Raw genomic sequence first — 461,373 nt, forward strand, 5'->3', positions numbered from 1 at the left:
GAAGAGCTCCGTTCTATATAGTAGTAATTCGTTAAGGCAAAATTTTAACTCATACTTTCATATAAGGCAAATTTCAGACAAAAAGGTGTAATATTTTTTAATATGGCGTTGAGTTGTGCAGGATATAACGCTTATAATATACAAAGAATTAAGTCTATATAGAAAAGGTGTCATGAATGAGCATATTAAATGTAGAAAAATTAAGTCACGGTTTTGGTGACCGTGCTATCTTTAACGACGTTTCATTCCGCCTGTTGAAGGGCGAACATATTGGTCTGATCGGGGCCAATGGTGAAGGTAAGTCCACCTTCATGAACATTATTACAGGAAAACTTCAGCCCGATGAAGGCAAGGTGGAGTGGTCCAAACGGATGCGTGTTGGTTATCTGGACCAGCATGCTGTATTGAATAAAGGCCAATCGATCCGTGACGTACTTCGCGGCGCGTTCCAGTATTTGTTTGACATGGAACAGGAAATGAATGATATGTATGGCAAAATGGGCGATGTTACCCCGGAGGAACTTGAACAACTGCTTGAAGACGTGGGTACGATTCAGGATACGCTGACAAACCAAGATTTTTACATGATCGATGCCAAAGTGGATGAAACCGCACGTGGTCTGGGTCTGACGGATATCGGTCTGGATAAAGACGTCAATGACCTAAGTGGTGGACAGCGTACCAAAGTACTGCTTGCCAAGCTGCTGCTGGAAAAACCCGATATTTTGCTCCTGGATGAGCCTACGAACTATCTGGATGAATTGCATATCGAATGGCTGAAACGTTATTTGCAGGAATATGAGAATGCTTTTATTCTGATCTCTCACGATATTCCGTTCCTGAACAGTGTTATCAACTTGATCTATCACATGGAGAACCAGAATCTAACTCGTTATGTGGGCGATTATGATCACTTCCAGGAAGTGCATGAGATGAGAAAACAGCAGCTGGAGTCGGCTTACAAACGCCAACAACAAGAGATTGCTGACCTCAAGGATTTTGTAGCGCGGAACAAAGCAAGTGTAGCTACACGTAATATGGCGATGTCCAGACAGAAGAAACTCGACAAGATGGATGTCATCGAGATCGCCAAGGAGAAACCGAAACCACAGTTCAACTTCCGTGATGCAAGAACATCCGGCAAGCTCATTTTCGAAACCAAAGGTCTTGTAATTGGATACAACGAACCGTTGTCCAGACCACTGGATCTGCGTATGGAGCGTGGGCAGAAGATTGCCCTTGTTGGTGCGAACGGAATCGGTAAAACAACCCTGATGCGCAGTATTTTGGGTGAAATTCAAGCTCTGGAAGGAACCGTTCAACGTGGTGAACATCTGGAGATTGGTTACTTCCAGCAAGAGATGAAGGATGCCAACTACAATACGTGTATTGAAGAGATCTGGCAGGAGTTCCCTTCCTATACCCAATTCGAGGTACGTGCTGCACTTGCAAAATGTGGTTTGACTACAAAACACATTGAGAGCAAAGTAGCTGTACTAAGTGGTGGCGAGAAAGCTAAAGTGCGTCTCTGTAAGCTAATCAATAATGAAACCAACCTGCTTGTGCTTGATGAGCCGACGAACCATCTGGACGTTGATGCCAAGGAAGAGTTGAAACGTGCGCTCAAGGCTTACAAAGGCAGTATTCTTCTGATTTCCCACGAACCGGAATTCTATCGTGATGTGGTTACGGAGACGTGGAACTGTGAGTCGTGGACCACGAAAGTATTCTAAGGTAATGTAATACGTGCGAGCTTGCGAACAAGCTCGAAGCGTGAGAAAAGGCGCGAATTTTGCTTGCAAAACAGGCAGAACTCGCGCCTTTTTTGCGTGGTTTTAACGAAAAATGTTTGAGTTGAATTCACAGTTGACAGCTTGAATATGGCAATAATATAATTCAGGAAAGCGATTACATTTATATATTAAAAACCTGTTTCACTGCATAGGGGCAAAGAAAACACGATATTCCGTATGGGTATCATTGCACTTAGAAGAGAAGACGGGTCTTTTTTTGCACTCCAATGAAACCGGTTTCATTAAAATAAGGAGGTGGACAAACGCTCGTTACTGACCACTGGTTGCTGAGGATAGGCTGAACAACAACACCGCGTATTCAAGAACCATGCTTTCATCTTTCACGTCAAAGGAGAGAATGAACATTGGATAAACTCAGTATACCCATGATATTTATGTTATCTGCAACACTTGCGCTGTCTTCCGGACCATTGTTGCTGCCGAGTAAGGCGTATGCCGATCTGAGCAGTATACCCGTCACGTTGTTGCAGGACGATTTTTCGGATGGGAATTACACGGAATCACCTGCGTGGAACGTAAGTTCAGGCAACTGGGAAGTGATTGCTGACCCGACAGATGCGTCCAACTTCACGCTTTTCCAGAGCGATACCAATGAAGGCATCATCTCTACTGGAGACTCCATGTCGGACATGACCGTGTCCATGCGCTTTTACACGGGAGCCGGTCAAGGATATCCGGGAATATTGCCGCGGTTTCAGGATAAGAGCAACTATTATTATTTTCAAATGCAGGTACCTAACAACAAATTGGTCTTCAGCAAAAAGGTGAATAACGGCGATACAACGTTGAAAACGGTGGACTATGCGTTTGCCAAAGATACGTGGTACACACTCAAAATAGTGCTGTCGGGTGCCACCATTCGAGGATATATCGCCGAAAATGGCTCCGATCGGTTGGTATTTGATTTAAACGATTCTTCCATTGGGTCAGGTGTTGTTGGCATTCGAAATAAGTGGCAGTCGGTACATATGGATGACGTTATTATTGCCGAGAAGCCACCAGTGAACGATACTTTGCTCACCATTGCAGAGCAGACGGCATCTTCGGTTTCCCTACAATGGTCTGAAATCGTAGGTGCATCAGCCTATCGCCTTTACCGTTCCTCTACGCCTGAAGGAGGTTATTCTCTGGTAACCAGTACCGGAACTTTGGAACACACGGATGAAGGACTAAGTGGGGATACGGTGTATTATTACAAGCTTGCCTATGAATACGGAGGATTAACTGAATCCTTGTGGTCTGCGCCGCTGGAAGTACGAACTACAGCGACGGCCCCTCAAGCTCCGAGCGAACTGAAGGCCGAAGCACTCAACGCAACGAGCGTGAAGTTATCTTGGGCCGCCGTGGACAAGTCAACGGGTTATCGCGTGGTTCGGGCCGAAGCTGGCAGTGAGCAATATGAGCAGATCTATGAAGGGAAGGGGCTTACATTCACGGATAAGGCACTTGAGCCGGGTAAGAGCTACAGCTATCGCGTAACGGCCTTCAATGCAGCTGGGGAGTCGGCATTCTCCGTTGCAGGAGCTACTACGTACTCCATTGACTCTCCTACAGAGTTTGCTGCCACAGCTGTGACAGATACATCAATCTCTCTGGGGTGGAATGCCCTTACTGGATCTGATGTAACGTATACCGTGTCCCGTGCAACCAGTGCTACGGGTACGTATCAGCAGGTCTATAGTGGCAATGAAAGCACGTTTAACGATATTGGTCTGACGATGGGCACAGGATATTTTTACATCCTTCAGGCGACCGTGGACGGCGTAACTTCTCCAGCATCCACACCGCTGGGTGTTGCCACAGTTCGCACAAGCATTACACCAGGGCAATTGTGGCCAGATCTGGACGGCAAGCCGATTGATGCGCATGGGGCTGGCTTTTTCTATGATGAACAGACGGAGACCTATTACTGGTATGGCGAATATCATAAGGGCGGCTGGCCAGCTGTTGGTGTGCGTGTGTATTCATCGAAGGATCTGATGAACTGGACTGACGAGGGCATGGCTCTGACGACGCTTCAATCGATGGATGATTTTAACAATGACCCACTGATTTCCGAATTGTATGCAGGACGCGAAGACAAGGTGGATATCTGGGCAGATATTCGCAAAGGACGGATCATTGAACGACCAAAGGTCATATACAACGACAAAACGAAGAAATACGTGATGTGGGCCCACATGGATGGCGACAAGGACCCTTATAACGATAATGCGAACTACGGTAAGGCGAGAGCCGGTTATGCGATCAGCGACTCTCCAACAGGGCCTTTTGTGTATCAGAAGAGTTACCGGATGGACAGAGCTCCGGAAGGGGAGAAAGATTACTTTCCAAGCGATAAGGGCATGGCACGTGATATGACGTTGTTTAAGGACGATGACGGTACCGGTTATCTGATCTACTCCAGCGAAGAAAACCTGACGCTCTATATCTCCAAACTGAATGAAGACTACAGTGACGTAACAGGGTGGCATAAGGAAGGACGAACGGATGACAAAGGCAATCCGGTACGAGATTCCACCTATCAGGCAGAATACGGCGTAGATTACGTGCGTGTGTTCCCGGGAGGGCAACGTGAAGCACCGGCGATGTTCAAGTATCAGGGTAAATATTATATTTTGACTTCCGGAGCTTCCGGTTGGGCCCCTAACGAAAACAAAGTGACGGTGGCGGATAACATTTTTGGCCCGTGGTCAACGCAGACCAATCCGTTCGTGCGTACGTTGCCGAGTGATCCTGATCCAGGCAAGGCATTTGGCACACAGACCACTTCCGTCATTCCGGTCGATCCGGAAAAAGGCAAATTCATTTACGTGGGGGATACGTGGAATGGTGGCAACTTCTCGAATGATGCTGCAAAATACGTGTTCTTGCCAATTGAGTTTGGAATAGGCTCGGATATCGCGATCAAGTGGTATAACAGCTGGACACCTGATCTGCTGAATTCGATGGGCAAGGTTGATATCGCTGATCCGTTGCCAGAAGCCGTGGCGCTAGGCATAGTACCATCCTTGCCATCAACATTGAATGTGCGCGAGGGTGGAGCACTGGTATCAACGCCAGCAGTATGGACGATTGATAACCGGGCCATGACGGCAGAAGATTTTGCCAAGCCAGGACCGCTCACATTACAGGTAACCACACCGGAATATAACAACAAAAAGCAGGCAGTTCGCGTACACGTAATCCCGGAAAACACACTCTATTTCGTGAATAGCGGAGGTTACGAAACGGCTGATTATAGTCTCATGGGTGCCTATATGAAAGGAACACTTGCCAACCCGGGAACGGCGGACCAGATGTACGCTCCTGTGGAGGGTCGCAATTGGGGGTATACCAGCGCAGATGCACTGGCATCCGGTTCAAATGGCGGAGATATATTCTCGACCGTACGTTATCTGAACGGTGGCAATGTCAGCAATTCACCTAAAGGCACGGACTTAACCTATAGATTTGATGTGCCAAACGGAACATATGATGTGTACGCCGGATTCAACGATCCGTGGACCAATGCATCGCGCAGAGCAAATTTTATCATCAATGGCACCAATACCGGTGCAGTTACTTTTACACCTGCCAGTGTTAGAGCACACAAAGGCATCAGCGTGTCGGACAACAAGCTGGAACTGACTGTGCGCAATACGGCATCACAGGACCCGATGATTAGTTGGATTATGATCGTTAAACCTGACGTCGTGCCACCTGCTAATGATAGTGCTGGCCTTAATGCTGAGGCGTTAGATTCAACGAGCGCAACGCTTCACTGGGATGCTCATCTTGGTGCAGCAAGCTACAAGCTCTACCGCTCAGATCGTGAGCAAGGAGAGTATAAGGTGGTCTATAGTGGCAATGGGCGGGAGTACACGGACAGTGAACTGAACCCCGGCACGGAATATTATTACAAAGTGGAAGCTTTGGATGCCACGGGGCAATCCTTGAGAGGTGTATCTTCCGCTTATCAGGTGCATACGGCTCAGCAGAGCGCTGCTGATGTAGCCACAAGCATTACAGCGTTGGAACAGCCTTCTGCAGGTACGAAAAAACTGAAGTTCCCATCCGTGCCGCAAGGTTTCACGGTGAAGATCGCTTCCAGTTCGGTACCGTCGGTCATTCAAACTGATGGAACGATTGTCCCACCATCCAAGGAAACAACAGTAACCCTGGAGTTGGAAATTACTCGAACTTCTGACGACAGTAGAGCCCTGACTATACCGTTGACAGTGAAGGTGCCGACATCTGTTCCTTCCCCTGGAGGCACGGACCCTGGTTCGGGCGGTAGTCCAGGCGGCAATTCCGGTGGAAATCCAGGAGATGGTTCTGGTTCATCCAGCAATGGTGGACAATCAGGAAATGGTAACCCAAGTGCAGAGAATACGGTACCACAACCTAAACCGGAGAAGGACCGTTCTGTTCTGGTGTTGCAGGGACAGTCTGACCAGAAGGGTGTAGTGCAGTCCAATGTGGATGCTTCAACGATTAAAGAGGCTTTTCAAGTTGCCCCTTCAACGGATGCGGGTCAGCGCTTGGTCGAACTTCGGCTGAAGCCGGTTTCGGGAGCAACGGTATATGAAGTATCTCTGCCTGCCTCTGCGTTAATAGATCAGGGAGAGTCACATGTGTTCAACATTGTTACAGAGCTGGGAACGTTGGAGCTTCCTGCGACACTGTTAACAAAGGATATAGTTGGTGATGGGATTGCATCAATCCGATTGGTCAGAACGGAGCTGCCAAAAACAGTCGCAGATCAGCTTGGCACGCAATATGGAGTCCAGCTTGAACTTCAAATGGATGGTCAACCATGGCCATCGGAAAGCAAGTTAATACTTCGTCTGCCTTACCAATCATCACAAAATGCTCAGCAGGATCGGATTGTAGCATTTGCCATTGGCGCGAACGGTGTGGCAACCCCGTTGCCGCAAAGTTACTACGATCCCAAAAGCGGGCAGCTTGTATTTTCCGTAACATCACTCAAAGGAAATTATGCTGTTGTGCCTGTGGAGCAGACATTCACAGATCTTGCAGAAGTGCAGTGGGCCAAGAAAGCAATGGAGGCTTTGGCTGTCCGAGGTGTGATTGATGCTGAGGCAAGCGGTGATTCCACGCAGTTACATCCAAAAGAGGAGATGACCCGCGGCCAATACATGCAATGGCTGATGACTGCGCTGGGTTTGAATGCTTCTTTCGGGAATGCGTTCTCTGATGTAAACGAAAAGGCTCCGTACTACGAAGCAGTTACAGCTGCACGTTCGCTAGGTATCACCAGTGGTACCGGTGACGGGCGCTTCTTGCCAGAGTCCACGATCACTCGTCAAGAGATGATGACATTAACAGTTCGCGCACTTGCAACGGCTGGACTGGTTGACTCCGAGAAGGCTGGAACAGATAACCTTACTCGTTTCCGCGACGCTTCCGAGATTCGCTCTTATGCCCGGGATAGTGTGGCATTACTTGTGGATCTGGGCATCGCCCACGGGTACAACGGTGAGGTGAAACCACTTGCCGAAGCAACCCGAGCCGAATCGGCTACTTTGTTATATGCGATGATGAGCAAACTGGTATGGAAGAAATGATGATACACCAGAATCGTAGCGCGTGAAAAAGAAGGCTTACTTTGACCTGGAGCCCAGGTTGGAGTAAGCCTTCTTAATTATAAGCCAGCCATGGGCGAAAAGTAATTTACTCAACGAACATGTAGCTTCATGTCGTTTTACAGTTGTTATCTGTAATGTATACGAATGTTATCTGTAATTTCTGCGAATTGTTAATTGTAATGTTTGCCGATTTGGTATGCTTGCTCCAGCAAGCTTTCAATATGTTCTTTGGATTCTGAAATGGTTTCATAGAGGAATTCGACTCGTGATTCCTGCATTCTTGCATAACCCGCGATCCCGTTATTCAGATAATTGGAAATCATGTTGTAATAGTCGTATTTATGGAATGAAGCCTCTGTCCCCCCAGCTAGTGCAATCCACAGTGCCTTTTTGGAGTTTGCCTTGTTCAGCAGACCCATGTTCCATACCTTGTCCAGATAAGCTTTGAGCATGGAGGGAACGTTGTACCACCAGATCGGGAAAACAAATACAATGGCATCAGCCGCAAGCACACGATCCAGCTCTTTGCGAATCACAGGGGCATGCTGTTTATCGGGATTTTGCCAGTCTCGCTCATCTTCTACACGATATAGGGGATCGAATCCGTCATGATATAGATCGAGGATATCGATTTCATGGGAATTCTCCTGCATACCTTCTATAAAACGATTCATCACAGCAAATGTTAGGGAATCCTGTCTTGGGTGAGTAACGACCAGTTTAACTTTCATGTAGGAGTAACCATCCTTTTTTCTTTTTATTTTGGTTAAACATTCTGACCAATGTTATTATAAGTTTCATGACATCTTCTTGAGAAGTACGCACCTGAGAGTGCTGTAGATACTTTGGGGTTCTTCGGTTACTTTTAATAACGGATATACATATATGTGAATTATGGGGGAGTACAAGTGGAACAAGAAATGAAAAAATATGAGAGTGGTGTGCAGGCGATGCTGGAACTGGTCGGTGGAAAATGGAGGATTCTTATTCTGCATCAGCTGATATCAGGTAAAAAACGAACAAGCGAACTTCGCAGAGCCATTCCTGGCATTACCCAGAAGGTCTTAACCCAGCAGCTGCGTGAACTGGAAAAGAATGAAATCATCCATCGGATCATTCATCCCCAGATTCCGCCCAAGGTAGAGTATGAGATGACAGAGTACGGCTTGACACTACAGGATATCATTGACCGCATATGTCTGTGGGGAGAGAATCACTTGGACAGAGTATACGGAGATAAAAGCAGAGTGCTTGGAGATCATTTTAGTGACTATATTCCACTTTCAACTTCAACTTGAGCTGGCCGCCAAATTAAAAATAAACCAAAACCGTCCTTGATTTGAAAAGGAGGGTTTTTGTTGTTTTTTGTCCTTTATCAGCGAAACTGATAAATGCTATAAAATCATTGAAATTGACCCTCAACACCCGGTGTGTTAGGTTTTAGAGAGAAGAAATTAAATTAATGTGATGATTTTAGTCGGAATTAAAATCGAAGCAATGCGCGAGGTGGCAAACAGTGGAACTTCAAGTGACAAACAGCCCTTTTAATCAAGAACAAGTTGAATTGCTTAATCGTCTTATTCCTACATTAACCGATGGACAACGTACTTGGTTGAGCGGATATATTGCAGCAATTCAGGCAAGTGCGACAATACCAGCTCCAGCTAACCTGGTACAGGCTGCACCAACTACAGGTATTGCACCTGTCAGTGCTCCGCCAGTATCCCGTGAAGTTACCGTGCTTTTTGGTTCACAAACCGGGAATTCCAGTGGCCTATCGAAAAAGCTGGCTAAGAAACTTGAAGAGCAAGGTCTTCAGGTAACGTTGTCATCGATGGGAGATTTCAAACCGAACGGACTCAAGAAAATTGAAAATCTCCTCATCATCGTCAGTACGCATGGCGAAGGCGAACCACCAGATAATGCGATTCCGCTGCATGAATTCCTGAACAGCAAACGGGCTCCAAAGCTTGAAGGACTTCGTTACTCGGTGTTGGCTCTGGGAGATACCTCCTATGAGTTCTTTTGTCAGACAGGTAAGGACTTCGATAATCGATTGCAGGAATTGGGTGGTACAGCCCTTGTACCACGCGTGGACTGTGATGTTGATTTTGATGAAGCAGCTGCGGAGTGGATGAATGAAGTACTGGCATCCTTAAGCAGTACATCTGCTGCTGCGGGCACAGTAAACACTGAAGCTGTTACAGCTGCGGTGAGTGGCGGGGAAGCCGAATATGACCGCACGAATCCATTCAAGGCTGAAGTGCTGGAGAATCTCAATCTGAATGGCAGAGGATCGGACCGTGAAACACGCCACATTGAGTTGTCTTTGGAAGGCTCCAGCCTGGACTACGAGCCCGGTGACAGCCTTGGGGTATTCCCTGAGAATCACCCGCGCCTTGTGGAGGAATTGATTGCAGCCATGGGATGGAATGCCGATGAGCGTGTGACCGTGAATAAAAACGGCGATCAGGCATCTGTGCACGAAGCGTTGCTGCGTTATTTTGAAATTACAGCGGTGACGAAACCGGTCGTGGAGCAACTTGCGAAACTGAATCCTGGGAGTGGCCTGGCGGCATTACTCGCAGATGATTCCGAATTCCGCACGGTCATGAATAGCTGTGATCTGCTGGATCTGGTTCAGGATTATAATCTGAAAGGGATTCCTGCCGGAGAATTCGTAGCTGTTCTTCGCAAAATTCCGGCACGTCTATACTCCATAGCGAGTAGTTCGAAGTCTTTCCCGGATGAAGTTCATCTTACTGTTCGTTCGGTACGTTATGAAGCGCGTGGCAGAGAACGTTACGGCGTATGCTCGGTACATCTGGCTGAACGAATCGAAGCTGGCGACACCCTGCCTGTATATATACAGCATAACCCGAATTTCAAGCTGCCTGAGAACCCGGATACACCGATCATCATGGTTGGCCCAGGTACAGGTGTAGCGCCGTTCAGATCTTTCCTTGGTGAGCGTGAAGAAACAGGAGCAGAGGGCAAGACATGGTTGTTCTACGGAGATCAGCATTTCGCCACGGACTTCTTGTACCAGACGGAGTGGCAGCGTTGGCTCAAAGATGGTGTGCTCACTAAGATGGATGTAGCCTTCTCACGGGATACGGAACAGAAAGTGTATGTACAACATCGCATGTTGGAACACAGCAAAGAACTGTACCAGTGGCTTCAGGAAGGTGCAAGCATATATATCTGTGGTGACGAGAAAAAAATGGCACATGATGTGCATGCTGCGCTCACCACGATTCTTGAACAAGAAGGCGGTTTATCGCCTGAGCAGGCATCGGAATTTCTGACACGGTTACAGCAGGAGAAACGTTATCAGCGGGACGTCTATTAATTACCGGCCCAGCCGAATTGCACCATCCCGCAGAGACGAGAGGAGAAAGCAGCATGGTTTATAATAACTTACTTAACCCACAGCGCACGAATAGTGATGTTGAAGATATAAAGATCAAAAGTGATTACTTGCGCGGAAGTCTGACCGAAACGTTGGCTGACCGCATCACGGGTGCCATTCCAGAGGACGACAACCGTCTGATGAAACACCACGGCAGTTATATGCAGGATGATCGCGACCTGCGTAATGAGCGTCACAAATCCAAGCTGGAGCCTGCATACCAATTCATGTTGCGTGTGCGTGCTTCAGGTGGGATTGTAACCCCGGAGCAGTGGTTGATGATGGACAGAGTGGCACATAAATATGCAAATGAGACGATTCGTCTGACCACACGTCAGTCTTTCCAACTGCATGGTGTACTGAAGTGGGATCTTAAGAACACCATTCGCGAAGTGAACGATTCGTTGCTAAGCACACTGGCTGCATGTGGTGACGTAAACCGAAACGTGATGTGTAACCCGAATCCGAATCAATCTGATGTGCATGCTGAAGTGTATGAGTGGGCATGTCAGGTGAGCAATCATCTGGACCCTCGTACGCGGGCTTATCATGAGCTATGGCTGGACGGCGAAAAAGTGATTGATTCTCAGGACTCCGACGAAGAAGTTGAACCAATCTATGGCAAAGTGTATTTGCCACGGAAGTTCAAGATCGGTATTGCTGTACCGCCTTCCAATGATGTGGATGTCTATTCACAGGATCTTGGCTTTATTGCTATTGTGGAGAACGGTAAGCTGCAAGGCTTCAACGTTTCCGTTGGCGGCGGCATGGGGATGTCTCATGGTGACGCCAAAACCTATCCTCAGGTGTCCAAAGTCATTGGTTTCTGTACTCCGGAGCAAATGATTGATGTGGCAGAGAAAACAGTTATGATTCAACGTGATTATGGGGATCGTGCAGTTCGTAAACATGCTCGTTTCAAATATACGCTGGATGATCGTGGTGTGGAGTGGTTTGTCGAAGAGCTGACCACCCGTCTGGGATGGAAACTGGATGCGGCACGTCCGTATCATTTTGAGACTAACGGAGATCGATATGGTTGGGTAAAAGGTAATAATGGCAGATGGCACTACACGCTGTTCATTCAGAATGGTCGTGTAAAGGATGTTGATGGATATCCACTCATGACGGGTTTACGTGAAATTGCCAAAGTGCATACGGGTGATTTCCGTCTGACTGCCAACCAAAATCTGATCATCGGTAATATTAGCAGCCAGAAAAAGAAAAAGATTGAAGCACTGATTCAGCAATACAATCTGACCGATGGTGCACATTACTCTGCGCTGCGCAGAAGTTCGATGGCTTGTGTTGCGCTTCCTACTTGCGGTCTTGCGATGGCTGAGTCCGAACGTTACTTGCCGTCCCTGATCGACAAACTGGAGCCTGTACTGGACGAAGCCGGGCTGAGAGACGAAGAAATTGTCATTCGGATGACGGGTTGCCCGAACGGATGTGCAAGACCAATGCTGGCGGAGATTTCATTTATCGGTAAGGCACCAGGTAAATACAATATGTATCTTGGTGGCAGCTTCACCGGACATCGTCTGAATAAGCTGTACAAAGAAAACATTGGGGAAGCCGAGATTCTGGACACGTTGACTCCAATGGTGAATCAGTATGCCAAGGAGCGCAATGAAGGGGAACATTTCGGAGACTTTGTCATTCGTGCGGGCTATGTTCCTGAAGTGTTGGATGGTCGACAATTCCACGCTTAATTGACCGGGTAAGATGAACGAAGTTAGGACAGATTTAGGGACGGAAGCATTCCTTATGGGGTGCTTCTTGTTTGTTATATATGGAGTGAATAGAGGTAACGTTCGTTGCTGCTGAGAGATTTATAAGAGGATAAACTGAGGTTAATCTTCAAATGGAGATGGATAATCACCGCAGTTACTCCCATTATTTCGTGTGTATTAACTTGTTGAAGTACGCTCAACAAGATATAATGGCATAGTAGAAAGCAGATTACATGTTGAAAGTGAGCGGAAACGATATGGGTCGTAAGTGGAATAATATCAAGGAAAAGAAAGCTTCAAAAGATGCAAACACGAGCCGGGTCTACGCTAAATTCGGCGTTGAGATCTATGTAGCTGCCAAGAAGGGCGAACCGGACCCGGAAGCGAACCGTGCACTGAAAGTCGTGCTGGAACGTGCCAAAACGTATAATGTACCCAAAGCCATCATTGATCGTGCGATGGAAAAAGCTAAAGGCAGCGGGGATGAGAACTATGAAGAGTTGCGTTATGAAGGCTTCGGACCGAATGGTGCGATGGTCATCGTTGATGCACTCACCAACAATGTGAATCGTACAGCGCCGGAAGTGCGCTCTGCGTTTAACAAAAACGCTGGCAACATGGGTGTCAGTGGTTCTGTTGCTTACATGTTTGATCCAACAGCGGTTATCGGTATAGAAGGCAAAAACTCCGAGGAAGTACTGGAACTTCTGCTTGAAGCAGATGTGGATGTACGTGATATCGTGGACGAAGACGATGCTGTAATTGTATATGCAGAACCGGATCAATTCCACGCTGTACAAGAAGCATTCAAAGCTGCTGGCATTACTGAGTTCACAGTAGCCGAGCTGACGATGCTTGCGCAAAACCATATTGAACTTCCAGAGGATGCACAAGCTCAGTTCGAGAAACTGATCGATGCGCTTGAGGACCTTGAAGATGTTCAGCAGGTCTACCATAACGTAGAGTTCGTGTAAGAGAACGAGGCGATACGTGGTTTGATTGTATCATTGTAGCCTTGTCAGGGTAGGACAAATATTAAGAATTCATCATTTTTATAGCTCAGCGAGGGTATACCTGTTAGCGCTTGGTGATTTTTATGATGATATACGTTTTCCTATCTAAGATGTCTAAGGGCAGTATTAAAACTCACTTTTTGTATGGGAAAATCCATATAAGGAGTGAGTTTTTTTATGTTATTTGAAGATGTTTACAAAGAGTTTCTTTTTGATTAGGAGATCAAGGACTATAGTATCCCCACTATAAAAGGATATAGAAATAACAATAGGGTATTTCTGAATTATTTATGTAATGAATTTTCAGTTGTTGAAATAGAAGAAATCAACACCTCTCACATCAAAGCATATCTTATGAACTTGGAATTGAAAGGGCTATCTGAGACCTACATTAATGGAATACAAAAAATATCCGTTCATTTTTAAAATTCATTGTGGAAGAAGGGGATATCGCTGAAAAGAGAAATCCAGTGCTAGGTTTGAAATGGATGAGAGAACCTAAAGTTCTTATAAAAACTTTCGACGATGATGAAGTGAAACGACTAATCAATGCATTCAGATAAATGAAAATATAAACAAACAAATGAAAAAAAAGAGGATACACTGAAGAATGAATTGAATCAACAGTAAACGAACCTCACGAAATTAGTGAGGCTAAAACAAGGCGAATGGTAAAGAAGCAGCATGTTTTAACGAAGATGGAAGTTATGTTACTGTTGAGGATGAATCAGGTTTAATTATTCAAGTAAGTAACAGAAACGATCCAGATTGGGAACCGGATAGTACAATAAAAATCCTTACTCACCAAGAAAGGAAAAAAAATGAGTCTTTCAAAGAATAACATTATAGACAAAGCAACAATACGTGGTGGTCTGTATTTATATAGCTTTTCGGATGCGATTGATCTAATTACTTACTGTAAGGATAATAACTTGAGCATCTTAGGAATCGATGCTTTTATAATCTCCAAGGATAAAACACAACCAGTAAGTGAGCATAGTGTTGACTATTCTGCTTCTCAGCAAAAAGGGAATTGGGACAGGGCTATTACATTTATCCAGAGTAAATCGAGTTTGAATCATATGTATGAAGTTATTTACTCATAGGAAAGAGATACATTTATTGAAGAACGAACATACTCCGTTCTGGACTTGATGGCATATAAAGCTATGGTCCAATTCGTTACTAAATATTCAGAGAAGAATCCTTCTGCTAGTTTTGAACAGTTTTAGAGTTTGTGAAACTTTCGGATTCATGTACTCCAATTGACTCTAACTCATGGAAAGAGTGGAAGAACATTCTTGTTAGATAGTCTTATAATTTACTTTGTGCAAAAAACACTATTAGCACTGAGCTATTAGTGTTTTTTGTGTCTCATTATTTTTCTCATTGGATGAATTAAGCATTTCATACTGTTCCTGAAAGTGCTTAGTGATGGCTTCTTTTCTAATTTGATCGAATGTTTTACCCTTTGTTTGTTCTTGTATACCACCATGTATAGGTCCTAATGATCCGACCACATCCAATAGACTATTCTTCTTAGATGCATTCTTGTTTTCGGTCATTAACGATCATTCCTTTTATTCTGTTAAAACAGTACATCCTAAATGTGTTTTTTGGTGATCACTTGCCAAACTTTTAATCCTAGTGAATAAGCAATGAGAATCATAGTCTGATTCCATTGAATCTTGTATTCCTTTTTATCTATTGTAGCCTCTGTAAGTATATTCGTGATTTTATCAGCTGTTAATGGTGTATTCAATTTCTCAAATCGATTTAGGTGCATATAATGTTCTTCATTCTCTTCCCCATTGTAATCATCAATTTCAACAATACCTGTAGCTATCCCTCTTGCAATTATCCCTACACCACTACTATAGAGATAAACAATATCGTTTGCTTCGATTGTGTCGATATAATGCTTCCAAGGGCTATAGTAAGCGGCACATTTCATGTTACTAATCATGTCATTTTCAGCTTGGGGGTTGTTTGATTTATTTGTATTAATAATATACACCTTTGGCATGTTCTCATTCCTTTTCACAATAGTAACTATAATTATATACAGTTTTAACCATAAATGATACGATAGGGAAAGGATTTCATAAAAAAGTGGAGGTGTATTTAAATGGCTGGAGCACCGGAATGGACAAATTCTGAAAATTTAGCTATTTACATGTTTTTGGAGAAATATCATCACAAATCAAGCGAAGAAATAGCTGAGGAGATTTTCAATAACAGTTTACTAAAAAATCACTTCTTCATACATAGAAATAACGTGAATACAATTAGGCGGCATGTAGACTTGCTACGAAAGCCTGAGCATCAGGGTAGGCTCTTTGTACCAGATTATAAAAATCTTGAAGAAGAATAGAAGATTATCAATTTACATAAAGTTGACCAAAAATTGATGCAGTGCTAATTGTACTGTATCTTTATATTACACAAAATGATTAAATATAGTACGACAAAGAATGTTGTATAATCTCAATTTCATCTTGTGTATTTAGTATAGTGCTGCAACTGTTTATGTTGTTGTGATTTAAGGGTGAATTTTCAGGTGATTAGGAGCTAATTATTAAATGATTCCACAAAACATAGTTAAACAAAATATTTTAGATGCTATAGCTGTAATACATAAAGAGGGTGTAGCAAAAGAGAGAGAATCAACTAAATATCATTTAAGGTATAATGGTGGGCTGTATCCACCGAAATATGTAATAAGTGTTGCAAATAGGTTTGCTAATGGACATGCTTTAAGTCGTGATAGGTTTAATGGGGGAGCAGAAACTAACAACTTTCTTAAGCGATTAGGATTTGAAGTTATAGAAGAAACTTTAGCTACAAAAAATGAAATGCAAATGTCAGAAGAACAAACATTTATAGTGGGAGAGTATTATTCACGGAATGATATATATCAGAAATTAAATGTTCCAAAAGCTAAACAAAAAGGACATTGGAATACTGGATATACTCAATATGAGAAGGATTCTTTCATCTTTGCAAATGTGGGAACCGCAGGGCGAACTGGACATGACCATCCAAATCGGTTTGATGGAAATGATCTTATTTGGTATGGGAGAAATAAAAGTACATTAACACAGAGTTCTATACAATCTCTAATCAATCCAGAGAGGCGCACATATATATTCGCGAGAGAGGACAGTAATGATCCTAAATTTTTGTTTTTAGGAAATGGAAGAGCAAAAAAATATTTTGATACAAGTCCAGTTAAAATAATATGGTCTTTTGATAATGAAAGTGAAAATCATCCAGAAATTCTTGCAGAAGAAGTCAATGAACTCGAGATATATACTGAAGGTTCTGTGAAGAAAGTATCAGTAAATGTATACGAGAGAAATCCAATAGCTAGGAAGAAGTGTATAGAACATTATGGATTATGCTGTCAAGTATGTGGGTTTAACTTTGTTAACATTTACGGAATTATCGGTGAGAACTTTATCCATGTTCATCATTTGAAGCCTTTGCATGAGATTAATGAAAAATATGAAATTGATCCAGTGGGGGACTTACGTCCTGTATGTCCGAACTGCCACGCTATGTTACATAAACGTAAACCGGCATATTCCATTGAAGAACTAAAACGGATTATTAAAGATAAAGATATGCCTCATTGATGTTGTCTCTTATGTTTATAACTACATTTAAGAGGATAAACATGTAATCTGTTATAGTGAAAAGTACTCATAATTTGGTATGATAAACGGATACAATTTCATACAAAAAGTGAGAGCAATACAATTATAAGCACGCTGTACAAGAAGCATTCAAAGCCGCGGGTATTACTGAGTTCACGGTAGCCGAGCTGACGATGCTGGCTCAAAACCATATTGAACTTCCAGAGGATGCACAAGCTCAGTTCGAGAAACTGATCGATGCGCTTGAAGACCTTGAAGATGTTCAGCAAGTTTACCACAACGTAGAGTTCGTGTAAGAGAACGAGGCGATACGTGGTTTGATTGCATAAAAAGAGTGTCTGACCAATCTGCGGGATTGGACGGACACTCTTTTTTTGTTCGTTTACGAGTCTGACTGCAACGTTCCAGGGGACTGCTCTGATTTTTCCGATTTCCCCCCACCGAACTTGAATAACACAATTCCGCCAACAATGACAAGTACACCGAGCAGCTGATTCCACGAAAAAGGAATCTGCTCCAGACCTAGCCATCCCATGGAATCAAATAGGAGCGCAAAACTCAGTTGGGATGTTAGCACGATCGAGATGGCATATGTGGGACCAAGTAGCTTCATCCCTTGCACGAGACAGAAGACCACGCCAACGCCGATGGCTCCGCTGAGCCAGTACCAGGGTTGCATATGCTGAAAGCTGAATGTATTTTTACCCTCGACTAGCAGAGAGATGAGGAAAGAAGCAATGAATCCGGTGAAAAGCACCATCGTTGTGGTGGACCATGAACCGGTGCGTTCATTGACTTTGCTATTAAAAATCGTTTGTAGACTGACAAGTGCACCTGCCAGTAGTGCAAGCGAAATACCTGTGATTAACATAGTTGTCGAACTCCTTATTCATAAATGTTGTGACCTGCTATTTCACGTAGACCCGCTCGATCCTTGATCATAATCAATCCCTGATGTCGTTCAATTAACCCGTCTGCACAGAGCTTCTGGATGACCCGGTTCAGGTGTCGGTAACTGGTGCCGATCAGATTCGCGATGTCTGTCAGATTGAACGCGTCCAGCTCTTCATGAACGACGTTGCCCGCTTCTTCTGTTGAGATGGAGAGCAGGTAGCTGACTAGACGAACCTCAACGGGATACATCAGGTTGAAATTGGAAAAGTTCGAGTCAATGTAGAATTTGTGAGAGATGATTTTAAGCAAAAATTTAAGTAAAGGTGCATAATCGCTGGCAAGCTCAGCGAGCCATTGATAATGAATACGAAGCATCACCACAGGTGACACGGCCTGAACCGTATTAACAATATCGCTTTCACGGACATACTCTATGTCACCGACAACTTCAAGCGGTGTTTTGAAACAAAGCACCAGCGTTTTGTCCTGTGCGGAGGTGGTGAAAATCTTGATTTTACCTTCGACTAGTACGTACAAATATTCGGAAGTTTCCCCTTCACGACAGATCAGTTCACACTTCTCAAAGTGGCATAACGTCATATGTGTACGCAGGGGCTCGTGAAATACAGTTTCGAGTTGATATTGCTTCAGATATTGCATTAATTGTTGCTCGTTATGGATCTCTTGCACGCTGTGATTCACCCCCGACGATATGTTTCAATCCTTCTCCAAAAACTATAGTTTCATAATAATGACACCAGTCACCATTAAGGCAATGCCTAGAAATTGCGGCAGTTTCATCTTTTGTTTCACCACGCCGAACCATCCGTTACTATCCACCAGAAAAGTCAGGAACAGCTGAGCAATGAGCAGAGCCGAGATCGTGAATGTAACCCCAATTTGCTGAATTGCTGTCACTTCGCTGAAAATAATGACGGCGCCAAAAGCACCTCCCGCCAGGTACATAGGTTTTACTTGTTTGAGTCCTTGAAGGTTGGTGTCTCTAACAAACATTAGGATCAGCGCCGCTAAGATGAAGCCTGTCAGTTGTGTAATCGTAGCGGCTTGCCATGTGCCCATGTCGGTGCTAATCCGAGTATTGGCAACCCCTTGGAGCGTGATACACGCGCCGCCCAGTAATGCAAAAATAATTCCTCTCATATGTACGCTCCTTATTCAATCACTTCGACTTCTATTATTAAATGATAAATTAACTCTGAACGCCAAGGACAAATGTCCTGAGCTTTGAAGTCACAGCATTTAGAGTACAATAAAGAACTCGGGAAATCCAGATGGGGCATGAAGAGAGGCGTGACATATGTGCTCAGTACTCATTTTTCATCATAATCAAACGAACCAGTGACACCTTATTGTACTAATTCGATTGAATTGAGAAATCTAACGAATCTCAGCGACGTTAAATGGGTTATGTCGGGTAGAAATGGGCGGTAAAACAGGGGGACATGGAGGAATAGGGTGTCTACGATTCGTTACTTTTGAAAATCGGCAAATATTCGCTTAATAGAGTGTGTCAGGTTCGTTAGCTATCCAAGAAATGAAACGAGAGTCTGCCCAGCGTACCCCGGAGCATAGAAAGTATCCAAAGCTCCAGGGTAGGACAGGCAATGAGATTAGAAGCAATTAGCTAGAAGATCCTCTCCGTACACATCAAATCCATATCATTAGATCACAGTGTACACAGGCTTCTCGCCTACAAAACGAACAGACAATTCGGGAAAACGTTCTGCCAACCTGTCTGCTAATAGCTTCATTCCCGAAGCCTCGCTCTCTGCATGGCCCATCATGATCAGTGCCTTGGACTTGCCTTGTTGCACAGCATCACGGATATATTCCGGTGTCTCCCATTCGAATCCTTCTCCAGCGATGATGAGATCCAATTGCTCATTCTGAATCAAGGGAATCGTCACATGTCCATTACCACGAAAACCTACCAGTACCGCTGCGCGTCTACAGATTATTTCCGGATTGCCTGCAACGCGTACATAATCGATCCCCAGGGAACTTTTCACATGGTGAGCAATAGCTACAACGGTTTGTCCTTCCGGAAAAGAAAGGACGTCTGCTTCCGCTGATCGTTGCTCCACATAATAGGACCACCCCAAGGCCTGAATCAGTCCTTCGGTAATGCCATCTGGTTGGAAGCGGTGGATGATATCATGGCAGCGATAGATGGAAATGCCTGCTTTGTCGATCAACTTTCTTTTGTCCATATAAACCGAATCATTTGCAAGCCAATCCGTATGACTGTGATGGTTATAAAACGGAGATTCATGCGCAATGATCAAGTTCGCACCTTGCTGTATGGCTTGTTCAATAACATAATGTGTGGGCATAAAAGCAATGATAATCCCTGTGACCTTACGATTAAGGGAGCCCGTAATGAGCTGATCTACCGTGTTTTCCGGCAATTCAATGTTATCTGTGAGATGAAGTACAACGTCTTGAACTGTAAGATCCATAGAATGCATTCCTCCAATGACAGGATATAAAGTTAGTGTACCATGTTGACATCTGAAATCTACTGCCTTCCAGATTATAGGGTCGTTTTTATTGTTTTCGGTTAATACTAGAACATACAGATTACAGTCAGTTAAGATAACAACGGAGGAATGCATTGGCTGTACATTGATGTTGGATTCATATAGTTTTCTCAAACAAGAATAAGTATACTTACATAGAGTCTTTGCTTGTATTAAATGGAGCTGAATGCAAGAAAAGCAGTTTCTATTTCAATATACTGAGAATCAGTTGAGGATCAGCATTCATTTGCATCAATAGAACAGATTGTGAAAGGGGATAACTACGATGACAGCAACAACTATTATGGAACGTCTGAAGAGCGAGACCGCTCATTATCACAGACAAGTAGAACAGAACCCTTATGCTAAAGCCATTATGAATCAAACTGTGACTATAGAAGAATATAGAACATATTTAGAGAAATTTTATGGATTCCTGAAACCACTGGAAGATCAGGCTGTACAACAGCCTTTCTGGGAAAGTACGGAACTGGATATCGAGATTAGAGGCAAGGCTGGACTGTTGGAAAAAGATTTACGAAATCTGGGTGCCAGTGAAGAAGAGATCAGCCAACTTCCGCTCTGTGAAGAACTGCCGGATATTTCAACACCTGCGCGTTTGTTCGGATATCTGTACGTCATTGAGGGGTCCACGAACGGTGGACAGATTATGACCAAACGTTTGTCACAGTTCCTGCCCATTGAGGCTGATCGTGGTTTGGAATATTTCAATGCTTACGGCTCAGAAACAAGAACAAGATGGAGCGAGTTTACAGGTTTGCTACAGCAGTCCATCAGTACTCCAGAAGATCATGACAACATGGTACACAGTGCATCAGAGACATTCCGACTGTTAGATCAATGGATTAATACGGACAAGTAACATCCCTTTTCATCAACCTGAACGACTGTAGGGCGGACTTTTTTCATATTTTAGAAGGTATCTATATAAGTTGAACTAATACATTTACACCTAACGGAGAGGACAGAAAAAAGCTGGAAAAGCGAAGCGTTCGCCCAAAGCTTTCTGAAAGAAAGCTACATCGGAAGCATACGCTTATAACCGGATTTTCCCTTTAGAAAAGGGAATCGATAAAATCTGGGGATAACAGCGATTGGAAGGTTATTCTGTCATCGAGTGCAATGTAAATAATCATTAGTTCAACTTATATAACATCATGAGAGGGGATTTTCCTGGCCATGGCCGAACCAAAGTCCAAAAAAGGACAAAATTTGTTAAACCGCACACTGCTTCATCAGGGGACTTACACGAATGATCCTATAGATCTGAATAACTGTGATAAAGAACCCATTCATATCCCCGGTTTTATTCAACCTCATGGTGTTCTTTTGGCCATCAATACCAGTCATACGCCAACCATTGTTCAGTGTAGCCAAAATACGGAGGACCATCTGGGTATTGCCTATGAAGACGTTTTGGGCATGCCTTTGGAAAATCTGATTGGCAAGGAAGATGTATGCAAACTGTTGGCTAGCAGCTTCAATGCAGCTGTAACCTCTGATTTGCATTACATGGACCTGACCATTAAGGTATCCGGTGAAGACCGGATCTTTTCTTCTGTTCTTCATGAAAGTGAAGGTCTGCTTATTCTGGAAATTGAGCCTTTTTATGAAAAAGAGGACATGGAGACTACCGACTTTGAATGGATATCCCGTTTCTTTGGTCGGATCAAAAGTACAGATAGTCGTGTGGAAGCAAGTCAGATTGCGGCTGAACAGGTGAAGGAAATGCTCGGTTATGACCGAGTCATGATCTATGAGTTTGACGAGCAATGGAACGGTAAAGTTATTGCTGAAGCACGTGAACAAGAACTCGAACCATTCTTGGGACATCACTATCCGGCTTCGGATATTCCCAAGCAGGCTCGGGAATTGTATCTTCGCAATTGGCTACGAACCATTGTGAATGTCGATTATAAACCCGTCGAGATTGTGCCTATGCTCCAACCACTCACAGGCAAACCGCTGAATTTGAGTCTTTCGGTCCTGCGTAGCGTATCTCCTCTTCATATCGAATATTTGCATAATATGGGTGTGGGTGCGACCGTTACGATCTCGCTCATTCATAACAATCAGCTGTGGGGACTCATTACATGTCATCATTATTCGGCCAGATATGTACCCCATCGCGTACGGAATCTGTGCAATTTCCTGGGGGCGTTCTTCTCGAATGAATTATTCCAGCGTCAGCAGTTGGATGATTATCAATCGGAGATACAGTCTCGTGAAGCTGCTTCACGGATTGCCAACATTTTCATTGGTAACACAAGTCCTGCCCGAGTAATTGAGGAATTACAGGGAGAAGAAGAGACGGTGTTAAATCTGATGGATGCTTCCGGAGCAGCAATCTGTTACCAGGACAAGTTGTTGTTGTATGGTGAAACTCCGAACGGCGGACAGATTCGTGAACTGGCAGGTTGGCTTGCAGGAAAGTCCGAGGATTATAGTTATTACACGTCGAAGCTGAGTGCAGAGTATGAAACATCCAAAGCTTATCAGGATAAGGCTTCCGGGGTTATTTATGTTGCCATTTCGCCTGGACAGCATAACTACATGCTTTGGTTCCGACCTGAGGTCGTCCAGGTTGTTGATTGGGCGGGTGACCCCGCGAAGGCAGTGCTAAAGACAGATGATGGCATGCGGTTATCTCCGCGTAAATCATTCGAGAAATGGCGTGAGGTTGTAAAATCAACTTCCTATCCATGGACATCCAAAGAGTTGAGCGTGTTACCTTTACTTAAAACCATTGTACGTCGGCAGACAGAGAACCAGTTGGTTCAGGCTGAAGAACAAGCGTTGCAGAATGCACGTATTTTGCGACAAAACGAACAGCGTTATTTGCAGTTAATGGATTACTCGCCCGTGGCATTTTTTACTTTGACTGACAGTCAGATTATCTATTGTAATACGAAGGCTGCCGAGCTGCTTGGGTTCGAGAGTTCCAAAAACCTGATGGGCAAGGACTTCAGGGCGTTTGTACCTGAGCAAACGAGAGTGACGTTACAACAAAATTTTGAGGAATTGAAGCACAATAACACAAGTTTAATTACCAGCCAGTCGTATTTCACGACAGCGGCAGGTACCTCATTGTTGCTTGAAATTACACTTGCTTCTGTTACGCATGCGGGTAAACCATCTGTGATGGTCCTATTGCATAGTGGAACGTCCCACCATGAACAGGACAATTACACTGAAACGACGAGCCAGCTTCAGAACTATCTGACGACAGATCCGTTAACGGATATGCCAATTCAGACGGTGTTCAAGTCACAGCTTCAGGATGACTGGGATGACTGTTTACTGGAAAAATGCAGTCTGGGACTGCTCATTATAGATATTGATGATTTCCGTTCGTATAATGCAGCATACGGCCTTCAAGGAGGCGACCTGTGTCTGCAATGGATCGGTGAGGTGCTTACGGTAGTTAGCGAACAGCACAATGCTCTGATCTCTCGCCTTCGCGGAGGTACATTTATGTTGAAATTGAAGAACACAACGTCACAATATTCAGCTAAACTTGCGGAAGAGATCAGACAACATGTGCTGGCTCTACAGATTCAAAGGGAATCATCCGGTCCGAGCGGAGTTGTCACTGTTAGTGTCGGTGGTGCAGTACAGGTACCAGATGAGAATTCCAATGCATCCGAATTGATCGAAAAAGCGAGTCGAGCGCTGGCTCAAGCCAAAAGTGAAGGCAAAAATCGCGCAATTGTCGTGTGATTACGCCTGTGCAACGTTCGATTTGAAACGATACAATCATTATTTGAAAAAAGTTAAATAGACATGATGAAAAGAGGGCAGAAATGCCTTCTTTTTTGTGTTCAGGAATGTCTAAATTTCGTCACCGCAGACACAGGACAAGTGATATAATGATCCCTATGGATACACTTGTTCGTATTCTGTCTTGGAGGAGGGTGAGATAACGTTCTATGAAAGACAACTCAAGACAATTGGAATTTATGGAGATAGATCTGAGCGAAGAACCTGAAACAGCTGCGGTCCCGGTTCCTGATCGCTCAACCATTGTGCAGTCTGCACATGATACGATGCAGCATCGTGGAGGCATATTGTCCTCAGAGAAACGTTTTGTAGAGGAAGCAAAGCAGTGGGCAGAGATGGAGGGGGATGTATCCCCGTGGGTTCCCTTTATGAGTTACTGGCCAACGTACGGCGTGATGAACGAAGCCCAGCGCAAGTGGTATATGTTTTGGAGGAAGGAAGTACGTCAGGGGAGATACCCCGATACCGATCTGTCCTATCTATTTGTTCATATCTACGAGTTAATTAACGGCATTGGCTGGCAGAATCCTCAGGATGGTTATGATCAATTGAAGCAGCTATGGGTGAACTACCGTGAACGGCTGCCCCAATTAAATATATATATGCAAGAGTGGATGGTCGATTATGTGCTGGTCCATCAGATGGAGATGTCCTTATCCGAGGTTATGGACCTTTCAGGCGGATACCTGCCAGCAGAGATGCTGGATAGGGAGCTGCAACGTATTTTACAGGATAATGTATCGGATATCTCGCTGAATATGCTGCAAAGATATTATGATTACGATATTACACTCAGTAAATTCTATAGAGATGGCGGCAAAGAAGTGATGGAGCAGTACATCCCGCGGGTCATGGCCTTGGTTGATTCGTACCTGGAACGTACGCAACAAGTTGGACTGTTGCCTGAGTGTGATCCCAACGATGAACGCACGATGGAGCGCATTCTGTTTCGCAAAGCAGTCTATGATGATTCGATCTATGGAAGATCGGTAGCGTTCAGATATATGCCCATAGGTGAACAGGCTGAATTTGTGCAGATGGTCACGCGGATCTATCGATGTACTGAAAATAAACTTCGTGAACTGCTTGGATTCAGAGGGCGATTGCGAGGACAGACTCTTGAACCCGAACTTGCAAATCTGATTGAACGTTACCTGGACAAAACATATGCGATCGAACAGGCGGAGTCTGTGGAACAACCGATGATTCGGATTGACACAGAGAAATTGGCATCGTTACAGCAGGAAAGTGAGTACGTACGTCTGGCACTTACAATTGAGGATGATCACGCTTCTGAAGTGAAGGATGAAGAAGTTAACAACGCAAATGTTACAAGTAATCCATTCGATGCACTGGAAGCAAGGGGTGAGATCACTTCAACTGAAGATTCCATGGAGCCAGCAGCTCTATCTGAAGTAGAGATTGCAGCAGGAGCGTCAGCAGAATCGATTGAGTTGCAGTGGAACGAGTCTGCTGAGGCTCATCTGGATGAAGAATGGCTGATCTTTGCCAAGGAACTCTCCCCTCAGCAGGTGCAAACGATTCATGTTCTACTTGGCGCAAGTCCAGATACGGAGCTGATGCGTCTGGCTGAGCAATATGGAACGATGCCTACGCTTCTGCTGGATGAAATTAATGATGTGGCTATGGAAACGATCGGTGATCTTCTGATTGATGGTGATCGGATTGTTCCTGATTATATAGATGTGTTCGAACATGTGAAGAGGTGATACGCAGTGACAGAACTTAAAATACCAAAGCGGCTGACCACCGCACTTGTAAATTCATTGACGGCGGGTGTTGTCCCGCGAATTGGACTGGAGCAGATTGCTGTTGGTCGGAAACCGGAAGTGGAAGCCATTTTGCGGGATATGGACAATATCGCTGAGGGCGGCGCAGCGTTTAAACTTATTACGGGTCGTTACGGCAGCGGTAAAAGCTTTCTTTTGCAGATGATTCGTAATTATGCGATGGATCGTGATTTCGTTGTGGCGGATGCGGATCTGTCACCTGAGCGACGATTGGTGGGGACCAAGGGGCAGGGACTTGCGACATATCGCGAACTGATGACTCGTCTGTCTACACGCACACGCCCGGATGGGGGAGCGTTGGAGCCGATTTTGCAAAAATGGATCGCAGGGCTACAACAATCCACCATGCAGAGTCAGAACTTGCGCCCGGATGATCCCGCTCTGCCGCTTGAGGTAGAGAAGCAGATCTATGCAGTGACGGGGGAGATGCAGAATCTGGTTCACGGCTTTGATTTTGCCAAAGTACTGGCTTCATACTGGAACGGGTACAAGCTGGCTGATGATGATCGCAAACAGGCGGCCCTTCGCTGGCTTCGAGGAGAATTTGCAACCAAAACGGAAGCGAAAAAAGAACTGGCTGTTGGCGTTATCATTGACGATGACAACTGGTATGACTACTTCAAATTATGGTCTGAATTCACAGCGCGCATTGGTTACAAAGGATTGCTGTTGTTCATTGATGAAGCGGTGAATCTTTACAAAATTACAAACAGTGTCTCCCGCCAAAGCAACTATGAGAAATTGCTGACCATGTTCAATGATACGATGCAGGGCAAAGCGGAGCACTTGGGCATATTTGTAGGCGGTACGCCGCAATTTGTGGAGGATGAACGACGCGGACTATACAGCTATGAAGCGCTTCGCTCCAGGCTTATTGATGGTCGTTATGCGACCAAAGCTTACGCGAATTATACAGGCCCGATCCTGAAGCTTGCGATGTTATCGCATGAAGAGATTCTGATACTGCTCCAGAAGCTGCGACAGATTCATGCCCTACATTTTGGATACAGCGCAAGTCTGACGGATGAACAATTGGTTGATTTTATGCAAACGGCGGTGAACCGACTGGGTGCGGATGAATTGCTGACAACACGTGAAGTGGTACGCGACTTTATGGATGTACTGCATACGTTACACCAGAATCCTGAAGTGACTTATACTCAATTACTTGGCGAGCGGGTTGCCAAACCTCAGGAAACGGGTAAAGGGGCAGATGCTTCCGCAAATACAGATGATCTGGACGATTTCCTGGCGGAGTTTGAATTATGAGTGATAATCCATTCTATCGGCTGGCGCCGTTTGTTCAGGAATTTATATATAAAAAAAGATGGGAATCGCTTCGGCCTGCCCAGATTGAGGCCTGCAATATCTGTTTTCATACCCCGCATCATATGCTGATTGCAGCGGGAACAGCCTCCGGCAAGACGGAGGCGGCTTTTTTTCCTGCATTGACCGAGCTGTATGAACGGCCTTCCAAGTCGGTTGGCATTTTGTACATTGGACCTCTGAAAGCCCTGATTAATGATCAATTCGAACGTCTTAAGGATCTGTTATCTGAAGGAAATATTCCGGTTTGGCATTGGCACGGGGACGTACCTCAGGCGGAGAAAACAAAACTGATGAAAAATCCGTCTGGTGTGCTCCAGATAACGCCAGAATCGTTGGAAGGTCTGCTCATGAATCGACCGAATGCAATCCCGGCGCTGTTTCATGACTTGCGATATGTCATCATCGATGAGGTGCATGCCTTTATGGGAGCGGATCGGGGTATTCAAGTACTCAGCGAACTTGCCAGAATCGAGCGTATGGCTGGCTGTGCACCGCGAAGAGTGGGCTTGTCCGCTACACTTAGTGACTATGATGCGGCTACATCTTGGCTTGCTGCCGGAACGCAGCAGGGGGTGGATGTGGTCTCTTCACCGGGGGGCCGCAAGCTGCGACTGCGGGTGGAACATTTCTCTTTTCCAGATGCACAGGACGAGGAGCAGGCGGAGCAGCTTCATAACGCCCGTAAAGCGTACTACGACTTCATTTATGAGAGTACACATCGTAAAAAAGCGCTGATCTTCACCAACAGCCGCACGGATGCTGAAGTCACCATTCTTGAGATGCGGCGGGTCGCGGCTCGCAGGCAAGAGCGTGATGTGTTCCATGTGCATCATGGAAGTATCTCGGCCATGCTGAGGGAAGAGACGGAAGCTGCCCTACGCACTGGATCGGGGCCCGCGGTTGCTGCGGCAACGGTCACGCTTGAACTGGGCATCGATCTGGGCGAACTGGAACGTGTGGTTCAGCTCGGTGCACCGTATAGTGCGTCCAGCTTTGTACAGCGTCTGGGACGTTCAGGGAGACGAGAGGACATGGCATCAGAGATGCTTTTTGTATGTCCGGAGGAAGAGGACGAGGAAGCGCAATTGCCAGCGCGTATGCCGTGGACGTTGATGCGCGCGATTGCTGTTATCGAACTGTATGTAAAAACGAAGTGGGTCGAGCCGCTTGAAGCCCGCAAAATGCCCATAGGTGTGCTCTATCATCAGACGATGAGCATGTTGAAAAGTATGGGGGAGGTGGAGCCGAGAGATCTTGCAGAAGCCATCCTTTCGCTGGCCCCATTTGCGTTGATTAGACCTGATCAATATCAGGTATTCCTGAATTACCTCATTGAGACGGATCATCTGCAATGGACAGAGGATCGAACATTGATCATCGGTCTGACCGGTGAGAAAATTGTGAATAATTATCGCTTCTATGCAGTGTTCAAGGACGATGAGGAACATAAAGTACTAAACGGCTCGGAAGAGATTGGTTCGATTACAACCGTACCCCCACCTGGCTATTGCTTCTCGCTCGCAGGAAAACTGTGGAAAGTGGAAGAAGTCGATCACAAGCACAAGGCTGTGTATGTGAAGTCTGCAAAAGGTAAGGTAGATACGTTATGGCTTGGAGCGGGAGGAGATATTCATACGTCGGTAGTACAGAAAATGCGTGAAGTGTTGTCCGACTCGACCATCTATCCCTATTTGTCACCACAAGCCGTCAATCGACTTGAACGGGCACGCCGCTTAGCTCGTGAAAGCGGACTGTTGAAGCAGGTCGTCATTCCGGCAGGGGGAGATTCGATGTATGTTCTTCCTTGGGTGGGAAGTAAATCATTCCGTACATTGGAGCGCCTGATGAAGCATAATCTGTCCAAGAAACTTGCCTTGCGTTCGGTTGTGCCCATGGAGCCATATTATTTTGTAGTATCGGGCAAGGTCGACGAACGAACATTGTTAGCCGAGATCATGAGTGAGTGTCGAACGGCTGAAGACGCATCTGCGTTACTGGCTGAAGATGAAGCACCTTATCTGGGCAAGTATGATGAATTTGTCGCGCCGCCTTTGATCCGTGAGGCTTTTGCTGTGGATGGGCTGGATCTGGATGGATTGAAGGCAGGTTTACAGCAAACATTGGAGTGGGACTCCTCAGGTTCCAATCGGACATGACGTTTTTACGTAATTAGAGTACTCGAAGAATGGTACGGCGATCGAAGCGACTCGGTGTAATAATTTAGTTCAACTTTTTATACGGAATAGGGTTGACACCATCTCACCTCCCATGTAATATATGAAAAGTCGTCACACACGAATTACATCAAATTGCATATATCATTTCGTATAACCTCGCAGGCCGAAAGTGTACACAGGGCGAGGGTCTCTACGGGAAGCCTATACTTCCTAACTACGATGCCAAGGAATCAATGTATTCCTTGCTCGTAGTTAGGATTTTTTGCATTTAGATGGTGTCTGTGACCTTGGCATGAACCAACATGCGGGCGTATTTTTCTTATCATCAGGAGGTTTATTCACAATGAAATATTATCTGTCCGTTCTCGCGGGAGCGATGAGCTATGGCATATTATCCACGATTGTGGTTCTGGCGTACGGCGAAGGATATAAACTTGGAGAGGTTGTGGGAGCACAGCTGATCACGGGTTTTCTTCTATCCTGGATGCTGGCGCTATACACAAAATTTAGAACAAAACGTAAGTCACAGGCAAATGGCAAAGCATCAGGAGCCGTGGCACAGGTATTCAAGCGGTTGACGTGGAAACAACGTCTGATATTGATGGCTGCTGGAACACCAACGGTAATTACAGGTCTCGTGTATTATCAGTCTTTACGTTATATCCCGGCTTCACTTGCCATTATCCTGTTGTTCCAGTTCACTTGGATTAGCGTATTGATTCAGGCGATCAGCAAACGTCAACGTCCAGACAAAGTCACGTTCCTGACGTTGATCATTCTGTTTGGTGGAACCTTGCTGGCAGCGGGTTTCCTGGAACAAGGATTGGGTGAGTTCAACGGTCTGGGTATTGCTCTTGGACTAATGGCAGCCGTAAGTTATTCCCTGTTTGTCTTGTTCAGCGGCAAAGCGGTTCCTTCAGCGCATCCAGCCTTCCGTAGTGCGTGGATGGTTACAGGCGGATTGATCCTGCTGTGCATTTTGTTCCCGCCGACATTCCTCTTTAACGGATTGATCTGGAGCCAGTTGCTTGTATTTGGATTGCTGCTTGGATTCTTCGGGGCATTCATTCCACCAGTACTGTTCGCTATCGGCGTTCCGCATATTGGTGGTGACATGGCCGGAATCCTGGGTGCAGTGGAGCTTCCAATTGCAGTATTGTTATCCTCAATCGTGCTCCATGAGCATGTCAGCGGATTGCAATGGTTCGGAGTTATTATTGTGCTCATTGGTGTAGCCCTGCCAGAGTTGTATAAATTACGCATGAGACGAAGTCGGAATACACCGATATATTCCTGAGTTATACCAAAAGGGATATAGCGGAGCATGAACGGGAATACCCGTAGATAAGCCTGAGAAATCAGGCTTTTTTTAATGAAATATTTTTGCTCAAACACAATAGCCCAGAGGGGTCATTTTCATTGTCATGCGAATCAGGTATGCTTAAAGAATACATCCGTCTGTTGATTGAATATTGATGGGACATCGAATGAGGAGTGTTTATATGAAAAGCTGGATTGGAAAAACATGGCCTTGGTTAACGCTGGGTCTGACCGTTGTTGTACTGCTTGGATCATTTTTGGTTTATTTTATGGGCAAAGACTTATCCCCGGGATCAGGAAGTGCTGTAACTGCACAAGCCGAGACAGCGGAGGATTTGAAGGGATATGAAGTCATTGATGTGGACGTAAGTAACGATGGTTTTGGACCAGACGTTATCGAGGTGAAAGCTGGCGTACCGACCAAAATCAACTTTATTCTGACCCGGTCGGTGACACATGTGAAATCAGTGGGATCACAAAAGCTTGGCATGGATCTATACATGCAAAAGGGACCCAATTATTATACGGTCGACAAAGATCTGCCTAAGGGAGAATATGAGATCCATTGCGGCATGTACATGATATATGCAACGATTAAAGTCGTATAAACAGAAGGAGCAAGGTTTCGGGTTACCGAGCTTTGCTCCTTTTTTTGGTGCGTGATATCATGGAAAAGTGGGTAAAATCGATCAGGAGGTGGCGAAATGAAAGCGCTATTTATTGGAGGGACAGGCACCATCAGTACGGCCATTACGGAGATGCTTGCACAGCAAGGCTGTGAACTGTATTTAATTAATCGCGGCAATCATAACGATGACTTACCTAGTGAGATCAACGTACTTCAAGCGGACATTAATGACGAGACACGTGTAGCGGAACTGATAGCTGATCTGGAATTTGATGTTGTGGCAGACTTTATCGCTTTTGTACCGTCTCAATTGGAGCGAGATTACCGTTTGTTCAAGGATAAAACAAAGCAGTTTATATTTATCAGTTCAGCATCAGCGTATCAGACTCCCCTGGCTGATTACCGGATCACGGAAGGTACGCCCTTATCGAATCCATACTGGGAGTATTCTCGCAACAAGATTGCCTGTGAAGACTATCTGATGAAACAATACCGCGAGCATGGGTTTCCTGTGACCATCGTGCGTCCAAGCCATACGTATGGCGACAAATCGGTACCTCTCGGTGTTCATGGTGCTCAAGGCAGCTGGCAGGTTCTCAAGCGTATCCGTGAAGGCAAACCCGTTATCATCCATGGAGATGGCACCTCACTGTGGACCATTACGCACAATACTGATTTTGCCAAAGGATTTATCGGGCTTATGGGAAATATCCATGCCATTGGTGAATCGGTACATATCACCTCAGATGAATCCGTCACCTGGAATCAGATTCATGAGATTATAGCTGGTGTGTTGGGAGTTAAGCTTCATGCGGTACATGTACCCTCTGAGTTCTTGGCCGCATGCAGTGATCAGGATCTTCGCGGCGGATTGCTGGGTGACAAAGCCAATACCGTTGTGTTTGATAACAGCAAGCTGAAGCGGCTTGTTCCGGAATTTGTAGCAACGACAAGAGCCGATCAGGGCATTCGACGTACGATTGAGCACATTCTGGCGCATCCTGAGTTACAGACCGAAGATCCGGAATTTGATGTATGGTGTGACAAAGTCGTTGGCGCATTGGACGAAGCGTTATTAAAGATCAGAGATGAGAAATGAGAAGTAAGGCGTTCATGATCAAGTGTTTACATTCATGCGCTTAATCGTTATAATCAAGAAAAAATGACACTTGTTAGGGGAGGCACCCCAACTTAGGACATCGTTCCTTTGTTGGGGTGCCTCCCTTTTTTGTGTGCCAAAAAGGAGAGTAGACGTTGAAGAAATCAGGAAAACGTGTGAAGAAACAAGCGGAACAGCTAACCAAAGTGGTGCTGGCATTTGCGTTATTATCACCTCAAGCCCTGTTGCTTGATTGGGGTGCAGCCACGGTAATGGCTGAAACAGTTGAAACGATCGGGATTGTATCCGATACGTCCAGCATGAAGGCTGTACAGTCATCCAAGGTGAAAGTGGAGATGAACAGTGATGGTAAATACAGAATTGTATTACTACCAAACACAAATGTATTTTACGGTGGTGATACAGGGAATGTATCCACCATTATCGACCATAACGGATCTCCCGTGAACTTCAAAACATTGCCGCTGAATTATTACCGAATTAACAATAATGTGATTGAAATGTCCCGGCAAAAGGACAATGTGGAATATATTTTGCGTGTATCTATCGTTAATGCTACCTCACAAGGTGGGTACATGAAGGTTGAACTGGAAGCTATCAACCGTAGCGGAACGGCACTGAATTTGGGTGGAACATTTTATTGGGATACGATGGTGAATGGCAATGATGCATCTCCGTTTGAAGTCATCGAGAATGGATGGCGCAATTACAGCGGCGGTGTTCAGGTCACGGCTTTTTATGCCAATACGTACAATGTTGTGAATGCAGATCGCATATATATGGGCCAGTACAGCAGTCCAGACAGCGCCCAACTCACAGGAGGGTCTTCACCTTCAGCGTTCACTCCAGGCCAGACCGTTACGGCGAGTGATACAGCTGCACAATTTTGGTGGGACGCCAAGACAACAGCGAATCTGGCTTCACGTAAATTTTCAACCATTGTGGGGATTGGTCCCAAAAATGCTCCACCTTCATTTACCTTAACAGCACCCTCTTCGGGTCAAACCTATTACAAAGGCGAGCAACTTCAGATCTCTGGTACAACGCGAGATACGGATGTAGGCGACCTATTGACCGTAAAATGGTCCATTGATGGTGGGTCGGAGAATATTCTGACCCAGATGACCGCAACGGGTTCTAATCAGTCTTTTAACACCAATTACACATTGCCTGACACCCTGCCAGATGGCACACACACGTTGCAAGTATGGGTCATGGATGACAAAGGTGGGGTGTCCTCAGCAGGAACCGTTAACTTCACGGTAAGGAGTTTTGTTGTGCCTGGAACGCCGACATACACATTGGTTAATTCTAATAACTTGACGGTCAACTGGGATAAGAAGGCCAATGACGCTTCTGTTACGTATGAGCTGAAGAATATGACGACGAATCAGATCGTGGATACAGGTCCGTCAAACAGTCGGCAGGTGACTGGACTCACTCCGAATACGAGTTATTCTTTTGCCGTACGGGCCAAAAATTCAAGTGGTTCCTATACGGGCTACTCCAGTCCAGCTTCCAAGTACACACTGGCCAATCCTCCCGCGGCTGCGGCTGTGACACAATCAGGCAACACCGTTACAGCGAGTTGGAGTAATAATAGTAATCCTGCAGGCACCCATTACAAAACGGAAATACGTAGTCCAGGTGGGCAAGTCCTCGCAACGGGAACAACAACTTCCACACGTACAGAATTCGCCCTGACCGGACTCGCGGATGGAAAATATGAAGTATTTGTGGCGGCACTGAATGGTGAAGGGATACAGACCCCGTTTATATCCGTTGGAGAGATGATTAAAGATACAACGGGTCCAACTGCTCCTTCTGTTACAGTGACTCCATCCACATGGACCAAGGAAGATGTTCTGGTCACGGTTGAAGAAGGAAAGGATGCCTTGAGCGGAACTCAGAAGACTGAAGTAAAAGTTGGTCCGGCAGGAGAATGGCGTGAATACAGCGCTCCGTTTACCGTAAGCAGTGAAGGAAACACAACTGTTATGGCACGCAGTATTGATGCGTTTGGTAATACAGGACAGGAAACGGCTGTGACAGCCAGGGTAGATCGGACGGCACCAACGCCACCTGTCATCTCGTTGAATCCGCCCGATTGGACAAAAGCAGCGGTAATCGTGACATTAACGGAGGGTACGGACGAAGCAAGTGGCATTGGTCTGACACAGTACAAGCTAGGAAGTGAGGGGGAATGGATCGACTACAAGGCTCCTCTTACACTCAGTGAAGAAGGAATAACCGAGATTTACGCACGAAGTGTTGATCGGGCCGCCAATGTCAGTGCTTCCACTTCGGCAACAGCCAGAATCGACAAGACTGGGCCTGAGCAACCAACGATTACGTTAAGTGAAGAGCATTGGACGAATCAGGATGTAACTTTTGCGATAAACAGTGGTGAAGATACGGGCAGTGGGCTTGCCAAGAGTCAATATCGACTTAACAAAGAAGGTCCTTGGATCGACTACACGGGCGAAGTGACGGTTACTGATGAGGGAGAAACGATCGTATATGCACGCTCAATTGACCGTGTAGGCAATATAAGCACGTCCGCTCAGGCTACAGTTCGAATCGACACGACAGCTCCAACCGAGCCGGTAATTCGTTTAAGTTCTTCTGGATGGAGTAAAGAACATGTGCAATTCACGATCGCTGGTAGTGTGGATGAACGAGCGATATCCTATGAATACAGCATGAATGATGCTCCTTATACAACAGGAAATACGGGTACAGTAAGTACGAACGGGGCTACCACCATTCGGGCGAGAGCAAGGGATGCCGTTGGCAATGTGAGCAAGGAAGTCAGTCAAATCGCCTATGTGGATCAGATCGCGCCCACGATTACAGTTGCCCCGAACGGACAAGGCTGGACGGACACGGACATATACACTACCATTCACTATGCCGACGCCCACTCAGGCATTCAGGAACTGGAACGATTCTATCAAGTTACGAACAGTGCAGAATCACCGGAGCATTGGCTTGAAGCTCGCTCTGACGAGCATAAAATATCCATCGAATCGGAAGGTATATGGTACATCCATGCGAAAACCATGGACAGAGCAGGGAATACATATGAGACAACATCATCACCTTACCATATTCAACGCAAGCCCCAGCAACCGAATCATGTGAGAATGACACAGATCGCTGAGACTTCAGCTGAACTTACAGTGGATTTGCCAACGGGGGAAAGATATACCGATGGATATCAGTATGAGATAACGAATAAAACGACAGGACAGTCATGGACACTGGATTATCCTAACCACAGTGTAATCGATCACTCCCTAAGCGGTGGTCAGGTCTATGAATATGAAGTTAGAGTGAGAAACCATACCGGAGTAAGTGATGCAGTAAGCGTTCAAGTATTAACTACCCCGGCAGCTCCCGGAACGTTGCACGTTCGAAAAGTAGATTCACAGCCCAATTTGGCCGAGATTCAATTTGATTCAGTACGAGGAGCAGATGCTTACCGCATCATTGCGACTACTTCGGACGGTGCCACCGTATTTGATCAGACGGTATCTGATCCTGGTAGCCTTCCCTATGTCAGCAACCTCGTTCCAGGAACCATTCATAACATCTCGATAACCGCAATGAATGAAAGTGGCGCAGGTGGTAGCAGTAGGACCGGATTTCTCACACTGCCGGCAATGCCCGGTGAGTTTATGGCCGTTCAAATTCAGGAGCATGATATTTCATTAAAATGGGAGACAGTGACTTCTGCAACGTATTATGGTCTTTCACGCGATGGAACAGCCATATATGAAGGAGAGCAGACGGAGTATCTGGACTCGGGTCTGGATAGCGGAACGGAGTACAGCTATACGTTAATAGCCGGAAATGAGACAGGAACAGGACCGTTGGCAGGATTACCTTTGCTCAAGACTTTACCTGGGCAGGTGTCCGGCTTACAGGTATCCGATGCTTCCACAGGGAGCCTTCGTCTGAATTGGGAAGCAGTACGAGGAGCCGATCGTTATGAGTTATGGTTGAATGGAGAGAAGTCGGGAACGGTTCCTGCTGGAACCCAAGAATGGGTTTTTGCGGGACTGAGTTCAGGAACATCTTATCAACTGGATGTACAAGCAGTGAACGGAAGTGGACAGGGGATGCGCAGTTCGGTATCAGGAACAACGTTACCAGAAAGCCCGTCGGGACTTCACGTTGTTCAAGTAACTGAACAGGGAGCAATCTTGAGCTGGGAGCCTGTAGCTGGGGCAACGAAATATCGGGTGGTCATCGATGGACATAGCCATGAGATATCAGATACACAACTCGCAGTTCACCACCTGTCAAGCAGTCGTGAGTATACTTATGAAGTACAGGCGGGCAATGCTGCCGGGTACGGTGCATCCACCAGTAGTACAATTCTTACGCTACCTAGCAGGCCGGAAGGACTGAATGTCACATCGACTGATGAGACAAATATGGGACTTGCATGGCAAGCTGTAGATACGGCAAATCTCTATATTGTGAAAATCAATGGAACAGAAGTGGGCAGAACATCAGAACTAGCTTACACGGTTGAGGGATTATTGCCAGGTACAGAGTACACTTTGCAAGTTCAAGCTGCGAATACTTCTGGTCCAGGTGAGACAGCGCAGCTTGTCCGATTGTCCAAACCTGTGTCGCCTGACGAAGTACTTGTTGATCTAGGAGTACATCATGCAAAAGTTTCCTGGTCTGTCGTGGAAGGTGCCGCTGAATACGTGATTGAGCAGAATGGCAAGGAGATCTATAGAGGAATGGAGAATGAAGCAACGATTACAGGGCTCCAGGATGGAACGTGGCATCGCTATCAACTATGGGCGGTCAACAGACAGGGAACTCGTTCTGAAGCGACGGATGTATCTCTGCTGACTTTGCCTGAGAAACCCGTTAAGGTTGTAGTATATGATGTGGCAAAAAACAGCCTAGGTCTGGATTTCAGTAACACAGGTGTCCAAGGGGCAGATCATTATGTCATTGAACGGGATGGAAGAGAGATCGCTCAGATGGATTCAAGTGAGACCCATTTCGTTGACAAGGATCTGTTGCCAGGAACGAAATACACTTATGTGATTCGGGCAGTCAATGCGAGTGGAACGAGTGCGCCGCTTACTTTGGGTATAATGACTCAAACGTTACCATTGGTTGCAGAAGGTATCACAGTTGAAGCCGGAACACATGCGGTGGATCTGGCTTGGGATGTTGTTCAGGGAGCGGCTGCATATGAGATTCGTAATCGGGTAACGGGAGATGTACAGAGCGTGTCTGAACCGTCTGTACATCTCAATAGCATGCTGGATGGCACAGTGTATGAATTCGAACTTGTTGCGATTAATGAAGATGGTCATCGGTCAGAGTCTATTCAGATTCAGGTTTTAACGAAACCCATATCACCTCAGACGGCAGGCATAACACACATCACAGATCAGACTGCGGTACTGGACCTGACTGGAAGCTCCACACGGGGAGCAGAGCAATTCATTATTATGCGGGATGGTGTTGAAGTCGCTAAGGTTCCAGCAGATCAAGCTTCATTTGAAGATGATGGACTGACACCAGGAGAGCATTACACGTATACCATCAAAACATCCAATGCAACGGGAGAGAGTGATTCCGGTTTCGAAGTTCACTTGCGCACGTTGCCTGCAACCATTAACGAACCTTTACATGCAAGCATGATTGGGGAAAAGGAGGGATTGATCTCTTGGCCAAAGGTGCAAGGTGCGGACGGATATACCATACGTATCGGAGATCAGATGTTCACCACGATTGAAGAAGGGGATATCACAGAGGTGAGATTAACTCATCTGGAGAGTGCAACCCGATATGATCAGGTACAGACTATTCCTTATAATACGGCTGGTTCAGGAAACCCAATGACCGTGACTCCTTTTTACACCTTGCCTCATGTGGATTCACTGGAAATGAAGATATACCCCGAGACAGATCACGCCAAACTGGAATGGGACTTCCCATATGGGAACGAAACATTTGTTGTATTGCTAAACGGTACTGAAGTATATAAAGGCAAAACAAAAGAGTTTATTGTTGAGCAACTAGATGCAGGCAAACAGTACTCGATTGAAATCTACACAGAGAATGATCAGGGAGATGCATCGGAGAAGCTGGCGTATTCTGTCCTGACCAAGCCAGCAGCTCCCGTCAAAGTGGAGTATCATTCGGCGAAGGACCGCATTCGTCTTATATTGGAACAGAGCCGGGTCGAGGGTGCCGAGTTGTTTATCATTGAGCGTGATGGTGTAGAGGTTGCTCGTGTTCCTGCAGACGAACTGTTCTATGAAGATAAGGAACTTGAACCGGGCGTGAACTATATCTATACAGTGAAGACCATGAATGCCTCGGGCAGTAGTGATGGTGGTTATTACCTTCATGCCATGACTTTGCCCGGTAGTGCTGCTTCACCTCCTGTAGTAGAGGGACGTTCCACGTATGGTGCAGACATCGTATGGGAACTGATTCCTGGTGCTGCGGGTTATCGAGTTTATGGAAATGAAGAGCTTATCGGAACGACAACGGAGACATCCATACATGTGTCTGATTTGAACAGTGCAGAGCATTATGCTGACTTCATCATTATTCCATTTAACGAGGCAGGGGATGGTGAAGCGCTTGAAGTACCGGAATTTGAGACGCTGCCTTCCGAGGAACTGACAGTAGCAGCCATAGCGCAAGGTACTAACACGATTAAGCTAACTTGGGAACTGGATTCAATGAATGAAGTGATTGTGATCACCCATAAAAATCGTGAGATCTACCGTGGCACCGAGCGTAGTTATGTATGGTCAGGGCTGAATGCCGAGCAGCATTATGAGGTGGAAGTATGGACGGAGAATTCAGCAGGTGAAAAAAGTGAAAGAAAACGGGCCGCAGCCACGACCTTTCCGTATCTACCATCCGCCTGGAGCGGTGGCGGTGCAACCCCGAGTCCCAACGTTACTTCGGAACAAGCCGATGAGATGAGTTCACAACCAGAACCGTCTGAGCAACCTGATGTACCTGCGAAAAAAAATATCAAATTTATTGATATCAGCCAAACATTCAATAAAGATCAGATCACCTGGCTGGCGGAACAAAATATCATTCAAGGTGTAAGCGAAACTCGCTTCGAGCCACGTCGTCCGATCACCCGTGCGGAGTTCACTGCATTAATCGTGCGTCTGATGGGTGTGGACACAACGGTTAATGAACAGCATGGATTCAAGGATGTGAACGATGAGGATTGGTTTGCTCCTGAGATTAAGGCAGCCGTTCACCATGAGATGGTTCAAGGGATGGGGAACGGCAAATTCGCTCCACATGCCCTGGTGACACGGGAACAGGCATCCAAGATTATAGCAAATGTTGTTCGTAAAATCAGACCGGAACCGCTGACTTCCCCAAGAGCGTTTACCGACCAGACTGATGTATCTGATTGGGCCAAAGAAGAAGTGCAGGAACTTGCAGGTTTGTACATGATTACCGGATATGAAGACGGCAGCTTCCGTCCAATGCAGCACTTAAGCAGATCCGAAGCTGCAGCGCTGATCTTCCGCTTAAATAAGCTGATTCAAGTTATGGATGAGAAGCGTACAGATCAAGTGGAGAAAGCGTCAGCGTTCGATCGTCATATCTAGATTGAATTGAATCATACATGTGATACTGCAATCATCGGCAGTAACGACATTACCGCTTGATTGGTTTTTAATGCTATAATGGTTGCCAATATGATAAAAAAAGGGTAATGAACAATGGTGATGAATAATGAATAATAAATTTATCCGGATATATGAAGATATTGCAGATCGTATTCGGACCGGAGAGACTGAGGCAGGGACGCTGCTTCAATCGGAACTGGATCTATCGGAAAGTTATCAAACGTCTCGAGAGACTATTCGCAAAGCATTGAAAATGTTGTATGAAGAAGGTTATATTCAGAAGATTCAAGGCAAGGGTTCGATTGTACTGGACATACGCAAGATCGATTTTCCCATCTCAGGTCTGGTTAGCTTCAAGGAATTGGCCAAAAAAATGGGACATCGCGCTCAAACGTATGTGAAGGTTTTTGAGGAGCAACAGGTCGATCAAGCGTTGCACAAAAAAATTAACTTTGGTCTGAATGAACAGGTCTGGGAAATCAGACGTGTGCGCAAAGTGGATGGAGAGCATGTCATACTGGACAAAGATTACATCAGCCAGCGGCTTGTTCCTGGGCTCAGCAAAGAGATCTGTAATGATTCCATCTATCAGTACATTGAGCAAGAGCTGGGGCTTTCCATTTCGTTTGCCAAAAAAGAGATTTTGGTGGAAGAACCCACCGCTGAGGACAGGGAACTACTTGACCTTGAAGGGTTCCATAATGTGGTTGTGGTGAGGAGCCAGGTGTACCTGGAGGATGCCAGTCAATTTCAGTATACGGAGTCGAGGCATCGACCGGACAAGTTCAGATTTGTGGATTTTGCACGTCGCAGATAAGTTAATCAAGATCAATCAGAGAGTACCTTTCACTGCATTATTCAGTGGAGCGGTACTCTCTTTGGTTATGGGGGAATCCGAAGATCGTCCATCAAGAACCGCTTAATGTCAATGTTCTTCCTGCATGTCGGAGCGTATGATCACAATATATACGAGGCCGAGGAGTGAGGGAATTGAATCACGTGACAGCGACATCAAATGTTCGCATATGGGAAGAAACCAGAGATATTCCAACCTATGGTACAGGTAAACCGGACAAAAATCCGATGTTTCTTGAAAAGAGAATCTACCAGGGGAGTTCGGGTAAGGTGTACCCGCATCCTGTAATCGACAGCATTGAAGATGAGGCCAAAATGAAGTCTTATCGATTAGTTATTCTTGAAAATGAATATGTACGTATCGAGATGATGCCCGAACTGGGTGGACGGATCTATCGTGCGCTGGATCGGACCAACAACTACGATTTTGTATATTATAACCGGGTAATTAAACCTGCGCTCGTGGGTCTGGCAGGGCCATGGATTTCCGGTGGAATTGAATTCAACTGGCCACAGCATCACCGGCCCAACACATTTGGTCCAGTCGATTATACATTTGGCAGTAATAAAGATGGAAGCGCTACCGTGTGGGTGGGTGAGATTGACCGAATGTATGGTACCAAAATGACCGCTGGCTTCACATTACATCCCGGCAAAGCCTATCTTGAAATCCATGCCGAGGTATACAATCGCACCAGCACACCTCAAACTTTTCTATGGTGGGCCAACCCGGCTGTAGCCGTCAACGATCATACGCAATCCGTGTTTCCGCCTGATGTAACAGCTGTGCTGGACCACGGAAAACGGGACGTATCCCGCTTTCCCATCGCAACCGGCACCTATTACAAGATGGACTATTCCGAAGGTGTGGATATCTCGCGATACAAAAACATACCGGTTCCAACATCCTATATGGCTTATAAGTCGGATTATAATTTTGTAGGGGGTTATGACCATGGGATTCAGGCAGGTTTGTTACATGTAGCCAATCATCATATTTCTCCGGGCAAGAAGCAATGGACCTGGGGGAACGGGGAATTCGGGCAAGCCTGGGATCGTCAGTTAACGGACGAGGATGGACCTTATATTGAATTAATGACCGGTATCTATACCGATAATCAGCCTGATTTTACATGGTTACAGCCTTATGAAGCGAAATCATTTTCACAGTATTTTATGCCGTATAAAGGAATTGGTATGGTCAAAAATGCATCGATTGATGCAGCGGTTAATCTGGAATTGGACGAAACGACCGGAATGGTAACCGTGAGGGTATATGCGACGTCGGTTTTTGAACAAGTGACCGTTGAAGTGATAGGTCCAACCACGGTATATCTCCATGAGAGATGTAATATCTCACCTACGGAACTATATAAATCTTCATTTGCGTGGAGCGGACAAGATGAATGGCATCAGTTGAAATTAAGTGTTCGAAGTGCGGAAGGAAGAGTACTCGTGGCCTATCAGCCAGAACGTTCTGAGATTCAGGAAGTTCCAGATCCGGCCACACCACTCCCGCTACCATCCGAGATTCGTACGAATGAACAACTATATCTGGCTGGTCTTCATTTGGAGCAATATCGGCATGCCACGTATGAACCAGAACCTTATTATCTGGAAGGTTTGAAGCGTGATGCAACGGATATTCGTCTAAACATTGCGTATGGCACATTGCTGCTGCGTAGAGGGTTGTTTCAAGATGCAGAGAAGTATTTCAGACAGGCAGTACAATCGCTGACCTGGAAAAATACGAATCCATATGATAGTGAAGCTTTTTACCAACTCGGTCTGAGCTTGAAACTACAGGGGAAACAGGAAGAAGCCTACGCAGCACTGTATAAAGCCGTATGGTCTGCACAGTATCAGGATACAGGTTATTACATGCTTGCTCAGATCGATACGGCGTTACAACGGGACATCGAAGCGTTGGATCACATCGAACGTTCGCTGATTCGTAATACCAGAAATTATAAGGCTCGGCATCTGAAGGCGGCTTTGCTGCGTAGACTGGGTCAAGATAAACAGGCAATCCAATATGCGCGTGAGACGTTGGCACTGGACCCGGTTGAATTTGGAGCCGCACATGAATTAGTCCTGATCTACAGCGGAGCAACTGCACCTTCAGAGAGAGAACAAGCGGGGCAAACACGTGAGCATTTCCATCGTCTGATGCGAGGGGACGTTTATAATTATCTGAATCTAGCCGCAGACTACGCGGATTGTGGATTGTGGGAAGAAGCACTGATGGTACTCTCTTATGTTGAATCCGAAATTGCACAGCCGTATCCTATGGTTGGTTATGCTCAGGCTTACTTGTATCGTCAGCTGGGGGATGTGGAGCAGGCCCGAGAATGTCAAAAGCAGGGGAAAGCTGCTCCAACGGATTATTGTTTTCCTAATACGTTATTTGAATTCATGGTGCTTCAGGATGCATTGGCAGTGGATTCGAATGATGCGCGTGCTCACTATTACCTGGGAAATTGGTTATATGATCATAAACGCTACGAGGAAGCAATCACCCATTGGGAAACTTCACGCGAGGTGAATGCTGCATATTCCACTGTACATCGGAATCTGGGACTGGCTTATTATAACAAGCTGAATCGCCCCGATCTTGCACTGACTTCATTAGAGGACGCTTTCCGGTTGGATTCACAGGATGCGCGAATCTTCTACGAGTTGGATCAATTGCACAAGAAGATAGGGTATTCTTGCGAGCGTCGAATCAAATTACTGGAACAACATATGGAGTTGGTTCACCACCGTGATGATCTGTATATCGAGTGGGTGACTTTATTGAATATGCAAGGTAGTCATCAAGAAGCATGGAATGCCCTTCAGACCCGGCGGTTTCATCCATGGGAGGGTGGAGAAGGCAAGGTGACAGGACAATATGTTACGGCACTGACGGAACTGGCAAAGCAAAATCTAGAGAAACAACAACCTGAACTAGCATTGGAGCTGTTGAAGAAGGCTTTGGTTTACCCAGAGAACTTAGGTGAAGGTAAATTGGGGGGAGCCGGAGATAACCCCGTTTACTTTTATCTTGGCTGTGCCTACCAGCAACTGAAGAAGAATCACGCTGCAGAGGAGAATTTCCACAGAGCATCTATCGGTCTGAACGAACCGACAAGCGCGATGTTTTATAATGATCAACCGCCGGAATCGATCTATTATCAGGGACTGGCCTGGCAGAAGCTTGGCAATGTGAAGGAAGCCAACAGGCGGTTCAACAAACTAATTGACTATGCGGAAAGACATATGCATGATCACATCCGAATGGATTATTTTGCGGTATCCCTGCCCGATTTCCTGGTGTTTGACGACGATCTCAATCAGCGAAATGAAGAACATTGCCGATATATGCGGGCATTGGGTCTTCTGGGGCTGGGTCGGACAAGTGAAGCCAAACTTGAGTTGGAGCGGATATTGGAGAAAAACCCGAATCATCAAGGGGCAATCATTCATCGCTAATTGATAATCGTTTCAACACATCCCATTTATATCGAAGGAGTTATATAATCCATGAATGATACTATAGCAGGTAGCCAGATTCGTTTCCTATTGGATGCGGAAGATAAAGAGATTCGTGCAGGTCGCATGACTGGCAGTGGCGGCAAAAGCCCACGAGGGGAATCGTATGATTTTACAAACTATTATATGACTCGTAATGCTAAACCCCATATTCCCGTGGTAGGTGAGTTTCATTTCTCCAGATTCGCTTACTTGCAGTGGGAAGAAGAATTACTGAAGATGAAGGCAGGCGGGGTGAGCATTGTCGCTTCCTATGTTTTCTGGAATTTTCATGAGGAGCAGGAAGGCGAATTTAATTGGTCAGGAAATCTGAATTTACGGCACTTTGTGGATCTGTGTGGCAAACATGAGCTGCCTCTGATCGTGCGGACTGGTCCATTCTGTCATGGGGAAGTTCGTAATGGCGGGATGCCAGATTGGTTATTCAGTTATCCATTTGAAGTGAGATCGAATGATGAAGGGTATTTGTATTATGCCAAGCGATTATATCGTGAGATTGCCCGTCAGCTCAACGGCTGTTTTTATCAGGAGGGTGGCCCTGTTATCGGGGTACAGTTGGAAAATGAGTATATGCACGCTGGCGCACCCATGGATGCCTGGGGATATACCCGCGAAAAATATATTACCTCCGGCCGGGACGGGCGAGAACATCTGAAGATGCTTCGCCATATTGCCGAAGAAGTCGGTATGAAGCCGATGTTCTATACTGCCACGGCCTGGGGCAATGCTGCGGTGCCTGAAGAAGGAACATTACCGATGCTAGCGGGGTATGCGTACACACCATGGATTCCCAATCAGCCTCCGAGCCGGGAGTATTTATTCCGGGATCTGCATATGAATCCTGTGGAAGAAGTGGATTATGACAGTCTGGAGTACCCTGCTGCGTATTGCGAGCTTGCTGGAGGCATGCAGGTCAGTTATCACGCTCGTCCGGTTGTTGATGCGGACAGTGTTGAGGCAATGACCATTGTGAAACTTGCGAACGGCAGCAATCTGGTTGGGTATTATATGTATCACGGGGGTACCAATCCAATAGGCAAAAATTCATATATGAACGAGCAAGCATTGCCGAAAATGACGTATGATTACCAATCGCCACTCGGGGAATTTGGGCGTGTTGGTGAATCGTATGACCGCATTCGTACCTTGTCCATGTTCCTGGAAGCATATGGTGAGTTGCTTGCACCAATGGGCTGTGTTGTACCGGATGGTCAACATGCGATAACACCGGAGAACACGATGGATCTGCGTTGGTCTGTTCGCCAACAAGATGGCTCGGGATTCCTGTTCATGAATAATTATCAGGATCATGTGGCGATGCCTGATCGAGATATACAATTGGAACTGCATACCAGCAAAGGGACTGCTTTTTATCCAAGAGAAGGAACGATGCAGCTGAAATCCGGCATGGCGGCCATTCTGCCTTTCCATATGAATCTGAATGGAATGAAGATCATTAGTGCTACCGTTCAGCCACTGACCCGATTTATGGTAAATCAGGAGCTTACGGCTGTCTTTTATGCCCATGATGGCATGAAGCCTGAGTATGTTATTGATACATCATCTGTTACGAATGTGGATATGCCTGAAGGTACAGTATCGGAGCAGGCGAATGAAATTGTGATTCACCCGATTGCCGGCAAGGACCATCATCTGCGAATCACAACATCGGACGGTATGGTCATACGAATCATTACATTGACCCGTGAAGAGGCATTACATGCCTACCGTTTCCGAGTGGGCGGAGAAGAAAGGCTTGTAATTAGCAGCAGTCATCTGTATGTACAGAATGAGATGCTCCTATGTACATCTGTGGAGCAACCAGAGATGGAGGTATCCTTTTATCCGGCTCCAGAGCATGTTTCAGCTTCGAAATATGCTGCGTCATCCCAGTCGAAGCAGGGAATATTCGGTACGTACACATTCCAAGTTTCGCCTTACGAGCCTGCTGTAGAGGTTGATTACCCCAAAGAGTATGCAGCAACACTGAGATTGGACACAGCGTGGCCGGAACAAGTAAATGACGTGTGGGTTGAGATTGATTATGAAGGAGATGTTGCAGCAGCACATATTCATCATCAGATGTTAACAGATCATATTCACTATGGGCATAGCTGGATGCTTGGTTTGAAGCAATCCCGTCATTTGTTGGCTGATCACGCGCTTCGTCTGTCTGTAACCCCAATTCGAAAAGGGACGACTGAGAGTTATGTGAATCAGGCTTATGTGGAGCGATTTGAGGGTGTGGAGATCGGGAAGTTTAATGAGATTCGGGTGAGACCACAGTACCGGGTTAGGGTGGTATTGGCGGGAGTTAGGGAAGACACTTAGACTAAATCAGGGATTAAACAACAGATAAACAAGACTTAAACAAGAGTTAACTTTCGTTAATAATACAGAGGGTTCTTTCTCCGAACGATTGTGAGGGGAGAGAGCCTTTTTTGCTGTGTTATGTAAAAACAAATGATTCCTAATCATGGTAAAAAGATCTTGACTGGTAAGCGTTTTCAATTTATTATAACTTCATAACCTTAACGATAAAGTTTATTTAAACTAAATGACGTAACTTATATAAAGTTATTTGTTATTTATTTAATAACCAAAAAACTTCTATTACCAACGATTTTAGTTAACTTCTTGCCTAGAGCAGGGTTAATTGAAATAAAAAAACAAATACAGGAGGTTCCAAACGAATGGTTAATCTGAAAAAGTGTACAATCTTCACGGTTATTGCTGCTCTCATGTTCATGGTATTAGGGAGTGCAGCACCCAAAGCATCTGCTGCTACAGGTTTTTATGTAAGCGGTAACAAGTTGTACGATTCCACAGGCAAGGCTTTTGTCATGAGAGGTGTTAATCACGGACATTCCTGGTTCAAAAATGATTTGAATACCGCTATCCCTGCAATTGCCAAAACAGGTGCCAACACGGTGCGTATTGTTCTTTCGAATGGTACACAGTACACTAAAGATGATCTGAACGCTGTTAAAAATATTATTAATGTGGTTAACCAAAATAAAATGATAGCTGTACTCGAAGTACATGACGCCACAGGGAAAGATGACTATAATTCGTTGGATGCGGCAGTGAACTACTGGATTAGCATTAAGGAAGCTTTGATTGGCAAAGAAGATCGGGTAATTGTCAACATCGCCAATGAATGGTATGGAACGTGGAATGGAAGTTCGTGGGCTGATGGTTACAAAAAAGCCATTCCGAAACTCCGAAATGCGGGAATTAAAAATACGCTCATTGTGGATGCAGCCGGATGGGGACAGTTCCCTCAATCCATCGTGGATTATGGACAAAGTGTATTTGCAGCCGATTCTCAGAAAAATACCGTCTTCTCCATTCATATGTATGAGTATGCTGGCAAAGATGCTGCAACGGTCAAAGCCAATATGGAGAATGTGCTGAACAAAGGATTGGCTCTGATCATTGGTGAATTCGGGGGATATCACACAAACGGTGATGTGGACGAGTATGCCATCATGAGATATGGTCAGGAAAAAGGGGTAGGCTGGCTTGCCTGGTCTTGGTACGGAAACAGCTCCGGTCTGAACTATTTGGACATGGCAACAGGCCCGAATGGAAGCTTAACGAGCTTTGGCAACACCGTAGTTAATGATACCTATGGTATTAAAAATACTTCCCAAAAAGCGGGGATTTTCTAATCCGCCGATGAAACAGGAACACTCTGACGTTTACGTCAGGGTGTTTTTTTTATAAAATGGCTCAATCTATAATGACTTTTGAATATTTCCGTTTGGTTTTAAAATATTTTGTTTTCAAAATAAAACAAAGATGTTAAACTCGGATTAGGAATAAAACAAACATTATCGGAGGGAAACAAATGGTACAGAGTTTATGGAATGCATCGCAGGCATCTGAGAAAACAACAGGACTTGAGCAGTTGGTTTACCGATCCAATCTGATTGGAACTGATCGCAGTGTATGTAACATCTACGGTGGCAATACGTCTACCAAAACGACAGTGAAGGATTTTCGTGGTCGTGATGTAGAAGTAATGTATGTGAAGGGAAGCGGCTCTGATCTGGGTTCCATGGAAGCGAAACATTTTACCGGACTTGGGCTCGAAGACATTCGACCATTAATTGAACGTGAATCCATGTCGGATGAAGAGATGGTTGAATATCTGGGACATTGCATGATTGATGCCAAGCACCCGCGCGCCTCTATCGAGACTCTTCTGCATGCGTTCCTTCCATATAAACATGTTGATCATACACACCCGGATGCGATTATCAGCTTGTGCTGTGCACATAACGGCAAGGAATTGGCGAGAGAGATCTACGGTGATCGTTTTGTATGGGTACCTTATGTTCGCCCAGGGTTTACGTTATCTAAAATGATTGCTGAAAGCGTATTCTCGAATCCCAATGCAGAACTCGTACTGATGGAAAAACACGGACTTGTGACGTGGGGAGAAACATCCGAGGAATGTTACGCTCAAACGATCAAGATTATCAATGAAGCAGAAGCTTTCATCGAAGCAAGGGTGAACGAAGAAAGTTTGTTTGGTGGTGTGAAACACCCGGCACTGGCCGCTGATGTTCGTCGTCAGATCGTATCACGTGTGATGCCAACGATTCGTGGAGCGGTATCGGATAGCAAAAAAATGATTTTGTCCTTTGATGATCAAGAGGACGTACTTGCTTTTGTGGGCGGAGCAGATTCCCCGGAATTGTCTCAGGTGGGTGCAGCATGCCCGGATCATCTGGTACATACCAAAGTGGTACCTCTGTTCATCGATTGGACGCCGGATGCGGAAGATATTGAAGGCTTAAAAGCCAAGCTGGTAGAAGGTGTGGCTGCCTACAAAGAGCAATATCAGCAGTATTTTGAGAGCAACAAAAACGAAGGTGATGTCATGTTCGAAGCGGCACCACGCGTTATCCTCATTCCTGGTGTGGGCATGATCAACACAGGCAAGAGCTGGGCGCTTTCCCAAGTAAGCGGTGCGTTGTATCACAGAGCGATTGCCGTTATGCGTGGAGCTACTAGCTTGGGCCAATTCGTATCGCTCAGTGCAAACGAGTCCTACAATGTGGAGTACTGGCCGCTGGAACTGTACAAATTGTCTCTGGCTCCGGCAGAAACCGAATTCTCCCGCAAAGTGGCGTTTATCACAGGTGGAGCAGGTGGTATCGGAAGTGAAACAGCGCGGAGATTGGTATCTGAAGGCGCACATGTGGTGCTTGCTGATCTCAATCTGGAGGGCGCACAGAAGGTAGCACAGGAAATCAATGATCAGTACGGTACGAATCGTGCTTATGCGCTGAAAATGGACGTCACCGATGAGGAAGCCGTTCAATCTGCGTATGCAGATGTTGCGGTGCAATATGGCGGAGTGGATATCATCGTGAACAATGCCGGATTAGCCACATCCAGCCCATTTGACGAAACATCCCTGAAAGAATGGAACCTGAATATGAATGTACTGGGCACCGGATATTTCCTCGTGGCTCGTGAAGCGTTCAAGCTGATGAAACAGCAGGGTATTGGGGGAAGCATGGTATTTATCGGGTCCAAGAACTCGGTGTATGCAGGTAAAAGTGCCTCGGCTTACAGCTCAGCGAAAGCGCTGGAAGCACATCTGGCACGTTGTATTGCAGCAGAAGGTGGAGAGTATGGCATTCGTGTCAACACGATTCTTCCAGATGCCATTCTACAGGGTTCAGCAATCTGGAACGGTTCCTGGAGAAACGAACGTGCAGCGGCATATGGAATTGAACCAGATCAATTGGAAGAGTATTATCGCAAACGGACGACATTGCTCGTGAATATCTATCCAAGAGATATTGCGGAAGGAATTGCATTCTTTGCTTCTTCGAAATCCGAAAAAACAACCGGTTGCATGATGACCATTGATGGCGGTGTACCGGCAGCATTTACACGTTAAATTAGGAGGGTTCTTGCGGATGGATAACCAAGTCAAGCAAGCGTATGAAGCAGCTAAGGCATTGTATGCCCAGCACGGAATTGATACGGACGAGGTACTGAACAAACTAGCGGAGATCAAAGTATCCGTACACTGCTGGCAAGGCGATGATGTCAAAGGTTTTCTGAATAAAGATGGAGAGTTAACAGGGGGCATTTCCGTTACAGGTCAATATCCGGGCGCTGCGACCACACCTGCAGAGCTTCGTAATGATCTGGAGCAAGCTTTTGCTCTGATTCCCGGCAAACATAAGGTCAATCTGCACGCGATTTACACGGATACAGACGAGCAGGTTGAACTGGATCAGATTGAGCCAAAGCATTATGAGAACTGGGTAAAATGGGCCAAAGAACAAGGACTCGGTCTGGACTTCAACCCAACATGTTTTTCCCATGAAAAATCAAGTGACGGATTCACGCTCAGTCATCCGGACCCTGAAATTCGCAAGTTCTGGATTGATCACTGCAAGGCGTCCCGCCGGATTGGTGCTTATTTCGGGGAACAGCTTGGTCAGACTTGTGTAACCAATGTATGGGTACCGGACGGATTCAAGGATAATCCGGTTGATCGGTTGACACCACGCAAACGTCTCAAAGAATCGCTGGATGAAGTATTCGGCGAACCACTTAACCCGGAGCACAACCTGGACGCGGTAGAGAGTAAGCTGTTTGGTCTCGGTTCGGAAGCATATGTGGTGGGTTCTCATGAATTCTATATGGGTTACGGTTTGCAAAATGATACGTTGATCTGTCTTGATGCTGGTCATTTCCATCCAACAGAGGTTATTTCCAATAAACTGTCGTCCTTGTCATTGTTTACAAGTGGCATTCTACTTCACGTAAGCCGCCCGATGCGCTGGGACAGTGACCATGTGGTAATCATGGACGATGAACTGCTGGAAATTGCCCGTGAACTGGTTCGACATGATCTGCTTGCGACCACACATATTGGACTGGATTTCTTTGATGCAAGTATTAACCGTGTAGCTGCATGGGTTGTGGGGACACGCAACACGATCAAAGCTCTTCTGCGTGCGATGCTCGAACCAGTGGATGCCTTGAAACAAGCCGAATTGGAAGGGGATTACACGTTACGCCTTGCCTTAACGGAAGAATTCAAATCCTATCCGTTTGGTGCAATCTGGGACTACTATTGTGCTCAGCAAGGCGTACCAGTTCGTGAAAAGTGGATCACTGATATCAAAACCTATGAACAAGACGTATTACTACAGCGTGATAAATCATTGGTGTAACCGCATTTATTTTTCGTATAAACCACTATGGAATGAAAATTCCATGGTGGTTTTTTTGGCATAATCACGCTGAAATGCATAACTGAGGCGATTGCTTCCATACTAGGAATATAGATCCGTATCGTATACGATTGCCACGCAGAGGAGGAATAATAGAGTTGAATCTAGCCCACAACAAACTGTATATCGCTGCACTTGGCGGCGTGAATGAAATAGGGAAGAATATGTATTTCATCCAGTACCATCAGGACATCATCGTGATTGACTGTGGTTCGAAGTTTCCCGATGAAACATTGCCTGGTATTGATCTGATCATTCCGGATGTAACGTATCTGCTGGAGAACCTAGATAAAGTAAGGGGTCTTGTAGTTACCCATGGACATGAAGATCACATCGGTGGCATTCCCTATTTATTAAAACAAATGAACATCCCGGTGTATGCATCTAGGCTCACTCGTGGGCTGATCGAACTTAAACTGAAAGAGCATGGGCTGCTGCGCAAGGCCGACTTGCATACGATCGATGCTCATTCCAGCATTACGCTGGGAGGGATCGAGGTTTCTTTTTTCGCAACCAGTCATAGTATACCGGATTGTCTTGGTATCTTTTTTCAGACTCCAGCAGGCAATGTCGTGCATACCGGAGATTTCAAATTTGATATGTCGCCTGTACATGGACCTTTCCCTGATCTGCACCGTATGGCCGAGATTGGCAAACAGGGTGTCCATATTTTGCTCTCCGAGAGTACCAATGCAGAAAGACCTGGATTTACACCTTCCGAGCGTGTTGTGGGAGACCACATTCTGGATGCCTTTATCCGTGCAAAACAAAAAGTATTCATTTCTACTTTTGCGTCGAATGTCAGCAGGGTACAGCAGATTGTGAATGCAGCATTCGAGACGGGGCGCAAACTGGCACTGTTGGGCAGAAGTATGGTTAATGTGGTATCGGTGGCCAGTGAATTGGGGTATTTGCAAGTTCCTGACGGATTGTTGATTGAAGCTATCGATTCGGATCAGTTTCCACCAGAACAAGTTGTTGTATTATGCACCGGCAGTCAGGGAGAAGCGATGGCAGCATTGTCACGTTTGGCATCCGGTAAACATCCTCACGTAAGAATTAACGCAGGGGACACGGTCATTATTGCTGCCGGAGCCATTCCGGGCAATGAACGGAATCTTGCACATGTAATTGATAACCTGTATGTTCTCGGAGCACGTGTGATATATGGTTCAAGTGGTGCAGCAGGAATGCATGTCTCCGGACACGGCAGTCAGGAAGAACTCAAACTGATGTTAACTCTGATGAAACCGGATTATCTGATTCCGATCCACGGTGAGTTTCGCATGTTGTATCAACACAGACTGCTTGCTGAATCCGTAGGTATAGAGCGTGATCATGTGTTTATCGTGAATAATGGGGATATGGTCCAGTACAAAGAAGGCATTGCTTCGCTGGGTCCCAAAATTGCGTCAGGAAATAGTCTCGTAGACGGTCTGATCATGGGTGATGTCGGCAATATTGTACTGCGTGACCGCAGGCAATTATCCTCCGATGGCATGCTGGTGATTGTGACTACACTGAGCAAAACGGAGAAACAGATGGTCACGTCACCCGAAATTATCTCCAGAGGGTTTGTATTTGTTAAGGATTCGGAAGAATTCATGCATGAGATTCATGAGCTGGTTCTAAACCGGATGGGTGAGTTGACAGCTGCTGGCGTGAATCAGTGGAATGTGATCAAAAGAAAGCTGAAAGACGAGATTGGTCACTATATTTACGCTCAAACAAAGAGAAGACCAATGATCTTGCCTATTATTATTGAGGTTTGAGGCTGTAGGGCGAGCGTTCTTATGTTAGTGATCTGTGCAAACGTGTATATGGAAGCTTAACTGCCTGATGAATGTCGGATCATACTTTTGTATGAACGTCACATTACCATCGGGCTTTTGCTGTTTATTCGGAGTTGTACAACGTGATGTGTATTAATTGAGTATGAATCAAATTCGCCATGGGTTCGCGATTCGAAGTATAATAAAAGGTAAACCAGCTAATAGAAATAAGAGGAGTCTTTATGAATAAAACGATTTCTGATATCGCTCAGATGGCAGGTGTGGCAAAAAGCACGGTCTCTCGCTTCCTGAATGGCGGATCGGTTAGTGAGGATACACGGCAGAAGATTGAGCGTATTATCAAACAATACAACTACGTTCCCAATACATTTGCACAGAGTCTGAAGGCAAAGAAGACCAGTATTATCGGTACGGTTGTGCCACGTCTTGATTCTTTTGCAACATCCCAGACATTGATCGGAATTGATGAAGAACTGCGGAGTAATCAGTATCAGATGCTGATCGCAAATACGAGTCAGGACATGCAGCGCGAGATTGATGCCATCTATGATTTTGCACGCCAGAAGGTGTCGGGTATTATTCTGCTGGCTGCTGAAGTGACCGAAGCACATCTTAAGGCCGTTGAGGATATACGGATTCCGGTGTTATTGGTGGGACAGCAGCATGAGCAACTGCACAGTCTAGTTCACAATGATGATCAGGCAGGTTATGAGATGGGCAGATATGTCGTCGAACAGGGTCACCGCAAGATCGTGTATATGGGAGTTAGCGAGAAGGATCGGGCGGTAGGGATCTATCGTAAACAAGGGTTCCAGCGAGCAATCGCCGAGTGTGGTGGATGTGAAGTGAAGTATTATGAGACAAGCTTTAAGATGTCGGAAGCCATCGTTACCGCTGAAGCCATTCTGAAAGAAATCACACCAACGATCATCGTGGGGGCCACGGATAATATCGCACTGGGTGTGATGAAGATTGCATTCTCCAATAAAATTCGCATACCGCAAGATCTGTCTGTTACCGGATTTGGAGGATATGATATTACGGAGATGATTCACCCCACGCTGACGACTGTGAAATATCATTATTTGCAGGCGGGCAAAGTAGCGGCGAATCACATTATTCGTCTGGTCAAAGGCGAGTCGGTGGAGGAACGAACAACACTGGACGTAGAACTAATTCCTCGAGAAAGCGTTGACAAATTATAAAAACATCCTTTATGATAATTCCATCGAACCGGTTCCACTGTGAATATCCAATACGGATATGCGAACACGGGCAGGCAGTAATGCCATATGGAATTATTTTTTTGCATCTATTGGAACCGGTTCCTATAATTGATTTTTGTATAAGTTAAATAAGATATAAACATTACGAAGAGGGCAGAAAAAATTTGAAGAAACGTAGTGTTTGCTTAAAGCTTTCTGTAAGAAAGCTGCTTCGGAAGCATAGGCTAGCACCGGATTTCACCCTTTAGAAAAGGGATCAGGAAATCTGGGGATAACAGCGATCGGAGGATTGTTCTGCCGTTGAAGTCCCAGTGTGAAATTTCTTGGTCTAACTTATATAAGCAAGAATGGAGAACAGCTATGAAAATGACTAGAGAGCAACGCTACAGACGAATTGAGCAAGCGGAGCCTGGAGAGATTGCCAAGCTTGAAGCACAGATATCCGTATGTCCTTGGCGACAAAGTTATCACATTCAGCCGATAACAGGTCTGCTTAATGATCCTAACGGCTTTGCATATTATCAAGGCTATTATCATCTGTTCTATCAGTGGTTTCCACTGGGGACAGAGCATGGCATGAAATACTGGTATCATACCCGCTCGAAGAATCTGGTGAACTGGGAAAATGTCGGGATTGGAATCGAACCGGGTGGCAGGTATGACTCGCACGGAGCTTATTCCGGCAGTGCGATTGAAAAAGACGGCAAGCTGCACTTGCTGTACACAGGCAATACGAGGGATGAGACTTGGGTCAGACATCCGTATCAATGCTTGGCAGTCATGGATGAAAGCGGTTCAGTAAGCAAGCTGAATCATCCGGTCATCTCTTCGGTTCCACAGGGATACACGGAACACTTCAGAGATCCCAAAGTGTGGCAAGAAGGAGACACGTATTATTGTGTAATCGGAGCGCAGCGAACAGATGAGACGGGATGTACGGTGCTGTATCGCTCAATGGATCTGACAAACTGGGAGTTTCTTGGTGAAATTCGTACGCAGTTAACCTCCTTTGGTTACATGTGGGAGTGTCCCGATTATATGGAAATGGATGGGAAAGGTGTGCTTGTCTTTTCCCCACAAGGCATAGACGCTGCAGGAGATTATTATCAGAATATTTTTCAATCCGGTTATCTGATCGGTGAGCCGCTCAATCTCCAGACGAGAGAGTTCAATCATGGTGAATTTCAGGAGTTGGATCGTGGATTTGATTTCTATGCTCCGCAAACCATGCAGGGCCCGGATGGAAGACGTATTCTGGTTGGTTGGATGGGACTTCCCGATCTGGCGTATCCGACAGACGATAACGGTTGGGCTCATTGCCTGACCATTCCTCGGCAGTTGTCACTCCGAGACGGGAAGTTAATCCAACAACCGGTTGCAGAGATGGTCCAATTGCGTCAACAGGAGAAAGGCACTCATATTCGCGCAACGATTGATAATGAGAGTCGATCTTTCACAGGTTTCAATGGAATTTCCTATGAGCTGATATGTGAGATAGGCCATGTAGAAGCAGAGATTGTCGGTATCGAATTCCGAGCAAGTGAAACTGAGAAAACGGTTCTTCTGTATGATCGGATTCAGCAGAAAGTTGTCCTGGATCGGACGATGTCTGGTACCAAATTGGCAGAGCAGAATGGCGTTGTACGACGGTGCACGTTTACTGCGGACGTGATTAAGTTCCATCTATTCGTAGATTCGTCCTCGGTCGAGATCTTTGTGAATGATGGGGAAGAGGTCTTTACCAGCCGGATTTTCCCTAGCCGGGACAGCGTGGACATTCGTTTCTTTGCACACGGCGGCAAGGCTGATTTTGAAGCAACCCAATGGGATTATTAAGTATTACGTGAGAGGAATGAGATAACATGTCGGAGAATCAACGCATTGCCCAGGAAGTCATTCATGCCATCGGGGGCAAAGAGAATATCGCATCATTTGCACATTGTGCAACACGTCTTCGCATCATGGTGAAAGATAAAGAAAAAATTGATCAAAAAACGGTCGAGAATATCGAGAAGGTGAAAGGCGCTTTTTTCAACTCAGGTCAATATCAGATTATCTTTGGTACGGGAACAGTGAATCGAATCTTTGAAGAGGTTGAGAAGCTGGGCATCGAAGGAACGTCCAAGGATGATGTGAAGAGTCAGGGGAAAAAAGAAGGAAATGCTTTTCAACGGGCTGTCCGCACGTTTGGTGACGTATTTGTACCCATCATTCCCGTACTGGTAGCTACAGGACTGTTCATGGGATTGCGCGGATTACTTACCCAGAATGAAATTCTGGCGTTGTTCGGTGCAACACCGGATGATATCTCGGCCAACTTCCTGTTGTTCACTCAGATCCTGACGGATACGGCATTTGCATTTCTGCCTGCATTTGTAGCGTGGTCTGCGTTCCGCGTATTTGGCGGAAGTCCGGTACTTGGTATCGTACTGGGGCTAATGCTGGTTAATCCCGCATTACCCAATGCTTACGCGGTGGCAGATGGATCAGCACAGCCGCTGCATATGTTCGGTTTTATACCTGTCGTGGGTTATCAGGGATCGGTTCTGCCCGCGTTCTTTGTAGGTTTGATTGGAGCCAAGTTTGAGAAGGTACTAAGAAGACGGGTGCCTGAGGCACTGGACTTAATTCTGACTCCTTTTATTACGTTAACGGTTATGATTACGCTCGGACTTTTCGCGATTGGTCCCGTATTCCATTCCCTAGAAGAGTGGGTGCTGCATGGAACAACTGCCGTATTGGATCTTCCGTTTGGCATCGCAGGTATTATCATTGGATTCTTCCATCAGATTATTGTCGTTACCGGTGTACATCACATCTTTAATTTCCTGGAGATTCAGCTACTGGAGAAAACGGGATTCAATCCGTTCAACGCCATCATTACCTGCACCATGGCAGCACAAGGAGCCGCTTGTCTTGCCGTAGGTCTGAAGACCAAAAATATGAAACTCAAAGCACTCGCATTACCATCGTCCTTGTCCGCATTTCTGGGCATTACCGAGCCAGCCATCTTCGGAGTTAACTTGCGTTATATGAAACCATTTATTATGGGACTGGTTGGTGGTGGTGTAGGTGGTTTTATCGCTTCCTTGTTCCATCTGCAAGGTACAGGCATGGCTGTAACGGTTATTCCCGGTACATTGCTCTATCTGAACAGCCAACTGCCGTTGTACATCTTGTCCAACGTGGTTGCCATGGCCATTGCTTTTGCACTTACTTGGTTCTTCGGATATAAGGATCAACCGGTCGCAGAAGAGGCGGTGAGCCATGAGAACAGTGGAGTAACATCAACTGAAGTTATAGCAGAGGACTCTAATCCGCGTATTAATTCAGTTACCGATACCGTTACAAGCAATCGTCCTAAGGTAGATTTTCTCGAAATCGCTTCTCCAATGAACGGTACCGTCGTTGCTCTGGAGCAGGTTCCTGACCCGGCGTTCTCGGAAAAACACATGGGTGAGGGTATTGCCATCGAGCCATCAGAAGGAAAAGTGTACGCACCGTTTGATGGTGTCATTGCACATGTCATGAACAAGAGTAAACATGCGGTGATTCTGGAGCATGAGACAGGTGTACAGATGTTGGTTCATATCGGAATTAATACGGTTGGACTAAAAGGAAACGGTTTTACCGCGCATGTGAATAGCGGAGATCGTGTAACTGCAGGACAGTTGTTGATTGAATTTGACATGGATGTCATTCAGGCTGCGGGTCTGCCTTTGATTACACCTGTGTTGATCCCAAGTGGAAACGAAACGATAGCAACTGTTACAGCAGCCTCAACCGGTCGTGTGCAAGCCAATGGGGAAGCAGTACTGATAGTGAAATTTACTGAGCCACAATAGAGGCGTGTAAAGTGGGAAGCGGGTAGAGATTCATCTCACCCGTTTCCCTTTTTTGTGCATACTGGTTATGAAATCAAAGAAAAAGATCATCAATAATCTAATTAAACAAAGAGTTCTAGCACACAAGGTAGCACTAGTTTCCGATTATCCAATCGACGCCCTATGAAAAACAAACGTTAATCGTGATCCTACAGGCCAGCGTGACGTTTCAGTCGCTCTGCAATCTGCATCAGATCTTCCGCGGATATCCCTGGCGCAAATTCTTCCGGCAGCTCAGGCAGCTCAGGCACTGGCCCTCCATACCCCGGCAAGCCTGCAAAAGCCTCCAGTTTACCACCATCGGTTGGGTGTGTTCCTTTCCAAATCTGAGCAATGCCCTGATAATCCTTGTCACTAAATGTGTACAGTCTGCGGTGCTCGCCCATGGCTTCCCATTTTCGCGTCGTTTCAAAAGCTTTGTTATCCAGTCGTGGAATAGGAAACATCTTCGTTACATCTACACCTGTTGCAATTTCCAGTGCCTTGGCATACGCAAGAACGTGCACACCTCCACGTACAAGCAGATAACCAGTCATTTCTCGGGCTGTTTTGTTGTCTGTCATTTCGTAGACTCTCATTTTGTGAGTTCTGGCTCCGCATTCAAGAAAGAAATTATGCAACAGATCAAAGATCAGATTGCCACTGCTCACGACATACGAACCATTCCAGGGTCTTCCCATGGAGTCATACGGGAGCGCTGTCTGAGCAGATTCGATAAAGTGTGACGTCATCCGTGCGTCTTTACCAACACGCAGTGGTGTGGAGTCTGGGTCACCTGGTGATGTTGAACCTTCAAGCATCAGGTTAATCGTATTGGCGACAAGTTCGACATGGCCGAATTCCTCCGCGGTAATACTTGCAACAATGTCATAAAAGGGACGCAGCTTGGATCTACCTCTGAAATTGAATGACTGAAACATATAGTTATTTAATGTTGACATTTCCCCGAACTTTCCACCAAGCAACTCCTGAACTGCACTAGCTCCATTAGGGTCAGGATTATTGGATATGGGTAGTTCGATGGCAAGACGGTCTACACGTTTAAACATGACATTTCCCCCTCAATCCTAGTTAGTGTATAGGTATGAAGGGCCACTTGTACGTTATTCAATCAATTGTGAAACAAAAACAAAACGTTCTGCCAGAGCTTTAGGCTCTGAGCAGAACGTTAGATGAGTTCTTATTTGGAAGTTATGCCAACAACGCTGGTTCCATTTTTCGTGATTTTGTACTTCAGCACATCTCCGTTCCAGAAATGGAACTTAAGCGTGACTTCTCCATCATTGGTTTCATTGAAGAAGTTAGGTTTCAGTTCAATCACATTACGTTCGTAATCTGGGCTAAATGTGTAGGAGAATTCTTTGAACGAAGTCCAGTTCTGTGGACCGGCGTTCTCTCCGTTTGCATACGTTGCTTCCATCGTGGCCAGTTGATTGCCGTTAAACGTAGTCGGAATGGCAAATGCACTGGTTGTACCAGTTGCATCGTTCAACTTAGGTGTGTCATATTTAATGATATGGAAGTTCCAGTCAGCACCTTCATTGAATCCAGCCGTGAGTGTGGCATTTACGCCCAAATCACCAGAGGCTGTCAATTTGGTTAACAGATTGGATTTTAACGTAAGTACATCTTTTTTGATCGTATAGTCTTTACCTCTTACAAGAGGGGTGGTACCATTTTTCAACGAATTGAATTTGTTTCCATTCAGATTGAGTTTTACCTTCTTATCTTGAATGGCTTCATTTTGCTTAAGATATACGAGATCCGTTTCGGCTGTGGATGAGCGACCTGTCCAGCTGGCTTTCATGGTATCAAATAATCCCTGATCAGACCAAGTAAAGCTTGTGCGTCCGAAGTGTTGTCCGTTATCCCACAACATCGTTGTCATCTGTTTTTGACGCAGATATTGTCCAACAAATTCGAAGAATTTCAGTTTTTCGCCTTGCTCAATGACACCTGTGTGCTGGTCAAAACCAAGCAAGCCATACTCACCGACGATAACCGGAATGCCTTTCGCTGTGAAAGCATTGTATACCCGATCAAATGTGTCGGTAACGTCCTTCTGTACTTCCTCGTTATACTTGGTGTAACCTGCGATGTTCACACTGAACGGCCAGAACCCGTAGTAGTGAACGGTTGCAATAATATTACTGTCATTCAATTTTTGAATGGTCTTATTTAGTTCATCCAGATCAGGTTGAGCGGAAGAGGTATGCATCGTTGGAAGCACAAGTGGACGTGTCTCGTTGTTTCCACCCGAAGTTCTTACGATCTTGTGAAAAGAAGTATTCAATTCGTCCAGCATGCGATATCCAATCGCTGCATCCGTTGTGCCGCCTTCGGAGAAACGTGGTTCGTTAACACTTTCAAACATGAGTTTATCGGATGCATCTTTGAATTTGTCCGCAATCTGAGTCCAAGCAGAGTTATAACGTGCAAGCACGTTGTCATGGTCTTTCTCCATGTAACTGATCCAGCGCCAGGAATCATGGTGAAGATTGATCATGACGTAGAGATCCGCATCAAGGGCCCAGTTTACCACCTCTTGAACCCGATTCATGTAAGCGGAATCAATTGTGTAGTCAGGTGCGTCACCGATGTGGGCTTCCCAGGTCACAGGGATACGGATACTGTTGTAGCCCTCATCTGCAATCGACTGAATTAGTTCCTTCGTAATGCGCGGGTTGCCCCAGGCGGTTTCATCTTCACCAACGGCGTCCAGAGAGTTACCCAGATTCCAGCCAGGCTCCATGGCGTTTACATAGATCTGCATTTTGCTTGGAGCGGGTGAGGTATTGGCCTGTTCGCTGTTGTCAGTTGCAGCTGAAGCCATAGCCGAGGAGAATAGAGATAGAATCATGGCAGTCACAAGCGTAAGAGATAGGACTGATTTGCGGTTTCTTTTCATTAATATAGTCTCCTTCGAATAGAGAATGGTTGAACGTGAATAGCGGTTAAGCAGGGTGAAAATAGAGCTCAACACAAACAAAAATTCACTTGTTTAATACTGGAATCACCACCGATTTATGTTCTGAAAGCGTTTTCGTAATTTACTATATCATGATTTAATATTGGACAATACCTGCACAATTGGAATAAAAATCATGTGAAAATCAGTGATTACTTTTTAATGATAATTAGATTTAAATACCCTGGGAGGGATCTAATATGAAGTTGGATGCACATCAACATTTCTGGGAATACAATGTCGAAGAGTACGGATGGATTGGCGAAGAGATGAAAACCATTCGTCAATCTTTTCTTCCGGAAGATCTTGAACCTTTATTGGTCCAATCCGGACTGGATGGATGTATTGCGGTACAAGCCAGACAATCACTGACAGAAACCGAGTGGCTTCTGCAGTTGGCAAATCGGCATGAATGTATCAAAGGTGTTGTCGGATGGGTGGACCTTTGTTCGGATGAAGTTCGGAATCAGCTTGAATTGTTCGCGTCCAATCCGTATCTGAAGGGCGTGCGTCATGTCATACAGGATGAACCTGATCTGAAGTATGTATTGAGAGAAGACTTTCAGCGCGGAATTTCATTGCTAAAAGAGTATGATTTGGCCTATGATCTGTTGGTATCCAAGGAGCAACTGCCTTATGCGGTGGAACTGGTTAAGTCGTTTCCTGAACAGCGATTTGTACTTGATCATCTAGCCAAACCCGACATAAAATCAGGTATAATTTCACCCTGGAAAGAAGCACTTGAGTCATTGGCCACACAACCTAATGCGTACTGTAAACTTTCAGGGATGGTGACGGAAGCAGACTGGGGAAATTGGACTCCGAGCGACTTTACAGCCTATCTGAATATCGCCATAGAAGCCTTTGGTGCGGAACGGTTAATGTTCGGTTCCGACTGGCCCGTGAGCAACGTTTCAGCTACGTATTCTGAAGTATACGGTCTCATTATCAATCACATTAATGCCCTACCTATATCAGATCAACAGATGATTCTTGGCGGCACATGTGCTGCGTTCTATCAAATATCGTAGTGGGCAATCCGAAGCTAAACCGGTTTCAAGAAGTTGACAACTGTTCTGATTCTTGCTAAAGTTTTATCCAATCCGCATAATCATGATCTGGGAATGTTACCGATATGGGCATAACCTGAGCTGGCTTGTTTACACGTAATCGTGTACCCAGGCTGGTTCGGGTTTTTTCTATTTTGTCTTTTTAATATTTTTCAGGATTTGAGCGGATAGCTGCATTACATATTTGGAAGGAGAATGATGATGACGAATTTTAAATTTCCTAAAGACTTTCTGTGGGGTGGAGCCATTGCTGCAAATCAGGCGGAGGGCGCGTATCTGGAAGATGGCAAAGGGCTGAGTATCGTTGACTTGCTGCCAACAGGAGAGAACCGCAGAAGTATTATGAAAGGTCATGTTCCAGCTTTCACGCCGCTTGCTACCGAGTTCTATCCTTCACATGAAGCAATCGACTTCTATCACCGTTATCCTGAAGATATTGCTCTGTTTGCCGAAATGGGATTCAAAGCACTGCGTGTCTCCATTGCTTGGGCACGGATTTTCCCGACAGGAGAAGATGCACAGCCAAATGAAGCCGGATTACAATTTTACGATAACCTGTTTGATGAATTGTTGAAAAACGGCATTGAACCTGTGGTTACATTAGCTCACTTCGATGTGCCTGTGCATCTGATCGAGAAGTATGGCAGCTGGAGAAGTCGTGAACTGGTAACGCTATTCGAAACGTACGCTACAACAGTATTCACTCGGTACAAAGACAAGGTGAAATACTGGATGACATTTAATGAGATCAACATGCTGTTACATCTTCCGTTCCTTGGGGCGGGGCTGGCGTTTAATGAAGGGGATAACATCAAGGAAATTCAATATCAGGCTGCTCACCATCAACTGGTTGCAAGTGCATTGGCAGTCAAGGCATGTCATGAGATTATTCCTGGTGCCATGATTGGGTGCATGCTCGCCGCAGGAAGCTTCTATCCGTATACTTGTAATCCGCAAGATGTGTTCCAGGGCATGGAAAAAGATAGAGAGTCCTATTTCTTCATCGATGTGCAGTCACGTGGGGAATATCCGGGTTACGCCAAACGTTTCTTCAAAGATCACGGGTTGAACATTGTTATGCAGCCGGGTGATGCGGAAATCTTGAAGAATCATACCGTAGATTATATCGGGTTCAGCTATTATTCAAGTCGTACAACCAGTACCGATCCGGAAGTTATCAAAAATATGACCAGCGGTAATGTATTTGGCTCGGTAGCCAATCCATATCTGGCGAAGTCCGAATGGGGATGGACGATTGATCCCAAAGGATTCCGTATTACCGCCAATCAACTACATGACCGTTATCAGAAACCGCTGTTTGTTGTTGAAAATGGATTTGGTGCGAATGACGTGGTTACACCGGAAGGTGAAGTGGATGATGCATACCGGATTGACTACTTGAAACGACATGTAGCTGAAATGGGTGAGGCCATTCAGGATGGTGTGAACATCATCGGTTACACCAGCTGGGGACCTATTGATATTGTAAGTGCATCCTCAGGTGAGATGAGAAAACGTTATGGCTACATTTATGTGGATCGTAATAATGAAGGTCATGGTGAGCTGACACGACTGAAGAAGAAGAGTTTTGAATGGTACAAAAATGTGATTGAATCCAACGGAACAAACCTGGGTGAGGAGTAGTTTATATTTTTCTGAATTAAAATGGTCTTGTACGGCAATAAAGCATCGGAAGTTTCATCTATATAAATTGAACTAAACATTTACACAAAACGGAGAGGACAGAAAAAAGCTGGAGATAACACCGATCGGAAGGTTGTTCTGTCATCGGAGTAGCTAGTGTAACTATTCTCTAGTTCAATTTATATAACCTTGGGACTTCCGGTTGTTCCTTCATTGAAAGCGTTGACATATAGTCAGGTTCGCGCTATACTTGACGCAAATATATCGTTTCTGGGATTGTTACTACACGACGTAGGCAAAACCTAAGCACCAAAAAAAGCAGACCACCATGTCTTGTTTATTTTGTGATGCTTCAGGTTTTTTTTGTATGCCCAAAAGACGATGTATAACTGCCAAGAGAGTGGAACGTGACGGGGGGATTGAAGTGAAAATAGCAAAGGTTATCAACAATAACGTCATTAGCATCTATCAGGCGGATGGAGCAGAGCTTGTAGTGATGGGACGTGGGATTGCCTTTAAGAAAAAGCCGGGGGATAAAGTAGACGAGACCCGCATCCAGAAAGTATTTGCATTGAAAAACAAACAAACATCCGATAATTTCAAAATGCTGCTGCGCGAAGTTCCGATGGAACTGATTGAAATTGTGGAAGAGATCATCACGTATGCGCGTGAGAATCTGGGTCGAAAGCTTAATGAGAACATCTATGTATCTCTTACAGATCACATTAACTTCGCCATCGAACGTTATCGGGAAGGCGTGGAGATCAAGAACGCATTAATGTGGGAAATCAAACAGTTGTACAAGCCCGAATTCGAACTGGGCCTGAGGACGCTGGAACAGATCAACACTCGAATGAATATTGAGCTTCCAACCGATGAAGCGGCTTATATTGCTCTTCACATTGTCAATGCAGAGATGAATGAAGAAGTCATTACGACGATGAATATTACGAAGTTTATCCAGCAAATTATTAATATAGCGAAATATCATTTCAAAATGGAATTTGATGAGGACTCTCTCAGTTATTTTCGCTTTATCACACATCTGAAGTTCTTCTCCCAGCGTGTGCTCAGTGGTACGCATTACGACAACAACTATGATCATTTCTATGACATGATTAAGGAAAAACATCCGGATGCCGCAGCGTGTACGGAGAAAATTGAGTTGTTTGTCAAAAAGGAATACAACCATGAGTTGACCAATGAAGAAAAATTGTATCTGACGGTTCATATCGAACGGGTGGTTAATCGATAATATTTAAATGTTGACAAAAATGGTTTAATTATAATAATATGTGATTAACAGGAATTGAATACGATTTAACTGGGATTGTTACTGGTTATGCAGGCAAAACCTAAGTCATGAGAAGGTCAGGACCATTGTGTCAATGTCCCCTTACTCAAGGCTTAGGTTTTTTGCGTGCAAAAAATTCGGTAAAGAGCCTGTTTGAGAAAAAGTGGGGGTGCAGATCATGAGTCAAGAGAAACTGGCCAAAGAGATTGTAGAACTGGTCGGCGGTGAGAAAAATGTGGAATCACTGGTTCATTGTGCAACACGATTACGGTTTGTATTGAAGGACGATGCCAAGGCAGACAAAGCCAAACTGGAGAAAACAGAAGGCATCATCGCAGTCAAAGAAAATGGAGGACAGTTCCAGGTGGTTGTTGGTAACAAGGTGCCTGAAGTCTATAGTGCCATTGGACAGATCAGTAACATTCTGGACGATTCGTCAGATAAAGAAAAACCTCGCAAAGCAGCCAAAGGGCTCGGGGGTATTATCGATATCATATCCAGCATCTTTGCACCACTTCTGGGTGTTATGGCGGGAGCCGGTATTCTAAAAGGGTTATTGTTGATTGCAAGCAATATCGGATGGCTGGAAACGACAGAAACAACATATACAATCCTGTATGCAGCAGCAGATAGTCTCTTCTATTTCCTGCCTCTGTTGTTAGCGGTTACAACAGCACGTAAATTCCAGGGAAATATGTTTGTCGCGATGACGATTGCAGGAGCACTGATCTATCCGTCCATCGTCACGTTAAAATCAGAGGGAACACCAACGGATTTCTTCGGTATCCCTGTCATTTTGATGAACTATTCATCTACAGTTATTCCAATTATTTTAGCTGTCATTGTCATGAGCAAGTTGGAAAAGTTCTTTAATAAAACACTTCACGATAGTGTGAAAAACTTTGTTACACCATTATTTTTGCTAGTGATTATGGTACCACTGACACTGTTGGTATTTGGACCATTTGGAGTCTACGTTGGTAATGCAATTGCAGCTGGACTGGTTGCCGCATTTGGATTCAGTCCATTGCTCGCAGGAGCCGTTATGGGTGCAAGCTGGCAGCTGCTCGTTATCTTCGGAATACACTGGGGTCTTATTCCGGTATTTATCAACAACGTTGCCGTGTATGGACAGGATGGCGTTAAACCGGCTGCGACAGCTTCGATCTTTGCTCAAACGGGCGCTGCTTTTGGAGTTATGTTGAAAACCAAGAACAAAAAACTGAAAACACTGGCGGGATCATCCACGTTGACTGCTCTGTTCGGTATTACTGAACCGGCCATCTATGGGGTAACATTACCACTGAAACGTCCATTCATTGCAGGAGTTATCGGTGGTGCAGTTGGTGGAGCTATCATTGGTCAAGCGGGTACATTGGCATTTGCATCCGGCGCACCGGGACTACTGACCTTGCCAATCTTCTACGGACCAGGTGGACAAGGTTTCCCAGGATTGATTCTGGGTATCGTAGTATCCTTTGTTGTCTCGGCTGTACTGACGTACATCATGGGCTTCAAAGATCCGGTTGAAGAAGAAACAAAAACCGAATCTACGACATCCGCTCAGCAATCTGTTCGTGCAGCGGATGCTTCGGACGAAATTGTATTTAGCCCAATCGAAGGAACAATTGTGGAATTGTCAGAAGTTCCAGATCCGGCGTTTGCATCCGGAGCAATGGGAAAAGGAATAGCGATTGAGCCAACTGTGGGCAGAGTTGTAGCGCCTTTTGATGGTACAGTTACCGTTGCATTCAAGAAAAAACATGCCTTGGCCGTGGTGTCAGACACCGGTGCTGAAATATTGGTTCACGTCGGAGTCGATACCGTTAAATTGGATGGGCAGCATTTTGTTTCCCATATCAAAGAAGGGGACCGCGTCCGAGCAGGAGATCTGTTGCTTGAGTTCGATATTGCACAGATTAAGGCTGCTGGTTATCACACGGTAACGCCGATTATAGTAACGAATTCCGCCAACTACGAGGAAGTAATTCCACAGGTTACAGGTCAGGTTCATAGCCAGGAGCTTCTATTGAAATTAAGTAGCGGTAATGGTCAGGAACAAAAGTAGTTTGATGTACTAATCTGATGGTATAGTGTTTTCATCGTTCCGTTGACATGGTGGAATTGGAAAATTATAATTAGAATTGTACATCTATACATGATAATGAAAGGTGGATTAATGAACATGACACATGCGATGAGACTGCGCTTCCTTCCTTTGAATCGGTAATTGAATACGTTCAAAGGCTCTGACTATTGGTTCAGAGTAAACGGGATCAGTCTGTCATTTTCAATCATCCTGACCTTAAAATAAGTGTTATACTCGCTTTCCCGTTTACGTTGAATCACAGGCCGTGGCCTGTGATTCTTTGTTTTTTTCTTCTGATTATCTTAATCAGGAAAATAATTAGATAAAGGCGCCCAATACAGACTACTGGAGGTAACCGCTATGATGACGTTACTGTTCTATTGATACGAGCTGGCACGATAAGCTCGTATCGATAGAAGCGTGCTTCGCTATCGATACGAAATAAATCTTATTTCGGAGGTAGCGAATATGGAAAAGATATGTTTTGAATTAGAACAGGTTGAGATGACCTATATGGATAAAGTAATACTGAACATTGAGCGACTGGCTGTGCATCAACTGGATCGCATTGGTGTAGTAGGTGGTAATGGTCAGGGTAAAAGTACACTGTTGAAACTCATTGCGGGACAGATCCAGCCAACAGCCGGAAAGGTAAAACGTTTTGCAGAGTTTGGTTATTTGGAACAAGTGGAACCTCCCCTGCCTAACGAAAATCTCGAAGTTGACGGGGCTTTACTCAGTAAATTAGCCATACCTCAACACGACCAAGCATGGAGTGGCGGAGAACAAACCCGTTTGAAACTGGCTCAAATGTTCACTCATTATCATGAAGTACTGTTACTTGATGAACCAACAACACACCTGGATCGAGAGGGCATTACATTTTTGCTGGATGAATTGCGTTATTACTATGGGGCGCTTGTATTGATCAGTCATGATCGTGCAGTTCTGGATGAACTGGTGACGACGATCTGGGAAATCCATCAAGGTGAGGTTCGCGTATATTCCGGCAACTATAGTGATTATCAGGCACAGAAGAGGCTGGAGCGCGAACAACAAAACCAGGCCCATGAACAGTTCTCGAAGGAGAAAAGACGATTGGAGCTGGCCGCCCGGGAAAAGATGAAGAAAGCCGAGAAAATAACGCAGGCCGGAAGCATGTCCAAAAAAGAATCCAAGGCAAAAACAAACCGTATGGTTGAAACCAAATCCAAAGGCACCAGTCAAAAAGCGGTGCACCGCGCAGCCAAAGCGATTGAACAGCGTATGCAACAACTTCATGAGGTAAAAGCGGTACAAGAGGATCGGCCGATTATCTTTCGTCAACCGAAGACATTGGAGTTGCATAACCGCTTTCCGATTATGGCAGATCGCCTTACGCTTGAGGTGGAAGGTAACGTATTGCTGGAGGATGCAAGTTTTCAGGTTCCATTAAAACAAAAAATAGCGATAACCGGAGCCAATGGCAGCGGGAAAAGTACATTGCTTAACCATGTTTTCCATGCTGGAGATCAGATCACGATGTCTCCAAAAGCAAAGCTCGGTTATTTTCAGCAAATGAGCTATCGTTTCACGACAAAAGAGACCGTATTACAATTCCTGAAGAATCGTTCGGAATATGAGGAATCAGAGCTGAGAAGTGCGTTGCATGCGATGCAGTTTACAGGTAATGACTTGCTGAAGAATGTTGGGACATTAAGTGGAGGGGAAGCGATTCGTCTTCAATTATGTCACTTGTTTCTTGGACAATATAACATTCTATTGTTGGATGAGCCGACGAATTTTCTTGATATGCATGCATTGGAAGCGTTGGAGCGTTTTATCAAGGCCTATGAAGGGACGATTCTGTATGTATCTCATGATCAGAGGTTTGTTGAAAATACAGCGGATCAAAAATTTCAGATTACAGAGCGTCAATTAATTCAGGTGAATATATAAGTTGAACTAAAGAATATTTACACTGGACACTCCGATGACAGAACAATCTTAGAGAAAGAGAAGTAACAAAAACAGCCAAAGTGATTTTGGCTGTTTTTTTTTTAGAATATGGAGGCTCGTGATCTAATAGGATATGTAGCTTCTATTAAGAATCCGCTTTTATAACCGTTGAATGCATGTTACCTGTGAGACGTTGTGGTGGGAAAACCATGCGCACGGGCGCAATGATGATGGCAGCAAATACAGCCTTGATCAGATCACCAATAATGTAAGGATAAAACCCTTGAATCATGGCCTCAGGTAGGTCCATTTTGTAAGCATAAGCAAGCCAAGGCACACCAGATACATACACGAGCAGTGAACCAAATAGTTCAAATACAACAAAAGCGAGAATGAATCCTGTGACACCTTTGATGTTGATTCGTGCAAGCAACAGTCCAATCAATAATGCGGAGAACGGCCACATCATCACATATCCTCCGGTAGGTCCAAGAAGTACCGCAAGTCCTCCAGTCCCGTGCAGCAAGGGGAATCCAAGAGCTGTGAGCAGAACAACCATGGTAACACTTAGGAAACCATATAGTGGACCAAGTAATCCTCCGGCTAGCATGACAGCCAAGGTCTGTAATGTTATCGGTACTGGGGAGAAGCCAATGGGAATGCTTATGTAACCAAAAAGTACTAAAATTGCGGCCATAAGTGCGCTGAATACAATGCCTCGCAAAGATAATTTCATGTTTGAACAATCCTCTCCATTTTGGTAATATGATTGTTAACCAATTATATAAATGTGGTTAACGATTAGGATCGTACCACATAACAATAGAAAGGGAAAGGACTAATTTACGATGCAAGGCAACCTGCCTATAATTACATTAGAAGATGTTCGAGTGCATTATGCTTCCGAAGGTAGTCAGGTGAGAAAAGCACTGGATGGGGTCTCACTTACGCTGCACCAAGGAGAATGGATTAGTATTGTGGGGGCGAATGGCAGTGGAAAAAGCACACTCGCTGGAGTATTGATTGGATTCATTCCCCTATCTGGAGGGGTACGGGATATCTCGGATGAACTTACCGTTCGGGGTGTATTGCAGCAACCGGATGCACAGGTACTTGGCGATACGATTGAAGAGGAGTTTCATTTTGCGCTGTCACCATTGATGGATTCTGTAGAAGAGCAATTGGAGCGCAGGCAGGATGCATTACATACCGTAGGATTTCAATATCCCCCGGAGAAGGCTGTCTCACAATTATCCGGTGGACAGAAACAACTGCTTAATATTGCTGTAGCGCTCGCAGCCAAACCGGATGTATTGATTCTGGATGAGCCAACAGCCATGCTTGATCCGGGAGCAAGAGACCGTATCGAGGCCATCGTTCAGAAGATTACCCAGCGGGGGACAACGGTGATCTGGATTACACACCATCTGGAGGAAGCAACCCTGTGTGATCGAATCATTGCTATGGAGAGGGGACGTTGTGTGTACGACGGGGAGCCCGAGTCCTTTTTCTACGAAACAGAGCTGAATGAGAAGGCTACTCGGGGAAATGTACAGCTATCTCCCTGTGAACGGTTAGGATTGGACCCTCCTTTTACTGTAAAAACTGCGTTATTGCTCAAGCAAAAAGGCATGATGCCAGAAGCCATGCCACTGCGACCTGAGCAACTGGCCAAGGAGGTCGCACGTTGGAGATCAAGCTAACCAATATACGTATAGAAGCATCCGAATCGGGCAAACGTGCACTGCTTGAAGATGTGAGTGTACAGTTGAACAGTGGGGAAATCACCTTGCTGTTGGGCTGCACGGGTTCAGGAAAAACGACTTTATTACAGACGTTGGCTGGTCTGAGACCGCCAGATGCAGGAAGTATCACATTGGATGGCACACCTTTCTGGAAAGAAGGAAAAGTGCCGCAGTCGATTTTATTGCAAATGGGACTATTGTTTCAATTTCCGGAACAACAACTGTTTGCCCGAAGTATTCAGCGTGAATTCTCATATTCTCTGCGTCCCTATCGACTTTCAGAGAAACAGCAACAAGAGCAGATCACAAAAGCACTGAATCAATGGGACCCGCCAGTGTCCTCGGAGTTGGACCGACGTTTTCATCTGGACAGGTCGCCATTTGCTCTAAGTGGGGGAGAGAAGCGCAGGTTAGGTCTTGCTCTCGGAAGTGTGACCAACCCACACTGGCTTCTGCTGGATGAGCCAAGCGCCGGGTTGGAAGCGCAAAGTGTCGGGCTTTTGCTGGATGTATTGGAGCAACATCGTCTGGCAGGTGGTGGGGGCGTGGTAGCAACCCATGATCTGGATACATTTTTGCCTTGTGCGGATCGAGTATTGTTGTTGCAGGAAGGCCGTCTAATCGCTGATCTTACGCCGAGAGAACTTCACAAAAGGCCTGAACTGCTGGAGCAGACAGGGATTGGACTGCCACCATCGATGAGACTGGCACAGCAGTTTAGAGCAGCGGGTCTTGAGCTCTCTTTGTCCGCAAAGACGCCAGAAGAGATGGCTGAAAGCATTGTTCAGTCTACGTTAGTTGAGGTGGAAGGTCAGAACGAATCAAAAGCGGCTTCGGGAGCAGCAATCACGGTGGCAGAGAGCGATGTGATGGAGAATATAGAAGGGGATGATCCGAAGCTTCTTCCGAACACATTGACTCATTCAGGCGGATTATATGGCGTTATGGACCCGCGTTTGAAATGGATTTTGTATATTTTGCTGGTCACCGCAGCTATGCTTCAACAGCGATGGCTGGGATTGACGTTAACACTGGTGCCGGTAGTAGCAGCACTTGCCGTGCTCCCGCGTCAGACTTTGGCTGGATGTATGAAGATAATGAAGCCATTATTATTATTTTTCATCATATCAACGGCGTTATCTGGGACAACTCTTTCAACAGAGGGAGGAGGTCTGCACTTTGGCTTTTCCCTGATGCAGGCGGAGGGCACTTTGCTGAATGTGTATCGTTTGTTTATCGTCACATTGGCAAGCCTTTGGTTTTCGTTGACGACACCTTATGGGCGAATGGTAGAAGGGCTTAACTGGGTACTCGGTATCGGTAAAAAGATCAGGTTGCCCGTAGCTTCGTTTGCACTTGCTGTATCGTTAATCTTTCGGTTTATCCCGATGATCTGGAGTGAGTGGCAGCGATTTTCACTGATTGTACGGGCACGTGGAAAGGCAGCTTTACGACCAAATACCGTGCGAATTCGTGACCTGGGTCCGATGGTTATTCCCTTGTTAATGGCACTGTTCCAACGTGCAGAGGATATGACCATTGCGATGGAAATGCGTAAAGTTAGAGAGCACTCTATGCTCGGAGGACGTTCATCGTTATTGGTATGGTCCAAACGAGATACCTGGATTAGCATGGCTGGCCTCATTGTTTTTGTACTTTTAATATGGATTCGCTAATTGTGATGGCGATGATTAACGTGATTAATCCGGTGATGAATATGACGATGGATTAGAACCATAAACGCAGTGTTTTCCAAAGATCATGCATAAATGCGTTTGTCCTCGCTCACAATAAGTGGACGTTGGTCATCTGAAGTGGATCAGGAGGGATAAACGATGAAAGATAAGTTTTTGCGTGAAGAACGGCAAGAATATACCGATGTGTCTACGGTGGAGTCGCAGCGAAACGATATCACACTCGAAGAATTCCCGGAGGGCCCATACGGTTCATCTTTACTATCCGAGTCTCTTGGGAAAAGTTCTCCGTGGCGGGTGGACCAGCGGTCTGCACATCGTTTTGATTATGAAAATCATGAGCTTCACGAGGGAGAAGTACGGGATTATCCAGGTCAGGATGTTTTTGACGAAACGGTTCCGGATAACGTGTCCAAACCTCAATATACGGAAGAATCGTAATGAGATTTTGATATAAAATAGTGCGTAGCCTCCGACAGGTTTTATCCTGTTCGGGGGTTATTTTCGTTGTGTTTAATGAAATAAAATCTCCTCCAATTCCACATTATGGGTTATTATATTTGTAGCTCGAAGTAAAAATTTGGTTGAATATGCGGGGGGACTTGGAATGAGAGAGATCGATTATAGTCATTATTTTTGGCAGGATGATAAGATCAGATTACGTGCTTTGCGTGAAGAAGATTGGGAGGATCATTATTATAACCGCTTTGATACACCTGCCCGTCGGTTATTGGAGTGTGCAGTTGAGTTGCCGCCAACCCATGTTGAAGCGAAGAGTTTCACGGAAAACTTCTCTGATTTTTCTTTAGCCAAAGGACGGATCATGTTTACAATTGTAAATATGGATGGTGAAAATGTCGGAGGTGTGAATCTGAACAGCATTGATGAAAGGAACGGTACCTTTAGCATTGGCATTCAAATTGACAGGGATCATCGAGGAAAAGGATACGGAACCAGAGCCGTTCGAATCTTGCTGAAGTATGCCTTCTTCGAGCGCAGGCTCAACAAATTCAATGATTCTGTACTCGAAGGAAATGAACCTTCTGCAGCCATGATGAGAAAACTTGGATGTGTTCAGGAAGGTGTACGTCGCCAGGTGATCTATACCGATGGAAAATACCAGGACATGATCCTTTTTGGATTAACCAAAGACGAGTTTATGGAAAAAGAGGGCCTTGTTTGAAGTAAAGGCTAATAAGCTGAAATTAAGTGTGTAGTAGGAGGAACTATGAACCACCCCATACAAACTGATGAATTAATCATCAATTGCAAGGATATTTATTTGCGTGAGTATCGAATTGAAGATTTAGAGAAACTGCAAGAAATTACGTGGCAACCTGAGGTGTATGAATGCCTACCGGGATGGAACGCTACGATTGAAGATAGGACCCTGTGGCTTACCGAATATGAAATCCCTGAGAATCAGCGTTTTAAACAAGCTGTGGTGACGGGAGGAGATATCGGAGATTTATACTTACGTATGGCTATTGTTCTCAAAGAAAATGACGAGTTTATCGGATGGTGCTGCTCAGGGATCAAGGACGAACTGCCAGCACCCAATCGGGAGATTATGTATGGTATTTCCAAGCATTTCAGAAATCGTGGTTACACAACGCAGGCACTCAAAGGAATAACAGAGTATTTGTTTGAACATACAAACGTGGAAGTGTTAAATGCCGTCGCTTTGACTACCAATCAAGCATCCAATAAGGTGATACAGAAATGTAATTTTGAACGGTTAAATTTGATCGAAATCGAGGATGAAAAATATAACCATTACCACCTGCGTAAGCAACATGGCCAATTTTAATAGAACGTAGTCCCATAGTGAAGGGCTATAAAATGAAAGTTTCGGATCAGGTTGGACAGTTATTGCTCTGGCTGCCTGATCATTTTTGTATTTATTTTATGAAGCTACTGAGGAAGCCTTGTTAGGATACGTGCTCCCTTACATAAAATGCAAAAGTTTAATCTATCGCATAAGGCATATACTAATAATTTTCTCCACGATAATAGCGCTCCAGTTTGTTGTCCAAATGAACAAGTTGCGCTTTTTTCTCCTCGATATCGTTCAGCAACTTTTGCTTTTGATCCTCAATCAGCTTGGTTCTTTCCTTCAGCGTGGAGGTTCCTTCATTGACCTGATCATAATACTTTTTGATGTCTTCCACACTCATCCCGGTTTCACGAAGGCATTTGATAAAAACCAGCCAGTTCAGATCATCCTCCAAATAAAGACGGTTATTCTGCTCATTTCGTGCAGCAGGTTTCAGCAGTCCCTTTCTTTCATAAAAGCGAATCGCTCCAATGGAAATTTCAACTTTTTTGGCTACTTCTCCAATCGTTAACATGTTAACCCCTCTTTTATAAAAATAATTTGACCTACACTAAGTGTAGCATAGTAACTTATACATTGTTAAATATAAATCAAATTACGGAAAGAAGGATTTGCATGAAAAAGACTGTCTTTGTAACCGGAGCAAATAAAGGAATTGGATATGAAATCGTAAAGCAATTGGGTGAAGCAGGTTGGAAAGTTATCCTTGGCGCACGTAGTGTTGAACGGGGTGAAAGAGCTGTTTCCGAGTTAACTTCCAGGGGGTTAGATGTAGAATTTGTACAGATCGACATGTGCGACTTGAAGAGCATTGAACAGGCAGCCGATACGATTCAGAAGACTTATCCAGCAATAAACCTTCTGATCAATAACGCGGGTATGCCGGGTGCTTTCTCTCATTCATTTACGGATACTAAAGAGGAAGATCTGCGGAACGCCTTCGAAGTGAACTTTTTCGGCACTTTCCGTTTGAATCAGCGATTGTTCGCGTTAATCAAAGACAATGAAGGCACAATTATTAATGTATCAACCGACATGGCTTCTCTGGACCATATGCAAAATGCGGAATTCACTTTAAATGCCTTCGACTATAACTCATCCAAAACGGCCAACAGTGCCATGACACTTTCGATGGCTTATGAAGTCAAAAACAGCAGGGCGCAAGTCTTTGCAGTAACGCCCGGATTCACATCAACAGATCTTAATGGCAATGCCGAAGGTGGTAAATCAAAAGAAGCCGGCGCTGCGATTATCGTGCGCTATGCGACGGATGGTAAACGCCATAACGGAAAATTCCTAGATGAAAAAGGCGTGTACCCTTGGTAATCCACCGTTGCCAAAAGCAGCGATAGAACGGGATGAATTTTAGCGTGTATCTTCAAACTCAAACTCAGGTAAGCCATACGATGATGGGTATGAGAGACTAAAAAGTATGAGGTCCATTCTGAATGATCTTATCTCCTTGATGATAGAGGAAAGTTAGATGAAGATATTGGCGTGGTTCCGTTGCTTAGATAGCGAGGAATATGAGAATACAACGTCGAATAAGAAAAATATGTTAGTTTTAACTTGTTTATATGCTGTAAATGTAACAAACACCAAACGTAGACGAACATTTTTCTTGTACTAAGTTAACTGAGCGTGTTCCATAAATCGTATTTCTAACAAGCGTATCAATCGGAGGTATATATTTAATGGAGGTTTCATTATACAAAGCAGATTTAAATGATGCAGTGACTGTGCATGAAATGAAAGTCAAAGCATTTATGCCTTTGTTGGAAAAATATCAGGATTTTGAAACAAGCCCGGCCAATGAAACCGTAGAAAGAATTATTACTCAAATCAATCAATCTTTCACAGATTATTTCATAATTCATCATTTTGAGGTTGCTGTTGGTGGAATCAGAGTCGTGAAAAAAGATAATCAAATCTATAGTATTAGTCCAATTTTTATACTGCCAGAACATCAAGGAAAAGGAATTGCTCAAAAAGTCTTTACAATGGTTGAGCAGATATATGATGATGCAAAGTCATGGAAATTAGGTACCATCTTACAAGAGAAAGGGAACTGTTATTTGTATGAAAAGATAGGCTACAAAAAAACGGGTGCAACAAAAGCAATTAACGACAAAATGACAATGGTATTTTATGAAAAGCATTTTTAAGCTTCAAATCCTTGAATATGACGCCTCAGATTCGTTATCCTGAAACCCATTGAGCTACTACTTACTCTGCACTCTATCAATCGGATAAAAAAGAATCCCCCTTTCATTTCTAAACCGAAATGAGTGGGGGATTGGTCATGCAATGAAAAGCCGGAATGAAGATGGAAGAAAAGCATCGTTTGGAGAGCTTGACTAGAGCTTGCATAATGATCAAGTAGATCTTACCTAGAGCTACGTATAGCCAACTTATAGCCTACTTGCAGCCGACGCTCAGCTTAGACATCAGTCTTATGCAGCGGCATCAAAATCATAAATTCAGTTCCCAAGCCTAACTGACTTTGTACTGTAATTTTTCCGCCATACGACTCCACAATCGAGCGGGTAATGGCGAGACCGAGACCTGCGCCACCTTGTTTGCGCGAACGAGAACTGCTTGTGCGGTAAAATCGCTCAAAGATATGGGGCAGATGTTCAGGTTCAATGCCTGTGCCGTTATCTTTCACTGATAATTCAGCCTTATGGTGCGTGGCATACAACATTATGGAGATGGCTCCATGCTCTGGATCGGTGTGCTGCACCGCATTATGGAACAGATTCAGCACAACCTGCTTCAGCTTGTAAGGGTCAGCCAGTACATGTACCTCAGCTGTCAGATCAAGGTGAATGGATCTTTGCTGAGCCATCATGGCGAGTTGTGGTTGCATTTCGAGCAGCAGACTGTCTAGCTGAATGACCTCCCGCTCCTGCTTTGGAGCCTGATCCAGTTTGGTTAGTAACAGCAAATCTTCAACCAGCTTGTTAATGCGTACGGATTCGCCGTGCATGCTGTCCAGCGCTTTATACAATTGATCTTGATTGGTCGCTGCACCCCGCTGTAGAACTTCAATGAAGCCGTGAATGGAGGTAAGGGGGGTACGGAGTTCATGAGAAGCATCGGACAAGAAACGCTGCATCTGTTCTTTCGATTCCCGCTCCGCTTCAAACGAGTTCTCCAGCCTTTCAAGCATGCCATTAAATGAAACTGCGAGCTGATCCACTTCCTCTTGTCCCTGAATGACGGGAAGGCGTTCTGCGAGGCTGCCTGCGTCAATCTGCTGTACTTTATTCACCATGTTGGACAGGGGAACCAGCGTCCGGCGTAATACTTTGGTGTATAGAATCAGACCGGCTACCATGGCCAACAGCGATAACATGAGGAAGATCAGAAGCTGTTTAATAATCAAGTCTCTCAGTGGCTTCGTAGCCGTGCCCATCTGCACCATCGGTAAACCGCGATTGCGTGGACCAGGTGAAGCAAATACAATCAATTGCTCATTCCCTTGGCTATCCGTGACAATCCGGTAGGGAATGTGTTTTTGTTCTTTCAACTCTTCTGTAATGTCCTGATAATCAGCGGTTGATAGTTGAGGGGCTTTCAGACCATCTTCCCCAAAAACATCCTCGAACGTACCCTGGTTATCAAACAGAGCCAATGAACGGTCAGGAATAAACAGCACCCGATTGCCAGACCCGTTTCCTGCCTGTCCACCAAAAGGATTGTTGGATGAGCCACTACGTGACTGGATTCCGAGCCAAACCGGGGGCATGGACATAAGCTGTTCTTCCATGGTTTTTGCCTGATTCCGGTAGAGAAAGCTTTCCATGATCCAGAATTGCAGAATACCGATTAACAATAACAGCCCAGCAAGCACGAACAGGGAACGTGAGAGCAATTGAGAACGTAGGGAACGAGGCCAGATCCATTGGTGAAGACGTCTTAAATGAAGTTTATTTTTCTTAGGCAGCGAGTTCATCAGAGATCCACCCTGTAACCGACACCCCGAAGCGTGCGAATGAGTTTATGCTCTTTATCCCCGAGTTTGTCGCGCAAGGAGCGAACGTATACCTCCACAATATTTTCTTCCCCGCCAAAATCATACCCCCACACCCGGCTTAGAATGGTCGCTTTGCTCAGTACAATTCCATGATTAAGCACAATGAATTTTAACAGTTCGTATTCGGTAGGAGATAGCTCCAGGACCTGATTCTGATAGGTGATTTCTTTGCGCTGATCATCAATTCGGAAGGGACCGTGGGTGACGGCTCCTATTAATAAAGGAAATTGATTCCGCAGTCTGGCCTGAATACGGGCGAGCAGCTCGTCGAAAGCAAAGGGTTTGATCATGTAATCGTCAGCACCTAACCAAAGGCCCTTAACCCGATTCTCGACTTCATCCTTCGCTGTCAGCATAATTACGCCAACCTCGGCACCGGTCTTACGCAGACGCTCGACCACTTCGAAACCATCCATCTCTGGCATCATGACATCCAGAATAGCCATATGTGGCCTGAATTCAAGCGCCAACTCAAGCGCAGCCGCTCCATCTGGTGCGGTGCGCACATCAAAGCCCTCATTGCTTAATCCAAGCTCTAGAAATTGTAAAATATGCGGTTCATCATCAGCCAATAGTATTTTAATTCCGCTGCTAAGCTTCATAATGTGCCTTCTCTCCTTGCCTGATCCATCTAGATTTCTCCCTCACTTCGGAGGGACTGTATGTTGTATTATCGCTTGCCAAACTGAAATTTAGCTGAAAGGATTGTGAATTATCCTCAGACAACATTCAGCGGGCACTCATCCCAGTTTTATTTTGGCATGTCACAATACTAGACATGAAGAACTTTGAAGGAGTGATTAACTTTGAATAACACCAAAAGAAGGATGGATTTTGTCCTTCTGCCGATTGTATTACTGGCGGCATTTCTAAATGGGTACGGTATCTGGAACGATCAATATGCCAATTCCTATTATACGACTGCCGTTGGGAGTATGCTCAGCAACTTCCATAACTTTTTCTATGCTTCACTAGACTCGGCAGGCTCGGTCACTGTAGATAAACCACCTGTTGTCTTCTGGATCCAGACGGCCTTTGCCTATGTCTTTGGATTGCACGGATGGAGTGTTATTTTGCCGCAGGTATTAGCGGGAATCGGTTCGGTGCTCCTGATCTATTTCATGGTGAAACCTACATATGGTCTTGCAGCAGCACGAATCTCGGCACTTGCGATGGCAACTGTGCCTGTTGTGGCGGCAGTCAGCCGGACCAACAATATTGACAGCATGCTGGTGTTTACACTACTGCTGGGTTCATGGTTTTTGTTCAAAGGCAGCAAACAAGGCAGTACTTGGCGCATTCTGGTTGCCTTTGGGTTAATAGGCGTAGCCTTTAATATGAAAATGCTTCAAGCCTACATGATTCTCCCGGCTTTTTACTTGTTCTATCTGCTTGCATTTCAGGCGAAATGGAGAAGGAAGATCATCCTTCTGATCGGCAGCACAGCGGTTCTGGCGGTCGTTTCCTTATCCTGGGCGGTCACTGTGGATTCTATCCCCGAAGACGAGCGGCCTTATATCGGCAGCAGTGAGACAAACTCGGTCATGGAACTCGCCTTTGGATACAATGGACTGGCTCGCCTAACGGGTCAGCAGAATACTGCAGGTAACGCAGGTATGCCAAATGGTATGGGACAGGGAAATAATCGGGGCAATCGAGGAGACTTGTCTTCAGGCCCTAATCAGACAGATAGTGGTGTTCCTGGTGCTGGGCAAGATGTCAATGCACCGGATAACGATAAAATGAATGGTTCGAACGGCTTGAACGCCATGGGCGGCATGAATGGGCCGAATGGCAATTTCCCCAACGGACAGATGCCAAATGATATGGAAATGCCAAATGGAAGAAATTTCGGCGGAGGCATGGGAGGAATGTTTGGTACGGGGGAAAAAGGTCCTCTGCGTCTGTTCCAGACTGAACTGTCAGGTCAAGCTAGCTGGCTGTTGCCAGTTGTGCTGCTTGGAAGCATTGCCCTATTTGCAGGATTAAGACGGAGAAATATAACCAACAAACACAAGGAGGCCTTGTTCTGGCTGGCCTGGCTGCTTCCCGTTGCTGCCTTTTTCAGTGTGGCAGGTTTCTTCCATCAATATTATCTGATTATGCTTGCACCTCCAATTGCGGCGCTGTCTGGCGCAGGATTTGTAGCGATGTGGAAGTCATATCGTGATCGCAATGGCTGGCTGGCCTGGTTGCTTCCGGTGTCCGTGCTGCTGACGACTCTGTTCGGCTGGTATATCATGCAGGCGTATAACGATACGATTGGTGCAGGCTGGTCCATTAGTGAATTGATCGCAGGCATTCTGGTCACGGTCATCCTTGTTGGTATGCTTCATCGCACACATCAATGGAAACAGGGCTTCATTATCGCGGGATTCATAGTGATGCTGATCGGTCCAATCTACTGGGCATTCACCCCAATTACTTATGGTGGCAACAGCATGATTCCGGCAGCAGGACCTACTGGTTCCAATGGTATGTTTGGTGGAGCAGGAATGGGCATGCCGATGGGTAACGGTGCAGGAGACACGGAAATGCCTACAATGGGTGGCCGTGGCGGAATGGGGAACCGTAACGAAGAAGTGGATACAGCCACACTGAATTATCTGAAAGAGCACAATACAGGCGAAACGTATCTCTTCGCCACTACGGACTATAATCAGGCAGCACCTTATATTATCGACGAAAAAGCATCGGTAATTACGCTTGGAGGTTTCTCCGGGTCAGACCCGGTGTACACAACAGAGGAACTTGAGCAACTCGTCAAGAGCGGGCAAGTGAAATACTTCATGGTTGGTGGCATGGGTGGCCGTGGAGGTAACTCGGAAATTAGCGATTGGATCAAAGAGCACGGAACCGAGATTCCAACGTCAGAGTGGAAGACAGGCACCGACAGCGGATCTATGGATAACGGAGACACGGAGAATGAAGCTGGATTTGGATTCGGATTTGGTGGACAGACCACCTTGTACGAAGTGAAATTATAAACTGAAATGAAAATCTCGAACGAAGTCCATTGGAAAAGGGAGGGGACAAACATGGCTCACGCGTACCGATACAGCATTATTATTCCCATGTATAACGAGGAAGCGGTGATCGAGGAGACATATCGGCGTCTGAAGAAGGTCATGGGCAGCACGGGAGAGAGCTATGAACTGTTGTTTGTCAATGATGGAAGCGTGGATCGAAGTGCACAGATGATCCGTGATTACGCCCGTTGGGACGAGAGTGTGAAGCTGATCGATTTTGCCCGTAACTTTGGACATCAGATTGCGATAACAGCGGGTATGGATTATGCAGTGGGGGATGCGGTGGTTATTATTGATGCGGATCTGCAGGACCCTCCCGAACTGATACTGGATATGATCGCCAAATGGAAAGAGGGCTATGAAGTCGTATATGCACGTCGCACCAGACGTAGCGGGGAAACTCGCTTCAAGAAATGGTCGGCAAGTTTGTTCTATCGTGTCCTTCGTGCCTCAACGGATACGGATATCCCGGTAGACACCGGAGATTTTCGCCTGATTGACCGCAAGGTATGTGATGAGATGAAACGTCTTCCGGAGAAAAACCGGTTTGTGCGCGGGTTGGTCAGTTGGGTCGGATTTCGTCAGACTGCGATTGAATATGAACGCGATGAACGTCTGGCAGGCGAAACAAAATATCCGCTGAAACGCATGCTGAAGCTAAGCCTGGATGGCATTACTTCATTTTCGTATAAACCGCTCAAGCTCGCAGGTTATGTAGGTGCGATCCTGTCGGTTGGCGGATTCATCTATATGTTAACCGTTATTGGTTCGGCCATCTTTACAGATTCAACAATTAAGGGATGGCCATCCATTGTGAGTATCATGCTGATGTTTAACGGATTCATCCTGATCATGCTGGGCATTCTGGGCGAGTACGTTGGCCGAATCTATGATGAGACCAAGGCGCGTCCGCTATACATTGTGAGAGATGTAGTTCAGGCCGAGGGCCAGCAAGCGCAATCCCGATTGACAGCCCGAGTTGCTCATCATGACTAAGCGTCTGGTGACACTCTTCAAGTTCGGTATTGTGGGTGTTGCGAATACGGCAGTCGATGCGGTGGTGTTTGCTTTACTCGCAGTGGTCGGTGTGCCGGTTCTGATTGCTCAAGTAATCTCTTACAGTTGCGGTGTTGCGAACAGTTATTGGCTGAACGGCAGGTGGACTTTTCGAGATGCGGCACAAGGGGGCGGCGATAGAACGAAACTTATTCGTTTTCTAATCACCAATCTCATCGTTCTCGCGTTATCTGCCCTCATTCTGATGACTTTGCACGACATGCTGGGTTGGAGTCTCGTGATGAGCAAAATCCTGGCGACCTTGATGGGGATGGTTCTGAACTATATGGCCAGCAGATATTGGGTGTTTCGTATCGCTACTTAGCTGCCCACAGCGTGCAATATTGGTTATTAAGAAGATAATGAAAGGAGTGTATGATGATATGCGAATTAAAAAAGCAGTTATTCCGGCAGCGGGTCTTGGAACCCGTTTCCTGCCAGCGACCAAAGCACAGCCCAAAGAGATGTTACCGATTGTAGACAAACCGGCCATCCAATACATTGTTGAAGAAGCAGTGCAATCAGGCATTGAGAATATCCTCATTGTGACCGGACGCAACAAAAAATCCATAGAAGACCATTTTGATAAATCGGTTGAACTTGAACACTCTTTATATGCCAAGGGCAAACAGTCTTTACTGGAAGAGGTGCAGGCCATCAGCGAGATGGCAAATATTCATTTTATTCGTCAAAAGGAACCGCTGGGTCTGGGGCATGCCATTGGGTGTGCACGGCAATTTGTAGGGGATGATGCCTTCGCTGTACTGTTGGGAGATGACATTATGGTGTCTGATCCGCCTGCACTTGCACAGATGGTCCATCTTTATGAAAAGACAGGCAATCAGATCATCGGTGTCCGTCAAGTAGACGCGGCAAATGTGAGCAAATATGGCATCATTGATTCGAATGGTGCAGAGGACCGGGTTCACCGAGTCACCAATCTGGTCGAAAAACCATCCCTTGCAGAAGCACCATCCCGAACAGCTGTAATGGGACGATACATTCTGAAACCTTCCATCTTTCCTATTCTGGATCAGATCGAGAGAGGGGCTGGAGGGGAATATCAGTTAACGGATGCCTTGAAAGAAGTGAGTCAGGTGGAGAAACTGTTGGCCCTTGAACTGGAGGGGCGTCGCTACGATATAGGCGATCAATTCGGATATATCCAGGCGATCTTGGAGATTGGACTGTTGCGCAAGGAATTACAGCCCATGCTGACACCCTATCTTCAGAAGCTTGCAACCCAGTGGGCATAGGGAATGATATGTAGCAGAGGTTTAGATCTACTGTAGGACGGGTTCTCCTCCGTGCCGTGGTTCAGTCATAGACTCTAGTGTTGTACAATTATTCCAGTAACGCTACAATTAGCAAGAAGTTCGAGTTGCTCTTTGAGGAGTGAGGAATCATGAATGGATCTATCATCAGGGACCTTATTAAGTATATGGACGTGGAGGACAACGCCGCCATTCAGTACATTCAGACCGAGCATCGGATGAAACTGGGACTCTTTTGGGGGATACAGGAAGGCAGCCGGGTTCTGGAAATCGGGTGTGGTCAGGGAGATACAACGGCCGTGCTTGCACATCTGGTGGGGGAGCACGGGTACGTTCATGGTGTAGATATTGCACCAGAGGATTATGGTGCACCGCTGACCGTAGGCGAAGCGGCAACCAAGCTGCGGAGATCTCCACTGGGTGATCGAATTCGAATGGATTATGATTTTGACATTTTAAGTGATCAAGTTCAATTCACCGAGAATGAGTTTGATGTGATTGTTCTATCCCATTGTTCTTGGTACTTGAAATCGTTTGACGAACTCGCCCAGATTCTTAGCAAGGTTAGGACATGGGGACATCAGTTATGTTTTGCAGAATGGGATGCGCGAGTTACAGATGTGAGCCAGCTCTCACATTGGTTATCCGTTCTGATTCAGTCTCAGGTCGAATGTTACAAGGATAACAGTTTCTCCAATGTGCGCACGCTTTTTACACCGGAGGACATCCAAGAGCTTGTCTCTGTGGCAGGCTGGACGATTAAGGAAGAGACTTCGATCCATTCTCCTGAGCTGCAGGACGGTCGCTGGGAAATTGAAATGACACTGGCAGAAGCGCCTGTGGAACTGAAACTGCTTCCGATCCCGGACAAAGTAAAGACACTTCTTCTTTCCGAACTGAAATTACTTAAGACACATCATGCCTCGGGGCCTGGGAGCCCACTGGGAACGTATGCGATTGTTGCCAAAAAGCAGTAAAGAAATAGCTATTTGCAGTATATTATAAGAAAAAAGTCCATCACGTACTTTTCACAGAAGACAGACCGTTTAGCTGAAGTTTTTCTTGTGATAATTGAATGGTTCAGCTCCGCTGGAAACATATAAATTCCATGATCTAAAAAAATGTGTTTACTTCATCACAGTAATTTTGATATTATAATCGCAATATCAAATGCGACGAAGAGACGAGTAGATAAAAATCATTCTTTCAAAGAGAGCTCCGGCAGCTGAAAAGGAGTAAAGAACTTTTTATTGAATAAAGACTCAGAGCAGCACATCGGAACTTAGCATTAAGGGATGGTGTGACAGGAGCTCCTGTTACAGAGCTAGAGTATTAACGGTCTACAGCTTTCAACATGGTTGTAAACCTTTACTTGAAGAGGCGGATATGGTGACATATTGGCGAATCTGGGTGGTACCACGAGAGTTCAATCTCGTCCCTGAGACTATTGTCTTGGGGATGGGATTTTTTGGTTTTTCCGGGGTGTGACTACACGCTTTGGAATTGCCTGAATAGTGTTAATTAGGAAGTCAATTTCATAATACGTTTTTAGTGAGTTATGAAATTGATTTGAAGAGAAGAATCACTTAAACCGAAAGGAAATGATGATTGAATGTCAGCAAAATTGAAAGTTGGTATCGTCGGAGGAACAGGAATGGTGGGTCAGCGTTTTGTGGACCTGCTCGATCAACATCCATGGTTTGAAGTAACAGCTATTTCTGCAAGCGCCAATTCGGCAGGTAAAACATATGAAGAATCCGTACAAGGCAGATGGAAACTCGCAGTTCCTATTCCGGAAGCTGTGAAGAAAATCGTTGTTCAGGATGCTTCCCAGGTAGAGGCGTTTGCCAGCCAGGTTGATTTTATTTTCTGCGCGGTTGATATGAAAAAGAATGAGATTCAAGCGCTTGAAGAGGCTTATGCCAAAACAGGAACACCTGTCGTGTCTAACAACTCGGCTCACCGCTGGACGGCAGATGTACCAATGGTTATCCCTGAGATTAACCCGGGACATCTGGACGTGATTGAAGCACAGAGAAAACGTCTGGGTACCAAAACCGGATTTATTGCTGTAAAACCAAACTGCTCGATTCAGAGCTATGTGCCAGCACTGCACGCCTTGCGTGAGTTCAACCCGACTCAGGTTGTCGCTTCCACGTATCAAGCAATCTCCGGAGCAGGTAAAAACTTTACCGACTGGCCAGATATGCTCGATAATGTCATTCCATACATCGGTGGCGAAGAAGAGAAGAGTGAGCAGGAACCACTGCGGATCTGGGGCAGCATTGAAAATAATGAGATCGTCAAAGCATCGGCTCCATTAATTACAACACAATGTATTCGTGTACCGGTAACGGATGGGCATCTGGCTACCGTGTTTGTAAACTTTGAGAAAAAACCAAGTAAAGACGAAATTCTGGAGCGTTGGTTGCAGTTCAAAGGCCGTCCGCAGGAACTGGCTCTGCCAAGTGCACCGAAACAATTCATTACGTACTTTGAAGAAGAGAACAGACCGCAGACAAAACTGGATCGTGATATTGAACGCGGAATGGGTGTCTCCACAGGCCGACTGCGCGAAGACTCACTCTACGATTACAAATTCGTTGGATTGTCCCACAACACGCTCCGCGGAGCGGCAGGTGGTGCGGTTCTGATTGCAGAACTGCTAAAAGCTGAAGGATATATTCAACCGAAATAAGTGCAAAGGCATCATGAGCAGCAGATTTCTGAACAGGAATTTCATGAAAACCATCACTTGTTGATGGTTTTTTGTATTGTGAACAGGGACCAGAAAATGGGCAGGAATAGATTAAAGAGATTCCAGCAGAGGGTTGTAGTGGCGAAAAACGCCGACAATGTTGTCGGCGTTTTTTACTCAGGCTCATTTAGATATACATAATGTAAGAAATAGCCTATATGTTTAGAACATACGTGAGCTATATCATGTGAAGTTTAAGATACTATGCTAGTTTGCTGCTTCATAGCAGCTGCTGGGCACTGAGCCGAAACCTCGGCTTCAGGAAGACTGCGACTTTTTAAACGGGATGCAGGACAACTCCCTTCTTCTTCACGCTTGGTTTCCCAATTGACCGGGTTGGTCATATCCGGGATGCGCTGCTCCAAAATGGCCTGATATTGACGTGCTTTCTCTTCCAAATGGGCTACGCGGCTCTTGGCCTCTTCAAGCTGAATCAGCGCCGCTTTCCTTATACTCCATCATAAGTGCGAATCGCTGCGAAACGGTTGAATCACCTTCGAGGCAGAGATCGACGTATGTTTTAATATTTTCAATCGGTAAACCTGTCTGCTTGAGGCATTTGACGCCATGTAGCCAATTGATGGATTCTTCATCAAACACCCGAATATTATTTTTATTGCGTTGAATGCTCGGAACCAAGCCTTTATCCGTGTAAAAGCGAACAGCGTGCTCTGTGAGTCCCGTAAGCTGGGCAGCATCCTGGACAGTATACATATGTACTCCTCCTTCTAAAAAAATATTGGAGACCGCTTGACTTCGTGTAAGACGAAGGAGCTAGGGTTATTGTAACGCAAGTCGGCCGGAAGTGGAATCCTCGCTTCGTTGCTGAATTTCAGGAATACGTGACCACTTGCGATTCACAATTGAACCATAGGAGGAATTGAATATGCAAACTGTAACCTTGAACAATGGAGTGAAAATGCCGATTATTGGCTTTGGTGTCTACCAGGTTCCCGATGCTGATGAATGTGAGAACACGGTATATGAGGCGCTGAAGGCCGGTTACCGCCTAATTGATACCGCGGCCGGTTACCTAAACGAAGAAGCGGTTGGACGTGCAATTAAACGCAGTGGCATAGCGCGGGAAGAACTTTTCATCACGACCAAGCTTTGGATTCAGGATGCAGGATACGAAAGTGCCAAGAGGGCGTTTGCCAAATCGTTAAGTAAGCTTCAGCTCGATTATCTGGATATGTACCTCATTCACATGCCGTTTGGTGATTACTACGGCGCATGGCGTGCGATGGAAGAACTATACCGTGAGGGCAAGATCAGGGCTATCGGTGTCAGTAACTTCCTACCTGACCGCCTGATGGACCTCATCGTCCACAACGAAGTTGTGCCTGTCATCAATCAGATCGAAACTCATCCGTTTCAACAGCAGGTCGACAGCGCTGTTTTTATGAAAGAACAGGGGATACAGCACCAGTCATGGTCCCCGTTCGCCGAAGGTCGCAACAATTTGTTCAGCAACGAAGTCTTGGTTTCCATTGCCGAGAAACATAACAAATCCGTCGCCCAGGTTGTACTGCGCTGGCTTGTGCAGAAGGACGTTGTTGTTATTCCAAAATCAGTACGCAAAGAGCGGCTTATCGAGAACTTCGATATTTTCGACTTTGTACTAAGCCCGGAAGAGATTGCAACCATTTCCACACTGGATACCAAGGAAAGTCTATTCATGAAGATTGACGACCCTGAAGTTGCCAAGATGCTGGGCAATATGAAAGTGGATTTGTAGCCAGGAACTGATTACTAGGTTTACGAAACGTAGCATTATCGTAGCACTTGTAGTAATAAAAGTAATCCAATGCAAAACGCCGACAATCATGTCGGCGTTTTTTAATCATCCAATATTTTGTTAGGCGGCAGATGTCTTATCCGACTTTTGCAGAAGCTGAGATCGACGACCGAGCAGATAACCTGTCAGGGAAGCGAGCATCTGCTGGAATACCATGCCAAGCACAACCGGGACAGCAACTGGTGGCGGAAAATACGAAACAGCGAGTACTGCACCTGCGCTGATATTACGCATGCCTCCATTGAACACCAGAGCGACCTGATCGGCCTCGTTCCAGCCCAGCAATCGGGCGATGAAGTAACTTAATGCATAACCGAATGATGCCAGGAAAATAATGATGACCGCTAGACCAGCCAACTTCCAGTTGAAATCGGCCAAATAGGGTGCAACGACAGATCCGTTAATTGCAACGACTGATGCCATGAACAATTTGGACAACGGATTTAACCTTGGTCCCCAGACCTGGACAATGGCGCCTTTGGTCCACTCATTCAAAAGCATACCGAGCAGGGATGGCACCACAATCATCCAAAACAGGCTGCTCATCATGGCTGCCGTATCCAGTGTGACACTGGTTCCGATTAACAGGGATAACACCCCGGGCACTACGAAAGGAGCAAGCATGGTATCAATCAGGATGATGGAAAGCGTAAGTGCGATATTGCCCCGATAGATACTGACCCAGATGAAGCTGCTTATTCCTGTCGGAATTACGGCTGCCAGAACCAGGCCTGTTATGGTGTACGCATCTGTAGGGAAAACCAGATGACCCATACCGAGAGCAATTAGAGGCATCGCCAAATGCAAAATAAACAGACATACAAACAGGGGGAACGGCTTCTTCAGCACGTTCACAAAATCCCGTATCCCAAGACTGATACTTCCAGCGAACGTCATGAACGCAAAAAGCCAAGGGGATAAAAAGGTATAAGAAGAAAGAAAACTCCCGCATAACACGCCAATAATAATGCTGATTGGGGTAATCAGTGGCATGATGCGGTTCAAGCGTTGGTTCAAGGCTTGAAGCATAATCATGACATCCCTTTACCGTGTGATTTTACTATTATACATCTTAATAACGTTGGTTGCAGACCCATTTGCAATGAAGCAGTCTGAACAGGTATCATGGACTTGGAACAAAGATTCAGATTAGGAGAAAGGGAGATGATCATGTTTATAAGAAAAAGAAAGCACACATTAATGATGACAGGCCTTATTGCATCAAGTATTCTGCTGATTTCAGCCTGTTCTGTCGTGGAACAAGCTAATCAAAGTTTAAATTATGTGAGTGGGGCTACTGATTATATAGAACAGGTATCAACCGCCGGGGCTGATCTGCAAGAGCTTGCATCGGGTGCGGTGAACAATCCGGAGATTACAACGCAGATTCAGGAGAAAATCGATCTGATCCAAGCAGAAGCAAGTGAATTTTCTCAACTGACCGCTCCTGCAATAGGAGAGAGCATTCATGAGAATCTGGTTAGTTACAATACTCAATTAACAGAAGTTGTGGGCAATTTCGAGAATACAATTGCAGAGCAAGGTTTTACGGCAGAAAATTGGGAGAAGACAGGCATTCCTGAACTGATTACCAACATCAATAATTTGAAAGATCCGCTTAGCGGACTTCAGGGTGAATAAATTGAATTGTTCTTAGCACATTAAGACAATCCAGTTTGGAATCGAATACTTGAGAAGGGCGAGATATCGGAATGATTGAATTACCGTTATGCTCGCTTTTTTTATTTTCCGAAAACGGATGCATATTTAATACCACAGGAGCTAGACTATATCATGTAAATATAAGATCTATATGACATTTATCTCATATTTATGTGAAGATGATCTATGGTTTGACAAGGTTGGGACAGAGGCGTATGATATGTATATAAGTTAATAAAATATAGTTACTTACTATAAGTTATGAAATACACCTAAATATATTTTACCAAAGGAGAGCTGAGTCATGACGGAGCACAATGGAAAAGTAATTATTATTACAGGTGGAGCCAGTGGTATTGGTAAAGAAACAGCACTTCAACTTTCGGATCAAGGTGCGACTATTGTTGTCGCTGACTATAATGAAGACGGAGCGAAGAAGCTTGCGGCAGAGATTGAAGCAGCAGGCGGAACAGCGGGAGCGTACAAAGTGGATGTATCCAAAGGGGACGAGATCAAAGCCCTGATCGACTGGACCGTAGAGCAATATGGTACGTTAAGCGGTATTTTCAATAACGCAGGCATTGGACTTGTGAAGCCATTTCTGGAGATGGACCCGGAATCCTATCACAGAGTCATTGATGTAGACCAACACAGTGTGTACTATGGCATGTATTATGGCGCGAAAAAAATGGTTGAATTGAATGTACAAGGTACCATTGTAAATACAGCTTCGATCTATGGAAGTGTTGCCGCAGTAGGCAGCTTCAACTACAATGCAGCCAAAGCTGCTGTTGTTATGATGTCCAAATCCGGTGCACTGGAACTTGCTGAACATGGAATTCGTGTAGTTGGTGTAGCACCTGGCTTTATTGAAACACCGATTCTGGGTGATGACAAAGCCATGAAGGATGCACTTGCTACTCAACATATGCGTGGAGAGCTTATTCAACCGGAGAAAGTAGCCAGTGTGGTTACATTCCTGTTCAGTGATGCAGCAAGTGCAGTGAACGGTACAACCGTAGCCGTAGATGATGGATTCCTCAGCTTCAAAACCAAATAAAATAAAGTAAGCAACCCTTTTAAGATGAAGGGAACTCATCTCAAAAAAACAGAAAAAACGGTGCAGAACGATTTATTCGTTTTGCACCGTTTTTGTATTTTCATTATAAAGTAATCATGGCATATGAGATGTAAATAAGTTTGTCGAATCATCCCGAAATTTCAGAGATCGTGATACAATTAACAAGGCTATAGCTTTTTATCATTTTGTGGTGTCATAGACAATTCGAACGCCGAGAGAGCCATAACTCTCTTCTTTGTAATGACATTGAGAACAAGTTTTGGTCGAGCACAACGCATCGTTATGAACTTGTAATTTTTCGTTGCACTGTGGACATTTATTTTCAAAAAGAGTCTTCAACACGTTAAACATGCTTAATCACTCATTTCGGATTAATTTACTTGGTTTTCATTATAACGGATTATATTCACCTTGTATAGCACTTTTGAGTGGTATCGAGATGAGATTTATATTGCACGAAAGGAAGGGCATAACCGATGGATCTTCTGCTTTTTGTCATCATGTTTATACTGGGTCTGGTCGGTTCATTCTTCTCCGGTTTGTTGGGTATTGGTGGGGCCATTATCAATTATCCGCTACTGTTATATGTTCCATCCTGGATGGGACTGGAGCCCTTCTCAGCACATCAGGTATCTTCGATTAGTATGTTTCAAGTGTTTTTCGCTTCACTTGCCGGTGTGATTGCATTCCGCAGAAAAGTAAAAACGGGTAGAAGTGGTGGGGCGATCGTTCACCGCGGTTTGGTGCTGTACATGGGCTCCAGCATTCTTGCTGGCAGTCTGATTGGTGGGTTCATATCCGGTCATCTGGACGGAAGGGTTATTAATCTGATCTATGGCATTCTGGCAATTATAGCGATTGTGCTTATGCTGATTTCCGGAAAGGGAAAGCTAGATACCTCAGATCCACTGGTGTTTAACCGATGGATTGCCGCAGGTACTGCTTTTGCAGTAGGAGTTGTGTCTGGAATTGTTGGTGCGGGTGGTGCCTTTATCCTTATTCCCATCATGCTGACGATTCTCAATATCCCCGTACGAACAACGATTGCTTCTTCACTGGCGATTGTATTTATCTCCGCAATCGGCGGCGTTATAGGGAAAATTACGGGTGGAGACATTCCGATGGAACCCATCATCTATACGGTGATCGGCAGTCTGCTGGGGGCATCCCTTGGTTCACGGGTTAGTTCGATGATCAATGTGAGGGTACTTCGATATGCATTAATCGTACTTATCGCCATCACAGCGGTCAAAGTCTGGTCTTCCATTCTGTAAAATCACGTATATGGAAATGAACAATGACGATTTCGTAACCAAACGGTTGGATCGCCGTATAAAGGTTATGAACATGAGCTGAAGCGTTGGATACACGATCAAATGAGTTCAGTTTTCGTCCATGGAGCACCTCATCTCCTTTCATGGATACATGTTTAACATTAATAGAAGTTGAGGTATCCACCCTATGAATAACGTACTTACAGAACAGGCTGATGCAGGATATCGGCTAGCTGAACAGAAAGCGTCTCAGTATTTCACTTCTCTTAGGCAGCAACTTATGGATAATACGTATACAACAGCACTTACCCAAGATATTCATGTATGGCAAAAAAAACATATTCATCGTTTTAACTGGCTTTCTCTTTTATCACCTAGCAAAAGAAAACCGGATCCCCGGGATGTTCATAGATATATCCACTGGCTGAATACTACAGGAAAGCTGGATGATTACCTGGATCGGAGTATCTCCTATATTTATATGCGGGATCTGGGGCAAGCCCTTGATTCACCGGGTACGCAGGCCCGAATTCAGAACGTTGTCCAGAATACCAAAAAATACTTTATGGGCTCTGCTACTGGGCGCAAAGGACAGCCTGATTATATCAGTCTGGCTGCGTTGTACCGGTGGGGACAGAAGGAGCACATTGAAACGGCTGTCATCTGGGTGATGAACAAATTAAAGAATGTAGCATCCAACATCCCGAAGGAGCTGGATGCAGAGCAGGCACAGCGGAAGCTCATCAAGATCATTCTCGGCGTGGTCCTTCATGTGGACGATGAGATGAATGAGCAGACGCCACCTGAAGAACGTGCCCGGAGATTTGATGCGGCGATTCGACTTGGTTATTCGTACGGTTTGACATATCCATTTGTGGATGACTTGCTGGATTCACAGGCTTTGACTGTTCAAGAAAAAGAACAATATTCCCTGATGATACGCGATGCACTTCTTACCGGGGTCGTACCTGATCTGGGGGAGTGGAAAGGCAGCAACCTTGAAGTGATTGAATATGTACATTCCGAGCTTCGGGAAGCATTTGAGTACATCAAGAACTACCAGCATCCAGAGAAACAGCGCACGTTTTTAGAGCAATCCTATGTGTTCTTTCAGTCTCAGGAGATCGATCGCAACAAGAAATTAGCCAATGCGAATTATACCAATGAAGAATTGTACATTCCGATTATTATCAAATCTTCTTCTTCCCGATTAATCGTCCGGTCTGTTCTCAGTGCGCCGGAGGATGAAGGATTTGATCTACGGACGTTCTATTACGGGATATATAATCAGTTGGCAGATGATTTTGCCGATATGTTTGACGATATGGAAGAAGGGGCAGTAACTCCGTATACGTATTATTTGAAGTATCGAGATTTGCGCCCTGATCTGATTAATCCATATGAATTGTATTGGGCAGTCATCTCTCATCTAATCCATGATGTTTACAACTCGGATGCCAAGACCCGTGAGGTCATACTGGATCGCGCGATCAACGGGCTGAAGCGTTGTAAAGAACGGTTGGGGCAGCAGAAATATGATGAAGTGATGACGATCATTGCCTCTGGGCAGCCTGAATTCAATCAACTGGTTCAACAGATGGTGCGAAAAGCGGATGACGTTGATTTCCTTGATAAATTGTTACGGGATCAGGTTGTGCTTCAATTGAAAAATGACAAGCAGGAGAAAGAGGAGTTCAAGCAGACCATTCGAACGGTTCGCGAACAGATTAATGTGGAGTTGCAGATTGCAAAGCCCGGTGGACTGCATGAGATGAAAGAAACGCTAATCGATGCAGCCAATTATAGTTTGCAGGGAGACGGAAAGAGGCTACGCCCCATATTAACTTGGGTTATGGGTGTGCGCGAGTATGGTCTACCTGAATCATCCATTGTTCCGCTGTTAAGATCATTGGAGTACATGCATACCGCTTCCCTGATCTTTGATGATCTGCCTACGCAGGATAATGCTTCGACAAGGCGTGGACGTTCCACGCTGCACCATGTGCACAATAGTGCCACAGCAGAGCTTACCGGTCTATTTCTTATCCAGAAGGCGATTGGAGAGCAATCCTCATTGGATCGTTTTGATGCGGCGACCGTGCTCAAACTCATTCAGTATTCGGCTGAAAAAGCAGAGGATATGTGTATGGGGCAGGCGATGGATCTGAACTCCAAAGGCAAGGCATTGACGCAGGAGCAGTTGAACATGATCTGTTTTTACAAAACAGGCATTGCCTTCGAAGCTGCTCTGGTTATGCCAGCGATACTTGCCCAAGTGAAGGAACCGGAGATGGCTACGCTGAAAAAGTTCGCTTATCATGCGGGGATCGCCTTCCAGATCAAGGACGACTTGCTGGATTTCGAGGGAAATCACCTCATTCTTGGGAAACCTGCAGGTCAGGATGAGCGGAACAACAATTCAACCTTTGTGTCTATTCTTGGTGATGAAGGCGCGAAAAAAGAGATGTGGGAGCATTATTGTCTTGCTACAGATGCATTGAACGAGATGCCGAAACCTATTCCCTTCTTAAGACATTTATTGGATTATCTCGTAGGGCGGGAGCGCTGAACCATTTTCTCGCAATTCCTTGCAACATATGACTTATAATGATATATAATTACAAAGTTCGGGATTCCATGTGGATGGATTCCGGGCCTTGTTTGGTTTTAAAGACACAAATCTCTTAAAAAGATTTGTTTCAACGGCTAAATTTCTGGGTATTAAGCAGGTATTGTGTTTTAAAACGGATTAATTGTTATGAAGTAAATTAAATTAGGCCAAATTTATATTTCGACAATCTTTATCTAAAGTATATATACCAAAAGGAGAGCTTACAATGCAGGTTCAAAAGGTCGATCATCATGAATTGTTCGAGCAGATCTATAACCAAGCACCTATTGGAATTGCACTCGTTGCTCCAACAGGACAATGGATGAAAGTGAACCCTGCTTTTTGCTGCATGCTAGGTTATACAAGTGATGAATTAATGGATCTCAGTTACCAGGATATTACGCATCCGGAGGATTCACCACAAGATGTGATCTGTAGTTACGAGCTACTTGAAGGGAACTCAAAAGAAAATCAATACGAAAAGCGTTACATCAATAAAAATGGTGACATCTTATGGACCTCATTGAATGTTTCATTAGTTCGTAGCGAAATTACGGATGAACCTATTTACTTTATTTGCCACATTGTTGATATTACTGACCGTAAAATGTCTGAACAAAAGCTTCTGCATACTGAAGAGATGTTCAAACTTATTACGGATCATGCTCAGGAGATCATCTATATTGCCGATCAGGAGGGTGTTTGTCGATTCTGCTCACCCTCAGTTCAAGGTTTACTGGGTTATTCGCCAGAAGAAGTAATTGGTCAAAATAATGATGCATATTTCCACCCACAAGATCTGGAACGGATTTCACAGATGGACTTGACCAAAGGTAATCTGTTGAATACTAGGGTCCGTCATAAAGATGGGCATTATCTGTGGTTTGAAACCACATACAAGGTCTTTGATGATGCTGAGCATGGACAGCAGATTCTTTCAATTGGACGAGATGTATCAGAGCGAAAAAAACAAAAGGATATCAGTGCTGAGGCTGAACGTATTGCCTTAATTGGTAGTTGGGAATGGGATATGGTCAAAGACCACATTACATTTTCAGATCAGATCTTTGAGATTTTTGAACTTGAACGCACCTGCAAACCATATCGTATAAGTGATGTTTTTGATATTATGGATGCTGAAGAAATAACCTCTTTACAAAAACATATTACAAGGGTAAAACAGGGTGAACCGCTTGATTTTGAATACAAACACATCAGCTCTGATGGAAATGAGAAGTATCTTCACCTGCGTGGATTGATTACGCTTGATGAGCATCGTCAGCCAGTCCAGCTAAACGGAACGCTACAGGATATCACGGAACGCAAACGCATCGAATTTAAATTACAGGAATCTGTGGAGCGATACACTTCGCTTAAGAAATACAATCATGACGCCATTATCTCATTTAACATGGATGGTAACATTATGAATGCGAATCCAGTAGCGGTGAAAATGACGGGCTGTCCCGTGGCTGAAATGATCGGCACAAGCATTAGCAGATTTATCGGAGCCGGTAATCTGGGTCTGATTCTGGGCAGTAATTATGAGATGGCTGAAAAGGAGATCAACGCTGTTCGGCACACAGATGGATTTGAGACAGAAGTCTTGGCTACGCTTGCTCCAATCATTATTAATAAATCCAATGTCGGGTTTTACCTGATTGCGAAGGATATTACGGAGCAGAAAAAACTGCTTGTAGCCAAAGAGACAGCTGAGAGAATGAACAAGGCCAAAAGTGAATTTTTGGCGATGATGAGCCATGAAATTCGCACACCTATGAACGGTGTCATTGGAATGACGGATTTGCTTCTGGATACTCCTGGACTTAGCGGGGAACAAAAGGAATATATCGAAATTATCCAGAAGAGTGGAGACTCCTTGTTGGCCATCATTAATGATATTCTTGATTTTTCCAAAATCGAGTCAGGCAAAACCGATCTGGTAGAAGATCCTTTTGATCTCGTAGAAATCGTGACCGAGACGGTGCAAATCGTAAAACCACTGGCTCGTGAAAAAAAGCTGGATGTTCGCATGTGCGTAGAAGATGCTATTCCAACTCCGGTGTATGGTGATGCTTATCGTCTTAAACAGGTACTTACCAATATCATCGGCAACGCAGTCAAATTCACTTCAGAAGGTGGCGTGGAAGTTAAAGTGGGAGTTAAGGAGCAGTGCGGCAATAACGTGCAGCTTTATTTTCAGGTAAAAGATTCGGGTATTGGCATTCCGGCTGAGAGGAAACAACAATTATTTGAACCTTTCTACCAACTGGACAATTTTATGACCCGCAAACCTCAAGGTACCGGTCTTGGCCTTGCCATTAGCAAGAAATTGGTGGAGCTTATGCACGGAAAGATCTGGATCGAGGAATCGGATGAACCAGGTACAATATTTATATTTACCGCCCAATTTATATTAAATAACGGTGAAGAGAGCAACAGGTTAGATCAACAGCAGAAGAAAAGCAGAACATCAGCTTTACGAATATTAATCGTAGAAGACAATGAAGTGAATCAGCTCGTCCTTAGCAGAATCGTTGAGAAAAAAGGGCACTTCGTGGATCATGTGGCGGACGGTGTTGAGGCGGTCGAGGCGGTCAAACATAATTTATATGATATTGTTTTCATGGATGTGCATATGCCAAGGCTTAATGGATTCGAAGCGACAAAAGCGATTAAAAATGCTTTGCACCCCGAGAGTTGTCCATTCATTATTGCAGTAACTGCAAATGCCGTAAGAGGAGACATGGAAAACTGCTTGAAGGCAGGCATGGATGCGTATGTCAGCAAACCGATAAAAATCGAGTCCATTATGCAAGCATTGGAGAGCTATTACATCAAAAATAATCTCTGAACGAACTAAAAATGGATTCATGAGCAAAAAAAGCTGCTAGCTTATCATAAATAGGCTAGCAGCTTTTTTATGCACAAATCTCTAAGGATTTTTGATCCACAATTTGGAGATGTCCAGATAACCGAATTCTGCGATCTGCATGCCGAAGATGCTCTGATCCAGTTCAGCCTGCTTGTTCATGTGACAGCCATGCAAGATCCAGCAGTGATCACGTAGCAAGGCTTCAGCTTCATCCAGGAGCGCAGTACGTTCTGCCCGATGAAGCTTTGCAAAATGATCCAGTTTGTCATCCAGTAGAGACTGGAATGCAGGAGACATACACATATGAAAATGGTTGGACAGGTTTTTGAAAAAATGAATCATGCCGTACTGCCAATCTTCCTCCAGTATCTCTTCAGCGAGGATCAATTGTGCGTTTGTGGTTTCCTCTGAGTTGAAGTAATCCACAACGGCCTGCATGCTGATGTTCAGACCGATGGACTCTGCACGACGTTGGAACCATTCCGCAACGTCTGCATCCTTATTATGCTTATACGATAATGTTACCGTCTCACCCTGGTACCCACAGTTATGTAGTAATTCACGAGCATGTTCAAGAGAGGTAGCGGTCCAGTCTTGGGCTGCACTTCTCCAAGGCAGAAAGCTGCTGGCCGGTGTGATCCGATTCCCGCCGAGATCTCGGACAAGTGCGACCGAATCATAGACGATACGCAGGGCTTGTCGAAATAGGGGATGATGATGGATGCCGTCCTTATGAAAATTGAACAGCATATACTGACAACCCAGTGCCGGATAATTGATACTGTTCGTCTGATCACATCCTGTTGTGAGACTCAATCGATCTGTACCCGGTAGCTCATAATAGCGATCATTTGGACTCAGGTCAGGCACAAACCAGAAATGCACTTGATCCAGATGTGGCCGAATGCCGTAGTACGCATCAAAAGCGGTAAGCTCCAGCACATCTTCATTCAGCTCAGAGATCTGAAAAGGACCGGTACCTACCAATGTATTGGTTACATTGTAATCGTAGGGCAGGATTGTCATCCGAATACAACTGAACAGATGCAAGAAAAACCGATTAGGACGATGTAGAACAAACTTGATGCAGTAATCGCCAGCTACTTCCGCACGTTCGATATCCCGATACAACCAGATGGACGGACTATGCACATCAATCAATCGTTGCAACGTCGCTTGCACATCCCGGGACGTCATGATACGTCCGTTGTGGAAACGTACACCTTTGCGAAGATAGAAGGTCCATAAACGATGGTCCTCGCTGCACTCCCACATGTGCGCCAGTGCTGGCAGGAATGATTCTGTCTTGGCATCATAAGTGATCAATGTATTACAGACCTGGCTTAATAGGTAGGTTTCAAATGCAGTATAAACAAAGGCTGGGTCCAAACCACCTAACTGGCGTGACCTCATGATGCGCAGGATATCCTGACCAGAGGCAGTTTCATCGTGGCCGTGAAATCCCATCTGTTGATGAAGGGAGAGCATGAGCTGTTCTCGCAATGTATCATCCATCTGGACGGTTCCGATGAGTTCAATGGCGTCTTTCATTTTGCCTTTACCTAAAAGTTCGGTAAAACTCGCTTCCAACGCTTCATTCATGCTACGTAGCATCGTTAGCTTCGAATGATGTCCACGACCACGTCCCGGTTGCCAATGGATGAAGCCCAGTTCTTCCAATTTTCTGAGAATGAATTTCACATTACGAGGGGTGCAGCACAGGGCAGCGGACAGGCTATCGATGGTTACCGCTACAGGTTCATGGAGCTTGAATGAAAGCTGTTCGGCCCCGGCGAGCCTTATAAAGTGTGTATGCAGAGTATCCATGGTCATGACTCCTCTATTAAAGGTGAAAAGTGTGATCATATGTTTACACTTTTACTTCCCCCTTTTATCCTTACAATTATACATTAGAAGAGGTAGTTCAAAAAGTCCGCTTTTGATTATGAAAGATGCCTAAAAGGCATCATCAGCATCGAATATGAAATTCAGCCGAAATGTCCGTTGCTCACGTAGTTTTCCCTACGCTCCGCTACTCCATTTCTAGCTTCATCCCATCTTCTCGGTACTGAAAACCGGACTTTTTGAACACTCATTAGAAGAGGCTGTTAAATCATCCCGCATTGAAGCACTTAGAAAGAATAGGAGAAGTTCGCATGAAGCAATATTTAAGGCAAATTCACCCCTTGGCATGGACGATTATTATCGGAACCATGTTTGGACGTCTTGTGACGTCAATGAGTATCCCGTTTCTATCCATCTATCTGACACGTGTGTTAGATGCTACACCGACCGAGACCGGTATTACTGTGGCCGTTAGCTCGCTGGCAGGTGTTATGGTCAGCTTTTATGGAGGTTATATTTCGGACCGGATCGGTCGCAAAATCGTGATGTTAATCTCGGTATTTAGCTGGGCAGGTGTGTTTTTCATCTTTTCAGCAGCAGAGCATCTATGGGTGTTCTTTGTTGCCAATACGTTAAACGGATTATGCCGCGCAGTATTTGAACCCACTTCCAGAGCGCTGTTATCGGATATTACTTCTCCGGAGAACAAATTGCTGGTGTTCAACCTTAGATATGCTGCGATTAATCTCGGTGTGGTATTTGGGCCAATTATCGGATTTCAGCTGGGATCATCTGAATCGACGTTTCCGTTTGTGATTTCCGGCTTGGTATACATAGCCTATGGACTTGTATTATTTCTGCAATTCAAGCTACAGCATGCCAATCTGCCAGAGCGTCATCAGGCAACCGCACCACGTTTGCGTGAAGCACTCATGACCACTGGTCGCGACCGGGTATTTCTGCCGGTATTAATCGGTACCACATTCTGTGTTCTGGGTTACGGGCACTTTAGTTCTACGTTGGCACAGTACTTGGCGAGAAGCCCGATCTTTGAGAATGGAAGTCAGATGTTCTCGTACATGCTGTCCCTGAATGCCGTGACGGTACTGATTATTCAGTATCCTCTTGTGAGAACCTTCCGAAGCTTTCCACCGCTTGTTCCTCTGATTGTGGGTAACCTGCTGGTTGCAACCAGTCTGATGATGGTTGGAATCGCTGAAGGTGTACTCATGATGATGATGAGTGTCATACTATTTACCATTGGGGAAGTGTTGTTGTTCACTATGATGGATATGCTCATTGACCGGATTGCAAAGCCGGAATGGAAAGGGACGTATTTCGGGACCATCGGCTTCAATAATATCGGTAGTGTCATTGCTCCTGTCATGGGAGGGGTGTTGTTAAGTCAATTTGGAGCGGAGAATGGGCTAGCTGTTTTTGTGCCGATTGCACTGACGACTGCCCTAGGAGTACCTTTTCTTCTGATCGCACATAGACGTCTTGTTGTTAGAGAAAAACAAACAGAGCCTACATCATTAAGTATGTAGCGAGAATTGAAAGTTTAATGGCATGAATTAAATAACAATTCAGTTAAAATTATCTTGACGGATGTTAGTCCAGCGAATACAATAAACAACAAATATGTGAAACGGGTGGGATGATGATTATGTTTATGCCTATACAGATTTCGAATCGATAACTGAATACGCATGAGCATAGTGACATTAATCCAATTTTTTTGCAATGATCGCGTTGGGACAGTCATGTTTGTGCACCTCTGTCGTGGACGCTCATCATTATTGCGATGCAGAGGAGATACGGGAAATGCTTTGCATTTCATTCGATCTCTTTTGGCTACAAGCTGTAGATGAACATTAGTTCATCTATGGCTTTTTTGCATGCATTCCACCAATCCGTTCACATGGAAAGGAGCGTTTGGAGCGTTATTTTATAAAAAACTAACTTGTTAAAAAGGAGAATGTACAATGGTCAACTTATGTTCTACATATCAATTATGGGCGGGAAATCCCGATTTTAATGTCATTATGTATGACTCATCCTAGTGATCGCAAATTTGCTGTCGTTAAGATCATCAACAAATATGAATAGGCAAGAACAATTAAATAAACCGATAAAGAGGTGGGACCTGTGCCCAAAACAGAGAAACGCTCCATGTCATGGCTGCTGCGTTATCTGAAACCCGTTAAAGGACGACTGGCCTTACTTTTAATCATGTTGCACACATCAACGGGGCTTCAGCTTTTGAATCCACAGATTATCAAACGATTTATTGATACAGCAGCGAGTGGGGGAGTCCTCACCAATCTTGTTCAGCTTGCAGGAATATTTCTGGTTGTCGCCGTGTTTAATCAACTCATCACGGTAGCGGTCAGTTATTTGGGGAATGATGTGGCCTGGCGGGCCACGAATCAACTGCGCGGAGATTTGCTGAAGCACTGTCTGCGTCTTGATATGCGTTTTCATAATGAGAAAACACCTGGTGAGATGATTGAACGTGTGGATGGTGACGTAACAAGTATCTCCAATTTTTTCGCGATGTTCATTGTGCAAGTGATTGGGAGTTTTGTGCTGCTGGCCGGAATTCTCGGATTCATGTTCAGCGTTAATGTACCCATTGCTTTGGTCATGACCGTGTTCACATTATTATCGATCCTGTTCATGGTCTTCATCCGAAATCTGGGCGTGGACTCTTCCAAAAATGAACGGGCGGCAAGTGCCTCTCTGTTCGGATTAATTGAAGAACGCATTGCCGGGATAGAAGATGTGCAAGCAAATGGTCATGTGCCCTATGTGATGAACCGCTTTTACCGCACGATGCGCACGGTATTCCGTAAGGGGAGAAAAGCCTGGCTGCTACGAGTTATTCCGTGGAATACCACAGTAGTCCTGTTCGCTCTGGCGGTCACTGCGGTGCTTTTGCTGGGTGTGCATTATTATATGGAAGGTCTAATTAGTATCGGAACATTATTTCTGATCTACCAATATACGCAGATGCTGAATGATCCAATTGAAATGCTGGGAGATCAGGTGCAGGAGTTCCAGAAAGCAAAATCAGGCATGCTGCGCTCCAGAGAGCTGTTGTCCATGCAAAGTGTGATTGAAGAGGGCACAGAGGAGCAATTGCCGGAAGGACCTCTTGGTCTGGAATTCAGTCAGGTGCATTTCAGTTATAACCAGGATAAACCGGTATTGCAGGACATTACTTTTGCCATTAAACCTGGTGAACGTCTGGGGATCATTGGTCGCACAGGTAGCGGTAAATCAAGTCTTAGTCGTGTTCTTCTCCGGCTTTACAATCTGGATCGGGGCACGATCCGTGTAGGTGGAACGGATATCACAAAGCTTTCATTACAAGCGCTCTATCGCCGGGTGGGAATGGTGACACAGGATGTGCAGTTGTTTGATGGCACGCTGCGTGACAATCTGACCCTGTTCAATGGGGATGTATCCGATCAGATGATCAAGGAGACGACGGATCGCCTTGGACTTAGCCAATGGATTAATTCACAACCAGAAGGACTTGATACGTATCTGGCTGCAGGTGGAGCTTCATTGTCGGCAGGGGAAGCACAGTTATTTGCCTTAACCCGCGTATTCCTGACCGAACCGAGTCTGGTTATTCTGGATGAGCCGTCGTCACGTCTAGATGCTGCGACCGAAGGTATGCTGCAATCAGCAATTGACCAGTTAATGAAACAATCCACAGGAGTCATCATTGCTCACCGACTGGCTACGCTGGAGAAAGTGGACCGGATTATGGTGCTCGGTGATGGGAAAGTACTGGAATTTGGAGCGAGAGAAGAACTTGCCAGTAACCCTGCATCTCACTATGCCAGACTGCTGATTACAGGCCGAGAGGAGGAATTGGCATGACTGTAGCAGGATTTATAGGCCGTTTGTTTCGATTCAGGCCTTTGCTATTTATAATCAACGGATTGTTATGGTGTATATTTCACTCCTTACCGCTAGCCATTGGTATTGGAATGCAATGGTTTTTTGATCGCACAACAGCGGGTTCAAACGACTACATGTGGCTTGCTGTGCCGCTAATCTTTATTGCTTTGGTCCGAATGGCACGGGTGGGCACATTTTTTGTAGCCTTCTATGCATGGGTTACCTATCTGTATCATGTTCAGGCGATTTTGCGAACCAACATGCTCGCAGCAATCATGCGCTGGCCTGGGCGTAATCTTCCGGCTTCACCAGGGGAGGCGATGAGTCGCTTTCGGGATGATGTCGATGAAGTCGTCGAGTATGTAGAATCATGGGTGGACTTCTGGGGACGACTTGTATTTGCTGTTGTGTCCATCGTCATTATGGCGAACATTAATTGGCAGATCACGTTGGTTGCGGTGCTGCCATTGGTAGTTGTGACCTTACTTAACAATCTGTCCGGAAATCGGGCTCGGAAATATGCACAGGTTAATCGCGAGTCGACTGGGCGAATTACCAGTTTTATTGCGGAAACGTTTGGAGCAGTGCAAGCTCTGAAACTGGGTCAGGCTGAAGAGAATGTCTCTTCACGTTTCAACCAGTTGAATGAAGATCGTCGCCAGGCTGCACTTCGAGACAATCTGTTCAAGCAGTGGATGAGATCGATGAATCAGCATGTGCTAAGTATCTGTACCGGATTGATTCTACTGATGTGTGCAGCTGAGATGAAAGCAGGGAACTTTACCGTAGGTGATTTTGCCTTATTCACCAGTTATCTTGCCAATATCGGATTTAGCATTTCACTGTTTGGTTATATGGTGTTTCAGCACAAAAGGCTCAAGGTATCCTATGATCGTATGCGTAAGTTATTCCGCCCAGGGGAAGAAGACCAGATTATGGATTCGAGGGAAATCTATCTGTATGAAGATCCGCCGGAGCTTGTAAGTGAACAGAGGGAACCTAAGGAGAAGTTGCAATCTCTTGAGGTGAATAAGCTGACATATCAATATCCGAATTCTGCAAATGGCATAGAAGAAATCAGTTTCCGTCTGAAACGTGGACAATTTCTTGTGATTACGGGACGGATCGGATCAGGTAAATCAACGCTGGTACGAACACTTCTTGGACTGTTACCCAAACAAAAAGGGGACATTCATTGGAATGGAGCAGCTGTTGATCCAGCCACATTCCTAATGCCGCCTAGAGCAGCGTATACCCCGCAAGTGCCAAGACTTTTTAGTGATACGTTGAAAGAAAACATCGTCCAGGGCAAACAGGGTAACACCGAGCAAGCCCTAGAAAAAGCCATTCGTCTGGCTGTGATGGAGAAGGATATCAAACATCTGGATCAGGGGCTTGAGACCCCGGTTGGTCCAAGAGGGGTGATGCTGTCAGGCGGGCAGATTCAGCGCGCGGCCACAGGACGTATGTTAATGACGGAGGCGGACCTGTTTATCTTTGACGATCTGTCCAGTGCACTGGATGTGGAGACAGAACAACAAGTATGGGAAGGGCTGTTCCAAGAGCCGGATGTCACCTGCATCGCAGTTTCTCACCGCAGGGCAGCACTTTCCAAAGCAGATCACATTATCGTGATGAAAGATGGACGCATTGAAGCCGAGGGAAGTTTGACCGAATTGCTTGCCACCAATGAAGAGATGCAGCTGCTGTGGCAAGGGGAACAAACCCCCGCCAAAGTCGGATAGCTTTTAAAATTTAGAAAAGATAATAAAAAAGCCTTACAGACGACTCCTTGAAAGAGTACAATCTGTAAGGCTTTTTATCGTTATAACGAGTGGAAAGATGGAATATTTTTATCTCATCATTTGAGCAATCAAGGAATACGCAATGATGACCAGGAAGATAATAGTGATATGGTTAATGGAGAAGATAAACATCCGTTTGGACCATTTCTCTGTTTCTTTCTTATCAAAGGTAGCCACACTGAGAATGAGCCAGGCCAAGCTAACCAGAAATGCCACAATAGCGACAAATGGACTCATCGGCCAGAATAAAAAGCTGGAAATCAGTAACAGTACCAGATACACATTTGTCTGAATGTATGTCCGTCTGATGCCTTTAACAACGGGTAGCATGGGAACACCAGCAGCTTTGTATTCGTCAAAACGACGAATCGCAATCCCGTAGAAGTGAGGCATTTGCCATAAGAGCATCGTAACGACCAATGCCCAGATCTCGAAATGACCCAGTTCAGGTGAGATGGCTGCCCAACCGATGAGTGGAGGCACAGCACCCGAAAGACTTCCCACTTCCGTGTTGTAGATCGTTGTACGTTTGGTCCACATCGTGTAAGGGAACACGTAAAGCAACAGACCCAAAATACCAAATACAGCAGCGGATGGGGAAGCGATGTACAACATGATGCCCCCGATGATGGTGATTGCAATACCGAGAATTAGACCCGACTTGGTATCTACGCGTCCCGTAACGGTAGGACGTTTCTTCGTACGTTCCATGATCGCATCAATATCACGATCATACAAGTTGTTAAACACCCCTGCAGCTCCAATAATGAGAGAAGACCCAATAAAGGACAGGATGATTGGTACAATATTAGCTAAGATTGAAGCATCAAATACATATAAAGCCAAACTTAAACCCGCAAACATGGCGATCAGGTTGGACTTGATGATTCCGATTTTGATCGTATCAAAGAATACTTTCGGAATCGAGCTATACTCCAGGCTGATATTGGTCTGTGAACCATTGTTCAATGTTTTCAAGAACTCACTTCCTATATCTATACTTATATATTATGTCGCTATTATAACATTCAATACACTATGTGATTTAATTAACGTTTTAGTATTTAAAATAATGTCATTTGATTGTGAACAATTTAAAAACAAGGTTGTTTTTAATTGTTAAATAATTATTTCTGTGTTACAGGAGAGAATCCAAAAATCCGGGTATAACAGTGATTTAAAGTTTGTTCTGTCATTGTAGTGTAAGTGTAAATAATCTTTTATTCAACTCACACAGGCTGGATTGAAGAAAGTGGTTAAAGATATATGTTGCAAAATGGTTAGGTTTTGTTTATTGTAGATATAAGATATCTTTAATAGTCTTGTTTAAAATGTGTTCCTGTAATTCTCCGATATTACTTTCTTAAGAGAAAGCGGAGGTTATTTTTAAAGCTTAATTAGAGATATTAAATGTCTGGAAAGGGTGAATAGTATGAGTAATATGAATCAACTCTTGGATGTACTTATTATTGGTGGAGGACCAGCGGGGCTTAATGCAGCCCTAGTACTCGGCAGGGCCCGCAAGAACGTTGTGGTCATTGATGATGAGACACCGCGTAACTGGGTTACAAGGGAGACTCATGGGTTTGTGACAAGAGATGGGGCAAGTCCACGTGAATTCCGCAAAGCAGCCAAAGAACAAATTGCAGCGTATCCCTCAGTTCAATTTGCATACGATACGGCAACAGCGATAACAGGTAGGGATGGTGATTTTGTAGTCAAGACTACTCAGGGGGCAAGCTATCGTACGAAAAAGATTTTGTTTGCAGTAGGTAAGAAAGATCTGCCTCTAGATATTAACGGATTAACAGAAGTTTACGGCAAAAGTGCGTTTGTGTGTCCATATTGTGATGGATGGGAGTTAAGAGACCAATCGCTGGTCATCATCGTTAGTGGAGATAAGGCATTACATATGGCAAAAGTCATATCCGGCTGGACAGCACAATATACGATCTGTACGAATGGATCAGATTCCTTAACCGATGAGCAGCGTGAAGAGCTGCAGCGGCATAATGTTACTGTATTCGATGCACCGATTCAATCCATTGACTCTGAAGAAGGGATGGTACAGCAAGTTGTACTAAATGACGGTACAGCGATTCCTTGCACAGGAGTTTTCTTCCAACCGAAACTGTTTACCGGATCAGAACTGCCAAAGGCTATCGGTTGTGAAATTACAGAATCAGGAACGGTTATCGTTGATGCTTCAGGCAAAACATCTGTAGCGGGTGTATACAGTGCTGGTGATGCAGCATCCGAGATATATCAGGCAATCACGGCTGCGTCTCTGGGGGCATTGTCTGCGGTAAGCATTAATAATGAATTGAATTTCGAGAAGTGGGATGAGTCAAGACATCATTAGAATAAATTAAAAGTTTCATAGAATCATAGCGTCATTGCTTCATACAGTAGGGGATTGCATATGCAATCCTCTATTTGTTGTTATCAACTTAAACGTTGAACGGTTCAATTGAAAGTAATTCAGCCGGAAGAAAATTTGATATTAAATCATTTATGGTTTATTGTATTATCAAATGATATATATTACTATCATTTATGAAATCATCAAAGGAGAGATCACTTATGAATGAAAGCAGAGCAGCCATCATATGGCTAACGAATACCTTGCTCTACGGCGTACAGTTAAGAGGTGATCATCATGAGTGATGCAACTTACATTCCACAACCCAAAATGTATGGACCACTTGGCAATCTGCCCTTAATTGATAAAGATAAACCAACGCTGTCGCTAGGCGTTCTGGCTGAACAGCATGGACCAATATATCGACTTACCGTTCCCGGTTATTCCGGTTTAATCGTATCTGGGCCAGATCTTGTCGCTGAGTTGTGCGATGTGTCCCGTTTTGACAAATATGTATACAATGAACTCGAAAACGTACGTGCCTTTGGAGGCGATGGTTTATTTACAAGCAGAACATCGGAGCCCAACTGGAAAAAGGCCCATAACATTCTGCTTCCCACTTTTAGCAAACAGGCCATGAAAGGTTATCATCCGATGATGGTTGATATTGCCGAACAGTTGATCAACAAATGGGCACGCCTCAATTCCAACGATACGATTGATGTTGCGGACGATATGACACGCCTTACGTTGGATACCATTGGACTATGTGGATTCAATTATCGATTTAACAGTTTTTACAGACAGGATCACAGTCCTTTTATTGAAAGCATGGTTCGGGCATTAAATGAAGCTATGCAAAAGAGCTCACGTTTGAAAATTCAGAATCTGCTTATGGTGAAAACCAAACGACAGTTCCAAGCGGATATTCAGACGATGTTCTCTCTGGTAGATCAGATTATAGAGGAACGTAAAGCGAGTTCAGCACCCGAAGAGGTCGACTTGCTCGCACGTATGTTGAATGGCAAAGATCCGGAGACTAGCGAAATGCTGGATGATGAGAACATCCGTTATCAGATTATTACGTTTCTCATTGCCGGACATGAAACCACGAGTGGTTTGTTATCTTTTGCTCTTTACTTTCTACTCAAAAATCCGGAATCGCTTCAAAAGGCGTATGACGAGGTGGATCAGATATTGGTCAGTGACTCACCACAGTACGAGGAAATTCTTCAGCTTCCATACATTCGCATGATTCTTAGTGAATCGCTTCGTCTCTGGCCAACAGCCCCGGGATTTGATGTATATGCCAAAGAAGACACCGTCATAGGTGGCAAATATCCCTTGAAGAAAGGGGAAAGTTGCAGTATTCTTTTGCCCCAGCTTCACCGTGACAGAGAGGCATGGGGAGAGGATGCGGAACTTTTCCGTCCAGAGCGATTTGAAGATACGGCGAAAGTGCCTCATCATGCGTATAAACCTTTTGGTAATGGGGAGAGAGCGTGTATCGGCATGCAGTTTGCTTTATATGAAGCAACACTTGTGCTTGGCATGGTCCTTAAACATTTTGAACTGATCGATTATAGCAACTATGAGTTGGATGTTAAACAGACGCTGACATTGAAGCCGGGAGACTTCCGGATTCAGGTGAAAGCCCGCGTGGCTTCGCAAACAAGGAATAAGTCGACCGTATCTGCGAAAGAGAAACCTGCTCCTGTTGTTTATAAAAATATAGCAAGTTACAGCCAGAGGGGAGAAATCCTGGCCGCTGAAGCAGATGGTAAGCCTTCGCTCCTGGTGTTATATGGTTCCAATCTGGGAACGGCAGAAGGCATTGCCCGAGAGCTTGTGGAGAAAGGGCGTTTGTATGGAATCCCAAGTGAAGCAGCCACTCTGAATGAGTGGGTTGGCCGCATACCCCGCGAAGGTGTCGTTCTCATCGTCACTGCTTCGTATAACGGTAAACCTCCGCAAAATGCTACGGCATTTGTAGACTGGTTGAAGGAAGTAGAGTCAGAGGAAGCAAAGGATGTAAACTATGCCGTTCTGGGTTGTGGAGATCGGAGTTGGTCCGGGACGTACCAGAGCATTCCTCGATTGATAGATGAGAAGCTTGAAGAATTGGGAGGTAAAAGACTGTTATCCCGTGGTGAAGCCGATGCCGGAGGTGATATGGAGAAACAAGTCGAGGCGTGGCAGCATATGTTGTGGCCACAGGTGTTGAGTGTCTTGGGGATTAGTGAGGAAACAATCAAATCCTCCAAGCCAAGCGCCAGCAGACTTCAAATGGAGTTTGTCCGCGAGAAAACGGATATGCCTCTTGCACGAACTTATGATGCCAGCTATGCCACGGTTGTAGTTAATAAAGAGCTTCAGGCGCTGGGAAGTGGAAGAAGCACACGTCACATCGAAGTGTTATTGCCTGAAGGCATGAGTTATAGAGAAGGTGACCATCTCGGCGTGTTGCCTAGTAATCCGAAGCAGAATGTGGATCGGATACTCAGTCGGTTCGGACTACGTGGGGATACTCCGATCCAATTAACTTCGGACGTCAGCCATCTTACACACCTACCACTGAACAGACCCGTCAAGATTCATGAGTTGCTCGCTTATTGTGTGGAATTGCAGACACCAGTCTCCAGAACACAGTTGCAGGAGTTAGCTAATCATACGATATGTCCACCTCATAAGCGTGAACTGGAAGGCATGTTGAACGAAAACAGCTACAGGGATGATATTCTTGCCAATCGAATCACCATGTTGGACCTGCTAGAAAGGTATGAGGCGTGTGAGTTGCCTTTCGAAAGGTTCCTTGAACTATTGCCTCCGCTTAAGCCCAGATATTATTCAATATCCAGCTCGCCAAGTCTGAATTCCGAGCAAGCAAGCATAACCGTATCGGTAGTAAGAGAGCCTGCATGGAGTGGCAAAGGCGAATACCAGGGAGTTGCTTCATCGTACCTCGCTGGTTGTTCATCCGGAGAAGATATTCTGATGTTTGTACGTACATCTGAATCCGAATTCCATCTGTCGGAAGAGGCTGATGTTCCGATGATCATGGTGGGACCAGGCACGGGGGTAGCACCATTCAGAGGTTTCCTCCAGGCGAGAGCTGTTATGAAACAGAGAGGTTTGTCTCTAAGTGAAGCGCATCTGTTCTTTGGGTGCAGGAATGATTCAGATTTCATATATCGTCAAGAGCTTGAACAATACGAGCGAGAAGGGATCGTTAAACTACACACTGCTTTTTCTCGTGCGGAGGGCGAGCCCAAAACGTATGTACAGCATCTAATGAAAGAGAATTCCGAACAGTTAATTCACATGCTGATAAACAAAGGAAAACTCTACGTATGCGGGGATGGAAGCCAGATGGCTCCTGCGGTAGAAGAGACTTTGCAACAAGCGTATCAGGAGGTGCAGGGAGCAACGGTGCAGCAAGCGAAGGACTGGCTCATTCAGATTCAGGCCGAAGGACGCTATGTGCAAGACGTATGGGCGGGTAATAAACGAACAGGTGAAACTCCTAAAACTGTGAATGAGGAGGTACATTAAGACGGAGATGACTCCAATATCTACTAATATACAGTCCTTAATATACTCAAGCTAACAAACAGCCGCTTAATCTGGAGCTTTGTCTCCAAATTAGCGGCTGTTATCATGATCTGACCATGAGCCGTCGCTCGGTTCATTTTCTCACTCCTGAACTGTTAGCGTTTACATTAAAATTTGAAATAAAAATGATTGACAGTCCTTATCTGAACGAGTTTAATTATATAGACCGATTGTTATAATTATTTGAAGGAAGTGGCTTTCGTTGAGTGAAAAGTCTAATGCTAGAGAGTCTATTGTCAGCACAGCAGCGAGACTGTTTTTTTCACAAGGATATCATGCGACCGGTCTGAATCAGATCATCAAAGAGAGTAGTACGCCGAAAGGGTCGTTGTATCATTATTTCCCGCAAGGCAAGGAAGAGCTCGCGCACGAGTGTATTCAAAAAGCCAATGAACAAATCTTGCAGACATTTGAGAAAACATTTGCAGCCCACGACAATACGGGGGATGCCATTCAGAGATTTATTCATGATTTGGCTCATGAAACAGAAGCAGCCGGGTTTACCGGATTTCTGCCATTCAGCTTCTGGGCAGCTGTGGAGACATCGTGTATTAGTCAGCAGTTGCGTATTGCATGTCAGGGTGTATTTGCAGATTGGCAGGATGTCATTAAGAAACAACTGATTCTGGATGGCGTTGGTGAAGAGAAGGCGCGGGAGACGGCACTTCTGATCATTTCTTTGATGGAGGGAGCACTGATTATCAGCCTGACGAATCAGGATAAACAGCCTCTGCTGACGGCTGCTGAGTATTTGTCGGTTGTGACGAAGAACGCCAAACAGATTCAATAATTTATACCAAGAGACAGAGAAAAAGAAAGTTCGATACGTTTGAGGAGGATGGGATCGTGGAGGTTTCCATGAAGGCTGATTCTGCACAGAATCAACAAGAAACAAAGCAATACAAGGTATTTCCGATTTTGTTCGCGATGCTACTGAGCGGCTTTATTGGTCTGTTTGGAGAAACGGCATTAAACGTGGCATTGACGCCACTTATGGCTCTACTGGAAGTAGGTCCTACAACGATTCAATGGTTAACTACAGGTTACTTGCTTGTGTTGGGAATCCTGGTACCGGTATCCGGTATGCTGTTGCAGTGGTTTACCACTAGACAGTTGTTTACAACATCTTTGATTTTCTCGATTGCAGGAACATTTGTTGCTGCACTTGCACCTAGCTTCGAAATTCTGTTGGTGGCACGGGTACTGCAGGCGATAGGTACAGCGCTATTGTTGCCACTGATGTTTAACACCATATTGGTTATTTTCCCGATTGAAAAACGTGGTGCTGCCATGGGATTGATTGGTTTGGTTATTATGTTTGCACCAGCAAGTGGTCCGAGTATCTCCGGTCTGATTCTGGCTAATCTGAGCTGGCATTGGATCTTCTGGATCTCCTTGCCGTTCTTCATTATCTCACTGGTATGCGGCTTGTTGTTCTTGCCAAATATTTCGAAATTGACCAAGCCCAAAATTGACGTACTGTCCATTATCCTTTCTACCCTTGGTTTTGGTGGTATCGTATACGGCTTCAGTAGTGCAGGGGGACATGGAGAAACTGGTGGAGGCTGGACGAGTCCGGTCGTTGTTGCCACTCTCGTTATTGGTGTGTTGTCCTTGCTGTTATTCAGTATCCGTCAGTTGAGAATGAAACAGCCAATGATGGATTTGCGAGCGTTCAAATATCCGATGTTTACGATTGGCTTGATCCTGATATTCATCTGTATGATGATGATGCTGTCATCCATGCTGATCCTGCCAATGTATCTGCAACAAGGCATGGCCGTTACAGCGTTAACTGCCGGACTGGTTCTATTGCCGGGCAGTTTGCTGAATGGTTTACTGTCTCCGGTTATGGGTCGACTGTTTGATAAGTTCGGTCCGAAGTGGCTTGTGATTATTGGTCTGGCTATCGTAACGATTGTACTCTTCATGTACACTGGAATCACACCTACAACAACACTGGCCAAAATCATTACGCTGCATGTGTTCATGATGGTCGGAATCTCGATGATTATGATGCCTGCACAGACGAATGGTCTGAACCAATTGCCACGTGAGTATTATCCTCACGGTACTGCCATCATGAATACGTTGCAACAGGTATCCGGGGCGATCGGTACGGCTGTTGCGGTAAGTATACTGAGCGCAGGACAATCCCGCTTTTTGAGCGGAGTAGCGAACCCGGAAAGTCCAGAAAATCAACTGGCAGGTTTCACGTCAGGTGTACAGAATGCGTTTGTATTCGCATTAGTTCTGTCGATTATCGGACTGATTACTTCACTCTTTGTGAAACGGGTCAAAGTAGGATCAACGCCAGGACAACAAGGTCCTATGCATTAATCCATTAACTAACAATAATAATTTGATATTGTATAAGAGCGATGTGTCCCTTAACTTTAAGGACGCATCGCTTTTTTGTGTATTTATTCTATCTTTTTTGGTGTTGACGTGAAACGGGTTACAGCCTTTAGACTAAAAATATAGCCGGAATACGGCGGTTCAATGAATGAATTTCAGAGCAAATACTTCATGTTCCGGCAAAATTGTATATGTTCATACTAATATAAAAGGGTAATATAGAATGTAATAGTACAATTTTTAACCAATTCGAAAACGGTTTATATTTTATTTTTACTCAAGGAGACATCATTATGATCATCATCAATCCCATTGGCAATAACATTGAAAAGATGCTGTTGCACTACGAAAAAAACGGCCATCTCACTCTACAGACTTCGCTTATTAGTAATAGCTCGGTTGTATATAGATTGCAAGATTATTGTCTCAAGGTATATGCTTCACGTGCAAGATTGGATGGGGAGATAGAAATTGAGGCACTTAGGGCATTGGAGAGTAATTCTTATGCACCTAAATTGTATGCGTATTCACCAGGGGAGTACACCCTGACAGAGTGGATTGAAGCATTCAAACTGAAAGAGTACCGTGTAACCTATGGACACATTCCTCCCAACTTGATATACGATATGTTCACGACGGAACTTCAGCAGATTCATGCTGGATATTGGGACTGGGATGTCATCCGATATGAGAATTTGCTCTGGACCAAGACAGGTGATGTGAAAAGAACGAACTTTTGGTTGTGTGAGCCTGTAAACTCCAGACGTGAGAACTTATATAACCAGGTCATTCGAAGAATTGATAACATCTACAATGGCGATCGAATCGAAATGGAGGCGATGGAACAGTACTTTTATCGTCACCAGTTGACTTCATTAGAGATCGAACAAGCTTTCAGCGATTTCAGGTCCCAACGGCCAAGGTTGGCGATAGCACAGTAAATCACATACTTAAAACCCCAAAGATATTAGAGAATCTTTGGGGTTTCTTTTATGATATAACATAGCCTTACTTTAGCAGGGTGTAGGTCACTTTTTCACCAGGGCCAATATCTCTTCCGCAACAAGGTCAGGGCGATATTGATGGATGTAATGATCGGTATCTTTAATGGTTACCTGTTTAGAATCATCTGACCAAGATTTGAATTCTAATTGTGATTTATCCCATTCGGGTTCACTTGCACCAAGGTAATCAGCCGTCAGTATGGTGAGTGGAAACGGTAAGGTTTGCTTGTGATCTACGACGACTTTGGCATTGGCAGCTATTTCACGTAATTCATCCAACGTGTTCACATTACCATAGTTGTGCAACAGCGCTGTTGTATCCAATTTTTTCAGATCATCGGGTACAAGTTTCAGTTCATTACGATTGGCATTGGAAGTTTCGACAACCATGTCAGATTGCATGGAGAGGCGGAATAGTCCGGTTTGGATACGGAATTTATTCGCAAAACCACCAATTGTGTCTGCCAAAGAGTCATCGTCATTCGAATAATATTCGGGGCTTCCACCATCAATCATGACGATACCCTTGACGAGATCCGGGTATTTTTGTGCGAAACGGATGGTTTCCAGCGAGCCGAGCGAATGTCCAACTAATACATAAGGTGGCTTCTGTCCAGATACCTGCAACAACTCGTGTAATTCTTCAGCTACGGTATCGACATCACGTTTCTTATCGGTCTGATCGCTATATCCATAGCCAAATCGGTCATATACAGCGAATTTTGTGTTGGGAGCAAGCTTTTCATATAATGGATAATAATCTACATAGGGATTAGCGGTACCCCAGCCGGAGGCGAGCACGACTGTTACATCGCCTTCTCCACCAGTATATAGATGCATATTGTTACCATGTACGTTGTAGAGTTTTCCAGGGGGTACGAGTATTTTGGCATCCTGCCTTAAACCCACTTGTTGGTAGATCACGCCTGTACCCAGAAGCAACAGAATTACCGCGAGGTCAAATATCAAAAACTTAACTAATCTTTTACGCCATTTCTTCATGTTCTCTCACATACTCTCCATGTATTTTCTCTATCATATATGCCCAATCTTATAGGAGAGAAAACAGAGTCTTAATTCTATCTTAATTGAATTTATTTCCGATCATGGGGGATGGGCGTGTTCTAGTGAAAATTGTATATCAACGGCCAATGAATTAATATATAGCTACGATATAAGTTGATATTATCCAAAAGTTGAACCATAGATTGATTATATAGAACAGAAGGTATGTATAATGACAAAATACGAAAATCAGCTCCCGACATCGGCAGGCATGAACTTCAAGTCCCTGATCAGTATATTGAGAGATTCCATGCGTGGAAATGTAGAGCGGAGGCCAACTGGCACGATGCCTATGGAGATATGTGAACCTGCTGAATCATTCAGTGCGTCGGATAATCCACAAGTTACATGGTTCGGACATTCAGCTTTTTTGCTCGAAATTGAAGGGCACCGGTTGCTCTTTGATCCGATGCTGGGCAATCGTCCATCCCCCGTATCTTGGGTGGGTACCAAACGTTACAGTACCAACTTACCAATTCAACCGGAGGATTTCCCGGCTCTGGATGCAATCATTATATCGCATGACCATTATGACCATCTGGATTATGACTCCATCCGCAGATTGAAGGATAAAACAAAGCGATTTATCGTGCCGCTTGGGGTTCGTCGACGGCTAATTCAACTGGATGTGCCTTCGGAACAGATTACCGAGCATAACTGGTGGGATGAGTTATCGTTCAAAGGTCTAACATTGGCTTGCACGCCAGCAAGACATTTTTCGGGCAGGGGATTATTCGACCGTAATTCTACCTTATGGTGTTCGTGGGTTATCGCTGGACAACATACGAAAGTATTCTTTAGTGGTGACAGCGGATACGGTCCTCATTTCAAGGAAATTGGCAGTAAATACGGTCCATTTGACCTCACCTTGATGGAATGTGGGCAATATGACGAGCGTTGGTCCAACATTCACATGATGCCGGAAGAGACGGTGCAAGCAAACTTGGATGTAGGGGGTAAGTTGCTCATCCCGATTCATTGGGCCGCATTTACACTGGCCTACCATGCTTGGAATGAACCCGTTGAACGGATTACGAAGGCTGCACATGCTTTGAACGTTAAGATTGCAACTCCTAAAATCGGCGAGAAGGTTGTGCTTCATACGGAGCATTATCCTACACATCCATGGTGGAGACCGGAATTAGGATAAAAAAATAAAAGCGTTCAGCTCATTGAATGAGTGGACGCTTTTTCTATTACATTTTACATCAGGATCGATAGTGCACTGTAAATTAACAACATACCCATTACGATATTAACAGGACGCTCGTATTTTAATAAAAAGCTCTGGAATAACATGCCACCGAACGCCCAGGTCATATTGGCACTAATACCGATGAAGGTGAGCAGCAAGGAAAATACAATTAATTGTACATGGGACTGCCCAAGAGGCAGAACAAAAACGGAAATGGCAGTAAGCCCATACAGAATGACTTTGGGATTAATGAATTGCAGAGTGAACCCAAATAGAAATGAATAATGATTGACCTTGTTTTCTTGCACATCTGCAGGTTTACTTCGCATAATTTTGAGCGCCAGATAGAGCATATACACACATCCTAACACGTTCAATACGGGTGCGATCCTGGGAATATATTGATGAAGAATAAGGTTGAAATAACTGGACAGAAACATAATTAGCAGGCAGCCGGCTGCAACTCCACTAATAAACGGAAGGGTCTTGCGGAACCCCTGATTTCTGGCATGCGTCATGGAAATGATATTGTTGGGTCCGGGTGTAAATGAAGCGATGATTGCATAGGTCACTAAAGGTATAATGTTCATGGTTCCTCCACGTTTTCATAGTTGTGTGATATAATGACCTGGAATGTACGTTATAGCGTACGGTCTTTATTATTGTACAACATGTGCGTTATATAGCACAACATAATTATAAAATGAGGAGGATGAACTTTGAAAAACATTAATAGTATTCTTGCTCAGAACCTCAAACAGCTTAGGGAACAAAGAAAACTTAGTCTGGACAAGGTCGCCGAAATGTCTGGTATTAGCAAGACCATGCTTGGTCAGATTGAACGTGGTGAATCCAATCCATCCATTGCAACCGTATGGAAGATTGCTAATGGTCTGAAAACCTCCTTCACTGCTTTGATTCACGAGCCGAAGTCAGATACTACCGTTGTAACGGGGGATGATATTCAAGTATTGATGGAAGATGAGGGCAGGGTTCGAATATATCCGCATTTTCCTTTTGAAGAAGGACGCCGCTTTGAAATGTACATGATGGAGATGGATGTGGATTCTTCTTTAAGTGCTGAACCGCACATCGAAGGTACGGAAGAATTTATTACTGTTTTTGAAGGGGAAGTTACGATTCGGGTAGGGACGGAAGAATATACAGTGAACCAAGGGGAGTCGATCCGTTTCCGAGCAGACAAGCCCCATGCCTATATTAATCCCGGAGCTTCGGCTATCAAGTTAAGCATGGTTATTCATTATTCGAAGTGAAGTGACAATAAAGCAGCCTGATGTAATGAACTGCAACTCCCTTGTTAGTCGTGTCTAACAAAGAGCTTAGTCCAAAACATTGGCTGCTTTATTGATGTGTGCACTATGGAGCCTAACCTCTAGATATGGGGGACTCTAACTTATGACTTTTCTTTGGCCTGACGCTGGATTTCCTTGGCTGTTAATGCTTTATCATACACTCTTACGTTATCCAGACTGCCTTTGTAGAACGGATCAGCCGTATAACGACTCTTGCCTACATAAGCTTCCGTTACCTGCAGATCTTTCGGGTTAAAAGTAATCTCAGAGCTACTTGCAACCGATGTACCATTCACATACAGAGTGCCTACATCACCCTGAAGGGTCACAGCGACATGAACCCACTCTTTGGAAGGCAGTGATTTTGCTGCAATCAGGCTCTGATCCCGTCCCTCATTATGAATGGTGAATTGTAATGCCCCATTATGTTGGGAGGGAGTAAGGAACATATGTCTCGTCAACCCATTTCCAAAGTCGAAAATACGTTGCCAGGACTCGCCGCCGTCCCAATTGACCCAAGCACTAAATGTGAAATCCGTTGTATCTGTAACGAGTCCAGGTAACTGAATATAACTGTCTGTCCCATTGAATATAGCAGCCTGATTTTTGCCACTAGCAGCAGAACTGACCACGTTAAAAGCTTGTCCGTGATATCCGTTTTTGCTGGAATCCTGTGCTACTTTGCCAAGTTTTTTGTGCTCAAAAGTATACTCCCCGAGCAAAGGGCTTACCGCTTGCTGTGGAATGATAACGTTAAACGTTTTGGAGCTTAGTGCAGTTCCTTTACGAATCGTTGCGGTTAATTTCACTTTGGCATCGCCCTTACCAGCGCGTGGTCGCTGTACTACACCTGTAGCGGATAGAGCCGAAGCATTGGAGCTTTTCCAGGTAATGTCTGCATCATTTGTTCCCTGGGTAGGCAGAGACAGATTGAAGAACACATGATCCGTATTGCTAATGCTCAGATCCTTTTTCACCGCATCTACAATGTCCTGATCACTTCGTTCAACACCTTGACTTCCCCAGATGGCAATCCCGGAGGAGGAGAGGGCGCTAAAGGTCAGAACCGTACTTTGAGATTCCGAGTTCCATTCATGTGTGAAAACGCCTTTGTACACAACGTTATTCGAAGTGATCTGAACCTTGTTGTCTGCGCCAAGACTCCATGTTCCTGTCACGGCACCATGAATCTGTCCATCTGCCGTGAACTGAACGGTCTGGGATGGCTTGATGTCCGCCGTGATGTCCTTACCATGATTCACCCATTGGTACTGACCAGCGATATCCTGAGTTGTCAGTTGCGTGGTATCCTCTCCCAAAGCCGCATAGCGATAGGGAGAAACAACGGGCCAACCATCTGCATTCATATGCATCTCGTGTACGCGAACTTCATGTTCTTCGCCACGCCCCGGAAAGCGAGTATGGAAGATGAGAAATTGTTTGCCAGTCTCCGGATCAACATAAGCAGAGTTATGCCCTGGCGATACATAGCCGCTACCTAGGCCTGTGCCCGGATCACCGATCTGTCTCTCGAACAGAAAGTTACCCATCAATTTGACTCCAAAAGGCTCAATAGAACGATCATCAAACAACGGTTTATCCTTGTCCGCTTTAACGTTGATCATATCGTTTCCTTCCGCATCGAGGAAAGGTCCATCCGGTGTTTGGGAGCGAGCAACACGAATGTTGTATCCTCCATCAGCACCTAGTCCACCGTAAGACAGGTACAGATAATAATAATCGGTTTCGGGACTGTAGAGCATATAAGGGGCTTCAATACGACTATGATTGCCTCCGGTCAGCTTTTTGCCATAACCTTGATTTGGCAGCGGTTTACCTGTCGTTGCATCCATCTCCAGAATGAAAATCCCTCCGGAATACGAGCCATACACCATCCATAACTTGCCGTTTTTATCATAAAAGACATCCGGATCAACCACATTGGGATGAATCGTTGCATCGTAAATGGTACCATCCTCACTGATCTGATCCCACATGCCGGATTTCAACAGAATGCCTTGATCCTTATAAGGCCCTTCGATATTGTCTGCGACAGCAATGCCGAGCGCTGATCGCGGAGAGTCCCCTTTACAAGCATTGTAGTACATATAAAATTTGCCATCCGCCAATTGAATGACATCTGCTGCCCATAACGTATCCGTCTGCGCCCACTCCAATGCTTCAGCGAATTCCTTGGTTACATTGGGGACAACAGGATTGTTATCTGTAACGCCGGAGGCAACCAGATCCCAGTTCAAAAAGTCTTTGGACTTAGCTACTTGCAGGTGTGAACCAAAAATATAAAACGTATCATCCACCTTAATGACAGAAGGGTCATGAACGGAAACATTTTTAAATGTTGGAGCAGGATTAGCGATAGGTGTGGTGGAACTCTGCGAGTTACCCACGGTTTCCCCTGAACCATTTGCGAACACCGAGACCGGTGCCAAAGTTGTTGCAGTAAGTAAAGTGGTGCTTAGTACAGAAATGTTAAGTACGCGAACCCAATAACGTTTCATACGTTTCCCCTTTCCTATTTCCCGGAATGAAAAATCAACCGATACTTGGCAACACACGATAAAAGGTTCGGCAGACCTCCTTTGAGTATTTCATTATATCAAGCGCTTTCATTTGTTATATTATCAATTGATTTATATGTTTGTAAACCATAAATGTAATGTTTATAAGACTAAAATGAATAAATGAAGAGAGCCGGGAAGAGCTGATAAGGCTCATTACATTCAAACAAAACAGGTATTATTCTCAAATTTAGGATTGAAATTAGGTTATGTGATGGGATATTATTACGTTTAGATTAGGTGTTTAACTATTTATCAATCATTTTATATTTATACGAATTAAAGGCGAGTATTCTGTAACGACAATTCCAAACTACATAGGAGGTAAAAACATGAGCACATATCAAAATCAATTAATTGCACAATACACGTTTGAAGATAACGTTCAGATCGGGAAGGACAGCTCCGGTAAGGGACATGATGGTATAGCCAAAGGCGAGATCCCACCTGTGATATCCGAGTTGAAAGGCAGAACGGCGGTGACTTTCAACGGGGGAGCCAATGGAACTTCTTATCTGCAATTACCCTCGAATCTGCTTCGTGATGTAAGCGATAACACGGGAATCACGATTGCCACTTGGGTGTTTCTGGGCAAGGGGTCTAATGTGTGGGAACGCATTTTTGACTTTGGCAAAGGGGAGAAGGGGCCGTATTTGTTTCTGACACGTCAGCTCCTGGGAACGTTATATGCCGGCGATAATCTGGTTGTACACCCAAGTCGAGGAGTTGCAAGCGGAGAATGGTTGCATATCGCACTCTCCGTAGCAGGCAGCCAAGGGGGAACGTTGAGCAGTGCGGGTCCGATTGTATATGTGAATGGGGAGAAGGCCGCAGACGGCTCGATCAGTCAGACATCCAGTGGCAATTATGCCAAACTGCGCGAATGGTTTGATTCTTTCACCGATCCTGAGAATTATAGCCAGAATTATATTGGACGTTCCCAGTATGCAGCGGATGTGGATTTTGCAGGTTCGTTATCCGACTTTCGGATCTATGGGTCAGCGCTCACCATGGATGAAGTTATTGAAGTGATGTGTGAGTCACTGACAGATGAAGCGATTGTGAAGCTTGCGGCGGACAAGTACTTGTCCTTCCCCAACCGAATCATCACCAAGAATGTATCATTACCTGCAGACTTGCTGGGTGGTAAAGTGTCTGTTGAATGGAGCTCCAGTGCTCCAGAAGTTCTGTCTGAGAACGGAGAGGTTCAGGCAATCACATCAGCACAAGAGGTTACGCTCCGTGCGCTTCTGAACAGAGGTGATCGTAAGCTGAGCCAAAGCTTTGACGTGTCTGTTGTGCCGGCCGATATTCCGCCTTATACGGTCACCATCCATGGAGATCAGAAGGTGGTAGACATCAGTGAAGTCATGTATGGGCTTTTTTACGAGGATATTAACAACGCGGCAGATGGCGGAATCTATGCAGAGCTTGTTCAGAATCGATCATTTGAATCTTTTGCATTTGATACGTACTCGCATGACTCTGGAGAATGTGGTTGTTCGACAGGTCGAAATCGTGAACCTTTGTTTGCCTGGTCAGGCGATACGGAGAAAATGCTCGTGCAGCATACGGATGGACTAAACGTTCACTTTAATGTGGAAGACCCTGAAGTAAATGCTTATTATGTCACGGTTCAGGATGGGGCAACGATTCGAAATCGTGGATTCTCAGACTCCAACCAGCATTGTGCCATGTCCATCAAGCAGGGGGAATCATATGACTTTACCGTATGGGCAAAAGCAGAATTGGCAGGAACGATCACTATTCAATTACAGGATGGAAGTGACACTTCCATCAGTGATTCGGTAACGCTACATGTTGAAGGCGGGAACACATGGAAGAAATACGGTTTGCCTCTGACCGGAACGGAGACTGTACTTGGTCAACTTGCACTTACGTTTGCAGGTGACATCTCCATCGATATGGTGTCCTTAGTCCCTCAGAATGTATGGGGAGCTGATCCGGCAGAAGAAGGAATATCGGCTACAGCACATGCCAACTATACAGGTAATCCGAACTATCGATTGAGAAAAGATCTAATCCAAGCACTCGCAGATCTGCATCCGAAGTTCCTGCGTTTTCCGGGAGGATGTATCTCGGAGGGATCTTTCATCTGGGATAACGTATATGACTGGAAGGATTCTGTGGGTCCGGTTGAGCTCCGCAAAGAGAATTATAATGTCTGGGGTTACATGATGACGATGGGGCTTGGCTATATGGAGTACTTCCAACTGGCGGAAGATCTGAATGCCGCTCCGGTTCCAGTCATGGCTTGCGGTGTGTTATGTCAGGCACGCTCGGATTACGCTCACCCTGCGGGTGGCGCTTTAAGGGAGTATTATATCCGGAACTTTACAGACCTGATCGACTTTGCGCTCAGTACAGACTTTGAACACAATGAATGGGCGGCGGTACGAAGCCAGATGGGACATCCTGAACCGTTTGATCTTCGTTATCTCGGCGTAGGAAATGAGAACTGGGGCACTGAATTTTTTGCCAACTTCGAAGTATTCAAACGTTCGATAGATGACTACATGAAGCAGAACTATCCTGATCATGAACTGCACATTATCTCGACGGTTGGTGCTCAGGCGGATGATGATGCGTACCAGGAAGGATGGAAATTCCTCAGCGGGAACCTCACCGGATCAGCTCAGGTTGCTTTTGCAGATGGCACAGAGGTGATCGAGGAGACCGTAACCTGGTATGAGAATCAGGACAATTACATGGATACCATTGCGGATGAGCACTACTATCGATCCAATGAATATCTGCTGAACAACGCGGATCGGTACAACTATTATGACCGGGCTTATCATGAAGACGGAAGTATTAATTGGAAAGAAACATCCAAAGTATTTGTGGGAGAATATGCTTCCACGGACAAAAATACGCTGGCCGGGGCGGTTGCGGAAGCTGCGATCATGACTGGATTTGAAAATAATGCGGACGTTGTTCGTTTGGCTGCCTATGCGCCATTGTTCAACAAAGTACTGACGGACGGTACCTACCGCTGGACGCCGGACTGCATCTGGTTTGATGATGAAACCGTGTGGTATACACCGAATTATTATGTACAGCAGCTTTTTGCAAAACATGTAGGAGATCAGGTGCTTGAGACTTCATTCTCCACCTATAGCAAAGGCAAACCGCTGAATCTTATTCCTCGTGGCGGTATCGAAATTGCAACAGGTCATGCAGACATCGTAGTGAAACGAGTCACTGTGACGTCCAATGAGGATGGCAGTTTGATGTTTGATGAAGATTTCAGGGAACGTACAGAGCCTAGTGAGGCATGGAGACAGATTCCTGGATCGGAAGGATACACGTTAATTGCAGGGAAAGGGCTCATCTTGAGCGCACAAACAAGTGGATTGAACGGATTGTACCTGCTGAATGACGAATGGACCAACTACAAAGTGAGCGTTGAGGCTGAACGAATCTCGGGTGAGGATGGTTTTTACATCGGTGTGGGACTGACGGATATCTCGCCCGAGAACAAGGATGTCATTGAGTACGCAATCAGCTACGGGGGAAATGCCACGGGAGTGAAGGTGTACAAACAAGGGATCGAAGGTTACACCTTGGGAGATTATTCATCCAGTTCGGCAGCAGGTAACCTGAGAGCGGCCAACTATGAACCACTGGAGAATGGGACCGATTATACAATCACGGTTAACTATGGTGGGGATACAGGAAAAAATCTGATTTGTTCCTATACAGACGGACGTAATACCAGCAAAATTCTGGATTACAAGCTGGAAGCTTACAACCGGGAAGTATTCCACTCTGTTACGAAAGACGCACGGCATGTGTATGTGAAACTGGTGAATGCAGATGGTGTGGATAAATCAACCCGGATTTGTCTTCAGGATCTGAAGGTTGATGCTTCAGCCAGACTGATCACACTTACTGGAGAAGATCATTTGGTGCATATTCCAAATGTGAATCAGAAGAATGATGAGAAAGTGGTTCCCCAAGAACAGGAGATCACACTTTCCGATACATCGGTGGTGGTTAATTTAGCTGCTCATTCAGTGAATGTATTAGTTATGGATATTCTGATTTAAATCTATAGCGTGAACAAGAGACCGCGGATATCGCGGTTTTTTGGCGTTCCAGGGGAGAGAGTCAACAAAAGATACCCAAAGTAAATAGCCCACACTATTGCGGTGATCTGGCTGCTCCTATAATAAATGTTGAAGGAGGAGTCAGCATATGCGTTCCAACTACAAACAATTTATCCGAAACGTTCCGCTTCATCTCATGATTCTGCCTGGACTGCTCATTATTATTGTATTCGGTTACATTCCGATGGCGGGGCTGTCTATTGCCTTTCAGAATTTCTCTCCCATTGCCGGATTCAAAAACATGAATTGGGTGGGCCTAGACAATTTCAGGTATCTGTTCGATCTGCCAGGGTTCTCGCAGGTTGTATGGAATACGGTATTTATATCAACGATGAAAATTGTTTCCGGTTTGGTGATTCCGGTACTTGTAGCCTTATTGCTCAACGAGGTTCGCAAGACAGGATTTAAACGAACGATTCAGACCGTGATCTATATGCCTCACTTTTTCTCCTGGGTTATTCTGGCGGGAATCATCGTGGATGTGTTATCTCCAAGCACTGGTATCGTTAATATGTTGCTGAAAGCCGTAGGGGTTGACCCAATTCAATTCCTGGCCAGTAACGAGTGGTTCCCTTACATACTTGTTATCACAGACCAATGGAAAGAATTTGGATTTGGGACCATTATCTATCTGGCTGCCCTCACGAATATTGATAAATCTCTGTATGAGGCCTCTGTTATGGATGGTGCGGGAAGATGGAAACAGACATGGCATATCACACTGCCAGGTATTCGGCCGATCGTAATTTTGATGGTAACTCTTAGTCTGGGAAATGTACTCAACGGCGGCTTTGATCAAGTGTTCAACCTCTATAATCCATTGGTATATGAATCAGGAGATATTCTGGATACGATGATCTACCGGATCGGATTGCAGGATGCACAATATTCTGTATCGACAGCGTTGGGTCTGATCAAATCTGTCGTTTCCTTCATTTTTATCGGACTTGGTTATTTCTTGGCCTATCGGTTTGCGAATTATCGGATATTCTAGAAAGGAGGCAGAATCATGCACCACGCTTCAAGAGCCTATCGGTGGTTCCTAGGGTTTAACTACGTCATCCTGACGATTCTTGCCTTGTTATGTCTGTTCCCGATTGTGAATATATTAGCGATTTCATTTAGTTCGAGTGATGCGGTCAAAGCAGGCAGTGTCACATTCTGGCCAGTGGATTTCACATTGTCCTCCTATCAATACATTCTGGAAAATCAGCAATTTCTGAACTCATTCGGCACGAGCCTTCTTCGTGTAGTTCTGGGGGTTACGACCAATCTAATCTTCACCATTCTCGTAGCTTATCCGCTCTCCAAAGAGGCTGCCAAGTTCCGTTCAAGAACGTTCTATGCCTGGATCTTTGTATTCACCATGTTATTCAGTGGAGGATTAATCCCGGGTTACCTAGTGGTTAAGGAAGCAGGGCTGCTGGATTCTATCTGGGCTTTGATTCTGCCAGGCGCTGTTCCGATCTTCAATGTGCTTTTAATGCTTAATTTCTTCCGGGGATTACCGAAGGAACTTGAAGAAGCTTCCTGGATGGATGGGGCAGGACATTTCCGCACACTATGGAGCATTTATCTTCCGATCTCTCTGCCAAGTATCGCGACCATTACGCTGTTCGCCATGGTGGGACACTGGAACGCCTGGTTTGATGGCATGATCTATATGAAGAGTCCGGAAGGTTATCCGCTTGCTACCTATCTTCAGTCCATGTTGCAGCAGGTGACGATGATTCAGAGTGAGATGATGACGCTGGAGGATGCGACGCTTTTAAGTCAGGTATCGGATAGAACAACCCAAGCTTCCCAGATCTTTTTGTCCGTTATTCCGATCCTGCTTGTGTATCCGTTCCTGCAGCGGTATTTCGTTCATGGTCTTGTCGTCGGAAGTGTAAAGGGATAAGATCGATAGGAGGAAAACCGATCGATGGAAGGAGCCGATTTCTGGCTCCTTTTTTGCTATTGAGGAGAGAGCGTGAGGAGAGGAGGAGGGAAACATTGCGATTCATCCGGGGGAGATGGAGAGAGTCATCCATTGTTGTCAAACTGATGATTGCTTTTGTACTGGTCATTCTGCCCTTGTATGGGATAAGCATTATGATTACGCAAGTCAGCTCCAAACAAATGCAGACGGAGGTAGAGAAGGCGCATGAATCCAAATTGTACTTCTACCATAATCATCTGCAATTCGAATTGGAGCGAATGAGTGCGCTGGTTACCGAATTTTCATTTGATGAAACCATGTCCACTCTAAGTACACGAGCCGCGATTATGAGCAGGTATGAAGTCACGTCCAGTCTGAACAATATCCACAATAAGCTGGGTCAGATCATGGTGACAAGTCCCTACATCAGTGATGTGGTGTACTATGTTCCTGCTCTACATAAACGGGTCAGTGCCGCGGACGGGATTCGAGACGTAGAGGATAACGAGTGGCAGAATCTGCTCGCCACGATGGGGAATCTGAATGGCGAATTATCACATTCCAATAACGATCTCTATTTCCTGAAAAGTAATCCATATAACATGAACCATGAGGAACCACCCAATTTCATATTAGGGATACGCTTGTCTGCTGAAGAACTGAAACATCGTTTGCAGCAGCTATCGGAAACGGGCGAAAGTGAGATTACACTGATTTTTGGTGAACAGCAACATGTAGTGATCTCTTCTTCCGACCAGCCAGCACCTGTTAAACCGCTTCGAACTGTTTCGCCTGAACCGTCCGAGTCCATGCAAGTTACGAAGTTTCAATCTGATCCATATCTCTATTATTCATTACATGATAAGGATCACTCGTTCACGCTGACAGCCACTATTCCGCAGGATGTGTTGAGCGCACCACTGGAACAATACAACGTATGGTTATGGATGGTGACCTTCATGTCGGTTGTGATTATTATTGTCTTCTCGTTTTCGATCTACAGATCGATTCACCAACCGTTAGCGGTACTCATTCGAGGATTCAGGATGGCAGAGCAGGGCCAGACAAGCGTACATATTCCTTCATCCAGAAGAGATGAATTCGGCTATTTGTACTCTCGATTCAACCATATGATAGAGCGCTTACATATTTTGATCGATGAGAATTATGTTGCACGGATTCGAACAAGTGAAGCGGAGCTCAAACATCTACAATCCCAGATTCAACCTCACTTTTTATATAACAGTCTGTTCAGCATCAAGCAGATGGCTGAAGTGGAAAATGTGGAGCTTATTCAGGAATTCACCGACTATCTGGGTCAATATTTCAGGTACATGTCTCGGGATTCTCATACGGAGGTATCGTTGGGGGCTGAGATTGACCATGCGCTGGTCTATGCATCCATTCAGAAAATCCGATTTGGTTCAAGAATTCAATTGGAATTGGAAGATCTGGATGCGAGGTACAAAATGATTTCGATTCCCAGAGTTATTATCCAGCCGATCGTGGAAAATGTGTTTGAGCATGCACTAGCCAAACGTAGCCAGGGAGGAATTCTACAACTTTCGTACCAACAGGATCAGGACAATCTGTCCATTCGCATTGAGGATAATGGGGATCAGTTAACCGACGAAACATTGAATTACCTGCAATCTGCCTTTGAGGAAATAGAGCGGAAACATGGAAACGAAGAGATAACCGGGCTCTTGAATGTGAATCAGCGATTAAGAATCAAATTCGGGGCTGCCTATGGTCTTACAGCGCAGCGAAGTGAGCTCGGTGGGTTGTGCATTATAGTGAAGATTCCATGGAAGGGGGAGTAGCGTTATGCAGCGGATGCTTATTGTAGATGATGAACCCGTTATTTTGGATGGACTGTATGCTTTCTTTCAAAAGGCAAACTTTCAGGATATGGAGATTATTAAAGCATACTCTGCCTTTGAAGCCATCGATTGGCTGAACTCGGTCAAGATTGATATTGTACTCAGCGACATCTGTATGCCTGGTATGGATGGCATGCAGTTGATCGAGCAGATTATGGATCGGTGGCCACGATGCAAAGTTCTCTTGCTGACCGGTCATAACGAATTCGATTATGCACACCAAGCCATTCGAAATCCGTGTGTTGTTGATTACCTGTTAAAGACAGAGGGAATGAATCATATTCGGGCTGCGGTAGAACGGGCATTAACACAGATCTCGGAAGAGAATGATTTTCGCTATCAAGCTGCCTGGTTTCGCAGCAAATTGCCACGAGCGCTGCCCCAGTTACAACGTCAATTGCTGCTGGATGTGCTTAAGCGAACGGATAGACATGATATCATTTCACTTCAAGAAGAACTGGATGCTGTGCAATTGCCTTTCGAATCCGATCAACTCGTTATTCCTGTGATCATACGGGTGGAGGAGTGGAACAACTATCAGTCTCAGGCGGATCGTAGTCTCATCCGGTATGCCGTTGCCAATGTTGCGGAGGAGCTGCTGCAAGACAAGGCTAAGGTGAAGGCGATTGATCTGGAGGCTCAGGTCATCGCGTGTTTTATTCAACCGCAGGAAGAGCTTCATTTACACGTGTCTACTACACAAGTGGAACGAGGGAGTCAGCTGGACAGCTGGAATCAGACTCTTCGTTTTGTCTATGGCACACTGGAGTCCGTGCAGCAATCCTGTGCGGACTGTCTGAACCTGTCTGTATCCATCATGGTCAGCGAGCAGGCGGTAGAGTGGAACAGGGTTAATCAGGCCATTGCGCAACTGCGTCTGTCGGTTCATGAGAGTCCGGGGCTGGGGATGGAGAAGCTGTTGCGTGTCAATATCCAGGACGAATTGCCTTACACGCCTAGCATTATGAATCAACAGGGTGTGGTAGCACTGCATCTGGAGCAGATCAAACAGCGAATAACCGCAGGGGATCGGGAATGGATAGAGTCCTTTCATAAATGGACCGAGGCTGCGAAGGAAGGGCTTCAAGATCCGTTCTTCCGCATGAAAACCTATACAGGTGCAGCCAATGTACTCATTGAAGTTCTGCACGAATTGGGGTTGTATGAGTCGGCAATGGAAGAAATATCGCTTTCCCGAATGCTGCATTTTGACATCCATACCGCATGGTCCGATCTGGTCATCTTTTATCAATCTGCATACGAATGGATGATCTCCAAACGAAGTGATGCCCGCCTGAATGACCAATCACAGATTCTGATTACGATCCATCATTATATCAAGCACCATCTGGAGGATGACCTCTCACTCACACGGATCGCACAGGAAGTCTCTCTTAACCCTTCTTATCTGTCGCGTTGGTACAAACGGATTACAGGCAAAGGCATATCCGACTACATCCATGACCGCAGAGTAGAGCGAAGTAAAGAGTTGCTCCTGGGTTCTTCCTGCAAAATGCATGAAATATCGGCAAAGGTTGGATTTAGCGATCAGCATTATTTTTATCGTTTCTTCAAAAAAGCAATAGGCTGTACCCCTCAAGAGTATCGGGATCAGAAAAGCTAGAGGATGTCTCAAATGGTAAATCAAAGATACCAGATGTCAACGGGATACACTCGAAGTGATAGCGCTTTCTTTGTAAGATGAAAATATACCTCACGGGAGGAGAAAAAAAGGGGGATTCGCATGAATATATCATTCAAGAAGGTCTCATTATTAACATTAACCATGGTGCTGGCCACCACGCTTGCAGCTTGTTCGTCTGGTGCAGGGAGTGCCGAGAAGGAAGATGAGCCGAACACACAGCAGGATGCGGGAGGACCACTTACGAAATATGACCCACCTATTAAATTGACCTCCACCATGAATGAAACGGGGAAAGAATCGCTCGCCCAAGGAGATACACACGCCAATAACATCTGGACCAGAGGGTATAAGAATGAACTCGGTATTGATGTATCGTACGAATGGATTGTTCCAGATGCCAATTATAACGATAAGATGAATGTCACGCTGGCGAGTGGTGATCTGCCGGATGTACTGAAAGTGAGCGCTGTTCAATTCGAACAACTGCATGAAGCGGGGATGCTGGAGGATCTGACCGAAGTATATGACAAGTATGCATCCGAACTGGTGAAGGAGTTCATGTCTGCTGAAGATGGAGCAGGCTTGAAGCCGGTAACGAAGGATGGCAAAATATACGCCATGGTGAGCTTCCCAGGCTCGCTGGATTCCTCGGATATGATCTGGATTCGTCAGGACTGGCTGAAAAAGGTTGGTCTTGAAGCGCCCAAGTCCATGCAGGATGTCATCCAGATAGCAGAAGCCTTTACCTTCGAAGATCCAGACGGAAATGGCAAAGATGATACGTATGGCATTGCCTTGAACAAGGATTTGCCTATAAACGCGTTCTTGCTTGGTTATCATGGTTATCTCGAAACCTGGATTAAGGATGCTTCAGGTCAAGTCGTGAATGGAACAATCCAACCTGAAGTGAAAGAAGGATTGCGTGAGCTTCAGACCCTGTATCAGAAGGGTGTGCTTGATCCCGAGTTTGGCGTGAAGGATTTTGCTAAAATGATGGAGGATGTGAATGCAGGCAAGTCAGGCATGTTCTTCCTGCCGCAATGGGCACCTTTTCAGGTTAGCAGCATGATTAAGAAAGACCAGAACATCGACTGGATGCCTTACCCGGTTCAATCGATTGATGATCAGCCAGCCAAAACACAGAATCATCTTAGTCTGGGCGGTATATTTGCCGTTCGCAAAGGGTACGAGCATCCGGAAGCGTTAATAAAGTTGCTCAATTTCCAAGCTGAAAAAATGTTCGGTGAGTCTGCCAAGGAGGAACGGGCTGCTTATTTGAATGGACTGACAGGGCTTGGTTTTCATAATGCAACGGTCTCCAACCTGCCAGCCAACAAAAATGTGAAGGCACAGGATGAAGTAGAGCAGGCGCTCAAAACAGGAGATACGTCCGGATTGGAACTGGAAGCGAAGCTGTTCTATGACGATATTATGGATTATCGGAATGGGAATCTCGACAAGTGGCATATGGAGCGTATCTTTGGCCCAGAGAGTTCACAAGGTGTGATTAAATATTATCGGGATAATAACCTCATTGTCATGAATGAATTCATCTATGCACCGACGAGAACAATGAATACGAAACAGGCAACACTGGATAAACTTAGAGCCGAGACGTTTCTGAAAATAATTTATGGCAATCTGTCAATTGACGAGTTTGATAACTTTGTAGCCAATTGGAAGAAACTTGGCGGGGATCAGATCACACAAGAAGTGAATGATACCATCGCAGCTAACCAATAGAGAATTGGATTCATATCATCCAAGAACGAAAAATGAGAAAATGGTGCTCTCCCCAAAGGGAGGCACCATTTTTATGCTTTTGATCATTTGCGTTTCAATAACAGAACTCCGCTGATTTCTGACGTTTTGTAGCGGTAGACCACTTTGAATCCAATATCATTGTCCAGCAAGCAGTTCAGTGCATTGATCAACCGTGCACCAGGAACCAGTGTGAATGTACATGGAGACGTATTACCAATCACACGTACACTTTGGATTCTGCGCGCAGAACCGGGAATGAGCGGATTTCTAGACCAATAGATTAATACCAGATCCGGTTGTGGAACAGCATTGACACGAGCCATACTAATCATCTCTTTTCTATTAAAGGTTCTTAATAGTAGATGAAAAGTAGAGGAAAGGGTGTTAGACGAAAGTCATGATGTTTAATAAATAGACTGGTCCGTTGGGACATACTGGACATGGGAAGTTCATGCGTCTAAACTAGATAGACCAGACACACTAAGAAGGGATGCGCCGATCCAAACCATGTTGCAGAAATTCGGGTTTACACAATATGAAAGTCAGGTATACGAGGCTATATTCGCGCAGGATGAACCGCTTGATGCCACATCGATTGTAAATTACTCCAACGTTCCCAAAGCCAAGATCTATGAAGTGCTTAATCGCCTGATCGACAAGGGAACAGTGCTGACAACGATGGATGGGAAGAAAAAACTATATATGGCTGTGGATCTTCAGTCTATTATTCATAAGATCAAGGCTGATTTTGAGAAAGATATTGAGGAATTGAAGAGTTACAAAATCAAACGCACATTCACCGATGAACATATCTGGACGTTAAAAGATGAGTCGTCCATCGCATCGAATATCGAACAGCTGATCGAGGAAGCAGATTCATCGATTCTTTTTCTGGCCTGGAATGAGCGAATGGAGAAATATCGTGAACTGCTGGAGCAGAAGGAAAAGCAGGGCGTGTACGTTGAAGTGCTTGCCGTTGGGGGAATGGAGACATCCTTAAACCGGATATACTCGTTGATTCCATTGCTTGATGCACCGGAACCTTCACAGCTGCTTATTGTGGATCATGCGTATCTGCTGTTTGCCGGTGTGGAGCACGATTCATGGCGAGCGATCAAGACGATGTCCAAACCGATTGTCAAAGCGATGACGGATTATTTCTACCATGATGTTGCCCTTACTCAAATAACCAAAAAATACGGTGACCAACTGTTACAGGATGCTGAAATCGAGAAACTGCTCACCAGATTGATCTATTAAAACTATTCTCTTGGAGGATAGTTTTTTTGTTAAATCTTTGTTTGAAAACAATCATGAAAATAACTATTGAAACTTTCATTATTATAGGTTACTATCGTAGTTGTAACTTTTCGAGGAGGATTCAAAAATGAATAAGAAAGTATATGTGCTTGCTATCGCAGCATTTGTGGTCGGAACCGTTGAACTGATCTTGGGCGGAATTCTGGACCTGATTGCTACGGATCTTCATCTTTCCCTGTCGAAAGCCGGGTATTTAATCTCTATTTTCTCACTTGTCTATGCGTTGTCTGCACCGATTTTATTAAATATGACGGCCAGATTCGAGCGTAAAAAAGTATATATGTGTACGCTTTTTGTTTTTCTGATCAGTAATCTGATATCTGCATTTAGTTCCAGCTTTTATATGCTGATGGCGGGCAGAGCACTCGGAGCCGCCACGGGCTCACTTATTTTTGTGCTCTCCCTGACCCTTGCAGCGCGCATTGTGGAACCACAGTATAAAGGACGCGCCGTGGGGACCATTACCATGGGAGGAAGTGCATCACTTATCCTGGGTGTGCCACTTGGTATCTTTGTAGGCAATTTGGCAGGCTGGCGTGAGGTGTTTATGTTGATCGCCATTCTGACCGCAGTGGTCATGGTAGCCATCTGGATTGCAATGGACCGCGTCCAGCCGATACCTGCTGTATCCCTGAAGAAACAGCTTTCTGCTCTGTGGAATCCAAAAATGTTGGCAATCCATGCTACAACTTTGCTTGTGCTTGCGGGTCACTTGACTTTATATGCGTATTTCACACCATTTCTGCAAGAAACGCTGGGTGCCAGCGCAACGATGGTTACCTTTATCTATATGATGTTTGGGATCGCCGCTGTTGCAGGTGGAGGCATAGGTGGCATGTTATCCGATCGTCTGCATCCTGCTAAAGCCATTATCATTGTGCTGATTCCTTTTATCGTAAGTATGGCTGTCATTCCGTTCAGTGTGGGATTGCCTTTGATCGCCTTCTTGCTGCTGTTAAGCATCTGGAGTGCACTGAGCTGGACCGTTACGCCTGTACAGAATAGTCTCATTATCAAAACTTCGCCGGAAACAGCCGAAACGCTAATCAGCACCAACTCAGGTATTGCACATGCAGGTATTGCACTGGGTACCTATATCGGCGGCATGGTGATTGATCACTCATCGATTCTGAATACAGGATGGGTTGGTTCTGTTCTGATACTGCTTGGTTTGGTGTCTGCCATCTATGCCATTAGCGTTAAGGAAAAAACCGTTCAGGCAGTTGCTTAGAATAAAAAAATTAGACAAAAGCTTGAACCTCTGCATTCCCATAGACTAATGGGTGTAGAGGTTTTTTTATTGTTGTTACGCTAGAGTAGCGTAGTAAAATAAACCATTTTTATATAGAGCAAAACTTGCTTTATTCATCGTAATCTATATAATTAAAAGAGTTTTAAAAAGTATTGTTAGAGAGATTGAGCTTTAATTTATTTTAGATAGAAGATGGGAAGTGCTTACGAAATGATGACTGAAAAAAAGAAATCTCAATTAGGGCTCTTATACAATGCCAATTATGATCAAGAGTTAATTGAAGAGCGTTTACATGCCAAAGGGCTTTGTTACGATTATAACCAGCTTCATCCAGCCAAGATCAATGAAAGAGAAGCGTTAATTAAAAAACTGCTGGGGAAAACGACGGATCGTTTCCTGATTGAACAGCCATTTGTATGTGATTACGGCTATAATATTGAAATTGGTGAGAACTTCTATAGCAATCATAATATTGTCATGCTGGATGGAGGCAAAATCAGTTTTGGAGATAACGTTTTTGTTGCTCCTAATTGCGGATTTTATACAGCAGGCCACCCTTATGATGTTGAGCAGCGCAATGAAGGTCTGGAGATCGTTGGTCCCATCACGGTGGGCAATAATGTGTGGATCGGTGGCGGTGTGACAGTTCTTGCCGGTGTGACGATTGGAGATAATACGATCATCGGCGCAGGGAGCGTAGTGACCAAGAGTATACCGTCTGGTGTGATTGCTGCGGGTAATCCTTGCAGGGTCATTCGCAAGATAACAGAAGAAGACAAAACCAAGTACAGCAGGGATGTAGTGAAGAACATATAGTGAAGAATAAATAGTGAACAACGTGATAGTCGCTAATGAGAATGCCCGATGTGTATCATCGGGTGTTTCTTTTTGAAAATAAAAATAAAATCCCCCAGACAGAAAACATGCTAGGTATCGTATGACCGACACTTTTTCATGTGACATGTCTGAGGGATAGAAGAATGTATCTGTTACATTTGCTTAAAGATCCTTAACGCTGCAAACTTTTCCCGTTACTGCTGATCACTTCTTTGTACCAATGGAAGGATTTCTTGCGATAACGTTCGAGTGTTCCTGATCCATCGTCATGACGATCCACATAGATATAACCATAACGTTTTTTCAACTGGGCAGAAGACGCACTGACCACATCAATACAACCCCATGATGTATAACCCATAATTTCAACGCCATCTTCAATGGCTTCGCCAACCTGAACCAGATGATCATTCAGATACTGGATTCGGTAATCGTCTTCGACTGTTTTCTCGCCATCAGCACCCGTGATCAACTCATCGACAGCGCCAAGACCGTTCTCTACAATAAACAGTGGTTTTTGATAACGGTCATAGAACATGTTAAGCACATAACGCAATCCTTGCGGGTCAATCTGCCATCCCCATTCACTTGCTGGCAGATAAGGGTTAGGTACACCCCCAAGCAGATTACCTTCACCTGCGATTTGTTTCTCCGGGTCTGCTGTCTGACAGATACTCATGTAATAACTGAAAGAGATGAAGTCTACTGTATTCAGCAACATTTCCTCGTCGCCAGCTTCCATTTGAATCTCGATTCCATTTTCACGGAAGTAACGTTTCATATAACCAGGGTAGCGACCTCTTACGTGTACATCACCGAAGAAATAGTTGCTATGCTCGAATTCCATGACTTTGATCATATCGTCTGGATTCGGTGTCAGCGGGTAGGTCGGCATACTGAGCATCATACAACCAATCTGTGCCGTAGGAATAATCTCATGACAGAGCTTAACAGCGGAAGCGCTGGCTACAAACTCATGATGGATCGCCTGATAGAGATCTTGCTTGCTAAGCTTTTCCTTAGGCGTGTAGATGCCACCGCTCATGAAGGGTGCTTCAAGAATCGAATTAATTTCGTTAAAAGTAAGCCAGTATTTTACTTTGTTTTTATAACGTTTAAATACGGCAGTTACATAACGCTCATAGAATCCAACCATTTTTCGGTTAACCCAGCCGTCGTATTCTTTGGACAAGTGAAGAGGTGTCTCATAGTGGGATAGCGTAACCAGTGGTTCGATCCCGTATTTGTGACACTCGTCAAACAGATCGTCGTAGAATTGCAGACCTTCTTCATTTGGTTCCAGCTCGTCCCCTTTTGGGAAAATACGGGACCAGGCGATGGAAGTACGGAATACCTTGAAACCCATCTCGGCAAACAGTTTCACATCTTCCTTGTAGCGATGATACAGATCGATACCGATCAGTTTCATGTTATCTTCGGTTGGTTCTTCCGTGATTGGCCCCATGATGCCTTTGGGAGCTACATCCTGAGTAGATAATCCTTTGCCGCCTTGATTGTATGCACCTTCAGCCTGATTGGCTGCAATTGCGCCACCCCACAGGAAATTTTCAGGGAATTGATAGGTTTGATTACTCATGTGTATCGCTCCATTCATCAAATTGATATTAAGAGGTTGTTCAACAAGCCCGCTTTTGATTACAAAGGATGCCTAACGGCATCATCTACATCGAATATGGAATTCAGCCGAAATGTCCGTTGCTCACGTAGTTTTCCCTACCCTCTGCTACTCCATTTCTAGCTTCATCCCATCTTCTCGGTACTGAAAACCGGTCTTTTTGAACGCGCACTTAAAAATGATTCATATATGACATAAAAAAAGCTTAAACGTTGTAACGGGTTACACGTCAAGTTTTACTTTTGACCCCAATCTAAGGCATACTATTATTCTAAATAAGTTCAACTAAAATTTACACGAAACGGAGAGGACAGAAATAACCAGAAGAAGCGAAGCGGTCGCCTGAAAGCTTTCTGAAAGAAAGCTACATCCGAAGCATACGCTATCCCCGGATTTTCCCGTTTAGATATGAGAATCAAAAAATCTGGGGATAACAGCGATCGGAAGGTTGTTCTGTCATCGAAGTGCCAGTGTAAATAATCTTAGTTGAACTTATATAGTTCGTTAGCAAGAAGGGAGTCTCCGATGTCCAAGTTTGATGAAATTATGAAGCGGTCCGGTTACTCAAAAGCGACAGTGTCACGCGTGATTAATCATTCTCCGCATGTTAGTGATGAAGCAAGACAGATCATAACGGATATTATGAAACAGTTGAATTATATTCCCAACCGAAATGCGATATCGTTATCTACAGGACAGACAAAGCAGATTGGAATTGTGACCTCTACCACAGGTGAGATCATTCTTACATTCATGAATCAATTCATTGATACAGCCATGGATTTTGGGTTTCAGACGATTATTTATACATCCCGTGGAGATCCGGAAATTGAATTGCAGGCATTCGAAGATCTGCGCAGCAAACGAGTGGATGGGCTAGTTATTATTGCTTGTGTCAATGATCCTCGGAAATTAAAAGCTTATATGGAGTATGGGCCCATTGTCTCCTGGCAGCGAATGGGGAATGACGAGATTCCGTCTGTTGCGATGGATCAGGCAGAAGGGTATAAGTTAGCTCTGGAGCATCTGATATCAAGAGGATACACTCGAATTGCGAATGCATTTGGAAGGGCTGAAAGTTTGAATACTCAGAGCCGCCGTGAAGCCTATGAATCTTTTATGAAGAGCAAAGGGTTACCTGTGTGGTCTGAAGCGTATCAATATTCCGTATTTAGCTCCACAGATGGCGAAGAAGCGATGCGCAGAATGGTAGAGGAGCCAGAACTTCCACAGGCCGTATTATGTTCAAATGATTATGCAGCCATCGGCATTCTGAGCGAAGCACGTAGACAGAATATTCAGGTACCGGAACAACTCGCCATTGTGGGGTTTGATGATATTGAACTTTCCCGTGTACTCGGAATCACGACTATACACAATCCGATTGCGGAGCAAGCCACCCAGGCTTTCCATCAATTGTGGGCCGTGTTGGGTAAAACAGAGTTGAAGACAGAGCAGCTAACATACCAGCTGATTGAGCGTGAGACGACTTGAATCCGTAAGACCTGATGTTGGAATCTGGTTTGGTTTTATGGATTCAATAATTATTCAAATTTGAAGCATCTTCGAATCGGACACATACGTTATACTGAATATGAGCTTCAGAGCGACACATCTATACGGAGATGTGGCGTGAAGTTTTCGTAGCATGTTACAAGTTACATATTTCACAAACGATCTGCGGGAAAGGTGAGAATGAACTTTATGAAGACAGTGACAGGTCGATTCAGAATTGCGGGCATATGGGAGGGCGTATCCTTACTTCTATTGATTTTTATTGCTATGCCTCTGAAATATTTTGCAGATATCTCTTCCGCTGTAGCCGTAATGGGCATGATTCATGGTATTTTGTTTCCTTTGTACCTAATTGCGCTAGTTCACTTGGCTTTGGTCAAGAAGTGGAAGATAACACGCTGGCTGATGGGTGGACTCGCTGGTCTACTGCCGTTTGGTACTTTTGTATTCGAATCTTATCTTCGGAAGAGAGATTGGAAATAAAAATCAATAAGAATAAATGAAAGCAGGCGACTAATTCAGATGTTATCCGAATTGTCGCCTGTTACTTTCTGTACAAGTACTACTTTACAGTACCTTGCTGACGATCGGACAATAAGCTTACTCCAATATCGCCAGAGGCATTCGACACAGGCGTATACGCCGAGAAGGAAGTAACAACTACCAGCGCAGTGAACAGAAATAAGAATGATTTTTTCATACCATAACCTCTTTCATATGGGGATATATTCCATTTGATTCTAACGCATATAGGCTATACTTGAAAAGAAAAAGTTTAAATGAGCAAGCTATTGAATGACTGAAAGGGTTGAGCTTCCATGAAAGGTATTCATGAGTTAACATCCATAGAAATGGTTGAAGAAGTTATTCAACAACATGAATTGGTTTTTTTGTATGTATCTCGGCCAGAGTGCAGTGTATGTCACGCTTTACTCCCCAAGATCAGGGCGTTGCTTGAACCTTATCCATCAATATACCTGGGTCACATTAATGCTAATGAAGTGGAAGAGGTTGCATCCAAGTTTCTTATTTTTACTGTTCCAACAATGATCATGCTTGTGGAGCAGAAGGAATATATTCGAGCGGATCGTTTTGTTCGCTTGGAACGTCTGGAAGAGCAGCTGCAACAGATTCACTCCATGTATGTCCAAGATGAGGAATAGAAAGCTAAAGCTTCATGAACGGCGGCTCATACATGAGCCGTTTTTTTTGCGCCCGCAGTGGCATATAGCTATGAATAAAGTACATGATGCCTGAACTCGCAAATTAAAGTGTTGCCATGAAAACGGTTTTATGATAATTTAAACATTATAAAAACGTTTTTATAGTAAAGGAACAAAACTTATGGCAAAGATAACGATTAAAGATGTAGCAAGGGAAGCGGGCGTATCCATATCTACGGTCTCCAACGCCTTGAATGGTGTGGATGTCTTGAACCCGGAGACAAAATCACATGTTCTTAAGGTGGCAGAGCGTTTAAATTATGTGCCCAATCTGAATGGCAAGCTGTTGAAGTCCGGTCAAACCAAAATGCTCGGTTTTTTCACTACAAGTGTATCGGGTCCGTATTTCTATAAGCTGGTTGAGTCAATGTCTCGTGAATGTGATCGTCTTGGGTACGGGCTGAATGTATTTGTGACCAAGGATAAACACGTTATTATGAGTAATATTCTGGGTCGGCGGGTGGATGGTGTCATTATCTACGAAGAGCTTCGGATCGATGAGCAAGATATTATCGCCATGGAGAAAGACAAGATCAAGGCGGTTTTTCTGGATCGGGTCTATCAGAGTGATACGATGGGAAGTGTCATTTTTGACTCGTATGTGGCGGCTTATGAAGCTACCAAGTATTTAATTGGGCTGGGGCACAAGAAAATTGCTTATATTTCTGGCGTGGACACAATGTTTGACAGTGTGCAGCGTAGAGATGGCTATTTGGCTGCCTTGCGTGAATACCAGCTTCCAATTGATGAAGATTACATTATACAAGGGTACTTTGAGGAGGAGAGCACGTATAGTGCGATAAAATCTTTTCTTCATTTACACCCCGGCAAGCGGCCTGATGCATTTCTTGCAGGGAATGACTTGAGTGCAATTGGCTGTATGCATGCGTTGAAGTCTGAGGGTTTTGAAGTGCCTCAAGATGTTAGTGTCGTGGGTTTTGACGATATTGACATCGCACAGTATTTTTCTCCACCGCTCACAACGGTAAGAAATCAAATTGCAAGACAGGGTATCCTGGCAATCAATCAATTGGTGGGTATGATCAAGGAGAAAGAACAAGGGGCTGCACAGAAATTGGCGGGTGAACTGGTGGTGAGAGGTTCAAGTCATGTGAAGATCGACAGGAAAGACTACCGTACATAAGTTGATTCAGCTTCTTCTCCGGTCTTTTTTTACATAAATATAAACAAAGGGGGTTTTTATGTCGAAAAATAAAAACGTTTTTATAAACATGCATGCAAGGTGGAGGGGAGTAAAAAAACGTGGATAAATTAGCCGTAGAGACATCAACCGGTAAAAATGCGATCAGTCCCAATGGAAAGAAACCCATCGGACAACGGATTAAAGAATTCATAGTCGATTATCGGAGACAGTGGGAGATTCAATCGATGATTATCCCTGGCATTATTTTTATGATTATTTTCTGTTATATCCCGATTTACGGTTTGACGATTGCCTTCAAGAATTACACGGTCATTGATACGCTGGCCACCGCTCCTTGGGTAGGGCTGGATAATTTCAGAATCATTTTGTCAGATAAATACTTCTGGGATGCAGTCGTGAATACGCTAGGGATCAGTTTTTTGAAATTAGGTATCGGGTTCGTCATTCCGATCATTCTCGCGATCATGATCTACGAGTTAAACAGCGGACGATTCAAGAAGTTTGTGCAAACGGTTTCATATTTACCTCACTTTTTGTCCTGGATTGTACTTGGGGGAATGCTGATTACCTGGTTTTCGACAACGGGGTTATTTAATCAGTTGTTACTTAGCCTGGGAGTGATCTCGCAACCGCAGAACATCTTACTGGATGCAGGCAAGTATTGGTGGATTGCTACGTTATCGGATATTTGGAAAGAAGCAGGTTGGGGAACGATTCTGTATCTGGCGATCATGGCGAAGATTGATCCTACGTTTTATGAAGCTGCCAAAATCGATGGTGCAAGCCGTCTCAGACAGATCTGGAATATCACATTGCCTAACATGAAATCAATTATCAGCTTAAATCTGATTCTAACTGTAAGCGGTTTATTGGGATCGAATCTGGATCAAACGCTCGTTCTCATGAACTCCCAGAACCGTGACAAAGCGGAAGTCATTAATTCGTACGTGTACCGTATGGGGATGTCTCAGGGTGACTTTTCATATGCAACGGCCGTTGGCTTGGGTGTCTCAATCATCTCTGTCATTCTACTCGTCACGGCAAACAAAATCACAAGCAAATTAAACGATAATCAATCTGTGTTGTAGAAGGAGGCATCCCGCGTGAATGGAAAGGTGGCAAAAGAAGATCTCGATAGTCGGATCTTTGATACGTTAAATATAATTTTGCTAATCATCTGTACGATCGTTATTCTGGTTCCGCTCTGGAATGTCATCATCTCTTCCTTTAGTTCAGGCAAGGCACTGGCGGAAGGTGGATTCATCTTCTGGTCACCGGAATTCTCGCTGGAGAATTACAGAGCTGTATTCAATGATCAGGGCATCTGGCAGGCCTTCTTCATATCGGTTTCCAAAACAACGATTGGCGTTGTTACACATGTGTTCTTCTGCGCCATGGTTGGTTACGGTCTGAGCAAAAAGTACATAAGAGGCCGTAAATTATACGTTGCCATGGGTGTTATTACAATGTTCTTCTCGGGCGGCATGATCCCGACATACCTGTTAATCAAATCACTTGGATTGTTAAACAGCTTCTGGGTGTACATTATTCCGGCGTTGTTCAGCTTCTATGATGTCGTAATTTTGATGAATTTCTTCCGGAATGTTCCGGATTCGCTGGAAGAATCGGCCAAGATTGACGGTGCAGGGGATTGGCATATTTTCCTGAAAATATTCATTCCACTCTCCATGCCTGCCATGGCTACAATTGCGCTATTTAATGGGGTGGGGCAATGGAACGACTTCATGACAACCAAGTTATACATTACCGATCAGTCACTGTATCCACTTCAGATGATGTTGTACGAGATTATCGTTCAGTCACAGACACAATCCATGCAAAATGTCGGAGGTTCAGCTGTCATTGAAACAACGACCAAAGGCGTGCAGTTGGCCACCATTGTCATTACAACACTCCCTATCGTGCTGATCTATCCCATCGTTCAGAGATACTTTATCTCGGGAATGATGCTCGGAGCAGTCAAGGAATAGGAGCAACAACTATCCCATTTTGAGGAGGAACAAAAACATGTTGAAGTTGAACAAGGCATCAGGAAAAAAAGGGGTTAAATTGCTCGCAACACTACTCACAACCGTACTTATGATTACAGGTTGCAGTGGTGGATCGGGGGGCTCCAGTGAAGGAAACTGGGTTTCCATTGAAGATCGTTATACGGTTGACCCGGAAAAGCCAGCTTGGCAGTTGGATAAAAAGGAAGAGGCTACCGACCTGACATGGTACGTCAATGCTGACTGGTGGAACACTGATTTTGGCAAGGACATTGTTACCAAGAAAATCAAAGAGGATCTGAACATCAATATTAAATTCATCACGGGTGATGATACCAAGTTAAACACCTTTTTCGCGGGTGGAGATATGCCTGATTTGTTGACGGTGTTTGACTCGAATTCTCCAGTGGTGCAAAAAGCTGCAACCTGGGCTATGCCGCTGAATGATCTGGCGGAGAAATACGATCCTTACTTCAATAAAGTTGCGGCTGCCGATACATTGAACTGGTTCCAATTGGCGGATGGTAAAACCTATGGTTACCCGAACTATTCCAATACACAAGAGGATTATGATAGCGGTAACATTCCTGCCAAAACGGCATTTATCATTCGTAAAGATGTGTACGAAGCTTTGGGTAGTCCGGTCATTGGAACGCCAGAAGAATTCCAGAGTGTGATGAAACGAATTAAGCAAGAGTTCCCTGCGCTGATTCCGTTTGGATTCAACTCTATTGGTGAAGGAACAGGTTCACTCGGGGATACGTTGCAAGATTTCATCGGTGTTCCGTTGGAGACCGAATCAGGAGAATTCTATGATCGCAATCTGGATGAAGATTACCTCACGTGGTTGAAAACATTGAACACCGTGTACAGAGATGGCAATATCAGTGATGACAGTTTTGCCGATGATGGAACCGCTTTTGAGGAAAAAGTAAAGTCCGGTAAATATGCGACCATGCTGCTTGACGGTACACCTCAACAAGGAGGAAACTTGCAAATCTACATGAGTGCCAATCCAGGCAAAGAATATGTTGCTATCGATGGACCACAGAGCACTAAAGGTAATGCACCAACATTGAATCAATCCGGAATAACCGGGTGGATGATCAATTTCATCTCCAAGGATTGTAAAGATCCGGCCAAGGCCATTCAGATTTTCACATACTTATTAAGTGAAGAAGGCCAGACACTCATGAATTACGGGATCGAGGGGGAAACCTACCAAACCAAAACCGACGGTAGTGTAGAATTGCTGCCAGCGGTGAAAGACCTGCAACTCAATAACGCGGATCAATTCAAAAAGGATTATCGGATGGGTGAATTTATGTTCTTCGGTCATGACCGCCACAAAGCACTCAGTGCAGATGCTTTTCCGGAAGCGATTAAACAGATGCAAGAGTGGGGCAAAGGCAAGCTGAAACCACACTTCATTCTGGAGAATATTAGCCCGGATCAAGGTACACCTGAAGCTCGTGCGTTGTCAGCAATCAATACGAAGTGGAATACAACGCTGGTCAGTATGGTACGGTCCAAGGATGATGCCTCGTATGACAATGCACTGGCTTCTTACAAGTCATTTTTAGGTGAGAACCGTTGGGAAGAGATTGTGAAGGTACGCAGTGAAAAGATGAAATTGAACAAAGAGAAACTAGGCATTCAATAATAGAAATAAAGGAGAATCCTATGACTACATTCAAAATGTACAAATCCACGGGTGAAGAAGAGTTATTCGTATCTCTATCCCAGGAGCAATTGAAACCACTGGATGCTGATAAGGAGACAACGACGATCCATCTGGATGATCAGCTAACGTATCAGGAGATGGACGGATTTGGTGCTTCTTTTACCGATTCATCTGCCTATTTGATCAACCAAATCTTGAGTGAGGAGCAGCGTGATGAGGTCATGACCCGGCTCTTCCATCCGGAGAAAGGGATTGGGCTGTCGGTCATCCGTAATCCGATGGGCGCTTCGGACTATGCGAGAACGATATACAGTTATAACGATATGCCAGAACAGCAGACAGACCCGGAATTAACCCAATTCAGCATTGCACATGATGAAGGTGACGTTATTCCTTTAACGCAAAAGGCGTTGGCATTGAATCCTGAACTGAAGCTGTTTGCTTCACCATGGAGTGCACCAGGATGGATGAAAACGAGCGGCTCAATGATCACCGGACAGTTGAAGGCTGAATGGTATCCCGTTTATGCTGAATATTTCGTGAAATACGTTCAAGCGTATGCAGAGCATGGATTACCGATCCATGCCATCACACCACAGAATGAGGCGCTCTATGAACCCGGGCACTATCCGGGTATGTTGATGCCAGCCGAGGCCCAAGCAGATTTTATCAAAAACCATCTTAAACCAGCCTTTGTGCAAAACGATATTCAAACCAAGATTCTCTGTTACGATCACAACTGGGATCAACCGGACTATCCCCTGACCGTACTTGAACAAGCTGGAGAGGAAGTGGATGGCGTAGCCTGGCATTGGTACGGGGGAGATGCTTCTGCTCAAACGAAGGTTTATGAAGCTTTTGCAGGGAAAGAAGTGCATTTCACTGAAGGTTCGGGTGGAGAGTGGATTCCGCCATTTGAGCAAGCCTTCTCTAATGTGATGCGAACGGGAATTCAGATTCTTCGCAATTACAGCAAGTCTTTTGTACTTTGGAATATGGCATTAGATGAGAATAATGGGCCTACGGTTCCTGGATTTGGCCGCAGTACATGTCGTGGGATCGTACAGGTTAATCAGCAAACAAAGGAGCTTACGTATACACTTGATTATTATGCTCTGGCTCATTTTAGTGCTGTGATCCGTCCGAAGGCTGTTCGGATCGAATCAACATCCAGTGATGATGGAATTTGTTCTGTGGCTTTTAAGAATGTCGATGGTTCCGTAGCATTAGTCCTCTTCAATGATGGGGAGGAGACGGGCAACGTACAGGTTAAGCTGCGGGACGATGTATTGATGCAGTTCCAGCTGGAAAGCAAGAGTGTCTTGTCCGTATTAATCACAGTTTTATAAATGGATGAGTTATAACCAGGCTTCATTAGAAAAGAAACCAAAAGAAGCGATATCCAGAGTGTACACGGATATCGCTTCTTTTGGTGAAATTCAACATTATACGGGCTGAATGGCGAGATGGGGTGTCCCGCTACTCTCATCAACGAAAAGGATATATTGGTTGCCAGCAGTCCCTGTTAAGACCAGACCGGGTTGACCTGCAACACCAGGATTGTAGTATCTGAATTGTTGCAAAACGGGTAGAGAGAGTGGAAGAGTAGGTTGATTAAGTGCCATTAATTGTGTAGCGGCCTTGACGCTATCTCCTGCTTGAATAACCCCGCCTACACCCAAATGGTTGACAATCGAGGAACTGGCGTTGATTTGAAGGCTGCCTGCTACGGTCTGACTACCATTGACCTGTAGATCGACACCAACGGTTTGATTACCGTTAACTTGCAGATTTTGATTTATCGTCTGATTGCCGGTGACAAGGATACTATCAAATGTTGGCAAAGATATCATCTCCTATACAGTTATTCATATATTCTATGAGGACAAGATTTGAACCGACACGGGTGACCACACATTGTATATCTGGGATAAAGCCCCTTTTGCAATGAAGAGCGAGTGAAGTGGTAAACAGAAGAAACCATGCCACTATTTCGTGCATATTGTAGGCAGAGAATGTTTTCGTATGGAACGGGAGGGTTTGCTATCCAAAAGAAGTCAAAAATGCAGGTTAAGTCCACGAAAAAGAAACGTTCAGTTCATGATGCGAACCGGTTATTCCTGAGACAGATGAATGTGGTTCTGAACAGGAAACTCAAATCCATGCGTAAACATATGGAAGTACAGCAATTGGAACTGAATCAGCAATGGCTGAACATGATGCAGGTGGGAAGCATACCTACCCGAGAAGTGCCAAAAGTGATCTATAAGGAGTTAAATGTGCTTCTTATTACTCCTTGTAATGATCGAGAAATGTCATCACATTGCGTCCTGATTGAACAGAGTCTGAAACATCTCGTGAGAAATGTGAATGAGATTAAATATATCGAATCCGTGTCAGCCTGTTTGTCTTCCTATGAAGTTGACCTGATTATGGTCATCGGAAGCGAAGAAAACTTGCCGGATGAGAATATCACAGCATTAAGGACATCAACCGTGAAAAAGGCCATCTGGTTGTCTGTCGATCAACATGGGAATCAAAGCGAAACTATTCTACCGATTTTTGATCACGTGTTTACACAACATTCAACCCAAATAAGCGATGATCAGCATCATATGGGAAGCACTGTTAGTCATGAACTGTTAATGCCGCCTGATCCGCATCTATTCTGTCCGCAAGCTGTTCCCCCGGAGTACGAATCGGATGTTTATATCATCGGGGATGCAGAACCGGATGGCATCGTCAGCGCTATTATCAAATTGGGTCTTTTGGATAACAAAAAGGTTCGGGTAGATGGAAAGGGTTGGGCCCAGCTTGGAGATTTCTATCCCGTTCGCAAACATGAAGCTCGTCAGATGTTATATAACGGAAGCAAACTGGTAATTCATAGTGGCGAATCAATCAAAAACGTGATGGAAATTGCCGCATGTGGGACGTTTCAACTCATAGGACCATCTGTGAATCAGAGCAACGGGATTGACCTTAGTAACTTTCAACAATACAACTCTTGTGAAGAACTCACTCAGAAGTTTGAACATTACTGGCAGAGTGTTGATGCAAGGAGACTGGCCGCTAGCCATGCTCTGGCATACATGAAATATAATCAATCCCATCTACAAAAAACATTGCGACTGCTGGATATCATTTTCATATAAATCATCCCAAAAATCACAGGAGCGTAGGCTGCATCAAGTTGCTGCATTGGAGGAGTTTTGATTGAAGGTAATTGCTCTGCATCTGCCCCAATTTCACCGGATTGAGGAGAACGACCGATGGTGGGGGGACGGTTTTACCGAATGGACCAATGTAAGAAAAGCCACGCCTTTATATTCGGGTCATCATCAGCCTAAGCAGCCGTTTCAGGGGAAATATTATGATCTTTCCGATCCAGATGTACGAAAATGGCAAGCGGAAACGGCTAAACAGCATGGCATTTATGGATTTTGTTATTATCATTATTGGTTCAAAGGCAAGCGTTTGCTGGAAAAACCGGTGAATGAAATTTTGGATAGTGGGGAGCCTGATTTTCCTTTTTGCTTGTCCTGGGCCAATGAGACATGGACGAGAAAATGGGATGGTCAAGAATCCGATATTCTCATGGCCCAGAACTATGGGGATCGAGAGGATTGGGAAGAACATTTTAATTATCTGGTAAAAGTATTTAAGGACAAACGATATATTCGAGTGGAAGGTAAGCCATTATTTCTGATCTATCGACCAGCCAGTATTCCGCATTGTGAAGATATGATTCAGTTTTGGCGTGAATTGGCTTTGAAACATGGCCTGAAAGGGATTCATTTTGTGCAGACCATTGGTGGATTCCCTACATTTAATGGTCAGATCTTTGATGCGAGTATGGAATTTGAACCGCATTATACGTTTGCACATGGACATATGAATGGAATCTGGATCGAAATGAACATCAAGGGACAGCAACATATTGCTGTGAATTACGACAAGGTATGGTCCTCCATTCTCGAACGAACACCACACCGTAACGGAGAAATTGTTTATCCTGGTGCTTTTGTCAATTGGGATAATACACCGCGAAGAGGTGTTGACGGACAGAGTACGCTCGGGGCCACCCCAGAGAAGTTTGGGCTGTATCTATCCAGACAGATGGAACGAGCGAGGACGCTGTACAAAAGTGAATATCTTTTTGTTAATGCCTGGAATGAGTGGGCGGAAGGGGCATATCTTGAACCGGATCAAAACTATGGTTACGCTTATTTGAGAGAAATCAAGAAAGTAACTCAGCACGAACTATCGACCAGAAACAAATCTGTAGGAGGGAGTTCCGAATGAGGGAACTCTCTCTGATTTGAGCTTATTTACAGACTAGGTTTCGTTGTCAGTACCGTTTTTTGTTTGCGGTATTCCGTTGGCGTTAGCCCTGTATGCTTTTTGAACTGTCTGGAGAAATAGTACAAATCACTAAAACCGAGATGCTCGGCGATGGCAGTTATTGTGTTCGGGGTGCAGGTCAGCAGTTCCTTGGCCTTATCGATTTTTTTTCCAGTAATATAGAGGATCGGAGGAACTCCGATCTGCTGCTTGAAGAATCGAATGAAATAATTTGGATGCATGTAGGCGATCTGAGCCAGATCCTGAACCGAAATATTCTCTTCGATGTTGGAATCAATATAAGCCAGAATGGTGGACAGTTTCTCCATGACAGGCACGTTAATAAAAGAGATCTGATCCAGATCCAGATTCATTATATAGTGGGACAGTAGTTCGGTTAGTTTGCTCTTGGCCATCATATGGCCATAGACTTCATCGGATTTTGCATATGTAAGGATACTGCTGAAGATTGCTTGAATCAACTCAGGTTGATCTATCGTACAGATGTGTGGGAATTTCAGAATTTGGAACAAATTGATTCCCCCCACCTTTGCGCTAAAGTGACACCAATATTTGAGAAAAGGACGGTCATTAATGGCAGAGTAAGACTGTTTGATCCCCTCTGGCATTAAAATAAGCTGATTAGGCGCAGGATAATACTCCTCCTCCCCAATCTTGAGCCAACCTTCACCTTCGCATATGAAATAAAACTTGCTGTAATCGGGCGTGTAATCCAGATCCCGCCAATCCGTATCACACCGATTGTAATTGACCATGAATAATTCGACTTGGAGATTGGACAGGTAGTTCGTAAGCAAAGTTTGGTGATTCATACTTTTCATCTCCATACAAGGTTATTATTGTCCATCTAAAAGTTAGTGTTCTGCATGTCTATCTTTCGGCCGTAGCACTACAATACAACTACAGACAATAATAGAAGGGATGAGAACATCTCATGGACAAAAACGAATATTTGCAACAGATTGAAGCAACGATTGAGAGCGGTAAATTCAAGGACAACTGGAGTTCGCTTAGCGCCTTCCAAGTTCCTGAATGGTACCCAAAAGCGAAATTCGGCATATTCATTCACTGGGGGCTATATTCTGTACCGGCCTATGATAGCGAATGGTATTCGCGAAATATGTACATACAAGGCACCAAAGCTTATGAACATCACCTTGAGGTGTATGGACCTCATAAGGACTTTGGATATAAAGACTTCATTCCGATGTTTCGTGCAGAGAAGTTTGATGCAGACGAATGGGCAACGTTATTCAAACAGGCTGGAGCCAGATATGTTATGCCTGTGGCTGAGCACCATGATGGTTTTCAGATGTACAAAAGCTCTTTCTCTCACTATAACACATATGAAATGGGCCCCAAACGGGATCTTCTGGGTGAGATGAAGGTTGCCTACGAGAAGCAGGGGCTGACATTATGCGTGTCGTCTCACCGCGCCGAGCACTGGTTCTTCATGTCTCACGGGAAGGAGTTTGATTCAGATATTAAGGAACCCCTGGAGCGTGGGGATTTCTATTGGCCTGCCATGCCTGAACCCAAGGATCACTTCGACTTGTATGACTCACCTCCAACCGAGGAGTATCTGGAGGACTGGTTGATTCGCTGCTGTGAACTGGTGGATCAATATCAGCCAAAGGTCTTTTATTTTGATTGGTGGATTCAAACGGTTGCATTCAAGCCCTATCTTAAAAAATTTGCTGCTTATTATTATAACAAAGGCGAAGAATGGGGCGTGCCTGTAGCTATCAATTATAAACATGAGGCCTACATGTTTGGTAGTGCCGTTCCGGATGTGGAGCGGGGACAGTTCGCTGAGCTTAAGCCCTATTTTTGGCAAACGGATACAGCTGTCGCTAAAAACTCATGGTGTTATACGGAAAATAATAACTATAAAACGGCTGAGGAGATCATTCGGGATCTCGTCGATATTGTAAGCAAAAACGGAAATTTACTGCTGAACATTGGGCCCAAAGCAGACGGCAGCATACCGGAAGAAGATCGTGAGATTTTGCTGAGCATTGGCAAGTGGCTGGAAGTGAATGGGGAAGCGATTTATGACACGTCATTCTGGCGTACGTTTGGCGAGGGTCCGACAGAGGTGAAGGAAGGGCAATTCACGGATGGGGATACGAAGATATTCACGAGTGAAGATATACGGTTTACGTTAAAAGAAAGCAGCCTGTATGCCACGGTTCTTGCCTATCCAGATAACGGGGTGGTGCAGATTAAATCCCTGAAGGAGAATTCTCATCATTTTCAAGGGGTCATTCAAGATATTCAGGTACTTGGCTATGAAGAACAACCGAAATGGGAGAGAACAGCGGACGCACTGATGATCACAACGACAACTGTGAAAAGTAATGCGCCTATTGTTTTCAAAATTAAATTGGACTAATCAACAAAGATAAATTAAATACTGTAAAATAAAAAAAGGCGCATCCAGGAGTATTGTACTCATCGGATAGCGCTCTTTTGGTTGGGCTATACACAGGGCTGAATTCCATGCAAAATCCTCTCCATGTTAATGGGGGGTCCTCCAAGCTGAAAACTGTAATTCGGAAATTTACTTATATAATAATCACGAAATTCTTTCTTGCTAATATACTGATATCATCAAACCAGTGATGTTCGCCTGTAATGGAATGATTGAGACTCACTAAGGAGGATCTGCAAAAAAGATGAAACCAAAGAAACGCATCAGATATGGTTGGAGCGGATTTAAGAAAAAAAAAACTGAGGACTGTGACCATCCCCAAGAGCAGCACAAAGAACACCACCACGAGCACCATCATAACCACCACAATCATCACCACAATACCCACCATCAAAAGTGTTTTGACAAAGAAGCCGAATTGCTTCTCAGATTAATTGGTGAGTTGAAGGGAGCAATTGTACAGGTTTTTGCGAATCCCTCGCCTCACAATGTTTCACTGCTGATTGAGGTACTGCGTAAATTACTGGCTCTGGTTCATCATTCGGATTTGAAAAAGGGAACCAAGGCAGATCTCGAAGCGATCTTGGAGCTTACCATTGTATCTGCAGAGGCCGTTCCATTTTCTCCGATCAGTGTGGGAACCAATTTGCAGCAATTGCTGGATGTGCTCCTATCTGTCATTTTACAGGGGAATATCGATTCGGCTGAGAAAGATCAACTGGTCATTTTGATCCGTGCGACCGAATTGGCTATCACAACAGGGCTTAGAAACATAGGGAGTCAAGGTCCGGCAGGACCTGCAGGACCAGCGGGTCCTCAGGGCGTACCTGGTCCACAAGGCCCGGCTGGCGTTGCTGGTTCTCAGGGTGGTGTAGGTCCAGCTGGTACACCGGGAGCTGCTGGTGCCCAGGGACCAGCAGGTGCGACAGGTGTTACCGGCGCAACGGGTGCGGCAGGCCCAGCAGGTGGCGCAACAGGAGCGACAGGTGCAACCGGGAGTACAGGAGCCGTTGGGGCAACGGGCGATCCGGGTGTAACTGGAGCCACCGGGGGAACTGGAGCTACAGGAGTAGCAGGAGTACCTGGCGTGACTGGTGGTACGGGAGCTACAGGGGCCGGAGCCACGGGTGTGACAGGAACGACAGGTCTCACGGGTGTGACAGGAACGACAGGTCTCACGGGTGTGACAGGAACGACAGGTCTCACAGGTGCGACAGGAACGACAGGTCTCACGGGTGTGACAGGGGCTACAGGTCTCACGGGTGTTACTGGGGTTACAGGTCTCACGGGTGTTACTGGGGTTACAGGAGCTACGGGTTCTGGAGCCATCATACCGTTTGCTTCTGGCGGACCTGCCATATTAACAACGGTTCTTGGTGGACTGGTCGGAACGACAAGCCTTATCGGTTTCGGCAGCTCGGCAACAGGAGTCAGCATTTTGGGTGGCACAATTGATTTAACGGGAACGATTGTCGGACCACTCATTAACTTTGCGTTCTCTGTCCCACGGGATGGCGTTATAACTTCGATTGCTGCTTATTTCAGTACCACAGCAGCCTTGGCCTTGGTTGGTTCAACGGTGACCATCACTGCGCAATTATTCAGTTCACCTACTCCTGATAATGCATTTACTGCGGTTCCGGGGGCGGTCGTTACACTGGCACCTCCACTCACTGGTATTATTGCTTTGGGTAGCATCTCCAATGGCATAACAACCGGATTGACTATACCTGTGACTGCACAGACACGTCTGCTGCTGGTGTTCTCGGCAACGGCAGCTGGACTTACTCTTGTGAATACCGTTGTTGGTTATGCAAGTGGCGGCGTGAACATTACATGATGAGATATAAATTTTGAGATGAACGACATGAGAGTTCTCATGTCGTTCTTTTTCTTGATTTGAAATTTTGATTATGAGGTCTTGGTTGTATAGAACTACTACAAACTATTATTCATCAAAAAAAATGCATGAATACGAAAAATAAGCTGAAATACGTAAGCGACATGAGACACATAAAAGCATTAAATAGACTTATTTTCTATAATTTTCAATAAAGTACTTGTATATATCGAATAATGATTTTATACTATACCAATAAAATCCAATTAAATTCCTAATCGACTATTATATGTAATTAAAATGTTTAACTACTCACTCGAATCACGATCGAAAGTCATATCCACCACTCCTTAGCAAGCGTTCTGCTAACGCTCCAGATTACCCTTCCACATGAATGCTTACAGACATTCACTTCATTGGATTATTCAAACACCCAAACTATTCACTCACATGGTTTAATCCGATTCATTCAATCTCCTAAACTTCCAAGTAAAAAATCATAGACTGATCTGTTATCTCTTCTGACTCATATTGTTCCCTAACCAGACCTGTAAAGGAGGTGAGGCTTTATGTGAAATCCAGGGTATCTATTTCGTACGCAATAAAGGTTATTTTACCGTTTCATTCTGCAGAGAAGGGCATATGTACCAGACTAAATTAAAAAACCGGGTAAAAGGAGTGGAAAAGTTTGATAAAGATTAATCGGTTACGCAAGCCCATCTCCATGGGGCTCTCGCTTCTCCTTGCATTTTCGATCATTCATCCGGTTTCAGCTGAAAACTCCACATCATCCAAATTGGATATGAAATCTGGACTTGCCAAAGTTACGGAATCCAAAGTAAACGCCAAGTTGACCAAAGAATTTGATGGTAGTGAATATGTGACCTATCTGGTGAAAATGAAGGAACAGGTGGATACAGCAGCAGTCTCCAAACAGGCCCTTGAAAAGGCGACCATCGCCAAACAAACGGCTTCAGCCACAAAGCTGTCCGTTCGTAATTCGGTCGTCAGCTCTCTGCGGGAAACGGCCTCGCGTACACAATATCCATTGGAAACTTATCTGGAAAAGGAAGTTGACCTGGGTAAGGTCAAAGAATATAAAAGCTATTTTATCGTCAATTCACTGGCAGTAACGAGTACCAAAGAAGTCATGGAACAGATTGCGCTGCTGCCTGAGGTGGAGAAGATTCTACCGAATGAGACGAGATACTTACAGAAAGCCGAAGTGAGTAAAGAACCGGCGAATGCGGCACCAGGCAAAGATGCTGTCCAAACGCCAGCTAAAGACTCTTCAGTCGGTGTCAAAGACAAAGAGCCTGCTGCAAAGGACAAGCTTGCGACAGAGAACGTGGAATGGAACTTGGATTACATCAATGCGCCAGCCGTGTGGGATCGGGGCATCGATGGAACAGGGATTGTTGTTGCCAATCTGGACAGCGGTGTGGATTATACTCACCCTGCGCTTCGCAGCAAATGGCGGGGATTGGATGCCTCGGGCAATATCGTTGATCCCGAACTGAGCTGGTATGATCCGCACAGTAATGCTTCCCTCCCTGCGGACGAAGACGGACATGGTACGCACACGATGGGTACGATGGTTGGCTCCGAAGCAGATGGTACCAACCAGATCGGGGTTGCTCCCGGTGCAAAATGGATTGGTGTGCGGATATTCAATCCGGAAACAACAGATGCCATTATTCTGGATGGCGGACAATGGTTGATCGCTCCGGTGGATGCGGAAGGTAATCTGCATCCTGAACTTGCACCGGATGTTGTTAACAACTCGTGGGGCGGAGGCGCAGGATTGGATGAATGGTTCCGTCCTATGGTCCAAGCTTGGCGTGATGCTCAGATTTTCCCGGAATTCTCCGCAGGAAATGTGAGACTGGGTAACCCGGGCGGACCTGGTTCTGTTGCTAACCCAGCCAACTATCCTGAAAGTTTTGCTACAGGAGCAACCGATATCAACGGAAATCTGGCTTCGTTCTCCCTGCTGGGCCCATCCCCGTATGGTGAGATCAAACCGGAAGTATCTGCACCTGGTGTGAATATCCGTTCATCAGTTCCGGGCGGAGTATATGAGGGAGGCTGGAACGGAACATCCATGGCAGGCCCGCATACAACTGCACTTGCTGCACTGCTGCTTCAGGCCAATCATTCCCTTACGGTGGATCAGCTGGAGCAGATCATTACAGATACAGCCACGCCGAGAACGGATAGTCAGTATCCGACCTCTCCTAATAACGGCTACGGTCACGGCATTATTAATGCCCTTGATGCTGTGGGTTCTGTACTCGAAGGAATTGGCACAGTATCCGGCAGAGTGGTTACAGCCGGAGATGATCTGGAAGAGCCAGTACTGGCACATACCCCTGTCAATTCAGCCTTTACAGGCATTGATATACCATTAACCGCTCATGTGACAGATAACATCGCGGTAGTCTCCGTCGAGGCTTTTGCCAAAACGACAGGTACCAACCAGTACGTCTATCTGCCGATGAACCGGATTTCTGGAGATAACAAAGATGGGACGTATACAGCGACAATCCCTGCTTTTCTTATTGAACCGCAAGGTGTGGAGTATTATATCCGCGTGAATGATTACGGCAACAACGGATTCGAAAGTCAGGTATATAAAGTGGCTGTGTCCAATGGTGTGAAGCCAGGATACCTTCAGGATTTTGAAGAAGATCAGCTGGGCTTCACGACTGGCGGAACCGGAAGTACCTGGGTATGGGGAGCACCAAGCAGTGGTCCTGGAAGTGCATACTCCGGTGACAAGGTGATTGCAACCAATCTGCAAGGAACTTATGTGGCGAATAGCAATGCATATCTGCTTGCGCCGCCTATTGATCTAACCGAGAGTCCAGAAGGGGCGTTATTATCCTTCAAGCACTGGTATGACTTGGAGAATAACATCGACTTCGGCAAGGTATACATCGCTTCCGAGGATAGCGATTATGTGTTTGAAGAGCTGTTAACCTTCACGGGTACAGGTGGCAATTGGAAGACACAATATGTGGATCTTCGCGAATACGCGGGACAGCAGGTGTTCATCAAGTTCAATCTGACGAGCGATAATTCATTGCAAAAGGCTGGCTGGTACATTGATGATTTCGCTGTAGAAGAACTGGATGAGATTGCTCCGGGCGCTCCTGCCGGATTGTCTGCGACAGCCGATATTCTTGGTAATGTAGCCTTGAGCTGGACGGGTCCGAGCGATGAGGATCTCGAATCCTATATCGTATATCGCTCCACAACCGCAGGTGCAGGTTATGAATCCATTGGAACTGCAACAGGAACAACGTTTACAGATACGGCTACGGTGACAGATTCGACGTATTATTATACCGTTGCCGCACTTGATTATAGTGGCAATGAAAGCGACAAATCGAATGAGGTCTCCATTACCGTAGAGGTGCCTCAGGATATCTACATCGATCATTTCGATGGCAGTGATGATAACGGCTGGACTCATTCAGGAACCAAAGATGAGTGGGAACGCGGTATTCCGGTAACGGGACCTGCCAGCGCGGTTTCTCCACCGAATGTCTGGGCGACTGATCTCGACAATACGTACGAGAGTGGCTCCAACTATTCACTCGTATCTCCGGTCATTGATTTGACGGATGTGTCCGAAGGAACACTCACGTTTAATCATTGGTACGAGATTGAGAGTGGATACGACTACGGGTATGTGGAAGTCACCAAGGATGGTGGAACCACATGGTCAGAACTGGGCAAATTCTCACATAGTACAAACGGTAAACAATGGACACCCGTATTTTATGATCTGGATGCACTTACCGGTAATGAAGTTCAATTCCGATTCCGCCTGACCTCAGATAACAGTGTTGTGAAGACAGGCTGGTTCATTGATGATTTCCGTGTACTGGGAGTTGCTGCGGAGACGGTAACGGAGGACAGTGCGGTTGTGCTTAACAATGACAAACCGAAACCGTCCTATGATAATCCATGGTACAAAATTTCGCGGACAGACAAAGCGGAATTTAACAAAACGAAACAGCCACAACCGGAAGTTGAAAAACCAGAAACAGGTTCGGTTAATCCACAAAGCCTGCCTGCAAGTGCAACGGTTACCGTACTGGAAACCGGACGTTCGGTGAAGACAGATCCAGCTACAGGCAAGTATAACTTCACACACGTAGCAGGTGATTACACGTTAAAAGCTGAAGCATATGGCTATTATCCTCAAACTCAACAGGTGACGATTACAGATGGCAATGGAGCCAAAGCCAACTTTAATCTGGAGGCAATCCCGCATGGACAGATTGAAGGTGTAGTAACGGATGAGCGGACAGGACAACCACTGGCTGACGCTTCCGTTCTCGTGGTGGAAGATGCCAATGTAGGTGAAGTTCGCACAGGTTCAGATGGCAGCTTCGATATTCAGGTATTGGAAGGAAGTTATACCCTGTCCATCCGGGCTGCTGATTATTACAGTAAAACCGTTACTGTGACTGTACCTGGTAATGGGACAGCAGAGGCAAATGTTGCCTTGAAGCCGTTCATCGGTTTCCCTGGAGAAATTGCTTATGATGATGGAACAGCAGAGAACGCACGAGCTTTTAATGCTGCGGATAACGCTTGGGCAGTTCGAATGACACCAGAGCTGGAGACCGCTCAACTGACAGGTGCATCGTTCCGATTCTGGAACACCGAATGGCCTGTACCTGGAGGCACAGCGTTCCAATATGCCGTATATGATGCTTCGGGTGCGGGCGGAGCTCCGGGACGACAACTGGCTGGACCATTTGACGGTACTGCACTTCGTAACGATCAATGGACAACTGTTGAATTCCCGGAACCGGTCATTGTAACGGGTGATTTCTATATCGTGTATGTACAGAGTTTAGCTGGAACTAGCGCTCCAGGACTCGCTACCGATGAGGATGGTCCAAATGCAGGTCGAAGCTGGCAGCGAGTAGGTGGAGCGTGGAGTACTTCACCTGATGAAGAAGGTAACTACATGATTCGTGCAGTTGTGAGATATCCGGTAAATGCGCCTGTGCTCACAGCACCTGCGAACACGTATACGAATCAATCAACCTTCACCGTGTCGGGAACGTCTCCGGCATCCGGCGCTCAGATCAAGTTTTACAACGGCAAAGATCTCGCTGGCACTACAACGGTGGCAAATGGGAAGTTCTCATACGGTGTGAAACTCCGTTCTGGCATTAATGCGATTACTGCCGAGGCAGTGGTGGACGGGAAAACGACCGACCGCTCACTCCCCGTCGTCATTATTCTGGATCAGACCAAACCGCAGTTGACCATTGTTACGCCAACTCAAGGAGATCGCATCAATGCGGAAGTTGTTCACGTAACGGGTAATGTCGTGGAACAATTCCTCGATAAGTTGACTGTTAACGGACAAACCGTACAAGTGGGCAAAGACAGAAGCTTCAGTCATCGCGTATTGGTTAACGAAGGCGAGAACACGATTACCATTACAGCAACCGATCTCGCTGGCAACAAAACAACGGTAACCCGCACCGTATACGTGGAAACGGCGTTGCCAGAACTTACGAATATTACGCCAGCTGAAGATGTTCGAATCACATCAGGAGAAAGTGTCACCGTATCTTTTGACAGTAAACCTGGTCTGCAAGCATCTTTCCGGATTCAGTTACCGCTGAATCTGAATGCCCAGGGGGCAGGAGAGGTTCCATTGGTGGAGACTGAACCTGGTCGTTACACGGGGACGTACACAACACCTTCATCCCTTGTTCTGGAGGGTGGAGTCATTGTGATTCGTGCTCAGGATGCAGCAGGCAACAAAGTAGAGTCGGAAGCAGCTGGACGATTGTTCGTCAGCGCAGCACAAGAACAATCCGTTCCAGAACCAGATTCGAGCCCTGAAGAGACTGAAACGGAAGTGGGTGCACCGTCCGCTGAGGGTCTGCAACCTTAATTATGCAAAGTATGATATGGATGATTACTACGTTTTGACCATCTAAGCAAGAAGCCGATAAGCCGAGGTATCAGGGCTTGTCGGCTTTTTGTTGTATCTCGATTCACATCTGACGCCTAAGATTACTGAAGCATCCATTGGGGTACTCTTTCTTTTGCTCTCATATGACAGTAGGTGAGTTGTCTCCTTTCTTCACATTAATGATATAACATGATATATTAGGATGTAGAACATGAGAAGTATGGGTATTTATGGAGGTGCTTGTATTGGGGAAAGATTCGGCATCCAAGCCGATGTATGAACAGATCTTTGAATCCTTGCGTGAACGGATACAGCTTCATCAATATCAAGTGGGTGAGCGTGTTCCTTCGGAGAAGGAATTATGTGATGAATTCGGAGTTAGCCGGATTACCACTAAAAAAGCACTTGAGATGCTGGCGAGTGAACAATTAATTGTTCGTCAGCCGGGACGGGGTTCTTTTGTAGCTGACACAGCAGATATGTTACAAGAAAGACCTAACAGACCTGCTCCGCGTGCTGCGATCAAAGATCCAGAGAAGAAACTTCTCATTGGCCTGGTCATTACTAACTTCAGTGATATGTATGGTACAGAACTGTTATATGGCATGGAAGAAGCTTCGCGAGAGCATGATTGTTTTCTCGTACTTAGACGCTCCTTCGGGATTCCGGAGCAGGAGGAACAGAGCATTCAGGAACTGCTGGAACTGGGTGTGGATGGATTGATTATTTTCCCGGCACAGGGTGAATACTTCAGCGATGAGATTCTTAAACTGGTCGTTAACAAATTCCCGTTTGTCCTGATTGACCGGTACCTGAAAGGCATTCCGGCTTCATCAGTCAGTACGGATAATGTAGGCGCGGCGCGAGAAGGGACGAATTATCTGTTCAACCTCGGTCACCGACACATCGCTTTTCTGACGCAGCCTCCAGCGAACACTACACCGATCGAAGAACGAATTGAAGGCATTATTGAGGCTCACAATGATCAAGGAGTTCTGGTGAACAGGGAACTGTGGTTAGAATCTTTTCTTTCGACACTGCCAAGTGTGTTTGATCCTCAAGTCGAGGTCCGTGATGTCGAGACATTGGTGGAACATTTACAGAAATACCCCCAGATTACTGCACTCTTTGCTGCGGAGTATCATATTGCTTTACTTGCAGAACAGGCAGCGGATCGGCTTGGTCTGAGAATTCCAGAAGATATGTCCATCATTTGCTTTGACAGTCCAAATGCTGCCGAAGGAAGCCGTGTAACCCATATGAGACAAAGCCAGTTTGATATGGGAAAACAGGCATTCGAGATGGTGCTTCAAAGTATGCAGAACAACGAAATGGCAGTGAACAGAGTTGTTTTGCCTGCCCGATTGGTGAAGGGTAAGTCAACGAGTGTGGTGAAACAAAAGGGTTAATTATAACAACTTAATATTCATTGTGTACAATCAGGGGCTTCGTGTAAACGAGGCCTCTTTTTAGCGCGGATAAAATGGGGAGAATTGCTTTAAATGGTATATTATTTGGTGTCTTCAAATTAAAATAACATGCTAATATACAAATAAATATATTGACATAACATTATATTCGTTTTAGGATGATGAAAGCGGTTAATAAACAGGATTACATAAGGAGGACAACATGCTGACACCCAGAGATGATCAAGAAATTTCCCCCTCGATATACGACATGATTGATCAGGTTAATCAACGTATGCCGGACCATCCGGAACTTAATCAAATGTTCAAAAATTGTTTTACCAATACGATGGCGACCACAATTCAGCGCAAAGAAGATGGAACGACTTTTGTGATTACAGGAGATATCCCTGCCATGTGGTTACGTGATTCTGCCGCTCAGGTCAGACCTTATCTGGTTCTCGCTTCAGAGGATGAAGATATTGCTGACATGATCGCTGGACTGGTTGAACGTCAACTGAATTATATTCTCCTGGATCCTTATGCAAACGCTTTTAATGAGACGGAGAGTGGAAAAGGACATCAGGAAGACCTAACGCAGATGAATGATTGGATCTGGGAACGGAAGTATGAGATCGACTCTCTGGCTTATCCGATTCAGCTCAGTTATCTCTTGTGGAAGAATACGGGCAGAACAACTCAATTCAACGATACGTTCCGCAAAGCAGCCGAGATCATCATGCAGTTATGGCAAGTGGAACAGCATCATGAGACGAAATCACCCTACACGTTCCAACGTCTGGATGCTCCCGAAACCGATACGCTCACCCGAGAGGGACGAGGTACTGAAACAGTCTATACCGGCATGACCTGGTCGGGATTCCGTCCCAGCGACGATCGCTGTGAATATGGTTATCTGATTCCATCCAATATGTTCGCCGTTGTGGCGCTTCGATATCTACAGGAAATTGCTGAAGTGGTGTTCGAGGATGAAACGCTGGCAGCGACTGCTCAGCAGTTGGAGGAACAGATCAACAAAGGTATTCAGGATTATGGCACCGTTGAACATCCGGAATATGGAACCATATATGCGTACGAAACGGATGGGAAAGGCAATCACAATCTGATGGATGATGCCAATGTGCCGAGCCTGCTGTCTTTACCTTATCTCGGATATGTGGAGGAGAAAGACGAGGTGTATCAGAATACACGCCGTTTCATTCTTTCCTCGCACAACCCGTATTTTTATGAGGGAACAGCAGCAGCGGGAATCGGTAGTCCGCATACACCGGAAGGGTACATCTGGCATATCGCTTTATCGATGCAGGGGCTGACTACAGAGGATCGCAATGAAAAACTACGATTGCTTCAGCTCATCCATAAGACGGATGCGGATACCGGACTGACCCATGAAGGTTTTTCGGCCAACAATCCACATGAATATACACGTCCATGGTTTTCATGGTCCAACATGCTCTTTAGTGAACTGATTATGGATTATTGCGGATTCCGCTTACAGAAATAGATAGGGAAGCAAGAGATAACCTGCGAGTACATCATAACGTTCGGAGTTCGTTGAATTCCGACAAGAGGAGAGCGAACCATGAGAAAAATATCATTGAAAATGCCGGTAGCAGCAGTTATGACATCCTTGCTCATTCTTACTACAGCCTGTTCGGGCGGAAGCTCAAGCACAGGCACAACCAGTGACGGCAAGAAGGAAGTAACTGTATCGTTCCGTTCTTCAGGATCTGAAGATACACTTACGAAATTCTTCCAATCAGGTTTGGTGGATCAATTTGAGAAAGAAAACCCGGATATCAAAATCAACATTGCGCCTGTGTTGGCAAGTGAGGGTGATTACACGTCCAAAATGGTTTTGCAGATGAAATCCCCGGATACGGCACCGGATGTCATTGCCGAAGATACATCCATCATCAAATCTGATGCTGCTGCGGGATATCTGGAGCCGCTGGATACACAGGTTCAGGGATGGTCCGATTGGGAAGAACACATCATCGACAACCTGAAGGCAGGGGTTACTGGGGAAGATGGCAAGGTGTATGGCGTTCCGGCTACCTCGGATACACGCGGAATCTGGTACAACAAGGAACTATTTCAACAGGCGGGGCTGGAAGTTCCGTTCAAACCTGCAAGCTGGGCAGAAGTACTCGAAGCAGCACGTACCATCAAACAAAAGCTGCCGGGTGTTACTCCGCTTAATATGATCGTGGGTAAAGCAAACGGTGAAGGTGTCACCATGCAAACGCTGGAAATGCTGCTCTATGGTACGGCGGATACGCTGTATAACGACACTAGCAAGAAATGGGTAGTTAACAGCCCGGGCCTTCTGGATTCTTTCAAATTCATAGATCAAGTGTTTAACACGGATAAAACAGGTCCGACCATGCAGGTTGCCTTGAATGGACAAGCTGGCAGTATTGCATTCCAGCAACAGTTCCCGCAAGACAAACTGGCGATGGCTGTAGATGGTAGCTGGGCAGGTTCGACATGGGCCGAGAACGGTGCTGCTCCAATTGCCAACGTTGAAGAGAAAATAGGCTTTGCACCATTCCCAACACAAAATGGGGAAGAGCCTGGAGCAACTACGATGTCTGGAGGATGGGCTTGGTCTGTTCCTGCACAAGCGAAGAACAAGGAAGAGGCTTGGAAATTTATCGAGTTCCTGATGAATAAGGAAAATGCGACTGCTCGTGTAGTAGCGGAAGGCAGCCTCAGTCCGCGTAATGATTCCACGGAAGTTGAAGGTTATACGGATCGTCCATATACCAAAGAAGCACAGGAACTCTTGAATGTGGCCCACTTCCGTCCAGCGAACGATCAATATGCAGCGGTATCCGCACAATTGCAAAGCATTGTTGAGAGTATTGCCTCTGGCAAGCTGACGCCGGAAGAGGGAGTTACGCAATTGAAGGACAACGTATCCCGTTCCCTTGGCGCGGACAGCATCGAAGAGAAATAAGGATATCGATATATTCGGAGGGGGAGGCATAATCTCCCCTTTTTCCGGTTCGAATGGAGAGTGACTTATGAAAAGGAAAGCACCAGGTTCATTTCTGTTTCTCATGCCTTCCGTACTGTTATTACTTGTGTTTTTCATTGTTCCCATCATTCTGACGATCTGTTTTGCCTTTACGAATATGGCTCTGACCGGGGCGGCAGCCAAGAGTTTGGAGTTTGTCGGATTCCAGAATTTCATTAATATGTTCCATGATCCGGACTTCCGGATTAGTGTCTGGCGCACGTTGGTCTTTCTCATCTTCTCCGCAGTGATTGGTCAGGTATTGCTTGGATTCATTCTGGCCCTTCTAATGAAGGAGAAAAATGTGACGTTCCGCCGGGTTATCGGCATCATCGTCATTGCCGGTTGGGTGACACCCGAGATTGTCGTGGCATTCTGTATGGTCGCCTTTTTCAGTGACAATGGTTCATTGAATCAGATCCTCGGCTGGTTTGGAGCGAATCCAGTCTCCTGGCTGTTCAGTTTCCCTATGGTGAGTGTCATTATAGCAAATATCTGGCACGGCACAGCCTTTTCAATGATGGTCTATCAGTCGGCACTGGATGATATCCCGAAGGAAGTTGAAGAAGCTGCGATTATTGATAGTGCCACCGGGTTCCAGATTGTCAGACACATTACGATTCCAATGGTAAAAGGGTCCATCGTGACCAACATGATGTTGGTCACACTTCAGACTCTGGGTGTATTCACGCTGATCTATACGATGACCGGTGGTGGCCCGGGTACTTCGACACAAACCTTGCCGATCTTCATGTACAACCAGGCCTTTGTGAACTATCAATTTGGATACGGCACAGCCATATCTCTGGTTCTGTTGTTCATCGGTATTATCGCCAGCCTGTTCTACATGCGATCTATGAAAGTGAAAGTGTAACCATGAAGGAGGTTCGATCCCTATGGTCAAACATGGGCTTCAACGCAAAATCCAGTACGGGATTCTAGTTTTTCTAGGGCTCTGTTTTTTATTGCCGTTGCTCTGGATCATTCTGGCTTCATTTGACCCGAACGCGCAACAGGGCATCAAAATGCCCAGTACCTGGACCATTCAAAATTTCAAGGATGTACTCGGGGATTCGAGCAATCTTCGTTCATTCGGTGTGGGCCTGATTCTGTCGGGAGGGCAAGCGATATTGGTTGTTCTGGTATCGGTCCTTGCTGCTTATCCTTTATCCCGTTATGAAATGAGATTTAAAAAAAGCTTCCTGTTATCGATTTTGTTCATGACAGCTCTTCCGATTACTGCCGTGATGGTTCCGGTATTTCAAATGTTTCTGTTCTTCAAAATGCAAAATAGCATCATTGCCACGATGCTGTTCCTGACTGCATCCTCACTTCCTTACGGCATCTGGATGATGAAAAACTTCATGGATTCGGTGCCAATTGATTTGGAAGAATCGGCATGGATTGACGGAGCGTCCGTGTGGAGTAGTTTGAGACGAATCGTGGCGCCATTGATGTTGCCGGGTATTGCAACGATAGCGATATTTACTTTTTCGGGAAGTTGGGGTAACTTCTTCGTGCCATACATCCTGCTCCAGACACCGGAGAAACTTCCGGCATCGGTCACGATATATCAATTCTTCGGCAGCCACGGTATGGTTGAATACGGCAGATTGGCTGCATTTTCACTACTTTATACAATGCCTTCAGTTGTGCTATATATCTTCTCCCAGCGTTACATGTCCAAAGGCTTCAGCATGGGTGGGGCAACCAAAGGTTAATGACAGGAGGTACGCAATATGACAACCAAAAAGACGGCACATCTCATCTCGCATACCCATTGGGACCGCGAATGGTATATGCCTTATGAACACCATCACGTACTGCTCATTGAGCTGATGGATAAACTGTTGGATACGCTTGATCAGGACCCGGAATATCGTTATTTCCATCTGGATGGGCAGACGATTATTCGTGAAGATTATTTGCAGGTTCGGCCCGAACAACAGGAGAGGCTCGACCGTTATATTCGTGAAGGACGCATCCATTTTGGTCCATGGTATGTGTTACAGGATGAGTTTCTGACCAGCAGCGAGGCCAACTTGCGTAATTTGCTCATCGGTCATCGTGATGCTCGACCTTTGGGTGTGATATCCAAGACGGGATACTTCCCAGACTCGTTTGGAAATATGGGACAGGCACCGCAGATTCTGCAACAGGCGGACATTCATAACGCGATCTTTGGGCGCGGGGTAAAGCCTACGGGATTCAATAATGCGGTGGTTGATGCAGACAGTTACGAATCTCCCTATTCCGAGATGATCTGGCGTTCGCCGGATGGTTCGGAAGTGCTCGGCATTTTGTTCGCGAACTGGTACTGCAATGGGATGGAAGTCCCGGTTGATCCGGAGAAAGCCCAATCATACTGGGATAAAAATCTGGAGGATGCCGAGAAGTTTGCCTCGACCCCACATCTGTTGTTCATGAATGGTTGTGATCATCAGCCGATCCAGACGGATCTGCCCGAGGCTTTACTTACAGCTGCTGCGTTGTATCCTGATGTGGAGTTTATTCACTCCAATTTTGACGATTACATTGAGGCGGTTACGAAAGATGTCCCTGAGCATCTGGCGACCATCGAAGGCGAGCTTCGCAGTCAGCACACGGATGGTTGGGGAACACTGGTGAATACGGCATCCGCACGGGTTTATCTGAAACAGATGAATCAGCAGGGGCAGACGTTGCTTGAAAAAGTAGCCGAACCACTGGCAGCCATGGCCCATATAGCCGGGGTAAAAGATTATCCGCACCATCTGTTGCCGCATGCATGGAAGATGCTGATGCAGAACCATCCACATGATAGCATCTGTGGGTGCAGTGTCGATGAGGTTCACCGTGAGATGGTGACCCGCTTCGCCAAGAGCAGACAGCTTGCAGAGAAACTGGTTTCCCAGAGCGCGCAGGCGATTGCTGAGTCTATACATGTGCAATCTGCTGAGACTTGGGGAGAGGAAGCTGTGCCGTTCACTGTGTTCAACACGAGTGGGTGGAATCGAAATGGAATCATTGAGATGGATCTGATTGTGGACAAAGCATTTTTCCCAGAGGGTCCTAACCCTCAGGCACTTGCGCAAAAAGTGGAAAAAGATGCACTGCCAGTGTATCAGCTGGTCGATTCGGAAGGACAAGTGTATTCGGCAGAAATCAAGGATCTGGGTGCGCATTTCGGCTATGAACTTCCAAAGGATCGCTTCCGACAGCCTTATATGGCTCGTAAAGTAAGAGTGATTTTCCAGGCGGTGGATGTACCTTCGCTGGGATATAAGACATATGCTCTCATTCCAGTAGAGAAGCAAGCAGAGATTGCTGAAGTGCCCGATATGAGCGAACTCATCCAGGTTCAGGGAATGATGATGGAGAACGGTCATTTGCGGGTGACGGTTGAAGAGAATGGTACGGCAACGATTGAAGATAAGGTCTCAGGTACTGTATATAGGGGATTGAATTCATATGAGAATACTGGTGATATCGGCAATGAATATGTCTATCGCCAGCCTGACGGAGAAACAACGCTAACCACGGAGCATCTGAAGGCAGACCTGCGGATTGTGGAGCAGTCTCCGTATCGGGCAGTTATGGAAAGTGTATTACGCTGGGATATTCCTACTGGAGCAGATGAACTTTTCGAGCTGGAGAAGCGCCAAATGGTTCCTTTTACAGAACGGAAGGCACAGCGAGTCGAGAACACTGTTCCCTTGGTGATTACGACAACCTATACATTGGAAACAGGCAGTAATATGGTCAAGGTAAAATCAGACTTTAACAATCAGGCCAAGGATCATCGACTGCGTGCACTCTTTCCATCCGGACTGGTGACAGAGGAGCATTATGCAGATTCCATCTTTGAAATTGCCAAACGTTCCAATACACCGGCAAAGGAATGGGTGAATCCAAGTAATGCACAGCATCAGCAAGCATTTGTACATGTGACCGATGGTGATCATGGCTTGATGATTGCAAACAAAGGGCTGAATGAATACGAGATTTTACAGCATGAAGAGGGCAGTACGATTGCGGTTACGCTACTGCGCGCCTCTTCGGAACTGGGAGATTGGGGTGTGTTTGAAACACCGGAAGCCCAATGTCTGGGACCTCAGAGCGTGGAATATGCGATTATTCCATTTGCGGGCGATGCTGCCCAGTCAGGTGCATGTGCATCCGCATATGTGTATCCGATTCCGTGGACGACTGTACAGCTAGGGACACTTGCATATACATTTGAGCAAGAAGGTCATCCCACAGCTAATGGGCAGAAGGTGGAACTGCCTCTGTCGAAGCAATGGTTGGCGTGGAATTCGCAAGGTTCGACACTGGCATTCTCCACATTGAAGATCGCAGAGGAAACCGGAGATTTGATTGCTCGCTGGTATAATTTAAATTCCGAACCAGTTGAGCTGGACGTTCAGCCTGGAGTTGAATGTGCCTCCGTTTACGAGAGCGATGTGCTGGAACGGGTTAAGGACACGCTGGAGGGGCACAGCCAAACGGTATCCGGGTACAAGATTGTTACACAAGGGTATGCGTTACGGTGAGCTGATTTTTGCATATCATAACTATAGAAACCTCCTGTTCACGGTAGTGTGGACAGGAGGTTTTTGTCATGTGCTCCGTTATGTGAACCTACACCAAAGCGTTATGCTGTATAAATATCTAATAACAACTAATGTCGCAATTTTATATATTTATTGTCGTGAGTTTCTATTAAAAATAGATTAAGTCTGTGATAACTTATAGATAAATGTCAGAATATTATATAAGATGAATATAACATTTACACGCAAACGAAGAGTGCAGAACCAATCTGTAGAAGCGAAGCGTTCGCCTTTATCCCCGGATTTTCCCCATTAAAAAAGAATTCAAAAAATACGGGGATAACAGTGATCGGAAGATGGTACTGCAATCGGAGTGGCTGAGTGTAAATTTTACAGGTTCAGCTTATATCCAATGGAGGTAAGACAACAGTGACCATTCGAATTGGGAAAATTAGCATGTGGCATGTTCATGCATGGGATTACATCAAGCAGGCACAGGAACATGAGGATACAGTCATCGCCGCTGTTTGGGATGAAGATGCCAAGCGGGGGCAGGAAGCGGCTGAACGCTTAAACGTACCATTCTATGCTTCACTCGAAGATATGCTGGCCAAGGATGACATCGATGCCGTTATTGTAGATGCGCCAACCCGCATTCATGAAGAGGTGATCACCGCTGCTGCAAAAGCAGGTAAACACATCTTCACGGAGAAGGTTATAGCATCGACACAGGTGGAATCCAACAGAATCCTTAATGAGGTAAAGGCGAACAAGGTCAAAATGACAGTCTCCTTACCACGACTGAATGCCGGGTATACGTTAACGATTCAGGATGTACTTCACCAAGGATTACTTGGCAAAGTGACTTATGTTAGAGCGCGTTTATCCCATGATGGAGCGATTTCCAACTGGTTGCCTGAACACTTTTATGATCTGAAAGATTGTCAGGGCGGTGCACTGATTGATCTGGGCTGCCATCCAATGTATCTGACCAAACTGTTTCTGGGTCAGGAAGTAACAGCGGTTAATGCGAACTTTGGATACATTACAGGCAAAGAAGTAGAAGATAATGCCGTTGCAACCTTGTTTACGGATTCTGGAGCAGTCGGCGTTGTTGAAGCTGGTTTTGTGAACAGCCATTCTCCGTTTACGATTGAGGTTCATGGTACGGAAGGTACGCTTCTGTACGGAACACCTGATGAAAAACTATTGATTCGCACGAAAGCAGCACAGGGGCAGTACCAAGAGTGGAGTGAAGTTCCTTTGTCAGACCAAAGAGAAAGCGCATTCAATCAATGGGTTGCACATATACAGAATGATACGGATGCAACTGAAAACGTGCAGATCGCTATGGAGCTGACCCGTTTGATGGAAGCAGCGAATCTCTCTGCCAAAGAAGGGCGCAGAATCACTCTGAATGAGTTGAAGGGTTAGGTTTTATGAAGGAGGTGTGCAATCTTGAGCCTGTATCCTTATGAGAAAATGCTTGAACGGCAGGATCTCCTGGAAAGACTGGATATTCTAATGGTTTGGGGACATTATGAGATTCGCGTGATGCGATTTCATCTGACTTCTTTTCCAGCGGGCCGAGTTGTGGATTTCCATAATCATGCGGAGTTTGAGTTTCATTTTATCCCGAGAGGTAAGGGCAAAGTTATTCTGGATGATCAGACACATGCACTCTCGGAAGGTATGCTGTATTTGACTGGACCGGGTGTCGTTCATTATCAGGAGGCTGATGCCAAAGAGGACATGGATGAACTATGTCTTCATGTGGATATCGTTCACAAGCCAAGGGAACATGTCGATCCCTGGGAAGCAGCGGAATCCGAGGAAACGATGGAAAAGCTGAGAACGCTTCCGCTTACTCCGGTGAATGATTATCATCGGGCGATGCATTGTTTTTTGGAAGCCTACGAGGCATGTGATCAGAAATTGTTAGGTTATTATACGTCGATCAAGCAACTGGTCATCAGCATATTACTCAAAACCGTGCGAGCATACGACACCGGGGGGAATCGACCGGAAGCCCCTGTGCGGGATATGTCGGTGTATCGCTATGAGTATGCAGTGCAATATATGGAGGCGAATCACCCTACAGTGGTGACGCTGGAGCATGTAGCTGAGAAACTTCATATTAGCAGCAGACAATTGCAGCGAATCTTCTACCAAGTACAGCCGGAGATGCCGTTCAGCCGTGTACTGGAGGATATTCGTCTGCGCGCGGTGTGCCGCAATCTGGAGGAAAGCAACGTATCCATCGAGCAGATCGCTCTTGCTTCAGGATTCAATAATGCCAACTATTTGCATGCTGTATTTCGCAAACGTCTGGGGATGACCCCGTCGGCTTTTCGTAAAATGAAACAACCAATACTTAAGTGAGGGTGATTATATATGAGTAAAGTATATCGTATCGGAATTATTGGCTGTGGCGGAATCGCGAATGGTAAACATCTGCCGAGTCTGAGTAAACTGGATAATGTAGAACTGGTGGCTTTCTGCGATATTGTTCAGGAACGTGCGGATGAAGCCAAGCAGAAATATGGCTCTACTGAAGCCGAAGTCTACACAGATTATCAGGAATTGCTTAAGGATGAGTCTTTGGACATTGTGCATGTACTTACACCGAATATTTCTCATGCCGAGATTTCCATTGCTGCCTTGGAAGCAGGAAAACATGTCATGTGTGAGAAGCCAATGGCGAAAACATCTGCAGAAGCACAGCTCATGCTGGAAGCGGCGGAGCGTACCGGCAAGAAATTGACCATCGGATACAACAACCGTTTCAGAGAAGACAGTCAGTATTTGAAGAAGGTGTGCGAAGCAGGTGACCTGGGTAATATTTATTTTGCCAAAGCACATGCGATTAGACGTAGAGCAGTACCAACATGGGGTGTTTTCCTGGATGAGGAGAAACAAGGTGGCGGTCCATTGATTGACATTGGTACGCACGCACTTGATCTGACGCTCTGGATGATGGATAACTATCAACCAAAAGTTGTGCTGGGTACGACTTATCATGAGCTTTCGCAACGTGAAAATGCGGCCAATGCCTGGGGCCCTTGGGACCCAAAACAATTCTCCGTAGAGGACTCGGCCTTTGGCATGATTGTGATGGAGAATGGAGCAACGATCATGCTGGAATCCAGTTGGGCACTGAACTCACTGGATGTGGATGAGGCGAAATGTAGCTTGAGCGGTAGCGAAGCGGGTGCGGATATGAAGAACGGACTGCGCATCAATGGTGAGAAATTCAGCCGTCTATACACAAATGAGATTGAACTGAGTGCAGGCGGGGTAGCTTTCTACGATGGTAAGAGTGAGAGCGCACCGGATGTTGAGATGAGAAAGTGGATTGAAGCGATCGAGAACGATCAGGAGCCGGTGGTCACACCGAAACAAGCGCTGGTTGTATCTCAAATCCTGGAAGCACTCTATGAATCTGCTCGCACAGGCAAGGCTGTGTACTTGAATAACGGTAACGAAGCATAGAACAGACATAAAACAATAGATTACAAAACCCTTTGTCCTGTTATTTGGGACAGAGGGTTTTTGGTGTTTTGGATACTAGCTATTGGTCCATACCAGACTCTATTTCGGCACATATGATGAGAGAAAAATGAGCTGAAAAGAGGGTATGTCTTGACTAAACACAAAACGGGTCATGGTGTTTCCATTGTTGTATGTACCAATCGGCCACAATTTTTTGATAACATCCTGCAAAATTACAGTCGGCAGCGTTATAAAAGCAAAGAACTGATCATTGTCTTGAATCATGACAGTATGAATCTGGCATTATACCAAAACCGGGTTCGGAATCTTGCCAATGTTCATGTATATCAAGTTCCGGAGAGCATTTCCCTAGGACAAAGCCTGAACGCTGGCATGACAAGGGCACGCTTTTCGCTGATTGCCAAATTTGATGATGATGACTACTATTCGCCGTATTATTTAACAGAGCAGGTGAGAGAACTTAGACGGACCAAAAGTGATATTGTGGGCAAACATTCGTGCCTGGTCTACTTGGGGGCGTCCAAGACACTGTTGGTCAGATCTCCCGCTGAAAAGAATAAACCGGTTGAATTTGTACAAGGGGGCACTATTTTATTCAAAAGAGAGATCTTGAAAAAAGTCCGCTTCACGGACCGTTCAATAGGGGAAGATGTGACCTTCCTGAGACAATGCAGGAAAAGAGGATTCAAAGCGTACGCGACCTCTCCTTACAATTATGTCTATCACCGCAGACAGAACAAAAAGAGTCATACCTGGAGAGCAGATGACAGCTTTTACCTGAGGGGAAGCAAAAAACTTGCGGTTACAGAGGATTTCAGACCCTTTGCCAATAAGAAGTTATAGAGGAGAATAACGAAAGCGAAGATGCATCTGCTGAATGTAGATGCGTCTTTTTTGTGCCAAAATGCTTCAATTTGGAGGCGGTGAGAAAAAAATATGAATTTACTTGAAAAAAAGTATTGCATATAAGTTTAGTCGGAATTATATTAATGGTATAAGGTCTAGACCATATACAGATCGGAGTGTTTAGATGTCCAGTACGTTTTCATTTCGTTTTGAGAAAGTATCTACCAAAAAGGTTAGTGAATTCATTAGGGAACAACTGGAAGAAGCCATTATTTTGAAAGAATTAATGAGTGAAGAACAGCTTCCAGCCGAGCGAGATCTGGCAGAAATTTTTAACGTAAGCCGCATTACCGTTCGTGAGGCACTCTCTTCACTGGAAGAGAAAGGCTTGATAGAGAAAAGGGTGGGTGCCAAAGGCGGAACATTTGTACTGCCTCTGACAGCCAATTCGCATAAACGGACCAGAGAAGAAATTAAACGGGATTGGTCACAGATGCTGAAGGTGTTTGAATATCGAACCATCATCGAGCCGGAGGGAGCTTTTCTCGCTGCTGAGCGGATCACCGCAGGCGAACTGGAGCTGCTTGAGGGCTATATGGAACAAAGTATAGAGCCAGACTGTACAAGGGAATGGTTCAGGGCGCTGGATGTGAAATTTCATCTGACCATCGCCAAGGCTTCGGGGAATCCATACTGTGAGAGAGCCGTCAGACAGATCCGAACGAAAATTAATCCGGCGCTCGACCTGATGCCTTATGATGACCGGATCCGTACCGTCAATCACGGTGTACATATGGAGATTCTTGAAGCATTGAAAGCCCATGATAGCATCAAGTCTAAGGAGACGATGAAAAGGCATATCGAATTCTCGGCGGATGCAATCTATGCCCGTTTGGTTTCTGAATCGGACAAAAATGAAGGGAATGACAGCGAATGAATCGTTCAGAACTAATACAGCTGGCTCAGCCACTACAAGCCCAGTTAAGCGCTTGGCGCAGAGATTTACATCAGCATCCGGAGATCGGTTATGAGGAGCATCGCACATCCGCTATCGTAGCTGAGCATCTGGAAAGCCTGGGGTTGGAAGTTACACGCAATGTCGGACAGACAGGGGTTACAGGCCTGCTTCGCGGAGAGAGTGATGGACCAACCTTCGCCTTGCGCGCAGACATGGATGCTCTGCCAATCCAGGATCAAAAAGCGGTGGAATACCGCTCGCAAGTGGAAGGCAAAGCGCATCTGTGTGGACATGACGCTCACACCTCCATCCTGATGGGAGCCGCTCAATTGCTTACTGGCCTTGGAAGACCGAAATCAGGTAACATCAAATTCATTTTCCAACCAGCAGAAGAGGGACTTGCAGGTGCAAGAGCCATGATCCAGGACGGTGTTCTGGAGAATCCGAAGGTTGATGCCATCGCAGGATTACACATGACACCTGGACAGGACACGGGAACCTTGGGTGTAAGTCAAGGTGTTGCGTTTGCGTCAGCTGATCCCTTGATTATCAAGGTGTTTGGCAAGGGTGGCCACGCAGCTCGTCCGCATGAGGGTATTGATGCAATCGCGGTATCCGCTCAGGTCATCACCGCATTGCAAAATATCGTCAGTCGGATGGTTGATCCACTTGAACCGGCAGTAGTCACTATTGGCAAAATCACGGGAGGTTATATGGGAACAGCCATCGCCCCCGAAGTTGAGATGATCGGTACGGTTCGTACACTCTCACCTGCCATTCGTGAGCGGATGCCAGCTTTGATCGAACAGGTTGTTAAAGGGGTCTGTGATTCATTCGGAGCAGGATACGAAGTTGTCTACGGCGATGGATACCCTGTTGTCGTGAATGATCTCGGTATGGTTGACCTGCTAACAGAGACTTGTGATCAGGTTAATGCGGAGAAGGGATGGACTTATATCAAACCTTCTACAGGGGGCGAGGATTTCGCGTTTTATTGTGAACAGATTCCGGGTGTGTTTTTCAGACTAGGATCTGGGAATGATGAGGAACGTACTCGTTATCCACTCCACCATCCCATGTTTGATCTCGATGAGACAGCGATGCCTTATGGTGTGGGCATGTTGTCTGCAGTAGCACTTGAATTTTTGGCACGGAATACAACTTCTGAGGGGGAGCAATCACAATGAAAAAAAGACAATGGACAGGCTTGTGGATCACGTTACTGGCAGTCGTAATGGCACTCAGCGCTTGCGGAGGAAAATCGACAAGCACAAATGATAGTTCCGCAACAGAAGGAACGGGCAGTGGAAGCGCAAGTACAACCCTGACCGTTGCTGCGGCAACCGATATTGAGAGTTTCGATCCGCACAACAACAACAACACCTCCAGTGAGGCGGTTCTGGTCAACGTTTTTGATTATCTGATCAAAAATGACAGTGAACAGAAAAAAGTTGCGGGACTTGCGACATCATGGGATCAGGTCGATGATACAACGTGGAGATTCAAGCTGCGTGAAGGTGTAACCTTCCACAACGGCGATCCATTCACTTCAGCAGATGTAAAATACACGCTGGAGCGCGTAGCCAAGGACGAGACACTGAAACAAAACAGTTATTTCAAAAATATTGTAGAAGTTAAAGTGGTGGATGACTATACCGTAGATATTATCACGGATGGTCCAGATCCGTTGCTCCTGAATCGTCTGTCCAAAATGGGAGCAGGCATACTGCCAGCAAAATATATTGCGGATAAAGGATTCGATGCTTTCCTGAAACAACCGGTAGGTACAGGCCCTTATAAGTTCAGTAAATGGACCAAAGATGATCGTGTGGAACTGGTGAAAAACGAAAGCTACTTTGACGGTGAACCAAAATGGAATGAAGTGGTATTCCGCGTTATTCCTGAAGCCTCCACACGTGTATCCGAATTGCTTGCTGGTGGTGTAGATGTGGCGTCTTCCATTCCGTCCACTGACATTGCCCGGATCGAAGGCGAAGCAGATAAAAAGATTGTCAAAGCGCCAATCCAACGTGTGCTTCAGTTGATTTTCCGTCAGACAGAAGGCAGCATCACGGCTGATCCGAAAGTACGTGAAGCCATTGACCTGGCTATCGACAAACAAGGAATCGTGGACAGCATTGCCGGCGGAGCAGGTATCGTAACCCGCACATCCGTAACACCAGGCAACTTCGGTGCTGATCCTTCATTGTACAAAACGTCACTTTATGATCAAGCAAAAGCCAAACAGTTGTTGCAAGAAGCTGGCTATGCGGAAGGTGAAGCCGAGATGACTATCTCCGTATCCTCACAATACAAAGAACAGGCTGAAGTTGTTGCAGCGATGCTGGAACAAGCCGGATTCAAAATCAATCTGGATGTCCTGGAAGCAAGTGCATTCAGTGAACGTTACAGCTCCAAATCATTCAAAGAAATCTTCATGATTGGTATTGGTAACTCCTTGTTCGACGCTTCGAATAACTACAATCGTTATATGTTGGAAGAAGCAAAAGGCGAGTCGGATTACAACAATCCTGAAGTAGAGAAACTGCTTCAATCGGCATTGGTGAACATGGACCCTGCGTCTCGTGAGAAAGAGTATCAGCAAGTACAACAGATCTTCTCTGAAGAACGCCCAGCCGTATATCTGTACCAAATGGAAGGTGTCTACGGAACAAATGCTAAAGTGAACTTCGCGCCGCGCAGTGACGAGATGTTCTATGCTGACGAGATTACACCTGTTGCACAGTAACATCGGGTATAATAACCGGTCATTGAAAAGTTATGGCCGTGAACGGCAGGGACTGGATAACCATGTTCCTGCCGTTCTTTTTTAAGATGATAGAATTTATACGTTTTCAGCGGAGCTGAAGGATTCGATCATCGCAAGAAAAACTTCAACTAACTGCGGTCTGTCTTCTGTGAAAGTACGTCGATAAGTGTTTTTCTTTACAAGGGAGGTGAACAAGGAATGGGCAAATACGTACTTAAGTCATTACTACAGATCATTCCGGTGCTGTTCATTGTTTCATTAATTGTGTTCATTTTGGTTCGAGTCACCGGTGATCCGGTTGCGCTAATGTTGCCTGAAACGGCTACCGCTGAAGATCGTGCTGTCTTGACGCAGGCACTCGGTTTGGACCAGCCTTTATATACGCAATACGTGAAGTTTCTGGGCAGTGCGATACAGGGAGACTTTGGTCAATCTTTTCGCTACAATCAGCCTGCATTAGAGCTTGTGCTGGAGAGATTGCCTGCGAGCTTTGAACTGGCGGTAGCCGCCATGTTCTTTGCCGTACTTATGGCTGTGCCACTTGGCGTCATTTCAGCTGTCAAACGCAATACGTTTACCGATCTCATTATTTCAGGAATATCCGTCATTGGTAAGGCAATGCCAAACTTCTGGATGGGGATTATGCTTATCCTCTTGTTCTCCGTCATGCTGGGCGTATTGCCGGTATCCGGTCGCGGAGGATTGTCACATCTGATCTTGCCTGCATTCACGCTTGGCGTTGGACTGGCTGCGCAGATGACCCGACTGATTCGCTCCAGCATGCTAGAGATTCTCAACCAGGACTATATTCGAACAGCCCGTAGCAAAGGGCTAGGCCGGATGGTTGTCATTGTGAAACATGCGTTTCGGAATGGACTGATTCCGGTCGTAACGATTATGAGTTTGCAGTTTACAAGTCTGATCGGGGGCACTTTGATTACGGAAACGGTATTCTCCTGGCCTGGACTGGGTCAGTTGCTGGTTGCTGCAGTCAACACACATGATATGGCGATTGTACAGGCAGCGGTGTTTGTCATTGCCTTTATCGTTGTGGTAATCAACATCTTGACGGATGTAGCTTACAGGCTACTTGATCCGCGCATCAAATACGACTAGAAGGAGGTGCAATCATATGACAGGCAGCAATGAAATGCCAATTCCGGGTACAGAACAGGAACAAGACAATGGGCGTGCACCAACGGGATTTCGTTATATCTGGCAACAACTGATCATCAGCAAGACCGGAATGTTTGGTGCTGTGCTTGTATTGTTGGTTGTGTTAATTGCCATAGGTGCACCTCTATTGACGAGTCATGATCCGGCAGCGGTGAATCCGCTGGGCCGACTTAAACCACCAGCATGGCTTGAGGGTGGAACAGCCGAATACTGGCTGGGTACCGATAATCTCGGCAGAGACATGTGGAGTCGAATTGTATATGGTGCCCGGGTTTCCTTAATCGTGGGTATGGGTGCCGTGATTGTGTCAGGAATCATTGGCGCGATTCTGGGGCTGGTATCCGGATTCTACGGGAAATGGCTGGATGCAGTCATCATGCGTGTAGGTGATGCATTCATGGCGATTCCAACCATTCTGTTCATGCTCGTTGTGATGGCGATTGTTGGCCCGGGTATTACAACGTTGATTTTTGTCATCGGGGTGACGAACTGGGTTCCATTCACCCGTGTGGTAAGAAGTGAGGTTCTCAGTATCAAAGAGCGTGATTTTGTTCATGCGGCCAGATCGATTGGCGCGAAGAATGGAAGATTGATTCTGAAACACATTCTGCCGAATATCCTTTCATCCTTTATCGTCATCTGTGGTATGAATGTCGGCACAACGATTATTATGGAAGCTTCACTCAGTTTCCTGGGTCTAGGTATCAAACCACCTGATGTATCCTGGGGAGGGATGCTCAGTGATGGCAGACAATACGTTGCAACAAGCTGGTGGGTCGCTACATTCCCGGGACTAGCCATTACATTTACCGTACTCGGTGTTATTTTCCTTGGAGATTGGCTGCGTGATGTGCTTGATCCACGTACGGAGACAACCCAAAAATAAACGGAGAAGGGAGCAAACATTATGAATCAAAGACCAATTATGCCGGAGGATCTGAGTCACTATCGTTGGATCAGTCAGCCAGTAATCAGTCTGAACGGACAAGTGGCTTATGTGGAACAGACCATAGATCAGGATAAAAACGAATATAACACGCAAATTCGAGGGATTTCCCTCGATGGTGATGAAGATATTGCACTTTCGGATGGAACAAAAGATTCCTCACCTGCTTGGTCGCCGGATGGCACACAGCTCACATTCATTCGCTCAGTGGATGGGGGCAAAGGATTATGGACGCTCCATTCAGATCAAAAAGAGCCTGTCATGCTGATATCTCCCGCACGTAAAATATTGAGTTATACATGGTCGCCGAACGGGCAGTACATTGCGTTTACCAGCAAAGTACAACCGGAGGACCAACAGAAGAAAGCAGACGTCCAACAGGAGTCTGCACCTGTACTGCGAGGTAAAGTCTTCGAGCGTACAACGCCGAAGGCGGAAGGGGCTGGCTGGTGGGACGGTCAATACAGCCAGTTGTTTGTATATGAGATCAAAAGCGGGGAGATCACGCAGGTGACTTCCGGGCTATGGAATATCAGTGCTCCAGCATGGTCGCCAGATAGCAAGCAGCTTTCTTTCATTTCGAAGCAAGTAGAGGACGAGGAGCTTGATGCAGATCTGCTGTACTTTACGGATATATACAGCGTTCAATTGGGAGAAAGTGATCTCTTCAAAGTGACAGATTCCAGTCTGGCGATAAGCCAGTTCTCCTATTCATCTGATGGGCAGCAGTTGATCCTGATCGCCAGTGATCGTGAGTATGGAAGTGGGAGCCATAACAGCTTATACGCTGTCCCCGTTCAGCGGGGTGTACCCAGGATAATTGCACCTCAATTAGATATGCAGATGGGTAACGCAGCACTGGGGGATATGAAGTCAGCAGGTGCGTCTCCTTCTCCAATCTCGGATATCCATCATCCGGAACGCGGTGTATATGTACTCGGAACGCATAACGGGAATGTGGAAGTGTACCGCATTCGAGAAGATGGGGCGTGTCAATCCGTTACGGGCGCTGGTGAAAAGGATGTGTATCAGTATACCTTAACGTCAGATGGTACGTCGCTGGTTATCGCTGCGTTGACGGATGAACACCCTGGAGAGTTATATCGCGTGGATATCGACAGTGGTGAAATGTTCAGACTCACCCGCAGAAATGATGAATTCTTGGCTGAATTAGCTGTTAATGTGCCTCTACGTGTAGAGTTTAAGTCTTCCGATGGATGGCCGCTTCAAGGTTGGTTAGCCACACCGGCAATACGTGACACCAATGGGAAACTGCCACTGATTTTGCAGATTCATGGTGGACCCCACGCAATGTATACGGGAACATATAGTCATGAGATGCAGACACTCGTTGCGCAAGGGTATGCAGTGTTGTGGATCAATCCTCGCGGAAGTATGGGATACGGGCAAGAATTTGCCAGAGCTTGCCGTGGCGACTTTGCCGGAGGTGATTACCGGGATCTGATGGAAGCTGTTGACTATGCCCTGGCTACATATGATTTCCTTGATGCTTCACGTCTGGGTGTAGCGGGTGGCAGTTATGGCGGAGTGATGACCAACTGGATTGTAGCGCATACCCACCGTTTTAAGGCGGCTGTAACCCAGCGATGTATCTCCAACTGGTTGTCCATGTATGGAACGAGTGATATCGGAATTTCCTATGTTGAGGGAGTCATTGGTGGTAATCCGGCGGAAAACGCTGAATTCCTGTGGTCTCGCTCACCTCTTGCCCATGCACATCACATTGAGACGCCACTTCTGATCATGCACGGAGAGCAGGACTATCGGACACCGATTGCGCAAGCGGAGGAATTATATACTACGCTAAAACGATACGGCAAAAAGACCAGACTGATTCGTTACCCGGGTTCCAACCACAGTTTACTCAAAAGCGGTAAACCTTCATTACGTATCGATAGCTTCGAACAGGTGAATGCCTGGTTCAATCAGTACCTCGGGAATGAGGAGGGCGAGCAATGAGTCGAACTCAGCTGTCCATTCCTGTAGGGCTTCTTGTAGAAAATGTACTGACAAGTGGAGAATCAAAAGAAGTGATTATCGAATGTTTACAACGTCGAGACTATTCCCGTTTGTTGCCTCTGGTTAAGGAATCCGCGATGGATTTTGATGAAAGACTACAGACAGCAGCTGATATCGGAGACGATTGGGAAAAGGGGATACGTCAAGGTTATGAGTTCAAGTTTTTGCATATTAACGGGTTGAAACGATTGCTCGATTTCCGGTTTGACCGTAAGGTGGATCGGGATTACGTTCAAGATGAACTGTCACTGAAGCATATTCGTCTGACCACACAAGAGATTGAACTGCTACAATCGTTAATTGGTAGGCAATGGCTCGTGCAAGTAGAAGAAAAAGAGGCAGCAGAAGAAGGTAGAACAGAGGGCGAATCATCCTCCCACCTTCCTGTCCGTATTCAATTAAAATTCCCATAATAGACCAGCAGAAGCCGCGATGATCGCGGTTTTTTTGCTATGTACAGGTAGAAATGAGGATGACTGAATTCAAAAGTTGAAATCGGACTCTACGTGATTTATATTTATATTAAATGATATTATTATATATCAAAAATACAGGTATAAAGAGGGGGACCTAGGATGTCCATTCAAAATGTTTTGGGAAAAATTCAAATATCGGATGATGTGATCTCCAAAATTGTCGGCAAGATCGCGAATACTACCAGTGAGATTTCCTCCATGTCGACAGGACTTATAGATGGGGTCACCAAAAAGTGGAGCGGCAAAAGTCTGCAAAATGGCATTGATATCCGCAAGGTAGAATCCAGACTGGAGATAAACTTAAAGATTGTCGTTTGTTATGGAACAAAAGTGCATGAAGTCTGCAGGGAATTACAAAACAATGTGAGACTGCATGTTGAACAGCTGACCGGATTAACCATTGATACGGTGAATGTGATCGTTGAGGGGTTATCATTTAACCAACCTGCTGCCAAGCTTTAATCCAATTTCAGCTACCTAGAGGAGTGACAGCGATGAATAAGATTTCCATAACAAAAGCCAGTCCACAGTCCTTAGTCGGCGGGCAGCTAAATCAGATGGCACTTGAATATATGGCCTATTCGCTTGCAGGTACCAAGGATAAAGGCATTATAGAGAAAACATTTAACAAGTTATGGCGTTCGAATCAGAATCGATTCAGTCACCAGTACGCTTATGAAGCTAAAATGGGTAACCAAACGCTGGGCATGATCATGTGTTATCCGACCACTATAATGAACAAACTTGCTTTGCCAACGTTCTCCAAACTGTTTGAACTTCGTAAATGGAGCTTGATTAAGTATAATCTCCAACACTGGAAAGAGTTCTACTCCATGGTGACATTAAAAGAAGCGGAGAACGACGAGTACCACATCGGAACATTGGCTACGCTGCCTGAAAGCAGAGGTCTTGGTGTAGGGACACAGCTCATTCATTTTGCTGAGGAGCAAGCTATAACACAAGGTCTGTCCAAATCTTCACTTACGGTTAAAAAGGAAAATCTGCTAGCTATTAAACTCTACGAGCGTTTGGGATACCAGAGAGTAGGGGAAATCAATAAACCTTCGCTATCCCTGTACCGAATGTCCAAAATACTGGTGTAGTGCATTCTAATACGAATAGAAAAAAAGCAGCTAACTGGAGAGTTTCACATATATAAGCCCACATTGGAACAGTTAAAAGTGTGAGCTGGAGGGGCGCTTTATGCGTCTCTTTTTTAGTTTTCAGATTTTTCTCATAAAAAAAGTAACTTGACTTTTGCGGGTGTTTAAGCAGGTACTTGACAGGGGTGTGGTATAGTATAAAAAGTTCTTTTAATGAAGAAAGACGGAGAAATATACAATGTGGGGTGTAACCAGTGTATCAATATAAGGATCAGGAATATGAAGCAGTACATTTTGAGGGACGTGATCTACGCTATGGAGAACTCATAAGTTGTGTTTTCAAACAGTGTACATTTATGAACGCTTCTATGGAAGAAATCGAAACGAGTAACTGCCGTTTTATTGAGTGTGACTTCAAAGGGGCTTCCATGAATGGTTCGATTCATACGGAATCGGCTTTTGAAAACTGCACCTTCGGTGGTGCGAATCTCTTTGCTTCCAAATTCAGCTCCTGCAAGATGACAGGCTCAGACTTTTCAGGTGCGCAAATGGATGGCATCACACTAAGTCACGGCGATTGGTCTTACACAAATCTGAGACATACGCGATTGGGGAAACAGGATCTGCGAGGAATTCGTTTCTTTGAGGCTGACTTTACGGACACGGATTTCACCAAAGCAGATTTGAGAGACTGTGATCTTACCCGAGTTGTATTAAGCAGAGCCAAGCTGCAAGGGGCCGATCTTAGAGGGGCTAATCTGGAAGGAATCGATCTGAAATCACTGGATATCAAAGGTGTACGTTTGGATCGCGAACAAGCCGTTCTGTTTGTACGCTCGTATGGTGCAAAAGTAGACTAAGTTGAGTTGAACATACACAGCAGGAAGCCGCCCTTAAGGCGGCTTTTTTGACTTTGGAGCTTTCCGATTCAGAGAGAATAGGCAGGAAAAAGAGATCTAAACAAGAAGTAGTTAACATAAGTTTCAACTAAAAGGAGGTTATCATGACCGTCACATTAATTATTTTTGTTGCTATTATTGTCTTTGGGCTTATAACAGGCACGATCACTACGATTATGGCATTTAAACTGTTACGTAACAATGAAGAGAAACATCACCTTCGCAAGAGCATTCTGATGGACGGAATTCCAACAGAAGCAATAATTCATGATATTGTACAGACATCATCCAGTAGGGATGGAAGGCCTGGCGTGCGATTGGATTTGACTGTAACCCAAGTTGACGGCCGCACCTTCCCAACAATTGTAGAGACTTATATTCCAATCACACATATTCCCCATTTTCAGAAAGGAAATGTCATTAACGTAAGATACATTGCGATGGGGAATGAACGAAAAGTTGAGGTAGAGGATGCCTACCTTCCGTGAGGTGCCGCATGGCGGTAAGCTTCGGTTATCAGGCATATCAAAAACCATTACCTGAAACAACACAGGTAGTGGTTTTTGATGTTAATTTCAATTGAGTTAATCCTCTTCTTTTGACAAATTTCTAACGATCAGAAAAATAGCAAATATACCTAATAAAATAACAATTCCATTGGTTATCGGAAACCACATAATCGTATATACCTCGCTTTGTTTCATGAAGTGAATTTCATTACGTTTTAACGCTGTGCTTATGGGCTCGTTTTAACCGCACAGCAACCCAACTCATGATCAGAGCAGCAATGAGCAGAAATACGGTCACACCTGCAATGACAACAAAGAAGGATTGGTCAAAAGCAGCAAAGGCGGCATTTTTGAGCGATTCAGCAGACGCAGCAGGCAAGCTTTCGGCAGCGATAAGCGCTTCATCCAGACTGTCTTTCGCATTGACTGGCACACTAATTCCCAAAGGGATCTTCATAGCGAGTGTGTAGAAGAAGGTCGACATGCTGCCGATGATCGCAATACCGGATGCTCCGCCTAGCTCATAACCTACTTCCTCAATGGAAGCGGCCATACCCGCTTTGTGTGGTGGGGCATAACTCATAATGGAATGTGATGCAGCGGTCATGCCTGATCCAAGACCTGCACCAAGTAGTGCCAAACCGATAATCTGCCCGGTAAACCCTGCATTGAAATACATCAGATACGTCCCCATGCCAAGGGCAGCGATGAAGAGAGTGAAGCTTTTGATATATACAACATCCACACGGTGCATAATGGCCCCCGTAACAGGTCCGGCAATGAGTGCTGCAACAGGTATGGATACGGTGAATAGTCCAGCCTGAAGAGGTGACATGCCTTCCACCAGCTGAAGACGCTGAGTGACCATATATTGCACACCCATTTGTGCAAATAAGCCAACCAGTGCGGTAATAAAGCCGGTACTGAATCTTGGAATTTTGAATAAGGACAGATCCAGCAACGGATTGGGACTGTTATTCTGACGGCGAATAAAGATGATCAGGGACAGAACACCGATCACAGCAGCAATGATAGCGAGTGTGAGAGATCCTTCGCGTCTTGTGAATTCCTTAATGGAATAGATAATTGCGACCATGGCAATCATGATCTGAATGGAACTGGTGAAGTCCCACTTTTTCGATGCATCCCCTTGATGTTTAGGGATCATTTTCAAGGCGAATATAAACGCGATAATGGCTATAGGCAGGTTAACCAGAAATACAGAACCCCACCAGAAGTGTTGAAGAAGCAGTCCGCCAACAATCGGTCCCAGTCCTGCACCACCGGATGCAATGGAACCCCAGATGCCGATCGCGAGTGCGAGTTCTCGTTCATTCGTAAACGTAACTCTGATAATCGACAATGTTGCTGGCATCATCATGGATGCACCTACGGCTAGAAGAATTCTGCTCATGACCAGCACAGCGGGTACTGGAGAAAAGGCAGCAGCAAGAGAAGCAGCAGAAAAGACGACCAAGCCCAGCGTAAATATTTTTTTATGACCAAGACGGTCCCCGAGTGTTCCCATTGCAGGAAGAAGACCCGCCATGACAAGGGAGTAACCGTTCAGAATCCATAATTTCTCCGAAGCTGATGCACCGAGATCATGGGTCAAGCTGGGTAAAGCGGTGTACAGGATGGTCATATCCATCACAATGAGTAATAGTGCACTTGAGACAATAACTAGAATCATCCAACGTTTGAATTTTGACATGTTTCCCTCCGGCGATATGAATAACTTACAATTCAAAGACTAAACTATCGGGTAACCCTATAGTCAAACTTTTCTTTACAGACTATAATGCATGTATATTGATAAAACTTAGACTACATATGTACATGGAGGGTCCAAAGATGGCTGGACATCACGCACAACATTTTACCACCAGTGAATTTGCCAAAATCTGCGGAGTGACCAAACATACCTTGTTTCATTATGACGAGATTGGGCTGTTAAAGCCTGAATATACCAATGCCAAGGGCTACCGCTATTATGGTATGCAACAAACGTATGTGCTGGATGTCATACATGTGCTGAAGAAGGCAGGAAGCTCACTCCAAGAGATTAAGTCGTTCATTCAAAATCAGAATACACCATTGTTAATTGAGCTGTTTGAACAGAAATTAAAGGCACTTGAGTTGGAGCAACAACGAATCAAACGTATGCAAAAGCTGCTAAGTGGTGCCATTGAAATGACGAAACAAGCCACGGATGCTTCTCCTGAAGGGCTACATATTGAACAATGTGAGCTGGAGTATTTTATTGCTGTACAACTGGAACAAGGGGACGCGGATAAGGAATTCTTCCGTAAGTTCATTGAATACAGGACCCATTGTGATGAACAGATGATCGACTATGAGTTTCCGGTATGGACGATCTTACGTCAGGAGCACTATGAGGCAGGAGAATACTATCCGGATTACTTTGGCAACAAAATAAAAGCTCCCATTCCAGGGGAAACGATATGGATTAAGCCAAAAGGGATGTATGCCGTCATGAATCATCGGGGTTCATACGAAAGCATGCCAGAGACGTATTCCACCATGAAAGAGGAGATAGAAAAAGAGGGACTGCAAGTCTGTGGACATGTGTATGCACTGGACCTGCTCACTTATTTTGCAGAAAGTAATCCCGATGAGTACATCATCAAAATTTACGTAGAGGTGTGTAAGCCAGAAAACACAAGCAAAAAACAGAATGTCTTGATTTAGGAGGATATTTTTTGGAATTAATTAAAACATATGATGTGGATCTAAATGAAGAATGGTCAACTCTTCTTCAAGAATTACTTGTTGCCAGTTTTCCAGAGGTTTATCCAAGAGACAGATTGTTTTTTAAGCAAATACCACATGGGAGAGTATTGGCATTTACCCCTGATAACCAATTAGTTGGGCATGTAGGACTAGATTACAGGATGATGAATCTAAATGGAAAACCCATAAGAGTGTTGGGGATAATCGATTTGTGTGTTTCTCCTGCTATTCGCTCTCAAGGAATCGCGTCATTGTTAATTTCCGAAGTGGAAAGGATGGCCAAAGGGCGTGTTGATTTTGTCCTTTTATTTGCGGATCATGAGGGATTGTATAGCAAAAATGGATTTAAAACGGTAAGCAACACATGTAAGTGGTTGAAAATTGATCATGAAACCTTAACCACAATTGGAGTTGGAACTCAAAAGGTAGAGGGGTTAATGATTAAAGAAGTCGGAACCCTGCCATGGGAAGAAGGAGAACTCGATTTTTTAGGATATTTATATTAATCTCTACGCGCCGAGATTGAAGAAGGGCGCCTTGACCCATGTCGTATTCCATGTTAAGTTTTCTGTATTAAATTGTGAGTTTTCAAAGGGGTGATGGAGTGATGACGGAATTAGAGGTTGTGGATGTTTATGTGGGCCTGTCAACGAACATGAAGAGTGGCATGGTTCACAATATGACTAATCAGAATCCGACACTTTATCCTCCTATGCATAGATCTACTTGGCGCTGAGTGGTTTATCGCCAGGTTTCTTTATTGTATAAGCGAATCTAAATTCTGATTATGTTCAAATATTAAAGTGAGGGAATCCATGCCATGTTCCATGGTGAAATCCCGTCAGTTTACTTTTATATTTCACATAAAAAGGATGATCTGCATGTCTTTAATCAACGTTACCAACCTGACCTTTGCCTATGAAGGCAGTTACGATAATATATTTGAAAATGTTAGTTTTCAGTTGGACTCCGATTGGAAATTGGGTTTTACGGGAAGGAACGGCAGAGGCAAAACGACTTTCCTCAATCTGTTGCTTGGCAAATATGAATACAGCGGACATATCTCTGCGAATGTTAGCTTTGAATACTTTCCTTTCCAGGTAGAAAATAAGGGAGCCATGACCGTTGATGTCATCAGCGAGATTCATCCTGAATATCTACACTGGCAAGTTGTGCGCGAGTTTAACCTGTTAAAAGTGTCAGAAGATGTGTTGTATCGGCCTTTTGATACGTTATCCAACGGAGAACAAACAAAGGTGATGCTGGCTGCTTTGTTCCTGAAGGATAATCGGTTTCTGCTCATAGATGAACCTACCAATCATCTTGATCTCCATGCAAGACAAATCGTCAGTAATTATCTTGGTAGCAAGAGTGGATTTATTTTGGTATCTCACGATCGGGCGTTTCTAGATCACAGCGTGGACCATATCCTTTCCATCAATAAGAGTAACATCGAGATTCAGAAAGGCAATTTCTCCGCTTGGTGGGAAAATAAAAGAAGGCAAGATCAGTTTGAACTTGCGAGTAATGAGAAATTAATAAAGGATATCAAGCGTTTATCCGATTCAGCCAAACGGACCGGTGGATGGTCGCATGAAGTTGAAAAGACCAAAAATGGTACGAGAAATTCCGGCTCCAAGGTGGATAAAGGATATATTGGGCACAAGGCTGCCAAAATGATGAAACGTTCCAAAAATATCGAACAAAGGCAGCAATCTGCGATTCAAGAGAAATCCAAACTTCTCAAAAACATCGAGAGTGCAGAACGTTTACAGATTCATCAGCTGGATTTTCACAAGCAGGAACTTGTTGAATTGGAACATGTGTCGATATCATACGGCTCCAATACGGTGTGTAAAAATGTCAGTATCACGGTTGAAAAAGGGGATCGTATTGCCCTGTACGGTAAAAATGGATCTGGCAAATCAAGCATTCTTAAACTGATCTGTGGTGAAGATATCCCTTATACAGGTCTTTTCCGTAAGGATCATCAGCTTAAAATCTCGTATGTGTCGCAGGACACGTCTGATCTCGGAGGGAATTTATCTGAGTATGCGGCCACACAGGGGGTTGATGAAAGCCTGTTTAAATCGATACTTCGAAAGTTGGATTTTTCCAGACTGCAATTGGAGAAAGATATCTCAACGTTTAGCGCAGGTCAAAAAAAGAAAGTGCTCATTGCTAAAAGTCTTAGTGAGAAAGCTCATCTTCACATTTGGGATGAACCACTCAACTTTGTAGATGTCATTTCACGTATGCAGATCGAAGACTTACTCTTGGAATACTCGCCAACCCTGCTTTTTGTAGAGCATGATCGTGAATTTTGTACAAATATTGCAACGAGAATCATCGAACTGTAAGTAACGTGAAAGATGACCATGTTAAGAGCCGCCAAATGGCGGCTTTTAGTATTACTCGTGAGGAAGTATGCTATAATTTTATAATCTCATCCAATCATTTGATGGATGACTAGATCAATTGTAGACTAATTCGCCAAGAGGTGTAATACCAATGAAAAAGGAAATGACAACAATCAAACAAACCAGGCTCCATTCCATTTTGGACGAGGCCACCAAATTGCTGATTGAAAAACCGAATGCTTCCATGAATGAAATTGCGGAATCTGCAAAAATCGGAATCGCTACGTTACATCGATACGTGGAAAGCCGCGAACAGCTTATGGTATATCTCGGATTACGCGCAATCGAGGTGGTCAGTGAGACCATGAAAGAAATCCAACTGGATGAGGAGCATTGTGAAAAGTACATACCTGAGCTGATCGAGGCGCTGATTCCATTAGGCGACAAAATTTATTTTCTGGCTCATGACACCACCATTAACTATAATCCCGAGATTGAGGGAGCAGATCTGAAACTGAGAGAACCTGTATTGCATGCGGTCGGTCTGTTACAACAGAAAGGTTATTTCCGCTCCGATCTCGATAAAACCTGGATTGTCGATGTGCTGTATTCCATCATGTTCCTGACGTGGCAGCAGGTTGTAAGTGGTCACATCGCGAGAAAAGCAGCCCCCGCGCTTGTGGTGGATACGTTTTATCATGGATTTAAGCAGCGATAGCTAAAGGTTAATTCAGCGAGAATCAATAGATTTCCATCAAGCGAACACCCCAAAAAAAGTCGAATGTATCGTTAGATACACAGACTCTTTGAGGGTGTTTTTTTGCGTTCACAACAGCGTTTCTTAGTGCGCAAGCTGCAACGACTTGATTTTCTCACATATTCAAATATTAACAGAGTTCAGAATTTAAGATTTTCAGTTTACAAAAAATGATATAAATTTCTAGTAGATTCAAATCATTACCAAATAAAGACAAAATATTCAAGTGAGGGGGCCGGGCAGAAATACCTTCAATTGTGCAGTTCAAAATCAGCTTATGTACTCATTCCATCAACCCAAATCAGGAGGGATTCCATGCTTTACACCATTATTGTGCCAGTCAACCAGGATTATAACATTTTGAACCTGTTCACAGATTCGCTACTCCGGACGGTAAGCCCATCCACTCAGATTATTTTCATCAACGATGGTTCCGGCTCAGCAGTCTTTCAACATCTGGATAAACTGAAGCAAGACGTAAGAGAAGGTGTGACCATCGAGATTCTTCAGCATGATTTTCCACTCGGTTGCGCCGTGTCGATTAATAGCGCACTGAGTCTTGCCAAGGGAGAGTACATTTTCTTCCTGGATTCTGACACCATTCTTCAACCGAACTGGCAACCGATGATGAAAGAGACACTGGATAGCGATATTACGATCGGCATGATTGGAGGGGTTCTGTTGTATCCGCAAACAGGAGGCGTGCAGCATTGCGGCATTGCTTTTGCGGACACCATCGGCCGACACCTGTTCCTGAACGCATCTCCTGATGATATCCCAAAAGAAACCTTCTCTGTTCAACTGGTGGTGTTCGCCATGTTTGGCATGAAGCGGGAGGTGTATGAGACCATCGGCAACCTCGATGAGAAGTTCTTTAACGGATACGAGGACTTTGATTATCAGATGCGGGCACGAGCTGCCGGATACGATACGGTCATCAACCCAAATATTCAAGCGTATCACTGGGAACGCAGCAGCGGTATTCACCGCAACTTCAATCGGAAGAACAATCTGGCACGCTTCTGGAAAAAGTGGGGCGGTCAAATCGAGGCTGATGTATGGCCATTCGTTTTCAGTCATCTGAAAGCACAGCTGGAAAGCCAAGAGGAATACCAGCATCTGCCGATTGTCGGGATTGACCTTGCCGAGGTTCGAAGTGATGCCGATACATTCTGGACCAAGCTGGAGGAAGCCGAATTTGCAAATGTAGCCGAAGTACGGGACTATTCAAACCGCTTTAATTCCAATGGGGCCATCTGGCTGCCACAGGTACTGGGCAAGGAACTGATTCATAGTGAGAACCGGTTACTGTTTTTGGTGGACAATTTCGCCCGTTTGCTGGAGAACCGCTACTGGATTGAGATGAGACATGCTCATCGAGCCAAGGATCTGATCATTGATCTGTATGGCAATGTGATCACGATGGATCGCATATACGATGGATGCTGGCCTGGAACCAAAGTTCGGTAATTCACTCACAACGAAAATAAACAGGGAGGTACTTAAGGTGAAAGAAAAAGAGAGCACGCTCGATCGTGCCGTACGATTTACCCGTAATCTGGAGTGGTTGGAACAAGTCGAAAAGGTAATTCCGAGCGGATGCAGCACTTTAGCCAAAGCACCTGAACGTTTATTTCCGGGCCATACACCCGTATGTTGTGCAGAGGCTTATAATTCCCGATTTACAGATATCGACGGGAATGAATGGCTGGATTGCGAAATGGCTATGGGTACGGCGCCATGGGGCCATGCCAGACATGAAGTCCAATTAACCGTCATTCACCAGTTGAAAAAAGGGACAAGCTTTTCTTTACCTGCCGACATCGAGCTTGAATGTGCCGAGTTGATTCTGGAGCGGTTCGAGGGTCGTTATCCATCGCTGCGCTTCACCAAGAGTGGTGCTGATGCGGTGAGTGGGGCCGTGCGTCTGGCCCGTGCCGCTAGTGGCAAAAGCAAGGTTATTGCAACAGCTTATCATGGGTGGCACGACTGGTCTGCCTACGGTTATTATGGTGGTCAGACGAAAGAACGTGGCATCCCGGTGGATATCGAGCGTTCAACGATCTGGATCAACAAACCTACTACGGAGCGAATTGAGGCTCAGATTACCTCATCTCCCGAGGATATCGCATGTATTGTTCTGTGCCCCAACGAGTGGAAAAAGGACGCGCTGGAGCAAGTCGTAAACCTATGTCGGTCTCTGGACATCATTATCATATTCGATGAGGTAACTTCCGGTATTCGAATGGGCAAGCAGGCTACAGCAGGAGAATATGACATCTGGCCTGATCTGCTCTGTATCTCTAAAGGTATGGCCAACGGTTTACCGCTCGCAGCGGTTATGGGGCCTGAGCACTTGATGTCTTTGTCAGGACAGGTCAGATTCAGTAATGCCCATTCCAGCGAAACGACAGCGCTCGCGGCAGCCATTGCCTGTGAACGATTAATGAAAAATGCGAAAGTATGGCCGACTTGGCGTGATCCGGCAACCCGGATCATGGATCGTCTGGAATCCGAACTTGTGTTACTCGGATTGACGGATCAATTGGAAGTGAGAGGGACTTATGCAAGCTTCTGCATTCAATCCTTGGCTGAAGATAACTTCCAAACCGATCCTTTCCGCGAGTTCATGGTGAAGAGAATGGCTCACTTCGGCATTTTCACCAAAGGATACTTTATTTTCTCTGATGCCCATACACGGGAAGAATTGCTATGGGTCGAGGAAGCGCTGTTGCAGATCCTGTCAGACTGGAAAGAGATTCAGAAGCAGGAACATCTTCATGCGATGCAACTTTCGAAAACGTTTGAAGCTTAATCCATAGATCATAATCAACAATCGACTAGGAGGAATTATTCAATGAAAGCACTCGTATATCAGGATCTCAAACAGGTGACTTACCAGGAGATTGAGGAGCCAACTATTCAAAAGCCAAACCAGGTGAAAATTAAAATCTATGGTTCCGGCATCTGCGGTACAGATCTGAATATTGTCAAAGGCAAAGTGCCTGCGAATAAAGGAACGATCATTGGTCATGAAGGCGTAGGCACAGTGGTTGAGGTGGGCGACGACGTTCGTGGTTTCAAGATCGGTGATCGGGTATTGGTTGATCCCACGCAATCTTGCGGTACCTGCTCATACTGCCGTGAGGGTCTGTTCATCTACTGCGAGAATTTTGATGATTATCAAGTAGGGATGACGACACACGGAACCTTTGCTGAATATTTTGTTGGGGACGAAAAGTATATCTATGCCATCCCGGATTCCATGAGTTGGGAAACGGCCATGATGATCGAACCACTGGGATGTGTACTTCAGACGTTCATGAAAGCAGGAACTAAGCCAAGTGACTCTGTACTGGTCCTTGGTTCTGGAGCAATCGGTTCCCTGTGTCAGCTTGTTAGCAAACGATTGGCAAGGCTTACCGTAGGCACGGAAGTTGATCCATACCGCAAAGAGTTTGCTTCAGGGATCGCGGATCATGTGTTCTATCCTCAGGATCTGACACTGGATAAAGTATACGAGATCAATAATAACAAAAAGTTTGATATTGTAGTGGACGCGGTTGGTAACCAGCTTCATGTAGGATTTGAGCTGATTGCCAAAGGCGGAAAAATTATTCCTATGGGATATGACGACAGTTATGAGGTGACGTTCAAATCAACAGCCGTGATTAATGATGGCATTAGTATCATCGGTGCAGTTGCTAATCACTCGATGATCAGTACGGCACTGAAATTTGCCCAAAGTATCCCGGAACTGGAACAGATGGTGACAGCCAAGGAACTGCTGAGTGATTATGAACAGGCCTTTAATGGAACGATTGGTTATGACATGCATACTGGAGAGAAATTGCCCATGAATTCGGTCAAAACAGCTCTGATCCTATAAGCATGTAGACATTAGCGGGTTTGCCGCTGCGAGAAGTTGGAATTCGCAGCGGTGAAAACCGCAGAAGGAAGGGATATCGATTGAAATTGCTTCAAGATTTGCCGAAGAATCCACGCTACTCCATTTTTCTCGAACCGGTATGGGCCATTCCGGGCACGATCGTTCTCTTCTATGCTCCTTTATATATGAAGGAAGCCGGACTTTCGGATATTGAAATCGGTTTAATCAATTCGGTGAATCTTTATTTTGCCTTTATCTTTCAACTATTCGCGGGTTCCATTACGAATAAGCTGGGGCGCAAACGAACAACGCTGATCTTTGATCTGCTTGCCTGGAGTGTTCCCATGTTCATCTGGGCCTTCTCCCAGAACTTCTGGCTGTTCCTGATCGCTTATTTACTGAACGCAACATCCAAGTTTGTAACGGTCGCCTTTAACTGTCTGATCATAGAGGATGTGGAGGAACACAAACGATCCAAGGTATTTGCCATTCTCAACATGATTATTACAGGGGCAGGTGTACTCACGCCTATTGCCGGGGTGGTCATTGCTGATTATGGTATTGTGCCTACACTCGCCACTATTTACTTTGTCGGGGGCATCCTCATGACCGCCATGTTCTTCATTCGTAACCGATACACGGATGAGACCGAGGTCGGCAAGGAACTTATGGGATTGCATAGTAAAACCCGCGTGCTTCAGAGCTTGGGTTCCAGTCTGCGCCTGTTTGGAAAATCCTTTTACAAAAGGAGACTTTTTCCAATTATTCTGATCACGGTGTTGTCCAATCTGATCTTGCAGCTGAATTTCTTTCAGGTCATTTTCTTCAAGGAACAGTTGAAGTTTGATGACCGTGTCATTTCGTTTATCCCAGTAGTGACTGCGGTAACCGTCATGCTGCTCTATCTGGTCATCATTCCGCGACTGAAACGGCGTTCGGAAGAAAAGTATGTTGGTTTTTCCATTGTGCTTAGCACGGCCGGAGCCATTCTGTTTCTGTTGATCCCTGTGGGGAATATAGGGATGTTGTTTCTCACGCTAATCGTGCTCGCTGCGGGTAACTTCATTTTGCAGACGTACCGGGATTCCCTGCTGATGAACCGATTGGGTACGCATGAGAAAGCCGATATGTTCTCGGCCGTGCAGACCGTCATGACGCTTACAGCCATTCCATCCGGTTACCTGACGGGCCTGCTCTACCATCACAATCCAACACTGTTATTCAGCGTCATTCTTGGTCTATATGTTGTACTCATGGTCATCATGTTTTTCCTGCCAGATCCGCAAAAGCACTCCCAAGTGCTGGAACCTTACAAAAATATGTAGAAAAAGGGGTTTACTGTATCTGGAGCGAATATGTAGTACAGAAAAAAATAGAACTACCTCTAGAACATATTTTAACTTGGGAGGCTGCTAACAAATGACTAACGTAATGACAACAGAAGCACGGAAGCAATGGAGCTGGATGAACGAGCCTGAAACCTGGTCCTATACCGATCAGGGAGGTGTGCTGGTGGAAGCGAAGGCGGACACCGACTTTTTCCAAGATCCAGCGGGGAAGCACATTCGTGCAACTGCTCCTTTCTTGTCCATGCCAGTGCCTGGCGATTTCGAAATCACAACCCAATTAACCGTTGATATGAAAAATCAATATGATTCCGGATGTCTGATGGTGATGGCGGATGATCTTAACTGGTGCAAAATTTGTTTTGAGTATGATGGAAAAGTGCCTACCATCGTGTCGGTGGTGACACGTGATGGTTCATCCGATGATTGTAATTCGGTGGAAGTCTCCGTACCTAATCCCTATCTGCGTATACGCAAAGTAGAGGGTTGCATATCATTCTTTTATTCACCCGATGGGGATGAGTGGAAACTAATTCGTTATTTCGGCATGCCGATACAAGGGGAACTTCGAGCTGGATTAGTTGTTCAGTCGCCAACTGGAACGGGCTGTACGTGTCACTTTTTATCCGTGAACGTTACTCATCCGGACTTGACCGCACGTTTCTAATCCGCTCCCCTGGCCGATCATTGGAGGGAGAACAGGTTCATGGTAAAAGCATTTATATTTGATTTTGATGGACTCATTGTTGATACAGAGACACCTTGGTATTATGCGTTTCGCGATATTTATGAAGAGCACGGAGTGGAACTTGGTCTGGAGCTTTGGTCGAAAAATGTGGGGACATCCTTTGAGGAATTTCATCCATTTCTGTATCTGGAGCAAGCGCTCCAAAAAAAGATAGATCATGATCATATCAAACTGCTCTCTGAACAAAAATACGAAGTCTATTTGGGACAGGCCGCCATTCTTCCAGGGGTGTATGAATTGCTTCAGTCTGCGAGGGAAAAGGGGATTCAGCTTGCGGTTGCTTCCAGCTCCACACGGGACTGGGTGCATGGTTACTTGCAGAAATTAGGCATTTTTGATTATTTCACAGTCGTTCATACATCCGAGGATGTGAAGCGAGTGAAACCGGACCCTGAACTGTACCTTCTTGCTCTCCAGAGTCTTGGGATCGAGGCTTCCGAAGCGATTGTGTTCGAAGACTCACCTAATGGCTTGAAGGCAGCCAATGCAGCAGGTATTCGGTGTATCATCGTACCTAACGAGGTAACGCGTGGTCTGGAATTCGCCATGCATGAACTGCGGTTATCCTCGCTGGCCGAGATTGATGTGGAGGCGCTCTAATCCAGATACTGCTTGCGTAGCTCGATAGGGGAGATCCCTTCGTATTTTTTGAACACTGATCCAAAGTAACTAGCACTGTTGAAACCAACGGCTTTGGCTATTTCATGAGCGGTCGTAGCGTTATTTTCGATGAGCATTTCCTTGGCTTTCAACAACCGATATCGCATCAGATATTCCAATGGAGTCATTTGAAATTCTTTTTTGAATATCCGATTGAGGTGCTGCTCGGTAACGTCCATCTGCTCAGCCAACAAGGGGAGAGAAATATCCTGATGATAATTTTGTTTGATAAAAGTAATGAGTTCATCCAATCTTAATCGGGCATCAGAACGTTCGTAAGCACTATAGCGTTCACCTTCAATGGTTAATCTGACCAAAAGCATGTACAGTAATGCGGATACGTGCCAGATCTGATCCTTGTGCCGGGACTGCAGCGCCAACGTAATTTCACGCAACAGGATATGAAGCATTCCATCCGGCTTGAAGGCGCGCAGCTCCCCGATCTGCAAGGTATGCAAGAACCGTGGCAATAAATAGCCATTGAAAGACAGACAATCAAATCGTAATGAATCACTCAGATTGTGGTAACGGTAGGTTACCTCCGGGAACAAAATGAGAGCGGTCCCTTTTTTGATCGAAAATTCATGATTCTTTGCTGCGATTCGCCCTGTTCCTCCGATGCACTGTACAATGCTGTAATCCCGTGAATGGTCGCTCCAATTCATCAATTCATCAACGGTCAACTGGTTTTGCCCTGTAATCATGAGCGGCATATCGGTATCCATCGGATTCCCCATACTAGGTTTCGGCATCGTCGTGTTATTCCTCTTTTCGTTAAAGGATCATGTGCGTAAGTGGCGTGGTTACAGCGTTAAAAGAAACCTAGAAAGAATTATATTACATAAATGGAATAATTTTAATTGAATGACGGGCAATATATAAAACGTTTTCATATAAATGCTTCAACAATTCTTTATTGGATGAATGAGTATGAACTGTGGTCTGATCAGCCTCTATTTATGGATCTAAAAGTACGGCCTGCCTTGCCAACAGAATGCGAAACGGTATACGCTATAAGGAATGAGTGATTAAAGAAAGGGATGCAAACATGAAGAAAGTCATCGTAGTCGGATCGGGTATTCTGGGGGCATCAACAGCCTATCAATTAGCCAAACATGGCGCAGAGGTCATCATCGTAGATCGAAAAGATATAGGACAGGCAACGGATGCAGCTGCCGGTATCATCTGTCCATGGCTGTCACAGCGTCGCAATCAGGACTGGTATCAGCTCGCCAAGGCTGGTGCGCGGTTCTATCCGGGCATCATAGCGGAGCTTAAAGCCGAAGGAGAAACGGAAACCGGTTATGCTCAAGTGGGCGCGCTTAGTATTCATACGGATGTGGACAAAATCAATAAGATGGAAGAGCGGGCCCATCTTCGCAAAGCAGCTGCGCCGGAGATTGGCGACATTACACCTCTTGATGCCAAAGAAACCCGTGATCGTTTTCCTCTACTGGATGAACGTTTTCAATCGGTACATATCAGCGGTGCTGCACGTATAGATGGAAGGGCGCTGCGCGATGCCTTGATCCGGTCTGCACAGCGAAATGGAGCGGAAGTGATCCATGGAGACGCCACGCTTCAATTCGAAGCGGATCGGGTCATTGGTGTGAGTGTTAATGATCAGAGTTTCCTGGCAGATGAAGTCGTTGTCTGTGCAGGTGCATGGGCTAACGAACTGCTGAAGCCACTCGGCATACACTTTAAAGTGCATTATCAAAAGGCACAAATTATGCATCTACATGTCACCGATGGGGAGGATACAGGCCGCTGGCCTGTGATCATGCCACCTTCTGATCAATATCTGCTGGCCTTTGATCAACAGAAGATTGTGATTGGTGCCACTCATGAAAATGATGTGGAGGGTTATGATACAAGAGTAACTGCAGGGGGCATGCAGGAAGTTTTGAATAAAGGTCTGGAACTGGCGCCGGGGCTAGCCAATAGCACATTCCAGGAGGTAAGAGTTGGGTTCCGTCCGTTCACACCTGGCTTTCTGCCAGTAATGGGGGCTGTTCCAGGCTGGCAAGGTCTGATTACCGCGAATGGACTTGGAGCCTCTGGACTGACCATGGGTCCTTTTATCGGGAGTCAACTGGCGAAACTAGCTCTAGGCATGGAACTGGATATCGATATTGAGCCCTACACTGTTGGCAAAGCAATGGATGAAATTGAAAGAGGTGAGTCATGACTTATTCACAACGTGTATCCGATGGAGCGAACTCGTCCGACATCGTATATCTGGAGCATCAGATTGGTACGACGAAAGAAAAACTGCGCATAGCTTTGGAGAAACAAGAAACATACAAAAGCGAATTGTCGGAATTGAAGTCATCACCAATCAGGAATGTATCCGAAGACAGTTCTGAAGAGCAAATCTTAATGGAGAAGGCAAGCCAAACGAAGAACTTGATTGAAACCCTGTCTGAACAACTGGAGCAACTACAGGAAGCATTAGCGAAACTAGGCGATTGATCGGCTCTATGGCTTATCTCTTTGAGACATCAACAGAAATAATATACGATACGTATAAAACGAAAACCCCTTATATTAAGGGGTTTTTCTGATTTAGTTCAAATGGTTTATATCAATAAATGAACGTATGGTATAAAATGGAATCAGGTGCTGAACTGTCAATTCAGGTACCCATGTAACCAATCACGAAACTATGCTGAGAGGCGGATTCCAAATGTATAAAGAAGTGATACGTGTTGAGGACATCACGGGGTTTCAGTCGAGATCTGAAGAGTTTTTCCCACTTCACTGGTTTCGAAAAATGCTGTCCGAGCATCCTGTGTACTATCACGAAGATACAGACACCTGGAATGTGTTCAGATACGATGATGTGAAGCAGGTCCTCAGTAATCATGAGTATTTTTCAGCCGAAGGAACCCGGACAACGATTGCCGTTGGAGCAAAGAACAATGAAGGCACACCTCCAGACAAATTAAACATATCAAGTATCGATCCTCCCCGTCATCAAAAAAGTCGTTCGTTGTTATCGGCTGCTTTTACACCTCGTAGTCTGAAAAACTGGGAGCCACGAATTCGCAACATTGCAGAGCAGCTGGTAGCCGATATTGAGCCAAATACGACGATTGATATTGTTCAAGCGTTGGCCGCTCCACTACCTTCGATGGTTATGGCCGATCTGCTCGGCATCCCTCTTACAGACAGCCATCGCTTCAAGAACTGGGTAGATATTTTGTTTCAACCCATCAATCCAAAGACGGCTGAAGAGAGTGAACTGAAAAAACAAACTGCCGCGCAAGAGTATTATCAATTCCTGTATCCTATTGTGGTTCATAAACGGACTCATCCTGGTGAGGATATCATTACGGATCTGTTAAATGTTGATGTTGAAGGTGAGAAGTTCACGGAGGATGAGGTTGTTCGCACGACCATGCTTCTGCTTGGAGCCGGTATAGAGACAACGAGTCATATGGTTTCAAATACGTTCTATTCCTTCCTCTACGATGACCCGAGCTTGTATGGCCAACTCAGGCAGAACCCCGAATGGGTTCCGCTCGCAGTGGAAGAAATGCTTCGTTATAGGTTCCATAATGCCAAGCGGCATCGGACAGTAAAGCAGGATAATCAACTGCTCGGAGTGGATTTGAAAAAAGGAGATGTTGTCATCTCCTGGATGAGTGCAGCCAATATGGATGAGCAGATGTTTGAAGACCCCTTTGAGCTGAATATTCATCGTCGTAATAACAAAAGACATCTTACCTTTGGTAATGGCCCACACTTTTGTCTAGGGGCCCCGCTGGCAAGAATGGAACTAAGCATTGCCTTGACAGCATTTGTGGAGAAGATTGCTCGGATTGAACCGGTGGAGTCCTTTGATCTGGAGAATAATCTGGCCACTTCAGCTCCGGGACAGTCATTGACCCATCTGCCAGTGAAGATCGTTACGGAGTGAGAAGGAATCATACGGGACACACCCTAAAAAGCGGCAGATCAGACGTAAACGTCTTGATCTGCCGCTTTGTTATGCAAGCAAGTATGAGGCTGGACACCTTAATTTGAATTCATAGAAACTTTTTGTCTTACCACCTGTTTGATTTCTTCCTCTTTGGCTTGTTTGGTGCGTTTGATAAAGAAGGAAAGGACCAATCCCACAACAGCGATACCGATGATAACAACATAAGCATCATTGATACCCTGGATCATGGATTCTGTAGCAAGCTGTTTTTGACTGAGACCATTGGCTGCACCAGTCGCCATCATATCCTGTACGTGCGCTGTTGTACGGGAGGTCATGACACTTACGAGTAATGAAGTGCCTACAGCACCAGCCACTTGTCTGACGGTGTTGGAGATAGCTGTGCCGTGTGCACCAAGTCTTGGTGGCAATTGGTTAAGACCCGCAGTTTGAATCGGCATCATGAGCAAAGCCATACCAATTCGGCGTCCGGTTGACATTAATACCAGGTAACCATAACTGGTTGAGTCCGTTAAGTCGATGAAACCAATTGTGGTCACGATGGTGATCACCATTCCGATAACAGCGAGCCATTTCGCTCCAAATCGGTCAAACAATTTTCCGGCTACTGGCATCAGGAAGCCCATGACAAGCGCACCTGGCAGAAGCAATAATCCGGACTCCAGTGCAGTGTAACCACGTGCGTTCTGGAGATACAGGGGAAGCAGCATCATGTCAGCATACATGATCATTGTAATCGCGATACTAATGACCGTGGTCAGTGAGAACATGTTGTACTTGAATGCCCGCAGATCAAGCAGCGGAGTTTCAGAAACGAGCTGACGCCATGTAAACAGGGCAAGAGAAACAATTCCAGCCGCAATACAGATAAGAACTTCTGCACTTGACCATCCCAGACTTCCTGCTCTGCTGAAACCATAGAGCAATGCGCCAAATCCGATCGTGGAGAGCACCACACTGATTGTGTCGAACTTTGTGTTGACCCGTTCAGATACATTCTTCAGGTATACAAACGCAAAAGCAATGACAATAAGAGTTAATGGAATCATGCCGTAGAACATCGTTTGCCAAGAGTAGTTCTCTAGGATATAACCGGCAAGGGTAGGCCCAATTGCAGGGGCAAAAATGATGGCAAAACCAACCATACCCATCGCAGATCCTCGTTTTTCAGGAGCAAACAAAGTCAAAATAACGTGCATCAAGAGCGGCATGATAATCCCGGCACCCGCTGCCTGAATCATGCGTCCTGTCAGCAGTGTGCCAAAGTTATCTGCAAGAGCGGATACGATGGTACCAATCAGGAAAATAAACATGGAAGCTTGGAATAATTGCTTGGTTGAAAAACGTTGCATAAAGTAGGCCGTGATTGGGATAAGCACCCCGTTCACCAGCATGTAACCTGTCGTTAACCATTGTGCTGTTGCGGCGGAGATGTTAAAATCACCCATTAGTTCCGGTGTAGCGACACTCATGATCGTTTGATTCAACGTTGCAAGGAAGGCTCCCAAAATCATGATAAACAGGATGGGGCCTTTCTTTACGGATAATTCTTCTTGTACTCTAGCCTGACTCAATCCTTTTCATCCTTTCAATCCACACGTGACTAAATTTACAACGTGTTGTATAGTTTACATTGTATTTATTGAATTATATACATATTCGGACAGATTACAATTTACGTTATGACGTGTTTTCGTCGTTTATTTTACAAATAAAATGAATTTGTTGTGTAAATCAAAAATAAACGACTGATTGTTTAGAATTGTAATGTTTAAAATTTGATGGGAGGGATACACGTGAAAGACGAGAAGAAATCAGCCGTGGACCCAAGAATATTGCGAACACGTCAGTTAATTCGAGGTGCATTTGTTGAATTGCTGCAGGAAATGGATATTGAGAAGTTGTCAGTCAACAAAATTGCCGAACGAGCGACGATCAATCGGGTAACCTTCTACCTGCACTATCGTGATATTACGGATATGATGGAGAAGATGGCGGATGAGATGATTGAGAATATTGAACGGATCGTGGATGAATATGCCCCTCATTTTGAGAAACAAAGAACGGAAGAGGCTTGGCCTGTTCTAGTCAAGTTACTGGAGCATTTTGCAGAGAACGCCTCGTTCTATCAGGTGGTTCTTGCTACAAAGCGCACACCGATTTTTACCGAACGACTGCTCAAATTGTTGAGTACGCTGGTCAAAGCCAAAATTGATCGGGTAGAGATGGAAGATGAACTCGAAGAATCCGGCATTCACAAAGAGATTGCAATCTGGTACGGTTCTTCTGCCCTTATTGGAACCATTGTTGCCTGGTTGCGTAATGATATGCCATATTCACCTCATTTCCTGGCGAAGCAATTCTCGTTGATTCGCTCGTACTCTTATAATGACCTGATATAATCATGCTACAGTTGCCCCTAACGTTAATAGAGGAGGAATAATGTAATGAAATATAGTGCAGAACGTATCTATGTGAGATTTTGGAATGTGGATGATGCCGCATTGCTTTTGGATCTACAGGTTCGCAACCGTGCGGAAATCGAGAACATATCAGCAAGTGATCGGGAGGAGTCTTTCTACAGCTTGGAAGGGCAAAGGTCACTCATTGAGAGCTGGAACAAGAAGAGAGAAGAAGGAAATCGCTATTCTTTTGGTGTTTTTCTACATACAACGGATGAACTCGTCGGTGAAATTTCTTTGTTCGAGATCATACTGGATTCTACCCCAAAATGGATCGTTGGTTATGTGACGGATACTCTGCATCAAGGAAAAGGATATATGAGCGAAGCCCTGCAATGTGTACTGGAATTTGCCAAACACGAAACTGAAATTACTCGAATCGAAGCTGGCGCTGTACCTGATAATAAAGGTTCCATCCGTGTCCTTCAAAAAGCAGGATTCAAGGAGAATGGGTCACAGCCTGTGCCAATCCAGGGAACGTTGAAAGAACATACGATGTTTGCTGTGGATATACTATAAGCAAGATGTTTTAATATTTACTATACAAGTTGGACTATATATTTAAACGTAACGGAGAGGACAGAAAAAACATATGGCTACTATACTCGTTGCAGACGACGATGCGAACATTCGTGAACTCGTCTGTCTATTTCTCAAAAACGATGGATTCACAACAGTGGAAGCTGCAGACGGTAAGGAAGCTCTCACTATATATGGCGAAACTCCAGTGGATCTGGTCGTCCTTGATATTATGATGCCTGTCATGGATGGTTGGGCACTGTGCAAAGAACTCCGAAGAGCCAATCCCGACCTCCCGTTACTCATGCTGACGGCGAGAGGAGAGACTTGGGAGAAGGTGAAAGGATTCGAACTGGGTACGGATGATTATTTGACCAAACCGTTTGATCCATTAGAGCTGACCGCTCGTGTCCGAGCATTACTGAAACGATACAAAATCGGCTCCACACATACAATCCAGTTTGGCAACGTCATTCTGGACCGTCAGACGTATAAGGTGATGAGAGGCACGGAGTCGCTTACGTTACCACTTAAGGAGTTCGAATTGCTGTATAAGCTTGCTGGAACACCAGGACAAGTCTATACACGTGAGCAATTAATCGATCAGATATGGGGTATTGATTACGCGGGAGATGATCGAACAATAGACGTACATATTAAACGCCTGCGCGAACGATTCGCGACAACACCTGATTTTCGGATTGAAACGGTGCGTGGGCTAGGGTACAGACTTGAGGTCTATGAATGATCAGATCTTTATATATTCGTGTTGTTCTGACCTTTCTGGTGTCAGTCATCACAGGCACGATTATTTCATTTTTTATGTCAACCTGGATGTTCGAAGATCAATTGAATGAAAATGCTCAAATTAACATACGCAATTTTGGCCAGGACGTTGTGCAGATTTATAAGACGCTGCCTGCTGATGAAGCAGAATCATTCGTTAGTAGAATGAAACAACTTGATTCGTATCATATTCGAATTTATGATCCAACGGGCAAGTTCCAATCTTATGGGAAGCTTAACGAACATAAATCATCACCCGTATCGACGGATCAACTCAAGAAGGTGTTAAACGGAGGGGTTGTGCAGGACACACCTAAAGGTATCGCTACCGTTCTTTTGGGGCTACCGATCAAGACGGAAACGGGTACAAGAGCGATGTTTCTAGAAACACTCTCACCGCCCTCAGCCTCTTTTGTGGTCCAGTTTGGCTTGATTTTTGCAAGCTGTTCCTTGATTGTAGGAAGTTTGTTGATTGTGGTTGCTTCTGTATATCTGGTTAGACCGATCAAAAAATTGACCAAAGCGACCAAACGGATTGCAGCTGGAGACTTCAACGTCAAGTTGAACATTAAACAAACGACGGAGATTGGTACATTGGCCCGCAGCTTTGAAGAAATGATGCATGATCTTCAGCAGTTGGAGCAGATGCGCAGGGAATTCGTTACAAATGTTTCGCATGAGGTTCAGTCTCCGCTCACCTCGATATCCGGTTACGCTTCGGCACTGAAGCAAGTAAATCTCTCAGAACAAGAACGAAACCGTTACCTGGATATTATCATCTCAGAAGCAAAAAGAATGTCCAAAATGAGTGATAGCCTGCTGAAGCTGAGTTTGCTTGAATCGCAGTCACAGCAACTACGGCTCACCACCTTAAGCCTTGATGAACAGATCAGGCGGGTCATCGTGGCGCTTCAGCCGCAATGGTCTGGGCGCAACATTCATTTCGAGCTTGATTTGGAGAACGTGAAGGTAACGGCTGATCACGATCAGTTAAATCAGGTATGGACAAACATCATCGGAAATAGCATCAAGTTTTCCGAGGATGGCGGTATGATTAAAGTCAGTATCGAAGAGGACTTCAAAAATGTGACTGTTCGAATATCCGACACGGGCATTGGAATTCCCCTGGAAGATCAGAAGCGTATATTCGACCGTTTTTTCAAGGCAGATCGTTCCCACAGCCGCAAATATGACGGGAGTGGTATGGGACTTGCTATCGTTAAACAGATCGTATCCCTTCATCAGGGTGACATTCGAGTGGAAAGCGAACCTGGTCAAGGCACGACCTTTATTGTCACGTTGCCCATCCATCCACCAACGGATAGTTAGGCTCACAGGATAGGGTCAATGAATAGAATATCCATCGGATTATCTAAACCGAATGTTCATGTCCTATGTAACATGCAAGCTTCCTTGTATGTTACATAGGACATTTTTTTTGCTTGTTCATACTCCGTTCATATTCCGGTCATGGGGAGTACATCTTTCTTGATTAGGATTTCTTAAGCAGCCTGCGAGGCCAATATACAGATGAGGATAGGAGCAGATGAATGTGAATCAACAAGCAGACAGAGAAGTCCAGAGTAAGAGCAAAACCAAGAAAGTGTTAAACATTTTGTTTAAAGTACTTTGCGCAATCATTATAGCAATCTTACTTTTTGTAGCTATCGTATATACCGTCAATAAAATCAGCAGTTATTCGGAGCAAAAAAGAATGGAGCCGTATGGTCAACATGTATCCGTAGACGGAAAAAATATGAATGTGTTCATACAAGGCGAAGGCGAGGAAACGATTGTGCTTCTGCCTGGTTTTGGAACAGCGGCACCAGCGCTTGATTTTAAACCTCTTATCTCCGAGTTATCTCCATATTATAAAGTTGTCGTTGTTGAGCCCTTTGGTTACGGATTGAGTGATCAGACCGAAAAGGAACGTAGCACAGCAAATATCGTCAGTGAAATTCATGAAGCGTTACAGCGTCTACATATTGATCGTTATATCCTCATGGGTCATTCCATTTCGGGGATCTATAGCCTGGATTACGTGAACAAGTATGCAGATGAAATAAGTGCATATGTTGGGCTGGATAGCAGTGTTCCAGCGATAAGTGAACAGAAGATTGATTCGTCAGATACACAACCGATTAAATGGTTCCGCAACTTGGGTTTCGCCCGAGTGCAACTGAAACTGAGTGCTGACCCTTATGATGGACTGCCTTATGATGAGCAAACGAAAGAACAATTGAACATTCTGATACGCAAAAATATGTATAATACCACGCAATTAAATGAGGCAGAAAGTATGTATTCCAACTTTAAAGCATCTGAACAACTAACTTTCCCTGTTAATCTTCCGGTTCTTTTCTTTGTTCAAAAGAATCATCCGACAGCAGACAATTGGGTTCCGGAACACGAGAAGTTAATAGAGAACTCTGTGCGTGGTGAAGTGGTGTTGCTGGAAGCAAATCATTATTTGTATCGTTCCCATGCCAAAGAAATTGCTGAAAAATTCAGGGGATTTATGACGCAGCAGTAAATATAAATGAATTGGCTTGTTCATATTCAGTTCATATTGACGTCACGGGGAGTACATTTTCATTGGATAAGATTTCATTAGCAGCAAAAAAGAAAATCGAACTATCAGTTCAAGACAGGAGAAGATAACACTGACGACGCAGCCTGCGGAAAAGAAAACAAAGAATAGATCAAAGGCCAAAAAAGTGAGAAACATGATACTGAAAATAGTAGGAGCAATCGTAATCGCCATTATTCTATTTCTAGGTATTGTTTATATCACCAATGTGATCAGTAGTAATTCAGAGGCCAAGAAAATCGATTCCTATGGTCAGCATGTATCTGTAGACGGGAAAAATATGAATGTGCTCATTCAAGGCGAAGGCAAGGAAACGATTGTACTTCTGCCTGGTTTTGGAACAGCTGCACCAACGCTTGATTTTAAGTTGCTCATTGACGAACTATCACCATATTACAAAGTTGTGGCGGTTGAGCCATTCGGTTATGGATTAAGTGATGCTACTGAAAAAGAACGAACCACAGAGAATATCGTAAGTGAAGTTCATGAAGCTCTGCAGCAACTCGATATTCATCAGTACATGCTCATGGGTCACTCCATTGCAGGCATTTATGGCATTGATTATGTGAACAAATATCCGGATGAGGTCACGGCATTTGTCGGAGTTGATAGCAGTGTTTCAACCCAACCGGGTATGGATGCCAAATTACCTACTAAAACGTTCGCATTTCTTAAAAAATCAGGTCTCCAAAGATTGGTGGTCAAATTTAGTAGTGACCCCTATGCTGGACTCGCATTTGATGAACATACCGTAGAGCAGATGAACATGCTGTCGAATAAAAACTCGAACAGTTCCACGACTTTGAATGAAATGGACCATATTGCTTCCAATTTTAAAGGAGCCCAAGGATTAACCTTCCCTAAAGACCTTCCACTTCTACTCTTTGTACAAGCTAATAATGAAGGTGTAGAAGGATGGATACCGCTGCATGAAGGGCAGATCAAAGATTCAGTACATGGGAAAGTAATCACCATGGATGGCGAACATTACTTGCACCATACGTTATTCAAAGAAATAGCTGAAGATATTAGAGCATTCATGAACGAAGCGAAGTGAAAATTCTGTAAAAGTCCGTGATGAGAGAGAGGAATTCAATTGAGATTATTTGAGATACTGTTAGTACTATCCTGTTTCGCGTTACTCATAGACCTACTATTTATTAAAAGAAGTGCAAAGAAAATAGGCTTGGGTTTGGGTATAGGAAGTAGCGTTATATTATTAGTTCAATTGTTTGTTGAGGGATACAGATGGCAGTTGCTTTTGGTATATATCATGACGGCTCTATTCATAATCATCGTTTTATTCAGACATTCCGAAAAGATGATGAACCTTAAAATAGGGAAGTTCTTGAAATATAGTTTATCTTCCTTAATCGTTATTCTGCTTGTTGGTTCTACCGTCTTGTCTGTATACTTACCTGTTTTTAATCTGCCGAAGCTTGATGGTCCAGAGAAGGTGGGTACTCAAACATTTCATTTAACAGACCAGAACAGAGACGAAATCTTCACTGAAGATCAAAGCGATAAGAGAGAACTAATGGTTCAAGTTTGGTACCCAACTGAAAACAGCAATAATAACAAGCGTGACACGCTGTTTCCAAAAGATAAAGAAATGTTCAAAAAGTATATTCAGAGCTTCTCTAATTCTTTAAAACTGCCCGAATTTTTGCTCGACTACTTGAAGTATAGTCAAACCAACTCTTATGAAAATGTTGAAATATTACCTTCTACAAGTCCTTATCCCGTGGTACTGCTATCTCATGGTATGGGAACCAGTAGAGTTTTACATGCATCACAGGCCGAGAATCTGGCCAGTCATGGGTATATCGTGGTCACCATCGATCATACGTATAGCACCTTTGCTACTCTTTTTCCAGATGGCCGTGTAACGGATTATAAAAAAAGCACGACTACACTAGATGAACGTACAAAAACAGGGAGTATATGGACGAAAGATGTGGAGTTTGTAATCGATCAAATTGAAAAGCTGAATTCAGGTGCAATCGAAAGTCAGTTTAAAGGGAAGATCGATTTAAATAACATCGGCGCGATGGGGCATTCTTTTGGGGGGGCAACCGCGTTTAATGCAACGTATTTAGATCAGAGAATCAAGGCCGGAGTTAATATGGATGGGTCACTATATGAAGTGGAAAATAGAGATGATATAAACAAGCCGTTTATGTTCATCCGATCGGGAAGTTTTGAAGACTGGTTCGCCAACTTTGAAATGGATAGAAATTCGGATGATGAAGTAACTAAATCTCTTTCAGATGAGCTGCACATTATGAAAAATGTTATGAATCATGGGGGAAAAGTGATCTATGTAGAAGGAACCCAGCACTTCAATTTCACGGACCTTCAGTTCTATTCAGAGCTGGTTAAACTGTCCGGTATCACAGGAGATATCAATGGTAAAAGAGGATCAAACATCGTAAATCAATATGTACTCGATTTCTTTAACAAGCAACTGAAAGGAACGGGTGGAGATCTGATTCAGGGACCAAACGACTTGTATCCAGAGGTGAAATTTGTAGACCCAGAAGAAATCAAATAACCAAAACACTTAAAATTCAGGAGATGATGTGAATGGGACGACAAAAGGGAAAACGAACTTCAATCGCCGTGTTAACGCTGGCATTAACCATGTTAGCTCCAATGTCTGCAATGGCTGCGCCTACTACAAGTAGCAGTGATCATACGTATGAACCAACCAAGAAAACGGTGATGGAGAAAGCCAAGTTACTCACTGAGAAACATGGAATCACAAGCCTGCAATATGCCCTTATCGATGGTGGCGAGATTGTGGTGTCCGGTCAGACGGGTAAAAACGATAAAAACAACAAGGTGCCTCTTACGCCGGATACGATCTATGGCATAGGATCAACGAGTAAAATGTTCCTCACAGCTTCTGTTATGAAGTTAGTTGAAGAAGGCAAGGTGGATTTGGATCTGCCTGTTGTGAACTATATACCTGATTTTCAGATGAAAGATCATCGCTACAAACAAATCACACCACGCATGCTGTTGAATCATTCTTCCGGTCTGCTGGGAGGCACGGGCAGTAATGCCACATTGTACGGGGATAATGATACGTACTCACATGATACGTTTCTGGACCAATTGGCGAGTCAAAACCTGAAGGCAGATCCCGGTGCATTCTCCGTGTATAGTAACGATGGTTTTACGTTATCCGAGATTATGGTTGAACGTGTTAGCGGCATGAGTTTTACAGCATTTATACACCAATATTTTACGGAACCTTTGGACATGAAACATACCAAAACACCGCAGGATGTGGTTGACACGGCAGCAATGGCGGGAATCTATTCTCCTATGTATGAGGGTCAGCTTCCACAAGAGAATTATAATGTTATCGCTACTGGAGGCATTTATTCCACCGCTGAAGATCTTGCGAAGTTTTCACAAATTTTCACGGGAGAGGTCCAAGGCATTCTTACCGATAAGTCTGTAGAAGCCATGGCGCAAGAAGAGTACAAAAAAGGCATGTGGCCAGAGGATGGCGATACGTCTATATCTTACGGATTAGGGTGGGATAGTGTAAATCTGTACCCATTCAGTGAATATGGTATCAAGGCAGTAACAAAAGGTGGAGATACCATATCGTATCACTCATCATTAGTCGTACTGCCGGAATATAATCTGGCTGCAGCCGTTACCTCATCAGGTGGGACAAGTGCCAAAGATCAGTTCATTGCGAGTGAATTATTACTCAGCGCACTTGAGGAAAAGGGCATTATTACAGAACGGAAGCCGGAAAAATCGTTTGGTGTTCCAGTGAAGGCAGATATACCTAAAGAAATAGCCACGAATGCAGGTATATATGGCGGCAATAATTCAGTTAAGAAGATCGAAATGAATACTGCTGGACAAATGACTGTATCCACACCCGCAGCTCCAAGTGATCCGGCTCAAAAATACACCTATACAGCGGATGGTACTTTTGTTGACGATGAAGGCACGGAAAAGTTGAAATTTGTTAAGGAGAAGAATGGAAGGACTTATCTGTGGTATCGATCTTATATATCCTTGCCAGGACTTGGACAATTGGCTTTCTCCGAATATAAAATGGAGAAGCTGGAAGCCAATGAATTATCCCAGGATATTAAGGCCTCATGGGAGCAGCGTGAAGGTAAAAAATATTACCTGCTGAATGAGAAATATACATCAACGGTTTATCTCAATTCGGCACCAATTCTACCTATTCATTTGGACAAAGAGACCCCTGGGTATGTAGCCAATACTAAGATTATTGGAGCAAACGAAGCAGTCACGGAGCTGCAAATCCCTGGCCTGGCTGGACGTGATACAAAGGAGATTTATTTTGCTAAAAAGAACGGAGTAGAGTACATTACAGCCGTTGGTAGCATATACGCCAGTGAGGAAATGGTACAACCACTCTATTCGGGTAAACAATCTCTAGCAACGATTCAAGCAGACGGATATGCCAGATGGTTTTCGATACCAGCAACGGTGAAAGGAAAAGTCATGACGGTTAAAATGCCTGCAACTGGCGCCTTTGCCGTATATGATCAGAAGGGTATTTGTATTAATCACACCGTAGTCAGCGGTCAGAATGAGGTTGTATTACCAGAAAACGGCCGCATTGTATTTGCAGGTGACGTGGATTCCACTTTCGAAATTTCATTAAAATAGATGTTGTGCCGTAGTTAGTTTTATGAAAGAAACTAAGAAAGTAGCCGATCAAAGTAATCGGCTGCTTTTGTTCAATTTAACTATAATTAGTTTGTCACTTCAGTTAGAAATCTTCGCTCTTGCTCAACTGAAGAATTATTCTTTTTTAGGAGAGTGGAAACGATGCCTACGATATTGGTTGCTGACGACGATGCGAACATTCGCAAACTCGTCTGTTTATTTTTGCGCAACGACGGATTTACAACCATCAACGCCGTAGACGGAAAGGAAGCCCTGGCTATCTATACCTCCACGCCAGTCGATTTGGTTATTCTTGATATTATGATGCCAGTCATGGACGGTTGGGCATTATGTGAGGAACTTCGAAGAGCCAATCCGGATCTTCCGTTACTAATGTTGACGGCAAGAAACGAGACCTGGGAGAAAGTACAAGCATTTCAGCTCGGGACAGATGACTATATGACGAAGCCATTCGATCCGCTTGAGTTGATGGCTCGCGTCAAGGCACTGTTGAAACGATACCGTATAGGATTAACGCAGACCATCCAATTAGGAAACGTTATTCTGAACCGGCAGACTTATAAGGTCCTGAGGGGTACAGAGTCGTTCACCTTGCCGCTTAAAGAGTTCGAATTATTGTATAAACTTGCTGGATTACCGGGACAAGTCTATACGCGGGAGCAATTAATCGATCAAGTTTGGGGAATTAATTATACTGGCGATGATCGAACGATAGACGTGCATATTAAACGTCTACGCGAACGTTTCGCAGCTATATCCGATTTTCGCATCGAAACGGTGCGCGGGCTTGGCTACCGGCTTGAGGTGCAAGAGTGATCGGTTCCTTGTATACACGCGTAGTCCTGACCTTTCTGGTCTCCGTGATCGGGGGCATAATCCTTTCTTTTCTTGCTACAACCTGGATATTTCAAGATAAATTAAACGAAAACTTACAAGGCTCCTTGCTTGACTTTGGCCAGGATATCGTCCGCATCTACGAGACATTGCCGTTACATGAAGCAGAAATGTTTATAAGTGAAATGAAACAACTCAATTCCTATCACATTCGAATCTATAAAGCAACGGATCAATTCCAATCCTATGGAGAACTTAAAGGACAACATCCTTTCCTAGTGACGACAGAACAAGTGAAGAAAGTGCTGGATGGGGAAAGGGTCCAATTCAATGGGATCGATACGTTCTTCTTGGGATTGCCGATAAAAACTGAAATGGGAAGCAAAGCAATGTTTGTAGAGCCCCTCACTTCCTCTTCCACCTCATTTCTCATCAAGTTTGTTTTAACTTTTATGATTTGTTCGTTAATAGCAGGAAGCCTATTGATACTAATTGCGGCTATGTTTCTGGTGAGACCGATCAAAAAGCTGACAGAAGCGACCCGGCTTATAGCTGCCGGAGATTTCAATGTCAAGCTTAATATTAAACAAAAGGGTGAGATAGGTACTCTGGCTCGTAGTTTCGAAGAAATGATGCACGATCTAAAGCAGCTTGAGCAGATGCGCAGGGAATTCGTAGCAAACGTGTCCCATGAAGTTCAGTCTCCGCTCACTTCCATTTCCGGTTTTGCTATAGCGCTCAAGCAGGTAGACCTCCCGGATGACGAAAGAAGCGATTATCTCGATATTATCATCACTGAAACTGCACGAATGTCCAAAATAAGTGATAGTCTGCTAAAGCTGAGTTTGCTTGAATCTCAATCATTGCAAATGCGGCTCGCCACGCTCAGTCTGGATGAACAGATCAGACAAGTAATCGTCGCTATTCAACCCCAATGGTCGGCCCGTAACATTCAGTTCGATCTTGATTTGCAGCCCACCAAAATCACGGCCGATCATGACCAGTTAAATCAGGTGTGGATCAATATCCTAGGCAATGCCATCAAATTTTCCAAAGATGGTGCCCGAATTAACGTCACGATCAAACAGAATATCAAGAACGTGGCGATCCGCATATCGGATTCGGGTATTGGGATTCTCCCGGAAGACCAAAAGCGTATATTTGACCGATTCTTTAAAGCTGATCGTTCCCACAGTCAGAAATATGAAGGAAGCGGTATGGGACTAGCTATTGTAAAGCAGATCGTCTCGCTTCATCAAGGGGACATCCGGGTGGAGAGCGAATATGGACGAGGAACGACCTTCATAGTCATCTTGCTAATCACAACACCCACAGAGTGATTGGATTTCATGCCTTCACTAGGTTATGACACCCTGTATAAACCTCCTTGCGTATGATGATGCAAACTTTTTTTTGCCTGTTCATCCTCCGTTCATGCTGCAGTCATTAGGGGGACATCTTGGTTTGTTATATTGTCTTTAGCGCCCACGTTAAGGTGGCTTAACACAATGATGAAGACAGGAGTAGATGCAAGAATGAAACCAAGAGAGGTAACAAAACTGAAGATGAGTGTGAGGAGAGCAAGAAAGAGAAATACTATAGCTGCTGTGACTCTCATGCTGACGATACTTGCCCCAATGTCTGCAATGGCCGCACCGACTCCCATGAACAACAGCAACCTTACGTATGAGACAACAAAGAAAGCCGTGATCGAAAAAGCCAAATTACTGACCGAGACATATGGTACGACGAGTCTGCAATATGCGCTCATCGATGGTGGAGAGATTGTGGTGTCCGGTCAAACGGGCAAAAACGATATAAACGATAAGGTGCCTCTTACTTCGAACACCGTCTATGGCATTGGTTCAACCAGTAAAATGATGCTTACAGCCGCTGTAATGAAGCTGGTTGACGAAGGCAAGATTGATTTGGATGCACCTGTTGTGAACTATATGCCTGACTTTACAATGAAAGATAACCGATACAAACAGATCACACCCCGTATGTTGCTGAATCATTCCTCCGGTCTTCTGGGCACCTCAACCAGCAATGCCACATTGTACGGAGATAATGACACGTATTCACATGATACGTTTCTGGAGCAATTGGCGAATCAAAACCTGAAAGCAGATCCCGGCGCATACTCAGTCTACAGCAACGATGGCTTTACGTTAGCCGAGATTCTGGTCGAAAGAGTGAGCGGCATCGGTTATACCGCATTTATACACAAGTATTTCACGGAGCCTTTGGATATGAAACATACCAAATCACCACAGGATGTGCTTAATCCGTCAGACATGGCGGCAATCTATTCCCCTTTTTATAAGGGACCACTTCCAAAAGAGAATTATAATATCATCGGTACTGGAGGTCTGTATTCCACCGCTGAAGATCTGGTCAAATTTTCAAGAATCTTCACGGGAGAAGTTGATGGTATTCTTTCCAGTAAGTCTGTAGAAGCTATGGCGCAAGAAGAATATAAAAGAGGCATGTGGCCAGAGGATAGCGATACGCTGATGTCTTATGGGTTGGGGTGGGATAGTGTGAACTTGTTCCCATTCAACGAGTACGGCATTAAGGCCGTTATGAAAGGTGGAGATACGTTATCTTATCAGTCCTCATTAGTGGTACTTCCGGAATACAATATGGCTGGAGCCGTTATCTCTTCAGGCGGGTCAAGCTTAACCAATAATTTCATTGCGAATGAATTATTACTCAGTGCACTTGAGGAAAAGGACATCATTACAGAACGGAAGCCAGAAAAATCATTTGGCGTACCCGTGAAGGCCAATATGCCTAAGGAAGTCTCCAAGTTTGCAGGTATATATGGTGGCAATAATTCAGTTATGAAGATCAAAATAAATACGGCTGGACAAATGACTGTATCTTCACTTACAGCTCCGAGTAATCCGGCTCAAGAATACACCTATACAGCAGATGGTACTTTTGTTAATAACGAAGGTACAGACAAGTTGAAATTCGTTGTGGATAAAAATGGGAAAACCTACTTGTGGTCACGATCTTATATATCCGTTCCAGGACTCGGACAGCTGGCTTTCTCAGAATATAACGGAGAGAAGCTTGAAGCCAATAAATTATCCAAGGAGATTAACGCCGCATGGGCAAAGCGTGATGGTAAAAAATATTATCTGGTGAATGAGAAATACACATCCATGGTCTATCTCAATGCTTCATCGATCCTGCCTATCCATATGAATAAAGAGAATCCAGGGTATATGTCCAATCATAAGATTATGGGAGCAAACGAAGCAGCCAATCTTTTGCAGATTCCGGGTACTGCCGGACGTGATACGATGGACATTCAATTCTCTAAAAAGAACGGTGGAGAGTATCTTACAGCCTTAGGTTATGTATACGCCAGTGAGGAACTGGTAAAACCAATCTATTCGGGTAAACAATCCGCCACAACCATTCAAGCAGATGGATATGCCAAATGGTTTTCGGTACCAGCTACTGCGAAAGGGAAAGTCATGACAGTGAAGATGCCTGCAAAGGGAGCCTTTGCCGTCTATGATCAGACCGGAATTTGTATTAATCACACCATGGTCAGCGGTAAAAATGAAGTTGTTTTACCAGAAAACGGCCGTATTGTATTTGCAGGTGATGCTGGCTCCAAATTCGAAATTTCATTAAAAAAATAAAATGAATGGATTTCCAAACGGCTGAACACCAAACGAACTCAACAGGAGAGAACCATCATGATGAAAAAAATATTAATCATTTTGCTCAAAATATTCGGAGCCATCGTTATCGCTTTTGCATTATTTATTGCCACTGTTTTTATTGTTAATGTATTTAGCAACAAATCGGAAGAAGGGAAAATAAAACCCTATGGTCAGTTTGTAGCAGTTGACGGGAAAAACATGAATGTGTTGATTCAAGGAGAAGGCAAAGAAACGGTGGTATTGCTTCCTGGATACGGAACACCTGCCCCAGCCCTTGATTTCAAACCGCTTATCGATGAGTTATCACCATTTTACAAAGTTGTTGTCATTGAGCCTTTTGGTTATGGATTAAGTGACGTAACTGAAAAAGAGCGTACCACTGAAAATATGGTTAGTGAAATTCATGAAGCGTTACAGCAACTTGGTATTCATAATTACACGCTCATGGCTCACTCCATTTCAGGGATATACGGCCTGGATTATGTGAACAAATATCCAAACGAAGTAAGTTCATTTGTCGGAATTGAGAGCAGTGTCCCAACGCAGGGAGGTAATGATGATCCATTTCCAACCGAAACGTACAAACTGCTTAAAAAATCAGGATTCTACCGATTGTTAATGAAACTGGCCCCTGATCAACTGATTGCACCCGATGTTGATGATGAGACCAGAGAACAAATTAGAATACTTTCACTCAAAAATACGTTTAATCCGAACAACCTGAATGAAGGTGAAAACTTTGGTCCTAATTTCAAAGCAGCTGAGAACCTGTCCTTCCCCAAAGATCTTCCTGTGATTTTCTTCTTACAAGCGAATGATACGGAAACAGAAGGCTGGATACCCTTGCATGAAGAGCAAGTCAAAGATTCTGTGCATGGAAAAGTGATGACATTTGATGGAGAACATTATTTGCATCACACCCGATCCAAAGAAATGGTTCAAGAATATAGAAAGTTTATGAGTGAGATAAAATAGTGTCGCCAACAAAAGAAGTCGCGAAATCGCGGCTTTTTTCTGTTGGGGAGATGGTGAATATACATACTTCGTTATCTATTGGGAAATTTAGGTTGACACTTCTTTTTGTCGCGTATACAATCGTATACATGAATATGTTGTATACATATGTATACACGTAATGGGGGTGGCACAAATGAGAGATCGTCCTATCGAAGAGATGGATGGAAGTGTACGTCAAGGTGAGCGTCCGAGACGCGATATGAGTGACAATGAGCAACGTGGTGAACGTTCCAGACGTGGAAGAGGTCATGGTGAACATGAGGGAAAACGGGGCCGTGGTGCGCAGACATTCCGTCGCGGCCGAATTCTTGTATTTCTGGAACAAATGCAGAATCGGAGAACAACGCTTGTCCGACAACTTGGACAGGAGGAGTATGAACATATTCGCCCGGTGATCAGTGGGGAGTTAAAAGCGATTGATCAGGTCATCGACGAGTATATCCATCTTTTCGAGCTGCAAAATGAAGATGTAAACCCCAATAAGGATCTGGAGAGTGAGAGTGAATAAGTATGATTCGTCGTTTTTTTTCGTATTATCGTCCCTATAAAAAACTGTTTTTGATTGATTTTGGATGCGCTGTACTCGCAGGTCTTCTGGAGTTGGCTTTCCCCCTTGCCGTCAGCAAATTCATTAATGAATTGTTGCCAGGTCAGGATTGGCCTCTCATTATGCTTGCCTGCGTCGTGCTGTTATCCATCTATGCACTTAATACCGTATTGAACTATGTAGTTACATATTGGGGACATATGCTGGGCATTAACATTGAGACCAACATGCGTGAGAAGATGTTCGCTCACTTGCAGAAGCTGTCCTTCCGGTTCTTTGATAATCGTAAAACAGGCCACTTAATTGGTCATCTTACGAATGATCTGAATGATATCGGCGAGGTTGCTCACCATGGACCTGAAGATGTATTCATCGCAGTGATGACATTAATCGGATCGTTCTGGCTGATGGCTAACATTAATCTGGAGCTTGCGCTGCTTACCTTTATCATTATCCCAATTATGGCTTGGGTCATTATCGTATTTGGTGGTCGCATGACAAAGACGTATCGGCGACTTTTCGGAGACGTCGGCAATTTCAATGCGCGTATTGAAGACAACGTCGGGGGTATGCGTGTTGTGCAATCGTTCGCCAACGAAGAACATGAGAAAGAACTTTTTGCGGTGGACAATCAGAATTTCCGTAAAACCAAATTGCTTGCCTACAAAACGATGGCAAAAAGTATCTCGGTCAGTTATATGATGATGCGACTGGTTACGGTGTTTGTCATGATCAGCGGGGCTTGGTTTTATATCGATGGCAGAATCAATATGGGTGACTTTATGGCCTTCCTGCTTCTGTCCAATATCTTCTTCCGCCCGATCGAGAAAATCAATGCCGTCATAGAAAGTTATCCAAAGGGTATTGCTGGTTTCAAGCGTTATCTGGAGATCATTGATACGGAACCAGAAATTGCGGATAGCAAAAACGCCGTTGAATTCGAAAGTGTGAAGGGTGATATTCGCTTCGAGAACGTCTCGTTCGGATATGAATCCAGTCGGCGAATTCTAAGTGATATCAGTCTGTCTGTTCGACCAGGCGAAACGGTTGCTTTTGTTGGACCTTCGGGTGCAGGTAAAACGACAATCTGTAGCCTGTTGCCCCGATTCTATGAGGTAGAAGAGGGACGTATCACTGTAGATGGTGTGGACATTCGCGACGTTAAGCTTCAATCCTTGCGCAAACATATCGGAATCGTTCAGCAGGATGTATTTTTGTTCTCGGGTACCATTAAGGAGAATATTGCTTATGGTGATCTGAGTGCAACGGATGAACAAATCTGGGATGCCGCCCGTCGTGCCTCATTGGAGGAATTGATTCTTACGTTGCCGGATGGTATGGATACTGTCATTGGCGAGCGTGGAGTCAAGCTGTCCGGAGGACAGAAGCAACGGTTATCTATTGCTCGTATGTTCTTGAAAAATCCACCCATTCTTATTCTGGATGAGGCAACCTCAGCGCTGGATACGGAAACGGAAGCACTGATCCAGCAATCACTCGCTGAATTGTCGGTGGGCAGAACTACACTTGTGATTGCACACAGACTGACAACTATCAAGAATGCAGATCGAATCATCGTAGTAAACACAGATGGTATCGCTGAGCAGGGCAACCATGAGGAATTGGTCGCCGCTGGAGGGATATACAGCCGTCTTCATCAGGTGCAATATAGTCACTCTTAATCCATGTAAATTGAACAAAAAAATAATTACACTCGTCACTCCGATGACAGAACAACCTTGCCGCGCATATGCGCGGCTTTTTTTATTGATTGGATATTAAAAATGAAGTTATAAAATGCTATGTAAAATATAATGTTGACAACGTCCACTAACGTGATTATTATAATGTTGACAATGTCCACTAAAAAGGAGGGTTTGACATCGACTCTCAGTACATAAATCCAGATATACTGGCTGACATGCGACGTTTTAACCGTTTTTATACCAACATTCTTGGTGTACTCGATAAGCATATTCTCGGAACAGGGTATTCGTTTGCAGAAGTACGAGTCATTATTGAGATTGGAATTCGGGGAGAGAGCATTGCGAATAATCTGGTAGATACACTGACCATTGATCGCAGTTACATGAGCCGAATTGTGAACAAGCTGTCCAAGGAAGGACTGCTGGTGAAAGTGGATTCTGCGGCCGACAACCGGGTCAGTCTGATTCGTCTGACAGCCAAGGGTGAGGAACTGTATGCCCAATTGAATGACCGATCCGATCAACAGATCCTGAAGCTGATGCAAGAATTGAATGAAGAAGAGATTCAAGAGGTATACACCTCCATGATGAACATACAAGAGAAGTTGAACAAGAAGGCAGGAGAGACAACACGATGATACGATTTGAATGTGATTATAACGAAGGTGCGCATGAACGCATTTTACAAAGACTGATGGAAACCAATATGGAACAGACGAGCGGGTATGGCACGGATGGACACTGCGAACGGGCGAGAATGCTTATTCGTCAGGCTTGTGACAATGAGCAAGCTGATGTTCATTTCCTGGTTGGTGGTACACAGACAAATACAACGGTGATTGCCTCTATTTTGCGTCCATATCAAGGTGTGATTGCTGCGTCCTCGGGACACATTGCGGTTCATGAAACCGGAGCTATTGAAGCTACGGGACATAAGGTACTCACAGTTCCAAGCGAGGACGGAAAGATCACGCCTGAGCAGGTTAGAGCAGTCTACGATGCGCACATGAATGAGTCGTCGCCGGAACACTGTGTTCAACCAGGAATGGTCTACATATCTCAGCCAACCGAGAACGGAACGATGTACAGCAAGGCAGAACTGCAAGCATTGCATACAGTGAGCAGAGCATGTGGTCTTCCGTTTTTCGTGGATGGAGCACGTCTTGGATATGCACTCGCTTCACGCGCTTGCGATATGACACTTGCTGATCTTGCTCGCTTGTGTGATGTGTTTTACATCGGGGGAACCAAGATTGGCGCATTGATGGGAGAAGCGGTTGTTATCCTGAATGATGCACTGAAACCTGATTTTCGTTATATGATCAAACAAAAAGGTGGCCTGCTTGCCAAAGGCAGATTGCTAGGTATCCAATTCGAAACGTTGTTCGAAGATGGTCTGTACCTCGATATTTCTCGCCATGCCGTAGATATGGCCTTGAGAATTCATGACTCACTCGAACAGCAGGGGGTACGCTTCCTGTACGATTCACCAACCAACCAGCAGTTTCCGATTCTGCCTGATCGTTTGCTTGAGAAATTACGCAACGGTTATACGTTCACCTTCTGGGAAAAGGTTGACGATACACATAGTGCGGTGCGCTTCTGTACCAGCTGGGCAACGCAGCAGGAAAATGTGGATGCACTGACTCGTGACATCACTCAATTATTGCACGGAGAGATCCACGTGCCAGAACGGGTCGAAGCATTGGTCTAATCTTGTTCAAAAATTAAGGAGAACAGCTCCGATTTCCTTTCATAAATACGAGTATTTTGAAAATTCCAAAAGATATTACGCAGAATTCTGATACTGAACAAAGGACAACTCATTGTGGTTGTCCTTTTTTGGTATGCCTTTTGTGTGATAGTTGTGAGATAGAGAGTGAATACTCGGTTACTCACTCAAGGCCATGTCATATTTCTCTTTCAGCCGTCGGATATCGGCTCTTGGCGGCGCACCGAACATGCGTGCATATTCGCGGCTAAATTGAGAAGCACTCTCGTAACCAACCCGAAACGCTACATCTGCCGCGTCAGCAGATTCGGCCATCAGAAGTCGCCGGGCTTCCTGTAATCTTAATTGTTTCTGGAATTGTAATGGGCTCATAGCTGTGATCTCTTTGAAGTGACGATGGAATGAAGAGACGCTCATACTCGCGGTCTCAGCCAGATCTTCAATGCGAAATGGCTGTTCCCAATGATGAACGATGTACTCAATCGCTTCTCTGATCCGATAAGTGCTGCTACCTTCAACCGCAATCTGCGCCAGTTCTCCTCCGTAAGGCCCTTGAAGGAGACGGAACAGGATTTCTTTAATGTACAACGGAGCCAGAAACGGAAGCTCTCCCGGCGTATCCAGCAATCGAACAAGTCGGAGTACAGCATCCTGAATGGACGATTCCATCTGACCTACAAACATGGCTCGTCTGGCGTTTTCGTTGAATGTTACCTTGATATTACATTCGTTAAGTACTTCGAGAATTTGGTTCGGTGTGAATTCGAGCTTAAGACTTAAGTAGGGTGCATCTGCGGATGCCTTGATAATCTGCCCGATGACCGGAAGATTCATGGAAGCAATCAGGTAATTGGAAGGTCCGTATTCATAACGCTCCTGTGCGAGCAATACTTCTTTCAACCCTTGAACAATTACACAAAATGAAGGTTTATATACTCTGTATGCCGGTTCACTAATCTTGGAATGGTGATAGACAAACAGGGAAGGGATCGCCGTTTCCATTGCACCGTTATGATTGGAATGGCGTTTGATCAGGTCACTCAATTCCTGTTTTGGTTGAAATATTTCTTCGGTCATATGTATCCTCCTCACGGATTTAACCTACTTACATTATAAAGCTTACCGTACAGAACCAAAAGAGGGCCTGAGAGGATCAGGCAATCAATTAAGACGATTGATATACCGCTTGCAGCCCATGACTCGGCATACTAAGAGTATGTTAACAGAGCCAAGCGATTAAAGTTTATCGAAAAGTTGGGTGAACAAAGTGATGAAGTGGTTATCAAACCATGTGAGGCAAATATTAATTGACAGGCTCGAATCACAAATTAAGTATGAAGAAAATTCCGTACATCGAGAGATATACTTTACATGCTGGTTAGAGCTAGTTACCGAAGAGGTCGAGACAACATCAGTTTACAGAACAAATTCAAGGAGAGTGTGAAATATGGAATATGTGGGCTAACAGGAAATCTCAGTCGATCCGAATTCTTAATGTTAAAGTCGCCATTCGGCGGCTTTTTTTATAGTGATCTGATAAGTGAATTGACAGTTCCTTTATATTAAAGTTATTATAGATACATTAGATCCTTAATTGAGAAGGAGATTATAATCTATGAATAACGGACATTCATCCGGTCAAGTGAACGAATCATCGAGTGGTCATTCCGCTCCTTTTGTTACGTTACAGGGCACACCTATCTTATCATTGCTCCAGCCATCCCAAGGTGAACGTATTCTTGACGTGGGTTGTGGCAATGGGGATCTGACAGCCAAAATTGCAGCCGCAGGAGCGCTGCCAACAGGTATAGATTTTTCAGAAGAGACGATTAGGCAAGCTAAACAGAAATACCCTGATATGAATATTCAAGTCGAAAATGCTTGTCATTATCGGACAGAAGAACCGTTTGATGCGGTTTTCTCTCATGCCGTTCTGCATTGGATAAAGGATGCTCCAGCTGTAGTACAATCAATACAGGTAGCGCTCAAGACGGGCGGGCGATTCGTGGCTGAGTTTGCTGCAAATGGTAACACGGCTATATTAATTACAGCGGTAAAGGAAGAACTGGATGCCCGTGGATACAAATGGGAAGGACGGAATCCGTGGTATCACCCGACCATTGGCGAATATGCTAATCTTCTGGAGCAACACGGATTTCGAGTTAGTCTGGTTCAGCACGTGGATCAATTTACCCCGTTCAAGCCAGGTGCCAGAAAGTGGTTGACCAGCTTCGGGCAGTATTTATTCAGTGGTATCACACCTGCGGAACAGGATGTTATTATGGAAGCTGTTGAGAAAAAAGTACAGTCACAACTGATGCGGGATGGACAGTGGTATCTGGACAGAAGCCGATTGCGAGTTGTAGCTATTAAAGAATAGGGGAATACGGGATGAAAATGGACAAACCCAAGATTCAGGAGCAGTTGCTCGAACCGGAAACGATTGCATTCCTGGAATCCAAAGTGGAGTACAAACACAAACTGATCGAGAACATTACATTGGATCAACAGGAAGCGAGTAAGGTTTCCTTTGAAAATGTTGTATTTAGACATGTGACAATCTCGGAGTCTGCCTTGGAACAATTTGAATTCACCGATGTCCGGTTCGAACACTGCGACTTCTCCAATGTCAATCTCTCTGGTGCCTTCATGCACCGGATCGAATGGCATAACTGCAAGTTTGTCGGAACTGATTTTTCTAATAGTCGATTGCAAAATGTCAGTTTCCTTCATGGTCTAGGCGACTACAGCAATTTCCGTTTTGCCCATCTGAAACAGGTCTCCTTCTCGGAAAGTACCTTGATTGGTGCGGACTTTGCCTATCTGGCACTGCAAAAAATGGAGTTCAGTCAATGTAACATCGACCAAGCTTCCTTAACGGGAACCAAAATGAAGGATTTGGATCTTAGCAATTGCGAATTTGACTCCTTGGTGTTGACCATGGAAGATCTCAACGGTTGTGTGATTTCACCACATCAAGCCGCCACATTTGTAGGATTAATGGGTTTGATTATCAAATAAATGGCATGCTCGCATATAAGGGGTTGCCAAGATAGTGGAAGTGTGTATAATTGTAGTCACATTAGAATAAAAACAGGTTTTCTAGGGTTCCGCGATGTATATGTCGGTCTGGTCCGAGAGAAAACCCGCAACCAGTTGGTTGTGCCACGGAGGGATAAAAGCCTGGGAGATGAACTGCTACATGCAGTTTGTTTCCCGGGCTTTTTTTGTTTTTACGCTAATGACCTTACGGGTTTTACAAAAAAATGTAGTAGAGAAGGAGTGTTACCAGAATGAATAAAACGTGGATGTCAGTTGTGATTGCTGCGTTGTTTGAAGTGGGTTGGGTCATTGGATTGAAACATGCCAGTGGTCTGCTGGAATGGGGGTTTACGTTGGTTGCAATTATTATTAGTTTCTCCTTGATGATTGCAGCTTCGCGGACACTGCCTGTGGGAACCGTATATGCAGTATTTGTTGGCCTGGGTACCGCTGGTACGGTGCTTGCAGAGATTGTTCTGTTTAATGCGACTGTTCAAACCGGAAAAATGGTACTCATTGGTGTGCTTTTACTCGGCGTAATTGGTCTTAAAATGCTGAGCAAAGAGAAGAATAAGGAGGTGCAGCTATAATGAACTGGGTATTTCTTATCTTGGCAGGTATATTTGAGATGATCGGAGTGCTGATGATAAACAAGTTGCACAAAGACCGTAATTTCATTTCACTGGTTCTATTGGTAGGCGGGTTTGGTTTAAGCTTCACGTTCCTGTCCATTGCAATGGAAACTCTTCCGATGGGGACAGCATATGCCGTATGGACGGGAATTGGAGCCTCCGGTGGTGCCATTCTGGGCATGGTGTTTTATGGAGAACCTCGAAATGCCCTAAGAATTCTGTTTATCGCTATGGTGCTCGGATCGGCAGTTGGTCTTAAATTGGTCAGTTAAACAAAGTGATTTTAAAAAGATAATGTACAAATTGCGTTTTTAATGGTATCCTTATACGTTACGTGTGAAATAAAAGATGCGTCTTATTGATAGATGTGCGTAAATGAAGGAGACAACATGACATTTAAGGACTTAAATATTATCCCCTCTATTATGGAAGGGTTAAGCAAAGCAAACTATACTAATCCTACCCCTATACAGGAACAGGCCATACCAGCTGTATTAGCTGGCAGAGATCTGCTGGGATGTGCACAGACAGGAACAGGCAAGACGGCAGCATTTTCAGTGCCGATCATTCAATTATTAAGCGAAAGATCCAAAGGGCAAGGATCAAAGTCCGCACGACATATTCGCTCATTAATTTTGACACCAACACGAGAACTGGCTATTCAGATCGCGGATAACATCAAGGTATATAGCCGGTATACGGACATTCGTTGTACGGCAATCGTTGGCGGCGTTTCGCAAAAAGTACAAGAGCGTGCGCTGAATCAAGGTGCAGATATTATTATCGCGACACCTGGCAGATTGAACGATCTGATTAACCAGAAACGTATTGATCTGAAGATGGTTGAGATTCTTGTTCTGGATGAAGCAGACCGGATGTTGGACATGGGCTTCATTCATGATGTGAAAAGAATTATTGCCAAAATGCCGAACAAAAAGCAGACGCTGTTCTTTTCAGCTACGATGCCTCCTGAAATCACCAAAATGGTTAAAACCCTGCTGGTTGATCCAGTCAAAGTAGAAATCACACCGGTATCTTCAACGGTAGACCGCATTGAGCAGTCTATTTATTTGCTGGAGAATGGCAAGAAGCAGCAGATGTTGAACCAAATTTTGGAGGATAAATCCATCGTCACGGCATTGGTGTTCACACGCACGAAGCGCGGCGCTGACCGGGTTACACGTGATTTGGCTAAAGTGAATGTTACGGCACAGGCTATTCACGGCAACAAGTCTCAGAACGAGAGACAACGTGCACTGAACAACTTCAAGAGTGGTGCAACACGTGTATTAGTTGCGACGGATATCGCGGCAAGAGGAATTGACGTGGAGGAACTGTCACATGTCATTAACTTTAACCTGCCTAACATTCCGGAAACGTATGTTCACCGTATTGGCCGTACAGGTCGAGCTGGCAAAAGCGGGATGGCCATCTCGTTCTGCGAGAAGGATGAACTTCCATTCCTGAAGGATATCGAGAAAGTAATCAAAAAGACGATTCCTGAAGTGAAAGGTCATCCGTATCCAATGACAGGTGTACCTGTGTTTGATAAAACCAGCAAAGCATCAGGCAGTAAACCTTCGTTCAACAAATCGGCTGCAGGCAAACCGGCGAAGTCCAAAGCTAACCCGGCACGCAAGCCCAAATCCGAATGGTTTGCCAAGAGTGGTAAATCAAACAGTAGTCGTTCAAACGACGGTAGACCCAATAGCAGTAGATCAAACAGCAGTAGCAGTAAATCAAACCATGGCTCATTCAGCCGCAGCAGCAAAACTAGGAATGATAGAGCCAATTAAGAGTTAAATAAATCCAGATAAAACCTTCTCCATCATATGGAGAGGGTTTTATTATGTGCTTTTATGTGCAACGAGCTTATTTACATACGAACTTACATTCGGTATCATTATATCGTCCACTGGTGAAAGGGAGGTAATGACTTGAAGGATACGATGATTGAATACAGTTTGAAGAAGAAAGGTGCGACCAAGGATTATCCATTTGGGCCTGATCCAGTCGCGATTAAGGTCGGAGGGAAAATATTCGCATTACTTTTCGAAGACAAAGAAGAAAATGGTCTATTGAACTTGAAATGTGATCCCATTATTGCAGAGAACCTGAGAGAGCAGCATGAAGCCGTTCGACCAGGATATCATATGAACAAAAAACACTGGAATACCATTACGCTGGATGGTTCCTTGTCAGATGAGGATGTCTATGTCATGATCGATCACTCTTATGATATGGTTGTCCAATCCCTTCCGAAAAGCGCTCGGGAATCTCTGGCCGAATAGTGAAGCATTTCTATTTGATTTAACACACATTAACTCATGCTACTCGTCGTTCATCAGGTCAGTGACCTGGAGTTTCTCATATGTCTCGGCTGATGTCTGTCTATTCGTCGCGTAGTCGATTTTATAGATACAAGAGTAGATGACGTTTAACACGTATTCAAAAGCAATTTGGGAAGAAAAAGATCCAATCTTGGCAAGCTTCACTTCATCATCGGGCACTCGGATACAGATCGTGCTGAGCTTTGCCAGTTCGCTCTGACTGGTTGCCGTAATGGTGATAAAAGGGATGTGTTCACGTTTAAAATGATGGGCCGCTGTAATATAACTCTGAGATTTTCCGTGATAGGTGAGGAAAATAGCACAGTCTCTTGTCGTCATATTGACGGTATGGTGCGCCCATTCAGACAGCTCGGTGGCAATGACTACATATTTGTTGATTTTGAACAGTTTATTTTGAAAACTTTTCGCCCGGATCTGTGAATCGCCCAATGCATAGATGAATATTCGATCAGCCTGATCCAGTAATTGCGCTGTATGTGACAGCAAGTCATCGTCCATATAGGCTACATTCTTTTCGATGGTCTCCTTCATTAATTCGGCAATTTCTTTTGCCACTTGAAGCGAAGACTCACCCAGACGGAACGGATAATTAGGGTCCACATTGGATATGTTCTGGGCGGAGTCCTGTTCAAATTCCTGGGCAAGTCGAATCATGAATTCTTTGAAGCCCGAGAGTTCAAGTTTGTGGATGAGTCGGTTAATTGCCGAATGAGAGGTATAGGTGACTTTTGCAAGTTCTTGCACATTGAAGTGAAGAATACGGTCCTTATGAGTCAGTATGTAGGAAGCGATGCTTTTTTCATTCGGTGTAAAGTTATGCATGTCGGTTAATTGAGTTAGTATTTTCAATAAGTTCACCCCAAATAAGTTGAATAACGTCGATTACGGGCATTCATTAAACATTTTGTTTACAGACAGACCTTTAGGCGTACCTAAAAATGGTCGATTATACCGTTATGGCTGCAAAGGCTTTATTCAGGGCTGTCTTCTTTTATAATAAATGAAAAACAGCCTTGGGGGGAATGATTATGTTAACCATCGGATACATTGGTAATGGCAAAAGCACGAATCGATACCACCTTCCGTTTTCATTGATTCGGGATCATCTGAACGTAAAGACCATATACGCACGCAATCTGGATAAAACCGAGTGGGATCGTATACCTGACGTAAACTATACGGATGATGTCTCCACGTTGATGAATGATGAGGAGATTCAATTGGTGGTGGTCTGCACACATACAGAGTCCCATTATTCGTACGCGAAAATGGCACTTGATCACGGAAAACATGTGCTTGTGGAGAAACCGTTCATGTTAACACAGGCCGAGGCCATATCCATCTTCCAATACGCCAAAGAGAAGAATCTGGTGATCCAATGTTATCAGAACAGACGTTATGATTCGGACTTCCTTACAACGAAGAAAGTAATTGAAACAGGCAAGCTGGGGGATCTGTTGGAAGTAGAGATGCACTACGATTACTATCGCCCAGAAATCCCAAACAACACCTCTCATTTTTCCAAATATCACAGCTATCTATACGGGCATGGGGTGCATACCATCGACCAGGTGTTGTCCTACTTTGGCAAGCCGGATACCATCCATTCCGATGTGCGTCAACTGCTTGGTGAGGGAAGAATGAACGATTACTTTGACCTGGACTTTTATTATTCCACCCTCAAGGTATCCGTCAAATCAAGCTTTTTCCGCTTGAAGCCCCGTCCAAGCTTTGTGGTATATGGCAAGAAGGGGATGTTTGTGAAACAAACGGAGGATCGTCAGGAGGAACATCTGAAATTGTTTTATCTGCCGAAGGGACATGCTGATTTTGGCGTGGATCTCCCACAGCACTATGGCGTCTTGACCTATCTGGATGATGAAGGAATCTATCATGAGGAAAAAGTGGTTTCGGAGATTGGCGACTACGCCCGAGTGTATGACGATATCTATCAAGCCATTGTACATGGCAAGGATAAGGTCATCAAAGATGAAGAAACGATTACCGCGATGGGGATTCTGGAACAAGGTATAGCAGCGTGCAAGTAAACAAATAAGCATTTGAGCTTACGAATATAGATCAGTTTCGAAGAAAAGGTAAGTAAAATGAGCGACAAAAAGCCACCTTCAGGTGGCTTTTATCATTCAATTTCAATTATTTCAATTTAGTTTTGGATATACCTGATTATAGAACCAACGGAGAACAGATCGAATGCATCTGGACTTGTGAGGTATTAAGTTAAATCCACAACCACTTTAACCGTTCCTTTGGCGTGAATGGCTGTATTAAAGGCTTCCTGGATATCATCCAGTTTATATACCTGTGTTACAAGGGTAGACAATTCATGATGGAAGTGGGTCAAATGTGCAACAACCTTACTGAAATCCTCGTGCGTGTATCCACTGGATCCTTTCACTTGCACTTCTTTGGACATCACCTGTTGCAGGCTGATAGGCACTTCAGTTTTGTATACGGCAATAATGGATATTCTGGCCTGGGGTTTGACAATCTTCATGATCTTCTCGAACAACACCGGAGCACCAGCCGCATCGATAAATACATCGACATTGGGCACCTCAACGCCGTATACGTTAACGGTGCCGTAGTGTGCAGCCAGTCCCTCTTTGAGGCTAGTAGTCGAGGTATTCACGGTCAGAGCACCTAGTCCAGCAGCTTTGGCGAGACGCCATTCATCAATATCGACAACACATACCTGTTTCATGCCTTCCGCAATCAGACTTGCAGCAGCCAGCAGGCCAATCGGACCAGCGCCCATGACGACAATCCGATCCTCAGGCTTCGGATCTGCACTGAAAGCCCCATGTCGTCCTACACTCATGGGTTCAATCAATGAGGCTACTTCTGCCGGAACACTTGGATCTATTACATATAAGTTATAATCAAGCTGAGCTTCTTCTACCAGAACGTACTGGGAGAATCCGGAGCATTCCAGCGATTTGCGTCGTCCGACTTTTTTGGCGGTAATGGGATTAATACCTACACGCATTCCAATGTGGATCTCCGAAGCAACGTCAGAGCCGATCTCAACAACTTCACCAACCATCTCATGTCCAAATTCAGAGCCCAGGCTGATGCCCATATCCCCTTGACCCACTTTAATAATATTAATATCGGTTCCGCAGATTCCACCGCGCAGATTTCGAACCAGAACATCGGTTGGACCAACAACCGGCATTGGTTTTTCTTCCACACGAATATCATTTTTACCATAATAAATAGCTGCTTTCATCTTGATTCACTCCTTATGACTGATTATCATTCACTGCTTGAGCGACTGAGTACGTTTATCATGATGCAGCGATGTTTCCGTGTTGTTTGAATATTGTTTATGAGATATTAATTTAAGAGATGGATAGATAGACGGTTTAAACAATTTTTTAACATCTGGACATTATAATGAGGACATGCAGCACGAGAGGATGATTAGATGATCAAAATACTTGTGGTAGAGGACGATATTAAACTGAATCGTATTATCTGTACATATCTAACCAATAACGGTTATCACGCTATCGGATGTTTTAATCCGCGAGAGGCGTATGATTTGATGTATAACGACATGTACGATCTTCTGATTTCCGATGTCATGATGCCAGAGATCGACGGATTTGAGTTTGCCGAGACGGTGAGACAGATTAATAAAACTATTCCCATTCTTTTTGTTACAGCACGTGACGATATTTCCTCGAAACAAAAGGGGTATCAGGCTGGGATCGATGATTATATGGTCAAACCCGTGGATCTGGACGAGCTTGTCCTGCGTGTAGGTGCGCTGTTGCGGCGGGCCAATATTGCCCATGAGAAGAAGCTGAGTGTAGGAAGTCTGTTGATGGATGCAAATGATATGACAACAACGGTGAATGGAGAAGAAATTTCCGTAACGGTGCGAGAATTCAATATCCTTTACAAACTGCTTTCCTATCCCAAACATACCTTTTCCCGTGCACAGCTGATGGACGAGTTCTGGGGCATAGACAGTCAGACCAGCCTGCGTGCAGTGGACGTCTACATTGTGAAACTTCGGGACAAGTTCTCCGTGTGTGAGGATTTTAAAATCGTAACGGTTCATGGACTTGGCTACAAGGCCGTATTGCAATGAGCAAGACACAGATCACGGACGTGCGAATTAAAAAGCCACTACTATCATGGAAAGAGTTTCTCGGTACGTATCTCTTGTTATCTACATTGACCGCAGGACAAGCTCTCATCTATAACGCCTATCTACCTGTGGACTATGTCCCTTGGCCCTATATTTTCGGTATCTCGGGATACTGGGTCATCGTCAGTCTTATTTTTTGCCTGGTGACGGCAAGGCAGAAGTATAATGCCTTCGATAAGCCGATGCGCAAGCTCAGTGAGGCTGCGAAGCAGGTAGCGGAAGGTGATTTTTCCGTGTATCTGGAACCGATTCACCGAGCGGATAAGCAGAACTACGTGGATGTGATGTTCGAGGATTTTAATAAAATGGTAGAAGAACTGAACAGTATTGAAACGTTGAAAAATGATTTCATCTCCAATGTATCTCACGAGATTAAGACCCCGTTATCGGTCATCCACGGGTATGCTATGGCGTTGCAACAGGATGATATACGTCCAGAGCTCCGAAAAGAGTACACAGAAACCATAATCTCTTCCACGAACAAACTCGCGACCCTCGTCGTTAATATCCTGAAGCTGAACAAATTGGAGAATCAGGAGATTATCCCTGTTGCCGAGCCTTATGATCTGTGCAGGCAGCTTGCTGAATGTGCTCTTTATTTTGAACAGACCTGGGAAGAAAAAGATATTGAATTCATGGTGGATATCGAAGATCGTGCGATCATTCATGCGGAAGAGAGTATGCTGGAGATCGTATGGCATAACCTCTTCTCCAATGCGCTCAAATTCACATCTCCCGGAGGAAAGATCACCCTCAAACAGACGTCGGATGAAGACACCATTACAGTCATGGTATCGGACACAGGCTGTGGCATGAATGAAGAAACGATGAAACATATCTTCGATAAATTCTTTCAAGGGGACCCCTCCCATCACGGAGAGGGAAATGGCCTTGGCCTCGCTCTTTCCTTGCGTGTCATCGAGTTGGTAGGGGGGGTTATTTCAGTGGAGAGCGAACCGCAGGAGGGCACAACCTTCACCGTTAAGCTAAAAGTGGGAGAGTAACATATAGCCTAGTTACGTGAGCTTAAATAGCTAAGCCTGAATTCGAAACCATCGAATTCAGGCTTTTATTCATATTTCGTAAACATTTCATAAGCAACTTATAAACATTTGGTCGGTACGATAGGAACATCCAATGAGGGATATCAGGAAAACAATTGAGGAGTGATGCCAAACATGAATGAGATGATCAGAACTGAACATAGCTTCGTCGGCTATGAATATAAAGACGTTATTGTGAAGCAGGATGCTGAATCATTGTATGCGGACGGATATGCCAACTTCGGCTGGATCCTGGAAGCTACTTCAACACCATTTCAAAACGTGGGTTCTGTCACGATGAAGTTTAAGCGGGATCGCAAGATTCGCAACAAAGCGGAGTTGACCCGCCTGCAAAGACAGTTCGAATCCTGTGTTACCGAGATAGCAACATTGGAACGATCCAAGATCATGGGAGCTTCTGCCGTTGCTTATATTATCGGAATTGTCGGCACAGCATGTATGGCTGGCTCGGTGTTTGCATATCAGGCTAACATGCTGCCTCTTACCATTACTCTGGCGATCCCTGGTTTCGCAGGCTGGATTATTCCGTATTTCAGCTATAGCGGGCTTCGCAAGAAAAAGTCCGACAAGGTCACGCCGTACATTGACAAGAAATATGACGAAATATACGAGGTATGTGAAAAGGCGAATGGTCTGCTCTCCAAGTAGTATGAATATCTTATGAAAATGAAGACATACTTGAAGTCCATGTGGGTCCGTTATCTTGGAAATAAGCAAGACCGGACGGCCATGATTAACGCTGCATCCCTTGTTATCAATGCTTTGATCGGAATAGGTAAGTTAATCCTGGGGATATATCTCCTTTCCGGATGGTTCGTCACGAATGCTGTATATTATCTGATTCTGTGTGTAGCCAAAGGGCAGGTGCTTCAACAATATAAAGTTGCCAAAAGGATGGAGTCTCCCCAAGAAAGATATGCATTGGAGCTTACGGTCTATAAGCGCGGAGGTCTTTTCCTTTGCTTTCTGGGTGTATCCTATTTGATAGTCTGCCTGCGAATGTATCTGATCGGCGATGCCTTTATCTATAGTGGCATCATTGTGTATATCGTAGCTACAGTCGCTTTTACCAAGCTGGCTTTTGCTGTGTACGGTACTTGGGCTAACCGTCATCTCCATAATCCGATCATATCTACATTGAAAATGATTAACTTCACCGATGCCATGGTGTCCATCGTTGTGACACAAGCGACACTGCTTACCATGCAATCCTCACCGCTTGCATTAAAAACCAGCAGCTTGTTTGGCATGGGGTGCAGCGCTTTATTTTGTCTGATGGGAGTCTGGATGATGTTCCACAAGAAAAAGGAGTCCAATATGGAGCAGGGGAGTGCAACACACGAACAGTGAGATGAAAGAGGGGGGGATTAGCGTGGAATGGTGTTATGTACTCCTGCTCAATATCATTTTGATTATGACCAAAATCATCGCAGAGCAGTTCACAAGTCGTTGAGGGGGAATTACCATGCAAGTCATGGACAACAGCTTTTTTAGAAACAACACTGCCAAAGTTAATAAAATTATCGCCACGATTCTATGGCTAACGCTGCTCGCTTTCTGCTTTTTCATCCGTAGTAAGCAGGTTGAACTTGCAGTTGTATTCTCGCTGTTTGTTGAGCTTTCCATTGCATCATTTTTGATGTATCGTAAGAAAAAAACGGTCATGATCATGGTTGTGCTGATGATCGCGATTCTGACTGCAACCACTCAATATATCCAATCTCCGGGAGCAGGCATGCTCATCGTGGTTGTGCTCTGCGTTATCTCACTTTATCTGAACCGTGTTCTCTTGTATGGATTCGGTGCAATGTATAATATTGCTTATATCGTGATTTATTACGCGGACCATCAGCAATACGATACGACCTTTTACATGACCATTGGGTTCATTGAACTGACCATTGTTGCTCTGTATTTTGTATGTAAACGAGGAAGGGACTTGATTCAGGTCGCCCTCGACAAAGAAGCAGAAGCCAGAGATCTTGTGAAGGCACTCAATAATATGGTGAAGGTGATTCGGGAGAACACATCTACGTTAAATACCGATATTGCCAGTTGTAATGATGATATCCGTAATCTGAAGCAGATGAGCGACACCGTAACATCGAACATTCAGGAAGTGACCGAGGGCATTCGTGATCAATCGGGCAGTATTACACATATCAGCGAAATGGTGAACACGGCAGATGCACAGATGGTGGAGATCAATCAGATGTCACATCACCTTGCCCAAATCTCGTCCGATAACGGACAAGTTGTTCGTCAAAGTTCGGATCGAATTGTGCAAATGGGCAAGCAGATGAACATGATTAACGGAGCGGTAACCGATTCGATGACGACAGTCCAGGAATTAAACCAAAGTATGGATGATGTGAATACCTTCCTGTCGGCCATTAACCAGATCGCCGATCAGACCCACCTCCTGGCATTGAATGCCAACATCGAAGCATCAAGAGCAGGGGAAGCTGGAGTTGGCTTTGCCGTCGTAGCTCATGAAGTCAAGAAGCTTGCACAGGAAAGCTCCGATACGGTCAAACAAATTAATGAGATCATTCACAATATCAAAAGAAAGACACAGCTCGTGGTGGAGAAGGCCGCCATAGGCAATGCTGCCGTAAAAGAAGGAGAAGCGATCACTGAACAGATACTTGAGAGTTTCGACCACATCAGGTCCACATTCGAACATGTTGATCAATACATAGCTAAGGAATTGGGCATGACGGATCAGATGAGCCTGATCTTTACTCAAGTACGAACGCAAGTGGATCATATTTCCGATATTTCGCAAGAACATGCAGTCGCAACGGAAGGTGTAGTGGCAACGACGCAAGAGCAGGAAAATAACATTGATGTTATCTACGAATTTATTGGCAGAATTAATCATTCAAGTCTGCGGTTGCAGGAACTCATTGGTAATCATAATAAGGAGTGATATCTATGGATCAACAACAACAGCTGGCAATGGTACAACGTATGCGTCAAAATGTCGTCGGCACAGATGCTGCTCTTCAACCCAGTTCCACGTATGCTGTCACAGTAAAAGAAGTCATGATTCCTACGACGAAAGGTGATACACGTGTACTTGTGTACACACCGGATAGGGATCATTTTGTACCTCTGCCGGTCTTCTTTAATATGCATGGGGGTGGTTTCATCTTGGGACAAGCGGAGATGGATGATCCATGGTGTCGTCTGATCGCTGATCGATCTGATTGTGTGGTCGTTAATATCGATTACAGTCTTGCACCAGAGCACAAGTTCCCAACGGCGGTCCATGAATGTTACGACGTTGTACAGTGGGTCCATGCTAACCCGCAATCCTTCTCGGTTAACCCGTCTCTATTCGCTATTGGGGGGCATAGTGCTGGTGGTAATCTTGCTGCAGCAGTATGTTTGTTAAACCAGCAACGTGGAAGCGAGCTGCCTATTGTTCTGCAAGTTATGGATTATGCCGTGTTGGATGTGGCTACAGATCCGGCCGAGAAACCGAGTTTTGAAGAAGCCATTCCAGCCGATATCGCCAGAACGTTCAATGCCATGTACCTTGATACGCCAGAAGATGCGCAAGACCCGTTGGCTTCACCTGTGCTCGCAACATCAGTAGAGGGTCTTCCAGAAGCATTGATTATTACCGCGGAGAAAGATTCACTGGCCCAAGAAGCAAGAACATATGCAGCAAACCTGGAAGCAAGCGGTGTGAAGGTGACACTTAAGGAGTACGAGGGAGCCGCTCATGGATTTACGCATTTTGGTGATCTCCAGATGGCTGAGGATGCCTGGTACCTGATGAGTGACAAGATCAGAGAAGCATTCTCCAAATAACGTGTATCAGAATGACGCTTAGAAGGAATATGGTTACCTTGAAGTCGCCTAATGGCGGCTTTTTTTCGTTCATTGGTGTAATTGCTTCAATGGCATGTTGAAACCAAGCTTCTGAGCTTGCGGATGTGTTAATAAACTGGATTAGGAGCCTTATTGAGATTATAACGATATCGTTAAGGGTAAGAGTTGTTAAATTAGAGGAAATAATGACCAATACCAGGAGGTTTATTATGAACCAATATAACAGTCCATCCGATATCGCGATTCTTGGCATGGGAACGGCTCTACCTGCTCACCCCGTAGCACAGTCAGATATTGCAGAACTAATCGCTTCTTCTCTTCAGGATCGGCCAGATTTGGCCCGTTTTGCCAGACGAATATTCAAGTCCTGTGGTGTTGAAACACGATATACCGTGGAACCTAGCTATCTGGGTTCACTGGAAGAATGCCGTTATCTGCCCTCTGGTGAGCGATCAGACGTCCCGACAACCGAAGAACGAATGAGTACATACAAGCGAGAGGCGCTTCCACTCGGCATTGAGGCGGCAGAGAAAGCCCTGGAGGATTCAGGCGTATCTCCAAAGAGCATCACACATATCATCACGGTCAGCTGCACCGGTCAATATCTGCCGGGTCTTGATGTTATGCTCATCCGTCATTTGGGTTTGTCTGCCCGAGTTAATCGACTGCCGCTGATCTTTCAGGGGTGTGCCGCAGGGTTGAAAGCCATTCAGATGGCACGAGATGTCGTGCAGGGAGCTCCCGGATCACAGGTCCTTGTGGTCTGTGTAGAGTTGTGCACCATTCATTTTCAGCCCGTAAAAGATCGGGAAGCGCTGTTTGCAGCTTCATTCTTCGGAGACGCTGCTTCTTCTTGTGTGGTGGGCACACCAGAACCTCAGCACAAGAATTATTTGAGTCTGGGAACGGGTTATTCTGTGCTTCTTCCGAATTCGACTGAAGATATGACCTGGGAGGTGGGGAATCTGGGGTATGACCTGTATCTATCGCCACGTATTCCGAAGCTGTTAGGTGTTCATCTGGAAGAGGAACTGCGTCTCTTATTGCAAAGTGAACAGCTGCCTGAACTGTGGGCCATTCATCCGGGAGGACGTGGGATTGTGGACTCCGTGCAGAATGTAATGAAGCTGCGAGACGAGCAAACGAAGTATAGCAGGGATGTCCTCAGAACGTATGGTAACTTATCTTCCAATACCATTCTGTTTGTACTGAATGCGATGCGTGAGGATATGAAGGCACAGCTTCAATCCTCCACAGATGGTGTAGCCATGGCATTTGGACCGGGACTCACCGCAGAGTTGATGAAATTCACTTATGTCCCCTCATTATCTTCAGTGATGGAGGAGCACGATCATGTCCTTTTTTAGAACATTGTCCATTCGAGCCAAGGAAGATGAATTGATGGATGACTTCTCTCTGGGAGGGGAGGAGTTGCGTGAAGCGCTTAGACATCTGAGACGTCTTAACAAAATATTTGCAGCACCTGGCCCAACTCTGGCTGGTGTAGAGAAGTTGTGGAACTCAGTCGGTAAGCCGAATAAGCTGACTCTGCTGGATGTGGGTGCAGGTTCAGGGGATGTGAACCAAAAACTACTGCAATGGGCAGATCGTCAGGGCGTTCAGCTGGAAATTACGCTGGTTGATCTGACGGAAGAAGCGTGTGAGGAAGCGAGACAACTATTCCGTGACGAACCAAGAGTCCGGGTACAACGTGCCGATCTTACACAACTGCCGGATGCTTCAGCCGATATCGTGACAGGTTCCCAGTTTGTACATCATTTTGACGGAGATCAACTGGTTGATATGGTTTCTCATATGTTGCGAGCATCCAGATACGGTGTCGTCATTAATGATATTCACCGCCATCCCGTTTCCTATAAGGCGGTCTGGATTACTACACGGATGATTTCGCGCAATCGGTACATTCGTCATGATGGGCCTCTTTCCGTAGCCAAAGGTTTTACAGGGAGGGATTGGAAGGAACTTAAACAACGTCTCAATCATGATACGATGACCTATGAATGGAAGCCATTATTCCGTTACTCTGTTGTTATTCCCACGAAAGGCAGGTGATCTTACGTGTCGAAATCGATAGATGTGATTGTCATCGGAGCCGGAATTGCCGGCAGTACATGTGCCATGCAACTGGCAGGGAAAGGACATCGGACCCTTTTGCTGGATCGCCAGGAGTTCCCGCGGCACAAAACCTGCGGTGAGTTCATGTCACCCGAAACGAAGGAGATGTTAGAAGTTCTGGACATTCACCTTCTGGACCAGTCGAAGAAACCCAGCACCATGGATCATGCCAAAATCGTTATGCCACAAGGCGGAGTGATCGAAGCACCGCTGCCGGGATTTGCATATGGCATAAGTCGATATGAGCTGGACCAGATTTTGCATCAGAAGGCGCTGGAGGCCGGAGCCCAGATTGTGACCAAAGCGACCATAACCAGCATCGAGCAGCTTGAGGATGCCAGTTATGAGGTTCAGGTGAAACAGGGAGATGAGCGGATTAGTTACAGAGCCAAAGCCGTTATCGGGGCACATGGGACCAAAAAGCCGCGCGGGATGGCTTCCGCACCTGATCTGCGGGACCAAACCGTATACGTTGGCGTTAAGTCCCACTTCAGCGGGATAGAGATTCCCGCACGGGTAGAGTTATATTTTTGCGAGGGTGGTTACGTGGGCATTTCCCCGATTGAGGATGGCATTGTGAATGTCGCCGCATTGTTGACACTGGATACCGTCCAGGGAAGTAGCAAGTCTGTAAACGATATTTTACAGGCGGCATCCCTGACAAACGTGAGTTTGGCGGCCCGTTTAGCCGAAGGAAAACCTGTAGATGGAACTCAAGTGTCGATTGCGCCGCTGCATCTGTCCAACGTTCCTGAGCCGTGGTCTCAATATCCGCATATTGGGGATGCCATGCTGATGATACCGCCCTTATGTGGAGACGGAATGTCAATTGCCCTTCGCTCCTCACTCCTGTGTGCAAGGTGGACTGACAAGTACCTGCAAGGCGATATTGAACATGCCGATTGGCAAAGTAATTACACGCTGGAAGCAAGCCGTGAATTCACTAAATTGCTCAGACGCGCAAGAAGAATTCAAAAGCTGGCTTTTGCCAAGACCAATAAATTCTATCCTGGTCTGGCCCGGATGATCCCCGGTCTAGCCGCTTATGTTGTGAGAGCCACACGGTTATCCGAGATGAACGCAGCGCGCTAATAGGCTGAAATTTTGCTCAATACTTTTGCGAAAGAGGTTGCTGACGGCGGCCTCTTTTTTGGCGTACAAACATTAATTTTGTGGAGACAGTTTGGAAATTCGGGAAATGCTCGTATAATAGAATCGAATGTAATGATAGAGAGTTAATTCAGATGAAATGTCGGGAGGCACTATTTAAGATGAACTATTCATTTTCCAATCGTATCGCAGCACTGCAACCATCCATTATTCGTGAGATTCTGAAGGCTTCTTCGGGGCAAAATGTGATTCCATTCTCCGCGGGAAATCCTGCTCCGGAAACCTTTCCTATTGAGGCGATTCGCACATTCACTCAATCCATTCTGGAGCATGACCCGGTCACAGCTCTGCAATATGGAATAACGGAAGGATATGTTCCCCTCAGGGAAGCATTGACTCAACATTTGAAGACAGGTTTTGATACCGGTAAACCATCCGATCAGTTGTTCATTGTATCCGGAGCGCAGCAGGGGATTGAACTGGCCTGTAAAGTGTTCTGTAATGAAGGGGACACGATTATCTGTGAGAGCCCAAGCTTTATCGGTTCCCTGAACTCCTTCCGGGCATCCGGTGCAAAGCTTGCCGGTGTTCCGATGGAGATGGACGGTATGGATATCGAGAAGCTGGAACAGGCGCTGCAAACGGAGCCTAATGTGAAACTGATCTACGTGATCCCGAGTTTTCAGAATCCTACTGGTGTAACGACGAGTCTTGCGAAACGTAAAGCCATATATGAGCTGGCTAAGAAGTATGGCGTTATGATTTTGGAAGATAACCCGTACGGAGAGCTTCGATTCAATGGAGATGATGTGCCAACCATTAAATCTATGGATGATGAGGGTCTGGTGATCTATGTTGGATCATTCTCCAAAATTCTGTCGGCTGGACTGCGCGTTGGTTTTGTACAAGCGCCACATGAAGTTGTGGAGAAGATGGTTGTTGCCAAACAGGGAGAAGACGTACATACAGCCATGCTTCCACAGATTCTGGCATACAAGTTCATGACAGAGTATGACTACGCGGGGCACATTAACAGCATTCGTGAGGTCTATCGGAGAAAAGCAACATTGATGATGGACAAACTGCAAGAGCATATGGGTGAGTCCATTACCTATACCCAACCGGATGGTGGACTGTTCCTCTGGTGTGATCTGCCAGCACATGTGCCAATGCTTGATTATGCCAAGACTGCGGCAGCTCAAGGGGTTGCGGTTGTACCGGGAAATGCATTCCTGGTGAACGAGCAAGACCCTTGTAATGCCATCAGACTTAATTTCTCAACCCCGTCGGACGAACAGATTGTCAAGGGTGTAGAGATTTTGGGGCAGGTATTGAAAGGTTATAACGCTTAAAAATGCTTCAATATGATATATCTACGAAAAGCCGCCAATTGGCGGCTTTTTTGGGCTTTTTCACAGCCTAATTATCGATTAAAGCACTTAATTCTGCCTGAAATACCTTTTGATTCTTCTGATTGAATGTACTCAGCAGCACGGTAACAATCCCATTCCCTTTTCGTCTGGGAGTCAGTCCAATGACTTCTGCAATGACATGAAGTTCATCATCCGGAAAGACAGGTTTCAGGAATTGAATGTTATTCATTCCGGTGCCCGCCACGACATGCTCTCCATAGACCCCAACCTCAATCCATAATTTAAAGGAGATATTCATCGTTTGCATGCCAGAAGCAATTAAACTGCCGAATCGGCCTTGCTTGGCCTTTTCCTCATCCAAATGCATGTACTGTGGATCATAGATTGTGGCAAACTCAATAATATCACTCTTGGATAATGCCAAGGATGTGGTTTCGTAGCGCTGACCTATTACATATTCACTAAATCTCATGAAGGCACCTCGGTTTCTTTAATATGTTTTTTCGTAGTTGATGTTTTGCTAAGAGACATGACTGGACTGACGTGTTAAAATGCTAGTGAACTATCCCATGTGTATTGCTGTGTTACTGCCATAATGGACTAAACAGATGAAACTGTCTTTGAGGAGTATATATGATGACAACGATTAAAGATGTAGCCAAGATGGCTGGTGTAGCCAGTTCGACCGTATCTTGCGTACTCAACGATAAAGGAAATGTAAGTGAGCCGACAAGACTTCGAGTACTTGAGGCAGCGAGTCAACTCAATTACGTTAGGCATGGTCCTGCATCGGAATTAAAACGAAATAGTACACAAACCATTGGTATTATTGTCCATGACATGTCCAGCCCGTATTTCTCGGATTTGGTGAACGGAATAGAGACCGTCGTCATGAGTCATGGATACGATATGATCGTATGTAGTTCGTTGGGTGGAGAGAAGTCGACAGCCCATCGTTACATTCGTGAACGAAGAATTGACGGAGCTATTGTTATCGCTCAGAATATTCAAGATCAGTTGCTGATTGAAGCATCTGAAGCAGGGTTTCCGATTGTTGTCATGGATCGGGATCTGGATGCTCAACATATTGTAAAGGTTTTGATGAGTGATACGCAAGGTGGTTACTTGGCTACCCGTTATCTGATCGATAAAGGGCATCGGACAATAGCTTATATTAGTGGCCCGTCACAATCGGAATGTAATCTCCATCGTTATCAAGGTTATTTGAAAGCCTTGAAGGAGGCAGGCATCGAAGAGAACCCCGAATGGAAAATTGGCGGACAATACATGAAGCAAGATGGGTACAATGCAGCCAAGAAACTGCTTGAAGGAGAGTTGCCATCCGCTGTATTTTTTGCAAATGATGAAATGGCCATCGGCGGCTTGGAAGCCTTCAGGGAGCATGAAATCTCAATACCTGAGCAGGTATCCGTAATTGGCTTTGACAATATACCTGCATCTCAGTACATGAATCCACCTCTAACCACATTTCGTCAGCCGAAGAGGGATGCAGGCCAGCTTGCAGGTCATGTTCTCTTCCAACTGCTGAACGGAGAGATCGTAGAGACGTTATATACACTGGACATCCAATGCGTGGAACGTGATTCTGTTCGGCTCCTCAACCTGAGTTGAGGAGTTTTTTTGCATTCTAAAGAATTTTAAATTCTTAAAAAGAAAGGAGAGTAGCCGTTTATGCATAATATAAAGACGAGGAGTATTTTGCATTGGAAATAAATGGAGGTTGATACGATGGGCGTACCCACTTTTTTGGAGACAGGCCATATGCAAGAAGGTTTTCCCATTCGGGTAATTCATACAGGCAATCAGTTCAATTATGCTGCACACTGGCATGATGAGGTTGAACTGGTTCTCGTCAATGGTAAGAGCGCCAGAATTGGTGTGAACGACCACGTGTGTGAGTTGGAAAAAGGGGATGTGCTGCTGATCAAACCAGGGGATGTGCACTGCTTTTTGCCGGGGACCGAACATTTGACCATTATCTTGTTCCGACTCGAATTGTTAACGGGGAGTTTCACGACCGAAGCCGAAATTCAGGATCTCGGACAACTTTTCAACAAAACAACAGTTATTCCCTCGAATACGGGAAGTCAGAGCAATCTGACTCAATATATAGATGACATCATTACCGAGAAGAAAAATCAGAAGCCGGGATACCGATGGTTAATGGTATCCAGGTTGTATGATCTCATCATACTTTTATTACGTACCAAAGTACCGGTTACCACCGATGAATCTTCATCTTCAGGATGGGCATGTACTTCTTCCAAAAAATTTGAATTCCTTGAATCGGTCTGTGAATACCTGGAGGAGCACTATGCTGAGCCCATTAAGCTGGAACAGGTGGCGGAACATATTAAATTCAGCAAGTTCCATGTCTGCAAGCTGTTCAAAGAGATCAAGGGAGTAACACTGATGGAATACTTGAATCATTTTCGAATTATCAAATCCGAGTGGGCCTTATTGTTCCGTCAGGATACGATTCTGGAGATTGCGATCGGACACGGATTTAACAATGTTAACTCCTATAATCGTCTTTTCAAAAAATATAATGACTGCACACCCTCCGAATTTCGTAAGAAACATCGTACGAATATCACAAAATATGGAGGGTAATGCACAATATTTGTGGAGAAAGCCCTCTCCAAAATCAATATACTCTAATAAATTGTAAGCGTTTCCTTTTTGAAGGAGGGGGCCTATGAAGAAGTGGTTTAAGCCAACTATTGTATTAGTATGTGCAGCGATGTTGGTAGCTGGTTGTCAGTTCAGTCCATCGAATCAAACCAAGCAACAGGAGATTACCGTGTGGAGTTTTACGGATGAAGCAGGGTACGCCATCGAGAAATTCGAACAGAAATATCCTGACATTAAAGTGAACTTTGTCAACATCCCCGGTAATTTCTATATCACCAAGCTGAAATCTGCGCTACAGACAACCTCCAAGGCTCCAGATGTATTTATGATTGAAAATGCAAATATTCGAGAACTGATTGACGTTCCATATCTGGAGAATCTATCCGCTTCGCCGTATAACGCCAATGAACTTATCCAGGAACAATATGCTTTTGTTCAGGCCAATGAACAGGACAGTGAAGGAAATGTCAGAGCGATAGGTTATCAGGGAACACCAGGGGGCATCTACTATCGTCGGGATCTGGCGAAGAAATATCTTGGCACCGATGATCCTGAACAGGTGGGTTCACAGATCGATACATGGGAGAAGATCTTCAAGATTGGAGAGAAGGTACAGCAACTTAGCGGGAATAAAGTACATGCATTGGCGAATTGGAATGCTATATCGAATTCATATGATGGTATACCTTGGGTGAAGGACGGCAAACTCGTCATCGATCCAACCTATTTGGAAGTGCTCGATCTTGTACGTGAAGCACGTGAGCGGAATGTACTTGCCGAGTATGAAGATGGAAGTGCAGGTTACGCTGCATCCATGCAAAAAGGAGAGGTCATGTTTTATCCCGGGGCAACCTGGGCACTGCAATATACGTTCAAGGCAAACGCCCCGGATACCGAAGGCATGTGGGGCTTGGCTCAGGGACCGTCAGCGTTTAGTGCAGGCGGAACTTATATAGCGATGTATAGTAAAAGTGACAAAAAGGATCTGGCCTGGAAGTTTATTGAGTTCTATAATTTTGACCACGATTTTCTGTCCGAGTTAGCGAAAGAACAGGATTATTTCACCAGCAACATGGTTGTGAATGATGAACTTGCCCCGTCTCTCTCATCGTCCTACTTGGGTGGACAGAAGCATTTCGAGTTTTTCTCGGAAGCTGCAAAACGGGTACCTGTATACGAACGCACCAAATATGATGCCACGATTAACAATGATATCTACAAGATTGTACTCCAGTTATATCTCAATAAGGACATTCAGACCAAGGAAGAAGTCGTAAAGCGAATCAAACGTGATGTCACCTTGAGATTTCCGGAGCTGGAAGTGGATTAGCTTATAAGCGAGCGAATGAATATACACATCCGATGATAACTGGGGGGATAGAACATGTTTGCCAAAACGATTCGCAAGGACCATTACGGCTACTACTTCATTGCTCCGTTTTTTATTATTTTCACCATTTTTGGGCTTTATCCCATTTTATATTCGCTCTATATCAGTTTCACCAACTTTGATGGAATCACGACACCTGATTTTGTAGGGATCGGTAACTACGTTGCCGTACTACAAGACCCGTTGTTCTACAAAACCTTGTTTAATACGTTATTCATCTGGGGCGTATCTGTAGTTCCACAGCTCACAATCTCACTTGTGTTGGCTTTTATCTTGAATGATAAGCTGCTCAAAGGACGGGACTTTTTCAGAGCCGTATACTTTTTTCCCAACATCGTTACGGCTGCATCACTTGGATTACTTGTGAGCTTAATTTTTGACTGGCAGTCTGGCGGACTGAATCATTTTTTGGTGCAGACCGGCATAATACAAGATCCAATTAACTGGAAAAACGATCCCTGGTTTATGCGTCTGATTGTATCATCCATTTTGTTCTTTCAATACTTTGGCTATTCGATGGTCATCTACCTAGCTGGTCTTCAGGGCATTGACCCTTCTCTGCTGGAGGCTGCCCAGATGGATGGCGCGAAAAAGAAACATATTTTCATTCATATTATCGTGCCGATGCTCCGTCCAATTATTCTGTTTCAGATGATTACATCTATTATTGGAGGCATCCAGATTTTCGATCAGCCATTTACATTAACCAATGGCAATGGTGGTCCTGACCGGGCAGCCATGACAAGTATTATGTATCTCTATAATGTAGCATTTCAGAGCACGCGTTTTGGTTACGGCGCTGCCATCGCATTTTGCCTGTTCATCATTATCATATTGTTGTCTGTTGCATCCTTCATCATGACCAAGCGCAAGAGCCGTTCATAGGGAGGGGAGTTCTTCATGCAAACTGCGAAATCAATGGAACAACCAAATGCAGCAATTCAACAGTATGCCAACACAAGGCGACTAACGGCGGGTAAGATCATCATCTATCTATTGCTGATTGGTCTAGCGGTACTCTGTATTATTCCGTTCTATCTGATGCTCATCTATTCCACACATAATAATGCAACGATTGCTTCGACCTTTACATTTCTCCCCGGATCATTCTTGGTTGATAACTATATGAACATGGTATCCAAAATCAACATATGGCGTGGGTTTGCCAACAGTATATTTATTGCCGGGACATCGACCGTATTATCTCTGTATATTGGGGCCTTAACTGCGTATGGATTTGCCAAATTTAAATTCAAAGGACGAAACGGGTTGTTCCTGTTTCTGTTAGCAACCATGATGGTACCGGGTCAACTGGCTCTAATTGGCGTATATCGACTATTCAGCATGATGGGACTTCTGGATAGTTATGCCGCAATTATTTTGCCTGCTGCGGCTAACGCGTTTAATGTATTTTTTATCAAACAGTTCATGGAGAGCAGCATCCCGGATGAGATTATTGAATCTGCGCGGGTGGACAGTGCCGGTGAGTTCCGGACGTTCAATCAGATTGTACTGCCTATTCTGGGGCCGGCGATCGCCGCCCTTGGCATATTCACGTTTATCGGATCATGGAATAATTTCCTGACACCGCTGGTGCTATTTTTCTCCCTGGATAAATATCCGCTTCCGGTATTGGTTGCGCTAGTGCAGGGGTACTATGGGATGGATTATGGGCTCTTGTATTTGGGTGTAGCGATCTCAATCCTGCCTATTATTATTGTATTCTCTATATTTTCCAAACAGATTATTGGGAGTGTTGCTCTGGGTGCCGTGAAAGGATAGCGATAAATAGAAAATAGGGAATTGCAAAGAGTAAGATCAACGGATTCATAGGAATGAATAGTGTTCTATATCATCAGAGTCGCTCATGAGGGCGGCTTTTTTGGCATTCTATATTTTGCGTATATATCCCATCTGATAAGTAAAGGATACCTTTAACTGAGAATATCTGGACGGAGTGTTTACGGAAAGGGGGAGGCGTCATGGACACATCAGCGATAACACAACAGGACCTGCCATTAACCGGACAACTTGTTATTGATCAAGAAATGTTACGCTCCGTTTTTGCGGGTTGCTCGGACGTTGTATTTCATACATTCCAAACCGCGTGTCTTACTTCAGCATTATGCGTATATTGTGTTGGTGTATGCGATACGGAGCGGCTGGAGAGACAGGTACTAACCCCCATTCAGGAAATGGGGATCAAAGCTGCGCAAGTTCCGCTAGCTTCTGTTAAGCAAGTTGAAACGACTACTCAGGCAGTACAGGCCATATTTGAAGGAGAAGCTCTTTTACTGCTGGACGGTTCAATAGGCGGAACTACATACCCTCTATACCAAGCTGCAAATCGTTCAACGGAAGAACCGTTAGCTGAATCGACCGTGCGTGGTGCACGGGATGGGTTCACAGAATCATTGACCATGAATATGTCTTTACTGCGCAAACGTCTCAAGACACCTGCACTGAAGATTCATACACGTAACATGGGAGATCGTACAAACACCAGTATTTCACTTGTATACATGGAGGGGATTATTGACCCCAAACTTGTTAAGGAAGTGGAGACACGACTTGCCGATTTAAAGCTCCGAGACGTACTGGAGAGTCAGTACATTGAAGAAGGCATTGTTGACCAGCGATATTCACCATTTCCGCAGATGATTGCGACGGAACGCCCGGATGTCGTTGTTTCCAACTTGCTGGAAGGTCGGTTTGCTATTCTCGTTGACGGAACGCCGTTTACCCTTATCGCACCAGTAACCATTTTTTCCATGTTACAATCCCCCGAAGATTATTATCAAAATGTGTTCATGAGTGTTTTTGTACGCTGGCTGCGATACATTTTTTTTGTTTTATCCATGCTGCTTCCATCGGCTTATGTAGCGATTACGACGTTTCATCAGGAGATGATTCCTACCGTATTGCTTCTCAGTATTGCTCGGGCGAGAGAAGAGATCCCTTTTCCAGCCCTGGTGGAAGCACTCATTATGGAAATCGCCTTTGAAGCATTGCGTGAGGCTGGCGTCCGATTGCCCAAGCAGGTCGGATCAGCGGTCAGTATCGTGGGCGCCTTAATTATTGGGCAAGCGGCGACGAGTGCCGGAATTGTCTCAGCCCCCATGATTATCATTGTCGCGATTACCGGTATCGCTTCTTTCATGATACCCCGCTATGCTGCCAGCATCGCGACTCGTCTACTACGTTTTCCCATGATGTTTCTGGCAGGAACGCTGGGACTCACGGGTGTCATGTTGGGAGTCATCTTGGTTGTCATTCATCTAAGCAGTCTTCGTTCATTTGGAACACCTTATCTCTCACCGGTAGCACCTACGATGGCTAAGGAACTTAAGGATGTATGGTGGCGTCCATCCCCAAGGAACAAACCACACTAGAACAATCTACATTTCGAGCAAACAAGGGAGCGGGATTACATATGTTGACTGACAAAGGGAAAATATCGGTGACTCAATTGGCATTTATGGTCTTTCCCGCCATTCTCGCGACGGCTATCTTGTCTGTGCCTGGAATTACAATGCACTATGCAGGACATGACATGTGGATGACCCCAATTATAGGTTCGATCGTTGGGTTGGCTGCCATTGGTATTTCCGTTGGACTTGATCGTCTGTACCCTGGAAAAACACTCATTCAATCCAGTGTATTGATTATTGGTCGGATTCCGGGCAAGTTATTTGGCCTGATATATATCGCTTTTTTGCCACACTTGACGGGCTTGATTATTCGGGAATACGGTGAATTCATTGTCAATAATGCACTTCCGCGTACACCTTTGTTTGTTGTGATGGGTACGATGGTTGTTGTATGTGCGATTAATGTCAGACTCGGGATTGAAGTTGTCGGACGAACCGCTCAGGTGTTTGTTACCCTGCTGATCGTACTGCTGGCTTTGATCTTTATATTATTGATTGGTGAACTGAATCCTGCCGAGCTGTTTCCTTTTATGGAGAAGGGCCCAATTCCCATTATTACGGGGGCTGCTGCACCTGCTGCATGGTTTAGTGAATATATCGTGTTGGCTTTTCTGTTACCTTATGTGAATGAAAAAAAACGAATAACCCGGGTCATGCTGGGTTCCCTTGTGTTTACAACAACTGCAATGACAGTGACCAATCTGTTTTGCCTGTTTTTAATTGGTGATTTGACGGATACATTTGTATTTCCGGTCATGATCGCAGCAAGATACATAACCATTGCGGACTTTCTGCAGCATATCGAATCCCTTATTATTGCTATCTGGATTTTCGGTATTTTCGTTAAAATTTCCGTTTTTTTATATATCTTTGCTACATCAACCGCGGAATGGTTTGGTTTGCGGGACTACAAACCTGTGGTTGCGCCACTTTCGTTCCTGTGCATGGTATTTGCTTACTGGGTTGTGTCCGGTGGATCCGGTATTTCCAGTTTGGTTAGCGCTTCAGCCAACTTGTATACGATCAGCATTTTATTAATCCTTCCGGCTATGATCTACGGTGTCGCATGGCTGAAGAAAGGGTGGGCACATTTTCGGAAGAATCGAGCGAACACCTGATTGATGGGGGAGGAGCACTTGCGAATATATAGAGTACTACTAATGCCAATATTGTGTTGTGTGCTTTTAAGTGGATGCTGGGATCGCATCGAGATTAACGATTTGGCTATCGTGCTGGCTACAGGGATAGATTATGAAGATGGCAAAGTACAATTGACTTCACAGATTTTCATTCCGCGGAAGGCGAGTGCAGGAGATAGCAGTGGGAGTGGAGGTAGTCCAAGCGGGGTTACAATGATTCGAACAGCGGAAGGACGTACAATTGCCGAGGCATTGAATCGGTTACAACGTAAAGTTCCCCGGAATATGTTCTGGGGCCACTGCGAAGTCATCATCATTAGTGAGCAAGCCGGCAAACGCGGTATCCGCGAGTATATCGATTTCTTCCTGCGTTACCCTCAGTTCAGGGAGCATGCATATGTCTTTTCCAGCGATAAGGCTGCGAAAGATATCCTTGCGTTACTTGATCCACTGGAGCGAAGTTCTGCTGAATCGTTGCGTGAGATGGCCAATCTGAAGTTAGGTACACGTGTTACTGCGCTTGAACTGGCTAAATCTATTGAAGGTCCGAGCAGTTCAGCCATTTTGTCTCGCATGTTAATCTTACCCCCGGAGCCCGATCAGGATAAACTGACGACTACGCCATATGTGAAAGGTCTGAGTATGTATAAGAAGGATCGTTATGTCAAGACGGTCAAAGAACCACTAAGCGTAGGTGTATTACTACTTGCAAAAGAACTGAACAGCATTATCATGCCCGTTGAGTTTGAGCCGTTAAAGGGTTCTTTTTCGATAAGACTCATTGAAAATAAAACCTCCTTGAAGCCGCGAATTGTAAACCAACAGTGGAGTATGAAGGTCGACATCCAAACCAGGGGAGAAGTGGTGTTAAATACGACGGATGCCAATCTGACTGATCCCGCTGTATTAACTAAACTGGAAAAGGAATGGTCGGCTAAACTCACATCTTTGGCTCACGATGCTTTAGACATGTCCCAGAAAGAGCTGCGCTCCGATTTCTTCAAATTCGCAGTTGAATTCCGCAGATATTACCCGCATCAATGGAAGGCGCAGGAGAAGAACTGGGAAACCATCTATCCTGATATGGACGTGCAAGTCAAAGTAGATGCGCATGTAGTACGTACCGGAAAATCAACAGGACCACAGGGGATACCTAATGAGGACGAAAGTTGAACAGAATTGGCTCCTGTACAAGCCTGAGAAGAGAGGTGATTGCATGAAACTAGGCTCAATCCTTGGTATTTTGCTGCTGGCGACTGCGATAGTGTATGGGGAGTGGAAGAGCAGCAAAGAGAAACGAGCCAGAATAGTGAGCGCGGGAATTACTGCTGTGGCAGCAGTAATTGGGATCATTCTTCTCTTTCAGCCCCGTTTGCCTGGTCCTACCCAGTTTGTGAAGCTTATATTTGGAAGTGTGGATAAATTTATAAAATAAGATGATGGGAAAAAGAAGGACCAAGTCTCTGCGTACCAGAGGCTTGGTCCTTCTTTTTATTTAAGTTGTATCCAGTTAGAAAGTTTACTCATTGATCACAGAAGCATTTACGGCATCTTCCATTTTCGTATTGTAGGAACGGAACAGACCCAGACGCCAGAACGCGGCTCCTTTGAGGTCATAACGTTTGGCGAGACCCAGCTTATCATCAACAGAGGACGGCGTTTCACTGCTTAGACTGATACCGAGCAGAAGTTTACTCTTTGGGACACCGGCCTGTATGGCTAATTGAATTGCCTGATCTACAAGACTATTTGGCTCAGGTACCTGAGATTTGGTGCCAACCGGATTATACTGATAGGCCATAATGATAAGATCATCTGCAATAGAGGCAAGTGTCTTGTAATCATAACCTTTATAAGCACTATTTAGCGGCGGTACCGCTAGAGATAAAGCTGTGTCCTGGGGCAAGGAACTCTTTAGTTGTTTCACGTAAGCATTGAGCAGCTTCTGTTGTTCTACCGCATCCAGTTTAAAGCCCAGTCCCTCAAAATCCAGAACAACTCCGCCAAAACCATGCTCCGTGACAGCAGCAGTTATACCTTCAATCGATTTCAGCCGCAGGCTCTTGTCGCTCAGAACTTTGGTCAGTTCTCCGTTTCCATCCAAGGCATACACCATGAGCTGTGGTTGGATCTGTTGATCTGCTGCATCAGCAACGATGGACTGCGGTGTAATATCACCCGCAGCAGCAGGGAGACGGTACTCATCCCCTTGGAGCGTGAACTGACCTTCACGATCAATGCGGCTCCAGCCAAAGGCTACGGAATTCATGGAAGTAATAAGGTCCTTCTCTTGAAAGGATTGCAATGCATAGAAGGCTCTCAGGTGCATCTCGCGTTGCGGGGAGACAAGGGAGACCGTCTTGGTTGCTTGATTCCAGCTTACTTGTACACCGAATTGGTTACTGAACGAACTTAGTGGAATAAGTACGCGGCCCTCCCGCTGAACGGGTGTTGCTGCGAGTGTAACTTTTTTTCCATTAACGGTCGCTGTGGTGCTGCCAACTTGTAATAGTACCTCGGTAGTTTGTCCTTTCACAGTGTTCGTTGCTTTTACAGTCTGTGATTTGCTGTTCCAGGTAATATCAATACCTAGGGCTTCACCGACCGTCCGAAACGGAACATAAGTGACACCTTTATCAACTCGTGGAGCTGCATCAAATTTCAGGGGCACATCATCCAATTGAACTGAGATGGCCGGGGCAGCATAGGCTCCACCGATATTGGGAGTACTTCCAAGGATAGAGAGAGCAATTACAGTAACCGCGGCGATTTTTCCTACACGTTTAATAAGCATCGTATGTCTCCTCCAACTTTGTACATAATAATAGAATCATGTTTTATAACCATATCTAGTAATCTAGCATATGTATCATAACAAAATTTTCATATCGTTCCAATATAAGAGTCTTGAATATAGCCGTATATACCATATCGCTGTTTAATAGATTCTTCCGACCATAGTAAAATTAAATTAAACTCTGTTGAGCTAATGGTAAGAAGTCCAAACATAATAGTACGCTACGAATATACTATCCTATCCCAACATTAGGAGGTAGATTGATGAGCACATTTCTGGATGCAAGAACTTCTCAAAATGCCAGTTTGGCCAACTCAATAGCTATTCCAATATTAGTCCTGAACACTCCACAGCTCTTTGGCCAAATCGGTTTGCAAACTGCCGGAGCAGGAGCAAATCCCAGAGTTCAATTTAAAGGGACGGTTTCTGTACAATTACCTTTAGCTCTTGCGGGCATAACGATTACCGTTGTAAGAGGTACTTTAGCAACGGACCCGGTTATTTACTCCGCAACGTCCACATTTGGTTTGAGTGTATTGGCACCACAAGTAATTACATTCTCTGGAAATGATTTTAATCCACCGATTTTACCACAATTAACTTACACTGCTTTTGTAAGCTCCAACGTGCTGGGAACAATCCGTGTTGGTCCCGAGAATTTTGATGGATTTGTGGTCTCTGATTAATAGCTCTCTCTAAAAATAGTGATGTTAATCGTAAAAACGACCCCATATCTCTAATCTACGGGAAACCGATTAGAGGTATGGGGTTATACGTGTTTTATCAATCTGAAACGACAAATCCGTCGAAACTCTCGGGGCCCACCCGAGTAGTACCGAGCAGGTTTGTGCTGATAAATGCGGTATAGGTTAATTGGGGCATGAGCGGTGGGTTATAGTCAGTGGCAGTGAAGACAATCACTTCAGGGTTAAGCAGACCATTCAGACCATATGTGTGGTTTCCCGAGTATACTATTGGGTCGGTCGCGATTGTTCCTCTTACCACAGTAATACTCACTATAAAAAGTGCACGCAGCAATTGCACCGTGATGGTCCCTTTTAATGAAACTCTTGGATTGGTTCCGGCTCCAGCAGTTATGAGACCAATCTGGCCGAATAATTGGGGCGTAAAAATCACTGGAATCGGTATGGAGATGGAATTAAACAAGGCGGCATTCTGGGATGTCCGTGCATCTAGAAATTGCGTCAATGTATATACCTCCTATCTTTCTAAGATAGAATAATATATTCATTATTCAGATATTCGCATGGACGGTGGGTGCAGTGCTGGAAATATTAAAGACAAACTGACTACCCAAATCACTGGAATCTTTAAGCCATACAACGCCACCCATTAATTCTGCGAGTTGTTTACAGATGGACAGGCCTAGCCCCGCTCCGCCATACTTTCCTGAATTACCATGAATCTGGGAGTAGGATTTGAACAACAGATCCTGACGATCCTGCGGGATGCCGATGCCCGTATCCTGTATTTCGTAGGATGCATGGAGATTACCTTCTGTATCAGCAGATACCTCAGTAGAGATGCATACTTCCCCTTTCTCCGTAAACTTAAGCGCATTTCCAACGAGATTGATTAAAATCTGACGAACTTTGTGCTGATCGCCCATAAGCATCAGATGATCATTAATATTATATTCTGCGTACAACCTAATTCCTTTTTTCTGCGCTTCAGAAGAGAATAATTGTAATACATGTTCAACTGTTTCAGTGACACTATAGGGTTTGATCTCCAGAGAGATCGCACCAGCTTCTGCTTTGGAGTAATCCAGGATCTGATCCATCATCGACAGAAGGCTGGCGCCACTTGACTCAATGACATTAACATATAACGATTGATCCTCACTTAGCCTGGTCGATTGCAATAGATTGGCCATTGCAAGAACACCATTCATTGGCGTCCGGATTTCGTGGCTGAGAACGGCCAGCAAATTTTTCTTTTCTTCAAGCACTTTTGCAGCGGTCTCTTCCGCCTGTTTTAACTGTTGCAGAGTTGTTTCCATCTCAAGAAGACTCGTGAAAAAGGAAGACAAGGAGAGAAGCAGATCCACGTCCTTTTGTTGATAGGAATAGAAATCCTGATCAAATGAGCAAAGGGAGCCGTAAATTTCTCCGTTCTCATTATGTATGGGCACACCGACAAATGAACATCCACCTACGAATTCGGTTGCGTCCATATGTCTGGTTAATGGATGTGTTAGATTATTATTGATTACTAACGGGCCTTCGGAATGTTCAGTCACAAGTGCACAGTATGACTCGGCGTTATCAACGACCAGCCCCTCACCCAGAATTAGTTTGTCACGATTATATACGTTCAGAACCTTGGTGGATAGATGATCCAACTGGGCAATACAAAACGTATTTGCAGGAATTAACCTGCTTGCCGTGTCCATGACATTAGCAGCCGAATCATATAATTTATGTGAGACAATGGATAGTACATCAATGAATTCTGTTTTTAACATATTGATTTGACTCCTCCTGATTGTAGAAATTCGTTGTGCACTGTATTCAGTATATATGAATTCGAAGAATCGATCATGTATGGTTTTGACAGTGGAAGACGGAAATGAGATAATATAATGCTGTGTAACATGTATATATTAATAAAGTTTTGGAGGCAAATCAATGAATCAGCGTTTTCGAATTACCCGATCCATGCAAGATAGTAATGCCGAGCAATCCATCTCGCTGGAAGAGTGCAAACTCTACTTCGAATCCCAACCCGATTTTACCTATTCACCGATTCTTAACATTGTAGGAGCTGAGAGCACCATGACCATCGAGGGGGACTTTTTTATGTGGGACCTCGAGGGTGCACAGATTGCTTTTCGTTTGTACATGGGGGATCTGTATGTAGCTATTTCGAACGAAGCTATTGTACCCAAAATGATTGAGATTGCAACGGATCTACGTGCAGATATCGTTGAAGGATAAGAAGTAGAGCACTAGAGTTTGATAAAAATGTAAGGATGTTAGTTGTAGTTTACTCTAGACATTCCTGTAAAAATGAGACTAAAGATTCATTTATATTCCATATGTTAGATTGTAATATATGGAATATAAAACATTTTACAGGAGGGTAATGAAGTGAAAAAGACCAAATTAATACTTGTTGTATTCATGAGTATGATCCTTGCCTTATCGGTAACTGGTATAGGATCGAGTTCAAAGGCTTCTGCAGCTACGGCACGTACACCCATTGTATTGGTACATGGATTGACCGGTTCAGATAGCAATTTTACAGCAATTGAGAGTTATTTGCGTAGCCAAGGGTGGACAAGAGACGAATTATTCGCGATTGACCTTCCTAGCAAACAAGGAAACCAGCTGTTGAATTCCGCAGCAATTAGTCGATTCGTAGATGATGTTCTGCGCCAAACGGGTCATACAAAAGTCAATATTATAGCTCATAGCATGGGTGGAGCTAATAGTCTCTATTACATAATTAACCGTGGAGGCGATTCCAAAGTGGATAAGTTGATTACCCTTGGCGGGGCTAATCGATTGACCACAACGACAGCTCCAAGTGGAATAAAGGTGACTTCGATCTATTCCACCAGTGACACGATTGTGTCTCCGGTACTTTCCCGGTTGAACGGGGCAAACAACGTTTCGGTTTCCCTCGTATCCCATATCGGTCTGCTGTTTAACTCACGAGTGAATGCCCTGATCAAAACTGCGTTGAACGAGTAGCTGAACATACAAAATGTGCATTCTTCATAATGTACTGAATGATTGACTTGAACACGACTGGCCATTTTTGGGCAGTCGTGTTTTCGTATTACCCGGAAATGGCTCGCTGAGGTAAGATTTATAATTAGCTACATCCGTTCTATAATTAGAAATCAGAATAAAAATGGAACAAGTTAAGGAGTCTGTATACATGCAACCTCAACCGAATGATCGGATTAAAGTTCATCCAGGCTTTTGGGCTGGATTACATCAATTAGGGATTGGTGCTGATGACATCGCTCGCACAGCACAACTATCTCTTGAGACAATAAATAAACCAGTAGTGACCCAATCTCAATACTTTGCAATCTGGCAGGCGTACTCTGATCTCATTGGGGACACCGCCGAGGGCATCATTAAACTTGCAACCGGATATGAGATATCGAAGTATCCTCCGCCTGTACTGGCAATGTATCATGCTCGTGATTATCGTGATGCGTTGAATCGCATGGTGCGTTACAAGCAAATGTGTCCTCCCGAGAGTTTGCAGATTACTGAAGCAGGGGAGGAATGGTTCATTGAACTCGAATGGTTACATAAGGGGCAACAAGGTCCGCCATTACTGGTCGGTATTACGCTGGCATTTCTAATCGAACTTGGACGGAGGGGTACAGGACAGCCTTTGACTGCCAAACGGGTTGAGTTCTCCCAACCGATGGGTGACGTAGCCACCCTTGATGCTTACTTCGGCTGCCGAGTTGATACGAATTCTAACCATAATCGGCTGACGCTGGAACGGAAAGATCTGAGCCTTCCATTTTTATCGTATAACGAGGAGTTACTGGAGATTCTGACCCCGGCTCTGGATCGGTCGCTGGACGAACAAGAGAGCAATCGTTCCGTTACTGAAGTGGTCAAATGGATTATGAAACGCAGCCTCACAGGAAAGCGCCCTGACATCCAGACGGTCGCCAAAGAGCTTCGCATGAGTGATCGTACTTTGCAGCGGCGACTGACGGAGGAGAACACAAACTTCAAGCAATTATTAACAGAGGCTAGACGTGAGCAGGCCCGAGAGTACCTTGCAGATCCTTCACTCGATATCAAAGAAGTGGCATTTCTGGTTGGATATGAAGATCAGAATTCATTCTATCGTGCTTTCAAGACCTGGGAAGGGGATACACCTTCAAATTGGCGTGTGAGGCAATAATTCTGGCGCAAAGTGCTAGTTACTAGGCCCTTCAGACTGCGTAATATTATATCTATCCGGTGCATGAAGCTGTTGGCAATGTTCAAGAAGCACCTGCCGGATAGTTGTAATCAAGAAGGAGAAATGCAGGATGGATATGGGACTAAAAGAGAAAACAGCCTTAGTTACAGGATCAACAAAAGGAATCGGTAAAGCGATTGCTATAGAACTCGCCCGAGAAGGTGTTCACGTTCTGATTAATGGACGCAATGATGAAGAGGTGGAACGAACCGTTCGCGAAATCAAGTCTACTTTTCCGGAGACCTCTCCGCAAAAGGCTACCGCTGATCTTGTGGATCTGGAGCAAAGACAAGCTTTATTTGAGAAGTTCCCTGAGGTTGATATTTTAGTGAATAGCATGGGCATATATGAGATCATGAGTTATGAAGACGTGAACGATGAAGTGTGGGAGAAATATTTCCGTACCAATGTATTGGCTGCCAATGGCTTGTCCCAATTTTATTTACCTAAAATGGTGAAGAACAATGACGGACGTATTATATTTATCGCGAGTGAAGAAGCTCTTATGCCCTCAGGCCAGATGCCCCAATATTGCATGACCAAATCAATGTTGCTGTCATTATCCAAAAGTTTGTCCAAACTGACAGCAGGAACTGAAGTTACGATCAATACGATCATGCCAGGTCCAACACTGTCCGAGAATGTGCGTGATATCATTGAGAGCATATACCCTGATGAGTCACTGACTTTTGAGGAAAAAGAGAAAGATTTTATGAAGAGCAATCTGCCTCAGTCTGAATTGCAGCGATTCATCAAGCCAAGTGAAATCGGCAGACTCGCAGCTTTTGTATGCAGTCCGTATGCTTCAGCTTTTAGAGGCTCTCCCATCCGTATGGACGGGGGCATGGTTCCCACCATATTTTAAATTTGTTCAGGATACAGCATATGTAACCATAAGAAGTCGCCAGTATTGGTGACTTTTTTATTTGTAAATAATCTATGCGAGGGGCGTCAATCGAGTTTATAATACAGGTATGATTTTCGAAAACGGTTTCTGTTACTTGGAAGCGATTACTTGTATCGATTATATGAATCTAAAAGGGGACACTATCATGATAGCTGCAATAAATCTGGAAGGCATATGGAAACTCCAACTCGATGAACATAAGGTGGAACGTGGTCTGAATTTCTCAGACGTTATTACATTGCCAAATACTACATCTCATGCGGCCAAGGGGAAGAAAAACGAGAATGTGTTAATTGGTGCGCTAACGGATGAGTATTTATTTGAGGGTTATGCCTGGTTTTCACGAGAGATTGAGATTTCAGAAGACTTGGCTGGCAAACGGTGTTTCTTGCATCTGGAAAGAACTCGAGTAACCACAGTCTGGATCGATGGGGTGGAATGGGGAACGCAAAACAGTCTGAACACACCTCACCGTTACGAGATGGAGGCAGGGCTAACCGCTGGGACTCATACAATTACCATTCGAGTGGACAATACCAATTATCCAACCAAAGGTGGTCACCTTACATCCGAAGACACGCAGACGAATTGGAACGGCATCACCGGGAAATTGGAACTTCAATTTTTCGAGCGTGTTTTCCTGGATAATGTTCAGGTCTATCCCGATCTTGCGACTCGATCTTTCGAGATCAAGGCAGCACTTGTTGGTGACCTGCAAGAAGTACGAATCGTGGTTTCGGCTGTTGCAGTCAGTGCAGATCCGGTGTATACGACCGAGGAACAGATTTTCGCCCCGGATTCGCAGGAAATCCAGCTGACGTACAAGATTGGCGAAGATGCGATGTTATGGAGTGATGATGAACCTAACCTGTACCAACTTCATATTCATCTGCAAGATCAGGACGGCGAAGTGCTGGATTCCACCGAAGTATGGACGGGATTACGGGAATTCCGGGCTGCTGGAGACAAATTCACCATTAATGGTCGCAAAACGTTTCTTCGAGGCAAACATGACGGGCTGATCTTTCCGCTCACGGGATACGCGCCAACCGATGTGGATGAATGGGTTCGCATTCTCGCTATCTCCAAGTCCTACGGTATCAATCACTACCGTTTCCATACCTGTTGTCCTCCGGAGGCTGCTTTTATTGCAGCGGATCTGCTCGGCATCTACATGGAACCTGAGCTTCCGTTCTGGGGAACCATTACGGATGAATCTTCGGATGGGCATAATCAAGCCGAGCAGGATTACTTGATTAGCGAAGGATTTGCGATGCTGCGTGCTTTTGGTAATCATCCTTCGTTTGTCATGATGTCCATGGGGAATGAACTATGGGGAAGCAAGAACAGATTGAATTCGATCCTGAAGGCATACAAAGCATATGATCCTCGTCATCTATACACCGAAGGTTCGAATAACTTTCAGTTTGTGCCGGACATTCTGGAGGAAAGTGAATTTTTCTGCGGGGTTCGTTTCTCCAAAGAGCGTCTGTTCAGAGGTTCATATGCGATGTGTGATGCTCCGCTCGGTCACGTGCAGACCGACCTGCCAAATACATTGAAAGATTACGATTCGAACATTGTGCCGACGCAAGGCATCAATGCTGATCCTTCTGGGCAAACGGCAAACAAAGAGATTCAGATTCAGTATGGGACAGGTTCCAAAACAGTGCAGGCCGAAGCTGGAAGTGACGAACTTGTCTCACACGTACCAATCATCTCGCATGAAATTGGACAGTACGCCACGTTTCCTAATTTCGAGGAGATCAACAAGTATACGGGTTCTCTCAAAGCCAAGAATTTCGAAGTGTTTCGAGAGCGTCTGAATGCCAAAGGACTGGGACATCTGGCGGAAGCATACTTCAGAGCTTCTGGTAAACTCGCGGTCGCATGTTACAAGGAAGAACTGGAAGCTGCTTTTCGTTCGCAGCAACTAGCCGGGTTCCAGCTGCTGGATCTTCAGGATTTCAGCGGTCAGGGAACAGCGCTGGTGGGTGTACTGGACGCATTCATGGATTCCAAAGGCATGATTACACCTGAGGAGTGGAGAACGTTTTGTTCCGACGCTGTGTTGTTGGCGAGATTCCCCAAATATAATTATCAAGCGGGTGAATTGTTCGAAGCACGCATTGAACTAAGTTACTTCCGGAGACAAGCGTTGGACGGACTTCAATTGAAGTGGGAAATTCAAAGCGAGCAGATCGAAGGAAGCGTCCTATTGGAAGGGAAAGCAGACCTGCCAGCGACTCATGGGGAACATTATGTGAATATCACAGAACTCAGCATTCGCATCCCTGAAGTCTCCAATATGACCCAAGTGGAGCTCAGACTGTCCATTCCGGGCACGGATATCCGTAAGTCGTACGACCTGTGGATCTACCCAAATCAGCAAGAAGTGGACCTGAGCGGTTTGAATCTATTTACCGAACTCTCGGAACAGGCGTTGGCGTTGCTTGAGCAGGGCGAGGATATTTTACTTTTCCCGAATCCCAAACAGATTCAACACGCGATCGAAGGTTTCTACAGCACCGATTTCTGGTCTTACCCCATGTTCCGTTCGATATCGGAGAATATGAAGAGAGAAGTTCCTGTGGGTACAATGGGCTTGTTGATTCAACAGGACCATCCGGCCTTCGAACATTTTGTCACAGAGGAGCACTCAACTTATCCGTGGTGGAGCATCGTGTCCGAGTCGTCATCGATCATCTTGGATGAGTTGGATAAAGACTTGAATCCGATCGTGCAGACCATTGACAATTTTGAGCGAAACCACAAGCTCGGCCTGTTGATGGAGTGTCGGGTCCGGAAGGGGAGAGTGCTGATGGGAGCGCTGAATCTGGAGCGTCTGATGACTACATTGGAGGGCAGACAGTTGTTATACAGCTTCCAGCGTTATGTACAAAGTTCCGCTTACCAGCCAGTTGCACGTCTGGAAGTAGAGGAACTTTGCAAGTTGTTTAACTAAGATATAGGGAGAAGAAGTGTCAGGTTTCCCTTAATTATGCCAATGAGCCCCTTCCGCGAATGGAAGGGGCTGTATGACACGCAGATTGAATCGGTTTATTCTCCCATTAAGCGTTAAATGAACCTGCACTTTTTAGGATTACATTCCAATCTTCTTCTTCAAAAAGTATGTTTTCTTTATCCTCTGTTACCCCGATCCGGACCTCAAGGATCACCATCCTGGTTTCAGCCAGAATAGAAAAGAGACTCTCCTTGGTAATCGCGAACTGATTGCCCATACTCACTTGCATGACCTTTCCGTTGACGAGCACTTGCCCACTGCCTGCAAGCACGGTCCAAGCTCTACACCCACTTCTATGCCAGTTCAACCCGATATGTTTGCCCGGTAGAACTGTTATGTTTAATGTGGTTACTGTTCTATTCTCATCTTCTAACGAACTTTCAATGACACGATAACTGCCCCAGGTTGCTTCACCATACATCGGTTTTAATGGCAAGTTACCCAATTGCGCTTTAATTTCATTTGCATTATTTTTGTTGGCAATGAGAATGCCATCCGGACTTGCGGCAGCGATAATACCTGGCACGCCAATGACTTGGATGGGGTAGGGAAGCTCATTAATAATATAGGAATCGGAGGAAGAACCCGAGATTCCACCGTGTCCGATTACATGGGTATCTAACTGTGCGCACAGCGTATCCCAGCTTCCGATATCCTGCCATACTCCCGTATAGGGTAGTACTGCGGCCCGCTGCGCCTTTTCTGCAACATGTTTGTCAAAACTGCGTTCAGGCAACTGCTCATAGAGGGCTAACAGTTGTTCATAATTCACCGGAAGCCCCATTTGTTCAATATGGGACATCATAAACGCGACGGTGAATGCGTACACACCGCAGTTCCATAGTGCCCCACGTTGTAGCAGAGTTTCAGCAATGGTGGCTTCGGGTTTTTCTATAAAATGTGTAATGGGCGCATAAGCATTACGTTCTTCTCCACCTGGAAGGATGTATCCATACTGATCTGAAGCATGTGTAGGCCTTGTCCCAATTAGAGCGATATCGGCTTGAGAATGTTTCAATATGTCCGGCAGTAATTGGAAGTTGCTGAAAAAATCTTCACCTGCGAACACATCAGCTGGCGCGATACAGATCACATCGTCATCTTTGGCCATTCGGAAGGATTGCAGATATAACGTCGCTAAGGCCGCCGCAGTAAAAGTGCCTCGTTTATAAGGTTCCCCGATGACTGGTATTTTGCCTTGAGTATGTCGTGCCGTAATATTAGCCTGATCCTGATGTGAAATAATGAGTGTTGAATCCGTTAGGGATGAACTGTCAAGCTGGCGGCATACTCTGCTGATCATGGATTCCCTACCTCCAGCGGGTGATGGAAGTATATCTATGAACAGCTTGGAGCGAAGCTCATTGGATAAAGGCCAGAGCCTTTTGCCAGAGCCGCCGCACAGCAGTACGATATGCATGGGCTTCCTCCTTAAGCTCAGGGAGCTTTACTATAGATTTTCCTTTTATGAAAGGAAAGAGAACGATATTTAAGAGCCAGATTGCGGATTTGTTGCTCTTTTAACGAAGAAGCGTTCACATTCAGACTTTTATTCTTGGAACTTCTAAGGACCATGCTGCCTGGGTTTTTCGTATACATAAAATTGGCATACGTTTCATACTCGGAGAAACCAAACTGCTTTTTCTTATTGATATTGGAGATGATTGCTTTGTACCATGGCAGTTTATGAACCGCTTCAATTTTCTGTTTTAAGGTAGCGAGTTTCGATTTGTCGAACAGCATATAATGGGTGACAAAAGAGCGGGGACGTGGAGCTTTCATGCCTAACAACTTGCGGTAGGTATTGAAATATTCCGGCTGGCTCCAGTCACGGCAGTAAAAGACTGTTTTGCCTTCTACAAGAAATGAATGAGGTTTAATCAGTACGGTATCCGCATCCATGACTAGAAAGTACTTTGCCTTCACAATGGAATCTCCGTTCATTTTGAGCAGCTGTTGATATAACCAGCCTGACCGATTCCATCGGGAGGACTGGTAATGTATGTCGTTTTTGGTTATAGGCAGGACGGATCGCTCATTAACAAAAATGCAGTTTTTGAGGGTACAAAGTTTTCTGATTTTGGTGCTGACCGGAGAAACAATATATATGCTTCCAATGGGATGTTTTACATAACGGCGAATGTTATCGATGACGAGGGGAAGGGTAGCCAAATCTTTCTCGATCGCTGGTATCAGAACATCAATCTTAGGCGCTTTATTCAACCGGATTTCAGGCAAGACGGACATTTACTCATCTCCTTGCACAAATCGTGATGACTCATTATATGGTATGTGTGCAAAAGTGTTTCGGTCAGGGCATGTGCAAATATACATTTTTACGAATAGGGGCTTTTGTTGAGGGCTCCTTTATCGGTATTACATATAATGCATGCAGGATCTTGATCAAACAGCGGGCTATGATGCGGTTGCTGAAGGGAGAGTTTACGACATGGGAGTTGATAAATTGCAGCCGTTAAGAAGCAAGTGGTTAAAAACTAAATTGATCATTAATAATGAATTAATTAAACCGTTTATCCCCGACACACAGAAATATAACAAAACGAATCTGAAATCCATGATCAGCAAATATGGGATGGTCTATGTCAAACCCGAGAGAGGTACTTTCGGGATGGGGGTTATTAAGGCCGAGATGGAAAGTCAGCAACATTTTGTCTATCAGATCGAGCAAAAACGCCTGACGTTTGACAGCTTTGAATCGTTTTATAACAGTCTGACTCGCGTGGTGAATAAAAGAAGTTATCTGATTCAGAGAGGAATCCATCTTCTTAAGCACAATAACAGACGTTTTGACATCCGAGTCATGATACAGCTAAGCCCGACCAAACATTGGGAAGCTACCGGAATCATCGGCCGACTGGGTCATCCAAAGAAAATCGTAACCAATTATCATAGTGGTGGAACACCGATGGATATTCACAAGCTGCTACAATCACATGCATCCACCAAACGCAGGAATGAACTGGTTCAAGAGATGAATGAGCTTAGCCTGCGCATAGCTCGTCATATGAAAAAAAAGTACCCGCATCTTAAGCAAATTGGTGTGGATATCGGCCTTGACCACAGTCTGAAACCCTGGATTATTGAAGTGAATGTCAAACCTGACCCATATATATTCAATCAATTAAAGGACAAGACGATGTATCGCAAGGTAATACGATATTACCGCCATGCTTTCCCAAAAAAAACAAAGTAACAGACCGGTTTTTTCATAGGAATGGATGGAGAAGGTTTCAAGCTCAAGAGTCGTCAATGTGGCGACTTTTGAGCTTGAACTGCGTTTTAGAGTCTAAATAATGCATTTCATCCCAATTCGACTCCGAAACCTATGCTAAAATAGTATATTCGAGAGTGAAATTCAGAGTCGATGTCGATGAAAGGCGGATGTTCCCCCATGTTCAATATTGCAATCTGTGATGATGAGGAGCAGCAACGAGAACGTGTGAAAACGATGCTGCTCTCCTTATCTCTAAAAACCAATTTTGATTTTCAAATTAGCCTATTCACATCTGGTGAACAGCTGCTCTCGCATTACAGAGAGGTTGGGGATACATTTCATATTCTCATCTTGGATGTGGAGATGGGCGGAATGAACGGGATTCAGACCGCTAAAGAGATCAGGGACATGAAGTTTCTGGATGTACAGATTATGTTCTTGACCAGTTACCCGGAATACATGGTGGAGAGCTTTGATGTCATCACCTTCCAATATCTGATCAAGCCAATTCAGCCGCAAGTTTTCGAGGAAAAGATGATTAAGCTGTGTCAATATTTTCAGGCATTGGACAAAAAGTATGTATTAATCAAATCAGACTATGATGAACTGCTGCTGAAATATGATGATATTCTCTGGATTGAGGTCGTCAAAAGTTTAACGATCAAGAACAAGTTGAATTTTGTGACACAGGAAAATGTACATGAGACCAAAGGCATTTTATCCAGCTACGCTACCGGTCTGAAAGACCATGGTTTCTTGCAGATTCATCGCTCGATTATCATCAACCTGATGCATGTTCAGAAGTTTTCCGGTACCCAAGTCGTCATGTTGAATGGAACGGAATTGCCCATAGGCAGATCCAAGGTCAAAGAAATCAAGGATGCCTACACCAAATATATGATCATGAGGATTCAGTGATATGGATGCCTATATGATCTTTTCCATCATCTTTGTGACCTTACTTATGGCATTTCAGGCAAATTTTTATTTTGATTCTGTGCTGGGCAAGTCCAAGCGGAAGCCTCAGAGAGCGCTCTATTTCGTAGTATTTGTTATGCTGGGTTATTTTTATTTGGCATCTTCCTTCTCCGATCTTGTTTCGACTGCTGTTGCTCTGGTATTAATCTTTAGTCTGGCACAGTCCTATGGAGTGGAGTTCAAAATCAAGCTTGTTTTTACCATCCTGTATGCGGTCCTGATTACTATGGCGAATACGATAGCTGTATATATTCTCGGAGTTTTGGAATCCACAGATTTCATTTCATGGGAACAGTTCAACGGAGATGACCACTGGATTCTCTCCAAGGTGATGCTGCTTGGTTGCAGCATCATGTTCATTGTTATTCAAGTTGTCCGTCTAGTCGCCAAACGTAGAAGTTTTGCCGTTCATTATCGTTATTATTTGCTGTTTCTTATCGTACCCATTATTACAATCTATCAGATCAATGTGGCCTCCATATATAGTGAAAAAAACATATTCTACGTCTTTTCTGTACTAGGCTCTCTATTTCTCAACGTGTTCATTGTTTATGTATTCGATAATATGGTGGAAAAGGTACAGCTCGTGCATGAAAATGCCGACTTGCAACGTCAGATGGACTACCAGGATGCCAACTATGAGAAGACCGTTCACAGTTTCAAAAACATTAAATCCATCATCCATGATATCAATCAGCAATTTCTGTATATTGATGAATGTATCCAACGTAACGAACTGGCGGCAGCAGGTGACCATATCAAGTCTACGTTAAATACGATTGAAGGTGCATACCAGCGGGTGAACTCCGGCAATCTGGTCATTGATGCTCTCGTTACGAATACCCTGGCTATGGGGCAGGCAAACGGGATCAAAATCGACACCAAAATCCAGCTCCACTCGCAACATGTCCAGATTGATCGGTACGATCTGTGTGTGGTGCTGGGTAACATGCTCGATAATGCAATTGAGGCCTCCAAGAAGGTTAGACAGGCCGAGGATCGATACATCCTGATTGCCATTCACTCCACATCATCTGCACTTGTCATCCAGATTATGAATCATGTGGAGCAACCGATTGTTGACTTGAAAAGTGACAAGTCCAATCCGGAGTACCATGGGATCGGTCTAACCAATATATCGCGAATGTGCGAGAAATATGGTGGACATATGAGTATTGAGCATCAGCATCGGAAATTTAACAACATGGTTGTGCTTCCGTTCCACACCGACAATCCCTGAACCTGCCGTTCAGGGGTTGTTTTTTTCCATTCAGGGTTCGTTTACGTTTGATCAGTCTCTTCCCGGATATGATGAATTCATTCATAAGAACATTTGAGGGAGGACATATGATGAAGAAACTAATTAGTCTTTTATGTACAGCGGTGCTTGTAATTACACCGCTGGCAGATGTCAGCGCAGAGGCGAATAACAGCGGTACGATTGAGGCACGGGCGGAGCAGATCGCCAAGGAGATGGTGCAAAACTACGGTGTCACCAGTGTGCAATATGCAATCATGGATGAAGGGGAATATATTTTATCAGATAGTGTCGGACTGCACGATAAGGCATCACAAAAGCCAATAGACAAGGATAGCATGTATGGCATAGGCTCGGTTAGCAAAATGGTTGTTACGGCAGCTGCCATGAAGCTGGTTGATTCCGGTAAAATAGATCTGGATGAGCCGCTTACTTCGTATATCAAGGACTTTAAAATGGCAGATACGCGCTATACTCAAATCACACCGCGCATGTTGATGAATCATTCATCCGGTCTTTACGGTACACATTATGGAAACAGCATGTTGTTTGAAGATAATGACACCCGCAATCATGATGAGTTATTGCTCAAACTTCAGTCCGAAAAACTGAAATCCAAACCTGGCGCATACTCCGTCTACGCCAATGACGGTTTTCAATTGCTTGAAATCCTGGTTGAACGGGTGAGTGGGTTAAGCTACAGCGAATACATCGCCAAGTATATCAGCGAGCCGTTGAAGTTGGAATCAACGAAGACACCACTAGATTCCTTTGACAGAGCGCAATTATCCGAAACCTATTGGCCTACACTTGAGATGAAGATGCCTACCGAAAATGCAAACATTATCGGCACAGGCGGAGTGTACTCTACCGCAGAAGAATTGAGTCATTTCGGAGAGGTTTTAATGGGGAACAGACCGGATATTCTGTCCGAATCTGCTGTGAAGGCTATGCAATCTCATGAATATCGTAATGGCATATGGGTATCTGATGAGCAAAATACGATCAATTATGGCTTGGGATGGGATTCGGTTGACCTTGCACCTTTCAGCGATTATGGGGTTACCGCGCTTGCCAAAGGCGGGGATACCATGTTGTACCATGCCGTGTTAATCACTATACCTGAACATGATATTTCAATGGCGGTTCTATCATCTGGCGGATCTTCCATCTACAATCAGATGTTTGCCAGCAAAGTGCTGCTGGAAGTTCTGGCGGATCAAGGCATCATTGACAAGGTTAAACCCGATCAGACCTTCTCGTCACCTGACAAAGTGAAGATGCCAACAGAATTAAGCGCGTACTCCGGTCTCTATGGTACGGTAGGAGAGACATTGGATATAACGATTAAGGATGGTGAGATGCAACTGCCTGCTTTGCTGGGTGGAATTATTCCAGAGCAGAAATATGTGTACACAGGCGACGAACATTTTACGAGTATGGATGGCAGTGTGAAAGCCAGCTTTGTGAAGGAACGTAATGACAAGGTGTATGTTAAAGTTCAAGCGATGATGACGTTACCTGGTTTAGGTCAAACGGTGATGAACACGTATGATTATCAAAAACTGGATCATAATGCGCTTGACGCAGCAACGAAAGAGAAATGGACAGCTCGTGACGGCTCGAAATATTACGCGTTGGATGAAAAAATAACATCGATCTTTTATCTGCTTCCATCGATGCTGATCAAGAACCTGTCTGTTGATGCCAAAAATGGCTATGCTAATGGCACACAAATCATGGATGCAAACAACGCAGAGAATATCGCCGAGATTCCTGTAATGAACGGAAGAGACGCGTTTGATCTGCAATTTTACACAAAGAATGGCGCCGAGATTTTGCTCCAGGATGGGCAGGAATACATTGCAGAGGATGCGATTACTCCAATCTTTGGTGGGAAAAAAGGAATTACAACTATTCCGGTAAACGGTCAAGCCCGGTGGTATGCGATCGACGCCCGATCGGGTAACAAATCCATCACGGTGGATTCTCCCAAGACCGGAGGTTATGCAGTGTATAATGATAAGGGGGAAATGGTTGACTTCTCTGTAGCAACCAATCAGGAGTCGACGAAGCTCCCGAAAGGTGGTTTTATCGTTTTTGGTGGGGATGCCGGTGATGTCTTCCAGATCCAACTAAAGTAAAGCAGGGACTTTGTTACAAAGTCTCGTTCGCAACTTGTCACATAAATAATGTCGTATTCAGGAAGTCGCCTTATGGCGGCTTTTTTGACTTTTTATTAGAATAATTTAACAATTTGGTAACTATTCGGCCTCACTGCTCGTTATATTTATGTAGTTATATATCAGGCTCATTTTTAACAGGAGGAATCACTATCTATGATCAATAGACATAAACGTCAAACGACTAAGCAATGGAAAAGAAGAGCAGGCAGACCCATCGTTGCAGGTCTTACTGCCGGAATGTTGATGGTTCATGGAGTCATCGGCGTGTTGCCATCTCAGGCACATGCTGAAGCATCGGATGTATCCATCCGTAACTGGTATTCCTATCAGCGAATCACTGTACCTGAACTGAAACCTTCTTGGACAGCGAAAGTAGATAACTATCTGAATATGAACGAGACGTATGTTGGAGTTAATGCCATCGCAGAAGAAGGAAAAGTATTCACGTTTGCTGGATCGAAGTTGATTGCACTTGATGCGACAACAGGTAAACGGCTGTGGACTTACGGCAAAGATCTGACTCCTTATATTACCTATCGAAGCGGGATTCTCTACGGACTGACCATTGATCACAAGCCATATGCCTTGAATGCGAAGACAGGCAAAGCAAAATGGCAGTCAGGCACATCCACCTGGATTGATACGTATAACCGTACGGAAGCTCTGATTCCAACGTTGGATACCCTCTACGTGATTAAGGGGAGTACAACGTTTGCACTGGATATCCAGTCAGGCAAACTGCGCTGGGAAGCAGATGAACCATTAGGTGAAGGTAATGGTACTGAGTATCTGAGAGAATCTAATGGTGTGGTGCTGAGAACCTTTTTTGTCCAAGGGGCACTTACATCCTTACAGCTTAATGCATATGACAAGAAAACGGGCAAGAAGCTTTGGGGTCATTTTGGTCAGGGGGAAGCTATTCAGATCAAAGACGGTCTTGTATACTCAGCGGACTACTATTCTTCGATGTTGGAAAATGACGAGTCTTCACCAGAACGCAAATGGAAAGTTAATGTGTACAACTTGAAGACCGGTGTGTTGAAAGGAAGTCAGGAGTATAAGTGGTCCATGCCGGGGGATCCACCGTATGTGAACGGGTATGGAGGGATATTTTCCAATAAAGACAAACTATACATTTTACAAGGGGATAAGATAGCGGAGTATTCGTTGACCTCAACCAAGCCGGGTCCCGCGCCACTTCGAACTTTTCAGCGCCCTTACGGAGAAAATATGTTGTGGCTTGGCATTACACAGGAAAGGTTGATCTTCAAAAACGACAACACGGGAGAACTCACAGGCATTAAGCTGGCTAATGGTCAGGAGGTTCAGTGGCATGGTGATGCCCCCGTTTCTCAGATCGATGTTTACGGTAAAGGAATGTATCGAGCGCAACGTAACGGCACCCTGCTTGCCCTCAACATGATGACGGGTCAGCCAGCTTTTCGAGTCTCTACCGGGGGAGACCTGCATAATAAGACATTGAAGACAAATGGAATGATCATCATCCAAGCCGAAGGCAAACTTCTCGGCGTCAAGCTGCCAGCATCGCTGAAATAATCGATTCAGAATAAAATCATGGGAGAAGACCGGATCAGGGCATAACTCGCTTCTAATCCGGTCTTTTTTATTTTTGTGCGTAAAACACTGCAAAGTCCAAGTATTTGTACATGCAGTCTGCCACGCCAAACCCAGCTTCCTCCAACCACATCAATTGATCCTCCAGCGTGGCATTGATATCCACCTTGCGTCTTTCGATCGAAGCCGAGGTGGCTTCCTCAGACAAACCACTTTGATGTATCGTTTCTAACCAGCGCTGTCGGTAATAGGTGTCCGTATCGGGGGTTCTTCCCTGAACTTGATCTGCGTTGATGAAGCATCCGCCTGGTTCTAACAACTTGTGAACAGAGTCAAACACCTTTTTCTTGTCAGCGTGGGTCAGATGGTGAATAGACAGGGAGGAGATAATCATATCGTAGGAACTGGTGAAATCGTACTTGGAGTAATCCCCGACCACATACTGCACTTGTGTAGCATCAGCAAACCTTCGACGTGCCCCTTCGAGCATTTGATCACTAATATCGATCAGGGTTAATCGCGCGTTGGGATACTTTTGCAGGACCAATCTGGAGAGCAGTCCCGTTCCTGCACCCAGATCAAGAATACGTGGAGAATCGAGCGGACTTTCCATTAGATCCAGAGCCATTCCATAAAAATCATCAAAACAAGGGATAAGCTGCTTTCGCTGCACATCATAATCTTGGGCTACCTTATCAAACAGCTGCTTTACTGAGAATTCCATGTGCTCATCACTCCTTGAGGTTTTCTCCATATTTTACAAACTGAAAGGCATCAAGGGAAATACTGATTATGGATAAACTCATAGGTTGGACCTATGGATTCCGAGTCTCAGCCATGGGTAATAACATGTAAGCACAGAATATAGACAGGGGGAATGAACCTGATGTTTCAACCACGTTCTGTTATGATGAGTATCTCATTAATCATTATGGTTCTAACACTTGCAGCTTGCTCTGGTAGTAATGAACCTTTGCCTAGCCCTCAACCATCAATGCCAGTAGGTGAACCTGCTCCAGCACCTTCAACAGAAAATGAACAACCATCTGAAACAGATGGAACAGAAGAAGCAAATGAAACGGAGCGTCCACAGACCGCAAGTTTTGAAATGTTGACCGCAGATGGCAATCAATCACTAGAGGCGACCTTGCAACAAGGAGAAGGATTTTCCTTGTACGTATTCGAGAAATTCACATTTGATGCTGCTCAAGGCCGTCTGACACTGACTAGTAATGCTGACTATTATGTGGATATTGAACCACTGCCTTCGGATTATAATCTGGCAGAACTGGAGACAGCGGGTAAAGAAGAATTAGTAAAAGCCGGTAAGGTATCTGATTATAGTGGAGAACTGGTAGAACACCCGCTTGGTTATGCCGAGCTCTATCTTCAGGCCTCTGGTGAAGAAGGCATTAGCGATTATATGGTCTGGAAATCAGAAGAAGGGGACGCATTTCTATTCCGTCTTCATAATCCAAAAGGAGAAGAGGCCTCTGATTTCGCCAGTCCGGTCCTTGTTTCGTTATCCACCGTTCAGGGTGATTAAAGTCGCCAACTGGCGGCTTTTTTTTACTTTTGCAGATTGCACGGAGAAGTTGCGAGGTGATGTATTCACTTCCATTTGACTTAGAGTACGCTCTAGGGTGTAGACTTTGAAGAAGAAGAGAAATATTGCCAAGGAGATGAACAGAATGACACAGGAAAATAATACTAGAACTTTACAATATAAAATGGACTCTGGCTTCAATCATAATAGTACAGCGGAGGATGTATTGAGAGATATGGACTTGTCCGGACAGCTTGCTATTGTAACGGGTGGATATTCCGGCCTGGGGTTGGAGACGACACGTGCGCTAGTTAATGCGGGAGCCCGTGTAGTGGTGACTGCACGTCGTCCAGCGGTTGCGAAGGAAGCACTTTCGGGTCTGGAAGGTGTTGAAATAGATGCATTGGACCTCGCTGATCTATCCAGCGTTCGTGCTTTTGCCGAGCGGTTTCTGGCGAGTGATCGGAACATTGACATGCTGATTCTTAATGCGGGCATCATGGCTTGCCCGGAGACGAGGGTTGGTCCTGGCTGGGAAGCTCAATTTGCAACAAATCATCTGGGCCACTTCGCCCTGACTAATCTGTTATGGCCAGCACTCGCAAGTCAGGGGGGAGCACGTGTTGTTTCCTTGGCATCAGCGGGACATCATTTCTCACCGATTCGTTGGGATGACATTCAATTTGAACAAGGTTATGAGAAATTCCCTGCCTATGGACAGTCCAAAACAGCAACGATTTTATTCAGCGTTGAGCTTGATCGTCGAGGTGCAGAGCACGGAGTACGTGCTTTCTCAGTTCATCCAGGCGGAATTATGACACCACTACAGCGTCATATGCCAAAAGAGGAAATGATTGCTCTGGGCTGGATTGATGAATCTGGACAAGTGGCCAACCCTGCGTTCAAAACACCTGAGCAGGGGGCAGCGACGCAAGTCTGGGCAGCAACTTCACCTCAGCTTGAGGGAAAAGGCGGTGTCTACTGCGAGGATTGTGACATCAGTGAATTGGCTCCAGAGGATGGAGGTTTCTATGGGGTCAAGCAATATGCTATCGACCCCGAGCAAGCTATTCGTTTATGGGAGCTATCGGCCAAGCTGACTCAAACAGACATAGAACTCTCATAATCATGTAGTTGCGGCAACAGAGCAACAGCTTGCTTCCATCCAGAAGATCAGCTCATTTTCTTCTTATCTGGCCCGCATGGCATCACGTCTTCAGGAACTCACGGAAAGGTTCAAAATCTAAAGAGAGTGCGATTAATTATAATGAAAACAACATAATTTCAAACAAAATCTCCTATTTAGCATATAATAAAGAAGGAGCATCTCATTTTCGCGATGGTGCAATCATTTCTTTATGAATTCAGGGAGAGAAAATCATGAATATTTTTGAGCATCAGATACCTTTGGAAAAAGTGAAATTCAATGAACCACTAAAAAATCACACGTTTATTAAAATAGGTGGCAACGCAGATATTCTCATCCATCCAACAACGATAGACGAAATCACTAAAATCGTGGAAATTGCCAACTTACATCAGTTACCTCTGACGGTCATTGGAAAAGGCTCAAACGTCATTATTAAAGACGGGGGCATCCGGGGAGTAACGATTTCTCTTAGCCACTTTGATCAAATTAAAGTGAATGAGGACAGCATGATTGCGCAAAGCGGCGTTGATATCATTGATGTATCCAGACTTGCTTTGGAGCATAGCTTGACCGGATTGGAGTTTGCTTGTGGCATTCCCGGCAGCACGGGGGGCGCACTTTACATGAATGCGGGTGCTTATGGCGGTCAGATCGCCGATGTTGTTGAACGTGCGACTGTGATCACCAAAGACGGCGCAGTGTTGGAGATCCCGCGAGAAGAGATGAAGTTTGGTTATCGAAATAGTCTCTTCAAGATGGATCACTATATCATACTGGAGGCCGAATTCGGGCTCAAAAAAGGAAACAAGGAAGATATTGCAAGCAAGATGAAGGAATTAACGTTCCTGAGAGAATCCAAGCAGCCGCTTGAATTCCCCTCTTGTGGAAGTGTATTTAAACGACCCGAAGGACATTTTGCCGGTAAACTGATTCAGGATTGTAACTTGCAGGGCACTCGCATCGGAGGCGCTGAAATCTCCATGAAGCATGCAGGTTTTATCGTAAATGTGGATCACGCTACTGCCCAGGATTATATGGATTTGATCCAATTTATTCAGAAGAAAGTATATGATACGCTCCAAGTTGAATTGGAAACGGAAGTAATCTTTCTGGGAGAATAGCTTTGATGAATGACTTGAAAGGTCGCCAATGGCGGCCTTTTTTGATTGTACGAATTATACTCGAACAAGAACTCATATGCTAATTATGGTAATATCAGAGTGATTGTATTTAATATTTCATCATCATAAGGAGTGTAAATGGAGATAAACAAGCGTAACAGGAGAATTTTGCTAATCACTGCAATGATAATTTTACTATCGCCCCTGTCAATCTTAGCATATATGTATATGAATGAACGAGCTGGTGGGCTAGCCGATCAACGGATATCCAAAGTTTGGGGATTGAATGAACCTATACGTATTCCTATAGCGAACAGTCCTCAAGGGGCCGTTCAAGAATTTAGAGGTGAGTTTTATACCTCCCAATTCATTCATCAGGAGGCTGTGGACGGGGGCATGATTTTGTTTACACAAAAAAAGGGTCGGGAAAACAACAATAATCTTCAGATGGAGTATACCCGCAAGAACATTTTTGGATGGAAATGGGTATGGGGTGGAGGATATTCCATTAATGAATCAGTTGAATCCAAGCTTGCGTTGAATTATATGAGCATACCGAAATTAGAAAAAGTATCGGCCCCGTTTCCCATGTTATTTGGTGACATCATAGACTCCACTATCAAACGTGTAACTGTTGAAATCAAGCAAAATGGAAAGCCCGAAACTTTCGATGCGAGGCTGGTTGAGGCAGGTGAGAACCAACAAATCTGGTACGCATTCCTGCCTTCATCAGCGACTCCTCCTTATACGATCAAAGCATACGATGAAAAGGAGAACCTCTTAATCAACAAAGACATTGAAGAGGCAGACGGCTTTGGCTCATTATTTGTTGAATAATCTCATCTCAAATAGAACAACTATGCATTCTATAGTCACAACTTATTCATGACTTGGAATACTTTCAAGCCCCATGCCTCGTGTCTGCTTAAACACTTTTCGCTTAAATAAGGAGACGACCAACTGATATTGAAGCAAAATCAGTATGAGGATCAGGATTAGAATCCACCAATGGATCTGGAACGGGATATAATCCCCGGTTTCTAATGAGATCATGCGCAAGATTGCACGTGCTACCAGGATCGCAAAAGGTACAGCAATCAGATACAGCAGGACAAATAGCGGTTTGTATACATCGACGAGCGTACGGTTAATGTCTCGATGGCTATATCCAAGCAATCGAAGGATATGCATATCCTTATGGCTATCCTGAACGTTAAGCAAAATGACTAGATATATCAGCAGGAAACCGACAAGAATCCCTGCCACTTGATTAATGACAGCACTGGATTGGCTCGATACTGCATCGCTACGCAGAGCAGCTAACTTGTTCTCGGCAGTAACCACTCGTGCATTTGAGTCCTGAGCACTGTCGTTACTGTATTCCCCGTTATGCATGAAGGGGCTAACGTTCAACCACCTCGCTAATTGTGTTTTGGATGTATAGATCGTATCTGCTTCACCATTTCGGCTAATCTCCCGAACAGAGACTTTATGCGGTTGATGATTAATGATCAGTTGAACGGTATCTCCGGATAGGATGTCATACAACGAACTGGTCGCCTCGCTCACCACAATACCATCTAGCTCAGCAGGCAGAATGGGGGTGTTGTCATGATCCATGAGTTGAACCTGTGTTCCCTGGTCGTCCATGCCGACCAACTCTACTAAGAATTTTTGCCCCTCAACTCCCATAAGCTGGACGGGCTGCCTGAGGTAGTACATGCTGGAGCTATGCGAGGTTACTTCATCTTCCCTCAGATCCGGATAACGGATATCGTACATGTAGTGCATGCCTGTCGTCTGCGATTCCAGGGCGGCACCACTTGATTGATACAACGAAGAACTCATGATAAATAACAAGGTCATCAGAAAAATTGCTGCTGCACTTAAGAAAATGGCGTTCCATTTGCGAAGCACGACGCGCAGAGGAAGCCTTAATCGTTCCGGCAAAAGGCTAATTACGGATTGAAGAGCTGTGGTTAATCTTCCATTCGGAAGAGGCTTAATCGCGTTATGCATGACATGAAAGGTCTCTTGGCGCAAAAAAGGAACGATAGACATCCAGGTAACCAGCACCGTTCCGATGATAGGAATCAAAAGCCCAAACAAGATAGAACGGAGTTGAAGGCCTCTTTCCCAGAAGGGGAAGGAGTACATTTGAGAATACATATGGATTAGGACAGAGGAACCGAAGAAACCCAAAACCATCCCGACGAGTCCTCCTGCTGTCGATAGGATCAGTGAATAAACAAGTGGTGCGTGGCTGATCTGTCTTGCCGTATATCCCATTGCCTTGAAGCAACCGAAATCTTGACGGTGAAGGCGGACGAAACGGGTGTAGAACATGTAGAAGATAAACAAAGTAATGAGTGTGAACAAGAAGAGAAAGCTCTGGGCCAGGCTTTGATTGGAATCGATTGCGGTCAGTGGTTCGGTGCTGCTCTCAAGTCCAGAATCGAAAGCCAAATATGAGAAGGCGGGGTCACTACTTAAGCGCACTTCAGCTGAGCCGGAGTCCACATCTAGTTTGAACTGTGCTGCATAATAGCGCTCTTCCTGTCCGTTAATCTTATGGTACACATCTGGGGTAACGACACCGAATGTCGCTTGATTGTAATCTTGCTTCAGGTCATTGAAAGGAATAAATGATTGGTAGTCTGGCAAAAACATGGAGCCAACGATGGTGAGATTCTGATTTCCCATGGTAATCGAGTCTCCTACAGTCAGGGCATGCTTATCCATATACTGCGGCATTAGGGCAACTTCCGTAGAAGCTGCCGGCAGTCGACCTTCCAATAGGTAAGGTACATTTAGCATCTGGGGTGGAGCGAGCAGATAATAATTTGTACTGTCTTGTGTAACTTTTTTGAATCTTTTTTCCTCGATAATAGCATCTGTATGTATCTCCTCTAACACACGTAAACGATCTGCATCTTCTTGCAATTGGAAGCGGAAATCCTCCAACTGTTGTGTCTCTGCGTATTCTTGAATACGAACCTGATTACGATCCACTGAGAATTCCACAAAAAAATACATAAATGAAGTAAGCACCACCATGAGAAACAGCAGGATGGAGTATCCCCGGTTTTGCTTCAATAAACGGTACACCTGCTTGTTAAGATAGCGCATTAGTCTTCCGCCTTCCCATTGTGAGTAGATCTATGCCCAATGCATCTGTGCAGCAGTAATTGGGTGCTCGTTCAATCGATCCTGATAGATGGAGCCGTTCTTGATTGTAATTACGCGCTGAGCAGTCTTGGCAATTTCAGGATTATGGGTGATGAACACAATGGTCACTCCGTATTGCTGCCGGGCAAGATGAAGAAGCGCGATCACATTTTTGCTGTTCATCTCATCCAACGCACCCGTGGCTTCATCGCAGAACAAGATACGAGGCCTCTTAATTAATGCACGTGCAATGGCTACCCGCTGCTGTTGCCCACCAGACAGTTGACCGGGAAACTGATTCAGTATGTCCTCAATCCCCAGAAGAGCAGCTAGCTCCTCAACCGTGTGGCGTTCACTTGTTCCAGAGAGACCAATGTATATATTTTCACGAACCGTAAGATGAGAGAGCAGATGGTACTGTTGGAAAATGTACCCCAGATGCAGTCTGCGAAAGTCGGCAAGTGCATCCTCGTTCAGTTCAGCAATGTCCTGGTTATTGATGAAGACGTGACCATTCGAGGGTCTGAGCAGTCCTGACATCAGGTTGAGAAGCGTGGATTTTCCGGAGCCACTTGGGCCAATGATGGCTGTAAACTCACCTTCAGCGAGATCCAGACTGATATCGCCTAGTATCATTTCATTTTTCTTAAAATATTTCGTTACGTTCTGAACGGAGATAGCGATGTTCATCTTACACACTTCTTTCATAAAGATGAATTTGGATGAAATCAAGCTGTTCGCGAATAAAATCTTCAGTTAGATCGGTAGACAGGGCAAGCACTCGTAGTCCCTCCAGGAAAATAACAATATGAGCAGCAGCCGTGTGGCTTGCCTCAACCTGTATTTCACCACGTTGGACCCCATAGTCGATCAGTCGACTGAGCTCCGTGATGCTATGATCCTGTTGGCGGTGAAGCAACTCACGATCCTCTGCATTGCGGTGTGACAAGAAAAACTCATACGCCGCGGTCATAATACTGTCATTGATCTCAGTTAGATCGATCCGTTGACTTGTCCAGAATGCATCCATGATCTGCTGAAATGGTATAGCTGCTTCCATCTGGGCTGTAAAAGTTTCATGCGTCTGTTTGCTACTTTCCATCAATAAGGATCTGAAAATCTCCTCTGTTGAGTTGAAATATCGGTAAAGACCGCCGCGGCTAATTCCGCATTGCTCCACAATATCTGTCATCGTGACAGCATGGAATCCTTTTCGAACAAATACCTGATGTGCACCTGCAAGGATCATCATTTTTTTGGACAACGATTTCTGAGTCATAGCTTCCTCCTGATGTAATAGAATCGAAAAAAGTGACATCAATGTCGCTTTCTTGATCATTTTATGACACCAGTGTCGTTTTTGTCAAATGAAAGTGTTACCGATCAGGTGGGGGACATAAGTATATCTCCAGTTGCATTGGCACAGTAAAAAAACAGCGGCATTCGAAGACTTTATGTACGAGTCTAAGATTGCTGCTGTTTTACGGTTAGAGAATAAATAGTTAAATGGGCTTTGGGTCATCTGCGGTTCGATTGGCCTTCACATATTTGAGCTGCGCAACGATGATGACACTGATGATGACCAGCAGGAACCACGAACTGATCTTACTAAAGCTAACCAGTTGCCATGCATCATGCTGATCGGGATACTTCCAGCCATTGAAGAATGTAGCGATGTTCTCAGCAGTCCAAATGAAGAAACCAACAATGATAAAAGCAAGCGATAAGGGCATTCGATAGGTCGTTGCTCGTACCCGGTAAATAATCCAGGTTTTCCAGAAGACAACGAATACAAGCACCGTCAGCCACCAGCGAAAATCGGGCATAAAATGATGAGTGAAAAAGTTAATATAGATGGCTGCTCCGAGCAGCATCGAAGGTGCAAAACCAGGCCATCCGGTCATGTCCATTCGCAGTCTTCGCCACACCTGACACATAAAACTGGCTACACTTGCATACATGAATCCGCTATAAAGAGGGACACCCAGGATTTTGCTGTATGCTTGCTCAGGGTATGACCATGATCCCATCCATACTTTATAGATTTCTAGCACCAGGCCAATAATGTGAAATACACAGATGACCTTGATTTCATCCTTGGTTTCCAAGCCGCTTCGATACATCAGGTACTGCACAGCAAGTAATACGAGCAAAATGGCATCATATCGATGAAGGAAAGGAATAGGAATTACGCTGGACAGGGCCAGTGTTCCAAAGATCGCTACGGGAAATATGCAGCTCATGGCCTGATGATAGCCAAAATGAAGTAGTTGTATTAGAGATTTCAAGTCGAGTTAAACTCCTTTCCAAACATGTTGGAGCAAGATTCATTTAAGATTTAAGCTTCTTCATCACGGGCGTTTTTGCCTACACTTCATAATATAGATATGATCCATGAATAAAAAGAGAAAAAACCACGCAAATCTGTTCTTGTTTTCAAACTGGAATCATCATGAGAACGCTCTATAAGAGGCGATAGGGTCACTCCATGTATATTCTCCTCTGGTTATGTTAAAATGAAATTCGTACAATTACATTAGACAAGGAGGCCGCTATGCAACCGATTAAACCTCAAGATATTCAGCTCCGGATCAATAATCTTGCTGATCAGGACTTATACGTACACCTCGAACTCACGTCTGGAGCGTATGCGCATCACTATGACAGTTCGAAGCACCCAGCATCGGCATTCATTACCAATGCGGCCATACGATATACGCAGGGGTCCATTTCAGGTACGGGTCCATACCGGGTTGGTCTCAAAACCACTCAGGGATGGATTTATGCCGAGGGCCTTACACATATTGACGAACAGGACCAAGAAAGACTGATTCTGGCTGGTCACGACACCCAAGGTAAACTAGTTGTGGCACTACAATTAAGCCGAGAGATGTTCTGATGAAAGTGGAGGATTGAATAACCATGAATACTATACACAATGAGCATGAACGAATCTTGGTGGTGTATCCACATCCGGATGATGAAGCTTTCTCGGTATCCGGAACATTAGCCAAGTACATAGAAGGTGGCTCTCACGTTACCTATGCTTGTCTAACACTAGGCGAGATGGGACGTAACATGGGAATTCCACCTTTTGCTAACCGCGTCACATTGCCTGAGATTCGTAAACAAGAACTGATTGAAGCTTCCGCAGCGATCGGAATTCAGGACTTAAGAATGCTCGGTTTTCACGATAAAATGATTGAGTTTGAAGACCCGCAGCTGCTCGACGATTGTATTATGGCACTGCTTGAGGAACTGAAACCGTCGCTCGTCATCACCTTCTATCCGGGCTTCAGTGTTCATCCCGATCATGATGCTACCGGAGAAGCCGTCATTCGCACGATTACTCGTCTTCCTGTAGCTGAGCGCCCAGTGGTTCACTGTGTTGCGTTTTCGAATAATCATGAACAGTTCATTGGCAAAGCAGATGTATTCGTTGATGTGACTGGATTTTTAGGTCAAAAGATGGCATCCATTCGTGCCCATCGTTCACAATTCCAGGCAGCAGAGCTTGTCGGAAATCGTGAGCTGAATAATGAAGAAATCAAGAAACGTTTTGGCAGAGAAACATTTTGGACCTATCCATTTGAATAATCGGATCACTTAGAAGTCGCCATTATGGCGGCTTTTTTTGGTTACATCACAATATCGACACAAAAATGTAGCGTCTATAGCCTAATTGAGCTATATGGAATAAATATCATTTTAAGTACACTGTGATCAGGATTGTGATAACGCTTCATTTATTACGTTGCTTCAATGGATGAGGAACATGGAGAGTTGATTTTAAGTGGAATGGAGGGATGGTGTGTACAACCAACGTATATTTTGGATTAACGTAAGACCCGTTGAATACATTGCCACAGCAATAAGCAACTGTAACAAGAAGCCGGAATTGCGCGGTTTGAATCATGAGTAATCCTTGGGCAGGCTTGAGTGTATTCAACAGTTGTAAGAAGAGTCGGGTTACGGGTTTCATTTTTCTAATCGGAATGATGATGCTCCTGCTATCCCTTCCACACGGTGCAGTCATTGCCTCCTCCGGACATCGTGATCTCATTCCCCTTCAGCCTATGATTGACCGTTCTGCGCCAGGAGAAGTCATTGTACTTGCATCAGGTCGATATTCAGGCCCTGTAACGATTGATAAGAACATCACCATTCAGGGTGATCCTACGGTCATAGTCGTGAATGAGGAAACCACTTCTACAATAACTATTCAGTCGGATGGGGTGAAGTTAAGCGGGTTTACGATTGAGCATAATGCGAATGAACAGACTGCAGCCATTCTGATTGAAGGGAAATACAGTGAGATCACGGATCTGCATATTCAGACCCAGGGGTACGGGATGATCATCCGAAATTCGAGTCATGCAACGATTCAGCGGAACAACATTACTTGGATGGGGGCTGATTCTGCTTCCAGTAGCCAGAAGGGCAATGGCATTGATCTGTACAACGCCCATGATAGCTACATTGAAGCCAATGAGATCACCGGCATGAGGGATGGAATCTATCTGGAGAACAGTCGCAAGTCTACCGTGCAAAATAACAGGCTGTTACATACAAGGTACGGCATCCACTGTATGTACATTGACGGCTCTTCTGTCATGGACAATACCGGAGAGGAGAACATGACAGGTGCCATGATCATGGGCGTCAAGAATACGGTCATATCGGGCAATTCTTTTCGCAAACAGAGTACCAATGTTCATTCCCAAGGGATTCTGTTGTATGACGTGCATCAATCCTCAATTCACAACAATGTGGTGGAGGGTAATCGTGTCGGCATGAATATTGCAGAGTCTTCAGGCAATGAGATTCGTGGCAATGCGGTGCTTCGGAATTTTGTTGGCATCCAGCTTGTTCTGGCAGAAGCTAATGAGTTTACACGTAACCAATTGGTGTCTAATGTCATTGAAGCTTCGGCGCTGGATAGCCCGAATAATGTCCTGATGGAGAACTACTGGGACTCCTTTCAGGGGCTCGATCTGAATCAGGATGGGATCAGTGAAATCTCCTATGCCATCAATCCTTTTTATGAGCAACTGGTCAGTCGAAATTCTGCGTATCAGCTCTTTTTTCAATCACCGGGTATGGTCTTTCTGAGTGACTTGTTTACAGAAGGCAGAGAACAATGGACTACCGACAATTCGCCACGAATGAGCATGGATACGGGATCTGATCTGAACATGTCAGTGGAAAGGGTACCAGGTTCCGATGTGGTGTGGATGCTTGGTTTAATTCTGCTGGGCATAGCAACTTTTATAATCATCTATATGGGGGTATTACGAAAATGAACAAAAGTTTGAACAGAAGATGGACATTGCTCATGGTACTTATGTTTGGCATGGTGCTGTTAACCGCTTGCGGATCAAAATACGCGGCATTGCCGATCAATGAAGACGTGGATATCTGTGCGATCTGTAAAATGCAGGTGAAGGACGATGCGTATGCAACACAGCTCACTACGAAAGACGGCCAAAATTACAAGTTCGATGATATCGGCTGCATGAACCAGTGGAAAACAGAAAATGGCACAGATAACATCGGCATGGACTATGTACGTGATTATAATGACAAGGAATGGATTGAATACAGCAAAGCCACGTATGTATACGATGCTTCATTGCGTACACCTATGGCCTATGGGATTCTTAACTTTAAGGACAAGCCCTCGGCTGAAGCTTTCATTGCAGAGCAAGGTGTTGGAACCATTATGACCGCTGAGGATCTTGCCTCTCATGACTGGAAACAGAACACAGAGAATATGGACATGATGGGTGAACATGGGCATGATGAGCATGGACATGGTGAAGAAGGAGATGGTAATGAGATGCATCAGGAAGGTGAGATGAAAGAAGAGTCAGGCCACTAAGTATGACAATAGAAAATGGTGATCAATGATGTCAGATATGATACAGATTGCAAGACGAGAAGTGAAAATGGGATTTCGCAACCCTTGGGCGTATTCGTTTCTGATCCTTTTTTGCACATTTAGCTTAAGCTTGTTACTTCTGAATTCGCAGAATCTGGTTGAAGGATATTCGGGCACAACAGGTTCGATGTTGAATCTCATTCTCTACCTTCTGCCATTAATGACGCTATTCCTCGGTTCCTTCTCACTAACATCCGAAAAAGAAGACGGTAGCTGGCAACTGCTGTCCACGTATCCCATTGGCACGATGTCTTTTATTGTGGGCAAGTATCTCGGGCTGTCGATTGTTTTAATTACCATTGTTGCGTTTGGATACGGCCTGATGGGGGTCCTTAGCGGAGTAATCGGGAATACACTGGATGTCATGACATATCTTCTCTTTCTAGCATTCTCGTGTGGACTGGTGTTGTTATTCCTGACGCTGGCTCTATTTATCGGTTCGTTGTCGCGCAATCGGTGGCAGGCGTTAACCATATCCGTGACCGTATGGTTTTTCGCAGTCATTGGATGGCCGACCCTATTGCTCTCTGTGCTGGGACTGATGCCTTATCTTTGGGTGAAACCGCTGCTGATTATACTAACGCTCATCAATCCGGCCGAGCTGGTGCGATTGTTTGTAGTCATCAAACTGGGAGGCGGCTCCATTCTTGGACCAGAATATTATCGATGGGTGGAGTGGGTGCAGCAACCAAGTGGCAGTTGGATCTTCATCGGGATATGCCTATTCTGGATTGCTTTCTCTGTCCTGGCGGTATATGCGATCTGGGAGAGGGGGCGTTCTCATGGATAAGGTGGGACTCGAAGTGATGGGACTGTGCAAATCCATTAAAAAGCAACCAATTGTTGAGGATATCTCCTTTCGAATTACTTCAGGCCAAGTGCTTGCCCTCTGTGGAGGGAATGGTGCAGGAAAGAGCACGGTGCTGCGTATGATCGCAGGAATTCTTCGGCCTACCTCCGGTGAGGTTGCAGTGAACAATGTACGTTGGTTGAAGGAACGCAAGCGTTATTCAGAGCAGATTGGATATATGCCGGACGATTATCAATTTAATCAAGGACTGAGTGCGGAGGAAATGCTTCTGTTCTGGGCATCTCTGAGGAAAGTTCCCAAGGAGAGAGTACAGGAAGTACTGACCATGGTAGGTTTGGAGGATCAAAAGAAAAACCGGGTTACGACCTTCTCCAAAGGCATGCGCCAACGTGTGTTATTCGCCCAGGCTGTGCTGTCGAAACCTCCACTGCTCATCATGGATGAGCCAACAAATGGATTGGACCCATTCTGGATGCAGGAATTAACTCAGCTGCTCAAGGGCATCAAACAGGAAGGCCACATGGTCGTGTTCTCGACCCATCAGCTGGAGATTGCAGACGATATTGCGGATCAGGTGATATTCATGAACCATGGACGTAATGTGGGAGAGGGCTCCACTCACGACTTTCGTGATCAATTCGGTTCGCTCCATGCAGCATTTCATCAAAGTCTTGGCTTAAAGTGAAGGTGAGTTTATTGCAGAAAAAAAGTTTTAAAAGCAGACGTACACTTACAATTTTGATTGGTGTGATCGCATTGTTAGCAGGTACATGGGCCATTTTCGAAAATGTATCGACACCCGAGTCTGAGCGAGGTAACGCCATTGAAGTTGGTGCCGTGGCTCCTGAGTTCACAGCGGTTAATTCAGCAGGCGAACAAGTCAAGCTGTCGGATTATCGTGGCAAAGCCGTCATGATTAACTTTTGGGCTTCATGGTGCACACCTTGTGTAAGGGAGATGCCGCTCGTTCACCAGATTGCTCAGGACTATCAGAACGACGTGGAAACCCTGTTTGTTAACGTGGGGGAATCGAAGGGGACGATTCGTGAGTTTATGGATAACCAGGCGTTTGATTTTCCGGTGATCATTGATGTGACGGGCAACCTATCAGGTATGTATCGGATTACAGGTTTACCGGCAACGATGGTTATTGATAAGGACGGAGAGTTCCGTCATATATTGCTCGGTGAACTGACCGAAGATACACCGTTGCAGCAATGGTTGGAAGAGAGTATCTAGTTGTAAGCGCTGGATGGTGAGAAAAGGGGCAGTAACGCCAGAGATCGCCATGTTACAAGTGAAATGAATTTACGTTAAAAGTAACTACAATAATAAAAGCATAAAAAGCCGGACACCCATTTAACGAAGGGGTGTCCGGCTTTACTTTTGAAGTTATGCTGCTTCGCAGCCGATTACAATACAGCAGCTGAAGCGTGATTGTTACGAGCGATTCTGGTTGCGTCAACCATGTTACGCAGGGAAGCTACCGTTTCTTCCTGTCCACGGGTTTTTAATCCGCAATCCGGGTTAATCCAGAACAGCTTCGGATCAAGAACACGCAGGGCACGTTCAATCATGCTGCTCATTTCATCCACACTCGGAACTCGTGGGCTATGGATATCATATACGCCAAGACCGATACCGAGCTCATACGTATTTTCTTCAAAACTATGAATCAGTTCACCGTGACTACGGGATGTCTCAATGGAGATAACATCCGCATCCATAGCTTCAATGGAATCAATCATGTCATGGAATTCGCAATAGCACATATGCGTATGAATTTGAGTCGTTTCATGCACCGTGCACGTGGAGATACGGAACGCTTTAACTGCCCAAGCCAGGTAATCAGCTTGTTCATTTTCTTTCAACGGAAGCCCTTCACGGACAGCCGGCTCATCAACCTGGATCATACCAATACCTGCCTGTTCAAGTGCTTCGACTTCCTGTCTCAACGCATACGCCAATTGATAGGCAATCTGCTCACGAGCAATGTCTTCGCGTACGAATGACCAGTTCATGATGGTAATCGGGCCAGTCAGCATGCCTTTGACAGGACGCTCTGTCTGCGATTGGGCATATTTCGTTTCTTCCACTGTCATTTCACCCGTAAATGCAACATCACCGAAGATAATAGGTGGCTTCACGCAACGTGAACCATATGATTGTACCCATCCAAACTGTGTAAAGGCAAAACCGGCAAGTTTCTCGCCAAAGAATTCAACCATGTCGGTACGCTCAAACTCACCATGTACCAATACGTCAATTCCGATCTCTTCCTGAATCTTAATCCAGATATCAATCTGCTCCCGGATGAAGGCAGCATACTGTTCGTTGTTCAACTCACCTTTGCGCCACAACTGACGTGCTTTTCTGACTTCAGCAGATTGTGGGAAACTACCAATCGTTGTTGTCGGGAAGAGTGGTAATTGCCATTTGGCCTGTTGGGCTTCATGACGCTCGGCAAAAGGACGGGAGCGCTCTGGCTGTTGAACACTGATGGAAGCAACGGCTTTCTGTACAGCGGTACGGTTCCGATCTTCGGATTGCTGAAGCGCCAGAAGAGGAAGTTCTGCTTTGTCTATTTTGGCAGTAATCTCTGCACTTGGTGAAGATAAGGCTGTAGTCAAAAGAACAATCTCATCCAGCTTTTCATCTGCAAATGCAAGAGCATTTTTCAGTTCAGATGTAAGTTTTGTCTCACGTTCTGTTGTAACTGGCACATGCAGCAGGCTGCAAGATGATTGCACAATGATACGTTCAGGTGTCACGAACTCAGTCAATTCATTCAGCAAATTCAGTTTTGCTTGAAGGGAAGCTTTCCAGATCCCACGTCCATCAATAATACCTGCACCAAGAACTTTGTCTGCCGGGAAACCGGATGTCCGAATGGATTGTGTGTTACCAGAGAATCCGTGTACAAAATCAAGTCCTACACCTTGAACTGGCAGTGCAACAATATCGTTGTAGTTTTCGACAGATTCAAAGTACGTTTGCAACATAATATTCAGGCCTGGAACGGCTGCGGCAAATGTTTTATATATTTTATTCAGACGCTGTACGTCTTCATCGCTTAATTTGGTTACCAAAATAGGTTCGTCGACCTGTACCCACTGAACGCCTTCGCTTGCAAGTTCCTGAAGCAATTGAGTGTAAAGTGGAAGCAAGCGGTCCAACCAAGCGTCTGTCTCGGATTTATCATAGCCTTTGGAAAGCTTCAGGAAGGTTAACGGTCCAACGATAACCGGTTTTCCTTCAATGCCGAGTTTTTCTTTTGCTTCACGATAAGCGAGAAGTGGTTTGTTCTCCGTCAGAGTTGGGTAAGCCCCGTCCAGTTCAGGTACAATGTAGTGATAGTTCGTGTTGAACCATTTTGTCATTTCGCTTGCTGCAGCATCTTTCGTTCCCCGTGCAATTCCATAATATACGGACAACGGAACGGAACCACCATCATAAGCAAATCGTTTAGGAATAATGCCAAACATCACGGCCGTATCCAGGATATGATCATAATAGCTAAAGTCATTAACCGGAATGATGTCGATGCCTTTTGCTTGTTGCTTGCGCAAATGATCGATACGGATCTCCTGCAAACGTGCGTGAAATTCTGATTCCTCCAGCTTACCTGCCCAGAACGCTTCCAACGCTTTCTTCCATTCCCGATCAGCACCAATACGCGGATATCCCAATACACTACTTTTTGTCATCGTTTAAAACCCCTCTGCTTTTATGTTACACAAAATTTATCACAGATCCGGAGTTATAATGTAATTCCATTAAATTATACCTAGTTATAGCCTAGGGCTATATCCAAAGGTGCACGCTATATAAGTTGAACTAACGAGTATGTACACTTGCCACTCCGATGACAGAATAACCTTCCAACTCAGCTAAGGATAAATAATAGATCATAATCATATTTTGTATGCTTTTGCATTCGCTCGGGATAATAGAAAGTAAAAAGGTGGATGAGTATGGTAATTCAAAAACAAATTTTTCTCTTTATATTTGCAGCAACATTAATGATAAATAGTGTTTCCCTATACACAGATGTTACATATGCAGATCCTGAGAGCGTACAGGAAGAAAACTATAAGCCATTAGCACTTACGATGCTCAACCCATACATTTACCGTGAGATTACCAACTATTATCAGGCAAATCATATGCTGGTCCCTAGCTACGGTCTATATGATATCCATGTATTGGAACTTAAAAGGCGCACACAAGGTGGTTATAACTTTCGAACCGTTCTGGAAGTCAGAACGTTCTACGGTCCACATAACCCGCCATATGGGAAAGAGATCATTACGTTTGAAATAGACCCCGCTAATGTTACAATGGTGAACTATGTTCATACGAATGATTGAAAGGAAGGCGGTACGCATGAATCTGTATCATATCCAGTCCACCGTGCACGGAATCAACAGAGTAACATCATTTCTGGAAGACAATTATATTGGTATTGCTTGGTCAAGTACAGGGGATCTGGAGCAAACGCCCCCGGAACTATGGAAGGAACTGTTGGTTCAACACTATCCCTTGGATGAAGCAGAATTGGCGAGCACACTCGCGACATTACATATGTTTGGTAACCTCATGCAGGATGGAGATTATGTATTAATTAGCGATGATGAATGGACGTATGTTGGGGATATCGGGGATTATTATTACGACGATTCCGCTGGCACAGAAAACGACTTGATCTGTCACCGTCGCGGAGTTACATGGTTGGGTCGTATTCCTCTCGCTGAGCTGAATGACAAAGTGCAGGCACTGCAAAATGATTCAGCCATCCTTGCGAAGTTTGAGTATCCTATATCACAAGCACAGCTGGATCGAGGTCTTGCAGTCAGCATAACAGCCGAAGCAACGAACTCTCTCACAACAGGGGTAGATGAAGCCACAATTCAGACAGCTCTCCAGGTGCTGAGAGAAGCGTTACACAGTGAAGAAGAAGAGTTGCGAATTCGTGCGGCTACAGCCATTTTGCAGTATGCCAAACAATAGGAAGACTATGCTAAGACTAAGAATGGTTTCTGGGTTTAGACCGTAACCATTCGCGGATCAGCAAATTTACTATTTATGACCCTTGAGTAAGTTCTGAGATCTGTTCATTTACATTCCTATGAGTTAGTCCTCCGTGATAACAAACCACAGATGAAATGTCGAGTTCGATATACTTTTTCAAAGAGATTCGAGCCGTTTCGATATCCAGCGTAGTAGGTTCATGAATGCCTCCAAGCATGCCGTCTACACTGTACATTGAATCTCCGGCGATGAGCGTCTTGCTCTCCATCGAATAAAGACTAATATGACCTGGAGTATGACCAGGTGTATGAATAACGCGAATGCCGCCGCAAAACGGCAGTTCCTGACCATCAGTCACCGTTTCATCTATTTTGCCTTTTGGAGGATGCTCAAGGTGACCATCTTTGAGAAGAGGGAGCTGTCCCTCAATATATGGCTTATCCAGCTCATGCGCATATATCTTGACATGTGAGCCACACTCCTGCAAAATCTCGGGAAGACAGCCGATATGGTCAACATCCTGATGCGTCAAAATCACTGCTTTAAGTCGGCTGATCGGCACACCAATCTTTTCGAGTGCAATACACAAATCGTGATATTGTCCAGGGAATCCGGTATCAATTAACACAACCATTTCTTCATCCCATATCAAAACAGGGTGAATTATATTCCCCTCAAAATCAAGCTGAAGCATCGCTATTCCCTTTGAAATTTCCATAATATCAGACCTCCAAGAATTTAAATTCATATACATCATTGCTCGTTATATTTCTTATGTAAACGAATAAAGACGGCAATAAGATACGTTCGGGTATTTATAGGGTGCACTTATAGAAATATTCAATGAATGGGGGAATTGACGCTTGCTGTTGGGAATGATAATTTAGATATATCATTTAAACCAATAAGTCCAATAAGATAAAGGGGGTATGTGGGATGACACATATCGTGCATGCAGCAGCTGAAGATATTCGGAGCGAGGATTCGCTACTATTGATCAAGGAATTGAGTGAAGAACTCGGTTTGTTATATGGCGGTGATGGAACTGCGGGATTTCAACTGTCAGACGTTGAGGTGCCCCGTGCGGCTTTTATCGTTGCCAGGATCGACGGGTATCCGGTTGGTTGCGGAGCACTTAGACCCCTTGATGAAACATCTGTAGAAGTTAAACGCATGTATACACGCAGTGGTTACCGCCGTAAGGGGATTGCCCAGGCTATATTGGCAGAGGCAGAGCGTCTTGCGAACGAACTTGGTTATACCAATCTGAAACTGCAAACAGGTCCCTTGCAACCAGAAGCAGCAGCGCTGTATGAGCGTGTAGGGTATTATCGAATTCCTGTTTTCAGTGGAAATTGGGACAGAGTGTTGGCCTACCAGAAAGATCTGGTACACGAAAAAGTATAATTCTACGAATATAAAAGTACGAAAGTCGCCGATTGGCGACTTTTTGCATTTTAACATACTACATTTACTCCAATTATTTCATCTGAAAATATAGACAAAAGCGTTCAATCCGTTGCGCTATTATTGATCAATAAAGGTTCTTGATGTTGAACACCCCATTCGCATAGTCCTTCCAAAACGGGCAATAACGTTTCAGCTTTCGCTGTCAGACGGTACTCGACTTTAGGAGGGACTTGGGGATACTCTTTCCGTTCGACCATACCATCTGCTTCCAATTCTTTGAGCTGTGAACTCAGCGTTTTATACGTGATAGCGCCGATCTGTCTTTTAAGTTCATTGAAGCGGACAGGCTGGTTATCAGCCAGAAGGTACATAATCACCATTTTCCACTTGCCACCAATGACAGACAACGTATATCCAAAAGGGGTATCTTGAATGTTTTTAACTTTACCGTGGTATTCAGCCATACTCATCATTTACACTATCCTTCCGGGTAGTACCTATCCTAAAAGACCGTACTATTTATTTGTTTGGGCTCAGTTTATACTAACCTTACTTTGAAGTAAAGGGGATTTACGATGACTCAAAAAACAATACGTCTGCTTATGCCACAATGGCAAGGTGGAGATAATCCAAACTACTCTTTTGGAGCGGAGCTGCTTGCATGGCTTGCACCTGACAATGATCAACCTCTCATTCATGTTCCTGTTGAGGCTTATGATGGAACATCTCTGGTAAGCGAGAACGGGATAAAAGGCAGAACACAGCTACTTCAGCAATTGCAGGCTGCCCAGCATATTATTCAAGCTCACCAGCCCGAGCGCATTGTCATGTTTGGCGGTGACTGTTTGGTTGAACAAGCCCCGTTTGCTTATTTAAATGAACGATATGGCGGAGAACTTGGTTTGATATGGATTGATGCACATGGTGATCTGGTTAGATACGAGGGCTATGACAACGGTCATACTTTACCGCTTGGGAACCTTCTTGGGGAAGGCGATCCGGATTTTGCCAAACATGTGAGAGTCCCTTTGAAGCCTGAAAATATCTTCATGGCCGGGTTAACAACCTCCACGGAACAGGAAACCGAAGTGATTCAAAGATTGGGTATCCGAACGGCTGGAACTGAAGAATTAACCCATGGCATGGATTCGATTAAGAAGTGGATTAAAGAAAATGGTATTAAACATCTGGCAATTCACCTTGATCTGGATGTGCTTGATCCCAACATGTTCCGTTCATTGTTATTCGCCAAGCCAGGAGAACCTTATGAGTTTTCACCAGCGGGAACCATGCAAATACCTCACTTGCTTCATCTGATCAAAGAACTGTCTGAAGAAACAGATGTAGTTGGATTAGGAATAACTGAGCATATGCCGTGGGATGCCATTAACTTGAAGAATTTGCTTGGAGAAATACCTATCCTGAACCAGTGATATAGGTTATGAGTCGCCAGAATATATCAGAATACTGATATAAGGAGTCAAAATATAGGAAGATTACAGATAGAAATATCAATATTATTATATGGGTGGTTCAACGAGAATCAGAAATTAAACAAACTGAGGAGAGACACCCAGATGGTCACGTTATTGTTAATCATTATTTATCTCGCATTTATAGGGTTGGGATTACCTGATGCTTTACTTGGCAGTGCCTGGTCCGTTATGAAAAACGATATAAATGCGACAACAGAAATGGCTGGTTACATATCGCTAATCATTTCATTTAGTACAGTAGTGTCCAGTCTGTCCGCCAGCCGATTGTTACACCGGTTCGGAACGGGTAAAGTCACATTATTCAGTATCCTCTCAACAACGATCGCGCTGTTGGGATTCTCATTTTCTGAGAATTTTGTGTTTTTACTGATTCTGGCCATCCCTCTCGGCTTAGGTGCAGGTTCGGTGGATGCGGCACTAAGTAATTATGTTGCATTGCATTTCAAGGCCAAGCATATGAACTGGTTGCATTGTTTCTGGGGAATTGGCGCAGTGACAGGCCCACTCGTTATGGCATATTGGCTGAATCAAGCAAACAACTGGCGTGCAGGATACGTTACTGTGGGGTTGATTTTGCTTGGGATCGTGGTGGTCTTATTATCAACTTTGTCTCTATGGAAGATTTTTGAGAAGGGAAGAGTAGAGGGTTCAGGCGATGAGAAGAAACGCGTAAGCAACCGTGAGGCCATACGTATCCCCGGCGTCAAAATGTCGATGCTTGCGATGCTCTGTTACAATGGTTCCGAAACTGCTGCCGGTCTGTGGATGGCATCTTTCTTCATTGTTAACAAGGGAGTTTCTCCAGGCACTGCCGCAGCACTATCCTCTCTATTTTTCATTGGCATTATCTTGGGACGTGTAATCTCAGGTTTTCTTTCGACTCATGTATCCAGCAAAAATCTCATCCGATATGGTGGAATTGTTGGATGCTTCGGATTGGTTATCCTGGTTATGCCGATTCCTTACTGGATTGCCGCAGGGGCTTTATTTATCGTGGGATTGGGCGGAGCACCGATCTATCCAAGTATCGTTCATGCTACACCGGAACGCTTCGGAGAGAAAGCATCCCCAAGTGTAATTGGACTTGAAATGGCCAGTGCCTATACAGGTTCGACGCTCATCCCGTTAGGTATGGGGCTCATAGCCAGCCAATGGGGAATGTCCATGGTACCCCTGATCCTGCTGATTCTGTTCAGTGTCATGTTCGCGGCTACAGAGCTGGTTAACAGGAGCAACAAGGCTACGCGTCTGACCGTTTAGCTCTTGATATGAGTCATTAAAGCTCTGCCACTATACAACAAAGGAACAACCATCGCTGGTTGTTCCTTTTGGTGTGTGGAGTTTTTTATAAGAAAATCAGCAATAATGTACCTGCGGCAAAACAGTAATACGAAAAGTATTTCAGGTTGCCTTTGGCCATAATGCCCATAAACCATCTCATGGAGAAATAGGTGACGAAGAGCGTCGTGATGAATGCGATCAGATAAGGGATAGCCAGCTGTGATCGATTCGGATCATTGGCAATGTCGGATACCCCCATGATGAGTCCACCAATGCTTATGGGAATGTACAGCATAAAGGAGAACTTCAAAGCTGTTTCCTGTTTCATGCCGACAGCGATGGACGCAATTACAGTTGCCCCTGAGCGGCTAATGCCCGGAATAAGAGCGACCGCCTGAGCCAGACCTACCAACAGTGCATCTTTCGTAGACAGATCACCATCTTGCTTGCGACCACGAAGATTACGAATTAGCCACAAGGCAACCCCGGTGATCAATAGCGCGATGGAAACGGTATATACGGATGAGAAAATTTCTTCAATCCGATCTTTGAACAGGACCGCAACGACAGCAGCAGGGATCGTACCAATAATTATGTATAAGCAAAACATGAAGTCTGCTCGATATTCTTCTTTACGAGTACGCAGGTAACCAAGTGCACCAATAATCAACTTTTTGATATCTTCCCGGAAAATAAAAATAATAGCGATAAGTGATGCTGTGTTAGTTAAAATCTCAAATGACAATCCATTCTGCTTGATGCCCATTAGTTTCTGGGCGATGATCAGATGACCGCTTGAGGAGACGGGGATTGGCTCCGTCGCACCTTGAACAATACCTAAAAACAAATACTTTAACCACAATATAATCTCTTCCATGTTGTCCTCCTTGAATACGTTTCATTGGCTTTTTAATACTCTCTTTTTTAGAAAAAGTGAATGGTTTACTCTATTGATGATAGCTGTTTAACTTGGTGACTTGCAAGTTAGAGTTCATAGAGGGAGTAAAATAAACATTGCTTGTCAAATCCTGCATAGCATGATATCGTTGATAACGATTATCAATATCAACGAAGAGGTGGGTTTATTTTGCGTAAACAGCGAAAACCAATATGGATCATGATGGCACTGATATTGCTGCTTGTACTTAGTGCATGTGGTCAGGCTGCCACGACGAATAGTACAACCGGAGACAACACGAATGCAGCTGATGAGACAGGAACCAAGACGGACTCGGATTCAGCTTCTTCCGCTGATGAAGTGGCAACTGGCGAAGAGGAACTTGTTACATATCAATCGGATGCAGGCGAAGTACAGGTGCCCAAAAATCCAAAACGTATTATTGATTTGACATCATTCTCGACAGGGTACTTTGTTGCCTTGGATGCACCGGTAGTCGGCGCTTTATCGGGTGCGATGAACAACAAGTATATCAAGGACCAACTTGCAGCAGCAGGCACCAGCGATCTGGGTGAAGAGCCTACCCCAGAAAAGTTAATCAGCTTAAAACCTGACCTCTTTATCGTGTACACTGGCACAGAGGGCATCGATAAGCTGGAACAGATTGCACCTGTCGTACAGATTACATTTGGTAAGCGCGATTTCAAAGATTTGATGCTCGAAATGGGTAAGCTCACCAATAGAGAAGACGCAGCGAAAGCTTGGAATGCGAAATGGGAAGCGAAGATCAACGAACTGAAGCCTAAAGTTCAGGAAGCTGTAGGCGATCGCACCGTTTCCATACTGAATCCGTATGCCAAAGGATTATTTGTATTTGGTCATAACTATGGTCGAGGCGGTGAAATTATTTACGGGGAGTTTGATCTCAAGGCACCGGCCAAGGCCCAAGCTGAAGCGATTGACAGCGGAACTGGATGGGCTTCGATCTCCATGGAACTATTACCGGAGTATGCGGGGGATATCATCTTCACCAGCCCGTGGTCGGGAGATACAACCGATCCCAAGATCGTATATGATAATACATTGTGGAAAAACTTGCCTGCGGTGAAGGCAAATCATGTGTTCCAGCTTGATCCGACTTCAGACTCGTACAACGATCCGTTAACGTTGGAAGGTCAGCTGCAATTTATTTCCGATAGCCTGCTTGCCGCGAAGTAAGATTAGACTGCATAAATGGTAATACTGGAGCATTTCCAAATGTCGTTACAAGACGGGGAAATGCTCTTCTTATGAGCTTAGAATGTTATATACGTCGAACTTGGATGGGTTTTGACCAATGTAATTAAGCTTGATACAATAGGATAACAGCTGATGAACATTAAATATCAAGTGGGGTGATCTAGAGTGCAGCAAAAGAGTGAACGTTTGAATGTTTGGTTGGCTTTCTCTAACATTCATACCCATCTGAACGAGAAGCTGGAACAAGCTCTGCTTCAACAATATGACTTATCTTTGAAGGAATTTTATGTGTTAAACTTCATATATAATGCGGAGGGTAAGGAATTACGCCTACAGCAACTTCAAGAACTAGTAGGGTTGAGCCAAAGTGCTACTTCCAGGCTCGTTGTTAGGATGGAAGCCAAAGACTGTGGGGCTCTGGAAAGACATGCATGTGAAGATGACCGACGTGGCATTTACACTCGTATTACGGAGCTTGGAGAGAATAAATACAAGAAAGCACTTCAAACGTTTAATCAGGTCTTGCAAACTGAATTGGAACAGGATGGATTTGAGACTCGATTAGAGAACCTCACTAAAGAATTGTTCTAAGGCTAGGGTGAATATAGGGTAATGTAATCATTTACCCTATAAGAAGACTTGACACTCATTAGTATATCCGTTAAATTAAATGCATGCGCATGAATTTAATATGGGTGCGGTGATTTTGTATAAAGGAGGTATTGAACATGAAGGTATTCGTTGTAGGATCAAATGGACAGATTGGTCAACATCTTATTCATCTTTTGAAGAATAGTGAAGAACACACCGTTCTTGCCATGGTACGAAAACAAGAACAGGTAGATTCATTTGCAGCACAGGGTGTGGAAACGGTGCTTGCCGACTTGGAAGGTACGGTTGACTCACTTGTAGCTGCTGCAACGGGTTGTGATGCCATTGTATTTGCGGCTGGTTCTGGCGGTACAACGGGATATGATAAAACACTCCTGATTGATCTGGATGGTGCCGGGAAAACCATTGAAGCGGCTCAAAGAGCGGGTATTGATCGATTTATCATGGTGAGTGCGATCCAAGCCAATAGTCGTGAGAACTGGCATGATAACATCCTTCCATATTATGCAGCGAAACACTATGCTGATAAATTGTTAGAGATCAGTGGATTAACTTATACCATTATACGTCCAGGGATTCTGATGAATGAACCAGGAACAGGTAAAGTTTCTGCTGCTGATAATATCACATCCGGTAATATTGCTCGTGAAGATGTAGCTCATGTGATTTTGGCCAGTTTGAGTGAGGAGAATACCTACAAGCGTGCATTTGATCTAATCGCTGGTGAGGATACAATATCTGAGGCATTGAGTGGGCTCTGATCCAAAACAAAATTTTCGACGATATCTGATGAGTTAAGAGAGGGCTATACAATGATTATGTTGATGCTTTTGACCTTCATAATAGGTATCTTCATCGTTGTACGTCAATTTTGGCCAGTGCGCAATCTTGAATATATAGATTATCAAGTGTTTCTCAGACAAGAGCGTGATTTTCGGCAGTATAAAGTGATTGATATTCGAGATGCGACGGATTATACGGCTAATCCTACTCCGGATACGATTAACATCTCACTGGGACGCCTTGCTTTCACATGGGAAAAATACCTTCTTCGAGAAGATAACGTAATTATAATGTCACCTGGTATCCTTCAATCCAAAAAGGCTGTCCGTATTCTGCGAAAGCATGGATTTGAATGTCTTTATGTGATGAAGTAAAAGATATATGTGAGTTCTAAATCATACGGAGTTATTAATTGTAGGCATTTATTTGATGCTTGCGCATGCATTTTTATTATTCATGATTCATGAAAAGGGGAGTTTTATTTTGATGACAGATTTGTTTAGTCCATATTCTTTTAAAAGCCTAGAGCTTAAAAACCGTGTCGTAATGGCTCCAATGTGCCAATATTCAGTTGAGCAAAAAGATGGTATTGCAACAGATTGGCATTATATGCACTACGTTAGTCGTGCCGTGGGAGGAACAGGTCTCATTATCATTGAAATGACAGATGTGGAACCGGATGGTCGGATCTCAGATTATGATCTTGGACTGTGGTCGGATGAACAGATCCCAGCTCTGAAGCGGATCGTCGATGCGTGTCACAGTTATGGGGCCAAGGTTGGTATTCAGATTGCTCATGCGGGCCGCAAAGCAGAAGATGCTGAGGTTCCAGTAGCTCCGTCCGCGATCGCCTTTGATGAGAATTCCAAGCAACCTCGAGCACTTACAACGGATGAGGTAAAAGGAATGGTTGAGAAATTCCGGAGTGCAGTAGCGCGTGCTGTAAAAGCTGGTTTTGATGCGATTGAGCTTCATGGCGCACATGGATATCTGATTCATCAGTTCCATTCTCCACTAACAAACAAGCGTGAAGATGAATACGGTCAAGATTTAACGTTATTTGGCCGGGAGATTATTCAGGCTGCTAAGGCAGAAATGCCAAAAGATATGCCCCTGATGATGCGTATTTCAGCTAAGGAATACGTCGAAGGTGGCTATGGCATTACCGAAAGTTCCGAGTTTGCCAAGGCTTATAAAGAGGCAGGCGTTGACATATTTGACATCTCATCTGGTGGCGAGGGACCTATCGCTGCATGGGGCAGACCAGGAACTCACGCGGCTTATCAAGTACCTCTCGCTAAAGCAATCAAAGAGGCTCTTGATGTGCCCGTGATCGCTGTTGGAAGACTCGATGATCCTACGTTGGCGAATGCAGTCATCGGCAATGAAGAAGCCGATCTCGTTGCAGTTGGAAGAGGGCTGTTAAGAAATCCTTACTGGGCCTTGGAAGCAGCATCTGCTTTGCGTAAGGCAACGGACGTTCCAAAACAGTATACGACTGGTTTTTAATGTATTGATAATTTAATGTTGATGATTTAGAGATCTTCATTAATACATGAATAAGAAAGGACTCCTCTGACAAAACAGAAGGAGTCCTTTTTTGGGTTAAACTAGGGTGTGTCTTCAAACTCAGGCATGCAATACGTTGAAGGATGTCAGGGGTCCAACGTCTTGACAATTCGCCAGGCTCGCTGATCCTAGCGAATTGTCAAGACGATTTTCTAAGGAACCGAGTACGTCTTATTTAGCCTTCAAGTCCTCCTTTTATTTTGTAAGGAACCTGAGACACGTTATTAACCAAATTCACCTAACAAACACGCTGTAAACGGCTGGTTATTCCAATATAGCGTGTTTCAGATTCCTTAGATTGCTGCGGGTGCTTCAAATCGCTGAATAAGACGTCAAAGGTTCGTTAGCGCTCCTGCTCCATGCTCTGCTCCAGACACGTTCAGTTACGTTCCGGCTTTCGGCAGGTTTGAAGATACGCTCTAGAGGAGGTAAAGAAACATAATAGCCAGTCTTCATCAATAGAGTGTAGTCGTTTCATCGGCTCTGCCTCGCAGGCGTTTAATGTCTTCTCTGGGCGGGAATCCGAACATGCGAGAATATTCACGACTGAATTGGGAAGGGCTCTCATAACCTACCTGAAATGCTACATCTGCTGCATCGGTGGACTTGGATAATAACAAGCGGCGAGCTTCTTGCAGTCTAAGTTGTTTTTGAAACTGAATTGGGCTCATGGCAGTCACTTCTTTAAAGTGTCTGTGCAGCGAGGCAGTACTCATATTCGCCAAATCCGCCAATTCCTCAACCCGAAAATTTTGCTCAGAGTGATTCATAATATATTCAATAACGTCTCTGATTCGATAGGTATGGCTGCCCTCCATGGTAGCTTGTTCCAGGGCAATCCCATGGGGTCCCTTCAGAACTTTGTAGAGAATCTCCTTTTTGAACAAAGGAGCGAGCAGCGGGATATCTTCTGAGTGATCTTCCAACAAACGGGCTAACCTGACGACTGCATCTAGCAGAGACGGCTCAGCTTGGCTGACAAACATCGCACGTCTCGTTATTTTCTGCGGTCTTGCTGGGAAATCGGAATGGTTCAATACCTCCAGAATTTCACCGGATGTGAATTCAAGCTTCAGGGCCAGATAGGGAGCCTCAGACGAGGCTTGAATCACTTGTCCACTAACCGGCAAGTCAACGGTTGCCACGATATAACTTCCTGGACCATATCGGAAACGATCCTGTCCCAGTAGGACCTCTTTCTCACCCTGTACGATAATGCAGAAGGATGGTTCATTCACTCTAAATATAGGTTCAGTAATAACGGATTCGCGGATTAAAAATAATGAGGGGATAGCCGTAGGGTGCACCCCGTCCTTGTCAGACAAACGGTCAATGAGTGTGGCTAATTCGTTTTGTTGTTCATGTATTTGATCAGACATGCAAAGTTCTCCTTTTTTCCTCACAACATAATAATCACATTCTATCGTATATTGACCGAAGGCGGTAGAAAACGGATAGGAATAGGCAAACATTTGATGTGAATGGATAAGACATTCTGATTGCTGGTTGCATATTCACAAGTACACAGGTCATGATATACAACAAGTACAGAAGATATACACTTACGGTTCAGCTAATACATGATCAGATGAGAATGAAAAGGGCAACTGCATCTTTTATTTACTGATCGTTCCCGATGTGTTAGATTGATTTTGGGAGGGAAGTCGAATGGCTAGAAGTAAAGAGTTTGAAGTGAACGAAGTATTGGATAAAGCAATGAAGATCTTCTGGGAACAAGGTTACGAGAAAACGTCGATGAGTGACCTGGTTGAGCATATGGGAATTCATCGCAGAAGTATATATGATACATTTGACGACAAACATTCGCTGTTTTTGCAGGCAATGGATCGTTACAGAGGTAAGGTCAGCACCACATTACTTGCAGAAATCAAGGCATCCAAGACGGCAGTGGAAGCACTGCATAAAATTTTCGATGTTATGATCAGTGAAGCAGAGGAGACACCATCGGGTTGTTTGATCGTGAACTCGGCTGTGGAGCTAGGCACACGTGATCAGGAAGTGGACAACCGATCTCTTGAATCGTTTAACGAAGCTGAGCGAATGTTCGAGCAGATTATTCAATGGGGGCAGCGGGAGGGAGAATTCTCTTCTGATCATGATGCGAAGGAAATGGCAGAGTACCTGCATAATATTTCTGTCGGCATCAGAGCCATGGCAAGAACCTCGACGGATAAGGAAAAATTAAATCGTATTATCCATGTAACGATGAAACTTTTGGAAAAATGATGAGTAGAGACATACCCAAAAAAGTAGCTTGAAATCCGTTAGAGGACTTCAAGCTACTTTTTTTTGTGCGCTATTTTAGAAAATGCATGAACCATCAGTTGGTGATGGCATTTTCCATTGGTTTAATTTTATGAATCTCTTCGGTTCCCGCCTCCAAAGCTGTTTCGTAGTAAGAGCGTTTGTGCTCGATGACTTCCATGGTTCTTCTTAGTTCCTCCATTTGTGCTTCCACAATAGCTTTTCGCTCCGTAAACATGTCATATCTTTGCTTCAGCGAGGAGTCCCCTTCAGAGCACCATTCAATGAAGTCCTTAATGTCTTTAATAGGCATGCCGGTCAGCTTTAGACATTGGATGATCTTTAGAAAGTCAATGTCGGAGTCTTTGAACAAACGTGTTCCACTCGTGGTACGTTCCACAAAAGGCATGAGTCCTTCCTTGTCGTAGTAACGCAATGTATATACCGTAAGGTCTAATTTTTTGGCAACTTCACCGATTGAATAGGTCATTTAGAATGAATTCCTTTCTAATAGGGGTAGACTTCGAGTTAGCTCTAGGATTGATCCGAGTGAATTCTAACATGTTGGATTACTGGATGTCAAAGTACGTTGGAGATAAAAAAATAAGATAAACATTTGACCTAGAGTTAACTAGAGGGGGTAAGATTATTTTGAACTTTAAATTACTAGGAGGTTATACCATTGATTATAGCTAAAGCCAGAGCCGTTGACGGACCAGACCAACAATTCAGAAGTGCTGAAATTAAACGACGTGATCTGGATACCAATGATGTATTAATCGAGATTAAATATGCCGGTATCTGCCATTCTGACATCCATACTGCCCACGGTGAATGGGGACCTGTGAATTATCCACTCGTTCCTGGACACGAAATTGCCGGGATTGTAACGGATGTAGGAACCGGGGTATCCAAATACAAGGTCGGTGACCGAGTAGGGGTCGGATGTATGGTGGACTCTTGTGGTGAATGTGTTAACTGTCGCAAAGGTGAAGAGCAATACTGTCTCAAAGGAAATATTCAAACTTACGCTGGAGTAGACAAATACGGTGAGCCTACGCAAGGTGGATATTCAACTCATATTGTTGTCGTAGAGGATTTCGTCGTTCGCATCCCTGATAACATTGCACTTGATGCTGCTGCACCTTTGCTGTGTGCCGGTATTACGACGTATTCACCACTTCATCACTGGGGAGCTGGCCCAGGTAAGAAGGTTGCCGTTGTAGGTATGGGTGGTCTAGGTCATATGGCTGTCAAAATTGCACATGCGATGGGTGCCGAAGTAACCGTTCTTTCCCAATCCTTGAGCAAAAAAGAAGATGGACTGCAATTTGGTGCAGATCACTACTTTGCCACAAGCGAGCCGGAAACATTCGAGAAACTTGCAGGCACATTTGATCTGATGATTAACACGGTAAGTGCGAATATTGACATTAACGCTTATTTCTCACTGCTCACACTGGATGGTACACTCGTGAACGTGGGTGCTCCTGCAGAGCCTTTAGCTGTTAACGTATTCTCACTCATCGGTCATCGCCGTTCATTCGCAGGATCTATGATTGGTGGCATTCGTGAGACACAGGAAATGCTTGATTTCTGTGCAGAACATGATATTGCACCTAACATTGAGGTTATCTCCGCTGACCAGATTGACGAAGCTTACAAACGTGTATTGGCTTCCGATGTGAAATATCGCTTTGTTATCGATAACAGCACTATGTAAGTGTGAACTGTGTAATAGTGATAGTTAAAGATAGAAGAAAGCAGCTGCCGTCAAGGTCAGCTGCTTTTTGCTTTTCAGTTTGTTAATTGCTGATCGTTCTATAACCCGCGCTCTTATCGCAACGAACAGAAGATACCTGCGTCTAGTAACTAGTCGGAAAAATATGAAAGGAGTGGGATGAGAAAGATGACAGCATCATTTTCACATCAGCCTGAAGGGTATGAATGTCCATTTTGTCGTATTTGGGGTATTGAGCGACCTGATGAGGGAACAAAACAAAGAGATATCATCTATCAGAATGAAAAGATAACGGCATTTATAGCGGGCAAATGGTGGCCAAACAATAAAGGACATGTTCTTATTGTTCCGAATGAACATTTCGAGAACATCTTTGAACTCCCCGCGGAGTACGCTGTTGAAATTCATCACGCGGCTCAGCTTACAGCATTTGCAATGAAAAGTACATATGGATGTGATGGGATTTCGACTCGGCAACATAATGAGCCTGCTGGTAATCAAGATGTGTGGCATTATCATCTGCATGTTTACCCTAGATACGTGAATGATCAACTGTATCTGACAAACGGTTCTCCGTCCGATCCAGATGAACGCGCTTTCTATGCGGATAAGTTGCGATCTTGGATAAAAGAAAACATTTAAAGTCTAGCAGGCTGCTCATGTTTTGTTGAGTTATCGGCAGATAAGGCTTTTTGAATTTGATATTCATGATAGAATGAGTTTGAATGGGGCAAATTAATAGTATATTTCATGATATAGGGGGAAACCAATGGAGACCTTTGCAGAATTTATAGCACGCATCGATAACCCGGAACACCAGGCACGAACGGAAGAAGTTTTGAACTGGATTACTGAAAAATTCCCGAATTTAAAGCAAAAAATAGCCTGGAATCAACCGATGTTTACCGACCATGAGACATTTATTATTGGTTTTAGTGTATCCAAACAACACTTGGCTGTTGCTCCCGAGAAGGCAGGAATTAATCGTTTTTCGGAAGAGATCACACAGGCGGGTTATGATCACACCAAAGAGTTGGTGCGGATGAAGTGGAAACAGGAGATTGATTTTTCGTTACTTGAGAGAATGATTGAGTTCAATATAGCGGATAAGGCAGAATGTTCAACATTCTGGCGTAAATAAATCGCGATATCAAAAGAAGACCCCCAACTTCCGGATACGGAAAGAGGAGGTCTTCTATATTTTAAGCAAAAGCGATTATTGAGCACCTACTACAGGGTGAGGTACATAGGGTTCTTCAAGGAATGAGACGTCTTCTGAGGTCAACTTAACAGAAAGAGCACCTACCGCATCTTCCAGATGCGATATTTTGGTGGCACCGATAATTGGTGCCGCTACAGTGTCTTTTTGTAGCAACCACGCAAGTGCAATGTGTGTGCGAGGGACACCGTATTTTTCTGCAATGGATGCAACTCGTTCAACAACAAGCCGATCCGCATCACTTGTTGCATTGTACTTGGATTTCTGAATTTTGTCTGTCTCGGATCGAAGTGTTGATACGGACCAATCACGGGTTAACCTGCCTGAAGCGAGAGGACTGTAGGGAGTCACACCAATCTTTTCTTCCTTGCATAAAGGCAACATTTCTCGTTCCTCTTCACGGTAGATGAGATTCAGGTGGTTTTGCATGGAGACAAACTTGGTCCAACCATTTTTCTCTGCTACATGTAATGCTTTTTGGAACTGCCATGCAAACATGGCTGAAGCGCCAATATATCTCACTTTACCGGACTTCACCACATCATGTAAGGCTTCCATGGTTTCTTCAATAGGCGTATTGTAGTCCCAACGATGAATGATATACAGATCCACATAATCCGTTTCCAATCGTTTCAGGCTTTTATCAATCTCACTCAGGATGGCTTTTCTGGAAAGCCCGGAACCGTTGGGTCCTTTATGCATTTGTCCGTGTACTTTGGTAGCAATGACAACCTCATCCCGATTGGCATAATCCTTTAATGCCCGACCAAGGTATTCCTCGCTTGTACCCAGAGAGTATACATTAGCTGTATCGAAGAAATTAATGCCTAGATCCAGTGCTTTTTTGATCACGGGGCGAGAATTTTCTTCATTCAGTACCCATTCATGAACCCATTTACTGGCGTCCCCGAATCCCATACATCCCAGGCAAAATCGAGATACGTCCAAGCCTGTATTACCAAGTTTCGTATATTCCATGTTATGTTCAAATCCTTTCTAATGTTTATTATTACCACCTGTATGGTGATCTATTTACACATTATTATGTCATAACAAATGTAACAACCTGTACCACATTTCTATCAAACTTTTGCCTATTCCTATCATAATCTCTGAATCTGAATCAGTTGAGACTATTAAAGTTCTCATATAAAAAGAACAAGCCACTCGTTTCTCCGGTGGAGATTCAAAGGGCTTGTTCATAAAATATTATTTATTCATTGTTTGATGAATCCAATCGCTTATTTTGGTTAATTTAAGATTGGCTTTAATGTTATCATCCAACTCTTGATACCGTGGAAGAAGATCTGTATGCCCATCAATCCATTGGTACAATCCTTTAAGACCTGCTGCTGTCTCACTTCCCAACAAAGGCTGAATCGCTGCTTCAAAATGATCAAAAGGTAGAGACATGAAGCTGATCTTTTCACCTAATACAGCACTGAATTGTTCCGCTAATTGTGCACCTGTCAGGGCTTCTAATCCGGGTGCTGGGATAATGCTTCCTGCCAATTCCGAATGAGTCAAGGCATAATAGTGGAATTGAGCTGCATCGTTTAAGCTAATCCAGGAGATCGGCTTGTCTGCTGGTACCGGGTAGGCCAAAACGCCATTGTTCAGTATTCCGGGAATCAGGAAGTTTTCCAAGTATACAATGGGTTCCACAATGATATATGGAAGACCGCTTTGCTGCAATTCATGGATAACTTCACGTTTCAATTCAATTCCTTTGGAATGGGTGATAGGGTCAGGAACAAAGGTACCCGTGTTAACTACAATCAATTTAACGTTTGCCTGTATAGCAGCATCAATTGCATTTTTGGTATATTGTCTGATCTTATCCGGATTGAACTCCACCGGCAGGTTTAGGAATACTTTACTTACACCTTCATGTGCGGTATGGAGCTGTTCCACATCTGATAGATCCCCGATGAAAGCTTCAATGTTTTGTTCCTTCAGTGTTTTGGCTGTTGCCTCATTTCGAGTAATCGTGCGAACCTCACAACCGTGTTGAACGAGTAATTGAGCGACAGCGCCGCCTTGGGAGCCCGATGCCCCATATACTAAAAATCGATCATTCTGTGTCATAGTGGTCAATAACTTCCTTTCAATATGTGATTGGAATGAATGAGTTAACACTCAGCAATGACCTCAGCATAACGAATTTAGAATAGGAGCGTAAGTACGCACATTAATGATATAGAGTATCCCTTAGGATACTATGGGAAGGCGTTTTAAATATGTTTCGATCCCCAATCACCTAGCTGAAACAAGATCGAAGTCAGGCTTTGTCCTTTTTCTGTAAGGGAATATTCGACTTTAGGCGGAACTACAGGGTGGGTAACACGGTTTATCAAACCAGCTTCTTCAAGTTCTCGTAATTGCCTGGTTAACGTGCGATGCGTAATGGGGTCCAGCATTTTCTGTAATTCATTGAATCGAATTGTTGAATGGCGGATGAGCCGATTTATAATTAATAGTTTCCATTTCCCACCAATCATATTGACTGCAAACTCAACAGGACAACGGTCCTCCACAGGTTCTATATTCATATTTATGTATCCCTCCCAAAAGCATCAACTCATGTATCATGTTTCGTTCATTTTATCGAATTTATAAAGGGGTGTATAGCTTACAGCGCATTCAGGGTATGAACCATGCCCAGAACACAAAAAAAGATGCCTCCAGTGTAGCTCGAGAGACACCTAATATAATATAAATTATTGTTCAACTCAGACAGAACAGAAAAAAAGCATTGAACGTGAAAAAAAGCCATGATATAATCTATAGCGCAATTGACATTTCTATTGTATATAAAGGATGAATCATTATTTCTCCTAATTTAATTTTACATCCGACATTCCGATTTGTCAATGCTCTTTTTTTGGTCCTAATAAATGGAAAAGGGAGTGGACTTATTCATGGATAAAACTGTGGAATGGAAGTTGGAAGAGGAAAGACTAGTGCAGGTGAGGAACAAACTTCAGGCACGACTCGACGAGCTGGAACCGAAGGTTGCCGGATTGTATGAACAGGCTGCCGAAATTCGTAAACGCTTCTGGGAAGGAGTGACGATTAACACGGGTTCGTACACCGATTTTGAAGATGCATTCTATACCATTAATCAGCAGTCCAGAGTGTTGGCCGAGAGGGAGCGCGGGCACAAGCTGTTAACACAACAATGGAAAAATACAAAGAGACTGCTTCCAACGCCGTACTTTGGCCGTTTCGACTATAAGGAAAAAGGCATGACTTTTACTGAACAGATCTACATTGGCGTATCATCTTTCATGGATGAAGATGGATTGAACTTTCTAATCTATGACTGGAGAACACCAATTGCGAGTTTATACTATGATCACTCTCCCGGGCCAGCAAGTTATGACACACCTTCAGGAGGAATCGACGGAAAGATGGAGCTCAAGCGTCAATTCCAGATTCAACATGGGCAGCTTCATAGCATGTTTGATTCAACTGAGACGATTGGTGACGAATTGTTGCAGCAAGTGCTCGCCAAGGGTGCAGACTCACAAATGAAGAGCATTGTAGCAACGATCCAGAAGGAACAAAACGCCATTATTCGTGATGACCGAAGCCGAATGCTTATCGTTCAAGGGGCAGCTGGCAGTGGCAAGACGTCCGCTGCGTTACAGCGAGTGGCCTACTTACTATACAAACACCGCCAGACCGTCAAAGCAGATCAGATTGTACTTTTCTCCCCGAATCCGATGTTTACCAGTTATACTTCCACTGTGCTCCCGGAACTTGGCGAAGAAAATATGCAGCAGACGACTTTCCAGGAATATCTGAATTATTGGCTGGATTCCTCCTTACGACCAGAGGATGCCTTTGATCAGATTGAATATGTGCTGACAGCCCAAGAAGATCCGGGATATGAAGCTCGTCTGGAGGCAATTAAGTACAAAGCTTCCGAGACATTTCTGCAAGTGCTCCAAAACTACGGTAAGTGGCTGGGGCGGGAAGGCATGCGGTTCAACGGCATTCAATTTCGGGGACGTGAATTCATCACTTCAGATCGAATCAAGACCCAATTTTACAGTTTGGATCAAACTCTTACCTTGTCCAACCGCATACTTCTTTTGCAGGAATGGCTGCTGAGAGAACTTGTTTCGCTGGAACGTCTGGAACGGGAAGCAGACTGGGTTCTGGAGGAGTTGAATTATCTGGACACAGAAGAGTACGTGGAAGCTTTCCGCATGTTGCACAAAGAAAAGCCTGTGTTTGATGTGGCGGAAAAATACGCAGCACGAGATAACGGGAATAACAGTGCAGTGCAAGATGAGGGTGCCTTTAACTTTGCAGTGCAGGAAGAGGAGTTGCTTCGTCAGAAACTGGTGAAAGACATGTTTAAACCTTTAAGAAAGAGTGTGCGGAGATTCCAGTTCGTGGATGTGAAAGGGATATACGAACAACTATTTGTAGATACAGCCGCTTATCGAGAACAAACGAATGGGGTAATACCCCCACAGCACTGGCCTGAGATTTGTAAACAGACCAAGGCCATGATCCTTCAGAACAAGCTGTTCCATGAGGATGCTACTCCATATTTATATGTAAAAGAGATGATCGAAGGCGTCCGGACGAACACAGAGATTCGTTATGTCTTTGTCGATGAAGGCCAGGATTATTCGGCGTTTCAATATGAATATCTTAAAAAGCTGTTTCCTCGTGCCCGCATGACGGTGCTGGGGGATTTCGGGCAAGCGATCTTTATGCAGGCTACGGATTTGGCAGCATCCAACTCGCCACTGGTTCACCTTTACGGAGAAGGCGAAACTACATTGATACGCCTTGTACGCAGTTATCGTTCAACCAAAGAGATTGTTGAATTCACGAGACAGATGTTACCAGGGGGAGAAGAGATAAGACCGTTTGAAAGGGGAGATCAGAAGCCTCTTTTAACAAAATTGAAGGACAAAAATCTGCGTGGTACACAGATTCTCGCAGACATCGCCGCGCTTAAGGCGGAGGGGTTTGATTCCATCGCTGTGATTACGAAAACCGCGGCTGAAAGTCGTGATGCCTATGAAAGGTTGCAAAGTCAAGGCGGCGAAGGGATACAACTCATAACAAAGGATACACAGATTTTTGAAAAAGGAATCATGGTTATTCCTGTGTATCTCGCCAAAGGCGTTGAGTTCGATGCTGTCCTGATCTATGATGCTTCACCCGTCGCTTACAGCCAGGAATATGATCGCAAGCTTCTGTATACGGCATGCACACGGGCCATGCACCGACTTCATCTATATACAGTGAGTGACTGGTCACCATTTGTGCAGGCGTTACCTGCGAATCTGTATGACATCAAATCATAATCCATATGTAAATCCGTTCTCAATGAAGGACCAAAGAAAGATGCTCAGAGCCTTTTTTAAAAGGTTATCGGGCATCTTCTTTTTATAAAGACATGAATTATAAAAGTTATTCTTTACTGATCGTTCCCGATGTGATAGATTGTTATTGGGAGTTATGAGAATGATCATTCCCATAACAGCTCGGATGAATAAATTCTCAATGAGAGGGAGTAATAATAAATGAATATTTCCAAACAAGTTGCTATTGTAAGTGGGGCTAATCGAGGGTTGGGCAAGGAACTTGCTCTTGAACTGCTGGCGAGGGGAACCAAAGTGTATGCTGGCGCACGAAACCCTGAATCCATTGATCTGCCGGGGGCTATTCCACTGCAACTCGATATTACGGATCCACAATCTGTCATGGCTGCAGCTGAGGTAGCTAGTGATGTAACCCTTCTAATCAATAATGCTGGTTCCGCTACGGGTGCTTCTCTGCTCACGGGTGATCTGAGCGATATTCACTTGGAATTCAATACACATGTATTCGGTACGCTTTCAATGATTCGTGCGTTTGCACCGGTGATAGAGAAGAATGGGGGCGGTTCGATACTGAATATCCTGTCTGTTCTATCTTGGCTTAGCCTTGGTAACTCAGGTGCATATTCAGCTGCAAAATCCGCTCAGTGGGGGATTACGAATGCATTACGTGTGGAATTAGCCCCTAAGAACGTTAGCGTTGCCGGATTGCACGTAGCGTTCATGGATACGGATATGACGGCAGGTATCGACGCACCAAAAACGAGCCCAACGGATATTGCCAAAATTGCAATAGATTCCATCGAAGCGGATCTCTACGAGATTATTGCTGATGATACCAGTCGGAATGTACAACAGGGTCTTGCTGGTGGTATTGCTGCCCTTTACCCGCAATTGTTTCAAAAATAGAGAGGCGTAGATGCATTTTCTCGTTATAAATAAAACAACCCCCACCAGATATGGTGGGGGTTGAGTACGTCATGAATACTCCAATTCTATGCCTTGAGAACCGCGAGAATATGAGGTTTAGCCTTTAACTGCACCGGCAGTAAGGCCGCTGACGATATATTTTTGCCCGAATAGATACAGGATGAATACAGGCAGTGAAGTAAGCACAAGATTGGCGAAGATCAGGTTCCAGTCCCGGCTATATTTGCCGTAGAAATTGTAGATCGACAGTGGCATCGTCCAGGTGGAACTGTCTGTCAGGAAGTATACCGGAATCGTGATGTCATTCCAGACGGACATGAACACCATGATCGCTACCGTTGCGTTAACGGGCAGGATGAGCGGTGTGACGATGCGGAAGAATACGCCGAACACACTTGCTCCTTCCAAAAATGCCACTTCGTCCAGCGCTCGTGGAATGGTTTTGATGAATCCACTATACAAGAATACACTGAAGGCCGTGTTCAATGCGGCATAGATCAGGATGACACTTGTAATGCTGCCGTAGAATCCCAATCCCTGTACAACCCGTATGGTCGTAATAATCGACATTGGTGCAATCAATCCCATGAAGAAATACATGTAGATCGTGCCGGATAGTTTGGTTTCCCGACGTGCCAGAATGAATGCCGCTGCCGAAGAGGCAACGATATTAATGATGGACGATACACCAGTAATCAAAATGCTGTTGAAGAACGCTCGCGACAGTCCGCCTTCCTGGAAGACACGAACATAGTTCGAGAACTGCCATGTTTCCGGAAAACTCAGGGAGAAGCTGAGCACTTCGGCGCTGGTTTTGAATGAACCAAAGATCAGAATGACAAGCGGCAACAGAACGATAAGAGAGGCCAGAATCAGGAAACCTTCCACGATATAGTTGCGGATGGCGAGTTTGCGTGTATAGCCCATGTTATTCCGTAACCTCCTTACGCCGCATGAAGATCAATAGCGGTATAGCGATAATGGTAACGACCACGAACAGAAGGGTGTTGACCGCGGTACCAAGTCCCCAGTTGCCTTCGCCGAAAGATCGCAGAATGATCGTACCTACGACCTGTGAAGCGTTACCCGGTCCACCACCGGTCATGACATATACTTCGGAGAATACTTTAAGTCCACCGATCAATGTCAGCATCAGGTTAATGTTAATGGCGGGCAGCAAGAGTGGTAGTGTGATTTTGAAAAAACTTCTCCACGAACTTGCGCCATCAATCTTGGCTGCCTCGTAATACTCTTGAGAAATGGACTGCAGGCCCGCCAGATAGATGGCCATCTGGAACCCGGCACTCTGCCAGATCGAGACGATGGCAATCGTCCAGATCACAATCGATGGGTTGGTCAGCCAAGCTTGGCTTAACGAATGTAACCCAACAGATTCCAACAAATTGTTGATTGTACCTTCGGTACGCAACATGGGAGTGAACAGAATGCTGATCACAAGGATGCTGAGAATGGAAGGGGAGTAGAAAATCGCACGCAGAAGGTTCTTCGTTCTTAAACGCATGTTAAGTCCTACGGCCAGCAATAGGCCGATGACATTTTTGCCAACTACAGTGACGATTGCAAATATCGCCGTGTTTTTCAGCGCCAGAATAAGCGTTTTGTCCGTGAAAATTTTCTGGAAATTATCCCACCCGATGAACTTCAGCTCCAGCCGATCCAGCCGCCAATCCGTGAATGAGTAATAGAAAGCGGCGAGAGCAGGCACAACGAAAAAGATGGAGTAGATGATCAGTGCGGGAAATATCATGTAATACGAATACAAATTTTTAGTCCTTTTCATGTCTCACACTCCGTTATAGCTAGGCAGCATAACGATCGTCCATGTTATGCTGCCTTGTATTTCACTCTTTAGAAACCTTCTATACCTTTATCCTGCATCAGCTGACTGAACTTCTCATCCCAGGATTTCAGTACTTCTTCCGGTGACAAACCACCTGCAAATTGATCCTGTAACAACCGATACAGTTCGCTGCGGTCGACCAGCATGAAAGCATCCGTTGTCAGCACGGTTTTCTTCGGCGTAATATAATTGTCTACAATATCCTGTTTGTAGGCTGGCAGTTCCGGTGTAGTCACGTCACTGAAATTAGATACGTATCCTTTGGAATCCACGATCTGTTGTGCGACATCCTTGGAAGCGATATAGTCCAGGAACTGTTTGGCTTCATCCAGATGTTTGGATTTCTTCGGAATGAACAGTTGTCCGCCCAGTGGACTTGCACCCAGACTGGCATTATCCAACGATGGAATCGGGAATACGCCCAATTCCATATTGGGATCTTGCTCGGCCACGCCTTCGATTAACCAATCGCCCATAAACATCATGGCTACTTCCTTGTTCAGGAATTTACCTACGGCCATGTCATAGCTGTCGCTAAGTACATCCGTGTTGGTGTAACCTTTGGTGTAAATTTCATATTGTTGTTCCAGGAATGTTTTGAATTTCGGGATATCAGACCATTTTTTCTTATTGCTGTTCAACTCATCAAAAAAAGTCGGTTCATTTTTGGCTACAAAATCGGCAAAAGCTGCAGCAGGCCAGATGTTGGCAGCCCAGGCATCTTTGTAAGGCATAAATACAGGCGTAATGCCACTTGCTTTGATTTTTTCACAGATCGCCAGGAATTCTTCGTAGTTGGTTGGAATCGACAAACCGAGTTCTTCAAAGATTTGTTTGTTATAAACGACCCCTTGCATCCCTGTATCTTGGCTGACATGGAAGCTATAGAGATGACCACCAGAAGAGAGGACGTCTTTGTTCACAATTCTGCTCGCCCAAGGCTCGTTATCCAGAATCTCGAAGTTACGTTCAAGGTTTAGGTCTGTGACTGCGCTCGCCAGATTGTATTGAATAATGTCAGGCGTTTCATCTACAGCCAGTTTGGTTTGCAGTACAGTTGTTGTTTGTTCCGCTGGAATCAGCTGCAAATTGACGCGAATGTTCGTTTGTTTTTCGAATGCATCGAGAATGTCCTGCTGGATGAAAGCAGAGTCCTGGGAACTTTTAGAGATCGCCAGCTCCAATGTGACTTTACCACTCTTGCTGTCCCCACCAGCAGCTGTGCCGGAATCCGTACCTCCTGATCCACAAGCCGTTAACGAGACCGATAATAAACTGGCCAGAATAATGGAAATCGCCTTTTTTCTTTTTATTGTTTTCAATGCAAATCCCCCTCTAAAACGTGTAGTGAATCCGTTTACAAGTCCGATTATAGATTCTTTTCTGGCCCCGGTACATGTCTGTGCTTGAACGTTGATGTGTAAAATCCTGAACTTGAAATCGCTATCATTTCATGAAATACCATGATAGAGTAGACATGAATATAAGGGATTTCACATCATGTCAGAACAGGAGGGCATCTCTGAGAATGGCAAAGCTCATACATAAAGCAACTCAATTCAGTTTGCAGACAAAGGTGTTTCTGACATTTCTGGCTCTGCTTTTGTTTGTGCTGGGCTGTTTTATCGTTTATGTGAATGTGATCGTTGTCCGCCCGCTCAAACTGAAAACGGAGCAGGATACGCTCGTTACAGCTACGAAGGTAAGAGAGCAAGTTGATCTATACGTAGAACAACAGAACCAGATGTCGCAGCGAATATTATCCAGCAAAAATATATTTGCAGCCATGGACAAGAGCTCCTCAGCGCATAGTAATTATGAAAGGCTGAAGCAAATTCGGATCATCAAAGACATTATGTTTCAGGCCATTGGGCCGAGCATGAATATCAAGGACATGTCCATCTACGACAATCACGGGGTCCTCCTGACATCATATCTGGGTTCGGGCAATCCTCCCGCAATCCTGAACACCATGATGGAGAGTAGTCAGGTTGGACGAGACTGGACAGAAAGTGGTTTTGTTCTGCTGCGTCAAGACGATACGATCTCCTTTGTGCGCACGATCAATGATCAGAACGGCAAGGTGTACGGTTATCTTAGCATCCAGATGGAACAGGCCTATATACAGAACCTAACGGAGGGAATTACTGCTGGGGATGTCTATATTCTGAATGAACAAGGGGAGCAGATGACGGGCTCGGAAGCGGGTGTGACATTTACCAATTGGACAAAGCCTGCATCAGACGAGGGACTGGATGTGGACAAAAACGATAATTATATCACGCATTCCACTTCACCCAGTACAGGCTGGATCACGTATATCATAACGCCCAAAAAATCTGTTCTAGGCTCGATCCATTCGGTTCAGACGATGTCCATTCTGCTGATTACAGCACTGATGCTCGTTTCGTTTGTGTATATCTTCTTGTCTACACGTAACCTGCTGCTGCCTATCCGCAAGCTACGCGGTCAGATCTGGCGCATGAACTACAGCAATATGAATCTGAAAGTGGATGAAACGCCGAAGAATAACGATCTCTTATTGCTTAATGAAGCCTTTCAGGATCTGATGGAGAGGCTGCAGCAATCCATTGACCGGGAAAAATCGGCGCTTCATGAAGAAGTAAAGGCGCGTAATTCGGCGCTGCAAGCCCAGATTGCACCTCATTTTATTCATAATGTCTTATACCTGATCAGTATTGCCGCCCAAGAGGGGAAGACCAAAGTTGTATCGGATATGTGCAAACATCTTTCGGACAGTCTGCGTTATATTGTCTCTTCACCATACGCGCATGTGACTTTGGCTGAGGAGCTTCAACATACGAGACATTATCTGTCCCTTGTACAACAAAAGTACGAAGAGGATCTGGAGTGGGACATCTGTGCTGACGAGCTGGCGAACGATATCCGGTTGCCGCGGTTGGTCATTCAGCCGTTTGTGGAAAACTGCATTGAACATGCCTTTGCCAACACCGCGCCGCCTTGGCGTATCCAGATTACGGTGAAGCAATATAACGGATTATGGGCACTGGAGATCAAAGATAATGGAGAGGGCTTTCCACCGGATAAGATCCAGGAGATTTTAGCCAATATTCAGGCATCAGGTTCCGGAATGAACCAGACCGCCGATCGTGCTACAGCCCTTGGTAATATGGGGATTATCAATAGTGTCAATCGACTCAAACTAATGTATAACAACCGGCTCTTTATTAATATATTTAACAATCATGCGGAAGAGCAACATGGAGCAACGATTCAAATCATCGGCTCACTGACAAAGGATTTTTACTAACTAGGAGGCATAGGCGATGTATAACGTTATGATCGTTGAGGATAGCAAACCGATATTACGTAATATTAAAATGCTCCTGGAAACGCTGAGCTTTCCGATTCGTGTAGCGGCTACGGCAACGAATGGAGAGGAAGCCTTGGCAGCGTTAAAGCAGGAACCGATTGATCTGCTGTTGACAGATATTCGAATGCCAAAAATGGATGGCCTGTCCCTGATTGAGCAAGCCAAGCTTGCCAACCCGGATCTGAAGGTCATTCTAATTAGTGGGTACAGCGATTTTGAATACACAAGAAAAGCATTGAACCTGCAAGTGTTTGACTATTTGTTAAAACCTGTCGAGCGAGAGGCGCTTGAAGAAGTCATGGGTCGGGTAATTGACCAACTTGATCAACAGATGTCCAAGGAACTGCTGGATTTGCAGGAAATCATTCATCCCCAATGTGAGACTACGCCGAAACAGGGGGAGGAGTTTCCACCTTTATTCAGCCAGATGATGATCATTATGAGCAAACAGCCTTTTACCGCAGGGCATGAACGATGGGTGGAAGTGGAACTTGAGGGTATAGTGCAGGATTTTTTTGCATTCCATGCTTGTCGTGTGTACACCAGTCAAACCCCATATCAATTTGTTGCTTTTGTTAACAAGAGTGCACTTGAGGTGTACTCTTCCGTACATGAATGTCTTGAATCGTTGCGACGGCATTTGGTTGCGCATGACATCGATGCGATCATTGGAGGACAACTTCTATTCGCTGAGTCTGGTAATCTGCCAGAGCTCTATCACCGCATGTCGTCCATTTTGTCTGAGCAGCAACGGTTGAAACAAGGAATAGTGTTGGATACCGGGAATCCGGTGTCGATGGCCAGATCCGAGACAGGCTGTCTGGATCCGGTGCAGGAATCTGCTTTTGTACGGATGATACAGGCTCGGCAGAAAGAACGGTTTGCTTTCAAGTTATCCGAATTGATGAATCGATGGGCAGAGGAAAATGTACATATGACCGAGGTGGAGCGGTTTATCGGATTGATTGTAGACACGTTTGCTCATCTGTACGAGGAACAGGGCTCGGGCATGAGATTGGGTCTGGAGCTTCGGTCAAGACAATTCGCCCATGCACAGTCCTATGCCGATTTTTGCCGGGAAATGACGGAATGGACGGGACAGTGCTTCGATATGCTGCAATCCCACGTTCGAAAAAGCAAGGCGATCCTGTTCGAACAGATTGACGATTACGTAAAACTAAATAAATACTCTCCATTGTCTATCAACGACATTGCCATGAAGTTTCACGTTAGCCCGTCGTATGTCAGCAGAGTGATCAAAAATGCAACGCAAATTACGTTTGTTCAGTATTACACCCAGCTTCGCATTCAGGAAGCCTGCAGACTGATGGAAAGTCAACCGGACATGAAGTTTAAGGAAGTTTCCGATTTGCTGTCGTTTAGCGATCAGCACTATTTCTCGAAGGTGTTCAAAGAGTATACGGGGCTAAGTCCTACGGATTATAAACAACAGATGTCTGGTATAAAGACCCAATCATAGTTAACAAACCCTTTTTATTTATGTTATAATACTAAACAAATACGGCTTGTTACTGAATTCATTCAGGCAATACCTATGTATATTTACGCTCAAAGTCTCTTTGGGTGTGCATATATATGGGTTTTTTTGCGTTTACTTGCCGATTGATTCTACCAAAAATGGATAAAGAGAGGAAGATTCACTTTGGAAAAGAAAAAGAAAAAAAGGTCATTTTATAGGAAAGGAGGAGCCAGTTTACGATTAATGAGTACTAGACTCATTGCAGCTTTCCTTGCGGTGCTTATTATCCCCACTGCACTTATCGGTTATTTCTCATATCATAGTGCCAAAGATCAGGTGCAACAAAAAATGACAGAGCCCATCAATACCATATTAACGATGGCAGGACAGCATATTAACAATCTGGTAGGGGAAAAAGCAGCATTATTGAGTTATATAGACAGTATGTATGGCTCCACTCCCGGTCAGGCGAACAACGAAGCAGTACAAGTAGGAATCGACCAATTAGCTGATACATATCCTGATCTTCTTGCCATCACTGTGGGCAGCGACCAAGGCAGTGTTATATCATCTCCAGCAATAGAGGATGCAACATATGATCCACGCAGCACAGCATGGTACACCAATGGAATGAGTAACAATGGAGCACTCTTTTTTTCGAGTATTATGACAGATCCGGTATCCGGGAAGATTTATGTAGAAATTTCAAAGGCTCTTTCAAATCAACAAGGTGCAGCAAGTATTAAACTTGATCTGGAGCGATTAGCAAACGAAATATCTTATGTGGATGTAGGAGGTAATGGGAGCCTGATTGTGGTTGACTCCAATAGAACCATCGCAGCTTGGTCTGGTGCCATTGTAAAAGGTGGGGGAGGAGAACTCGGCGGAGCGCTCATCGAGGGAATTCCAGTGCATCCAAATACGGCTTCAAGTTCCGATGAGCCGATGGCATTTTCTCAATTTGTCAGAACAGATCTGGCATATGATCTAGAGGTATATAACGGGGTTAATGCTTTGACGGGGTGGAATGTCATTGCTCTGATGGGCCATGAAGACTTTATCGCCGCAGCGAAACCCATCATGGTATCAAGTCTAACCGTCATTGCTGTATCTGTATTAATTGCCGGAGTTATTATTTTCTTCATTCTGAGATCTTTTATTGTACCTATGCAAAAACTGCGAAAGGCCACTCGCAGCGTAAGCGAAGGGAATCTGTCCGAACGGGTTAACCTTAAAACCGAGAACGAATTTGGTATATTGGCAAATGATTTTGACCAAATGACCAGTTCCCTTCAATCGGTGGTTGCTGAACTTCATCAGACGTCATCGTTGTTAAGCCACTCTTCCCAAATGATTCAGGAAAGTACCGAACAAACCACCCAATCGGTTCAACATGTGGCTGAAACCATGCAGCAGACTGCGGAATCAGCTATCGTTGGGGCGGAAAATTCGGAACAAACCGCAAATGCCGTAGAAGAGATGGCGAGAGGCATCAGTACAATTGCAGAATCTGCGAGTGCCATCGTTGATTCGGCTGAAGAGACGGAGCGCGCTGTTGCTAATGGTGGGAAAACCATAAACCAGGTTGGAGAACAAATGGAACATATTCTGGGAGCTGTTGAAGAAACCTCGGCATTGATTAATGAGTTGTCCAGTCTGTCCGCCGAAGCCAATCGAATGAATGAAGCGATTGCGGATATCTCTCGGCAAACCAACCTACTATCACTGAATGCCTCTATTGAAGCTTCAAGAGCAGGAGAACACGGTAAAGGTTTTGCTGTCGTTGCTGGTGAGGTGCGCACGTTATCCATGCAATCTAAACAGAGTGCGGACGACATTGGCGCTACCATTGGCAAAATGCTCGATCTGATTGCCAAATCCACATCTCTTATGAATGATAAAGTTCGCAATCAAGTTGGTGAGGGCATGCGGATCAGCCAAGAAGCTTCCGCAACCATATCCAACATTGAACAATATACAACGCATATCGTGGATCAAATTCAGGATATTTCCGCTGTCTCCGAACAGTTGTCAGCCAGCACGGAAGAAGTCTCGGCTACAGTTGCAGCGATGAGTCATATCTCTAAAGTGTCGGCAGATAGCGCTCAGACAACTTCAGCAGCAGCCCAAGAGCAAATGGCGGCAATGGAGGAGATATCTGCATCCTCTGCACAGCTATCCAAAACAGCTGCGAACATGCAAGAGTTGGTTCGCCGATTTAAGCTCTAGAGTAGAAGTAAGTAAATGTGTAATGAAATATGTAAAGAGATATGTAAGAGATATGTAAAGCACCAGGCGCTCCTCAATGGAGCGCCTTTTTGCGTTAAGAGAGATTAATAAGAATGTGATGCCTCATCCCCGAACATATCCTTTTGATTCTTTTTTCGGAAACTTCGTGGTGATTCACCAACCGTTTTGGTAAATAAAATTGTAAAGTAATTGGGATTATCGTAACCGACCAGTTTGGCGATCTCCCATATTTTTTTGTTGGTTGATACTAATAATCGGGTAGCTTCCCCCATTCTTCGTTGAATCAGATAATGATAGGGAGAAGTTCCATAGTGATTTTTATACATATGAATTAAGTAATAAAAATCGATATGAAATTGATCTGCCAATTCTTTGAGTTTAATGTTTTGCCGATAGTGGGTATCCAAATAGTCTTTAATGCTCTCGGCAAGGTTGTTACTCCCAATAGTCTCCCCACTAGGAAGCTGTTGACGGGACTGCCGATCAATGATCAGAAGTATGGCTTTCAGGACATGCCCAGAGATAGATTCATAACCATGTTCCCGGATTGAAAATTCATTGAAGAGAGTCTGCATTAACGAATGGAGCTCATCGGAATAACGGTTTGCTCGAATGATCGGTATGTTAGAGGGAGGGATGACCCAATCCTCAAGGGTGGGGGTACCTTCTGTAAAACGAAAGCCGCAATAAAAGGTGGATAACGGGAATTCAGGATTGGACTTCTCCTCGTGAAGAGTACCCTTGTTATATATGAGCATGTCCCCTTTTTGAGCCCAGTGTTTGATGCCGTCAATGGTGAACAATCCTTTGCCTTCAGTTACGTAGATAATCTCATGCAGATCGTCATGTTTATGCGTCGGAAAACTCCAATGGGGATTGTCGGCCAGTTTGCCTACATAAATAATGGTGCAATCTCGATTTGAATGCAGTTGGCCGGATTCGTGGTGTGTATTCATCTATGTCTTCCCTTCAGAATCTGTAATGAAAGTCTGTGTTGAAATGACAACATATATAATGTTTTTCAATAAAACCACAACAACCTTGATTGTCGGCATGGCTTATCTGACAGTACAATTTCACTATCCAAAATGTACTATATATCGAAAGTGGAGGGATGGGAAAGCAGAAAATACATGAACTAATGATCGTAGACAGAATTGAAGCGCTTGCAACAATGGAAAGGATTAGTGAGTATTGATTTATGACTAGAAATAGAGAGAACCTACTTATTTTAACGCTTACGCTTGTTAGCTTTGTATTAGGAACAACTGAGTATGTGATCGTGGGTGTGTTGAAGGAAATTGAAAGTTACATGAAAGTATCACTTGCTGCCGCAGGTATGCTTGTCTCCGGTTTTGCGATTGCATACGCAGTGGGTACACCATTTGCTGTGGCCTTCTTGGCCAAAATATCCAGAAGAAGTTCCATATTGATTGGATTTGCAATCGTGTTAGCATTAAATCTATTGACCGTGTTCTCAACAACGTTCTCTTCTCTGATGGCCATTCGCATCGTGTCGGCCGTTGCTTGTGGACTTACGATATCGCTTTCGATCTCGATCGTAAGCGACGCAGTGAACCGGGAGCGAAGAGGGGAAGCTATCGCCTGGATTTTGGGCGGATTTTCAATTGCAAATGTGCTAGGTGTTCCGCTGGGTACATTTATCGGACAACATCTGAGCTGGTCCATGACGTTTGTTGTTACGGCATGCATAGGTGTTGCACCGTTGCTGTTCATGTTCCGTATTCTGCCACGCCAAACAACTACGATTGCAGGTTCGTTCAGTGATCAGATGTCTCTCTTTTTAAAACCACGGATATTGCTGGCCTGTCTGATCCCGGTACTGGGAAACAGCTGTATTTTCGTCGTTTTTACGTACATTACGCCACTCCTGAGTGAGACGATGGGTGTGCCAGTACAATGGATTAGTGCCATACTCCTGATCTATGGTGCCTGCAGCATCCTGAGTAACTGGATTGGTGCCAAAATAGCCAAGGGTGACTTCTTGCCCAAGCTCAAGCGGCTTTTTGTAATTCAAGCCATCCTCTTCCTAGGCATGAGTTTTACCGTTTCTAATGTGTGGATGGGCTTGGCATTCCTGTTCCTGATTGGATGTCTGTCATCCTCCATGAGCGCGGCATCCCAGCTATATTTGTTTGATGTGTCAGGATCGATCGCGCCGGGGTCCAAAGCATTTGCATCTACACTCCTGCCTGTGGCAGCCAATGTGGGTATAGCGTTAGGCTCCGGCGTTGGGGGAATTGCCGTTAATATGGGTGGTGTCCAGTGGGTGCCTCCAGTTGCTGTGATGCTTGCCTTGCTGGCTTTTATCGTTACCCTGATATGCCAGCGTTCCATCCAAGTGAATTCAGACGAAACAACCACTGTAAAAGCAGCTTAGATGAGATGAGGTTTAAACTAATCAGATGAATCCATATTTATGGGATTGGAACTACAAACAAAGTCGCTGTTATGCGGCTTTGTTTTTTTTTTTTTTTTTAGTTTTCCAGCATTCCGGATGAAACGGGTTCGTAGATGATAGAGGTAGGATAATGCAATAATTCAGTGAATTTGTATAGGAAGAGATCTGATAAAATGAATGAAAAGCTGGGAGGTAAAGCCATGAAAAAGCCGATGATCGGTGTGCTGCCTTTATATGATACTGACAAAAAAAGTTACTGGATGCTTCCAGATTATATGAACGCCATAGAAGGAGCAGGTGGGATTCCAATTATGCTGCCTTTGACAACGGATACCGAGATCATAGCAACGCTGGCTAATCAGTTCGATGGGTTCCTGTTCACCGGGGGACATGATATCAATCCTGAGCTGTATCATGAGCATGCAGAGGTTACCTGCGGAGAGTTATGTATTGAACGCGATATGATGGAGTCGATGTTATTACATAAGGTAATTGAGCTTGATAAGCCTGCCTTTGGCATATGCCGTGGACTACAACTATTTAACGTTATTTTGGGTGGTTCGTTGTATCAAGACATTCCAACTAGTCTTCAACTTCATGGGAACAAGTTCGTTAATCATAAGCAAAGTCCGCCGTATACGGATCTTGTACATGATGTACATATTGAGGAAAATAATATCCTATACGATATTTTGCACACAGATACGATAAAAGTGAACAGTTATCACCATCAGGGGATCAAGGTGTTGTCGGATAAGTTAACTGCCGTGGCAGTTGCTGAAGATGGACTCGTGGAATCCGTGGTCATGCCAAACCGTTCATTTGTTTTGGCAGTGCAGTGGCATCCAGAGTACAGCTACAACGTAGATGACTATAGTCAAAAGTTATTTGCAGCGTTTGTTAATGCTTCTCAATCCGCACGATATAATATCCATATTGAAGACATCACCGCATAAATTTGGAGTAGAAAAAAAGACCTCCTGTTTATAAAAACAGAGGAGGTCTTTGTATTGGTGAATGTAGTCGTGATGAGTAAACGTGGTATTACCATTACGATTGTAGTGGAATGATTATTTTAATCCAGACTTCGTGTTGGTATGCTCTTCAGCATTCAGGGAAGCAATCAGCTTCTCGCCTTCAACATCCAAGTTTGGCAGAATGCGATCCAGCCATTTCGGAAGTGCCCAAGCTTTGTCTCCGAAAATAGCCATGATGGCAGGGACCAAGCCCATTCGGATAATGAAAGCATCAATCAGAATGCCTACCGCCAAAGTGAAACCAATCTGCTTGATCATGACATCGTCAGTGAATATAAATCCTGCAAATACAGAGACCATAATCACTGCTGCGGCAACAACCACGCGACTTACCTGATTGTACCCATGAACGACGGATTCGGTCCCGCGATGACCATGCACATAGGATTCCCGCATGGAGCTAACAAGGAAGACTTGATAGTCCATCGCCAGGCCATACAGGATACCTGTCACGATGATCGGCATGAAGCTCAGCAGCGGGCCGCCGGTATCGAAACCAAAGAGCGAATGCAGCCAGCCCCATTGGAATACAGCAGTTGTTATCCCGAATGTAGCCAGGATACTAAGCAGGAAGCCAATTGTTGCTTTGATGGGAACGATGATCGAACGGAATACAAGTAACAGGATGATCAGCGACAGCAGGATTATGATGCCTACATAAATAGGGAACACCTGCGCCAGTTTGGCTGACATATCGATGTTAACAGCTGTGAGTCCAGTAACTCCAAGTTTCACATCATAGGTCTGTGCGATGCTGGAATCAGCCGCGCGTAGATCAGTGACCAGTGTTTTAGTGAGATTATCGTTAGGACCCGTTTTTGGAATGAGACTGAAAATAGCTAAATCTTCTGTCATACCAAGCGGTGTGACTTGTGCAACGTTATTCTGACCTTGGAGTTCCATCACCAGACCACCCATGAGTTCCGGTGTAACTTTTACGGAAGACTGATTAGGCTCTGCAACCAGAATAAGTGGTCCGTTAAATCCTTCCCCGAAGCCTTCGGAGATGGCATCATAACTTTGTCTTGCAGTTGTATCCAGATTCGCTGAGGAAGCGCCAGGAATACCCATTTCCATTTTGGTAATCGGCGTCGCGGCAAAACCAAGAATGACGATGATGGCGATAATGGTGGCCCAACGATTTTTGATAACGAATTTCACCCATCTGTCAGCGACTCCGCGGCTAGTGGCTTTAGGATGTTTCGTGTTTTTCTCACGAGCTTTGGCGGAACAAATGCGTTCTCCTACCAATCCCAGTAAAGCCGGCAACAGGGTTAAAGCAACGAATACGTTAATGAGTACAGTGGCAGCTGCGACCAAAGCCATCGTAGACAAAAATGTGAGACCGATGACAAGCATACCGCACAGTGCAATAATGACGGTTAATCCGGCAAAAAATACTGCGCTGCCCGATGTACCAATGGCTCTGGCAGTGGCTTCTTTTGCGCTCAAGCCTTGATCAATGATCATTCGACGCTGGCGATTAACAATGAAGAGAGCATAATCGATTCCAACAGCCAATCCAACCATGAGAGCCAGGACGGAAGTAACACTAGGCATTTCGATGAATTTGGAAATGGAGAACGCACCACCAACTCCAATGGCAACTCCGAGGAGTGCGGTGATCAGAGGCAGACCTGCTGCAACAACGGAGCCAAGGGTGATCAGCAATACAATGACAGCAATCACCAATCCGACAATCTCAGCCGAGCCAACCCCAATCGATACCGTTTTGAGCGTTTCGCCCGGCAAGACCGTAATGTTGGTTCCTTGCTCTACTGTCATAACAGATTGAATAACGGAATCAAATACATCCTGTGTTATGGCAGACTGCTCGATTGTAAATTGGAACTGGAACAGTGCAATACTACCGTCCGAAGAGATCAGCATACCAGGTACAGGAACACCATCGACCATCAAAGGTCCATAGGGAGGAGGCGTGGTTGTTGCGGATTGTGCCGTATCGGTAGCCTGAGCGTTCTGAGCCATTTCCGCCGAAGCACCCGAATTACCCGCTTCAGCTGCATAGTCCGCAGGATTAATGACTTTGTCTAATCCGTAAACTTCATTAACACCTTTCATCATGGCAGCCAAACGTTCAGGCGTATCCAAACGCTCGTTGTCGGGTGCCTTGAAGACAACACTTCCTTGACCGCCGGAGGCGGCTGGCAGTTCTTTTGCCAATTGATCCAGTACCTTCTGTGACTCTGTGCCTTCAATCTTCATTTCAGAACTGATGTGAATACCATTGATGCTGATCATGGAAATGACAATTCCCAGAATTAAAACCCAGCCAATGATGAAGGTTGCAGGTTTGCTAAAAGCGGTTTTCCCCACTCTGTATAATAATGTAGACATTTCTCTAATTTACACTCCTCTATGATGAATGTGGATGGTTGGCATGTTCGAATCCTGCCCGCAAATGATTAAATGTGGTTTCCAAAAATTGATCAAAGGTGATAGCACCGGGCTTGGTATCTTCAGTCATGACTTGTCCGGGCAGCAACACATTGAGTCTTCCATCAATTAATGGCAGTATCGTTCCATATAGTGCGTTAATCAGAAGATAAGTATAGATCTCGTCATACTTCCCGTTGGATAAGTCTAATAAGGTATCTTGTGCCTGTGTCTGCATCCGGTGCATGGCTCCAAGGTAATGCGGTTCTAGCACGGGATAAGTCTGGGATAGTGAGAGCAGCTGATGAAGTCTTCCAATTAGTTCTGTTGTAAGTTGCATCTTGATCAGGTTATACAGTACGTCAAGCAAGGAGACGTTGTCGGGCAGTTCGGTAAGTAACTCTTCGAGTTCCGTTGTATTCTGAACGGATATCGCACCTCTTGCTACGGCTTCCTCTTTACATGTGAAGTAGTTTGCAAATGTTCTACGTGAACAACCCACCTGATGCACGATATCTTCGACCGTAAAGCCATCAAGCCCATGTTCAAGGGTAAGTTCAAATGCAGCACCAGCAAGTGCTTTTTCAGTGGCTTCTTTCTTCAAATGTCGCAAGTTTCGTTTAATCATTATTCTCCGCTTATGCGTTCACCTCCAACACCAATGACTATGGTTTAATTCTCTTTAAGAAGAGCACACTTACTGAACATGCACTTTGTGAGGTTTATCATAACAAACAAGTTGCTCATTGTGCAAATTTACTCATTGTGCAATTATTTTATATGACGGCTATAGTGCGAATCAATGCTTCAACTCCTGAGGAATGAATGTTAAAATCAATAGAAAAACTTGGGGCGATAACGAGACATGAGTAGTCGTAAACAAAGTTTATTGGAAACAGCACTTGCGCTATTTTTAGAGCATAGCTATGCAAATACAACAATCCAGATGATCCTGGATCAATCAGGTGTATCCAAAGGCACATTCTACAAATTCTTCAGCTCAAAAGAAGACTGTTTATATTCGATTATTGATCAGCGTATGCAAGAGGATGTTTTCATTCGCAAAGAGCTTGAACAAAATCACTATACATCGGATTATGACCTGCTCGTAGATCAGATTGCGATTCCTATGTCTGTACCTAATAAAGAGCGAGTATGGGAATTATATTGGACGGGATTTTATTCCGGGGAGATCAACTCAGCCAAGCTGGCTACAGTTCACCTGAAATGGCTGTCCACACGCTTGATTCAGGTGTACGGGAACGACATTAGCTTATATGCCAACGAAGGGGCAATTTTGTGTTACGGCATATTACATCAGATTGCCAACACATCAAGAAGTCTAAATACGCAAAAACCGGTATGGAGCGAAGTAGTTCCAAAAGTACTAACGTACATTGAAGTGATTCTAAGAACCATGCACCAGAGAAATGAACATATTTTCGACTTTCAGTCTCTATATTTCCTGAATGCGGATGAGCGTAACGATGATATAGGTCTGGACATCGATAATGTATTGATCGAATTTGATGAGTTCAACAACCGTGTTCAAAAATCCAAGGAATCTGCATCATTAAAGCAACTTTCGAAGGGGCTTTTAGCGCTATTACAGGATCAAGAGGATTTAAATATACCTGTAATCGAAGTGGTGCTTCAGGCGTTTCACAAAGAGTACAAATCCAGTGCGTTCCAATCTGAAGCCAATAGAATGACCGAAGCCTGTTGGTGGTACTTGGAACTGGTGAAGCAACGGAATTAATATGGGGGTTGGCTCAAAGCCAACCTCTTTTTTTGCTTTTTTATGCCCCTAGTTTTTATTAATATACTATTAGTATATTAATAAAATGTTGTTATAACAGTTGTTTTATGTTGTTTAAACTGTGACATTTGAAATTAAATATACGAGTAGTATATAATCGGAATGAACATATATTTCCATAGATTCGAATAACTTCACTTCGAAAGGAAGATTTATATGAATAACTCGAATAACCAGACATCAGAAAAAGTAGAATTTAATTTGTTTAGCGAAGAAAATAGTAAAGATCCATTTGCCATGTTTGCACAGATGCGTTCCAAAGGCTCCGTTGTTCCTATTCCTAATCCGATGGGTGGAGCAGGGCAAACTTGGATTGTAACTCGGATGGACGTTGCCATGGAAGTGCTGAAAGATCACTCTCGATTTACGGTAGATATGAACTCTATTGATAGTGGCAATGATATTCGAAAGAATCTATCAGGCGAGCTTGGTTCATCGGAACCCCAGACTTTTTTTACCGGAAAGTCGATGCTCTTTGTTGATGAACCGGATCACCGGAGACTGCGTAGCCTGGTTTCCAAAGCGTTCACGCCAAGATATATGGAAAGCCTGCGTCCACGCGTTCAGGAAATTGCGGATGAGTTGATTGACCAATTCGAAGGAAAAGGAGAGATGGATCTTGTAAAAGACTATGCCTATCCTTTCCCAATCAACGTTATTTCCGAGATGTTGGGTATACCTCAGGAAGACCGACCTCAGATCCATGTATGGTCTGAAGCCATTGCAAAAGGTCTTGGTTTTGGTAAACAGGACCCTGCCGTAGCGCAGCACTTGCGATCATTCGCAGAGTACACCTCACAGCTTGTGGCGAATAAACGAGTAGAACCTTCAGATGACCTCATCAGTCAATTAATTGCGATTGAGGAGGAGGGGGATCGATTGAATGAAGATGAATTAATATCCATGATCACGTTATTGATATTTGCTGGACATGAGACAACTTCCAATCTGATTGCAACCGGCTCTTATCTTCTTCTGACCCATCCCGAACAACTGGAACAACTGAAACAAGATCTGAATTTGGTTCCTTCTGCGGTGGAGGAGTTGCTACGATATAACGGACCCGCCACTTCTTCAGGTCCTCGTTATGCAACACAGGACACGGAGTTGGATGGACAATTGATTCAAAAGGGAGATGTTGTGATTCCCCTTCTGAAATCAGCGAATCGGGACGAGCAGCAGTTCACTGACCCCGAAGATTTGGATATCGAACGCAAAATAAAACGGCATTTGGCCTTTGGACACGGCATCCATATGTGTCTTGGCGCTCCCCTTGCTCGTGTAGAAGGGGACGTGGCGTTTACCACGCTTTTACGTCGGCTACCGGATATTCAACTCAGTATTCCTCAGGAAGAGATTCAGTGGCATTCTGCTTTGTCATCACAGGGATTGGCAGCATTGCCTGTGAAATTTTAATAGATAAACTTAGTACGACCCATTGGAGTATGACGAATTTTCGTCATACTCTTTATTGGTATAGATGATAGAATGGAATGAACAAGAAACATGTTACTGGATTGAACACTGCTTAATGTAAAAGATAAAGTGGGATACATAATTTTTGTGGTGGAGGTTAACCTTATGAATAAAGATGAACAATTCATGCATAAAGCCATTGAAATTGCTCTGCAAGCTCGCAAAGAAGGAAACGAACCATTCGGAGCCATTCTGGTGAAAAACGGAGAGGTCGTCATGATTGGGGAAAATAAAATCAACACTTTTTGTGACCCTACGCATCATGCAGAAATTGGGCTTATCCGAAAGTATTGTACCGAACACCACGTGTTTGACCTGAGCGAATACACTCTGTATACGAGTTGTGAACCGTGTGTGATGTGTTCCGGTGCGATGGTTTGGTCGAATCTGGGGAGGCTGGTGTATAGTGTATCCCATGATCAATTAGCGGAAATTGCTGGTGGCAACATCATGATCGCGTGTGAAGAAGTATTCGACAAAAGTCCTCAAAAGCCTGAAGTAACAAGGGAATTACTTAACAAAGAAGGGTTAAAAGTATTCGAAGGATATCAATTTCAATCCTAGTCGTTATCCGGACAAAAAATTATTTTTTGATAATTGCTTGATTTTTTTTTCAACGTCTGATAGTGTAAGACCTGTGATTTTGGGAAGTTAATTTATCAATATGAATTAGAGCTTTCCAGCAGATAATTTTGACCACTTCACCAGGAAGTTAAGGCCATACGGACAGCCGGGTCAAACGCCGATTGGCAACTTACGTTGCTTTATTGATTGAGTTCAAAGCTCAAATTTTATAAGTTGGTTACTTTACAACCAGTGCAATTGCACATCAACTTGTGAAACGGTCAATAAGAGTGGTAAAGGCGAATTATTTGCTATATAGACTCTGATCCAATATTGATATACATGAAGGAGCTTTCCGCCAAAGGAGTTCTTGTGAACTTTTTTGGTCATGGAGACTTCACGTCTTTTTTATGATGTATATCGATAAGCAAGTGTGATGATGCGCGATTGCGAGCATTTTTCACCTTGCTTTTTTTGTTGTCTTGTTGTCATCGTATTAAACCAATTAAAAAAAATACATATTGGGATAGGAGAATGTAAAATGGGAAAAGCACTAATCATCGGCGCCGGCGGCGTTGCTTCCGTGGCAGTACACAAATGCGTTCAAAACAGCGAAGTTTTTGAGGAAATCTGCATCGCGAGTCGTACTAAATCCAAATGTGATGAACTCAAAGCCAAGCTGGACGGCGGAAAAACAAAAATTACAACAGCACAAGTAGATGCTGACAATGTTGACGAACTGATCGCTCTGATCAACGAAGTTAAACCTGATATCGTTATGAACCTTGCTTTGCCGTATCAAGATCTGACAATCATGGATGCTTGTCTTGCAACTAAAACAAATTACATGGACACAGCGAACTATGAGCCACATGATACAGCGAAGTTTGAATACAGCTGGCAATGGGATTACAAAGAGCGTTTTGAACAAGCAGGCATCACTGCATTGCTCGGTAGTGGATTTGACCCAGGTGTGACTGGTGTATTCTCCGCTTATGCCCTGAAGCACTACTTTGACGAAATTGAGTACATCGACATTCTGGACTGCAATGGCGGCGACCATGGCTATCCGTTCGCAACCAACTTCAACCCTGAGATCAACATTCGCGAAGTATCTGCGAACGGAAGATACTGGGAGAATGGTGAATGGATCGAAACAAAACCGATGGAAATCAAACGTGTCTACGACTTCAAAGAAGTTGGAGAGAAAGACATGTACCTGTTGTACCATGAGGAATTGGAATCTTTGGCAAAAAACATGCCAGGTCTGAAACGTATCCGTTTCTTCATGACATTTGGTCAAAGCTACCTGACTCACTTGAAAGCTCTTGAAAATGTAGGCATGACTTCAATCGAGCCTATTGAATATGAAGGTAAACAAATTATTCCACTGCAATTCCTGAAAGCAGTACTGCCGGATCCAGCATCCCTTGGACCACGTACTGTGGGTAAAACAAACATCGGTTGTATTTTCAAAGGCAAAAAAGATGGTCAAGACAAAACATATTATGTATACAATATCTGTGATCACCAAGAGTGCTACAAAGAAGTGGGTTCCCAAGCAATCTCGTACACAACAGGCGTTCCAGCTATGATCGGTGCAGCAATGGTCATGACAGGCAAGTGGAACAAACCAGGCGTATATAATGTAGAAGAGTTCAACCCAGATCCATTCATGGAAGAGTTGAACAAATGGGGCCTCCCATGGGTAGAAGACTTCAACCCGGTACTCGTTGATGAGCTGCCAGAAGAAGTTAAAGAATCGGAGCTTGTTCGTTAAAATGCGGTTCGAGCAATTACCGACACCATGTTTTGTTGTTGACGAGGCGCTTATTGAGAAAAACCTGCAAATCCTGAACGGTGTTATGCAGCGTACAGGTGCCAAAATCGTGCTCGCTCAAAAAGCATTTTCCATGACTGCGATGTATCCGCTGATTGGAGAATACCTGAGCGGTGCAACGGCGAGCGGTTTGTATGAAGCGCGTCTGGGCCATGAGGAAATGGGCAAAGAGAATCATGTCTTTGCTCCGGCATACCGCGCAGAAGAGATCGACGAGATTATCTCAATCTGCGATCACATTATTTTCAATTCTTTTTCACAGCTTGCAAAATTCAAGGATAAGGCGCTTCAGGCTGGCCGTAAGGTCGGCTTGCGCGTCAACCCTGAATGCTCTACCCAAGAAGGACATGAGATCTACGATCCGTGTTCTCCGGGTTCGCGTTTTGGCGCAAAACTGGAGGATTTCGATGCAGACCTGTTGGAAGGCGTCTCCGGACTGCACTTCCACACACTGTGTCAGCAAAACTCCGACGATCTGGAGACTACGCTAAATGCAGTTGTCGAGAAGTTCGGACAATGGTTGCCGCAGATGGAATGGATCAACTTCGGTGGTGGGCACCATATCACACGTGAAGATTATGATATTCCAAGACTGGAAGCATGCATCAAGCGTATGCAGAACGACTATGGTCTGGAAGTATATCTGGAGCCGGGAGAAGCTGTTGCGCTGAATGCGGGTTATCTGGTGACTTCTGTGCTGGACTTCCATAAGAACGGTATGGACATTGCCATTCTGGATACTTCAGCTACATGCCATATGCCTGATGTGCTGGAAATGCCATATCGCCCGCCGCTGATCGGTTCGGGAGAAGTGGGTGAGAAGGCTCATCTGTATCGCTTAGGTGGACAAACCTGTCTGTCTGGTGACGTGATTGGGGATTATTCATTCGATCAGCCTTTGCAAGAAGGCGACCGTCTGGTATTCGAAGACATGGCGATTTACTCCATGGTGAAAACCAACACGTTCAACGGCATGCCGCTTCCAGCGATTGCAGTCAAAAGAAAAGACGGCGATTGCGAAGTTGTCCGTGAATTCGGATATCAGGATTTCAAAATGAGGCTGGCATAATTACTTCATTATATAGTAAACATTCAATTAAGAATTGAATATAAAGCATTGAATATAAATACAAAGAAGGGAACCTGGAGACAGGTTCCCTTTTTAACGTTAACTGATGTTTAACAATTACATTTAATGATGTTTATCATTGAGGTTAGATGAATGTTTACTGGTATTGAGCCGACTTAGCTTCGACTTCAGTTTTCGGGTTAATGTTGTGGTTTCGAGGCTGCTCTCGCAGCGTATGGAAAGATGGGTTCTCTTAGTTCAAAGTCATATGTTAACCCATCCACAATGCCCACTACACTCTCACTGTCATACAACCCCAGCAAAAATCCAGCCATTTGTTCCGCCGTATGGAACTTGGGAACCCTGCCTTCATATTCAAACTCATCTAAATTAAAGGAATGTTTCGCAAATTCCGTCTCGGTTGCAGCCGGAGCGAGCACCTTGGCCTGCATCGCTGCGTTCTTACCTTTTAACTCTTGCGCAAGTCCTTCCGTAAAGGCACTAACATAGAACTTGGTTGCGCAGTAGGTTACTGCATCGGCTACAATCGTATATCCACCACCAGAGGAGATATTAATGATCTGTGTGCCATCAACATTTGCATAATCACGTACATACAGGGAAGAAAGAATCGTAAGAGCTTCTATATTAAGATGAAGCATCTGCTCAATCTTTGGCAGGTGTTGTTCGCCAACGGAAGCGAAATTCCCGAATCCGGCGTTGTTGATCCAAGTCTCAATGGAATAAGCCTGAAGACTTTCATAGAATTCATGCACATTAGCGGCAATAGACAGATCCACTATACGAATGACAACATCCAGATCTGGATTGATTTCAGCTACTTTTGCTTTTAATTTGTCCAATTCATCGGTTCTGCGTGCAGCCAGGATCATATTTTTGCCACGAGCTGCAAAAGCTAAAGCCGCTTCATATCCAATGCCTGAACTGGCACCGGTAATCACTGTATATTTCATGGGAATTCCTCCTGGATCTGATTTCATTTTTTATTGTGATGTGACCACGAGTTGATTATACTGATTAGAGCTTACTCTAAGTCAAGCGGGAAAATGGAGGGGAGGTTAACCATGCATACCATAGGTGAAGTGGCAGAATTACTCCATATCAGTGCACATACGTTGCGTTATTATGAGAAGGAACAGATTATAACTCCTTTCCGAGATGCCAGTGGAGACAGGCGATACAACGAGTCACACCTGAAGTGGCTACAATTTGTGATCAAATTAAAAGAGACTCAAATGCCCATTGCTATTATTAAAAAATATGCCTCCTTGTTTCAGGAAGGTGAGCATACGGCGGCGGATCGTTTAAAGCTGCTGGAGGAGCATAAAGAGTCGATTCAAAAACAGATGCACATACTTAACACAGCTGATGAGATGCTTGAGCATAAAATTTCGTCGTATCGAACGCTCATCGGACAATGAACTAACACACACAAATGACGATCTATTGCCAAAACAGTGATTTTTATTATAGACTGTTTTTTATCGGTTGTTCATCAAGGGGGAAATGCAATGCATCAAAACAGAAAACAAAAGTCAAACAAGTTAAAGATTCTCTCCAAAGTATTATTGATTATCATTGGGGGATTTATAACGGCATATGGCCTCGAAGCCATATTGATCCCGAATAATGTCTCAGATGGTGGTGTCACAGGTCTGAGTATCGTAGGATCACAGCTGTTCGGATTACCACTGGGGATGCTCATCGGGATTATTAACATTCCATTTGTGTGGCTCGGGTACAAGCAAATCGGAAAAAGCTTTGCGTTATATTCGATCATCGGTATTGCTTCACTGGCAATCAGCACGAGTCTGATGCACCATGTACCAACTATCATTGAAGGTGATACCTTGCTTGTTACGGTTGTCGGCGGGATTATTATCGGTTTTGGTATGGGACTTGCATTACGTAATGGTGGCGCATTGGATGGCATAGATATGCTGGCTGTACTCCTTTCGCGAAAAGTACCTTTTGGAACCAGTGATCTCATTCTGTTCCTCAACATGTTTGTATTTATTGTCGTTTCTACCGTGTTCGGTCTGCAAGGTGCGATCTTGTCAGGACTTGCGTATTTTATTGCTTCTAAAGTAATACATATTGTTGAAGAGGGCTTGAGCGGCTCCAAAACGTTTAAAATTATTACGAATCAACCTGAGATTATGGTTGAAACCATTCGGGACCGCTTAGGCCGTGGAGCAACGTATACTGAGGCTTACGGTGGCTACTCTAATGAGCAATTCAAGGAAATTACTTGTGTCATTAACCGGATGGAAGAGAGTAAAATTAAAGATATCATTCACGAAATTGACCCAACTGCTTTTGTAGTCGTATACGATGTAGCTGAAGTAAGAGGCGGAAATTTCAAAAAGAAAGATATTCACTAACATACAAAAACGCGCTGACAGGAGGAATACTCTTGCCAGCGCGTTTTTGTTTTACCATATGTATATAAAAAAAATCAAGCTTCCGTAAAAACTGTACTGAAGCTACTGTCAACACCTTCAATATACAATGGAACAGCATATACCTTTTCAATTCCAGATAAATCATGGTTTAAATTCATATCCTCTATAAGTAGAATGAACTTGCCATCAACCCGACCTTTCCCGAGCATAATCTTATGAAAAGTGATAGCTTCATCCACATGAATCACAGAGCCAGAAGAGATCATATCCATTCCAACTGCTCTCAATGAATCAAAAACCATCAGGTAACTTGCAGCATCTGCTGCAAACCCTGGGTTATGATCACTATAACGAACAGGGTCAGATGATCGAAAATTTCCAAAACCTGTGCGTATGAGCAGTAGATCAGAGCCAGCGATCTGGTGTTCATACGGCTCCAAGTCAGCTTTTGTAATAAGTTCATCATCTCCTTTGGGAATATCGAGGATTGTTGGATGAGTAAAGATAAAGTAGTCTATTGGAATCTCGCTTATTTTTAGACCTTGCGGATTGAAATGCCAAGGCCCGTCAATATGAGTTCCATTATGGTCGAGAGATGTGATGATAAATTGGTTATACAGATCTCCTTGATCTATGCTGGACTGCTGCTGAATCTCAACAGGAGGGTTATCTTTATAAACGGGAGTATTTACACTAAGAGGATAGGACAAGAGGATCCGCTTCATCTGTTGTTCTCTCCTTTATGTCACACAGTTTCTATATAATGTTTGGTGAATGTATGGACTCATATTATGAAAGGAATCGGTATTTCATGCATAAGTACAGCTCTCTTATGGAAAACTTCTATAGTGCGAATACAATGCATGATTTCATGTATGGGAGGTTAGCATAGTGACAAAACAAGACCCGCAAGAGCTTTTGAAGCAAAAACACGAGCTGGATGAACAAAAAAGACAGTTCACTAATTTTTCGCGGAATATTTCTGGTCATGGTGAGGTTGAAGCTGGTCAAGAGTTCAGTGTTGACCGAGTACCAGATGATCAAAACCGTATGAAATCGGTTGAGAACAGACGCGGCGAAGTCTAAAACGGTACAACATAAGCCGATCCTTTCATGGATCGGTTTATTCGTGTGGAGCAGTGTGATGCACAAAGGATATGTATTGTAATTGCACATAGGAGAGTATATAGGTGGTGGTCAATCGTTGTAAAAGGTCGTATATTATTAATATGTCGATTGTGGGAGTGAACATGTACCACATCGCAAAATGATAAACGATTTTACATAGAAGGACGGGAAAAAATGGACTTTAAACCGCTTGCTTCATTTATCGACCGCATTACATCCTGGCGTATACCGTGGGCAGAAGTGCTGGTGATGCATCGAAATGATACCGTTTTCCATTATCGTAATGGATACGCCAATCTGGAAGAGAAAACACCGATCGGTGATGGAGCGATCTTCAATCTATACTCCATGACCAAAATTATGACCTGCGTGGCAGGATTGCAACTGGTTGAGAGAGGTGAAATGCTGCTAAGCGACCCACTGTCTGATTATCTGCCAGAGTATGCTGAGATGACGGTAAAGAAAACGATGGCGAACGGGGAGATCCGACTTGAAAAGGCGACAAGAGCCATTACAGTACGTGATTTGTTTACCATGACCGCCGGGTTCTCGTATGACGTGGGTAGTCCAAACATTCAAGAAGCCGTAAAAAGCACCGACGGAACATTGCCAACACGTGACTTCGCGAGAGCGCTTGCGAAGGAACCACTGCTGTTTGAACCAGGGACACACTGGAATTACAGCATGTGCCATGATGTGCTAGGAGCGTTGGTGGAAGTGGTAAGTGGCAAACGCTTTGGTACGTATCTGCGAGACGAAATTACTGGACCCCTTGGCATGAACGATACAGCATTTAATCTGAACGATGAGCAGCAGAAGCGCCTGATTCCACAGTATGCTTACAATGATGAGCTTGAAAAGGCTGTACGTTTGGACGGTAATGGATTCCGTGTGGGTACGGAGCTGGAAAGCGGCGGTGCAGGGTTGCTATCAACCGTTAGCGATTATGCACGTTTTCTGAACGCGCTTACTGGGCATGGTACGAGTCCCGAAGGCGTGCGCATTCTGTCACAAGCTTCAGTGGAACTGATGCGAACGGACCACCTGAACGAGATGACTCGTGCTGATTATTCCTGGGATCATATGTATGGATACGGCTATGGACTGGGTGTTCGCACACATATCTCCAAAGCAGGAAGCGGCTCACTGAGTCCAATTGGCGAATTTGGATGGAGCGGCGCTGCTGGTTGTATGGCTATTATTGATCCGGATTCAGAGCTTACAGTTATGTATGCACAGCACCTGCTGAATAGTCAGGAACCATACGTTCAACGACGCTTACGTAATGTGGTTTACTCCTGTCTATAAATCATATCGTATTCGAAGTTACTTGAAGAGCCGCTAAATAGCGGCTTTTTTATGTTATATGAGTCGAAATCTATTCATTAGATTGTTATTTCTTTATTAGAAAGGGTATGTTATCATTCTTAGGAAAATAGTACTAGTAGGAGGATATGCTTATTGAACATGAACTTAAATTAATTACATAGTTTGATCAAGATTACACGCTAGCAAGTACCTGTTTGAATGTTGAGATTGTGCACGATTTAAAATTAGAAAAGAGCTGTTAGATTATTATTTTTTTTATTCAAAGGAGAGTCACAGATGATACACCCTAAACACAATGCAAAATGGGCTTCTCTAGCCTTACTTACCTTAGTAGTCTATGTTCTGAGCGCATTGCTTCTGCTACCGTCCAATGCCGCTGCCAAAGGAGAGCAAATCTCCGCCAAACAGCTCGAAAGTATGAGCCGGCTTTCATTTACGCTTCGTGATGCCAAACAAACGGCTTACACCGTTTATATTTTCGCTTATGATGAACAGAAGAGAACGCTGACCGAAGAAAATGGCTGGACCAACAATAAAATAGGCGACAAGAGTTATTCAGGCACGTATCGTGCAGCCTTGCTGAAAAAAGGTGCAGCATACGGAACTGTTCAGGCAGCTAAACTGGATCTGAATACGATTATTTTGCCTCAAACCTGGAATTTCGTTGTGAAAAGCAAAGAGGCTAGTACACCAGACATGCTGATGATCACCGATTGGGGAACTTCTAATTTTAATGAGGTGAAAACGTATATTGTTCGTTCCGGGGAATTGCGCCGTGTAACATATGTCGATAATAAGGGGAAAAAAATCGACGATTCCTACTCTGCAAGCAGAGATGATGGAATCCGTACTCTTTCAGGTGCCCGAGTGCAGTTCAAAAATTACAACAACCTTCAATTTGTCTATGGAGTTGATACGTTTAAGCTGAATGTGAACAAATTGGAATTACGGTTGGAAGATACGCGTAACCTTCGTTCAGAAGCTTGGCCAAACTCGGGTGTTGGCGATCGCGCTTACCTGAAAAGCCTAAAGGAAGCCGCTTTAAAGGGTGTGCTGCCAGGCCGGACGGACATCAAGATTGGTATGACGCTTCAAAATGCGCAAAAAAAGCTGGGGAAACCCAATTCTCGTTCAAACGGGGAATGGGGAGCGTACTATTTTTATTCTAAATTCGGCGTCGGATTTGATTCATACATGCACGAGCTTACCAATAAATCACGTATTGCCGTTTTTGATTTGTACAATGAAAAGCAGAATCTTTCACCACGGAATGTGAAAATATGGATGGGAAAACCTTCCTCAGAATATTACAATGAAGTCGTGGTTGGTTATGAGATGGTATACCAATTGGGTAATCACGCCATTGTATTCACTTATGAGGAAGAAGAGGACTTGATTGATTTTACGAGTATATATTAAGCTATAACATAGCGAAAACTGAACGTATTCATATACGTATTTACAAAAAAAGCCGCTGATTAGCGGCTTTTTTTGTTATCCATGGAAGTGGACGCGTAAGTCTATTTCATTGGAATGTTATTAGAGCTTTGCACAGAACGTACACGATTGACTAAATAAATGCCGACCGACACAAACAGCAATGCGGCCAGATTTTTCAGTTCCAGAATCGTTTCCCCCAGGAATAACGCTGATAACAATGCGCCAAACACAGGGATTAGGAAGTTGTAGACAGACACTCTTCCCACCTTGTTATACTTGAGAAGCATATTCCATAGACAAAATGCGACAGATGACAGCAAAGCCAGGTAGATTAAGTTACTGGTGGATTCCAGGGTGAAATGAGTAACCCGACCGCCGAGTGATAGACCCAACAGCGCAAGTACCAGTCCCCCGACGAATAAGCTGACACCTGTTATGATCAGAACATCGATGGTGGCGGTGAGACGTTTTGCGTAAAGGGCTGTAACGGAAAAAACAAGTGCCGCTATAATAACGAACCCTTCGCCTGTGAATGAAAAGGAAAAAGCAAGCAGATCCGTATGGAAGTTTACGATGATTACGCCAACGAATCCAAGCAAGCAACCAACGATTTTATTTCTGCTTAATTTGTCGTTTTTATAGATGAAATGGGCCAGAACAACACTGAAAAAGGTCGTAGTTGCGTTCATAATAGAGCCTTTGACACCTGTCGTATTGGCTACGCCAACGTAGAAAAACATATATTGCAAACCGGTTTGCAATATACCTAACATGATGAGGCCTGTCCACTGAGGCTTGGTTAATTGGAGCTTCTGTTTTCTAACGATACGAGACAGGAGCAAGAGCAGCATACCCGCCAGTGTAAACCGGTATCCTGCAAATACATACTTGGAAGCAATATCTTCCGGAATTATGTTAAATGCAATATATCCAAGTTTGATGGATGGGTACGCACTTCCCCATAACAAGCAACACAGGCTTGCCACGAGCATGACAAAAATGGGATCACTAAACTTACTTGGTTTCTCAAGGGTATTTCTCTCTATCACTTTCGATCTTCTCCTCGCATTTCATGCACATATGTATGTACGAATCTAATATCTTCACTGACCATATCACATAACGCCAATGTTTGTAATGATAATTAATAAACCGCTCCCCAGGTGGTAAGAATATCAAGAAGGAACGGTTTATGAGGAGCCTTGGTTATAGATTTCTTTCTAATAAGATCCCAACTTGTTCTGCGACAATGTGAGGTTGCCGGGGTAATCCATTCGTGAAATAGGATTCCACGATACCAACGATTGCTGTACCAAAGAACGTGAGAATAACTTCTTTCGTTAGTCCTTTATTTTTGCCCTCCGTTACATTCACCTCATCTTCCAGTTCTTCAATGACGAGTGCCAGGAAGCGATTGCGGAAAAAAGGGGCTCCTTTACTCAGTAACATAGCCGAGAAGAATGAATAATGAACTTCAAAATAATCGAACCAAAGTACATTGCTTTCTATAAAATCCAGATCGGATGCTTCTTTGCACAATCTTCTTAGTTCATCAATATGTTCTTCAATTAATTTATCCAGCAAGTCAAATTTGTCCGAATAGTGATGGTATATCGTTCTGCGGCCGACATTTGCATGATCAGAGATATCTTGCATCGTAATGGTATCAAAAGGTTTCTCGTTCATGAGTTTGATAAAAGCGGATTTGATCGCTTCCTGAGACTTTAGTATTCTTCGATCTGTAATAGAAACGATAGTAATCACCATTCTTTCCAGAGAGTAATTGCACAAATGTTGTCTCCTTGCGCCATAAGGCACAGATCTGCATCATTTGATCCTTGCAGAGGCAGTGCAATTATTTTATATTATACACGAATGTGCGATATCGCACGTATGTGTGTAATCATATTTAGGTCAACATAAGAGCAGGACGCATTAATCAAGAAGATCACATTGGAGGAAATAAAATGGCTAAACATGAAGAAGTTAAAGATGGAGTGATATTCCCGGTAGGAGAAAAAAACGAAGCATTTTCGCAATATTTCATAGGGCAAAGTTATCTCCAATCCTTGGTTGCTGATCCCAAAGTAAATGTGGGTGTTGGGAATGTAACGTTTGAACCGGGATGCAGAAATAACTGGCATATCCATCGCGGTGGATTTCAGCTGTTGTTAGTGACTGGTGGGGAAGGTTGGTATCAGGAAGAAGGAAAACCTGCTCAATTCCTAAAAGCCGGCGATGTTATTGTGACTCATGATGGTGTAAAACACTGGCATGGGGCCGCTAAAGATAGTTGGTTTGAACACATTGCGATCACTGCGGGTACACCGGAATGGTTGGAACCAGTGACAGATGAAGTTTACGGGAAGTTGTAAAATAAAAGCTATGAATTGATTTATTCGAAAATGTTACTCCTAATTTGTTAAATTAAAGGCTATTTAAGGTCAGCGAGATTGCTGATTCTTATGTTGATCTGGGTGCCATCACTCTGAGTTTTAATCAAGTTATGGCCTCTTTACGTCTATGAAGTATCGATCTCCCTGAGAGGAGAAAACCATGATATAGATGGATTCCAGTGCACTTTATGTATACTTGGAGAAATTTCCAGAATGAAAACGCTTGTCAAATTGAAAATAATATGATAATTTAATGCCTGTAACCGGTTACACATAGAGGAGAGCAACTTATGACAACAATTAAAGACGTAGCTCAACTGGCTGGCGTATCTGTTGCCACCGTATCCAGAGTCATTAATGATAGAGGTTATGTTCATGCGGACACACGCAAGAAAGTGGAAGATGCTGTGAAGGCGCTTAACTTTTCGCCAAATGAAGTGGCTCGCTCATTATATAAGCGTAAATCCAAACTGATTGGCCTGTTGTTGCCGGATATTACGAACCCTTACTTCCCGCAGTTGGCCCGCGGCGTAGAGGACCGGATGCAGGAGCAGGATTACAGACTGATATTTGGAAATAGTGATGAGGATGAACGGAAGGAGCAGGATTACATCCAGACGTTTATCCAGAACAACGTGGTTGGTGTGATCTCTTCAACGAACTACCCTCATTCTTCAATATATGAAAAACTGAAGATTCCCGTGGTGTTTCTGGACAGAACTTCACTGGATCGTCCATCCGTGTATGCGGATGGCAGGGAAGGTGGAAGACTAGCTGCAAGGGAGATTATCAAACGCGGCAGTCGCCGGATCACAGTTATGCAGGGACCGTCACAGATCAGACCCGCTCAAGATCGTTTTGAAGGGGCGATTGAAATCATCCGTGATGCTGGGTTAGACTACCGGGTGATCCAGACGACCTCATTTTCAATTAACGAGGCAGGGGTATGGGCTGAAGAATTATTCAGAAAGTACGCAGACACAGACGGCGTCATTGCCAGCAATGACATCGCAGCCATGGCAGTACTGCATGAGGCATCACGGATTGGAAGAAAGGTTCCTGATGACGTACAAGTGATTGGTTTCGATGATATTCCGATGAGCAGCCTGTTATCGCCGGCATTGTCCACCATCCATCAGCCAGCATACGAGATGGGAAGAGAAGCGGCGGGATTACTTATCCAGCTTGTGGAACAAGCTGCAGTAGAGAACAAAAACATACAGTTGCCCGTAAGTTTCATCGAACGGGGCACTACGAGAAAGGTGAGATCAGATGGCTAAAATATGTGTAATTGGAAGCAGTTCGATGGATCTGGTTGTTACTTCGTCAAGACGGCCGGGGGCGGGTGAAACCGTTCTTGGCGATAGCTTCAAAACGGTTCCTGGTGGTAAAGGAGCCAATCAGGCTGTTGCCGCTGCACGACTGGGTGCCGAGGTTGCGATGATCGGCCGGGTAGGCGAAGATGCCTTTGGCAAAGATATTTTAGAGAACTTTAGAGCAAATGCTGTAAATACGCAAAATGTGAAACCGGTTACACATTTAGAAAGTGGAACGGCTCATATCATTCTGGCAGAAGGTGATAATAGTATCGTAGTGGTTGAAGCGGCGAATCGGGAAGTCACTCCTGCATATGTCGATGAAGCAGCTGAAGTGATCCGCGATGCAGATATCGTATTAATTCAGCAGGAAATTCCGGAGGAAACGGTTGTGCATGTGAGTGCATTGTGTGCAGAATTCGGAACACCGCTACTGCTTAATCCCGCTCCGGCGAGAACATTGCCGCAAGAAGTGATCGACAATGCCGCATATATCACGCCGAACGAGCATGAAGCTGAGATTTTGTTTCAGGGCATGAGTCCGGCACAGGCATTACGTCAGTATCCAAACAAGTTGTTCATCACGGAGGGCAGTAAAGGTGTACGTTACTTTGATGGCACTGAAGAAATTCTAGTCCCAACTTATAAAGTTGAGGCTGTCGATACTACTGGGGCAGGGGATACGTTCAATGCCGCATTTGCAGTTGCTTTGGCTGAAGGAAAAGCGTTGCAAGAGAGTATACGCTTCGCCAATCGGGCTGCATCGTTGTCCGTTACCAAGTTCGGTGCGCAGGGCGGCATGCCAACGCGTGATGAAGTAGAGGAGAGCTTGTAATGAAAAGAAATGGCATGTTGAATAGTCACATTTCCAAGATTCTGTCTGATCTGGGCCATACGGACATGATTGCGATTGCGGATGCAGGTCTGCCAGTACCGGACGGGGTACTCAAAATCGATCTGGCCCTCAAACTGGGAACACCAAGTTTTCGCGAAGTGGTGGAAGCGATCGCTGAAGATATGGTCATTGAGAAAGTCATTGTGGCTGAAGAGATTTGCGAAGGCAATCCCGTAGCTATGCAATTCATCACAGAAAAATTCGGGGTAGAAGCAATCGAAGCTTCCGTCAGCCATGAACAATTCAAAGCATTAACCCGGCAGGTGAAGGCGGTCATCCGTACAGGTGAAGCCACACCTTATGCCAATTGCATTTTACAATCGGGAGTCCATTTCGGTTAAAAGGAGGTTGCGTAATGCACATACAGATGCAAGACATTCATAAAGCGTTTGGAACGAATCAGGTGCTGAGCGGAGTGGATTTTGAACTAAAGGATGGTGAAGTTCATGCCCTGATGGGGGAGAATGGAGCCGGCAAATCCACGCTGATGAATATTCTGATTGGTCTTCATCAGCGTGATCAGGGAACCATCAGCATAGACGGAGAAGAAAACTATTTTGCAAGTCCGAAGGAAGCCGAGAAACTGGGTATCACATTCATACATCAGGAGCTGAATGTATGGCCTGAAATGACGGTGCTGGATAATCTCTTCATCGGTAAGGAATTGACATCTTCCTTCGGGTTGCTCAACACAAGACAAATGAAAACGCTTGCCAAAGAACAGTTCGCCAAGCTTTCCGTAGACATACCACTGGAACGACCTGCGGGAGAGTGCTCTGTCGGGCAGCAACAGATGATCGAGATCGCCAAAGCGCTAATGACAGATGCCAAGGTCATCATTATGGACGAGCCAACAGCAGCACTTACGGAGCGTGAGATCCAGAAGCTGTTTGGTGTAATCAGCTCGCTGAAGAAGGAAGGCGTATCCATCGTCTATATTTCTCACCGAATGGAGGAGATATTCACGATCTGTGACCGGATTACCATCATGCGTGACGGAAGAACGGTAGACACACAGGCTATTCCGCAGACAAGCTTTGATGAAGTGGTGCGGAAAATGGTAGGTCGTGAACTTACCGAGCGTTATCCTGTCCGTAATCCTTCTTATGGAGAAGTTGTCCTCGAAGTAAGGAATGCAAGCAGCAAAGGTCTATTCGAGAATATTAACTTCACTGTGAGAGCGGGGGAAATACTCGGTTTCTCAGGACTCATGGGTTCTGGACGAACAGAGATCATGAGAACCATCTTTGGTTTGGATACGTTGGATAGCGGTGAAATCTTCATCCGCGGCAAAAAAGCGAACATTCGTAAACCGGCAGATGCAGTGAAATATGGAATCGGGTTTATTACAGAAGACCGCAAGGATGAGGGGCTGGTACTAGACTTCTCTATTCGCGAGAATATGGCGTTGCCAAATCTGTTCAGTTTCTCAAGCAAAGGTTTCATCTCAACTTCGAAAGAACAAGACTTCGTAGATACACTGATCAAACGTCTTCAGATCAAAACGCAATCCTCCGAGACGGCGGCAAGGAATCTATCCGGGGGTAACCAGCAGAAGGTGGTTATCGCGAAATGGGTTGGTATCGGACCAAGCGTGCTTATCCTGGATGAACCTACCCGCGGAGTGGATGTCGGGGCGAAGCGCGAAATCTATGAATTGATGAATGAACTGACTGACCGCGGCGTTGCAATCATCATGGTATCGTCGGAGCTACCTGAAGTGCTTGGCATGAGTGACCGGATCGCGGTTGTGCATGAAGGACACATCAGTGGCGAGGTTGCAAGGGAAGTAGCAACACAAGAACACATTATGACATTGGCCACAGGGGGACAGTGATATGACAACAATGCAGGAAAACAAAACGGCTAAAAGCGGCTTCCGTTTCTCAAACGTGATACAAAAATTGGGACCGCTGCTTGGCTTAATCATTCTTATTCTCATCGTATCGGTGTTGAATCCAAGTTTCTTGGAACCGCTTAATATCTTGAATTTATTGCGTCAAGTCTCGATTAATGCGCTGATTGCCTTTGGTATGACGTTTGTTATCCTGACGGGTGGAATTGATCTGTCGGTCGGCTCAATCCTGGCTTTATCCAGTGCTTTTGTAGCAAATATGATGTTGTCTGGTCTCGATCCGATCTTGTCCATCATTATTGGTGTAGCACTCGGTGGTGTCATGGGTATGGTGAACGGACTGATGATTACCAAAGGTAAAATGGCTCCGTTTATCGCTACATTGGCAACCATGACGATATTCAGAGGACTGACGTTGGTGTACACCAATGGTAATCCAATTACAGGGCTCGGGGATAACCTGTTGTTCCAACTGTTTGGCCGCGGTTACCTGCTGGGCATTCCGGTACCTGCAATTACGATGCTGATTACCTTCATGATTCTGTGGATTGTTTTGCATAAAACGGCTTTTGGCCGCAAAACGTATGCCATCGGCGGTAATGAGAAAGCTTCCATTATCTCGGGTATCAAAGTTAATCGCGTGAAAATTATGATCTACTCCCTGACAGGTATGCTCGCTGCTCTGGCAGGTGCAATTCTGACATCTCGTTTGAATTCAGCGCAACCAACCGCAGGTACATCCTACGAGCTGGATGCGATCGCAGCAGTTGTATTGGGTGGTACAAGCCTTGCTGGAGGACGTGGACGCATCGTTGGTACACTGATCGGTGTTCTGATTATCGGCGTGTTGAATAATGGATTGAACTTGCTTGAAGTAAACTCATTTTATCAAATGGTTGTAAAAGGTATCGTCATTGCCATTGCCGTCCTGCTGGACCGCAAGAAAACAGCATAAGGAGAGAAGCGAATATGAAAAAGTGGACTATAACACTCATAAGTATGCTGATGATCATCGTTCTGGCCGGGTGCTCTCTGGAGCCACCGGAATGGGCGAAACCTAACCCAAACAAAAGTAACGGACAGAAGAAAATAGGTTTGTCGATATCTACACTGAACAATCCATTCTTTGTATCACTGAAGGACGGGGTAATGGCTGAAGCCAAAAAACAGGGAATACAGGTCATCGTGGTTGATGCGCAGAACGATTCGGCAAAACAAACCAATGATGTTGATGATCTCATTCAGCAAGGCGTTAGTGCACTGCTAATTAACCCTGCGGACTCTGCAGCGATCTCCACAGCGGTTCAATCCGCTAATAGTGTGGGCATTCCTGTGATCACGCTGGATCGCTCCGCAGATAAAGGCGAAGTGGCGGCACTAGTGGCATCTGATAACGTTAAAGGTGGACGCATGGCAGCTGAATATTTTGTGGAACAACTGGGTGAAGGAGCAAAAGTCATTGAACTTGAGGGTGTGCCTGGTGCTTCCGCAACAAGAGAACGGGGTAAAGGTTTCCATGAAGTGGCTGACAAGCAACTTGATGTGGTTTCCAAACAATCTGCTGATTTCGATCGGTCCAAAGGATTAAATGTCATGGAGAACTTGCTACAGGGTAATCCAGACGTACAAGCGGTATTTGCCCATAATGACGAGATGGCACTTGGTGCAATTGAAGCGATTCAAAGCTCAGGTAAAGACATTCCAGTCATCGGATTCGATGGTAATGATGATGCAATCAAATCCATTCAGGATGGGAAATTGACGGCAACAGTCGCTCAGCAGCCTATACTGATTGGTCAACTGGCGCTGCAAGCAGCTCTGGATGTGCTCAGTGGCAAGCAGGTGGAGTCATCGATTCCCGCTGAATTGAAGCTGGTAACGAAGGAAAATGTGAATGAGTAAATCATCATAAAACATGTATCTTCGTTTTGGACATGAACATAGGACTAAACCAAGCCGCTAAATTAGCGGCTTTTTTCATTATGGCTTTAGCCAGTTGAGTGCGTGTAACGCGCGAAACAAAAAACCACCCGCTATGCGGGTGGAGGAATCGAGGGTTTGACCACTAAGACCATTCCGATAAAATTGAGATGTTCAGGCTCAAAGAAAGGAATGGTCTTAGATGGCAAACAAGAGCTATAGCCTAGCTCACACAAAGTGGATGTGCAAATACCACATTGTATTCACCCCGAAGTATAGACGGAAAGAAATCTATAATCAAGTGAGAAAAGACTTAATCGAAATTTTTAGACGTCTATGTAAGTACAAGGGAGTAGAAATTATAGAAGGTCATATGATGCCCGATCATGTTCATATGTTGGTAGCGATTCCACCGAAAATAGCTGTCTCCACGTTCATGGGATATCTAAAGGGAAAAAGTTCGCTAATGATATTCGAGAAGCATGCCCAGCTCAAGTATAAATACGGCAATCGAAAGTTTTGGGCAGAAGGGTACTATGTGAGTACAGTGGGTCTAAATGAAGCAACGGTAAGAAAATATATTCGTGAACAAGAAGCACATGATCAAGCGTTAGATAAGCTGAGTGTAAAAGAATACGAAGATCCATTCAGCAGTAATCGGAGCAAAAAGAAGTAAAACCAGTTTAACTGGTGAGTGAAAGTGACAAACAACACTGAGCCTGAACAGCCCTGCTGTCAGGCTAGCGTCTTTAGGCGCAGTTTGGCAACAGGGGGTTATACCCCCAGAGCAAACCACCCGTTGGACGGGTGGTCCTGATTTTGGAAGAAGCGTGCGGGCATCACATCAATCAGATTATTGACTTTTAAAAGCATATTAAAGCTGCCCCAATTGAATTAATGTCCACTTTGTCGTTTTGGACTGCTCCAAAATAGCATTTTTGGATATTTATATCCAGTCCATGCGTTGCTATACTAGCAAGACGTTCCACACAGTCTTCACAATACATAAGGAGGAGCTAATCTCATTGATTCATTCCTGTTTGGAATAGAAAGAAGGTGGCTGACATGAAACAGCTAGTAGAAGAAAATCTTCAAGCTGTAAGACAGCAAATGGCATTGGCCTGCCAGGCTTCAGGTCGCAACATAGAGGACATCAAGTTGTTGCTCGCGACCAAAACGGTACCGCTAGAGAAATTACAAATAGCTATTCAAGCAGGCGAGGTCCTGTTTGGAGAAAACAAAGCTCAAGAACTCCGAGACAAATTCCCACTCATGGAACAAAGCAAGCAGGTGGAATGGCATTTTATCGGACATCTGCAAACAAATAAAGTAAAGGACGTAGTTAAATATGTTACGCTCATCCATTCCGTAGATCGTCTGAAACTGGGTCAGGCGTTACATAACCAGCTTGTCAAAGAGAATAAGACTTTAGACATTCTTGTGCAAATTAACACGTCCTACGAAGAAAGTAAATTTGGTGCCTCTCCAGAAACAGCCGTCGAGCTTGTAGAACAGTTGTCTCAATTCGAGACATTAAACGTGAAAGGTTTAATGACCATTGGGAAACTGAATGTAACGAACGAAGAAACACGACATTGTTTTCGACTGTTAAACCAGATCCGTACACAGATTAAAGAGAAAAATATTCCACGCGTAGAAATGGATATTTTATCGATGGGTATGTCTGGTGACTTCCAAGTCGCCATTGAAGAAGGAGCTACAATGATACGTGTAGGGACAAGTGTATTTGGTCAACGCTATTTACCGGACGAGTATTACTGGAATGAAAACACACGCATCGATGATTAAGTGAGAGGTAGTGTTAAATATGAAGACAGCATCCCCTTCGTTACGCGGCCGTGATTTGATATCTCCGGTGATCGCCGCTTTAATATCCGTAATTGTTAATTACGGGGGTACGTTTATCCTTGTTTTTCAAGCTGCAAAAGTCGCTGGTTTAAGCCCGGAAATGACCACTTCCTGGATTTGGTCCATCTCGATTGGGGTAGGAGTAACGGGGATATGGCTCAGTTATCGATACAAGGAACCGATTATTACAGCCTGGTCGACACCGGGTGTGGCGTTTCTCGTTTCAGCATTAGCAGTAACCCCTTATCCAGAAGCTATTGGCGCTTACATGATTTCGGCAGTCGGATTTATTATTTTAGGTTTGTCAGGCATGTTTGAACGTTTCGTTCGACTTATTCCCCCGGGCATCGCTTCCGGATTATTAGCTGGCATTTTACTACAGTTTGGTATTTCGGCCTTTGGAGGGGCGAAGGTAGATCCTTTGCTTGTGATTGTACTGTTTGCAGGCTATATCGTGCTAAGAAGGTTTACTTCCCGTTACGCCATTGTTGGCATATTGGCAATTGGTTTGATTTATTTGATATGCATGGGGAAAACAGACTTCAGTACAATCCAATTGGCTGTAGCATCGCCTGTATTTGTTGTTCCAGCATTTTCGTTAAATGCTTTACTTGGCGTTGCGCTACCGCTGTTCATTATTACCTTGACAGGGCAGTATATGCCCGGAATGCTTGTTCTGCGTAATGATGGATTCAAGACAAGTGCCAATCCCATTTTGGCTGTAACAGGTTTGGGTTCGCTTCTTGCAGCCCCATTCGGATCACATGCTTTTAATGTGGCAGCTATTACAGCAGCGATTTGTACAGGAAAGGATGCACATGAGGATTCAACCAAACGTTATATTGCAGGTATTGCTTGTGGTGTTTTTTATATTTTTGTCGGCATTTTTGGCGTAACATTGGCTGCTCTGTTTTTGATTCTTCCTGCTACCTTTATTGCAACATTAGCGGGATTAGCCTTACTTGGAACGATCGGTGGCAGTCTTGCCAATGCATTAACGGACCCTAAGGGACGTGAAACTGCATTGATTACGTTTTTGGCGACAGCAGCGAATGTGACTTTGCTTGGTGTCGGTGGTGCATTTTGGGGACTGTTTGCAGGAATGATGGCACATCTACTGATGAATAGTAAATTTCCCAAAAAACAACTTGGAATGAATAAATAACCGTAATATTGAGAGGAAGATGTTCATGAAACATTTGGAGAAGCAAGATAAAGTAATAGGAAATGCTGTCCAGCAAGAGCTTGGAAGGCAGCGGGATACGATAGAACTGATTGCATCAGAGAATTTTGTAAGTCAAGCTGTGATGGAAGCAACAGGTTCGGTATTGACCAATAAATATGCGGAGGGGTACCCGGGTAGAAGATATTATGGCGGATGTGAGCATGTCGATACAGTCGAAGAGATAGCAAATAGCCGCCTTAAAGCACTTTTTGGCGCTGAACATGCGAATGTGCAGCCTCACTCCGGTTCTCAGGCCAACATGGCAGTATATTTTGCCTCGGTTGAGATTGGTGAGACAATACTTGGCATGAATCTATCCCAGGGTGGTCATCTAACACACGGAAGTACTGTTAATTTTTCAGGTAGGTTTTATAATTTTGTTCCATATGGTGTCGATGCACAGACGGGCCGCATTGACTTTGACGAAGTACGTAAACTTGCTTATAAGTATCGTCCACGCATGATTGTTGCAGGTGGAAGTGCATACCCGCGGACCATTGAGTTTGAATTATTTGCCCAGATTGCCGCCGAAGTGGGAGCTCTTTTCTTTGTAGATATGGCGCATATAGCAGGAATTGTTGCGGCAGGTTTGCATCCTAACCCGGTACCACATGCCCATTTTGTTTCAACCACCACACACAAGACCTTACGAGGACCACGAGGGGGAGCCATTTTGTGCCGGGAGTCCTGGGCAAAGGCGATCGACAAAGCTGTATTCCCGGGAACCCAGGGTGGGCCATTCATGCACGTTATCGCGGGGAAAGCGGTGGCATTAGGTGAGGCATTGCAATCCGAGTTCACAACATATATTGAAGGTGTACTGAATAACGCCAACGTATTGGCAGAAACTTTAATAAATGAAGGACTCACCCTAGTATCGGGAGGAACAGATAATCATATCGTGTTGGTTGACTTACGAACTATGGGCCTTACAGGCAAAGAAGCCGAAGCTTTACTGGATGAAGTAGGGATTACGGCGAATAAAAATGCAATCCCTCACGATACGGCAAGTCCTTTGGTTACGAGCGGTATTCGTTTTGGAACTCCGGCTATGACTTCAAGAGGGCTTGGAGCCAGGGAAATGAAAGAAATTGCTCAGCTGATAGGGCTTGCTTTTAAAAATCCAAAGAACTCGGATGTGAAAAAAAAGATATTAGGAAATGTCCGTGAAATCACTTCGCAATTTCTTAAATAGCTCAACAGCAGACACTAATAGAGCCTGCAATTGTTCCTAATGGATAACAATTGCAGGCTCGTAATTTGCGTGTTTATATTGAAACTTACTTTTTTGAACGAAGAGATATACCTTAATTGAGATTTAGGAGACGCCCTAGTAGGAGATACCTACACGAGACTGTACATACTCATCAGACATTAATTGCTGATAAGCAAACTCCGCAGTATCGATTACAGATATAGAAGTTCCACCGTCAGGCAAATAGTCGCGCTCAACCCGGTATTTACCGAGAGATTCTCCATCAAATAAGTAGGTAGGACACACAATGGTCCATTCTAACTCTGAAGCTTTGAGAATGTTGTACATCTCCAGATGCTCTTCAGCTGCTCGCGTGGACTTACGTTTGGACTCAGGGGATTGAAAACGAAGCAAGCCAGGATCCGCTCGACTTTCCAATATTCCTGCTGTACCAATGGTAATGATTCTTTTGATACGCTCCTGAGCCATAGCCTCAACAATATGTCCCATGGATTGCGATAATGTAGTCGTTCCATCGGTACTTAAGGAACTAACAACGAGATCTACACCCTGTATGGCGTGATGAATATCCTCTTTGACTAAAGCGTTTCCTTGATGCAGAACGAAATTGTCATCGTTGATTTGTACCTTTTCCGGGCTTCTAACCAGTGCAGTTACATGATGATTGGAACGTAGGGCATTAGAGACGAAATGACTTCCAACCCGTCCGGTGGCTCCTAACACTAAAATTTTCATTACAAAAAACATCCTTTCGAATCCGATTGGAGAGCATATTCTCCATCATAATACAATCTTTGCAAGCCGATGTATGCCTTCCTCAATCTGCTCCTCATCCACTTTCGCAAAACCTAATATCCATCCTTTTCGATGACTCTCCAAGCAATATCTACTAAGCGGATACACGCGTACACCTTGATCAAGGGCAGCATTTGTCAGCGCTTCTTCGTCAAATGACGTTTCAGATTCTAGAAGCATATGTAATCCCGTTTCCACACCACTTAATGTAAATCGTGAGCCTAGCCCGGAAGCAACAATGGCTTTGGTCATGACTTCATGTCTGCGTCGATATATGTTCCGAACTCTTCTCATATGGCGCATGAAATGACCACGTTCAATAAAATGAGTTAGCGTTAATTGTTCCATAATCGGCAGATGACGATAGGTTAATTCATGAACTTGAGTAAGGCGATCGATAGCTATTTTGGGGCCGATGATAGCGGATAGTCGAATGCCTGGTGCAACCATTTTGGAAAAACTCATCATATAAAGCGTATTCTGAGGTTGCTGACTGAATATAGTCGGAAGCGGATCTCCACGGTACCTAAATTCGCTATCGTAATCATCCTCAACAATCCAATATCGATGATGAGCTGCCAAGTGCATCAATTGTTGCCTGCGTGGCTCCGACATAATAACACCAACGGCGCATTGATGAGAAGGTGTGACAAATACGAGTTTCGTCTGTGGGTGAATATGATCTACACATAATCCATACTCATCGACTGGAACGGGATCGACTTGCATCCGGCGGTATTTCATCGCCATCCAAGCGGCTGGGAAGCCGGGATCTTCTACGGAAACTCTGTCTCCCTCACTTAAGAGTGCCTGGGCAATTAAATCAATGCTATGTTGTGCACCTGAGGTTAACAAGATTTGATCAACATCGATATGAATGCCTCGTTCAAGTGACAAATAACGCTGAATCTGTTCTCTTAACGCCAGTAACCCTCTGGCATCACCATAAGCCCATATATCCAGATTGGGTTCAGTGGAAGCTTGTAAAAAGGATTGCCTCCAGGCTTTTGTGAAACTTTCATCCAGATAAGGCTCGTGGGGATTAAAATCAATTTCTATTTTGCGATTGTCTCTATTGCCAAACCAACTATGCAGATGACCAATCGATTCGTTTAGTGTAGGCAATTCGGGCGGTATAGGCCCTTGCATCGTGACGTCTTCTGATGAACGAGGTGCATATGTCCAATCACTAACTCTTGTCCCGGCTCGTCGGGAGGTTACCGTATACCCTCGACTGAATAATTCCTCGTACACAATCTGTATGGTTGAGCGTGAAACACCAATTAATTGAGCAAGTTCACGTGAGGGAAGTAGCAATTCTCCTGGTTGCCATTTCCCGGTTGTGATATTATGAATCGCTTGATCCAAAAGTTGCTGCCAGATCGGGCGTTGGTCATTCCGATTAACTTTTAGCATTGCTTCAACTCCATTACTCATGCTGAATTATGGATTGCATTTATTTATGTACTTAGCCATCTTACTGGCACTCCATTGATTGATATACCATTATAGCAAAAGTTTAATTTGCAAACAAAACAAAGCTGGACTAGAGGGATTTTTACTGTGTGTCCAACCTATTTGGGTTGGTCCTGCTTGGTTCATACTCGATTCATATTCAAGCCACAGACAGTTCATCTTCTTCGGTTACACTACGGGAGTACGAACACAGAGATTCCTAATCCATAGACTAGACAGGAGAAGATGAGATTGACACGAAAGAAACGAACTTCTATCGCCGCCATAACCTTGGTGTTTGCAATGATGTCCCCAATGTCGGCCATGGCCACACCCGCTACCAGTAACGGTAATAACCCTACGTATGATCTAACTAAAAAGGCAGTAAGTGCAAAGGCCAAGGTACTCACTGAATCATACGCTACGACAAGTGTGCAGTACGCACTGATGGATGAGGGTGAGATTGTGATCTCCGGTCAGGCAGGCAACAATGATCTGAAAAACAACATCCCGCTTTCTTCAGATACCATGTATGGCATTGGTTCAACCAGCAAAATGGTGCTCACCACTGCCGTAATGAAGCTTGTTGATGAAGGCAAGATCGATCTCGATGAGCCTGTCGTGAAGTATATTCCAGACTTTAAAATGAAAGACAAGCGTTACCAACAGATTACACCACGCATGTTACTGAATCATTCATCCGGACTTCTCGGAACGTCAAGTAACAGTGCAATACTGTTTGGAGATAATGATACCTATGCACATGATACGTTACTGGAACAATTGGCGACGCAACATCTGAAGGCCGACCCTGGCGCATACTCCGTGTATAGTAATGATGGTTTTACATTAGCTGAAATTCTGGTTGAGCGTGTCAGTGGCATGGACTTCACAACTTTCATGCACCGGTACATAACCGAACCTCTTGGTATGGAGCATACCAAAACACCGCAGGATATTGTGGACTTTAGCCAGATGGCAGCAACATATGCCCCTTCGCATGAGGAGCAACTTCCATTAGAGACTACGAATATGATTGCCTCGGGAGGCATCTATTCCACCGCTGAAGATCTGGTTCAGTTCTCGAAAATCTTTACAGGTGAGGTTGAAGGTGTTCTTTCGGAGGAATCCGTAGAGGCCATGGAGCAAGAAGAATACAAGAGAGGCATGTGGCCAGAAGAAGGCGATTCGTCCATTGGTTACGGCCTGGGCTGGGACAGCGTGAACCTGTTTCCTTTTAATGATTACGGCATCCAGGCAGTAAGCAAAGGTGGCAATACAATCACCTATCATTCCTCCTTGATTGTGTTACCGGAGTATAATATGGCTGCTGCCGTAACCTCTTCGGGTGGTCATAGCTCAACGGATCAATTGCTGGCAACTGAGCTGTTGCTTAGTGCGCTTGAGGAGAAGAATATCATTCCAGAGCGTAAACCGGAGAAGTCACATGATGCACCGGTGAAAACAACCATGCCGAAGGAACTTACACAGCACACAGGCATGTACGCGGGTGGGGCAAACATGTTAATGAAGCTGGACGTAAAAGATGACGGGCAATTAACGCTATCTAATCTGTCGTCTCCTAACAGTTCTGATCAGACCTATACGTACACCGCTGATGGATCATTTGTTAATGATGCGGCTACGGAAAAGCTGAAGTTCGTTCAGGAAGTCAATGGGAACACATACTTGTGGTCTCGCTCGTATCAGTCTGTTCCTGGGCTTGGACAAGTTGCTTCCTCGGAATATAAAGCAGAAAAGCTTGAAACCAATGAATTGTCGGAAGAAGTAAAGGCCGCATGGCAGAAGCGAGAAGGCAAAGCGTATGTGTTAGTCAATGAAAAATACACATCAACACTGTACAACACAGCCATGCCGATGATTCCCATTCATACTTTTAACGAGCTGCCTGGTTATATCTACACCAACAAAATTATCGGAGCTAACCAAGCTGTGAACCAATTGCAAATTCCTGGATTGGCGGGCCGTGACACGATGGAGTTTAATTTCTATGAGGAAAATGGCGTGGAATACGTTACAGCTGGAGGCAACGTTTATGCTGCTCAAGATATTATAAAACCGATCTATGCGGGGAAACAATCAAAAACAACCATTCAAGCGAATGGTCATGCCACATGGTATTCGATTCCAGCATCAGCTGCAGGTAAAGAAATGACGGTCAAGATGTCTGCAAACAGCGCATTTGCTGTATATAACCAAGCTGGCATAGGCATTAATCATACAGTGGTCAGTGGACAAAACGAAATTGTGTTGCCTGAGAACGGAACTATTGTATTCGCGGGTGAAGCTGGTTCGAAGTTCGAGATTGTATTGACAACCAGAGCAAATTAATAGATTATAAAAAACTGTACAACAAAAAGTCGCGGAAATCGCGGCTTTTTTTGAGTTTTAAATTTTAAATAATACGTTTTAAAGTAAATGTACCTTTTTTCAGATTCACAATGTAATATTGGGTTTCGTAAAGCTTACCTAAAGGGTAAGTATTAAAAGGACTTTTACTGGTTGGAAAAAAATGATGGAGGAAAATGTTGCAAGTGGAAAGGCAAAGCATTGATTGTTAATATACAGTAAATAATAACAATCAAATGGGCAGAAGATCGACAAAAAGCATAACCGTAATACCGATTCCAAAGAAAATAATGATTATTCGGACAATACCGAGACGGGGAGGACACATGAAAACAACGAAGATCTCATTTTTTATACTTTCACTGATGCTGCTCCTGGTGAGCGGTCTATCAGGATGGGTAGGAAACGCTGCTGCAGCGTCCGATTCCGGTAAAACCTATGTTATCGGAACTGATGTCACATTTGCTCCATTCGAATATGAAGATGAGAATGGTGATTTTGTTGGTATCGACATGGATTTGCTGGATGCCATCGCCAAAGATCAAAATTTCAAGTATCAAATCAAATCCCTGGGATTTAACGCAGCTGTACAGGCACTTGAGGCGAATCAAGTCGATGGTGTGATTGCAGGGATGAGTATTACGGATGAGCGAAAAGCAAAATTTGATTTCTCAGAGCCATATTATGATTCAGGCGTTGTTATGGGAATTAGTGCCAATAATGATACCATCAAAAGTTACGAAGATCTTCGTGGTAAAAAGGTCGCTGTAAAAACGGGAACAGAAGGGTACAGCTTTGCTGAGTCCATCGCCTCAAAATATGGCTTTACCGTTGTCCCATTCGATGAATCATATCAAATGTATGATGATGTAAAGACCGGTAATTCGGTGGCCTGTTTTGAAGATGAACCCGTTCTAAGGTATGGGGTAAAGCAGAATAATGGTTTAAAAATCGTTACCGCCAAAGAAGACGGGGCTTCCTACGGATTTGCGGTAAGTAAGGGTAAAAATCAGGAACTTCTGGAGATGTTCAATTCTGGTCTTGTGAATATCAAAGCTAACGGTGAGTACAAGCGCATTATCGAAGAATATGTTGGAGAGAATGCCCAAGTCGCAAATCTGGGGCGTTGGGAGTTAATACAGAAATCTCTTCCTGCACTTTTTAAAGGTCTGGGAAAAACACTTTTATACACGATTGTGTCCCTGTTCTTCGCGTTTATCATCGGTCTGATTTTCGGATTTATGAAGGTGGGACAGAACAAATTCCTTCGTGGTGTTGCCACTGTATTTGTAGATATCTTCCGAGGCATTCCGCTGATTGTCCTGGCATTCTTTATTTATTTCGGGATTCCACAGGCGATGGGTTTCACAATGCCATTGTTCTTGGCAGCCATTCTGACACTTAGTCTGAATGCAGGAGCGTACGTAACCGAGATTATCCGAGGCGGGATTCAATCGATTGATCGTGGTCAGATGGAAGCTGCCCGTTCATTGGGCATTCCTTATCGCAAAGCGATGATAAAGATCGTCATTCCGCAGGCAGTGCGGGTTATGATTCCGTCCTTCATTAACCAGATGGTTATCACGTTGAAGGATACGTCAATCTTGTCCGTTATTGGTCTCGTAGAGTTGACACAATCGGGTAAAATTGTTATTGCAAGAACGTTCTCCTCTTTTGATATTTGGTTAACGGTTGCGGTTATGTACCTGATTGTCATCATCACATTGACCAAAATTGCTGATTATCTGGAGGTGAAGGTTCGTCGTGGCTAAAATAAAAGTTGAAGGTTTGAAGAAAAGTTTCGGCTCGAATCAGGTCCTCAAGGGAATTGATGTTGCGGTCAACGAAGGAGAAGTTGTCTGTGTCATCGGGCCTTCCGGTTCCGGAAAAAGTACCTTCTTGCGCTGCATCAACCAATTAGATGTGATTACGGCAGGCCGGGTTATCGTGGATGATCAGGACCTGAATGACCCTAAAACCAACCTGAACAAAGCTCGCGAAAATATTGGCATGGTATTTCAACATTTTAACTTGTTCCCTCATTTTAGTGTGCTTAAAAACATCATGTTTGCGCCCAGAGAACTCGGGATATTAAATGCACAGCAGGCGCGTGATACAGCACTCAAATTACTTGAGCGTGTGGGTTTGTCTGATAAAGCAGATAGCTTCCCAACACAACTGTCAGGTGGACAAAAGCAACGTGTAGCTATCGCTCGTGCGCTTGCTATGAATCCGGATGTTATGTTATTTGATGAACCGACTTCAGCTCTTGACCCTGAAATGGTAGGAGAAGTTCTTGGTGTTATGAAGGACCTCGCGAGCGAAGGCATGACGATGATGATCGTTACCCATGAGATGGGTTTTGCCCGTGAAGTAGCTGATCGTGTGATCTTCATGGACGGTGGTTATATTGTCGAGCAGGGCACTCCTGAAGAGATATTTGGAAATCCGAAGAATGAACGGACGATCAGCTTTTTGGAGAAGGTACTCTAGCACTGAATCGAGAATGAACACATTAAAAGTCGCTATTTTAGCGGCTTTTTTTGTTATATTTATGAGGTGATTTAATAGAAAGACCGATCAAACTAAGCCAAGAAAGTGAGGTCTATACTCCATGGAAAACGTGTCACAAGAAGATCAACTGCAATCCATTAAAGCCTTTCAATCAACCATCCGCAAATCAGAAAATGCCTTAGTGAATATGACTCAGAAAAGGAATAACACGACATTGTTACAGAAACGTCTCCAAGCTTTATACATCGGCCTAGCACTGTTGGAAAAGGTATGGAATCAGAAATCTCATCCCTACACGGAGGAAGATATCGCAGAAGCTCGTCTTGTCTTGATGGGATTGTTCCCATCTCTTGAGAGCATGTATGCCAATTCCAAAGAAGGTAGCCCGCAAAAGACTCTTTTAGAAAGAAGGATTAAAGCATTTCATCTGGCCGTTCAAGCCATGGATACATACTGAAATGCTTATGCAATGCATCTTAATGATGAACATGAAATGAGAGAGAGGTCTGTCTAATGAACGACAGACCTCTCTTTTTCTTTTGCAAGCTTAGGAAAACCGATAGAGGCGCACACCATGCGCAGGTACAGTCGTAACTAAGGAATTGTCTGTAAATTCGGCTGCTTCACCGCTCCATAATTCGGTACCTTCGGTAATCCTGGACAGTCCCACCTCATCAATGGACAGATCCACAGGTAAAGCATTCTCACCGATGTTGAACACAGCGACGTAAGAGGAACCATCCGTATGCTGGGCAGTCCACACAATAAGATCTTCTTTGCGTAAGGCTTCTCTGGCTCCGTAACTCTCGCGATGCATTCGCAGAACCTCACGATTGGTTAACAGGGATAATGTCCAGTCATCGTTATCTCGCAGTTCACCACCAAAGATGAGCGGGGAACGGAAGATGCTCCACAGCGACATCATCGTCAACTGCTCGTCAGGCGTGAACCGAGTCCAGCGATCTGCTCCACCACCGTCTACAGAACGGATACCGATATGACCCAAAGGCAACATATCACAGTCTGGCCAGCAGCCTGCTTGGGGAACGCCTTGCCACGTCCGGCAGCGGTCGAACATATCCAATAACAGCGGCCAGAGGTCCCAGAAGTCGTCCGTGACACGCCACATGTTGGCATGATCAGCCAAGAATTCTGAGTATTCCACCGGGGCAGGGCCAGGAGAGAGACTTAGTACCATGGGCCGACCGGAGCGCTCAATCGCTTTGGATATCATTTCGATTTCCGGCTGATGGGTGTCATAGAGCCTTGAAGCAGCAATATCGTCGACCTTCACCAAGTCAACGCCCCATTGTGCATACAGTTCAAACAGCGAATCGTAGTAGGCTTGTGCGCCTTCTTTTGAGCTATCAACACCATACATATCTGTATTCCACGGACAGATGGAGTTCGGATGAGCAATATCGCGTGCAGTGGCGGTTGTTCCCAGGATCGGAGTTCCAGCATGTGCAGCTTGACGTGGGATACCGCGCATGATGTGAATGCCGAATTGCAGCCCCAGACTATGAACGTAGTCGGCTAATGGCTTAAATCCCTGTCCACCTGCAGCGGAGGGAAAGCGATTCTCGGCAGGCATAAGCCGCGAATATTCATCCATGATGAGTGGAACGAACGGACGATATTGCGAAGAATTGGCCAAAGGCTCGTACCATTGAATGTCGACCGTAATGTAGCTCCAGCCGAAGTCTTTAAGATGTTCTGCCATGTACTCGGCGTTGCCACGGATTTCGTCTTCCGTAACGGCCGCGCCGTAACAATCCCAGCTGTTCCAGCCAAGCGGTGGAGTTGATGCTGCAAGCGTATGATTCATGGGAATGCTCCTTTATGAATTAATTATTGCTCTCGCTCAATTCATCATAATAAAGGATTTTATTAATATCTACAGTAATATTGAGTGTGTAATAGCAAAATATTGCGGTTAGTCGAAGAACAATTTACGGTACACAAGGCTTTCTCCGCCACTGCGAAATTCACCTGGCGTAACGCCGGTTATGCTGCGAAAGGCTTTGATAAAATAACTTCCGCTGGAATACCCGACTTGCTCGGCGATGACTTCTATACTAAGAGTAGTTCCACGCAGCAGTTCCATAGCCTTCTCGGTACGTACACGGGTCAGATAAACACCTGGCGTCAAACCTGTACTGGAGGAAAAGCGACGTATAAAGTGATATTTGGAAAGGGAAACCTGCTCGGCAAGGTGATCGATACTGATCATCTTGGAGTAATTGTTTTCTATGTATTCAACGGCTATTTGAATGTTCTCAGACCAATTTTCCCTGTTGTGCAATGTTGTTTTCTGTAGTCGGGTCAATTCTGTCATGAACTGATACACGCTGGATGATGCGATCAGAGGATCAGTGATTCTGCCTGCCGCTGCATCATTCACGATCATCCGCAACAGTCGGATCGGTGTACAATCAGCGGGAAGATAGGGAACTTCTCCCGCTTCCCGAAGAAATTTTCGCCAATGGGGCAGAATAAGAGTGGGCCTGAACAGCAGGAACAGAAACTCCCAAGGTTCTTTTGATGCTGAATGGTAGTAATAGCGATGTGGCCCTGGAATTTCTGCCAAAAAAGCTTGTCCTGCGGTAACATGATGAATGCGATTATTCGACTCAAATACACCTTCACCCGAGAGTGTATATTGGAATAACAGGAGAGGCCCGTCCGAACGTTCGAGTCCATCCCAATGATAAGAAGGATCGGTTATTGAATCACTTCCAGCCGCATAGAGTACACACAGTTGGAGCTCCTTGTCTTCCGCAAATCGAAACCCATAGGTTCCTCTAGGGATATTCATGTCAGCTCTCCTTGTGGCCCTGAATTTTTACTGCGCTCCGCGAATGAAAATATCTACTAGCTTCTGGCCTAGCGAAAAGTTGGAACCATATTTATGCAGGTTATCTTCCCGATTACCCATTAACATCAATGTCGAGAAGGTCTCTGCCAGGAAAAACGGATCGTCTGTCCGCAGTCTGTTTTCATCCATTGCCCGTTGAAAATGGGAGGCTAACACTTCGTGAATCTGATGCTCCGCGTTGCGTATATCCTGAATTTGAGCTGGTTCAAGAAAAGGCTCAGCTTCTCTGAGCATTGTTTCAATCTCCGCATGTGGATTGCCCAGTCTGGCCTCTGCCAGACGAACAAGCCCCGACTCCAAATTTTCGGCTTGATCAAGCATATTCGAGGTTAACCGACTCACATTCTGTAGCATCGTTGTAAAGGCAACCTTAAAAAGCTCTGGTTTACTGGTGAAATGATAATAAATGGTTGGTTTTGACACGTTACATGCTTTGCCAATTTGCTGAAGTGTGACTGTTTCGTAGCCATACTCCATGAATAGCTTTGAAGCTGTATGAATAATCGTTTGTTGAATTGAGATATCGTCGTCGCCGTGTTTGGGTCTTCCAGGCAAACGTTTGTGTTTTTTTTCTGTCATTGAACTTCCCTCCATGAATATTTTATGACAAATAACGATAGTAAGCAAAACTAGCTTGTAATTATACTTACCGGTAAGTATAATTACTGGAGAGTTAAAAAAGAAAACACATTATCCTCATAACAAGGTGGTTTTAAGGTTGAAAACAGCACAACGCACAAACAAATGGAAAAAGATAATCATGTGGACGATCCTGTCCATCGTTATCATCGTGGCCGGCGTTTTCGTATATCTCAATTCGGTTACGTATAGTCCTTCTGAACGAGCGGAAACGGCGATGACAAGTGATGCTCAGGTTAATGTCACCAAGATTAAGGAAGGTTACCGATTTGAACCCGTGGGTACAGAGATAACCGAACCGAATATTATTTTTTATCCAGGCGGTCTGGTTGAACCTGAAAGTTATTCTCCACTTGCCAGAGAAATGGCAGAACAGGGTCACCGTGTATACATCGCGAACATGCCGATAAACTTGGCGATTTTCGGTCAAAACAAGGCTAACTCCTTTATCGAGGAACATCCTAACGAAGCGTTTGTTATTGGCGGCCATTCATTGGGCGGATCATTCGCAGCACGGTATGCTGCGGAGCACAAGGAGAATTTGGAAGGCGTCTTTTTCTTGGCTTCTTATGCAGACGAAGGGGGTAGCTTGAAGAATACGGACTTGTCTATTTTACAGATTACAGGCTCGGACGACGGAGTACTTAACTGGGAAGACTGGGAGAACTCCAAAGCAAATCTTCCGGAAAAAACGAAATATGTGAGTATTGAGGGTGGAAATCACGGTCAATTTGGCTCATACGGCATGCAAAAAGGAGACAATCAGCCTGCTATTGCGGAAGAACAGCAGTTGGAAGAGGTTGTAGCAGCATTAGGGAACTGGATAGATAAATTAAAATAATATAATAAATTAATGTGTTGAACGGTAATGATCCGTGGTACGATTAAAGTCGCTATTTTAGCGGCTTTTTTTGTTGTTGAAGGATACGAGTATGCCTCAATGGAGCAGGGTTAACTGCTTTTATTGATTGAATTTCAACTCCATAATAGGCTTATAGAATTGCTTTAATTACCACAAATCGTTAACATTAGAAGCATTGTCATCGAATTAGCACCAAAACGGAAGACAGCAAGAGCAAGAACATCAAAAGGAGAAAAGAGTATGTTTTTCAGAAAATTTGCTTACACATTAGTGATCATCCTCGCTGCATTACTGTTATCAGGTTGTACGTCAGAGTCTTTGCGTGATCTCGGCTCACCTCAAGTTTCGGAGGATATGGGATTTGATGAGGTTGCCGACTATATCTCGGAGCACAATGAGCTCCCGCCAAATTACATTACCAAGAAAGAGGCCAGAGAACTGGGCTGGGAACCAAGTGAAGGAAATTTACATGAAGTCGCTCCAGGCAAAAGCATTGGCGGCGACGTGTTCGGAAACCGAGAAGGACTACTTCCCAAGAAAAAAGGCCGCATATGGTATGAAGCCGATATAAATTACTCAGGAGGACGGCGCGGAAGCGACCGAATTCTATACTCAAATGACGGTCTAATCTACCAGACGACAGATCATTACAAGTCATTTGAACAGTTAAAATAAACGGAGGAAATGATATGAGCATCATTCAGATTAACGGAAACGACTTTCACAGTAAGGAAGAGCTTCATCAAATTTTGCAGAACCAGCTTGAGTTAGACGAGAGCTATGGAGGCAATTTGGACGCACTATGGGATGTCTTGACTGGGGCTGTAAGCATGCCGCTTACTGTTCAATGGATTGGTTTTGAGAAAAGCAAAGAGATTCTTGGAGATTACGCTGACCAGGTCATGGAATTGTTGCGTGATGTGGAAGGGGAGATCCTAGGATTTACGTTGGAATTATATTATTGAAAAGCAGGTTTGGCTTTATGAGGCGATGGGCAACCATCGCTTTTTTGGTCTTCACATTTTTACTGAAACACATGTCTAGATCATGCTATTTTCATGGCTTAATAATCAAGGTTGGGGTGATTAGACTTCCTTATACTTTAAACATGGAATAGGGTAGGCAGGATTGTAATCGTTTACTAACGGTTGAATATGTAAGCGTATACTATTTCAAAGTGAACCATCGTAAGGTCTAGATTGGTTATTACAACTAACATCATCTAGGGGGCAGAAAAATAATGAGAGCCGTATCAAAAGTGCTAGGAGCATGTCTCGTAACAAGTGTTGTGTTAGTTTCCGCCGGTTGCGGAAATGCTACAGAGAATTCCGAATCAAATACGAGTGACCCCAACAGCCCGATCACATTTACCTTCTTCGGCGCAGATGCAAGTCCCAACTGGAACAAAATGCAGGATGCTGTAGGGAAGAAAATTACGGAAGAAACCGGTGTAAGTATTGATGCAGAATTCGATATTTCGAGCGGAGGCGGAAACGACCGCATTTCCTTGATGGCTGCCAGTGGCGATTATCCGGATTTGATTTTCCCCAAAGGTAACTTGACCAGACTCGTTGATGCCGGGGCAATGATTGATTTGACGGATCTGATCGAAGAACACGCCCCCAACTTGAAAAAGATCTACGGTGAGCACTTCAATCGGTTGAAATATAGTAATGACGATCCTTCAATCTATTGGATTCCAACGAATGGTGCGATCGATCAGGTCAGCTTTGATGCGACGAATGGTACCGCCATTCAACATCGTGTAGTCAAGGAACTCGGGTATCCTGAGATCAAAACCTTAAACGATTTCGAAAAAGTGCTACGTGAATATTACGAGAAACATCCGACCACAGATGATGGCCAACCCACAATTCCGCTGACGCTTAGTGCAGATGGATGGCGGCGAATGATCACTGTTACTGATCCTGCTGTCATGTCTACTGGAGGACCTGGAGATGGTGAGTATTTCATCAATCCGGACACCTACGAAGCCGTTCTGCATTACAAACGTCCCGAGGAGAAAGAATATTTCCGGTGGTTGAACAAGATGTACAATGAAGGCTTGCTGGACAAGGACAGTTTTGTTCAGAAGGATGACCAATATAAGTCCAAAATCGCCAGTGGTCGCGTGTTATCCTTGCTTGATCCAAGCTGGGGATTCAGTGATGCGGAAAATGCTTTGAAAAGCGCAGGAAAAGATGATATGACCTACGGTTTCTATCCGGTAACGCTAGATGACAGTTTTCAGCGTAAAGATTTCCAGAATATCGGCTTTGATGGTTATGGCATTGGCATAACAGTCGATTGTGAAGATCCTGTCCGTGCCATCAAATTTTTGGATTGGATGTCTTCTGAAGAAGGGCAAGTATTGAGAAACTGGGGCGTTGAAGGCGAGCAATATAATGTGGAAGACGGTGTTCGCACCATCCCGGCCGATGTACAGGAACGTAAAAACAAAGACAATAACACATTCACCAAAGAAACCGGAGTAGGCTTGTATTACATTTTTGGTGCTCACTACGGGGATGGCGTCAAAGATTCAACGGATAACTACTATACAACGAATTATCCTGAACAGATTCAGCAAAGTTATTCTGATGAGGAGAAAGAAGCTTTGAAAGGTTATGGCATCACTACATGGAAGGATTTGTTCCCTTCCGAAGAGGAGTTCCCGGTGAAAGAGTGGGGCGCGGCTTACAATATGCCGATTCCTTCGGATAGCGGGGATTATAACGTTGTGTATCAGAAAACGCAGGATATTATTCAGAAACGGATCGCCGAAGCGATTACATCCTCTCCGAGTGCCTTTGAAGGCATATATGACAATATGATTACCGAACTTGATAATGCAGGTGCAGTGGTCATGGAACAGCAGTATACGGAGTGGATTAAAGATCGTGTTAGATTGTGGACGGGTAAAGAGATCAATTAACTAGCGGATACGATCACAATAATGAATTGTTTGCAGATCCGAAGTATATCAAGAACTAAAAAACATCGAGCCATGCAGGATGGTTCGATGTTTTTTAGTTTACATTAAATGAGCTCATCATTATTTTGGCAAAGCTTCAATTACATCACGTTTTTGTTTGATATATTTACCGGGGGAGATGCCGACCATTTTGGTAAAACTGCGAATAAAATTGGCATAGTCACTAAAGCCCGATTGAAAGCATGCATCCGTAATACTCAATCCTTCAGACAGGTGGAATTTGGCCCGTTCAATACGACGACCCAAAATGTAAGAACGGATCGTCAATCCAGTATGCTTTTTGAACTGGCGGCTGATATAAGTACTGTTCATGTAGAACACTTCGGCAAGTTTGCGAAGCGTAATATCTTGATTCAGATGTGTTTCAATATAATCCATGGTTTCACGAACCAGTTCAGGCATAATGTCATTGGGAACAAAGGAATTGTTATGAAACCAGACGTTAATCATGACCAACAATTGGGCTACGGCTGCATTTATTTTGATATCGGTGCCATAAGCATCGGAAGCAAGCAATCCTTCCAGTTCGTTCGTACATTGCAGCATTTGCTTCAAGTTATAATCGTCTAAATGTACGATGTTGCCTGTTCCTTTGGGGCGATGATCAAAACATGACGATAGATTGGTTGATGGTGTGGAAAGCTGAAATAGATATGTTTTTTTGAGATTGATTGTAATTCGCTCATACTCAGATTCATCCAGAATAAAGGCTCGGTGCATCTCCTCGGGTGACATCACAAGCAAATCGCCAGGCTGTACATGGTAACATCGATTTTCTATATAAAAGTGAACGTTACCACGAAGAAACAGGTAGATCTCGTATGCATTATGGCGATGATAGATCGTTTCCAGCTTATACGTCGTTACGCTGTGCAGATATAAGAGCTCAGGCTGGATGGGATCATAAAAACACTCAGAGGATCCACTCATGAAGTACCTCCCGTCATTTCACGCAATAAATAGAGCGGTTAACGCAATGAAATTGTACTCAGCTTACCTTAAAATGTAATCATCCTATCATGATACCTTTTGTATTGCAAACGCTTTCTCGGAAAAGGCACAACTAAAAATAATTTTAGGGGGATTCTTTCGATGAATCATCAATCAACACCACATGCTGGTGAGCAAAAGCAAGACCAAGCTGCCAATCTGGAGCGTATTGCAGGGGAGATTGGAAAGCTTCGTCCCAACGGTAATCCTCTGGTGGCCCACAAATTTGGAGCCGACCCCTATGCTTTGGTATTTAACAATCGAGTCTACTTATATATGACTAGTGATAAGCTGGAATATGATAAGGACGGTCTTCCTCAGAAAAACAGCTACAGTTCAATCAACCGGATTACGGTCATTTCTTCGGATGATTTAATCAACTGGACCGATCACGGGGAGATCAGAGTTGCTGGACCTCAAGGCGCAGCAACATGGGCTTCGCAATCCTGGGCGCCGGCAGCTGCTCATCGAAACGTGGATGGCAAGGACTGTTTCTTTCTTTATTTCGCTAACAATGCCAGTGGAATTGGTGTATTGTCTGCACCAACACCTGTAGGTCCATGGATAGACCCTATAGGCAAAGCACTTATTACAAGAGAAACTCCGGGAGTGGAGGAAGTAACCTGGTTATTCGACCCGGCTGTAATTGTTGATGATGATCATCAAGCCTACATATACTTCGGTGGTGGTATTCCGCAGGGGAAAGCAGAAAGACCTGATACGGCTAGAGTGATGCGATTGGGAGACGATATGATCAGCGTGGTTGGCATCGCGAAGGTTATTCAGGCGCCTTATATGTTTGAAAGTTCAGGGATACATAAATATAATAATAGTTACTACTATACGTATTGTTCCAATTTTGTTGAGGGTGATCGGCCAGAGGGCAGCCCACCACCCGGTGAAATTGCATATATGACCAGTGTTCAGCCAATGGGGCCATGGACATATCAGGGTACGCTACTCCAGAATCCTGGACACTTTTTTGATATTGGCGGCAACAACCACCATGCTATATTTCAACTAGCGGATCAATGGTACATCGCCTATCATGCCCAGACATTATGCCAAGCCATGAATATTCCCGAAGGTTACCGTTCAACACATCTGAATCGAGTCGAGCATGATGAGGCTACTGGTAAGATCAAGAAGGTGCATGCAGATTATCAGGGCGTAGATCAAATCAAGTGCTTCGATCCCTATGGGAGGGTAAGCGGTTCCACGATTGGATGGAGTAGCGGAGTATCAACAGAGCAATATCTTGACTCTGGTGAGTTGTCTGCATTGGAGTCGAATACGATGTCCGCTAAGCTGCAAAATGACAGCTGGATAGCTATAGCCAAGGTCGACTTTGAAAGTGAAGGACCGGCAACCTTCTCAGCTACTATTGGGAATCAAGGAGCAGAAGGTACGTTGGAACTTCGGCTTGATCGTGCAGACGGACCGTTAATTGGAGAAATCCTTGTACCGCACGCGACCGGATCTCTTCAATGGGTGGAACTAACAACCAAAGTTACGGGTGCAAAAGGTGTGCAAGACTTGTATATTAAGCTTAGAAATTCAACAGACAGCTCAAGCATCCTTTTAAGAGAATGGAAGTTTAACAGAAAAAATGAGGTGTAATTGAAGCATGTATCCGAATCCGATTATTTGGGCCGATTACCCGGATCTTGACGTTATTCGTGTAGAGGACACATATTATATGGTTAGTACAACCATGCATACGATGCCAGGATGTGTAATCCTCCGTTCATATGACCTGATCCATTGGGAAGTTGCCACATATGTATACGACACATTGGACGATACACCTGCCCAACGGCTGGTGGATGGTCAGCATATTTATAGCAAAGGCATGTGGGCTGCATCGCTCCGCTATCATCAAGGGATGTTCTATGTGATCTTTGTTGCAAATGATACCCGAAAAACATACTTGTATACGTCCCCCACCATCTCGGGAGTGTGGAAGAAACAGATCGTGGAAGGGTTTTACCATGATTGCTCCTTATTTTTCGACGATGATGAACGAGCCTATCTCGTGTACGGTAATACCGAGATTTATCTGACCGAATTAAGCTCTGATCTGTCCGGGCCCAAACCTGGTGGAGTGCATCGCTTGATTGTAAAAGACGAGCAGCCTCATCACCTTGGTTATGAAGGAGCACATTTTTACAAAATCAATGGTAAATATATTGTGTTCCTGATTCATATATCGAAAGCTTCCGGACGGAGAACACAGGCGTTTTATATGGCAGACTCTCTGGAAGATGTCTTCACTGGTGGAGAAGTATTCAATGACGATATGGATTATTTCGATTCAGGTGTTGCTCAGGGCGGTATCGTGGATACGCCGGATGGAGACTGGTATGCAATGCTGTTTCAGGATCATGGGGCCGTTGGCCGGGTTCCTGTTTTGGTTCCGCTACACTTTGATCAAGGTATACCGGTCTTTGCAAGCAAAGCGCCGAAACAGATTGATATCCCGAGCACGAGACCAGAGCACCGTTATAACCCGTTAGTGGGTAGCGACAGTTTCAATTATGAACCCGAAGAAGATGGAAGCATCCGCCTCCGTGATTTTTGGCAATGGAATCATACACCTAATCATGAACTTTGGTCCGTTACAGAGAAACCGGGAGTGTATCGTGTTCGAACGGGACAGATCAGCCCAAATCTGACGTTTGCGGTAAATACACTAACCCAGCGTTCAATGGGGCCCGCTTGCGAAGCAATGGTTACGCTTGACGGCAGTCGTCTGAATGATGGGGATTATGCCGGGTTGTGCTTTCTGATCGGTTCGTACGGTATGATCGCTCTCACGAAGCAGGATAGCAAGTTTTACTTGGTCATGCATGCCAGAGATAGTGAGAATTCCACCATATTTGGCAATCTGATCGACCAGAATCCAGCCACTGAACATGAACGTATCCCGGTATCAGATCCAGTAGTTAAACTAAAAGCATTCGGAAATTTTGAGAACAATCTGGATGAGTGCTCTTTTGCCTATTTCGATGGGGTTGAATGGAGAGATATAGGGATTGTCCACAAAATGATATATAAACTGGATCATTTCATGGGTTGCCGAACGGGGTTGTTTGTATATTCAACTGAAATAGCTGGAGGAACAGCTGACTTTTCGAATTTCGAATATCGCGTGATTAATCCTGATGAGAAACAATGAAAATACGTAAAAGCCGCCCAACGGCGGCTTTTCGTATTCAATGAGTACAAGTTGTTGTACAATGATATGGATTCAAAGTTGACAGAGAGAAGAGAGTTGTTCAAACCGAACTGGGGGCATGTCGTCATGTATAAGAGATGTCTGGACATAACAAGATGGACCTTCATTCTGTTCCTTGCTGTATCCATACCAGCAGGTCATACCGAAGGTAATAACAAACAACATCATCCGCAGCAAGATGGGCAGCAGATTCAACTTCCCGCTACGTTTGAGAGGTATTCTCCTCCCATCGTGGTCTCTTTTGTCAGGGAAACCGGAGATGACCTTGAGCGCATGATTAGTCAGTTACCAGGTGAGACGATACTTGATAATCGCTGGACTCGTTTGTACGAGAAAGAGCTAGGTATTCAAATTCACTATGACTGGATTGCTAATGGAGATGTATACAATCAGAAGTTGGGTGTCTCCCTTGCTGCAGGACGTTTTCCAGATGTAGTGAAAGTTAATCCATATCAACTTAGACAACTGAGCAACGCTGGAATGATCGAAGATTTAACCCATGTGTATCAAGAGTATGCTTCCCCACTTACAAAGAGTATATTGGAGGCGGAGGGAAGAGGAGCATTTGATGCGGCAACCATTGATGGCAAACTCATGGCTATTCCCGAATCATCTTCGTCCATTGAGACTGCGCAGTACCTGTGGATTAGAACCGATTGGTTGGAGCATTTGGGGCTACGGCCGCCTGAAACGATGGAAGAACTTCTCCAGGTTTCGAAAGCGTTTACAGATGAAGATCCCGACGGGAACGGAGAGCAGGATACGTACGGACTTGCGCTAACAAACCATCTATGGGATCCAGTTATGGGAGCTGCAGGCTTGATGTCAGGCTACGGTGCCTACCCTAATATATGGGTTATAGATGCAGAAGGAAACCTCACTTATGGAGGAATACAGCCTGAAGTTCGAGAGGCTCTGAAAGCACTGCAAACGTTGTATCGTGAAGGCCAACTTGATCCGGATTTCGGTTATAAAAGTGGAAGCAAGGCGTTTCGTCTAGTTCAGGATGGAAAAATAGGGATGCTCTACGGCGAACAGTGGTCGTCCTTTATGCTTCAGAGCACCCGTGATACAGATAAAGATGTAGAATGGCAGGCATATCCCATTGTTGCCAAGTCGGACCGGAGTCTGTTCGTACCGCTACGTTCCAACACTGGGCAATACTTTGCTGTAAAAAAGGGCTTCTCTAATCCGGAAGTTGTTGTAAAGCTCATGAATCTGCATCTGGACATCAACTGGGGGGATCAGGCTCAGTATGAAACATACTACAATGACGACTCCCGAGCTGTGTGGATGCTTTCACCGGTAACTCCTTTTCCTGGTAATAAAAATATAGATGCATACAAACAAATTCGTGATGCCAGAAGTACAGGAGACTTCTCGGCTCTGCAGAATGAAGCTCTCGCCATTCACAAACGCATTGTCGCCTATGAATTGGAAGATGTAGAGAGCGGCTGGGGCTGGAAACAAACCTATGGGCCTTCGGGTGCTTTTAGCATTGCAGATTCTTACGAGAAAAATGGCCAACTTCTGTATGATCAATTCACGGGCGGAATTACGGACACGATGGTTGATCGACAAATTATTCTTCGGGATCTTCAGCTTGAAGCCTATATGAACATTATTCTAGGCAGGTCGATAGATGAGTTTGATCAATTCGTTGAGAACTGGCGCAAGCTGGGGGGAGATCAGATCACATCGGAGGTTAACGCGTGGTTTCGCGCCAGCAAGCCAAAGGAGCGCTAATGTTCACTTTATTCATTCAAGGAACCCACTCAGCCTTTGGCATTGGAGGTGAATGCATTGATCAAGATCCCTGCTAAATCATGGTTTAACAGTATATTTGCGCGATTAATAATCACCTATCTGGTATTTGTGCTCCCCCTTATTCTTCTTGGCGTGTATCTGTATCATTGGAGTTATGACAATGCAAGCCAGGAAATATCGTTGTCAACGGAGAGACGGTTGAACCAATATGTGTTGGAATTGAACAGAGAGATGGAATGGATGGAATTACAGCAGTTTGATATCGTTGAGGATCGAAAACTCAATCGTCTAGCCATCCTCTGGGACATGATGGATCAGGTTGAGCGGCGTGATACATTAAATTACCTGACTGAACGACTCGCTTCATTCAAGAATAGCACTGCTTATATCAAAAACGTTCATGTACATATCCCTTCTGTTGGCAAGAGTATATCCGCGATCCAAGGCATCGATGATTTCGATAAAAGTTCATATCTATATTTCAGTTCAGGCATGCAAGGAAAAGGTACACGTTTCACTGTGAAAGACGACGCCTTGAACTTAAGTGCCGTCAGGCTGACAGGCACGAGAGGAGAACCACCGCTTTTTGTCATTCAAGTGGAGCTGGATACATACCATTTTCAGAATGAACTCACACGGCTTAATTTGTACCCGGAGAGTTCAACGTTTCTGATTGAGGACAAAACGGGGCATGCCATCACAGATAAACATCAAGCTAGTGTTATTCTCGCGAATTACCGTGAGCACAGTGTAAAGGGTACACTTGATGGCTTTCGGATGAAGGTGGGGGACACCATGTACCATGTTAGTCAGTTGCATATGGACTCCCTGGGCTTATCCGTAGCTACATATCTACCCGAGGCAATCGTTACCAAGCCACTTAGCAAGTTCTATCATTGGGCTTGGCTGTTTGCAATTACATCATTTGTTGCCATCTCGGCGTATCTCTATTCAAGTTACAAATTGATTCATATCCCGTTACTGTTGTTGGTGAAAAGATTCAAAAAAATGGAGGGAGGCATGCTTGATGTCCCCATTGCACATAACCGAAAAGATGAATTCGGCTTCCTCTACACCCGCTTCAATCTAATGATTGAAAATCTTCAATCCCTTATCGATCGAGATTTTAAGAAAACACTGATGATGCAGCGGGCTGAGCTGAAACAGCTCCAATCGCAGATTAATCCTCATTTTCTGTACAATAGTTTCTTTATTCTGAATTCACTGGCAAGGACAGGGGAAACCGAACGTATTGAGCAATTCACGAACATGCTTGGAGAGTATTTCAGGTTCATTACCCGCAATGAAACCGATCATGTGAAGTTGAAAGTGGAAGTTGAGCATTCACGAATCTATACAGAGATTCAACAATTACGATTCTCCAGACGAATCAAAGTTGATTTTGGGTCACTACCTGCTGAGATGGAACACATTAAAGTTCCCAGACTCATTATTCAACCTATTATTGAGAATGCCTACGAACACAGTCTTGAAAAGAATACGGATTCCGGTCTTCTAATTATTAAGTTTAATATGGAAGGTTCATATGCCGAGATCACCGTAGAGGATAATGGAAATGAGTTGGAAGAGCAACACATTCAAACTCTTCAACAACGCTTGCATAAGGACGGAGGTACAGACGAAATGACCGCATTAATAAATATTCATCGACGTCTGGTCCTGACGTATGGAGAAGGAAGTGGCCTTTTCCTATCCAGAAGTGAACTGCAAGGGTTAAAAGTCACAATTCGAATCCAGTGGAAAGAGGGGGAAAACGAATGTATCGACTTTTGATTGTAGATGACGAGGAGATTATTACGGATAGTCTCTATGAAACATTCGCCAGACATATACCCGAACAGCTTGACGTATGTAAGGCCTACTCTGCAACAGAAGCATTGTCCTGGATGCAACGTTCGAGAATTGACATTGTTCTGACGGACATCCGCATGCCGGGCATGAGTGGCTTGGAACTGACAGAGCGGATTCAAGCCAGTTGGCCGAATTGTCGCGTCATTTTTCTGACAGGACATAGCGATTTTGATTATGCATATCAAGCTTTTCAGATGGCTAATGTGCGTTATTTGCTCAAGACGGAAGGTTATGACAAGGTGATGTCGGTTGTAGAAGATGTGATGGAAGAGATCCGGCGAAGTCACAGCATGGTTGAGTTGTTAGAGCATTCTCATAAAGTCAATTCGCAGCTTGCACTGATACAGCAAAAAGAGTATTTGCGGAAGTTACTTCAAGACTGTACAGCGGTTATAGATTCTACTAAGGATATGCAGGACGAATTATCCAAACGGGATATAAGATTACAGATCAACTCGCCTGTTTATCTCATACTTGGTCGGTTCAATAATCCGCCAGAAAAAGGTTCGGACCTCACACAAGTCCAGGAATCTGTTCGTATTATCGGCTCTTCTCTGATGAATGAGCGTACAGTGTGCGCAAGTGTAACGGACCATTATGGAGATACGATCTGGCTGCTTCAGCCGAAGCAGGAGGAAGAGATGACTAATGATAAACTTGTGCGATTTCTAGAAGGTACACTGGAACTGGTACAGGAAGCATGCATGGTATCACTCGGCGTATCCATTGCTTTTTCATTAAGTAGTCGCAGCTGCAATTGGTCCGAGTTAACCAAACAATATGAACGTCTGAGATTACTCCAGTGGATGAAAATTGGGGATGGTGTATCCATGGTACTCACGGATCATCGCAATGATCTCTCATCTGATGTACCCAAAGAATCCATGCGGATCTCAAACCGGATCGAGATTATGTCAGGATATTTGGAAACGGGACGAATTCAGCCATTTTACGATATATTTGAGGAGCTTGCAGGAGAACTGTTGCAACAGGAAATTACGATGGAACGTGCCATGGAGACATACTACAATCTGGCCTTATTATTGCATTCAACGATCAATCGCTGGGGTCTTCAACAGAAGATCCCGGATCAACGAAGCTTACTGCACTTAGGGGAGTATACATGCATGAAGGATGCAGTACAATTTCTATATCGTGCTGCCGATGAATTAGTACGCTACAAAAGATCAAATGAACAGGAACGCGCTAACGTTGTCATTCATTCCTTATGCAGTTACGTCAAGGAGAACCTAGAGAAAGATCTCTCTCTGGTGAGACTGGCAGAACTCCATCATTTTAATCCATCCTATCTGTCGCGATTCTTTAAGCAGGAAATGGGAATAAACGTGTCAGAGTTCATTGACGACTGCCGAATACGGAAAGCCAAAGAATTGCTTCAGAACACAAATCTTATGGTGCGTGAGGTCGCACTTCAAGTGGGGTACGAGGCTGCACATTCGTTTACTCGACTTTTTAAGAAAATAACGGGAATGACTCCTCAAGAATACCGGGAATCCCTTTTGGTACGTTAATGGTGAATCCTTTGGAATTGACCAAACCCAAACAACCACAAAAAAACGCAGGAAGAAGAATACATCCTGCGTTTTTTTGTGGTTATTATCTAATTGATAAACAAACCGATTGGGCAATCCACCTTTAGGCCGTGTGGATTTTTTGTCTTCTATAAGCATTGGGACTCGATCCGGCATACGCTTTGAACTTTTTATAGAACCAATCAATGTCTTTATAACCTACCTCAATAGCAATCTCATATATTCGCAAATTCGTGGAAGACAACAACTGCTGTGCCTTTTCCATACGTTGCTGGAGCATATAATCATTGAAAGACATCTTCTCTTCCAGCTTGAACTTCTGTCCAAGGTACGCACAGTTAAAATGAAGCATGTCAGAGATCTTCTTCAGCGTGATTTCATCACTCAAATGATCCCGTACATAGGCCTTGACGATACGAATAACATGACTGGAGTGCATGGGTTTACCATTCATTTGAACGGGTGTTTTGAAGAACGACGACGTTTTGTGTGCCGGGTCGGTTTCAAGGTGGGATCTAAGTCCATGCAGACTGTTAAGCAAGGAAGAAGGACTAACAGGATACGGGAGATAATCATTTACCTGATACGTCAAGGCTTTGCGTACGAACCTGAAGTGATCTCTTCCACCCATAAGGAGAATAGGTATCTGACTTTTTTTTCGAATGTCATTGCATAACCAGAGCCCCGCGGTATCAAACCTCTCTGTATGTACCATAACAAGGGAAAAGTCTCGTTCTGACAATGCGGTCAAAGCCTCGGCCGATGAGAACACACAATTTGCGATAGTATATTGAGCTTTGCTCCGTAGCAACATCTGTTGCAACTCTCCGCACAAACGACGGCTGAAATCCACAAGTAAAATATCATACATGAAGCAATACCTCACCTTCTGCTGAATTGTAATGCGCTAGATTAACTGAAATTTGACTTAATTTCATTATGGTAATAAAAGAAAGCGCATACAATGTGCATATTTTTGTAGACAGTGCATTTCTTTACCAATTAAAACCTATAATGCACTTTGCTCGAGCAAAATTACGAAAATCTATATTCAGCCCGGGTAAACATCTGTATTTCGGCAGGTTGTTTGCGCTTTCATTGTGACGATACACTGTGATAGCAAACGACAATCAGGGGGGAAGACGATGAGAAAAAACAAGTTCATGCTACTGAGCCTGGTATTTGCGGTCTTGTTGGTAATTGCTGCATGCAGTTCTGAACCTACCGCTCAACCCGAGCCGGAAAAGACAACACCACAGGAGGAACAAAAACCCGCGGAAACCGAGCCGAAGAATGAAAACTCCACGCCAGAAATGGACTTTGACATGGGTGGCAGAACCATCAAGGTTGTTGCTTGGTGGGACATGGAAATACAGGGGAACAACCCGGACAACATTCAACGCCTTGAGAATCTCGAAGCGCTGAAGAAAAAACACAACTTTAATATTGAATATGTTTCCATCGATTTCGGTGAATATCAGGAAAAAGTAGTTGCTTCCCTGATGGCCGGTGAACCGCTTGGCGATCTGGTGAGACTGGGCAAAAACTATGCCATTCCAGCATTGACCAAACAGGATCTGTTATGGCCGGTGGATGATTATATTAAAAACGACAAGGTATTCAACCAAAAAACAACCAAAGAATACATGCAGTATGAAGGCAAAGGTTACGGCTTTACTGAGGACCAGTCCTCGTTTATCAACGGAATTTTCTATAATCGCACACTCATGCAAGAGCTCGGCTTGAAGCCACTTCAGGAGTATGTGGATGCCGATGAATGGAACTGGGATACGTTCATCAGTGTTGCAAAGCAAGCGAACAAGGATCGAAACAATGATGGCAAGCTGGACACTTGGGGACTCGCTCAGACAGGATTGCTTGAACCAATTCTGTATTCCAATGAAGCTTCCCTGACCCTAGAGGATAAGCAGAACCTGGAAGACCCAAAAACGAAGGAAGCACTGAATTTCCTGTCCAAACTGGCTACGGAAAAGGTCGGCAGAGCTTCTGAAGGCGGCGACTGGACTGAGCCGTCCACGTTCTTCCGTCAAGGCAATACGTTGATGTATTCAGGTGCTATGTACGAGGTTGAAGGCATTATGACAGACATGAAGGATTACGATATCGGTTTTGTACCATTCCCTAAAGGTCCAAGTGCATCAGCGTATCACTCTGGTGAGTCACGTTACCAGGCTATAACAATTCCTAAAGCAGTAGAGAATCCGGAACAACTGATGTACATCTGGGAGAAAATTAACGAGATTGATTCGATCTATGAGTATCCGGGCCAATCCACACTGGAGACACATCTGACTGACGAAGCAGATATCAACAACGCCAGGGAGGTAGCAGAAGGAATGCTGGTTCTCGACCATAATACATTCCCGTCCTTGCCTTTCTGGGACTTTGATGGAGAGCTCAAAGAAGGGGTATCTGTATCTACGCTGATTGAGAAATACAAGGCTCCTTTCCAGGCTGCGATTGATGAGGTTTACAAATAAGTATCACGTTACACGGGCAGAACGCACCAGTGATGGTGCGGTCTGTCCGGGTTAGTCAATCGTTCAGTTCTCTCAACGCTTACAGGAAAGGGGATACATTCAAACATGCGGTCACGTAAGAAAAAGGGACTAATCCTGGTGCTTGTCCTGGCCTTGGTGCTCTCCATATGGACACTATATCCATCGCGGGATCGTAATCCGGGAACGGTACATGCGCTTGAGGACTTTGAGGCGGTATCGGGAACCGAGGATTCATTCAGTTATGAGCATTATCTGACTGCTCATGACAATACGGCCAAACCGGATGAAATTGTACGCATCGAAGGCGAATCTTATGTTCAGGCAGAGGATGGGGAATTTGAGGTTGTGCAAGGGTACGCCGGATTAGACGGAAATGCCGTAATTACGCCGGAAACTGGAACCATTCGCTGGGATGTTCCCGTTCAAGTGAGCGGTTTGTACAACATTCGCATTCACTATTATCCCGTAGAAGGCAAAAGCTCTGGGATCGAACGCAGGCTTGAGCTTAATGGTAAGGTCCCGTTCAGAGGGGCCGATATTCTTCTGTTTGACAGGGTATGGGGGAATCGCGAGGATAACGTCCGGCAGGACGATCGTGGCAACGAGCTTAGACCAAGACAAGTGGAGCAGCCCGAATGGCAACTGACTTCCTTCAAGGACAGCGCAGGGTACTTCGAGGAACCGTTTCAGTTTTATTTTGAAAAAGGCAGTCAGAAGTTATCGCTCACTTCATTAAGAGAAAGCATGGCGATCGATTATATTGAGCTATATCAAGAAAGCGAAGTTCCTTCCTATGCAGAGCTGGAGCAAACCTATGCCTCACTCGGCTTGAAACAATCTGCTCCTGTGATGTTGAAAGTTCAGGGGGAGGAAGCTGTTAGCAAATCATCTCCTACACTGGCACCAATCTCGGACCGATCAAGTCCTTCACTCGAGCCTTATAATGTATCGAAAATTCGGATGAACGCCATCGGGGGCATTAACTGGAAACTGCCGGGTGAATGGATTGAATGGGAAATTGACGTGCCTGAAGACGGACTGTATCAACTGGCGCTTAAGGTGAAGCAGGATCAATTGCGTGGCATCTATGCCACCCGCAGTCTGACGATTAACGGCGAAGTTCCGTTTAAGGAACTGAAACGCATTCGATTTAACTACAGCCCGGCTTGGCAAACTCAGGTGTTGGGTTCGGGAGAAGAACAGCCATATCAGTTTCATCTGGAAAAAGGAAAACATCGAATCCGAATGACGGTTACACTTGGCGACATCGCTCCGCTGCTTCGGACCGTGGAATCCAGCGTGTTGGAACTGAATGAGATGTATCGCAAAATATTAATGATCACCTCCAACAGTCCGGACCCACTGCGGGATTACCAGTTGGAACGCCGTATTCCGGAGATGACGGAGGTGTTTGAACGACAAGCTGACACCTTGCGCTCGGTTGCAGATTACCTGGAAAAGGCCACGGGTGAGCAAAGTGACAAAGTGGCCGTACTTCACGCCATGGTATTGCAGCTTGAAGATATGGCGGCCAGACCAGAGACGGTTCCCAAACGGCTGGATACGTTCAAAATTAACGTAGGTGGTCTCGGCACATGGATTCTATCGGTACGTGAACAGCCGATTACGTTGGATTACCTTGTCGTATCTCCGCCGGGTGAAGCGCTGCCAAAAGCGGAAGCGAGCACCGTCCAACAGGTGAAGCACGAACTGGGCGCGTATGTTGCCTCGTATACCGAAGATTACGACAGCATTGGCAACGTGGAACAAAAGAAGGATGCCATCACCGTATGGATCACGACCGGACGAGATCAAGCCCAAGTACTGAAAGGCATGATCGACGATTCGTTTACCCCGGATACGGATGTGTCCGTGCAGTTACGTCTCGTTCCGCCTAATATTTTGCTGCCCGCAACACTTTCGGGGGAAGGACCGGATGTAGCCATGCAGATGGGCGAAGACATTCCGGTGAACTATGCGATGAGGAATGCAACAGCGGATCTGAGCCAGTTCCCCGATTTCGAGGAAATTTCGGGCAGGTTCCGCGAAAGCGGATTGACGCCTTACCGATACAACGACGGGGTATATGCCCTTCCGGAGCAGCAGCATTTTCCAATGCTCTTTTACCGCAAAGATATTCTGAATGAACTGGGCCTCGAACCGCCGAAAACGTGGCAAGACGTATATAACGCCATCGCCGTGCTGCAGAAGCATAACATGGAGTTTTATCTGCCGATAGAGGATACGCTGAACAATGCCAACCTGGTTCCGAATTCAACCTTTGCCATGTTGTTATATCAGAATGACGGAACGTTCTACACCGAAGACCAGAAGAAAAGTGCACTGGATTCGGAGATTTCAATGGACGCGTTCAAACGCTGGACGCAATTTTATACCAATTACAAGTTTCCGCTCAAAGCCGACTTTCCGAACCGGTTCCGTACCGGGGAAATGCCGATCGGAATTGCTGATTACACCACGTATAACATGCTGACGGTTATGGCTCCGGAAATCCGCAATCTCTGGGACTTTACGATTGTTCCGGGTACACAGCTTCCGGATGGGTCCATAAGGCATGAAGTGGCCAGCGCTACGAGCGCGGTGATGATGCTCGAAAATGCTGACAACAAGGAAGCGGCGTGGAAGTTCATGAAGTGGTGGACTGATGATCAGACCCAGATTGAATACGGGAGAGAAATGGAAGGTCTTATGGGAGCGGCTGCCCGTTACCCTACGGCCAATATCGAAGCCTTGAAGCAATTGCCTTGGCCTGTGAAGGATTATCAAAATCTCGAGAAACAATGGGAATGGGTACAGGGAATCCCGCAGCTTCCTGGAGGTTATTTCACGGGACGACATCTGGACAACGCCTTCCGTAAGGTGGTCAATGCAAATGAAAATCCGCGTGAAGCTTTATCGGACTATGTCTTGTACATTGACGATGAAATAGAGTTGAAACGCAAGGAATTTAATCTGAAATAGAGGAAAGGGAGGGTAACGGTTGCAAGCTAAAACTACCAAGACAGCCGCCGCTCCTGCCGTCCATACCCGCCAGGTCGGCTGGTGGTCCCTATTGAAGCGGGATCTGTATCTCAGCAGGCATTATTATGTATTGATGGCACCGTTTATGCTGATTTTTTTCATGTTTACTGTCATTCCGGTCGGCATTTCACTCGGGCTCAGCTTTTTTCACTTCAATATGCTGGAGCTGCCGCGATTTGTCGGCTGGCAGAACTATTCCCGGCTTTTCCTGAACGATGACGTATTTCTGATCGCGCTCAAAAACACGCTCCTTTTTGCCGTAATTACAGGCCCTATCAGTTATATTGCCTGCTTTTTGTTTGCGTGGATCATCAATGAGCTGTCTCCTAAAATTCGGGCGGTCATGACGCTGGTTTTCTATGCTCCATCCATATCGGGCAACGTCTTTTTCATCTGGCTGATCATCTTCTCTGGTGACAGCTACGGGTATATGAACGGCTTCCTGATGCGCCTTGGCGTCGTACTGGAACCGATCCAATGGCTCGCAGATGAGAAGTATGTACTGGCAATCGTCATTATTGTACAGCTGTGGCTGAGCCTGGGAACCAGCTTCCTGGCCTTTATTGCAGGACTGCAAACCATTGATCGTTCTCTGGTTGAAGCAGGAACCGTAGACGGGATCAAAAACCGCTGGCAGGAGCTCTGGTACATCACCTTGCCTTCGATGAGACCGCAGCTGATGTTTGGTGCGGTAATGCAGATTACCGCTTCCTTCGCCGTAGCTGAGATCTCCATCGCACTGGCAGGTTTCCCGAGCGTAAACTATGCGGCACACACAGTTGTCACACATCTGATGGACTTCGGAACCATTCGTTTCGAGATGGGTTATGCCTCGGCCATTGCAACGGTTCTGTTTGCCCTGATGCTGGGTACAAACGTTTTCACGCAAAAAATGCTTAGAAAGATAGGTGAATGACGATGACCAGCAAAGTACGTGCCGTGTTTGGCATGCCAAAAAGGCTTAATCGGTCATTTACCGTCAGCCTGATGTTATTTGCATTGCTGGGTGTGTTCGGCTCCTTTATGGTGCTTCCGCTCATCTATGCTGTCAACAATGCATTCAAGCCGCTGGATGAGCTGTTTATTTTCCCGCCGCGCTTCTGGGTGAACAATCCGACAACGGAGAATTTTGCCGATCTGATCAACCTCATGGGCAATTCGTGGGTGCCGTTATCCCGCTATATTGCCAACACATTGCTCATTACGATACTTGGCACAGCGGGGCATATTCTTCTTGCATCTGCAGCGGCTTATCCGCTGGCGAAGTATCGTTTTCCCGGTTCCAAAGTGTTGTTCACCATTGTCATTCTGTCCCTGATGTTCTCGCCGCATGTTACGGCGATTCCGAACTACATGGTCATGTCCTGGCTTGGCTGGATTAACACTCATGCGTCCATTATTGTGCCATCACTTGCGTTCTCGCTGGGACTTTTCCTGATGAAACAGTTCATGGAGCAGATTCCCGATGCTTTGCTGGAGGCAGCCAAAATCGACGGGGCTAATGAATACCGGATATTCTGGAGCATCGTGATGCCCAATGTGAAGCCGGCATGGCTCACGCTCATGATCCTGCAGTTTCCAGCGTTATGGGGAACGGATGGCGGGAGCTTCATTTACAGTGAAAATCTCAAAACGCTGCATTATGCGCTCAGTCAGATTGTGCAGGGAGGGATTGCAAGAGCCGGTGTAGGTGCGGCTGTTGCTTTGCTGCTGATGATTGTACCGATCACTCTGTTTATCATCTCTCAGAGCAGTGTTATGCAGACGATGGCCACTTCGGGCATGAAAGAATAGAAAGGAGGCAGCGAGGTGCGGAGAAGCACATGGAAAAAACGTAAATCGATCATCATGGGCATGATCTGCCTCCTGTTGTTCGTTCAAGAGGCGCCCTATGTGAGTGCAGACGGTAAAACGGATGCGTATCATTATTCCTTCTGGGGTGACGCAGTTCCTTCACCCGCGGCATATGAGGCAACAACCATTATCACCGGCAAGAAGCTGAACACAACTCCTATGAAAGAGCCAAGTGACATGCATGTTACCGCCAATCAGCACGTCTTTGTGCTCGATTCGGGCAATGGCCGCATCATTGAGATGGATCGCAACTTCAAGCTGGTACGGACGATTGATTCATTTGAGCAGGAAGGCAAGGAAGATCATTTTAAAAATCCACAGGGATTGTACGTCACGGAAAAAGGCCATCTGCTGGTTGCTGATTCGGATAATCACCGGGTGGTGCATCTGGATGAACAGGGGAAGCTGGTCAAGATCGTGTCTGAACCAAAATCGGATCTGCTTAAAGAAGACTTCCAGTTTAAACCGATGCGGATTGTTATGGACAAGGGGGAGCGTATCTACGTCATGGCTGAAGGCGTATTTGATGGATTCATGGAGTTCAGCGCCGATGGTACGTTCTCTTCCTTCATTGGAGCGAACAGAGTTCAGGTGGACCCGGTGGAATATCTGTGGAAACGGTTTGCAACACGGGAGCAGCGGAGCCAGATGGTGATGTTCACTCCAACGGAATTTACCAATCTGGATATGGATGAAGAGGGCTTCATCTACGCCACTAGCGGGGATCGCGGCAAGGATCCGGTCAAAAAGCTGAATGCCCAGGGTACAGACATTTTGCGCAGAGAAGGTTATCAGACTCCGCAGGGTGATTTGCTGTATACCCAGGAAGCAGGGCCATCCCGCCTGATTGATGTGGATGTGGGTGACAGTGACATGTATTCCGTACTGGATTCCAGCAAGGGCCGAATCTTTACCTACAATGGAGACGGATATCTGCTCCATATTTATGGGGGCATCGGGAACCGGCTTGGCCAATTTAATACACCTGTTGCCCTGGAACGTGCGGGAGACCGGATGTTAGTTCTGGATAAAGCGCTGGGTGAAATCACCGTCTTTCAAACAACTGAATACGGACGTACAATCCACGAAGCGGTGCGCAGCTACTATAACGGTGATGAAGATCAATCTTCGGTGCTGTTTGCCCAAGCTGCCGAGATGAACGCTAACTTGGAATATGCGTATGCAGGAATTGGCAAAGCATTGCTTCGTCAGAAGGAATACGCCGAGTCTGCGAAATATTTCAAGCGCAGCATGGAGCCCAAAGGGTATTCCAAAGCTTTTCTTTTGTACCGCAAAGAGCTGATGCGTGAGCATTTTTCATGGATGATGTCCGGTATATTCCTGGCTGTCGCTGCGATTGTCACCGTCATCATCGTTCGCAGGCAGAAAAGGAGGACTACGAATGCAGGCATCAAGTAAGCAACTATATCAGTACCCGCTGCATCTGATTTTTCATCCGTTTGACGGATACTGGGAACTGAAATATGAACGGAACCAGAGAAACTCACTGCTGATTGCTTTCATGATCCTGGTGCTTTTGGTCATCACCAAAATTTTGCATGCCCAGTACAGCGGTTTTCTCATTAATCTCAGTAATCCAAAGTACCTGAACAGTCTGCTCGAAATGTTATATGTCATTATACCGGTACTGTTTTGGTGTGTGGCCAACTGGTCGTTAACCACATTGATGGACGGGGAAGGCAAGTTCTCCGAAATTTTCATGTCAACGTGTTTTGCACTGGTACCGTTGTTACTCATTCATTTTCCATGGATCTGGCTGAGTCTTGTGATCTCTGCGCAGGAAACTGCCTTTTATTATTTCTCCAATGCACTCGCCGTTGCATGGACGGTATATCTGTTATTTGTGGGGAATATGACGGTTCATCAGTACACACCAGCCAAAACGGTGCTCACGATGCTGCTGACACTTGTAGCGATGGCGTTTATGGCATTTCTGTGCCTGTTATTCTTTAGTCTTGTACAGCAAATTGTATCATTTGTCGTAACCATCTATCAGGAATTAGTGCTTCGGGGCTAAGGGAGGAGGAAATTGTTATGAATTATACCGTAGCCAAAAAAATAACAGGAATGCTGCTCGTGGGCAGTCTGCTTCTTGGCGGTTGTCAATTCTCGCCAAAACCGCTCGCTCACGAGACAGTGACTGCCGCTGATCTAACGGACTTTCCCTCCCTGCCTCCCGGAGAGAAACTGAAATCATCTTTCAGCGATGTCCGCCTTCCCGGCATGGTAGGCATTGCGCAGAATGCTGCGCTGCAGTTGTTCATTAACGAAGAGACTGCCGAAATTGCAGTGATTCACACGCAGAGCGGCCAGATCTGGCGCAGCAATCCTGCAGATCGTGAGCAGGATGGGGTTGCAGCCGGGATAAACAAAGACCTGTTGTCATCACAAACGAAGCTCAGCTTCTTCAACAGCCTCGGACAGAGCAGCACCGTGAATTCCTTCACGGATAGTGTTGCACACAAGCAGATAAGCTACGAGGTGCTGCCAAGCGGCGTGCGGGTCCACTACCAGTTTGGAAGCACTGAGCGATCCATAGAAGACTTGCCGATGAAGATCAGTAAGGAGCGATTTGAACAAAAGCTGCTTGCACAGCTAGACAAGGCCGGGCAGCGGGCCTTGAAGGTCGGCTATGCGGAAGACAAGGATGAAGGCGCTTACGTCCGTATTGATAAGGCGATGCAAGGATTGCAATTGTCCCGGGCACTAAAGGCTTTTGACACAGCCGGTTACACATCGGAGGATCTGGCTCAGGATCATGCCGAGTTTGGCATTGAAGAGGAACGAAGTGGACCACGGCTGTTTATGCTTACGATGGAATATGAGCTGGATGGAGAGGATTTGCTTGTACGTGTTCCGTCCTCAGGTATTCATTTTCCGGAGGAATATCCGATCAACAGCATATCTGTAATGGATTATTTCGGGGCCGGGGGTTCAGAAGAAGAGGGCACCATACTGGTGCCGGACGGTTCGGGAGCGCTGATCCATTTTAACAATGGCAAGCTGCAGTATCCTGCCTATCAACAAGATATATACGGACCGGATATGACCATGAAACTACGGGAAGCAAGTTCGAATGAAGCCAGAGCCAGGTTGCCGGTATTTGGACTGATTCGGAAAGAGGGAGCTTTCCTGGGCATTATTGAAGAAGGGGATGCCGTTGCAGTTGTGAATGCCGATATCAGCGGCAAACTGAACAGCTACAACAACGTATATCCCAGCTTCTATGTCGTGAACAAGAGCGATGTGACGCTTCAGGCAAGTGATATGGTTCGTACACTTCCGAAATTCCAGAAGAAACCGACCGCGTCCGACTTCGTCGTTCGATATGCTTTTGTGGGGGCGGATAAAGCCTCGTACTCAGGGCTTGCATCTCTCTATCGGGATTATCTGGTGCAAAACGGCGGACTTCCCGAGCTGAATGCCAGCAAGGAGCAGAGTGACGTTCCCTTTTATCTGCAACTGTTCGGTGGCATGACAACAAGGCAGCATATGCTGGGCATACCGTATGATTCAACGGAGGCTTTGACCACGTTTGATGAAGCTAAAAACATTCTCTCCGCCTTGACGGAGAAGAAGGTATCCAATATTCAGGTGCGTTATGCGGGATGGCTTAACGGCGGACTTCATCATCGACTGCCGGATTCCATCCAAGTAGACGGCGCGGTAGGCGGGAAAAAGGGATTGCGGGAATTCAGCGCATATACACAAGAAGCGGACATCGGTTTCTATCCCGATATCGCTCTGCTGAATGTGCAATCCAAAAAAGGGTTTAAACCGTCCAAAGAAGCTTCACGCACATTAACTCAGGAACCGGCAGTCTTATATCCGATGAACCAGGCCATCCAGCGGCGGGACCGGGATCGTTCACCATCCTATGTGCTTTCGCCCAACATGCTGGAGGACGTGACGGCAGACATGTTAGATGAGCTGAGGTCCCTTCAAAAGGATGGACTGTCACTAAGCCTGAATGATCTGGCAGCTCAGTTAAACAGCGATATGAATCCGAAAAAGCTGGTGGACCGAACACAAGCGCTTGGCTCCGTAAAGAAGGCACTTGAACAGATCGGGCAGCAGGCTGGATCGCTTGTTGCTGAAGGCGGGAACGCTTATGCCCTGCCGTATGTAACTGGTCTGACAGATGCGCCAATGACTAGCAGTCGTTTCAAGCTGGAGGATGAAGAGATTCCGTTCTATCAGCTCGTTGTACACGGCAGCATCGGTTATACGGGGACGCCATACAATCTCTCCACATACACCAATGCAAGGCAATATGTGCTGAAGCTGATTGAATATGGAGCCAGCCCTTACTTTGCATGGTTCAATGCGCCAAACCATGTTGTGAAAGAAACGGATTATGATGATCTCTACGCGGCGAATTATGAACAATGGATCGATCTGGCTGCCGAGATCTACAACGAGGTGAACCAGGTGAACCAACCGTTTGCCGGACGTTCCATGATATCTCATGAATCCCTGGAGGAGGGCGTCTTCCGGACAACATATGAAGGTGGCGGGTTCGTAATCGTCAATTATAACGACTTCCCTGTAGAAGTTAACAACGATACAGTGGAAGCCCAAAGCTATGTGACTGGTGGTGAGCAGCTCTGAAGACGCTCCTGAAATGGAAATGGGGAAGTCGTACGTATGCTCAGCAGAAAGCCATGTGGGGCGTAATCTACGTGCTTCCCTGGCTCATTGGTTTTGTGTTGTTTTTCTTCATCCCGCTATTAGCCTCTCTGCGATACAGCATGAGTACAATTCAAGCTAACGCGGAAGGCATAGCAATTCAGTTCAACGGTGTTGCCAATTACATTCAGGCGCTGACCGTCAATACAAGCTTTAACCGTGCGTTAATTGAGGCGATCACAGACGTACTCATCAACGTACCGCTTATCGTTATATTCAGTCTGTTCCTTGCCGTCATCCTGAATCAGAAGTTCAGGGGCCGGGCTGTAGCGCGGTCGATCTTTTTCCTGCCCGTTATTCTGGCATCGGGAGTGATTATGACACTGGAGAGCACCAGCCTGATTGAAGCGGTTAATCAGAGCAGCACAGGTGGAAGCTCACTCGGGACATTTGAACTCGAAAATCTGATGGTTAACGCCGGAGTGAGCGATTGGATCGTTACGTATCTGAGTAGCGCCGTAGATCGGATCTATCAGATCGTCAGTCAATCCGGTGTACAGATTTTGATCTTTTTGGCAGGGATCCAGACGATTTCCCCTCAACTGTATGAGGCTTCGAAGATGGAAGGGGCAACGGGTTATGAAGCCTTTTGGAAAATTACGTTCCCAATGGTCAGCCCGCTTATTTTTGTCAATGCGATCTATACAATCATTGATTCGTTTGCCAATAACGCCATGACGGAACTGATCCGGGATACCGGCTTCGTCAAATTTGACTTTGGATTAAGTTCTGCCATGGCATGGGTCTACTTTCTGGCCATTGCCATCATTCTGGTTATCGTAAACATCATTTTCTCGAAGCGAGTCTTCTATCAAGATTAGAAAGGAGGGTGTCCCACGTGACAACATCACGATTATTATCGCTGGAGCATTGGAAAGGCTGGCTGTGGGCCATGATCCGATTCGTTCTGATTACCGGGCTTTCCTTCGTTATCCTGTTTCCCATATTTCAGAAGGTTTCCACATCCATCAAAGCTAAAGGTGATCTGTATTCGGCAGTGGTGGTGTGGATTCCACAGAACTTCTCCATCGACAATTTCAAAGAGGCGATACGCGTAATGGATTACTGGGCAACGCTGTTTAATACGTTTGCCCTGTCTGCAACGACTACACTGTTGACTACAGCATCCTGTGCACTTGCAGGATACGGATTCGCCAGACTGAAATTCAGGGGAAGCAACTGGTTGTTTGCTGGTGTAATTCTGACGATTCTTGTACCGCCAACGACCATTCTCATTCCGGTATACCTGAATCTGAAAAGCTTTGATCTCATGGGGCTTATGACGCTTATAGCCGGCAAACCTGTTAATTTGCTTAATACCAATTGGCCGTTTATTCTGACGGCGATTACGGCCAATTCACTTAAGGCCGGCTTGTACATCTTTATCTTCCGGCAATTCTTCAGAGGTATTCCGAAGGAAGTGGAGGAAGCGGCCTATGTGGACGGCGCGGGCATCGGACGAACATTTTCAAGAATCATGCTGCCCAATGCCATTCCGTCCATGGTAACAGTCATGCTGTTTTCCTTCGTATGGCAGTGGAACGACAGCTTTTATACGACGACTTATCTGACTTCAAGTAAAGTCATGTCGACTCAGTTATCGTCCCTTCCGTATAATCTGGCCCAGCAGGTTACTGACGGTGCAGCTTCCCAGGCCGATCCGTTCTATTTGAGCATGATCCAAGATACAGGAATTCTTCTTGCCATTCTGCCTTTGATCATCATCTATTTGTTTGTGCAACGATATTTCGTAGAGAGTGTAGAGCGTACGGGAATCGTCGGTTAAGTTAAGTTCTTCTGTACGTTAGGAGTGGGATCAGACTGGAAGAGGGAGGAGGAACTTCATGCAACATTCCATCTGTGAAAAGGGGGCATGTAACGATCTCATGAACGTCTGCTCACAGCAGAACCGGGATCCTTCCCTGCGCAGGATCCCCCTACTGGTGTGGAACGGGCTGCGGGAGCGGGCGCCGACCTGAGCGATCTGTTTGATCAGAGATACTCTGACGGAGCATACTCGCGATTGCAAGGCAATATATCAGATCAGGAGGAATTAAAGTGAAGAAGTTCATGACATCTTGTAAACTTGTACTCATTCTGGCTTTATTGATCACAATTGCTCCATGGGGAGGCAGCCGTGCCGAAGCATGGGTGGGCATGCCGATGGGCAAGCTGCACGTAAACGGCAAAAACCTGGTGAACAGCAACAACCAGCCTGTGCTACTGAACGGTTGGCATCAACCCTCAGGTGCCTACTGGACATATCAGGACAGCAATTATTATCTCAATCTGCACGGCAATAACCGTCATGCAGCTACACTGGCTTATCTGAAAGACATTACCGATACTTTTGCTGACACCAGCGCGAAGTACGGAAGCAATCATGGCTGGAATATGAATCAGGTGCGTCTGTTCATCGATCGTCAGGACATGGGAGATGTGGCTGCTGGTACATATAACTTTGCCGGTGTGCAGACCGTTACGCAAAATGTAATTATTCCGTACATTCAATATGCCAAAACAAAAGGTGTCTATGTTGTCCTGGGACTGGACTTCACACTGAAGGATGATCAGGCAACAACACCTGCCAACCTGCAAAAATTCAACGAAATCTGGGGTTATCTCGCTTCACGCCCGGAGATCAAAAGTGCAGACAACGTTCACTTCGAACTGATCAACGAACCGGTGAAATCCTATGCCAATGGACATTGGGGTGGATACAACGGGGAAAATGACTTTGTGGATCACTGGAATGACTTGCGTAATTTCCAAAATTCCATGATTTCAACAATTCGTAGCAAAGGTGCGGACAACGTCATCTGGGCGGCAGGTCTGGGATACAACCAATTTTACAGCTTGACGGCAAGCCATCCATTGACTGATCCGCTCAATAACTATGGATATGCGGTTCACTGGTACCCTGGTTATGGCGCATATGACAACTTCTCTATCCTGCAAGACCAGTGGAATACCAACGTGAAGGCAGCTGCTGACAAATATCCGATTAATATTACCGAGGTAACCTGGTTCAAAAACAAACCTGGCGATTCGGCCTATTGGAACTTGTTTAATGGTAGCAATGAAGGTTTTGGCACCAATACCAAAACGATTTTCAACGCATCAGGTAATGTCAGCATTGCAGCTCATATGAACGGATTCATTCTAAGTGAAGGACCACGAAGCTCCTTTGCCGACCCAACGGCTGGACTGAAATGGGATGGAGATGCTTCACGGAGTGCCATGGGACGATTCCTGTTCAACTGGTACCATGAACGTGCTCAGACTTACCCGGGCAGTGGACAAGGCGGCGGACCCACAACGGGTCTTGTATCCGGTGCAACTTATAAAATCGTAGCCCGGCATTCCAACAAAGTTGTTGATGTTCCTGGTGGTCAAAATGAAAATAATCTTCAGCTCCAGCAGTGGAGTGATCTGGGCGGTAACCCTCAGAAGTGGGTTCTGACCTCGATCGGCAGCGGCAACTATACACTGACAAGTGTGAACTCACCGGACAAAGTCATCGATATTCGCAACGGTACCCTCACCAATGGGGAAGCGGTTCAACTCATGAGCAATCTGAACACAACCGCTCAGCATTTTAAGGTCAACGATCTTGGTAACGGGTACTGGAGTATCATCAACGTGAACAGCAATAAAGCGATTGAAGTGGCAAACGCTTCCACTTCGGATGGAGCCTTGCTGCAGCAGAACACCTACACAGGTGCTACAAACCAACAATGGAAATTTGTTGCCGTTAGCAATTAATAAGCACAACATTAAACAAAAACCTCCCCAAGTCATTCCATGTCTTGGGGAGGTTTTTTGCGTTTATTTTTGATACTTTGTGATGGATGTCATGCGAAGGTAAAATACAACTATATTTGTGCGCTAACCCGCAGACCAACAATTATTTTCATGCAAGCATTGTACGCTACAGTATGTAAATGTACCATAAGGAAGAAGTTGTACCTTCACCAGGAAGAAATGCCCGGTGTATCATTGAACAGCTACCTTAACACAGATAAATGTAAGCGCTTGATAAAAAAAGGGAGGGTACATATGCAGCTCCTATGGTCCAAATTTTCACCCGTGTTCCGCCGATTCCTCATTTCGTATCTTGTCATTCTGATGATTCCTCAAATTGCGGGATATGCCTCTTACCGAGCTTCCATTGAAGCGGCCCGTTCCAGCTCCATTGAGAACAGTTTGAAGTCCCTGAGTCTTGGCAAAGAGATCATTGAGCGAAATCTTCTTCAAGTCGAAGCTTTTACCAGACAGCTTGCCGTCAATCCCGATTTGCAAAATTTAATTGCTGGGCCAAAGCCGCATGATCTCTACAATGTCTACGGTATGAACCGTATGCAGCGGAGCCTCTCCATGTACAGCAGTACCAATGATTACTTGTCCCATTTCTTCATTCACATACCAAACTACAATGCCATCATCACACCAAGAACTGTGTATTATCGTCCAGAGCATTATTATGCTGCCAATCAGCTGGACGGTATGTCGTTTGAACAATGGCATGACCAAATTCTCAAACAACCACACTTTAATGAAATCATACCGCTTCGAAACTATAAACGTGAAATACTCGGCACTGTGCTTGCAGACGTTCCCGCCATTACGTTTCTGCAATCTCTGCCTTTGAACAGCTTCAACAAACCGCAAGCGACGATTGGTGTCATGATTGATCAGGATCAGATGGCCAGCCTCACTCAAAATATTGTGGATCAATATGGCGGCTGGACTCTCGTCACTGATGCGGAAGGGCAGATCATTTTCTCCCATGGCATTGAACAAGCCGAAGCCGAGCAAATGGCACAGAGTCGCCAGAGAGAAGGTAACGCTGCGGAAACGGAGCTGAACGTGCAGAATGTACAGCCTGGAAGTGATGGTCGGCTGCTGATATCGATGCAGTCCAGTCAAAATGGATGGAATTACATGGCAGGGATTCCGGAGAAAGCACTCATGACAAAAGCGGACCAAATCAAACAAGTCACGCTGGTCTTTACTTTGGCAACCATTGCCTTGGGACTGTTATTCGGGCTGGTTCTGGCCTATCGGAATAGTGCACCCGTATACAGATTGTTGGCCTCTTTTCGGGAACAAATCACCGATTCCCCAGGCAGACGGGGCAATGAATATGATTTTTTGGCAAGCCATATTAACAATCTCATTGCTAATAATGACTCACTTAAAAACGCCATGAATGAGCAGATTCCGTTATTGAGAGACGGTTTTATCAAACGTTTGTTAACGGGAGAAGTCTATACCTCACTTGAGTTGGAGGTTATCTCATCCCAGGCGCACATTTCTCTTCATAGCAGCAAGGGCTTGGCAGGCTTAGTGAAGGTAAACGGATATGCCAATCCGGACAGTGAAGAAACGATCCATGAACTGGGTGTCGCAAGGCTGCTCATCAAACAGGTACTTACAGAGTGGAATGCGCAGCTGCTGATCACGGATTGGGGAACAGACCAGATCGCTTTTGCCTGTCCATTGGATGAGAACCAACTGAATGAAGCTATAGGGAGATGTGAAAAAGAGCTGAACACCTTGATGGAAGTGATCTACCGGGAGCATCGGATATCCACAACAATTGGCACAGGTGCAGCTTACGAGGTCTGGAATGATGCAGGGCGTTCCTTTGACGAAGCCAAACAAGCTCTGGATTATGCCATTCATATGGGAACAGATCATCTGGTGAGATTTGAAGATACGATGAAGGAAAATGAAATGTTCTATTATCCGATTGAGTCTGAACAGCGCCTGCTGAACACAATCAAAGTCGGGGAGCCTGAAGAGGCGGTACGCATTCTGGAGCAATTGTTTTTTCGTAATTTAGAGGAGCGGGAACTGTCCTACGAGATGACACAGCAGTTCATCATGGAGCTGAAGGGGACTTTTCTGAAGCTGGACGAACCAAAATTCAAGTTGGATGCCTCCCTGCTGGAGGAATATAAAACCCGGGTGACATCCATTCAGATGACAGAAACGATTACTTCGCTGCGTGCAAAATTCAAACGGTTAACGGAAGACATCTGCGGTGATTTCCAGAGAAGAAGAGCAGGAGCACATGCGGATACTGTAAGCGAAATGATTTGTTTTATCCAACAACATTATGGGGATGCAAACTTGACGATCTATCGGATTGCCGAGCACATGAGCAAGTCCGAGAAGTTTATATCCCAACTGTTCAAAGAACATACCGGAGAGAATCTTTCCGATTATGTAGAACGGGTACGCATTGATGCTGCCTCGAACTTGTTGCACTCCACTGGTCAGACCATTGACGAGATAGCGGAGGCCACCGGGTATAACAGTGCACATTCATTCCGCCGAGCTTTCAAGCGAGTACGCGGTATTTCTCCGAGTGTATTTCGGAAAATGGACGTTCATAGCGGTTAATGTAGGCTGTTTCTCGGGAACTATATTCGCTATTTGTACTTTCTCAGCGTAACTGTACCTTTACGCATCCCCAGCGCAATCTTATGATTACTCAAAAAGTAAGCGCTACCAAGTTGAGCTGAAGTTCAGCACGATTTGGAGCCAAGAATGGGGGGATGATTCTGAGAACCACAATGACCAGTGAATCAAAGTCCGTGAAGAAACCAAGTAAAGCGTTTGCCTTGAAGCAAGCATTATCCAGAAGCTGGAGGCGACATTGGCAGCTATATCTGCTGATCCTGCCACCGATTGCTTACTTTATTATTTTCAAGTATGTACCCATGGTGAATGCGGTCCTGGCATTTAAAGATTACAACGTCATCAAGGGGATCTGGGGCAGTCCGTGGGCCGGAACCAAGTATTTCGAATTACTTTTTAAAAATCCGGCGTTTGTCATGCTGATCAAGAACACACTCTACATTTCGTTTTACAGCCTGATCGTTGGTTTCCCGATTCCTATATTACTGGCGCTCGCGCTGAACGAAATCAAAAACATACGATTCAAAAAAACAGTACAAATGGTGACATATGCTCCATATTTCATCTCTACCGTTGTTATGGTCTCCATCATTATGCTCTTTCTGTCTCCTAGGCTGGGTATTGTCAACACGATTGCAGGCGCCCTTGGTTTCGAAGCAGTGAATTTTCTCGGTGAGCCTGGACTGTTTCGATCCATCTACGTATTCTCCGATGTGTGGCAGGGAATGGGGTACTCCGCTGTGATATATCTGGCTGCTCTGGCAGGTGTTGATCCATCCCTGTATGAAGCCGCCAAAGTGGACGGAGCCAACCGAATACAGAAAATCATCAATGTTGATCTGCCTGGACTACTTCCGGCAGCCGTCATCATTCTGATCCTGAGTGTAGGGAATATCATGGCTGTTGGGTTCGAAAAAATATATTTGCTGCAAAATCCGCTCAACCTGTCTGCTTCGGAGATCATCTCCACGTATGTCTATAAAATAGGATTGCTGAATGCCAATTACAGCTTCGCTACTGCGGTTGGCCTGTTCAACTCGGTGATTAACCTGATTCTGCTATTAATTGTAAACGCGGTTGCCAAGCGACTGTCCAATACAAGCTTATGGTAACGGGAGCGAAAGGAGGAGAATCAACCCATGCCTAACACACAGACAAATGCAGGTCGTTCGCGGATCAAGAGCAGCAGTACGATTCGTGAATCCTGGGGAGACCGCGTATTTATAACGGTTGTTTACTTCATGTTGACAGTGGTGCTGATTGCCGTGCTGTATCCCTTGATATATATTGTGAGTTCTTCGCTCAGCAGCCCTGCTGCCGTCTCCTCGGGAAAAGTCTGGTTGTGGCCCATTGACCTGACGTTTGACGGTTACAAGTCTGTATTGCGGAATGATCAAGTCCTTACCGGGTATGCCAATTCCCTTTTTTATACAGCCTGCGGCACCTTCATCAGCGTGGCACTGACCATTATGATTGCTTATCCATTATCCAAAAAAACGTTTGTTGGCCGCAGCTCGTTAATGATGTTTATTACCTTCACCATGTTGTTCTCAGGCGGCTTGATCCCTACCTATCTGGTGGTCAAAACCATGGGACTGATTGATACCCGCTGGGCGTTGCTGATTCCCAATGCCGTCTGGGTATGGCAAGTCATCATTGCCCGCACCTTTTTTCAGAATTCGATACCGGAAGAATTGTCCGAAGCAGCAGACATCGATGGCTGCAGTGACATCCGGTTTATCTTCAGTATTATCCTGCCACTCGCCAAACCGATTATCGCCGTGTTGTCACTTATGTACGCTGTCGGTCAGTGGAATGCATACTTTGACGCCCTCATCTATCTGAAATCACAGTCGCTCTATCCGCTACAGCTGATATTACGCAGCATTCTTATTCTGAACAGCAGTACGGGGAGCATGGATGCATCGGAAATGATCAAACAGCAGCAGATGGCTGAACTCATGAAGTACTCGTTAATTGTGATGGCCAGCTTGCCGGTGCTAATCATCTATCCTTTTGTTCAACGGTATTTCGTGCAAGGTATGCTGATTGGCTCAGTTAAAGGATAAGTTCATTTTTTCTATTATTCATGAAGGAGAGGATTATATTGAAAAAAGCGGGATTCATCATTCTTGCCTGTATGCTGTTTACCTCGTTGGTACTTGCCGGATGTTCAAGTTCTGATAAGGGGAACGGGGAAGGCAGCGATCCATCAGGCAAGACGGCCATTAATGTGTTTGCTCACCAGGGTTCGGATACCAACCTGTCCACTAACAAATTCACGAAGAAAATGGAAGAGAAGTTTGATATTCAGTTCAACTGGACTACGGTTCCATTCGACGGTGCAGCGGAGAAAAGACAGATTTCACTGGCTTCCGGTGATTATCCGGACTTGTATCTGCTCATCCCTTGGGTAGATCGTTTCTCCCAGACAGACTTGTTGAAGTTTGGTCAGCAGGGGGTTATTTTGCCGCTGAATGATCTGATTGAGGAGCATGCTCCCAATATTAAAAAAGTACTTGAGAGCAATGACTATTATCGGGCCATGAACACTGCTCCTGACGGAAATATCTATGGTCTGACGGGTCTGAATGAATGTTTTCACTGTTCATACCCAAACAAGATGTGGGTCAACACCAAATGGATGGAACAACTGGGCCTGACCGAACCCACGACGACAGAAGAATTTAAGGAAATGCTTCGGGCATTTAAAACGAAAGACCCGAACGGGAACGGTAAAGCCGACGAAGTACCGCTAAGCGGTTCGACTGAAAATTTCGGTGTGCACATTATTCCGTACTTGATGAACGGTTTTATCTATGACGACGATCGGAATTATCTCATTGTCAATCAGGGGAAAGTGGAGACCGTAGTGAACAAACCGGAGTGGAAAGAAGGGCTTGCCTATATTAAATCCCTGTACGATGAAGGGTTGATTGATCCAGGGGCATTTACCCAAAACGTCGGGGCCTTCAAAAAAATTGGAGATAACGCTGATGCACAGCTTCTCGGTGCGGGAGCAGCGATGCATCCATCATTATTCGTAACCACTGCCGAGGGTTCTCCTTACGGGAATGATTACAATCCCATCCCTCCATTGAAGGGACCCCATGCTGCTTATGCTACGTACAACTATCCGATTGATCCCGGAGCGTCTTTTGTACTGACAAACAAAGCCAGTGAGGAAACGCAGATCGCGGCCATAAAGCTGCTGGATTATCTCTATACCCAGGAAGGAACCATGGCATCATATCTGGGAGAAGAGGGCGTAAGCTGGCGCAAACCTCAAGAAGGAGAAGTGGCGCTCAATGATCAGATTGAGCCGTTATATAAAGCCATTCCGCTTCCTTCTGGAGAAGAACCTCGTAATGACAGTTGGGCTGCATTGAGTCAGTACAATCATTATCAGGCATATCGGGACTCCGAAGTACAGGGGACAGACATCTATGCCAATGATGGTGGTGAGCGACGTCTCTATGAGGCGACATTATTAATGGAGGGCAAGGAACCGAAAGAGATTTTCCCTCATTGGGCATTGTGGGTAGATCCTTCCCAAGCTGATGAAGCCAGCATGATGCAGACCAATCTCAAGGATTACATCGATCAGAACGCCCTGCAATTTATTACAGGCGCCAAAAGTCTGGATAAGGATTGGGATGAATATGTGAAAGGCCTAGAGGGACTGAACATTAATCGATATCTGGAGATTATGCAGTCTTCCTATGATACTTCTTCTGTTTCCAAATAATTAAAGTATCTGAATCATACAGAGCGGGAAAAGTTACTGCCTGTATTTGCACACCCAAACGTTCCCGGTTCGCAGTTAGCACTTGCGAGCCGGGAACGTTTTTTATTGATATAGATTAGATCGTAATATCATTGCATCCTTATTAAAATTATGTGATTGAACCTGTCCTGCAAGCTAAACGTTCACAGGACAGGTTCAACGGCTCGTGCACGTTCCCTTACTTTAGTACATGCGATATCTTCCGCTTAGAGCCAGCATGCTGAAAAAATACAGGCAATTGTCGTAATAACGTCGCTCTCCCTGACGCAGAGGTGTGTTCCAGAACTTGCGAACGAATGTGTCAGCATGTGGACCGTCCGCAGCCAGTGAAGCCATGGCATTGGTAGCCAGCAAACCTACAGGATGCAGTGAAGGTTCGTCGAAAGGTTCACCTTCTATTGTATAACGACGATAATCGGACATTTCAATATCACTGAAGAAGGATTGAATCCGATTGGATTGTTCGATCTGCCAGTGATCCTTGCGGAACCATTCCCAGTCCAGCGCTATATTCGCAGCAACACGGTAGGCATCACTGTAAAAATGTCTGAAATCACCATGCGGCTGTATTGGAGCCGGAGAGCCGTCATAGTTCGCATATTCAGGTGATAGTCCGGTTACGGGATGGCAGGCTGTATGAAGGTAAGCTCTACTAGCGGCCGCCGCTTCTTTCCAGAAGCGCTGATCTTCTTCATCCGCATATTTCGCGAATAGTTCATAAAAATGAGGCAGATGGTAGGATGGGTCGCTAAACGGTGTTTCTGGTATGAATTTGATCAGTTTTGTTTCCGGGTCCCACATGGGATGGCCTTCGCCGTCTTCGCCTTGATGTATACATGCACGAAGGATCTTGTGGGCTTGTGCCTTGTAATCATAAGGTTCAGCGCCATCGCCCCAGCGGTTGGAGGCAAAAAAAAGCGCCATGGCAAAAAACTCCTCACCATCAGGAGCAGGACCTTGCGAGAGTTGGGTTCCGTCAGGCTTGCAATGCCAGGCAAAATAATCTTTATAACGACCCGCTTTATGTTGCATAAACGAGTGTGAGAAATTCCACAGTCGATCAAATTCCTCCTTTTTGTCCATCTGAACAGCCATCATCATGCCATAGGACATGCCCTCGGATCGAACATCGAGATTACCAGTGTCCAGCAAATAACCCTTGTCCTCACCCATGGAGTAATATATTCGAGTATTGTCATCGCCATAAAACAGCTCGTTCCATGTATCTTCCAATCTGTTCGTGATCTCATTCTCATCGTAGCCTAGCTTCAAAAACAGATTTGTATATGTACCCGTATCCCACGCGCCTTGACCCGTGATATTCATGAGTATCCTCCTTCATCAATGCGGTTTTTCAAAATTATATCATGGAAATAGTATACAAATTAAAGCGTTTACATGAAAAATTATAGGTGTTCTGATCTGCATGTCATTGTACTCAAATTAAAATGATATATTGGTTAAAATCCTATACTTTGTCAGGTTGTTGTAAAATTATGTAAGGGATACACTTTGGGAGAAGGATCACATCTGATCTAATAATAATACAAGCTGTGATCCTTTAAATGTTGTTTGAGGATGGTCAGAATCTAACCGGAAGGATGTGATGATGATTTATGCTCCAGGATTCAGGAGATGCAGGTGAAAACACGGAATTCACTGCACCGCGCGATCCAGTTGGAGTGACAGCGTCGGCAGTCAAGCCCGCAATTGATTTTGAGTCACCTAGATATCGCGACATGATTGGCCGATCTCTTCTGAACAAAGGAAATAATGTCAGATTAAAACGAGCCATTGAGAAGGCAAAAAACGGCGAACCTGTCGTTATCGCTTATATTGGAGGCTCCATTACCCATGGTGCTGGTGCAGTACCTATTCATCTCCAAAGTTACGCTTATCGGTCTTATGAGTCGTTCAAGTTTATGTTTGCGCTTTCAAAAGATAGTCCGATTCATCTGATTAAAGCAGGTGTGGGTGGAACTCCTTCAGAACTGGGGATTGTACGTTATGATCGTGATGTGCTGAGGGGAGGTGCCGTTCAGCCGGATATTGTCATAATCGAATTCGCAGTCAATGACGCAGATGATGAAACCCAAGGTAAATGTTACGAGAGTCTGGTACTCAAAGCACTTACTGCCGATAACAAGCCAGCGGTCATCTTGTTATTCAGTGTATTCGAAAATGACTGGAATCTACAAGATCGTCTCGCTCCGGTAGGCTGGCATTATGATCTGCCAATGGTAAGTGTGAAAGATGCTGTCGTAGATCAGTTCAGCAAGACAAAAGGTGAAGGCAACGTTATTTCCAAAAAGCAATTTTTCCATGATATATATCATCCAACTAACATAGGGCATCGAATTATGGCCGATTGTTTGGAATATTTGTTCGACGTGACGAATCGTTCTGAGTGGGATGAGAAAGATCATCATATTGAAAAAGCTCCGCTAATTGGAAATGAATTTATTAATGTGAAGCTGTTGGATCGGAAAAACGGCAATCACATTGCCCGAATCGATGCAGGCTCTTTTTGTAAAACAGACACGGATCTGCAGATGGCTGAGATGGATGCTCATGACTATGGTACACCTCAGTTCCCCAACAACTGGATGCGTACAGGAGAGGGAAAAGAAGATCAGAGTAGCTTTCGGATAAGTTTGAAGTGCAAACGCCTCATTCTGATCTTCAAGGATTCTGGTAACGATGAATTCGGAACTGCACATATCAAGGTAGATGGGGTATTTGTCCAAAAAGTCGATCCGCGTCAAGTGAACTGGACCCATTGCCATGCCACACTTCTGCTTAACGAAGAGCATGTGGGGGAGCACTCCATCGAGATCGAAATGGCGGAAGGCCATGAACATAAATGCTTCACTATTCTGGGTTTTGGCTATGTGGATTAACTGAAGACTGATAGTCACTCATATGTTCGGAGGAAAAGAGAATGGAATTGATCTCACCAGCAGTAACGGGATATGACCAGTATCGGGAGAATATACCACGTGGAGTCATGGAGACGGTAGAGTATCCTTCCACCACGGTTGGCAATTCCCGTAAAGCGATGGTGTACACCCCACCAGAATTTTCTTCGACAACGATGTATCCTGTACTTTATCTTTTGCATGGTATTGGCGGAGACGAAACCGAATGGCATACTCATGGTTCTCCGCAAATTATTCTCGATAATCTGTACAACGATAATTTGCTTGAGCCGATGGTTATTGTTTTCCCCAACGGTCGCGCAATGTCGAATGACCGAGCCGAAGGAGACCTGTTTGAACCTGAGAAAATCAAAGCATTTAAACGGTTTGAATCCGATCTGCTCAACGATTTAATACCTTACATGGAGTCGAACTACCCTTTGCATAAAAGCCGGGATAAAAGGGCGATTGCTGGTTTATCCATGGGTGGAGGTCAATCCTTAAATATCGGATTAAGTAATCTAGACCATTTTGCATGGATCGGTGCTTTCTCCGCAGCCCCAAATACCAGAAGTCCGGAGCTACTTGTCCCTGATCTTTCGAAAGCGCCTTCATTACTCTCGCTGTTATGGATCTCTTGCGGTGAACAGGACAATCTAATAGAGATTAGTCTTGGGGTTCACCAATATTTGGCGCAACACGGAGTACCCCATATCTGGCATGAGGAAAGTGGAGGACATGATTGGCCCGTGTGGAAGAACGATCTTTATCTGTTTTCGCAACGTCTTTTCAAGTGAATTTGCTAAAAAACATTCATATCGGATTGTAGCATCAACCAAATCTATTAAAATATCAGGAGGTATCATCCATGTTCAAATTTGGCAAAAAATTAATGACCGTTGTTCTTGCAGCTTCCATGAGTTTTGGTGTCTTTGCAGCAACATCCAGCGCTGCAACAGATTATTGGCAAAATTGGACAGATGGTGGAGGAACGGTCAACGCTGTTAACGGATCAGGAGGGAACTATAGTGTAAACTGGCAGAATGTAGGTAACTTCGTTGTCGGTAAAGGGTGGACATATGGCACGCCTAATCGAGTGGTCAATTACAATGCCGGCGTATTCTCTCCTTCAGGTAACGGCTATCTCACTTTCTATGGTTGGACTAGAAACGCTCTAATTGAATATTACGTGGTGGATAGCTGGGGAACGTATCGTCCGACTGGCACGTACAAGGGCTCTATGACTAGTGATGGCGGCACATATGACATCTATACAACGATGAGATACAATGCACCTTCCATTGATGGTACGCAGACTTTCCCTCAGTATTGGAGTGTTAGACAGTCCAAGAAACCAATCGGAGTCAATTCTACCATCACGTTCAGTAATCATGTGAATGCATGGGCGAGCAAAGGGATGTACTTAGGCAACAGCTGGTCCTATCAGGTGATGGCAACGGAAGGTTATCAAAGTAGCGGAAGCGCAAACGTGACGGTTTGGTAAAAATGATGTGATGTAGTTCAACTTCTGCACCTGCATTTGAATTCAATTTTCCGGTAGCGTTGAGTAACGTTATTCTCCAAACTAACGGACCTCGACGTTGCCGGATTTAAGCTTAGTAAAGGAGAATAATTGAATGAGGAAGCTGGTATGGTTAACTTTAATCGCTATAGTCGTTAGTCTAAGTGCTTGTTCAGCAACTAATACCAAATTAAACGATGACTTGGTATTTGTCGAAGGGGGAGCCTTCAAAAGTAGTAAGCCGAGTCAGATTGATAGGAATGAAACGCTGGATTCCTTCTATATTGGCAAATACGAAGTAACTCAAAAAGAATGGATGGAGGTTATGGGGGAAAACCCTTCTGGCTTCAAGGGAGATGACATGCCTGTTGAAATGGTCAGCTGGTATGACGCAGTGGAATACTGTAATCAAAAAAGTATAAAAGAAAACCTGAAACCTTATTACAATATAGACAAAGACAACCAGGACACGAATAATCACAATGAAAACGACAATATAAAATGGATTGTAACGATCAACGAGGACGCCAACGGTTACCGTTTACCCACAGAGGCAGAATGGGAATACGCTGCAAGTGGAGGTCAAAAGAGCTTAAATTACACATACAGCGGAAGTAATAATCCTGATGAAGTTGCTTGGTACTGGGTAAATGCCGGAGAGAACATTCTGACGGGTGACTGGAGCTGGCCCGCTATTGAGAGCAACCGTAATCAAACCAAAAAAGTCGGAACTCAGAAGGCGAATGAGTTAGGAATCTATGATATGTCTGGGAATGTGAGAGAATGGTGCTGGGACTGGTACAGTGATTCGGAAATTCCCAATCAATCCTGGCGAGTTGTGAAAGGTGGAGGCTGGATTGGCGGTGTCAATAACAATGAAATATCATTTCGAGGCAAATTTGATGCAAATGGTTTTGGTCCCGATCAAGGATTCCGTATTGTGCGTGGAGAATGAAATGCCCTGCTTGTTAGTGGATTACTTCTGAACCCGACCTATAATTTGTCGGGTGAAAACCTATAGTTTATCAGGTTGTTGTACCAAAATGTAAGCGTTACACTTGAATTGTCATCCCGGCGCTTCGTTATAATCGGAGCGTTCTTATAGTTCGGTTCGGTCTGATAGAACCATTTCTATGTTATTGATTAATGACGATGGGACTGGTAGAAATTTTGTTCTCCAAGTTGTGCGAGCAGACAACAATCCTGCTGTTGTTCTGCTGTTTAGCGTTCTTACAGCAACTGGAATCTACCTGTTGATATAGATAAAATACATGCAGCTGATCAAGGATAAAAGTGAGGTGAGCTAATGTACAAGGTCATTGTCGCGGATGATGAGCCGTTTATGCTAGAAGGATGGAGAACAATGATTGACTGGCGAGCTTGTGGATATGAACTCTGCGGAACGGCAACAGATGGGGAGGAAGCACTTGCTTTATTCAACTCGGTTGAACCGGATCTTGTCGTCACTGATATTCAAATGCCTGTTATGGATGGTCTTGGTTTGATTCACACCTTGCGAGAAGATCTCGCCTATACCTCTAAAATTGTTATCGTTACAGGATACTCCGATTTTAATTACGCGAAGCAAGCCATACGGTATCAGGTCGATCAGTACGTGCTTAAACCTCTTGTTCCCGAGGAGATCCATCAAATCCTTATGGAAATGATTGAACCTCTGGACAAACGCAGAAATGAGCAAAAACAGAAAAATGGAGTCACGGTTACAGATGAAACCTATGAGAATCATCTTAATGAATATCGAATAAGCGAAGAATATGATTTAGAGCAAATGATGAATATCTCCAAAGAGATCTTGGCGTTGATTGAAGCAGAAAACACGTATTCCATCGATAATGCAGTGAGTGCACTGTTAGAGAAAAGTGAGAAGGCAGAGGTTTCGTTGGAATGGATACATCATGTCATTCGATATATCCATGGGGAGTTGCTACGAAAATATGGAAAAAGAGAGGGTTGCAGAGAAATACTATGTGAAAAAGAATGGCATGAGGCTGCGAGTTGGTCTTCCGGCACATTGCAAGACCTGTGTGTTCGACTGTCCGAGCAACTTTCCCAGTCTGAATTGAAGCAAAAGACGGGTACGGGAGGGCTGGTTTCAGAAGCAGTGAATGAATTGAAGCAACACTATCGAAGTAAAATTAAATTACAAGATGTAGCTAATCGTATTCACGTGAATTCTGCCTACCTGGGTCAACAGTTCAAGCGGGAGATGGGGGTCAGTTTCAGTGACTATGTGCACCAGCTTCGTGTTGAGGAGGCCCGTAAACTTCTGCGACGTACCAATATGAAGATCACTGACATTGCATTCAGGCTAGGATATCATGATGCTGAATATTTCACCCAAAAGTTCAGAGCGCATACAGGGGAGCTTCCGTCAGTCTATAAAAACAAAAACCAAGGGTGATTATATGCGTCATAAATTCTGGATGTTCAGTAAGGTTAATGATATTCCTCTCCGATCCAAATTTCTGCTTATTTATGTACTTAGTATTCTCCTTCCTGTAATAACGATTAATATCTTCTTTTATGAACGAACCTCTGCGGATATCAAGATTAGAGAACAGGAAAATCTGCGTAAATCCATCGACAGGGCTGCGGGGGAACTGCTAGGCATGATTGATGAGAGCGTTGCCCTGAGCCGAATTATTGCAGCAGACGATTCGCTCTATGAGGCACTGGATCGGACCTATCACTCCCCCGTGGATTATTACAACGTCTACCATGCATTCCTGCGAGATAAATTAACACGGTACATGTCAGCGAATATTCTGGAGGTGCGTATCTATACGGATAACGATACCATTCAGACGGGCAGTCATTATATCGTGATGAAAGACAAGAATGTACTCCCTGGATTGAAACAGCTGAAATCGACCAGTGGAGGCATTCTTGTCGTTGATTATATTGAGCCATCCGGATTTAACGCGGGAAGAAGAATCAGTGTGATTGGCAAAATGGATACCTATACTTCCTATGCCAATTACAACAAGTATTCCAAGATTGATCTGGAACTTAGCCGGGTGTATAGCATTTTAAATCGTGAATCAGACAGTCTTCAGCTGCGTCTGGTGGACAGCAACAATCGAACTGTCGTTTCAAGTGGGGAATTCAGCGAAACCGACTTATCCCCCCTTGATAATGAATCAATGCTCAAGGAATCTGGAGATTCTGCTTACACGCTCGAAAAATCGTTGGGGAATCTAGCCTACCTAAAGGGTTGGAAATTGATTGGAGTTGCCGATACGCGTCACCTTGACCATCTTTTGCAAGAAGCCTTTAAATCAATTCTGGGGTTGCTTGCATTAAGTATTGTGGTCCCCTCTGTATTAATCTACATTATTTTGCGTTCCTACCACTATCGGATTCGCAAGTTATCCAGACATATGGAGAAGGTTCGTAACGAACGATTCGATCTGATTGAAATTCACGAAGGCCGCGACGAAATCGGCGGGCTTATTCGTACATTTAACATCATGATTGGTAAAATTCATACGCTGATTAATGACGTATATAAACTGGAAATCCGTCAAAAAGATCTGGAGCTGGATCAAGTGAGGACTGAATTGTCGATGCTCCAGAGTCAGATGAATCCCCATTTTTTATTTAACACATTGAATGCTTTGCTGGTCGTTAGTACGAAGAATGGATATACGGAAGTCATTGAGATTATTAAAAGTCTGTCCAAACTGATGCGACAGTTGCTCAGTCATTCTGACAATCTGATTCCTTTGCAAGAAGAGCTGGAATTTACGAATCTTTATCTCCAGATTGAGAAGTTTCGCTTTGGAGAGCTGTTTGATTACACCTTCGAGGTTGATCCTGATGCAGCTTCGTTGCTTATTCCCCGAATGAGTATTCAACCGCTCGTCGAAAATGCCTGCAAACACGGCTTGCAGGCTCGAAAAAATGGAAGACAAATCAAGATAACGGCGAGTCGAAACTCTTCTGAACTGGTTATTCAGGTGATCGATAATGGAATCGGTATGGATGCAGGGAGATTAACCGAGCTCCTGCGAGATATTCGTTCTGAAAGACCCAGGAACGGCGAGCATGTAGGACTCCGCAATGTCTACCGCAGGTTGGAACTCTTTTATGAAGGAAATGCGATATTTGATCTAAGCAGTGTACCTGGAGAGGAAACCGTTGCAGGGTACCGTATACCGATCTCCAAGCTGGAACAGAGGAAATAGGAGGTAAACTCTCATGTACAAAGTACTGTTAGTCGATGATGAACCGTATGCCATTGAAGGGTTACAGCTTCTGATCAATTGGGAAAAGTATGGTTTCGAAATCAGAGGCGTATGCGCCAACGGTGAGGAAGCCATTCGTATGATGGAACAAGATCGACCTGATCTCGTGGTGACAGACATTCGTATGCCTGTGATGAATGGGCTGGAACTTGTAGAAGAAGCACGACGATTGGAACATGAGTCTGTGCTGTTTGTCATCACGAGTGGATACAGTGACTTTAATTATGCCAGACAAGCTATTCGATTAGGTGTCTCCAACTATCTAACCAAACCGGTTGACAGTACAGAAGCAGAGGATATGTTGGTCCGTCTCCGTATGCAATTGCAGGAGCGTGAAAACCAGGAGCGTATAAGGGAACATGCAAACGAGCAAAGGATCAAAGCGTTTTTGTCTGCACTGATTAAGGATAAGCAAAATATATCGGAGGAGGAGATGTCAGAGATCCTTCCTCGTTTAAACAAATCCCATTGGGCATACCTGCGGATAGCCTTTCAGGGAGATATTCAGGAAGTCTGTTCAGTAGCCGAACAAACGGCTGAAGAAACAACTTGCTGTTATGTGATAGACAGAACAAGAGACTCATTCGGACTTGTATGGGGGGAGGAAACGAATGATAGAAATGAGACATTTGAAGCAATTAAAGCTTTTACACAGCGTTTAATGAACAATATGCAACATAACGGCTGTGAAGAAATTCATATCGCGGTTGGATTAACGGTCAACAAACTGGAGCATTTATCTGAATCCTTCCGCTCCGCTCAGGAAGTTGGGCGTTATTTGTTTTTTAATCAAGAGCGTCTTTTGTTTGCCGAAGATATTCAGCTGGAGAATTGGCAGTTTGATCCGGAAACGCTGTCAGAGGTGGACCATATTTGCGATTTGCTTGAAAACGGTTCTGTAGAGGAACTCTCGTCTGCGATTCGGAGTGCTTTTGAACTGTTTGTACAGATGAAGGCTGCGCCAGAGATTGTACATATTTTCTCTACCCATATTATATTCCGCGGATTGTCCCTGTGTAGAGAATTAGGAGGAGAACCTAATGCTCTAATGAACGAATTGGCGAGCGGAATTCTGGAGAAGGGCCATCGAAATATAGAAGAGGTTGCTAACAATCTGGAACATTTCTGTTTGCAATGCAAGTCAGAACTGGCCATTTTCCGGGAGAGGCAAATGGGTGGCATCCAGGCGACGGTTGCTGAATATGTGCAGATGCATTACAGAGAGACATTTACGATCCAAGAGCTTGCAGAACGATTCTACGTGAATCCTGTCCATTTAGGGCAATCCTTTTTGCGAAAGTATGGTAAGGGTGTGATCGAGGTAGTACATGATTTAAGAATGGAAGAAGCGAAGCGTCTGCTCCAGCAGACGAATCAAACATCCAGTGCGATTGCAGAGCAGGTAGGGTACCGCAGTTACCAGCATTTTCTCAGACACTTCGAAAAACGAACAGGCATGAAACCAGTAGAATACAGGCAAAAGTATGCGAATTGATCCATGAAAAAGAAGAACCCCTCCTGAATAAGACCTACAATTACAGGGGGGTAGACCTTAAATGTATATATTTTGTAACCGCATACATTTCTTCATACTAAAAACAGTAAGACATACCACTTCCAAGGAGGGCAAGTACATGGGGGGACTTAAGAAAAAGAAGCTTTGGGGTTCCGTATCACTCGTTCTGGCTTTGAGTTTGGCACTGGCAGGATGCAGCGGTGACAATGAGAAAGCGACTACAAAGGATGGGAAAGAGGTACTGAACATCTCGGCCTTTATCGGAACGCCAAATCAGGCGCCAGCTAAAGATAACCGAATCTACAAGAAGATTCAGGATGAACTCGGCGTTAATCTTGAGATGGAGTTTCTAGTAGGTGATCTTCAACAGAAGTTGGGCGTTATGATTGCCGGGGGCGATTTCCCGGATCTGATCACAGCAGACACCAAGTTGGTCTCAGCGGGTGCGGTTATTCCGCTCGAAGATCTCATTGAAGAGCATGCACCTAATCTGAAGAAACATTTCGGTAAAGACTGGAACCGGATGAAAGATTCCAGTGACGGACATATTTACTGGTTGCCTAACTATGGAGTGTATACAGGGGAGTTCATTAGTAACTATTATTCTGGTCCTGCATTCTGGATCCAAAAGTCCATACTGAAGGATGCCGGGTACCCAACTCCAAAAACGTTGGATGATTTCACCAAGTTGATCCGTGATTATGCAGCCAAGAATCCAACGATTGATGGTCAACCGACGATTGGTTTCACTACATTGGCTTCAGACTGGCGGACGTTCCCTTTGCTTAACCCACCTGAACATCTTACGGGTCACCCCAACGACGGGGGCGTAGTCGTAGATGATAGTGGAGTCGCAACCGTGTTTGCCGACAAAGATATCTCCAAACGGTATTATAAAGAACTAAACAATCTGTACAACGAGGGATTGCTGGATAAAGAAGCCTTTGTTCAGAACTACGATCAATATCTGGCCAAAATTTCTTCGGGACGTGTGCTTAGCATGTTCGACCAGCACTGGAATTTCCAAGCCGGCGAAGACCCACTCGTAGCACAGGGGAAAATTGGCCAGACATACGTAGGCTTCCCGCTTGTCTATGATACAAGTATCACAGATCATTATCTGGATCGTCCGGTCATTAACTTGAACAATGGTTTTGGTATCAGTAAAGATGCCGAAGACCCTGTCGCACTCATCAAATTCCTCGATAAGCTTATGGACGAGAAGTACCAGAAGCTCTTGTCATGGGGTGAAGAGGGTGTAGACTATCAAGTGAATGAAGAGGGAAGATTCTATCGTACACCAGAGCAACGGACAGAGCAGGATGATCCAGCATGGAGATTGGTTAACAAAGCTGAAGGTTTCTACGCTGCTGCACCGAAGCTCGAAGGAACATTTGAAGATGGCAATGCAATTGGAGCGATCAACCAACCTGAGGAATTCTATGACAACCTCAAACCGGAAGATAAAGAACTTCTGGATGCATATGGCTTCAAAACGTGGAGTGACTTCTTCTCTCCTGCACCAGAAAATCCAGTGTACTATCCAGCATGGCAGGTCGATCTGAAAGAAGGCTCTGATGCTGCGGTAGCGAACAAACAAATGACAGACACTTCATTGAAATTCTTGCCTAAAGCAATCATGTCAAAACCGAATGAGTTCGATAACATTTGGACTGAATATGTAGACGCTTACAAGAAGATCGATGTCAAATCCTATGAAGATCGGATTAATGAACAACTGAAATGGAGAATCGAGAACTGGTCTGTTAAATAAAAAAATGCGGCAATGATTCTCTCGGAAGGTATCAACCAAAGGATTACTCAGGCGAGTGCCTTCCGGGGACATCATGCTTAAAGTCGCTGCAAGCCAATAGGAGGAGTGAAAGATGGCGAACACGCCTGGAGCCATACCAGAGCAAACCACCCGTACAGTCGTTCCCAAAGCACCACTGTTAAAACGATTGCGCGGACAAAGACAACTCATGTTCATGTCATTGCCCATCGTTGCGTACATTCTCGTATTCTCGTATTATCCCATTTGGGGCTGGGTTATGGCCTTTCAGAATTACAGTCCTGCGAAGAGTTTCACGCAGCAGGAATGGGTCGGGCTCAAACATTTTAAGTTTTTGCTAACAGACGATGCATTTCTTAACGTGCTTCGTAATACCATTGCGATGAGCGTCATCAATATGGTGCTCGGATTTGCGACAGCCATTATATTTGCCATTTTACTTAATGAGATCAAACATAAGTTATATAAACGAACCATTCAAACAATATCGTATTTACCTCACTTTCTCTCATGGATTATTGTGACAGGTATCGTAGCAAGTTCACTATCTGTAGATGGTGGGATTGTGAATGTGGTACTCATGAAGTTGCATATCATTCAAGAACCTATCATGTGGCTTAGCGTTCCGGAATACTTCTGGGGCATTGTAGGCGCATCCCATGTATGGAAAGAAGTTGGCTGGAATGCCATTATTTATTTGGCGGCCATCACATCTATCGATCCTTCCCTCTATGAAGCGGCAGAGATTGATGGTGCGAACCGATATAAGAAAATGCTGTATGTGACCTTACCCGGAATCAAATCCATTGTTATCATTTTGCTGATCATGAATATGGGCTGGATTTTGGAAGCTGGATTCGAGGTTCAGTATCTGTTAGGTAATGGTGTGGTTGTCGACTGGTCACAGACGATAGATATATTTGTCCTGAAATACGGACTACAGATCGGGAATTATTCTTTGGCTACTGCGGCAGGTATCTTCAAAACAGTAGTTAGTATCACGCTGATCTTTGCGGCGAATTCAATTTCCAAACGGCTCGGGGAAGACCGATTAATATAAGGGGGACTAGAGATGGGAATCAATAAATCTCGGCTTGAACCGATTGTCTTCCATACGTTAAATGGTATACTGATGATCGCAATCGCGATTGTTACCCTGTATCCGTTTGTGAATACACTCGCCGTATCATTCAATGCCGGTAATGACACCATCCGGGGTGGGATTTATCTGTGGCCTCGGGTATGGACAGATCAAAACTACAGAGCAGTATTTGCAGGAGGGACCATCTTCAGCGCCTTTGGTATATCTGTGGCGAGAACGGTTTTGGGGACAGTTTTAAGTCTATTCTTAACCTCCATGCTGGCTTACACACTAAGCCGAAAAGATTATATATTACGAAAGCCCATTACCATTACAGTTGTTCTTACGATGTATTTTAGTGCAGGTCTTATTCCAACTTACTTCCTAATGAAAGATTTGCATTTGTTAAACAACTTCCTGGTGTACATTATTCCTGGGCTGATCAGTGCCTTTAATATGATCGTTATTCGAACCTATATCCAGACACTACCCGAGGGATTGATCGAATCCGCCAAAATTGATGGTGCTGGAGATTTCAGAACATTCATTTCCATTATTCTACCGCTGTGCCAACCGGTTCTCGCTACTGTTGCACTGTTCATTGCAGTCGGTCAATGGAACTCTTGGTTTGATACGTTTCTGTATGCATCTTCCAAACAAAACCTAAGCACGCTGCAATATGAGTTGATGAAACTATTATCATCTTCTATGAATTCCAACAGCAGTGCAGCCGTTGCCAATGGTGCAGATCTTGGTGCTGCGCGTAACATGGTTACACCTGTATCTATTCGGGCAGCGATTACGATTGTTGCGGCATTACCCATCTTAGTCGTATATCCATTTTTGCAGAAGTATTTCGTTCATGGCTTGCAGCTTGGAGGGGTAAAAGAGTAAACTTAATGCAGTTCCAGATAACCGATCAAAAACGGTCACTAGGTGACCGTTTTTTCATGTTTTTTAAACGGTAGACCTTAGTATGTCAATTGCACACAAATCGAACTTATTCAATAATGTTGTTGACAATTAAATTAAAGTTACTATAATTTATATTTACTTGATTCACCAGTCAGTCTTTTTTCAGGGTGCCACTGCGCGCGAAAGCCCTATATCAAGAACTGTCCACAGCGCCTGACCATCCCGAGCTCTTACCATTTTATCAAGGAGACTGAAGAGAAAATGAAAGTATTAATCGTGGAAGACTCCATTTTCGTACAGAAATTGCTTACAAAGCTGATTGTTGATCATATTCCAGAATGCGAGATTCAGATTGCTAACAATGGAGAGCAAGGATACAACCTATTCAAGGAATTTCAACCTGATTTTATAACCACCGACCTGCTGATGCCTGGTTTGAACGGACAAGAAATGCTTCGAATGATTCGAGAAACGGATAGTAATGTCAAAATTATTATCTTATCCGCAGATATTCAGAAGACAACTAGGGATGAAGTTGAAATGTTAGGCATTTCTGGTTTTTTGAATAAACCGTTAACCGCAGAGAAGGCAACTACCATGATTCAACTGATTCAGGCGGCCTATCATGCTGAATGATTTACAGAAGGATTTGCTGACTGAACTTGTGAACGTTTACGTGGGACAAGCGGCTAACATGTTGTCAGAGATTGTAGACAAGCGTATCGTTTTGAATATTCCGGAAGTGGAACTAATCTCCATATCCGATGTTGATCCTGGAGATCGAAGATACAACATTTTCTTTAGTGAAGGTCACCTGTTTAGGTCATCCTTACAGTTTGGATACGAATTTCAGGGAAAAGCATTTCTGATGTTTCCTGTTGAGCAGGCTAAAGTATTGGCAAACATCTGTCTTGGAGAACTGGGTGAGAGCGTTATACCGAACGATCCGAACCTGATGGATACGGATTTGGACGTTTTGAAGGAAGTTAGCAATGTCCTGCTTAACGCCATTATTGGAGAATTCGGTAATTTCCTGGAGATCAAACTGGAATACGTCCTGCCTGATATTGAACTGATCTATGTCACCAATTCCGATCAACAAATATTGCTTCAGAATGAAGTCTACGTCCTGGTTTTACATACCTCGTTTTTACTTGCCGATACGGATGTGACAGGTATCATTGTCATAGCACTGAGTATGAACTCCATATCGAGCCTTCTGGCCAAAATGGACGCTTTGTTGGAGGCGGACAATGGATAATCTTATTTCACAAGCTTTGAACAAAGCCCATATGGGAATAATGATCGTGGACAGGCATTTAAAAATTGTTGTGTGGAATGCCTGGTTGGAACGTTTTACTGGCAAGAATGTAGAAGAGGTAGTAGGCTTGAATCTGCTTGAGATCTGCCCACGGTTTAAGTCGAACATGTATTTAAATATTTTGCAAAATGCGTTGTATCATGGACAGAGCAGATTTTGCTCAAGCGCTTTACATAAGGCATTCATTCTTCCTAATGAAGGGGAGGATGAACAATTATTCAGACAAAATATGCATGTTGAACCGCTCTATCATGAAGATCGGAGTTATGCCCTTATTCAGATTACTGACATGACTAACACCAATACCAGGGTATATAAACTTAAAAATCTGATCAAAGAACTGGAGACGGAGTACGCCAAGATCAAAATCTCCGAGAAAATCAGCAAGCATTTGTCTTTGCATGATCCACTTACAGGTCTGCCTAATCGTCTTGCTTATAATGACCGTCTTGCCTGGGCCATCAGTAATGCCCAAAGAAACCATAACAAACTAGCCGTCATGTTTGTGGATGCTGATGGGTTTAAACAAGTGAATGATACATATGGACACCATGTTGGCGATCAAGTGTTGCTGGAAATGGCAAAGCGATTAAGCGAAACAATTCCAAGTACGGACACTGTAGCTCGGCTTGGCGGGGACGAATTCATCATTTTAAGCCATCTGAAAGATGATCACGATGCTGAAGTCATCGCCAAAAGATTGGAAGCTGCATTCAGTACCCATTTCAAAATTGCCGGAAACTATATCAACCTTTCGATGAGTATTGGTATCAGCCTATTTCCCAAGCATGGACAGGAGCCTTCCGAACTTCTGAGACATGCGGATGGAGCCATGTACAAGATTAAAAAGAATGGCAAGAATGGTTATGGAATCTATGAACCTGAAAATGCTTAAGAAATCTAAAATGTCTTTTAATAAAGTTGCTACAATAGCAACTTTATTTGTGTACATAATTAACATAAGAAAAAATACGTTTTCTCCTATCAATAATATTTTTTTACATATGAAGATGAGAGAGTAGTTATTATGTAATGTAGTAATCAAATAGCCAGTGATACTTATAAAGGAGTGCGCAGATTGAACGAGATAGATGGTGCGATAGTCGCACTTTTGCTTTTCAGTTTCTATATTCTATTACTGTACGGAATGCCGATTATCATAATCATAGTGGGGTATTTCATATTTAAAGGTTACAAGAAGCGCAGGGGTGTGAAGACGAACGATAAGTCGGTTGCTCCTGATGGCCAGCAAGCTAGTATTAAACCATAGAATTAATGTTGACACGACAACATTAAAGGGGACCAGAGTATGGCCCGATTGAGAGCCGCTAAATTAGCGGCTTTTTTGGATTTTAAATAAGTAGAAGTCTGAAAGAGGCGATAGTCAGAACAGTGCCAAAAGCAAGGAGAAAAACGCCTCTAAACTTGATACCCATCATATCGTATTCATGAAGTTCATCCTTCGTACGATTAAAAGGCCATGAATTAGGTCGTCTCAGTGCTCTAACCCCAAAGAATAAACCGATCATTCCAAGCAACAGAAAGAAAAACATATCATCCCTCCTTTAACAAAGATAAGTAATATGGAACCCTATTTGCCTATGCTGACTGAGAATACATACTTTATGAAGGGTTACGTGGTTTGAACATTTTGTAGAAGATCAAACTGTATACATACGCCATCACCATAGGGATTAAAATACGAAGCTATGTCTTTGATGTTAAGGTAAGAAAACTAGCGAATCTATTTCAAAAAAACTGGAACAGTGTTATGATATAAAAGGGAAATAAATCTAATTTTTACAATAAATTTAATATATTTACAGAGAGGGATTAAAGATTGAAACTATAATCCAAATATTTTTTATTATGAGGAGGATAAACTATGAATAAGAGAAAAACGAAGAAAGTTAGTATGGTAATGATTTGTATTCTATCATTATTTTTGGCATCTTCAACAGTCCTGGCTAATACTGCATCTTCACCGTATAGTACACCCAAAATTAAGGGACACACGTACACTTTCACATCTGAAGTATGGACTCGAAATTTTACTACAGGTACGACTGCTGAAGCCGTTGCATCAGTGAAGGCTTCAGCAAGTGTTCCAAATGGTTATATGGGAGCTATGGCTAGATTGTACACATCTGGTGGAAGCTTAAAAGCTTCAAGTTCCATGACATATAATACGTCGAAAACCTCTAGCTTTTTTGTCTACTCTCCAAGAATAACGACTAAAACGACGTATTATGCTCAGAACGTTGGTGAATTCTATAATGGGAATGGATACACTCGGTATACTGGATACAAGTCGCCACACTTAAAGTTATCGAACGTAAATTCATCAAATGTTTTATTTGAAAACAACACTGAAACATCGGAAACGATTCACGAATTATTGCTTCAAACTAAATATGATGTCAATTCACAGGGCGATACCTATGGCTCAGCATTATCTGAACCAATCATTGGGGTTGAACCCGATTTGATTGCTGCAATAGGCACCAATGGAATCGAGGGTTATCTAAAAGCTGAAGATCTTACACCTAAAATCTCTACCATCGAAGAAGCCTTAGCACAAACACAAGTGAATGGTACTGTTCGAACGATTCATTTGTATGATGTAGAAGGAAACAATATTATTGGAGAATTTGATGTAGTTACTGATTATAAAGTAGAATAGAAATTTTTGAGAGTAAAAGAGCCGCTAAATTTGCGGCTTTTTTGGGTTAAGCTATCCATTTCAATTAAGTTGCTTAGCCGTATTCTTTTCCAAAGTCCTCCATCTTTTCAAGGATCGGTAGTAACTTCATTCCCTTGTCTGTTAACGAATACTCAACTCGCGGAGGAACTTCCGGATATACATCGCGTTGAATAACACCATCATTCTCTAACTCTTTAAGCTGCTTTGTAAGGGAGCCTTGAGACAAGTCTCCAAGAAATTTTTTGATATCCGTATATCGACGTGTTTCGTCTTTTAGGTACCATAAGATAAAATATTTCCAACGCCCAGAAAGGACATTCTGAGTAAAAGCTATGGCGTACATGTCACTATTTCCATCTATAAACTCTTGTTCAAATCCTTCATTGCAAACTCTCATTCATATCACTCCTGATCCAAAAGTACAAAAAGATGTACTATGTTCATTTAAATTGCCCTCTTTGCTAATAAAACAAATACACCTATGATGGTGTCAACACCAAAACAATTTTAGTTTACCTAAAGTGTGAAAGAATAATAAATGTTATCTCGAATCGAATAGTTAGCAAGCTAAATAAATATATCATAGAAATGAGTGACTGATAAGGGCTGGAGACAACCGATATTCGATCTTACTGTAAATATTACCAAGGGAGATGTTTAACAATGAGTAAAAAAATTCGTACAGGTATTATAGGGGCATCCATTAATAACGGGTGGGCGAGTGGAACACATATTCCAGCTATTCAGCATTTGGATGAATTCGAGCTTACAGCGGTTGGGACAAGTAATATGGTGAGTGCAAAGAAAAGCGCAGAAGCTTTCTATGCAGATCATGGCTTTGATAATATGGAGGAGTTGGCTCAGCATCCTGATGTGGATATGGTTGTTGTCAGTATTAACGTCAAGGAACATTATAACGCCGTTAAAGCCGTCGTGCCTGCTGGCAAACCAATCTATTGTGAATGGCCACTGGGGTCGAATACAGAGGAAGCCTTGGAAATGCAGGAATGGATAGCGTCTGCCCAAATGCCAAATGCGATTGGATTACAAGCTAGACAAGCCCCGGCCGTTCAATATGTAAAAGATTTATTGGCAGAAGGTTATGTCGGTAAAGTATTATCTGCCAATTTGAAGATCTCCATTGATGGCATGGGTGGCGTTGGTGACAAGTCGAGTGCGTACTTGTATGACCGGAAAGTTGGAGGGAACTTGCTGACCATTGTAGGGGGCCATAATTTGGATGCCTTCACTTACATGCTTGGGGACTTTACAGAATTGTCTGCCACCACAGCTCAACAGTTTCCAGAAGTTGAATTAGTAGATATTCAGAAAGTCATCGAGAAAACAACGGATGATCAGATCATGATTACAGGAAAATTGACTAATGGTGCTGTAGCCAGCGTTCATATTCAAGGTGGAGTTAAACATCAGACAGGACTCACACTTGAAATTTTCGGAGACAACGGCACGATTGTGCTGAGCGCCCCTGCATCCATTCAATTCGGATCACATCAATTACGCGGTGCAGGATCTACGGACAACGAGCTTCGTGAACTAACCATTCCCGATGCCTATTACTCGGCTCCACATTCTCTATATAACGACTCCGGAATTGTTCTGAACATGGCTCAGGCTTATCGTAAGTTTGCCAAAGATATTCAAGAAGGTACTACCTTAGCACCTACTTTCGCGGATGCGGTGAAACTTCATCTGTTACTGGATGCCGTCGAGAAATCAGCCCAGACCGGTGAACGTCAATATCTATAACCCTCACTCAACGGAACAAAATCCGATCCATCCATATACTTAGCATGCTAAATATATTCGCACTATTGAAAGGGCACACATATCTGTGCCTGGCCAGAACGAAGGAGAAAATCGTTATGAAAAAAAGAAGTGAAATGCAACTGGCTTTACAGATGGTTGCAGGGACGCGGTTTGTTCCATAAGTAATATGAAGGAAAAACACTCGCGAGAATATGGGCGTTCCTTACGAATACGGATTGCAGGAACATGGAATCAACGAATAAAGGAGAGCGTTTAATGAATAACACACTCGAATTGCTTCATAACCATACATCGTTTCGTTCTTACACATCTCAACCCCTAACTGATGAACAAATAGATGTAATATTTCAGGCAGCAAATCAAACTTCATCGTTCAGTCTTCTGCAGGCGGTATCCATTATTCGCATCACAGATCCAGTACTTCGAAAAAAACTCAGACATCTCTGTGTCGATCAACCCTATATTGAAGAAGCGGCAGAATTCTGGGTCTTCTGTGCAGATTTTAACCGAAATCATGAAATCGCTCCGGATGTGGATATTGAATATATTGAATTTCTGTTGATTGGTTCATTCGATGCTGGCCTGATGGCACAAAATGCGTTAACCGCGGCTGAATCGCTGGGACTTGGCGGAGTGTTCATTGGTGGGGTCAGAGCTAATATTAGCGAACTATCTGACGTATTAAATTTACCGAAATATGTTATCCCTCTGGTGGGATTATGTATCGGTAATCCAGCTGGAGATAAGCCGGAACTGAAACCTCGGCTCCCTCAATCCATGGTATTGCTTGATAATCAATACCAACCAATGGATCAAGAGAAATTAGCAATCTATGATGAGACCATGCTGAAGTATTATGAAAATCGTCCGACGAGAGCTCCTTTCACCGTGAAAAAAGTAAAAGGATGGAGTGACCATATCCAGGATCACCTCGAGAGAAGTATTCAACCGCAAATGATGGCCTATTTGAACAAGCAAGGTTTTGCCAAAAAATAAGCTTTACGATAAATCCAATCTTTGTTGTGGAACTTGGTTAGGAAAGGCCCTTATAACAATACTAAGGCGAATTGACACCTATATAACCACATGATACATTTAGTCTGCTAAATATAATTCGGATATTAGGGGGGGATCGTTCATGACAGATACAGTAGATTGTGAAATTCGACAGTCTTTAGATCGAATTTCCTCCCAAATGCGTCGAAATTATAGTGAATCTCTACGGGAACTTAATCTCTATGTAGGACAAGATAATCTGTTGTATCGGCTGTGGTTGGGTGATGGGGTAACCCAGATGCAACTGAGTGAACATATGAAATGCGAACCACCAACGGTTACAAACATGGTCAAATCACTGGAGCAGAACGGATTTATATATCGCAAGCGTGATGTACAGGATGCAAGGATCATGCGTATCTTTCTAACCGATAAGGGCAAAGAATTAGAAAAACCGGTTGAGCATAAATGGAGAGAGCAGCAAGAGAAACTACTTCAATCCATTTCTTCGGAAGATCGGCTGATATTGAGGCAATTCATGCAACAAATGGAGAAAAATATTTTATAACTTATGTCAAGATTCACGTAAGCTAAATAAATGAACGAAACAGAGCCGCTATAATAGCGGCTTTTTTTATTGCCAATAGCTAAACTTCCCTGTCCAGAACAAAGAATTTGTACTGTCAGTTTCGGAATTTACGATTACACCTCTAATGCTGGGATAAGATTGTGATAATTCAAGTTAATTTTGTTCATTTAGTTGCTTAAGAGATTACAGTACACTGAAAGAACATACAAACGGAACACACTAAACATGAAAAATGTGAGGAATTATAATTCGTTGGAGGTTTTAACGTGAAGACCAAAAATATCTGGTTTAATCAACCTGCTGGAACATGGGAAGAGGCATTGCCTATCGGAAATGGAACTCTTGGAGGCATGATTTTTGGAAAAACACAGATCGAGAGAATTCAGCTTAATGAAGATAGTCTGTGGTATGGTGGACCGATGCAGCGGAATAATCCTCAAGCACTTGAATCTTTATCTCAGATCAGAAGCCTGATTTTTGACGGTAAGATTAGGGAAGCAGAAGAACTCGCAGCAGATACGCTGGTGGGCGTTCCTGATGGGCAAAGACATTATGAGCCATTAGGGGACTTCTATATCGCTATGGATCACAGTGAACATGAAGCAAATGAATATCAAAGACATCTCGATCTGGAACATGGCAAGGTAAACGTGAATTATACCGCAGATCAATCCATTTACAGCCGTGATTATTTTGCTAGCTACCCGGATCAAGTGCTCGTTGTTCATCTCAAATCTAGCGTGCCTGGAAAGTTATCTTTCTCCACTGTTTTTGGCAGGGGAACCGTTCTGAAATCAACATCCTATTCAGATATTCTTAAGCATCCTGTTGGTTTCCAATCCTATCTGGACCGGATTGAGAGGCGTGGAACGAATAACTTGATCATCCGGGGAAGAAGTGGGGGAGAAGAAGGAATCCGATTTTGTTGTGCGATTCGCCTTATATCTGAAGGAGGGCAGGTTCATTATTCAAGCGGTCAGCTTTCTCTGAAGAATGGTGATTCAGCGACTATTCTAATCACGGCTTGCACGGATTTTCGAGTACCCAAGGAACAACTCGAAGTGGAGTGTCTCCGAAGAATTGATGCTGCTTCCGCAAAACCATATAGCGAACTGCTCGCCGATCATGTCTCGGACTATCAATTCTTATTCGAAAAGATGGATATACATCTCGAAGATGAAAATAAAGATGTGAGATGTTCCGAACTTCCAATCGATCAGCGTCTTGAGCGGCTTAGAGCTGGTCAGCATGATCCGGAACTGATGAGTCTATACTTTCAATTTGGCCGTTATCTGCTTATCTCAAGCAGCCGTCCAGGTTCTTTACCGGCAAACCTTCAAGGGATATGGAATAAAGACATGCTTCCTGTATGGGATAGCAAATATACGATTAATATTAATACACAGATGAACTACTGGCCTGCAGAAAGCTGCAATCTGTCTGAATGTCACGTTCCATTGTTTGATTTTATAGATCGACTGCAAGTCCGGGGAAAGGAAACCGCTAGAACCATGTACGGATGCAAGGGGTTCGTTGCTCATCACAATTCGGATATCTGGGCAGACGCTGCTCCGCAGGATGTATGCATGACATCGACGTTTTGGACTATGGGAGGAGCATGGCTTTCATTACATCTATGGGACCACTACGAATACAATAAGGATGTTCAATTTCTCAAAAAAGCTTACGCCACGATGAAAGATGCGGCTATCTTTATTCTGGATTATCTAATAGAGGATTATTCCGGCAATTGGGTGATATGTCCTTCGTCCTCACCGGAAAATCGCTATATATTAGATAATGGAGAGTCGGGGGCTTTATGTTTTGGTGCTTCAATGGACAATCAGATTATTAGAGAACTCTTCACGCGTTGCATTGAAAGTACCCGGATCTTGCAAGAAGATCAGGAATTCGGAGAAGTACTCCGTAGTGCTTTAACCAAAATACCGGAGACCTCCATTGGCAAACATGGCCAGATCCAAGAGTGGAGTAACGATTATGATGAATTGGAACCTGGTCACAGACATATTTCCCATTTATTCGCTTTGCATCCTGGAACGCAAATTACGTTGCAATCAACGCCTGATCTCGCCAAGGCAGCTCGCGTAACACTCGACAGAAGACTGGAACACGGTGGTGGACACACAGGATGGAGCCGGGCGTGGATTCTCAACATGTGGGCACGATTAGAGGAGTCGGAACTTGCACACGATAACATCGTGGAACTTCTACGTTCCTCCACGTTACCCAATCTGTTTTGTGACCATCCTCCGTTTCAAATTGATGGGAACTTTGGAGGTACCGCAGGTATAGCAGAGATGCTTCTCCAGAGCCATAACGAAGTAATCAGATTGTTACCTGCTTTGCCGGCAGCGTGGCCAAAAGGATATATTCGTGGTATTCGGGCTCGTGGCGGATTTGAAATAGATCTGGAATGGGAAAATGGTCGTCTGTTAAATACCAGAATTCGCTCTATTGCAGAATCAAGAGTAACCGTATCCTATCAGAACCAAAAGATAGAATTAACCTTCCCTGGCCCCAATACTATGATTGAACTAAAAGGATATGACTGGAATAATCAATAAGAAATTATCGATTACCTGAGCGAATACCGGCTGACAAAATTGTCGGGCGAATTCGCTCTTTTTTTTTGCTGAGATAAGATATAGGTAAGAGTTGGCGTGTTTTTGCTCAACGCAATGTTTAAAGAAGACTTCCATATTTAACAAATTTACCAGGTGAAGTGCCGACCTGCTTGGTGAAGCTACGAATAAAATTGGCATAATCTCCAAAACCGGATTGATAACAGGCCTCTGTAATACTTAAACCTTCGATTAAATAAGATTTCGACAGCCCTATACGGCGACTAAGAATGTATGCTCGAATCGTGAGTCCGGTATGCTTTTTGAATTGTCGACTAATATAGCTGCTATTCGTGAACATAGCCTCTGACAATTGTTCAAGCGTCAGTTGCCTCGTCAGATTACATTCAATGTAATCCATCGTGTTTCGAACTAGTTCAGGCATAATATCCGTTGCAACAAAATCCGTATTTTGAAAAGTTAGATTCGTTAGAAGGAGTAACTGAGTAATCAAAATATTCCCTAGAATATCCGCTCCATAGTCACTTGATGAGAGACACTGTTCAAGTTCGCCAGCTAATTGCAGCACTCGTTGAAGTTTGTCCTCTTCAAGATGTACGATATTACCCTTACCCTTGGGACGGTAGTCGAAACATGCGGATAAGTTGGTGGTTGACGTAGACAAGCGGTTCAGATATGACTTTTTTAGATTTATGGTAATTCTCTCATATTCGTTTTTGTCCAAGGCAAAGGAACGGTGCATCTCCTCCGGGCTAAGAACGAGCAGATCGCCACGTTGCAAATGGTAACAACGGTTCTCAATATAGAAGTTCACATTGCCACGAAGAAATAAGTAGAGTTCATATGCATTATGTCGATGATAAAACGTTCCCATATTATACGTGGTGGTGCGATGAAGATACAACAGCTCATTCTGGATTGGATCAAACAGGTATTCTGAAGTCTCATTCATATCAGATATATGACCTCCTTGTCGTTTCGCGCAATAAATATAGCCGTTTGTGCAATGAAATTGCAGACGTGAACCTATAAAATGTAACCATCCTAGCATGATGGATACATAATTGCAAGCGTTTCCACTCAGTGGTGTACAACGCGATTGGAGGAAAAGATGGATCTAATTTTCACAGCACGAAGTAGAGTACAGGACAACGTAGAGTACACGGCTTTGAACAAGCATGCTCTCAAGGCTGACGTAAAAGTAATAAGCGGAAACGGCAGTGCAGAAGCTCCATGGCAAGCCGACATTCAGATTTACAACGAGGGACATAATGCCTGGACAGGGGTTATTCATGTGGAAATGCCGTTGGATAAACAGAATCCGAGGTTTTTTTTGCCTGCATTTATGTATGGCCGCAACCGGGGCGAAGCACCCCAGAATGTCCCAAATGAGTTCCCCAGACTAAGGGAGGGCAGTCCCTCTCGCCCTTCATCACCCTGGTGGATGGTCCGAAGCGATCGTCTGTCTCATCCAGCTGCACTTATCTATGATGAAGGTCGGATTGTTGGTCTAAGCGCAAGTCCCTACTGGATCAATACAGGAAACCAGAAGCAGCAATGGTATCCAGGGATGGAAGGAACGTTCCTGCAATATGGGGGATTCACATGTTCTATTGAAAAGGGTACGGTCGGATATACGCTGGGATATGAGAATGCTCCGTTGCTATTTATCAAATCCAGACTTGTCCATGAGCGAGCTGCCCTTGGAGAAAATTGTTTTGAACTTGCGGCAGGTGAATCAGTTGGGCTCACTCTTGAACTATATAACTACGAGTCTGAATCAGAACTGGGTATCAATCCTGCACTGGAAACAATCTATAGGAGGTATCACGAAAAACCAAGAGAAGGAAGTGACATTCAGACAACGGTAACGGATTTGTCCAATGCCATCTATGAATATGCTTGGCTTCCGGAGGATCGTCATTATTCAACATTTGTATATGAAGATGCTGCTGAAACTGATGGCTACCGATACAACAAAATTATCTCAATCAGTTGGACAAATGGTATGACCATAGCTGCTCCAATGCTTATGGCCGCACTGCGCCTGAATAATGAGCCCATGCGACAGCAGGCGTTATCCTGCATTACCAATATTATCGAGAATGCCATGAATCCCGAATCCGGACTTCCATACGATGCTTATCAGGATGGGATATGGAGTGTTAAAGGCTGGTGGTTCGACGGCATGCGTACCCCAGGACATTCCTCTTACCTTGTAGCTCAAGCGATGTTCTACATTCTGAAAAGCTACGATTATGAGAAGCGCATTCGAAATGTGAGACACGATGATTGGCTTGCTTACGTCAAGCAAGTACTTGATCGTCTGGAGTGCACGAAAAATACGGATGGAGAATACCCCTCCATTTTGTCAGAGCGGACAGGAGCAGGTCTTGAATATGATGCCTTTAGCGGGGTCTGGTGTCTTGCCGCCAAGGCATATTACAGTTGGTTAACCCATGATGCCTCTTCTCTGGATGAGCTCAGACGAAGTGAAGCCCACTATTACAGCACCTATGTCCAACACATGGAATGTTACGGCGCTCCGTTGGATGCGGATAAAGCTGTTGATTCGGAAGGCATTCTGGCTTACATCAAAGCTGTTCGGTTTCTACACGCGTTGACTGGCGACGAGCTGTTTCTAGATCACATGAGAGATGCGATCAGTTATGAATTCAGCTTCAAATTTTGTTACAACTCTCCTATTAAGATTCCGCCTCTCAGTACATTGGGCTGGTCCAGTTCCGGGGGAAGTGTTACTTCAGTAGCTAATCCGCATATTCACCCCATGTCCAGTAATCTAGTGGATGAGCTGTTGTATTATGTTGGACAGCGGGACGAGAATTATGTTCGTCAACGTATGATGGATACCATCGGGTGGGGTTGTCAGACCTATAATCGTTATGATGAAGAATTCGGCTATGGCAAAAAAGGATGGATGTCTGAACGCTTCTGTCATTCGGAAGGACTGGTCACTGAAAAATATGCGGATGGTACGCCAGCCAGCACCTGGTTTTGCCTGATGCCATGGGCCAGTGGCTCGATCATCGAAGGCCTTGTTGGCGACTATTGGGATTATGCACGCCATGAATGAATTTATGTTGCAATAACTACAACAGTCACCATATTAGATGCCGGCGATAGGGAGACATGCTACCGGCGGTTTATTTTCGTTGGAGGAAAGGGGACACACGGATGTTAAAAGTATTATTGGTAGATGACGAGATGTATGTACGAAAGGGGCTGTATGAACTCATAAATTGGATGGATCTTAATATGGAGATTATCGGAGAGGCAGAGAACGGTGCAGAGGCATTAAATCTGATTGAATGTCTGCAACCAGATGTGATTATTACAGATATCCGCATGCCAATTCTGGATGGACTGGAACTGATACGTGCCGTAGAGAAAATGCCACATCTGGAACCTGTGTTCATTATCATCAGTGGTTATCATGACTTCAAATATGCACAGCAGGCAATCAGGTACGGCGTTCATGACTATATCCTAAAGCCTATTGATGATGAAGAACTGACGGCGACGTTGAAGAAGTCGGCTAATCTGATTTGCAATAAAAGAAAACATATTCTTTTGGCTGAGGGACAGGCCAGTACCATCATGCTGGAGGATGTGATCAAAGGCCATGTACAGAAGGAAGATGAACATCGATATTTCGAGATGCTCGGGATCAATCGTAGCTGCAGTCTGCTCATGACTTTGATCGAACTTCAGACCGGATTAGATGAAATCAAAATCACCATTGAACAGCTACGTGAAGCAGTACATTCTCTGGAGAGTAATTTATGCAAAATGTTCATCAGTGAGCAACACCGCGGCACGTTTGCATTATTACTGTTGTGGCCTGATCATCATCAAGGGGGCTCGGCGTTACAGGATAAACTGCATAATATTCATATAACACTGAGCAAAAGGTTTAACCTGGATATCGGTCTTTATGCAGGAACACTCGTCAAAGAAATTGGTGATGTCCCACAATCCCTTATGGCGGCTGAAGAAGCAGCCAAGCATAAATATGCTGAAACTGGTGGTGTCGTACGTTATACGGAGATCAAAGACAAACCGCTGTTTGTTTTCAATGTGTACCAAGACGAGGTGGATCAATTAATCTTGAGCTTGGAAGAGGGGAATAGGTCCTCTTACCACAACATTGTAGAAGAGAAATTCAAACTGTTTCATATGAATCGATTTTCTCCTCAGGCTGTATCGGGTTCTCTATTGCGTTGTATAACGGGTATTCTCGCTGTAGTCAACGAAATGGGTGGTAATGATGAAGGGTTACAGCAACTGAAGGAGCTGGCACAACAAAGTCATGAAGGTTGGAATTTACGGCTATTGAAAAATGCTTTTCTCACCGCGCTGGAGGAAGCCGAGGAGTATGTCTCTCATCTGAGGATGGAGCGATCCAAAGGGGATATCAGCAAGATCAAACGATATATTGATGCAAATTATACCGAGAACATCAATCTCAAAAGCATTGCTGCGCTCTTTTATATGAATCCCGTTTATCTTGGACGGTTATTCCGCAAAAGTTACAATCAATATTTCAATGATTATCTGCTGAACCTGCGGATTCATGAGGCGAAGAAGTTATTGCGCCAGACGGATCTGAGAATGTACGAGGTTGCTGCACGCGTAGGATTTCAGAATGCGGATTATTTTGTAACCCAGTTTGAGAAACTTGTTAAGTTATCGCCTACAGAGTATCGCAATCTCCTTATGGGAAATGAGCAGCGAGGTGCACAATGCCAAGATGGAACCTGAATTACATGAAGCTTCGAGATAAACTACTGCTGATGTATGTCCTGTCCGTGTTTATTCCGATCGTTGTAACCAATGTGGTGTTCTATAATGTCACATCCGCCAATATTCGTAGTCAGAAAACACGTGATGCTGGCATGGCCTTGAACAATCTGAAGAACGACCTGCGGGTAACCATTGATCAGGGCGTCGGCCTCTCTTATTCGTTATATACTGACCCTGTGTTCAACGACACCATCTCCCGTTCATTTCAAAGTCATTTTGAGTACATTGACGCTTATAATTCCTATCTAAAAGGGCAATTCTCCGGTCAATTGAATCAGGGAATTCGCTGGTATCAAGTGTATACAGATAATTCTACCATTCTATCTTCCGGTTATATTGATCGTTTAACTGACGTGGTCCGAAGCTCTAACTGGTACGTTCAATTTCAGGCATACACCGCCCCTTATCCAGCACTGATCTCATCGGATCAGATGTTAAGTCTGGTTCAACGGCTCGACAATCTGGACACAGGGGGGAGAGAGCAGTTACTTAAAATTGACCTGAATATGGATATGATCAAGCAGTATTTTCACAACAGCGGATTTGATGGAAAAGTGTATCTTCTTGATCCGGGGGGACACATCCAATTTTCAAATGATCCTACAGCAGAAGCTCAGATAGGGAAACGTTACAGCGAGATCCAGTTTCCGAACAAAATGATTCCCTTTGAACTTACGTATACAGGCATTAACTATCTGGAAGGGTGGTCCCTACATGGAGTAATGGATGAAGAAATTGTGTTGAAGGAGGTGCGAAAGTCCCGTTCCTTCGTCGTATGGCTGGCTTGCATTAATTTTGTCCTGCCTTCTATTATCATCGCGGCTATGTCCAGATCCATCCATGTCAGGCTGGTGCGTATTCTGAAACATATGAAAAAAGTAAAAACACAAAATTTCCAGACGATTCCGCCTGAAGATGCAAGAGATGAAATAGGTCAACTCACGATGGAATTTAATCGAATGACCGAGACGATCCATAACCTGATTCATGAGGTATATCTCGCTGACATCCAAAAGAAAGACCTGGAGTTAAAGCAGCAGCAAGCGCAGCTTCATGCACTTCATAGTCAGATCAACCCTCATTTTTTGTTTAATACCCTTGAGTCGGTACGTATGCGGAGCCTCATCAAAGGCGAGAAAGAGACTGCCAAAATCGTGCATAACATGGCCAAGATGTTTCGCAAGTCGATTAGTTGGAATCAGAATGATGTGACAGTAAAGGAAGAATTGGAACTCATCGAAAGTTTTTTGCAAATTCAGAAATACCGCTTTGGCGAAAAACTCCAATATACCATTGAGGCAGATCCTGCGGTACTGATGTACCGAATCCCCAAGATGGTTATCCTCCCCTTTGTTGAGAATGCAAGTATTCATGGAATTGAGTCATCTCCGGGTGTAGGCATCATTCAACTCTTCGTTTCAATGGAAAATGACCAGCTCCATATCAGACTAACCGATAACGGTATAGGGATGACACAAGCAAAATTGGAAGAGTTGTTAAGTTACCTGGATCAGAACACCGATATGGGAGAGCATGTTGGCATGAAAAATGCGTATAGTCGCTTAAAACTTTGTTATAAAAATCACTTTACATTCGACATCCAGACATGGGAAGGAGAAGGTACGCGTATCCAAATTAAGCTTCCACTTGATCCATCAGCCATGCCAGGCGACTAAATATGAGGGATATACTTTTCAAAGTAGGAGGTACACTTTCATGGGTAACTTTGAAAGCGCTATCTTGATATATTGAGAAGGCTTAAAGACACAAACAATACTTTAAGGGGGCATTAGCTACATGTTCAGAAAGAAAAACATGATAACAGGACTGGCCATTTTACTGGCTGTAACGCTGGCAGGTTGCAATAAAGCCAGCCCGGAAGCCTCTTATCCTGACAGTAATGACAACACCCCGGTCACCTTTAAATATTTCACGTTTGGCGGTGGCAAGAAGGACATTCTGGCAAGCAGCACGACCATTGGCAAGAAGCTACAGGAACAAACAGGTGTTGACTGGAAGATGGAATATCTGGTCGGCGACGGTGCAACCAAGGCAGGTGTAATGATTGCGAGTGGGGATTACCCAGACATCATCGACTCCAGTGGCGAAATGGCCAAGTTGATGGATGCTGGATCTTTTATCGCGCTGGATGAACTGATCGATCAATATGGGCCTAACATTAAACGAGTATACGGGCCTTATATGGACAAATTCAGACAGGAAGATGGGAAGATATATTTCTTGCCATACACTGCCAATATTGGTTACGTGTCTGAGCCAAACTTCCAGACTGGCTTCTATATTCAGCGCGCTGTATTAAAAGAGTTTAACTACCCCAAGATCAAAACGTTGGACGAATATTTTGACTTGATTGAGCAATATAAGCAAAAGCATCCGCAGATCGATGGAAAAGAAACCATCGGCTTCGCCACACTTGCAGGGGAATCGGGCAGCTTCTTCACCCTGCTAAATCCGGCCATGCATCTGGCAGGTTATCCGAACGATGGCAGTGTGATGGTGGATATGCAGAGCCATGAAGCCAAACTGGTAGCCGGATCTGATTATCAGAAACAATGGATTCAGAAGTTGAGTGAGGTTAACGCACAGGGGATGTTTGATCCCGAATCCTTCACAATGAACCAGGATCAGTATCTCGCCAAATTGACGTCCGGTCGGGTGCTGGGATATTTCAGTTACTCCTGGCAGGTTGGAGATGCAACGAACAACCTCAAGAAGGCTGGTATTGATGATAAACGTTATGTATCTCTACCGATCGTATTTGATGACAACATCAAAGACCAGTATGTGGACCCGCCAGGCTTTGTGAACAACTATGGTGTCGGAATTACCGTAAATGCCAAAGATCCCGTGCGAATTATTAAATATTTTGATAATTTGCTCAAGGAAGAAAACCAGATTCTGGTTCAATGGGGTGTTGAGAACGAGACGTATAGTGTGAATGATGAGGGCCGCTTTTACTTTAAAAATGATGACCAACGCAAGGCACATGAAGATCCGGAATTAAGTCGTAAGTTCGGCTTTGACTATTTTAATTACAGCTGGCCGCGTTACGGGAATAACTCCGTACTGGAGGATGGCAACGCCTATGGACCAGGCAATCAACCAGAGGTGGCTACCTTTAGTTATACGGATGGTGACAAGCTGTTGTTAGAGAAATATGGTGTGGAGACATTCACACAACTATTCAGCACACCGGATGAGCGTCCTTGGTCTCCTGCTTGGTCCATTGCATTGGAGCAGGGCTCTCCGGAACAGATTCTCATCACCAAAGCAGAAGATCTCCAGAAAAAATATTTACCCAAAATGATTATGGATTCGCCTTCCACTTTCGAGAAGACATGGAATGAATATATGAGTCAATTGAATCAACTCGACAAGAAAACATACGAAGCTACGATAACACAGGCCGTTAAGGATCGTGTAGCTGGCAAATGGTGAGTGTAATCCATAGAGACCATACGGAACGGGGGAATATTCACATGTTAAAAGCGAAATTTAGAACAGCAAGTTTGGCTGTATTACTAACAGCTTTGCTGGCTGGGTGCAGTCAGAACAGTTCGTCATCAGCGCCTTCAGCCACAGGTGATGATGAGAACAGTCCAGTCACGTTCTCGTATTACATGTTCTCTCCAGGCAAGAAGGATGTTCTGGCAAGCGAAACAACCATCGGTAAAGCGTTGCAAGAGCAGACGGGTGTGGACTGGAAGATGGAATATCTGGTAGGTGATAGTGCTACAAAAGCCGGTGTCATGATTGCCAGTGGAGACTATCCTGATGTCATTAGCTCCAGTGGTGAGATGTCCAAGTTACTGGATGCCGGTGCCTATATTCCGCTGGATGATCTGATTGAGGAATACGGTCCTAATATCAAAAGGGTGTATGGACCATATTTCGATAAAATGAAAAATGCCGAAGATGGAAAAATCTATGCCCTGCCTTATACGGCTAATCAGGGTGAGTATTCAGGTAGTCCAAATGTGGGCGGAGGAGCTTTCTGGATTCAACGATCTGTGCTCAAAGAGTTTGATTATCCCAAGATCACTACACTGGATGAATATTTTGATCTAATTCAGGATTATAAGGAAAAACATCCAACTGTCGACGGTGCAGAGACAATCGGATTTGTGTCACTTGCTGGTGTGGCCAATAACTTCTTCACGCTGCAAAATCCAGCGATGCATCTTGCCGGTTATCCGAACGATGGCAGTGTCATGGTGGACATGACTACCCATGAGGCAAAAGTCGTCGCCGGAACAGATGCTCAGAAAAAATGGATTCAGAAGTTGAATGAGATCAATGCTCAAGGCATGCTTGATCCGGAATCCTTTACGATGAACAAAGACCAGTATTTGGCCAAGCTGACTTCGGGACGTGTGCTGGGATACTTCAATTATGGCTGGCAAATTGGAGACGCGTCGAAAAACCTGCTCTCGGCAGGCATTGATGAGAAGCGCTACGCTCCACTTCCGATTGTGTTTGATGAAGGAATCAAGGATCAGTATGTGGATCCTCCCGGCTTCGTCAACAACTATGCAACAGGTATCTCGGTGAATGCCAAAGACCCTGTTCGTATCATCAAATATTTTGATAATTTGCTGAAGGAAGAGAATCAGGTTCTGGTGCAATGGGGCATCAAGGACGAGACGTACAGTGTGGATGAAAAGGGCCGATTTTATTATGCAAATGAAGATCAACGCAAGGCTCATGATGATCTGGAGCTCAGCCGTAAATTCGGGTTCACCTACTTTGGCACAGACTGGCCGAAATATGGCGGTGAATCTACGTTGACTGATGGTAACGCTTATAGTCCTGGCAACCAGCCGGAAGTGGCCGCTGCATCTTACACCGAGGGAGACAAGAAGTTTCTTGAAGCCTACGGTATCCAAACCTTTAATGAATTATTTAATAAACCGGAAGAGCGGCCATGGTTCCCCGCATGGTCCATCGCCCTTGAGCAAGGATCACCTGAACAGATCTTCACCACCAAATCGGATGATCTGCAACGTAAATACTTACCGGAGATGATCTTGGGAGCACCATCGAATTTTGATAAGCTGTGGGATGCCTACATGGCTGAATTGAACAAATTGGACAAAGCTGGTTATGAAGCGACCATTACCAAAGTTGTGAAGGATCGTGTAGCAGGAAAATGGTAATACGAACACTTTAAAACAAACTGTTACGTGCGCAGGAGAAGACGAAAGACAAGAAATTAGTCTTCCCTGCACATGATTAACAGCACAGGAAAGGAGCAGGTTCACCGTGGAGAAACCTAATGTCTCCCTTAACTCGATGCCTCCAGCCTCGAGTCCGAAGGGAACCAGAGCACACTCGTTCTTTAAGCGACTTGTACAGCAACGAACACTTGCCTGGATGTGTATTCCTTTTGTCATCTGGGCTTTTATCTTCAAGTACCTGCCGTTATGGGGATGGACCATGGCTTTTCAGAATTTCAAACCGGCGAGGTCCTTCTCCGATCAGCAGTGGGTAGGCTGGCACCATTTTAGTATCTTGTTTGAGGACAATACCTTCTACCGGGTGCTGCGAAATACACTCGTCATGAGTTCCATTAAACTTGTGTTGGGATTTGTGACAGCAATTACACTGGCCCTCTTGTTGAATGAACTGAAAAATGTCATATTTAAACGTTTTGTGCAAACCGTCAGTTATCTGCCTCACTTTATCTCGTGGGTTGTTGCTTCCAGCATTGTATTAACAGTCCTGTCACCAGACGGAATCATTAATCTGCTGCTGATGAAGCTTCACCTGATTGACAGTCCGGTGCTATGGATGGGGAAAGGTGAATACTTCTGGGGTATTCTGGGGGCAACCGAGGTGTGGAAGGATGTCGGTTGGAACACCATTATCTATCTGGCAGCAATTACGGCGATTGATCCAGCGCAATATGAGGCTGCCGAGATTGATGGAGCCAGTCGCTTCAAACGGATGTTATATATCACCCTGCCTGGCTTGAAACCGGTTATTGTGATCTTATTGATCATGAACATGGGAAGTATTCTTGAATCCGGATTCGAACCACAATATCTGCTGGGTAACGGGATGAATATGGACTATTCGGAGAATCTGGATATCTTTGTACTGAAATATGGATTAGGGATGGGGAACTTTTCCTTAGGTACAGCAGCTGGCATATTCAAAACTGTGGTCAGCTTCATCTTCCTTTTCTCAGCGAACTATATAGCGAAAAAAATGGGAGAGAGCAGACTATTCTAAAAGGAGGCCTATGCCATGCGAAAAGGAAACACATCCCGCTTGCGAAATAGCAGCACCGGGGATCGAGCGTTTGACACCTTTAACATCATCTTCATGGTATGTCTGATGATTGTGACGATCTATCCCTTTGTTAATATGATTGCCGTATCCTTCAATAATGCAAACGATGCCATTCGGGGTGGAATATATCTATGGCCTCGTGTATGGACACTGGACAACTACAAATACATTTTTGGCGAATCCGATATTTATCACGCAACTCTGATCTCGGCGCTGCGTACGGTCATTGGAACCGTGGTGTCCGTCTTCTGTACAGCCATGCTCGCGTATACGGTTAGTCGTCAGGAATTTGTGCTTCGCAAGTTTGTTACGATGTTTTTTGTATTCACCATGTATTTCAGCGGGGGGTTGATCCCCGGTTATCTGCTGATTCGAGACCTTGGATTGATCGGTTCCTTCTGGGTATATATCATTCCGGGTGTAATCGGTGTCTTCAATATGATTGTCATCCGTTCATTTATTGAAGGTCTTCCTGAAGGCATTCTAGAGTCAGCCCGTATTGACGGGGCTGGGGAGTTCACGACATTTATCCGCGTTGTCTTGCCGCTAACGATTCCCGCAATGGCAACCGTATCACTCTTTGTAGCTGTGGGACAATGGAATTCCTGGTTCGATGTATTCCTGTACAACTCTTCAAATAAAGAATTAAGCACATTGCAATATGAGTTGATGAAGATTCTGCAAACTTCGACGACCTCAGCGACTTCATCAGCAAGTGATGCTTATCAGTCTGCCGAGAGCAATGCAACGGCGGTCACACCAACCTCGATTCGAGCGACCATGACCATTATTGCAAGTGTTCCTATTCTGATGGTGTATCCGTTCTTGCAGAAATACTTTGTACAGGGCATGACGATTGGCGGCGTGAAGGGATAGTCATGAACTGTATATAACTTCATTGAATTTATGAAAACGCAACAAACTGTACCGTAGTAGCGTCTATTCATCCATAGAATACAACAGGAGTGAAACAAATGCATGTAAAATGGATGACAATTATTGGTGCCGTTGTTGGCTCTATGCTTATAGGGGTGGGAACGGCAGCTGCGGAAGAAACGTTAGTTGATCTAAAGTATTCCAAGTGGGCTGAGGATGGCATCACGTATATGGCGAAACGGGGAACAGTGGCCGGATATGGCAATGGGATCTTTAAACCAGAGGCACTTGTGACAAGGGCACAAGCTGTCACTTTTATGGTGCGCGAGCTTTATCCAGATCAGCTTCAAAGAGCAGTGGCAGGCACAACCTATTCGGATGTTCCAACTACACACCCTTTCCATCGAGAAATCATGATAGCTGCTAAAAATGGACTTGCGAGTGGTTTTCCTAACGGAACCTTCCGTCCGGACGCACCGCTTAGCCGCGCAGAGACTGCGGCCTTCCTTACACGGGCATATGCACTCGCGGAAGGTAAGAACCCCGCAAAATGGACAGATACGGACAGGCATTGGGCGGCAGCACCCATTCTTATTATGAGTTCAAACGGCTTGGTCGGCGGTTATTCAGATGCCACCTTCCGTCCGAATCAAGCAGTTACGCGCGCTGAATATGCCGTATTTATGGCGAGAGTCATTCGCTTCGAACGGGAAGCGGCCATTCGAACACAAGATTGGGATAAGCTGATATCCTATATGACGGTAAGCGAGCAAGTTGGTCAGATGCTTATGCCCGACATTAGGCAATGGAATGGTAAAGCGACAACGACCGTTAATGAGGGGCTGAAACGCACGATCCATGATCAGGACTTGGGCGGACTTATTCTTTTTGACAAAAATATTTCAGACGTGAGGCAGCTTACAACGTTCACACATGATATACAAAGAGAAGCAGGTGACATTCCTCTATTACTTAGCATCGACCAAGAAGGAGGCGTTATTAAGCGAATACCAGGCGGTACGAACCTGCCAGGTCAAATGGCGCTTGGCGCAACTGGAGATGCAACGCTAGCCGAAGCAGCCGGTCAGCTGACAGGGGAGGAGCTGAGGGCACTGGGATTGCAGATCAATTTTGCGCCAGTGCTGGACATCAACAGCAATCCAGATAACCCCATCATTGGTATACGGTCGTTTGGCTCAGATGCGGATTTGGTGACACGGCTTGGTCTGGCAACGATAAAAGGGCTACAGCAATCAGGGGTGATGGCGGCAGTTAAGCATTTTCCGGGACATGGAGATACAACGGTAGATTCCCATCTTGGTATGCCTGTGCTTGCCCATAACCGAGAACGGCTTGATGCGGTAGAATTAAAACCGTTTCGGGCTGCAATCAAAAATGGTGTAGAGATGATTATGACCGCACATATTGCTTTTCCTGCTATAGACAACGAACATGTCACTTCGCTCAAAGACGATGAAAGTGTACCGATTCCTGCCACCTTATCGAAAAAGGTACTGACCGGACTGCTGCGAGGGGAGCTGGGATATGAAGGACTCATCGTGTCGGATGCCTTTACCATGAATGCAATTGCGGAGCATTTTGGGGAGAATCAATCGGTAGAACGCGCCGTTTCCGCAGGTGTTGATATTATCCTTATGCCAAAAGATTCAGCAACGGCCCATCAAACGCTGGTGAACGCGGTGAACAATGGAACGATCAAGGATGAAACCATACATGCATCTGTGAAACGAATCTTGAAGATGAAAGCGAAATATGGTTTGTTTGAACACAGCCAAACTCTTACGCAAAAGCTAACTCAGCTTAACGGTATTATTGGATCAAAGGAGCATCGAGCGGTGGAGCAGAACATCGCAGAGCGGGCGGTCACCGTACTCAGCAGTCGCGAAGGTGTGCTTCCTGATCCAATGAAGCAAGGCGACCGGGTTGTTATTGTCGCAGCCGAGCAGGAACAGGCGAAACAGCTTGAAAGACAACTGTTGCAAGCCGCTAATAACCTGTCGTTAAAGACTGAAATATCACTTGTTGGACAAGGTAACATGAATGAAACGCTCCAGGCAATTGGCAAGGCGAATTATGTCATTCTTGCTTCTTACCAATTCCGCAACGTGGCCAGCCAGTTCGGTTGGAGTGAGTATCAAACCTTGATTAATGCGATGAACAAGAGTAATCAGCGATACACGCTATTGTCACTGGGTAACCCATACGAGATGATCTATTTGCAGAACGTGCGCTCAGGGATTGCTGTATATGGGAAGCAGGAACCCAATACGTCTGCCGGGATCAAAGTATTGCTTGGTCAACTGAAAGCTGTAGGACAGTTGCCCGTACTAACGGATTAACGCTTAATTAATGAAGCAAAAAAACGGATTCCAGCATACGGAATCCGTTTTTTATTTCAAACTTTTGTTTTATCGATCCATCTACCATGCCATCACTCGGGTATTTCTTCACTACACACAAAATGAAGCAGCATCTTCAGAAATTGCTCCGTCATTCGCATATCCAATGAATTATCATGAGCAGCACGAATAGTTACCATGCGCTGGAGCATGCCCATCATCGTTGTGAAGATAAACTGAGCCAGATCCAACGGAGGGGACGGATTCTTAATACTGCCGTCAACAACGCCTTGGGATAAAGCGTCCATCAGGAAATGTTTTTCTTTCCCGTTCTGGTTGAACTTATCATACTCTTCTCTTAATTCAGGACTAAAATCATACATCTCATAGTTGATATCAAATAATTGAATAAACCGGATGTAGTCTGGATGATTCTGGGCATAAACAACCCATGCATTCAACATAACCGTGAGTTGTTCTCGTCCATTCAAGTCCTTCGTTGAAGCACTGCTAACCTCATCCGTTAAATGTTCGATCAGTTGCATCTGAATGGCTAGAAGAAGCTCATCCATAGACTGAAAATGTTTATAAAAGGTCACTCTACTAAGTTCAGCTTTCGTACATACATCCTTAATCTTCACCTGGAGCAATCCATATTTCAAAAAAAGCTCCTTACCTGCTGCAATCAAATCATCACGATGTTTATTTCCCAATTGTTGATGCCAGTTTTCATTCACTTGTATACAATTGTCCTTTCTTCGAACGAAATGCGTTCAAGGTCAGTCCGAGAGAAGCGAGTAGCATAATTGCACCAAAAATATACGGGAAGTTTATGTTTTTGTCAAACAATAGCCCTGCGATCAGCGGGCCAATCACTGTTCCGAGACTGGAAAATGTAGTATTCAGACCGGATGCATAACCTTGCCGATCTCCTGCATTTTTGGATATTAACGTGCTGACCGAAGGTCGCAAAAACGAATTGAATGCAAAGAATAACGCAGAAGCGAACAACAGAAACACAAGGTTGACCTTAATTAACATTAACAATAAAGCTATGGGTGTGATTATTAAGGAGAGACGGATCAACTTAACTTCACCGATTCTCTGTACGAACCAATCCAAAAGCCAAATCTGCACAACGATACCGATAATCGCGCCCAAGGTAATAATGATGGAGATCGTTGCAGCGTTGAATCCGTATTTTTGCTCTGCAAAAAGAGCAAATACCGTCTCATAACTCATAAGGCCAAAGGTCATAACGAGGAGCACAATCAAGTATTTGAAATAGGGGACTTTAAATGAACTCCAGATTTTCTTGCCCAAGTGATCTCCTTTTTGAAGACGGATGGAGACTGTTCTTTTCTCCGGTGGAAGTGTCTCAGGCAATAGCAGCGTCATTAGGGCAGCAATCAGTCCCAGACCCGCTGCGAAGAAATAGGGCATGCGAATGCCCATCTCGGCGATGAGACCGCCCAGACCAGGTCCCAGCACCATCCCCAAGTTCATAGCTGCGCCGAAATAGCCCATACCTTTTGCACGTGTCTCTGGCGTTGTAATATCGGCGACATATGCGAGGTTGGCAGGAACCATTAAACCAAGACTGATTCCACCGATAAACCGTGCGACATAGAGGAACGGCAATGACGTCGACAGCGCAAATATGATATCTGAAATGACAGACAGAAACATACCCGCAATGATCAACTTTTTGCGTCCAAATCGATCAGACAATTGTCCCCCGAGAGGTGAAAAGAAGAATTGAGCGGCACCAAAGGCTGCAACTAAAAATCCTGCTACTGTGCCTCCCGCATGAAAAAGCTTCAAATACTCTGGCAATATGGGGATGAGCATCCCTTGCCCCAATAAAGCGATAAACAGATTTAACATCAGAATGAACAGTGGAAAGCGAACTGATTTTGGTAATGTACTCATGTACGTCATTAACCCCTTCATTTACAACTTGTTAACCTTTACATTGTGTAAACCATTTTAAATGATTTAAAGGAAAGATGTAAATCTTTTTTTTAGTGAGTAGAGTTATAATTGAATTCATATGGAGGTGGGAACACGTGAAATTAGAGGAATTGTTTACGGTACATGTGAACATTGAGAAATCTTTTGATTTGCAGAATAGCGAAGATGATTCGGTTGTCATGATTACTTTTACAGGCAGCGTAACCGGAAAGTACTTTGAAGGAATCGTGCTGGGTGGAGGAGTGGATACGCAGATTATCGGGAAGAATGGTGGTCCGCATACGCTATCGGCAAGATACATGCTCCAAGGAACCGACAACTCAGGGCATTCCTGCAAAATTTATATCGAAAATAACGGAAATATTGATAAAACGCTGAAAACTGCTTTATTTCGCACGTCCCCCAAAATGATTACAGACAGCAAAGCCTTATCCTTCTTGAACCGTGAGACACTTATTGGAGAAGGTCATCCGACGGAGTCAGGGATAGATATAAAAATATATAGGGCGCTATGATAATGCGAGACATGTGATGACTATTTTGTTCATGTGTCTCGGAGCAAGGTAGCCTGTTATGCTGATTCAGAGTCGCTAAGGAGCGGCTCTTTTTGTCGTATGAGACTTTACGTCAATATTTATATGTACTCTTTTACAATGAATTAACATAGGATGGATACGGCGCAGACACTTCACACCTATAGTATGATGAGCGAAAATAAACCAATATCAGGCGGAATAAGGAGATAACTATTCATTATGATGATCAAAAAAATCGGGATTTCAGTAGCATCACTCGCCATCTTAACGTCTGTAAGTGTGTTTGACGTATATGGCGCAGGCTCCAAACGCATGATCGAAGTTTCTGAACAATCGGCTAATGTGGTCGTGAACGGTCAAAGGGTGGAAGGCGAATCATTTCTCTACAATGGGGTCACTTATGTACCTGCAAGAGCGATTGGTGAAGCCTTGGGGCAAGAGGTAGACTGGGATAACAACACCCAATCGGTATTTGTTGGAGCTAAAATTAACGATCAGCAGGGATACCGCGGTACCAAAACGCCATATCCTTTTAAGGAAACAAGTTACACAAAAGCTCCTATTGGATATGAACCCATATTTATTAACTACATAGGGAGACATGGTTCCAGACATCTATCCAGTTCCAAGTACGACAAGACGTTATTTGAACTGCTCGACATCGCTGAAAAGGACGGGCAGATCACTAATCTGGGCAAAGAGCTGAAGAAGGAAATTGGCAATCTGATGAAGGTTGAAAAAGATCATTATGGATTGTTATCCACTACGGGTGGGGAAGAATTGAAAGGAATAGGGGCCAGAGTTGGGCAGAATTTCAAAGAACTATTTACATCGGATAAAAAAGTGATTGCACAAGCAACCTTCAAAGATCGAACGCCGCAGAGCAGAGATCAGTTTATTGACGGGTTAAAGGAAAGCTTGGGAGATAACAAGGTAGACATTCTGACTTCAGCTTTTGAAGAAGGGAAAGACCCCTATCTACGGCCCTACGACCTAGCGACAAAGTATAATGAGTACGTAGAAGATGGAGACTGGGTTAAGTTATACGAGGATTATGTCACACAGAGCACTGGAACGCTTTATGCAAAAGAGGTCCTTCTGCAATTTTTCTCTGAAGACTTCTATCAACGGCTGAACTCTGGAGAGTTTGAACTGAAAGATGAGAAGGGAAAAGTGAAGCTCAGCAACCCAACCGAGGCTGCTTCTAATTTATACGAACTCTACATCATATCTTCGAATATTAAAGGAGAAGGTGACTTCGAATTCGGGCGGTATTTCACGGCTAATCAGTTGAAATGGTACGAGAGCATTGACAATATCAATGATTTCTATGAAAAAGGTCCATCTTTAACGTCAACGGATCTGCCGCAGAATATCATTGCACCTCTGGTCAAAGAGTTGATCGTGTCTACCGAACAGTCCATTCAGCAGAAAGACACGGCTGGTATATTTCGTTTTGCTCACGCAGAAACCATCATTCCACTATCTTCATTCCTGGATATCGCCGGAGCTAATGTGAGTATCGACAAACCGCAGGACGTGACCCAAAACTGGAATGGCTCGGTTATCTCACCAATGGGAGCAAATATTCAATGGATTCTTTATTCCAATGGAAAGGATGTTCTCGTGAAAATGCTTAGAAATGAAGAAGAGATCGCGTTCCCGATCGTAACAAAGACCTATCCATACTATAAGTGGGAAGATGTAAAAGCATATTACCAAAACAAACTGCAGAAGGTAGGCGTAAGCTTGGACAGCAGTTTGGAAGACAACATTGAGCTTTTACAGAAGAAATTCTAATCGGTGAAACGATATGCATTTTATATGAAAATAAAGACAAAGATGAAGAAAGCAACTCCTCTCCATGGGGCTGCTTTCTTTTTTTGCATTTTGAATGAAATGGACCAATAAAAAAATCCTAAAACAAAATGTGACCAAATGCCGTCCGTAAGAGTGTTAGAGGTATAAAGGAGGGCATACCAACCATGCAGCGATCAGTGCCCCAGCTGGGCGATCATGTGATGAAAGTCTATGAGACATACGCGGATACGCTGTTCCGGATTGCCATGGTGCACCTCGGCAGACGAGAAGACGCGGAGGAAGCCACTCAGGATACCTTCATCAAACTAATAGAAAAAGCCCCTACGTTCAACGATGCGGAGCATCAAAAAGCATGGTTGATTCGGGTCATCACCAATCATTGCAAATCCTTATTAGGCAGAGGCTGGCGCAAACGGGAGGTCAAGCTGGAGGGAGTCGATCCTCTTACAACAGACAACCCTGAAGATCACGCGCTGATCGAACTTGTGCTGTCACTGCCCGTCAAGTATAGATCGGTGGTTCATCTGTATTATTACGAAGATTATCCGATCCGAGAAATCAGCGAGATCCTGGAGATTAGCGAATCAGCAGTGAAAATGAGATTGAAACGAGGAAGACAGCTGTTAAAACTGGAGCTGGAAGGAGAGGAACTGTAATGAACGAAGAACAATTCAAACAAAACTACAAGAAAGCGGTGGATCATATGAAAACAAACGAGCAAATGAAAAAACGGGTAGAGCAATCCTTAAACACGCAACATCAGGGACCAAAACGTCAACGTAAACCACTATACATTGCAGCAAGTGTTGTTATCGCTGCCAGCATTGGATTGGCTGCGCCAAGTGTATGGCAACAATTCAATGGACCAGCCGCACCAACACCACAGGTGGCAGCGGTGACTCCAGGAGCATCGTTTGATCCGATCGTGATTCCGAAGATGGAGTTGCCGAGTTCACAGGGCAAAGGCGCGATGGCTGATATGATGCAACTGGTTGTATATGGAGGAAGCGTATATACACAGTCCCCAACATTGCTTGAAGGTGCAAATGCACTCAGCCTGCGGGGGGATAAACTGGGTACCACCACTGGCGGCATTGATGAGCTGAGCGGCCAGGATAAATATACGGAGCTTGCTTCCAACATTGGCGAAGCAGACATCTATGCGGTCAATGGCTACGACAAGGATTTCCGCATCATGTCTTACACCGAGATCGATGGTCAGGTGTATGCTCAGTTATTCGACAAGAACAACGGGATCACCATTGGTACTGGTGCCGACCTGATCGGCAAGCTTCATCTCGAAGGCAACATCGCCTCGGCGCAATGGGAGACGTTTAACAGCTGGAACAATGGATTGCAGCAGCTTCAACCGTTAGCAGCGGATGAAGCACTGGACAGCTTTATCTCATCGCTAAATGCTGCCAAACCGATCGCAACGAGCCCGGAGTTGGAAGAGAACCTCTACGGCAAGGAAGATCGCAAGATCATCTATCTCACGCTGGAAGACAAAACGCAGGTCCCACTGGTTCTGTTTGGTGAAGAAGCTCTGGTTCGTTATGGTAATGTTCCGGCATTCCTGGAAGTGGAGAAAGGCGCGTTCCAATCATTCTGGGACAGCTTGGGCGAGTAAGGCACAGTAACATGGCTGCACGAAGAAGAGCGAACAGGGCACGCAAGTGCTTTGTTCGCTTTTTTCATCAACAAACAATCATTTGATAGGATTAGGCAATAAAATGATATGAATAGGATATGGATTCTTTCCCCTTTCAATGTAAAATGGGTACACCTAGTTTTAACTAAAAAGAAACAGGAGGTTAGATGAATATGAATCGAATCGAAAAGAGCCAGGAAACATATAAAAGACTATTCGGCGAGGGAGTTCCAGCGGCATATGCTACTGATCCTGAGTTACAGGACATATTAAGTCGCTTCATATTTGGTGAAATTTTTGATCAAGGTACTCTTGACGATAAGCAACGTGAGCTTATTACTTTGGTCGTACTGGCTACTAATCAAACGTTGCCACAGCTCAAAGCACATACTCGTGCAGCGCTAAATGTTGGGTTGACTCCAACGGAGATCCAAGAAGCAATCTATCAATGCGCACCTTATTTGGGATTCCCCAAAACCTTAAATGCCATATCGGAAATGAATGAAGTGTTCAAAGAGCGAAATGTTGCACTGCCTCTTGAAAGTCAAAAACGGGTTGAAGAAGATAATCGCTTTGACAAAGGACTTGGTATTCAAAAAGAGATTTTTGGCGATATTATTGAGAAAAACCGGGAAAATGCCCCGTCAAATCAGAAGCATATCCAGGACTATCTTTCAGCATTTTGCTTTGGTGACTTCTATACCCGCGGTGGTCTGGATCTGAAAATACGAGAGCTGCTTACTCTTTGTATACTAAGTGCACTCGGAGGTGCGGATAGTCAAGTCAAAGCACACGTTCAGGATAACATCAATGTTGGCAATAATAAAGAAACCATGATCACCGCTCTAACTCACTGCCTTCCCTACATGGGATTTCCTCGAACACTAAATGCTTTAGCCTGCGTTAATGAAATCATTCCAGAGAAATAATCTTCTTTATTTGAAGCAACAGACAGTTGATTATCCCAATCAACTGTCTTCTTCTGGTTAACAGGAAGGTATAGTAAAGAAATGAATGATTCAGTAGACACTTAAATGAACGTAAATCAGGAGGAATTATGGAGTTAAGAGTACTTCGATATTTTTTGACAGTAGCTCGAGTAGAAAATATCACACATGCTGCAACGATCTTACATGTGACACAGCCAACGTTAAGCAGACAGTTGGCTGATCTGGAAAAAAATTTAGAAACTCAATTGTTTATACGCGGTAAAAGTAAAATAACACTTACAGATGCAGGCATGCTTCTACGTCAAAGAGCAGAAGAAATTCTCACACTTGCGGATAAAACAGAGAAAGAGTTTAAAGATCAGAACAACCTGGTTGGAGGAACCATATCGATCGGGAGTGTTGAATCATTAACGTCCAATGTTATTTTACAATTATTAAAAGACTTCAATATGGAGTATCCGCAGGTTAAATATCACATCTATAGTGGAACGGGGGATGATATAAAGGAGCGAATCGATAAAGGACTGCTCGATGTGGGCATTTTGTTAGAGCCCATTCACATTGAGAAATACGATTTCATCAGACTGCCCCAGAAGGAACGCTGGGGAGTCCTTATGAAGACCTCATCACCTCTTGCCCAGAAAGAATATGTCACTTCAACCGATTTAGCCGGAGTGCCTCTGCTCATATCCAGCCGATCTGTCGTACAGAATGAGATTGCAAGCTGGTTTGCCGATGAGTATGCACATTTAAACTTTGTTGCGACCTATAATTTAATATCTAACGTACTAAACCTCGTAGAGGAGGGGTTAGGGACGGCAATTTGTATTGAGGGTGCGCTTGCAATGAAGCAGTCTGATACATTATGCTTTAGACCTTTTCAACCGGAACTTCAGTTTCCAACGGTGATTGTCTGGAAAAAACACAAGGTATTCAGTCAAACGGAGGTACGTTTTTTGGAACATATCAGGCATGCCTTTCAGGCATAATAAAGTATAAATTATAGGTATTGGCTATAGCTGTTTATCAGATGATATTTTAAAGGTGTAATGAATGCTGCCTTTATGTATTACAGATAAATAGCTTTTTTTATTGCAAAGAGAAGTTATTTAGAGCGCTTTTGGTCTCATTCATTTAGATGGTAACAACAAGAGGGGGCATTATTGGATGAGCAAGAAATACGAGAAGTTGGCTCAAGATATTGTAGAGAAAGTGGGCGGTAGTGAGAATGTATCCACTCTGACTCACTGTATGACTAGGCTTAGATTTGCACTGAATGATACTAATAAAGCAGATCAAAAAGCGCTTAAATCGTTTGACGGTGTTATTGATGCGGTTGAGAGCGGCGGACAATTTCAAGTCGTCATCGGCACACATGTTGAAGACGTTTACAAAGAAGTGATCAAGCATCTTCAACCTAACGCGAGTTCATCGGGTGAACCAACTCAAGCTAGAAAAGTTAGTATTTTGGGGAAATTAATCGATTTCGTCTCGGGGACATTTAGTCCGATTGTCCCTGCTATAGCTGGGGCTGGTATGATCAAGGCATTACTCGCTCTACTTATTTTGTTCAACTGGATTTCAAAAGATTCCCAAACCTACTATGTCGTAAGTCTTATGTCAGATGCTATTTTCTACTTTTTACCATTCTTGCTGGCGTTTTCAGCTGCAAACAAACTAAAATGCAGTCCCGTCTTAGCACTCGTTTTAGCCGGTGTTTTACTCCATCCCAACTTGACACAATTGCGTTTGGATGGGTCTGACGTAAGTGTTTTTGGAATCCCGCTAACTCTTGTATCTTATAGTTCTTCTGTAGTTCCAATTCTCTTAATAGTTTGGTCACAATCATATATTGAATCGTTGTTTAAAAGGATCATTCCGAATGCAGTGAAAGTTATTTTTGTTCCCATGTGCACTATTTTAGTAACGGGAATTCTTGCCTTAACCGTGTTGGGACCACTGGGCTCATTTTTCGGAACGTATTTAGCGATGGGCTTTGACTTCTTGGCCGCACATGGTAGCTGGCTGGTTATTTTCCTGGTTGCAACCTTCTGGCCAATACTGGTTATGTTTGGGCTGCACCATAATATTGTTCCTCTATCCATTGCTCAAATCACCACATCAGGTTATGAGAATATCCTCGGTCCTGGAGCGATGATCAATTGTATAGGTCAAGGTGTTGCGGCATTAGTTGTAGGGATGAGAACCAAGGATAAAGCATTAAAACAAATTTCTGCTTCCAGTGGTATCACCGCGTTGATGGGAATCACGGAACCAGCTCTTTACGGCGTAAATTTACCGAAGAGATACCCACTTGTCGCGGGTATGATTGGAGCTGCCAGTGGGGGACTATTTGCAGGGCTAATGGATGTTTCCCGTTACGCAACAGGCGCTTCAGGAATCCCGGCGATTCCTCTGTACATTGGTGAAAATATCTGGAATCTATATAACATTTTGATCGCACTTGTTATAACAACTGTCGTAACTGCTGTGCTTACCTATTTGCTCAGTTTGAAATATGAAAAAGACGCACCTTCACAGAACAACACTGTTTCAAATGCGAACGAAGGGAGTGGGGTTGCGGATGAAGTCATTACAATTAAAGATTCTGTTATTGCAACGCCACTTAAAGGTCAGCTTATTCAACTTCAGGATGTACAAGATGCAGCGTTTGCCTCAGAGGCAATGGGTAAAGGAATTGCTATTGAACCTAGCGAGGGGAAAGTCATTGCTCCATTTGATGGCATGATTGTGTCCCTATTTCCTAAGAAACATGCTATTGGACTATTATCCGATGAAGGAGTCGAAATTCTTATTCATGTCGGCTTAAATACGGTAAAGCTGAACGGAAAATATTTTGAGGCTTTCGTGGAAGAAGGTCAGAGAATCACAAAAGGACAGACCTTGCTGACTTTTGATCTGGACAAAATCAGACAAGAAGGATATGTCACTCAAACGCCCGTTATTGTAACCAATTCGTATAGTTACTCGGATGTGATCGCAGAGACTAGTCCCCAAAATATTGATTTTAACAATACATTGTTGGTTGTCAAAGCTTAACAAAACTACAGGTTAGGAGTGTGTTTTAATGACTTTAAGAAAAGACTTTTTGTGGGGCGGGGCAGTTGCTGCTAACCAATGTGAAGGTGGATATGCAGAAGGCAACAAGGGACTATCCACAGTTGATGTAATCCCGGCAGGGAAAGATCGTGTTCCTGTCATGCGAGGACAGTTAAAAATGTTGGAGTGTGATCAAGAGCATTTTTATCCGAGTCATGAAGCTATTGATTTTTATCATCGGTATAAAGAAGACATTGCTTTATTTGCAGAGATGGGCTTTACGTGTTTCCGTTTATCTTTGGCATGGACTCGGATCTACCCTAATGGAGATGACGAGTTACCCAACGAAGAGGGCTTGAAATTCTATGAAAATGTATTTGATGAATGTTTGAAGTATGGCATTGAGCCGTTAGTCACCATTACCCATTTTGATGTCCCTATTCATTTGGTGAAAACTATTGGATCGTGGAGAAGTCGAAAAATGGTGGATTATTATGAGAGACTGTGTGAAACGATCTTCACCCGTTATAAAGATAAAGTGAAGTATTGGCTTACCTTTAATGAAATTAACATGCTGTTGCATCTACCTTTTGGTAGCTCAGGCCTAGTGTTTGAAGAAGGTGAGAATGAGGATGCTGTGAAGTATCAGGCGGCTCATCATCAATTGATCGCAAGTGCAAAAGCAACTGAAATTGCGCGTAGAATTAACCCGGAAATTAAGATTGGCTGTATGTTAGCAGGTGCCAACACTTACCCGTATACATGTGCACCAGATGATGTCTGGAAAGCCATGACAAGAGATCGCGAGCACTACTTCTTCGTCGATGTACAGTCCCGAGGAGAATACCCAAACTATGCCAAGAAAATGTTAGAACGAATGAATATTAATTTAGCCATGGAAGACGGGGACGAGGAATGTTTGAAAAATAATACGGTTGATTTCGTTTCGTTCAGTTATTATGGTTCACGATTAACCAGTGCAGACCCGGAAGTAAACACACAAACGGCAGCTAACCTGTTTCCGACACTGCGCAATCCTCATTTGAAAACAAGTGAATGGGGATGGCAAATCGATCCTGAAGGTCTAAGAATTACAATGAATTCCTTGTATGACCGATATCAAAAGCCACTATTCATCGTTGAAAATGGCTTAGGAGCGATAGATACTCCTGATGAGACGGGATATGTTGCTGATGATTATAGAATCGAGTATTTGCGTCAACACATCCAAGCTTTCATAACAGCAGTGGAAGAAGATGGCGTAGAGTTGTTGGGTTACACGTCCTGGGGTTGCATTGATCTAGTAAGCTCAAGTTCTGGAGAGATGAGTAAACGATACGGTTTCATACATGTCGACAAAGATGACGCTGGAAATGGTACGTTGAAACGCAGCAAGAAAAAATCCTTTGAATGGTTCAAAAAAGTTATTCAAAGTAACGGCAAAGAACTCTAATCGACTGAGCAGTAACGTATGAAGTCATCGACTTATGCGTTACTGCTTTATCCATTTATCGCAGCATCAAGGCTAACTATCGGCCATATGGAGCAAATACAAACAGTTAGGAGTTGGTTTTTTATAATATCCATGGAGAAGCTTAGAACATATTCGTTATTGTCCGTTGCGTTATTAATTTCTTCAGGTCCAGTGATTGCCGCTAACATTCCTGCGATAGCCAATGATTTTCCAGAGATATCGGTAACACATGTAGGATTATTAACGACCATACCTTCATTATTTGTCATTCTTGGTGTGTTAATTGCTAATCGACTTGAACTTCTTATTGGGAAGAAAGCAACTATACTAACTGGATTAGGACTTGTTCTCATTGCGGGAGTATTCCCTGCATTGTATCATGACCTTTTTTCGTTGCTGTTCATTTCTCGCTGTTTGTTTGGGTTAGGTGTAGGTTTATTTAACCGGCTCATCATTCAGATGATCAGTGATATGTATCATAAAAATCCAGGTAAACAAGCAACCGTAATTGGCTTAGAAAGTGCCTTTGAGGGATTAGGAGGCATTTGTCTAACACTACTCGTTGGTCAACTATTGAAAATGGGCTGGCACACATCATTTTATGTCTACGCCCTGGCACTTCCTATTTTCATTGCATTCCTGATTTTCGTTCCTTCTGATAAAAAAGAGCTTAATAGAAGAGAAGAGGTCACCACGAATCCAAGCCACACAAATAATAAAAAAGCCCTTCAAGTCATGATTGGCTATGGTCTCTTATTATTTGTAATAGTAGCTATTTTCATCAATTATAATTTACAGATTACTCCTTTGATTTTGGAAAAAAATATCGGAACTGCGACAAATGGAAGCAACATGATTGCATTTATAGGTTTGGGAGCTTTTGTTGCCGGCTTTTCTTTTGGGAAAGTATACAAAACACTCGGTAACTATATCGTTCCATTATCGATTCTGTTACTTGGAAGCTCGATGTTCGTTACGACGATCTCGCAAAGTATTATTCTTACTACCGTTTGCTCAATGATCATCGGTTTTTCATTCCGCTGTATAATGCCCTATTTATTGCATACTTTTGCACAACAAATCGCCAAAATGGCAAAGTTAGGTACCACCATTGTTCTGATCGCGTATAACTTGGGAGCCACACTTTCACCGTATGAAGGAAGGTTAATTACGCAATTATTGCAACTAGATACAGTGCAATCATTAGTCTCAAGTAATGCAATAATCCTATTATGGATTTCAGCAGTAAGTTTGGGAGTAGTAACCCTTCATCGCAAAAAGAAGAATATTCAACAAACATAGAAAACAGGGAACTTCTTGATATGGAGTTCCCTTGTTTTAGAGTGAGTTGTATGAACCATTTAATTAGAATTTTTGTAATACACCAAGTGATCGGTCCATTCATTATTTTCGTGTATAAACCCTTTACGTAGACATTCAAATTCCATACCAACACTCTCTGCCAGTTTCATGGAAGGGGTGTTATCCACATTGATATGAGCTTCTATGCGGTGAAATTTCAGATGTGGGAATGCACTCCTCTGGATTGAATTTATGCTCATGGCATAGCACTGAAATAGTCCATAACCACGCTGCGAAACTCTAAAGCGGCTTTTGAAATATACCTGTTTTTGTGCGAAAGTAGAGCGATTTCCCGAACGAGTTGATGTTCCTCTACCTGAAGATATCTAATGCGCTCATGCGGGTTTCTGGCTGTGCTAGGTATAAAAGCTAGACCGATCTCCGCCTCAACAAGGGCGGTTAATCTTGCTGGCTCATCACCTTCATATACATACTTCGGTAGGAAACCAGCGGATTGACATATGGAATCCACCATATCACGAACCCCATAACCTTGCTTCACCCCAACAAACCACTCGTCCTTAAGCTCAGTTAATTGAATACTGCTTCGGTCTGCATATCGATGACCCATAGGAACAGCGACTACAATCGGATCGTCATATAGTATCTGACATTCGATATCGTCACCTTCAATCGGAGGGGAGGAGAGACAAAAGTCCACCTCGCCCCGTTGTAGGAGTCTGGACATGTTTTCTAACGAAACCATTTGCACATGGAACTGAATATCTGGCTTGTTTTTCCGGAATTCCCGCAGTATGCCGGGCAATGTGCTCGCCGTAGTCACTGCCAATTGCAGTGTACCCTGATCCGGGTTGGAGAGGTCAGCGATTTCCCGTTTTCCTTGTTCCAATTCAAATAAGGCTTTTTCAGTTCGCTGAAGAAATGTTCTTCCAAAGTCGTTTAGTCGCAGCTTTCTTCCGATTCGATCAAATAAAGAAACTCCCAGGTCGTCCTCTAATCGTTGTATCGTTTTGCTCAGGGAGGATTGCGTGACATGCAGCTTTCCCGCAGCTTCCGTAACATGCTCGCATCGGGCCACCGTCAGGAAATATTTTAGTTGAAGAAGTTCCATTTGCACCATTCCTTCATTCCTTCTAGTTCATCAAATCATAACATATAATGCGTTGGAATAAATGAATACGTTCAAGTAAAATAACAGCAGAAGAGAGAGAGGTGCACCAATGAACGTTCGAAATAAAGGATTGATGTTAGCTGTTGGACTCGGAATTATGTTGAATCCGTTGAATTCCTCCATGATTTCGGTGGCAATCTCCAGGCTACAACAAGTGTATCAACTTAATTTTACAGCCGTTTCGTGGATTATTTTATCATTTTATATTGCCAGTGCTGTCGCTCAACCCGTCATGGGCAAGTGTAGTGATTTGTTTGGCCGCAGGAAGATATTCCTCATGGGTCTTGTTATTGTTTTTGTATCGTCCATGTTAGCTCCGTGGTCTCCCAGTTTTTCGTGGCTCATCGTATTCCGGATTGTTCAATCAATTGGCACAAGCATGATGGTGGCCGTCGGAATGGCGATTGTCAGAATGAACGTGACTGAAAAACAAGCCTCCGCCTTGTCCACCTTGGCTATATTCCTTTCTGGAGCGGCTGCAATTGGACCTTTTATTGGTGGAGTATTGATTCATTGGTGGGACTGGCACAGCATATTCTTCGTTAATATTCCGTTTGTCTTGGCGAGTTTTTGGTTCGCTTGGAAAACAATCCCGAAGGACGAGCAATCTTCGTCTATCTCTGGTCACATGTCCATTCGGCAATGGCTTGCGTTAATTGACGCACCAGGTATCCTGATGTTTACGGTAGCTTTGGTGACTCTACTCATCGGTTTACTTTCAGTAAATTCCACAGGAGATATTTCAACATGGCATCTGCTGACAGGGGGGATCGGGTTAATCGCACTCGTCATGTTCATCCGACATGAACTAAAAGCAGCCACGCCTTTTATCCCTCTGCGAACGTTTGCCTCATATCCCGAGATGACTTGGGTGAATGTGCAATACATGCTGGTGAACATCCTGTTTTACGCACTTTTTTTTGGAGTTCCTACCTATTTGAAGCAGGTACGTCATCTCAACGAAGTTCATACAGGAATGAGCATGCTGGCTTTGGGGTTATGTTCAGTCATTATTGCTCCGATCACAGGGCGCTGGATTGACAGATCAGGATCACGGCCAGCTCTGATCGTATCCGCTTCTTTAATGACATTTGGATCTATATTAATCGTTGTTATGAACGAAACTTCTCCAATCTTCATAGTCATTGTTGCCTTAGCTTTATTTGGCATAAGTAACGGCCTAAACGCGGTCGGCATGCAAGCAGCACTGTTCAAAAGCACACCCAAAGAAATGATTGGAGTCGCATCGGGTATTTTTAATACATCACGCTATCTGGGGACCATCTTATCGTCGTTATTAATTGGGATTGTCATGGGAGATACATTTAATGTGACAGGATTTCAGATGCTTGGAATCATCCTTACGGTATTAGCTGCATCACTGATCATCATGAGCGTACGTCGCGAGGCAGGTGCGGTGAGTTCGGAGCAAGTAAAATAGAGAATCTGCCGTGCAATAACACGTTTACACCCAATGAATCAATAGCTCCATTGGGTGTATTTTTTGTTTTTCACCAAGTTGTCAGAAAGAGTTGATCCTTTCTTGAACGTTTAGGGTAGAAGACGTGTCTTTGATTGAATTAGGTAAAAATAAAGATATAATAATTTTGATTAATAGGCTTGGTTAGTACTATAAGTGCATCAAGGTGTGGCAAGATATCGTCGTACCTAACTTTGTGAATTTTTTCGCAACTCCGCATTAAGCTTGGCCAAAGCTGATATTGAATGTTTCTAAATTGAACAGAGTTTGAAAGGAGGCAACACAAAGAATGGCTATTGATACGGTTTTATGGAGCAGGCTAGTGACTGGTTTGACACTCGGGTTCCACGTGATTTTTGCAACGCTTGGTGTCGGCGTACCTTTGATGATTGCTATTGCAGAGTTCATCGGCATTCGAAAGAAGGATCACCATTACATACTTATGGCAAAGAGGTGGTCCAGAGGATTTGTCATTTCTGTCGCGGTTGGTGTTGTGACAGGCACAGCGATCTCACTACAGTTGGCCTTGGTATGGCCGAATTTTATGAAACTTGCCGGGAATGTCATTGCACTGCCACTATTTATGGAAGTATTTGCATTCTTTTTTGAAGCAATATTCCTGGGCATTTATCTGTACACGTGGGATCGGTTCAAAAATCCGTATATCCACTGGTTGCTGACTATTCCGATTGTCGCCGGGGCAGGCATGTCTGCTGTTTTTATTACAACAGTGAACGGATTCATGAACCAGCCTGAAGGTTTTGTCATGGAAGCAGGTCAATTCATGGCAGTGAACCCCGTGCAAGCGATGCTGAATACAGCGACGTTCTCCAAAGTGTTCCATGTATTAAGCTCGGCTTATCTGACAGGAGCTGCCCTGTTAGCAGGAATAGCAGCCTTTGCGATGCTGAGAAAAGGAGTGTCGGCCTACCACAAAAAAGGCTTGAATCTCATGATGGCCGTTGTGCTGGTATTCAGTTTATTAAATTCCTTTGCTGGAGATGTGTCTGCCAAGTTTTTGGCTGAGCATCAGCCGGAGAAGCTCGCAGCTGCCGAGTGGCATTTCGAGACGGAAAGCGGCGCGGATTTGATTTTTTTTGGATGGCTGAATGCAGAACATGAAATTATAGGCGCTCTTCATTTGCCGAAACTGCTCAGTTTCCTTGCCTTTGGAGACTTTAACGCCGAGGTAACCGGGCTAAACGAATTTCCACCAGATGAGCAGCCACCACTGCTTGTGCATTACTTGTTTGATCTAATGGCTGGAATTGGTTTCGCTCTGCTTGCTATATCAAGTCTGTACTTCCTGTTTGTATTCTGGAAGAAACGTAATCAGTTTAACAAGTGGATGCTTCGTATGGTTGCACTCAGTGCACCGCTTGCTTTTCTGGCCGTTGAGATGGGTTGGTTCTATGCAGAGATCGGGCGGCAGCCATGGATCATCCGAGGTTATATGCGGGTAGAAGAGGCCGCTACTTCTTCTCCGAGTGTGAGAATTTTATTTTTCGTCTTCTTGCTTCTCTACATCCTGCTAGGCGTTATGTGTGTCGTCGTACTGAGACGGTTGTTCAATAATAATCCTGCTGAACTCGAGATGGAGAAATGGTTGAAGGAGAAGCATGATCAATCAGCCAAGAAAGGGGATCAGGCCTGATGAGTTATGAATTAATTGGTATTTCGGTACTCTGGCTGTTCTTGTACGGCTATCTTATTGTAGCTTCCATCGATTTTGGAGCAGGTTTCTTCGCCTTTTACGCACGCCTGACAAAGCAGGATCACCTGATTAATCGTCTGATCTCCCGTTATCTATCACCTGTCTGGGAGATCACCAATGTATTTTTTGTCTTTTTCTATATTGGTATCGTCGGATTTTTCCCAGACACGGCCTATTATTATGGCTCCGCGCTGCTTGTTCCGGGAAGTATAGCCGTCATTTTACTTGCCATTCGTGGGTCGTTCTATGCTTTCGAAAATTATGGTTCCAAAAAAAGTATCGTGTATTTGTTTTTATACGGAGCTACCGGGTTGCTTATTCCAGCGTCATTGTCAGTGGCACTGACACTGTCTGAAGGTGGCTTTATTTTGAAACAGGGAGATACGGTTTCCCTCGATTACTGGGCGCTGTTTACCAATCCGTTATCGTGGAGCATCGTTGGACTAGCCATCGTGTCCGTATTGTTCATTAGCGGATCATTTCTCACATTTTACGCTTCTCGCGCAGAGGACCATTCGGCATTGAAGCTCATGCGGAACTATGCTTTGTTCTGGAGCACACCGACCATTATTCTCGCGCTGACTGCATTTATATATTTGGGTCAACACAATGAGCGTCATTTTCAAAACATGATGGATTTATGGTGGCTGCTGGCGCTTTCCGTTGCGTTTTTCATGATTGCCATGTGGCTGTTATATAACGGACGACGTTATGGATTAGCTTTTATAAGTATCATGCTGCAATTTTTCACAGCCTTTTTCGCTTACGGGATTGGGCAATATCCTTACATTCTCGATCCATACATCACCATTCAGAGCAGCGCCACATCACCTGCAATGGGTTTCGCCCTAGTGGTCGTGTTTATCGGTGGTCTATGCCTGTTAATTCCTTCTCTTATTCTGGTATTCAAACTGTTCCTGTTTGATGCGGATTATGTGAAAGGGAAAAAATAAAGGAGGAGCGTTCAATGAAGAGGAGAGCCAAATCCAATCTGATCTCGCAGCAAATGTCTTTACAACGAAAAAACAGACTTCTCCTTGCGATCATATCGCTGGCCCTTGGTGCAGCTATAATAAGCCAGGCCACCTTGGTGGCTGAAGCAGTCCAGCGAATCTTTGTAGAGAAAGCTTCCTTTTCATCAGTGGTCCTGTTGCTTGTCCTATTACTGGTTGTTATGGCTGTACGCTCACTGTTGTCGTATGGTAATGGGAAAGTGGGCTTGCATATGGCAGCACGCGCCAAGACGAATATGCGATCATCTGTGTTGCAGAACCTGACCCGCGCTTCCATGCCTTCAACCCTGAGTGGACAGACGGGAGGAAAGGTCAGTGTTGCTTTGGATGCTGTGGATGAAGCCGACAGTTATTTCAGTCAGTACATGCCGCGTATGATGGAAGCCGCGATGATCCCGATTCTGATTCTGGTTGTTACATTTACGCAGCACGCCAATACAGGCTGGATTATGCTGTTTACGGCACCATTTATCCCGCTGTTCATGATCTTAGTTGGGCTCAAGACAAAGAACAAATCAGAAGAAAAATACGCGCAACTGGCTGAGTTTTCCGGTACATTTCTGGATTCACTTCAGGGACTGGTTACGTTAAAAATATTCGGACGGGCTAAACGGCAGCAACAGGAAATTGAACGCAGCAGTCTGGGGTATCGTGATGCTACCATGGGCATTTTGAAAATTGCATTTACAAATACGTTTATGCTGGAATCGATCGTGATGTTAAGCATTGGTATTGTTGCGCTTGAACTGGCTATCCAGTTACTCGTTTTCAAATCGATGAGCTTCCACACGGCCTTTCTCGTGTTGTTACTCGTTCCCGAGTTTTACAGTCTGTTGAAGAATACAGGAACGGCTTTTCACAGCGGGCGAACCAGTATGGGGGCGATTCGTAAGGTGGAACAAATGCTTGATGAAACAAGTATCAAGAGCACACAAACGGAGCCTGAAGATGGATCGGATCAAAGCGAATTAACCAATGTCGATGCAACAGCACAGACGGAAGAGCTCCGTACAGCTCGTGCCGAGTTGATAACAATGCCACCAACCATTGAACTGGACCATGTCCGATTCCAGTACACACCTGATTCCTTTGGACTTGAGACAGGACAGATCTCAATTGGACCAGGAGAACAGATTGCTATTGTAGGCAAAAGTGGCTCAGGTAAAACCACGCTGATTCATCTCATTGCCGGTTTACTGAAACCAGATTCGGGAGCGGTTCTGGTTAACGGAAGCCAGATTTCGCAACATGATGAGGCTGCATGGTTCGAGCGTGTTAGCTACATTACACAGCATCCGTATATTTTTGCAGGTACATTTGCCGAAAATATAGCGATTGGCGCGGGTCGGAACGTCTCCAGAGCTGAAATTGAGCAGGCGGCAGAGGAAGCAGGGCTTGCTGGCGTTGTTGCACAATTGGAGCAGGGCTTGGATACGTTTGTTGGTGAAGGTGGCCGGGGGCTGTCTGGTGGGGAAAAGCAAAGACTTGCTTTGGCACGTGCTTTTCTGAAGCGACCAGCTGTTATTTTGTTCGATGAACCCACCGTTGGTCTGGATCTGCACACCGAGCGGGTACTACAACAATCCATTGCGGCATTAGCCAAAACGGCAACGATGATTACGGTGGCACACCGTTTATATACGATTCAACATGCGGACAACATTTTGTTTATGGATAGTGGGGTATTAGTGGATTCAGGACATCATGAAGCGCTTCTGGCGCGCCTGCCTCAATATGCGGAGATGGTGGATGTACAACGGAAAGGAGGGTTAGCATGAATGAGCTGACGATTCTGTCAAAAGCGATGATTCAGGAGCGCAAGGATATCTTGCTTTCGATATTGGGCGGATTTATCGCCGGCATAGCAGGGGTAGCTCTCTTTTCCGCGAGTGGGTATATGATATCGCAAACGGTATTTGCCCCACCGCTGTATACCTTAATTGTACTCACTTCTATGGTCAAACTACTTGGTTTCCTTCGAGCGGCGAGCCGCTACGGAGAACGCTTGTATTCGCACAGGGCAACATTTTCCATGCTGAGCCGCTTGCGGACGTCCTTTTTTGCCAAACTGATCCCGGTAACGCCAGGTATATTGAACAAAAACCGAAGCGGGGATCTGCTTGCGCGGATCGTGGGTGATGTGGAAAGCTTGCAAAATTACTTTTTGCGGGTCGCGTATCCACCCATCATGGTCGTTATGGTGTTTTTGGCTACCATGCTGTTCACTTCGGCCTTTTCGATCTGGATTGCGTGTTTGTTAGTACTAGGTATGCTGATTACGGCATTTGTTGTACCAGGTATTGTCTTGTTAGGTCAGCAAAAAATACACGGACGTGTCCGCCAGCAACGGGCCTTGCTGTCCACGGAAGTAACCGAAGTGTTGTATGGTTTCCGGGATCTGAAAGTATACGGCCAATTGGAACAGCGTGAGCAACAGCTTCAGCAGGCTTCCGCTGCATTGGCAACGGAACAGAAACAAGCCGCTTCACACCTACTGCGCGGGCAATCTATGCACGTTTTTGTGACGTATCTTGTTACATGGGGAGTGCTGGCACTGAGCGCCTTTTTAATTGTGAATGGAGCGTTTGCCGGTGTATTCCTCGCCATGCTGATCCTGGCCACGCAGACCGTGTTCGAAGAAGCTGCGGCAATGGCTATATTACCTCTATATAAGCAGGACAGCGAGCACGCCGCTCAGCGACTGGCGGAAACGGTGCCAACCTCCGATGTGCAACCTGTACAGCCAAGCGGTGAAGTGTCATCCGATCAGGCAGTTTCGATTGAACTATCCGGTGTTAACTTCCAATATGAAGGGGAATGGAGACCGGCGCTGAGGGAGCTATCCCTGCAACTTGCTGCAGGCTCCAAAACAGCGATTGTCGGGCCGAGCGGGTCAGGCAAGTCAACGATTATCGATCTGTTACTCAAGTTGCGTGCGCCAACGTCTGGTGAGATACGGTTAAACGATGTTCTGGTGCAGGAACTGAATGAAGAGAGCATTTGGCAAAGGGCAAATGTTGTGTTGCAGCAAAGTCATTTCTTCCGGGGAACCATCCGGGACAACCTGTTGCTGAATGAAGAAGAACATTCAGATGAACAACTGTCGGCTGTACTGGATAAAGTCCAACTGCCGAATAAGTTGTTGACTGACATGGTGTATGAAAAAGGGGAGAACCTGTCGGACGGTGAGAAGCAGCGGCTAGCTCTCGCACGGGCCATGCTGCGCAAAGGACGGTTATGGCTTCTGGACGAACCAACTTCTTCGCTGGATTACGTCACAGAGCAACGTGTATTGCAGCATCTTCTGGCACAGGCATCGGAAGATACACTTCTCCTAATCTGCCATCGGCTGACGGGATTGGAAGAGATGGATCGGATTGTGGTCATGGACCAAGGCAAGATTGTGGAATCGGGTTCCTTCTCCGAGCTGATGGAGCAAAAAGGCTATTTTTATGAAATGAAACAAATTGAACGACAAATGATTGGAGACGCCGGGGCGTGAGAATCTAGTCTATTGAGTAGACGATACTGTCGGTTGTCGTTAATGAAGAAAATCTCAACAAATCAATTTTTATAAATTTAACTAAACCCCAGAGGATGCAGTGCATATACTCCTTGGGGTTTGTTTTGATATAATAGTTTTTTTATGTCTATAAAGGAGATGGATGATGGGAAAATATAAGTGGGATATTGTTTTTTATTTGGCCGTATTTTTATTTGTTGTGTACCTGAAGATGAATGACCAATCTCTGTTTTGGATACTTGGAGTCGTTCTCACCGCTACTCTGATCATGTTTACCATTCGTATTTTTTATCCTCTGGGTTGGGAAACACGCATGGACCGCGTCGAGGCTTTTCTACGCAGACAGGAGAATACTCCAAAGCTTTATATCTATTACGCTCTTGCAAACAGACTTGATGATGAATTGGAACACACAATAGAGCGCATCAGAAATGAGGACACGAATAAAAGGACACAAGCAGTATATAATGCAGCTTACGGCTCCTATCGCAACGACTTGGTAGCTGTTCGTACGGCGGTGCAGAATATGCGTAGATCGGATTATCGTACATATTATGAAACGTATTTGCTTATGGAAGAAGGAAGAAGTGAGCAGGCTAGGGAACACTTGAAATCCATTAACAAGGTCTGGATGAGATCTTCGCTTCTTGCAGCGATTGAACTAAAAGCGGGACAACGCGAAACTGCGATTCAGCTATTACAGGAAGCAATGCATGCTGTCAGAGGTGTCCATCGTTATATGATATTTAAGGAATCAGAGAGATACTAACGGTGAACAACAATCTTTCTTGGCATATAGTACAATTGACACGGATAAAAGCTTGTTCCACATAGGAGCAGGCTTTTATATTTGGTATTAAAGGACAAGAGTATACAGAGTAACTAAACTTTTTGGTTGAACGGAGAACACCTGATCAAAATGTACCCTAACCAGTTAGCCTATCTGAGGAAAATCTTAAACTCGTATACTCGTGAAGATAGCCTCATTGAACATCCCATTAATCATAATGTTATAGCGTAGAAACTCAAATGATGTATAATGACGCAGGAACTCTATAATCAAAATGAAATAAATACAAATTCAAAATAGCATGATCTGAGGTGTACGATGAATCGCTTATTACTCGTAGAAGATGATGAAAATCTGGTGTTTGGTATTCAATATACACTGTCCAATGAAGGATATGAGATCGTTGTGGCGGGGAACTTGGAAGAAGCTAGACAGGCACTGCATGCAAAGTCGATCGATCTGATTTTGTTGGATGTCACTTTGCCCGATGGGTCGGGATATCAACTATGCAGTGAGATTCGGGTGACGTCGCAAGTGCCCATTATCTTTTTGACGGCTTTGGATGAGGAAGCAAACGTGGTCGTAGGGCTTGATCTCGGAGCAGACGACTATGTAACCAAACCTGTTCGAACCAAAGAACTTATTTCACGAATTAAAGCCGTATTACGACGTAACAACAAGGGAAAACAAGAAGTAAGCTTATGGATATCGGATAACATCCAGGTGCGTATTTTAGAAGGAACTGTACTCAAAAACAATAGTGAAATTACACTGACGGCGCTTGAATACCGATTACTATTGATGTTGATCTCTCATCCGAAGCAGATATGCAGCAGAAGTTCAATTCTGAATCATCTCTGGGATCTCTCGGGCGACTTCATTGATGATAATACGCTCTCTGTCCATATCCGCAGGTTAAGAGAGAAAGTGGAAGATATTCCAGCAGCACCACAATATATCGTAACCGTTCGGGGGATCGGATATAAATGGAACGTGGAAGTTATAGGGAGATGAACATGTTTGAAGTCATGCGAAATCCAGAGTGGAAATCTATCGCCATTAAAGTACTTGCTCTGCAAGTTCTTTTGTCGTTCGTGATGTTCTTTTACATGCAGCATCAAGTCGGTAGCATTAATACAACCATTGTGAATCAGAATAGCGCCCTAATCGGGCATTTGTTAATGAAAGATCCCCAGTTGGAGAATGAGGTGATTCACTTTGTTACCCAAGGTGCCCAGGCCGATGAACTTGCTGAGGGGCAACGTATCCTTGCACAATACGGATATCAGGCGGGTATGTCTTTAGAAGATCAGCCGGCTCTTTCAGGACTAGCATTACCCTTAAAAACAGCGACTCAAGTATTGTTGTTCCTGATCCCACTCATGGTGTTGCTTCTGTGGGAGTATCGTACATTTTTTGTAAAAATCAGAACGATTTCTCATGCAGCGGAGCAGGTTGTGGAACAGCAATTCGATAAAAAACTGCCTGAGACGGAGGATGGAGACTTCGGCTCACTTGGCCGGAGCTTCAATGCGATGGCTGGAAGACTAACTAACAGCCTGGAGCTACTCCAGCAGGATAAAACCTTTTTGCGCAATCTGTTATCCGACATTTCTCACCAGCTCAAGACACCCCTAGCCTCTCTGATTGTGTTCAATGAGAATCTGCTGAATGAACCCGGGATGAAAGAAGAAATGAGAATGACGTTTCTGGAACGAAGTCGGCAGCAGCTTGACCGAATGGAATGGCTCATCATCAGCCTGCTGAAGCTGGCACGGGTCGAAGCGGGAGCAATTGGATTTCGAAAAGAAAGGATCGAGCTTAGGGAGATGGTGGAGAGCGTTGTCTATTCACTCCGGACGGTAGCAGACCAGAAGCGGCAGACGATCTCCATCCTCGGTAGTGAAAATGCGTTTGTGCAAGCAGATGAAGAATGGCTCAAGGAAGCTGTTATAAATTTGATTAAAAATGCACTGGAACACTCCCCAGTAGAGGGTGAGGTTCAAATCCATTTGGAAGAAAACGCACTGTTTGATACGATCATTATCCATGACAAAGGCGAAGGCATTCATCCCGATGATATGCCTCATATTTTCAAACGATTCTATAAAGGAAAGAACCATAACAAGCCCAACAGTATAGGGATTGGTCTGGCTTTGACCAAATCGATCATTGAGGAACAACAAGGGATCATTACGGTGGAGAGTGTGCTTCAAGAAGGGACAACATTCAGAATTTCATTTTTCAAAAAAGAGAGGACTTAAGAAGAAGCTTACGATAATGTAAGCTTCTTCTTCACTTCAACGTAAGCTTCCACACCTATAATAACAATCAAGCAATGTTAATCATACAACTGGAGGTACAACAAGGTGGAAATTTTGAAGACCGATCATTTATGTAAAATATACGGAAGTGCTGAGGCTAGGGTGGAAGCATTGAGAGATGTTAATCTGTCCGTCAATCAAGGAGAATTCGTTGCGATCGTTGGCGCCAGCGGATCTGGCAAAAGCTCATTGCTGCATCTGCTCGGGGGAGTGGATCAACCGACAAGTGGCCAAGTCATTATTGACGGTATAGACCTGTATTCTCAAAGTGAAAATGAATTGGCTGTGTTCAGAAGACGCAAAATCGGTTTTATTTTCCAATCATACAATCTGATCCCGGTGTTAACTGCGGAAGAGAACATTAAATTGCCGATGCTGCTTGAGAATAAACATGTGGACGAGGGTTATCTTGAGGAATTATTGAGCGTGCTGGGACTCAGCGATCGAAGGCAGCACCTTCCGTCCCAATTATCAGGCGGGCAACAGCAGCGAACTGCAATTGGACGTGCATTGATCAATAAACCATCGATTATTTTGGCTGACGAACCAACGGGCAATCTGGACAGCAAGAACAGTAAAGAAATCGTAGATCTGCTTACCTACTCCGTCAGAAAGTATAATCAAACCTTGATTATGATCACACATGATCTGAATGTAGCTCAGAGAGCGGACCGTGTTGTAAATATAAAAGATGGCACACTCTTGCAGCAAACTGGGGTGAGAGATCGTGAATAAGTATACTAGTCTTACCCAAAAATATTTGCTAGGGCAGAAAAAAAGATCAATACTA

General features: G+C 44.7%; 368 protein-coding genes, 4 pseudogenes, 2 riboswitches and 1 other annotated feature (1 of these 375 only partly in view). Of the genes and pseudogenes, 297 read left to right on the plus strand and 75 right to left on the minus strand.

The features are described from left to right. Nucleotides 1–176: 176 nt before the first annotated feature. Together MHI12_RS13255 and MHI12_RS13260 are read left to right on the plus strand one after the other, a co-directional pair. On the plus strand, nucleotides 177–1,733 hold the full coding sequence (locus MHI12_RS13255) for an ABC-F family ATP-binding cassette domain-containing protein (RefSeq protein ID WP_017688769.1): 1,557 nt from the start codon (nucleotides 177–179) through the stop codon (nucleotides 1,731–1,733). Between the two features lie 425 nt (nucleotides 1,734–2,158). Next, nucleotides 2,159–7,384, plus strand: coding sequence for an S-layer homology domain-containing protein (locus MHI12_RS13260; protein WP_405172621.1), 5,226 nt, complete (start codon nucleotides 2,159–2,161; stop codon nucleotides 7,382–7,384). Nucleotides 7,385–7,575: 191 nt separating this feature from the next. On the opposite strand, the gene MHI12_RS13265 is transcribed toward MHI12_RS13260, so the two are convergent. After that, the gene (locus MHI12_RS13265) at nucleotides 7,576–8,136 is read right to left on the minus strand and encodes an NAD(P)H oxidoreductase (protein WP_036670680.1); all 561 of its coding nucleotides are present in this window, start codon (nucleotides 8,134–8,136) and stop codon (nucleotides 7,576–7,578) included. A gap of 177 nt (nucleotides 8,137–8,313) precedes the next feature. On the opposite strand from MHI12_RS13265, the gene MHI12_RS13270 reads away from it, so the two are divergent. The 5 genes and pseudogenes from MHI12_RS13270 to MHI12_RS13290 all read left to right on the plus strand — a co-directional run. Then, entirely contained in the window at nucleotides 8,314–8,703 is a 390-nt protein-coding gene (locus tag MHI12_RS13270; protein WP_339187782.1) for a winged helix-turn-helix transcriptional regulator, read from the plus strand. A gap of 218 nt (nucleotides 8,704–8,921) precedes the next feature. Continuing rightward, on the plus strand, nucleotides 8,922–10,757 hold the full coding sequence (locus MHI12_RS13275; protein WP_405172622.1) for an assimilatory sulfite reductase (NADPH) flavoprotein subunit: 1,836 nt from the start codon (nucleotides 8,922–8,924) through the stop codon (nucleotides 10,755–10,757). A gap of 53 nt (nucleotides 10,758–10,810) precedes the next feature. Continuing rightward, nucleotides 10,811–12,532: an assimilatory sulfite reductase (NADPH) hemoprotein subunit gene (cysI, locus tag MHI12_RS13280; protein WP_405172623.1), complete on the plus strand. Its 1,722-nt coding sequence runs from the start codon at nucleotides 10,811–10,813 to the stop codon at nucleotides 12,530–12,532. 278 nt (nucleotides 12,533–12,810) lie between these two features. Continuing rightward, nucleotides 12,811–13,527 carry a YebC/PmpR family DNA-binding transcriptional regulator gene (locus MHI12_RS13285; RefSeq protein ID WP_036608916.1) on the plus strand — a complete coding sequence of 239 codons (717 nt, stop codon included), beginning with the start codon at nucleotides 12,811–12,813 and terminating at the stop codon, nucleotides 13,525–13,527. A gap of 733 nt (nucleotides 13,528–14,260) precedes the next feature. Next, nucleotides 14,261–14,407, plus strand: a pseudogene (locus MHI12_RS13290) (colicin E5-related ribonuclease); the annotation flags it as partial. A gap of 502 nt (nucleotides 14,408–14,909) precedes the next feature. On the opposite strand, the gene MHI12_RS13295 reads toward MHI12_RS13290, so the two are convergent. Next, nucleotides 14,910–15,131, minus strand: a complete 222-nt coding sequence (locus MHI12_RS13295) for a hypothetical protein (RefSeq protein ID WP_405172624.1) — start codon at nucleotides 15,129–15,131, stop codon at nucleotides 14,910–14,912. A 38-nt stretch (nucleotides 15,132–15,169) separates the two neighbouring features. After that, nucleotides 15,170–15,592 (minus strand): hypothetical protein, encoded by a 423-nt coding sequence (locus MHI12_RS13300; RefSeq protein WP_047842746.1) that lies wholly within the window; start codon nucleotides 15,590–15,592, stop codon nucleotides 15,170–15,172. 102 nt (nucleotides 15,593–15,694) lie between these two features. On the opposite strand from MHI12_RS13300, the gene MHI12_RS13305 reads away from it, so the two are divergent. From MHI12_RS13305 to MHI12_RS13315, 3 genes and pseudogenes are all read left to right on the plus strand, one after another. Next, nucleotides 15,695–15,940, plus strand: coding sequence for a hypothetical protein (locus MHI12_RS13305; protein ID WP_405172625.1), 246 nt, complete (start codon nucleotides 15,695–15,697; stop codon nucleotides 15,938–15,940). Nucleotides 15,941–16,148: 208 nt separating this feature from the next. Next, nucleotides 16,149–17,204: a DUF3427 domain-containing protein gene (locus MHI12_RS13310; protein ID WP_405172626.1), complete on the plus strand. Its 1,056-nt coding sequence runs from the start codon at nucleotides 16,149–16,151 to the stop codon at nucleotides 17,202–17,204. Between the two features lie 131 nt (nucleotides 17,205–17,335). After that, nucleotides 17,336–17,521: pseudogene (locus tag MHI12_RS13315) on the plus strand (YebC/PmpR family DNA-binding transcriptional regulator); the annotation flags it as partial. Between the two features lie 86 nt (nucleotides 17,522–17,607). On the opposite strand, the gene MHI12_RS13320 reads toward MHI12_RS13315, so the two are convergent. The 4 genes from MHI12_RS13320 to MHI12_RS13335 form a co-directional block, all read right to left on the minus strand. Further along, entirely contained in the window at nucleotides 17,608–18,096 is a 489-nt protein-coding gene (locus tag MHI12_RS13320) for a DMT family transporter (RefSeq protein WP_062834134.1), read from the minus strand. A gap of 14 nt (nucleotides 18,097–18,110) precedes the next feature. Further along, entirely contained in the window at nucleotides 18,111–18,809 is a 699-nt protein-coding gene (locus tag MHI12_RS13325) for a Crp/Fnr family transcriptional regulator (protein WP_405172628.1), read from the minus strand. A gap of 45 nt (nucleotides 18,810–18,854) precedes the next feature. Next, nucleotides 18,855–19,280, minus strand: coding sequence for a DMT family transporter (locus MHI12_RS13330; protein WP_036608521.1), 426 nt, complete (start codon nucleotides 19,278–19,280; stop codon nucleotides 18,855–18,857). A gap of 521 nt (nucleotides 19,281–19,801) precedes the next feature. Then, complete coding sequence (locus MHI12_RS13335) at nucleotides 19,802–20,599, minus strand: Nif3-like dinuclear metal center hexameric protein (protein WP_405172629.1); 798 nt, start codon at nucleotides 20,597–20,599, stop codon at nucleotides 19,802–19,804. 346 nt (nucleotides 20,600–20,945) lie between these two features. Here MHI12_RS13335 and MHI12_RS13340 point away from each other — a divergent pair, with 346 nt between their 5' ends. From MHI12_RS13340 to MHI12_RS13430, 19 genes are all read left to right on the plus strand, one after another. Further along, entirely contained in the window at nucleotides 20,946–21,542 is a 597-nt protein-coding gene (locus MHI12_RS13340) for a biliverdin-producing heme oxygenase (RefSeq protein WP_405172630.1), read from the plus strand. A 317-nt stretch (nucleotides 21,543–21,859) separates the two neighbouring features. Beyond that, on the plus strand, nucleotides 21,860–24,400 hold the full coding sequence (locus MHI12_RS13345) for a diguanylate cyclase domain-containing protein (RefSeq protein WP_405172631.1): 2,541 nt from the start codon (nucleotides 21,860–21,862) through the stop codon (nucleotides 24,398–24,400). Nucleotides 24,401–24,609: 209 nt separating this feature from the next. Continuing rightward, nucleotides 24,610–26,190, plus strand: coding sequence for a TerB N-terminal domain-containing protein (locus tag MHI12_RS13350; RefSeq protein ID WP_405172632.1), 1,581 nt, complete (start codon nucleotides 24,610–24,612; stop codon nucleotides 26,188–26,190). A gap of 6 nt (nucleotides 26,191–26,196) precedes the next feature. Then, on the plus strand, nucleotides 26,197–27,540 hold the full coding sequence (locus MHI12_RS13355; RefSeq protein ID WP_076330930.1) for an ATP-binding protein: 1,344 nt from the start codon (nucleotides 26,197–26,199) through the stop codon (nucleotides 27,538–27,540). Further along, nucleotides 27,537–29,756 (plus strand): DEAD/DEAH box helicase, encoded by a 2,220-nt coding sequence (locus MHI12_RS13360; RefSeq protein ID WP_405172633.1) that lies wholly within the window; start codon nucleotides 27,537–27,539, stop codon nucleotides 29,754–29,756. The genes MHI12_RS13355 and MHI12_RS13360 overlap by 4 nt, the downstream gene beginning before the upstream one ends. A 147-nt stretch (nucleotides 29,757–29,903) precedes the next feature. Further along, nucleotides 29,904–30,014, plus strand: a riboswitch (purine riboswitch). A 106-nt stretch (nucleotides 30,015–30,120) separates the two neighbouring features. Next, complete coding sequence (locus tag MHI12_RS13365) at nucleotides 30,121–31,074, plus strand: DMT family transporter (protein ID WP_017688752.1); 954 nt, start codon at nucleotides 30,121–30,123, stop codon at nucleotides 31,072–31,074. A gap of 205 nt (nucleotides 31,075–31,279) precedes the next feature. Next, complete coding sequence (locus MHI12_RS13370; RefSeq protein WP_405172634.1) at nucleotides 31,280–31,705, plus strand: cupredoxin domain-containing protein; 426 nt, start codon at nucleotides 31,280–31,282, stop codon at nucleotides 31,703–31,705. A 96-nt stretch (nucleotides 31,706–31,801) separates the two neighbouring features. After that, the gene (locus tag MHI12_RS13375; protein WP_405172635.1) at nucleotides 31,802–32,824 is read left to right on the plus strand and encodes an SDR family oxidoreductase; all 1,023 of its coding nucleotides are present in this window, start codon (nucleotides 31,802–31,804) and stop codon (nucleotides 32,822–32,824) included. 155 nt (nucleotides 32,825–32,979) lie between these two features. Beyond that, a complete protein-coding gene (locus MHI12_RS13380; RefSeq protein WP_405172636.1) occupies nucleotides 32,980–40,482 on the plus strand; it encodes a fibronectin type III domain-containing protein in 7,503 nt (2,500 codons plus the stop codon). A gap of 127 nt (nucleotides 40,483–40,609) precedes the next feature. Further along, nucleotides 40,610–41,320, plus strand: coding sequence for a trehalose operon repressor (gene treR, locus MHI12_RS13385; RefSeq protein ID WP_405172637.1), 711 nt, complete (start codon nucleotides 40,610–40,612; stop codon nucleotides 41,318–41,320). Nucleotides 41,321–41,493: 173 nt separating this feature from the next. Beyond that, entirely contained in the window at nucleotides 41,494–44,832 is a 3,339-nt protein-coding gene (locus tag MHI12_RS13390; protein WP_405172638.1) for a DUF5107 domain-containing protein, read from the plus strand. 51 nt (nucleotides 44,833–44,883) lie between these two features. Next, on the plus strand, nucleotides 44,884–47,223 hold the full coding sequence (locus MHI12_RS13395; RefSeq protein ID WP_405172639.1) for a beta-galactosidase: 2,340 nt from the start codon (nucleotides 44,884–44,886) through the stop codon (nucleotides 47,221–47,223). 410 nt (nucleotides 47,224–47,633) lie between these two features. Next, the gene (locus tag MHI12_RS13400; RefSeq protein WP_405172989.1) at nucleotides 47,634–48,566 is read left to right on the plus strand and encodes a glycoside hydrolase family 5 protein; all 933 of its coding nucleotides are present in this window, start codon (nucleotides 47,634–47,636) and stop codon (nucleotides 48,564–48,566) included. A 179-nt stretch (nucleotides 48,567–48,745) separates the two neighbouring features. Next, complete coding sequence (locus tag MHI12_RS13405) at nucleotides 48,746–50,815, plus strand: bifunctional aldolase/short-chain dehydrogenase (protein WP_405172640.1); 2,070 nt, start codon at nucleotides 48,746–48,748, stop codon at nucleotides 50,813–50,815. Between the two features lie 19 nt (nucleotides 50,816–50,834). Beyond that, nucleotides 50,835–52,106: an L-rhamnose isomerase gene (gene rhaA, locus MHI12_RS13410; RefSeq protein ID WP_101313986.1), complete on the plus strand. Its 1,272-nt coding sequence runs from the start codon at nucleotides 50,835–50,837 to the stop codon at nucleotides 52,104–52,106. Between the two features lie 158 nt (nucleotides 52,107–52,264). Further along, the gene (locus MHI12_RS13415; RefSeq protein WP_405172641.1) at nucleotides 52,265–53,938 is read left to right on the plus strand and encodes a ribonuclease J; all 1,674 of its coding nucleotides are present in this window, start codon (nucleotides 52,265–52,267) and stop codon (nucleotides 53,936–53,938) included. A gap of 242 nt (nucleotides 53,939–54,180) precedes the next feature. Beyond that, nucleotides 54,181–55,164, plus strand: a complete 984-nt coding sequence (locus MHI12_RS13420) for a LacI family DNA-binding transcriptional regulator (protein WP_036670711.1) — start codon at nucleotides 54,181–54,183, stop codon at nucleotides 55,162–55,164. A gap of 381 nt (nucleotides 55,165–55,545) precedes the next feature. Further along, a complete protein-coding gene (locus MHI12_RS13425) occupies nucleotides 55,546–57,021 on the plus strand; it encodes a glycoside hydrolase family 32 protein (protein WP_405172642.1) in 1,476 nt (491 codons plus the stop codon). A gap of 26 nt (nucleotides 57,022–57,047) precedes the next feature. Beyond that, nucleotides 57,048–59,030 carry a sucrose-specific PTS transporter subunit IIBC gene (locus MHI12_RS13430; protein ID WP_405172643.1) on the plus strand — a complete coding sequence of 661 codons (1,983 nt, stop codon included), beginning with the start codon at nucleotides 57,048–57,050 and terminating at the stop codon, nucleotides 59,028–59,030. A 188-nt stretch (nucleotides 59,031–59,218) separates the two neighbouring features. Here MHI12_RS13430 and MHI12_RS13435 read toward each other — a convergent pair whose 3' ends face one another. Both MHI12_RS13435 and MHI12_RS13440 read right to left on the minus strand, forming a co-directional pair. After that, nucleotides 59,219–60,118, minus strand: a complete 900-nt coding sequence (locus MHI12_RS13435; protein ID WP_405172644.1) for a manganese catalase family protein — start codon at nucleotides 60,116–60,118, stop codon at nucleotides 59,219–59,221. A 131-nt stretch (nucleotides 60,119–60,249) separates the two neighbouring features. Continuing rightward, on the minus strand, nucleotides 60,250–61,977 hold the full coding sequence (locus MHI12_RS13440) for a cellulase family glycosylhydrolase (RefSeq protein WP_405172645.1): 1,728 nt from the start codon (nucleotides 61,975–61,977) through the stop codon (nucleotides 60,250–60,252). 260 nt (nucleotides 61,978–62,237) lie between these two features. Between MHI12_RS13440 and MHI12_RS13445 the strand changes: the two genes are divergently transcribed. From MHI12_RS13445 to MHI12_RS13465, 5 genes are all read left to right on the plus strand, one after another. Further along, nucleotides 62,238–63,068, plus strand: coding sequence for an amidohydrolase family protein (locus MHI12_RS13445; RefSeq protein ID WP_405172646.1), 831 nt, complete (start codon nucleotides 62,238–62,240; stop codon nucleotides 63,066–63,068). 240 nt (nucleotides 63,069–63,308) lie between these two features. Then, nucleotides 63,309–64,751, plus strand: coding sequence for a 6-phospho-beta-glucosidase (locus MHI12_RS13450; RefSeq protein WP_405172990.1), 1,443 nt, complete (start codon nucleotides 63,309–63,311; stop codon nucleotides 64,749–64,751). Between the two features lie 424 nt (nucleotides 64,752–65,175). Further along, nucleotides 65,176–66,006, plus strand: coding sequence for a BglG family transcription antiterminator LicT (gene licT, locus MHI12_RS13455; protein WP_405172647.1), 831 nt, complete (start codon nucleotides 65,176–65,178; stop codon nucleotides 66,004–66,006). A 217-nt stretch (nucleotides 66,007–66,223) separates the two neighbouring features. Beyond that, nucleotides 66,224–68,113, plus strand: a complete 1,890-nt coding sequence (locus MHI12_RS13460; protein WP_405172648.1) for a beta-glucoside-specific PTS transporter subunit IIABC — start codon at nucleotides 66,224–66,226, stop codon at nucleotides 68,111–68,113. Nucleotides 68,114–68,602: 489 nt separating this feature from the next. Then, the gene (locus tag MHI12_RS13465; RefSeq protein ID WP_405172649.1) at nucleotides 68,603–70,072 is read left to right on the plus strand and encodes an Msr family ABC-F type ribosomal protection protein; all 1,470 of its coding nucleotides are present in this window, start codon (nucleotides 68,603–68,605) and stop codon (nucleotides 70,070–70,072) included. Nucleotides 70,073–70,217: 145 nt separating this feature from the next. Here the strand turns inward: MHI12_RS13465 and MHI12_RS13470 are convergent, their stop codons facing one another. Further along, nucleotides 70,218–70,808: a biotin transporter BioY gene (locus tag MHI12_RS13470; protein WP_215075083.1), complete on the minus strand. Its 591-nt coding sequence runs from the start codon at nucleotides 70,806–70,808 to the stop codon at nucleotides 70,218–70,220. A 112-nt stretch (nucleotides 70,809–70,920) separates the two neighbouring features. Here MHI12_RS13470 and MHI12_RS13475 point away from each other — a divergent pair, with 112 nt between their 5' ends. From MHI12_RS13475 to MHI12_RS13495, 5 genes are all read left to right on the plus strand, one after another. Beyond that, a complete protein-coding gene (locus tag MHI12_RS13475; protein ID WP_405172650.1) occupies nucleotides 70,921–71,775 on the plus strand; it encodes an ATP-binding cassette domain-containing protein in 855 nt (284 codons plus the stop codon). After that, complete coding sequence (locus MHI12_RS13480) at nucleotides 71,760–73,493, plus strand: ATP-binding cassette domain-containing protein (protein WP_405172651.1); 1,734 nt, start codon at nucleotides 71,760–71,762, stop codon at nucleotides 73,491–73,493. The genes MHI12_RS13475 and MHI12_RS13480 overlap by 16 nt, the downstream gene beginning before the upstream one ends. Before the next feature lie 159 nt (nucleotides 73,494–73,652). Beyond that, nucleotides 73,653–73,952: a hypothetical protein gene (locus MHI12_RS13485; RefSeq protein ID WP_017688728.1), complete on the plus strand. Its 300-nt coding sequence runs from the start codon at nucleotides 73,653–73,655 to the stop codon at nucleotides 73,950–73,952. 166 nt (nucleotides 73,953–74,118) lie between these two features. Further along, nucleotides 74,119–74,694: a GNAT family N-acetyltransferase gene (locus tag MHI12_RS13490; protein ID WP_405172652.1), complete on the plus strand. Its 576-nt coding sequence runs from the start codon at nucleotides 74,119–74,121 to the stop codon at nucleotides 74,692–74,694. 45 nt (nucleotides 74,695–74,739) lie between these two features. Continuing rightward, nucleotides 74,740–75,321 (plus strand): GNAT family N-acetyltransferase, encoded by a 582-nt coding sequence (locus MHI12_RS13495; protein ID WP_405172653.1) that lies wholly within the window; start codon nucleotides 74,740–74,742, stop codon nucleotides 75,319–75,321. A gap of 181 nt (nucleotides 75,322–75,502) precedes the next feature. Here MHI12_RS13495 and MHI12_RS13500 read toward each other — a convergent pair whose 3' ends face one another. Continuing rightward, nucleotides 75,503–75,862, minus strand: a complete 360-nt coding sequence (locus MHI12_RS13500) for a MerR family transcriptional regulator (RefSeq protein WP_076249478.1) — start codon at nucleotides 75,860–75,862, stop codon at nucleotides 75,503–75,505. Between the two features lie 101 nt (nucleotides 75,863–75,963). Here MHI12_RS13500 and MHI12_RS13505 point away from each other — a divergent pair, with 101 nt between their 5' ends. Beyond that, the gene (locus MHI12_RS13505) at nucleotides 75,964–76,674 is read left to right on the plus strand and encodes an SDR family NAD(P)-dependent oxidoreductase (protein ID WP_405172654.1); all 711 of its coding nucleotides are present in this window, start codon (nucleotides 75,964–75,966) and stop codon (nucleotides 76,672–76,674) included. A gap of 368 nt (nucleotides 76,675–77,042) precedes the next feature. Further along, a complete protein-coding gene (locus MHI12_RS13510; protein ID WP_405172655.1) occupies nucleotides 77,043–77,513 on the plus strand; it encodes a GNAT family N-acetyltransferase in 471 nt (156 codons plus the stop codon). 275 nt (nucleotides 77,514–77,788) lie between these two features. Here MHI12_RS13510 and MHI12_RS13515 read toward each other — a convergent pair whose 3' ends face one another. Together MHI12_RS13515 and MHI12_RS13520 are read right to left on the minus strand one after the other, a co-directional pair. Next, nucleotides 77,789–79,306 (minus strand): sensor histidine kinase, encoded by a 1,518-nt coding sequence (locus MHI12_RS13515; RefSeq protein WP_405172656.1) that lies wholly within the window; start codon nucleotides 79,304–79,306, stop codon nucleotides 77,789–77,791. Continuing rightward, nucleotides 79,306–79,989: a response regulator transcription factor gene (locus tag MHI12_RS13520; RefSeq protein ID WP_105598555.1), complete on the minus strand. Its 684-nt coding sequence runs from the start codon at nucleotides 79,987–79,989 to the stop codon at nucleotides 79,306–79,308. The genes MHI12_RS13515 and MHI12_RS13520 overlap by 1 nt, the downstream gene beginning before the upstream one ends. A gap of 225 nt (nucleotides 79,990–80,214) precedes the next feature. Between MHI12_RS13520 and MHI12_RS13525 the strand changes: the two genes are divergently transcribed. From MHI12_RS13525 to asd, 6 genes are all read left to right on the plus strand, one after another. Continuing rightward, entirely contained in the window at nucleotides 80,215–82,374 is a 2,160-nt protein-coding gene (locus tag MHI12_RS13525; RefSeq protein WP_405172991.1) for a glycosyltransferase family 39 protein, read from the plus strand. A 51-nt stretch (nucleotides 82,375–82,425) separates the two neighbouring features. Beyond that, nucleotides 82,426–83,412 (plus strand): glycosyltransferase family 2 protein, encoded by a 987-nt coding sequence (locus MHI12_RS13530; protein WP_405172657.1) that lies wholly within the window; start codon nucleotides 82,426–82,428, stop codon nucleotides 83,410–83,412. Then, complete coding sequence (locus MHI12_RS13535; protein WP_405172658.1) at nucleotides 83,405–83,797, plus strand: GtrA family protein; 393 nt, start codon at nucleotides 83,405–83,407, stop codon at nucleotides 83,795–83,797. The genes MHI12_RS13530 and MHI12_RS13535 overlap by 8 nt, the downstream gene beginning before the upstream one ends. A 58-nt stretch (nucleotides 83,798–83,855) precedes the next feature. Further along, nucleotides 83,856–84,728, plus strand: coding sequence for a UTP--glucose-1-phosphate uridylyltransferase GalU (galU, locus tag MHI12_RS13540; protein WP_405172659.1), 873 nt, complete (start codon nucleotides 83,856–83,858; stop codon nucleotides 84,726–84,728). Nucleotides 84,729–84,877: 149 nt separating this feature from the next. Then, nucleotides 84,878–85,723: a class I SAM-dependent methyltransferase gene (locus tag MHI12_RS13545; RefSeq protein ID WP_405172660.1), complete on the plus strand. Its 846-nt coding sequence runs from the start codon at nucleotides 84,878–84,880 to the stop codon at nucleotides 85,721–85,723. Between the two features lie 189 nt (nucleotides 85,724–85,912). Next, nucleotides 85,913–86,189 (plus strand) — a binding site (T-box leader). Nucleotides 86,190–86,358: 169 nt separating this feature from the next. Continuing rightward, nucleotides 86,359–87,444: an aspartate-semialdehyde dehydrogenase gene (gene asd, locus MHI12_RS13550; RefSeq protein ID WP_091031038.1), complete on the plus strand. Its 1,086-nt coding sequence runs from the start codon at nucleotides 86,359–86,361 to the stop codon at nucleotides 87,442–87,444. A gap of 254 nt (nucleotides 87,445–87,698) precedes the next feature. Here the strand turns inward: asd and MHI12_RS13555 are convergent. Next, nucleotides 87,699–88,218 (minus strand): annotated as a pseudogene (locus MHI12_RS13555) (MerR family transcriptional regulator). A 172-nt stretch (nucleotides 88,219–88,390) separates the two neighbouring features. On the opposite strand from MHI12_RS13555, the gene MHI12_RS13560 reads away from it, so the two are divergent. Next, nucleotides 88,391–89,242: an aldo/keto reductase gene (locus MHI12_RS13560; RefSeq protein WP_405172661.1), complete on the plus strand. Its 852-nt coding sequence runs from the start codon at nucleotides 88,391–88,393 to the stop codon at nucleotides 89,240–89,242. 120 nt (nucleotides 89,243–89,362) lie between these two features. Here the strand turns inward: MHI12_RS13560 and MHI12_RS13565 are convergent, their stop codons facing one another. After that, complete coding sequence (locus tag MHI12_RS13565) at nucleotides 89,363–90,331, minus strand: bile acid:sodium symporter family protein (protein WP_341007224.1); 969 nt, start codon at nucleotides 90,329–90,331, stop codon at nucleotides 89,363–89,365. 135 nt (nucleotides 90,332–90,466) lie between these two features. Here MHI12_RS13565 and MHI12_RS13570 point away from each other — a divergent pair, with 135 nt between their 5' ends. The 5 genes from MHI12_RS13570 (at nucleotide 90,467) to MHI12_RS13590 (ending at nucleotide 98,784) form a co-directional block, all read left to right on the plus strand. Next, nucleotides 90,467–90,943 carry a DUF6376 family protein gene (locus tag MHI12_RS13570; RefSeq protein ID WP_341007226.1) on the plus strand — a complete coding sequence of 159 codons (477 nt, stop codon included), beginning with the start codon at nucleotides 90,467–90,469 and terminating at the stop codon, nucleotides 90,941–90,943. A gap of 325 nt (nucleotides 90,944–91,268) precedes the next feature. Further along, nucleotides 91,269–92,024 (plus strand): SDR family NAD(P)-dependent oxidoreductase, encoded by a 756-nt coding sequence (locus MHI12_RS13575; protein WP_133384598.1) that lies wholly within the window; start codon nucleotides 91,269–91,271, stop codon nucleotides 92,022–92,024. Nucleotides 92,025–92,521: 497 nt separating this feature from the next. Then, nucleotides 92,522–93,319, plus strand: a complete 798-nt coding sequence (locus MHI12_RS13580; RefSeq protein ID WP_405172662.1) for a sulfite exporter TauE/SafE family protein — start codon at nucleotides 92,522–92,524, stop codon at nucleotides 93,317–93,319. A 187-nt stretch (nucleotides 93,320–93,506) separates the two neighbouring features. Further along, on the plus strand, nucleotides 93,507–95,888 hold the full coding sequence (locus MHI12_RS13585; RefSeq protein ID WP_341007228.1) for a polyprenyl synthetase family protein: 2,382 nt from the start codon (nucleotides 93,507–93,509) through the stop codon (nucleotides 95,886–95,888). Nucleotides 95,889–96,156: 268 nt separating this feature from the next. Next, complete coding sequence (locus MHI12_RS13590; RefSeq protein ID WP_405172663.1) at nucleotides 96,157–98,784, plus strand: PAS domain S-box protein; 2,628 nt, start codon at nucleotides 96,157–96,159, stop codon at nucleotides 98,782–98,784. A gap of 81 nt (nucleotides 98,785–98,865) precedes the next feature. Here MHI12_RS13590 and MHI12_RS13595 read toward each other — a convergent pair whose 3' ends face one another. Continuing rightward, on the minus strand, nucleotides 98,866–100,632 hold the full coding sequence (locus tag MHI12_RS13595) for an ABC transporter substrate-binding protein (RefSeq protein WP_405172664.1): 1,767 nt from the start codon (nucleotides 100,630–100,632) through the stop codon (nucleotides 98,866–98,868). 329 nt (nucleotides 100,633–100,961) lie between these two features. On the opposite strand from MHI12_RS13595, the gene MHI12_RS13600 reads away from it, so the two are divergent. The 3 genes from MHI12_RS13600 (at nucleotide 100,962) to MHI12_RS13610 (ending at nucleotide 106,310) form a co-directional block, all read left to right on the plus strand. After that, nucleotides 100,962–102,197, plus strand: coding sequence for an MDR family MFS transporter (locus tag MHI12_RS13600; protein ID WP_405172665.1), 1,236 nt, complete (start codon nucleotides 100,962–100,964; stop codon nucleotides 102,195–102,197). Between the two features lie 601 nt (nucleotides 102,198–102,798). Beyond that, nucleotides 102,799–104,544, plus strand: coding sequence for an ABC transporter ATP-binding protein (locus MHI12_RS13605; RefSeq protein ID WP_405172666.1), 1,746 nt, complete (start codon nucleotides 102,799–102,801; stop codon nucleotides 104,542–104,544). Then, nucleotides 104,541–106,310 carry an ABC transporter ATP-binding protein gene (locus MHI12_RS13610; RefSeq protein WP_405172667.1) on the plus strand — a complete coding sequence of 590 codons (1,770 nt, stop codon included), beginning with the start codon at nucleotides 104,541–104,543 and terminating at the stop codon, nucleotides 106,308–106,310. Before MHI12_RS13605 ends, MHI12_RS13610 begins: the two co-directional genes overlap by 4 nt. Nucleotides 106,311–106,418: 108 nt before the next feature. Here MHI12_RS13610 and cyoE read toward each other — a convergent pair whose 3' ends face one another. Then, nucleotides 106,419–107,348, minus strand: coding sequence for a heme o synthase (gene cyoE, locus MHI12_RS13615; protein ID WP_036608378.1), 930 nt, complete (start codon nucleotides 107,346–107,348; stop codon nucleotides 106,419–106,421). A gap of 463 nt (nucleotides 107,349–107,811) precedes the next feature. Between cyoE and MHI12_RS13620 the strand changes: the two genes are divergently transcribed. From MHI12_RS13620 to MHI12_RS13640, 5 genes are all read left to right on the plus strand, one after another. Beyond that, nucleotides 107,812–108,732, plus strand: a complete 921-nt coding sequence (locus tag MHI12_RS13620) for an NAD(P)/FAD-dependent oxidoreductase (protein ID WP_405172992.1) — start codon at nucleotides 107,812–107,814, stop codon at nucleotides 108,730–108,732. Between the two features lie 297 nt (nucleotides 108,733–109,029). Beyond that, nucleotides 109,030–112,284, plus strand: coding sequence for a bifunctional cytochrome P450/NADPH--P450 reductase (locus MHI12_RS13625; protein ID WP_405172668.1), 3,255 nt, complete (start codon nucleotides 109,030–109,032; stop codon nucleotides 112,282–112,284). Between the two features lie 262 nt (nucleotides 112,285–112,546). Next, nucleotides 112,547–113,134, plus strand: a complete 588-nt coding sequence (locus MHI12_RS13630) for a TetR/AcrR family transcriptional regulator (RefSeq protein WP_076249458.1) — start codon at nucleotides 112,547–112,549, stop codon at nucleotides 113,132–113,134. Between the two features lie 68 nt (nucleotides 113,135–113,202). After that, nucleotides 113,203–114,684 carry a DHA2 family efflux MFS transporter permease subunit gene (locus tag MHI12_RS13635; RefSeq protein WP_405172993.1) on the plus strand — a complete coding sequence of 494 codons (1,482 nt, stop codon included), beginning with the start codon at nucleotides 113,203–113,205 and terminating at the stop codon, nucleotides 114,682–114,684. Nucleotides 114,685–114,995: 311 nt separating this feature from the next. Continuing rightward, complete coding sequence (locus MHI12_RS13640) at nucleotides 114,996–115,643, plus strand: hypothetical protein (RefSeq protein WP_405172669.1); 648 nt, start codon at nucleotides 114,996–114,998, stop codon at nucleotides 115,641–115,643. 87 nt (nucleotides 115,644–115,730) lie between these two features. On the opposite strand, the gene MHI12_RS13645 is transcribed toward MHI12_RS13640, so the two are convergent. Beyond that, the gene (locus tag MHI12_RS13645; protein ID WP_405172670.1) at nucleotides 115,731–116,708 is read right to left on the minus strand and encodes an alpha/beta fold hydrolase; all 978 of its coding nucleotides are present in this window, start codon (nucleotides 116,706–116,708) and stop codon (nucleotides 115,731–115,733) included. 235 nt (nucleotides 116,709–116,943) lie between these two features. Between MHI12_RS13645 and MHI12_RS13650 the strand changes: the two genes are divergently transcribed. Next, a complete protein-coding gene (locus MHI12_RS13650; protein WP_405172671.1) occupies nucleotides 116,944–117,921 on the plus strand; it encodes an MBL fold metallo-hydrolase in 978 nt (325 codons plus the stop codon). Between the two features lie 53 nt (nucleotides 117,922–117,974). Here the strand turns inward: MHI12_RS13650 and MHI12_RS13655 are convergent, their stop codons facing one another. Next, nucleotides 117,975–118,556: a LysE family transporter gene (locus tag MHI12_RS13655; protein WP_405172672.1), complete on the minus strand. Its 582-nt coding sequence runs from the start codon at nucleotides 118,554–118,556 to the stop codon at nucleotides 117,975–117,977. 129 nt (nucleotides 118,557–118,685) lie between these two features. Here MHI12_RS13655 and MHI12_RS13660 point away from each other — a divergent pair, with 129 nt between their 5' ends. Then, nucleotides 118,686–119,240 carry a helix-turn-helix domain-containing protein gene (locus MHI12_RS13660; RefSeq protein ID WP_405172673.1) on the plus strand — a complete coding sequence of 185 codons (555 nt, stop codon included), beginning with the start codon at nucleotides 118,686–118,688 and terminating at the stop codon, nucleotides 119,238–119,240. 140 nt (nucleotides 119,241–119,380) lie between these two features. On the opposite strand, the gene MHI12_RS13665 is transcribed toward MHI12_RS13660, so the two are convergent. Next, a complete protein-coding gene (locus MHI12_RS13665) occupies nucleotides 119,381–121,798 on the minus strand; it encodes a family 43 glycosylhydrolase (protein WP_405172674.1) in 2,418 nt (805 codons plus the stop codon). 392 nt (nucleotides 121,799–122,190) lie between these two features. Between MHI12_RS13665 and MHI12_RS13670 the strand changes: the two genes are divergently transcribed. From MHI12_RS13670 to MHI12_RS13695, 6 genes are all read left to right on the plus strand, one after another. Further along, nucleotides 122,191–125,931 carry an alpha-L-arabinofuranosidase C-terminal domain-containing protein gene (locus tag MHI12_RS13670; RefSeq protein WP_405172675.1) on the plus strand — a complete coding sequence of 1,247 codons (3,741 nt, stop codon included), beginning with the start codon at nucleotides 122,191–122,193 and terminating at the stop codon, nucleotides 125,929–125,931. A 148-nt stretch (nucleotides 125,932–126,079) separates the two neighbouring features. Then, nucleotides 126,080–126,985, plus strand: a complete 906-nt coding sequence (locus MHI12_RS13675; RefSeq protein ID WP_405172676.1) for an ABC transporter permease — start codon at nucleotides 126,080–126,082, stop codon at nucleotides 126,983–126,985. 15 nt (nucleotides 126,986–127,000) lie between these two features. After that, nucleotides 127,001–127,891, plus strand: a complete 891-nt coding sequence (locus tag MHI12_RS13680) for a carbohydrate ABC transporter permease (RefSeq protein WP_062834211.1) — start codon at nucleotides 127,001–127,003, stop codon at nucleotides 127,889–127,891. A 95-nt stretch (nucleotides 127,892–127,986) separates the two neighbouring features. Further along, a complete protein-coding gene (locus MHI12_RS13685) occupies nucleotides 127,987–129,735 on the plus strand; it encodes a sensor histidine kinase (RefSeq protein ID WP_405172677.1) in 1,749 nt (582 codons plus the stop codon). A gap of 4 nt (nucleotides 129,736–129,739) precedes the next feature. Next, nucleotides 129,740–131,419 carry a response regulator gene (locus MHI12_RS13690; protein ID WP_405172678.1) on the plus strand — a complete coding sequence of 560 codons (1,680 nt, stop codon included), beginning with the start codon at nucleotides 129,740–129,742 and terminating at the stop codon, nucleotides 131,417–131,419. 120 nt (nucleotides 131,420–131,539) lie between these two features. Further along, a complete protein-coding gene (locus MHI12_RS13695; RefSeq protein ID WP_405172679.1) occupies nucleotides 131,540–133,183 on the plus strand; it encodes an extracellular solute-binding protein in 1,644 nt (547 codons plus the stop codon). 83 nt (nucleotides 133,184–133,266) lie between these two features. Here the strand turns inward: MHI12_RS13695 and MHI12_RS13700 are convergent, their stop codons facing one another. Further along, on the minus strand, nucleotides 133,267–133,527 hold the full coding sequence (locus MHI12_RS13700) for a hypothetical protein (protein WP_047842808.1): 261 nt from the start codon (nucleotides 133,525–133,527) through the stop codon (nucleotides 133,267–133,269). A gap of 184 nt (nucleotides 133,528–133,711) precedes the next feature. Between MHI12_RS13700 and MHI12_RS13705 the strand changes: the two genes are divergently transcribed. From MHI12_RS13705 to MHI12_RS13715, 3 genes are all read left to right on the plus strand, one after another. Continuing rightward, entirely contained in the window at nucleotides 133,712–134,464 is a 753-nt protein-coding gene (locus tag MHI12_RS13705) for a TrmB family transcriptional regulator (protein WP_036670754.1), read from the plus strand. A 127-nt stretch (nucleotides 134,465–134,591) separates the two neighbouring features. After that, entirely contained in the window at nucleotides 134,592–135,755 is a 1,164-nt protein-coding gene (locus tag MHI12_RS13710; protein WP_405172680.1) for an MFS transporter, read from the plus strand. A 234-nt stretch (nucleotides 135,756–135,989) separates the two neighbouring features. Further along, on the plus strand, nucleotides 135,990–136,592 hold the full coding sequence (locus MHI12_RS13715) for a sugar O-acetyltransferase (RefSeq protein WP_405172994.1): 603 nt from the start codon (nucleotides 135,990–135,992) through the stop codon (nucleotides 136,590–136,592). A gap of 193 nt (nucleotides 136,593–136,785) precedes the next feature. Here the strand turns inward: MHI12_RS13715 and MHI12_RS13720 are convergent, their stop codons facing one another. Beyond that, on the minus strand, nucleotides 136,786–138,210 hold the full coding sequence (locus tag MHI12_RS13720; RefSeq protein ID WP_036670759.1) for a glycoside hydrolase family 1 protein: 1,425 nt from the start codon (nucleotides 138,208–138,210) through the stop codon (nucleotides 136,786–136,788). 564 nt (nucleotides 138,211–138,774) lie between these two features. Here MHI12_RS13720 and MHI12_RS13725 point away from each other — a divergent pair. Together MHI12_RS13725 and MHI12_RS13730 are read left to right on the plus strand one after the other, a co-directional pair. Next, nucleotides 138,775–139,743 (plus strand): LacI family DNA-binding transcriptional regulator, encoded by a 969-nt coding sequence (locus tag MHI12_RS13725; protein ID WP_405172681.1) that lies wholly within the window; start codon nucleotides 138,775–138,777, stop codon nucleotides 139,741–139,743. Between the two features lie 210 nt (nucleotides 139,744–139,953). Further along, nucleotides 139,954–140,247, plus strand: coding sequence for a DUF3817 domain-containing protein (locus MHI12_RS13730; RefSeq protein ID WP_036608336.1), 294 nt, complete (start codon nucleotides 139,954–139,956; stop codon nucleotides 140,245–140,247). 79 nt (nucleotides 140,248–140,326) lie between these two features. On the opposite strand, the gene MHI12_RS13735 is transcribed toward MHI12_RS13730, so the two are convergent. Further along, nucleotides 140,327–140,464 carry a hypothetical protein gene (locus MHI12_RS13735; protein ID WP_017688678.1) on the minus strand — a complete coding sequence of 46 codons (138 nt, stop codon included), beginning with the start codon at nucleotides 140,462–140,464 and terminating at the stop codon, nucleotides 140,327–140,329. A 118-nt stretch (nucleotides 140,465–140,582) separates the two neighbouring features. Between MHI12_RS13735 and MHI12_RS13740 the strand changes: the two genes are divergently transcribed. The 6 genes from MHI12_RS13740 (at nucleotide 140,583) to MHI12_RS13765 (ending at nucleotide 147,194) form a co-directional block, all read left to right on the plus strand. Beyond that, nucleotides 140,583–140,927 carry a thioredoxin family protein gene (locus tag MHI12_RS13740; RefSeq protein ID WP_405172682.1) on the plus strand — a complete coding sequence of 115 codons (345 nt, stop codon included), beginning with the start codon at nucleotides 140,583–140,585 and terminating at the stop codon, nucleotides 140,925–140,927. Between the two features lie 181 nt (nucleotides 140,928–141,108). Beyond that, a complete protein-coding gene (locus MHI12_RS13745) occupies nucleotides 141,109–142,131 on the plus strand; it encodes a LacI family DNA-binding transcriptional regulator (RefSeq protein ID WP_076330992.1) in 1,023 nt (340 codons plus the stop codon). Nucleotides 142,132–142,250: 119 nt separating this feature from the next. Further along, nucleotides 142,251–143,240, plus strand: a complete 990-nt coding sequence (locus MHI12_RS13750; protein ID WP_405172683.1) for an ABC transporter permease — start codon at nucleotides 142,251–142,253, stop codon at nucleotides 143,238–143,240. 15 nt (nucleotides 143,241–143,255) lie between these two features. Next, the gene (locus MHI12_RS13755; protein ID WP_405172684.1) at nucleotides 143,256–144,143 is read left to right on the plus strand and encodes a carbohydrate ABC transporter permease; all 888 of its coding nucleotides are present in this window, start codon (nucleotides 143,256–143,258) and stop codon (nucleotides 144,141–144,143) included. Nucleotides 144,144–144,180: 37 nt separating this feature from the next. Continuing rightward, nucleotides 144,181–145,824: a sugar ABC transporter substrate-binding protein gene (locus tag MHI12_RS13760; RefSeq protein WP_405172685.1), complete on the plus strand. Its 1,644-nt coding sequence runs from the start codon at nucleotides 144,181–144,183 to the stop codon at nucleotides 145,822–145,824. Nucleotides 145,825–145,844: 20 nt separating this feature from the next. Next, the gene (locus MHI12_RS13765) at nucleotides 145,845–147,194 is read left to right on the plus strand and encodes a glycoside hydrolase family 30 protein (protein ID WP_405172686.1); all 1,350 of its coding nucleotides are present in this window, start codon (nucleotides 145,845–145,847) and stop codon (nucleotides 147,192–147,194) included. Between the two features lie 96 nt (nucleotides 147,195–147,290). Here MHI12_RS13765 and MHI12_RS13770 read toward each other — a convergent pair whose 3' ends face one another. Further along, complete coding sequence (locus tag MHI12_RS13770; protein ID WP_405172687.1) at nucleotides 147,291–147,698, minus strand: hypothetical protein; 408 nt, start codon at nucleotides 147,696–147,698, stop codon at nucleotides 147,291–147,293. A gap of 309 nt (nucleotides 147,699–148,007) precedes the next feature. Between MHI12_RS13770 and MHI12_RS13775 the strand changes: the two genes are divergently transcribed. Continuing rightward, nucleotides 148,008–149,000 carry a hypothetical protein gene (locus MHI12_RS13775; protein ID WP_405172688.1) on the plus strand — a complete coding sequence of 331 codons (993 nt, stop codon included), beginning with the start codon at nucleotides 148,008–148,010 and terminating at the stop codon, nucleotides 148,998–149,000. 61 nt (nucleotides 149,001–149,061) lie between these two features. Next, nucleotides 149,062–150,150 (plus strand): glycoside hydrolase family 99-like domain-containing protein, encoded by a 1,089-nt coding sequence (locus tag MHI12_RS13780; protein ID WP_405172689.1) that lies wholly within the window; start codon nucleotides 149,062–149,064, stop codon nucleotides 150,148–150,150. Between the two features lie 26 nt (nucleotides 150,151–150,176). Here the strand turns inward: MHI12_RS13780 and MHI12_RS13785 are convergent, their stop codons facing one another. Then, a complete protein-coding gene (locus tag MHI12_RS13785) occupies nucleotides 150,177–151,022 on the minus strand; it encodes an AraC family transcriptional regulator (protein ID WP_405172690.1) in 846 nt (281 codons plus the stop codon). Nucleotides 151,023–151,144: 122 nt separating this feature from the next. Between MHI12_RS13785 and MHI12_RS13790 the strand changes: the two genes are divergently transcribed. The 24 genes from MHI12_RS13790 to MHI12_RS13905 all read left to right on the plus strand — a co-directional run bounded on the left by MHI12_RS13790 (nucleotide 151,145) and on the right by MHI12_RS13905 (nucleotide 184,639). Next, nucleotides 151,145–152,605, plus strand: a complete 1,461-nt coding sequence (locus tag MHI12_RS13790; RefSeq protein ID WP_405172691.1) for an alpha-L-fucosidase — start codon at nucleotides 151,145–151,147, stop codon at nucleotides 152,603–152,605. 283 nt (nucleotides 152,606–152,888) lie between these two features. After that, nucleotides 152,889–154,484 carry an exosporium glycoprotein BclB-related protein gene (locus tag MHI12_RS13795; RefSeq protein ID WP_405172692.1) on the plus strand — a complete coding sequence of 532 codons (1,596 nt, stop codon included), beginning with the start codon at nucleotides 152,889–152,891 and terminating at the stop codon, nucleotides 154,482–154,484. A 688-nt stretch (nucleotides 154,485–155,172) separates the two neighbouring features. Then, nucleotides 155,173–160,419: a S8 family serine peptidase gene (locus tag MHI12_RS13800; protein ID WP_405172693.1), complete on the plus strand. Its 5,247-nt coding sequence runs from the start codon at nucleotides 155,173–155,175 to the stop codon at nucleotides 160,417–160,419. A 257-nt stretch (nucleotides 160,420–160,676) separates the two neighbouring features. After that, entirely contained in the window at nucleotides 160,677–161,849 is a 1,173-nt protein-coding gene (locus tag MHI12_RS13805; protein ID WP_405172995.1) for a GntR family transcriptional regulator, read from the plus strand. Between the two features lie 223 nt (nucleotides 161,850–162,072). Then, complete coding sequence (locus tag MHI12_RS13810) at nucleotides 162,073–163,374, plus strand: glycoside hydrolase family 125 protein (protein ID WP_405172694.1); 1,302 nt, start codon at nucleotides 162,073–162,075, stop codon at nucleotides 163,372–163,374. Between the two features lie 78 nt (nucleotides 163,375–163,452). Next, nucleotides 163,453–164,832, plus strand: coding sequence for an extracellular solute-binding protein (locus MHI12_RS13815; RefSeq protein ID WP_036608296.1), 1,380 nt, complete (start codon nucleotides 163,453–163,455; stop codon nucleotides 164,830–164,832). Between the two features lie 67 nt (nucleotides 164,833–164,899). Next, complete coding sequence (locus MHI12_RS13820) at nucleotides 164,900–165,766, plus strand: carbohydrate ABC transporter permease (protein ID WP_036608294.1); 867 nt, start codon at nucleotides 164,900–164,902, stop codon at nucleotides 165,764–165,766. Between the two features lie 22 nt (nucleotides 165,767–165,788). Next, nucleotides 165,789–166,613, plus strand: a complete 825-nt coding sequence (locus MHI12_RS13825) for a carbohydrate ABC transporter permease (RefSeq protein WP_036608291.1) — start codon at nucleotides 165,789–165,791, stop codon at nucleotides 166,611–166,613. Nucleotides 166,614–166,631: 18 nt separating this feature from the next. After that, nucleotides 166,632–169,424, plus strand: coding sequence for an alpha-mannosidase (locus MHI12_RS13830; protein WP_405172695.1), 2,793 nt, complete (start codon nucleotides 166,632–166,634; stop codon nucleotides 169,422–169,424). A gap of 429 nt (nucleotides 169,425–169,853) precedes the next feature. After that, nucleotides 169,854–170,858, plus strand: a complete 1,005-nt coding sequence (locus tag MHI12_RS13835; RefSeq protein ID WP_405172696.1) for a Gfo/Idh/MocA family protein — start codon at nucleotides 169,854–169,856, stop codon at nucleotides 170,856–170,858. A 24-nt stretch (nucleotides 170,859–170,882) separates the two neighbouring features. Further along, nucleotides 170,883–171,806 carry a helix-turn-helix domain-containing protein gene (locus tag MHI12_RS13840; protein WP_245838080.1) on the plus strand — a complete coding sequence of 308 codons (924 nt, stop codon included), beginning with the start codon at nucleotides 170,883–170,885 and terminating at the stop codon, nucleotides 171,804–171,806. Between the two features lie 12 nt (nucleotides 171,807–171,818). Then, nucleotides 171,819–172,916: a Gfo/Idh/MocA family protein gene (locus MHI12_RS13845; RefSeq protein WP_405172697.1), complete on the plus strand. Its 1,098-nt coding sequence runs from the start codon at nucleotides 171,819–171,821 to the stop codon at nucleotides 172,914–172,916. Between the two features lie 150 nt (nucleotides 172,917–173,066). After that, a complete protein-coding gene (locus tag MHI12_RS13850) occupies nucleotides 173,067–173,780 on the plus strand; it encodes a glycosyltransferase (RefSeq protein WP_405172698.1) in 714 nt (237 codons plus the stop codon). 187 nt (nucleotides 173,781–173,967) lie between these two features. Continuing rightward, nucleotides 173,968–174,720, plus strand: a complete 753-nt coding sequence (locus tag MHI12_RS13855; RefSeq protein WP_036670784.1) for a FadR/GntR family transcriptional regulator — start codon at nucleotides 173,968–173,970, stop codon at nucleotides 174,718–174,720. Further along, the gene (locus tag MHI12_RS13860; protein WP_405172699.1) at nucleotides 174,717–175,928 is read left to right on the plus strand and encodes a M20 family metallopeptidase; all 1,212 of its coding nucleotides are present in this window, start codon (nucleotides 174,717–174,719) and stop codon (nucleotides 175,926–175,928) included. Before MHI12_RS13855 ends, MHI12_RS13860 begins: the two co-directional genes overlap by 4 nt. Continuing rightward, nucleotides 175,925–177,490 carry an ABC transporter substrate-binding protein gene (locus MHI12_RS13865; RefSeq protein WP_405172700.1) on the plus strand — a complete coding sequence of 522 codons (1,566 nt, stop codon included), beginning with the start codon at nucleotides 175,925–175,927 and terminating at the stop codon, nucleotides 177,488–177,490. Before MHI12_RS13860 ends, MHI12_RS13865 begins: the two co-directional genes overlap by 4 nt. A gap of 219 nt (nucleotides 177,491–177,709) precedes the next feature. Continuing rightward, nucleotides 177,710–178,627 carry an ABC transporter permease gene (locus MHI12_RS13870; protein ID WP_405172701.1) on the plus strand — a complete coding sequence of 306 codons (918 nt, stop codon included), beginning with the start codon at nucleotides 177,710–177,712 and terminating at the stop codon, nucleotides 178,625–178,627. A gap of 16 nt (nucleotides 178,628–178,643) precedes the next feature. Beyond that, nucleotides 178,644–179,573: an ABC transporter permease gene (locus tag MHI12_RS13875; RefSeq protein WP_310335051.1), complete on the plus strand. Its 930-nt coding sequence runs from the start codon at nucleotides 178,644–178,646 to the stop codon at nucleotides 179,571–179,573. A 21-nt stretch (nucleotides 179,574–179,594) separates the two neighbouring features. Further along, nucleotides 179,595–181,613, plus strand: a complete 2,019-nt coding sequence (locus MHI12_RS13880; RefSeq protein WP_405172702.1) for a prolyl oligopeptidase family serine peptidase — start codon at nucleotides 179,595–179,597, stop codon at nucleotides 181,611–181,613. Then, a complete protein-coding gene (locus tag MHI12_RS13885) occupies nucleotides 181,610–182,086 on the plus strand; it encodes a hypothetical protein (RefSeq protein ID WP_405172703.1) in 477 nt (158 codons plus the stop codon). The genes MHI12_RS13880 and MHI12_RS13885 overlap by 4 nt, the downstream gene beginning before the upstream one ends. A gap of 162 nt (nucleotides 182,087–182,248) precedes the next feature. After that, the gene (locus MHI12_RS13890; protein WP_405172704.1) at nucleotides 182,249–182,611 is read left to right on the plus strand and encodes an Asp23/Gls24 family envelope stress response protein; all 363 of its coding nucleotides are present in this window, start codon (nucleotides 182,249–182,251) and stop codon (nucleotides 182,609–182,611) included. A 32-nt stretch (nucleotides 182,612–182,643) separates the two neighbouring features. Beyond that, nucleotides 182,644–183,252: a GNAT family N-acetyltransferase gene (locus MHI12_RS13895; RefSeq protein ID WP_353884116.1), complete on the plus strand. Its 609-nt coding sequence runs from the start codon at nucleotides 182,644–182,646 to the stop codon at nucleotides 183,250–183,252. Nucleotides 183,253–183,506: 254 nt separating this feature from the next. Next, entirely contained in the window at nucleotides 183,507–184,112 is a 606-nt protein-coding gene (locus tag MHI12_RS13900; protein ID WP_036608249.1) for a pentapeptide repeat-containing protein, read from the plus strand. 143 nt (nucleotides 184,113–184,255) lie between these two features. Beyond that, nucleotides 184,256–184,639 (plus strand): hypothetical protein, encoded by a 384-nt coding sequence (locus tag MHI12_RS13905; protein WP_405172705.1) that lies wholly within the window; start codon nucleotides 184,256–184,258, stop codon nucleotides 184,637–184,639. Nucleotides 184,640–184,868: 229 nt separating this feature from the next. On the opposite strand, the gene MHI12_RS13910 is transcribed toward MHI12_RS13905, so the two are convergent. Beyond that, complete coding sequence (locus MHI12_RS13910) at nucleotides 184,869–186,374, minus strand: MFS transporter (RefSeq protein WP_405172706.1); 1,506 nt, start codon at nucleotides 186,372–186,374, stop codon at nucleotides 184,869–184,871. Between the two features lie 140 nt (nucleotides 186,375–186,514). Between MHI12_RS13910 and MHI12_RS13915 the strand changes: the two genes are divergently transcribed. The 10 genes from MHI12_RS13915 (at nucleotide 186,515) to MHI12_RS13960 (ending at nucleotide 197,114) form a co-directional block, all read left to right on the plus strand. After that, complete coding sequence (locus tag MHI12_RS13915; RefSeq protein WP_405172707.1) at nucleotides 186,515–187,372, plus strand: MerR family transcriptional regulator; 858 nt, start codon at nucleotides 186,515–186,517, stop codon at nucleotides 187,370–187,372. 11 nt (nucleotides 187,373–187,383) lie between these two features. Further along, on the plus strand, nucleotides 187,384–187,920 hold the full coding sequence (locus tag MHI12_RS13920; RefSeq protein WP_405172708.1) for a GNAT family N-acetyltransferase: 537 nt from the start codon (nucleotides 187,384–187,386) through the stop codon (nucleotides 187,918–187,920). A gap of 375 nt (nucleotides 187,921–188,295) precedes the next feature. Further along, nucleotides 188,296–189,774: an Lsa family ABC-F type ribosomal protection protein gene (locus MHI12_RS13925; protein WP_405172709.1), complete on the plus strand. Its 1,479-nt coding sequence runs from the start codon at nucleotides 188,296–188,298 to the stop codon at nucleotides 189,772–189,774. A 151-nt stretch (nucleotides 189,775–189,925) separates the two neighbouring features. After that, nucleotides 189,926–190,492: a TetR/AcrR family transcriptional regulator gene (locus MHI12_RS13930; protein ID WP_036608234.1), complete on the plus strand. Its 567-nt coding sequence runs from the start codon at nucleotides 189,926–189,928 to the stop codon at nucleotides 190,490–190,492. Between the two features lie 354 nt (nucleotides 190,493–190,846). Next, nucleotides 190,847–192,001, plus strand: a complete 1,155-nt coding sequence (locus MHI12_RS13935; protein ID WP_405172710.1) for a glycosyltransferase family 2 protein — start codon at nucleotides 190,847–190,849, stop codon at nucleotides 191,999–192,001. A gap of 37 nt (nucleotides 192,002–192,038) precedes the next feature. Continuing rightward, on the plus strand, nucleotides 192,039–193,346 hold the full coding sequence (locus MHI12_RS13940; protein WP_405172711.1) for an aminotransferase class III-fold pyridoxal phosphate-dependent enzyme: 1,308 nt from the start codon (nucleotides 192,039–192,041) through the stop codon (nucleotides 193,344–193,346). Nucleotides 193,347–193,388: 42 nt separating this feature from the next. Further along, entirely contained in the window at nucleotides 193,389–194,420 is a 1,032-nt protein-coding gene (locus tag MHI12_RS13945) for a zinc-binding dehydrogenase (RefSeq protein ID WP_036608226.1), read from the plus strand. Between the two features lie 80 nt (nucleotides 194,421–194,500). Further along, nucleotides 194,501–195,745, plus strand: coding sequence for an MFS transporter (locus MHI12_RS13950; RefSeq protein ID WP_169479570.1), 1,245 nt, complete (start codon nucleotides 194,501–194,503; stop codon nucleotides 195,743–195,745). A gap of 94 nt (nucleotides 195,746–195,839) precedes the next feature. Continuing rightward, nucleotides 195,840–196,433 carry a DUF1349 domain-containing protein gene (locus tag MHI12_RS13955; RefSeq protein WP_405172712.1) on the plus strand — a complete coding sequence of 198 codons (594 nt, stop codon included), beginning with the start codon at nucleotides 195,840–195,842 and terminating at the stop codon, nucleotides 196,431–196,433. A 39-nt stretch (nucleotides 196,434–196,472) separates the two neighbouring features. Next, complete coding sequence (locus MHI12_RS13960) at nucleotides 196,473–197,114, plus strand: HAD family phosphatase (RefSeq protein WP_047842847.1); 642 nt, start codon at nucleotides 196,473–196,475, stop codon at nucleotides 197,112–197,114. Here MHI12_RS13960 and MHI12_RS13965 read toward each other — a convergent pair. Then, the gene (locus MHI12_RS13965; RefSeq protein ID WP_282321530.1) at nucleotides 197,111–197,926 is read right to left on the minus strand and encodes an AraC family transcriptional regulator; all 816 of its coding nucleotides are present in this window, start codon (nucleotides 197,924–197,926) and stop codon (nucleotides 197,111–197,113) included. The two genes, MHI12_RS13960 and MHI12_RS13965, sit on opposite strands and share 4 nt — an antisense overlap. A 296-nt stretch (nucleotides 197,927–198,222) precedes the next feature. Here MHI12_RS13965 and MHI12_RS13970 point away from each other — a divergent pair, with 296 nt between their 5' ends. The 3 genes from MHI12_RS13970 (at nucleotide 198,223) to MHI12_RS13980 (ending at nucleotide 201,099) form a co-directional block, all read left to right on the plus strand. Further along, nucleotides 198,223–199,365, plus strand: coding sequence for an NAD(P)/FAD-dependent oxidoreductase (locus MHI12_RS13970; protein WP_405172713.1), 1,143 nt, complete (start codon nucleotides 198,223–198,225; stop codon nucleotides 199,363–199,365). Beyond that, entirely contained in the window at nucleotides 199,362–199,649 is a 288-nt protein-coding gene (locus tag MHI12_RS13975; RefSeq protein ID WP_076249416.1) for a hypothetical protein, read from the plus strand. Before MHI12_RS13970 ends, MHI12_RS13975 begins: the two co-directional genes overlap by 4 nt. A gap of 214 nt (nucleotides 199,650–199,863) precedes the next feature. Next, entirely contained in the window at nucleotides 199,864–201,099 is a 1,236-nt protein-coding gene (locus tag MHI12_RS13980; protein ID WP_405172714.1) for a cytochrome P450, read from the plus strand. A gap of 98 nt (nucleotides 201,100–201,197) precedes the next feature. Here the strand turns inward: MHI12_RS13980 and MHI12_RS13985 are convergent, their stop codons facing one another. Next, nucleotides 201,198–202,637, minus strand: a complete 1,440-nt coding sequence (locus MHI12_RS13985) for a DHA2 family efflux MFS transporter permease subunit (protein WP_076249946.1) — start codon at nucleotides 202,635–202,637, stop codon at nucleotides 201,198–201,200. A 282-nt stretch (nucleotides 202,638–202,919) separates the two neighbouring features. Between MHI12_RS13985 and MHI12_RS13990 the strand changes: the two genes are divergently transcribed. The 16 genes from MHI12_RS13990 to MHI12_RS14065 all read left to right on the plus strand — a co-directional run bounded on the left by MHI12_RS13990 (nucleotide 202,920) and on the right by MHI12_RS14065 (nucleotide 221,679). Next, a complete protein-coding gene (locus tag MHI12_RS13990; protein WP_047842851.1) occupies nucleotides 202,920–203,525 on the plus strand; it encodes a TetR/AcrR family transcriptional regulator in 606 nt (201 codons plus the stop codon). A gap of 45 nt (nucleotides 203,526–203,570) precedes the next feature. Beyond that, nucleotides 203,571–204,104: a GNAT family N-acetyltransferase gene (locus tag MHI12_RS13995; protein WP_339187596.1), complete on the plus strand. Its 534-nt coding sequence runs from the start codon at nucleotides 203,571–203,573 to the stop codon at nucleotides 204,102–204,104. Nucleotides 204,105–204,177: 73 nt separating this feature from the next. After that, nucleotides 204,178–204,852, plus strand: coding sequence for a response regulator transcription factor (locus MHI12_RS14000; RefSeq protein ID WP_017688634.1), 675 nt, complete (start codon nucleotides 204,178–204,180; stop codon nucleotides 204,850–204,852). Further along, nucleotides 204,849–206,219, plus strand: a complete 1,371-nt coding sequence (locus MHI12_RS14005) for a sensor histidine kinase (RefSeq protein WP_405172715.1) — start codon at nucleotides 204,849–204,851, stop codon at nucleotides 206,217–206,219. The genes MHI12_RS14000 and MHI12_RS14005 overlap by 4 nt, the downstream gene beginning before the upstream one ends. 217 nt (nucleotides 206,220–206,436) lie before the next feature. Beyond that, nucleotides 206,437–207,423, plus strand: a complete 987-nt coding sequence (locus tag MHI12_RS14010; RefSeq protein WP_405172716.1) for an alpha/beta fold hydrolase — start codon at nucleotides 206,437–206,439, stop codon at nucleotides 207,421–207,423. Nucleotides 207,424–207,616: 193 nt separating this feature from the next. Then, nucleotides 207,617–208,537, plus strand: a complete 921-nt coding sequence (locus MHI12_RS14015; RefSeq protein WP_405172717.1) for an alpha/beta fold hydrolase — start codon at nucleotides 207,617–207,619, stop codon at nucleotides 208,535–208,537. A 39-nt stretch (nucleotides 208,538–208,576) separates the two neighbouring features. Next, the gene (locus MHI12_RS14020) at nucleotides 208,577–210,034 is read left to right on the plus strand and encodes an alpha/beta hydrolase family protein (RefSeq protein ID WP_405172718.1); all 1,458 of its coding nucleotides are present in this window, start codon (nucleotides 208,577–208,579) and stop codon (nucleotides 210,032–210,034) included. A 32-nt stretch (nucleotides 210,035–210,066) separates the two neighbouring features. Next, a complete protein-coding gene (locus MHI12_RS14025) occupies nucleotides 210,067–212,154 on the plus strand; it encodes a serine hydrolase domain-containing protein (protein ID WP_405172719.1) in 2,088 nt (695 codons plus the stop codon). 162 nt (nucleotides 212,155–212,316) lie between these two features. Then, entirely contained in the window at nucleotides 212,317–212,991 is a 675-nt protein-coding gene (locus MHI12_RS14030; protein ID WP_036608200.1) for a response regulator transcription factor, read from the plus strand. Continuing rightward, nucleotides 212,988–214,349 (plus strand): sensor histidine kinase, encoded by a 1,362-nt coding sequence (locus MHI12_RS14035; RefSeq protein WP_405172720.1) that lies wholly within the window; start codon nucleotides 212,988–212,990, stop codon nucleotides 214,347–214,349. Before MHI12_RS14030 ends, MHI12_RS14035 begins: the two co-directional genes overlap by 4 nt. Before the next feature lie 195 nt (nucleotides 214,350–214,544). Beyond that, complete coding sequence (locus tag MHI12_RS14040) at nucleotides 214,545–216,671, plus strand: serine hydrolase domain-containing protein (RefSeq protein WP_405172996.1); 2,127 nt, start codon at nucleotides 214,545–214,547, stop codon at nucleotides 216,669–216,671. Nucleotides 216,672–216,728: 57 nt separating this feature from the next. Further along, nucleotides 216,729–217,670 (plus strand): alpha/beta fold hydrolase, encoded by a 942-nt coding sequence (locus tag MHI12_RS14045; RefSeq protein ID WP_405172721.1) that lies wholly within the window; start codon nucleotides 216,729–216,731, stop codon nucleotides 217,668–217,670. 175 nt (nucleotides 217,671–217,845) lie between these two features. Continuing rightward, nucleotides 217,846–218,220 (plus strand): hypothetical protein, encoded by a 375-nt coding sequence (locus tag MHI12_RS14050; RefSeq protein WP_235200730.1) that lies wholly within the window; start codon nucleotides 217,846–217,848, stop codon nucleotides 218,218–218,220. A gap of 2 nt (nucleotides 218,221–218,222) precedes the next feature. Then, nucleotides 218,223–219,941, plus strand: a complete 1,719-nt coding sequence (locus tag MHI12_RS14055) for an ABC transporter ATP-binding protein (protein ID WP_100528051.1) — start codon at nucleotides 218,223–218,225, stop codon at nucleotides 219,939–219,941. 239 nt (nucleotides 219,942–220,180) lie between these two features. Continuing rightward, nucleotides 220,181–220,603, plus strand: coding sequence for a MarR family winged helix-turn-helix transcriptional regulator (locus MHI12_RS14060; protein ID WP_405172722.1), 423 nt, complete (start codon nucleotides 220,181–220,183; stop codon nucleotides 220,601–220,603). Further along, complete coding sequence (locus tag MHI12_RS14065) at nucleotides 220,600–221,679, plus strand: low specificity L-threonine aldolase (RefSeq protein ID WP_340904457.1); 1,080 nt, start codon at nucleotides 220,600–220,602, stop codon at nucleotides 221,677–221,679. The genes MHI12_RS14060 and MHI12_RS14065 overlap by 4 nt, the downstream gene beginning before the upstream one ends. Nucleotides 221,680–221,856: 177 nt before the next feature. Here MHI12_RS14065 and MHI12_RS14070 read toward each other — a convergent pair whose 3' ends face one another. Next, on the minus strand, nucleotides 221,857–222,774 hold the full coding sequence (locus tag MHI12_RS14070; protein WP_100528053.1) for an AraC family transcriptional regulator: 918 nt from the start codon (nucleotides 222,772–222,774) through the stop codon (nucleotides 221,857–221,859). Nucleotides 222,775–223,312: 538 nt separating this feature from the next. Here MHI12_RS14070 and MHI12_RS14075 point away from each other — a divergent pair. The 6 genes from MHI12_RS14075 (at nucleotide 223,313) to MHI12_RS14100 (ending at nucleotide 227,662) form a co-directional block, all read left to right on the plus strand. Then, nucleotides 223,313–224,077, plus strand: a complete 765-nt coding sequence (locus tag MHI12_RS14075) for a class I SAM-dependent methyltransferase (RefSeq protein ID WP_405172723.1) — start codon at nucleotides 223,313–223,315, stop codon at nucleotides 224,075–224,077. 11 nt (nucleotides 224,078–224,088) lie between these two features. Then, nucleotides 224,089–224,718: a pentapeptide repeat-containing protein gene (locus tag MHI12_RS14080; RefSeq protein ID WP_405172724.1), complete on the plus strand. Its 630-nt coding sequence runs from the start codon at nucleotides 224,089–224,091 to the stop codon at nucleotides 224,716–224,718. A 70-nt stretch (nucleotides 224,719–224,788) separates the two neighbouring features. Continuing rightward, nucleotides 224,789–224,889, plus strand: a riboswitch (guanidine-I (ykkC/yxkD leader). Nucleotides 224,890–224,990: 101 nt separating this feature from the next. Further along, complete coding sequence (locus MHI12_RS14085; protein ID WP_036608190.1) at nucleotides 224,991–225,329, plus strand: multidrug efflux SMR transporter; 339 nt, start codon at nucleotides 224,991–224,993, stop codon at nucleotides 225,327–225,329. Further along, a complete protein-coding gene (locus tag MHI12_RS14090) occupies nucleotides 225,329–225,643 on the plus strand; it encodes a DMT family transporter (RefSeq protein ID WP_405172725.1) in 315 nt (104 codons plus the stop codon). The genes MHI12_RS14085 and MHI12_RS14090 overlap by 1 nt, the downstream gene beginning before the upstream one ends. Before the next feature lie 117 nt (nucleotides 225,644–225,760). Continuing rightward, nucleotides 225,761–227,167, plus strand: a complete 1,407-nt coding sequence (locus tag MHI12_RS14095) for a DEAD/DEAH box helicase (RefSeq protein ID WP_339184885.1) — start codon at nucleotides 225,761–225,763, stop codon at nucleotides 227,165–227,167. A gap of 141 nt (nucleotides 227,168–227,308) precedes the next feature. After that, on the plus strand, nucleotides 227,309–227,662 hold the full coding sequence (locus MHI12_RS14100; RefSeq protein ID WP_405172726.1) for an MmcQ/YjbR family DNA-binding protein: 354 nt from the start codon (nucleotides 227,309–227,311) through the stop codon (nucleotides 227,660–227,662). A 39-nt stretch (nucleotides 227,663–227,701) separates the two neighbouring features. Here the strand turns inward: MHI12_RS14100 and MHI12_RS14105 are convergent, their stop codons facing one another. Further along, nucleotides 227,702–228,571: a MurR/RpiR family transcriptional regulator gene (locus tag MHI12_RS14105; RefSeq protein WP_405172727.1), complete on the minus strand. Its 870-nt coding sequence runs from the start codon at nucleotides 228,569–228,571 to the stop codon at nucleotides 227,702–227,704. 179 nt (nucleotides 228,572–228,750) lie between these two features. Between MHI12_RS14105 and MHI12_RS14110 the strand changes: the two genes are divergently transcribed. Further along, nucleotides 228,751–229,770 (plus strand): Gfo/Idh/MocA family oxidoreductase, encoded by a 1,020-nt coding sequence (locus MHI12_RS14110; protein WP_405172728.1) that lies wholly within the window; start codon nucleotides 228,751–228,753, stop codon nucleotides 229,768–229,770. A gap of 185 nt (nucleotides 229,771–229,955) precedes the next feature. Here the strand turns inward: MHI12_RS14110 and MHI12_RS14115 are convergent, their stop codons facing one another. Continuing rightward, on the minus strand, nucleotides 229,956–230,972 hold the full coding sequence (locus tag MHI12_RS14115; RefSeq protein ID WP_405172729.1) for a zinc-binding dehydrogenase: 1,017 nt from the start codon (nucleotides 230,970–230,972) through the stop codon (nucleotides 229,956–229,958). 198 nt (nucleotides 230,973–231,170) lie between these two features. Between MHI12_RS14115 and MHI12_RS14120 the strand changes: the two genes are divergently transcribed. From MHI12_RS14120 to MHI12_RS14165, 10 genes are all read left to right on the plus strand, one after another. Next, nucleotides 231,171–231,842: a response regulator transcription factor gene (locus MHI12_RS14120; RefSeq protein ID WP_338594556.1), complete on the plus strand. Its 672-nt coding sequence runs from the start codon at nucleotides 231,171–231,173 to the stop codon at nucleotides 231,840–231,842. Then, entirely contained in the window at nucleotides 231,839–232,906 is a 1,068-nt protein-coding gene (locus MHI12_RS14125; RefSeq protein ID WP_405172730.1) for an ATP-binding protein, read from the plus strand. Before MHI12_RS14120 ends, MHI12_RS14125 begins: the two co-directional genes overlap by 4 nt. A gap of 174 nt (nucleotides 232,907–233,080) precedes the next feature. Beyond that, entirely contained in the window at nucleotides 233,081–233,614 is a 534-nt protein-coding gene (locus MHI12_RS14130) for a hypothetical protein (RefSeq protein ID WP_405172731.1), read from the plus strand. Between the two features lie 12 nt (nucleotides 233,615–233,626). Then, on the plus strand, nucleotides 233,627–234,316 hold the full coding sequence (locus tag MHI12_RS14135; protein ID WP_339784007.1) for a hypothetical protein: 690 nt from the start codon (nucleotides 233,627–233,629) through the stop codon (nucleotides 234,314–234,316). A 115-nt stretch (nucleotides 234,317–234,431) separates the two neighbouring features. Beyond that, on the plus strand, nucleotides 234,432–235,898 hold the full coding sequence (locus tag MHI12_RS14140; protein WP_405172732.1) for a methyl-accepting chemotaxis protein: 1,467 nt from the start codon (nucleotides 234,432–234,434) through the stop codon (nucleotides 235,896–235,898). A gap of 5 nt (nucleotides 235,899–235,903) precedes the next feature. After that, nucleotides 235,904–236,788 (plus strand): alpha/beta hydrolase, encoded by an 885-nt coding sequence (locus MHI12_RS14145; protein ID WP_405172733.1) that lies wholly within the window; start codon nucleotides 235,904–235,906, stop codon nucleotides 236,786–236,788. Nucleotides 236,789–237,018: 230 nt separating this feature from the next. Further along, a complete protein-coding gene (locus MHI12_RS14150; RefSeq protein WP_405172734.1) occupies nucleotides 237,019–238,176 on the plus strand; it encodes a type III polyketide synthase in 1,158 nt (385 codons plus the stop codon). Beyond that, entirely contained in the window at nucleotides 238,163–238,882 is a 720-nt protein-coding gene (locus MHI12_RS14155) for a methyltransferase domain-containing protein (RefSeq protein WP_076211919.1), read from the plus strand. Before MHI12_RS14150 ends, MHI12_RS14155 begins: the two co-directional genes overlap by 14 nt. A 6-nt stretch (nucleotides 238,883–238,888) precedes the next feature. After that, entirely contained in the window at nucleotides 238,889–240,037 is a 1,149-nt protein-coding gene (locus MHI12_RS14160; RefSeq protein WP_405172735.1) for an NAD(P)/FAD-dependent oxidoreductase, read from the plus strand. Nucleotides 240,038–240,216: 179 nt separating this feature from the next. After that, entirely contained in the window at nucleotides 240,217–241,407 is a 1,191-nt protein-coding gene (locus MHI12_RS14165; RefSeq protein ID WP_047842872.1) for a PLP-dependent aminotransferase family protein, read from the plus strand. A 67-nt stretch (nucleotides 241,408–241,474) separates the two neighbouring features. Here the strand turns inward: MHI12_RS14165 and MHI12_RS14170 are convergent, their stop codons facing one another. Continuing rightward, nucleotides 241,475–241,900: a MaoC family dehydratase gene (locus MHI12_RS14170; RefSeq protein WP_074094976.1), complete on the minus strand. Its 426-nt coding sequence runs from the start codon at nucleotides 241,898–241,900 to the stop codon at nucleotides 241,475–241,477. 161 nt (nucleotides 241,901–242,061) lie between these two features. On the opposite strand from MHI12_RS14170, the gene MHI12_RS14175 reads away from it, so the two are divergent. The 9 genes from MHI12_RS14175 (at nucleotide 242,062) to MHI12_RS14215 (ending at nucleotide 251,478) form a co-directional block, all read left to right on the plus strand. Continuing rightward, nucleotides 242,062–243,060 (plus strand): LacI family DNA-binding transcriptional regulator, encoded by a 999-nt coding sequence (locus MHI12_RS14175; RefSeq protein WP_405172736.1) that lies wholly within the window; start codon nucleotides 242,062–242,064, stop codon nucleotides 243,058–243,060. A gap of 117 nt (nucleotides 243,061–243,177) precedes the next feature. Beyond that, nucleotides 243,178–244,062 (plus strand): AraC family transcriptional regulator, encoded by an 885-nt coding sequence (locus tag MHI12_RS14180; RefSeq protein WP_017688600.1) that lies wholly within the window; start codon nucleotides 243,178–243,180, stop codon nucleotides 244,060–244,062. An 85-nt stretch (nucleotides 244,063–244,147) separates the two neighbouring features. After that, nucleotides 244,148–245,413, plus strand: coding sequence for an ABC transporter substrate-binding protein (locus tag MHI12_RS14185; protein WP_405172737.1), 1,266 nt, complete (start codon nucleotides 244,148–244,150; stop codon nucleotides 245,411–245,413). A 54-nt stretch (nucleotides 245,414–245,467) separates the two neighbouring features. After that, nucleotides 245,468–246,358 carry a carbohydrate ABC transporter permease gene (locus MHI12_RS14190; protein ID WP_091016465.1) on the plus strand — a complete coding sequence of 297 codons (891 nt, stop codon included), beginning with the start codon at nucleotides 245,468–245,470 and terminating at the stop codon, nucleotides 246,356–246,358. Between the two features lie 15 nt (nucleotides 246,359–246,373). Further along, the gene (locus tag MHI12_RS14195) at nucleotides 246,374–247,255 is read left to right on the plus strand and encodes a carbohydrate ABC transporter permease (protein ID WP_405172738.1); all 882 of its coding nucleotides are present in this window, start codon (nucleotides 246,374–246,376) and stop codon (nucleotides 247,253–247,255) included. A 200-nt stretch (nucleotides 247,256–247,455) separates the two neighbouring features. Further along, nucleotides 247,456–248,865 (plus strand): spore germination protein, encoded by a 1,410-nt coding sequence (locus tag MHI12_RS14200; protein ID WP_341007342.1) that lies wholly within the window; start codon nucleotides 247,456–247,458, stop codon nucleotides 248,863–248,865. A 41-nt stretch (nucleotides 248,866–248,906) separates the two neighbouring features. Next, complete coding sequence (locus MHI12_RS14205) at nucleotides 248,907–250,022, plus strand: endospore germination permease (RefSeq protein WP_339286793.1); 1,116 nt, start codon at nucleotides 248,907–248,909, stop codon at nucleotides 250,020–250,022. Nucleotides 250,023–250,040: 18 nt separating this feature from the next. Continuing rightward, a complete protein-coding gene (locus MHI12_RS14210; protein WP_405172739.1) occupies nucleotides 250,041–251,216 on the plus strand; it encodes a Ger(x)C family spore germination protein in 1,176 nt (391 codons plus the stop codon). A 43-nt stretch (nucleotides 251,217–251,259) separates the two neighbouring features. Further along, a complete protein-coding gene (locus MHI12_RS14215) occupies nucleotides 251,260–251,478 on the plus strand; it encodes a hypothetical protein (RefSeq protein WP_405172740.1) in 219 nt (72 codons plus the stop codon). 84 nt (nucleotides 251,479–251,562) lie between these two features. Here MHI12_RS14215 and MHI12_RS14220 read toward each other — a convergent pair whose 3' ends face one another. Then, nucleotides 251,563–252,837: a stalk domain-containing protein gene (locus tag MHI12_RS14220; protein ID WP_405172741.1), complete on the minus strand. Its 1,275-nt coding sequence runs from the start codon at nucleotides 252,835–252,837 to the stop codon at nucleotides 251,563–251,565. 266 nt (nucleotides 252,838–253,103) lie between these two features. Between MHI12_RS14220 and MHI12_RS14225 the strand changes: the two genes are divergently transcribed. Continuing rightward, nucleotides 253,104–253,526: a hypothetical protein gene (locus tag MHI12_RS14225; RefSeq protein ID WP_341007346.1), complete on the plus strand. Its 423-nt coding sequence runs from the start codon at nucleotides 253,104–253,106 to the stop codon at nucleotides 253,524–253,526. 97 nt (nucleotides 253,527–253,623) lie between these two features. Here the strand turns inward: MHI12_RS14225 and MHI12_RS14230 are convergent, their stop codons facing one another. Both MHI12_RS14230 and MHI12_RS14235 read right to left on the minus strand, forming a co-directional pair. Continuing rightward, nucleotides 253,624–254,049, minus strand: coding sequence for a hypothetical protein (locus MHI12_RS14230; RefSeq protein ID WP_405172742.1), 426 nt, complete (start codon nucleotides 254,047–254,049; stop codon nucleotides 253,624–253,626). 46 nt (nucleotides 254,050–254,095) lie between these two features. Continuing rightward, entirely contained in the window at nucleotides 254,096–255,328 is a 1,233-nt protein-coding gene (locus tag MHI12_RS14235) for an ATP-binding protein (protein ID WP_341007348.1), read from the minus strand. Nucleotides 255,329–255,491: 163 nt separating this feature from the next. Between MHI12_RS14235 and MHI12_RS14240 the strand changes: the two genes are divergently transcribed. The 5 genes from MHI12_RS14240 to MHI12_RS14260 all read left to right on the plus strand — a co-directional run bounded on the left by MHI12_RS14240 (nucleotide 255,492) and on the right by MHI12_RS14260 (nucleotide 261,680). Then, complete coding sequence (locus MHI12_RS14240) at nucleotides 255,492–255,800, plus strand: hypothetical protein (RefSeq protein WP_341007349.1); 309 nt, start codon at nucleotides 255,492–255,494, stop codon at nucleotides 255,798–255,800. A gap of 186 nt (nucleotides 255,801–255,986) precedes the next feature. Continuing rightward, nucleotides 255,987–256,559: an alpha/beta fold hydrolase gene (locus tag MHI12_RS14245; RefSeq protein ID WP_341009846.1), complete on the plus strand. Its 573-nt coding sequence runs from the start codon at nucleotides 255,987–255,989 to the stop codon at nucleotides 256,557–256,559. Between the two features lie 190 nt (nucleotides 256,560–256,749). Beyond that, a complete protein-coding gene (locus tag MHI12_RS14250; RefSeq protein ID WP_405172743.1) occupies nucleotides 256,750–257,748 on the plus strand; it encodes a helix-turn-helix domain-containing protein in 999 nt (332 codons plus the stop codon). Nucleotides 257,749–257,878: 130 nt separating this feature from the next. Beyond that, nucleotides 257,879–258,673, plus strand: coding sequence for an SDR family NAD(P)-dependent oxidoreductase (locus MHI12_RS14255; protein ID WP_405172744.1), 795 nt, complete (start codon nucleotides 257,879–257,881; stop codon nucleotides 258,671–258,673). A 187-nt stretch (nucleotides 258,674–258,860) separates the two neighbouring features. Beyond that, on the plus strand, nucleotides 258,861–261,680 hold the full coding sequence (locus MHI12_RS14260) for a glycoside hydrolase family 2 TIM barrel-domain containing protein (protein ID WP_405172745.1): 2,820 nt from the start codon (nucleotides 258,861–258,863) through the stop codon (nucleotides 261,678–261,680). Nucleotides 261,681–261,786: 106 nt separating this feature from the next. Here MHI12_RS14260 and MHI12_RS14265 read toward each other — a convergent pair whose 3' ends face one another. Both MHI12_RS14265 and MHI12_RS14270 read right to left on the minus strand, forming a co-directional pair. Beyond that, entirely contained in the window at nucleotides 261,787–263,160 is a 1,374-nt protein-coding gene (locus MHI12_RS14265) for a sugar phosphate nucleotidyltransferase (RefSeq protein ID WP_405172746.1), read from the minus strand. Between the two features lie 17 nt (nucleotides 263,161–263,177). After that, complete coding sequence (locus MHI12_RS14270) at nucleotides 263,178–263,987, minus strand: DUF6492 family protein (RefSeq protein ID WP_405172747.1); 810 nt, start codon at nucleotides 263,985–263,987, stop codon at nucleotides 263,178–263,180. A gap of 202 nt (nucleotides 263,988–264,189) precedes the next feature. Here MHI12_RS14270 and MHI12_RS14275 point away from each other — a divergent pair, with 202 nt between their 5' ends. From MHI12_RS14275 to MHI12_RS14295, 5 genes are all read left to right on the plus strand, one after another. After that, nucleotides 264,190–264,954, plus strand: coding sequence for a YheC/YheD family protein (locus MHI12_RS14275; protein ID WP_405172748.1), 765 nt, complete (start codon nucleotides 264,190–264,192; stop codon nucleotides 264,952–264,954). A 198-nt stretch (nucleotides 264,955–265,152) separates the two neighbouring features. Further along, complete coding sequence (locus MHI12_RS14280; protein ID WP_405172749.1) at nucleotides 265,153–265,893, plus strand: LytR/AlgR family response regulator transcription factor; 741 nt, start codon at nucleotides 265,153–265,155, stop codon at nucleotides 265,891–265,893. Between the two features lies 1 nt (nucleotide 265,894). After that, on the plus strand, nucleotides 265,895–267,193 hold the full coding sequence (locus MHI12_RS14285; protein ID WP_405172750.1) for an ATP-binding protein: 1,299 nt from the start codon (nucleotides 265,895–265,897) through the stop codon (nucleotides 267,191–267,193). 110 nt (nucleotides 267,194–267,303) lie between these two features. Then, nucleotides 267,304–269,355 carry a serine hydrolase domain-containing protein gene (locus MHI12_RS14290; protein ID WP_405172997.1) on the plus strand — a complete coding sequence of 684 codons (2,052 nt, stop codon included), beginning with the start codon at nucleotides 267,304–267,306 and terminating at the stop codon, nucleotides 269,353–269,355. Between the two features lie 195 nt (nucleotides 269,356–269,550). Then, complete coding sequence (locus MHI12_RS14295) at nucleotides 269,551–270,954, plus strand: PQQ-binding-like beta-propeller repeat protein (RefSeq protein WP_405172751.1); 1,404 nt, start codon at nucleotides 269,551–269,553, stop codon at nucleotides 270,952–270,954. Nucleotides 270,955–271,021: 67 nt separating this feature from the next. Here MHI12_RS14295 and MHI12_RS14300 read toward each other — a convergent pair whose 3' ends face one another. Further along, entirely contained in the window at nucleotides 271,022–271,696 is a 675-nt protein-coding gene (locus tag MHI12_RS14300; protein ID WP_405172752.1) for a class I SAM-dependent methyltransferase, read from the minus strand. 162 nt (nucleotides 271,697–271,858) lie between these two features. Here MHI12_RS14300 and MHI12_RS14305 point away from each other — a divergent pair, with 162 nt between their 5' ends. The 4 genes from MHI12_RS14305 to MHI12_RS14320 all read left to right on the plus strand — a co-directional run bounded on the left by MHI12_RS14305 (nucleotide 271,859) and on the right by MHI12_RS14320 (nucleotide 275,626). Next, nucleotides 271,859–272,518, plus strand: coding sequence for a hypothetical protein (locus tag MHI12_RS14305; RefSeq protein WP_405172753.1), 660 nt, complete (start codon nucleotides 271,859–271,861; stop codon nucleotides 272,516–272,518). 145 nt (nucleotides 272,519–272,663) lie between these two features. After that, nucleotides 272,664–273,644 carry an SDR family NAD(P)-dependent oxidoreductase gene (locus MHI12_RS14310; RefSeq protein ID WP_405172754.1) on the plus strand — a complete coding sequence of 327 codons (981 nt, stop codon included), beginning with the start codon at nucleotides 272,664–272,666 and terminating at the stop codon, nucleotides 273,642–273,644. Between the two features lie 236 nt (nucleotides 273,645–273,880). Then, nucleotides 273,881–274,789 (plus strand): UDP-N-acetylmuramate dehydrogenase, encoded by a 909-nt coding sequence (gene murB / locus MHI12_RS14315; protein WP_405172998.1) that lies wholly within the window; start codon nucleotides 273,881–273,883, stop codon nucleotides 274,787–274,789. 138 nt (nucleotides 274,790–274,927) lie between these two features. Then, nucleotides 274,928–275,626 carry a hypothetical protein gene (locus tag MHI12_RS14320; protein WP_405172755.1) on the plus strand — a complete coding sequence of 233 codons (699 nt, stop codon included), beginning with the start codon at nucleotides 274,928–274,930 and terminating at the stop codon, nucleotides 275,624–275,626. A 42-nt stretch (nucleotides 275,627–275,668) separates the two neighbouring features. On the opposite strand, the gene MHI12_RS14325 is transcribed toward MHI12_RS14320, so the two are convergent. From MHI12_RS14325 to MHI12_RS14340, 4 genes are all read right to left on the minus strand, one after another. Continuing rightward, on the minus strand, nucleotides 275,669–277,918 hold the full coding sequence (locus MHI12_RS14325) for an FtsX-like permease family protein (RefSeq protein WP_405172756.1): 2,250 nt from the start codon (nucleotides 277,916–277,918) through the stop codon (nucleotides 275,669–275,671). Between the two features lie 30 nt (nucleotides 277,919–277,948). Next, on the minus strand, nucleotides 277,949–278,647 hold the full coding sequence (locus tag MHI12_RS14330; protein WP_405172757.1) for an ABC transporter ATP-binding protein: 699 nt from the start codon (nucleotides 278,645–278,647) through the stop codon (nucleotides 277,949–277,951). Between the two features lies 1 nt (nucleotide 278,648). Beyond that, nucleotides 278,649–279,236, minus strand: coding sequence for a TetR family transcriptional regulator (locus MHI12_RS14335; protein WP_340967673.1), 588 nt, complete (start codon nucleotides 279,234–279,236; stop codon nucleotides 278,649–278,651). Nucleotides 279,237–279,459: 223 nt separating this feature from the next. After that, nucleotides 279,460–280,245 carry a DUF817 domain-containing protein gene (locus MHI12_RS14340; RefSeq protein WP_405172758.1) on the minus strand — a complete coding sequence of 262 codons (786 nt, stop codon included), beginning with the start codon at nucleotides 280,243–280,245 and terminating at the stop codon, nucleotides 279,460–279,462. 266 nt (nucleotides 280,246–280,511) lie between these two features. Here MHI12_RS14340 and MHI12_RS14345 point away from each other — a divergent pair, with 266 nt between their 5' ends. The 7 genes from MHI12_RS14345 (at nucleotide 280,512) to MHI12_RS14375 (ending at nucleotide 285,948) form a co-directional block, all read left to right on the plus strand. After that, nucleotides 280,512–280,856: a YojF family protein gene (locus MHI12_RS14345; protein WP_405172759.1), complete on the plus strand. Its 345-nt coding sequence runs from the start codon at nucleotides 280,512–280,514 to the stop codon at nucleotides 280,854–280,856. A gap of 23 nt (nucleotides 280,857–280,879) precedes the next feature. Continuing rightward, complete coding sequence (gene bshB2 / locus MHI12_RS14350; RefSeq protein ID WP_405172760.1) at nucleotides 280,880–281,554, plus strand: bacillithiol biosynthesis deacetylase BshB2; 675 nt, start codon at nucleotides 280,880–280,882, stop codon at nucleotides 281,552–281,554. Nucleotides 281,555–281,871: 317 nt separating this feature from the next. Next, nucleotides 281,872–283,260 carry a nitrous oxide reductase family maturation protein NosD gene (locus MHI12_RS14355; protein ID WP_405172761.1) on the plus strand — a complete coding sequence of 463 codons (1,389 nt, stop codon included), beginning with the start codon at nucleotides 281,872–281,874 and terminating at the stop codon, nucleotides 283,258–283,260. Beyond that, complete coding sequence (locus MHI12_RS14360; RefSeq protein WP_405172762.1) at nucleotides 283,257–283,838, plus strand: nitrous oxide reductase accessory protein NosL; 582 nt, start codon at nucleotides 283,257–283,259, stop codon at nucleotides 283,836–283,838. Before MHI12_RS14355 ends, MHI12_RS14360 begins: the two co-directional genes overlap by 4 nt. Nucleotides 283,839–283,866: 28 nt before the next feature. Beyond that, complete coding sequence (locus tag MHI12_RS14365; RefSeq protein ID WP_405172999.1) at nucleotides 283,867–284,688, plus strand: ABC transporter permease; 822 nt, start codon at nucleotides 283,867–283,869, stop codon at nucleotides 284,686–284,688. Beyond that, nucleotides 284,681–285,394: an ABC transporter ATP-binding protein gene (locus MHI12_RS14370; RefSeq protein ID WP_405172763.1), complete on the plus strand. Its 714-nt coding sequence runs from the start codon at nucleotides 284,681–284,683 to the stop codon at nucleotides 285,392–285,394. The genes MHI12_RS14365 and MHI12_RS14370 overlap by 8 nt, the downstream gene beginning before the upstream one ends. A gap of 2 nt (nucleotides 285,395–285,396) precedes the next feature. Next, the gene (locus MHI12_RS14375; protein WP_405172764.1) at nucleotides 285,397–285,948 is read left to right on the plus strand and encodes a TlpA family protein disulfide reductase; all 552 of its coding nucleotides are present in this window, start codon (nucleotides 285,397–285,399) and stop codon (nucleotides 285,946–285,948) included. A gap of 173 nt (nucleotides 285,949–286,121) precedes the next feature. Here MHI12_RS14375 and metE read toward each other — a convergent pair whose 3' ends face one another. After that, complete coding sequence (metE, locus tag MHI12_RS14380; protein ID WP_405172765.1) at nucleotides 286,122–288,416, minus strand: 5-methyltetrahydropteroyltriglutamate--homocysteine S-methyltransferase; 2,295 nt, start codon at nucleotides 288,414–288,416, stop codon at nucleotides 286,122–286,124. A gap of 267 nt (nucleotides 288,417–288,683) precedes the next feature. Here metE and MHI12_RS14385 point away from each other — a divergent pair, with 267 nt between their 5' ends. Further along, nucleotides 288,684–289,079, plus strand: a complete 396-nt coding sequence (locus tag MHI12_RS14385; protein WP_405172766.1) for a DUF3888 domain-containing protein — start codon at nucleotides 288,684–288,686, stop codon at nucleotides 289,077–289,079. Nucleotides 289,080–289,095: 16 nt separating this feature from the next. Beyond that, on the plus strand, nucleotides 289,096–289,719 hold the full coding sequence (locus tag MHI12_RS14390; protein WP_405172767.1) for a hypothetical protein: 624 nt from the start codon (nucleotides 289,096–289,098) through the stop codon (nucleotides 289,717–289,719). Nucleotides 289,720–289,792: 73 nt separating this feature from the next. On the opposite strand, the gene MHI12_RS14395 is transcribed toward MHI12_RS14390, so the two are convergent. Next, nucleotides 289,793–290,458, minus strand: coding sequence for an MBL fold metallo-hydrolase (locus MHI12_RS14395; RefSeq protein WP_405172768.1), 666 nt, complete (start codon nucleotides 290,456–290,458; stop codon nucleotides 289,793–289,795). A gap of 218 nt (nucleotides 290,459–290,676) precedes the next feature. Here MHI12_RS14395 and MHI12_RS14400 point away from each other — a divergent pair, with 218 nt between their 5' ends. Further along, nucleotides 290,677–291,147: a GNAT family N-acetyltransferase gene (locus MHI12_RS14400; protein WP_091016394.1), complete on the plus strand. Its 471-nt coding sequence runs from the start codon at nucleotides 290,677–290,679 to the stop codon at nucleotides 291,145–291,147. Between the two features lie 104 nt (nucleotides 291,148–291,251). On the opposite strand, the gene MHI12_RS14405 is transcribed toward MHI12_RS14400, so the two are convergent. Next, a complete protein-coding gene (locus MHI12_RS14405; protein ID WP_076212005.1) occupies nucleotides 291,252–291,620 on the minus strand; it encodes a helix-turn-helix domain-containing protein in 369 nt (122 codons plus the stop codon). Between the two features lie 105 nt (nucleotides 291,621–291,725). Between MHI12_RS14405 and MHI12_RS14410 the strand changes: the two genes are divergently transcribed. Then, nucleotides 291,726–292,583, plus strand: coding sequence for an arginase family protein (locus tag MHI12_RS14410; RefSeq protein ID WP_405172769.1), 858 nt, complete (start codon nucleotides 291,726–291,728; stop codon nucleotides 292,581–292,583). 144 nt (nucleotides 292,584–292,727) lie between these two features. Continuing rightward, nucleotides 292,728–293,906, plus strand: coding sequence for an MFS transporter (locus tag MHI12_RS14415; RefSeq protein ID WP_405172770.1), 1,179 nt, complete (start codon nucleotides 292,728–292,730; stop codon nucleotides 293,904–293,906). A gap of 85 nt (nucleotides 293,907–293,991) precedes the next feature. Here MHI12_RS14415 and MHI12_RS14420 read toward each other — a convergent pair whose 3' ends face one another. Further along, a complete protein-coding gene (locus MHI12_RS14420; RefSeq protein ID WP_036608062.1) occupies nucleotides 293,992–294,804 on the minus strand; it encodes an undecaprenyl-diphosphate phosphatase in 813 nt (270 codons plus the stop codon). Nucleotides 294,805–295,014: 210 nt separating this feature from the next. Here MHI12_RS14420 and MHI12_RS14425 point away from each other — a divergent pair, with 210 nt between their 5' ends. From MHI12_RS14425 to MHI12_RS14445, 5 genes are all read left to right on the plus strand, one after another. After that, nucleotides 295,015–296,043, plus strand: a complete 1,029-nt coding sequence (locus MHI12_RS14425; protein WP_405172771.1) for an ABC transporter substrate-binding protein — start codon at nucleotides 295,015–295,017, stop codon at nucleotides 296,041–296,043. Nucleotides 296,044–296,229: 186 nt separating this feature from the next. Next, nucleotides 296,230–296,655, plus strand: a complete 426-nt coding sequence (locus MHI12_RS14430) for a MarR family winged helix-turn-helix transcriptional regulator (protein ID WP_017688556.1) — start codon at nucleotides 296,230–296,232, stop codon at nucleotides 296,653–296,655. Between the two features lie 137 nt (nucleotides 296,656–296,792). Further along, complete coding sequence (locus MHI12_RS14435; protein ID WP_405172772.1) at nucleotides 296,793–297,437, plus strand: SDR family oxidoreductase; 645 nt, start codon at nucleotides 296,793–296,795, stop codon at nucleotides 297,435–297,437. Nucleotides 297,438–297,488: 51 nt separating this feature from the next. After that, complete coding sequence (locus tag MHI12_RS14440; RefSeq protein ID WP_405172773.1) at nucleotides 297,489–297,833, plus strand: rhodanese-like domain-containing protein; 345 nt, start codon at nucleotides 297,489–297,491, stop codon at nucleotides 297,831–297,833. A 112-nt stretch (nucleotides 297,834–297,945) separates the two neighbouring features. Further along, nucleotides 297,946–298,968, plus strand: coding sequence for an NADH:flavin oxidoreductase/NADH oxidase (locus MHI12_RS14445; protein WP_405172774.1), 1,023 nt, complete (start codon nucleotides 297,946–297,948; stop codon nucleotides 298,966–298,968). 515 nt (nucleotides 298,969–299,483) lie between these two features. On the opposite strand, the gene MHI12_RS14450 is transcribed toward MHI12_RS14445, so the two are convergent. Next, nucleotides 299,484–300,407: an AraC family transcriptional regulator N-terminal domain-containing protein gene (locus tag MHI12_RS14450; RefSeq protein ID WP_405172775.1), complete on the minus strand. Its 924-nt coding sequence runs from the start codon at nucleotides 300,405–300,407 to the stop codon at nucleotides 299,484–299,486. 289 nt (nucleotides 300,408–300,696) lie between these two features. Here MHI12_RS14450 and MHI12_RS14455 point away from each other — a divergent pair, with 289 nt between their 5' ends. After that, entirely contained in the window at nucleotides 300,697–301,275 is a 579-nt protein-coding gene (locus tag MHI12_RS14455; RefSeq protein ID WP_074095018.1) for a TetR/AcrR family transcriptional regulator, read from the plus strand. A 94-nt stretch (nucleotides 301,276–301,369) separates the two neighbouring features. On the opposite strand, the gene MHI12_RS14460 is transcribed toward MHI12_RS14455, so the two are convergent. After that, on the minus strand, nucleotides 301,370–301,783 hold the full coding sequence (locus tag MHI12_RS14460; RefSeq protein ID WP_017688550.1) for a MerR family transcriptional regulator: 414 nt from the start codon (nucleotides 301,781–301,783) through the stop codon (nucleotides 301,370–301,372). Nucleotides 301,784–301,975: 192 nt separating this feature from the next. On the opposite strand from MHI12_RS14460, the gene MHI12_RS14465 reads away from it, so the two are divergent. The 3 genes from MHI12_RS14465 (at nucleotide 301,976) to MHI12_RS14475 (ending at nucleotide 304,175) form a co-directional block, all read left to right on the plus strand. After that, nucleotides 301,976–303,016 carry an NAD(P)-dependent alcohol dehydrogenase gene (locus MHI12_RS14465; RefSeq protein WP_405172776.1) on the plus strand — a complete coding sequence of 347 codons (1,041 nt, stop codon included), beginning with the start codon at nucleotides 301,976–301,978 and terminating at the stop codon, nucleotides 303,014–303,016. A gap of 186 nt (nucleotides 303,017–303,202) precedes the next feature. Next, nucleotides 303,203–303,676 (plus strand): HIT family protein, encoded by a 474-nt coding sequence (locus MHI12_RS14470; RefSeq protein ID WP_405172777.1) that lies wholly within the window; start codon nucleotides 303,203–303,205, stop codon nucleotides 303,674–303,676. A gap of 127 nt (nucleotides 303,677–303,803) precedes the next feature. Beyond that, on the plus strand, nucleotides 303,804–304,175 hold the full coding sequence (locus MHI12_RS14475; protein ID WP_062834357.1) for an iron chaperone: 372 nt from the start codon (nucleotides 303,804–303,806) through the stop codon (nucleotides 304,173–304,175). 75 nt (nucleotides 304,176–304,250) lie between these two features. Here the strand turns inward: MHI12_RS14475 and MHI12_RS14480 are convergent, their stop codons facing one another. From MHI12_RS14480 to MHI12_RS14490, 3 genes are all read right to left on the minus strand, one after another. After that, a complete protein-coding gene (locus tag MHI12_RS14480) occupies nucleotides 304,251–305,231 on the minus strand; it encodes an aldo/keto reductase (protein WP_341007391.1) in 981 nt (326 codons plus the stop codon). Nucleotides 305,232–305,462: 231 nt separating this feature from the next. Continuing rightward, the gene (locus tag MHI12_RS14485) at nucleotides 305,463–306,341 is read right to left on the minus strand and encodes an SDR family oxidoreductase (RefSeq protein ID WP_405172778.1); all 879 of its coding nucleotides are present in this window, start codon (nucleotides 306,339–306,341) and stop codon (nucleotides 305,463–305,465) included. A gap of 146 nt (nucleotides 306,342–306,487) precedes the next feature. Then, nucleotides 306,488–306,805: a winged helix-turn-helix transcriptional regulator gene (locus MHI12_RS14490; protein ID WP_405172779.1), complete on the minus strand. Its 318-nt coding sequence runs from the start codon at nucleotides 306,803–306,805 to the stop codon at nucleotides 306,488–306,490. A gap of 369 nt (nucleotides 306,806–307,174) precedes the next feature. Here MHI12_RS14490 and helD point away from each other — a divergent pair, with 369 nt between their 5' ends. Together helD and MHI12_RS14500 are read left to right on the plus strand one after the other, a co-directional pair. Continuing rightward, entirely contained in the window at nucleotides 307,175–309,589 is a 2,415-nt protein-coding gene (helD, locus tag MHI12_RS14495; RefSeq protein ID WP_405172780.1) for an RNA polymerase recycling motor HelD, read from the plus strand. 219 nt (nucleotides 309,590–309,808) lie between these two features. Further along, a complete protein-coding gene (locus tag MHI12_RS14500; RefSeq protein WP_405172781.1) occupies nucleotides 309,809–310,513 on the plus strand; it encodes an SDR family oxidoreductase in 705 nt (234 codons plus the stop codon). A 117-nt stretch (nucleotides 310,514–310,630) separates the two neighbouring features. On the opposite strand, the gene MHI12_RS14505 is transcribed toward MHI12_RS14500, so the two are convergent. From MHI12_RS14505 to MHI12_RS14515, 3 genes are all read right to left on the minus strand, one after another. Next, a complete protein-coding gene (locus MHI12_RS14505) occupies nucleotides 310,631–311,461 on the minus strand; it encodes a carbohydrate ABC transporter permease (protein WP_017688542.1) in 831 nt (276 codons plus the stop codon). A gap of 1 nt (nucleotide 311,462) precedes the next feature. Continuing rightward, nucleotides 311,463–312,335: a carbohydrate ABC transporter permease gene (locus tag MHI12_RS14510; protein ID WP_405172782.1), complete on the minus strand. Its 873-nt coding sequence runs from the start codon at nucleotides 312,333–312,335 to the stop codon at nucleotides 311,463–311,465. 68 nt (nucleotides 312,336–312,403) lie between these two features. Beyond that, nucleotides 312,404–313,717, minus strand: coding sequence for an ABC transporter substrate-binding protein (locus MHI12_RS14515; RefSeq protein ID WP_405172783.1), 1,314 nt, complete (start codon nucleotides 313,715–313,717; stop codon nucleotides 312,404–312,406). A gap of 206 nt (nucleotides 313,718–313,923) precedes the next feature. Between MHI12_RS14515 and MHI12_RS14520 the strand changes: the two genes are divergently transcribed. From MHI12_RS14520 to MHI12_RS14530, 3 genes are all read left to right on the plus strand, one after another. Continuing rightward, nucleotides 313,924–315,687, plus strand: a complete 1,764-nt coding sequence (locus tag MHI12_RS14520; RefSeq protein ID WP_405172784.1) for a sensor histidine kinase — start codon at nucleotides 313,924–313,926, stop codon at nucleotides 315,685–315,687. 16 nt (nucleotides 315,688–315,703) lie between these two features. Then, nucleotides 315,704–317,230, plus strand: a complete 1,527-nt coding sequence (locus MHI12_RS14525) for a response regulator (protein ID WP_405172785.1) — start codon at nucleotides 315,704–315,706, stop codon at nucleotides 317,228–317,230. A gap of 243 nt (nucleotides 317,231–317,473) precedes the next feature. Further along, nucleotides 317,474–319,459 carry a methyl-accepting chemotaxis protein gene (locus tag MHI12_RS14530; protein WP_340914744.1) on the plus strand — a complete coding sequence of 662 codons (1,986 nt, stop codon included), beginning with the start codon at nucleotides 317,474–317,476 and terminating at the stop codon, nucleotides 319,457–319,459. Between the two features lie 104 nt (nucleotides 319,460–319,563). On the opposite strand, the gene MHI12_RS14535 is transcribed toward MHI12_RS14530, so the two are convergent. Beyond that, nucleotides 319,564–320,436, minus strand: coding sequence for a helix-turn-helix domain-containing protein (locus MHI12_RS14535; RefSeq protein WP_405172786.1), 873 nt, complete (start codon nucleotides 320,434–320,436; stop codon nucleotides 319,564–319,566). A gap of 245 nt (nucleotides 320,437–320,681) precedes the next feature. Between MHI12_RS14535 and MHI12_RS14540 the strand changes: the two genes are divergently transcribed. Both MHI12_RS14540 and MHI12_RS14545 read left to right on the plus strand, forming a co-directional pair. After that, a complete protein-coding gene (locus tag MHI12_RS14540; protein ID WP_405172787.1) occupies nucleotides 320,682–321,881 on the plus strand; it encodes an MFS transporter in 1,200 nt (399 codons plus the stop codon). Between the two features lie 221 nt (nucleotides 321,882–322,102). Then, complete coding sequence (locus tag MHI12_RS14545; protein WP_405172788.1) at nucleotides 322,103–322,858, plus strand: gamma-glutamyl-gamma-aminobutyrate hydrolase family protein; 756 nt, start codon at nucleotides 322,103–322,105, stop codon at nucleotides 322,856–322,858. A 114-nt stretch (nucleotides 322,859–322,972) separates the two neighbouring features. On the opposite strand, the gene MHI12_RS14550 is transcribed toward MHI12_RS14545, so the two are convergent. Then, nucleotides 322,973–325,297 carry an MMPL family transporter gene (locus MHI12_RS14550; protein ID WP_405172789.1) on the minus strand — a complete coding sequence of 775 codons (2,325 nt, stop codon included), beginning with the start codon at nucleotides 325,295–325,297 and terminating at the stop codon, nucleotides 322,973–322,975. Nucleotides 325,298–325,316: 19 nt separating this feature from the next. Then, the gene (locus MHI12_RS14555; protein WP_340914739.1) at nucleotides 325,317–325,964 is read right to left on the minus strand and encodes a TetR/AcrR family transcriptional regulator; all 648 of its coding nucleotides are present in this window, start codon (nucleotides 325,962–325,964) and stop codon (nucleotides 325,317–325,319) included. Nucleotides 325,965–326,201: 237 nt separating this feature from the next. On the opposite strand from MHI12_RS14555, the gene MHI12_RS14560 reads away from it, so the two are divergent. The 5 genes from MHI12_RS14560 to nspC all read left to right on the plus strand — a co-directional run bounded on the left by MHI12_RS14560 (nucleotide 326,202) and on the right by nspC (nucleotide 332,104). Beyond that, entirely contained in the window at nucleotides 326,202–327,095 is an 894-nt protein-coding gene (locus tag MHI12_RS14560; protein ID WP_340914738.1) for a TetR/AcrR family transcriptional regulator, read from the plus strand. 216 nt (nucleotides 327,096–327,311) lie between these two features. Beyond that, nucleotides 327,312–328,571 (plus strand): cytochrome P450, encoded by a 1,260-nt coding sequence (locus MHI12_RS14565; protein ID WP_405172790.1) that lies wholly within the window; start codon nucleotides 327,312–327,314, stop codon nucleotides 328,569–328,571. A gap of 165 nt (nucleotides 328,572–328,736) precedes the next feature. Then, the gene (locus MHI12_RS14570) at nucleotides 328,737–329,195 is read left to right on the plus strand and encodes a nucleoside deaminase (RefSeq protein ID WP_340967638.1); all 459 of its coding nucleotides are present in this window, start codon (nucleotides 328,737–328,739) and stop codon (nucleotides 329,193–329,195) included. A 541-nt stretch (nucleotides 329,196–329,736) separates the two neighbouring features. Then, nucleotides 329,737–330,975: a saccharopine dehydrogenase family protein gene (locus tag MHI12_RS14575; RefSeq protein WP_017688530.1), complete on the plus strand. Its 1,239-nt coding sequence runs from the start codon at nucleotides 329,737–329,739 to the stop codon at nucleotides 330,973–330,975. A 1-nt stretch (nucleotide 330,976) separates the two neighbouring features. Continuing rightward, complete coding sequence (gene nspC, locus MHI12_RS14580; RefSeq protein WP_036670896.1) at nucleotides 330,977–332,104, plus strand: carboxynorspermidine decarboxylase; 1,128 nt, start codon at nucleotides 330,977–330,979, stop codon at nucleotides 332,102–332,104. A gap of 200 nt (nucleotides 332,105–332,304) precedes the next feature. Here nspC and MHI12_RS14585 read toward each other — a convergent pair whose 3' ends face one another. After that, a complete protein-coding gene (locus MHI12_RS14585) occupies nucleotides 332,305–333,078 on the minus strand; it encodes an SDR family NAD(P)-dependent oxidoreductase (protein WP_405172791.1) in 774 nt (257 codons plus the stop codon). Nucleotides 333,079–333,189: 111 nt separating this feature from the next. Between MHI12_RS14585 and MHI12_RS14590 the strand changes: the two genes are divergently transcribed. Then, complete coding sequence (locus tag MHI12_RS14590) at nucleotides 333,190–333,546, plus strand: MerR family transcriptional regulator (RefSeq protein ID WP_338594670.1); 357 nt, start codon at nucleotides 333,190–333,192, stop codon at nucleotides 333,544–333,546. A 90-nt stretch (nucleotides 333,547–333,636) separates the two neighbouring features. Further along, complete coding sequence (locus tag MHI12_RS14595; protein WP_036670902.1) at nucleotides 333,637–334,509, plus strand: YitT family protein; 873 nt, start codon at nucleotides 333,637–333,639, stop codon at nucleotides 334,507–334,509. Between the two features lie 74 nt (nucleotides 334,510–334,583). Here the strand turns inward: MHI12_RS14595 and MHI12_RS14600 are convergent, their stop codons facing one another. Next, nucleotides 334,584–335,255: a cyclase family protein gene (locus MHI12_RS14600; RefSeq protein ID WP_340967634.1), complete on the minus strand. Its 672-nt coding sequence runs from the start codon at nucleotides 335,253–335,255 to the stop codon at nucleotides 334,584–334,586. A 166-nt stretch (nucleotides 335,256–335,421) separates the two neighbouring features. Between MHI12_RS14600 and MHI12_RS14605 the strand changes: the two genes are divergently transcribed. The 3 genes from MHI12_RS14605 (at nucleotide 335,422) to MHI12_RS14615 (ending at nucleotide 338,406) form a co-directional block, all read left to right on the plus strand. After that, nucleotides 335,422–335,616, plus strand: coding sequence for a hypothetical protein (locus tag MHI12_RS14605; RefSeq protein ID WP_017688524.1), 195 nt, complete (start codon nucleotides 335,422–335,424; stop codon nucleotides 335,614–335,616). 216 nt (nucleotides 335,617–335,832) lie between these two features. Further along, the gene (locus MHI12_RS14610; protein ID WP_405172792.1) at nucleotides 335,833–336,966 is read left to right on the plus strand and encodes a serine hydrolase domain-containing protein; all 1,134 of its coding nucleotides are present in this window, start codon (nucleotides 335,833–335,835) and stop codon (nucleotides 336,964–336,966) included. Between the two features lie 297 nt (nucleotides 336,967–337,263). Beyond that, nucleotides 337,264–338,406 carry a DUF4309 domain-containing protein gene (locus MHI12_RS14615; protein ID WP_405172793.1) on the plus strand — a complete coding sequence of 381 codons (1,143 nt, stop codon included), beginning with the start codon at nucleotides 337,264–337,266 and terminating at the stop codon, nucleotides 338,404–338,406. A 101-nt stretch (nucleotides 338,407–338,507) separates the two neighbouring features. Here the strand turns inward: MHI12_RS14615 and MHI12_RS14620 are convergent, their stop codons facing one another. Together MHI12_RS14620 and MHI12_RS14625 are read right to left on the minus strand one after the other, a co-directional pair. Continuing rightward, entirely contained in the window at nucleotides 338,508–339,476 is a 969-nt protein-coding gene (locus tag MHI12_RS14620; RefSeq protein WP_405172794.1) for a DMT family transporter, read from the minus strand. 157 nt (nucleotides 339,477–339,633) lie between these two features. Then, complete coding sequence (locus tag MHI12_RS14625) at nucleotides 339,634–340,194, minus strand: TetR/AcrR family transcriptional regulator (RefSeq protein ID WP_100526221.1); 561 nt, start codon at nucleotides 340,192–340,194, stop codon at nucleotides 339,634–339,636. 200 nt (nucleotides 340,195–340,394) lie between these two features. On the opposite strand from MHI12_RS14625, the gene MHI12_RS14630 reads away from it, so the two are divergent. From MHI12_RS14630 to glyA, 11 genes are all read left to right on the plus strand, one after another. Further along, nucleotides 340,395–340,802 (plus strand): cupin domain-containing protein, encoded by a 408-nt coding sequence (locus tag MHI12_RS14630; RefSeq protein ID WP_315935369.1) that lies wholly within the window; start codon nucleotides 340,395–340,397, stop codon nucleotides 340,800–340,802. Nucleotides 340,803–341,113: 311 nt separating this feature from the next. Then, the gene (locus MHI12_RS14635) at nucleotides 341,114–342,103 is read left to right on the plus strand and encodes a LacI family DNA-binding transcriptional regulator (protein WP_341007416.1); all 990 of its coding nucleotides are present in this window, start codon (nucleotides 341,114–341,116) and stop codon (nucleotides 342,101–342,103) included. Beyond that, the gene (rbsK, locus tag MHI12_RS14640; protein WP_341007417.1) at nucleotides 342,096–342,974 is read left to right on the plus strand and encodes a ribokinase; all 879 of its coding nucleotides are present in this window, start codon (nucleotides 342,096–342,098) and stop codon (nucleotides 342,972–342,974) included. Before MHI12_RS14635 ends, rbsK begins: the two co-directional genes overlap by 8 nt. After that, nucleotides 342,974–343,375 (plus strand): D-ribose pyranase, encoded by a 402-nt coding sequence (gene rbsD, locus MHI12_RS14645; RefSeq protein WP_341007418.1) that lies wholly within the window; start codon nucleotides 342,974–342,976, stop codon nucleotides 343,373–343,375. The genes rbsK and rbsD overlap by 1 nt, the downstream gene beginning before the upstream one ends. Nucleotides 343,376–343,389: 14 nt before the next feature. Beyond that, the gene (locus tag MHI12_RS14650; protein WP_405172795.1) at nucleotides 343,390–344,871 is read left to right on the plus strand and encodes a sugar ABC transporter ATP-binding protein; all 1,482 of its coding nucleotides are present in this window, start codon (nucleotides 343,390–343,392) and stop codon (nucleotides 344,869–344,871) included. Nucleotides 344,872–344,881: 10 nt separating this feature from the next. Then, complete coding sequence (locus MHI12_RS14655; protein ID WP_370511443.1) at nucleotides 344,882–345,844, plus strand: ABC transporter permease subunit; 963 nt, start codon at nucleotides 344,882–344,884, stop codon at nucleotides 345,842–345,844. Between the two features lie 14 nt (nucleotides 345,845–345,858). Beyond that, nucleotides 345,859–346,791, plus strand: a complete 933-nt coding sequence (gene rbsB, locus MHI12_RS14660) for a ribose ABC transporter substrate-binding protein RbsB (protein WP_405172796.1) — start codon at nucleotides 345,859–345,861, stop codon at nucleotides 346,789–346,791. Nucleotides 346,792–347,011: 220 nt separating this feature from the next. Beyond that, nucleotides 347,012–347,485, plus strand: a complete 474-nt coding sequence (gene tnpA / locus MHI12_RS14665; protein ID WP_307536646.1) for an IS200/IS605 family transposase — start codon at nucleotides 347,012–347,014, stop codon at nucleotides 347,483–347,485. A gap of 389 nt (nucleotides 347,486–347,874) precedes the next feature. Further along, nucleotides 347,875–348,618 carry a YggS family pyridoxal phosphate-dependent enzyme gene (locus MHI12_RS14670; RefSeq protein ID WP_405172797.1) on the plus strand — a complete coding sequence of 248 codons (744 nt, stop codon included), beginning with the start codon at nucleotides 347,875–347,877 and terminating at the stop codon, nucleotides 348,616–348,618. Between the two features lie 19 nt (nucleotides 348,619–348,637). Next, nucleotides 348,638–349,843 carry a benzoate/H(+) symporter BenE family transporter gene (locus tag MHI12_RS14675; RefSeq protein WP_405172798.1) on the plus strand — a complete coding sequence of 402 codons (1,206 nt, stop codon included), beginning with the start codon at nucleotides 348,638–348,640 and terminating at the stop codon, nucleotides 349,841–349,843. A 25-nt stretch (nucleotides 349,844–349,868) separates the two neighbouring features. After that, nucleotides 349,869–351,098, plus strand: a complete 1,230-nt coding sequence (gene glyA / locus MHI12_RS14680; protein ID WP_405172799.1) for a serine hydroxymethyltransferase — start codon at nucleotides 349,869–349,871, stop codon at nucleotides 351,096–351,098. A 135-nt stretch (nucleotides 351,099–351,233) separates the two neighbouring features. Here the strand turns inward: glyA and MHI12_RS14685 are convergent, their stop codons facing one another. Both MHI12_RS14685 and MHI12_RS14690 read right to left on the minus strand, forming a co-directional pair. Beyond that, a complete protein-coding gene (locus tag MHI12_RS14685; protein ID WP_341007424.1) occupies nucleotides 351,234–351,854 on the minus strand; it encodes an SDR family oxidoreductase in 621 nt (206 codons plus the stop codon). A 45-nt stretch (nucleotides 351,855–351,899) separates the two neighbouring features. Beyond that, complete coding sequence (locus MHI12_RS14690; protein ID WP_405172800.1) at nucleotides 351,900–353,330, minus strand: PLP-dependent aminotransferase family protein; 1,431 nt, start codon at nucleotides 353,328–353,330, stop codon at nucleotides 351,900–351,902. A 285-nt stretch (nucleotides 353,331–353,615) separates the two neighbouring features. On the opposite strand from MHI12_RS14690, the gene MHI12_RS14695 reads away from it, so the two are divergent. The 4 genes from MHI12_RS14695 to MHI12_RS14710 all read left to right on the plus strand — a co-directional run bounded on the left by MHI12_RS14695 (nucleotide 353,616) and on the right by MHI12_RS14710 (nucleotide 358,710). Then, nucleotides 353,616–355,721 carry a serine hydrolase domain-containing protein gene (locus MHI12_RS14695; RefSeq protein ID WP_405172801.1) on the plus strand — a complete coding sequence of 702 codons (2,106 nt, stop codon included), beginning with the start codon at nucleotides 353,616–353,618 and terminating at the stop codon, nucleotides 355,719–355,721. Between the two features lie 344 nt (nucleotides 355,722–356,065). Continuing rightward, on the plus strand, nucleotides 356,066–357,511 hold the full coding sequence (locus MHI12_RS14700; RefSeq protein ID WP_405172802.1) for an amino acid ABC transporter substrate-binding protein/permease: 1,446 nt from the start codon (nucleotides 356,066–356,068) through the stop codon (nucleotides 357,509–357,511). Further along, nucleotides 357,504–358,232 (plus strand): amino acid ABC transporter ATP-binding protein, encoded by a 729-nt coding sequence (locus tag MHI12_RS14705; RefSeq protein WP_076327608.1) that lies wholly within the window; start codon nucleotides 357,504–357,506, stop codon nucleotides 358,230–358,232. Before MHI12_RS14700 ends, MHI12_RS14705 begins: the two co-directional genes overlap by 8 nt. A 121-nt stretch (nucleotides 358,233–358,353) precedes the next feature. After that, nucleotides 358,354–358,710, plus strand: a complete 357-nt coding sequence (locus tag MHI12_RS14710) for a hypothetical protein (protein ID WP_101313750.1) — start codon at nucleotides 358,354–358,356, stop codon at nucleotides 358,708–358,710. A 90-nt stretch (nucleotides 358,711–358,800) separates the two neighbouring features. On the opposite strand, the gene MHI12_RS14715 is transcribed toward MHI12_RS14710, so the two are convergent. From MHI12_RS14715 to MHI12_RS14725, 3 genes are all read right to left on the minus strand, one after another. Beyond that, complete coding sequence (locus MHI12_RS14715) at nucleotides 358,801–360,081, minus strand: glycoside hydrolase family 27 protein (RefSeq protein WP_405172803.1); 1,281 nt, start codon at nucleotides 360,079–360,081, stop codon at nucleotides 358,801–358,803. A 108-nt stretch (nucleotides 360,082–360,189) separates the two neighbouring features. Next, nucleotides 360,190–361,071 carry a helix-turn-helix domain-containing protein gene (locus MHI12_RS14720; RefSeq protein ID WP_405172804.1) on the minus strand — a complete coding sequence of 294 codons (882 nt, stop codon included), beginning with the start codon at nucleotides 361,069–361,071 and terminating at the stop codon, nucleotides 360,190–360,192. 27 nt (nucleotides 361,072–361,098) lie between these two features. Further along, a complete protein-coding gene (locus MHI12_RS14725) occupies nucleotides 361,099–361,710 on the minus strand; it encodes a TetR/AcrR family transcriptional regulator (RefSeq protein WP_405172805.1) in 612 nt (203 codons plus the stop codon). A gap of 139 nt (nucleotides 361,711–361,849) precedes the next feature. On the opposite strand from MHI12_RS14725, the gene MHI12_RS14730 reads away from it, so the two are divergent. The 4 genes from MHI12_RS14730 to MHI12_RS14745 all read left to right on the plus strand — a co-directional run bounded on the left by MHI12_RS14730 (nucleotide 361,850) and on the right by MHI12_RS14745 (nucleotide 365,567). Further along, nucleotides 361,850–362,611: an alpha/beta hydrolase gene (locus tag MHI12_RS14730; RefSeq protein WP_341007433.1), complete on the plus strand. Its 762-nt coding sequence runs from the start codon at nucleotides 361,850–361,852 to the stop codon at nucleotides 362,609–362,611. 261 nt (nucleotides 362,612–362,872) lie between these two features. Further along, complete coding sequence (locus MHI12_RS14735) at nucleotides 362,873–363,307, plus strand: ribonuclease domain-containing protein (protein ID WP_341007434.1); 435 nt, start codon at nucleotides 362,873–362,875, stop codon at nucleotides 363,305–363,307. Nucleotides 363,308–363,321: 14 nt separating this feature from the next. Next, on the plus strand, nucleotides 363,322–363,597 hold the full coding sequence (locus MHI12_RS14740; protein ID WP_076212098.1) for a barstar family protein: 276 nt from the start codon (nucleotides 363,322–363,324) through the stop codon (nucleotides 363,595–363,597). A gap of 275 nt (nucleotides 363,598–363,872) precedes the next feature. Beyond that, on the plus strand, nucleotides 363,873–365,567 hold the full coding sequence (locus MHI12_RS14745; RefSeq protein ID WP_341007435.1) for an ABC transporter substrate-binding protein: 1,695 nt from the start codon (nucleotides 363,873–363,875) through the stop codon (nucleotides 365,565–365,567). Between the two features lie 120 nt (nucleotides 365,568–365,687). On the opposite strand, the gene MHI12_RS14750 is transcribed toward MHI12_RS14745, so the two are convergent. Beyond that, complete coding sequence (locus MHI12_RS14750; RefSeq protein WP_405172806.1) at nucleotides 365,688–366,557, minus strand: AraC family transcriptional regulator; 870 nt, start codon at nucleotides 366,555–366,557, stop codon at nucleotides 365,688–365,690. Nucleotides 366,558–366,719: 162 nt separating this feature from the next. On the opposite strand from MHI12_RS14750, the gene MHI12_RS14755 reads away from it, so the two are divergent. The 5 genes from MHI12_RS14755 (at nucleotide 366,720) to MHI12_RS14775 (ending at nucleotide 375,026) form a co-directional block, all read left to right on the plus strand. Then, a complete protein-coding gene (locus tag MHI12_RS14755) occupies nucleotides 366,720–368,237 on the plus strand; it encodes a glycoside hydrolase family 43 protein (RefSeq protein ID WP_405172807.1) in 1,518 nt (505 codons plus the stop codon). A gap of 7 nt (nucleotides 368,238–368,244) precedes the next feature. Continuing rightward, on the plus strand, nucleotides 368,245–369,795 hold the full coding sequence (locus MHI12_RS14760) for a glycoside hydrolase 43 family protein (RefSeq protein ID WP_341007438.1): 1,551 nt from the start codon (nucleotides 368,245–368,247) through the stop codon (nucleotides 369,793–369,795). Between the two features lie 126 nt (nucleotides 369,796–369,921). Then, nucleotides 369,922–371,601: an extracellular solute-binding protein gene (locus MHI12_RS14765; RefSeq protein ID WP_405172808.1), complete on the plus strand. Its 1,680-nt coding sequence runs from the start codon at nucleotides 369,922–369,924 to the stop codon at nucleotides 371,599–371,601. Between the two features lie 48 nt (nucleotides 371,602–371,649). Next, nucleotides 371,650–373,416 carry a sensor histidine kinase gene (locus tag MHI12_RS14770; protein WP_405173000.1) on the plus strand — a complete coding sequence of 589 codons (1,767 nt, stop codon included), beginning with the start codon at nucleotides 371,650–371,652 and terminating at the stop codon, nucleotides 373,414–373,416. Then, the gene (locus MHI12_RS14775) at nucleotides 373,401–375,026 is read left to right on the plus strand and encodes a response regulator (protein WP_405172809.1); all 1,626 of its coding nucleotides are present in this window, start codon (nucleotides 373,401–373,403) and stop codon (nucleotides 375,024–375,026) included. The genes MHI12_RS14770 and MHI12_RS14775 overlap by 16 nt, the downstream gene beginning before the upstream one ends. Before the next feature lie 124 nt (nucleotides 375,027–375,150). On the opposite strand, the gene MHI12_RS14780 is transcribed toward MHI12_RS14775, so the two are convergent. Beyond that, on the minus strand, nucleotides 375,151–375,918 hold the full coding sequence (locus MHI12_RS14780) for a helix-turn-helix domain-containing protein (protein ID WP_047842955.1): 768 nt from the start codon (nucleotides 375,916–375,918) through the stop codon (nucleotides 375,151–375,153). A gap of 274 nt (nucleotides 375,919–376,192) precedes the next feature. Here MHI12_RS14780 and MHI12_RS14785 point away from each other — a divergent pair, with 274 nt between their 5' ends. From MHI12_RS14785 to MHI12_RS14850, 14 genes are all read left to right on the plus strand, one after another. Continuing rightward, complete coding sequence (locus tag MHI12_RS14785; protein ID WP_405172810.1) at nucleotides 376,193–377,548, plus strand: ABC transporter substrate-binding protein; 1,356 nt, start codon at nucleotides 376,193–376,195, stop codon at nucleotides 377,546–377,548. Between the two features lie 105 nt (nucleotides 377,549–377,653). Beyond that, nucleotides 377,654–380,551, plus strand: coding sequence for an extracellular solute-binding protein (locus MHI12_RS14790; protein WP_405172811.1), 2,898 nt, complete (start codon nucleotides 377,654–377,656; stop codon nucleotides 380,549–380,551). A 19-nt stretch (nucleotides 380,552–380,570) separates the two neighbouring features. Next, nucleotides 380,571–381,527, plus strand: a complete 957-nt coding sequence (locus tag MHI12_RS14795) for a carbohydrate ABC transporter permease (protein ID WP_124114701.1) — start codon at nucleotides 380,571–380,573, stop codon at nucleotides 381,525–381,527. A 2-nt stretch (nucleotides 381,528–381,529) separates the two neighbouring features. Continuing rightward, nucleotides 381,530–382,405, plus strand: coding sequence for a carbohydrate ABC transporter permease (locus MHI12_RS14800; RefSeq protein ID WP_026081082.1), 876 nt, complete (start codon nucleotides 381,530–381,532; stop codon nucleotides 382,403–382,405). A 15-nt stretch (nucleotides 382,406–382,420) separates the two neighbouring features. Then, nucleotides 382,421–383,884 (plus strand): hypothetical protein, encoded by a 1,464-nt coding sequence (locus MHI12_RS14805; RefSeq protein ID WP_405172812.1) that lies wholly within the window; start codon nucleotides 382,421–382,423, stop codon nucleotides 383,882–383,884. Further along, a complete protein-coding gene (locus MHI12_RS14810; RefSeq protein ID WP_036670948.1) occupies nucleotides 383,868–384,503 on the plus strand; it encodes a YIP1 family protein in 636 nt (211 codons plus the stop codon). Before MHI12_RS14805 ends, MHI12_RS14810 begins: the two co-directional genes overlap by 17 nt. 17 nt (nucleotides 384,504–384,520) lie before the next feature. Next, on the plus strand, nucleotides 384,521–387,097 hold the full coding sequence (locus MHI12_RS14815; RefSeq protein WP_405172813.1) for a DUF5696 domain-containing protein: 2,577 nt from the start codon (nucleotides 384,521–384,523) through the stop codon (nucleotides 387,095–387,097). A 53-nt stretch (nucleotides 387,098–387,150) separates the two neighbouring features. After that, a complete protein-coding gene (locus MHI12_RS14820; RefSeq protein ID WP_082219083.1) occupies nucleotides 387,151–387,996 on the plus strand; it encodes a carbohydrate ABC transporter permease in 846 nt (281 codons plus the stop codon). 17 nt (nucleotides 387,997–388,013) lie between these two features. After that, entirely contained in the window at nucleotides 388,014–388,961 is a 948-nt protein-coding gene (locus tag MHI12_RS14825; RefSeq protein WP_405172814.1) for a carbohydrate ABC transporter permease, read from the plus strand. Between the two features lie 272 nt (nucleotides 388,962–389,233). Further along, nucleotides 389,234–390,940 carry an RICIN domain-containing protein gene (locus MHI12_RS14830; protein ID WP_047842959.1) on the plus strand — a complete coding sequence of 569 codons (1,707 nt, stop codon included), beginning with the start codon at nucleotides 389,234–389,236 and terminating at the stop codon, nucleotides 390,938–390,940. Nucleotides 390,941–391,234: 294 nt separating this feature from the next. Then, nucleotides 391,235–393,586 (plus strand): helix-turn-helix domain-containing protein, encoded by a 2,352-nt coding sequence (locus tag MHI12_RS14835; protein WP_405172815.1) that lies wholly within the window; start codon nucleotides 391,235–391,237, stop codon nucleotides 393,584–393,586. A 275-nt stretch (nucleotides 393,587–393,861) separates the two neighbouring features. Next, the gene (locus tag MHI12_RS14840) at nucleotides 393,862–394,716 is read left to right on the plus strand and encodes a sugar ABC transporter permease (RefSeq protein ID WP_036671100.1); all 855 of its coding nucleotides are present in this window, start codon (nucleotides 393,862–393,864) and stop codon (nucleotides 394,714–394,716) included. Between the two features lie 27 nt (nucleotides 394,717–394,743). Then, nucleotides 394,744–395,673: a carbohydrate ABC transporter permease gene (locus MHI12_RS14845; protein ID WP_036615892.1), complete on the plus strand. Its 930-nt coding sequence runs from the start codon at nucleotides 394,744–394,746 to the stop codon at nucleotides 395,671–395,673. A 20-nt stretch (nucleotides 395,674–395,693) separates the two neighbouring features. Then, nucleotides 395,694–397,352, plus strand: a complete 1,659-nt coding sequence (locus MHI12_RS14850; RefSeq protein ID WP_100526248.1) for an ABC transporter substrate-binding protein — start codon at nucleotides 395,694–395,696, stop codon at nucleotides 397,350–397,352. A 222-nt stretch (nucleotides 397,353–397,574) separates the two neighbouring features. Here MHI12_RS14850 and MHI12_RS14855 read toward each other — a convergent pair whose 3' ends face one another. Beyond that, nucleotides 397,575–398,717: a glycosyl hydrolase family 8 gene (locus tag MHI12_RS14855; protein ID WP_405172816.1), complete on the minus strand. Its 1,143-nt coding sequence runs from the start codon at nucleotides 398,715–398,717 to the stop codon at nucleotides 397,575–397,577. A gap of 290 nt (nucleotides 398,718–399,007) precedes the next feature. On the opposite strand from MHI12_RS14855, the gene MHI12_RS14860 reads away from it, so the two are divergent. The 14 genes from MHI12_RS14860 (at nucleotide 399,008) to MHI12_RS14925 (ending at nucleotide 415,407) form a co-directional block, all read left to right on the plus strand. Further along, nucleotides 399,008–400,291 (plus strand): SGNH/GDSL hydrolase family protein, encoded by a 1,284-nt coding sequence (locus MHI12_RS14860; protein WP_405172817.1) that lies wholly within the window; start codon nucleotides 399,008–399,010, stop codon nucleotides 400,289–400,291. A gap of 41 nt (nucleotides 400,292–400,332) precedes the next feature. Next, nucleotides 400,333–401,106, plus strand: coding sequence for an alpha/beta hydrolase (locus MHI12_RS14865; protein WP_405172818.1), 774 nt, complete (start codon nucleotides 400,333–400,335; stop codon nucleotides 401,104–401,106). 71 nt (nucleotides 401,107–401,177) lie between these two features. Next, entirely contained in the window at nucleotides 401,178–401,813 is a 636-nt protein-coding gene (locus MHI12_RS14870) for a glycoside hydrolase family 11 protein (protein WP_338594745.1), read from the plus strand. A gap of 133 nt (nucleotides 401,814–401,946) precedes the next feature. Then, the gene (locus tag MHI12_RS14875; RefSeq protein ID WP_341007451.1) at nucleotides 401,947–402,786 is read left to right on the plus strand and encodes an SUMF1/EgtB/PvdO family nonheme iron enzyme; all 840 of its coding nucleotides are present in this window, start codon (nucleotides 401,947–401,949) and stop codon (nucleotides 402,784–402,786) included. A gap of 351 nt (nucleotides 402,787–403,137) precedes the next feature. Continuing rightward, entirely contained in the window at nucleotides 403,138–404,253 is a 1,116-nt protein-coding gene (locus MHI12_RS14880; protein ID WP_341007452.1) for a helix-turn-helix domain-containing protein, read from the plus strand. 4 nt (nucleotides 404,254–404,257) lie between these two features. Next, the gene (locus tag MHI12_RS14885; RefSeq protein WP_341007453.1) at nucleotides 404,258–406,039 is read left to right on the plus strand and encodes a sensor histidine kinase; all 1,782 of its coding nucleotides are present in this window, start codon (nucleotides 404,258–404,260) and stop codon (nucleotides 406,037–406,039) included. A 13-nt stretch (nucleotides 406,040–406,052) separates the two neighbouring features. After that, nucleotides 406,053–407,594, plus strand: coding sequence for a response regulator (locus tag MHI12_RS14890; RefSeq protein ID WP_405172819.1), 1,542 nt, complete (start codon nucleotides 406,053–406,055; stop codon nucleotides 407,592–407,594). Nucleotides 407,595–407,733: 139 nt separating this feature from the next. Then, nucleotides 407,734–409,389 carry a sugar ABC transporter substrate-binding protein gene (locus tag MHI12_RS14895; protein WP_341007455.1) on the plus strand — a complete coding sequence of 552 codons (1,656 nt, stop codon included), beginning with the start codon at nucleotides 407,734–407,736 and terminating at the stop codon, nucleotides 409,387–409,389. A 112-nt stretch (nucleotides 409,390–409,501) separates the two neighbouring features. After that, nucleotides 409,502–410,467 (plus strand): sugar ABC transporter permease, encoded by a 966-nt coding sequence (locus tag MHI12_RS14900; RefSeq protein WP_017688458.1) that lies wholly within the window; start codon nucleotides 409,502–409,504, stop codon nucleotides 410,465–410,467. A gap of 12 nt (nucleotides 410,468–410,479) precedes the next feature. Beyond that, a complete protein-coding gene (locus tag MHI12_RS14905) occupies nucleotides 410,480–411,382 on the plus strand; it encodes a carbohydrate ABC transporter permease (RefSeq protein ID WP_017688457.1) in 903 nt (300 codons plus the stop codon). A 282-nt stretch (nucleotides 411,383–411,664) separates the two neighbouring features. Further along, nucleotides 411,665–412,039, plus strand: a complete 375-nt coding sequence (locus tag MHI12_RS14910) for a response regulator transcription factor (protein ID WP_036615858.1) — start codon at nucleotides 411,665–411,667, stop codon at nucleotides 412,037–412,039. Beyond that, on the plus strand, nucleotides 412,029–412,664 hold the full coding sequence (locus tag MHI12_RS14915) for a hypothetical protein (RefSeq protein WP_017688455.1): 636 nt from the start codon (nucleotides 412,029–412,031) through the stop codon (nucleotides 412,662–412,664). The genes MHI12_RS14910 and MHI12_RS14915 overlap by 11 nt, the downstream gene beginning before the upstream one ends. Next, a complete protein-coding gene (locus MHI12_RS14920; RefSeq protein ID WP_405172820.1) occupies nucleotides 412,657–413,619 on the plus strand; it encodes a diguanylate cyclase domain-containing protein in 963 nt (320 codons plus the stop codon). Before MHI12_RS14915 ends, MHI12_RS14920 begins: the two co-directional genes overlap by 8 nt. A gap of 990 nt (nucleotides 413,620–414,609) precedes the next feature. Further along, complete coding sequence (locus MHI12_RS14925; RefSeq protein ID WP_405172821.1) at nucleotides 414,610–415,407, plus strand: peptidase; 798 nt, start codon at nucleotides 414,610–414,612, stop codon at nucleotides 415,405–415,407. A 73-nt stretch (nucleotides 415,408–415,480) separates the two neighbouring features. Here the strand turns inward: MHI12_RS14925 and MHI12_RS14930 are convergent, their stop codons facing one another. After that, entirely contained in the window at nucleotides 415,481–415,825 is a 345-nt protein-coding gene (locus MHI12_RS14930) for a winged helix-turn-helix transcriptional regulator (protein WP_405172822.1), read from the minus strand. A 266-nt stretch (nucleotides 415,826–416,091) separates the two neighbouring features. On the opposite strand from MHI12_RS14930, the gene MHI12_RS14935 reads away from it, so the two are divergent. From MHI12_RS14935 to MHI12_RS14950, 4 genes are all read left to right on the plus strand, one after another. Further along, nucleotides 416,092–417,195, plus strand: a complete 1,104-nt coding sequence (locus MHI12_RS14935; RefSeq protein WP_405172823.1) for a Gfo/Idh/MocA family protein — start codon at nucleotides 416,092–416,094, stop codon at nucleotides 417,193–417,195. 276 nt (nucleotides 417,196–417,471) lie between these two features. Continuing rightward, on the plus strand, nucleotides 417,472–418,212 hold the full coding sequence (nfsA, locus tag MHI12_RS14940) for an oxygen-insensitive NADPH nitroreductase (RefSeq protein ID WP_405172824.1): 741 nt from the start codon (nucleotides 417,472–417,474) through the stop codon (nucleotides 418,210–418,212). A 142-nt stretch (nucleotides 418,213–418,354) separates the two neighbouring features. Beyond that, the gene (locus MHI12_RS14945; RefSeq protein ID WP_405172825.1) at nucleotides 418,355–418,780 is read left to right on the plus strand and encodes a MarR family winged helix-turn-helix transcriptional regulator; all 426 of its coding nucleotides are present in this window, start codon (nucleotides 418,355–418,357) and stop codon (nucleotides 418,778–418,780) included. Between the two features lie 287 nt (nucleotides 418,781–419,067). Next, the gene (locus MHI12_RS14950) at nucleotides 419,068–421,386 is read left to right on the plus strand and encodes a glycosyl hydrolase family 95 catalytic domain-containing protein (protein WP_405172826.1); all 2,319 of its coding nucleotides are present in this window, start codon (nucleotides 419,068–419,070) and stop codon (nucleotides 421,384–421,386) included. Nucleotides 421,387–421,504: 118 nt separating this feature from the next. Here MHI12_RS14950 and MHI12_RS14955 read toward each other — a convergent pair whose 3' ends face one another. Continuing rightward, nucleotides 421,505–422,356, minus strand: a complete 852-nt coding sequence (locus MHI12_RS14955; RefSeq protein ID WP_405172827.1) for a helix-turn-helix domain-containing protein — start codon at nucleotides 422,354–422,356, stop codon at nucleotides 421,505–421,507. Between the two features lie 159 nt (nucleotides 422,357–422,515). Here MHI12_RS14955 and MHI12_RS14960 point away from each other — a divergent pair, with 159 nt between their 5' ends. The 8 genes from MHI12_RS14960 to MHI12_RS14995 all read left to right on the plus strand — a co-directional run bounded on the left by MHI12_RS14960 (nucleotide 422,516) and on the right by MHI12_RS14995 (nucleotide 435,779). Next, the gene (locus MHI12_RS14960; protein WP_405172828.1) at nucleotides 422,516–424,498 is read left to right on the plus strand and encodes a hypothetical protein; all 1,983 of its coding nucleotides are present in this window, start codon (nucleotides 422,516–422,518) and stop codon (nucleotides 424,496–424,498) included. A 101-nt stretch (nucleotides 424,499–424,599) separates the two neighbouring features. Then, nucleotides 424,600–426,186, plus strand: coding sequence for a response regulator (locus MHI12_RS14965; RefSeq protein ID WP_405172829.1), 1,587 nt, complete (start codon nucleotides 424,600–424,602; stop codon nucleotides 426,184–426,186). After that, nucleotides 426,168–427,904, plus strand: a complete 1,737-nt coding sequence (locus tag MHI12_RS14970) for a sensor histidine kinase (protein ID WP_405172830.1) — start codon at nucleotides 426,168–426,170, stop codon at nucleotides 427,902–427,904. Before MHI12_RS14965 ends, MHI12_RS14970 begins: the two co-directional genes overlap by 19 nt. A 121-nt stretch (nucleotides 427,905–428,025) precedes the next feature. Continuing rightward, complete coding sequence (locus tag MHI12_RS14975; RefSeq protein WP_405172831.1) at nucleotides 428,026–429,687, plus strand: ABC transporter substrate-binding protein; 1,662 nt, start codon at nucleotides 428,026–428,028, stop codon at nucleotides 429,685–429,687. 41 nt (nucleotides 429,688–429,728) lie between these two features. Beyond that, complete coding sequence (locus MHI12_RS14980) at nucleotides 429,729–431,405, plus strand: ABC transporter substrate-binding protein (RefSeq protein WP_405172832.1); 1,677 nt, start codon at nucleotides 429,729–429,731, stop codon at nucleotides 431,403–431,405. Between the two features lie 136 nt (nucleotides 431,406–431,541). Beyond that, nucleotides 431,542–432,483, plus strand: coding sequence for a sugar ABC transporter permease (locus MHI12_RS14985; protein ID WP_051153902.1), 942 nt, complete (start codon nucleotides 431,542–431,544; stop codon nucleotides 432,481–432,483). 15 nt (nucleotides 432,484–432,498) lie between these two features. After that, complete coding sequence (locus MHI12_RS14990; RefSeq protein ID WP_340935975.1) at nucleotides 432,499–433,419, plus strand: carbohydrate ABC transporter permease; 921 nt, start codon at nucleotides 432,499–432,501, stop codon at nucleotides 433,417–433,419. A 98-nt stretch (nucleotides 433,420–433,517) separates the two neighbouring features. Continuing rightward, nucleotides 433,518–435,779, plus strand: a complete 2,262-nt coding sequence (locus tag MHI12_RS14995; protein WP_405172833.1) for a glycoside hydrolase family 3 N-terminal domain-containing protein — start codon at nucleotides 433,518–433,520, stop codon at nucleotides 435,777–435,779. A 92-nt stretch (nucleotides 435,780–435,871) separates the two neighbouring features. Here MHI12_RS14995 and MHI12_RS15000 read toward each other — a convergent pair whose 3' ends face one another. Further along, entirely contained in the window at nucleotides 435,872–436,516 is a 645-nt protein-coding gene (locus MHI12_RS15000; protein WP_405172834.1) for a TetR/AcrR family transcriptional regulator, read from the minus strand. Continuing rightward, nucleotides 436,509–437,711: an MFS transporter gene (locus tag MHI12_RS15005; RefSeq protein ID WP_310335382.1), complete on the minus strand. Its 1,203-nt coding sequence runs from the start codon at nucleotides 437,709–437,711 to the stop codon at nucleotides 436,509–436,511. Before MHI12_RS15005 ends, MHI12_RS15000 begins: the two co-directional genes overlap by 8 nt. A 137-nt stretch (nucleotides 437,712–437,848) precedes the next feature. Between MHI12_RS15005 and MHI12_RS15010 the strand changes: the two genes are divergently transcribed. From MHI12_RS15010 to MHI12_RS15050, 9 genes are all read left to right on the plus strand, one after another. After that, entirely contained in the window at nucleotides 437,849–438,268 is a 420-nt protein-coding gene (locus MHI12_RS15010; RefSeq protein WP_211083319.1) for a DUF3237 domain-containing protein, read from the plus strand. Between the two features lie 240 nt (nucleotides 438,269–438,508). Continuing rightward, the gene (locus MHI12_RS15015; RefSeq protein ID WP_405172835.1) at nucleotides 438,509–440,089 is read left to right on the plus strand and encodes a histidine-type phosphatase; all 1,581 of its coding nucleotides are present in this window, start codon (nucleotides 438,509–438,511) and stop codon (nucleotides 440,087–440,089) included. A gap of 185 nt (nucleotides 440,090–440,274) precedes the next feature. Beyond that, the gene (locus tag MHI12_RS15020; RefSeq protein ID WP_036615805.1) at nucleotides 440,275–440,766 is read left to right on the plus strand and encodes an RNA polymerase sigma factor; all 492 of its coding nucleotides are present in this window, start codon (nucleotides 440,275–440,277) and stop codon (nucleotides 440,764–440,766) included. After that, nucleotides 440,766–441,740, plus strand: a complete 975-nt coding sequence (locus MHI12_RS15025; RefSeq protein ID WP_405172836.1) for a hypothetical protein — start codon at nucleotides 440,766–440,768, stop codon at nucleotides 441,738–441,740. Before MHI12_RS15020 ends, MHI12_RS15025 begins: the two co-directional genes overlap by 1 nt. Nucleotides 441,741–441,934: 194 nt before the next feature. Next, entirely contained in the window at nucleotides 441,935–442,690 is a 756-nt protein-coding gene (locus tag MHI12_RS15030) for a carboxymuconolactone decarboxylase family protein (protein WP_405172837.1), read from the plus strand. A gap of 128 nt (nucleotides 442,691–442,818) precedes the next feature. After that, nucleotides 442,819–443,700, plus strand: coding sequence for a LysR family transcriptional regulator (locus tag MHI12_RS15035; protein WP_133384792.1), 882 nt, complete (start codon nucleotides 442,819–442,821; stop codon nucleotides 443,698–443,700). Nucleotides 443,701–443,878: 178 nt separating this feature from the next. Next, the gene (locus tag MHI12_RS15040; protein ID WP_405172838.1) at nucleotides 443,879–445,771 is read left to right on the plus strand and encodes a beta-glucoside-specific PTS transporter subunit IIABC; all 1,893 of its coding nucleotides are present in this window, start codon (nucleotides 443,879–443,881) and stop codon (nucleotides 445,769–445,771) included. 28 nt (nucleotides 445,772–445,799) lie between these two features. Further along, complete coding sequence (locus MHI12_RS15045; RefSeq protein ID WP_405172839.1) at nucleotides 445,800–447,224, plus strand: 6-phospho-beta-glucosidase; 1,425 nt, start codon at nucleotides 445,800–445,802, stop codon at nucleotides 447,222–447,224. Between the two features lie 18 nt (nucleotides 447,225–447,242). Then, on the plus strand, nucleotides 447,243–448,547 hold the full coding sequence (locus MHI12_RS15050) for an MFS transporter (protein WP_405172840.1): 1,305 nt from the start codon (nucleotides 447,243–447,245) through the stop codon (nucleotides 448,545–448,547). A gap of 59 nt (nucleotides 448,548–448,606) precedes the next feature. On the opposite strand, the pseudogene MHI12_RS15055 reads toward MHI12_RS15050, so the two are convergent. Then, nucleotides 448,607–448,840, minus strand: a pseudogene (locus MHI12_RS15055) (GNAT family N-acetyltransferase); the annotation flags it as partial. After that, nucleotides 448,804–449,679: a LysR family transcriptional regulator gene (locus MHI12_RS15060; protein WP_405173001.1), complete on the minus strand. Its 876-nt coding sequence runs from the start codon at nucleotides 449,677–449,679 to the stop codon at nucleotides 448,804–448,806. The pseudogene MHI12_RS15055 and the gene MHI12_RS15060, both read right to left, overlap by 37 nt. A 109-nt stretch (nucleotides 449,680–449,788) precedes the next feature. Here MHI12_RS15060 and MHI12_RS15065 point away from each other — a divergent pair, with 109 nt between their 5' ends. The 10 genes from MHI12_RS15065 to MHI12_RS15110 all read left to right on the plus strand — a co-directional run. Continuing rightward, nucleotides 449,789–451,180, plus strand: coding sequence for an MFS transporter (locus MHI12_RS15065; RefSeq protein WP_405172841.1), 1,392 nt, complete (start codon nucleotides 449,789–449,791; stop codon nucleotides 451,178–451,180). Nucleotides 451,181–451,508: 328 nt separating this feature from the next. Beyond that, nucleotides 451,509–452,873, plus strand: coding sequence for a cytochrome ubiquinol oxidase subunit I (locus MHI12_RS15070; protein ID WP_405172842.1), 1,365 nt, complete (start codon nucleotides 451,509–451,511; stop codon nucleotides 452,871–452,873). Then, nucleotides 452,873–453,886 (plus strand): cytochrome d ubiquinol oxidase subunit II, encoded by a 1,014-nt coding sequence (locus MHI12_RS15075; protein ID WP_341007479.1) that lies wholly within the window; start codon nucleotides 452,873–452,875, stop codon nucleotides 453,884–453,886. The genes MHI12_RS15070 and MHI12_RS15075 overlap by 1 nt, the downstream gene beginning before the upstream one ends. Before the next feature lie 14 nt (nucleotides 453,887–453,900). Beyond that, nucleotides 453,901–455,724: a thiol reductant ABC exporter subunit CydD gene (gene cydD / locus MHI12_RS15080; protein ID WP_405172843.1), complete on the plus strand. Its 1,824-nt coding sequence runs from the start codon at nucleotides 453,901–453,903 to the stop codon at nucleotides 455,722–455,724. Continuing rightward, nucleotides 455,721–457,448, plus strand: coding sequence for a thiol reductant ABC exporter subunit CydC (gene cydC / locus MHI12_RS15085; protein ID WP_405172844.1), 1,728 nt, complete (start codon nucleotides 455,721–455,723; stop codon nucleotides 457,446–457,448). Before cydD ends, cydC begins: the two co-directional genes overlap by 4 nt. Nucleotides 457,449–457,611: 163 nt before the next feature. Continuing rightward, entirely contained in the window at nucleotides 457,612–458,238 is a 627-nt protein-coding gene (locus tag MHI12_RS15090) for a hypothetical protein (RefSeq protein WP_339783883.1), read from the plus strand. 339 nt (nucleotides 458,239–458,577) lie between these two features. Further along, nucleotides 458,578–459,273, plus strand: coding sequence for a response regulator transcription factor (locus MHI12_RS15095; protein ID WP_405172845.1), 696 nt, complete (start codon nucleotides 458,578–458,580; stop codon nucleotides 459,271–459,273). 2 nt (nucleotides 459,274–459,275) lie between these two features. After that, a complete protein-coding gene (locus MHI12_RS15100; RefSeq protein WP_405172846.1) occupies nucleotides 459,276–460,523 on the plus strand; it encodes an ATP-binding protein in 1,248 nt (415 codons plus the stop codon). A 105-nt stretch (nucleotides 460,524–460,628) separates the two neighbouring features. Continuing rightward, the gene (locus MHI12_RS15105; protein WP_405172847.1) at nucleotides 460,629–461,318 is read left to right on the plus strand and encodes an ABC transporter ATP-binding protein; all 690 of its coding nucleotides are present in this window, start codon (nucleotides 460,629–460,631) and stop codon (nucleotides 461,316–461,318) included. Further along, nucleotides 461,311–461,373, plus strand: partial view of an ABC transporter permease gene (locus MHI12_RS15110; RefSeq protein WP_405172848.1) — the 5' end (the start) only. 2,595 nt of this gene lie beyond the right edge of the window; the window shows 63 of its 2,658 coding nt (coding positions 1–63); it begins with the start codon at nucleotides 461,311–461,313; its stop codon lies beyond the right edge, outside the window. Before MHI12_RS15105 ends, MHI12_RS15110 begins: the two co-directional genes overlap by 8 nt.

The organism is Paenibacillus sp. FSL H8-0280 (genome assembly GCF_045040665.1).
Classification (GTDB): Bacteria; Bacillota; Bacilli; order Paenibacillales; family Paenibacillaceae; genus Paenibacillus; species Paenibacillus xylanexedens_A.

Coding starts and splice junctions, on each gene's coding strand:
- cysI (WP_405172623.1), top strand. CDS start 10,811: ATGGTTTATAATAACTTACTTAACCCACAGCGCACGAATAGTGATGTT.
- MHI12_RS13335 (WP_405172629.1), bottom strand. CDS start 20,599: ATGGATCTTACAGTTCAAGACGTTGTACTTCATCTCACAGATAACATT.
- MHI12_RS14870 (WP_338594745.1), top strand. CDS start 401,178: ATGTTCAAATTTGGCAAAAAATTAATGACCGTTGTTCTTGCAGCTTCC.
- bshB2 (WP_405172760.1), top strand. CDS start 280,880: ATGAATACTATACACAATGAGCATGAACGAATCTTGGTGGTGTATCCA.
- MHI12_RS15075 (WP_341007479.1), top strand. CDS start 452,873: ATGAGTTATGAATTAATTGGTATTTCGGTACTCTGGCTGTTCTTGTAC.
- MHI12_RS14865 (WP_405172818.1), top strand. CDS start 400,333: ATGGAATTGATCTCACCAGCAGTAACGGGATATGACCAGTATCGGGAG.
- MHI12_RS14925 (WP_405172821.1), top strand. CDS start 414,610: ATGAATAAGAGAAAAACGAAGAAAGTTAGTATGGTAATGATTTGTATT.
- tnpA (WP_307536646.1), top strand. CDS start 347,012: ATGGCAAACAAGAGCTATAGCCTAGCTCACACAAAGTGGATGTGCAAA.
- MHI12_RS14905 (WP_017688457.1), top strand. CDS start 410,480: ATGGGAATCAATAAATCTCGGCTTGAACCGATTGTCTTCCATACGTTA.
- MHI12_RS14050 (WP_235200730.1), top strand. CDS start 217,846: ATGAGAGATCGTCCTATCGAAGAGATGGATGGAAGTGTACGTCAAGGT.
- MHI12_RS13305 (WP_405172625.1), top strand. CDS start 15,695: ATGGCTGGAGCACCGGAATGGACAAATTCTGAAAATTTAGCTATTTAC.
- MHI12_RS14255 (WP_405172744.1), top strand. CDS start 257,879: ATGGATATGGGACTAAAAGAGAAAACAGCCTTAGTTACAGGATCAACA.
- MHI12_RS14700 (WP_405172802.1), top strand. CDS start 356,066: ATGAAAACAACGAAGATCTCATTTTTTATACTTTCACTGATGCTGCTC.
- MHI12_RS13320 (WP_062834134.1), bottom strand. CDS start 18,096: ATGTTAATCACAGGTATTTCGCTTGCACTACTGGCAGGTGCACTTGTC.
- MHI12_RS13450 (WP_405172990.1), top strand. CDS start 63,309: ATGACGAATTTTAAATTTCCTAAAGACTTTCTGTGGGGTGGAGCCATT.
- MHI12_RS14045 (WP_405172721.1), top strand. CDS start 216,729: ATGATGAAAAAAATATTAATCATTTTGCTCAAAATATTCGGAGCCATC.
- MHI12_RS13255 (WP_017688769.1), top strand. CDS start 177: ATGAGCATATTAAATGTAGAAAAATTAAGTCACGGTTTTGGTGACCGT.
- MHI12_RS14715 (WP_405172803.1), bottom strand. CDS start 360,081: ATGAATCATACGCTTGCAGCATCAACTCCACCGCTTGGCTGGAACAGC.
- MHI12_RS14490 (WP_405172779.1), bottom strand. CDS start 306,805: ATGAATATAGAACCTGTGGAGGACCGTTGTCCTGTTGAGTTTGCAGTC.
- MHI12_RS14115 (WP_405172729.1), bottom strand. CDS start 230,972: ATGAAAGCAGCTATTTATTATGGTAAAAATGATATTCGTGTGGAAGAA.
- MHI12_RS14405 (WP_076212005.1), bottom strand. CDS start 291,620: ATGAGTATGGCTGAATACCACGGTAAAGTTAAAAACATTCAAGATACC.
- MHI12_RS15095 (WP_405172845.1), top strand. CDS start 458,578: ATGAATCGCTTATTACTCGTAGAAGATGATGAAAATCTGGTGTTTGGT.
- MHI12_RS14005 (WP_405172715.1), top strand. CDS start 204,849: ATGATCAGATCTTTATATATTCGTGTTGTTCTGACCTTTCTGGTGTCA.
- MHI12_RS14180 (WP_017688600.1), top strand. CDS start 243,178: ATGGGCGTACCCACTTTTTTGGAGACAGGCCATATGCAAGAAGGTTTT.
- MHI12_RS14880 (WP_341007452.1), top strand. CDS start 403,138: ATGTACAAGGTCATTGTCGCGGATGATGAGCCGTTTATGCTAGAAGGA.
- MHI12_RS14190 (WP_091016465.1), top strand. CDS start 245,468: ATGTTTGCCAAAACGATTCGCAAGGACCATTACGGCTACTACTTCATT.
- MHI12_RS14835 (WP_405172815.1), top strand. CDS start 391,235: ATGCAGCTCCTATGGTCCAAATTTTCACCCGTGTTCCGCCGATTCCTC.
- MHI12_RS13915 (WP_405172707.1), top strand. CDS start 186,515: ATGGCTGGACATCACGCACAACATTTTACCACCAGTGAATTTGCCAAA.
- MHI12_RS14320 (WP_405172755.1), top strand. CDS start 274,928: ATGGAGATAAACAAGCGTAACAGGAGAATTTTGCTAATCACTGCAATG.
- MHI12_RS14920 (WP_405172820.1), top strand. CDS start 412,657: ATGGATAATCTTATTTCACAAGCTTTGAACAAAGCCCATATGGGAATA.
- MHI12_RS15030 (WP_405172837.1), top strand. CDS start 441,935: ATGAATCGAATCGAAAAGAGCCAGGAAACATATAAAAGACTATTCGGC.
- MHI12_RS13670 (WP_405172675.1), top strand. CDS start 122,191: ATGAGCACATATCAAAATCAATTAATTGCACAATACACGTTTGAAGAT.
- MHI12_RS13880 (WP_405172702.1), top strand. CDS start 179,595: ATGAATCAAAGACCAATTATGCCGGAGGATCTGAGTCACTATCGTTGG.
- MHI12_RS14510 (WP_405172782.1), bottom strand. CDS start 312,335: ATGAAAAGGACTAAAAATTTGTATTCGTATTACATGATATTTCCCGCA.
- MHI12_RS14055 (WP_100528051.1), top strand. CDS start 218,223: ATGATTCGTCGTTTTTTTTCGTATTATCGTCCCTATAAAAAACTGTTT.
- MHI12_RS14535 (WP_405172786.1), bottom strand. CDS start 320,436: ATGAATACACACCACGAATCCGGCCAACTGCATTCAAATCGAGATTGC.
- MHI12_RS13300 (WP_047842746.1), bottom strand. CDS start 15,592: ATGCCAAAGGTGTATATTATTAATACAAATAAATCAAACAACCCCCAA.
- MHI12_RS14445 (WP_405172774.1), top strand. CDS start 297,946: ATGACAGATTTGTTTAGTCCATATTCTTTTAAAAGCCTAGAGCTTAAA.
- MHI12_RS14410 (WP_405172769.1), top strand. CDS start 291,726: ATGACTCAAAAAACAATACGTCTGCTTATGCCACAATGGCAAGGTGGA.
- glyA (WP_405172799.1), top strand. CDS start 349,869: ATGAAACATTTGGAGAAGCAAGATAAAGTAATAGGAAATGCTGTCCAG.
- MHI12_RS13865 (WP_405172700.1), top strand. CDS start 175,925: ATGAAAAAAAGACAATGGACAGGCTTGTGGATCACGTTACTGGCAGTC.
- MHI12_RS14260 (WP_405172745.1), top strand. CDS start 258,861: ATGATAGCTGCAATAAATCTGGAAGGCATATGGAAACTCCAACTCGAT.
- MHI12_RS14325 (WP_405172756.1), bottom strand. CDS start 277,918: ATGCGCTATCTTAACAAGCAGGTGTACCGTTTATTGAAGCAAAACCGG.
- MHI12_RS13545 (WP_405172660.1), top strand. CDS start 84,878: ATGAATGGATCTATCATCAGGGACCTTATTAAGTATATGGACGTGGAG.
- MHI12_RS14395 (WP_405172768.1), bottom strand. CDS start 290,458: ATGGAAATTTCAAAGGGAATAGCGATGCTTCAGCTTGATTTTGAGGGG.
- MHI12_RS13625 (WP_405172668.1), top strand. CDS start 109,030: ATGAGTGATGCAACTTACATTCCACAACCCAAAATGTATGGACCACTT.
- MHI12_RS13640 (WP_405172669.1), top strand. CDS start 114,996: ATGATCATCATCAATCCCATTGGCAATAACATTGAAAAGATGCTGTTG.
- MHI12_RS14885 (WP_341007453.1), top strand. CDS start 404,258: ATGCGTCATAAATTCTGGATGTTCAGTAAGGTTAATGATATTCCTCTC.
- MHI12_RS14710 (WP_101313750.1), top strand. CDS start 358,354: ATGGAAAACGTGTCACAAGAAGATCAACTGCAATCCATTAAAGCCTTT.
- MHI12_RS13440 (WP_405172645.1), bottom strand. CDS start 61,977: ATGAAAAGAAACCGCAAATCAGTCCTATCTCTTACGCTTGTGACTGCC.
- MHI12_RS14670 (WP_405172797.1), top strand. CDS start 347,875: ATGAAACAGCTAGTAGAAGAAAATCTTCAAGCTGTAAGACAGCAAATG.
- MHI12_RS14300 (WP_405172752.1), bottom strand. CDS start 271,696: ATGGAATTCTCAGTAAAGCAGCTGTTTGATAAGGTAGCCCAAGATTAT.
- MHI12_RS13770 (WP_405172687.1), bottom strand. CDS start 147,698: ATGATATCTTTGCCAACATTTGATAGTATCCTTGTCACCGGCAATCAG.
- MHI12_RS13820 (WP_036608294.1), top strand. CDS start 164,900: ATGAAAAGGAAAGCACCAGGTTCATTTCTGTTTCTCATGCCTTCCGTA.
- MHI12_RS14165 (WP_047842872.1), top strand. CDS start 240,217: ATGAACTATTCATTTTCCAATCGTATCGCAGCACTGCAACCATCCATT.
- MHI12_RS14420 (WP_036608062.1), bottom strand. CDS start 294,804: ATGGAAGAGATTATATTGTGGTTAAAGTATTTGTTTTTAGGTATTGTT.
- MHI12_RS14455 (WP_074095018.1), top strand. CDS start 300,697: ATGGCTAGAAGTAAAGAGTTTGAAGTGAACGAAGTATTGGATAAAGCA.
- MHI12_RS13885 (WP_405172703.1), top strand. CDS start 181,610: ATGAGTCGAACTCAGCTGTCCATTCCTGTAGGGCTTCTTGTAGAAAAT.
- MHI12_RS13860 (WP_405172699.1), top strand. CDS start 174,717: ATGAATCGTTCAGAACTAATACAGCTGGCTCAGCCACTACAAGCCCAG.
- MHI12_RS13515 (WP_405172656.1), bottom strand. CDS start 79,306: ATGAACTCGCTGCCTAAGAAAAATAAACTTCATTTAAGACGTCTTCAC.
- MHI12_RS13980 (WP_405172714.1), top strand. CDS start 199,864: ATGTATAAAGAAGTGATACGTGTTGAGGACATCACGGGGTTTCAGTCG.
- MHI12_RS14960 (WP_405172828.1), top strand. CDS start 422,516: ATGGATCTAATTTTCACAGCACGAAGTAGAGTACAGGACAACGTAGAG.
- MHI12_RS14630 (WP_315935369.1), top strand. CDS start 340,395: ATGGCTAAACATGAAGAAGTTAAAGATGGAGTGATATTCCCGGTAGGA.
- MHI12_RS13720 (WP_036670759.1), bottom strand. CDS start 138,210: ATGAGTAATCAAACCTATCAATTCCCTGAAAATTTCCTGTGGGGTGGC.
- MHI12_RS14140 (WP_405172732.1), top strand. CDS start 234,432: ATGCAAGTCATGGACAACAGCTTTTTTAGAAACAACACTGCCAAAGTT.
- MHI12_RS13935 (WP_405172710.1), top strand. CDS start 190,847: ATGCTTTACACCATTATTGTGCCAGTCAACCAGGATTATAACATTTTG.
- MHI12_RS14390 (WP_405172767.1), top strand. CDS start 289,096: ATGAATCTGTATCATATCCAGTCCACCGTGCACGGAATCAACAGAGTA.
- MHI12_RS15100 (WP_405172846.1), top strand. CDS start 459,276: ATGTTTGAAGTCATGCGAAATCCAGAGTGGAAATCTATCGCCATTAAA.
- MHI12_RS14285 (WP_405172750.1), top strand. CDS start 265,895: ATGGATGCCTATATGATCTTTTCCATCATCTTTGTGACCTTACTTATG.
- MHI12_RS13735 (WP_017688678.1), bottom strand. CDS start 140,464: ATGAAAAAATCATTCTTATTTCTGTTCACTGCGCTGGTAGTTGTTACT.
- MHI12_RS14195 (WP_405172738.1), top strand. CDS start 246,374: ATGCAAACTGCGAAATCAATGGAACAACCAAATGCAGCAATTCAACAG.
- MHI12_RS13590 (WP_405172663.1), top strand. CDS start 96,157: ATGCAGGTTCAAAAGGTCGATCATCATGAATTGTTCGAGCAGATCTAT.
- MHI12_RS14985 (WP_051153902.1), top strand. CDS start 431,542: ATGCCTCCAGCCTCGAGTCCGAAGGGAACCAGAGCACACTCGTTCTTT.
- MHI12_RS13350 (WP_405172632.1), top strand. CDS start 24,610: ATGAAAGACAACTCAAGACAATTGGAATTTATGGAGATAGATCTGAGC.
- MHI12_RS13425 (WP_405172642.1), top strand. CDS start 55,546: ATGAAAATGACTAGAGAGCAACGCTACAGACGAATTGAGCAAGCGGAG.
- MHI12_RS14015 (WP_405172717.1), top strand. CDS start 207,617: ATGATACTGAAAATAGTAGGAGCAATCGTAATCGCCATTATTCTATTT.
- cydD (WP_405172843.1), top strand. CDS start 453,901: ATGAAGAGGAGAGCCAAATCCAATCTGATCTCGCAGCAAATGTCTTTA.
- MHI12_RS13430 (WP_405172643.1), top strand. CDS start 57,048: ATGTCGGAGAATCAACGCATTGCCCAGGAAGTCATTCATGCCATCGGG.
- MHI12_RS14735 (WP_341007434.1), top strand. CDS start 362,873: ATGTTTTTCAGAAAATTTGCTTACACATTAGTGATCATCCTCGCTGCA.
- MHI12_RS13525 (WP_405172991.1), top strand. CDS start 80,215: ATGGATTTTGTCCTTCTGCCGATTGTATTACTGGCGGCATTTCTAAAT.
- MHI12_RS14585 (WP_405172791.1), bottom strand. CDS start 333,078: ATGAAATATACAGTGATTACCGGTGCCAGTTCAGGCATTGGATATGAA.
- MHI12_RS14500 (WP_405172781.1), top strand. CDS start 309,809: ATGAATATTTCCAAACAAGTTGCTATTGTAAGTGGGGCTAATCGAGGG.
- MHI12_RS13485 (WP_017688728.1), top strand. CDS start 73,653: ATGAAAGATAAGTTTTTGCGTGAAGAACGGCAAGAATATACCGATGTG.
- nfsA (WP_405172824.1), top strand. CDS start 417,472: ATGAATAACACACTCGAATTGCTTCATAACCATACATCGTTTCGTTCT.
- MHI12_RS14810 (WP_036670948.1), top strand. CDS start 383,868: ATGCAGGCATCAAGTAAGCAACTATATCAGTACCCGCTGCATCTGATT.
- MHI12_RS13790 (WP_405172691.1), top strand. CDS start 151,145: ATGGACAAAAACGAATATTTGCAACAGATTGAAGCAACGATTGAGAGC.
- MHI12_RS13565 (WP_341007224.1), bottom strand. CDS start 90,331: ATGCTTCAAGCCTTGAACCAACGCTTGAACCGCATCATGCCACTGATT.
- MHI12_RS14675 (WP_405172798.1), top strand. CDS start 348,638: ATGAAGACAGCATCCCCTTCGTTACGCGGCCGTGATTTGATATCTCCG.
- MHI12_RS13695 (WP_405172679.1), top strand. CDS start 131,540: ATGAATATATCATTCAAGAAGGTCTCATTATTAACATTAACCATGGTG.
- MHI12_RS14355 (WP_405172761.1), top strand. CDS start 281,872: ATGAGTAATCCTTGGGCAGGCTTGAGTGTATTCAACAGTTGTAAGAAG.
- MHI12_RS13875 (WP_310335051.1), top strand. CDS start 178,644: ATGACAGGCAGCAATGAAATGCCAATTCCGGGTACAGAACAGGAACAA.
- MHI12_RS14800 (WP_026081082.1), top strand. CDS start 381,530: ATGACCAGCAAAGTACGTGCCGTGTTTGGCATGCCAAAAAGGCTTAAT.
- MHI12_RS14085 (WP_036608190.1), top strand. CDS start 224,991: ATGAATAAAACGTGGATGTCAGTTGTGATTGCTGCGTTGTTTGAAGTG.
- MHI12_RS13905 (WP_405172705.1), top strand. CDS start 184,256: ATGACCGTCACATTAATTATTTTTGTTGCTATTATTGTCTTTGGGCTT.
- MHI12_RS14075 (WP_405172723.1), top strand. CDS start 223,313: ATGAATAACGGACATTCATCCGGTCAAGTGAACGAATCATCGAGTGGT.
- MHI12_RS13610 (WP_405172667.1), top strand. CDS start 104,541: ATGACTGTAGCAGGATTTATAGGCCGTTTGTTTCGATTCAGGCCTTTG.
- MHI12_RS14525 (WP_405172785.1), top strand. CDS start 315,704: ATGTATAACGTTATGATCGTTGAGGATAGCAAACCGATATTACGTAAT.
- MHI12_RS14365 (WP_405172999.1), top strand. CDS start 283,867: ATGTCAGATATGATACAGATTGCAAGACGAGAAGTGAAAATGGGATTT.
- MHI12_RS14725 (WP_405172805.1), bottom strand. CDS start 361,710: ATGACAGAAAAAAAACACAAACGTTTGCCTGGAAGACCCAAACACGGC.
- MHI12_RS14435 (WP_405172772.1), top strand. CDS start 296,793: ATGAAGGTATTCGTTGTAGGATCAAATGGACAGATTGGTCAACATCTT.
- MHI12_RS13575 (WP_133384598.1), top strand. CDS start 91,269: ATGACGGAGCACAATGGAAAAGTAATTATTATTACAGGTGGAGCCAGT.
- MHI12_RS13595 (WP_405172664.1), bottom strand. CDS start 100,632: ATGGATACTCTGCATACACACTTTATAAGGCTCGCCGGGGCCGAACAG.
- MHI12_RS14685 (WP_341007424.1), bottom strand. CDS start 351,854: ATGAAAATTTTAGTGTTAGGAGCCACCGGACGGGTTGGAAGTCATTTC.
- MHI12_RS14000 (WP_017688634.1), top strand. CDS start 204,178: ATGGCTACTATACTCGTTGCAGACGACGATGCGAACATTCGTGAACTC.
- MHI12_RS13815 (WP_036608296.1), top strand. CDS start 163,453: ATGAGAAAAATATCATTGAAAATGCCGGTAGCAGCAGTTATGACATCC.
- MHI12_RS13500 (WP_076249478.1), bottom strand. CDS start 75,862: ATGTTAACGATTGGAGAAGTAGCCAAAAAAGTTGAAATTTCCATTGGA.
- rbsK (WP_341007417.1), top strand. CDS start 342,096: ATGGCTAAAATATGTGTAATTGGAAGCAGTTCGATGGATCTGGTTGTT.
- MHI12_RS13830 (WP_405172695.1), top strand. CDS start 166,632: ATGACAACCAAAAAGACGGCACATCTCATCTCGCATACCCATTGGGAC.
- MHI12_RS13715 (WP_405172994.1), top strand. CDS start 135,990: ATGACTGAAAAAAAGAAATCTCAATTAGGGCTCTTATACAATGCCAAT.
- MHI12_RS14550 (WP_405172789.1), bottom strand. CDS start 325,297: ATGTCTACATTATTATACAGAGTGGGGAAAACCGCTTTTAGCAAACCT.
- MHI12_RS13775 (WP_405172688.1), top strand. CDS start 148,008: ATGCGTAAACATATGGAAGTACAGCAATTGGAACTGAATCAGCAATGG.
- MHI12_RS14155 (WP_076211919.1), top strand. CDS start 238,163: ATGTCCTTTTTTAGAACATTGTCCATTCGAGCCAAGGAAGATGAATTG.
- MHI12_RS13560 (WP_405172661.1), top strand. CDS start 88,391: ATGCAAACTGTAACCTTGAACAATGGAGTGAAAATGCCGATTATTGGC.
- MHI12_RS14600 (WP_340967634.1), bottom strand. CDS start 335,255: ATGAAGCGGATCCTCTTGTCCTATCCTCTTAGTGTAAATACTCCCGTT.
- MHI12_RS14820 (WP_082219083.1), top strand. CDS start 387,151: ATGTGGGGCGTAATCTACGTGCTTCCCTGGCTCATTGGTTTTGTGTTG.
- MHI12_RS13635 (WP_405172993.1), top strand. CDS start 113,203: ATGAAGGCTGATTCTGCACAGAATCAACAAGAAACAAAGCAATACAAG.
- MHI12_RS13285 (WP_036608916.1), top strand. CDS start 12,811: ATGGGTCGTAAGTGGAATAATATCAAGGAAAAGAAAGCTTCAAAAGAT.
- MHI12_RS14235 (WP_341007348.1), bottom strand. CDS start 255,328: ATGTTAAAAACAGAATTCATTGATGTACTATCCATTGTCTCACATAAA.
- MHI12_RS13810 (WP_405172694.1), top strand. CDS start 162,073: ATGCTGACACCCAGAGATGATCAAGAAATTTCCCCCTCGATATACGAC.
- MHI12_RS14990 (WP_340935975.1), top strand. CDS start 432,499: ATGCGAAAAGGAAACACATCCCGCTTGCGAAATAGCAGCACCGGGGAT.
- MHI12_RS13340 (WP_405172630.1), top strand. CDS start 20,946: ATGACAGCAACAACTATTATGGAACGTCTGAAGAGCGAGACCGCTCAT.
- MHI12_RS14145 (WP_405172733.1), top strand. CDS start 235,904: ATGGATCAACAACAACAGCTGGCAATGGTACAACGTATGCGTCAAAAT.
- MHI12_RS14040 (WP_405172996.1), top strand. CDS start 214,545: ATGAAACCAAGAGAGGTAACAAAACTGAAGATGAGTGTGAGGAGAGCA.
- MHI12_RS14530 (WP_340914744.1), top strand. CDS start 317,474: ATGAGTACTAGACTCATTGCAGCTTTCCTTGCGGTGCTTATTATCCCC.
- MHI12_RS14850 (WP_100526248.1), top strand. CDS start 395,694: ATGAAGGAGAGGATTATATTGAAAAAAGCGGGATTCATCATTCTTGCC.
- MHI12_RS13665 (WP_405172674.1), bottom strand. CDS start 121,798: ATGAAACGTTATTGGGTTCGCGTACTTAACATTTCTGTACTAAGCACC.
- MHI12_RS14815 (WP_405172813.1), top strand. CDS start 384,521: ATGAATTATACCGTAGCCAAAAAAATAACAGGAATGCTGCTCGTGGGC.
- MHI12_RS14080 (WP_405172724.1), top strand. CDS start 224,089: ATGAAAATGGACAAACCCAAGATTCAGGAGCAGTTGCTCGAACCGGAA.
- asd (WP_091031038.1), top strand. CDS start 86,359: ATGTCAGCAAAATTGAAAGTTGGTATCGTCGGAGGAACAGGAATGGTG.
- MHI12_RS14565 (WP_405172790.1), top strand. CDS start 327,312: ATGAATAACTCGAATAACCAGACATCAGAAAAAGTAGAATTTAATTTG.
- MHI12_RS14540 (WP_405172787.1), top strand. CDS start 320,682: ATGACTAGAAATAGAGAGAACCTACTTATTTTAACGCTTACGCTTGTT.
- MHI12_RS13620 (WP_405172992.1), top strand. CDS start 107,812: ATGAATCAACTCTTGGATGTACTTATTATTGGTGGAGGACCAGCGGGG.
- MHI12_RS14570 (WP_340967638.1), top strand. CDS start 328,737: ATGAATAAAGATGAACAATTCATGCATAAAGCCATTGAAATTGCTCTG.
- MHI12_RS13825 (WP_036608291.1), top strand. CDS start 165,789: ATGGTCAAACATGGGCTTCAACGCAAAATCCAGTACGGGATTCTAGTT.
- MHI12_RS13680 (WP_062834211.1), top strand. CDS start 127,001: ATGCACCACGCTTCAAGAGCCTATCGGTGGTTCCTAGGGTTTAACTAC.
- MHI12_RS14130 (WP_405172731.1), top strand. CDS start 233,081: ATGAATGAGATGATCAGAACTGAACATAGCTTCGTCGGCTATGAATAT.
- MHI12_RS14760 (WP_341007438.1), top strand. CDS start 368,245: ATGTATCCGAATCCGATTATTTGGGCCGATTACCCGGATCTTGACGTT.
- MHI12_RS14070 (WP_100528053.1), bottom strand. CDS start 222,774: ATGACCGAAGAAATATTTCAACCAAAACAGGAATTGAGTGACCTGATC.
- MHI12_RS13710 (WP_405172680.1), top strand. CDS start 134,592: ATGAATAAGAAAGTATATGTGCTTGCTATCGCAGCATTTGTGGTCGGA.
- MHI12_RS13965 (WP_282321530.1), bottom strand. CDS start 197,926: ATGCCGAAACCTAGTATGGGGAATCCGATGGATACCGATATGCCGCTC.
- MHI12_RS15045 (WP_405172839.1), top strand. CDS start 445,800: ATGACTTTAAGAAAAGACTTTTTGTGGGGCGGGGCAGTTGCTGCTAAC.
- MHI12_RS14245 (WP_341009846.1), top strand. CDS start 255,987: ATGAGTATGATCCTTGCCTTATCGGTAACTGGTATAGGATCGAGTTCA.
- treR (WP_405172637.1), top strand. CDS start 40,610: ATGAATAATAAATTTATCCGGATATATGAAGATATTGCAGATCGTATT.
- MHI12_RS14740 (WP_076212098.1), top strand. CDS start 363,322: ATGAGCATCATTCAGATTAACGGAAACGACTTTCACAGTAAGGAAGAG.
- MHI12_RS14475 (WP_062834357.1), top strand. CDS start 303,804: ATGGAGACCTTTGCAGAATTTATAGCACGCATCGATAACCCGGAACAC.
- MHI12_RS14240 (WP_341007349.1), top strand. CDS start 255,492: ATGAATCAGCGTTTTCGAATTACCCGATCCATGCAAGATAGTAATGCC.
- MHI12_RS13785 (WP_405172690.1), bottom strand. CDS start 151,022: ATGAATCACCAAACTTTGCTTACGAACTACCTGTCCAATCTCCAAGTC.
- MHI12_RS14360 (WP_405172762.1), top strand. CDS start 283,257: ATGAACAAAAGTTTGAACAGAAGATGGACATTGCTCATGGTACTTATG.
- MHI12_RS14275 (WP_405172748.1), top strand. CDS start 264,190: ATGGGAGTTGATAAATTGCAGCCGTTAAGAAGCAAGTGGTTAAAAACT.
- MHI12_RS14295 (WP_405172751.1), top strand. CDS start 269,551: ATGATCAATAGACATAAACGTCAAACGACTAAGCAATGGAAAAGAAGA.
- MHI12_RS15070 (WP_405172842.1), top strand. CDS start 451,509: ATGGCTATTGATACGGTTTTATGGAGCAGGCTAGTGACTGGTTTGACA.
- MHI12_RS14635 (WP_341007416.1), top strand. CDS start 341,114: ATGACAACAATTAAAGACGTAGCTCAACTGGCTGGCGTATCTGTTGCC.
- MHI12_RS13910 (WP_405172706.1), bottom strand. CDS start 186,374: ATGTCAAAATTCAAACGTTGGATGATTCTAGTTATTGTCTCAAGTGCA.
- MHI12_RS14845 (WP_036615892.1), top strand. CDS start 394,744: ATGCCTAACACACAGACAAATGCAGGTCGTTCGCGGATCAAGAGCAGC.
- MHI12_RS14345 (WP_405172759.1), top strand. CDS start 280,512: ATGCAACCGATTAAACCTCAAGATATTCAGCTCCGGATCAATAATCTT.
- MHI12_RS14415 (WP_405172770.1), top strand. CDS start 292,728: ATGGTCACGTTATTGTTAATCATTATTTATCTCGCATTTATAGGGTTG.
- MHI12_RS14935 (WP_405172823.1), top strand. CDS start 416,092: ATGAGTAAAAAAATTCGTACAGGTATTATAGGGGCATCCATTAATAAC.
- MHI12_RS14030 (WP_036608200.1), top strand. CDS start 212,317: ATGCCTACGATATTGGTTGCTGACGACGATGCGAACATTCGCAAACTC.
- MHI12_RS13475 (WP_405172650.1), top strand. CDS start 70,921: ATGCAAGGCAACCTGCCTATAATTACATTAGAAGATGTTCGAGTGCAT.
- MHI12_RS14970 (WP_405172830.1), top strand. CDS start 426,168: ATGCCAAGATGGAACCTGAATTACATGAAGCTTCGAGATAAACTACTG.
- MHI12_RS14280 (WP_405172749.1), top strand. CDS start 265,153: ATGTTCAATATTGCAATCTGTGATGATGAGGAGCAGCAACGAGAACGT.
- MHI12_RS14265 (WP_405172746.1), bottom strand. CDS start 263,160: ATGCATATCGTACTGCTGTGCGGCGGCTCTGGCAAAAGGCTCTGGCCT.
- MHI12_RS13365 (WP_017688752.1), top strand. CDS start 30,121: ATGAAATATTATCTGTCCGTTCTCGCGGGAGCGATGAGCTATGGCATA.
- MHI12_RS14200 (WP_341007342.1), top strand. CDS start 247,456: ATGGACACATCAGCGATAACACAACAGGACCTGCCATTAACCGGACAA.
- MHI12_RS14220 (WP_405172741.1), bottom strand. CDS start 252,837: ATGCTTATTAAACGTGTAGGAAAAATCGCCGCGGTTACTGTAATTGCT.
- MHI12_RS13585 (WP_341007228.1), top strand. CDS start 93,507: ATGAATAACGTACTTACAGAACAGGCTGATGCAGGATATCGGCTAGCT.
- MHI12_RS14385 (WP_405172766.1), top strand. CDS start 288,684: ATGGTAATTCAAAAACAAATTTTTCTCTTTATATTTGCAGCAACATTA.
- MHI12_RS14470 (WP_405172777.1), top strand. CDS start 303,203: ATGACAGCATCATTTTCACATCAGCCTGAAGGGTATGAATGTCCATTT.
- MHI12_RS13890 (WP_405172704.1), top strand. CDS start 182,249: ATGTCCATTCAAAATGTTTTGGGAAAAATTCAAATATCGGATGATGTG.
- MHI12_RS13400 (WP_405172989.1), top strand. CDS start 47,634: ATGTTCATGGTATTAGGGAGTGCAGCACCCAAAGCATCTGCTGCTACA.
- MHI12_RS15090 (WP_339783883.1), top strand. CDS start 457,612: ATGATGGGAAAATATAAGTGGGATATTGTTTTTTATTTGGCCGTATTT.
- MHI12_RS14175 (WP_405172736.1), top strand. CDS start 242,062: ATGATGACAACGATTAAAGATGTAGCCAAGATGGCTGGTGTAGCCAGT.
- MHI12_RS14765 (WP_405172808.1), top strand. CDS start 369,922: ATGTATAAGAGATGTCTGGACATAACAAGATGGACCTTCATTCTGTTC.
- MHI12_RS14595 (WP_036670902.1), top strand. CDS start 333,637: ATGCATCAAAACAGAAAACAAAAGTCAAACAAGTTAAAGATTCTCTCC.
- MHI12_RS13470 (WP_215075083.1), bottom strand. CDS start 70,808: ATGAAATTATCTTTGCGAGGCATTGTATTCAGCGCACTTATGGCCGCA.
- MHI12_RS13570 (WP_341007226.1), top strand. CDS start 90,467: ATGATCATGTTTATAAGAAAAAGAAAGCACACATTAATGATGACAGGC.
- MHI12_RS14215 (WP_405172740.1), top strand. CDS start 251,260: ATGAAACTAGGCTCAATCCTTGGTATTTTGCTGCTGGCGACTGCGATA.
- MHI12_RS14400 (WP_091016394.1), top strand. CDS start 290,677: ATGACACATATCGTGCATGCAGCAGCTGAAGATATTCGGAGCGAGGAT.
- MHI12_RS13930 (WP_036608234.1), top strand. CDS start 189,926: ATGAAAAAGGAAATGACAACAATCAAACAAACCAGGCTCCATTCCATT.
- MHI12_RS14480 (WP_341007391.1), bottom strand. CDS start 305,231: ATGGAATATACGAAACTTGGTAATACAGGCTTGGACGTATCTCGATTT.
- MHI12_RS14010 (WP_405172716.1), top strand. CDS start 206,437: ATGAATGTGAATCAACAAGCAGACAGAGAAGTCCAGAGTAAGAGCAAA.
- MHI12_RS13995 (WP_339187596.1), top strand. CDS start 203,571: ATGAAATATAGTGCAGAACGTATCTATGTGAGATTTTGGAATGTGGAT.
- rhaA (WP_101313986.1), top strand. CDS start 50,835: ATGGATAACCAAGTCAAGCAAGCGTATGAAGCAGCTAAGGCATTGTAT.
- MHI12_RS13580 (WP_405172662.1), top strand. CDS start 92,522: ATGGATCTTCTGCTTTTTGTCATCATGTTTATACTGGGTCTGGTCGGT.
- MHI12_RS13960 (WP_047842847.1), top strand. CDS start 196,473: ATGGTAAAAGCATTTATATTTGATTTTGATGGACTCATTGTTGATACA.
- MHI12_RS13745 (WP_076330992.1), top strand. CDS start 141,109: ATGGCAAAGATAACGATTAAAGATGTAGCAAGGGAAGCGGGCGTATCC.
- MHI12_RS14090 (WP_405172725.1), top strand. CDS start 225,329: ATGAACTGGGTATTTCTTATCTTGGCAGGTATATTTGAGATGATCGGA.
- MHI12_RS14135 (WP_339784007.1), top strand. CDS start 233,627: ATGAAAATGAAGACATACTTGAAGTCCATGTGGGTCCGTTATCTTGGA.
- MHI12_RS14915 (WP_017688455.1), top strand. CDS start 412,029: ATGCTGAATGATTTACAGAAGGATTTGCTGACTGAACTTGTGAACGTT.
- rbsB (WP_405172796.1), top strand. CDS start 345,859: ATGAAAAAGTGGACTATAACACTCATAAGTATGCTGATGATCATCGTT.
- MHI12_RS14440 (WP_405172773.1), top strand. CDS start 297,489: ATGATTATGTTGATGCTTTTGACCTTCATAATAGGTATCTTCATCGTT.
- MHI12_RS14270 (WP_405172747.1), bottom strand. CDS start 263,987: ATGTCCGTCTTGCCTGAAATCCGGTTGAATAAAGCGCCTAAGATTGAT.
- MHI12_RS13460 (WP_405172648.1), top strand. CDS start 66,224: ATGAGTCAAGAGAAACTGGCCAAAGAGATTGTAGAACTGGTCGGCGGT.
- MHI12_RS14170 (WP_074094976.1), bottom strand. CDS start 241,900: ATGAGATTTAGTGAATATGTAATAGGTCAGCGCTACGAAACCACATCC.
- MHI12_RS14945 (WP_405172825.1), top strand. CDS start 418,355: ATGACAGATACAGTAGATTGTGAAATTCGACAGTCTTTAGATCGAATT.
- MHI12_RS14590 (WP_338594670.1), top strand. CDS start 333,190: ATGCATACCATAGGTGAAGTGGCAGAATTACTCCATATCAGTGCACAT.
- MHI12_RS14965 (WP_405172829.1), top strand. CDS start 424,600: ATGTTAAAAGTATTATTGGTAGATGACGAGATGTATGTACGAAAGGGG.
- MHI12_RS15065 (WP_405172841.1), top strand. CDS start 449,789: ATGAACGTTCGAAATAAAGGATTGATGTTAGCTGTTGGACTCGGAATT.
- MHI12_RS13465 (WP_405172649.1), top strand. CDS start 68,603: ATGGAAAAGATATGTTTTGAATTAGAACAGGTTGAGATGACCTATATG.
- MHI12_RS14460 (WP_017688550.1), bottom strand. CDS start 301,783: ATGACCTATTCAATCGGTGAAGTTGCCAAAAAATTAGACCTTACGGTA.
- MHI12_RS13795 (WP_405172692.1), top strand. CDS start 152,889: ATGAAACCAAAGAAACGCATCAGATATGGTTGGAGCGGATTTAAGAAA.
- MHI12_RS13945 (WP_036608226.1), top strand. CDS start 193,389: ATGAAAGCACTCGTATATCAGGATCTCAAACAGGTGACTTACCAGGAG.
- MHI12_RS15060 (WP_405173001.1), bottom strand. CDS start 449,679: ATGGAACTTCTTCAACTAAAATATTTCCTGACGGTGGCCCGATGCGAG.
- MHI12_RS14980 (WP_405172832.1), top strand. CDS start 429,729: ATGTTAAAAGCGAAATTTAGAACAGCAAGTTTGGCTGTATTACTAACA.
- MHI12_RS14150 (WP_405172734.1), top strand. CDS start 237,019: ATGAACCAATATAACAGTCCATCCGATATCGCGATTCTTGGCATGGGA.
- MHI12_RS14655 (WP_370511443.1), top strand. CDS start 344,882: ATGCAGGAAAACAAAACGGCTAAAAGCGGCTTCCGTTTCTCAAACGTG.
- MHI12_RS14065 (WP_340904457.1), top strand. CDS start 220,600: ATGATACGATTTGAATGTGATTATAACGAAGGTGCGCATGAACGCATT.
- rbsD (WP_341007418.1), top strand. CDS start 342,974: ATGAAAAGAAATGGCATGTTGAATAGTCACATTTCCAAGATTCTGTCT.
- MHI12_RS14520 (WP_405172784.1), top strand. CDS start 313,924: ATGGCAAAGCTCATACATAAAGCAACTCAATTCAGTTTGCAGACAAAG.
- MHI12_RS13855 (WP_036670784.1), top strand. CDS start 173,968: ATGTCCAGTACGTTTTCATTTCGTTTTGAGAAAGTATCTACCAAAAAG.
- MHI12_RS14250 (WP_405172743.1), top strand. CDS start 256,750: ATGCAACCTCAACCGAATGATCGGATTAAAGTTCATCCAGGCTTTTGG.
- MHI12_RS14785 (WP_405172810.1), top strand. CDS start 376,193: ATGAGAAAAAACAAGTTCATGCTACTGAGCCTGGTATTTGCGGTCTTG.
- MHI12_RS14860 (WP_405172817.1), top strand. CDS start 399,008: ATGCTCCAGGATTCAGGAGATGCAGGTGAAAACACGGAATTCACTGCA.
- MHI12_RS13845 (WP_405172697.1), top strand. CDS start 171,819: ATGAGTAAAGTATATCGTATCGGAATTATTGGCTGTGGCGGAATCGCG.
- MHI12_RS14060 (WP_405172722.1), top strand. CDS start 220,181: ATGCGACGTTTTAACCGTTTTTATACCAACATTCTTGGTGTACTCGAT.
- MHI12_RS13650 (WP_405172671.1), top strand. CDS start 116,944: ATGACAAAATACGAAAATCAGCTCCCGACATCGGCAGGCATGAACTTC.
- metE (WP_405172765.1), bottom strand. CDS start 288,416: ATGACAAAAAGTAGTGTATTGGGATATCCGCGTATTGGTGCTGATCGG.
- MHI12_RS14615 (WP_405172793.1), top strand. CDS start 337,264: ATGATACACCCTAAACACAATGCAAAATGGGCTTCTCTAGCCTTACTT.
- MHI12_RS14695 (WP_405172801.1), top strand. CDS start 353,616: ATGAGATTGACACGAAAGAAACGAACTTCTATCGCCGCCATAACCTTG.
- MHI12_RS13445 (WP_405172646.1), top strand. CDS start 62,238: ATGAAGTTGGATGCACATCAACATTTCTGGGAATACAATGTCGAAGAG.
- MHI12_RS14745 (WP_341007435.1), top strand. CDS start 363,873: ATGAGAGCCGTATCAAAAGTGCTAGGAGCATGTCTCGTAACAAGTGTT.
- MHI12_RS14120 (WP_338594556.1), top strand. CDS start 231,171: ATGATCAAAATACTTGTGGTAGAGGACGATATTAAACTGAATCGTATT.
- MHI12_RS15025 (WP_405172836.1), top strand. CDS start 440,766: ATGAACGAAGAACAATTCAAACAAAACTACAAGAAAGCGGTGGATCAT.
- MHI12_RS14290 (WP_405172997.1), top strand. CDS start 267,304: ATGAAGAAACTAATTAGTCTTTTATGTACAGCGGTGCTTGTAATTACA.
- nspC (WP_036670896.1), top strand. CDS start 330,977: ATGCGGTTCGAGCAATTACCGACACCATGTTTTGTTGTTGACGAGGCG.
- MHI12_RS14690 (WP_405172800.1), bottom strand. CDS start 353,330: ATGCTAAAAGTTAATCGGAATGACCAACGCCCGATCTGGCAGCAACTT.
- MHI12_RS13310 (WP_405172626.1), top strand. CDS start 16,149: ATGATTCCACAAAACATAGTTAAACAAAATATTTTAGATGCTATAGCT.
- MHI12_RS14720 (WP_405172804.1), bottom strand. CDS start 361,071: ATGAATATCCCTAGAGGAACCTATGGGTTTCGATTTGCGGAAGACAAG.
- MHI12_RS14610 (WP_405172792.1), top strand. CDS start 335,833: ATGGACTTTAAACCGCTTGCTTCATTTATCGACCGCATTACATCCTGG.
- MHI12_RS13740 (WP_405172682.1), top strand. CDS start 140,583: ATGAAAGGTATTCATGAGTTAACATCCATAGAAATGGTTGAAGAAGTT.
- MHI12_RS13535 (WP_405172658.1), top strand. CDS start 83,405: ATGACTAAGCGTCTGGTGACACTCTTCAAGTTCGGTATTGTGGGTGTT.
- MHI12_RS15050 (WP_405172840.1), top strand. CDS start 447,243: ATGAAGTCATCGACTTATGCGTTACTGCTTTATCCATTTATCGCAGCA.
- MHI12_RS13265 (WP_036670680.1), bottom strand. CDS start 8,136: ATGAAAGTTAAACTGGTCGTTACTCACCCAAGACAGGATTCCCTAACA.
- MHI12_RS13495 (WP_405172653.1), top strand. CDS start 74,740: ATGAACCACCCCATACAAACTGATGAATTAATCATCAATTGCAAGGAT.
- cydC (WP_405172844.1), top strand. CDS start 455,721: ATGAATGAGCTGACGATTCTGTCAAAAGCGATGATTCAGGAGCGCAAG.
- MHI12_RS14505 (WP_017688542.1), bottom strand. CDS start 311,461: ATGGGCTATACACGCAAACTCGCCATCCGCAACTATATCGTGGAAGGT.
- MHI12_RS14330 (WP_405172757.1), bottom strand. CDS start 278,647: ATGAACATCGCTATCTCCGTTCAGAACGTAACGAAATATTTTAAGAAA.
- MHI12_RS13330 (WP_036608521.1), bottom strand. CDS start 19,280: ATGAGAGGAATTATTTTTGCATTACTGGGCGGCGCGTGTATCACGCTC.
- MHI12_RS13925 (WP_405172709.1), top strand. CDS start 188,296: ATGTCTTTAATCAACGTTACCAACCTGACCTTTGCCTATGAAGGCAGT.
- MHI12_RS13760 (WP_405172685.1), top strand. CDS start 144,181: ATGTTGAAGTTGAACAAGGCATCAGGAAAAAAAGGGGTTAAATTGCTC.
- MHI12_RS14650 (WP_405172795.1), top strand. CDS start 343,390: ATGCACATACAGATGCAAGACATTCATAAAGCGTTTGGAACGAATCAG.
- helD (WP_405172780.1), top strand. CDS start 307,175: ATGGATAAAACTGTGGAATGGAAGTTGGAAGAGGAAAGACTAGTGCAG.
- MHI12_RS14225 (WP_341007346.1), top strand. CDS start 253,104: ATGAGCACATTTCTGGATGCAAGAACTTCTCAAAATGCCAGTTTGGCC.
- MHI12_RS14545 (WP_405172788.1), top strand. CDS start 322,103: ATGAAAAAGCCGATGATCGGTGTGCTGCCTTTATATGATACTGACAAA.
- MHI12_RS13345 (WP_405172631.1), top strand. CDS start 21,860: ATGGCCGAACCAAAGTCCAAAAAAGGACAAAATTTGTTAAACCGCACA.
- MHI12_RS13675 (WP_405172676.1), top strand. CDS start 126,080: ATGCGTTCCAACTACAAACAATTTATCCGAAACGTTCCGCTTCATCTC.
- MHI12_RS13395 (WP_405172639.1), top strand. CDS start 44,884: ATGAATGATACTATAGCAGGTAGCCAGATTCGTTTCCTATTGGATGCG.
- MHI12_RS15040 (WP_405172838.1), top strand. CDS start 443,879: ATGAGCAAGAAATACGAGAAGTTGGCTCAAGATATTGTAGAGAAAGTG.
- MHI12_RS13705 (WP_036670754.1), top strand. CDS start 133,712: ATGTTGCAGAAATTCGGGTTTACACAATATGAAAGTCAGGTATACGAG.
- MHI12_RS13530 (WP_405172657.1), top strand. CDS start 82,426: ATGGCTCACGCGTACCGATACAGCATTATTATTCCCATGTATAACGAG.
- MHI12_RS13405 (WP_405172640.1), top strand. CDS start 48,746: ATGGTACAGAGTTTATGGAATGCATCGCAGGCATCTGAGAAAACAACA.
- MHI12_RS14775 (WP_405172809.1), top strand. CDS start 373,401: ATGTATCGACTTTTGATTGTAGATGACGAGGAGATTATTACGGATAGT.
- MHI12_RS15015 (WP_405172835.1), top strand. CDS start 438,509: ATGATGATCAAAAAAATCGGGATTTCAGTAGCATCACTCGCCATCTTA.
- MHI12_RS13765 (WP_405172686.1), top strand. CDS start 145,845: ATGACTACATTCAAAATGTACAAATCCACGGGTGAAGAAGAGTTATTC.
- MHI12_RS14930 (WP_405172822.1), bottom strand. CDS start 415,825: ATGAGAGTTTGCAATGAAGGATTTGAACAAGAGTTTATAGATGGAAAT.
- MHI12_RS14625 (WP_100526221.1), bottom strand. CDS start 340,194: ATGGTGATTACTATCGTTTCTATTACAGATCGAAGAATACTAAAGTCT.
- MHI12_RS13690 (WP_405172678.1), top strand. CDS start 129,740: ATGCAGCGGATGCTTATTGTAGATGATGAACCCGTTATTTTGGATGGA.
- MHI12_RS13490 (WP_405172652.1), top strand. CDS start 74,119: ATGAGAGAGATCGATTATAGTCATTATTTTTGGCAGGATGATAAGATC.
- MHI12_RS13870 (WP_405172701.1), top strand. CDS start 177,710: ATGGGCAAATACGTACTTAAGTCATTACTACAGATCATTCCGGTGCTG.
- MHI12_RS13370 (WP_405172634.1), top strand. CDS start 31,280: ATGAAAAGCTGGATTGGAAAAACATGGCCTTGGTTAACGCTGGGTCTG.
- MHI12_RS13970 (WP_405172713.1), top strand. CDS start 198,223: ATGAAGAAAGTCATCGTAGTCGGATCGGGTATTCTGGGGGCATCAACA.
- MHI12_RS14575 (WP_017688530.1), top strand. CDS start 329,737: ATGGGAAAAGCACTAATCATCGGCGCCGGCGGCGTTGCTTCCGTGGCA.
- MHI12_RS13955 (WP_405172712.1), top strand. CDS start 195,840: ATGACTAACGTAATGACAACAGAAGCACGGAAGCAATGGAGCTGGATG.
- MHI12_RS14995 (WP_405172833.1), top strand. CDS start 433,518: ATGCATGTAAAATGGATGACAATTATTGGTGCCGTTGTTGGCTCTATG.
- MHI12_RS14310 (WP_405172754.1), top strand. CDS start 272,664: ATGACACAGGAAAATAATACTAGAACTTTACAATATAAAATGGACTCT.
- MHI12_RS14900 (WP_017688458.1), top strand. CDS start 409,502: ATGGCGAACACGCCTGGAGCCATACCAGAGCAAACCACCCGTACAGTC.
- MHI12_RS14555 (WP_340914739.1), bottom strand. CDS start 325,964: ATGATTAAACGAAACTTGCGACATTTGAAGAAAGAAGCCACTGAAAAA.
- MHI12_RS14975 (WP_405172831.1), top strand. CDS start 428,026: ATGTTCAGAAAGAAAAACATGATAACAGGACTGGCCATTTTACTGGCT.
- MHI12_RS13420 (WP_036670711.1), top strand. CDS start 54,181: ATGAATAAAACGATTTCTGATATCGCTCAGATGGCAGGTGTGGCAAAA.
- MHI12_RS14025 (WP_405172719.1), top strand. CDS start 210,067: ATGGGACGACAAAAGGGAAAACGAACTTCAATCGCCGTGTTAACGCTG.
- MHI12_RS14110 (WP_405172728.1), top strand. CDS start 228,751: ATGTTAACCATCGGATACATTGGTAATGGCAAAAGCACGAATCGATAC.
- MHI12_RS13700 (WP_047842808.1), bottom strand. CDS start 133,527: ATGGCTCGTGTCAATGCTGTTCCACAACCGGATCTGGTATTAATCTAT.
- MHI12_RS14780 (WP_047842955.1), bottom strand. CDS start 375,918: ATGTATGATATTTTACTTGTGGATTTCAGCCGTCGTTTGTGCGGAGAG.
- MHI12_RS14335 (WP_340967673.1), bottom strand. CDS start 279,236: ATGACTCAGAAATCGTTGTCCAAAAAAATGATGATCCTTGCAGGTGCA.
- MHI12_RS15035 (WP_133384792.1), top strand. CDS start 442,819: ATGGAGTTAAGAGTACTTCGATATTTTTTGACAGTAGCTCGAGTAGAA.
- MHI12_RS15005 (WP_310335382.1), bottom strand. CDS start 437,711: ATGAGTACATTACCAAAATCAGTTCGCTTTCCACTGTTCATTCTGATG.
- MHI12_RS14750 (WP_405172806.1), bottom strand. CDS start 366,557: ATGAGTGGATCCTCTGAGTGTTTTTATGATCCCATCCAGCCTGAGCTC.
- MHI12_RS14855 (WP_405172816.1), bottom strand. CDS start 398,717: ATGAATATCACGGGTCAAGGCGCGTGGGATACGGGTACATATACAAAT.
- MHI12_RS14125 (WP_405172730.1), top strand. CDS start 231,839: ATGAGCAAGACACAGATCACGGACGTGCGAATTAAAAAGCCACTACTA.
- MHI12_RS13730 (WP_036608336.1), top strand. CDS start 139,954: ATGAAGACAGTGACAGGTCGATTCAGAATTGCGGGCATATGGGAGGGC.
- MHI12_RS14560 (WP_340914738.1), top strand. CDS start 326,202: ATGAGTAGTCGTAAACAAAGTTTATTGGAAACAGCACTTGCGCTATTT.
- MHI12_RS14875 (WP_341007451.1), top strand. CDS start 401,947: ATGAGGAAGCTGGTATGGTTAACTTTAATCGCTATAGTCGTTAGTCTA.
- MHI12_RS13295 (WP_405172624.1), bottom strand. CDS start 15,131: ATGACCGAAAACAAGAATGCATCTAAGAAGAATAGTCTATTGGATGTG.
- MHI12_RS13895 (WP_353884116.1), top strand. CDS start 182,644: ATGAATAAGATTTCCATAACAAAAGCCAGTCCACAGTCCTTAGTCGGC.
- MHI12_RS13985 (WP_076249946.1), bottom strand. CDS start 202,637: ATGATTTTGGGAGCCTTCCTTGCAACGTTGAATCAAACGATCATGAGT.
- MHI12_RS13975 (WP_076249416.1), top strand. CDS start 199,362: ATGACTTATTCACAACGTGTATCCGATGGAGCGAACTCGTCCGACATC.
- MHI12_RS14895 (WP_341007455.1), top strand. CDS start 407,734: ATGGGGGGACTTAAGAAAAAGAAGCTTTGGGGTTCCGTATCACTCGTT.
- MHI12_RS13725 (WP_405172681.1), top strand. CDS start 138,775: ATGTCCAAGTTTGATGAAATTATGAAGCGGTCCGGTTACTCAAAAGCG.
- MHI12_RS13375 (WP_405172635.1), top strand. CDS start 31,802: ATGAAAGCGCTATTTATTGGAGGGACAGGCACCATCAGTACGGCCATT.
- MHI12_RS14890 (WP_405172819.1), top strand. CDS start 406,053: ATGTACAAAGTACTGTTAGTCGATGATGAACCGTATGCCATTGAAGGG.
- MHI12_RS13360 (WP_405172633.1), top strand. CDS start 27,537: ATGAGTGATAATCCATTCTATCGGCTGGCGCCGTTTGTTCAGGAATTT.
- MHI12_RS13655 (WP_405172672.1), bottom strand. CDS start 118,556: ATGAACATTATACCTTTAGTGACCTATGCAATCATCGCTTCATTTACA.
- galU (WP_405172659.1), top strand. CDS start 83,856: ATGCGAATTAAAAAAGCAGTTATTCCGGCAGCGGGTCTTGGAACCCGT.
- MHI12_RS14910 (WP_036615858.1), top strand. CDS start 411,665: ATGAAAGTATTAATCGTGGAAGACTCCATTTTCGTACAGAAATTGCTT.
- MHI12_RS14790 (WP_405172811.1), top strand. CDS start 377,654: ATGCGGTCACGTAAGAAAAAGGGACTAATCCTGGTGCTTGTCCTGGCC.
- MHI12_RS13520 (WP_105598555.1), bottom strand. CDS start 79,989: ATGAAGCTTAGCAGCGGAATTAAAATACTATTGGCTGATGATGAACCG.
- MHI12_RS14205 (WP_339286793.1), top strand. CDS start 248,907: ATGTTGACTGACAAAGGGAAAATATCGGTGACTCAATTGGCATTTATG.
- MHI12_RS14305 (WP_405172753.1), top strand. CDS start 271,859: ATGTTTCAACCACGTTCTGTTATGATGAGTATCTCATTAATCATTATG.
- MHI12_RS14450 (WP_405172775.1), bottom strand. CDS start 300,407: ATGTCTGATCAAATACATGAACAACAAAACGAATTAGCCACACTCATT.
- MHI12_RS13645 (WP_405172670.1), bottom strand. CDS start 116,708: ATGAAGAAATGGCGTAAAAGATTAGTTAAGTTTTTGATATTTGACCTC.
- MHI12_RS14755 (WP_405172807.1), top strand. CDS start 366,720: ATGAATCATCAATCAACACCACATGCTGGTGAGCAAAAGCAAGACCAA.
- MHI12_RS14185 (WP_405172737.1), top strand. CDS start 244,148: ATGAAGAAGTGGTTTAAGCCAACTATTGTATTAGTATGTGCAGCGATG.
- MHI12_RS14485 (WP_405172778.1), bottom strand. CDS start 306,341: ATGACACAGAATGATCGATTTTTAGTATATGGGGCATCGGGCTCCCAA.
- MHI12_RS14370 (WP_405172763.1), top strand. CDS start 284,681: ATGGATAAGGTGGGACTCGAAGTGATGGGACTGTGCAAATCCATTAAA.
- MHI12_RS13600 (WP_405172665.1), top strand. CDS start 100,962: ATGAAGCAATATTTAAGGCAAATTCACCCCTTGGCATGGACGATTATT.
- MHI12_RS13435 (WP_405172644.1), bottom strand. CDS start 60,118: ATGTTTAAACGTGTAGACCGTCTTGCCATCGAACTACCCATATCCAAT.
- MHI12_RS14095 (WP_339184885.1), top strand. CDS start 225,761: ATGACATTTAAGGACTTAAATATTATCCCCTCTATTATGGAAGGGTTA.
- MHI12_RS13505 (WP_405172654.1), top strand. CDS start 75,964: ATGAAAAAGACTGTCTTTGTAACCGGAGCAAATAAAGGAATTGGATAT.
- MHI12_RS14955 (WP_405172827.1), bottom strand. CDS start 422,356: ATGAATGAGACTTCAGAATACCTGTTTGATCCAATCCAGAATGAGCTG.
- MHI12_RS13510 (WP_405172655.1), top strand. CDS start 77,043: ATGGAGGTTTCATTATACAAAGCAGATTTAAATGATGCAGTGACTGTG.
- MHI12_RS15020 (WP_036615805.1), top strand. CDS start 440,275: ATGCAGCGATCAGTGCCCCAGCTGGGCGATCATGTGATGAAAGTCTAT.